Origin of the sequence: Streptomyces sp. S4.7 (genome assembly GCF_010384365.1) — a bacterium.
Lineage (GTDB): Bacteria > Actinomycetota > Actinomycetes > Streptomycetales > Streptomycetaceae > Streptomyces.
On the sequence record NZ_CP048397.1, the window covers coordinates 4342341 to 4795107 of the forward strand.

Consider the following 452767-nt stretch of genomic DNA (forward strand, 5'->3'; position numbering starts at 1 on the left):
CCACGCGCGCCATGAACTCAACCACGGCCCGCCGGACGTCGTCCGCCGTCCACTCCAGCCCGGCCGAACCCACCGTCACCTCCGCCACCGCCACGCCGGGCGGGCCCGCGCCCGACTCGAACCAGCGGCGGAACAGCGTCACACCGGTCTCCTCGGCCTGCCGTACCGCCGCCTCGTTGAGCACCGCCGCGCCGTACGGAAGCCACACCTGGAACTGGTGCGTGTGCGGCGTTCGCGGATGCACCCGGAACCACGGGGCCGCCGGTAGCCCCGCCGTGCCCGGCGCCGGCGCCCCAAGCCCCTCCGCCAGCGCCGTCGCGACCACGCGCGCGTGCGCCACGTACGAAGGCAGCCGGGGCAGCTCCCGTTCGAGCCCCAGCAGCGCGGACAGCGCCGCCGGATACTGCTGGAAGAGCTGTCCTCCGTACCGATGCCGCCACACCCGCGCCTCCTCGACCACCGCCGACGGCCCCACGAGCATCGCCCCGGACAGCCCGTCCAGGGACTTGTAGAAGGACACGTACACGCTGTCCGCGAGTCCCGCGATCTCCCTCAGGGGCCGGCCGAAGTGGGTCACGCACTCCCACAGGCGCGCGCCGTCGAAGTGCACCACCGCGTCGCGCTCGCGCGCCGCCGCCACCACGGCGACGAGCTCGTCCCACGTCGGCAGCACGAACCCCGCGTCGCGCAGCGGCAGTTCCAGCATCAGCGTGCCGAACGGCTCGTCAGCGGCGTGGATCTCCTCCGCCGTGGGCAGCCGGGGCGCGGACGTCGGATGGACCGTACGGAGGCCGCTGACGACCGACAGGGCGCCGCCCTCGTGCACCTCGGGGTGCGCCAGCGGATGCAGCGCCACCGTCGTGTTCCCGGTGCGCCCCGCCCAGCACCGCAGCGCCACCTGCTGCGCCATGGTCCCGGTCGGGAAGAACGCGGCGGCCGGGAAGCCGAGCAGGTCCGCCACCCGGCTCTCCAGTTCGGCGACGACCCCGTCCCCGTACACGTCCGTCCATCCGTCCAGGTCGTGGACCGACGACGCGTCGGCCGCCAGAGCGGCCAGCCGCTCACCGAGGGGCCGGTCGGCGGAGCTTCGCCAGAGGGTCCGTCCGGACGCCTTCCAGGCGGCCAGCCGTCGTCGTCGTTCGTCCCGTTCGCTGACGTCTCCCATGGGGGGATCATCGTCCACGGGGCGGACGGGTCCCAGTCCTTCAGCCGGGGCCGCCCACAGCCTGTGGACAGTCGGGGAATGCCACGAAACGCTGGCGTAGCATGGCGAGAAATCGTCCGGTACCCGTCGCGGACTGGAACGGAAGGCCCCGTCGCGTGAACGCATCAGCAGTTCCCAGAGATCCTCGTGACCCGAGGGACAGACCCGCCCGGCTCACGGTCGGAGTCGTCGGTTCCGGCCGCGTCGGGCCGACGCTGGCCGCCGCTCTCCGGCTCGCGGGCCATCGCCCCGTCGCCGCGTCGGGCGTCTCCGACGCCTCCGTACGGAGGGCGGCCGTCCTGCTCCCCGACGTGCCCCTGGTGACGCCCGCCGAAGTGCTCGCCCGCGCCGAACTGGTGCTGCTGACCGTCCCGGACGACGCCCTGCCCGGCCTGGTCGAAGGGCTCGTCGAGACCGGGGCCGTACGGCCGGGACAGCTGCTGGTCCACACGTCCGGGCGGTACGGCACGAAGGTGCTCTCCCCCGCGCTGCACGCGGGCGCGCTGCCGCTCGCGCTCCACCCCGCGATGACGTTCACGGGCACCTCCGTGGACGTCCAGCGGCTGGCGGGCTGCTCCTTCGGGGTCACGGCACCCGACGAACTGCGGCTCGCCGCCGAGGCGTTGGTCATCGAGATGGGCGGCGAGCCCGAGTGGATCGAGGAGGACGCCCGCCCGCTCTACCACGCGGCCCTGGCGCTCGGCGCGAACCACCTGGTCACGCTGGTCGCCCAGTCGATGGAGCTGCTCGGCAAGGCCGGTGTCGCGGCGCCGGACAGGATGCTCGGCCCGCTCCTCGGCGCCGCCCTGGACAACGCGCTGCGCTCCGGCGACGCCGCGCTCACCGGCCCCGTGGCGCGCGGTGACGCCGGCACCGTCGCCGCGCACGTCGCCGAACTGCGCGAGCACGCGCCCGCCGCCGTGCCGGGCTATCTGGCGATGGCCCGTACGACGGCCGACCGGGCACTCGCCCACGGTCTGCTCAAGCCGGGGCTGGCGGAGGACCTGCTGGACGTCCTCGCCGACGGCGACCACCAAGGGGGGAGCGGCCGATGAGCCTCGAACTGGCCTCCACGCGCGTGGAGCTGGACCGGCTGCTCGCACGCCACGGCGACCGGCCCCCGGCCGCTCACGGGTCCGCGCCGGCCGCCCGTACCGCCGTCGTCATGACGATGGGCGCCCTCCACGACGGCCACGCCGCGCTGGTGCGCGCCGCCCGGGAGCATGTCGGCGCGGCCGGTTTCGTCGTCGTCACCGTCTTCGTCAACCCGCTCCAGTTCGGCGCGGGCGAAGACCTCGACCGCTATCCCCGGACACTCGAATCGGACCTCAAGACGGCCGAGGCGGCAGGCGCCGACGCCGTGTTCGCCCCGTCCGTCGACGAGGTGTACCCGGGCGGCACGCCCCAGGTGCGGATCTCCGCCGGCCCCATGGGGGAGCGTCTCGAAGGCGCCGCGCGGCCCGGCCACTTCGACGGCATGCTCACCGTCGTCGCGAAGCTGCTGCACCTCACCGCCCCCGATGTCGCCTTCTACGGACAGAAGGACGCCCAACAGCTCGCGCTGATCCGGCGGATGGCCCGCGACCTGAACTTCCCGGTCGAGATCGTCGGCGTGCCGACGGTCCGTGAGGAGGACGGTCTCGCGCTCTCCAGCCGCAACCGGTTCCTCTCCGCCGCCGAGCGGCGTACCGCCCTCACGCTCTCCCTCGCGCTCTTCGCGGCGAGAGACCGCCTCGGGGCCCAGCACGCGCTGCGCGCCCGCGCGGAGTCCGCGCCCACGTCCAAGGCCCGTGCCGCCGCCCTCTCCGCGCTCGGCGAGGCCCGTGCCGCCGCCGACACCCACGCGGTGGCCAACGCCGCCTCCGGTACGCCGCCGACGCGCGGCTGTGGCGCGCACGCCGTACGGTCCGCGGCCCGCGTCGTCCTCGACCGGGCGGCCAGGGACCACCGGTCCTTCACGCTCGACTACCTGGCCCTCGTGGACCCCGCCGACTTCACCGAGGTCCCCGACGACCACACCGGCGAGGCGATCCTCGCCGTGGCGGCGCGGGTCGGCGCGACGCGGCTGATCGACAACATCCCCCTGACGTTCGGAGCCGCCCAGTGACCGCCGAGTCCGCCCGGCAGCCGGCGCCGGGCCCGCCTGCCGGCATCCAGCTCACCGCGCCCGTGCCCGGCTGGGCCATCGACGCCGACGTCGTCGTGGTCGGCTCCGGCGTCGCCGGACTCACCGCGGCGCTGCGCTGCACGGCGGCCGGGCTCAGAACGGTCGTCGTCACCAAGGCGCGCCTCGACGACGGCTCCACCCGCTGGGCGCAGGGCGGCATCGCCGCCGCCCTCGGCGAGGGCGACACCCCCGAGCAGCATCTGAGCGACACCCTCGTCGCCGGCGCGGGCCTCTGTGACGAGGAGGCCGTACGCACCCTGGTCACCGAGGGCCCCGACGCCGTCCGGCGCCTGATCGGGACCGGCGCGCGGTTCGACACGTCCGCGACGGGCGACCTCCAGCTGACCCGCGAGGGCGGCCACCACCGCCGCCGCATCGCCCACGCGGGGGGCGACGCGACCGGCGCGGAGATCTCACGCGCCCTGGTGGACGCGGTGCGCGACGCCTCCCTCCGTACGGTCGAGAACGCGCTGGTCCTCGACCTCCTCACGGATGAGCACGGCAACACCTCCGGCGTCACCCTCCATGTGATGGGCGAGGGCCAGCACGACGGCGTCGGAGCCGTCCGCGCCCCCGCCGTCGTCCTGGCCACCGGCGGCATGGGCCAGGTCTTCTCGGCGACGACCAACCCCGCGGTCTCGACCGGCGACGGCGTGGCCCTCGCGCTGCGCGCCGGGGCGGAGGTCTCCGACCTCGAATTCGTGCAGTTCCACCCGACGGTGCTCTTCCTGGGTGCCGGGTCGGAGGGCCAGCAGCCGCTGGTGTCCGAGGCGGTACGGGGCGAGGGTGCCCATCTCGTGGACGCCGACGGGATCCGCTTCATGCTCGACCAGCACGAACTCGCCGAGCTGGCTCCCCGCGACATCGTCGCCAAGGCCATCATGCGCCGCATGCGGGAGCGGGGCACCGAGCACATGTATCTGGACGCCAGGCACTTCGGCGCGCGGATGTGGGCCACGCGCTTCCCCACGATCCTCGCCGCCTGCCGGTCGCACGGCATCGACCCGGTCACCGAGCCGATCCCGGTCGCGCCCGCCGCCCATTACGCCTCCGGCGGCGTCCGTACCGACCTGCGCGGCCGTACGACCGTGCCGGGCCTGTACGCCTGCGGCGAGGTCGCGTGCACGGGTGTGCACGGCGCGAACCGGCTGGCGTCCAACTCCCTCCTCGAAGGGCTCGTGTTCGCCGAGCGCATCGCGGCCGACATCGCCGCGGTCGCGGCGGCCCCCCGCAACGGGCCCTCCGCCGTCCGGCCCCCGGCCACCGCGCACGGGGCGGCGGATTCCGCCGCTCTCCTGCCGCTCATCGCCCCCGACGCACGCCTCACGATCCAGCGGATCATGTCCGAAGGCGCGGGGGTCCTCAGGTCCGCCACGAGTCTGGGCACGGCCGCCGAGGCCCTGGAGGCCGTGTACCAGGACGCGCTGCGCCCCACGGACCGCGGAAAACCCGCCCAGCCGGGCGTCGAGTCCTGGGAGACCTCCAACCTCCTGTGCGTCGCCCGCGTCCTGGTGGCCGCCGCCCTGGAGCGCGAGGAGACCCGTGGCTGCCACTGGCGCGACGACTTCCCCGAACGTGACGACACCGACTGGCGCCGTCACCTCGTCGTGACGCTCGGGGCGGGCCGCGCCCTGGAGCTGAGCCGGACCGACACCCCCGCGTTTCCCGCCGTACGCCCAGCAGATCCCGCCGTCCCCATGGAGCCGTCACCGTGAGCACGCCCGAAGACAGTCCGCGCCCCGAGGCCGTGGACGTACCGCTCATCCAGATCGGCGCCCCGGCGTCGGCCGCCGGGGGCTGCGGGGACGGCTGCGGCTGTTCCGACGGCGAGGACTCCCTGGAGTGCGGTCTCGACCCCGCGCTGGCCACGCTGCTGGCCGAGGCCGGGCTCGACCCCGTGCAGGTGGAGGACATCGCCCATGTCGCCATCGGTGAGGACCTCGACCACGGCGTGGACGTGACGAGCGTCGCGACCGTCCCCGCCGACGCCGTCGCCACCGGCGACTTCACGGCCCGCAGGAGCGGCACGGTCGCCGGACTGCGCGTCGCCGAGGCCGTCCTCTCCCTCGTCTGTACGGAGGACTTCGAGGTCGAGCGGCACGTCGAGGACGGTGACCGTGTCGAGGCCGGTCAGAAGCTCCTCAGCGTCACCACCCGCACCCGGGACCTGCTCACCGGCGAGCGCAGCGCGCTCAACCTCCTGTGCAGGCTCTCCGGCATCGCGACCGCCACGCGCGCGTGGGCCGACGCGCTGGAGGGCACCGGCGCGAAGGTGCGCGACACCCGTAAGACGACACCCGGTCTGCGCGCCCTGGAGAAGTACGCCGTGCGCTGCGGCGGCGGCGTCAACCACCGGATGTCGCTCTCCGACGCCGCCCTCGTCAAGGACAACCACGTGGTGGCGGCCGGCGGGGTCGCCGAGGCCTTCAAGGCCGTACGGGACCAGTTCCCCGACCTCGCGATCGAGGTGGAGACCGACACGCTCCAGCAGGTTCGCGAAGTCCTCGACGCGGGCGCCGACCTGATCCTGCTGGACAACTTCACCCCGGCCGAGACCGCCGAGGCCGTCGCGCTCGTCGCCGGCCGGGCCCTGCTGGAGTCGTCCGGCACGCTGGTCCTGGAGAACGCCCGCGCGTACGCCGAGACCGGCGTCGACTATCTCGCCGTCGGAGCCCTCACGCACTCCGCCCCGATCCTCGACATCGGCCTCGACCTGCGCGAGGCGGGTGTCTGATGCTGCTCACCATCGATGTCGGCAACACCCACACCGTGCTCGGTCTGTTCGACGGCGAGGAGATCGTCGAGCACTGGCGCGTGTCCACCGATTCGCGCCGCACGGCCGACGAACTCGCCGTCCTCCTCCAGGGCCTGATGGGAATGCATCCGCTGCTCGGCGACGAGCTGGGTGACGGTATCGAGGGCATCGCGATCTGCTCCACCGTGCCGTCCGTCCTGCACGAACTGCGCGAGGTGACCCGCCGGTACTACGGAGACGTGCCCGCGGTCCTGGTCGAGCCCGGCATCAAGACCGGTGTACCGATCCTGGTCGACAACCCGAAGGAGGTCGGCGCCGACCGGATCATCAACTCGGTCGCCGCCGTCGAGCTGTACGGCGGTCCCGCGGTCGTCGTCGACTTCGGTACGGCCACGACGTTCGACGCGGTCAGCGCGCGCGGGGAGTACACGGGCGGGGTCATCGCGCCCGGCATCGAGATCTCCGTCGAGGCGCTCGGCATCAGGGGCGCCCAGCTCCGCAAGATCGAGCTGGCGAGGCCGCGCAGTGTCATCGGCAAGAACACGGTCGAGGCGATGCAGTCGGGCATCGTGTACGGATTCGCCGGCCAGGTCGACGGGGTCGTCACACGGATGGCGCGCGAGCTGGCCGAGGACCCGGGCGAGGTGACCGTGATCGCGACGGGCGGCCTGGCGCCGATCATCCTCGGTGAGTCGTCGGTGATCGACGAGCACGAGCCGTGGCTGACGCTGATCGGTCTGCGACTGGTGTACGAGCGCAACGTGTCGCGCATGTAGGGCCGTCGTTCGCGGGGTCCGTCGTCCGGATCGGGCCGCCGGGCCGGGCGCGGGTCCGGCCCGGCACGTCAGCCCGCCGGTGGGCGGGCCCGTCCGAACGGCGGCCCCCGGCCCCCGCCGCGCCGCTGCCGTCGCGTTTAGACGATTTTGTGCGGTTCGTGAGTATCGTCACCTCATGCCCACGCCATACGGATCCCGCGGCGGCATGGCGTTCGGCGCAGACGAGCTGCGTGTGCTCCGAGGCGCCCTCGCCGTCGCACTCCACCCCGCTCCCCTCCCCGACGAGGACGTCCAGGCATGCCTGCGCCTCGCCGAGTCCGTGGACGAAGCGGTCCGCGAGGCCGGCCGGCTGCGCGCGTTCCTCCTCGCCGACCTCGCCCGCTACCGCGCCGCGCTTCCCGGCTCGGCCGCCGGGTATCTGGAGCTTCTCCAGGACGCCCTGGCCGCCGGGTACGACCCCCGCCCGGAGGACCTCATGGCTCTGCGTACCCTGCGCCCCGCACCCGCCGCCACCGCGCTGCTCGACCGCTGCCGGCTGATCGCCGAGAACTCCGTACGGGCCCGCCTCGCCGGCCGCTCGCCCGCCGCGCCCGCGCCCCGTACCCGGCTGCTGGCGCTCCAGGGAGGCCGCGCCGCCGCCGACCCGGACCGGCCGAAGGAGGAGCCGGGAAAGGCGCCGGGGAAAGCGCCCGCGCCGCCCCGCCGCCCGGCGGCCCCGGGGCGTCCCGCCACCGAGCGCCCGATGCCCAAGCCGTCCGAGGTCTTTCCGCCACGCCGTAAGCCCACGCCCCCGGCGGAACGACGGGCCGCCGGATAGCTACTCTGGTCCCATGGACTACGTATCCGCTCTCCTGCCGCCCGTGGTGATGGCCGCCTTCTTCATCGGCCTGGTCGTGACGATCGTCAAAAGCCAGGGCGGGGACAACAAGTCGAAGGAGGACGCGGCCGTGGACGCGGCGATCGCCCGCGCGGAGGCCGCGGAGCAGCCGGGTGCTCCGTCGGGCGCCTGACGTAACGAGCTGTAGATCAGGACGTACGACTTCCACCAGTCGTACGTCCTTTTTGTTACGTCAATAACCGGCCATTCGGACATCTCGCACTATGGTTGCGGTGTGCCCCGCCAATTGGGAGACCTGGAAGACGCCGTCATGAGTCGCGTCTGGCAATGGAACCGTCCGGTCACCGTCCGGGAAGTCCTCGAAGACCTTCAGCGGGAACGGTCCATCGCCTACACGACCGTCATGACCGTAATGGACAATCTCCATCAGAAGGGCTGGGTGCGCAGGGAAGTCGACGGCCGTGCCTATAGATATACGGCGGTCTCCACCCGTGCCGCCTACGCGGCCGCGCTGATGAACGAAGCCTGGTCGAAGAGTGACAGCCCGGCGGCCGCTCTTGTCGCCTTCTTCGGGATGATGTCGCCGACACAGCGCGACGCCCTGGAGGACGCGGTCCGTATGGTGCGCCGCGACCAGCCGGAAGTCGGTCCGGAAGCCGCGGTGGGGACGGCGCCGGAAGTCCTGCCTGAAACCCCGTCAGAAACCGCACCCGAAGTGCCGGCCGAAGAGCCCGCCGAAGTCCCCGGCGATGTGCCCGCCGAAGTCCCGACCGAGGGCGCCGACCGAGAGCATCCAGCGGGGCGATAGCGTCCAGTCATGTCCTCTGAGGTTCCGAAAGCCGCGGCGAATGCCATCACCGTCCGGCGGGCCAGGACGAGCGATGTGTCCGCTGTCCGTCGTCTCGTCGACCCGTACGTGAGTGAAGGCATCCTGCTCGACAAAGCGACGGTGACGCTTTACGAGGACATCCAGGAGTTCTGGGTCGCCGAACGCGACGACGACGCGGCGGTCGTCGGATGCGGCGCACTCCATGTCATGTGGGAAGACCTCGCCGAAGTGCGCACGCTCGCGGTGGATCCACGGTTCCGGGGCGACGGCATCGGCCGTCATGTGCTCGACAAGTTGTTGCAGACCGCCCGGTGGCTCGGCGTGCGGCGCGTATTCTGTCTCACCTTCGAAGTCGACTTCTTCATCAAGCACGGCTTCGTGGAGATCGGTGAGACTCCTGTCGACGGAGATGTCTACAGCGAGCTGCTGCGTTCCTATGACGAGGGAGTGGCCGAGTTCCTCGGTCTCGAACGGGTGAAGCCGAACACCTTGGGTAACAGCCGGATGCTTCTGCACCTGTGAGCGGCTGAAGAACCCGGAACCCTATGTCCGAATCGCGCACGTTTCCCGTGTTCTTGTGCTACTGAACCTCTGCCGGGGGTTTGTGTTTTCCTGAGAAAAGCGGTTTCCTTTCGGCGTACTGCATTTTCGATGAAAGGAAAACCGGTGGCACAGAAGGTTCAGGTCCTTCTTGTTGACGACCTCGACGGTGGCGAGGCGGACGAGACCGTCACGTTCGCGCTGGACGGCAAGACCTACGAGATCGACCTCACGAACGCGAATGCGGACAAGCTTCGTGGGCTGCTCGACCCGTACACCAAGAGTGGCCGTCGTACCGGTGGCCGCGCCGCCGGTGGCCGTGGCAAGGGCCGCGCCGCCGCGGGTGGGAACAAGGACACCGCGGAAATTCGCAAGTGGGCCAAGGAGAACGGCTACAGCGTCAACGATCGCGGTCGCGTTCCGGCCGAGATCCGTGAAGCCTACGAGAAGGCCAACGGCTGAGATTTCGTACGTGCCGTTTCTCCACGAAGCAATCGGGCCCGGTGGCACTCAGTGGCCGCCGTGTCCACGAGTCGAACGAGATCGGGGACACCCCCACCCCTGTCCCCGTGTCCGGCACTCCCTCCGGGGCCGTGTCCGATATGAGTGAGAGCCGGCAGCGTCGGTTCCACCTCGCGTCCCGGCTCGGGGGGCCGCAGCCATACGGCGGCCCCCTGCTCCGCTCCCGGGCGGCCGCCTCCCGCCCCGCCCCGCGCCGGAATCCCCGTCGGCCCACGGGGCCCCCTCGGCCCCGTCGGCCTTCCCGGCGGCCGCGGAGCGGTCATCCGGCCGCCGACGCCCACGGCGGTCAGATCCAGCGTGATCCCGCCCCACTCCAGCCAGTCCAGCAGCCCCGGTAGTTCGTCCGCGCCGCCCGCGGCCACCAGCAGCCGCATCCGGCCCTCCGCGAGCGCCACGGGTCCCGTCCCGGCCGCGCCGATCCGGCGAAGCACCTCGGCGCCCGCGTCGGCGGGCAGTTCCAGGACGTCGAAGCGGAGCCCGGTCAGCAGTGCGACGGGTGGCCCCGGCGCCGTGGCCCAGCCCAGCTCGTGCTCGTACCAGTGGGCGCTGCCGCCTTCGAGGGGCAGCGGCGCGCGGGGGAGCGGAACGGGGAGAGCCATGTTCGGACCAACTCCCCGTCACAGCTCTGGGTTACGCGGTGTCGCCCCATGCTCGCCCTGTGTGTTCGCCGTGGGGGCGTACAGAAGCATTCGGGAGTGCAAGGGTGTTCGCCCGTAGCGGAGGGAACCGGGGTGCGCCGCATGGAGTGTCAGTGCTTGCGGGTAAGACATTCCTAGTGGGGAGGGGCGACACGCGGTCCCGGACGTCTCACGTTCGCCATCGGCGTACCGATAGCGGGGGTATCTGTCTGGCCTGCGGGAACATCGTCTCGCACCATCAGGTTGGAGCAGATGTCGGCTCTTCGTGAGGAAAGTTCGCCGCCGAGGCGGGGTGATCACGGCGGATGTCGGCAGTTGGAATGAGCGGTCCCCGCTTGCGGGACTAAGCTGCGGAAGGACAGGGAGGGGACCGACCCCTTTACTGCCTGACCGCTCTGAGGAGCGATTAACGATGTTCGAGAGGTTCACCGACCGCGCGCGGCGGGTTGTCGTCCTGGCTCAGGAAGAAGCCCGGATGCTCAACCACAACTACATCGGCACCGAGCACATCCTCCTGGGCCTGATCCACGAGGGTGAGGGTGTCGCCGCTAAGGCCCTGGAGAGCCTCGGGATTTCGCTCGAGGCGGTCCGCCAGCAGGTGGAGGAGATCATCGGGCAGGGCCAGCAGGCTCCGTCCGGCCACATCCCCTTCACGCCCCGTGCCAAGAAGGTCCTGGAGCTGTCGCTCCGCGAGGCCCTTCAGCTCGGCCACAACTACATCGGCACCGAGCACATCCTGCTCGGCCTGATCCGCGAGGGCGAGGGCGTCGCCGCCCAGGTCCTCGTGAAGCTGGGCGCCGATCTCAACCGGGTGCGGCAGCAGGTCATCCAGCTGCTCTCCGGTTACCAGGGCAAGGAGGCCGCCACCGCCGGCGGCCCGGCCGAGGGCACGCCCTCGACCTCGCTCGTCCTGGACCAGTTCGGCAGGAATCTCACGCAGGCCGCCCGTGAGTCCAAGCTCGACCCGGTCATCGGGCGCGAGAAGGAGATCGAGCGGGTCATGCAGGTGCTGTCCCGCCGTACGAAGAACAACCCGGTCCTCATCGGCGAGCCCGGCGTCGGCAAGACGGCGGTCGTCGAGGGACTGGCGCAGGCCATCGTCAAGGGCGAGGTGCCCGAGACCCTCAAGGACAAGCACCTCTACACCCTGGACCTCGGCGCCCTGGTCGCGGGCTCCCGCTACCGAGGTGACTTCGAGGAGCGCCTGAAGAAGGTCCTCAAGGAGATCCGCACCCGCGGCGACATCATCCTGTTCATCGACGAGCTCCACACCCTCGTGGGTGCGGGCGCCGCCGAGGGCGCGATCGACGCGGCTTCGATCCTGAAGCCCATGCTCGCCCGTGGAGAGCTCCAGACCATCGGTGCGACGACGCTCGACGAGTACCGCAAGCACCTGGAGAAGGACGCCGCGCTGGAGCGACGCTTCCAGCCGATCCAGGTGGCCGAGCCGTCGCTGCCGCACACCATCGAGATCCTCAAGGGTCTGCGGGACCGGTACGAGGCGCACCACCGCGTGTCCATCACGGACTCCGCGCTGGTCGCAGCCGCGACGCTCGCCGACCGTTACATCTCGGACCGCTTCCTGCCGGACAAGGCGATCGACCTGATCGACGAGGCCGGCTCACGGATGCGCATCCGCCGGATGACCGCTCCGCCGGACCTCCGCGAGTTCGACGAGAAGATCGCGAACGTCCGCCGCGACAAGGAGTCGGCCATCGACTCCCAGGACTTCGAGAAGGCAGCTTCGCTCCGCGACAAGGAGAAGCAGCTGCTGGCCGCGAAGACCAAGCGGGAGAAGGAGTGGAAGGCCGGCGACATGGACGTCGTCGCCGAGGTGGACGAGGAGCTGATCGCCGAGGTCCTGGCGACCGCCACGGGCATCCCGGTCTTCAAGCTCACCGAGGAGGAGTCCTCGCGGCTGCTCCGCATGGAGGACGAGCTCCACAAGCGCGTCATCGGCCAGAAGGACGCCATCAAGGCGCTCTCCCAGGCGATCCGGCGTACGCGGGCGGGTCTGAAGGACCCCAAGCGTCCCGGTGGTTCGTTCATCTTCGCCGGCCCCTCCGGAGTCGGTAAGACGGAGCTGTCCAAGACGCTCGCCGAATTCCTCTTCGGCGACGAGGACGCGCTGATCTCCCTCGACATGTCGGAGTTCAGCGAGAAGCACACGGTTTCGCGTCTCTTCGGTTCTCCCCCCGGATACGTGGGGTACGAAGAGGGCGGCCAGCTCACCGAGAAGGTGCGCCGGAAGCCGTTCTCCGTCGTCCTCTTCGACGAGGTCGAGAAGGCCCACCCCGATATCTTCAATTCCCTTCTGCAGATCCTGGAGGACGGTCGGCTGACCGACTCCCAGGGCCGGGTCGTGGACTTCAAGAACACGGTCATCATCATGACGACCAACCTCGGGACCAGGGACATCTCCAAGGGGTTCAACCTGGGCTTCGCCGCCCAGGGCGACACCAAGTCCAACTACGAGCGGATGAAGAACAAGGTCAACGAAGAGCTCAAGCAGCACTTCCGGCCCGAGTTCCTCAACCGTGTGGACGACACGGTCGTCTTCCACCAGCTCACCGAGGAAGACATCATCCAGATCGTCGACCTCATGGTGACCAAGGTGGACGAGCGCCTGAAGGACCGGGACATGGGCCTCGAGCTCAGCCCGAACGCCAAGGCGCTGCTCGCCAAGAAGGGCTACGACCCCGTTCTGGGCGCCCGGCCGCTGCGCCGGACGATCCAGCGCGAGATCGAGGACATCCTCTCCGAGAAGATCCTCTTCGGTGAGCTGCGCCCCGGTCACATCGTGGTCGTGGACACCGAGGGCGAGGGCGAGGAGAAGAAGTTCAGCTTCCGAGGCGAGGAGAAGTCGGCGCTGCCCGACGTCCCGCCGATCGAGCAGGCGGCCGGCGGCGCCGGTCCGAACCTGACCAAGGAGGCGTGAGCCTCGGGCCGAGCCGCTGAGCTCGGTCCGAGAGCCCACAGTCGAAGGGGTGGCCCGAGACCGTAAAAGGTCTCGGGCCACCCCTTCGTCGTGCCTCCGTCATGACCCCGCGAGGGCCGTGGAGGGCGCTGCACCGTGACAAGCCGCACACCCGTTTCCGCGCCTACGACCAGGAATAGTGGTGAAGCGGGTGATTGCGGTGGGACCTTCGGATAGGTCCGCCTCGGGACCTTGGTCCCGAGGCCCCGGAAGAGGGTGGCGGCCCGGCCGCCGACCGGATGCGCACCACTCTGACGTGCGAATAAACGGTATTTAATACGGACATTTCGATTCAAGGTGGAAGGATACTTCAGGTCGTCAAGGGGTCGATCTGCCGGTACCGCGACTACGACGACATGTCGTAGATGGGCGGTTTGGGGTGTGATGGGCGGTCGGGTTACCAAGGTGAGGCAAGCCCACCCGGTGCCTGAGTGCCGGGTCCATTGACGCCCCGGAGGTTTCTCAATGTCGCAGCGCACCACGCCCCGCCAGTCCACGCTCCGTACCCGTGCCGCCATCCTGGCCGCCGGACTCGGAGTGACGACGGCGCTCGGAGCGGGGGTCGCGTTCGCCGCGAACAGCAGCGGCGACGCCGGCGCCCCCGCCGCCGTGGCCGCCGAGAAGGCCGCCCACTCGGAGAAGGCGACCGCGGCCAAGGCCGCCGACAAGGCCAAGGACAAGGCCAAGAAGGCCAAGAACCCCACCTGGGCCAAGCCGGTCTCCAAGTACACCCTCAGCGCCACGTACGGCCGCGGTGGCGGTATGTGGGCCAGCAAGCACTCCGGCCAGGACTTCGCCGTCTCCGTCGGCACGAACGTGAAGGCCGTCCACACGGGCACCGTCGTGAAGGCCGGACCCAACGGTGCCGGTGACGGCCCCGCGTACGGCAACGCGATAGTCATCAAGCACGGCACCGGGTCGAGTGCGAAGTACTCGCAGTACGCGCACCTGTCCAAGGTGAAGGTGCATGCCGGCCAGAAGGTCGACAAGGGCCAGAGCATCGCGCTCTCCGGCAACACCGGCAATTCCAGCGGCCCGCACCTGCACTTCGAGATCCGTACGACCCCCAACTACGGCAGCGCGATCAACCCGGTGTCGTTCCTGCGCTCGGCCGACGTCATTCTGTGACGCCCTGAGCCTGCACCATCAGATCGGTGGCGACCTCGAGGATGGCTTCCTGCTTCTCCTCGAGGTCGCCTTCGACGTCCCTGAGCGCGAAAATGCCGGCGTGCATGGCGAAGATCGCGGTGAAGCAGCGCACCCGGTCGGTCATCGTCCCCTCGGGCTGCTTGAGCAGCTCCAGTAGGCGCATCATGCGGCTCTTGAAGGTCTCACCGACGCTCAGGTCGCGCATCGTCGCCTGGTTCTCCTGCATGAAGCGGAACAGGGGCGCCGCGGCGGTGAGCGCGTCGCTGTAGCGGCGCAGGAGCTCCTTCTTCGCCTCCAGGGTCGGCGGCTGCGTCTCGCCCCACGCGATCAGCTCGTCGATCGGCCGGGCCAGGTCCTGGAAGAGGCTGACCAGGATGTCTTCCTTGGTCTTGAAGTGGTAGTAGAGCGCCGCCTTGGTGACGTCCAGTTGCTCGGCGATCTCGCGCAGCGAGGTCTTCTCGTAGCCCTGCTCGGCGAAGAGTTCCAGCGCGACGTCCTGGATGCGCTGACGGGTGTTGCCCCGACGTGGCTGCGCCGTGCTGCTCATGTTGCTCTCCCGAGTAACTTACTTGACGACCGGCTAGTGACAGGTCTACCTTCCCCGAGTGTACTTACTTGCCGGTCGGCAAGTAAGTAGAGGAACGGAACCGGGAACAAGGGGAGTGGGGGCCATGTCGCTCGACGCGGTGGGGTCGGAACAGAGGAATAAGGCGGAGCCACAACCGCGCAGCGTGCGGGTGGTACTGCTCGCGCTCATGATCGCGATGCTGCTCGCCATGCTGGACAACATGATCGTCGGCACCGCGATGCCGACCATCGTCGGCGAGCTGGGCGGGCTGGAGCACCTGTCCTGGGTGGTCACCGCGTACACCCTCGCCACCGCCGCGTCGACCCCGATCTGGGGGAAGGTCGGCGACATGTACGGGCGCAAGAAGATCTTCCTGCTCTCCATCGTCATTTTCCTGATCGGCTCCGCGCTCAGTGGCATGGCCCAGGACATGGGGCAGCTCATCGGCTTCCGCGCCGTGCAGGGGCTGGGCGCCGGCGGACTCATGGTCGGCGTCATGGCGATCATCGGGGACCTCATTCCGCCGCGCGAGCGCGGCAAGTACCAGGGCATGATGGCCGGCGTGATGGCCCTGGCCATGATCGGCGGACCGCTGGTCGGCGGCACCATCACCGACCACCTCGGCTGGCGCTGGAGCTTCTACATCAACCTGCCGCTCGGTGCCGTCGCCCTCGCGATGATCGTGACCGTGCTGCATCTGCCCGCCGTGGAGCGGACCAAGAACAAGGTCGACTATCTCGGCGCCGCCCTGCTGACCGTTGGCATTACCTCGATCGTGCTGGTCACCACCTGGGGCGGTACGGAGTACGCCTGGAGCTCCGCGGTGATCATGGAGCTGATCGCGATCGGCGTCGTCACCCTCGTCTCGTTCGTGTACGTACAGACCAGGGCGCCCGAGCCGATCCTGCCGTTGCACATCTTCCGCAACCGCAACTTCACGCTCATGCAGGTCATCGGCTTCCTGACCGGGTTCGTCATGTTCGGGGCCGTCCTGTTCCTGCCGCTCTACCAGCAGTCCGTCCAGGGCGCCTCGGCGACCAACTCGGGTCTGCTGCTCCTGCCGCTGCTGCTGTCGATGATGGTCGTCTCGCTGTTCGCGGGCCGGGTCACCACCAACACGGGCAGGTACAAGATCTTCCCGATCGTGGGCAGCGCACTGATGGTCACCGGGCTCTTCCTGCTCGCGCAGATGGACACCGAGACCTCCCGGCTCACCTCCGGCCTCTACATGGCCGTCCTCGGTGCCGGGATGGGCTTTTTGATGCAGATCACCATGCTGGTGGCGCAGAACAGCGCCGAGCCGAAGGACATGGGCGTCGCCTCGTCGTCGACCACCCTCTTCCGTACGCTCGGCAGCTCCTTCGGCGTCGCCATCATGGGCGCGCTGTTCACCGGCAAGGTGGAGGACGAGATGGCGGCGCGCGGTGGTGACGCGGTGACGCAGCAGTCCGCGCAGCTCGACGCGGCGAGCCTGGCCAAGCTGCCGGACGCGGCGCGTGAGGCGTACCAGATCGCCGTGTCCTCCGGGACACACGTGGCCTTCCTGCTGGCCGGTTCCGTCGCGGTGATCGGCTTCGTCGCGGCGTTCTTCGTCAAGGAGGTCCCGCTGCGGGGCGCCGGCCCCGAGAAGTCCGGGCCGGCGGACAAGGGCGGTGCTCCGTCCGTGGGGAAGAAGGTCGCCCTGTCCTCTAGATGATCTATTCCAAGGGGTCTGGATCCGCGATCCGATGCGCAGTGTCGGCGGAGGCTGCGCAGTGAGTGTGCAAATCCAGGACTCGGTGCCAATGGTTGCGGTCTGGAGCTGCCAGTGTTGATCTCTTGTGGTCTTTTTGGGAGAGGCGTCCGGGGTGCTTCGTACGGTCGTGAGAGCTGCCACTCCTTCAGCGCACGAACTCGATATCGGGGTATCGCGGGGACGGCCCGGACAACAGGTGATCGTCCTGGTCGCGCAGGTGAAGGTCGAAGAAGGCACTCAGGTAGGCGCGTTCGGCGGCGACGGCCCGGTCGGCGTTGATCGTTCCGATGCGGGTGGTCAGGGCGGCGACCACCTCCGGCGGTATCGGGAGCGCTTTTTCCAGCTGTTGCGCCAGCGGGGACAGGTCCGTGTAGGTGTGGTGTCCGGAGCGGCGTAGCCGCAGGTCGAGGTGCCAGCCGCGCAGGTGCGACCAGAACTCTGCCCAGGACGGGTCGTTGTGGCGTCCGTGGTCGGCATTGCTCATCAGCAGGAAGGGGCGGTCGAGGCCGGTGGCCGCGACGGTCCCGTTGATGCTGCCGTCCAGGTCGACTCCGGCGAGGATGCGGCGATCCTGCGCCATCGTCTCCGCGGCCGTGTCACCGCCGAGTGAATGCCCGAACATGCCGATCCTGGACAGATCGAGGGAGCCTCGCAGACCGTGAGGCAATCGGCGGCGCTCGGCGTCGGGGTTTTTCCCTGCGTTCATCAGTGCCAGTTCGTTCAGCACGAATCTGGTGTCGTCCTGACGGACGCGCAGCGCCGTCGCAATATCGTCATCGGTCGGCTGGGCCGGTTGCCGGCTCAGCTCCAGTCGGCCGCCGGGGAACTCCACCATCGAGGCTTCGTGGGTGTGGTCGATGGTGACGACCACATACCCGTGGCTGGCCAAGTCCTCGACCAGCGCAGTGCACAGTTCGCGCATCGCGCCGTAGCCCGGGGAGAAGAGCACCACGGGATGGCCGTGCAGGTGTGCCTCTACAGTGACACCGAGACAGGCATGGGTCACAGGGAAGTCGACGTTGTCCAGTGGCGTCTGAAGTTCCTGGCCGACTTGTTGCCTGTACAGTTCCGTCGTCGCTGGTGGGAGCCAGGGGGCGCGTCGGCAGCCGTGGGTGTTTGACGTCGGGTACCACATGCTGATCATCAGTTCACGTGCCGCAGAGGGTGAAGTCCACGGGTCCCGACGCGAACGGTCGATCAGATGCAGCGACGTGGTTCCGATCCGCCACGGACCGGTCGGCACCGGCAAGGTGAGCTGCACCCGGCCCTTCCGAGGCCCCACGGCCGTCGGCTTGGTCCTGTCCGTCAAAGCGGCGCGGGGAACGAGGCCTTCCGCCTGCGCCATCCCCGCAGTGGTGAGTAGAAGTCCCGCCGTCCCGGCCGCAGCGAGCACCGACCGGCGCGTCATCTCTGTCATTCGGATACCTCATCTGGACTCGACGACTGGAGGATCGTCCGCCGAGGCTGGCATCCCGACGGCAACAGCGACAGGCCGCGGGCATGGCTTCAGGGTAAGCTCAGGGGCTTCCCCGACCCGTCCTCCGGGCTGAACAACCACGCCTGGCACATTGGCACGACAGATCCCCAACGAGGGTCGTTCTCCGGTCGCTTGACTTTGCCTCAGGCCAAAGTCACCAGTGGGGCCAGTCTTGCCGCCGAGCCCCAAGCGTGCCGCACGCGTCGGGACCGATCAGCGAACGCGAGGCGCGCGCAGCTTGATCTCGGCTCCAGGTCCGGCGGCTCTTCTTCGAGATCGTCCACTCCCCACCCGGCGATCCGGATTCCGCTACTGACGGTGACCGCCGATGACAGCCGGTCGGGCGGGAATGCTCGTGATCACGCGGCGAATCAGTGCTCATCAGGCGCGGATTCCGGTGTTTCCGCAGGAACCGGTGCGCACGAAGCCGCGGACCCTACAGGGTCAGTGGTCATAGGCGGTCAGTGAGCGTAGGACGGGCTGTCCGGTGTGGTCGTTGTGCCAGATCGCGGTGGTCAGCGCGAGGATGCGCTGCATGACGCGGGCGACGACACCGCCGGGCGTGCGCGCTCGGCGGTGTTCGAGATCGAGTTGGCCCTTTAAGGTCTCGTTGACCGACTCGATGACCTGCCGCAACGGCTTGAACAGGGGTGCGCCGGGCCGCTCCGGCTCGCCCTTGCGCGCAGGCCGGAGTAGCCGGATGTCCTGCTCGGCCAGCTCGTGTTCGAAGTCGCGGCCGAAGTAGTTCTTGTCGCCGATCAGCGTCTGGGCAGGACGGTCGGCGGCGAGGCCGGGTTCGGCGGCGAGGAGGTCCAGCAGGGTCTCGCGCTCGTCGGCCTTTGCGCCGGTCAGGGCGAAGGCGACGGGCAGGCCCCTGGAGGGTGCACACCAGGTGCAGCCGCAGGCCCCGGAAGAAGCGGCTGTGACTGGCGCAGTGCCCGTACTCGGCCCATCCGGCCAGGTCGGAGCGTTTGACGGTCTCGCGTGAACGGCCGCATTCCACCGGCGTGGAGTCCACGATCCACACGTCGTCGCTCCACACGGAGGTGTCGGTGGCCAGCAGCCGGGTGCACGCCGAAGCAGTCCGGCGCTCTTGCGCAGCCGCTTGTTGTAGCCGGGCTGCTTGGGTAGGTACGGGAAGAGATGCCGCAGGTGGGAACCGGCGTGGCGAAGCCACCTGGCCTCGGAGGTGAAGCCGAGCATGGCCTGCATCATCGCCAGGGTGACCAGCTCGGCGTCGGTGAGCTGCGGGGCGATCCCCACGGCCGGCCGCCATGGCGCGAGATGCGGAGACGCCTTCAGCAGATCGTCGGTCTTCACATAGAGTGCGGTCGCGAGGGTGTCCAACTCTGTCTTCACACACTGACGTTGGACGCCCTCGTCTCATGCGCGCAGCCGATCCCTTGGAATCGATCATCTAGGGCGTCTGCCGCGGTATGCGGTATGCGGTGCCCGGTGCGCTGTGGACGGCGGGGGGCCGTTGTCAGTGGGGCGTGCCAGCATCGAAGACGTGAACAGTACGCAAGCAGGTCCGCCGCCGCAGGTGCCCCTCACGCACCTGCGGCAGCTGCGTCTGGCCAAGGACGCCATGGACCGCGACTGGGCGGGCCCCCTCGACCTGGACGCGGTCGCCGCCCACGCCGGATATTCGCGCTACCACTTCGTCCGCGCCTTCAAGGCGGTGTACGGACAGACACCCGGCCGCTATCTGTCCCGCAGGCGCATAGAGCGCGCCGAGGAGCTGCTGCGCTCGGCGAATCTCACGGTCACCGAGATCTGTGTCCTGGTCGGCTTCAGCAGTCTGGGCACCTTCTCGAAGCGGTTCAAGGAGCAGACCGGCAGCTCGCCGAGCGCGTATCGCGCCAAGCACGCGGGCCGGGGGGCCGCGCTCATACCGGGGTGCTACGCGATGTTCTGGGCCGGCGGGTTCCCGCAGAGGGACACCGGCGCCCAGGCCCGCGACCGGACGGACGCCCCGGCCCGGACGGACACCCCGCCCCGGCTCTGTGACTCCGCCCAGGACCGGCTCGGCGAGGACCGCAATTCTGGAGAAGCCCGCTGAGGGTGCGGGTGCCTACGGTGGGAGCGGAAGCACGGGCGGCCCCGCGAGCGGCCCGCGTACGGCACATCTCTCCGAGGAGCACGTCATGATCAAGGGTCTCGCCATCTCCACCGTCTGGGTGCTCGACCAGGACCGGGCCAAGGAGTTCTTCGTCGACAAGCTCGGCCTCGAGGTCCGCACGGACATGACCCTGGGCGAGGGAGGGATGCGCTGGCTGACGGTCGGCGCCAAGGACCAGCCCGACGTGGTGCTGACGCTGATGCTGCCGGGCGGGCACGCGATGGACGAGGAGTCCGCCGCCGCGCTCAAGACACTCGTCAGCAAGGGCATGCTCGGCGCGGGCGTGCTCGCCACCGACGACGTCCAGGGGGACTACGAAAAGCTCAAGGAGCGGGGTGTGGAGTTCCTCCAGGAGCCGCAGGAGCGTCCGTACGGCACGGAGGCGATATTCCGCGACGACTCGGGGAACTGGTTCTCGTTCACCCAGGCCAAGGAGGGTGACCTCGACCTGGAGAAGGAGTGGTCGTCCTCCTGACCCCGCGTGGGTGACGGCGGGAGGGCCACCCGGCCCCGCCGCGGTGACGGCAGCAGGGCCACCGGGCCCCGCCGCCCGCTCCGGCTCTCGACGGCCGTCGTCGGCGTGGCCGTCAGTCCGGGAACGTGATCATCGGGAAGCTGCCGGTCGCCGTCGGGGCGTGCTCGGGGAGCCAGAGAACCGCGATCGCGCCGCCCGTCTCGTCCGGGCCCGGCGTCGGGCTCTCCGGCGCCGCGTTGCGGAACGTCAGCCGGGCCCCGAGGACACGCGCCTGACCCGCGGCGATGGTCAGGCCGAGACCGTGACCGTGTCCCGCCCGGTCGCTCGCGCCCGTACGGAACCGGCTCGGCCCGTCGCGCAGCAGCGCGTCCGGGAAGCCGGGGCCGTGGTCGCGTACGCGCACCACCCGGCCCTCGACCGTCACCTCGACGGGCGTGCCGCCGTGCTTGGCCGCGTTGGCCAGGAGATTGCCGAGGATTCGCTCCAGACGGCGCGGATCGGTGTTCACCCAGGAGTCGGCGACGACTTCGATCCGCACGTCGGGATCCAGCAGCGCCACCCGCCTGCTGACGAACTCGCCGAGCGCCACCTCCTGGAGTTCGGCGCGTTCCGACGCGCTGTCCAGCCTGGCGACCTCCAGTACGTCCTCGACCAGCGTCCGCATGGCCTGGGCGCGGTCCCGCACCAGCTCGGTGGGGCGGCCCGGCGGCAGCAGCTCCGCGGCCGTCAGCAGGCCCGTCACGGGCGTCCGCAGCTCGTGTGCGATGTCCGCCGTGACCCGGCGCTCCGCCTCGATGCGTTCGTTCAGCGCGTCCGTCAGGGCGTCGACCGCGCGGGCCAGCTCGTCGGTCTCGTCCCGTACGACTCCGCCGACCGCCTCCCGTACGCGCACATCTGTATTGCCCTGCGCGACCTTGCCGGCGGCAGCCGCCGCCTTGCGCAGTCGGCGTGAGAGCTGCCCGCCGATGAGCACGCCCAGCGCACAGCCGCCGACGACCACACAGACCGAGCCGATCAGCAGGGCCCGGTCGAGGTCCTTCATGATCGTCGCGGACCGGTCGGCGAACTTGCTGTGCAGGGAGAGCACCCCGTTCTCCAGCGGTACGGCCGCCCAGACGTCGGGCGTCCCCTCCCCCGGGTCGCGCACATAGGTGGCGCGTCTGCCCTCCTGCACCTTCTTCCGCAGGTCGTTCGGGAGCGCGGGGTCGTTCAGCTTCGTACCGAACTTCAGCTCATGGGTCGAGTCGTACATGCGCTGTGCGAACAGCAGCCGCTCCAGCTGCACCTCACGCGCGTTGTCCAGCATGGAGACCTGAGCCGCGTTGTGCACGACAAGGCTCAGCGCCGTCGCGATGAGGGCGCCGACCGCCGCGATCGCGATGCTGATCTTCCACCGCACGCCGGTGCGCAGGGCGAGGCGCTTCATGCCTTGAGTTTGTAGCCGAAGCCGCGGACCGTCTCGATCCGGTCCTGTCCGATCTTGGTGCGCAGGCGCTGCACATGAACGTCCACCACGCGTGTGTCGCCGCCCCAGCCGTAGTCCCAGACGCGTTCCAGCAGCTTGTCACGGGACAGGACAGTGCCGGGAGCGGCCGAGAACTCGATCAGCAGCCGCATCTCGGTCGGCGTCAGCGACACCGGCTCGCCCCCTTTGCGCACCTCCATGCCCTCCTTGTCGATCTCCAGATCACCGAAGGACAGCGCGCCGTGCTCGTCCGCCCCCTCCTGACCGCCGTGCTCCCCGGCCGGTCCGCCGGCGTGTCCGAAGCGGCGGAGCACCGCGCGGATCCGGGCGACCAGTACCGCGCCGTCGAAGGGCTTGGTCACGTAGTCGTCGGCCCCCGCCTCCAGGCCGAGCACCACGTCGATCGAGTCGGCGCGCGCCGACAGCATGATCACGGGCACCGTCGACTCGTCCCTGATACGGCGGCACAGGCTGACACCGTCGAGGCCCGGCACCATCACGTCCAGCAGCGCGATGTCCGGCCGGTCGGCCCGGAAGGCCTCCAGACCGGACAGGCCGTCCGGCATGGCCGTCACCGTGAAGCCGTCACGCTCCAGCGCGAGTTGCGTGGCCTCGCGGATGACGTCGTCGTCCTCGACGAACAGGACATGGGTCTCCAGCATCCGGCAGCTCTCAGCTCTCTCAGTTCACGATCGACGCGGACGGCGCGGGGGCGTCCACGGGGCCGTTGCCGACCGCTCCGCTGTAGTTGTTGCGCACCCGGTAGCGCTCGGTGAATCTCGTGTCGGCCCAGCTGTAGGTCACGATGTCCTCGCCGGACGGATACGAGACGGGGTCGCCCTTCGCGTACACCTGGCGGGTCACCACCAGCTCGCCGCGGTCGATCGTCGCGTACACGGCGGGTTCTTCGGCTACGAAGACGTTCTCGTACCGCTGCTGGTCGGACTCGCGGTAGACGTACGTCCCCAGGCCCACGGCGTCGTCGCAGCTCATCACGTTGACGACCACGTCCGGCGCGGTGCCGCCGGTCAGATTCCCGTACGAGGTGTCCACCGGGTAGGCGTCCTCGGAGCACGGTTTGAGGTCGGCCTTGACCTGCCCGCTCACCTTGGGGTCCCGCCGGATCAGGGCCACCGGGTCGATGTCCTCGGCGGGCATGGCCGAGGCCGTGTCGGTCGGCGGCGGGGCGGGCTCGGCGGTGGCGACGGCGGCGGCGCCCTCGTCCCTGGTGCCGGTCCCGCTCGTGGAACCGATGGCGAACACACCGAAGGCGACGATCACGACCAGTGCCAGGGCGCCGGTGGCGGTCGTCGCTGTCAGTGTCAGCCGCTTCAGGAACCGGCTCGCCGTGGTGTCACCGGGCGATATGCCGTCGGCCGGTGCCCGGTCGGCTTTCGCCCCGTCGACCGGCGTACGGCCGGTCGCGGTCCGGTCGGGCGGGGTGCCGTCGGCGGCCTTGCCGTCGCTCGTGGTCCGGGCCGCCGGTGTCCGACGGCCCGTCGTTCCCGGGGCGGACGTGCTGTCTCTGCCGCGCTTCAGGCCGCGCACCGCTCCTGCCCCCGTCCGTCGCGACGATAACCGGCACGCTCCGGAGCCTGGGCGCGCGGGCGGCGTCGCTCCGGCGGCCGGTTCCCCGGCGTCCGGCGCTCCACCTCGCGGCGCTCCAGCTCCCGGGCCTCCAGCTCCTCGCGGAGTTTGGCCAGCGCCCGGTGCAGCGTGCTCTTCACCGTACCGGTAGACATGCCGAGCGCCGCCGCCGTCTCCTCCGTACTCATCTGCTCCCAGTGCCGCAGCACGACGACGCTGCGCTGCTTCGGCGCGAGGACCCCGAGGATGTCGATGAGCAGGGCGCGGTCGGCGTGCTGGTCGGAGCCGTCCTCTACGCACGGCTCGGGCAACTGCTCGGTCGGCACCTCTTCCAGCCTGCGCGCCCGCCACCACTCCGTACGGGTGTTGATCATGACGCGGCGCAGATAGGCGTCGGCGAGGGACTTGTCGGCGATACCGTCCCAGCGCCCGTACGTACGGGCCAGGGCGGTCTGGAGGAGATCCTGGGCGTCGACGGGATCGGGGACCAGCCGCCTGGCACTGCGCAGCAGGGCCTCCTGCCGGGTGCGGACGTACTCCTCGAATCCGAGCACCTCGCCGTTCGCCATGCCAACCGCCTCCCACCCCGTGAACCGCACCGCGTGCCGCGCTGCTGTCGTCCTCCGTGCTGCCTTACGTCCCAGAAGTTACGGAGGCGTTGTCACGAGGTCGTGCGCGCCAGCCCTCGGCGGGCGCACGGACATCCATCGGTTGTGTAACGGCGGGGGGATGGACCGGACGAACGAGCGGCAAGCGCCGTGACAGTCGAACGGCCGGCCCGGAGGGGGCCGGCCGAGCCGGATCTGATGCCGCGAAGCCGGGTCGTACGGAGGGCCGGGCGGTACGCACCGGGCCGGGGCCGGACAGTGCGGTCAGGTCAGCGGCAGCCGGTACAGGTCGTCGGCCATCGGTTCGACCAGTCCGTCGGCCACCAGCCCGTCCAGCGCCCTGGCCCGCTGCACCGGCTCCTCCCAGACGGTGTCGAGCGCCACGAGCGGCACCGGACCCACCGCGTCGCGCAGTACGGCGAGCAGTTTGCCGCGCACCTGGCGGTCCGTGCCCGCGTACGTCTGGCCGCGCCTGGCCGGGCCCTGGTGCGCCGGTTTGCCGGCCTGCCGCCAGGCGCACCGTGACGCGATCGGGCAGCGTGCGCAGTCCTCGTTCTTCGAGGTGCACACGAGCGCGCCGAGTTCCATGGACGCGGCGGCCCAGCGGGCGGCCTTCTCCTCGTCCGCGGGCAGCAGCGCGCGGGCCAGCCGGCGCTCGGCGGCCGTCGTCGCGTTCGGCGGGTACTGGATACCGGCGGCGGCGCGGGCGAAGACGCGCCGCACGTTCGTGTCGAGGACGGCGTGCCGTTGTCCGTACGCGAACGAGGCGACGGCGGCGGCCGTGTACTCACCGATGCCTGGCAGCGCGAGCAACTGGTTGTGCTCGCGCGGTACGTCCCCGCCGAACCGCTCCGTTATCGCCAGGGCCGCTCCGTGCAGCCGCAGCGCGCGGCGCGGATAGCCGAGTCTGCCCCAGGCGCGTACCGCTTCGCCGGGAGCCTCGGCGGCCAGGTCGGCCGGGCGGGGCCAGCGCGCCAGCCACTGTTCGTACACCGGGAGCACCCGGGCGACCGGGGTCTGCTGGAGCATGAACTCGCTGACCATCACGCCCCAGGCGCCCGTGTCGGGGCTACGCCAGGGCAGGTCGCGGGCGTGCGCGTCGAACCACGCGATGACGGGGTCGTGAAGGGCGGCCGGGTCGTTGACCGGCGGCGTAGTCGCAGAAGTCGCAGTCATGGCAGTACCGATCCTGGCACGTCCAGGGGTGGGGGTGGTGCAGCCGGCCGCCGTGCGCCGGGCGTCGCGGGGAGTGACGGGGGCGTGAAGGGGGCGCGTTGTCGGTCGTGCCCGCCCGGCCGACCGTGCGGGACGCGGGAGTGCACCGAGCGCTCAGGAGTGCGCGCCGTGGCGGCCCCTCTGCCGGCGGAGCCTGCGGGAGTCCCCGACCGGTCGGTTCTCCGGGCCGTGCCCCGGCTCCGGCCCGTAGCCCGGCACCGCGGCGGGCCCCCCGCCGTGGACCGGTCCCGACCCGATGACCGGCCGGACGGCCGGCCCCGGGCCCGCGAACCACACCACCACACCCGTACGGCTCGTCCGCATGGTCCCGATCAGCGCCCGCGCGGGCCGTGTCAGCGCCAGGACGACGAGCGCGGCGACCAGCCCGCCGAACACCAGGCCCACCGCCACGTCGTGCGGGTAGTGCACGCCGACGAAGACCCGCGAGAAGGCGGCGAAGAGTGCCAGCGGGACGGTGAGGAACGCGATCTTCCGCCAGGCGATGGCGAGGGCGATCGCCGCCGCCCCGGCGATGGTCGAGTGGTTGCTGGGGAACGACCAGTCGCCGACCGGCGGACAGGTCGCCAGTGACGCCGCCGCACCGGCGACCGCGCGGCACGGCCGTTCCTCCTGCACGGCGCTCTTGAACAACTCGCTGCCCACGTAGGCGACGGCGGTCGCCAGCGGCCCAACCACCGCCACAGCCATGGCTCGTGAGTCCGCGGAGCGGGTGCGCCACCAGCTGACCAGGAAGAGAGCTCCGAAGATCAGGATCACGGCCTCCGTCCCTATCTCGACGAAGTGCCCTACCCAGGAAGGCGATTGCTGGGCGAGATCAGTAATGTCGCGGTAAAGGCCGCTGGTGACGGAGGGGTCCATGGTTACGGACCGTACCTCCCTCGCTCCGGCTCGCGCATCTCGCCATCGGCGGCCGAACCCCTGACGAAAGTGACAAGTGGGGGCACACAGGTGGTCGTAGCGTGATGATGATCCGTAAAACTTGCGAGACGAGCGGCATGTGGGGCGGGAGTTGGCCCTGAACTCTCGTAGAGTTTACGTCGTGGGATCTATGCGCAATCCGGTCGGGCCGCTTCCCTCCTCCATCTACTGGCGACGGAGGGCGGTAGCGGCGACTCTGATCGCGCTGCTCGCGTTGCTCGTCGTATGGGCCGTCACATCCGGTGGTGACGAAGGCGGAAAGAAGCGCGACGACGGCGCGAACGGAGATGGTCCCGCGCCCTCGATCACTCCGGGCCCCTCCGGATCCGGACCCGCGATAAGTGAACAGCCGGGCGGACGCGACGAGTCGGACGAGACCGGCGGCAACGGCGGCGGCCAGGGCGGAACGGACGCGGGCGCCGACGGCGGCGGCAGCGGCGACACCGGCAGTGGTGGTACGGGATCCGCCGGCTCGGGCGGCGCCGCGAACGGCGGCGGTGGTGGTGGTGACGGTGCGAGCGGCGGCAGCACGGGCGAGCAGGTCCCGGCCGGATCGAGCCTCCCCGACTGCGCGCCGAGCGCGCTGACCCTGAAGCTGGAGAGCCGGAAGGTCGCCTACGAGCCGGGCGAGAAGCCCACCTTCAGGATCGTCGCCACCAACGGGTCGGCCAGGGACTGCAAGGCGGACCTCGGGCCGAAGTCCGTGGTGCTGACCGTCACCGACGCCGACAGCGACGAGGTCTGGTCCTCCAAGGACTGCCCCAAGATCGGTCAGCTGCTGCTGAAGGTGCCCGCGGGCGGGACCGTCACGCGGACCCTCGTCTGGGACCTCACACAGAGCGCCCCGCAGTGCGCCACACCCCCGCCGGGCAAGGCCGAAGCGGGCACCTACCTGGTGGAGGCGGCGGCGCCCCGCGCGACCGTGAAGCAGGGCCAGACGTCGATCCGCCTGGACAAGGACTGACCCGTAAAGGACTGACACATACACGGGAGGGCGGCACCACCGCGTCGGTGGTGCCGCCCTCCCGTGTATGTGTGCCAGGCCCGGACGACCTCAGACGTACCGCTCCAAAATCGACGACTCCGCAAGCCGCGACAGCCCCTCGCGCACGCTGCGCGCCCGCGCCTCGCCCACGCCGTCCACCGTCTGGAGATCGTCGACGCTCGCCGCCAGCAGCTTCTGGAGACCGCCGAAGTGCTCGACCAGCCGCTCGATGATGGCGCCCGGCAGACGCGGCACCTTGGCCAGCAGCCGGTAGCCGCGCGGTGAGACCGCCGAGTCCAGTGTCTCGGGCGAACCGCTGTAGCCCAACGCACGGGCCACGACGGGCAGTTCCAGCAGCTCCGTGTGGGAGAGCGCGTCAAGCTCGGTCATCGCCTCGGCGACCGTGCGCGACCGCTTCGCCGTCGGCTCGGGCACGTAGTCCCGTACGACGAGCTCACGCTCGGGCTCGACGCCCGCGATCAACTCGTCGAGCTGGAGGGAGAGAAGCCGCCCGTCGGTGCCCAACTCGACCACGTACTCGGCGATCTCCGTGGCGATCCTGCGCACCATCTCCAGGCGCTGCGACACCGCCGTCACGTCCCGGACCGTCACCAGGTCCTCGATCTCCAGCGCGGAGAGCGTGCCCGCGACCTCGTCCAGCCGGAGCTTGTACCGCTCCAGGGTCGCCAGCGCCTGGTTGGCGCGCGACAGGATCGCCGCCGACTCCTCCAGGACCCGGCGCTCCCCGTCCACGTACAGCGCGATCAGCCGCATCGACTGGGACACGGAGATCACCGGGAACCCGCACTGCTTGGACACCCGGTCCGCCGTGCGGTGGCGCGTGCCGGTCTCCTCGGTGGGGATGGAGGCGTCGGGCACGAGCTGGACACCGGCCCGCAGAATTTTGGTGATGTCTTTGTCGAGAATGAGCGCGCCGTCGAGCTTGCAGAGCTCGCGGAGCCTCGTGGCGGTGAATTCCACGTCCAGCACGAAGCCGCCCGTGCACATCGTCTCGACGGTCTTGTCCATGCCCAGGACGATGAGACCGCCGGTGTTCCCCCGGAGGATCCGCTCCAGCCCGTCACGCAGCGCCATGCCGGGCGCTACGGCGCTCAGTGAGGCGCGCATCAGCGCTTCGGTGCCGGATCCACCGGAGCCACCACCGGACTTTCCGGGTGCTGCTGCCCGGTCGTTGGCTGCCACTGCACTCCTCCGGCTCGTACGGATGGGCGAGACCAGGGCAAAGTCTACCGGCGGTCCTCGCCGTCCCGTGGGGCCTCCGCCCGACCCCGGCGCGGAAGCACACTCAGAGCCGCCCCCATGTCGGCGACTTCTGTGACCTTCATACCGGCCGGGATCTTCCCCGGATCGGTCGGGACGAGGGCGTGCGTGAAGCCCAGGCGGTGCGCCTCGGCCAGTCTGCGCTGGACTCCCGTGACCCTTCTGACCTCGCCCGCGAGGCCCACCTCGCCGATCGCGACCAGGTTCGTCGGCAGGGGGGTGTCGCTCGCCGCCGAGGCCAGGGCCAGCGCGATCGCCAGGTCGGCGGCCGGCTCGGAGAGCTTCACACCGCCGACCGTCGCGCTGTAGATGTCGCGCTTGCCGAGGGCGCTGATCCGGCCGCGCTGTTCGAGGACGGCCAGCATCATCGAGACGCGGGAGGTCTCCAGGCCGGACGTGGTGCGGCGGGGGGACGGGATCTGCGAGTCGACCGTCAGCGCCTGCACCTCGGCGACCAGCGGGCGGCGGCCTTCGAGCGTGACCGTCAGGCAGGTGCCGGGGACCGGCTGGTCCCGGCGGGTGAGGAAGAGACCGGAGGGGTCGGCGAGGCCGGTGATGCCCTCGTCGTGCAGCTCGAAGCAGCCGACCTCGTCCGTCGTGCCGTACCTGTTCTTGACGCCCCGCACCAGCCGCAGCCGCGCGTGCCGGTCGCCCTCGAAGGACAGCACCACGTCCACCAGGTGCTCCAGCAGCCGGGGGCCGGCGATCGCGCCGTCCTTGGTGACATGGCCGACCAGCAGGGTGGACATGCCCCGCTCCTTGGAGGCCCGGATGAGCGCGCCGGCGACCTCCCGGACCTGCGCCATGCCGCCGGGCGCGCCGTCGATCTCCGGCGACGCCACCGTCTGTACGGAGTCCAGGACGAGCAGCGACGGCTTGACCGCGTCGAGGTGCCCGAGGACGGCCGAGAGGTCCGTCTCGGCCGCCAGATAGAGGTGGTCGTCGATGGCCTTGATGCGGTCCGCGCGCAGCCGCACCTGGCTCGCCGACTCCTCGCCCGTCACATAGAGCGTGCGGTGCTCGGAGGAGGCCGCCTTCGCCGCGACGTCCAGGAGCAGCGTGGACTTGCCGACGCCCGGTTCACCGGCCACCAGCACGACGGCCCCCGGCACGAGCCCGCCGCCGAGGACGCGGTCCAGCTCGTTTACGCCCGTCGAGCGCGCCGTCGCCGTGCGGCCGTCGACCTGGCCGATCGGGAGGGCCGGGGTGCTGACCCGGCCGACCGCCGTCGTCCGTACGGCGGGCGCGCCGTACTCCTCGACGGTGCCCCATGCCTGGCACTCGGGGCAGCGGCCCAGCCACTTGACGGTCGTCCAACCGCACTCGGTACAGCGGTAGGACGGTCGGTCCTTGGCGGATTTGGTACGGGCGACAGCCATGGCGCCACCGTATAGGCGACCACCGACAGTCGTTACCGCGGTGGCCGCTCGGGCAGCCCCGGCGCCAGGAAACGGTCACAGCGGACGTTTCACCCGTAAGGATTAAATGTGGGCGAGGGTGGGGAGGGTCGTGCGCTCCCGTGTCTACCGTCGCCGGGTGACGAGCAGCAGACTGGAGCCCCCCACGTACACCACCGGCGCACACCGTGCGCCCCGTCGCGCGCCCCGATCGGGGACGCGCCGACCGCCCGTGCGCTACGAGCCCTATCTGGACGGGCTGTTCACGTACTGCCTCTCCGTGCTGTGCGACCACGACGCAGCCATCGAGGTGTTGGGTGAGGTCCTGGCCATCTCCGAACGCCACTACGGGCGTTGCCCGACCGGCGCGGACGAGCGCGGGGCCTGGCTGTACGCGCTGGCCCGGTGGGCCTGTCTGCGGCGGCTCGGCGAGCGGCGGGGGAGCCGCCCGGGGGCGCACTCGGGCCGCCGTCGCACGCCCGGCGGGGATTTCGGTGCCGACGCGAGGGCCGACGTCCCGCCGGAGATCGCCGAGCGCCGGCGTCGTGAACTCGCCCTGCTGGCCTGGCCCGAGGCCGCCGGTACGACCCCCGAGCAGCGCGAGGCCCTCGAACTCGCCGTACGTCACCGGCTCGGCGCGCGCGACGTCGCCGCCGTCCTGTCCATGGAGCTCATGCCGGCCCGCGAACTGCTCAACTCCGCCGCCTGCGAGGTCGAGCGCACCAGGGCCGCGCTGGCCGTCATCGAGACGGGCAACTGCCCCGCCGTCGCCCGGCTCACCGGCGACGACCAGGTGCTGCTCTCGGCCGTGCTCCGCCGCGAACTCGTCCGGCACGTGGACGACTGCCCGCGCTGCCGCCGCGCCGCCGAGCGCGCCGAGGCGGCGGGCCCCTGGCCCGGCTCGGCCGCCTCCGCGCGCGCCGCCCGGCCCACGTCGTCCGGCGTGCCCTCCCGGACCGCCTCGCCCGCCGTCCTGCCGCTCGTCCGGGCCCCCCGGGCCGCGGCGTACGGCGCCATGACGAACACCCCGCGCGCCCGTGCCACGACCCCGCGCTTCGGCCGCAACGGCTTCCCCATGGACCCGAAGGACCGCGCCGCCCGCCGGGACCGGCTGCGCTCGCGGGCCGTCACCACCACCGTCGTGGCGACCGTCGTGGCCGCGCCCGTGCTCGCCCTCTGGGCGGCGTACCGGGGCGCGCCGCCGACCGGCGAGGCCCACGGCGGGACGTCGGTGAGCGCCGACGCCGCCGAGCGGCGCGGCGCGCAGGGGGCCGATCCGTACGACAACTACGAGAACGCGGGCAACGCCGAGAACCGGGCCGGTGCCCCCTTCACCACCGGCAGCCGTGACCCGGACGTCTCGGTCGAGGTCATCAGCGACGGGACGGGCACCCCGCCCGGCACACCCGGAACGGGCTCGGGACGGCTCTCGGTCACGGCGGAGTCGACCGGCGACCGTACGAGGATCACGCTCACCGCGACCGGCGGCGAGCCCGTCTCCTGGTCGGCCTGGACGAGCGCGTCGTGGCTGCGGCTGAGCCGTACCTCGGGCACGCTCGCCCCCGGCAGGTCCGTCACCGTCCACGTCCACGTGGACCACTCCCGCGAGCCGTCGGGCCCGTGGAGCGCCCGGATCGGGCTGACCCCGGCGGGCTCGGCGGTCTCGATCAGCGGTTACGGTTCCAGGCCGCCTTCCTCGTCCCACCCCGGGCCCGGCAGGCCGACGCACCCGACGCGCCCGCCGTCCTCGACGCCGCCGGGCACCGGCGGCCCCGGGCCGAGCGATCCCGGCGAACCGACCGGTCCGGCCCCGTCCGACCCCACCGGTCCGCCGCCCGGCACCGGCGCTCCTACCGATCCCGGCACCGGTCGGCCGAGTGACCCGCCGCCCTCGCCGGACGACCCCGGCGACCCGACCGGTCCCGGCGGGCCGGACAAGAGGCCCCCGTCGCCGTGAGCGGGCGCGCGCACATACGCCGGTGTCAGGGCGCCGGGTCCGCCGGGTGCGGGGCGACGAGCGGCAGCGCGCTCGCCAGCCGCGCCTCGCACAGCTCGGCCAGCGCGTCGTACCCCGCCTTGCCCATCAGCTCGGTCAGCTCGGGCGCGTACGTCCGGTACACCGGCTCGCCCGCGCCGTGCGCCGACGTCGCCGACGTGCACCACCAGTGCAGGTCGTGCCCGCCGGGGCCCCAGCCCCGGCGGTCGTACTCGCCGATCGTCACCTGGAGCACCCGCGACTCGTCGGGCCGGTCGATCCAGTCGTACGTACGCCGGACCGGCAGCTGCCAGCAGACGTCGGGCTTCGTCTCCAGCGGCTCGCGGCCCTCGCGCAGCGCCAGGATGTGCAGCGAGCAGCCCGCGCCGCCGGCGAAGCCGGGGCGGTTCTGGAAGATGCAGGAGCCGTCCCAGCGGCGCGTCTTGCGGGCGCCGTCGTCGTCCGTCTCCGTCCAGCCGCTCTCCGCCCCCACGTCGTGGAACTGCCACAGCTCCGGAGTGAGGCGCTTCACATGCCCGGCGACGCGTTTCTCGTCGTCCTCGTCGGAGAAGTGCGCCCCCAGCGTGCAGCAGCCGTCGTCGGCGCGGCCCGCCTCGATGCCCTGGCAGCCGCTGCCGAAGATGCAGGACCACCGCGAGGTGAGCCACGTCAGATCGCAGCGGAAGACCTGTTCGTCGTCCGCCGGATCAGGGAATTCGACCCACGACCGGGCGAAGTCCAGCCCCTTCTCGTCGGACGGACCCTGCTCGTGCTGCTTCTTGGCGCGCCCGGCTTTGCCCGGCTTCGCCTTTTTCGTCTTTGGCACGACTCCAGCGTATGCGTGTCGCCGCAGTAGCGTTCGCCCATGAGACTCGGAGTTCTCGACGTCGGTTCGAACACCGTCCACCTGCTGGCGGTCGACGCCCACCGCGGCGCGCGACCGCTGCCCGCCCATTCGCACAAGACCGAGCTGAGACTCGCCGAACTGCTCGACGCGGACGGCGCGATCGGGCCCGACGGTGTCGAGCGGCTGGTGGCGACGATCGCCGAGGCGCTCCAGGCCGCCGAGGACAAGGGCTGCGAGGCGGTGCTGTCGTTCGCCACGTCCGCCGTGCGCGAGGCGAGCAACGCCGACCAGGTGCTCGCCAGGGTCAAGGAGGAGACGGACGTCGACCTCCAGGTCCTCAGCGGCGACGAGGAGGCCCGGCTGACCTTCCTCGCGGCGCGCCGCTGGTTCGGCTGGTCGGCAGGGAAACTGCTGGTCCTCGACATCGGCGGCGGCTCGCTGGAGATCGCGTACGGCATCGACGAGGAACCCGACGCCGTCGTGTCGCTGCCCCTGGGCGCCGGCCGGCTCACCGCCGCCTGGCTGCCCGGGGACCCGCCCGATCCACAGGCCGTACGCGCGCTGCGCCGCCATGTGCGGGCCCAGATCGCCCGTACCGTCGGCGAGTTCACCCGATTCGGCGAGCCGGACCATGTCGTGGCCACCTCGAAGACCTTCCGGCAGCTCGCGCGGATCGCCGGGGCGGCCCGCTCCGCCGAGGGGCTCTACGTGCAGCGCGATCTGAGCCGCAAGGCGCTGGAGGAGTGGGTCCCCAGGCTGGCGACGATGACCGCCGCGCGCCGTGCCGGGCTGCCCGGCGTCTCGGACGGGCGGGCGTCCCAGCTGCTGGCCGGCGCGCTGGTCGCGGAGGCGGCGATGGATCTGTTCGGTGTCGAGGACCTGGAGATCTGTCCGTGGGCGCTGCGCGAGGGTGTGATCCTGCGACGGCTGGACCAGCTGCCCACGACGGAGGTCTGACCTCCGTCCACGGAGGGGGGCCCGACGTCACCTCTTTACGAGGGTGATCCGTTGCTCTCGTCACTTTCCGCTGCGATGCCCGCGATGCCGCCTGCCGGTGCCCGTACCCTGTCCCCGTGGCAGAACCAGTGGTGCGCATCCCGGATGCGAAGGTCGCCCTGTCGACAGCCTCCGTTTATCCGGAGTCCACGGCGACGGCCTTCGAGATGGCCGGGCGCCTGGGGTACGACGGCGTCGAGGTCATGGTCTGGACGGATCCCGTCAGCCAGGACATCGAGGCGCTGCGCCGCCTGTCCGACTACCACCACGTGCCGATCCTCGCCATCCACGCGCCATGTCTGCTGATCACGCAGCGTGTCTGGTCGACGGACCCCTGGACCAAGCTCCAGCGGGCACGGTCGGCCGCCGAGCGGTTGGGTGCCTCCACGGTCGTCGTGCACCCGCCCTTCCGCTGGCAGCGCCAGTACTCCCGCGACTTCGTCTCCGGTATCTGGCGGATGGCCGACGAGACGGATGTGCGCTTCGCCGTCGAGAACATGTACCCGTGGCGCTACCGGGACCGTGAGGTGCTCGCGTACGCCCCCGACTGGGACGTGACGAAGGACGACTACCGCCACTTCACCGTCGACCTGTCACACACGGCCACCGCCCGCGCCGACGCGATGTCCATGGTCGACCGCATGGGCGACCGGCTGGGACACGTCCACCTCGCGGACGGCAACGGGTCGGCCAAGGACGAGCACCTGGTGCCGGGACGCGGCAGCCAGCCCTGCGCCGAACTGCTCGAACGGCTGGCCCGCGGCTCCTTCGACGGCCATGTCGTGATCGAGGTCAACACACGGCGCGCGATGTCGTCGGCCGAACGCGAGGCCGATCTGGCGGAGGCGCTGGCCTTCACCCGGCTCCACCTGGCGTCGTCGGCCGGCTCCGGCGCGGCGTCCCCCGCCGGGCCGACGGCGGAGAGCCGGGCACCGAAGCCCCGTGTGTCCCACGCCCGGCCCCGGATCCGCCGCACATGACCGGTACGGCCCCGCGCCGCCGTGGCCGCCCCGCACGCTCGGACGCGGACACCGGCCCCGGCGCCCGTGAGCGGATCCTCGACGCCGCCCGCAACGAGTTCGCCGAGCGCGGCTACGACAAGACGTCCGTGCGCGGCATCGCGAAGGCGGCCGGTGTGGACCCGGCCCTCGTGCATCACTACTTCGGTACGAAGGACGAGGTCTTCGGCGCGGCCATCGAGGTCTCCTTCGAACCGGCGCTGGTCCTTCCCGCGCTGCTGAGCGGCGGTGAGGAGGGCATCGGCGAGCGGCTCGCGCGCTTCTTCATCGGCGTGTGGGAGAACCCGGTGTCCAGGGCCCCGCTGCTCGCGATCCTGCGCTCCGCGGTGACCAACGAGGCCGCGGCGGCCATGCTGCGCAAGTTCGTGCTGCGGCGGCTGCTGGAGCGGATCGCGGTCGAACTCGACGTACCGGACCCCACCCTCCGCGCCGAGCTGGCCGCCTCGCACATGATCGGGATCGCGATCCTGCGGTACGTGCTCAAGGCGGAGCCGCTGGCGTCGGTGGACACGGAGGAGATCGTCAGGATCGTCGCGCCGACGCTCCAGCGGTATCTGACGGAGGCCGGACCCGTCCAGGACGGACCCGCCTGAGAACCGGCCTGCGGGACCTGCCGGCCCCCGCCTCGGCGGCCCGGCCGAAAGCTGAACGGCCGTCCCGCATTCCGGAACGACCGTCCAGATCTTGGAGCGGTGGGCGTAGGCTCGAAAAAGTCACTTTCCACCGAAGGATCTGCCGAAGGAGCGAGCGACGATGCCCGAGCTGAGGTCCCGCACTGTCACCCACGGCCGCAACATGGCGGGCGCGCGCGCCCTTATGCGGGCGTCGGGCGTAGCGAGCGAGGACATCGGCAAGCCGATCGTCGCCGTGGCCAACTCCTTCACGGAGTTCGTTCCCGGACACACCCACCTCGCCCCCGTCGGCCGGATCGTCTCCGAGGCGATCAAGGCAGCGGGCGCCGTACCGCGCGAGTTCAACACCATCGCCGTGGACGACGGCATCGCCATGGGCCACGGAGGCATGCTCTACAGCCTGCCGTCCCGTGATCTGATCGCCGACTCCGTCGAGTACATGGTCGAGGCGCACTGCGCGGACGCGCTGATCTGCATCTCCAACTGCGACAAGATCACCCCGGGCATGCTGATGGCCGCCATGCGCCTCAACATCCCCACGGTCTTCGTCTCCGGCGGTCCGATGGAGGCCGGCAAGGCCACCCTGGTCGACGGCACGGTCCGCAAGCTGGACCTGATCAACGCGATCTCGGACGCCGTGAACGAGTCCGTCTCGGACGAGGACATGCTCCGTATCGAGGAGAACGCCTGCCCGACCTGCGGCTCCTGTTCGGGCATGTTCACCGCGAACTCGATGAACTGCCTCGCCGAGGCCATCGGTCTCGCCCTGCCCGGCAACGGCTCGGTCCTCGCCACCCACACCGCGCGCAAGGCGCTGTACGAGAACGCGGGCGCCACGGTCGTCGACATCACCAAGCGCTACTACGGAGGCGGCGACGAGACCGTCCTGCCGCGCAGCATCGCCACCCGCGCGGCCTTCGACAACGCGATGGCGCTCGACATCGCCATGGGCGGCTCCACGAACACGATCCTGCACCTCCTCGCCGCCGCCCAGGAGGGCGGTCTCGACTACGGCCTGGACGAGATCGACGCCGTCTCGCGGCGTGTCCCGTGCCTGGCGAAGGTCGCGCCGAACGTGGCCCCCGGCGGCACGTACTACATGGAGGACATCCACCGGGCCGGCGGTATCCCCGCCATCCTGGGCGAGCTGTACCGGGGCGGCCTCCTTCAGGAGGGCGTGCACTCGGTGCACTCCGACTCGCTCGACGAGTGGCTCAAGACGTGGGACGTGCGCGGCGGTTCACCCTCCGAGGAGGCCGTGGAGCTGTGGCACGCGGCGCCCGGCTGCAAGCGCTCGGCGACCGCGTTCTCCCAGTCCGAGCGGTGGGACACGCTCGACCTGGACGCCGAGGGCGGCTGCATCCGCTCCGTGGAGCACGCGTACTCGAAGGACGGCGGACTCGCCGTGCTGAAGGGCAACCTGGCCGTCGACGGCTGTGTCGTGAAGACCGCGGGCGTGGACGAGTCGATCTGGACCTTCGAGGGCCCGGCCGTCGTCTGCGAGTCGCAGGACGAGGCCGTCGAGAAGATCCTCCGTAAGGAGATCAAGGAGGGCGATGTCATCGTCATCCGCTACGAGGGTCCGCGCGGCGGCCCCGGCATGCAGGAGATGCTCTACCCCACCTCGTATCTGAAGGGCCGGGGCCTGGGCAAGGCGTGCGCCCTGGTCACCGACGGCCGCTTCTCCGGCGGTACGTCGGGCCTGTCGATCGGCCACGCCTCGCCGGAGGCGGCGTCCGGCGGGACGATCGCGCTGGTGCGGGACGGCGACCGCATCCGGATCGACATCCCGGGACGCTCGATCGAACTGCTCGTCGGGGACGACGAGTTGGGGGTCCGGCGGGACGCGCTGAACGGGGTGTACGAGCCGGTCGCACGCGAGCGCAAGGTCTCCGTGGCGCTGCGCGCGTACGCGGCGATGGCCACGAGCGCCGACAAGGGCGCGGTCAGGGACATCTCCCGGCTGGGCTGACCCGCCCCGACATCAGCACGGCCGGGCCGCAGCACAGCCGCCGCAGCGCAGCCGGTCGGACACGAGGACCCCGGCACCCGGTGCGCGTCACCAGGTGCCGGGGTCCTCGCTGTCCACGGCGAAGACGGAGCCGTCCGGCGCCCCGGCGTAGACGCGGCCGGGAGCGACGGCGGGGGCGGGCAGCGACGGCATGCTGGCGAGCTTGCCCGACAGCAGACGTGGTTTCGTACGGCCGATCAGCGTGCCGTCCGCCGTGTCGACCGTGATCAGCTGACCGTCCGCGGCGGAGAAGTAGAGCCGGTCCCCGGCCGTCACGACGGGAACGGACGAGCGGGCGACATCGGTCTCCAACTCCCAGCGGGGCTCGGCGTTCCCGCCCTTACGGGTCGTGTCGAGGGCCAGCAGGGTCCCGCCGCGCGCCAGCAGATACGCGGTGCCGTCGCGCACGGCGAGCTGCGCCTGGGACACGACGTAGGGCAGCGGGACACGGCGCACGTCGCCGCTCGCGGTGTCGTAACGCACGACCGCGTCCGTCATCGAGTCCTGGTCGAGCGAGGAGAGGAACAGGACGCCGCGCTCGGTGGCCACCGGCGTGAGGTATCCGCCGAGCCGACGCTGCCAGGCGAGCTCACCGGTCTTCGACTCCACCGCGCTGACCAGCGTGGTGCGGCCGTCGCCCGACTGCTCGGCGGCGTAGGAGTGCCCGGTCGCCGCACTGTGCGGGGAGAAGACGGGATCGGAGTGACCCGGCAGCCGGCGCTCCCAACGCGTCCTGCCCGTCGCGCTGTTCAGCGCCTCCACCCGCCCGTCGTCGTTCACGAGCAGGACGGTGCCGTCGGCGTGGTGGACGCCGCCCCGGTAACCGGAGAGGCCCTTGCTCCAGACCTCGGCGCCGTCGTCCTTCTCGTACGCCCGCAGCCGCGCGCCCTTCGACGTGGTGAGGACGGCGTGGACCAGACCGCCGGAGACGACGGGTACGTCCGTGCCGTCGTCGCCCGCGCCCCGTGACCAGATCACCCGCCCGTCGGCGGGGTCGAGCCGGGCGGCGGCGACGCCCCGCGTGGAGCAGACCAGTGTCGCCGAGACGCCGGAGAGGCTCGGTGTGTACGCACACGCCGGTGCGACGCCCCGCTCGGCGGCGTCCCCGATGGACGGGGCCCGCCACGGCTCGAACGCCGCGCCGGCCGCTTCCGCCGTGCCGGAGCCCGCCGGGCCGCCGGACGGCGACCGCGTGTCGCCGAAGCCCTGTGCGGCCCAGAGCCCGCCGTACACGAGCACGACGACGCCGACCGCGAGCGCCGGCCACTTGACCCGCTTCCGGCTGCCGATCGCTGTCCTCGGCTCCGCCGGGTCCCGCCCCGCGCTTCGGCGCGCGCCCCGCTCCGCCCCGGGGCCCGGCACCGTGGCCGGACCCGCCGCCCGATTCGCCGCCGTCGCCGACGCGGACGCGCGGCCGGACGGCGACCGCGCCCCGACACGGGTGCGCTGCTCCCCGGCCGGGGTTGTGGGCGGCCGCTCCACGGAGCGCCGCTGAGCCGGTATGAAGGCGTCCGCCTCGTACGACGGCGGGCGGAGCTCCGACATGATCTCGTCCGGCGTGGGACGTTTCTCCGGGTCCTTCGCGAGGCACCGCCCGACCAGCGGCGCCAGATCGGCGGGCAGGCCGACCAGATCCGCCTCGTCGTGCACCACCTGGTAGGCGACGATGTACGGGCTGTCGGAGTCGAACGGCCCGCGGCCGGTCGCCGCGTGCACCAGCAGCGAGCCCAGCGCGAACACATCGGCCGCGGGCCCCACTTCACGCGGGCGCTGGAACTGCTCGGGGGCCATGTACGGCGGCGAGCCGATCAACTTCCCCGTCTCGGTGCGCAGATCGCTGTCGACCGGCCGCGAGATGCCGAAGTCGATGACCTTGGGGCCGTTGTCCGTGAGGAGTACGTTGCCCGGCTTGAGGTCGCGATGGACGACACCGGCCCGGTGGATGTCCCGCAGCGCCTCGGCGAGTCCCGCCGTCAGCCGGCGCAACTCGGCGGGAGCCATCGGCCCGTTGTTCTTGACCTGCTCGGCCAGGGTGGGGCCCGGGATGTACGAGGTGGCCATCCAGGGCCGCTCGGCATCCGGGTCCGCGTCCACGACGGGCGCGGTGAACGCACCGCTGACCAGGCGCGCGGCGGCGACCTCCTGGCGGAAGCGGGCCCGGAACTCCGGGTCCGCCGCGTACTGCTGGTGCACCACCTTCACGGCGAGGCGCAGCCCCGACGCGGAGCGCGCGAGATGCACGACGCCCATGCCACCGGAGCCGAGGCAGGCCTCAAGGCGGTAACTCCCGGCGTATTCCATGTGTGTGTCCCCCGTGTCGCTTCTGCGAGCGCGCGACTCACGGAGCCTAGTCGAAGGTGCGGCTGTGGCTGAAGGGTCTTGCTAGCCTGCGCGTCGCAGAGAGTGAACATTCAACAAGATCACCAAGGGGGAGGGCAGCGATGACTGTTGAAGGGGTAGGAGAGGTCGGAGAGATCCAGGAGACGGGCGCGGGCGCCGAGGCGGCGGTCGCCGACGCCGAGGTGGGCACACTCGCCGCGTCGGTCGTCAGATACCCGGTCGCGCCGGGCTACCGCGTCAACGTGCGTTCGGGGCCGGGCACGCACTACCGGCTGGTCCGCGTCCTGCCGTACGACGCCAGGGTCCCGATCAACTGCCAGAAGCCGGGCGAGTCGGTGTCCGGGCCGTACGGGACGTCGAAAATCTGGGACAACATCGCCAACGGCGAATTCGTCTCGGACGCCTACGTCAGAACAGGGAGTGACGGGTACGTCGCGCCGCGCTGCGCCTGAGCCGGGGCTCGCACGCCGCTCGGTCCCGGCCCCGGCCGGGCTCTCGCTCACAGGGATAATCGTCCTGTGAGCGAGAGCCAGAGCGTGAGCGCGTCCGACAGCGCCGAAGCCACCGGGACCACCGCAGCCGCGGCGACGGGGGTGGGCACGGACGGCAGCGGCGGTGACAGCGGCCCCCGGCCCGAGCCGATCCGTTTCTTCGGCACGACCTGGGTCGCGCGCGGCGGCGGCTACGCGCCGCGCCGCGTCGCCGTCTGCGCCGGATCACTGGCCGCCGCCGTCGGCGCGTGCTTCCTGCTGCGCTTCGCCTTCGAGGGCCTGGAGATCGCGAAGGCCGGCTCCTTCGTCGGTGTCCTCGTCATCGTGATGTTCGCGGTGTGCAGCGCCATCGCCTTCCGCCGGACCTGGGAAGGCTTCTCGAAGCGCCCCGCCGACCCGGCCCGCGACGAGTCGCTGCGCAGCCTCAAGATGATCGGCTTCATCGGCTCGCTGACCGCGTACTTCCTGCGCTCACTGGCCGAGGCACCGGGGGAGGGGCTTCGCCGCGGCGAGTACGAGACGGCCCTCGCCCGGTACGAACGCCGGCGGACCGCCCGTGCGCGCAACCCGGCCGCCCGCAAGGTCAAGCGCCCCAAGCGCAAGTGACCCATCGGCGGACCCTCGGCGCAACTGACCCCCGGCGGACCTGACGAGCCGGTCCGGCGACCGGGAACACACCACGCGTCGCACCACGCGTCAGGATGGACCCATGACCGATCGCGCGCTCTCCTTCGACGCCGTCGCCGGCCAGTACGACGCCGCCAGGCCCGGCTATCCGCCGCTCCTCTTCGAAGCCGTCGAGGAACTGTCCGGCCGCTCACTGAGAGGCTCCCGCGTCGTGGACGTCGGCGCCGGGACCGGTATCGCCACCCGCCTGCTGCGTGCGCGCGGCGCCGACGTCACCGCCGTCGAACCGGGCCCCGAAATGGCCGCGCGGCTCCGCCGCACCCTGCCGGACACCCCGCTGGTCAGGGCTTTCGGCGACGCCCTGCCGATCGCGGACGCGTCGGCCGACCTGGTGACGTAGGCCCAGTCCTGGCACTGGACCGACCCGGCCCACTCCGTCCCCGAGGCCCTGCGGGTGCTGCGGCCCGGCGGCGCGCTCGCCCTGTGGTGGAACGTCGCCGACCGCGCCGTGCCCTGGGTCGCCGCACAGGAGCGGCGGCTGCACCTGATCGCCGGCGCCGGAGCCCACAGTTCCGACGGCCACCGCGCCGGGAGCCCGCTGGACGATCTGGTGACCGTACGGCGCGAGCTGCGCTGGACGCGCACCGTCCCGCTCGACACCCACCTCGCCAACCTCGGCAGCCACTCCCTCTTCCGGGTGCTGGGCGACGACGCCACGGCGGCCTGCCTGGCCGACGAGCGCGTCGAACTGCTCAAGGTCTTTCCGGCCAGCCTGGTCGAGGAGGCGTACGTCGTCGAGCTGACTGTCACACTTCGCCCGTCCGTGTCGTCTGTCGTACAGGGCCCCTCGTCCCGGGCCTGACACCGACAGGGGAGAGGAGCACCGGCTCATGGCCGATCTGGCCGAATTCGAGCGGCAGCGCAAGAGGCTGTGGGGCATCGCCTACCGCATCACCGGATCCGTCGCCGACGCCGAGGACGCCGTCCAGGAGGACTGGCTGCGCTGGCAGCAGCTGCCCGACGGCGAGGCGGACGATCCGAAGGCGTATCTGACGACGGTCGTCAGCCGGCTCTGTTACGACCAGCTGGGTTCCGCGCGCGCCCGCCGCGAGTCGTACGTCGGGCCCTGGCTGCCCGAGCCGGTGGTCACCGAGAGCGGGCCCGAGGACCGGGTGACGCTGGACGAGTCGGTGGGGCTCGCCATGCTCACCGTGCTGGAGCGGCTGACACCGGCCGAACGCACCGCGTTCATCCTGCACGACGTCTTCGCCGTGCCGTTCAAGGAGATCGCGGAGGTGGTGGGCCGCACGCCCGACTCCGTACGGCAGCTGGCCTCCCGCGCCCGCCAGCGGGTACGGGCCGAGGCGCCCCGCCGCTCCGTCGACCGGGGCGAACACCGGCGGGCCGTCGACGCGTTCCTGTCGGCCGTGCTCGGCGGGGACTTCGACGGTCTGCTGGAGATCCTCGACCCCGAGGTGGTGTGGCGCTCGGACGGCGGCGGCAAGGTCATGGCGGCCAGACTGCCCATTCTCGGCGACGAGAAGGTCGTCCGCTTCACCCGGCGTCTGATGCGCGACTTCGACCCCGAGACGATGCACGCCCTCGTGCGGGAGGTGAACGGCTCTCCGGGTGTGGTGCTGGTCGACCCGGTCGGCGGGCAGAGCGCCGTCTTCGGGTTCAACGTGCACCGTGGGCTGATCACCGAGGTCGACGCCGTGATCAACCCGGAGAAGCTGCGCCACCTCGACCTCGGGAGCCTGTGACCACGCTCACTGTTACATTCGGGCGCCCCGCGTCGTCCCCCTTGTATGACACCCAACGACGCATCCCTCTCGTCCTTCCCCTCCTCCCCCTCCCCCTCCCCCGGCGGCCCGGCCGCCGGCGCCGGAAAGAGACGGGTCGTCGTGGTCGGCGCGGGCTACGCGGGGCTGATGTGCGCGCTGCGCCTCGCCCGGCACGCCCACGTCACCCTCGTCGATCCCGCCGACCGGTTCACCGAACGCGTCCGGCTGCACGAACGCGCCGCCGGACGCCCCGACGTCACCCACGCCCTCGGCTCGTTCCTCCGCTCGACCGGCATCACCCACATCGCCTCCCGCGTGGCGGCCGTCGACACCGACGCCCGTGAGGTCCTCACCGACGACGGCCGGGGCCTCCCGTACGACCGGCTCGTCCTCGCCCTCGGCAGCCGCACCCGGTCCGTCGACCCCGGCGACCGCGACCGGGCGTACACCGTCGAGTCCGCCACCCAACTGCACAAACGCCTCCAGGACGGTCCCGGCGCCCTGACCGTCGTGGGCGGTGGTCTCACCGGGATCGAACTGGCCACCGAACTCGCCGAGACCCACCCCCGCTGGCGCGTCGGGCTTCTGACGGACGGCGTCGTGGGACCGGGTCTCTCGGGCAGGGGCCGCGCCCATGTCCGCACGGCGCTCGGCGTCCGGGGCGTACGCGTCGAGGAGGGCCGCCGTATCGCCGGCCCCGAGGACATCGACACCGACGTCGTCGTCTGGGCCGCCTCGATGACCCCCAACACCGAACCGGCGCGCGCCGCCGGGATCGCCACCGACGCCGGGGGACGCGTCGAGGTGGACGCGGCGCTGCGGTCCGTGTCGCATCCCGAGGTGTACGCGGTGGGCGACGCGGCGGCCGGGCACAGCGCCACCGCCGGTTCGCTGCGCATGGGTTGCGCCGCCGCCCTGCCCAGCGGCTCGCAGGCCGCGGCCTCGATCATCGCCGACCTGCGGGGCGAGGAGCCGAAACCGCTGAACTTCTCCTACCACCTCCAGTGTCTGAGCCTCGGCCGCCGTGACGGGCTCGTCCAGTTCGTACGGGCCGACGACTCGCCCCGCGACCGCGTGCTGACCGGTCGCCCGGCGGCGTATGTGAAGGAGGGCATCGTCCGCTCGACGGTCGGCATCCTCCGGACGGCGTCCCGCCGCCCGGAACTGGTCCCGCGCGTCCCGGGCTTCGGCTGAGCCCCCGGCCTTGACGGTGCGGCGAGGGCGGGAGCATTATTCATCGCATGATGAATAAACCCGAGGCTGCCATCCGCGCCCGCGGTCTGCGCGTCGCACGGGGCGAACGCACCGTGCTGCGCGACCTCGACTTCGCCGTACCGCCCGGCCGGATCACCGGTCTCCTCGGCCCCTCCGGCTGCGGCAAGTCCACGCTGATGCGCGCCGTCGTCGGCACCCAGGCCAAGGTCACCGGCACCCTGGACGTCCTCGGCCGCCCGGCCGGCGACGCCACGCTCCGCGCCCGCATCGGGTACGTCACCCAGGCGCCGTCCGTCTACGACGACCTGACGGTCCGTCAGAACCTGGACTACTTCGCGGCGATCCTCGACCCGGGACGCTCCCACCGCGACGCCCGCGACGAGACCGTCCACCGCGCCATCACCGACGTCGACCTCGCGTCCCACGCCGACGCCCTCGCCGGCCGGCTCTCCGGCGGCCAGCGCAACCGCGTCTCCCTCGCCGTCGCCCTGCTCGGCACGCCCGAACTCCTCGTGCTCGACGAACCGACCGTCGGCCTCGACCCCGTACTCCGCCGCGACCTGTGGGAACTCTTCCACCGCATCGCCGCCGACCGCGCGGCCACCCTCCTCGTCTCCTCCCATGTGATGGACGAGGCCGAACGCTGCCACCGCCTCCTCCTCATGCGCGACGGCGACATCCTGGCCGACGACACCCCCGACGCCCTGCGCGCCCGCAACGGCTCCGAAACGGTCGAAGAAGCCTTCCTCCACCTGGTCGACGAGGCCAACGCCCACGCACTGCAGGAGACCCCCCGATGACCACCGCCGAGACCCCGACCCCGGCCGTGACCCCGCCGCCGCTCCCCGCACCGCGCGCCTTCTCCGGCGCCAGGACCCTGGCCACCGCCGCCCGCGTCCTGAGTCAGCTCCGCCACGACCCCCGGTCCATCGCGCTGATGATCCTCGTCCCGTGCGTGATGCTCTTCCTCCTCCGCTACGTCTTCGACGCAGACGAACGCACCTTCGACTCCATCGGCGCCTCACTCCTCGGGATCTTCCCGCTGATCACGATGTTCCTGGTCACCTCCATAGCCACCCTCCGCGAGCGCACCTCCGGCACACTCGAACGCCTCCTCGCCCTGCCCATCGGCAAGGCCGACCTCATCGCCGGCTACGCCCTCGCCTTCGGCGCCCTCGCGGTCGTCCAGTCCCTGCTCGCCACCGGACTCGCCGTCTGGGGCCTCGGCCTGGACGTCGTCGGCTCGCCGTGGCTGCTCCTGCTGGTCGCGCTCCTCGACGCGCTCCTCGGCACGGCCCTCGGACTCTTCGTCTCCGCCTTCGCCTCGTCCGAATTCCAGGCGGTGCAGTTCATGCCGGCGGTGATCTTCCCCCAACTGCTGCTCTGCGGACTGTTCACCGCACGCGAGAACATGCACCCGGTGCTCGAAGCGGTCTCCAACGTCCTGCCCATGTCCTACGCCGTCGACGGAATGAACGAGGTGCTGCGCCACTCCGAAGTCACCGGCGACTTCGTACGCGACATCGCGATCGTCGCCGGCTGCGCGGTCCTGGTCCTCGCCCTCGGCGCGGCGACCCTCCGCCGCCGCACGGCCTGAGTCCTGTCCGGTCCGGGCCGGCGCGCCGTTCCGACACTCGGACATCGCGAGCCCGCCCCCGTCGCCGGTGCGAGGATGGGCCCGGATGTTCCGTACGACGGCTCGGACCTGATCCAGAGGACAGGCGCCAGAACCACCACCGGCGAGGTGACCCCGCATGACCAAGACCATCGCAGTGCTCGGTGCCGGCAAGATCGGCGAAGCTCTCCTCAGCGGCATGATCCGAGCCGGCTGGCGCCCGGCCGACCTTCTCGTCACCACCCGCCGCGCCGAACGCGCCTCCCAGCTCCGGGACCGCTACGGCGTCGAACCCGTCACCAACGCCGAGGCCGCCAAGCGCGCCGACACGCTCATCCTCGCCGTGAAGCCCCAGGACATGGGCAAACTCCTCGACGAACTCGCCCCCCACGTCGCCGCCGACCGGCTGGTCATCAGCGCCGCAGCGGGTATCCCCACGGCCTTCGTCGAAGAACGCCTCACCGCCGGCATCCCCGTCGTACGCGTCATGCCCAACACCCCCGTCCTCGTCGATGAAGGCATGTCCGTCATCTCCGGCGGCAGCCACGCGACCCCCGCCGACCTCAACCACACCGACGAGATCTTCGGCGGCGTCGGCAAGACCGCCCGCGTCCCCGAGTCCCAGCAGGACGCGGCGACCGCCCTCTCCGGCTCCGGCCCGGCGTACTTCTACTTCCTGGTCGAGGCGATGACCGACGCCGGCATCCTCCTCGGCCTGCCCCGCGCCCAGGCCCACGACCTCATCGTCCAGGCCGCCATCGGCGCCGCGGTCATGCTGCGCGACAGCGGCGAGCACCCGGTGAAACTCCGTGAGGCCGTGACCTCCCCGGCGGGCACCACCATCAGCGCCATCCGCGAACTGGAGAACCACGGCGTACGAGCCGCCCTCATCGCCGCGATCGAAGCCGCCCGCGACCGCAGCCGCGAACTCGCCTCCGGCAACGGCTGACCCCCACGCCCCCGGCGCACGGTCAGACGGACGCCGCCCTCACCACCTCCTCCGTCGTCACGACCTTCGCGAAACCACCACCGTGCAGCGACACCGCCGTCGCCCGCGTCAACTCCCGCGCGCTCGACTCCCAGCCCCAGGGCCCCTTCTGGCCGAAGGTGTACGTCGCGTCGAGCGCGAAGAACACCTCGTACCCGAGATTCCCGGCCATGCGTGTCGTGGTCTCCGCACACATGTTGGTCTGGATCCCCGCCACCACGAGCTGACCGATCCCCGCGGCCTTGAGCCACGCCCCCAGATCCGGCGTGCCGTAAAAAGCGGAGTTCACGCTCTTCACCACCAGCAGCTCAGACTCGGCCGCGCCCTTCCCCCGCCGCCGCTCGACGTACTCCTTGAAGCCGTTCCCCTCATACCCGGGCCGCAACGGTGATCCCGGCGTGGTCGAGTCGTGCCGGGTGAACACGACCGGCCGCCCACTCGCCTGCCACGCGTCGATCAGCGCGGCGATGTTGTCGTCCGCCTCCGGGTTGTTCCGCACACCCCAGTACTCCACCTCCTCGAATCCGTGCTGCACATCGATGACCACCAGCGCCGCGTTCTCAGCTATCTCCATGGACCCCATGCTGCCGCCGGGCGCGGCCCGCCTCCAGAGGTACAGAAGTCAGCGGTCGATGGTTTACTGCCACTCATGGCCGACGTAGCCGTCCCCACTCCTCAACGCATCGCCCTCCTCGCCTTTCCCGGTGTCCGTGCCTTCGACGTATCGGTCATCACCGAGGTCTGGGGCGATGACCGCACCGACCGGGGCGTGCCCGCCTTCGACCTCCACCGCCCGGCCGCCGACCCCGCGCCCATCGCCCTGCGCGGCGGGCTCACCCTCACCCCCGACCGCACCCTCGCCTGGCTCACCCGCGCCGACCTGATCGTCGTCCCCGGCCTGGACGACCACCTCACCCCCGCCCCCGCACCGGTACTCGGCGCCCTCCGCCGCGCCCACGGCCGAGGCACGACGATCGCCGCGCTCTGCGGCGGCGCCTTCACCCTCGCCCAGGCCGGCCTCCTCGACGGCCGCCGCGCCATCACCCACTGGAACCTCACCGGCCTTCTCCGCGAGCACCACCCCCGGGTCACGGTCGTCCCCGACGCCCTCTTCCTCCACGACAGCAACATCTGGACCTCCGCCGGCACGGCAGCGGGCATCGACCTCTGCCTCCACCTCGTCCGCACGACCCACGGAGCCGAGACCGCGGCGACCATCGCCCGCTCGATGGTCACGGCGCCCTACCGCACAGGCACCCAGGCCCAGTTCATCGAACGGCCCACGCCCCGCGCCGACCGGGACGAGGACGCCCTCGCCTCCGTACGCGAATACGCCCTGCACCACCTCGACCGGCCGCTCACCATCACCGACCTCGCCGCCCACGCGGGAATGTCCCCCCGCTCCTTCGCCCGCCACTTCCAGGCCACCACCGGCACCACGCCGCTGCGCTGGCTCATCGCACAGCGCCTCGCGGCGGCACAGAAACTCCTCGAACGCACCGACCTCCCCATGGCCGAGGTCGCGGGCCGCACGGGCTTCGGCAGCGAGGTGACCATGCGCCAGCACTTCGCCGGCCACCTCGGCACCAGCCCGCGCGACTACCGCGCCGCTTTCCGTCAGCCGGCCGGCAGAAGCCCGATCGCCTCATAGGCGGCATCCACCACCGGCCGGGCCATCCCCCTGGCCCGCTCCGCACCCTCCTTCAGGACCTGGTCCACATGACCGGGATCCGCCGCGAGCTCCGCATGCCGCGCCCGGACCGGCCGCAACAGCTCGACGACGGCCTCAGCCGTGTCCTTCTTGAGCGAGCCGTACGACTCATATACACCGGCCAGCTCAGTTGGGTTCCCGCCCTCGCACGCCGACAGGATCTCCAGCAGATTCGCCACCCCCGGCCTGCCGACCGGGTCGTACTCGACCTCACGCCCGCTGTCCGTGACGGCCCGCATCACCTTCCTGCGCACCACGTCCGTCTCGTCCAGCAGATAGACGATCCCGGCCCCGGACTCGTGCGACTTCCCCATCTTCGAGCTCGGATCCTGGAGATCCATGACCCGGGCGGCCACCGGCGGATTCGTGGCCCTGGGGACGGTGAACGTCGGCCCGTAGCGAAGGTTGAAACGCTCGGCCAGGTCGCGCGTCAGCTCCAAGTGCTGCGTCTGGTCGTCCCCGACCGGCACCTCGTCGGTCCGGTACGCGAGGATGTCCGCCGCCATCAGCGCCGGATAGGTCAGCAGCGACGTCCGCACACTCTGCCCGGCGGCCTTGGCGCGCACGGACTTCTCCTTGTACTGGATCATGCGCCGCAGCTCGCCGTCCGTCGCCGTGCACTCCAATAGATAGGAGAGCCGAGTGTGCTCGTCCACATGACTCTGGACGAACACCGTGCACCGCGCCGGATCCAGCCCGGCCGCCAGCAGCAGCGTCGCTGCCTGCCGGCTGAGTCTGCGAACACGGGCCGGATCGTGTTCGACGGTCAGGGCGTGCAGGTCGACGATGCTGAACAGGGCATCGGCCCGGTACTGGTCCACCTCCGCCCACCTGCGTACGGCTCCGAGGTAGTTGCCCAGCGTCAGATGGCCCGTCGGCTTGACCCCGCTGAAGATCCGCGTCATCTCTGTCGTCCCTCTCCTGGTTCGGAGCCGCAGCCGTGGAGGCCGGGCTCCCGAACCTCCACAGGGGGAGAACGCGAACGGCCGCCGGAGCGGCGGCCGTTGATCGCATACGTGTCAGCAGGCCGCCGTCAGACGGCCCGCCAGCTGAAGTTGCACGCATGCGTGGTCATGGGCGCAAGAGTACGCGGCCTGTACCCCGCCGACCCGAAGTTGACACGTCCCAGACGTGAAAGTAATGTTCTCCGAGCTGTCCGACGTGAGCATCGACCTCGGTCGATCCCCGGACGGTCATTCCGCAAGACCACTGCAAACGTGCGACATCCGGTCGCTTGCTTTTGCGTGCGCTTTTGCGAAATGGGGAATCCGCGTTCGAAGGGACGCGAACCCCGATTAGCGTCGGGGGAACGGTTCCGCTAAAGTCTCACTCGTCGGAACGGCCGCAGGGCCGGAAAGACAAACCCGCTGACTGGGAATCAGACGCCGAAAGGTTCTGATAGAGTCGGGAACGCAAGACAGCAAGACCGAAGGGAAAGCCCGGAGGGGCCCGGAGACGGGACCGAAGGAAGCGTCCGTTCCTTGAGAACTCAACAGCGTGCCAAAAGTCAACGCCAGATATGTTGATACCCCGACCTCGTCCGCATTCTGTGGATTGGGTTGAGGTTCCTTTGATAGAAACACAGCGAGGACGCTGTGAACGACCGGTCTTATTCCGACCGGTTGTTCCGCTCTCGTGGTGTCCACCTGACCTTCGGGTCGGGAATACATTCACGGAGAGTTTGATCCTGGCTCAGGACGAACGCTGGCGGCGTGCTTAACACATGCAAGTCGAACGATGAAGCCTTCGGGTGGATTAGTGGCGAACGGGTGAGTAACACGTGGGCAATCTGCCCTGCACTCTGGGACAAGCCCTGGAAACGGGGTCTAATACCGGATAATACTGTGCCCCTCATGGGGGACGGTTGAAAGCTCCGGCGGTGCAGGATGAGCCCGCGGCCTATCAGCTTGTTGGTGGGGTAATGGCCTACCAAGGCGACGACGGGTAGCCGGCCTGAGAGGGCGACCGGCCACACTGGGACTGAGACACGGCCCAGACTCCTACGGGAGGCAGCAGTGGGGAATATTGCACAATGGGCGAAAGCCTGATGCAGCGACGCCGCGTGAGGGATGACGGCCTTCGGGTTGTAAACCTCTTTCAGCAGGGAAGAAGCGAAAGTGACGGTACCTGCAGAAGAAGCGCCGGCTAACTACGTGCCAGCAGCCGCGGTAATACGTAGGGCGCAAGCGTTGTCCGGAATTATTGGGCGTAAAGAGCTCGTAGGCGGTTTGTCACGTCGGGTGTGAAAGCCCGGGGCTTAACCCCGGGTCTGCATTCGATACGGGCAGACTAGAGTGTGGTAGGGGAGATCGGAATTCCTGGTGTAGCGGTGAAATGCGCAGATATCAGGAGGAACACCGGTGGCGAAGGCGGATCTCTGGGCCATTACTGACGCTGAGGAGCGAAAGCGTGGGGAGCGAACAGGATTAGATACCCTGGTAGTCCACGCCGTAAACGTTGGGAACTAGGTGTTGGCGACATTCCACGTCGTCGGTGCCGCAGCTAACGCATTAAGTTCCCCGCCTGGGGAGTACGGCCGCAAGGCTAAAACTCAAAGGAATTGACGGGGGCCCGCACAAGCAGCGGAGCATGTGGCTTAATTCGACGCAACGCGAAGAACCTTACCAAGGCTTGACATACACCGGAAAGCATCAGAGATGGTGCCCCCCTTGTGGTCGGTGTACAGGTGGTGCATGGCTGTCGTCAGCTCGTGTCGTGAGATGTTGGGTTAAGTCCCGCAACGAGCGCAACCCTTGTTCTGTGTTGCCAGCATGCCCTTCGGGGTGATGGGGACTCACAGGAGACCGCCGGGGTCAACTCGGAGGAAGGTGGGGACGACGTCAAGTCATCATGCCCCTTATGTCTTGGGCTGCACACGTGCTACAATGGCCGGTACAATGAGCTGCGATACCGCAAGGTGGAGCGAATCTCAAAAAGCCGGTCTCAGTTCGGATTGGGGTCTGCAACTCGACCCCATGAAGTCGGAGTTGCTAGTAATCGCAGATCAGCATTGCTGCGGTGAATACGTTCCCGGGCCTTGTACACACCGCCCGTCACGTCACGAAAGTCGGTAACACCCGAAGCCGGTGGCCCAACCCCTTGTGGGAGGGAGCTGTCGAAGGTGGGACTGGCGATTGGGACGAAGTCGTAACAAGGTAGCCGTACCGGAAGGTGCGGCTGGATCACCTCCTTTCTAAGGAGCACTTCTCACCAGAGCCTTTCGGGGGTCTGGTCAGGGGCCAGTACGCCGGCGAATGTCCGGTGCTGGTTGCTCATGGGTGGAACGTTGACTATTCGGCACAGTGAGTTGGTTGTGTTTGCCAGTACTGTCCTTCGGGGCGTGGAACGTGAATACGGCGGATTTGCTGGGCCGGGCGCGCTGTTGGGTGTCTGAGGGTACGGGCAGTTTTTCTGCTTGTGTCTTCGGGATGCCGGCCCCGGTGAACTCCGCAGATTCTGCGGGGGTGGCGGGTGGTTGGTCGTTGTTTGAGAACTGCACAGTGGACGCGAGCATCTGTGGCCAAGTTTTTAAGGGCGCACGGTGGATGCCTTGGCACCAGGAACCGATGAAGGACGTGGGAGGCCGCGATAGGCCCCGGGGAGCTGTCAACCGAGCTTTGATCCGGGGGTGTCCGAATGGGGAAACCCGGCAGTCGTCATGGGCTGTCACCCGCTGCTGAACACATAGGCAGTGTGGAGGGAACGAGGGGAAGTGAAACATCTCAGTACCCTCAGGAAGAGAAAACAACCGTGATTCCGGGAGTAGTGGCGAGCGAAACCGGATGAGGCCAAACCGTATGTGTGTGATACCCGGCAGGGGTTGCGCATGCGGGGTTGTGGGATCTCTTTTTCACAGTCTGCCGGCTGTGAGGCGAGTCAGAAACCGTTGATGTAGGCGAAGGACATGCGAAAGGTCCGGCGTAGAGGGTAAGACCCCCGTAGCTGAAACATTAACGGCTCGTTTGAGAGACACCCAAGTAGCACGGGGCCCGAGAAATCCCGTGTGAATCTGGCGGGACCACCCGCTAAGCCTAAATATTCCCTGGTGACCGATAGCGGATAGTACCGTGAGGGAATGGTGAAAAGTACCGCGGGAGCGGAGTGAAATAGTACCTGAAACCGTGTGCCTACAAGCCGTGGGAGCGTCGCTGGCAGTACTTGTGCTGTCAGTCGTGACTGCGTGCCTTTTGAAGAATGAGCCTGCGAGTTTGCGGTGTGTTGCGAGGTTAACCCGTGTGGGGAAGCCGTAGCGAAAGCGAGTCCGAACAGGGCGGTATAGTAGCGCGCTCAAGACCCGAAGCGGAGTGATCTAGCCATGGGCAGGTTGAAGCGGCTGTAAGAGGTCGTGGAGGACCGAACCCACCAGGGTTGAAAACCTGGGGGATGACCTGTGGTTAGGGGTGAAAGGCCAATCAAACTCCGTGATAGCTGGTTCTCCCCGAAATGCATTTAGGTGCAGCGTCGTGTGTTTCTTGCCGGAGGTAGAGCACTGGATAGGCGATGGGCCCTACCGGGTTACTGACCTTAGCCAAACTCCGAATGCCGGTAAGTGAGAGCGCGGCAGTGAGACTGTGGGGGATAAGCTCCATGGTCGAGAGGGAAACAGCCCAGAGCATCGACTAAGGCCCCTAAGCGTACGCTAAGTGGGAAAGGATGTGGAGTCGCAGAGACAACCAGGAGGTTGGCTTAGAAGCAGCCACCCTTGAAAGAGTGCGTAATAGCTCACTGGTCAAGTGATTCCGCGCCGACAATGTAGCGGGGCTCAAGCGTACCGCCGAAGTCGTGTCATTCGTACACATAGCCCCAACGGGCGTGCGGATGGGTAGGGGAGCGTCGTGTGCCGGGTGAAGCCTCCGCGGAAGCGAGGGGTGGACGGTTCACGAGTGAGAATGCAGGCATGAGTAGCGATACACACGTGGGAAACGTGTGCGCCGATTGACTAAGGGTTCCTGGGTCAAGCTGATCTGCCCAGGGTAAGTCGGGACCTAAGGCGAGGCCGACAGGCGTAGTCGATGGACAACCGGTTGATATTCCGGTACCCGCTTTGAAACGCCCAGTACTGAACCAGGCGATGCTAAGACCGTGAAGCCGTCCTGGAGCCTTCGGGCAAAGGGAAGTGGTGGAGCCGTCGGACCAGACTTGCAGTAGGTAAGCGATGGGGTGACGCAGGAAGGTAGTCCAGCCCGGGCGGTGGTTGTCCCGGGGTAAGGGTGTAGGACGCACGGTAGGCAAATCCGTCGTGCATATAGTCTGAGACCTGATGCCGAGCCGATTGTGGTGAAGTGGATGATCCTATGCTGTCGAGAAAAGCCTCTAGCGAGTTTCATGGCGGCCCGTACCCTAAACCGACTCAGGTGGTCAGGTAGAGAATACCGAGGCGTTCGGGTGAACTATGGTTAAGGAACTCGGCAAAATGCCCCCGTAACTTCGGGAGAAGGGGGGCCATTTCTGGTGATGAGTCTTGCACTCTGAGCTGGGGGTGGCCGCAGAGACCAGCGAGAAGCGACTGTTTACTAAAAACACAGGTCCGTGCGAAGCCGTAAGGCGATGTATACGGACTGACGCCTGCCCGGTGCTGGAACGTTAAGGGGACCGGTTAGTCACATTTCGGTGTGGCGAAGCTGAGAACTTAAGCGCCAGTAAACGGCGGTGGTAACTATAACCATCCTAAGGTAGCGAAATTCCTTGTCGGGTAAGTTCCGACCTGCACGAATGGCGTAACGACTTCTCGACTGTCTCAACCATAGGCCCGGTGAAATTGCACTACGAGTAAAGATGCTCGTTTCGCGCAGCAGGACGGAAAGACCCCGGGACCTTTACTACAGTTTGATATTGGTGTTCGGTTCGGCTTGTGTAGGATAGGTGGGAGACTTTGAAGCTTGGACGCCAGTTCAGGTGGAGTCGTCGTTGAAATACCACTCTGGTCGTGCTGGATGTCTAACCTGGGTCCGTGATCCGGATCAGGGACAGTGTCTGATGGGTAGTTTAACTGGGGCGGTTGCCTCCTAAAGAGTAACGGAGGCGCCCAAAGGTTCCCTCAGCCTGGTTGGTAATCAGGTGTTGAGTGTAAGTGCACAAGGGAGCTTGACTGTGAGACCGACGGGTCGAGCAGGGACGAAAGTCGGGACTAGTGATCCGGCGGTGGCTTGTGGAAGCGCCGTCGCTCAACGGATAAAAGGTACCCCGGGGATAACAGGCTGATCTTCCCCAAGAGTCCATATCGACGGGATGGTTTGGCACCTCGATGTCGGCTCGTCGCATCCTGGGGCTGGAGTCGGTCCCAAGGGTTGGGCTGTTCGCCCATTAAAGCGGTACGCGAGCTGGGTTTAGAACGTCGTGAGACAGTTCGGTCCCTATCCGCTGCGCGCGCAGGAGTCTTGAGAAGGGCTGTCCCTAGTACGAGAGGACCGGGACGGACGAACCTCTGGTGTGCCAGTTGTCCTGCCAAGGGCATGGCTGGTTGGCTACGTTCGGGAGGGATAACCGCTGAAAGCATCTAAGCGGGAAGCCTGCTTCGAGATGAGGACTCCCACCCACTTGATGGGGTAAGGCTCCCAGTAGACGACTGGGTTGATAGGCCGGATATGGAAGCACTGTGAGGTGTGGAGTTGACCGGTACTAATAGGCCGAGGGCTTGTCCTCAGTTGCTCGCGTCCACTGTGTTAGTTCTGAGACAACGAACAATTCCGTGTGGTCATCCGGTTTGTTCATGTGTTTCATTGTGTTTCGGTGGTCATTGCGTTAGGGAAACGCCCGGTTACATTCCGAACCCGGAAGCTAAGCCTTTCAGCGCCGATGGTACTGCAGGGGGGACCCTGTGGGAGAGTAGGACGCCGCCGAACAATCTTTAGCCTCAGCCCCCGAACCATGTTCGGGGGCTGAGGCATTTCTGCGTTCAGGGCCGCCTACAGTCGGCACATGAGCTATGAACTGGTCATCTTCGACAACGACGGCGTCCTCGTCGACAGCGAGCCGCTTTCCAACACCATCCTCGCCGGCTATCTCACCGAACTCGGTCATCCCACCACCTACGAGGATTCCCTCCGCGACTACATGGGCTCCGCGGTTCACCGCGTGCACGATCTCGTGAAGGAGAGAACCGGGCAGCTGCTGCCCGAAGACTTCGACGACACACTGCACAGCCGCGTGTTCGCCGCGTTCGAGCGGGAGTTGAAGCCGGTGGACGGGGTCGTCGAAGTGCTGGAGAAGCTGGCCGCCGACGGCCGGCGGTACTGCGTCGCATCGTCCGGAAGCCATGAGCGGATCCGGGTCGGGCACCGGAAGACCGGACTCGATCGGTGGTTCGAGCCGGGGATCGTCTTCAGCGCGCAGGACGTCGGCCGTGGAAAGCCGGCGCCCGATCTTTTCCTGCACGCGGCCGAGCGGATGGGTGTCTCTCCCGCGCGGTGCGTCGTCGTCGAGGACAGTCCGCTCGGGGTGGCCGCCGCGCGGGCGGCCGGGATGGATGTGTACGCGTTCACCGCGATGACCCCCGCCGCCCAGCTGGCGGGCGCCACCGCCTACTTCTCCTCCATGGCTACGCTTCCGGAACTGCTTGGCTGATCCATCTACCCCTGGGTAGCGCGGAGCCATACGCTGGCCGGCCATGACAGCCAAGCCGGTCAAGACAGACGCACGGTTGAGACACGGACGGGTGTCCCTGGCGCTGAGCTTCTTCGTACAGGGAGTGGCCTTTGCTCTCCTCGTGACCCGCATTCCCGCCATCCAGGACCGGTACGGGATATCCGATGCCCTGCTTCCGGCGTTTCTGGCGGCCGTGCCGATTCTCGCCGGTGTGGGCAGCGTCCTGACTGAGAAGATCGTCGCGCGCGTACAGCCCCGAGTCGTACTGAGGTGGGCCCAGCCGCTCGTGCTGCTCGCTCTCCTCGGAGTCGCCGCCGGCGATCAGGTGTGGCAACTCACCGCGTCGCTCGGTGCGTTCGGGCTGTCGGTCGGGGCGCTCGACGCGTCGATGAACATGCTGGGGGTGCGCCTTCAGCGGGCGTACGGGCGCAGCATCATGCTCGGCTTCCACGCCACGTACAGCCTCGGCGGCATCGCGGGGGCCTCCCTCGCGTGGGCCGGGGCGCACTGGGATCTGTCGCTGCTGGTGTCGTATCTGCCGGTCGTCGTCGTGCTGTTGCCGGCCGCGCTCGTCGGGAGCCGCTGGTACACGGGCGCGGATACGAAAACGGACGCGCGAATACCGGGCGATCCCTCGACGGCCGCCCCCGGGAAGAGCGTCGCGTTCAAGGCCCTCCTGCCGCTGTGCCTCGTCATGACCTTCGCCTACATCGGCGATTCCACCGTCTCCAACTGGAGCGCGAAGTACCTCCAGGACGTGCTGGGCAGCTCCGACGAGGTCGCCACCGTCCCGTACAACGCGTACATGGTCACCACACTCCTCGGCCGCGCGGCCGGAGACTTCGGGGTGCGCCGCTTCGGGCCCGTCGCGGTCGTACGCTTCGGGTCGCTCTTCGCCGCCGCGGGCTTCGCGGTGGTCGCCCTGGCGCCCGGAGCATGGGTGGGGATCGTGGGCTTCACCATGCTCGGGTTCGGTCTCTGCGTCCTCGTGCCGCAGTGCTTCGCCGCCGCGGGGCGGATGTTTCCCGAGGCCAGCGACGCGGCTGTCGCCCGGCTGAACATCTTCAACTACGTGGGCTTCCTGATCGGCTCGCCGCTCGTCGGCGCGCTCGGTGACGTGTGGAGCTACCGGGGCGCGATGCTCGTTCCGATGCTCATGATCCTTGTGACGCTGGTGTACGCCCGCTCGTTCGCCGACGGGACCGCCCGATACGGTGGCGGGCATGACCGGTCGCGCACAGTTGATGTGGGATGACGCCGTAACGGGCTACGACTTCGGGTCCAGCCACCCGATGGACCCGGTACGCCTGGCACTGACGAGGGAGCTGGTGCGCGCGTACGGGCTCGACCGCGAGGTGGACGTGGTGTCCGCCCCGTCGGCGGGGCGCTCCACGCTCGGACTCGTTCACCACGAGGTGTACATCGACGCCGTACGCCGCTGTTCGGCCGACCCGAGGTCCGCCGACGGTTCGTACGGCATCGGGACCGTGGACGATCCGGCCTTCGCCGGGATGCACGAGGCGTCCGCGCTGATCGCCGGGCAGTCGGTCGGCGCCGCCGAGGCCGTGTGGCGCGGCGCGGCGCGGCACGCCGTGAACTTCGCCGGCGGCCTGCACCACGCGATGCCCGGCTCGGCGTCGGGCTTCTGCATCTACAACGACGCGTCGCTCGCGATCGCGCGGCTCCTGGAGCTGGGTGCGGAGCGTGTCGCCTACGTCGACGTGGACGTGCACCACGGGGACGGCGTCCAGGCGGCGTTCTGGGACGACCCGCGCGTCCTGACGATCTCACTGCACGAGCATCCCCGCACGCTCTTCCCGCAGACCGGCTGGCCGGAGGAGACGGGGGAGGGCGAGGGGGAGGGCAGCGCGGTCAATCTGCCGCTGCCCGCCGGGACGGGTGACGAGGGGTGGCTGCGGGCGTTCCACTCCGTGGTGCCGGAGCTGCTGGCGGACTTCCGGCCGCAGGCGCTGGTGACGCAGCACGGTGCGGATACGCACTTCGAGGACCCGCTGGCGCATCTCGCGGTGTCGCTGGACGCGCAGCGCGCGGTGCAGGCGTCGTGCCACGAGCTGGCGCACGAGTACGTCGACGGGGGGCGCTGGGTCGCGCTCGGCGGTGGCGGGTACTCGGTCGTGGACGTCGTGCCGCGCTCGTGGACCCATCTGGTGTCGATCGCGGCGCACGCGCCGATCGACCCGGAGTCGGCGGTCCCGGAGGAGTGGCGTGAGGAGGTCTACGCCCGTACGCGGGAGTCCGCGCCGCGGCGGATGACGGATGGGCGTACGCCGAACTGGCAGGCGTGGGACGAGGGGTACGATCCCGCGGACCGGTTGGATCAGGCGATTCTGGCGACTCGCAGGGCGGTGTTTCCGTTGCGGGGGTTGCTGGCGTAGCGCGTGCCGCGTTGGGCGATGGTGTGAGGGCGGGTGTCCGGGGCCGCCCGGTGGACGGTTCGTCCTCGATCGCCCGGACGGGCTTCCTTGGGTGGACGGCCTTGTTGGGCGCCGGCCCGGGGCGGGTCGTCAATCGCGGACGGGCTTGATTGGCGGGCCCCGGTTGTGTCCTCAATCGCCGGGCGGGCTATTTGGGGGCGGGCGGGGGGGGATTGGGGCGTTACGCCAACTGTGCGGTGGCATAGGCGTTTTGGTCCCCTGCCCTTCGTCCTGCGGGAGCATCGGGGCTGTGTTGAGTACCGGAGCCCTACGGGCCCATCTGCTGGCTGCCCGACTGGCCGGCCCCGTGGCCACCACGCGGGAGCAGAGCCTGCGCAGTTACCGTCTCTTCGCCGCCCGCGATCCGCGTGCGACGCTGGGGCTCACCCCCGAACGGGCATGGCGCGAGGGCGACTTGCTGCGGCTCATGGCCGACCGGTGCGGCGTCTCCGGGGATCCGGCGCATGTCTCCGGCGGCGATGTCATCGATCCCGAGCTGACGCTGCGCAGCCTCGACGCCTTCGCCGCGCGCCTCGGCAGCGCCGCCGGGCGGCGGGCTCCCGTGCTGTTCGGGACCGGGCATCCGCACGGGTTGATCGGGTTCTACGCGGGTCTCGCAGACGCTTTGTCGGCGGCGGGGTGTCTCGTCCTCACCCCCGCGAGGGGGCGATGTGTCGACATAACGACCCGGTTCGGCGTACGTACGCACCGCCTCGACTACGTACGACGAGTCGCGTTGGTGCGGGAATCCGAAGCTTCGCACGCCGGGAGTGAGACCGGCGCGCACAGCCATTCCCCCCTCCCCGTTCGGGTTGTGCTGGACAGTGTGGCCGAGGCCGGCGGGCCGCTTCCCGAGTTGGTCGTCGGAGACCATGGATGGGTCTGCGGAGCAGGTCAGTTGGGCATTGAGGCTGTCGGTCTCGCGGACACCGACGACCCCGCGCTGTTCGTCGGCGAGGCGGAGGGGCGCGTCTCCGTCGTGGTCCCGGTTGACGACGGTGTGCGGTCCGACTACTACCGCCCGTTGACTCGCTATGTACTCAATCGAGCCTGTCTGTCACAGTAGGAGACCATGTGCTGCTCCTCTTCCCCACTCGTATCACCCGCCCCTAGTCTGGGGAGTGAGCGCACAGCGACGAAGAGTCACCGGAGGGGAAGCCGGGGGCCGTCGGGTGCGGAAGGTACAGGTGGATCATGGCTGCTGGCAGCGAGAGGCCTCTCAACGAGGTCAAGTTCCTTACCGTGGCGGAAGTTGCCTCGGTGATGCGAGTGTCGAAGATGACCGTGTACCGATTGGTGCACAGTGGTCATCTGCCGGCGATCCGGGTGGGCAGGTCTTTCCGGGTTCCGGAGCAAGCGGTTCACGAGTATCTCCGCGAGTCTTTCGTGGGGGTCGAATCCGCCTGAGATTTCCCTCGGATTACGTCCCTCACTCGGCGACGGGTAGGCTGGGCCAACGTAGGTCGTGTGGGCCCAGACGCCCCGCACCGAGTGAAGAGAAGTGAGCGAGGGTAGTCGTGGGCTCTGTTATCAAGAAGCGGCGTAAGCGGATGGCCAAGAAGAAGCACCGCAAGCTGCTCAAGCGCACCCGCGTTCAGCGTCGTAACAAGAAGTGAGCGACAGCTGTACGTGACATCACGGCCCTTCCACCATGCAGGTGGGAGGGCCGCGGTGCGTTCTGGTGTCGCTGAGGTCAGTTCGGGTCAAAGATTCGCGAAGGTGCGGAGAAGAGCGCCGCGAGGCCGTCATGTGGCTACGGCGACCCGCTACGGTGACGGCTGAGGCAAGCAATGTGCTTGGGCCAGACATCAAATTCAGGGGAAGGCGCTGATCTTGGGCAAGGTCGTGCTCGTGACCGGAGTGGCCCGCCAGCTCGGCAGCCGTCTCGTACGGCGAATCCTGCGCGATTCCGAGGTGGACCGGGTCATCGGCGTGGACGCCGTCACCCCCGAGCACAGTCTCGGCGGTGCCGATTTCGTCCGCGCGGACATCCGCCAGCCCGCCATAGCGCGCGTCCTGGCCGAGCATTCCGTCGACACCGTGGTGCACATGGACGTGACGGGCACACCGCTCGGCGCCGGCGGCCGGACGGCGGTCAAGGAGACCAACGTCATCGGCACCATGCAGCTGCTCGGTGCCTGCCAGAAGTCGCCCACCGTCGAGCGCCTGGTCGTCAAGTCCAGCACGAGCGTGTACGGCGCCGCGCCCCGCGACCCGGCCGTCTTCACCGAGACCACCCCGCCCAAGTCGCTGCCCAGCGGCGGCTTCGCGAAGGACGCGGTGGAGGTCGAGGGGTACGTACGCGGCTTCGCACGCCGCCGCCCGGACGTCGCCGTGTGCGTACTGCGCTTCGCGAACATCCTCGGGCCCGCGGCGGACTCACCGCTGGCCGAGTATCTGTCGCTGCCCGTGCTGCCGACGGTCTTCGGCTACGACCCGCGGCTCCAGTTCGTCCACGAGGACGACGTCATCGACGTCCTGCGGATCGCCCTGCACGAGCCCCGGCGGGGCACGCTCAACAGCGGGACCTTCAACATCGCCGGTGACGGCGTGCTGTTGCTCTCGCAGTGCTCCCGGCGGCTCGGCAGGCCGACGGTGCCGCTCCTGCTGCCGGCCGTGACCTGGGTCGGCTCCGCGCTGCGCACGCTCGGCATGACGGACTTCTCGCCCGAGCAGATCCGGCTGCTGACCCACGGCAGGGTCGTCAGCACGGACCAGATGCGCGAGACACTGGGGTTCGTACCCACGTACACGACGGCGGAGGCCTTCACGGACTTCGCACGTAGCCGGGGTGCCGGACTGTTGCCGCCGGAGGCTGTCGCCGACGCGGTCGACCAGTTCGCCACCCTCGTCAGCAAGGAGCGCAGCTAAATGGCCGATGCCAAGGTCATCCCCTTCGGCGAAGAGCCCCGGTCACGGCGCGCGGCGAAGCGCGCGCGGGGGCGCGGCCCGTCGTCTCCGTCCGCATCCCCCTCCTCGCCCTCGCCCTCGTCGGGTTCCGGTTCGGGATCGGATTCCGGGGCCGCGGCGACATCCGGCCCGCACTCGCTCTCTTCCGTTCCCGATCAGCCGGACGGGGTCGAGGACTCCCCGCACGTTGACGAGCAGACGCCCGGTCCGGCCCAGCCGCACGCCGCCGCGCACGGGACCGGAGGCCCCGCCATGGCCGAAGACCCGGCCGAAGACCCGGCCGCAGGTGCGACCGAGGACGGGGCCGAGTCCGGTGGCGGTGACTGGGACCGGCGGCTCGCCGAGGGCTTCGCCTTCCTGCGGCGCCGCGTCACCGGTGACTACGCGGTCGACGAGTTCGGGTACGACAAGGAACTCACCGACCAGGTCCTGATGTCGCTGATCCGCCCGCTCTACGCGAACTACTTCCGCGTCGAGGTGAAGGGCATCGAGAACATCCCCTCCGACGGCGGCGCCCTGGTGGTGTCCAACCACTCCGGCACCCTCCCGCTCGACGGGCTGATGATGCAGGTCGCCGTCCACGACAACCACCCCGCCGGCCGCCATCTGCGGCTGCTAGCCGCCGACCTGGTGTTCATGCTGCCGGTCGTCAACGAGCTGGCGCGCAAGGCCGGTCACACCCTGGCGTGCGCCGAGGACGCGGAGCGGCTGCTCCAGCGCGGTGAGATCGTGGGCGTGATGCCGGAGGGCTTCAAGGGACTCGGGAAGCCCTTCGGTGAGCGGTACAAGTTGCAGCGCTTCGGCCGGGGCGGTTTCGTCTCCACGGCGCTGCGGCACGGTGTGCCGATCGTGCCGTGCTCGATCGTCGGGGCGGAGGAGATCTACCCGATGATCGGCAACTCCAAGACGCTGGCACGGCTGCTGGGATTCCCGTACTTCCCGATCACGCCGACGTTCCCGTGGCTCGGGCCGCTGGGCGCGCTGCCGCTGCCGACGAAGTGGACGATCCAGTTCGGCGAGCCGATCCCCACGGACGGTTATCCGCCGGAGGCGGCCGAGGACCCGATGCTCATGTTCAACCTGACCGATCAGGTACGGGAACAGATCCAGCACACGCTCTACAAGCTGCTGGTGCAGCGCCGGTCGGTCTTCTTCTGACCGAGTGGCGGCGCCATACGGAAGGGGCGAGGGCCAGTGGCCCTCGCCCCTTCGTACGGGGTGCCTCAGTCGGCGATACAGGCGGTATCAGGCTGTGTCAGTCTGTATCAGTCGTCGTCCGTGTCGATGCCGAGACCCGGCAGCAGGCCGGGCAGCAGCGGCGGGATCGTGACGTCCGGGGCCGGTGCGATACCGCCCTCGCCGGGTGCCGACGGAAGACCGCTGCCGGACGGCGGATTGAGCAGATCGCCGGGCGCGTCGGGCAGCAGCCCGTCGTGCTCCGGGGTGCCGGGAGCCGACGGGCTCGGCTTGCCCCCGCTGTCCGGACGGCCCTGGTCGGAGGCCGACTTCGACGGTGACGGGCTGCCGTCCGTACCGCTGGAGGTGTCGGAGTCCGCCGTGGGGCCGCCTGGTGCCTGCGAGCCGCCGTTCTTGTCGGGACTGCGCGGCAGCAGCGCCTGCAACGGGGCGACGTCCTCGTCTATGGCGTCGAACACCGAGTTGACCTGGCTTCCCACGTCGCTCAGCTGCGGTGGCAGCCGGTCCCGCAGGCCGTTCCAGATGGCGCGGTGCGATTCGGAGAACGAGGAGAGCGTCGCGATCGACTTGATCTTGCCGTCCTTCTCGTACGCCCGGTTCAGCAGCCGGTGGCCCTCGGTCGCGTCGTGCCGCATGCCGTTGAGCGCCCGGCGGATCTCACCGAGCGATTCATGGTCCAGCGCGCCGGAACGCCCGCGCTCCAGCAGCCGGCGGGCCTCGTTCAGCCGGGTCGAGGCGTGGTCGAGGTAGAGGCCGCCGCGGTCGGCGTCCTCGTCGGCCATGCCGAGCTTGAAGTCCTCCATGCCGCGCTTCAGCCCGTACAGCGAATCACCGGGCAGGGCGTCGGAACTGGCAGCGGCCACTCCGCCGAAGGCACCGGCGGCCACGCCGACGGTGAGTCCTCCGGCCGCGAGCCCCTTCGACCAGCGAGCCTTCGGCTGGAGCCTCCGGAACTTCCGGAGCGGGGAGGCCCGGTGGGCTCCCCTTCCCGATGTCCGCCGTTGCTCGGGCACCGTAGGTCCCGTGGACGTCGCTCCGCCCTCAGTGCCCTCCAGCAGCATGGCCTCCATGGCTGCCACGAGCTGTGCTCGCTGCACCACTTTGACCTCGGGGTCCAGCTTGGGTCTCGGTAGCTCGCCGAGACCGTTCGCCACGGCCAACAGCCGCCCCTGCTCAGTCGGTTCGGCCGACGCGGCGGGCTGTTCCACCGCAGCGCCCGGGGGCGTCCGGTCTTCCAGAGCCTGGGCGAAGGCGTTCGCCCGCCGGTGTGCCGAGACATTCGCGATCACTGGCGGCACCTCCTCTCGTCATGACGATCGACTCCCCTGACCGTTCGGAAGGTTGCACGCCTTGAGCGCATCCACAGGGAGCCTGCATCCCGCACAACGAGCGTCGCGGCACTTGGGTTACGCGCGAAAGATGATCGGACCAGTGCGTCATCGGGGCGTCACCGACGGTGAGTTGAACGGTGCGCCGGCCGGCCGTCAGCGGGCGTCCTCCGGGAGCAGCCGCGCCAGCGTGCGCACGGCCCGGTACTGCAAGGTCTTGATCGCTCCTTCGTTCTTGCCCATCACTCGGGCGGTCTCGGCGACCGAGAGCCCTTGCAGGAATCGCAGGGTCACGCACTCCTGCTGCTGGGGGTTGAGTTTCCGTACGGCTTCGAGCAGTGCGGCGTTCGAGAGGGACTCTAGGACGGAGTCCTCCGGGCTGCGCTCCACCTCGTTGGCGTCGAGCATTTCGCCGGTGGTCACTTCCAGCCGGAAACGGCTCGACTTGAAGTGGTCGGCGACCAGGTTCCGCGCGATCGTGACCAGCCAGGCACCGAAGTCGCGGCCCTGCCAGGTGAACGTGGAGATACGCCGCAGGGCGCGCAGGAAGGTCTCACTGGTGAGGTCCTCCGCCGTCGCCTTGCCGCCCACGCGGTAGTAGATGTAGCGGTAGACGGTGTCGCTGTACTGGTCGTACAGCCTGCCGAACGCTTCGGCCTCGCCGGCCTGGGCGCGCTCGACGAGCTCCATCATGCGGGCGCTGTCGCTGTCCGCCGTGGGTCGGCGGACGGGGGTGGAGGCGGCGGTGGTGCTGCTGTGTCGGCTTCCCCGTCTGCCGACCGCCGCACCGCCGTTCGCCAGGGCATAGCAAGGACCAATAGGGCCGCTCATGGCAGGGGCCGTGGCGGCGTGGGCGGGGACGGCGTACGCGGTGGGGACGAAGCCGCGCAAGCGGTCGAGGACCGATGCGCGCAGCGTAGCCAGGCCCGAGGTGTCAACCCCGACGTGTGGGTACACGGGACTCCCAGAGGCAGAGCTTCCATCACGTTCAGTGCTGGACCGTTCATCCGTCGTGGCGACGTGTGGGGTCCGGTATGCGTCTGAGGAGAATAACGCTTCGTACAGGCAGCGCTACACCCAGTTGCTCAAATCATCGATTACGTCGCTTCTGTTACGCCTATACGGCGAATCAAGCAGCACATTGTGAGCGGTTATTGATCGCTTGACGTAACGATGTGTCAGCTGACGTGATCGGTGGCGGTCGATTCGCCGATCGCGGGCGCGTGTCCGGAGGGACCCGGGGGCTCAGCGGCGGCGGCGGTGCAGTGCCACCGCGGCGGCCGTGCCGCCCGCCAGCGCGCCGACCCCGGCGGCGGCCGGGATGCCGACCTTGGCCGCCTTGCGGCCCGTCCGGTAGTCGCGCAGCCGCCACTCACGGTCCTTGGCGTGCCTGCGGAGCTTGCTGTCCGGGTTGATCGCGTACGGATGTCCGACCAGCGACAGCATCGGGATGTCGTTGTGCGAGTCGCTGTACGCCGCGCAGCGGGCCAGGTCGAAGTCCTCGGCCGTGGCCAGCGCCCGTACCGCCTCGGCCTTCGCCGGGCCGTGCAGGGGCTCGCCGACGAGCTTGCCGGTGTAGACGCCGTCGATCGACTCGGCGACCGTGCCGAGCGCGCCGGTCAGTCCCAGCCGCCGGGCGATGATCGTGGCCGTCTCGACGGGCGCGGCGGTCACCAGCCAGACCTGCTGCCCGGCGTCGAGGTGCGCCTGGGCGAGGGTGCGGGTGCCCGGCCAGATGCGGTCGGCCATGTACTCGTCGTAGATCTCCTCGCCGATGGACATCAGCTCGGAGACCCGGTGGCCCTTGACGATCGACAGCGCGCTGTCCCGCGCGTCCTGCATGTGCTGCGGGTCCTCGACGCCGGCGAGCCGGAACCAGGCCTGCTGCCAGGCGAACCTGGCCAGTTCGCGGCGCTGGAAGAACTTCCGCTTGTACAGCCCGCGTCCGAAGTGGAAGATCGCGGCGCCCTGCATGACGGTGTTGTCCAGGTCGAAGAACGCGGCGGCGCGCGCGTCCCCGATGACCGGGAAGTCGGGCACGAGCGGCTCGGCGGTGCCTGCCGGTGCCGCGCCGATGTCGTCGATCTCCTGCGACGACTTGAGTCCTGCCTCTGCTGCGGCCTCACCCGCGAGCACGCTCCGTGCTGTCGCGGAGCGCTTACGGGGGGTGAGCCATCCCAGTGCGGCCATAGCGTGAGCATAGTCAGTCTGTTCGGCACTTCCGGACGCGCCGGAGTGCCGTCGGTGTGAACTCTCCGGGAAGGCGGGGCACGGAGAACGTGCGGACGTCTCCGGGGCGGCTTCCGGACGGCGGAGAATGGATCTCATGAGCCCTCTCCTGCGCCGTACGAAGAAGAAGCCCGCCGAGCGTGTGGTGACGCTCGTCTCCAAACCCGGCTGTCATCTCTGCGACGACGCGCGCGCCGTCGTGGCCGCCGTCTGTGCCGAGACCGGGGCGTCCTGGGAGGAGAAGGACATCACGGTCGACGAAGAGTTGCACCGCGCCTACTGGGAGCAGATTCCGGTCGTGCTCGTGGACGGTGAACAGCACACCTTCTGGCGCGTTGACGCCGGTCGGCTCCGCAGGGAACTGGGGACCTGACAGAAAGACGGTTACGATCGTGGGCGCTTTGCCGAGCTTTTTCCGAAGAACCGGGACGACCGGCTCCGGTGGGCGTGGCGAAGCGGTCTCGGGGGCGTGGTCATGAGGAGTTGTACGGTTTTGCCCCCATCATGGGTTCAACGGGCCGGTGCGGCCGAGGGGTCCAAGATCCCTCGTTCGGGTCGCGTGACCCCGGTCACTTCGTACGGACAAAGCGGACACAATCTTTGTGCACGCGTTCACAAAGGCATACCCTGCACACGACGGGGCGGTCCTGGGACAAACGGCCGCCTGCAGCCCCGCTCATCCCGCAGGAGCACCGTGGCAACTGGCCGAACTCACCGACCGGCGACCCGTAGCCGAGGAATCCCCGAGGCCACGGTCGCCCGGCTTCCGCTGTATCTGCGGGCGCTCACCGCACTCTCCGAGCGCTCCGTACCCACTGTGTCGTCCGAGGAACTCGCCGTGGCCGCCGGGGTCAACTCCGCGAAGCTGCGCAAGGACTTCTCGTACCTCGGCTCGTACGGAACGCGCGGTGTCGGGTACGACGTGGAGTACCTCGTCTACCAGATCTCCCGCGAACTCGGCCTCACGCAGGACTGGCCGGTCGTCATCGTCGGTATCGGCAACCTCGGCGCCGCCCTCGCCAACTACGGCGGATTCGCCTCCCGCGGCTTCCGCGTCGCCGCGCTGATCGACGCCGATCGCGAGATGGCCGGCAAGCCCGTCGCCGGGATGCCCGTCCAGCACACGGACGAGCTGGAGCGGATCATCAGCGACAACGGCGTCTCCATCGGGGTCATCGCGACCCCTGCGGGCGGTGCCCAGCAGGTCTGCGAGCGGCTGGTCGCCGCCGGAGTCACCTCGATCCTCAACTTCGCGCCGACCGTGCTGACCGTGCCCGACGGTGTGGACGTACGGAAGGTCGACCTCTCGATCGAGCTCCAGATCCTCGCCTTCCACGAGCAGCGCAAGGCCGGTGAGGAAGCCGCCGCCGCCGAGGCGGGCACGCCGCCGCCGATCCGCTCGACCGGCGCCGGCCGGAAGGGACCCGACGGGGACGTCCCCGCCGTGATGCCGGCATGAGTCTTCTGGTCATCGGTCTGAGCCACCGCAGCGCGCCCGTGAGCGTGCTGGACCGGGCGTCGCTGTCACCGGACGGCCGGATCAAGCTCCTTCAGGACGTGCTCGCCGCCGAACCGGCGACCGAGGCGGCCGTCCTCACGACGTGCAACCGGGTCGAGCTGTACGCGGACGTGGACAAGTTCCACGCGGGCGTCGCCGAGTTGTCCACCCTTCTCGCCCGGCACAGCGGCGTCGGCCTGGACGAGCTGACTCCTTATCTCTATGTGCACTACGAGGACCGCGCCGTCCACCATCTCTTCACGGTGGCCTGCGGACTGGACTCGATGGTCGTCGGCGAGGGCCAGATCCTCGGCCAGATCAAGGACGCGCTCGCCAGCGGCCAGGAGTTGCACACCGCGGGCCGGCTCCTCAACGACCTTTTCCAGCAGGCGCTGCGCGTCGGCAAGCGCGCCCACAGCGAGACCGGGATCGACCGGGCCGGGCAGTCGCTCGTCACCTTCGGACTCGAACAGCTCGCCGCCGGCGCGGATGTCGGCACCTGGGCCGGGGGCCGGCGCGCGCTGGTGATCGGCGCCGGGTCGATGTCCTCGCTCGCCGCCGCGACGCTCGCCCGTGCCGGGGTCGCCGAGATCGTCGTCGCCAACCGCACGGCGTCCCGCGCGGAGCGCCTGGTGGCGATCCTGGGCGAGCCCGGCGGTACGGGAGTCAAGGCCCGCGCCGTCGCCATGGGCGCTGTCGACGCAGAGTTGACACGTGCCGACATCGTCGTCTCCTGTACCGGCGCCACCGGTCTCGTCCTGACGGCCGACGCCGTCGGGGCCGCCATGGGCCCCGTCCCCGGTGACCGGGAGATCGCGCTCCTCGACCTCGCCATGCCCCGCGACATCGACGCCGCCGTCCACCGCCTCGGCGGCGCCCGGCTGATCGACATCGAGTCCCTGGCCGACGCCTCCGCCGACGCCCCGATGGCCGCCGACGTCGACGAGGTCAAGCGGATCGTCGCCGACGAGGTCGCGGCCTTCGGCGCCGCCCAGCGCGCCGCCCACATCACCCCGACCGTGGTCGCCCTGCGCGCCATGGCCGCCGACGTCGTCACCAACGAGATCACGCGTCTCGAAGGCCGGCTCCCCGGCCTCGACGAGCGCCAGCGCGCCGAGATCACCCAGACCGTGCGCCGCGTCGTGGACAAGCTTCTGCACGCCCCGACCGTGCGGGTGAAGCAGCTCGCCGGTGAGCCGGGCGGCGCGGGTTACGCGGACGCGCTGCGCGAACTGTTCGACCTCGACCCGCAGACGGTCGCCGCCGTCAGCCGGGCCGACCGGAGCGAGGCCGCCGACCGGAACGCGGTCGACCTCAAGAACCGAGGGCGGGTATGACCGACAAGACACTGAGACTCGGGACCAGGCGCAGCAGGCTCGCCATGGCCCAGTCCGGGCAAGTGGCCGACGCCGTCAGGGAGCTGACCGGACGGCGCGTGGAGCTCGTCGAGATCACGACGTACGGCGACACCTCCCGCGAGCAGCTGTCCCGGATCGGCGGCACCGGCGTCTTCGTCACCGCGCTGCGCGACGCGCTGCTGCGCGGCGAGGTCGACTTCGCCGTCCACTCGCTCAAGGACCTGCCCACGGCGCAGCCCGAGAACCTGACGCTGGCCGCCGTACCGCGCCGTGAGGACCCGCGGGACGTGCTGATCGCACGCGACGGGCTCACCCTCGACCGGCTGCCGCACGGCGCCAGGATCGGTACGGGCTCCCCGCGGCGTACCGCGCAGCTCAACGCGTACGCCCGCAGCCACGGCCTCCTCATAGAGACCGTGCCGATACGCGGGAACATCGACACCCGCATCGGCTACGTACACGGCGGTGAGCTGGACGGGGTCGTGCTGGCCGCCGCGGGTCTCAACCGACTTGGCAGGACCGGCGAGGTGACCGACTTCCTGTCGGTCGACTCCGTCCTGCCGGCCCCCGGTCAGGGGGCGCTCGCCGTCGAATGCGCGGCTTCCGACCCGGAACTCGCCGCCGCACTCACCGGCCTCGACGATCCGCACACGCGGATCGCCGTCACCGCGGAACGTTCCCTGCTCGCCGCCCTGGAGGCCGGCTGCAGCGCACCTGTGGGTGCGCTGGCCGACCTGCTGGGCGACGGACAGGACACGCGATTTGTCAACGAACTGCGCCTGCGTGGCGTCGTCGGCACGACCGACGGCTCGACACTCGTGCAGTTGTCCATCACCGGTCCCGTACCCACGTCGCACGGCGACGCCGTCGCGCTCGGTCGCGAACTCGCGTCCGAGATGCTCGCCAAGGGTGCGGCCGGTCTTATGGGGGAGCGAGCACTTTGAGCCCCATCGCCGACCATCCGGCAGTCCACGCATCAGGGCACGTCACCTTCCTCGGTGCCGGACCCGGGGATCCGGGTCTGCTGACACTCCGCGCCGTCGAGGCGCTCGCGGGGGCGGAGGTACTGATCGCCGAGCCGGATGTGCTCGAAGTCGTACGCGGCCATGCCCGTCCGGGTGTGAGCACGCCTGAGATCACGATTGTTGACGATGCGTCAACAGCCGCCGGTATCCCAGCGATCAGGGATGCCGTCAATCTTGTCATGGAGGCCGCGCGCGGCGGCAAGCGGGTCGTCCGTGCGGTGACCGGGGACCCCGGTCTCGACGGCGACACCGGCGCCGAGATGCTGGCGTGCGCCGCCGCGGGCATTCCCTTCGAGGTCGTGCCGGGTATCGCCGCCGCCGTCGGGGTGCCCGCCTACGCGGGTGTGCCGCTGCGGGACGCGCACGGCACGGACGTCCGCTTCGTCGACAGCCGTACGGCCGGCGAGCGCTGCTGGACCGAACTCGGCGCGAGCGACGGCACGGTCGTCGTCTCGGCGACGCTCGACACGGTCGCCGCGACCGCCGGTGAGTTCGTCGCCGCGGGCCGCAAGCCCGACACGCCGATGACGGTCACCGTCGCCGGTACGACCACGCGCCAGCGCACCTGGTCCGCGACGCTCGGCACGATCGCGCTGACGCTGAAGCAGGCGAAGGTCCTGCCGTCGGCGTCCGGGCACCAGCCGGTCATAGCCGTGGTCGGGGAGCGCAGCGCGCCCGCGCAGCGCGACCAGCTCGCGTGGTTCGAGTCGAAGCAGCTGTTCGGCTGGAAGGTGCTCGTGCCGCGTACGAAGGAGCAGGCCGCCTCGCTCTCCGACCAGCTTCGGTCATACGGCGCCGTGCCGCACGAGGTCCCGACCATCGCGGTCGAACCGCCGCGTACGCCCCAGCAGATGGAGCGCGCGGTCAAGGGGCTGGTCACCGGGCGCTACGAGTGGATCGCCTTCACATCGGTGAACGCGGTGAAGGCCGTCAGGGAGAAGTTCGAGGAGTACGGGCTCGACGCCCGTGCCTTCGCGGGAATCAAGGTCGCCGCGGTCGGCGAGCAGACCGCCGCGGCGCTGGTCGACTTCGGCGTCAAGCCGGACCTGGTGCCCAGCGGTGAGCAGTCCGCGGCCGGGCTGCTGGACGACTGGCCGCCGTACGACCCGGTCTTCGACCCGATCGACCGGGTGTTCCTGCCGCGTGCCGACATCGCCACGGAGACGCTGGTCGCCGGGCTGATCGAGCTCGGGTGGGAGGTCGACGACGTCACGGCCTACCGGACCGTGCGCGCTTCGCCGCCGCCCGCCGAGACGCGGGAGGCCATCAAGGGCGGCGGCTTCGACGCGGTGATGTTCACCTCGTCGTCCACCGTGCGGAATCTGGTCGGGATCGCGGGCAAGCCGCACAACGTGACCGTCATCGCGTGCATCGGCCCCGCGACCGCCAAGACGGCGGAGGAGCACGGGCTGCGGGTGGACGTGCTGTCACCGGAGCCCTCGGTGCACAAGCTGGCCGAGGCGCTGGCGGCGTTCGGCGCGGAGCGCCGGGCGGCGGCGCGGGAGGCCGGAGAGACGGTCACCCGGCCGAGCGAGCGGCGGCCGGGGTCGAGGCGGCGGCGTACGACGTAGTACACCGGTGCGAGGGGAGCCGTCCGCGCGCGCGTGGGACGCGGCGTAGCGTGGACGGGTACGTCAGCGACAGCTCTTTCGGATCCTGCTGATCCTTCGGACCACGAGGCGACTCACCATGAATGTGTACGGTTCCTTCCCCGGTGCCCGGCCCCGCCGGCTGCGGACCAGCCCCGCGATGCGGCGCATGGTCGCCGAGACGCGGCTGCACCCGGCCGATCTGATCCTGCCCGCGTTCGTGCGGGAGGCCGTCACCGAGCCGGTGGCCGTCTCGGCCATGCCCGGGGTTGTCCAGCACAGCCTCGACACGCTGCGCAAGGCGGCCGTCGAGGCGGTCGCGGCGGGTGTCTCCGGGATCATGATCTTCGGTGTGCCGGAGGACGAGAAGAAGGACGCGCTCGGGACGGCCGGGACCGACCCGGAGGGAATCCTCCAGGTGGCGGTCCGGGCGGTGCGCGACGAGGTCGGCGACGACCTGGTGATCATGTCGGACCTGTGTCTGGACGAGTACACCGACCACGGCCACTGCGGGGTGCTCGACACCGCCGGGCGCGTCGACAACGACGCGACGCTGGAGCGGTACGCGGAGATGGCCCAGGTGCAGGCCGACGCGGGCGTCCATGTGGTGGGCACCAGCGGGATGATGGACGGTCAGGTCGGCGTGGTCCGCGACGCGTTGGACACGATCGGCAAGGAGGACGTGGCCGTCCTGGCGTACGCGGTGAAGTACTCCTCCGCGTTCTACGGCCCGTTCCGGGAGGCGGTCGGCTCGTCGCTGAAGGGCGACCGCAAGACGTACCAGCAGGACCCGGCCAACTCCCGTGAGTCCCTGCGCGAGTTGGCGCTGGATCTCGAAGAGGGCGCCGACATGGTGATGGTGAAGCCCGCCGGCCCGTATCTGGATGTGCTGGCGAAGGTCGCGGCGGAGGTGGACGTGCCCGTCGCCGCGTACCAGATCAGTGGCGAGTACGCGATGATCGAGGCGGCGGCCGAGAAGGGCTGGATCGACCGGGACAAGGCGATCCTGGAGAGCCTGACCGGGATCAAGCGGGCCGGCGCGGGGATGATCCTCACGTACTGGGCCACGGAGGTCGCGCGGGCGCTCTGAGGCGCCCGCGCGTGACCGGAGCGGCTACCAGAGCAGGGCGTCGGCCATCGTCGACTGCCAGTAGGAGACCGACGTGTCCGCGGTGGTCGCCGTTCCCTTCGGGAGCGTGAGGTTCGCGGCCGAGCCCACCGACCCCTGGTTGTCGCGGCCCGCGAAGTGGACGCTGAGCTTGTACGCCGCGGTGGTCGGGGCGCCGTCGACGCCGCCCAGCGCGATCGAGGCGTAGGCCGACTCGCCGGGCGCCAGGGTGACGACCGCCTGCGGCTTGCTGTCCTCGTTGATCTGCGTGACGGACTGGGCGTCGTCGAAGCCGAGGAGAGGCGCGTAGTAGGCGTCGCAGTTCCCCTCGCCGGTGTTGGTCGCGGTCACCAGCAGGTGGTTGAGGGGCCGGGCGACGTCGGTGACGGTGACCTTGGTGTTGGACCCGGTGCAGGTGGTGCGGGCGGCGCTCTTGGCGTCGGAGCCCTTGTCGGCGCTGTCGTTCTTGCCGCTGCCGCTGCTCTTGTTGCTGTCGCTGTCGCTGTCGCTGCCGCTGCCGCTGTCCGCGTTCTCGTCGGCGGGCGGCTGCTGCTTGTCGGTCGCCTGGGAGTCCGGCTCGTCCGTGGCCGCGGACGTGGCCGTGGAGTCGGGCTTCGGGTCGGCGTTGACCACGTCCGACGGCTGGCAGGCGGTGAGGGCGAGCGCGGCCAGCAGAGCGGTGGTGGCTGTGGTGGCGGCGGAGCGGATTCGACGGTTGCGCATGAGTTTCTGTCTCCCGTTTCTTGGTGCGGTCAGTGCTGGTTGATGAGCACGATCAGAACGCTCGTGCAGGCGATCACTACGCAGACGGCGACGCCGTCCACGAGGCTGTCGCGGAGGCGGGTTCGGATTGCTCCTCCTCGGTCCGGCGGCTGCTGGGATCACCTTGCGGGGCGGCTGGAACCGCCCGCAATCAGCAAGGGACAATGAGGGAAGCCGGAACGCTGAGACGCTTGTGACCTGCGGGGACGATGTCTCCCTGGGACGCGTTCCTGGAACGGCCGCGGACCGTGGCGTACCGATGTCGAGGGGAGACTGCGAGTGGCGACGACCGAGGCCAGGGCCTTCGCGGAACTGCTCAGTGAGTTGAAGGAGCGCTCGGGACGCAGCTACGGCGTGCTCGCCGCGAAGCTCCACGTCAGTACGTCCACCCTCCACCGCTACTGCAACGGCGACGCCGTGCCGACCGACTTCTCGGCGGCGGAGCGGTTCGGTCGGCTGTGCGGCGCGACGGGCGAGGAGTTCGTGGAGCTGCACCGGCGGTGGATCCTCGCGGACGAGGCGCGGCGGCGGTCGCGGGCGGCGGGGTCTGCGGCGGCCCCTGTTGAGGAAGCCCTGGCGCCCGAGACCCCTGAAGCCTCCGCCCCGACTACGGCTACGGCTCCGGACACCGAGCCGGCCGCCGCGCCCGTCGCGCCCGTCGAGTCGGCCGACGCCGCGACGCCCGAGCCGGACCGGCCCGAGGGCGACACGTCCGCCTCGCGGCGCGGAAAACGTCTGTACGTCACTCTCGCCGCCGCGGCGGTCGTCGTGGCCGTCGCCGTCCCCGCTCTTGTCTTCGGCCCGCTGAACGATCCCTCGACCGACCGTTCGTCCACCGCGTCCGAGGTCTCGGACGGCGGCGGGTCGAAGTCGCCCGAGCCGTCCGTCTCCCCCTCCGGATCACCTTCCCCCGACAAGTCGCCCTCGCCGAAGGCCAGTTCCTCGGCCCGAGAGACCGCGAAGGACAAGGCGGGCGGCGGCGACCAGGGGAAGGGGAAGGAGGAGGCCGGCGGAGTGCCCGTGACGGTGAACACCAGGCCGTACGCCTTCGAGGACCCGTGCACCCAGCGCTATCTCGTCGACCGCCCCGCGTCCGAGGTCCCCCCGCCCCCCAACGAGCCGGACGCGCCCGGCTGGGTCGCCGCGCTCGGCGCGGTCTCCAGCGGAAGCCAGTTCATCGAACTGGCCCTTCAGGGCACCGGGAGCGAGACCGTCGTGCTCAACGACATGAACGTGCGCGTGGTGGGGAGCGACGCGCCCCTCGCCTGGAACGACTTCGGTACGGGGGTCGGCTGCGGCGGCGGGGTGACGACCAGGGCGTTCACCGTGGACCTGGACGCGGGCCGCCCCGGCGTCGAACCGCAGGGCGGGCAGCGGGACTTCCCCTACAAGGTCAGCGAGTCCGATCCGGAGGTCTTCCACATCACCGCGAAAGCCTCGGCCCGCTACGTCAGTTGGTACCTGGAACTGGAATGGTCCAGCGGCGGCCGGGAGGGCACGCTCCGCATCGACGACCACGGGAAGCCGTTCCGTACGAGCGGTGCGCAGGGTCGGCCGTCGTTCGACTACCCGCTCGGGGGCGACTCGAAGTGGGAGACGGCGGCCGTGAACGACCCGGACCAGTATCCCTAGGGAGTCTCCCGCCATGACAGGACTCGGACCCGTCGCCTGGCCACCCGCGCCGATCAGGACCGAGCGGCTCGTGCTGCGCGAGTCCGAGGCCCGCGACCGTGACGCGTTCATCGAGCTGTTCGCCTCGCCGGAGGTGCGCACCTACCTCGGTGGCCCTCGACCGCGTGACGAACTCGAACGCGCGGTGCCCGCGGTGCCCGGGCGTCGCCCCGGCCTCTTCGTGATCGAGCTCGACGGAGCGATGGGCGGCACGGTCACGTTCCAACGGCGCGATGCGGAGCGTCCGGGGCACGTCCGTCCGGATGCCGGGGAGGCCGAACTCGGCTACCTGTTGCTGCCGCAGGCGTGGGGACACGGGTACGCCGCCGAGGCGTGCACGGCGGCACTCGACTGGTTCGCCGGCGCGCTTCCCGGCGAGCTGGTGGTGCTCTGCACCCAGGCCGCCAACGCCCCTTCGATGCGGCTCGCGGCGAAGCTCGGATTCATCGAGGTGGAGCGGTTTGAGGAGTACGGCGCCGAGCAGTGGTTCGGCGTGCGCATCTAGGCTTCGACGGGGGCGAAATGGGCTGTGAGCTGGGGCTGTTGCACATCCAATGCCGTCTTTTCGGAACCCATTCGCTGAGACGGAACCCGGACATTCACGCGATCGTTCGCGGATCGAGCCGGTCCTAGCGTCGTCGGTGTCAGCAGGGAACACCGCAACCGACAGCCACGGGAGATCATGATGCGTTCGCGTCTCGCCGCCCGTTCCGCCCGTCTCGTCCTGGCCGCCGCGGCCGTGACGGCACTCGCCGCCACCACCACCGCCTGCGGCCCCGAGGAACTCGCGGACAGCGGCAGCTCCGCGGCCCCGTCGGCCGCCGCCTCCGAGGGGAGCGACAAGTCCTCCGGTGACAAGTCGTCGACCGGTGGCGCCGACTCCTCGGACTCCAGTGGCTCCAGCGACAAGGGCGAGTCCGCCGACGACGGGAAGAGCGGCTACGGGCAGTCCTGCGGCGCCAACGACCTGGACTTCACGGTCACTTCGGAGTCCCAGGCCGGCGGCTACTACCGCGTCACCGCCAAGGCCAAGTCCGGGATCACCTGCACCCTGGAGGTCAACACCCCCACGGTCTCCTTCGGTTCCGACGCCGACGGCGTCGCCTCCCCCGTCGGACAGCGTGGCGAGGAGCCGATCAAGCTCACGGGCTCCGCCGTCGCGTACACCGGTATCAACCCCAAGACCACCGACACCGACCGTGGCGTGGAGTTCGAGAACGTCATCATCGGCACGACCGAGGACGACCCCAACCCCGCCGAGCTGAAGCTCCCCGAGCCCGCCACCGTCGACAAGCCGATCGTCACCAACTGGTCCACGAACCCGTCCGAGACCATCCCCGTCATCGTCTGACGAATCGGACCGGGAGCTAAGCGGTGTCGGCCGCCTCGGGTGCTTCGGCCGCCTCCGGCGCCTCAGGTGCGTCCGGTGCCTCCGCGCCCTCGATCATGTGCGTCTCGCCGAAGATCGTGGCGTGTTCCAGGACATCCTCGGCCGGATCGTCGATCTGGCCGACCGAGAGCAGCGTGAAGCCGCCGTTGTGGGAGTTCGTGTGGGTCTCGTCCGCGGCGGCGCCGGTGGCGGGAAGTACGGCGCCCAGCACCGCAGCGCCCAGGACGGTCAGGGTGTGTGTGGCTTTCATTTCCGGTGGTAGCCCGTCTGCTCGTCGTAGTCCTCACGGTCCGGTCTGTCTATGGCGCAGAACGGGCGCAAAAGTCACGGCTGACGGTGTGTGTCGGGGCGGTATTCACTTGACCGGCGCAGTGGGCGCGACGGTCAGCGGACCACGTCCGCGGTGAAGGCCGCCCAGGCGGCGGGAGCAAGGGTGAGTACGGGGCCCTCCGCGACCTTGGAGTCCCGGACATGCACGGCGGCGGGGTGCGCGGCGACCTCGACGCAGGCGCCGCCTTCGCTTCCGCTGTAGCTGGACTTGTGCCAGTGGTAGGCGACTTCGAGGCAGTTGCCGCCCTCACTCCCGCTGTAGCTGGACTTGAACCACTCCAGTGCGGTGCTCATTACTCTCCTAGCAGCCGGTCCAACAGGCCCTTCGTCTCTTCGGGGTTGAGGGCCTGCGTCCGCAGCATCGCATATTTGCGCGCGAGGATGCTGACCTCGTCCGGGTCCTCGACAAAGAGGCTGCCCCGCTGCGTCTCGGCGTAGGCGAGATGCTGATGATCGGGTGTCTCCAGCAGGACGAAGGGTCCGTCGAGTCCCGCGTGAGTGGTCCGGCCGAGCGGCATGACCTGGAGCGTCAGACCGGGGAGGTCGGCGCTCTCCCGGAGATGGTGGAGCTGTTCGGCTAAGACGGCCGGGGAGCCGAGCCGGTCTCTGAGTACCGCTTCGCCGATCAGAAAGCTGCATGTCGGGGGGACCTTGCGGTGCAGGATGTGCTGACGCTCTATGCGCCCGGCGACACGGGTGTTGATCTCGTCCTCGCTGAAAGCGGGAACCCTGTTGCGAAAGACCGTCCGGGCGTAGTTCTCGGTCTGGAGCAGTCCAGGCATCACCTGGTTCTCGTAAGAGGAGATGGCAATGGCCTCCTGCTCCTGATCGATGAACGCCGCCGCCCACGTCGGATACCGGTCGATCTCCGGCATGTTCTCCACCGCCGTCTCCAACGCCCCCTTGGTCAAAAGCACTTGATCCAGCAGGATCGCCAGATCAGGCTTGAGTAGCCGCCGCCCCTGCTCCACCGACGCGATCGTCTCCGTGTGTACGCAGGCGCGCTCCGCGAGTTGGCGTTGGGTCAGGCCCGCCGCCTCACGGAAGAGGGCGACCAGCGCGCCGACGAGCTTCATCGCGGACGCGTTCTTCCGCTGTCGTTTTCTGCTGTGCATGTCCGACCAACTCCCCGTTCCCGTACGTACGTCACGCCCGCAGCGCCCGTACGAAATCTCTGTACGGGCATGCGCACTGCATCAGCGTAATCACAGGCAGTGACAATCGCCCTGTGAATGAGACGAATCCACCCCCCGCCCCGCGCGAGCGTTTCTACCGCCGCGAACGCCGGTCCGTGCCCGCCGCCAGGCAGTTCGCACGGGAGGCGGTGACCGACTGGGCGCTCGGCGACCGGCTCGACGATGTCTTGCTGTGTGTGAGCGAGCTGGCGACCAACGCCCTGGTGCACGGAGTTCCGCCGGGGCGCGGCTACCGGCTGAGTCTGTCGCTGCTCGTGGACGGGGTGCTCCGTGTCGAGGTGCACGACAGCGGTGACGGGCGGCCGGGTGTCCGCGAGCCGTACGGGGAGTCGGGGCGCGGGCTCATGCTCGTCGCGGCGCTCGCCGACAAGTGGGGTGTGGGGGAGCGTGATCCCGGCAAGGTCGTGTGGTGCGAGTTCGTGATCTGACCGGTCTCCGTCTCTGGTCGCTCAGTCCCACCAGAACGTCCAGGCGGGCTGGTTCAGCACCTGGTGTGTGGCGTACCCGGGCAGGGTGGGGTGACGGCCCTGGTGGATGTTGTCCGGGCAGAACGCGAAGTGCTCCGCCGCGACCGCCTCCGCCTCCTCCTGGGTCGTCGGCGGGGCGGCCACCGAGACCACCAGCTGGTCGAAGGTGAGCGCCACCACCCGTATCCCGAAGCGGTCCTCCCACGACCGCAGCACCGCGCAGAGCCGTGCCACGTCGTCCTCGTGGTTCACCGGGCCCGACCAGCCGATCGCCGCCGGTATGTCCGCGCTGCGGCGGGCGGGGACCAGGGCGACTCGCGCGCCCTGCATCCAACTCCCGTCGTCGGTGAGGATGGACGCGACCTCGGCCGCCTCCTTGTCGGGGTCGGCGGACGGTTCCTGCGGGGCCGCCGCCAGGCCCGGCCACGCCTCGTCCTCCGACAGACGCTCCCAGGACTCCGCGAGGATCTCCTCCGTGTCGTGGTCGCCCGGATAGGACACCGCATCAGGGCTCAGATCCCACTCCTGCGGCCACTCCTTGCGGTGACCGCCGTGGACGAGCAGCGGATGCAGCCCCGCCCTGCGGGCGGGCAGCAGATCGGCCCACGCCCGGGGGGCCGCCGGCTCGTCCGCGTACCAGAGGAGTGGTTCGTGCCAGGTCCCGTCGATGGTCGTGTCGACCAGCTTGCCGGGCGGCAGTTGGAGCCCGGCCGACCGGCCCGAGGGGTCGGTGGCCAGGGCGGGCAGGGGGTTGGGGAGCGTCGCCATGCAGGAGACACTAAAGGCCGCCACCGACAACGGAGTTCAGTCCGTGGAACTTCCCTTGTCCGGTTCCGAGCGCAGCAGGTCGGCGAGTCGCGAGAGGCCGTCCGCCGCGTGGCCCTCGGCCACCGCGCGGTCGAGCAGCGGCTGCACCGGGGCGAACAGCTCCGTGCTGACACCCTGCGCGGCGAACGCCGCCAGCAGGTTGGGGAACGCCTCCTGGTTCACGGCCAGGCTCGACACGTCCGTCAGATGCCGCCCCGAGTCGATCGCCGCCGCCCACGCCGGGGCGGAGCCGAGCATCGCGCCCACCCACGGGACCAGCAGCTCCGAGAACTCGGTGGCCGGGACGGACTCCGTACCGATCAGGGCGTACGCCTGCATCACGCCCATGGTCATCCCGTACATGCCGGTGAGCAGTGCCAGGTCGTACAGGGCGGCGAGGCCGGGGTCGGTGCCGACGTACTTCGTGCCGCCGAGCGCCGCGAGCGTCTCCCGGTGGGCGTCGAAGAGTTCCCGCGCGCCGCTGTAGAGGACGTAGGCGTGGGGTCCCGCGGGCTCGCGGCCACCGCGTCGGCGGCCGTGTCGGCGGGGGTCGCGCCCTGGGCGACCAGGGGGCCGGTTCTGGCGGGTGATCCGTTCCACACGGTGACGGGATGTCCGGCCTTCAGGAAGGCGGCGGCCAGGGCGGTGCCCATCATGCCGAGGCCGATGACGGAGACGGCGGGGGTGGGGTTGGCAGTGCTGGTCGGGGACATGCGGGTGCTCCTCCGGGCGGACCGGGCGGTTGCTCTCGATCTTCGGGCGGAGGACTTCTGCCCACAAGTACCGACTATTTGGTGCGGTACGCACCGGGAGGTAAGCGGGCGAGATACGGAAGTGTGTGCGAGAGGCGGGCTGGAGGCGGAAGGATGACGAGGGCCAACTGGCGTACCAGCAGCCTCAGGAGCCCGATCTTGTCCTACGTGCACCATGTCGAACGGTTCCACGGACTGCCCACGTACAACTTCCCGCCGTACGCCGACCCCGCGGACCTGCCGCCCGCCGACGCGGTCGCCTGGCGGCTGCACCGGGAGCCGTACGACGCCGAGGAGGCCGCGGACGTCTGCTGGAAGCGCTTCACCGACATGGTCGAGCTGGAGAAGGTACGGGCGATCACCTTCGGCCAGCCCTGGTACGACGGCGACGGCGGGATGTCGGACGACGACCTGATCAATCTCGCCCCGCGGCTGACCGGGCTCGAAGCGCTCTTCCTCGGCGATCTGGAGGACGAGCAGGCGATGCTCTCCACGATCAGCCACTGCGACGTCGCCCCGATCCTCGCGGCGTATCCGGGTCTGCGGGAGCTGGCCGTACGCGGCGGGGACGGTCTCGACTTCCCCGTCTCCGGCCACCAGCAACTGCGTGTGCTGCGCGTCGAGTCCGGCGGGCTGCCCCCGCACGCGGCCGAGCACATCGCCGCCGCCCAACTGCCGTCACTGGAGCGCCTGGAGCTGTGGCTCGGGGACGAGAACCACGGCGGTGGCGCCACGGTCGAGCAGCTCGCCCCGCTGCTCACCGGGGAGGGCAAGCCCGCGCTTGACCACCTGGGCCTCCAGAACAGCTTCATCCAGGACGAGTTGGCCTCCGCGCTCGCCTCCGCGCCGGTCGTGCCCCAGCTCACCTCGCTGAGCCTGTCGATGGGCACACTCTCCGACGACGGAGTGGAGGCGCTCCTCCAGGGACAGCCCCTGACACACCTGCGGGAACTCGACCTCTCCTTCCACTTCATCAGCCACGAGATGATGCTGCGGATCTGGACGGCACTGGAGCCGGCGGGAGTCCGTGTGGATCTGACCATGAAGCACCACCCCGAGCCGGACGACTGGGACGAGGACGGCCGGTACATCGCGGCGTCCGAATGAGCACCCGCACCACCCCTCTCGCGTCGAAAGGCCACACCGCCATGTCCAGCCGGCCCAAACCCCATGCCCCGGAGTCCCAGGACCCGGACGACCGACTGATCGCCAGCGAGTCCCTGAACGGCGAGTATCCCTGGCGAGACCCCGCCAAGCAGGTGCCGTACGGGACCGTGCTGCTCATCGCGGCCAAGCTGAAGTGGAGTCCCGCCACCGCCGTCGAACAGCTGCGCGCCCTCGGGTACGCCGACGTCCAGCGCTCCGAAGGCCCGCCGCCCGACGCCGTCGAGCCCGACGACGCCCCGCTGTTGAGGAGCGTGGAACGGAGCTGGGGCATCCTTCCGGTCGACGTCGACAAGATCGTGTCCCTGCGGCAGATCGTCGAATCGGCGGCCCTGACGGGCCGTTCCCCGGCCGACGTCGCCCGGCGTATGACCGCCTACGGCTACCAGGTCGGCACCGGCGCCCGGCCGCTGCCGGAGACCGCCAACGCGCGTGACGTCGGGCTGATCCGCGTCAACCTCCGGGGCGACTGGCTCAGCTGGGGCGACGACGTCTCCGGGCACGATGTGCTGCGCCTGGCACAGGAGTTGTCGTGCAGCCCGTACTTCGCCGCCGAGCGCCTGCTCGCGCTCGGCCTGCGGCTGCCGTTCACCCCCGAACCCGGGGACGAACGGCTCCTCAAGCACGCGGACACCCCCGGCGGCGGCTGGATCGGCCAATGGGGATCCGTGCCGGTCGCGCACATCCTCACCGTCGCCCGCGAGACGGGCCGCTCGCACGCGGACATCCTCGCCCGGCTGAAGGAACTGGGCTGCCAGCGGCCGGGCGGGAACGTACCCGAGAGCCAGGAGGAGGACGACCTCGTCCTCCTCAGCGAGAACCTCGACGGCAGACTGCCCTGGCTGATGAAGAACGACGTCGTCGGCCTCCAGGTGCGGCACATCCTGCGCGCGTCCCTCGTCACGGGCCGCAGCCCCGCACAGGTCGCCGAGAGGCTGGCCACCCTGGGCCACTGGCTCCACGAGAACGCGAACCTGCCCGAGACCGCCGAGGAGGCGGACATCCGCCTCCTGGAGACGGTCACCCGCTCGTACCTGGACGACGTCCATCTGGAGAACGTGCTGCGCAGCGCGAGCCTCACGGGGCGCAGCCCGGCGGACGTCGCGGCACGGCTGAGCGAACTGGGATACCGGCTGCCGGACGAGGTGACGTACCCGGAGGTACGCCCCGCGGTGCGGGCCGCCTAGGTCGGCGACCGGCGGTGGGCCGGTGACCGCCGCGGCTCCTGGCCGCGCCGGTCACCGGCCACGACCTACAGCCGCTCAGGGGTGCGGATGCCGAGCAGCGTCATGCCCTGGTGCAGCGTGCGGGCCGTGAGGTCGCACAGGAAGAGGCGGTTCTCCGCGACCTCCCGGGGCGGCGCCGGCTTCACGACCGGGCACTCGCTGTAGAACGTCGTGAACAGCGACGCCAGTTGGTACAGGTACGCGGTCAGCTTGTGAGGCTCGTACGAGGAGGCCGCCTCGTTGAGGACCTCGCCGAACTGGTCCAGGTGCAGACCGAGTGCCCGCTCCGCCGGGGCCAGTTCGAGTTCGGGACGGGCCACGGGGGAGCGGTCGCCCGCCTTGCCGAAGATCGAGCGGGTGCGGGCGTAGGCGTACTGGATGTAGACGCTCGTGTCGCCGTGCAGCGACACCATCTGGTCCAGGTCGAACTTGTAGTCCCGCGCGGCGGAGGTCGACAGGTCGGCGTACTTCACCGCGCCGATGCCCACCTGCGTGCCGCGTTCGACGATCTCGTCCTCCGTGAGGTCCTTCGCCTTCTCCCGGACGACCGCGGCCGCCCGCTCGACGGCCTCGTCCAGCAGGTCCACCAGCCGCACCGTCTCGCCCTCACGGGTCTTGAACGGCTTGCCGTCCTTACCGAGGACCGTGCCGAAGGCGAGCTGGACCGCCTTGACGTCCTCGTTCAGCCAGCCGGCCCGGCGGGCGGTCTCGAAGACCATCTTGAAGTGCAGAGACTGGCGGGCGTCCACCACGTACAGCAGGGTGTTCGCCTTCAGGTTCCCCACCCGGTCGCGGATCGCGGAGAGGTCCGTGGCCGCGTATCCGTAACCGCCGTTGCTCTTCTTGACGATGAGCGGTGTCGGATTGCCGTCCGGGCCCTTCACGTCGTCGAAGAAGACGCACAGCGCGCCGTCGGAGCGGACGGCGACGCCCGTCTCCTCAAGAATGCGGCAGGTCTCTTCGAGCATGTCGTTGTAGCCGGACTCGCCGACGACGTCCTCGTCGCGGATCTCCATGTCGAGCTTGTCGAAGACCGAGTGGAAGTAGATCTTCGACTCGTCCACGAACCGCTGCCACTGCGCGAGGGTCTCCGTGTCACCGGCCTGGAGCGCCACGACGCGGTCGCGCGCGCGGGCCTTGAACTCCTCGTCGGCGTCGAAGACCGTGCGGGCGGCCTTGTAGAGGCGGCCCAGGTTCGACATCGCCTCCTCGCCGGAGACCGTCTCCGCGCCGCTGTGGTCCAACTCGTGCGGGTGCTCGGTCAGATACTGGATGAGCATGCCGAACTGCGTGCCCCAGTCGCCGATGTGGTGGCGCCTGATCACGTTCTCGCCGGTGAACTCCAGGATCTCGACCATCGCGGCGCCGATCACGGCGGAGCGCAGATGGCCGACGTGCATCTCCTTGGCGACGTTGGGCTGGGCGTAGTCGATGACCGTCGTGCCCGGGTCCGCGGCGCGCGGGACGCCGAGGCGGTCGTCGGCGGCGCGGGCCGCCAGCGTCTCGGTGATCGCGCGGTCCGTGACGGTGATGTTGAGGAAGCCGGGGCCCGAGACCTCGACCTCCTTGACGAGGTCGCCGGCGGACAGCGCCTGAACGACCTTCGCCGCCAGCTCGCGCGGATTGCCCTTCAGCTTCTTGGCCAGGGCCAGCATCCCGTTGGCCTGGAAGTCCGCCCGGTCGCTACGTCGCAGCAGGGGGTCCGCGGGGCCGGCCTCCGGCAGGGCTGCCGAGAGGGCGTCCGCGATGCGCTGATCGACGGTCGATGCGAGGGAAGTGACCGGGGCCATGGGCTGGGAGCCGTTCCTGTAGAAGGGGGTGTCGGTGACCCCATTCTCCCATGGGGCAACAAGTCGTTTTCGCATTGTCGTAAGGGCCTGGGACAATGGCCGTCGCCGCTATCGCAGGCGTATTCGCAGGGCGTACGAGAAAGAAGGACGTGCCGACCGTGGCTCAGAGCACCGAGACCGACTGGGTCTCCCGTTTCGCGGACGATGTCATCGCCGAGTCGGAGCGGCGTGCGCCTGGCAAACCGGTCGTCGTCGCGTCCGGCATCTCCCCCTCCGGCCCCATCCACCTCGGCAATCTGCGCGAGGTCATGACACCGCACCTCGTCGCCGACGAGATCCGCAGGCGGGGGTACGAGGTCAGGCACCTCATCTCGTGGGACGACTACGACCGCTACCGCAAGGTCCCGGCCGGGGTCCCCGGGGTGGACACGTCCTGGGCCGAGCACATCGGCAAGCCCCTGACGTCCGTGCCCGCGCCGGCCGGGTCCGCGTACCCGAACTGGGCCGAGCACTTCAAGGCGCAGCTGATCGAGTCGCTGGTGGAGCTGGGCGTCGAGTACGACGGGATCAGCCAGACCGAGAAGTATCTGGCGGGGACCTACCGCGAGCAGATCCTGCACGCGATGCGCCACCGTGGCGAGATCGACGCGATCCTCGGGCGCTACCGGACGAAGGACAAGGCGGCCGGCCCGCAGAAGAAGGCTCCCCAGCAGCAGAAGAAGGTCGACGAGGCCGAGCTGGAGGCCGCCGAGGGATCGGGCGCCGCCGACGAGGAAGACGGCGCCGGATCGTCCGGGTACTTCCCGTACAAGCCGTACTGCGGCAACGAGGGCTGCGGCAAGGACCTGACGACCGTCACGGCGTACGACGACGAGACGACCGAGCTGACCTACGTCTGCCAGGACTGCGGATTCGAGGAGACCGTACGGCTCTCCGAGTTCAACCGCGGCAAGCTGGTCTGGAAGGTCGACTGGCCGATGCGCTGGGCGTACGAGGGCGTGGTCTTCGAGCCTTCGGGTGTCGACCACTCGTCCCCCGGGTCGTCCTTCGTGGTCGGCGGGCAGATCGTGCGCGAGATCTTCGACGGTGTGCAGCCGATCGGGCCGATGTACGCGTTCGTGGGGATCTCCGGGATGGCGAAGATGTCGTCCTCCAAGGGAGGCGTCCCGATCCCGGCCGACGCGCTGCGGATCATGGAGGCGCCGCTGCTGCGCTGGCTGTACGCGCGGCGCAGGCCCAACCAGTCCTTCAAGATCGCCTTCGACCAGGAGATCCAGCGGCTGTACGACGAGTGGGACGCCCTGGAGCGCAAGATCGCGGACGGGTCGGTGCAGGCGGCCGACGCGGCCGCGTACTCGCGGGCGACGCGTACGGCCGCCCGTGAGCTGCCGCGTACGCCGCGCGCGCTGCCGTACCGCACGCTGGCCTCCGTCGTGGACATCACGGCGGGCGCCGAGGAGCAGACGCTGCGGATCCTCGGCGACCTGGACCCGGCCGACCCGCTGACCTCGCTGGACGAGGTGCGGCCCCGGCTGGACAGGGCGGAGAACTGGATCACCAGCCAGGTGCCGGCCGAGGCCCGGACGGTCGTCCGGAGCGAGCCCGACCGGGAGCTGCTGGACTCGCTGGACGAGCAGACGCGCGAGGCGCTGCGCCTGCTGCTGGCCGACCTGGACTCGCACTGGTCGCTGGACGGGCTCACGACGCTCGTCTACGGCGTTCCGAAGGTGCTGGCGGGGCTGGCGCCGGACGCGAAGCCCACGCCGGAACTGAAGGCCGCGCAGCGGTCGTTCTTCGCCGTGCTCTACCGGCTGCTGGTGAGCCGGGACACCGGCCCGCGGCTGCCGACGCTGCTGCTGGCGGTCGGGGCGGACCGGGTGCGGACGCTGCTGGGCGGCTGAATCGCTTCGTCGCCGGTGAGGGCCCTCGTCCGACTGATCGGACGAGGGCCTTCGCCGTGTCGGCGCTCGGCGTCGCCGGACGCGCGCTCAGTGACGGCGACCGGGGTCCGGCGCACACCGTCGTCGGCGGTCCGCCCACCGCGCTGCCGGTGCTCGCCGTGGTGGGCGCGGTGCCGGCCACATGGAGGGAGGTGGGCGCGGGCAACGTGTCCGGGAGACCCCGTGGCCGTGATACTAATACCGGTATAAGTATTGGATTGTGTCGCATCGCAAGGAGTCATGGCGCATGGTGGAGATCAAGACCGACACGGCACTGGAGAAGATGCGTGAAGCCGGACGCGTGGTGGGCCGGGCCCTCGAAGCCGCCCGTGGAGCGGCGGCCGTCGGGGTCAGCCTGCGCGAGCTCGACCGGGCCGCCCACACCGTCCTGACCAAGGCCGGGGCGCGTTCCCCGTTCCTCGGCTACCGGCCCTCCTTCGCGCCCACCCCGTTCCCGGCGGTGATCTGCGCCTCCGTCAACGACGCCCTCGTGCACGGCATCCCCGACGACTACCGTCTGCGCGACGGCGACCTGGTCAGCATCGACTGCGGGGCCGAACTCGGCGGCTGGACCGGCGACGCCGCGATCAGCTTCATCGTCGGCACTCCCCGCCCCGCCGACCTGGAACTCATCGCCGCCACCGAGCGGGCGCTGGACGCCGGGATCGCCGCCGCCACCGTCGGCAACCGGATCGGCGACATCGCCCACGCCATCAGCACCGTCGCCCGCGCCGTCGACTGCGGCATGCCGACCGACTTCGGCGGCCACGGCATCGGACGGCAGATGCACGAGGACCCGCACGTCCCCAACTACGGGCGGCCCGGCCGGGGATTCCCCCTGCGGCACGGTCTCACCCTCGCCATCGAACCCATGCTCATGGCCGGAGGGCGGAGCGAATACCGCACCGACCCGGACGGCTGGACCCTGCGCACGATCGACGGCAGCCGCGCCGCGCACGTCGAGCACACCATCGCCGTCACCGAGGACGGCCCGCGCATCCTCACCCTGCCGTGACCGCGTGACCGCGTGACCGCGTGACCGCGTGACCGCGTGACCGGCGCTAGGCGATGTGCTCGGAGTCCTGGGCGTCCAGTTCTTCCTGGTAGCGACGCGTGAAGTCCTTCACGTAACCGCGCATGGAACTCTCGCTCAACGGGCCGCCCGTGCGCCCCGTCACGCCGTACAGGTCCTGCAGGTAGACCGCGAGCTGGCGGGTGTTGGGCATGCCCTGACGCTCGCTGACGTACCTCCGGAAGGCGTTGTAGTACGCCTCCTCACGGGACATGCCCTCGGGGAGCTTGGGGGTGGGGACTTCCTCCGGCTCCGGTGCGGGCTCGGGCTCGAAGTCGGGCTCGAAATCGGCCACGGGCTGCGGGCCGAGGGGGCGGCGGGGCGGGAACTGCTGTGCGGGCTGGGCCTGCTGGGCCGCCTGCTGCTGAGGTTGCCGCTCCTCGGGCCGGGGCTGCTCGTCCTCGTACCGCTCGGCCTCGTACTGCTCGTACTGCTGCTGGGCCTGCTCGTACTGCTCGTACTGCTGCTGTTCGTACTGCTGCGGGTCGAAGTCGGGGTCGTACGCGCCCTGGTACGGGCCCTCGGGCGCGCGCGGGGCGGCGAACCAGGGGTTCTCGTGGGCGGCGGGCGCCTCCATGTCCTGCCGCTGGTTCTCCCTCGCCCACTGCTCCTCCTTCTGGAGCTGGATCCACTCCTCCTCCGTCAGCTCCCGCTCCTGCTCCCGCTGTGCCTGCGGGAGTTCGGTCGCGTGCGCGGGCTCGATCGCCGTCGCGGTCGCAGGCGCCGGCGGGAGCAGGGCCGGTTCGATGCCCGCCGCGGCGAGACCGGCCGGGCCGGTGTCCGCGAGCGGGACGCCGTACTTCGCGAGCCGCAGCGGCATCATCGCCTCGATGGGCGCCTTGCGGCGCCAGTTGCGGCCGTAGCGCGCCTGGAGGCGGGCCTGGTAGATGAGCCGGTCCTGTTCGAGCTGGATGATGTCCTCGTAACTGCGGATCTCCCACAGCTTCATCCGGCGCCACAGCTTGAACGTCGGGACGGGCGAGAGCAGCCAGCGGGTGAGGCGGACGCCCTCCATGTGCTTGTCGGCGGTGATGTCCGCGATCCGGCCGACCGCGTGGCGGGCCGCCTCGACCGAGACGACGAACAGGATCGGGATCACCGCGTGCATGCCCACGCCGAGCGGGTCGGGCCAGGCGGCGGCGCCGTTGAAGGCGATGGTCGCGGCGGTGAGCAGCCAGGCGGTCTGGCGCAGGAGCGGGAACGGGATCCGCATCCAGGTCAGCAGCAGGTCGAGCGCGAGCAGGACGCAGATGCCCGCGTCGATGCCGATCGGGAAGACGATCGAGAACTGCCCGAAGCCCTTCTTCTCGGCGAGGTCGCGCACGGCGGAGTACGACCCCGCGAAACCGATCGCGGCGATGAGAACCGCGCCGGCGACGACGACGCCGATGAGTATTCGGTGCGTGCGAGTGAGCTGCATCGCGGCCACCCGTGGCCCCTCCCGTCCTGGACATCTGGCGGGGCACAGCCTGGCACATGTGTGCGGATGCTGTGTCCCGGGGAGCCTTGCGGCGCCGGGGAGTTGGAGTCCGGGGGTGGTGCGGTGGGGTTTTTTGTCCTTAATCGCCGGGCGGACTTCGGTGGTGCGGGGGCGCGACCGGGCGGACCGGCGGGCGCCCCCGGGCCGGTCTACCGCGCCGCGGCCGGAACGGCCGCCACCGCTTCCTTCGTCGCCTTCGTGGCGCCCTTCACCAGGTCCGACGCCGCCGGGGACTTCGCGCCCGCGTAGCCCGCGCCGTTGTACGTGAGTGTGATGACCACGTTCTCCGAGCGCGCCACGACCGTCGCGTAGCCGAACGTCTCGCCCGTCTTCGACAGGCTGTATGTGATTGCCGTCGCCTCCGTGCCGACGCCCGCCGCCGGGGTCGCCTTCGTGCCCTTCGCCCCCTCGGTGGCGCGCGCCTTGGTGACCTCCTTCTTGTAGTACTCCGCGGCGCGGTCCTGGCCCGAGCCGATGCCCTCCTCGGAGTCGTACCGCATGAAGGAGATGTCCAGCCAGCGGTACTGCGAGCCCTTGACGCCGTTGTCGTCCAGACCGTTCCACGAGCAGCTGCCGCGCGTCGTTATGTCCGAGGACTTGCCCGCCGAGCCCGACTTGTCCTTCGCCTTGGGCACCAGGTCCGCCGTCGTCTTCGCGGCGATCGCCTTGCAGGGATCGGCGGGCAGGGACGTGAACTTCGCGGGAGCGACCTTCGTCGCCTCCTTCGACGCCGAGGCGGCCGGCTTGTCCTTGCCGCTGTCGGAGTCCGGGTCCGAGTCGGAGTCGGAGGAGCAGCCCGCGGCGACGATCATGACCGGAACGGCCGCGCAGGCGAGCATGCGCAGACGGGTGCGGGTGCGGGAGCGGCTGGGTCGCGGGGCTGATCGCTGCATGGTTCCTTCACTCGGTAGTCGTACGGTCCGATCGGCCACGGTAACCGCCCGGGGCGTGGCCAGGGGGCCGGGCGGCGGACTCGGCCCGGGATGGACGCCCGGCCCGGACGCGGCCCCGGACCCTCTACTCGTTGAGCTGGTCGGCCAGCTTCCGGGCCAGTCCCCGGGCCTTTTCCTGCAGTTCCTTGCTGTCGGGGACCGTCGTGGAGTGGGCCGGCTGCTCCGCGTACCGCACCGTCACGACCACATTCGATGTGCGAAAGACCACGCTGACCGTACGGCGCTTGGCGGCCGAACCGGACGCCGCGTAGACGTCGTCCACGAAGGCCGCGTCGCCGAGGTCGTCCAGCAGGCGGGGCTGGAGGCCGGGGGGTGTCGTCGCGGCGTTGGGGGTCTTGCCGGGGGAGGGCGAACCGGACGGGTCCGTGTCCTCGCTCGCGTCGTCGGTGTCGTCGCCCGGGCCGCCGCCCGCGCCGGCGGCGGGAGGCGGCAGGGTGGCGCCGTCCTCCTTCTTCGCGTAGACCTCCTGCGCCTTGTCGGCGTCGCTCACCGCCGGGTCGTAGGACACGACGCGCTCGACGTCGATCACCAGGTTGTGCGAGGCGTCCGGGGAGTCGGCCGTCCACGCGCACCCGACGCGGCGGTCGGTGTCGTACGTCACGGCCGCCGTGCCCTTGTACGCCTTCTCCCGCTGCTCCTCGGGGAGCTGGGCGACGCCCGGCAGCAGATCCCGCAGCGTGGCGGGGTCCACGGAACCGCACGGCTCGCGCAGGGTGCGGTACTTGCCCGGAGGCGCGGTGGTCGTCGTCGGGACACCGGCCTTGTCGTCGATGTCGGAGCCGTCGCCACCGGTGCCGGAAGTACAACCCGCGACGAGAGTCACGAGCAGCGCCGCCAGGCCGGGTACGTACGCCTTTCGCTGCACGGTCCCGGGCTCCTTTCTACGCGATGTGGACATGAGTTCTAAGCGGTCGTACTGATGAGAACTACGCAGGTGCCGTGCTGGTTCCACGTACGGCACAACTGGCGAGTTCACGCGAAAAGCGTTTGCCGCCGCATGGCGTGCGGTGGAGACAATGTGTACCTCACGCATTGCCGTGGATGCCGGTCCGCTGTCTGATTTGGCGGCCCTGGTTCCGGTTTTTGCGCTATCAGACTTTCGGGAAGATTTTCGGGGGAATCGAGGAACTATGTCGTACGTGGAAGTGCCGGGCGAGAAGGTCCCCATCCGTATGTGGACGGACCCGGCCTCGGTTGAGGACGTGGCGATGCGGCAGCTGCGAAACGTGGCGACGCTGCCCTGGATCAAGGGCCTCGCGGTCATGCCGGACGTCCACTTCGGCAAGGGCGCGACGGTCGGCTCGGTCATCGCGATGCAGGGCGCGGTCTGCCCGGCCGCGGTGGGTGTGGACATCGGCTGCGGCATGTCGGCGGTCAAGACGTCCCTGACGTCGAACGATCTGCCGGGGGACCTGTCGCGGCTGCGGTCCAGGATCGAGCAGGCGATTCCGGTGGGGCGGGGGATGCATGACGATCTGGTGGAGCCCGACTCGATCGGCGCCGGCTGGGACGACTTCTGGACGCGGTTCGAAGGGATCGCCGACGCGGTCAAGTTCCGTCAGCAGCGGGCTGTGAGGCAGATGGGAACACTCGGCTCGGGAAACCACTTTGTCGAGTTCTGTATTGATTCGACGGGATCTGTCTGGTTGATGCTGCACTCCGGCTCCCGGAACATCGGCAACGAGCTGGCGGACTTCCACATCGGTGTGGCGCAGGGCCTTCCGCACAACCAGGACCTGATCGACCGCGACCTCGCGGTCTTCGTCGCGGACACCCCTCAGATGCGGGCGTACCGCAACGACCTGTTCTGGGCGCAGGAGTACGCGAGTTACAACCGCGCGGTGATGATGGACCTCTTCAAGAACGTCGTCCGCAAGGAGTTCAAGAAGGCGAAGGTCACCTTCGATCCCGTCATCTCCTGTCACCACAACTACGTCTCCGAGGAGCGCTACGACGGCATGGACCTGCTGGTCACCCGCAAGGGCGCGATCCGCGCCGGGAGTGGTGACTACGGGATCATCCCCGGCTCGATGGGCACGGGTTCGTACATCGTGAAGGGCCTGGGCAACGAGGCGTCCTTCAATTCGGCCTCCCACGGAGCCGGCCGCAAGATGAGCCGGAACGCCGCGCGCCGGAAGTTCTCGGTGCGGGACCTGGAGGACCAGACGCGGGGCGTGGAGTGCCGTAAGGACTCCGGCGTCGTGGACGAGATCCCGGGTGCGTACAAGCCGATCGAGAAGGTCATCGACCAGCAGAGGGACCTGGTCGAGGTGGTGGCGAAGCTCAAGCAGGTGGTCTGCGTGAAGGGCTGACGGCCACCGTTCGGGGGGATGTGGGGGCACCGCGCACGCGGTGCCCCCACATACGCGGTGCCCCCGCATACGCGTCACGGCTCGGGCGGGTGGGCGGTCCGGGACGAGGCCCGGTAGGCGCGGTGGGTCAGGCCGATTTCCGCGACGTTCTTCGTCAGTTCGAAGTTGAGCCAGCTCGCCACATGGACCAGCTCCACGTTCTCGCCCCAGGGCAGACCCGCCGTCCGGGACTTCGAGTCGAGATCGGCGTCGGTGAGCCGGAGCAGTTCCGTGCGCCAGGCGTCCTTCAGGGAGTTCAGCCAGGTGATCGTGGCGTCCGTGGTGCCCGGCCAGTGGATGGACTCGCGGGGCGGGGCTCCCGGGCCGAAGCAGTGGGTGAGGGTGGTCGTCCACCAGTAGCCGATGTGCCAGGTCAGCCAGCCGATCGAGGTGCTGGGGACCGGGTCGGGCTCCGGGACCTGCCAGTCGGCCACCCAGTTGCCCTCGGCGTCCGGGCGGACCGTCCAGCAGTCGGGGGACGGTTCCCAGAGGCAGGCCCGGTCGTCCAGGTCCGTGAGGTAGTACTCGAACAGCGCCCAGGCCATGTCGAGTTGGCGCACCAGCAGGTCAACGCGGGGGACAGTCGTCGTCATGACGGTGAGCGTTCCACCGGGGTCGCGGGGCGGGCAAACGATTTGCCGCCGTCGCGACGGGCGTTGGCCGCGCGGCCGGGAGGGACCTCGTGGGTTGCGGGTCGTCCCGGCCCCGGCGGGCGGTGAGACGCTTGCGCCGTACAGCTTCCTCGTCGGTCCACGGTGTGGTGTTCACTGGCCTCAGCCGACCTCCGAGCTGGGAGAACCACCTTCGTGACCGATCGAACCAATCTGCTCGCCGACTGTGGCAACTGTTTCGGGCTGTGCTGCGTCGCGCTGCCCTTCGCCGCGTCGGCGGACTTCGCCGTCGACAAGAAGGCCGGGCAGCCGTGCGCGAATCTGCGGAGCGACTCCCGCTGCGGCATCCATACACGGCTGCGGGAAGAGGGCTTCCAGGGCTGCACGGTGTACGACTGCTTCGGCGCCGGCCAGCAGGTCTCGCAGGTCACCTTCGGCGGGCGGGACTGGCGTGAGGACCCGGCCACGGCGCGGAAGATGTTCGCCGTGTTTCCCGTGATGCGGCAGTTGCACGAGCTGCTCCGGTATCTGGGCGAGGCCCTGACGATGGCGCCCGCCGAGGGTCCGCACAGCGGTCTGCGCGGTGAGCTGCGGGCCGCGCTCGACGCGACCGAGCGGCTGACCGCGAGCGACCCCGAGACCCTGGTGGAGCTGGATGTCGCCCGCCACCGCGCGGGCGTCAACGAACTGCTGCTGCGCACCAGCGAACTCGTCCGCTCCGGGGTCCGCGGGAAGCGGGCCGAGCGCCGGGGCGCCGATCTGATGGGCGCCAGGCTCAGGGGCGCCGACCTGCGGGCCGCGAATCTGCGGGGCGCGCTCCTGATCGCCGCCGATCTGCGCGGCGCTGACCTGCGGACGGCCGATCTGATCGGCGCCGACTTCCGGGACGCGGACCTGCGGGGCGCCGATCTCACCGGTGCCCTGTTCCTCACGCAGTCGCAGCTCGACGCGGCGAAGGGCGACGCCGCGACCGTGCTGCCGGCCTCGTTGGCGCGCCCCTCGCACTGGTGAGACGGGGGTGGGGCGGGTGTGGGGCGGTGATCGGGTCAGCCGCGCCGTTCCGCCGCACGCAGGTCACGCGCCCGCGACAGCGCGTCGTCGAAGTCACGCTGGGTGTCCTCGGACCAGAGCATCAGGTCCGCCAGGACGCGTGAGAGCGTCTCGCCGGGGCTGCGGCGCCAGCCGTCGCCGGAGAGGGTGTACGTCTCCAGCGCCGCGCTCGCGCGGCGGACGGCGGCGTCCCGGCGGGCGTCCTCGGGACCGTGGACCTCTTCGGGACGGCGGGCGTCCCCGGTCATCCGAGCTCCCTGTGCACCTTGGTGTTGGACGCCTGAGCCCGGGGGCGCACCACCAGCAGGTCGATGTTCACGTGGTGGGGACGGGTGACCGCCCATGTGATGGTGTCGGCCACGTCCTCCGCGCTGAGCGGCTCCGCGACCCCCTCGTACACCTTCTCCGCCCGCTCGGTGTCCCCGCGGAAGCGGGTGGAGGCGAACTCCTCCGTCTTGACCATGCCGGGCGCCACCTCGATGACGCGGACCGGCGTGCCCACGATCTCCAGGCGGAGGGTCTCGGCCAGGACGTGCTCCGCGTGCTTGGCCGCGACGTAGCCGCCACCGCCCTCGTACGTGGCGAAGCCGGCGGTCGAGGAGAGGATCACGACCGTGCCGTTGCCGCTCGCGGTGAGGGCGGGGAGCAGCGCCTGGGTGGTGTGGAGGGTGCCGATGACGTTCGTCTCGAACATCTGGCGCCAGTCGTCCGGGTCGCCGCTGGCGACCGGGTCGGCGCCGAGCGCGCCGCCCGCGTTGGCGACCAGTACGTCGACGGACGGGAGGCGGCCGAGTTCGGCGGCGAAGGCGTCGACGGCCGCGCGGTCGGTGACGTCGAGGACATGGGCGGTGGCCGAGTGCCCGGCCGCGTTGATCTCGGCGGCCAGCGCCTCGATGCGGTCCTTGCGGCGGGCGGTCACCACGACGTGACAGCCGGCGGCGGCGAGTTGGCGAGCGGTGGCGGCTCCGATGCCGCTGCTGGCTCCGGTGACGACGGCGGTGGGCTTACCGGCGACGGTCATGGCGTGCTCCTCGCGCGTGTGGGCGACTGATCGACTCCCGGCCAGGATAGGCAGGCGGTGCGGCTCAGTGGTCGCGCGGGGCGTACATCAGCACGGCCATGCCGAGGAGACAGATGAGCGCGCCGACGATGTCGTAGCGGTCGGGGCGGTAGCCGTCGGCGACGACTCCCCAGGCGATCGAACCGGCGACGAAGACGCCGCCGTACGCGGCGAGGATGCGGCCGAACTCGGCGTCGGGCTGGAGGGTGGCGACGAAGCCGTACAGGCCGAGTGCGACGACACCGGCGCCGATCCAGATCCAGCCCTTGTGTTCGCGTACGCCCTGCCAGACGAGCCAGGCGCCGCCGATCTCGAAGAGGGCGGCGACGGCGAAGAGGGCGACGGAGCGGGCTACGACCATGTGATCAGCCTGCCACGGGGGCGGAAGCGGCCATGGGGGCGGAAGGCGACTCGCCACGCTGACGGTTGGTCAGGGAAGGAGAGTTGTGGGGGTATCTTCCGATGATGCGTGTAATGCACAGAGCGATGATGGTGGTGTCCGCCGCGGCCATGGCCGTGGTGACGGGCGCGGGTTCGGGCTCGGGCGTGGAAGCCCCCGGCGCGGGCGTCGGTGAGGGCGTCGGCCAGGGGGCGTCCGAACACGGGCCCCAGCAGGGTCCGGTCGAGGCCGATGTCGCGCACCACGGCCATGTCTCCCTGTGGGGCGGGTGGCTCGCCGTACGGCTGTCGACCGGCAACCACGGTCCGTCGGACCTGGCCGGAGCCACGGCCAGGCTCGCCTTCTCCGAACCGCCGGCCGCCGGGCAGAGGCTGCCCGCCGGCTGCCTGTGGGGCGGGGACCGGGTCGTGTACTGCCAGTCCGGGGCGCTACGGGCCGACGGACAGGACAGCGAGTTCCGGCTCGATCTGCGGACGGTCGGCGATCCCGCCGAGGTGTCCATGGACATCACGACCGTCTGGAACGGCGGCGCCGAGGACCTCAACCCCGACAACGACAAGCACCACGTGCTCGTCCCGGCCACCGGCGATCTGTACATCTACTGACGCACGGGGCGGCGGCGAGACACCGGCAACTACGCAGCCGCCCCGCCGAATTCGCGCAACGCCTCGTCCACGATCGCCGCCAGCCGCGCGTGGTGCGCGCCGCGCCAGTAGACCCTGTCGCAGGCCGTGCACTGCGCGAAGACGTCGTACGCACGCTGCGTGCCCCGCTCCAGCAGGCCCTGGACCGAGTCCTTGTCGGCCGCCCCGAGCGGACCGTTGCACGCCGTGCAGCGGGTCCACGGGGCGAGCACGGGCGCGAACCGTCCCAGAACGTCCCTGAGCTGGTCGTCCGTGCGGTCGCTGTAGATGTACGCCCCCGCCCAGATCTCCCGGCGCCGCAGCAGGCCCCGGTCGCGCGAGAGCATGACCCGCCGCTCCTTCGCCGAGAGCGCGGCCAGGGCCGGATCGCCGATGTCCTCGCTCTCGTACGCCGCGTCGACACCCAGCAGCCTCAGACGGCGCGCGAGCGTGCCGAGGTGGACGTCGAGCAGGAAGCGCAGCGGCGCGCCCGGTACGCGCTGCGGCCTGGCCACCGCCCGTACCTCCACCGACTCGCCCGCCGACGGGATGTGCGACGTGGCCACCGGGCTTCCGTCGACGACGAGTTGACCGGCCTCGGTGAGCGGGACACCGAGGGATTCGACGACATGGCCGAGCGTGGACGAGCCGTCCGTGGCCACGGCCGTACGCCCGCCGCGCCGTCCGGCCGGGACGAAGACGTGCAGCTCGGAGTCGAAGGTGAGATGGATCTCCGGTCCGTTCACACCGTCAGCATGTCATCGGGCCGCGGGGCGGGCCAGCGCTTTCCGCGCGACCGCGACCGCGGCCGTGTCCGGCGGATGTTCGGGGCCCGGGCCCGGGACGCCGGACAGGTCCTGGCCGCGTTCCGCACGCGGGGTGCTTTCATCTCCATGTGGCCGACCCCGGGTCGGGGCACCGGCAACGGAGCGCTGACAACGGAGCGGGGGGTGCGGTCGCGTGAGCTACACGGGGGTCTGGTCGGTCGGCGCCGTGCCCGACGCCGAGGTCGTCGCCCTGCCCCGGCGGTTCGCGCACCTCGACGAGACCTGGACCGTGCCGGACGGCTGCGCCGAGGATCTGGGCTGGTGGCTGGGCGGCGGCGACCGCGAACCGTACTTCACACCCGAACCGACCCCCGCCGCACACCGCTTCGCCGCGTTCGCGCGCGGCGGCGGACCCTCCGCCCCCGCCGTGGTCGCCATGAAGGAGGCGGCGACCGACCTCCTGCGCCGTGCCGAAGCCGACGGGAGCGATCCGGACGCGCTGTTCGCCGTGGCCGTACGCGAGGGGGAGCCCGCGACCGCGCTCCACCACGGTCTCGGGGCCGAGGCGTCCTCCCGACTGCCCGGCTGGTTCGGGGACTTCCTCCTCACCGCGGACGAGGTGCGGGCCGTGCTCCCCGGCGCCGAGTCCGTGCTGGCCGTGACGGGACCCCGGCGCAGGGAGGTGCTGGCCCGCATCGACGCCTGGGCGTACGCGATGGCGGACGCGCCGGAGGGGGAGTTCGACGGCGCCGGGCTGCTGGCGGGGCCGCTGCGGGTGCTCCGGTACGCCGCCGCACACGGACTGGGCGTCGTCGCCGTGACCGCGAGCTACTGACGCGAGCTACTGACGAGGCCCGCTGACGCGAGCTACTGGACCGAGTGCGCGTACGCCGTCGGCGGCACGCCCACCGTCGCGGTGAAGTCCCGCACCAGATGTGCCTGGTCGCTGTAGCCCAGCTCGGCCGCCAGCGCCGCCCAGTCGACCCCGTCCCGCGCCTCGGCGCGCTCCAGCGCCTCATGGATGCGGTGACGCAGGATGACCCACTTCGGCCCGACTCCCACATAGGTGGCGAACAGCCGCTGCAGCGAACGCACCGACAGCCCGACCGCCGTCGCGAGCTGCGCCGCCCGCCGGATCGTACGGTCCTCGCCGACCAGGCCGACCACCCTCATCGCCTCGTCGGCCTGCGGGTCCGGCCGCGCGCCCAGACCCAGCAGGAAGGCGTCGAGCGCGGCGACCCGCGCGTCCTCGTCGGCAGGGTCCAGGATCGCGCCGACGTCCCCGTCGCTCGCGGGCAGCACCTCGGCGATCGGCACCCGCCGCCCCGACCACTCGGACACCGGCCACGCGGGCGCGAAGGGCCGGAAGCCGCCGGGGCGGAACTTCACCCCGCACACCCGGCCGCGTCCCTCCAGCTTCTGTGTGAACAGTTCGAGGCCGATCCCCGCGACCTCGCCCCAGGGCGGGGCCGCGCCGAACCGCTGGAAGACGACGTTCACCGAGGGGTGCGGGACGACGTGGGAGGCGTACGGCTCCGACAGGTCCCAGTCGATCAGCCAGTAAAGCTCCACGTGACGGCGCAGCTCCGGCGCGGGCAGGCGGCGGCGGAAATCGGCCCGCGCGAAGAGCCCGGAGGCGTCGACGATGCCTCGGGTGTCGCGCCGTGGAGCTGCTGCCATGGCGGGATCCTATGTCGCGTTTGTTCAATACGGAGGAGGGGCGCGGACCGTAGCGTCGGTGCCATGGACGACAAGATCAGCACCCTTCTCGAAGCGGCCGCCGCCGACGCCCTGCCGGTGCTGCGCGGTGTGCGTGACGACCAGCTCACCCTGCCCACGCCCTGCGCCGAGTACGACGTGCACGGCCTGCTCGACCACCTCTTCCAGGTGATCACCAACTTCCAGGCGCTCGCGGGCAAGGGTGAGTCCGACTTCGGCACACCGCCCGAACGTCTGGCGGACGACCGGCGGGAGCGGTTCGCCGCCGAGATCGACAGGCTGATCGGGGCATGGGCCGCGCCGGGCGCGGAGGACGGCCTCACGGGAGCGATGAACATGCCCGCGCGGACCGTCGGCGCGATGGCGCTCGGCGATCTGACGGTGCACTCCTGGGATCTGGCCCGCGCGACCGGGCAGCCGTACGAACCGGACGCCGCCGTCGTAAGGATGCTGGGCGTCGAGTTCACGGCGCTGGCGCCGACGGCCCGGTCGATGAACGTCTTCGGCGAGCCCTTCCCGGTGGACGGGGAGGCGACGCCGTTCGAGTCCCTGCTGGCCGAGACAGGGCGCGATCCGGGGTGGCAGCCGCCGGCCGCCGCGTGAGCCGCGCCCGCCCCGCGCTTGTCCTCGATCACCGGACGGGATCACCGGACCGGATCACCGGACGGGCCCGACGCGCGGGCCCGCGTGATCGCCGACTCCACCGCAGCCACACGGTCCGCCAGCAGGCCGAGCGCCGCGACCGCCCGTGTCAGCGGGTCGCCCTCCGGGCCGCCGAGTGACTGCCTCCTTACATAGGCCGCCTTGATCTCCGCCCAGCGGTCGGCCTGTTCCGGTGTCAGCGAGGACCTCAGTTCGGCCAGGCGCAGCAGGTTCGCCTCCGCGCCCGTGGTGAGGGTCTGGGCCTCGCCCGCGTAGTGGTCGTCGATGACGGCCGACAGTTCGGCGTCGTTCATCACCGGGTCGATGCGCGCCGCGATCTTGTTCATGTTGCGGTACGAGCCCTGGAGCCGGAACGGCGGTGCGGTGCGTGACTCGTCCGTCCGCGCCGCCGACGCGATGTACGCCTCGTTCACGGCGAGGACCGTGCGCCGGGCGGTCAGCAGATGCCGCAGGACGGCGAGGACGCGGTCCAGCTCGGCGGGGGCGTACGGGTGGACCAGGGCCTCGGACGTGGCGCCGGGGAAGCCGTCCGCGAGGCGCACCAGCACGTCGAGGTCGCGCCGGTCGCGGCCCGCGAGGGGCGCGAGCACCGGGTTGGACGTGAGCGCGTTCTCCACGAAGCTCAGCGCGAACACGTCCTCCTTTCCGCTCAGTACGTCGCCGAGGTTCCACACGTCCGCGCGGTTCGCGAGCATGTCGGGGACTCGGAAGCGCCCGCCGGTGCCGGTGTACGGATTGCCGGCCATACAGACCGCGAACCGCTTGCCCCGCAGGTCGTACGTGCGCGCCTCGCCCTCCCACACGCCCTCGATCCTGCGCTGGGCGTCGCAGAGCGCGATGAACTTCTGGAGCAGCTCCGGTGACGTGTGCTGGATGTCGTCCAGGTACAGAAGGGTGTTGCTGCCCGCCGCCAGCGCGAAGTTGATCTTCTCGACCTCCTGGCGCGCGGTGGCGTTCGGTGCCTCGGCAGGGTCGAGCGAGGTGACCGCGTGGCCGAGTGCGGGACCGTCGACCTTCACCAGGAGCAGGCCGAGCCGGTCGGCGACGTACTCCATGAGCGTCGTCTTGCCGTAGCCGGGCGGGGAGACGAGCAGCAGCAGCCCGTTGGTGTCGGTGCGCCTGCTGTCGTCGGAGGTGCCGAGCTGTTTGGCGAGGTTGTCGCCGATCAGCGGCAAATAGACCTCGTCGATGAGCCGGTTGCGTACGAAGGAGGACATGACCCGGGGGCGGAACCCGTCCAGCCGCAGCCGGGCCCGCTCGCCGGTCACCAGGGCGGTGCGCTGCCGCTGGTAGGCGCGGAAGCCGGGCACGGTGTGCTCACGGAAGTTCCGCGTCCTGAGGAGGAGTTCGTCGATCCGTACGGTCATCCGGCGGCCGGTGACGCGCGGATGGCTGCCGAGCAGGCCGTCGACCTCGGCGGTGAGGTCCGCCGTGGAGTCGTACCGGTCGAGTTCCGGGCAGAGCGCGACGGCCACCGCCTCGGCCAGGTCGCCCGCGTCGGCCCGCACGCCCGACGCGGCGCTGTACGAGGTGAGCCATGCCTCGACGAGCTGTCGCCGGGCGGCGAGGCTGTCGTCCTGCGCCTGCTTCAGGTCCTCGGTGAAGGCCGGGCCGCCGGGGGAGCGGTGGAAGCCGTCGAGCAGCGCGCGGGCCGCCGCGCCGGTGACGAAACCGGGCGGACCGCTCGTCAGCTCCTCGAAGAGGTAGTCGGCGACATGGCGCGGATCGGCGTTCGGGACGGCATGTGTCCCGGCATCCGTGACGTTGCCCGAGTCGGTGCCGTGCGCGCCGAAGTCCCGTACCGCCGATGCCACCTCCGTACGGAAGGCGTCGATCCCGACAGCCGGGCCGAACGTCTCGCGCACGCGCGCCAGCGACACCGCCCGCCGGGTCCAGTCCTCCCGGGACCGGGCGCTCACGCCGTGCGCCCACAGCAGCTGCGCCGCCGCGCGGGCCGCCGGCGGGTGGCGCAGCGGACCCGCCTCGTCGTGCAGGCGCAGCAGCGCGGTGAGCAGCGCCGTCGCGTCGTGGTCGTGGACACCGCGCTGGTGGCCCTCGTCGTACGCGGCCTCGGCAGCCGCGCGGACGAGCGCGGGGAGGTCGTCGGCGTCCCGGAGCCCGGCGGCGCCGTGTTCGGCCAGCAGACGGGCGGCCAGGTGCTCGGCGCGGTAGACCTCGGGGGACTCCGACGGCAGCAGTTGGTTCCAGTACGGGCGGGTCGCCTCGAACGCCGGGTCCGTGACGGGGGCGCGGTAGTCGGTGCCGGTGAGCGCGAGCGCCGTGCGGTCGCCGTGCGGGACGAGGGTCAGCTCCGGCGTCCGGGTGTTGACCGCGAAGGTGTGGCGGCCGAGGCGGATCGTGGCGCCGCCGTCCGCGTACAGGTCCGTGCGGTCGCGCAGGGCGCGTGCCGCCTCCTGGCGGGCCGAGGTGAGCCGGCCGTCCAGCTCCTCGGCCCGCACCCGGTCTCCCAGCTCTCGCAGTTCACCGGCCGTGCGGCGGACCTTGGCGACCATCGGGTCGGACGCGAAGTAGGTGTTGACGGCGTCGGTGTCGGCGAGCGAGGAGAGCCTGCGGGTGATCGAGCCGAGCACGCGCTCGGCCGACTCGGCCAGCCGCTCGGCGCGCCTGGCGCGGGCGTCCTGGAGACTCTGCCTGCGGGCCGCGAACGCCTCGTAGACCTCGGTCCGCTTGGCTTCGAGCTCGGCGAGGAAGCCCTCGTACTCGACGAAGCGCGACTCCAGGTCCTCCAGCTGAAGGAGCAGCGAGGCCAGTTGTTCGTCGCAGGTCTCGGGGGTGTCGGCGGCGGCGAGCGCACCGGTCACCGCCTGTCCCAACAGGGCGAATTCGGCGGCGAATTCGGCGCGGCCCTCGTGGTCGAGCAGCTCGGAGCGGCGCGCTTCGAGGGTGGCGCGGGCGCGGTTGACGCCGCCGAGGACGTCCGCGACCCGCTCCAGGACGGACGTGCGGACGACGGTGTCGCCGATGTCGAGCCCCGTGACGACGTCGGTGACGGTGCGCAGCCCGGCGGCGTGCTCCCGGAGACGGTCGGCGACAGGTACGGCCTCGGCGACCGTGGTGATGGCCGCCGCGTCGGCCGTCAGCCGCTCGACCTCCGCCCGGTGGCCGCTGAAGGCGTCCTCGCGTCCGAGAAAGGCGACGGCGCGGCGCGCGGCGGCGTCGATGTCGTCCTCGGTCGCCGCGACGAGGGAGTCGATCCGGTCGGTGTCCGCGTACCGCATCTCCTTGAGCGTCACCAAGTGGCCCTGCGCACGCCGGAGTCCGGTGAGCCGGTCCACCCAGTCGGCCGCGCTGCGGGGTGCCTCGCCGCGGACGCGGCGCACGAGCGCGGTGACCCTGGCGGCGGACTCGGTGAGCGCGTCGGCGGCCTGCTTGGTCAGGGTCCTTACGGTCTCGAACTCGCCGAGCACCTGCTCGGCGGTGGCCCCGATCTCGGCCAGCAGGTCGTGCGGGGCGTCCAGTTCGGGATCGGTCAGCCAGTGGTGACGGTCGGCGGCGCGGGCGCAGGCGGTGGCCAGCGAGGCGTACGCGGCCGTCGTCGGCGTCGCGGTGGGGGCCGTCGTCGCGGCGACCGCGCGGGCGATGGACAGACAGTCCGCGATGCCGCGCACGAGGTCGGCGTTGCCGACGCGGGCGAGGGGCCCGGTGCCGGCGGGGCGGGTGGCGGCGTAGGTGTCGGAGACGTACGGCGAGTGCCAGAGCTGGAGGGGGTGCACCCTCGCGGGCTCGGTCGCGGCGCGCAGGGTCATGAGGGTGCCGTCGTCGAAGACGGCGTACCCGGAGCCGGTCAGCGGCGCCGCGGCCTCCTTACGGATGACGTTGTACGGCAGGAGCAGGGTGCGGCCCTCGGCACGGTCCTGGAAGACGTACAGCACGTCCTCACCGTTGGGGGAGGACACCGCCCGCTCGAACTCCAGGTCTCCCGCGGAGCCCTCTCCCGCGTCCGTGTCGAAGGTCTTGGCGGTGTCGGTGGCCGCCAGGTAGTAGCCGCCCGGGAAGACGATGCCCTGGTCCTCGGGGAGCCGGCGGCAGGACCGGCCGATGCCGTCGAGTCGGGTGACCTTCCCGGTGAGGGTGTTGAGGACCAGATGCCGCCATGCGTCCTCCTTGTAGGGACGCACACGCAGCAGGAGCAGCGCGCCCACGCGCGCGTGGGCGATGTCGGCGTCGGCGAGGGACTGGAGGGGTTCGGTGACGGGCTCGGAGTGGATGCCCTCGGCCGTCTCGGTGTCGTCCTCGGCCTTGAGGGTGAGCGAGCCACCGACCGTGGAGACGTAGGCCTCGCCGCCGACGCGGATGTGCGGGTGCCGGCCGAGGACGTGGTCGTCGCGGGTGGCGGCCGTCCACTCCATGTCGTGCGACGGCGGGAGGACATGGTCCCGGTCACCGCGCGCGTCCAGGAACTGTGCGGTGCCGTCGGTGCGCAGCGCCCAGCGCAGTACGCGGATGTCGACGGCCTTCTCGCCGGTACGGAAGACGGCCAGCAGTCTGCCGCCGAGATGGCGCAGCTGGAGCAGCCGGGCGTCGCGGTAGTAGCGGAACAGCGCGCCGAGCTCTCTTACGAAGGCGGGGTCGTTCAGCAGTCCGGGAACCGCGTCCTCGGGGAGCGGGCCGAGCGCGCGGTCGTGGAGGGCGAAGACGTCGGAGACCGTGATCTCGTTGCCACGGCCCGCGGTTGTGGAGTCGACGGTGTGGCCGAAGAGCAGGGCGTCGCCGACCGCGACGATGTCGCGGGGCACGCTCGCGTGCGGCGTCCGGACGTGTCCGGTGCCGGTGAGCCGCAGCTCGGTGGAGCCGAAGGACTCGGTGCGGCGGGAGTTGAGCGCTTCCGTACGGAGGGCGAGCTGGCCGCCCCGCGCGCCGAGCCGGTCGCGCAGCACCTCGTAGGCGCCCGCGTCGATGCGGGTGTCCGTGCCGGTATCGCTGCCGGCGTGGGCGGGCGTGCCCGGCTCGGAAGCCGTGTCGGTTGCTGTACCCGCCCCGTTGGCCGTGGTTGTCATCTGTGGTCGCTCCCTGCGGGGTCGGCGAAGAGGAGCCGGAGCCGCCACACCCCCGTAGCGGCGGCTCCGGCCGGTCATGTGCCCGCGGTCGGCGCGGCGCGGCGCCGTGGCGGGTTGCGGACCGCCCGCCCGCCCGCCCGGGCGCGGTGCCGAGGCGGGCCGCGCACGGCCGGCCCGTGCGCCACCAGTCCCGCCGGGCGCCGCGCCGCTCCGTCGCGGTCGCGCGCCTCGCGGGCGGTGCGGTGGCTGGGCCGGCCGCGTACGGCCGGTCTGTACGTCGTGCGGTGCGGGACCTCGGCGGTCCGTCGCGGTCGCGGCCCGCCCTGCGGGCGGTGCGGGCCGCGAGTCGGCCACGGAGGCCGTGTCGTCGAAGTCCCGCCTGGACGGCGGCGGCGGGCACGGCACCTCTCCCCCGTGGCCCCCGAGGAGGGCACCGGAGGTGCCCCCGCGTTGTCGGACTCGGCCAAGTACGCCCGGTACGAGCCCGATCCTCCGCCGTGCGATGCACCGCATCGGCCGCCGCCGGCCGCGCACGGCCGGCCCGTGCGCCCCACCGGCCGGGGTCTCAGCCGCTCCGTTGCGGTTGAGGAACCCGCCCGACGGCAGGACGCCGTCAGGGCTTGTCGAGCGCGCCGTTCAGCCTCGCGTCCGGGGCGGTGGCGCCCGTACCGCCCAGCTCCGCGATCGGCATGTCCGCGAGGCCCAACTGCTGGGCCTTGTCGAGCAGTTCGCCCAGCCGGCCGCTGCCCGGTCCCGCACCGCCGCCCGATGCCATCAGCTTCGTCAGCAGCGCCGACACCGTCAGATTCCGCACGTCGGCCGTCGACACCGACCCGAGCATCTTCGCCAGGTCGTCCGTGAAGGTCGCCGACCCGTCCAGCCAGGGCCCCGCCAGCGTCCGCGCGGTGTCCGAGTGCTCCATGAAGCCGTCCAGGCCCTTGCCGAAGGAGATCGACGACACCAGCCGGTCGAAGAAGACGCTGTCCCCGCCGACGATGCTGATGTCCGCGCTCTCCAGGCCCGTCGCCAGCACCGCGGCCTGTGCCTCGGCGACCTGCCGCCGCGTCTCCAGGTCCGCGAGCCGTACCTCCTTGTCCGCCTCCAGGCGCAGCCGGTACTCCTCGTGGCCCCGCGACGCCTCGTCCAGCGCGGCCATCGCCGCCGCCTTCTCGGTCAGCCCGGCCGCCTCGGCGCGCAGCCGCGCCTCCGTCGCCCCGGCCTCCGCGCGCCCGGCCTTCTCGACCGCGTCGGCCTCCTTCTCGCGTACCTGCACCGCCGCCAGCCCGACCGCCGCCGTCTCGGCCTGGATGCCCTCCGCGAGCCGCGTCTTGGCCCGCGCGTCCAGATCCGCGGACTTCACCCGCGCCTCGGCGAGCGTGATCTGCTCGGCGGCCCGGTGGACCGCCGCCTGCTCGGCGGCCTCGGCGCCCTTGATGTCCTTGACCAGCTTCTCCTGCGCCTCGGCCTCCGCCGCGATGACGATCGCCTGGCGGTCGCGCTCGGCGGACTCCACGGCACGCAGCCGCTTGATGGACTCCTCCTGCTCGGCGACCGTACGGTCCACCGCGATCCGCTCGCGGATCACCTCGGCGATCTCCCTGCGCTCCGTCTCGACCTCCTTCTCGGCCGAGATACGGGTCAGTTCGGTCTCCCGCTCACGCGCGATCACCTCCAGGAGACGGTCCTTCTCGATGCGCTCGGTCTCGATGGCGATGACCCGCTCGCGGTTCTTCTCCGCGACGGCGACCTCGCGCGCCTGGTTCTCGCGCTGGACACCGAGCTGCTCCTCCGTACTGAGGAAGGCACTCTGCGCCCGCAGCCGCTCCTCCTCGCGCACCCGCGCCGTCTCGGCCTCCTCACGGGCCCGTACGGTGTCGATCTCGCGCTTCTGCTTGCTCTCGGCGTCGGCCTGACGGCGCTCCAGCTCCAGGATGGCCTCCCGGGCGTCGACGTTCTGGCGGGTGGTCTCCTTCTCCTCGGTGCGCCGGAACTCGTTGGTGCGCACGTGCTCGATCGCCGTCAGTTCGGTGATCTTCCGGATGCCCTGGGCGTCCAGGATGTTGTCGGTGTCGAGCTGCGCGAGCGGCGTCTGCTCCAGGTAGTCGATCGCCGCGTCCTCCAGGCTGTAGCCGTTGAGGTCGGTGCCGATGACCTGGATGATCCGGTCCCTGAACTCGTCGCGCTTGGTGTAGAGATCGGTGAAGTCGAGCTGCTTGCCGACCGTCTTCAGCGCCTCGGAGAACTTGGCGTTGAACAGCTCCTGCAGCGTCTCCTTGTCGCTGGCCCGCGCGGTGCCGATGGCCTGCGCGACCTTGATGACGTCCTCGGTGGTCTTGTTGACCCGGACGAAGAACGAGATCCGGATGTCGGCGCGGATGTTGTCGCGGCAGATCAGCCCGTCCCGGCCGGTGCGGGTGATGTCGATGGCCTTGACGGAGATGTCCATCGTCTCGGCCTTGTGGAGTACGGGCAGGACGACCTGGCCGGTGAAGGTGACGTCGACCTTCCGCATCTTGGAGACGATCAGTGCCTTGCCCTGCTCGACCTTGCGGAAGAGCCGGCTGACGATCAGGAGCAGGGTCACTGCGACGAGCAGGACAACGGCGACGAGCACGCCGACGCCCAAGGTGATGGCATCCATGAGTAGTCCTTGCGTGGAGGCATGAGGGCCCGACCGACGAGGATCAGGTGAAGGAAGGTGAGGTGAGGTGAGAGAAGTCCGCGGGGGCGGCGGCGGTCAGGCGGCCGAGGCGCGCGGGTCGAGCGCCGTGTCGTACGGCGCGACCCAGAAGAACTCGCCGGCCTCGTCGTAGGCGTACAGCAGCCCCGTGCTGCCGTTGCCCAGGACCGGTGCGTCGGCCTTCGCCATGTCCGCGCGGTGCTGCCTGACCTGTACGACGGCCGTGGACCCGTCCCGCGCGGCGACCTCGGCCTGGCCGAACCAGGCATCCACCCGCCCTGTGCGGATGGTGCAGGTCAGTCCCACGAAGTCGAGCCGGGACGGCCCGGGTTCGTCGGGAAAGAGCGTGTGCAGCGGCCGTACGAGCAGCCGGGTGGCCCACCAGGCGAGCAGTGCCGAGCCGGCCAGGACGGTGAGCGTCAGCGTGGCCCGTACGAGGCCGGAGGCGTCGAAGGCACCGAAGCGGTGCAGCGTCACGGACGCGGCGAGGCTGCTGAACCAGGCGAGAGCCGTCAGCAGGGAGAAGGCCACGGTGACCGGCACTCCGCCGATCCCGGCGGCGTCGAGGTCGACGTCCGAGTCGAAGCTGTCGGTCTCGGCGACGCCGGTGAGCACCAGCAGCCAGAACCCGATGACCACGATCAGTGCGGCGGTGAAGAGGAAAGTGGGGAATCCGAGTGCCGCGTCGATGAATTCACGCATTTCCGTACCCCCTCGTCCGACGCTTCGCCGCCGTGTCCGACCGGACCGGCTCCGGATGCCGGAGCGCGAGTGCGCGCACTCCGGCACCGGAATCCGTCCCCCGTTTTCCGTGGTCCGATCCTGTCAGCCGACGGGGTGCGCGCGCATTGCCGGATCCCGGCAATCTTTACGCTTCCCTTAATGCCGGGTGTCGTCGCGGGGCCAGGGTCTGACAGGCTGGATGGCCTGCGCGTTAAGAACGCGTCAGGACGGATCAGGAAGCCGGGGGCTCGGATGACGGACCAGACGACGACAGGCCGGACCACGGATCCCGCGATGCTCCAGGAGTATCTGACCGGTTACGACCGGATCCTCTCGGACGTCGCGGCGACGGGGCGCCGCCTCACGCGCGACGAACTCGACTCGCGCCGCGCGCTGGGTGAACGGGCCGCCGAGGCCGGGCACGGCCTGCGCGCCCTCGTCAGCAGGCATCTGGCCGCCACCCGCGACGCCTGGCCCGTCTCGTCGGCCGACACGGCGTCCGCCGACAGCGTCCTGGCCGCCGTCGAGCAGGCCGTCGACGCGTTCGCCGAGGGGTACGAGCGGGCCCAGCGGCTCGCCGTACGCCGCGAGGAGGCGTCCCGGCGCGAGTTCATCGACGACCTGCTGCACGGGCGCAGCGACCTGGGACGGCTCGCCGAGCGCGCCGGGCGGTTCGGGCTCCAGCTCTCGCACGCTCACGCGGTGGCCGTGGCCGTGGGGGAGAGCGCGTACGCGGAGACCGACCCGGTCACCCGCGGCGTCGAACTCGCCCTCGTCTCGCGCTTCGGCGACCGCCGCATCCTGCTGACCACCAAGGACGGGCGGCTGATCTGCGTCGCGCCCGCCGACGAGGGCGACGTCCTCACCTACTTCGCGAAGCAGGCGCACGCCGCGACCGACGGCGGGCGGGTGACCATCGGGCGCGCGCATCCGGGGGCGGGCGGAGTCGTGCAGTCGTACGAGGAGGCGCTCAGCGCGCAGGATCTCGCCGAACGCATGGCGCTGGAGGAACCGGTGCTGCGGGCGGCCGACCTGCTGGTCTATCCGGTGCTCAGGCGGGACCGGGAGGCGATGACGGATCTCGTACGCAGCACGCTCGGGCCTCTTACGGAGGCGCGCGGCGGAGCACGACCGCTGCTCGACACGTTGACGGCGTACTTCGACGCGGGGTGTGTGGCGGCGGAGGCGGCGCGGCGGCTGAATCTGAGCGTGCGCGCGCTGACGTACCGGCTGGAGCGGATACACAAGCTCACCGGGTCGGACCCGGCGGAGCCGTTCCACCGCTACACGCTCCAGACCGCGGTGATCGGCGCGCGGCTGATGGACTGGCCGGCGAAGGCTCTCTGAGCGTTTCGGTACGCCGCGCCGCAGGGCACCATGGAGATGGCCCGGTGCCCCGGTCACCGCCGGAGCCGGGCCGAGGCCGAAGTCGAACAGGAGGTCGCACGATGACCGAGCGCAAGCCACCCGGCGTCACCTTCGAGACGTGGGTGGACAGACAGGTCCGTGAGGCGGCGGAACGCGGCGCCTTCGACGATCTGCCCGGCGCCGGCCGGCCGCTGGCGTCCGTGGACGCCCCGTACGACGAGCTGTGGTGGATCAAGGCGAAGATGGAGCGGGAGGGAATCTCCCACCTGCCGCCGACGCTGAGACTCCGTAAGGAGGTCGAGGACGCGGTCGCAGCCGCGCGCGAGGCCGCGTCGGAGGCGCAGGCGCGGCGGATCATCGCCGACATCAACGAGAAGATCCGCGCCGCGACCGCCAGGCCGCCGGCCGGGCCGCCGCTGAACAAGAAGCCGTACGACGTCGAGGAGATCGCCGCCGAGTGGCGCGAGCGACATTAGTCACTCTCAGTCACTCTTCCGGGTACTCCCATTCTGTTTGCCATTCCTTTACCATGATGTTCCGTCCTTTCCGCCGATCACGGCGGGGACGCCCCGACCGACCAAGAAGGAAGCAGCAGTTCCACGATGGAGCCTCCTAGTACCAGCCGTGCCATTTCCCCTCCGCAGCATCTGACCGGCGGAGCGGGGGTGGCACGGTGACCGAGATCTTGCTTCTCCTGATCGCCCTCGGGCTGACCCTCGCCTGCGCCGTCTTCGTCGCCGCCGAGTTCTCCCTCACCACGGTCGAGCGCGACAGCCTGGAGCGCGCCGCCGCGGCCGGTGAGCGCGGCGCCGAAGGCGCCCTGAAGGCCGTGCGGCGCCTCACGTTCCAGCTCTCCGGCGCACAGCTGGGCATCACCGTCACCTCGCTGGTCATCGGCATGCTCGCCGAGCCGTCCATGGCCGTGCTGCTGCGCGGACCGCTGGTGGCCGTCGGCCTCGGCTCGGCCGCCTCGGTGGTGGCCACCGTCCTCGGTGTCGTGATCTCCACGGTCGTGCTGATGGTCATCGGCGAGCTGGTCCCCAAGAACTGGGCGATCTCGCGGCCCCTGGCCGTCGCCAAGGTCGTCGCGGGCCCGCAGCGCGGCTTCACCGCCGCCTTCGGCCCGCTCATCAGGCATCTCAACAGCACGGCGAATCGTTTCGTCCGGCGCATGGGCCTGGAGCCGACCGACGAGCTGGCCTCCGCCCGTACCCCCGACGAGCTGATCTCCCTCGCCCGGCACTCCGCCGCCGAGGGCGCGCTGGAGCAGGACTCGGCCGAGCTGTTCGTACGGACGCTGCGACTCGGCGAGCTGACCGCGGAGAACGTGATGACGCCCCGTGTCGACGTCCAGGCCCTCGAAGCAGGCGCGACCGCGGCCGACGCGGCCAATCTCACGTACGCCACCGGCCTCTCCCGCTTCCCCGTCTACCGCGACAGCCTGGACGAGGTCATCGGCACGGTCCACATCCGTGACGTCCTCGCCCTCGAACCGGAGCGGCGCTCCCGCGTGTCCGTCACCGAGCTGGCCAGCGAGCCGCTGCTGGTGCCCGACACCCTGACCGCCGACCGGCTGCTGGACCGGCTGCGCGCCGCGCGCACGATGGCCGTCGTCATCGACGAGTACGGCGGCACCGCCGGCGTGGCCACCATGGAGGACATCGTCGAGGAGGTCGTCGGCGAGGTACGCGACGAGCACGACCCCGTCGAGACCCCCGACCTGCTGCCCGCCCCGCCGACCGCGGAGGGACTCGCGACCTGGGAGGCGGACGGCAGCGTACGGATCGACGAGCTGGCGCGGATCGGGCTGGTGGCCCCCGAGGGGCCGTACGAGACCGTCGCCGGGCTCGTCGCCGCCCGATTGGCGCGCATCCCCGTCCAGGGCGACACGGTCGAGCTGGACGGCTGGCGGCTCGATGTCCTGGACATCGAGCACCACGTCGCGGAGCGCGTGCACATCACCGAGCCGGCGCGGGTCGCCGCGGCAAAGTCCGGCGCGCAGCCCTACGCGGCGTCCGGCCGGGTACCCCACGCCGGGGTGCCCGCCGACTCCGGTGCCGCGTCCGGCACCGTGACCGACACCGACGATTCCTCGCGCCAGTACGCCGGAGAAGCCCGATGACGACCCTGCAACTCACCATCGGTGCCCTGACGCTGCTCACCAACGCGTTCTTCGTCGGCGCCGAGTTCGCCCTGATCGCCGTCCGCCGCAGCCAGATCGAGCCGCACGCCCGCAAGGGCGACAAGCGGGCGCACACGGTGCTGTACGGGCTGGAGCACCTGTCGGCCATGATGGCCACGGCCCAACTCGGCATCACCGTCTCCTCGCTGGTCCTCGGCGCCGTGGCCGAACCGGCCATCGCGCACCTGCTGGAGCCCGGCTTCGAGGCGGCGCGGGTCCCCGAGGCCCTGGTGCACCCGATCGCTTTCGTGATCGCGCTGACCGTGGCGACCTATCTGCACATGCTGTTCGGCGAGATGGTCCCGAAGAACATCGCGCTCGCCGCGCCCACCAAGTCGGCGCTGCTGCTCGGCCCGCCGCTGGTCACCCTGACCCGCGCGCTGCGTCCGCTGATCTTCGGCATCAACGCCTTCGCCAACGTCCTGCTCCGGCTGATCAAGGTGGAGCCCAAGGACGAGGTCGCCGCCGTCTTCAACGACGACGAACTCGCCCGGATGGTCGCCGTCTCCAGCCAGGCCGGGCTGCTCTCGCCGGCCGACGGCGAACGGCTGCGGGACGCGCTGGAGTTGGGCACCCGCCCGGTCGGCGAGCTTCTCGTACCGCTGCGCCGGATGGTCACCGTCGACCACCGGGTGACGCCCGAACAGCTGGAGCGGATCGCGTCCTCGGCCGGCTTCTCGCGCATCCCGGTCACCGGGCCCGCGGGCGCCGTCCTGGGCTACCTGCACATCAAGGACACCCTCGGCGTCGCCGACCGCACCAAGCCGTTCCCGCGCGCCGCGCTCCACGCGGTCACGCGGGTCAGGATCGACACCCCGCTGGACGACACCCTCACCGCGCTGCGCGCGGCGGACAGCCATCTGGCGGCGGTGACCGGCGAGGCGGGCACGGTGCTCGGCTTCGTGACGATGGAGGACGTCCTGGGCGAACTGGTGGGCGGTCCGGCGCCCGCGCAGTGACGGCACGTTCGCCAGTGCGCGCGGCCCGCGAGCCGGGCTTGTCCTCAAGCGCCGGACGGGCTTCGTGTTCTGTCGTCAAGCGCCGGACGTGGCTTTCAAGCCCGTCCGGCGCTTGAGGACGAACCGGAACGCCGGGCGGGCCCGGTGACAGGGGTCAGTGGGAAGCGCCCCCCAACGGACGGCCGCCGCGGAGGTTCCAGCGGCCGTTCCGGCCGCTCAGCTCCGTCGCCGTCAGCGGCAGTACGTCGATCCGCCAGAACACCCCCGCCGGCGCCCCGATCGCGTGCACCGTCAGCGCGCGTACGACATCGGGCTCGGCCACCGCGAGGACGCGCGCGTCGGCGGGCAGCGCGTCGAGCCAGTGGCCCACGCGACCGTGCAGCGCCTCCAGCGACTCCCCGCCGTGCGGCGCCGCCGCCGGGTCCGCCAGCCAGGCGGCGACCGCCTGCGGCTCCGTGGCCGCGACCTCGTCCAGCCGCAGCCCGCGCCAGCGGCCCATCGCGCAGGCGCGCAGCTCGGGCAGCGTCTCCGCGACCAGGCCGAGCGCTTCGGCGCTCTGCTCGCAGCGCAACGACGGCGAGGCGAACACCAGTTGTCCGGCACCGGCGAAGGCGTCGGCGACCGCGCCCCGTACGGCCTCCGCCTGGCGCAGCCCCGCCGCGTCCAGCGGCCCGTCCGCGAAGCGCGCCTCGCGCAACGCGGCGCTCAGCGCCGGTGAGATCAACGTCACGCGTGTGGTCACAGGGCTCTCCAGGGTCGCGCGGGGCCGGTGCCGTACCGGAGGCCGTACCTGATCCCGTAGCGGAGTTCACCGAGGCCCCGGACGATTCGTCCTCTTGGCCCACCTGCCCGATCGCGGTACGTTCACGTCGATATCACGACGGCGGGACGGAAGTCCGGTGAGATTCCGGCACGGTCGCGCCACTGTATGCCGAGCAGTCACCGCGTACGCGCGGCGGACGGCCCGGTGAGTCAGACCCGATCGTCGTCGTGCGAGCTACAGAGGCGTCCGCGGCACGCACCGGCTGACCCCGGGAGTCGTCCGCACCGTGTGCCCGGCAGGGAATCCTGCCGGGCACAAGGCGTGTATGGGCCATCCGTGTATGAGAACCGTAAAACGCGCCCGCCGGGCCGTATGGGACCCGTCAACGTCCCTCGTGTCCTGGAAAAAAGAGGTTCTCCTCTAGAGGTCCAGGTAATTCCGACCTCATTCAGGAGTTCACGATGGCCGATGTGGCCTTCGTCGTCACCACGATCGCGCTGTTCGCGCTGGTGGCTCTCGTTGCCAAGGGGGTGGCGAAGCTATGACCGCGGAGAACATTGTCGGCCTCGTAGTCGCCGTCGCCCTGCTGGGCTATCTCGTCCTCGCCCTTCTCTACCCGGAGAGGTTCTGAGCCCTGATGAGCCCCGTCCTCGCCGGTGTGCTCCAGCTGCTCGCGCTCATAGTGGCGCTGGCTCTGGCATACCGACCGCTCGGCGATTACATGGCCGGTGTTTACTCCTCCCCGAAACACTTGCGGGTCGAGAAGTGGATCTACCGTGCCATCGGCGCCAATCCGGCCACCGAGATGCGCTGGCCCGCCTATCTGCGCGGAGTTCTCGGCTTCTCGCTGGTGAGTGTTCTCTTTCTCTATCTGCTGCAACGGATCCAGGGCTCCCTGCCCGGTTCGCTCGGTTTCTCTTCGATCGATCCGGACCAGGCGTTCAACACCGCCGCCTCTTTCGTCTCCAACACCAACTGGCAGTCGTACTACGGCGAACAGGCCATGGGCCATGTCGTGCAGACCGGCGGACTCGCGGTGCAGAACTTCCTCTCGGCCGCCGTGGGCATGGCCGTCGCGGTCGCGCTCGTACGGGGCTTCGCCCGCTCCCGCACCGGTGAACTCGGCAACTTCTGGGCCGACATGGTGCGCGGCACGATCCGCATCCTGCTGCCGATCGCGCTGGTCGGAGCCGTGCTCCTGGTCGCCTGCGGGGCGATCCAGAACTTCGCGGGCATCCACCCGGTGGGTCAGTTCACGGGCGGCAGCCAGCAGTGGAACGGCGGCGCCGTGGCCTCGCAGGAGGCCATCAAGGAGCTGGGCACCAACGGCGGCGGTTACTTCAACGCCAACTCCGCCCACCCCTTCGAGAATCCCAACGGACTCTCGAACCTCCTTGAGATCTTCCTGATCCTGCTCATTCCCCTCTCGCTCACCCGGACTTTCGGCCGGATGGTCGGCAGTGTCAAGCAGGGTTACGCGATCCTCGCCACGATGGTGACGATCTGGATCGTCTTCACCGCGCTGATGATGTGGACCGAATTCCACCACGGCGGCCCGGCGTTCGACATCGCGGGCGGTGCGACGGAGGGCAAGGAGACCCGATTCGGGATCGGTGCCTCGTCCATCTTCTCGGTGGCGACGACACTCACCTCGACCGGTGCGGTGAATTCGTTCCTCTCCTCGTACACCGGCTTCGGCGGCGGAATCGCCATGCTCGGCATGCAGTTGGGTGAGATCGCACCCGGCGGTGTGGGCTCCGGACTGTACGGAATCCTCATCATGGCCGTCATCGCGGTGTTCCTCGCTGGCCTGATGGTCGGCCGTACACCCGAATACCTGGGTAAGAAGATCGGCACCCGTCAGATCAAATTCGCCGCGTGCTACATCCTCATCACCCCGGCCCTGGTGCTCTGTTTCACCGGCGTGGCGATGGCGATGAGCACGCCCGCGAATTCGATGACGAACAGTGGCGCGCACGGATTCTCCGAGATTCTGTACGCCTATACCTCGGGCGCCAACAACAACGGTTCGGCGTTCGCCGGGCTCAATGCCGACACCCAGTGGTTCAACACCTCGATCGGTATCGCGATGCTGCTCGGCCGCTTCCTCCCCATGGTGTTCGTGCTGGCGCTGGCCGGCTCGCTCGCCGAGCAGAGACCGGTGCCGATGACCGCGGGCACCCTGCGTACCGACAAGCCGCTGTTCAGCGGGCTGCTCGTCGGCACGATCATGATCGTCGCCGGTCTGACCTACTTCCCGGCGCTCGCGCTGGGACCGCTCGCCGAAGGACTCGCGTCATGAGCACTGCCACATCCGCCCCTACGCCCGACCCCGGCTCCGGTTCTGGTTCCGGCTCGGGGCCCGGCCCCTCGCGGGCGCCGCACTCCGACGTGCCGACCTCGCACCGGCCCGACGGCGACGGGCGCGTCGGCGGCGGCCTCTTCGACCCCCGCCAGCTCGTCAGGTCCCTCCCCGACGCGCTGCGCAAGCTCGACCCCCGCGTGATGGTCAAGTCACCCGTGATGTTCGTGGTCGAGATCGGCTCGGTGTTCACCACCGTGCTGGCGATCACGGAGCCGGGCGAGTGGTTCGGCTGGGCGATCGCCGCCTGGCTCTGGCTGACCACGATCTTCGCCAATCTCGCCGAGGCCGTCGCCGAGGGCCGTGGCAAGGCGCAGGCCGACACCCTCCGCAAGGCCAAGACCGACTCCGTCGCACGACGCCTGACCGGCCGAGGTGCGGAGCCCGTAAAAGAAGAGCGGGTACCCGGCACCGAACTGCGCGTCGGGGACCTGGTCGTCTGCGAGGCCGGCGACATCATCCCCGGTGACGGCGATGTCGTGGAGGGAGTCGCCTCCGTCGACGAGTCGGCCATCACCGGTGAATCGGCCCCCGTCATCCGTGAGTCGGGCGGTGACCGCAGCGCGGTCACCGGGGGAACGAAGGTCCTCTCCGACCGTATCGTCATCAAGATCACGACCAAACCCGGCGAGACGTTCATCGACCGGATGATCGCCCTGGTCGAGGGCGCGGCCCGGCAGAAGACACCCAACGAGATCGCGCTCAACATCCTTCTCGCCTCCCTCACCATCGTCTTCCTGCTGGCCGTCGTCACGCTCCAGCCGTTCGCGGTCTACGCGGGGGCGCAGCAGTCGGTGATCGTGCTGACCGCGCTGCTGGTCTGCCTCATCCCCACCACCATCGGCGCGCTGCTCTCGGCCATCGGCATCGCCGGCATGGACCGGCTCGTGCAGCGCAACGTCCTGGCGATGTCGGGACGCGCCGTGGAGGCGGCGGGTGACGTCTCGACGCTGCTGCTGGACAAGACCGGCACGATCACGCTCGGCAACCGGCAGGCCGCGGGTTTCCTCCCGGTGGAGGGCGTCACCGCCGTCGAACTCGCGGACACCGCGCAGCTCTCGTCGCTCGCCGACGAGACGCCGGAAGGCCGTTCGGTGGTGGTCCTGGCGAAGGAGATGTACGGCCTGCGGGAGCGCAGGCAGGGGGAGTTGGGCCAGGCCGACTGGGTGCCGTTCACGGCGCAGACCCGGATGTCGGGCGTGGACCTGACGGAGGAGGAGCCGGGCCGGGGGGCCGGGACCGCCGTCAAGATCCGCAAGGGCGCGGCCGGTTCGGTCGTCGCGTGGGTCGAACAGCGCGGCGGCCGGGTCGCGCCGGACGCCCGCACCCTCGCCGACCGTATCTCCGAGGACGGCGGTACGCCGCTGCTCGTCGCCGTCGAGGACGGGCGCGGAGCGCGGATCCTGGGCGTCATCCACCTCAAGGACGTCGTCAAGGAGGGCATGCGGGAGCGGTTCGAGGAGCTGCGCCGCATGGGCATCAAGACCGTGATGATCACGGGCGACAACCCGCTGACGGCGCGGGCCATCGCGGACGAGGCGGGCGTCGACGACTTCCTCGCCGAGGCCACGCCCGAGGACAAGATGGCGCTCATCCGGCGTGAGCAGGCCGGCGGCAAACTCGTCGCGATGACCGGCGACGGTACGAACGACGCCCCCGCGCTGGCCCAGGCGGACGTCGGCGTGGCCATGAACACCGGCACCTCGGCCGCCAAGGAGGCCGGGAACATGGTGGACCTGGACTCCAACCCGACCAAGCTCATCGAGATCGTCGAGATCGGCAAGCAACTGCTCATCACGCGCGGTGCGTTGACGACGTTCTCGATCGCCAACGACGTCGCGAAGTACTTCGCGATCATCCCGGCCATGTTCGCCGTCGTCTATCCGGGCCTGGACAAGCTCAACATCATGAGTCTGTCCTCGCCCGAGTCGGCGATCCTCTCGGCGGTGATCTTCAACGCCCTGATCATCGTCGCGCTGGTACCCCTGGCCCTGCGCGGCGTGCGGTACCGCCCGATGAGCGCGGACCGGATGCTGCGGCGCAACATCGGGATCTACGGCGTGGGCGGTCTGATCGCCCCGTTCGCAGGCATCAAGATCATCGACCTCCTCATCTCACTCATCCCCGGAATCGGCTGATGTCCATGAACACCTCGGTCGGAAGCACCGCACGGCTCCTCGGCGCCGGGCTGCGCGCCCTGCTCGTACTGACCCTCGTCTGCGGCGTGCTCTACCCGCTCGCCGTCATGGGCATCGGCCAGGGCCTCTTCAACCACCAGGCGAACGGCTCCGAGATCACCTCGAACGGCAAGGTCGTCGGCTCCGAACTCATCGGCCAGCGCTACGACCTCCCCCTGAAGAAGGGCGAGGAGACCCCGGCGCCGGACCTCAAGTGGTTCCAGCCCCGCCCGTCCAACGGTCTCGGCACCAACACGGTCAACACGCAGTACCGGCTGATCCTCTCCGGAGCGACCAACAGGGCCGGTGACAACGAGGAGTTGATCCAGTGGGTGAAGGCCGCGAAGGCGGCCGTCATCAAGGACAACTCGGTGGACGGCTACAAGGTCAACCCCGCCGACGTCCCACCCGACGCGGTCACCTCGTCCGGCTCGGGCCTGGACCCGGCGATCTCGCCGCAGTACGCGGACCTTCAGGTACGGCGTGTCGCGCAGCTGAACGGGCTGGACGTGGGGGCGGTTCAGAAGCTGGTGGACGACCACAAGGACGGCCGCATCCTGGGCTTCATCGGCGAGCCCCGGGTGAATGTGCTCCAGCTGAACATCGCGCTGAAGGCACTGGAAGGGGCGTGAGGGAGGCCGGTCGGGGCGCCGGGAGGATGTCGGGGTCCGGCCCCCGGTCGGGGCTTCCGGTCAGGCAGCGGGGTCCGGTCTCCGGCGGGGCCCCCGTCAGGCCGACATCACCTCGTAGAGATTCATCGCCTCGTCGCGGAAGAACAGACCGCGCGGGCACAGGGGGTGATCGGTGCGCCCGTTGTCGGGGTGGGCAGGGTCGTTGCCGTACGGCACACCGGCGGCCCGGACGCGGTCCAGGATCAGGTCGAAGGTGGCCGGGTCCACGTCGAAGGCCAGATGGTGGCCCTCGGGGTGCTCGACGGACATGAAGTCGAGGGTCAGTTGGCCGTTCACACGGACGGGGGCGAAATGCCCGTCCCGGCCGGCGGGCGGCAGCTCTTCGAGACCCATGAGGGAGGCGAAGAAGCGGGCCGCCGCACGATGGTCGCGGGCGGGCACGATGGTGTGGTTCAGGGTGACGGTCATGTCGAGTCGTTCCTTTCCCGGGCGGGCGTGGAGGGGGCGGTGAGGGTGCTGTGCAGGGTGCCGTGCAGGAGGACGTCGACGAGGTCGGCGGGCGGCAGGGCCCGGGTGGAGAGCATCCCGACGAAGACGGAGGCGATCTTGTCCGGGGCCAGGCGCAGGGTGTGCCGGTCGGGCTCGATCAGCTCGGCGACACCGTCCCGTACGGCCGCCGTCGACTCCTCGCGGCTCGCGGGCCTTCCCGACTCGCCGGCCGCGCCCGGGAGGGGCCGGCCGCGGGGCGCCGACCGCTCGTCGGGCGGTGCGTCGCCGCGCTGCCGCCCGCGCGCGTGCAGTGCGCCTAGTACCGAACCGAGCCGGTCCAGATGGGCCCGCAGCGCCTCGGCCGCCTCCAGGAGCCGTACGGAAAGCGGCTGTTCACGTGGGACGGACGCCAGCTCGCGCAGTACGTGATCGGGGCTCAGCGCCTCGTTGACGCACGCGTCGAGCACATCCTCCTTGTCCTTGAAGACGCGGAAGATCGTCCCCTCCCCGATGCCCGCGGCGCGGGCGATCCGGCTGGTGGTGACGGCCGGGCCGTACTCGGCGACCAGAGGCAGCGCGGCGGCGACGATCATCGCGCGGCGCTCCTCGGGGCTCATCGCGGGGGCGCGGCGGCGTGGGGCGGGGGTGTCCGGCATGGCGTCGACTGTACGGAGTGAGTACTCACTCCGTCAATGCCAACTCCTCGATCATCTCCGTCCCCTCGGCGCCGACCACCGCCGCTTTCGCCGCCCCGCCCTCCGAGACGGCACGGCTCATCTCCGCGCTCTGCCTGGCGACCGCCGCAGGCCGGCCGGTCGCCGGACGGCTGATCGACCTCTTCGGGCCCGGCCGGCTGTTCCTGGCCGGGGCGGCAGCTGACCGGCCGCCTTCATCGGTCAACGCGCCGGCTCGGGCGGTCTGCACCACCTCGCGGCCTTCATGCTCGCCGTCAGCACCTTATCCGTGGCGGTGACCGTCACCGACCGCTCCCTGCGCCGCATCGGCGAACCACGGCGGACGGGCGCGGTCGCGCGCGGCGAGGCGCTGAACGCGCGATGCCGGGCCGTCTGGTGCCGCTTGACCGGCCAGAGGTACTCCGCAGGCAGCTGTGCGACGCACGGCAGAGCCTTCGTTCCCGGCTAGCATCAGCTTCTTCGCCGACCGCTGGAGTTTGCCGCCATGTCATTGCCGCGCCTCGGAGTCGTCATCGTGACGATGGGAACTCGCCCGCGTGAGCTGGCGGCTCTGCTCGCCTCGGTGGACAAGCAGGACGTGCCGGCGGCGAAGGTGGTGCTGATCGGCAACGCGACGCCTCTCACAGATGTGGACGTCTCGGCGAACGTGACCAAGGTCCCGCTTGAGGAGAACCTGGGCTGTCCCGGGGGCCGCAACGTCGGCTTGGAGATGCTGCGCGAATCGGGCGAGGTCGACGCCGTCATCGAGCTGGACGACGACGGCCTGCTGATCGACGCGGACGTGTTCCGGAAAGTCCGGCAGTTGTTCGCGTCGGACCCGAAGCTGGGGATCATCGGGTTCCGTGTCGCCGATGAACACGGACACACCGAGCGGCGCTGGGTGCCTCGGCTACGGGCCGACGATCCGATGCGCCGTGGTCTGGTGACAGCCTTCCTCGGCGGCGGCCATGCTCTCTCGATGCCCATGCTCCGGCAGATCGGCCTGTGGCCCGCGGAGTTCTTCTTCGGGCATGAGGAGTCCGACATGGCCTGGCGTGCGCTCGACGCGGGGCGGAGCATCCTTTACGAACCGACGCTCGTCCTCCAGCACCCGAGAACGTCGCCCGCCCGGCACGCGGTCTACTACCGGTTCACCGCCCGCAACCGCGTCTGGCTGGCCCGCCGCCGACTGCCCGTGCCTCTGATTCCCGTCTATCTCGGCGTATGGATCCTTCTCACCATGGTGCGGATGCGGTCGCTGGAGGGGCTCAGAGCGTGGTGGGGCGGTTTCGTCGAAGGCGTGCGGACGCCTTGCGGATCGCGCCGGGCGATGAAGTGGCGCACGGTCTGGCGGATGACCCGGCTGGGACGCCCTCCCATCCTCTAGATCCTCTGAGAGGCCGTCGCGGTGGCCGGCCCCCCCGTTACCCCGCGTCTTCTCACCCCGCGGCGGGGCGGACCGGCAGTGAGCGGATGTCGGCGCCCAGTACGGGGACTTTGATCTCGTGTCCGCGGCCGAAGCTCTTCAAGGTCGCGGGGCCCTCGTTCTTGGCCGTCCGGTAGGTGTAGCAGACCTCGGTCTGCCTGCACTGCTCGCAGAAGGAGTTGGCGACGAACGGGGAGAGCGGGACGGGCCCCGCGGGGCCGTGTACGTAGAACATGTCGTTCTCGACGGGGCGTTCCCAGGTGAAGATCCGTCGCTCGAAGTCCGGATGATCACCGGTCGCGTCGCGCGCGATGACATGGAAATCGTGCGACCTGTGCTGGTAGGTGCACGAAACAGTCAGGAGCCAGGGCGTCGCCACGAGAAACCTGGCCCGGCCGAGGGCGCGGTCGAAGGCGATCCGGCACTCCCGCACGCGCAGCGCGGACTCGGGCTCGCTCTTCGGCTTGTCACCGTGGGCGGCGCGATTGCGCTCGCCGCGCAGCGAGTTGAGGTCGTCGACGATGCCGGGGCTTCCGGGACTCCCGGCCAGAGCGGGCAGGAAACCGGGCAGCGGGCCGGGGGAGTTGGCGGGCAGCGGACCGAGCCTGCCGAGCCATGTCGTCCAGGTGCCGAACATGGCGCCCCGTTCGACGAACCCCTTACGGAGTTCGGCCAGCCGTGCCCCGGCGTACCGGCGCCGGTCCTCGTCCGCGGCGTCATCCTCGTACGCCGCCCGGAGGAGCGCCGCGGCCGTGACGCTGATGGTGATGGCCAGCGTCTCGGCGGCGTCGAGCAGTGCGTCGTACTGCTCCTTGGCGGTGGGGGCCAGTTGGAGGGTGCGTACGGCGCGGGCTACCGGATGGGGGAGGGTGCCACGTGCTCGGGTCAGTACATCGCAGGAGTGGACCGACTCGTGGCCGCCGCCGAACGATCCGCCCGGGGCCGGGGGAGCAGGCGACGGGGAGTACGTGGCCGGAGCGGGAGACGGCATCGGGGCCGGGGTCGCAGCCGCGGACGGGGCCGGAGACGGGGCCGGGGCGGGGGGCCCGGCCGGAGTCGCCTCCCCGGCCCCCGTCACCGGGACCGACCGGACGGCGAAGGCCCCGGCTCCGGCGAGGGCACTCGCGGCGGGCCGCGTCTGGCGTCTGCGCCACAGCCACCGTCTGACCAACAGCCGGACCCAGGTGGGTAACAGCCCGAAAACGGTGACCATGATGACGACGGCGAGCAGCGTGTCCAGCCAGACGGGTAGCTGGCTCGGTTCGGTGCTGGCCGGAATGCTCGCCGCCGCGAGGGCTCCCCATCCGAAGGTCATCCAGAACGCCCAGTCCCGGTACAGCGGCCCGTCGTAGAGCCGCAGTACGGTGTTGAGGCGCTTCGGGGCCGGCAGTGGCGGAGCTGCGGGGAAGGGTCGGGGGTCGCTGCTGTTCATGTGGACATGTTGCCGCTTGCGCGCCGGACAAGACCCCTTTCGTCAACACATTGAGTCCGATGGGCTGATGGTGACGAGTCCGTTCGAACAGAGCGGAGTCCTCCGTCGGGGACATCGCTGGCGGAGAAGACCCGGCCGGGCCGCCGACCGCGTGCGCTCCAGGGCCCAACTGCCCGCGGTCCGCCCGCAGCCCGGCCCCGCCGCGACCATCCCCTCCTCGCGGCGGGGCTCCGCGCCGAGCGGCGGACGGGTCAGCGCAGCGTCTTCAGCATCTCCGCGCCGAACGGCGTGATCTCCGACGTGCTCCCGCGCAGCGTCTTCCTCGGCCACTCGGGATCGGCGATCAGCGCGCGGCCGACGGCGACCATGTCGAACTCGTCGTGCTCCATCCGGTCCAGCAGCTCGTCGATGCCGGTGACCGCCGAGTCGTTCCCCCTGAAGGCGCCGGAGAACTCACCGTCCAGACCGACCGAACCGACCGTGACCGCGGGCCGCCCACTGATCTTCCTCACCCATCCGGCGAGGTTCAGGTCGGAGTCGTCGAACTCCGGCAGCCAGTAGCGGCGGGTGGACGCGTGGAAGACGTCGACACCGGCCTCGGTCAACGGCGTGAGCAGGGCGTCCAGTTCGCCCGGCGTCCGCGCGAGCTTCGCGTCGTAGGTGTTCATCTTCCACTGGGACATACGGAAGAAGAGGGGGAAGGCGTCGGAGACGGCGGCGCGGCAGGCCGCCACGATCTCGGCCGCGAAACGTGTCCGCGCGACGATGTCCCCGCCGTAGGCGTCGGTACGGCGGTTGCTGCCGGCCCACAGGAACTGGTCGATCAAGTAGCCGTGCGCGCCGTGGAGTTCGACGCCGTCGAAGCCGATGCGTTCGGCGGCGGCCGCCGCGTCGGCGAACGCGCCGACGACATCGTCGAGGTCCTTCCGCGTCATGGCGCGCCCCTTGGGCTCACCCGCCAGGGACACACCCGACGGCCCGATTGGCTCGGCGTCCACCACCGGCGGGGCGCCCTCGGCACGGGTGACACCCACGTGCCACAACTGCGGGATGATCGCGCCGCCCGCCCGGTGCACGGAGTCCGCGACATCCGCCCACCCCGCGAGCGCGTCCTGACCGTGGAACCGCGGCACCCGGTCGCTGGTGCCCGCCGAGTCGTGGTCGATGTAGGTGCCCTCGGTGATGATCAGCCCCACGCCGCCGACGGCGCGCCGCGTGTAGTAGTCCGCGACGTCCCGGCCCGGTACGCCGCCCGGCGAGAAGCCGCGGGTCATGGGCGCCATCGCGATCCGGTTGCGCGAGGTGAGCCCGCGGACGGTGAAGGGGCGCGCGAGGGTGGCCGCGTTGCGGGGTTTGGTCACGTCTGTCACGTCAGATCCTGTTCATTGTCGTTCAGGTGCTTTCGGGTGCGGTCGGGTGCCCTGGGCGCCAACTTGCGGAGGCTGCCTCGACATTCCGGTTCGGCCCGATGTGGTGAAGCTCTCCGGGGGCTCAGCCCGTCAGGCCGTAGAAGCGCACCGGTGAGTTCGGCGTGAAGCCGATACGGGGGTACACCGGCGACCCGGCGGCCGTCGCGTGCAGGGTGGCGCGGCTCAGCCCGGTGGCCCGGCCGCCCTCGCACAGCGCCTTGCGGGTGACCGCCTCGCCGTAGCCTCTGCGCTCCCACGCCGGGTCGGTGGCGACGAGTGCGACGAAGAGGCGGCCCTCCGCTTCCACGCTCCCGGCGCATGTCACGGGAACGCCGTCGCGCATACCGAGATAGGCGTACACGCGCTCCTTCCACAGCGTGGAGCCGATCAGCCCGTCGCGGCCGTCCTCCAGGGGGAACCCGTAGGCGCGCGAGTTGAGGTCCGCGTAGGCGCGCAGATGCTCCCGCGTGCTCACGCGCACGAACGTCAGGTCGGGGTGGACCGGCTCGGGGAGGGGGAGCAGGTTCCCGGCCATGCCGACGCCGGGGAAGGCGTACGCGAGCCCCACCCGCCCGGCCGCCGCCGCGAGCCCCGCGAGTGCCTCCTCGCCGAGGAGGTCCTCGAAGACCCACAGAAAGCCGGGCCGCTCCTTCGCCCGCATGATCTCCGCCGCCTGCCCGAGCCGCTGCCCGACCACCTCGGCGTCCGCGCCGACATCGGTCAGCGTGACGCAGTTCCAGAACGGGAACCGGCAGTCGGCCCATCGGACGGCGAGCCCCGGAAGGTCCCGTACATCCGCGTCGGGGTCCCGGTCGAGCACCATGGCGCGCCAGACGACGGCGAGTTGCTCCACCGATTCGATCGAGTCCACGAGATCCGCCACCGGAACCCCTCACATGGGCGAGTGCGCAAAACAGCTGTCACGGTGGACAACGAGCCCCGCCGGGATCGGTGGTGCGCTCGGCCTCGGCTTCGGGGAGGGGCAAACGGCTCTCAGTCCTTTCCGTTGGCGGCTCGCACCGGCCTTCACATGGGCTTCTTGTGTAAGTGACAGTAACTGAAGTACCTTGACTGGCATGCAAGATGATGCGTGGGCACCCACGCCCGTGCTGCTGACGGTCGATCTTGTGATCCTGACGCTGCGTGAAGGGCGATTGTGCGTTCTGCTCGTTGAGCGGGGCGAAGATCCTTTTCAGGGAATGTCGGCTCTGCCCGGCGGATTCCTCAATCACGCCGGTGAGGAGATCTTGGATGCCGCCCACCGTGAGTTGAGTGAGGAAACCGCTCTGGTGGCCGGGTCTGTGCATCTCGAACAGCTGGCCATCTACGGGGAGGCGGGACGTGATCCCCGGGGGCGGATCGTTTCCGTCGCCCACTTGGCGATCGCGCCGGGACTCCCCGAACCGGTCGCGGGAACGGATGCCACGGATGCCGCGTGGGTTCCCGCGGAAGACGCCCTGTCCGGCGACGTAGAACTGGCATTCGACCACCACCGGATCCTGGCGGACGGAATCGAACGCGCGCGTACCAAGCTCGAATACTCGCCACTGGCGACGGCGTTCTGTGGAGAACTCTTCACCATCGCCGAGTTGCAGCAGGTATATGAGGCGGTGTGGGGCACCGAAATCGACACCCGTAACTTCTACCGGAAAGTCCAGGCCGTAAAGGGATTCATCATCCCGGCCGGCTCGGGACGCCGGACCACGGGAGGGCGGCCCGCGCGGCTCTACCGGGCCGGGCCGAAAACGGTGCTGTTCCCCCCACTCATCCGGCCTGTGCCGCCCATCAAGGACGAGGAAACGACAGAGGAAGGACAATAGATGTCGAAAGACCTGGTGGTGATTCTCACCGCCCTCAATCTCGAATACCAGGCCGTGCGCCGGAAGCTGACCGGTGCGCAGGTGCACCGTCATGACCGTGGAACGCGGTTCGAGGTGGGAACGGTGCAGGGCACTCGGTGTCGTGTCGCACTCGGTCTCACGAACAAAGGAAATCATTCCGCCGCGGTGATCGCTGAGCGTGCGATACAGGAGTTCTCGCCGGTGGCCGTCCTGTTCGTCGGCGTCGCCGGTGCCCTGTGGGAAACCGCCAGGCTGGGCGACGTGGTGATGGCGACACATGTGTACGCGTACCACGGCGGGACCAGCGAGGACGACGGTCTCAAGGCCCGTCCCAGGGTGTGGGAGGCGCCGCACGGTATCAGCCAGCTCGGCTCGCATCTGGCTCGCGTGAACGACTGGGCCGACGAAACGCCGGGTCAGGGGAGCGCACCACAGGTGCGCTTCGGCGCGATCGCCGCCGGCGAGGTCGTACAGAACTCGAAGATCTCGGCCGAGGCGCGGTGGATCCGGCAGCACTACAACGACGCGCTCGCGATCGAGATGGAAGCCGCCGGTGTGGCGCAGGCCGGTCATCTCAACGGGGCGCCGGTGGCGATCATCCGGGGAATCAGCGACCGGGCGGACGGCACGAAGAGCAGCTCGGAGGACCGTAACTGGCAACCACGGGCCGCTGCGAACGCGGCGGCATTCGCCGCACGGCTCGCCGTGGAACTGGTGGGAGAACAGGAGCAGATCGCCATGCCGCAGGCAGACTGGGCGCCAATGGCCGACAGGCCCGGCGGGCAGGTCAGCAACGCCGCCCATAACAGCACCGTCGGCATCATGGCCGGATCGGTCAAGAAGAGCAGCGTCTACCTGAACACGGACGCGAAGGAGACCGGTCCGGTGGACCTGGTCGCGGAACTGGGCGATTTTCGCCAGCATCTGAAGCGCCATCACGCCGAGGGAGACGCCCTCGACGACGACACCTACGAGGAGGCGCTGGCCGAGCTAGGCTCCGCCCGCCGCGCGGCAAGGGAGAAAACCCCTGAGTCGTCCAAGAAGGCGACCATGGCACTGAAAAGGTTACGCGGTCTGATCGCAGACAGTCCCGAGCTGACGACCAGGCTGGCACCACTGGTCGTCGCGGCTGGCGACTTGTCATGAACGACGGCACCGGCGGCACGCACAACACGGCCGCGTACGACTCCAACGTCGGAATCCAGGCCGAGACCGTACACAACTCCAATGTCTACTTCGTCCATCCGGACGCATCGCCCCGCGAAAAGTACAGGGTCGGTGTGCGGTACCTGGAGGACGGCGTTCCCAGCCGTGCTCGCGACATGATCAGTGACGCGATCGCCCACGGATACGACAATGCCGAGGTCCGTTTCCACTGGGCGCTCGCCATGCTCAGCGGACGCGCCTACCGCGACCTCAGCACCGAAGAACTCCAGCGGCTGCGCCACGCCTACGGGCTGGTACGGAACTACGCAGAGGGAGAGTGGAAGGACGCTCTGCGCGTCGTGTTCGAACTGCTGGCGGTGCTCAGCACCGCGGACAGCGAGACAGGACGCGTACTGGAGCGGTTGCGAGCCCTGCCGCCCCGGCGGCGTGACGTGATCCTCCACCACCTCGACCTCGTACTCACAGGAGGACTGAAGGACAGTCTGTGGGCCGAGAACCGCGAGCAGGCCGAGATAGCCCACCTCGGCAACGACCGGGTCCAACGGGTCTGGGCCTATTTCGAACCCGATCCCATCGGGCCACGGGCCCTGGCACCCCTTCCGAGCACTGCCGCCGACGCCCGGGCAGCCCTTCCGGGCCGGGCGGGGCTGTTCACCCTCGCCACCGCGTTCCTCGGGGTCCTGGCGCTGGCCGCCAACCCGGTGGCAGCGGTGTTCGAGTTGGCGATCGCGCTCGGTGCGGGCTTGACCGTCGCTCACTACGGCCGCCGACGGTGGTACCAGGAACGACAGCTGAAGGCCGCCGAGGACCGTGAGTCCCAGATGAGGCAGACGGGCGACTCCGCTTCCGACGGAGACGGGTTCACCAACCGCGTCCGTCATTCATTCGATCACTACTTCAGCGTCCGCGTGCCGCACGGATTCGCACCGCAAGAATGGCTCAGTCATACGGACCATGTCCGCGGTGAGCTCGTCACCGAGATCGCGCTTCTCTACCGTGAGAGCCGAATCGGCGTCGCCCGGGTCAATTGGCTGATCCGCCATCTCGCCGAGGACACGCGAGACCGCCACAACAACGGAACCCTGCTGGACCCTCGTCACCAGAGCCAGATGCCCGCGGCGGCGAGGACGCTGTACGCGATCGGCCGTCTCGCTTTCGTCCTCTCGGCCATGGGCCTGGTGGGCACGGCGGCCGCCGACGCTGGCGCGCCGCTGGCGCTGCTGACCGTACTGGCCTTGGCCGGCGCGGTCTGGTCCGGACGCACGGCCGCGTCCTCGTGGCTGGAAGCGTGGAGCGAGGACCAGCGACTGGCCACGGAGAATCAGGAATATCAGGAGCGGCTGATCGCGCGGCAAGTCGCGTACCGGAACTGGAAGTCGTTCCTGGACGCTGCACGTCCCAGTGAGCTGGAAATGGAGACCTGGCTCACCTGCGACAAGACGCTGTTCGTCCACGAAGCGCTCCGTCACTACCAGCTCACCTGGCGCGACCTGATCACCCACACCATCCTGATGACACCCGCGCGCCCTTACAAGCGAGGGCGTGTGAAGGGCGGTCCCTGGCGGTATTCGCGCTACAACTTCCGTCTCTTCCTGATCACACAGGACGGCGTTCGCGAAATAAGCACGGAATTCGATTTCACCGATGGGAAACGAGGCAACGGGCAGCGAAGTAACTATCGCTTCGACGCCTTGTCCTCCGTGCAGGTCACGGAGCGCACCCAGGCCGGCTACGACCTGGAACTCGTCCTCACCAACGGGCCGGCCAGGAACATTCGTGTCAAAGACGCCGACAGTCATCAACTCGCGCCGGACGAGAACGCCCAGGAGATCGACGAGATCAACCTCAATGCGGCTGGATTCATCCACACCTTCCGGCTCCTGGAAGGAATCGCGGCGGATGGGAAGGGGTGGATCGAACGGAACAACCCCGCCAACCTGCCGACTTTCCGTGCCGACGACTGAGTCCTCCGGGCCTTCGGGGCGGGGCAGAAGCCCGGAGCGACGGAACCCTGCCCCGTCCCCTCACAACCCAGCCGAGACCCGAGCTTAGGAATGGCCGTGGCCGCCACAGAAGACGTCACCGAGAGCAGACTGCTGCTGGCCGAGTACGACCGCATCAAGGAGGAGCAGAGAAGCCGAATAGGATTCCGTGACAACCTGCTCTACTTCACGCTCGCCGCTTCCACCGTGATCCTGGCGCTCACCGTGCAGAGCGGCAGAACACAACTGCTGCTCACTGTCCCGGTGATCTGCCTGGTCCTCGGCTGGACCTACCTCGTCAACGACGAGAAGGTCTCCGCGGTCGGCTACTACATACGCGACCGGCTGGGACCGCGACTGGCCGAGCTCAGCGGCGCCTGCGGCGCGGTGTTCGGCTGGGAGATCTACCACCGGGACGATGCGAGACGCACCACGCGAAAGCGACTCCAGACCGCTGTGGATCTGTTCACGTATCTGGCCATGCCGATGACCTGTGTGACCGCGTTCTGGTGCTCTCCCGCCGTGCGGACCCCACTCCTGATCGTCTCCCTCGCGCAGACAGCTGCCCTGGCCGTACTGGGCTGGCAGTTCCTGCGCTACGCGGAGCGGTAGTGCCGCTCCGCACCCGGCGAAGCTGGCGCGACCACGTATGCCGAAGGGCCACACCGTTCGCGGTGTGGCCCTTCGGCATCGTGCGCGCCTCGGCTCGGGCGGCGGAAACGGGTCCCGGACTCCGTCCGGTGAACTTGCCCCCGCCGTCGGAACTTTCAGCTCACGGCCACACCAGGCAGTACGGCTGATGCCCCGCCTCGTGGAGGCGGTGGCTGAAGTCCTGCCATTCGTGGAGGAGTTGGTAGACGTTGAACGCGTCCCGCGGGCCGCCGCGGTCCGGGACCGTCGACCAGATGAAGGCCGCCGCTCCCACCGATTCCTCGCCGATGCCGCGCAGCGGGTCCACCACCGTCATCGGGAGTTTGACCACCGCGTAGTCCGGGTGCAGCACGACCAGTTCGAGGGGCGGGACCTTGTTCAGGGGCATGCCCTGGATTCCCGTGAGGACCATCGCCGCTATCGTCTCGGGCTTGATCTTCGTGAACATCCCGCCCATGCCGAGTTCGTCGCCGCCCAGTTCCTCCGGGCGCATCGAAATGGGGACGCGGGCCGCCGTCGCGCCGTCCGGGGCGCCGAAGTATTTGTACGTCACCCCCACCCGGCCGCTCCCGCCTCCCGGAGGCCGGCTCCCGCTTCCGCCGACAGGAGGCTGCGCGCGGGCCTCTCGCTCGCGGCGCCGGTGTTTTCCCCGTCGGGCAGGGTCGGGCCCGAGGTCATCGGTACCCTCGCCCAGTCCGCCACCGCGATGCATATCTCCACCCGACCACTCGCAGCCCCGGCCGCGCAACCCGATCATCGTGACAGTGACCTCCCCCACGAACGCCCGGTGAAACACCTGTCCGCAGATACTTCGAAGGCTCTGACACCATGGATTGCGTGAGCTTCCCCTATGACGCCCCAGTTTCGCAGACGTGGGGGCCCTGACGCTCTTATGTAATACGAGGAGATCGCGCGACCCGCTCATCGGTGGCCGAGATCCTTCGTCCCGGCCACCCGACCCCGAATCGCAGATCAGGACCAAAGTGCCGTACTCATACGAAGCCCCCGTTTCACAGGCGCTCTTCGACCGCGCGTCGGTCGTGACGCCCGGCGGAGTGAACTCTCCCGTCCGTGCCTTCCGGGCCGTGGGCGGTACGCCCCGGTTCATGGTGTCCGGTGACGGTCCGTACCTCACCGACGCCGACGGGCGCGACTACGTCGACCTCGTCTGCTCCTGGGGGCCGATGATCCTCGGACACTCGCGGCCCGAGGTCATCGAGGCCGTACAGGCCGCCGTCGCCCGGGGTACGTCCTTCGGTACGCCCGGTGAGGGCGAGGTCGCGCTCGCCGAGGAGATCGTCGCCCGGGTCGCGCCCGTCGAGCAGGTGCGGCTCGTGTCGTCCGGCACCGAGGCCACCATGTCCGCGATCCGGCTCGCCCGCGGGTTCACCGGGCGCGCGAAGATCGTGAAGTTCGCGGGCTGTTACCACGGGCACGTGGACGCGCTGCTCGCCGCCGCCGGCTCCGGCGTCGCGACGTTCGGTCTCCCCGACACGCCCGGGGTGACCGGCGCGCAGGCCGGGGACACCGTCGTACTGCCGTACAACGATCTGGACGCCGTACGGGCGGCCTTCGTCGCGCACCCCGGTGAGATCGCCTGTGTGATCACCGAGGCGTCGCCCGGGAACATGGGCGTCGTGCCGCCGCGCGACGGGTTCAACGCCGGGCTGAAGGAGCTGTGCGCCGCGAACGGCGCCCTGTACATCTCCGACGAGGTGATGACCGGCTTCCGTACGTCGAAGGCCGGCTGGTACGGCATCGACGGCGTGGCGCCCGACCTGATGACCTTCGGAAAGGTCATGGGCGGCGGATTCCCCGCGGCGGCCTTCGGCGGCCGCGCCGATGTCATGGCGCACCTCGCGCCCGCCGGCCCCGTCTACCAGGCGGGCACGCTCTCCGGGAATCCCGTCGCCACCGCGGCCGGGCTCGCGCAGCTGCGGCTTCTCGACGACGCGGCGTACGCGAGGGTCGACGCCGTGTCGGCGGAGATCCGCGGGCTGGTCGCCGACGCCCTCAGTAAGGAGGGTGTCGCGCACCGGGTGCAGACGGCGGGCAACATGTTCTCCGTCTTCTTCACCGCCGACGAGGTACGGGACTACGAGGACGCCAAGCGGCAGGAAGCTTTCCGCTTCACCGGCTTCTTCCACTCGATGCTCGCCGACGGCGTGTATCTGCCGCCGTCCGCCTTCGAGTCCTGGTTCGTCTCCACCGCCCACGACGACCGCGCGGTCGAGCGCGTCGCCGCCGCCCTGCCGGCCGCCGCCCGCGCGGCGGCGGAAGCGACCGGGACCGGAGTGGACGCATGAGCGCCGAGACCACCGCCGTCCACGTCGTACGGCACGGGGAGGTCCACAACCCCGACGGGGTCCTCTACGGGCGCCGCGGCGGCTACCACCTCTCCGAGCTCGGCCGGCGGATGGCCGACCGCGTCGCCGAGCACCTCGCGAGCCGCGACATCACCCATGTCGTCGCCTCCCCGCTGGAGCGCGCGCAGGAGACCGCGATGCCCGTGGCCAAGTCCCACGGACTGACCCTGCACACCGACGACCGCCTCATCGAGGCCGCGAACGTCTTCGAGGGCAAGACCTTCGGTGTCGGCGACGGCGCCCTGCGCAGCCCCGGCAACTGGCGCTACCTCACCAACCCGTTCCGGCCCTCCTGGGGCGAGTCGTACGTCGACCAGGTCGCCCGTATGAAGGCCGCCCTGGCCGACGCGCGCGACGCGGCCCGCGGGCACGAGGCCGTGTGCGTCAGCCACCAACTGCCGATCTGGATCGTGCGCAGCCATTTCGAGCGCCGGAGGCTCTGGCACGACCCGCGCCGCAGGCAGTGCACACTCGCGTCCCTGACGACATTCACCTACGAGGGGGAGAAGCTGATCTCCGTCGCCTATACGGAGCCGGCGCGCGATCTCGTACCCCCGCATCTGCTCGCCGGGGCCAAACCGGTAAAGGGCGCGTCAAAAGCCTTCGGAGCGTAGTCGGCCAATCGCCCACGGTTCAGCGGAAATGTCACATCCGGCGTTACGGGCGCGCCGCTTCGTCAATTCCTGGAACCTGTGAGTTCCCTGTGCCATCTAACGTGTTGTCGTTCGCATGACCGGCGGACGTGACAGTTACGAGCGCGGATGGGGACGATATGCGCGACATGAGCCGAAGGAGCCTGCTCGGAGTCGGAATTGGGGCGGCGGCCGCAATCGGAATCGGGGGTTGCGGCACCGACTCGGGTACGCCCGGCAATGCCGGCAAGGACAGCGGCGGCGCCGGGGGCGGGAACAAACCGAGCGCGAAGCCCAGCGAGAAGAGCATCCGGTTGATCGGTGACGGTTCGACCGCCGACACCGGGAAGCAGCCGCACCAGCCGCCGAGCCCCGTACCGCTGGAGCCGGGCGAGACCCCGCCGCAGTTCGTGATCTTCTCCTGGGACGGCGCGGGCGAGGTGGGCAACGGCCTCTTCCCCCGCTTCCTCGACCTCGCCAAGGACCACGGCGCGGCGATGACGTTCTTCCTCTCCGGCATCTATCTGCTGCCGGAGTCGAAGAAGACGCTCTACCGTCCGCCGGGCAACGCCGTCGGCGCCTCCGACATCGGCTATCTCACCGACGCGCACATCAAGGACACGCTGAAGTACATACGCCGGGCGTGGCTCGAAGGGCACGAGATAGGCACGCACTTCAACGGGCACTTCTGCGCCGGCTCGGGCTCGGTCGGCAGCTGGTCGCCGAAGCAGTGGCGCGACGAGACCGAACAGGCCGTGGGATTCGTCACCGAGTGGAAGACGAACAGCGGCTGGAAGGACCTCGACCCGCTGCCGTTCGACTACCGCAAGGAGCTGGTCGGCGGCCGTACGCCGTGCCTGCTCGGCCAGGACAACCTGCTGCCCGTGGCGGGCAGGATGGGCTGGCGCTACGACGCCAGCTCGCCCGGCGGCCGGCAGATGTGGCCGGGGAAGCGGCGGGACATATGGGATCTGCCGTTGCAGGCGGTGCCGTTCCCCGGGCATTCCTTCGAGGTGCTTTCGATGGACTACAACATGCTCGCCAATCAGTCGAAGAATTCGACGCAGGGTGTGCCCGCGAATTATCCGGGCTGGCGCAAACAGGCCACCGAGGCATATCTCTCCGGATTCCGCCGCGCGTACGAGTCGAATCGGGCCCCCTTCTTCATAGGCAATCACTTCGAGGAGTGGAACGGCGGCATATATATGGATGCGGTCGAAGAAGCGATCAAGGGGATGGCCGACAAGAAGGACGTACGGCTCGTCTCCTTCCGGCAGTTCACGGACTGGCTCGACGTCCAGGACCCGGCCGTACTCGGAAAACTCCGCACGCTGGAGGTCGGCCAGGCCCCGGCCGGCGGATGGAACACCTTCCTCAAAGCCGCGTAAGTCTCCGCGACGCCCGGGACGGCGGCCCCGACCGGGCCGCTGACAGGGCGTTCCCCGGGAGCGAGGGGGGCGAAGAAGATCCCCGAATGGCCCATGCGAAACTTTTCACATGAACTTTGGCCTCGGACAGGATTTGGCCCTCCCAAGCCGCTCGAACCGACGCCCACGCGCTGCCGCCACGGCCGCCGTGGCCGCGTCGGTGGCCATGTTGACCCTCGCGGCCTGCGGCGGGGGTGCCACCTCCGGCGGCGGCGGTGACACCAACTTCGTCACCAACACCGGCGGGGTCCAGACCGTCGCCAAGGGCGAGCGCAAGGCGGTCAACAAGATCGCCGGGGAGACGCTCGAAGGAGAACAGCTCGACGTCGCCGACCTCAAGGGCAAGATCGTCGTGCTGAACGTGTGGGGCTCCTGGTGCGCGCCGTGCCGAGCCGAGGCCTCGCACCTCGTGAAGGTCGCCAACGACACCGAGGCCGAGGGCGTCGCCTTCGTCGGGATAAACACCCGCGACACCAACAAGGGCCCGGCCATCGCCTTCGAGAAGGACTACGAGGTCACGTACCCGAGTCTCTACGACCCGGCGGGCAAGCTGCTCGTCAACGGCTTCCCCAAGGGCAGCCTCAACCCGCAGGCCATCCCCTCCACGATCGTGCTGGACCGGGACGGGAAGATCGCGGCCCGCGCCCTGACCGCGCTCGACGACAAGAAGCTGCGCGAGATGATCGACCCGCTGATCGCGGAGAAGTGATCCCGTGGAGGTTCTCGCCGCGGTTCCCGGCATGAATGAGACGGTCTACAGCGGAGCGCTGCTGCTCGCGCTGCCGCTCGCGCTGCTGGGCGGTCTGGTCTCGTTCTTCTCGCCGTGCGTGCTGCCGCTCGTACCCGGCTACCTCTCGTACGTCACCGGCATCAGCGGCACCGATCTGGGCGAGGCGAGGCGCGGGCGGATGGTCGCCGGCGCGGTCCTGTTCATCGTCGGCTTCACCGCCGTGTTCGTGTCCGGCGGCGCGCTGTTCGGCTACTTCGGCAACACCCTCCAGGACCACCGGGCGATCATCTCCCGGGTCCTCGGTGTGCTGATGATCGCGATGGGCGTGTTCTTCATGGGGCTGCTGCCCTGGCTCACGCAGCGCGAATTCCGCATCCACAAGCGGCCGGTGTCGGGTCTGGCCGGTGCTCCGCTGCTGGGCGCGCTGTTCGGGGTCGGCTGGACGCCGTGCATCGGACCGACGCTCACCTCCGTGAACCTGCTGGCGCTCGACCAGGCGAGCGCGGGACGGGGCGCCATACTGACCGTCGCGTACTGCGTCGGGCTCGGCGTCCCGTTCGTCCTCGCCGCCGTCGCGTTCCGTAAGGCGCTGGGGCTGTTCAGCTGGGTCAAGCGCCACTACGTGTGGGTGATGCGCATCGGCGGCGTGATGATGATCGCGACCGGGGTGCTGCTGGTGACCGGCGTGTGGGACAGCATCATGCAAGACATGCAGACGTGGACCAACGGCTTCACGGTGGGGATCTAGTTCCATGAGCAAGACAGAGACGACAGCGGAAACCGCACCCGACGGGTCGGAGGCCGAGACCACACCCGAGGCACGCGATGCCCGCGAACTCGGCGCCGCCGGATCGCAGCTCTCCACGGCCCCCCGTGAGGAGTCCGTCGTCGGCGGCCCCAGCCTCGGCCCGATCGGCTGGATCCGCTGGTTCTGGCGTCAGCTCACCTCCATGCGCGTCGCGCTGATCCTGCTCTTCATGCTGTCGCTCGCCGCCATCCCCGGCTCGCTCATCCCGCAGAACAGCGTGGACGAACTCAAGGTCCAGACGTTCCAGGAGAAGCACGAGACGGTCACACCGATCTACGACAAGCTCCAGCTGTTCGACGTCTACAGCTCGGTGTGGTTCTCGGCGATCTACCTGCTGCTCTTCATCTCACTCATCGGCTGCATCGTCCCGCGCACCTGGCAGTTCGTCGGTCAACTGCGCGGCCGTCCGCCGGGCGCCCCCAAGCGGCTCAACAGGCTCCCCGCGTACACGACATGGCGTACGACGGCCGGGCCGGAGGAGACCCGCGAAGCCGCGCTTACGATGCTCAAGCGGCGGCGCTTCCGCGCGCACACCGCCGGGGACGCGGTCGCCGCCGAGAAGGGCTACCTCCGCGAGACCGGCAACCTGCTCTTCCACATCGCGCTCATCGTGATGCTGGTCGCCTTCGCCACCGGACAGCTCTTCAAGTCCGAGGGCGGCAAGCTGATCATGGAGGGTGACGGGTTCTCCAACACCCTCACCCAGTACGACGACTTCAAGTCCGGCTCGATGTACGACACGGACGACCTGGAGCCGTTCAGCTTCAGTCTCGACAAGTTCGTCGGGACCTTCGAGCGCAACGGACCACAGGTCGGCACGGCCCGTGAGTTCGAGGCCCACGTCAGCTACACGGCGGACGCCGGGGGCAAGGAGCGCAAGGCGGTCATCGAGGTCAACGAACCGCTGGAGGTCAACGGTTCGAAGGTCTATCTGATCGGCCACGGTTACGCCCCCGTCCTCACCGTCCGCGACGGCGCCGGCAAGGTCGTCTTCAAGGGCGCGACCCCGCTCCTGCCGATCGACAACAACATCACCTCGACCGGCGCGATCAAGGTGATGGACGGCTACCGGGACAAGAACGGCAAGAAGCAGCAACTCGGCTTCAACGCGTTCTTCGTGCCGACGTTCGCCGGCAAGGGCAACGGCAACATGTTCTCCCAGTTCCCCGAACTGGACTTCCCCGTGCTGGCGCTCACCGGCTACACGGGCAGCCTCGGCGTCGACTCCGGTCTGCCGCAGAACGTGTACCAGCTCGACACCAGCAAGATGAAGCAGTTCAAGGACGCCGACGGCAACAAGCTCGCACAGCGGTTGCTGCCCGGCGAGACGATGAAGCTGCCGGACGGCGCGGGCTCGGTGACGTTCGAGAAGGACATCAAGGAGTGGGCGACCTTCCAGGTCTCGCAGCAGCCCGGCAACGGGCTCGCCCTCGCCGGCGCGATCGCGGCCGTCCTCGGACTCACCGGTTCGCTCTTCATCCAGCGGCGGCGGATGTGGGTCCGCGCGGTGCGCGGCGCCGACGGGGTCACCGTCGTGGAGATGGCCGGCCTCGGGCGCAGCGAGTCGGCGAAGCTCCCCGAGGAGCTGGGCGATCTGGCCCTGACGCTCAACGCCGAGGCGCCGACGGCACCGGAGCCCGACCCGGACCCGGAGCCCGAGTCCGAAGACGAAGCGCGAGAAGCCGCGGAAGACACATCGGTCACCGCCACCACTACCGGAGAGCCTGTCGAAGGGGCTGAGAAGTGATCCTCGCCGCCACCACCAACGAGAGCCTGGCGAACACCGCCAATGTGCTGGTCTATTCGTCCATGGCCGTCTACACCCTGGCCTTCTTCGCCCACATCGTCGAGTGGGTCGCGGGCAGCCGCAGCAAGGTCGGCCGTACCGCCGCCGCCCTGACCGGCGCCCGCCGGGCCGCCTCCGCCACGGTCGAGGTGCGCACGGCGGAGAAGGAGCAGGGCGGCGGCACCGCCGTCCTGGAGCGCCCGAGGGTCGTCACGCGCTCGGCGGCCGGACGGCGTGACGTACCCGACGGCCCCGGCGCCGCGGGCGGCACCGAGAAGGGCGATCTGTACGGGCGCATCGCCGTCGCCCTGACCGCGCTCGGCTTCCTGATCGAGGCGGCGGGTGTCGTCAGCCGCGCGATGGCCGTGCAGCGCGCCCCGTGGGGCAACATGTACGAGTTCTCCACCACCTTCTCCACGGTGGCGGTCGGCTCGTACCTCGCCTTCCTCCTCGCGAAGAAGAACATCCGCTGGATCGGACTGCCGCTGGTCACCACGGTGCTGCTCAACCTGGGCGTCGCGACGACCGTCCTCTACACCGACAGCGACCAACTCGTCCCGGCCCTGCACTCGTACTGGCTCTGGATCCACGTCTCCACCGCGATCTTCTGCGGTGCGGTCTTCTATCTCGGCGCCGTGGGCACGGTCTTCTACCTGCTGCGTGACGTGTACGAGTCCAAGATCGCCCGCGGCGTCACCGTCGGCCGCGCGTGGTCCTCCGTCATGGAGCGGCTGCCGGCCGCCGCCACGCTCGACAAGTTCTCCTACCGCGTCAACGCCGCCGTCTTCCCGCTCTGGACCTTCACGATCATCGCGGGCGCGATCTGGGCCGGGGACGCCTGGGGCCGCTACTGGGGCTGGGACCCCAAGGAGGTCTGGTCCTTCATCACGTGGGTGGCCTACGCCGCCTACCTGCACGCTCGCGCCACGGCGGGCTGGAAGGGCCGCAAGGCGGCGACGCTGGCCCTGGTCGCCTTCGGCTGCTGGCTGTTCAACTACTACGGCGTGAACATCTTCGTCACCGGAAAGCACTCCTACGCGGGCGTGTGACCACGCAGAACGACAACAGCGGCGCGCCCCCCGGTGGTCCGGGGGGCGCGCCGCTGTCGTGAGCGACGGGGCGCGGCGTGGTGGCCCGCGGTCTCAGTCCGCGGTCTCAGCTCGCGGGCGGGACGTCGTCGGCGCTGCCGCCCTTCTCGCGGCGCTCGATCTCGGCCTCACGGCGCCGCAGATCGGCCTCGCGCCGCTCCAACTCGGCCGCCGCGTCAGCGTCCTCGGCCGGCTTCGTCCCGTCCTTCGCGGCTTCCCCGGTGTCGCCCTTGCCGCCTTTGCCGTTCTTCTCAAGGGACTTGAGGAAGTCGGGGTTGTCGTCGGGCGCCACCCACCCGCCTCGGCGGCCCGCCGAGCCCGCACCGGCCGTGGGCTTCCTGCCCACGATCAGCCAGGCGATCGAGCCGACCAGCGGGAAGAGCAGCACCAGGATGGCCCAGATGGGCTTGGGAATGTGGCGGACGTCCTTCTCGTCGGTGGTGATGCAGTCGATGAACGCGTAGATGCTGAGAGCCAGCGGCACCAGAATCATCAGCACCCGAAGCATGGCGGTCCCCCTGGGAATGGAGATCGAGTACGGAGCGGTGGCCCCGGTTACAGGTCCAGGGTAGCGAGTGCAGATTGGGCCGGTGTCTCTCCCCGACCAGTCCGCGAGCGAGGGAGTTCTTGCCTGCCTGTGGGTAAATTTGACCGGTTCACCAGTTCAGTCACCGGGAGCCACTGTGCCGCGTCTCAAATACGAGCAGATCGCCGAGTCTCTACGCGTCAGGATCGCGGACGGAGAGTTCGCTCCTGGCGATCTCCTGCCCTCAGGACGTGATCTGTGCGAGCAGTGGTCCGTGTCGCGTGCAACGGTCATCAAAGCGATGGACGTCCTGCGCGGGAAGCCCCTGGCGGAACCCGCTGGGGGAGGATGCCACACTGGATCGCATGGCTTACGACGATCTTCGCTCTCTGCTCCGGGCGCTGGAGCGCGACGGTGACCTCAAGCGCATCAAGGCCGAGGTCGATCCGTATCTGGAAGTCGGTGAGATCGTCGACCGGGTGAACAAGGCCGGCGGTCCCGCGCTTCTCTTCGAGAACGTCAAGGGCTCCGACCTGCCCCTGGCGATGAACGTGTACGGGACGGACCGCCGGCTGCTCAAGGCGCTGGGGCTCAAGGCGTACACGGACATCGGCGAGAAGATCGGCGGGCTGCTCAAGCCCGAACTGCCGCAGGGTTTCGTGGGTGTGCGCGAGGCGTTCGGGAAGCTCGGCACGATGACGCACGTGCCGCCGAAGAAGGTGAAGCCCGGCAGCGCACCCGTGCAGGAGGTCGTCCTCACCGGCGACGACGTCGATCTGGACCGGCTGCCCGCGCTCTTCACCTGGCCCGAGGACGGCGGTTCCTTCTTCAACCTCGGTCTGACGCACACCAAGCACCCGGAGACCGGCGTCCGTAACCTCGGGCTCTACCGGCTCCAGCGCCACGACAAGCGCACCATCGGGATGCACTGGCAGATCCACAAGGACAGCGCCAACCACTACCAGGTCGCCGCCAGGCGCGGTGAACGGCTGCCGGTCGCGATCGCCTTCGGCTGCCCGCCCGCCGTGACGTACGCCTCCACCGCCCCGCTGCCCGGTGACATCGACGAGTACCTCTTCGCGGGCTTCGTCCAGGGCAAGCGGATCGAGATGGTCGACTGCCGTACGGTGCCGCTCCAGGTGCCCGCCAACGCCGAGGTCGTCATCGAGGGCTGGCTGGAGCCGGGTGAGATGCTGCCGGAGGGGCCGTTCGGCGACCACACCGGCTTCTACACACCGCAGGAGCCGTTCCCCGCGCTGACCATCGACTGCGTGACGATGCGCGAGCGTCCCCTGCTCCAGTCGATCGTGGTCGGCCGGCCGCCGACGGAGGACGGGCCGCTCGGGCGTGCGACGGAACGGTTCTTCCTGCCGCTGCTCAAGATCATCGTGCCCGACATCGTGGACTACCACCTGCCCGAGTCGGGCGGCTTCCACAACTGCGCGATCGTCGCGATCGACAAGAAGTACCCGAAGCACGCGCAGAAGGTGATGCACGCCATCTGGGGCGCGCACATGATGTCCCTCACCAAACTGATCGTCGTCGTCGACGCCGACTGCGACGTCCACAATCTGCACGAGGTGTCCTGGCGGGCGCTGGGCAACACCGACTACTCGCGGGACCTGACGGTCGTGGAGGGCCCGGTCGACCACCTCGACCACTCCTCGTACCAGCAGTTCTGGGGTGGCAAGGCCGGTATCGACGCCACGCGCAAACTCCCCGAGGAGGGGTACACGCGGGACGGCGGCTGGCCGGAGATGGTCGAGTCCGACCCGGAGACCGCGGACCGGGTGACGAAGCGCTGGAGGGAGTACGGCCTGTGAGCGGTGCCGCAGAGGGAGCCGACCGACTCGTCGGGCAGGGACGACAAGGCCGGCCCGGACCCGCGCCGTCCGCCAGCAGGACGCGGGCGTTCCTGCGGCTCGTGATGATCGAGCACTCGGTCTTCGCGCTGCCGTTCGCCTACATCGCCTCGCTGACGGCCATGTTCCAGCTCGACAAGAACATCCACTGGGGCCGGCTGCTGCTCGTCACGGTCGCGATGGTGGGCCTGCGGACCTTCGCGATGGCCTGCAACCGGATCATCGACCGCGAGATCGACGCCCGTAACCCCCGTACCGCGAACCGGGAGTTGGTGACCGGCGCGGTCTCGGTGCGCTCCGCCTGGACGGGCGCGCTCGTCGCGCTCGTGGTGTTCCTCGGCGCCGCCGCGCTGCTGAACCCGCTCTGTCTGGTGCTCGCTCCCGTCGCCGTGGTCCCGATGGTCGTCTATCCGTACGGGAAGCGCTTCACGAACTTCCCGCACGCCATCCTCGGCCTCGCCCAGGCGATGGGCCCGGTCGGCGCCTGGATCGCCGTCACCGGCGAGTGGTCCTGGGACGCGGTGATCCTCGGTCTCGCCGTCGGCATCTGGATCGGCGGCTTCGACCTGATCTTCGGCACCCAGGACGTCGAGGCGGACCGGGCGCACGGCGTGAAGTCCGTCCCGGCGCGCTTCGGCATCCCCGCCGCTCTGTACGGCGCACGGGTCTCACACGCCGTGACCACCGCCCTGCTGGTCTGGTACGCGCTGGCGACCGACGCGGGTCTGTTCTTCTGGATCGGCCTGCTGATCGTCGCCGCCGCGTTCCTCTACGAGCACCAGGTCGTGAAGCCGAACGATCTCTCCCGGCTCAACCGGGCCTTCTTCACCGTGAACGGCTTCATCGGGATGGCGCTCTTCATCTGCGCGCTGCTCGATCTGCTCGTACGCGGCCTGACGGCCTGACGGGCCAGGAAGCGCCCGGACCCCGGGCGGCCCGGCGGGTCAGGACATGAGCGCGCCCGCCGGGCGCTCAGGGCCTCTCTTTCGGATCTTGCCGGGCTCGCGGGCTCTCGCACGCACGTTCGCCGCGTTGTCGTCGGTCGGCATGGCTCCGTCACGCCTCCCTCCTCCGCCTTGCGATCGCACGCACCAGAGCCCGCTCACTTATCCGGCCCTATCCAAAAGAGAGGCCCTGGGACGGCGGAACATGAACGCCGCCAGAACGCCGCCGACCAGTCCGAAGAGATGGCCCTGCCAGCTCACGGAGGGATTCGTCGGCAGCACGCCCCACAGCGCGGAGCCGTACATCACCAGGACCAGCAGACCCACCACGATGTCCACCGCGCTGCGGTTCACGAAACCGCGGACCAGCAGATAGCCGAGCAGCCCGAAGACCACGCCCGATGCGCCCGCCGTCACCGAGTTGTCCGCCGCCGTGAGCCAGACGCCCAGGCCGCCGACGACCATGATCGTGAGGACCACGCGCAGGAAGCGGCCTATGCCGCTGAGCGCCGCGAGGAAGCCGAGCACGAGCAGCGGCACCGCGTTCGACGCCAGATGGTCGAAGCCGTGGTGCAGGAAGGCCATCGGGATGACGTCGCGCAGCTCGCCCAGATCCCGCGGGCTCAGTCCGTACGTCCCCAGCGCGCCCGTCGAGGTGTCCACGGCCTCCAGGACCCAGAGCAGCGCGACCCAGCCCAGCATGAGACCGGCCGCCGCCTTGATACGGCGCACCGCGGTCCTGTCGATGGATGAATCCGGCATCTCGCCCCCCAGCGGTTCTCGCGTTCCCACCCCTGGAACGCGCGAGGCACCGTCCCCGGTTCCTGCTTCCTGGCGCCGGATAGGGTCGGACGCGTGAAACCCGGATCGGACCACGAGGACCACGAGGGCCGCGAGCACGAGCGCAGCGGCGAGCGGCCCACGGTGCGGCCCCGGCGGCCGTGGGTCGTCGGAGTCTCCGGCGCGTCGGGGACCCCGTACGCGGCGGCCGTGCTGCGCGGGCTGCTCGACGCGGGCGAGAGCGTCGACCTGATCGTCAGCCGCGCCTCCCGGCTCACGCTGCTCGACGAGACGGGGATCTCCTTCCGGGACGCGCACTGGCGGGACGATCTGCGGACGTGGCTGGCCCGGGGCGCCGACGGGAAGCCGGACACCTTCACCCCCGACGTGTCGGACGTACGGCACTGGCCCGCCGGTGATCTGGCGGCCGGGCCGTCCTCGGGGTCGTATCCGGTCAGGGGGATGCTGATCGTTCCCGCCTCCACGGCCTGTGTGGCGGGCGTCGCGCTCGGGCTGTCGAAGGATTTGCTGCAACGCGCGGCGAGCGTCACGCTCAAGGAGCGCCGCCGGCTGGTGGTCGCCGTCCGGGAGACCCCCTTGGGCGGACAGACCCTGAAGCACCTGGTGACCCTGGACGAGGCGGGCGCCGTGGTGCTGCCCGCGTCCCCGGGCTTCTACGCGGGGGCGACGCACATCCAGGACCTGGTGGACTTCGTCGCCGGGCGGGTGCTGGACGCGGCCGGGGTGCCGCACCGGCTCTACCGCCGCTGGGAAGGGGAACTGGGCGCTGTCCGGGGCGGCCCCCGTACGGGCCCCGAGCCGGGGCCGGACTCCGGAGCGAGCTAGCCCGAGTGGTCCCTCACATCGCCGCACTGCCTTAGATTGCATACATCAACTTGCGAGATTGCTGAACAATGGAAGGCTTCAGGCATATGGACGCCGTGGATAGGCAGCTCATCCAGGCCCTCAGGGAGAACGGCAGAGCTTCGTACGCCGAACTCGGCCGGCTCGTCGGGCTCTCCGGACCCAGCGTCACCGACCGCATCAACCGGCTGGAGGCCGCGGGCGTCATCATCGGCTACCGCGCCACCGTCGACTCCGCCTCGCTGGGCCTCGGTGTCACCGCGCTGATCGGCATCTCGCTCTCCGACGCCGCCGACCACGAGGACGTCGCGCACCGATTGCGTGGTCTGAGCGAGATCGAGGACTGCTGGTTCATCGCGGGCGACGACTCGTACATGCTCAAGGTCCGCGCCGGGGACGTCGACGGTCTGGAGAAGACGATCCGCCGCCTCGGCAGTACGAAGGGCGTTTCGCGGACGCGTACGACCATCGTGCTCTCGACCAAGTGGGAGAACCGGGTCGGCGAACTTCCCGACGAGGTGTAGGCGTACGGTTGGTGGGGTCTGATAACCGGGCGTTCGGCGGACATATGACACACACAGTGGGAGGCGCCGCATGACTGCATCTGTCATGGATGTGGGGCTCAAGCGCGAGTTGGAGGAGAAAGTCAGGGCGGGTGAGCGGCTGACCCGTGAGGACGGGATCGCCCTCTACGAGTCGGACGATCTGGCCTGGCTCGGCGGTCTCGCGCACGAGGTGCGGACGCGCAAGAACGGTGACGTCGTCCACTTCAACGTCAACCGTCACCTCAACATGACGAACGTGTGCACCGCGTCGTGCGCGTACTGCTCGTTCCAGCGCAAGCCGGGCGAGAAGGACGCGTACACGATGCGCATCGAGGAGGCGGTCCGCCTCGCCACGGAGATGCGCGGCGAGAGCCTCACCGAGCTGCACATCGTCAACGGGCTCCACCCGACGCTTCCTTGGCGCTACTACCCGCGCTCGCTGAAGGCTCTCAAGGAGGCGCTGCCGGAGGTCTCGCTGAAGGCGTTCACCGCCACCGAGATTCACCACTTCGAGACGATCTCCGGGTTGACGGCCAGTGAGATCCTCGACGAGCTGATCGACGCGGGTCTCGAATCGCTGACGGGCGGTGGCGCCGAGATCTTCGACTGGGAGATCAGGCAGCACATCGTCGACCACCGCACGCACTGGGAGGACTGGTCGCGCATCCACCGGCTCGCGCACGAGAAGGGTCTCAAGACCCCGTGCACGATGCTGTACGGCCACATCGAGGAGCCCAGGCACCGGGTCGACCACGTACTGCGGCTGCGTGAACTCCAGGACGAGACCGGCGGTTTCCAGGTCTTCATCCCGCTGCGCTACCAGCACGACTTCGTGGACATGCAGGACGGCAAGATCCGCAACCGCCTCCAGGCGCGTACGACGATGGCCACCGGCGCCGAGGCGCTGAAGACGTTCGCCGTCTCCCGGCTGCTGTTCGACAACGTCCCGCACGTCAAGGTCTTCTGGGTGATGCACGGCGTGCAGACCGCCCAACTCGCGCTCCAGCACGGAGCCGACGACATGGACGGCTCGGTCGTCGAGTACAAGATCACGCACGACGCGGACAACTACGGCACGCCGAACAAGCTCGGCCGTGACGATCTGCTCGACCTGATCCGCGACGCCGGGTTCCGGCCCGTCGAGCGCAACACGCGCTACGAGATCATCCGGGAGTACCCGGGCCCCGACGCGGACCGCCGCGAGTCGCCGCAGCCGATGCGGCTCTGAGGCCGCAGGCGCCTTCCCGTTGAGCGGCCCCAGCTCTCTGAGCTGGGGCTTCTCGCGTTCTGGAACGGGCTTGAGCACCGAATGAGTAATGGCTACAGTGAGCGAATGCCGCTTACATTCACCCTGGATCCACCCGTTGACGCGGCCCTGCGCGACGGCATTCGGACGCTCTGGACGGACGTCTCCGACGCGGGCGGCGCTGTCGGTTTCGTGCCGCCGGTGAATCCGGACGACGTACGGGCGGAGCTGGTCAGGCACTTCGTGTCGATGGCCGAGGGGCGGACCCGACTGCTCATCGGGCATGACGGTGCGGGCGCCGTGGCGGCCACGGCCTTTCTCACGTACAACACCCACCGGCTGATGCGGCACTGGGTCTGGCTCTACACGGTGATGGTCCACCCGCGCCACCAGGGCAAGGGGTACGGCCGCGGCCTGATGCACGCGGCGGCCGACGCCGCCCGCGGCCTCGACGGCGTCGAGGCGATACGGCTCACCTGCCGGGGCGGTACGGGCGCGGACGCCTTCTACGCGTCGTGCGGCTACAAGGAGGTCGGGCGCGTGCCGGACGCGATACGGGTTGCGCCCGGCGACGACCGCGACGACATCACGATGCTGCTGACGCTGCACTGAGCCAACCCCCCGATATGGGACGCCGGGCGGCGTGCTTCACTGGTCGTCGTACGTCGCCACGAGGAGCACGAGGAGAGAGGGCCGCCGTGACCGCCGCCAGAACGAGCGCCACGATCCGCTACACCGCGATGCGTCTGGGCATCTTCGTCGGAAGCTTCGTGGTTGTCGCCGCCCTGGTCCAGTTCGGCGTGCTGCCCAAGGGCCTCGGGGACTCCAACTTCGTCTGGGTGCTGCTGCTCGCGCTCGTCGTCTCCGCGCCGCTCAGCTTCATCCTGCTCCGCAAGCAGCGCGACGAGATGTCCGCGCAGCTCGTCGGCAAGGTCGACAGCGCCAAGGCCAGGCTCGAGGCGAACCGCGCGCAGGAGGACGGCGCGGTCCAGTAGGGCGCCCGGCGATCCCGTGCGGCGCGCGGCCCGTCCCGTACGACGCCTGGTCCGTCCCGTGTGACGCCGGTCTGTCCCGTATAAGCGGCGCGTATGCTTCGTCACGCCCGCACACCGAACCAGCACGCCCCAGCCGCTTCCGGGCTGGGGCATCGGTGTTTCCGGGGGCAGTTGGCACCTCCGGACCTCAAAGCAGACCTTTGAGTATCCATAAGTCCCGGTGTTAATGTACTGGGCATGAAGACATCAGTGCGCCATCATGCCGCGAGCGTGCCGCTCGTGGCGCGCCTGCATGTCGACCTCTGCCGCTGCATGTCCGCGGTGTGTAGCGGCTCGCTCTGATCCGGGCCCGCTTCATGCGGCGGCGCCACTTCTGACGCACGGGCGCCGCACCCCCCAGTTCCACCCCCTCGTCCCCGTACCGCCGTATGCCCAACTGGAGTGTGTCCGTGTCCGCGAATTCCGAGCCCGCCACCACCGGCAAGGCCGGCAAGGCCGACAAGCCGGCCGGTTCAGGCCCAGGTCTCTGTCTGCCCAAGGTCCCGTTCTGGGCCCAGATCGTCGCCGGTCTCGTCCTCGGCGTCCTGCTCGGCTGGCTCGCCCGCAGCCAGGACATCTCGTGGCTCTACACCACGCTGGACAAGATAGGCAGCATCTTCGTCCAGCTCCTGAAGCTGGCCGTCGCCCCGCTGGTCTTCTTCGCGATCCTGGTGTCGATCACCAACCTCCGCAAGGTCAACAACGCCGCCAGGCTGGCCTCGCGCACACTGCTCTGGTTCATGATCACATCGCTGATCGCTGATCGCTGATCGCTGATCGCTGATCGCTGATCGCTGATCGCCGTCGCCATCGGCATCGCGATCGGCCTGATCACCAACCCGGGCTCCGGCACCGGCCTCACCCCGAAGGACGGCGCCAAGCCGGAGGGTTCGGGCTCCTGGATCGACTTCCTCACCGGCATCGTGCCGACGGACGTGATCTCCCCGTTCACCGAGCTCAACGTCCTCCAGATCGTCTTTCTGGCCGCCGTCGCCGGTATCGCCGCCCTCAAGCTCGGCGACCGTGCCGCCCCGATCCTCGCGCTCAGCGAGTCGGTGCTCGAACTGCTCCAGAAGGCGCTGTGGTGGGTCATCCGCCTCGCCCCGCTCGGCACCGTCGGCCTCATCGGCTACGCCATCGCGGACTACGGCTGGGACCTCATCGGTGACTACGCGACCTTCACCGCCGACGTCTACATCGGCTGCGCCCTGGTGCTCTTCGGCGTCTACCCGCTGCTGCTCGCCACGGTCGCCAAGGTGAGCCCGCTCCAGTTCTTCAAGGGCGCCTGGCCCGCGATCCAGCTCGCTTTCGTCTCCCGCTCCTCTGCCCGTCACCGTGCGGGTGACCGCGCGGCTCGGCGTGCCGAAGGAGTACACGAGCTTCGCCGTCCCGTTCGGCGCCACCACCAAGATGGACGGCTGCGCAGCGATCTACCCGGCGCTGGCGGCGATCTTCATCGCGGAGATCTTCAACGTCCAGCTCGGCATCCAGGACTACCTGCTGATCGCCTTCGTGTCGGTGGTCGGCTCGGCGGCCACGGCCGGCCTCACGGGCGCGACGGTCATGCTGACCCTCACCCTCTCCACGCTGGGTCTGCCCCTGGAGGGCGTGGGCCTGCTGATCGCCATCGACCCGATCCTGGACATGATGCGTACGGCGACGAACGTCGCGGGACAAGCGCTCGTGCCGGTCATCGTCGCGTCCCGCGAGAAGATCCTGGACCACGACAAGTACAACTCGGCGTCGGCGTCCCCGATCGACGAGCCCGACGAGTCGGACGTGGACAGCCGCGAGACCGCGGTCCCGGTCCCCGCGTGACGCGTTAGCTGATTTCCCCTCACCACCTGGCGGTGCCGCCGGCCGGGGGTACCTTCGTGTCGGCCGGGTGGCGGCGCTGAACGTAGTCTTGATCCGGTTCGGGGCGTGGGGTGGGAGGAAGAGCAAGTGGGTTCGGCAGGCGCGGGGAAGAGTAGGCGGATGCCGCGCGAGGTGCGCGAGCGGGAGATGTTGGACGCCGCGGTGGTGACGTTCGGGCAGCGCGGTTACCGCTCCGCCTCGATGGACGAGATCGCCGAACTGGCCGGTGTCTCCAAACCGTTGGTGTATCTGTATCTGAACTCCAAGGAGGAGCTGTTCACCGCGTGCATCCGCCGTGAGGCCGACGCGCTTCTCACGGCCGTGCGCGCCGGTGTCGTGGAGCCCGGGCTCGCGCCCGACGAGCAACTGTGGTCGGGGCTCACCGCGTTCTTCGCGCACACCGCGGAGAACCCGGACGCCTGGTCGGTGCTGCACCGGCAGGCCCGTACGCACGGGGAGCCCTTCGCCGCCGAAGTGACCCGGATGCGGGAGGAGTTGGTCTCCTTCGTGACGGGCCTGCTCCGCGACGCGGCCCGCGCGACGCCCGCACCGCCCGATCTGGCCGACCTCGGCGACCGGGACGTCGTCGGGATCGCCCAGGCGCTCGTCGGCGCCGCCGAGGCGCTGGCCGGATGGGCGAACGAGACACCGGACGTCTCGGCCAAGGAGGCCGCCTCGACGCTGATGAACTTCGCCTGGACCGGGCTGGGGAGACTCATGGACGGCGAACGCTGGCCCAGGTGAAGCCTCTTGGGCCGGCACCGGGCCGGTGAGGGGGAGTCAGCCGGAGTGCAGGACCCGGAAGCGGCCGGGCTCCGCCGGATCCCGGTCCACGACCTGGACCGGCGTCCAGGCCCACTGCCAGACGCTGATGCCCGGCGTGCGGGAGAACTGGATCTGCCCTCGGGTGCCCTCGACCGCGACACGCGGCCAGGCGTCGGCGACGCGGGTCCGGTCCGCGCCGTGGGCGCGCAGCACGTCGGCGAGTACGGCGACCGTGTCGTAGCCCTCGAAGGCGACGAAGGAGGGTGCTGCGGCCAGCCGCTCGCGCAGGGCCGCACCGACGCGTACGCCGAGTGGGGTGAGGCGCTCGGGCAGATAGCGCAGGAACGGGATCGCGGCGCCGTCCCCGCCCAGCGACGCCGCCCATCCGGCGAACTCCGGCTGTCCGGCGGGAGCACCGATCAAAACATCGGCGAGGCGCGGGTCGCGGCGGACGGACCGGACGATCGGCACCGCCGGATCCGGCTGGCCGACCAGTAGGAGCAGGGCCGTCGCGCCGCCGGCGGCGAGTTCGTCGCACAGGGCTGCGGGGGTGAGCGAGCTCATGTCGAGTTCGGCGACGGCGCCGCCGCGCGGAGCGAGGTACTCCCGCAGGATGCGGGTGCCGGACGCCCAGTAGGCACTCGGCTGGGTCGCCACGGCGATTCGGCTGTGGCCCGCGCCCAGGAGGAAGTCCGCGTAGATCTGCCAGCCCTGGGACTGCGGCGGTGCGAGGCGCGCCACCCAGCGCGTCGGCTGTTCGGTGAGCGCGTCGAGAACGGCCGACGAGCAGAGGAACGGCAGGCCGTGGGCGTCGGCCCCGGCGGCGGCGGCGCGAGCGACGACGCTGTGGTATTCGCCGGCCAGAGCGGTCACGCCCAGGCCCGCCAACTCGTCCACGGCCGCCGCGGCCTTCTCCGGATCCGCCGCGGTGTCCCGGACCACCAGCTCAAGTGGTCTTCCGTCGATCCCGCCGGCGTCATTGACCTCGCGAACGGCCAAATCGAGCCCGGCGAGGAGGTGTTGGCCCGCCTCCACCCAGCCCGGCCGGGTGAGCGGGACGAGAGCGCCGATCCTGACGGACGAACCGTCGGTCCGCTCCGCTCCGGGCGACGGTGGTGGCGTGTTCATGCGTGGGCGTCTCCCGTGTGGCGGTGCGCGTTCGGCTCGCCGCGGCGGGGCGCACCTCGTCGGCCATGGACCCTCGCGGACATTGCATCGCCCACCTCCGCGACCAGGCAACCGATTATCGCTGTCTTGATTTCGCGACCCGCTCCGGATTTACTCTGCCCGGACCGGAGTCTCCCGCTCCGCGCAGAGATGAGGGAACACCGCGTGTCCGCAGACGTGCCCGCCGATGGCGTGGGCTTCCCGGCGCGGCCCACGTCGCCGGGCCCCGCGCACGCCGAGCCCGAGAAGCTGTGGGTGGACGGAGTCGTACGGCAGGTCTGGCTGCCGCCCCTCGTACCGGCCGTCCCGGACGGGTCCCTCGCAGACATCCCCTTCGACAACGCACGCGACGCTCCGGACGAGGCCGTCCTGAGCCGGAAGCAGGCGGACGGCCGCTGGCGGGACGTCACCTCCTCCGCCTTCGCCGACGAGGTCCGTGCCGTCGCGAAGGGGCTGATCGCCGTGGGGCTGCGGCCCGGCGACCGGCTCGCGATCATGGCCCGTACGACCTACGAGTGGACGCTGATCGACTTCGCGGCCTGGGCCGCCGGTCTGGTCACCGTCCCGGTCTACCCCACCTCCTCCGCCTTCCAGACCCGCTGGATCCTCCAGGACTCCGGCGCGGTCGCCTGCGCGGTGGAGAGCGCCGAGCAGGCGCGGCTGATCAGCCGCGAGCGCAGGCAGCTGCCGGACCTGGCCCACCTCTGGACCTTCGACACCGGGGCCGTCGGGTCACTGCGCGCGGCGGGCGCCGACGTCCCCGACGCGGAGCTGGACGCGCGGCGGGCCGCCCTCTCGCCCGGGTCCCTCGCGACCCTCGTCTACACCTCCGGCACCACGGGAAGCCCCAAGGGCTGTGTCCTGACACACGCCAACTTCTTCGCGGAGGTGGACAACTGCATCGAACTGCTCCACCCCGTCTTCAAGTCGGTGAGCGAGGAGCCCGCCTCCACGCTGCTCTTCCTGCCGCTCTCCCATGTCTTCGGACGCATGGTCGCGGTGGGGTGTCTGCGCGCGCGTGTGCGGCTCGGACACGCGCCGTCGCTGCGCACCGGCGATCTCATCGCCGATCTGGCGGGCTTCCGGCCGACGTTCCTGCTGGCCGTGCCGTACGTCCTGGAGAAGGTCTTCAACACCGGTCGCGCGACGGCCGAGACGATGGGCCGCGCCTCGTCGTTCGACCGGGCCGCGAGGATCGCCCGCGCGTACGGGACGGCCGTCGAGGCCGCGTCCGCCGGTACGGGTCCCGGGCCCTCGCTGCCCCTGAGAGCCGCCCGCGCGCTGTACGACCCGCTGGTCTACCGGCGGATACGGGCCGCCCTCGGCGGCAAGGTCGTGCAGGCCATCTGCGGCGGCTCGCCGCTGGGGCGACCGCTCGCCGCGTTCTACGCGGGTGCGGGGATCACGGTCTTCGAGGGGTACGGCCTGACGGAGACCACGGCCGCCGCCACGGTGACGCCGCCGCTCAAGCCGCGCCTGGGCACGGTCGGCTGGCCGCTGCCCGGCACCTCCGTACGGATAGCCGACGACGGCGAGGTGCTGCTGAGCGGCGGTCAACTCTTCGCCGGGTACTGGGACATGGAACGCGGCGAGCCCGTACCGGCCCTGGACGAGGGCTGGTTCGCGACGGGGGACCTGGGCGCGCTGGACGTTGACGGCTATCTCACGATCACCGGCCGCAAGAAGGACATCATCATCACGTCGGCCGGCAAGAACGTGGCCCCGGCCCCGCTGGAGGACTGGCTGCGCGCCCACCCGCTGATCGGCCAGTGTCTGGTGCTCGGTGACAACCGCCCCTATGTCACGGCGCTGATCACCCTTGAGGCGGACGGGCTCGCCCACTGGTGCCAGATGAGGAAGAAGCAGCATCTGACGGGGGAGGAGCTGGTCGCGGACGAGGATCTGCTCGCCGCGCTGCAACGTGCGGTCGACGAGGCCAACCGGCTGGTGTCCAGGGCGGAGTCGATCCGCCGCTTCCGGGTGCTGACGGAGTCCTTCACCGAGGAGAGCGGGCATCTGACGCCGTCGCTGAAGGTGAAGCGGCCGGCGGTGGTGGCGGACTTCGCGGCGCAGATCGAGGAGCTGTACGGGTAGTTGGGCGGGGCGGCTGTGGACGCGTGACTCCCGGACAAGGCAGGAGCCCTGCTCCCCGCACTGGACATGCGGGGACAGGGCTCCTTGGTACTGCTTGTTTTTCCGTGCGCGATCTACTGACCCAGGGCAACTAGGCCGGGGTTACGTTCTCCGCCTGCGGGCCCTTGGGGCCCTGGGTGACGTCGAAGTTCACGACCTGGTTCTCCTCGAGGGAGCGGAAGCCGGTCGCGTTGATCGCGGAGTAGTGGACGAAGACATCCGGGCCGCCGCCGTCCTGGGCGATGAAGCCGAAGCCCTTTTCAGCGTTGAACCACTTGACGGTTCCGGTAGCCATAAGCCCTCCTTGGGCCAAAGGGTTGCCCTGCTCCAGAACCTGCAAACAAGTCTGAAAACTACAAAAGCCTGCGGGTCACATTCTCCGCAGGCTCTGTACTGCAAGGGAAACCAAACTGCAACTTGCGGCGAGCCTAGCACGCGGCTCAGGGCCAGCGGTAGGGGGAAAGATCACCCAAAGATCACCTCACCCGGACGTTTGACGAGGGTCCCGACGGGCTGACGCGATGAGCCCCCCGATGTGGTCCCTGACGTGCGACGGAGACTCGCCCGAGTACTCTCCCCGCCGCCCCCGTGCGCCCCCACGCGCCCCGCAGGTCTAGCCTCGCGGTGTGGACAGCTCCTCTGAAAGCACAGCAATCCTCGACCAGGGCCCGAGCGATCACCGCCGCGTCCGGCCGCGCGTCGGGCACATCCAGTTCCTGAACTGCCTGCCCCTTTACTGGGGCCTCGGCAGAACAGGAGCCCTCTTCGATCTTGAGCTGACGAAGGACACCCCGGAGAAGCTCAGCGAGCGGCTCGTGCGCGGAGATCTCGATATCGGTCCCGTCACCGTGGTCGAATTCCTCCGCAATGCCGAGGACCTCGTCGCATTCCCCGATCTCGCCGTCGGCTGCGACGGCCCCGTGATGTCCTGCCTGATCGTTTCGCAGGTGCCGCTCGAAGAACTCGACGGGGCACGGGTCGCCCTCGGCTCGACCTCGCGGACCGCCGTACGGCTCGCGCAGCTCCTGCTCGCCGAGAAGTACGAGGTCACGCCCGACTACTACACGTGCCCGCCCGACCTCGGTCTGATGATGCAGGAGGCGGACGCGGCCGTACTGATCGGCGACGCGGCCCTGCGCGCCTCGCTGCACGACGCGCCCCGTCTCGGGCTCCAGGTCCACGACCTCGGGCAGATGTGGAAGGACTGGACGGGGCTGCCGTTCGTCTTCGCGGTGTGGGCGGCACGCAAGGACTACCTGGCGCGTGAGCCGGAGACCGTGCGCGATGTGCACCGGGCGTTCCTCGCTTCGCGCGACGTGTCGCTGGAGGAGGTCACCAAGGTCGCCGAGCAGGCGGCGCGCTGGGAGACCTTCGACGCGGAGCTGCTGGAGCGCTACTTCACCACGCTCGACTTCCGCTTCGGTCCCGACCAGCTCGCGGGGGTACGGGAGTTCGCCCGCCGTACCGGACCCACGACCGGCTATCCCGCCGACCCCCGGGTCGAGTTGCTCCCCTCCTGAGAAGGTGGGGGGACACAGAACGGGGAGGGGACGGGATGCAGCCGCTCGACGCGGACGGGCCCCGCACCATCGGCGCGTACCGGCTGCTCGGCAGACTCGGTGCCGGCGGCATGGGCCGCGTCTATCTGGCCAGGTCCGAGGGCGGCCGTACGGTCGCCGTGAAGGTCATCCATCCGCATCTCGCGCTGAGTGAGGAGTTCCGGGCCCGGTTCCGCCGTGAGGTGGCGGCGGCCCGCCGGGTCGGCGGGGCGTGGACGGCGCCGGTGCTCGACGCCGACCCGGAGGCGCAGACACCGTGGGTGGCCACCGGCTATGTGGCGGGCCCGTCGCTGACGCAGGCGGTCGCCACCTACGGCCCGCTGCCCGAGCGGACGGTACGGGCGCTGGGAGCCGGGCTCGCCGAGGCGCTGGGCGCGGTCCACGAGCTGGGTCTGGTCCACCGTGACGTCAAACCGTCGAACGTCCTGCTGGCCCTCGACGGCCCCCGGCTCATCGACTTCGGCATAGCGCGCGCCACGGACGGCACCGCCTCGCTCACCTCCACCGGCGTCTCCGTCGGCTCACCCGGCTACATGTCGCCCGAGCAGATCCTCGGCAAGGGCGTCACGGGCGCGGCCGACGTGTTCTCGCTGGGGGCGGTGCTCGCGTACGCCACGGCCGGTGCGAGCCCCTTCCCCGGCGACTCCTCCGCCGCGCTCCTCTACAAGGTGGTCCACGAGGAGCCCGAACTCGACTCGCTGGAAGGTGAGTTGAGGGAGCTGGTCGCTCACTGCCTGGCCAAGGACCCCGCCGCGCGCCCCGCGCCCGCCGAGGTCGCCGCGCTGCTCGCACCCGGCGGGGCGGCCCCGCTGGTGGACGCGGGCTGGCTGCCGGACCCGCTCGTACGGGAGGTCAGCCGGACGGCCGTCCAACTGCTGGACCTGGAGACCGCGCGGCCCGCACCGAGCGCTTCCGGACCGGCGGTGCACTGGCCCACACCCCCGCCGCCCGACACGCCCCCGCAGTCGGCAGGACATGTGCCGACCGCCGGGCATACGTCCGCCGCCGGACATCCGCCCACCGCCGCGAACCCGGTACCGGTCGCCGCCGGATCGGCGCCCCCGCCGGGGGAGTTCGGGGCGCCGACGTACCCGGACGCGCTCGCGCACCCGGGCGGCCCGGCAGGACCCCGTGCGGCCGACGGCCGCCCCGAGGACGCCCGGGACACCCGGGACCCCCGGATGTCCCTGTCGGTCACCGCCGGCCGGGCCGGGCCCGGCCGCCGAGGGGTGAGCTGCACGGTCGCCCTCGCGGTGGCGGGAGCGCTGGCCGCGGTCACGCTGGGCGGGACGCTGCTCATCGACCAGTTCTCGGACAACAAGACGTCCGACTCCGCCGATCAGGGCCCTGCGGCCACCGGCCCGAGCGCGTCGGCGACGCGCGACGCCGCCACCGGGCCGCTCACCGCCGTACCGAAGGAGTTCGTCGGCACCTGGAAGGGGCCGACGACCGAGGAGAAGGGGCTGCCGCACGGCGACTACACGGTCGAGATCACCGCGGGCGAGAAGGGCGAGAAGGTGCTCCGCTCGACGAGCTTCCTCTCGCTCCTCGGCGTGGAGGCGAAGTGCCACGGGGTGGGCACGCTGGTGTCCGCCACCGCGAAGGAGATCAAGGTCGAGGAGTCCACGGATCCCGACCGGCCCGGCAGCGCGGGGATGTGCACGACCACGCAGGCCGCGGAGCTGACGTTCACACTCACCGGGGACGGCGATCTGCGGTTCGCCTCGCGGGAGGAGGAGGCGGGCAACCCGACCGGGACGCTGAGGAAGCAGTAGCCACCCAGGCGCTGCCCCGGGGCCCGCGAGCCCGGCAACCGGTCCGCCCGTACCCCTGGCGTACGCTGGATCGGACCGTAGATCCACTGATACACCGCCGAAAGGTGACGCCCCGGTGACCGAGAAGGCCGACCAGCAGTCTGTCCTCGACCGCGCTGCCGAGGGTGGCCGGATCACCCCCGAAGAGGCGCTCGACCTCTACCGTTCGGCCCCACTCCACGCGCTCGGCGCCGCCGCCGACCGTGCGCGCCGCCGCCGTTACGCCGGCACGGAGCACATCGCCACGTACATCATCGAGCGGAACATCAACTACACGAACGTCTGCGTGACGGCGTGCAAGTTCTGCGCCTTCTACGCGGCCCCCAAGGACACCGACAAGGGCTGGACCCGAGACCTCGACGACATCCTGCGCCGCTGCGCGGAGACCGTCGAACTCGGCGGCACCCAGATCATGTTCCAGGGCGGTCACCACCCCGACTACGGGGTGGAGTACTACGAGAAGCACTTCGCCGCCATCAAGGCCGCGTTCCCGCAGCTCGTCATCCACTCCCTGGGCGCCTCCGAGATCGAGCACATGGCCCGGCTCTCGGACGTCTCGGTGGAGGACGCGATCCGCCGGATCCACGCGGCGGGCCTCGACTCGTTCGCGGGCGCGGGCGCCGAACTGCTGCCGGCCCGGCCGCGCAAGGCGATCGCGCCGCTGAAGGAGTCCGGCGAGCGGTGGCTGGAGATCATGGAGACCGCGCACGGTCTCGGTGTCGAGTCGACGTCCACGATGCTCATGGGCACCGGGGAGACGAACGCCGAGCGCATCGAGCACCTGCGGATGATCCGCGACGTACAGGACCGGACGGGCGGCTTCCGGGCGTTCATCCCCTACACCTACCAGCCCGAGAACAACAAGCTGAAGGGGCGGACGCAGGCGACGCTCTTCGAGTACCTGCGGATGATCGCCATCGCCCGGATCTTCCTCGACAACGTCGCCCATATCCAGGGCTCCTGGCTGACCACGGGCAAGGAGGTCGGCCAACTGTCCCTGCACTACGGCGCGGACGACCTCGGCTCGATCATGCTGGAGGAGAACGTGGTCTCCTCGGCGGGGGCGAAGCACCGCTCCAACCGGCTGGAGATCATCGACCTGATCCGCAAGTCGGGCCGGGTCCCGGCGCAGCGCGCCACGACGTACGAGCACCTCGTCGTGCACGACGACCCGGCGCTCGACCCGGTCGATGAGCGCGTCGTCTCGCACATCTCCTCCACGGCGATCGCGGGCGGCACGGCGCACCCGGAGCTCAAGCTGCTCGACGCCAACTGATCCGGTGGCACTGACGATTCACCGGGCGGACCTGCTGCTGCCCGGTGCGGGGCGCGCCCCCGTGCCGGACGGCGCGGTGCTGGTGGCGGGGGACTCGATCGGGGCCGTCGGCGGTTGGGAGGAGCTGGCCGCCGCGCGTCCCGCCGCACGGGTCAGACGGTGGCCGGGGGTGCTCACGCCGGGGCTGTGCAATCCGTACGGCCCCGAACTGCTGGAGCGCGCCTACCACCCCGACCCGCGCGAGGCCGGCGAACTGGGGACCGAACCCCTCACGGGCGAGGCGCTCGCCGCGCTGGAGATGACGGACGCCCGCTGGGGCGCGAGCGCGCGGCGCGGGGTGCGGCGGATGCTGGCGCACGGGACGGTCGCGATCGCCGGGACGCTGCGGCGGGACACGGTGGCGGACGCCGTCGCGCGCTCGGGGCTCGGCGTAGAGAAGCGTCTCACCGATCCGCCGGGCCCGGCCGACCTGGACCCCCTCGCCGGCCGCCCGGCCGAGGAGGCCTTCGTGCTGCCGCCGCTGGGCTTCGAGGGCCGCCAGGCCGACTTCGCCGTCTTCGCCGTCGAAGTCCCGCCGGGCGGCGACCCGTACACCGCGCTGACGCGGGCGGGCGCGGCCGGCTGCGTGGCCACGGTCCTCGACGGCCGCCTGGTCCACCGCCGCGCGTGATCCCCCACGCCCGGCGCCCGCGTCGACGGGCCGTCAGCGCGTGCCTACGCACCGACCTCCGTGCGCTCGCGCGTTGACGCGCGTGGCCCCCGCGCCGGTCACGCGTGCCATTGCGTCGACGGACCGGCCGCGTGTGCCCACGCGTCGATGTGCCCGCGCCGGCGGACCGGCCGCGCCGGTCACGCGCGGACCTGCGTGGCCCACTTGCCCCCGTCGGCGGACCCGGCCACGTGTGCCGACCGGCCTTCGGCCCCCGGCGCCCCCGCGCCGACCCGCCCTGGGCAGGCGCGCGGTGCCCGGGCCCGCCTGCGAGAATGGGACGTGGACCGCGGCGTACCGTGGTGGACGGCGCAGAGACAAACGAGAAGTGAGGCGGAAAGCCAGTGACCCGGGCCTCCCTGGACAAGCAGCCGCACGAAGTCGCCTCGATGTTCGACGACGTGGCGGCGAACTACGACCTCACCAACGACGTGCTCTCCCTCGGCCAGGCGCGGCTCTGGCGCAGGGAGGTCGCCAGGGCGGTGAACGCCCGCCCCGCGCAGAAGGTCCTCGACCTCGCCGCGGGCACGGCCACCTCCTCCATGCCCTTCGCCGCCACCGGCGCCTACGTCGTGCCGTGCGACTTCTCGCTCGGCATGCTCCGCGAGGGCAAGAGGCGCCACCCCTGGCTGCCGCTGACCGCCGGGGACGCGACGAAACTGCCGTTCCGCGACGACGTCTTCGACACCGTCACGATCTCCTTCGGCCTGCGGAACGTGCACGACACGGACAGCGCGCTGCGTGAGCTGTACCGGGTGACCAAGCCCGGCGGGCAGGTCGTCATCTGTGAGTTCTCCCAGCCGACCTGGCAGCCTTTCCGGACCGTCTACACCGAGTACCTGATGCGCGCGCTGCCGCCGGTGGCGCGCGGCGTGTCCTCGAACCCCGACGCGTACGTGTACCTCGCCGAGTCCATCCGCGCCTGGCCCGACCAGCCGGCGCTGGCCGGGCTGCTCCAGAAGGCCGGCTGGTCGAAGGTCGCCTGGCGGAATCTGAGCGGTGGGATCGTGGCGCTGCACCGCGGGGTCAAGGCCGGTCGAGCCTGAGCCGGAAGCAGTAGCCCTGCCGCCTGCCCACCGGGGTCAGGAACGTCTCCTCCAGCTCCATGCCCAGCCGCCGGGTCACCGCGACCGAGCGGTCGTTGCGGGCGTCGACCATCGCCACGACGGTGGGGACGCCCGCGGCCCGTACCCGCTCCAGCGCCGCGTGCGCGGCGGCCGTCACATACCCCTTGCCCCAGTGGGCGCGGCCGAGACGCCAGCCGATCTCGATCTCGCCGACCGGGCCGAACGACGTGTGGGGCCAGGGCTGCGCGCCGGTGAAGCCGATGACCTCGCCGCGGTCGTCGAGCATCGTCCAGAAGCAGAAGCCGAGTTCGGCGGCGTGCGCCCGCTGGCGGGCTGTCAACTCCTCGTACTCCGCGAGCGGCGCGGGGCCGCCGTGGAACTCCATGACGTCGGGATCGTCGAACACCCGGTGCCATTCGCGGGCGTCCTGTTCGGTCGGCACACGCAGCCGCACGACGGGGACCGGTCGGGTGATGTCGTTCATCGGGGCAGCCCTTCAACTCGTCGATCAACAGGCACCCATAGACTGCACCTGTCCCGTGCCGAACATGTCCACAGCCGTCGGTACGCCATGAGGGGACCCGCCCGCCGGGCCCCACGAGTCTTCGGGAGATCCCGCTGTGACCGAGCCCCTCTCCGAACACACCGCAGATGTGATCGTCGTCGGGGCCGGCCCGGCCGGCTCCACCACGGCGTACCACCTCGCCAGGTCGGGCCTGGACGTCCTGCTGCTGGAGAAAACGGCCTTCCCGCGCGAGAAGGTCTGCGGCGACGGCCTGACCCCGCGCGCCACCAAGCAGCTCGTGGGGATGGGCATCGACATCTCCGAGGAGGCCGGCTGGCTCCGCAACAAGGGGCTGCGCATCATCGGCGGCGGCGTTCGGCTCCAGCTCGACTGGCCCGACCTGGCCAGCTATCCGGACTACGGCCTCGTGCGCAAGCGTGACGACTTCGACGAGCAACTGGCCCGGCAGGCGCAGAAGGCCGGGGCGCGGCTGCACGAGCGCTGCAACGTCGGCGCCCCGATCATCGATCCGCGCACCGGCCGGATCACGGGTGTCAACGCGAAGCTGGGCGAGGAGAAGACGCCCGTCACCTTCCACGCCCCGCTCGTCGTCGCGGCCGACGGCAACTCCACGCGGCTGTCGCTGGCGATGGGGCTGCACCGGCGCGACGACCGGCCGATGGGCGTCGCCGTCCGTACGTACTTCACCTCGCCCCGGCACGACGACGACTATCTGGAGTCGTGGCTGGAGCTGTGGGACCGGCGCGGGCCGCAGGACCGGCTGCTGCCCGGTTACGGCTGGATCTTCGGTATGGGAGACGGCACGTCCAACGTCGGTCTGGGCATCCTCAATTCGTCGTCCGCCTTCAAGGAGCTGGACTGGCGCGAGGTGCTCAAGGCGTGGTGCGCGTCGATGCCGGCCGACTGGGGTTACACGCCCGACAACATGACGATGCCGATCCGCGGTGCCGCGCTGCCGATGGCCTTCAACCGGCAGCCGCACTACACCAAGGGCCTGCTGCTGGTCGGTGACGCGGGCGGGCTGGTCAACCCGTTCAACGGCGAGGGCATCGCGTACGCCATGGAGTCCGGCCAGATCGCGGCGGACGTCATCGTGCAGGCGCAGGCCCGCCAGACGCCGGGGCAGCGCGAGTCGGCCCTCCAGCGCTATCCGCAGGTGCTCAAGGACACCTACGGCGGCTACTACACGCTGGGCCGCGCCTTCGTGAAGCTGATCGGCAACCCGCAGGTCATGAAGATCGCGACGCAGCGGGGGCTCACGCATCCGCTGCTGATGAAATTCGCGCTGAAGATGCTGGCGAATCTGACCGACCCGTCGGGCGGCGACGCGATGGACCGCATCATCAACGGTCTGAGCAAGGTCGCGCCCAAGGCGTAGCCGGCCGCCCCGAATCTCAGTCCTCGGCGCCGCTGACCTGGAATCCCTCGTCGGCGAGCGCCCCGAGGCTCTTGCCGCCGCCGCCCTCGGCCCAGCTCCGCAGGGCGGCGGCGTCGGCGAACCTGCCGACGTTCGTGTCGAGCGGGCTGTCCGTGTACTGGTGGAACTTCCAGGCGGCCTTGATCCGGGGCTTGCCCGCCGTCACGTAGTCCGCGATCCACAGGGCGTCGCCGGCCTCGCTCGTGGTGTCGCGGTTGAGCCAGAAGTCCCGGTTGCAGTAAAGCCCGACGCGGTGGTCCGCGCCGCGCAGCCGCTGTACCTCGGCGAGGAAGTCGTCCTTCGCCGCGCACGAGACGTCCGCGTCCTCCCAGTCGGCGAACAGCGGGTCGCCCGCGCGCTCGGCGGCCTTCTCCACGAAGTACTTCGCCTGGTCCTTCACGCTGCCCGGCCGCAGGAAGTGGTAGAAGCCGACCACCAGTCCGGCGTCCCGCGCGTGCGAAGCCTGCGCGTGCATACGGGGGTTGAGGTACGAGGTGCCCTCGGTGGCTTTGACGATGGCGAAGTCGAGGTCCTTCGTGGAGAACGACGAGCTCTGGTACGACGATACGTCGACGCCCTTGACGGTCATCGGTGGTGCCTCCTGCGTGGTGCGTGTGGGGGGAGAGGTTCCCTTCCCTTCGGATGCCCTCGATGGCACCCGGTCACTCTCGAACGGCCCCGCCCGGCAGGCTCGTTGGGCGTGCGCCGGGGCACGGCGAAGGGCCGCCGCTCCCCGGGCTGGGGGAGCGGCGGCCCTCGGGTCGTGCCGGTGGGCCGTCGGTCAGAGGAGACGGACGGCGCCGCTCGGCGGGTCCCAGTCCAGCGTCTTCTCGACCACTCCGGTACCGGAGTTCTGCGCGCCGATGAACTTGCCGCCGCCGGAGTAGATCCCCACGTGGTACGCGCTGCCCGCGCCGCCCCAGTAGAGGATGTCGCCGGGCTGGAGGTTGTCCAGGGAGACCTGGGTGCCGGACGTGGACTGCGGCTGCGAGGTGCGCGGCAGGTCGACGCCGATCTGGCGGTAGGCGGCCTGGACGAGGCTGGAGCAGTCCCACGAGTCGGGACCGGTGGAGCCGAGGACGTACGCGTCGCCGACCTGGGCGCGTGCGAAGGCCAGGACGGCGGCGGCCGAGCCGGTTGCCTGGGTGCTGCTGTCCGAGGACGAGGCGGCGGAGCCGGAGGCGGAGAGCGTGGTGCGCTCGGTGGAGCGCGAGGCGCGCTCCTGGGCGGCCTCGGCGCGTGCGGCCTTCTCGGCCTTGGCCTTCGCCTCGGCCTCGCGGTCGGCCTCGGCCTTGGCCTTCTTGGCGACCTTCGCTGCCTTGGTCGCGGAGGCGTCTTCCTGCGCCCGGAGTTCGAGGTGGACGGCGACCTGCTGGGTGGCGTCCGCGGACTGCGCGAAGCCGCCGGCGAGACCGGAGGTGAGCGTGGGCATCTCGATGGTCTCGGTCACCGGCTCGGCGTTGGCCGGAGCGGCGGCACCGGCCAGCGCGATGGTGCTGAGGACGCCACCGGCAACTCCGGAACGGATCGCCGTTTTCGACGCGCCGCGGCGGGGCTTCCGGTGGCTGGGTATGTGAGCGGTGTGGGACATGAGGACAATCGCTATCAGGGCTTTCGGGTTCCCTTCAAGAAACGTGTGTTGCGCCACAGTTACGTTCGGAATAGATCAATCCGCTTGCTAGTGGCCTTTATTGACGCCGTAACGGGCATAACGGTCAACCGTGATCATGGCCGTGATCATGGGCTTTCGGTGAATCGCCCTAATTGCCCGTCGCCTACCACCCGTCCGCCCTCATGGCCAAGCCCCGCATTTGGGAAGGTTGAGTGGAGTGGCGCAGGTCACGGAATGGTGAACGCCCGGAGTCCCGGACGCTCGTGAACGCGTGCACGATGACCACTTCCGGCCATCTCCGCCGACGGCCGTCCATCTCCGTCCACCTCCGCCCCCCGGCCTCCCCCGGGCGGGTGGGGTGCGCGCCTATCACCCTGCGCGCGTCCAGCTCCAATTTGCCGCCCTCCGTGTTGCCTTGGTAGGGCCGCGCGCCTCCGACCAGCGGTGACTCTCCGCATTGTTACCTCAAGTGACCGCGCGTGCGCTTCCTGTGCGAAGATCCACCGGCTCTCCGACGCGTGATCGATCGTCGGGTGGTGGAGATCACAAACTCCTTGTCGCACCCCGTGTCGCACGTCACAGACCGGGAGGCATAGGATGCGGGGCAGTCCGGCTTGTGAACTGCCTCACATACGCGTGATCTTCGTGGGACGGCGGCGACAGAAGCTCGGTTGAGGACCAACGGTCAGGGACGACTGGAAGGAGCGAGGAGCGTGAATGCCTACGCGCCAATCCTCGTGCTCGGCGCTCTCGGTGCCGCGTTTGCGATCTTCTCCGTGGTGGCGGCCACGCTTATCGGCCCGAAAAGGTACAACCGGGCAAAACTCGAAGCGTACGAGTGCGGCATCGAGCCCACTCCCACGCCGGCCGGAGGTGGCCGCTTTCCCATCAAGTACTACCTGACGGCGATGCTCTTCATCATTTTCGACATCGAGATCGTCTTCCTTTACCCCTGGGCCGTCACCTTCGACGCGCTGGGGCTTTTCGGGCTCGTTGAGATGCTGCTCTTCGTGCTCACCGTCTTCGTCGCCTACGCGTATGTGTGGCGGCGCGGCGGTCTGGAATGGGACTAAAGGCGCGGAGGGGCGACCAATGGGACTCGAAGAGAAGCTGCCGAGCGGTTTTCTGCTGACCACCGTCGAACAGGCCGCGGGCTGGGTGCGGAAGTCGTCCGTCTTCCCGGCGACCTTCGGCCTCGCCTGCTGCGCCATCGAGATGATGACGACGGGCGCCGGCCGGTACGACCTGGCCCGGTTCGGCATGGAGGTCTTCCGCGGTTCACCGCGCCAGGCCGACCTGATGATCGTGGCAGGACGGGTGAGCCAGAAGATGGCGCCCGTCCTGAGGCAGGTCTACGACCAGATGCCGAATCCCAAGTGGGTCATCTCCATGGGGGTTTGCGCGTCGTCCGGCGGGATGTTCAACAACTACGCGATTGTCCAGGGCGTCGACCACGTCGTCCCTGTCGACATCTACCTGCCGGGCTGCCCGCCGCGTCCGGAGATGCTGATGGACGCCATCCTCAAGCTCCACGAGAAGATCCAGGGCTCCAAGCTCGGGGTCAACGCGGAGGAGGCCGCCCGCGAGGCGGAGGAGGCGGCGCTCAAGGCGCTGCCGACGATCGAGATGAAGGGGCTGCTCAGGTGAGCGACGCACGCGAGGCCGCCGGGCAGCACGCGAAGAAGAAAGCCGCGCCTCTGCGCCGAGCGGGCGGCAGTGACATCAGCCGCGTCCGCGGCGGGGCGAAGAAAGGGGCGCGTCGGTGAGTGACGAGCAGCGATCCGGGGGTTCTCCGGAAGACGAGCCGACCGGCGCGAGCATTCCGTCCGCGCGTGGTCGGTCCGCCGAGGTCATCGGCGTGCGCAAGGGCATGTTCGGCGCCAACAACGGCGGTGACACCAGCGGTTACGGCGGCCTCGTCAGGACCGTCAGCCTGCCGGGTGCCTCCAGCCGCCCGTACGGCGGCCGCGACGGTGTCTTCGACGAGATCGCCGACGAACTCGAAGGCGCGCTGGAGGAGCAGGGACTGCTCCCGGCGAACGCCATCGAGAAGACGGTCGTCGACAGGGGCGAGATCACCTTCCACATCGCCCGCGAGCACCTGGTCCAGGTGGCCAGGACCCTGCGCGACGACCCGGCGCTCCGCTTCGAGCTCTGTACGGGTGTCTCCGGCGTCCACTTCCTGGGCGACAAGGGCCGCGAGCTGCACGCCGTCTACCACCTGCGCTCACTGACGCACGGACGGCTGATCCGCCTGGAGGTGTCCGCCCCGGACAGCGACCCCCATGTGCCGTCCCTGGTCGAGGTCTATCCGACCAACGACTGGCACGAGCGTGAGACGTACGACTTCTTCGGCCTGATCTTCGACGGCCACCCCGCCCTCACCCGGATCATGATGCCGGACGACTGGCAGGGCTTCCCGCAGCGCAAGGACTATCCCCTCGGCGGCATCGCCGTCGAGTACAAGGGCGCCCAGATCCCGGCTCCGGACCAGCGGAGGTCGTACTCATGACCACCCCACACGCAACTCCTCGTGCCACCACCGAGGGCACCGTCTACACCGTCACCGGTGGTGACTGGGACGAGGTCGTGGAGACCGCGGCCAAGTCGGACGACGAGCGCATCATCGTCAACATGGGTCCCCAGCACCCGTCGACGCACGGTGTGCTCCGGCTGATCCTGGAGATCGAGGGCGAGACCGTCACCGAGGCCCGCTGCGGCATCGGCTATCTGCACACCGGTATCGAGAAGAACCTCGAATTCCGCAACTGGACGCAGGGCACCACCTTCGTCACGCGCATGGACTACCTGACGTCGTTCTTCAACGAGACGGCGTACTGCCGGGCCGTGGAGTCGCTGCTGGGCATCGAGGACGACATCCCGGACCGGGCCAACATCATCCGCGTCCTGCTGATGGAGCTGAACCGGCTCTCCTCGCACCTGGTGTGCCTGGCCACCGGCGGTATGGAGCTCGGCGCGACCACGATCATGATCTACGGATTCCGCGATCGTGAACTGATTCTCGATGCCTACGAGCTGATCACCGGCCTGCGGATGAACCACGCGTACATCCGGCCCGGCGGCCTCGCCCAGGACCTTCCCCCGGGCGCCGTCGACCACCTGCGCGAGCTGCTGAAGACCCTGCGCAAGAACCTGCCGGAGTACGACAAGCTCGCCACCGGCAACCCGATCTTCAAGGCCCGTATGCAGGACGTCGGCTATCTCGACCTGGCCGGCTGCATGGCGCTCGGCGCCACGGGACCGATCCTGCGCTCGGCCGGGCTGCCGCACGACCTGCGCAAGACCGACCCGTACTGCGGCTACGAGACGTACGACTTCGACATCCCGACCGCCGAGACCTGCGACGCCTACGGCCGCTTCCTCATCCGGCTGGAAGAGATGCGCCAGTCGCTGCGGATCGTCGAACAGTGCCTGGACCGCCTGGAGCCGGGCCCGGTCATGGTCGGCGACAAGAAGATCGCCTGGCCCGCGCAGCTCGCGCTCGGCCCGGACGGACTCGGCAACTCGCTCGACCACATCAAGAACATCATGGGCACCTCCATGGAGGCTCTGATCCATCACTTCAAGCTGGTGACGGAGGGCTTCCGGGTACCGCCCGGCCAGGCGTACGCCGCCGTCGAGTCGCCCAAGGGCGAACTCGGCGTGCACGTCGTCTCCGACGGCGGCACCCGCCCCTACCGGGTCCACTTCCGCGACCCGTCCTTCACCAATCTCCAGTCCATGGCGGCCATGTGTGAGGGCGGCCAGGTCGCCGACGTCATCGTCGCCGTCGCGTCCATCGACCCCGTGATGGGAGGCGTCGACCGGTGACCACCACACCGAGTTCCGAGGTCAGCCTCGGAATGCCCCAGCTCCCCGCCCCCGACTACCCGGCCGATGTGCGCGCCCGGCTGGAGACGGACGCCAAGGAGGTGATCGCCCGCTACCCCGACAGCCGCTCGGCCCTGCTGCCGCTGCTGCACCTCACCCAGTCCGAGGACGGGTACGTCACCCGCACCGGCGTCCGGTTCTGCGCCGAGATGCTCGGGCTGACCACCGCCGAGGTGACCGCGGTCTCCACCTTCTACTCGATGTACCGGCGCAAGCCGTCCGGCGACTACCAGGTCGGCGTCTGCACCAACACGCTGTGCGCGGTGATGGGCGGCGACGCCATCTTCGACGAGCTGAAGCAGCACCTGGGCGTCGGCAACAACGAGACCACCGAGGACGGCAAGGTCACGCTGGAGCACATCGAGTGCAACGCGGCCTGCGACTTCGCGCCCGTGGTGATGGTCAACTGGGAGTTCTTCGACAACCAGACCGTCGAGTCGGCGAAGCAGCTCGTGGACGACCTCATGGCCGGAGAGCAGGTCTCCCCGACGCGCGGCGCGCCCCTGTGCACGTACAAGGAGACCGCGCGGATCCTCGCGGGCTTCCCCGACGAGCGCCCCGGCGCCGTCGACGCCACCGGCGGCGCGGGACCCGCCTCGCTGATCGGTCTGAAGCTCGCCAAGGGCGAGGCGCCCCCGGCCCGTACGCCGCGCCCGCGCGACGGAGCGGCGCCGACGGACACGGCCCAGCCCGGTTCCGAGCACCTCAGTTCGCACGACGCGCCGCAGAAGACCGCGCAGTCGGACCCCGCGAACCCCACAGGCCCGGTGGACGAGGAGGGGAAGTGATGACCACAGCACCCGAGATGAGCGACACCGCCCCGGAGAAGCTTCTCTCTCCGGTCCTGTCCGCGTTCTGGGACCAGCCCGACGCGTGGACGCTGGAGACCTACCGGCAACACGAGGGGTACGAGGGCCTGCGCAAGGCGCTCGCCATGACGCCCGACGACCTCATCGCGTACGTGAAGGACTCCGGTCTGCGCGGCAGGGGCGGCGCGGGCTTCCCCACCGGCATGAAGTGGCAGTTCATTCCGCAGGGCGACGGCAAACCGCACTATCTCGTCGTCAACGCCGACGAGTCGGAGCCCGGCACCTGCAAGGACATCCCCCTTCTCTTCGCCAACCCGCACTCCCTCATCGAGGGAATGATCATCGCCTGCTACGCGATCCGCTCGCAGCACGCCTTCATCTATCTGCGCGGCGAGGTCGTGCCCGTGCTGCGCAGGCTGCACGAGGCGGTACGTGAGGCCTACGAGGCGGGCTACCTCGGCAAGGACATCCTCGGCAGCGGGATCGACCTCGACATCACCGTGCACGCCGGCGCCGGCGCGTACATCTGCGGTGAGGAGACCGCGCTGCTGGACTCGCTGGAGGGACGGCGCGGACAGCCCCGCCTCCGCCCGCCGTTCCCGGCGGTCGCGGGTCTCTACGCGTGCCCCACTGTGGTGAACAACGTCGAATCCATCGCCTCGGTTCCCGCGATCCTCAACCGCGGCAAGGACTGGTTCAAGTCGATGGGCAGTGAGAAGTCCGCGGGCTTCACGCTCTACTCGCTCAGCGGCCACGTCGCCGCCCCGGGCCAGTACGAGGCGCCGCTCGGCATCACCCTGCGCCAGCTGCTCGACATGGGCGGCGGCATGCGGCCCGGCCACCGGCTCAAGTTCTGGACGCCGGGCGGCTCGTCGACCCCGATGTTCACCGACGAACACCTGGACGTCCCCCTCGACTACGAGGGCGTCGGCGCCGCCGGCTCCATGCTCGGCACCAAGGCGCTCCAGTGCTTCGACGAGACCACCTGTGTGGTGCGGGCCGTCACCCGCTGGACCGAGTTCTACGCCCACGAGTCCTGCGGCAAGTGCACCCCGTGCCGTGAAGGCACCTACTGGCTGGTGCAGTTGCTGCGTGCCATTGAGGACGGGGCCGGCACCCTTGCGGACCTCGACAAGCTCAACGACATCGCCGACAACATCAACGGCAAGTCGTTCTGCGCCCTCGGCGACGGCGCCGCCGCGCCGATCTTCTCCTCGCTCAAGTACTTCCGCGAGGAGTACGAGCAGCACATCACCGGCAAGGGCTGCCCCTTCGACCCGGCGAAGTCCACCCTGTGGGCCGACCGAAACGCGCACCTGGAGGTGAACGCATGACAGTCACCACCTCTGCCCCCTCCGGCGGCGGCGAGGCGGCGGTCCCGCCCGAAGATCTCGTCTCGCTGACGATCGACGGCATCGAGATCTCGGTCCCCAAGGGGACCCTGGTGATCCGCGCCGCCGAACTCCTCGGCATCGAGATCCCCCGCTTCTGCGACCACCCGCTCCTCGACCCGGCCGGCGCCTGCCGGCAGTGCATCGTCGAGGTCGAGGGCCAGCGCAAGCCGATGGCCTCCTGCACCATCACCTGCACCGACGGCATGGTCGTCAAGTCGCAGATCACCTCGCCGGTCGCCGAGAAGGCCCAGCGCGGTGTGATGGAGCTGCTGCTCATCAACCACCCGCTGGACTGCCCGGTCTGCGACAAGGGCGGCGAGTGCCCGCTGCAGAACCAGGCCATGAGCGCAGGCCAGTCCGACACCCGGTTCGAGGGCAAGAAGCGGACCTTCGAGAAGCCCGTACCGATCTCCACCCAGGTGCTCCTCGACCGCGAGCGGTGCGTGCTCTGCGCGCGCTGCACCCGCTTCTCCAACCAGGTCGCCGGCGACCCGGTGATCGAGTTCCTGGAGCGCGGCGCGCTCCAGCAGGTCGGCATCGGCGTGGGCGACCCCTTCGAGTCGTACTTCTCCGGCAACACCATCCAGATCTGCCCGGTCGGCGCGCTGACCTCGGCGGCGTACCGCTTCCGCTCCCGCCCGTTCGACCTGGTCTCCTCGCCGGGCGTGTGCGAGCACTGCGCGGGCGGCTGCGCCACCCGCACCGACCACCGGCGCGGGAAGGTCATGCGGCGCATGGCCGCCGACGACCCCGAGGTCAACGAGGAGTGGATCTGCGACAAGGGCCGGTTCGGCTTCCGCTACGCGCAGCGGCCCGACCGGCTCACCACCCCGCTCGTACGGGGCGAGGACGGCGAGCTGGCACCGGCGAGCTGGCCGGAGGCGCTTGAGGCCGCCGCGAACGGTCTCGCCGCCGCGCGCGGCCGGGCCGCCGTCCTGACCGGCGGCCGGCTGACCGTCGAGGACTCCTACGCGTACGCCAAGTTCGCCCGCGTCGCGCTGGAGACCAACGACATCGACTTCCGCGCGCGCGTGCACAGCGCCGAGGAGGCCGAGTTCCTCGCCGCCCATGTCGCCGGCCACGGCCTCGACCTGGACGGCAAGGGGATCACCAACACGACGCTGGAGGGGGCCCCGGCCGTCCTGCTCGTCGGGTTCGAGTCCGAGGAGGAGGCGCCCGGCGTCTTCCTGAGGATGCGCAAGGCACACCGCAAGCACGGCCAGCGCAGCTTCTCCCTCGCCACGCACGCCACCCCCGGTCTCAGGAAGGCGGGCGGCACCCTGCTGCCGGCCGCGCCCGGCACCGAGACCGAGTGGCTCGACGCGCTCGCCTCGCAGACCGGCCTCGAAGGCGCGGGCACCCGCGCCGCCGACGCCCTGCGCGAGAGCGGCGCGGTGATCGTCGTCGGCGAACGGCTCGCGGCCGTCCCCGGCGGGCTCACCGCGGCCGCCAGGGCCGCCACCGCGACCGGCGCCCGGCTCGTCTGGGTCCCGCGCAGGGCCGGTGAGCGCGGCGCCGTCGAGGCCGGCGCGCTGCCGACGCTGCTGCCCGGCGGCCGTCCCGCCACGGACCCGCGGGCCCGTGAGGAGACCGCCGAGGTCTGGCGCGTACGCGATCTGCCGCACCGCCACGGCCGGGACACCGGCCAGATCGTCGAGGCCGCCGCGACCGGCGAACTCGGCGCGCTGGTCGTCGCGGGCGTGGAGGTCGCCGACCTGCCGGACCCGGCACGCGCGCGTGAGGCGCTCGCCGCGGCCGGCTTCGTCGTGTCGCTGGAGCTGCGCCCCAGCGAGGTCACCGACCACGCCGACGTCGTCTTCCCGGTCGCCGCCGTCGCCGAGAAGGCCGGCACCTTCCTCAACTGGGAAGGCAGGGCGCGGCTGTTCGAGGCGGCGCTCAAGCCCGAGCAGATGACGCGCAGGCTGGCCACGGACGACGCGCGGGTGCTGCACATGCTCGCCGACGCCATGGACATCCCCTTCGCGCTGCCGAGCCTGAAGGCCGTACGTACGGAGATGGAGCGGCTCGGCACCTGGGACGGCCCGCGCGCCGAACCGCCCGTCGAGTCCTCCCGTCCGCTGCCCCGTCCGGGCGCGGGCGAGGCACTGCTCGCCGGTCACCGGCTGCTGCTCGACCAGGGCCGGCTCCAGGACGGCGACGAGGCCCTGGCGGGCACCCGCCACGCGGCCGTCGCCCGGCTCTCCGCCACCACGGCGGCCGAGACGGGCGTCAAGGACGGCGACGTCCTCGCCGTCACCGGCCCCGCGGGCACCGTCGAACTGCCGCTCAGCGTCACCGAGATGCCCGACAAGGTCGTCTGGCTGCCGCTGAACTCGACGGGCGGCGGTGTCCTCGCCGATACCGGCTCCCGCCCCGGCACGCTTGTCCGGATCGGCCCCGCCGAGGCACAGGCCCCGGCCGGAGCCCCGGAGTCCGACGCACCGGAGGTGCGCGCATGACCGCCCTGGCCCAACTCGGCGCGGCCCCCGCGCAGAGCGTCCTCGCCGCCGAGGACCTCTCGATGTTCGGCACCGACCCCTGGTGGCTGGTGGCCCTCAAGGCCGTCTTCTGCTTCGCGTTCCTGATGGTGACCGTGCTGGTCGCCATCGTCTGGGAACGCAAGGTCGTCGCCTGGATGCAGCTGCGCGTCGGGCCCAACCGGCACGGCCCCTGGGGCATGCTCCAGTCGCTCGCCGACGGCATCAAGCTGATGCTGAAGGAAGACGTCGTCGTCAAGCGGGCCGACAAGGTCGTCTACGTCCTGGCGCCGATCATCGCGGCGGTGCCCGCCTTCATGGCGATCGCCGTGATCCCCTTCGGTCCGGCGGGCAACGAGGTCTCGATCTTCGGCCACCGCACGACGATGCAGCTGACCGACCTGCCGATCGCGATGCTCTACATCCTCGCGGTCGCCTCGGTCGGCATCTACGGCATCGTCCTCGCCGGCTGGTCGTCCGGATCGACGTACCCGCTGCTCGGCGGTCTTCGCTCGTGCGCGCAGATGATCTCGTACGAGATCGCCATGGGCGCGGCCTTCGCCTCGGTGTTCCTCTACTCCGGGACGATGTCGACCTCGGCGATCGTCGAGGCGCAGGCCGACCGGTGGTACATCATCCTGCTGCCGGTCTCCTTCATCATCTACATCGTCACGATGGTCGGCGAGACCAACCGCGCGCCGTTCGACATGCCCGAGTCCGAGGGCGACCTGGTGGGCGGCTTCAACACCGAGTACTCGTCGATCAAGTTCGCGCTGTTCATGCTGGCCGAGTACGTCAACATGGTCACCGTCTCCGCCGTCTCCGCCACGCTCTTCCTGGGCGGCTGGCGGGCCCCGTACCCCATCTCCACGTTCTGGGAGGGTGCGAACCACGGCTGGTGGCCGATGCTCTGGTTCATCATCAAGGTCCAACTGCTGCTGTTCTTCTTCATCTGGCTGCGCGGCACGCTGCCGCGCGTGCGCTACGACCAGCTGATGAAGCTCGGCTGGAAGGTCCTGATCCCGGTCTCGGTCGTGTGGCTGATGCTGGTGGCGACGGTGCGTGCCCTGCGGAACGAGAACTACGACTTCCAGGACATCGTGCTCTACGTCGCCTCGGCCGTCATCGCGATCCTGCTGCTCTCCTTCGTCGCCGACATCTTCCGCGACAAGAAGGAGAAGGCCGCGGCCGCGGCCGAACCACCACCGCCCCCGTTCGATCCGATGGCCGGTGGATTCCCGGTGCCTCCGCTGCCGGGGCAGACCCTGCCGCCCGTACCGCGCCGACGCTCACGCGGTGAGCGCGAACTGGTTGTCAGTGGCGGAGTCAATACTGAGAGTGACGCGAGTGACGGAAAGGAGGCTGACGGTGCCTGACAACGCTTCCAAAGGTTCGAAGGGGGACGACCCCGGCGCGCGCCGGCTGAATCCGGTCGCCGGCTTCGGCGTGACCTTCAAGGCCATGTTCAAGAAGCGGCTGACCGAGCAGTATCCGGAGACGGAGAAGGTGACGGCGCCGCGCTTCCACGGCCGCCATCAGCTGAACCGTCATCCGGACGGCCTGGAGAAGTGCATCGGCTGCGAGCTGTGCGCCTGGGCCTGCCCGGCGGACGCGATCTATGTGGAAGGCGCGGACAACACCGAGGAGGAGCGCTACTCCCCGGGTGAGCGTTACGGCCGCGTCTACCAGATCAACTACGCCCGCTGCATTCTCTGCGGACTGTGCATCGAGGCGTGCCCCACCCGCGCGCTCACGATGACCAACGAGTTCGAGCTGGCCGACAGTTCGCGCGAGAGCCTCATCTACACCAAGGAGCAGCTCCTCGCCGGCCTGGAGGAGGGCATGGTCGAATCACCGCATTCGATCTTCCCCGGCACGGACGAACAGGACTACTACCGGGGCCTGGTGACCGAGGCCGCTCCCGGCACGGTCAAGCAGGTCGCCTTCACCAAGGGCGAGCGCCCGCAGGAAGGCGCCTCCGACTTCGGCGAGGACGAACCGGCTTCGAAGAAGGTGATCGGCGGATGAACACGCTCGCCGCTTCCCTCACCTCGACCGGCGAAGCCGTCCAGTTCTGGATCCTCGGCACCGTCGCCGTGATCGGCGCGCTCTGCACCATCCTGATGAGGCGGGCCGTGCACAGCGCGCTCTGTCTCGCCGGGACCATGATCATCCTGGCGGTCTTCTACCTGGCCAACGGGGCGTACTTCCTCGGCATCGTCCAGATCGTCGTCTACACCGGCGCGATCATGATGCTGTTCCTCTTCGTGGTCATGCTCGTCGGTGTCACCGCCGCCGACTCCCTCACGGAGACGATCAAGGGCCAGCGCTGGTGGGCCGCCCTCTGCGGGCTCGGCTTCGGCGTCCTGCTGGTCGCCGGCATCGGCAACGCGTCGCTGACGGCCTCCAAAGGACTCGGCGTCGCCAACGCCGGGGGCAACGTCGAGGGCCTCGCCGCCCTGATCTTCACCAAGTACGTGTTCGCCTTCGAGATCACCGGTGCCCTGCTGATCACGGCGTCCGTCGGCGCGATGGTGCTCACGCACCGCGAGCGCACCGAACGGGCCCTGACCCAGCGTGAGATGTCCGAGCAGCGGATCCGGAGCAATCACCTGCCGCCGCTGCCCGCACCGGGCGTCTACGCCAGGCACAACGCGGTGGACATCGCCGGACTGCTGCCCGACGGCAGCACGTCCGAGCTGACGGTCAGCAAGACGCTCAAGGACCGCGGCCAGATCCGGGACGTGTCCGGTGAGGCCATCGCCGATCTCAGGGCGCTGGAACAGCGTTCGACGGAGCGCCTCGGCCGCGAGGAGCTGCGGGACCGCGAGGACCGCGAGGAGGGCGTCACCAAATGAATACGGTCAACTACCTCTATCTCGCCGCCCTGCTGTTCACCATCGGTGCGGTCGGAGTGCTGATCCGGCGCAATGCGATCGTCGTCTTCATGTGCGTCGAGCTGATGCTCAACGCCTGCAACCTCGCATTCGTCGCCTTCTCCCGGATGCACGGCAATCTGGACGGCCAGATCATCGCCTTCTTCACGATGGTCGTCGCCGCCGCGGAAGTCGTCGTCGGGCTCGCGATCATCGTGTCGCTGTTCCGTTCGCGCCACTCGGCCTCGGTCGACGACGCCAGCCTGATGAAGCTCTGAGGGGTCGCTGAATCGTGGAGAATCTGATTGCGCTGCTCATCGCGGCGCCTCTGCTCGGAGCAGGTCTTCTGCTGTGCGGCGGGCGACGGCTCGACCGGGTGGGACATGTCCTCGGCACGCTGCTGTCGGCCGCCTCCTTCGTGATCGCCGTGGTGCTCTTCGCCGACATGCTGGGCAGGAGCGGCGAGGAACGCGCCCTGCACCAGCACCTGTTCAGCTGGGTGCCCGTCGAGAGCTTCCAGGCGGACATCGCGTTCCAGCTCGACCAGTTGTCGATGACGTTCGTCCTGCTGATCACCGGCGTCGGCACCCTGATCCACATCTACTCCATCGGGTACATGGAGCACGACGAGCGGCGCCGCCGCTTCTTCGGCTATCTGAACCTGTTCCTCGCCGCGATGCTGCTGCTCGTCCTCGCGGACAACTACCTCCTGCTGTACTTCGGCTGGGAGGGCGTCGGTCTCGCGTCGTACCTGCTCATCGGTTTCTGGCAGCACAAGCCCAGCGCGGCGACGGCGGCCAAGAAGGCGTTCCTCGTCAACCGCGTCGGCGACATGGGCCTGTCGATCGCGATCATGCTGATGTTCACCACCTTCGGCACGTTCGCCTTCGGACCGGTCCTGGAGTCCACCGGTGAGGCGAGCGGCGGCACGCTGACGGGTATCGGCCTGATGCTTCTGCTGGCCGCCTGCGGCAAGTCGGCGCAGGTGCCGCTCCAGTCCTGGCTCGGCGACGCGATGGAGGGCCCGACCCCGGTCTCGGCCCTCATCCACGCGGCGACGATGGTGACCGCGGGCGTGTACCTGATCACCCGGTCCGGCGCGATCTTCAACGCCTCGCCGGACGCCCAGCTGGTGGTCGTGATCGTCGGAGCGGTCACGCTCCTGTTCGGTGCGATCGTCGGTTGCGCGAAGGACGACATCAAGAAGGCCCTCGCGGGCTCGACGATGTCCCAGATCGGCTACATGATCCTGGCCGCGGGCCTCGGCCCCATCGGCTACGTCTTCGCGATCATGCACCTGGTGACGCACGGCTTCTTCAAGGCGGGGCTGTTCCTCGGCGCCGGCTCGGTCATGCACGGCATGAACGACGAAGTGGACATGCGGAAGTACGGGGGCCTGCGCAAGTACATGCCGGTCACCTTCGTCACCTTCGGTCTCGGCTATCTCGCGATCATCGGCTTCCCCGGTCTCTCCGGCTTCTGGTCGAAGGACAAGATCATCGAGGCGGCGTTCGCCAAGGGAGGCACCGAGGGCTGGATCCTCGGCGCCGTCACCCTGCTGGGCGCGGCCCTCACGGCGTACTACATGACGCGCGTGATGCTGATGACCTTCTTCGGCGAGAAGCGCTGGCAGCCCGACGCGGAGGGCAACGAGCCGCACCCGCACGAGTCGCCCAAGTCGATGACGATCCCGATGATCGTCCTCGCCTTCGGCTCGGTCTTCGCGGGCGGTCTCTTCTCGCTCAACGAGTCGTTCGTGAAGTGGCTGGAGCCGGTCACCCAGTTCGAGCACGGCCACCCGCCGATCAGTGCGGCGGCCGTCACCGCCTCCACGGTCGTGGTGCTGCTCATCGGTGTCGGCGTCGCGTATCTCCAGTACGGCCGCAAGCCGGTGCCCGTCACCGCGCCGCGCGGCTCGCTGCTCACCCGCGCCGCCCGCCGCGATCTCCTCCAGGACGACTTCAACCACGTGGTCCTGGTACGCGGCGGCGAGCACCTCACCCGCTCGCTCGTGTACGTCGACCACACCCTGGTCGACGGTGTCGTCAACGGCACGGCGGCGTCGTTCGGCGGGCTCTCCGGCCGGCTGCGCAAGCTGCAGAACGGCTACGCCCGCTCCTACGCGGTCTCGATGTTCGGAGGTACGGCAGTGCTCATCGCCGCGACCCTGTTGATGAGGGCGGTGTAATCAGATGTCGTTCCCCCTTCTGACGGCGACGGCGGCCGTCCCGGCGATCGGCGCGATCGTCACGGCGGCCGTCCCGGCCGCAAGGCGCACCGCGGCCAAGTGGGTCGCGCTGACCTTCTCGCTCGCCACGCTCGTGCTGGCGGTGATCGCGCTGGTCCGTTTCGAGCCCGGCGGCGACCGCTACCAGCTCACCGAGTCCCATGCCTGGATCGCCGACTTCGGGGTCAGGTACGAACTGGGCGTCGACGGCATCGGTGTGTCGCTCCTGGCGCTCACCGCCCTGCTGATCCCCTTCGTCATCCTCGCGGGCTGGCACGACGCGGACCCGCCGGTGTCCGACGGCGGCTCCGCCGGGGGCAAGAACTCCCGCTGGCGGCCGACGCAGGGCTTCTTCGCCCTGATCCTGATGGTCGAGGCGATGGTGATCCTCTCCTTCGAGGCCACCGACGTCTTCCTCTTCTACATCCTGTTCGAAGCCATGCTCATCCCGGTGTACTTCCTCATCGGCGGCTTCGGGGACCGGGCCCACGCGGGCGGCGACGAGGCCGGAGCCACCCAGCGGTCGTACGCGGCCGTGAAGTTCCTCCTCTACAACCTGGCCGGCGGCCTGATCATGCTCGCCGCCGTCATCGGTCTGTTCGTCTCGGCGGGGACCTTCTCGCTGACGGAGATCGCCGAGGCCAGGGCCAACGGCACGCTGGACATGTCGACGGGCATGGAGAGGTGGCTCTTCCTGGGCTTCTTCTTCGCCTTCGCCGTCAAGGCGCCGCTGTGGCCGGTGCACACCTGGCTGCCGAACGCCATGGGCGAGGCCACCGCGCCCGTCGCCGTCCTGATCACCGCGGTGGTCGACAAGGTCGGCACGTTCGCGATGCTGCGCTTCTGCCTCCAGCTCTTCCCGGAGGCGTCCAAGTGGGCGACCCCCGTGGTGCTGGTGCTGGCGCTGATCAGCATCGTGTACGGGGCGCTGCTCGCGGTCGGCCAGCGCGACATCAAGCGTCTGATCGCGTACGCCTCGATCTCCCACTTCGGCTTCATCATCATGGGCATCTTCGCGATGACCAGTCAGGGCCAGTCGGGCGCGACGCTCTACATGATCAACCACGGCATCTCGACGGCGGCGCTGCTGCTGGTCGCGGGCTTCCTGATCTCGCGGCGCGGTTCGCGGCTCATCTCGGACTACGGCGGGGTGCAGAAGGTCGCGCCGGTACTGGCCGGCACGTTCCTGATCGGTGGTCTCGCGACGCTCTCGCTGCCGGGACTCGCCCCGTTCGTGAGTGAATTCCTGGTCCTGGTCGGCACGTTCAGCGTGTATCCGGTGATCGGCATCATCGCGACCGTCGGCATCGTGCTCGCCGCGCTCTACGTCCTGGTCCTCTACCAGCGCACGATGACGGGCCCGGTGAACGAGTCGGTCCGCCACATGCCGGACCTGAAACTCCGGGAGCTGGCGGTCGTCACCCCGCTGATCGCGCTCCTCCTCTTCCTGGGCGTCTACCCGAAGCCACTGACCGACATCGTGAATCCGGCGGTGGAGCACACCATGAGTGACGTACAGAAGACCGACCCCAAGCCCGAGGTGGAGGCAGCCCCGTGAGTGCGACAGCTGTCCACAGCCTGTGGACAACGACGGCGGCCCAGGGGATCGACAAGATCCAGGCCCCCAAGATCGAATACGCACAACTGGCCCCCGTGCTGATCGTGCTGGGCGCCGCCGTCGTGGGCATCCTCCTTGAGGCCTTCGTCCCGAGGAAGGGGCGGTACTACGCCCAGCTCTTCCTCTCGGTCGTCGCCCTGGCCGCCGCGTTCGCCGCGGTGGTCGCCCTCGCGGCGGGCGGATACGGCAGCACCAAGGCGCATCTCGCCGCCATGGGCGCGATCGCCGTGGACGGCCCCGCGCTGTTCCTCCAGGGCGTCATCCTGCTCACGGCGGTCGTCGCCGTGTTCACCTTCGCCGAGCGCAGGCTCGATCCGGCGAGCCACGGCAACCGGATCGACTCGTTCGCCGCCCAGGGCGCCTCGGTGCCCGGCAGCGCGAGCGAGAAGGAGGCCGTCAAGGCCGGGTTCACCACCACCGAGGTCTTCCCGATCGCGCTGTTCGCGGTGGCCGGCATGCTGGTCTTCCCTGCGGCCAACGACCTGCTGACGCTCTTCATCGCGCTGGAGGTCTTCTCCCTCCCGCTCTACCTCCTGTGCGCGCTGGCCCGCCGCAAGCGGCTGATGTCGCAGGAGGCCGCGGTGAAGTACTTCCTGCTCGGCGCCTTCTCCTCCGCGTTCCTGCTCTTCGGTGTCGCCCTCCTCTACGGCTACGCGGGCTCGGTGTCGTACGCGCGCATCGCCGCCGTCGTTGACGGCTCGGTCGGCACCGTCGACCCGGTCCTCGCGGAGACCATGGGCAACGACGCGCTGCTGCTCATCGGCGGCGCGATGATCCTGATGGGCCTGCTCTTCAAGGTCGGCGCGGTGCCGTTCCACATGTGGACCCCGGACGTCTACCAGGGCGCGCCCACACCGATCACCGGTTTCATGGCCGCCGCGACGAAGGTGGCCGCGTTCGGCGCGCTGCTGCGGCTGCTCTACGTGGTGCTGCCCGGCCTGCGCTGGGACTATCGGCCGGTCATGTTCGGCGTCGCGATCCTCACCATGCTGTTCGGTGCGATCGTCGCCATCACCCAGACCGACATCAAGCGCCTCCTGGCGTACTCGTCGATCGCGCACGCCGGCTTCATCCTGGCCGGTGTCATCGCCATGACGGACCAGGGCATCTCCTCCGTCCTCTTCTATCTGGCGGCGTACTCCTTCGTCACGGTCGGCGCGTTCGCCGTCGTGACGCTGGTGCGCGACGCGGGCGGCGAGGCCACGCACCTGTCCAAGTGGGCGGGGCTGGGACGGCGTTCGCCACTGGTGGCCGCGGTCTTCGCGGTCTTCCTGCTGGCCTTCGCCGGCATCCCGCTGACCTCGGGATTCTCCGGGAAGTTCGCCGTCTTCAAGGCGGCGGCCGACGGGGGCGCCGGTGCGCTGGTCGTGGTGGGTGTGATTTCATCCGCGATCGCCGCGTTCTTCTACATCCGGGTCATCGTGCTCATGTTCTTCAGCGAGCCGAAGGCGGACGGCCCCACGGTCGCCGTGCCCTCGCCGCTGACGATGACCACGATCGGGGTGGGCGTCGCCGTCACGGTGGTGCTGGGCGTCGCGCCGCAGTACTTCCTGGATCTGGCGAGCCAGGCGGGCGTCTTCGTGCGGTAGCCCGTAGGACCTTTCGGTCAGGCGTACGCGCCGCGGGGCCCCACCGGTGTCGGTGGGGCCCCGCGACGTTCACAGGCTTGCGGTGCGCGGGCTTCGGTTCACCGGCTTCAGGGGTCCGGGGGGCGGGGCTTCGGGGAGGCGCAGCGCGCCGTCCACGCAGCCCGCCATCCAGGCGGCGTTCGTCTCCACGCCGTCGGTCTCCGCGTGCTCCCCGCACTCGGACTCGGCGGCCCCGCCGTCGGACGCGTCGGCGCCGCCCAGATGGCCGGCCGGGCCCTCGTCCCGGCCGAAGACACAGCCCTCCGAGTAGCCGGGCGCCGACTCATCGCTACAGGCTCTCAGGCCCAGGGCCGACAGCAGTACCAGCAGCAGCACGGACAGCGGCACCAGAGGCCGTACGGGGAGGTTGGCACGCCACCGGGAGGCGCTCACCCGGCGGTGATCCGGCCCGTCACCTCGCCGAGGCCCACACGCGTGCCGTCCGGGCCCGGGGCCCAGGCGGTCATCGTGACCTCGTCGCCGTCCTCCAGGAACGTCCGCTTGCCCTGGTCGAGTTCGAGGGGCTCCGTGCCGTTCCAGGTCAGCTCGATCAGGGAGCCGCGCTGATCACGCTCGGGGCCGCTGACCGTGCCGGAGCCGTACAGATCGCCCGTACGGAGCGAGGCGCCGTTCACCGTCATATGGGCGAGCTGCTGCGCCGCCGTCCAGTACATCCCCGCGAAGGGCGGTTCGGAGAGCACCTGGCCGTTGAGCGTGACCGTGATCCGCAGGTCGAAGCCGCCGGGCACCTCCTCGTCCGCGTCGTCCAGGTACGGCAGCAGCGGGTGAGTACGGGGCGGGGGAGAGACCCGCGCCGCGTCCAGGGCCTCCAGAGGCGTCACCCAGGCCGACACGGACGTGGCGAAGGACTTGCCGAGGAACGGGCCAAGCGGCACGTTCTCCCAGCCCTGGATGTCGCGCGCCGACCAGTCGTTGAGCAGACAGAGCCCGAAGACGTGGTCGTCGAAGGCCGACAGCGCCACCGGGGAGCCCATCGCCGAGGGGGCGCCGACGACGAAGCCGACCTCCGTCTCGATGTCCAGCTTCACCGAGGGGCCGAAGACCGGAACGGGGTCCGCGGGCCCCTTGCGCTGCCCGGACGGGCGCACCACGTCCGTCCCCGAGACGACGACCGTGCCCGCGCGGCCGTGGTAACCGATCGGCAGATGCTTCCAGTTCGGCGTCAGCGCCTCGCCGCCGGGCCGGAAGATCCGGCCCAGGTTGGTGGCGTGGTGCTCGCTGGCGTAGAAGTCCACCCAGTCGGCGACCTCGTACGGAAGGTGCATCGTGACCGAACCGAGCGGGTGCAGCAGCGGCTCTATGTCCGGCCGGTGGGCGGGAACCGTGACCCAGGCGGTGAGCGCCCGGCGCACATCGCGCCAGGCCGTGCGTCCGGCGGCCATCAGCGGGTCGAGGCCGGGCCGGTCCAGCAGCGCCGCGTACGGGGAGCCCAGCGCGTGCGCGGCGGCTCCGGCGTCGAGCACATGGCCGCCGACGCGGACCCCGACGCGGCGCCGTTCGGGCTGGTCCGCCGTGGTGAAGACGCCGTACGGGAGGTTGTGCGGGCCGAAGGGATCGCCCTCGGCCAGTTCGAGCGGGCTCTGCTCGGGCATCGGTGCTGCCTCGCTTTCCGGATCGATGCAGGACACGTTACGTCGGTGTTGCCCGGCGGCGGCAGTGGTGAAAAGCGCGCAATGACCGAAAGGGCCTGAGTGCGGTGGGGTGTTGGGGGACCGTACCGGCGGTAGCCCGAACGGGCGGGGAGAGCGGGCAAAAGGGGTCAGTCCCCGTCGTATTTACTGATCACGAACATACGGGTGGAGCCGGGAAGGCGCCCACGGTGATCGAAACCCGACCGGATACGCTGACTTGAATGACAGCAGCGACACATCGACAATCCATGTGATCGTCAGCAGACAGGAGTAACCCTCGTGACCGTCGTCGGGCCGTTCGGGTTGAGCGTGCGGGACCCGGCTCTTGAAGCCGATGTCCTGAACGGATTGTCGGCCGTGGAGGCGGGTCTCCTCGAAGCCACCAAGAGCGAGGTCCCCTTCATCACGGAAGCCGCGCAGCATCTGGTGCGCGCCGGCGGCAAGCGGTTCCGGCCGCTGGTCGTGATGCTGGCGGCCCAGTTCGGTGACCCGTACGCCCCCGGGATCGTGCCGGCGGCCGTCGTCGTCGAACTGACCCACCTGGCGACGCTCTACCACGACGACGTGATGGACGAGGCGGACGTACGCCGGGGTGTGGACAGCGCCAACAGCCGCTGGGGCAACTCCGTCGCGGTCCTCACCGGCGACTTCCTCTTCGCGCGCGCCTCGCACATCCTGGCGGACCTCGGGCCGGAGGCCGTACGGATCCAGGCCGAGGCGTTCGAGCGGCTGGTCACGGGTCAGATCCTGGAGACGGCCGGACCGCGCGACGGGCGCGACCCCGTCAGCCACTACCTCGACGTGCTCGCCGGCAAGACCGGTGCGCTGTTCGCCGTGTCGGGCCGCTTCGGCGCGCTGACGTCCGGCGCCGACGAGACGGTCACCGACATCCTCACGCAGTACGGTGAGCGGCTCGGCGTCGCCTTCCAGCTCGCCGACGACGTCCTGGACATCGCCAGCGACTCCCACGAGTCCGGCAAGACCCCCGGCACCGATCTGCGCGAGGGCATCCCCACGCTGCCGGTGCTGCTGCTGCGCGAGCAGGCGCAGGCGCACGGCCGTCCGGAGGACGTGGCGCTGGTCGAACTGCTGGACGGCGACCTGACGGACGACGCCCGGCACGCGGAGGCGCTGGTCGGACTGCGCGCCCACCCGGCGCTGGAGCAGGCGCGGCGGGACACCGTCCGGTACGCCGAGGAGGCGCGTTCGGCGCTCGCCCCGCTGCCCGAGTGCTACGCGAAGTCCGCACTGGTCGAGCTCTGCGACGCGGTGGTCCACCGGGCGGGCTGAGTACGCCTGTTGACCCCGTCCGAGGTTCCGTCACCCGACCGGGTCCGTACCCCCGGCTCGTTCTTCCCCCGTCCCCTACTGGATGGGGGAGGTGGCCGCTTCCCCTGTCATCCCGAAGCAGTACGCGAGGTTGCGCCCGCGGGTTGACGCTTCCTATTAGCTGATTTGGTCTTATGGAGAGCACCACCCCGGACCAATTCGAGTGAGAATGGCGGCAAGGGGTGGACGAGTGAAGAGGACGGAAGCCGCCGACCACGGAGGTAGGGCACACATGGCACCGAACGACAGCGCACAGATCACCGGCGGGAACGGCGAGGCCGGGGACCTTCCGGCGGGCCGTCGCAGAGCGGCGCGCTATGTGGTTCCGGTCGCGGTGGCCGCGGTGGCCGCGGCGACCATCGGCCTCGTCCCCGCGCTCGCCGCGGCGGGCGATCCGGACCTGCCGGAGATCAGCGCCCAGGAGTTGATCGAGAAGATCGCGGCGTCCGACACCCAGCGGCTGTCCGGCACGGTCAAGGTCAAGACGGACCTCGGCGTCCCGGCCATCGGCGGCCTCGGCGGTGCCGCCGCCGGAGCGTTCGCGCCGAAGGGCGGCACCGAGGGCGGCGAGGAGGGCGGTTCGGCCGCCGAGCCGACCGGCAGGTTGATGGAGCTGGCCTCCGGCGAGCACACGCTGCGGGTCGCCGCCGACGGACCCGGCAAGCAGCGGGTGTCGATTCTCGACAGCGCCGCCGAGTACAGCCTGATCCACAACGGCGGCGAGGTGTGGGCGTACGACAGCGCCTCCAACGAGGCGTACCACGCCGAGGCGCCCGCCGGCGCGAAGGGTTCGGGCGAGGGCCCGGCGAAGGGCGAGGACGGCAAGGACCAGGCCGTTCCGAAGGACCTGCCCGCCACGCCCCAGGACTTCGCGCGGGAGGCGCTGAAGGCCGCGGGTGACACCACCTCGGTCACCGTGGACGGCACGGCGCGGATCGCGGGCCGTGACGCCTACCAGCTGGTGATCAAGCCCAAGCAGGACGGCTCGACGGTCGGCTCCGTGAAGGTCGCGGTCGACTCCAGGACCGGTACGCCGCTGAAGTTCACCCTGCTGCCGAGCAGCGGTGGCAAGGCGGCGATCGACGTCGGCTTCACCAAGGTCGACTTCTCGAAGCCGGCCGCGTCCACCTTCGACTTCTCGCCCCCCAAGGGCACCAAGGTGACGGAGGCCGACGAGTCGAAGGCCGCCGGCAAGGACGAGGCCCACAAGGTGCCCAAGGGCGCCGGGGACCTCGGGTCCGAGCCGAACGTCATCGGTGAGGGCTGGACCTCGGTGGTCCAGCTCGACACGGGCGGCAAGAGCCCGGCCGGCGCCGTGTCCAAGGACATGCCGGCCCAGGCGCAGCAGTTCATGGACGCCCTGGGCGACAAGGTCGAGGGGAAGTTCGGTTCGGGCACGGTCTTCAAGACGCGCCTGGTGAACGCCCTGATGACGGACGACGGCAAGGTCTACGTCGGCGCGGTCACCAAGGACGCGCTGGTGAAGGTCGCCAACGAGACGAAGTAGCGCGAGGTGTGCGGCGCCCCGGTACCGCACACGGGTGGCCCGCCCCGTCGTACGCTCCGTACGGCGGGGCGGACCGCTGTCCGCCGTGAGCAGTCACCCGTCGGCACAGGGGGCACGGGGCCGGGAGAAGGGATGGGCGTGGGATGACCGTCGTCATAGAGACACGCGGGCTCAGCAAGCGCTACCGGGGCGGGCAACTGGCGGTCGACCGGCTCGACCTCACCGTGCCCGCCGGCAGCGTCTTCGGCTTCCTCGGGCCCAACGGCTCCGGCAAGACCACCACCATCCGCATGCTGATGGGTCTGATCGAACCGACCGCGGGCACCGCGTCGGTCCTCGGCCGCGCCATGCCGCGCGCCACCGGGGCCGTACTGCCGCAGGTGGGCGCGTTGATCGAAGGGCCCGCGCCGTACGGGTACTTGAACGGCCGCGACAATCTCCTGCGGTACGACTCCGCCGACCCCACCGCCGATCCGCGGACCCGGCGGGCCCGGGTGGCCGGGGCCCTGGAACGGGTCGGGCTCACGGCGGCGGGCGGCAAGAAGGCGAAGGCGTACTCGCTCGGCATGAAGCAGCGGCTCGCGCTCGCCGCCGCGCTGCTCCAGCCGCGCAGGCTCCTGGTGCTCGACGAGCCGACGAACGGGCTCGACCCGCAGGGCATGCGGGAGATCAGGGCCCTGGTGCGGGAGCTGGCGGGGGACGGGACGACGGTCTTCCTCTCCTCGCACCTGCTGGACGAGATCGAGCAGGTGTGCACGCACGCGGCCGTGATGGCGCGCGGGCGGCTGCTGACCCAGGGAACGGTCGCCGAGCTGGCGGCGGGCACCCGGGGGCGGCTTGCGGTCACGACGCCCGATCCGGCGGACGCGGCGCGGGTGCTGAAGGAGCTGGGGGTCACCGATGTGACCGTGGCCGGGGACAGGGTGAGCGGGGAGCTGCCGGTGTCCGGCGGGGGAGAGCCGGCCGAGCCGGCGGAGCTGAACGCGGGGCTGGTACGGGCGGGGGTGCGCGTACGGGCCTTCGGGGTCGAGCGGGCGTCGCTGGAGGACGCGTTCGTGGCGCTGACCGGGGAGGGATTCGATGTCGCGGGTTGAGGACGCGGGTACGGACACGGAGGCGGGTACGAGCCTCGGTACAGGTACAGGTACAGGTACAGGTGCGGGCGGCGTCGCCGCCCGCGCCGTATCGCCCCTCTGGACGTTCGGACTCCTGCGCTCCGAGCTGACCATCACCTTCCGCCGCTGGCGCACCCTCGCGCTGCTGGGCGTGCTGGCCGCCGTACCGGTCCTGATCGGCATCGCCATCAAGATCGAGACGAGCGACGGCGGTTCGGTCGGCGGCGGTGGGGGCCAGGGCGGCCCGGCCTTCCTCACGCAGATCACCAACAACGGGCTGTTCCTCGTCTTCGCCGCGCTCGCCGCGACGCTGCCGGTCTTCCTCCCGATGGCGGTCGGCGTCGTCGCGGGTGACTCGGTCGCGGGCGAGGCGAACGCCGGCACCCTGCGCTATCTGCTGGTCGCGCCGGCGGGCCGGACCCGGCTGCTGCTGGCCAAGTACGCGGCGACGCTGGTGTTCTGCCTGGCCGCGACCGTGGCGGTCGCGCTCTCCGCGCTGATCGTGGGGGCGCTGCTCTTCCCGCTCGGCGAGGTCACCACGATCTCGGGCACGCGCATCTCCTTCGGCGAAGGTCTGCTGAGGGCGCTGCTGATAGCGCTGGTGGTCGCCGCCTCACTGATCGGGCTGGCGGCCCTCGGTCTGTTCGTCTCCACCCTCACCAACAGCGGGATCGCGGCCATGGCGACGACGGTCGGGCTGGTGATCACGGTGCAGATCCTGGACACGATCCCGCAGTTGCACGGGATCCACCCGTATCTCTTCCCGCACTACTGGCTGTCCTTCGCCGATCTGCTCCGCGAACCGTTCCACCTGGACGACGTGCTGCGGAATCTCGGTCTGCAGGGCGTGTACGCGGCCGTGTTCGGCTCGGCGGCCTGGGCGCGTTTCACGGCGAAGGACATCAGTGCCTGAGGTCGGCTGCCGGGGGAGCGGCCGTCAGGTCCCCAGCTCCCAGATCGCGTAGGCGACGGCGTCGCTGTTGCGGTCCAGCGCCGTGTCGTTGATGTTCGCCGTCGTGTCGCAGGACGAGTGGTAGCACCGGTCGAAGGCCTGGCCCGCCGTACCGCCCCACTTCTGGGCCTGGGTGCTCGTCTTCGTACGCCCGGCGCCGGTGAACAGCCCGCCGACCGGTACGCCGATGCTCATGAATGAGGCGTGGTCCGACCGGCCGTCGCCCTCGGTCTCGATCTCTGTCGGGACGCCGAGCCCGGCGAAGTAGGTCTTGAAGGTCTGCTCGATGGCGGGGTCGTCGTCGTAGACGAAGTAGCCGGCGTTCGGCGAGCCGATCATGTCGAAGTTGAGGTAGCCGTCGAGCTTCGCGCGCTCGGCGGACGGCAGGTTGTTGGCGTAGTAGCGGGAGCCGACCAGCCCCAGCTCCTCCGCGCCCCACCAGCCGAACCGCAGATGCTTCGTCGGCTGGAGCCCGGCTCTGGACACCGCGAGCGCGGTCTCCAGTACGGCGGCGGAGCCGGACGCGTTGTCGTTGATCCCGGCGCCCGATGTCACCGAGTCGAGGTGGGCACCGGCCATCACGACCTGGTTGGGGTCGCCGCCGGGCCAGTCGGCTATCAGGTTGTAGCCGACGCGCCCTCCGGAGGTGAACTGCTGTACGGAGGTGGTGAACCCGGCCGCGTCCAGCTTCCCCTTGACGTAGTTGACGGACGCCAGATAGCCGGGGCGGCCGTGGGCGCGGTTGCCGCCGTTGGCGGCGGCTATCGAGGAGAACTGGGTGAGGTGAGCCTTGACGTTGGCCAGCGGTATGTCGGGGGCCGCGAGGACGGCGGCGGGCGCCGCCGTGGTCTTCGTGGCGGCCGGTGACGCCGTCGCGGCGGGAGCGACGGACGCGAGCAGCCCGCCGATCGCGAGCGCGCTGACGAGGACGGAACGTGCGGGAACGGAGAGCGAGCAGAGCTTCATGTGTGGGGGCTCCGAATTCCGTACGGGGACTGACGGAAGGTGGTGCGCACGATGCGTGCTGATGGTCAACGCGCGCTCGACCCAGCGTCAAGAGCGGGAATCGGACACGGGTGTTCGCACTCCGGATACCTGTACCACTGTGGGGCGACCCGGGCTACTGCACGCAGAACTCGTTGCCCTCCGGGTCCGTCATCGTCACCCACACGCCGCCGGGCTCGTTCGCCTCGTACAGGGCCGTCGCCCCCAGCCGCTCCAGCCGCGCCACCTCCTCCGCCCGCCCGCCGTCCGCGGCGTGTACGTCGAGGTGGACGCGGTTCTTGCCGGCTTTCGTCTCCGGTACGCGCTGGAAGAGGATGCGCCTGCCCCTGCCCTCGCCCGTGTCCGGGTCGAAGGGGTCGTCCGGATGGCGGACGGCGGTCAGATCGAGCCAGGCCCGGCGGCCGTGCGAATCGACCGTCTGCTCGATCGGTACGGCTCCGATCCCCAGCAGCCGCTCGATCAGCGGGCTGTTGTCCTCGACCTCGTAACCCAGGGCCTCGGCCCAGAAGTCGGCCTGGCTGTGCGGGTCGGTCGTGTCGAAGACGAGTTTCCAGTGGAGCGTGCGCGAGGTCATGGAGCCAGTCGTAACGGTCGTACCGCCCCGCGCGCCGCGAACACGCCGGAGCCGCGGACGTCAGAGCGCCCGCGCCGCCTCCGCCTCCGCCTCCGCGGCGCGCCTGTCGTAGTCCTCGCGCGCCGCCGCGATCTGGTTCTGGTGCTCCTCCGTCCAGACCACCAGCGCGTTGATCGTCGTGTGCAGCGTCCGGCCCATCGGGGTCAGCCGGTACTCCACGCGCGGCGGCACGACCGGATGCACCGTGCGCTTCACGAGGCCGTCGCGTTCGAGCTGTCGCAGGGTCACCGTCAGCATGCGCTGGCTGATGCCGTCGATCTCCCGGCGCAGTTCGGTGAAGCGCATCGTGCTCACATCGAGCAGGGCGATGACCAGCAGCGACCACTTGTCGCCGATCCGGTCGAGGATCTGCCGTACCTCGCAGTCCTCACGAGTGTCCCACTGGAAGGGGTCCGCGTCCCCGTAGTCGCATCGGGAGGTCGCGGACACGGCGGCGGCGCTCACGGCGGCGGCTCCGAGCGCGGTGGCCGCGGAGGCGGTACCCGCGGGGTGCCTCGGTGACTTCGAAGTGCCTTCTTCCATGGCATCCGATCGTGCCGCAGGATCAGGACGGTTACAAGAGGGAACCGACCCTCGCCCGAGTAACCGATCCCCTTCTGCCCCTCTGTGCTCCGAGGAGACAGCCATGCCATCCGCCGGCTCGGCCCCAGCACCGGTCCCAGCCCTGTCCGCAAGAGCCTGGGGGGTGTCTGGCCGGTCTTGCCGGGCTCGCGTGCCCTGGTGCCGCGCCTCGCCGCGTTGTCGTCGGTCGACATGGCTCCGCCATGCCTCCCTCCTGCGCCTTGCGATCCACGGCACCAGACCCCGCTCCCTGATCCGGCCCGACCGGCCAGACACCCCCTGGGCCCTGCTGCTGGTCCTCTGCGGGACGATCTTCCTCGAAGGGATCGACGTCGCGATGCTCGCCGTCGCCATCCCCTCGATCCGCGCCGACCTGGACCTGTCGACCGGCACCGCGGCCTGGGTGATGAGCGCCTACATCCTCGGCTACGCCGGATTCACCCTGCTCGGCGGACGCGCCGCGGATCTGCTCGGCCGGCGCCGGATGTTCCTGATCTGGCTGACGGTCTTCATGCTCTTCTCCGGCCTCGGCGGCTTCGCGACCGAGGGCTGGATGATGATCGTCGCCCGTTTCGTCACCGGAGTGTCGGCCGCCTTCATGACCCCGGCGGCGATGTCGATCATCACCACCTCCTACGAGGAGGGGCCACAGCGCAACCGCGCCCTGCTCGTCTTCGCCGGTACGGCCGCCGGAGGCTTCTCGCTCGGCATGGTCATCGGCGGTCTGCTGACACAACTCGGCTGGCGCTGGGTGTTCTTCGCCCCCGTGCTGCTCGCGGGCGCCCTCCTGGTCGCCGCGCTCCGGCTGCTGCCGCGTACCGGCGCCACGGCCGAGAGGCCCGAGAAGACGGCCGACGGCTTCGACCTGCCGGGAGCCGCGGCGGCGGGGGCGATGCTGCTGCTCGCGGCCGGGGTCGTACGGCTGGAGCACGGCGTCTCCGGCTGGCCGCTGACGGCGGGCGCGTTCGCCGCCGGACTGCTGCTGGTGTACGTCTTCGTCGCCGTCGAACGCCGGTCGCCCGCCCCGCTGGTGCGGCTCGCGATCTTCCGCAGGGCCTCGATGGTCCGCGCGGACCTGGGCGCGCTGCTGTTCGTCGGCTCCTTCTTCGGCTTCCAGTTCATGGCGACGCTCTATCTCCAGGAGCTGCGCGGCTGGTCGTCGCTGGAGACCTCGTTCGCCCTGATGCTGATGGGCCTCGACGCCGTCCTGGCGCCGACCCTCACGCCCCTCCTGGTCAACCGGTTCGGCAATATGCGCGTGGTGCTGGGCGGATTCGTGGCGGCGATCGCGGCGTACGGGCTGTTCCTGCCGGTCTCAGACGACTGGTCGTTCGGGATGATGACCCCGACGCTGCTCCTGACCAGTGTCGCCTTCGCCCTGGCGTACGGGCCGCTGGCCATCGCGGCCACCGACGGTGTCGCGCCGCGGGAACAGGGGCTGGCGAGCGGGCTGCTGTACACCGCGACGCAGTTCGGCTCGGCGATCGGCATCTCGGCGGTGACGGCGGTGTACGGCCTGGCGTCGGCGACGGGCGCGGACGGGGCGCTGGGAGCCTTCCGTGCGGCGCTGGTGGTGCCGGTGGTGATGGTGGTGCTGGGACTGGTGATCACGGCGACCGGACTGGGGCGCGGGCAGCCGCGCGCCTCTCAGTCTCCGGACGCGCTCGACTCGACGCGCCGTCCGACGGCCCCGGCCTCCGCCGCGGCCGGTGAGGTGGCCACGTCCGGCGACTGAGCGCGGATCGCGGCCTCGGCCCCGGCCTTCGACACCGCCTCCGCCTCCGCCCGCCGCAGCGCCTCCGCCGTCGCCCTCGTACGCCGGGCCGTCCGCAGCGCGTCCCACGTCAGGATCGTCAGCGCCGCCCACACCAGCGCGAAGCCGGCCCACCGCTCGGCGGGCATCGCCTCGTGGAAGTAGAGGACGCCGAGCAGGAACTGGAAGACGGGCGCCAGATACTGCAAAAGCCCCAGCGTCGACAGCGGCACGCGTATCGCCGCCGCCCCGAAGCACACCAGCGGCACGGCGGTCACCACACCGGTGGCCGCCAGCAGCGCGGCGTGCCCCGCCCCCTCCGCTCCGAACGTGGCGTCCCCGGAGGCCCCGAGCCAGACCAGATAGCCGAGCGCGGGCACGAACAGGATCACGGTCTCGGCGGCCAGCGACTCCAGACCGCCGATGTTGACCTTCTTCTTCACCAGGCCGTACGTCGCGAACGAGAACGCCAGCGTGAGCGAGATCCAGGGCGGCTGCCCGTATCCGATCGCCAGCACCAGTACGGCGGCGAGGCCGACGCCGACCGCCGCCCACTGCGCGGGCCGCAGCCGCTCCTTGAGGAGCAGCACGCCCATGGCGATGGTGACGAGCGGGTTGATGAAGTAGCCGAGGGACGCCTCCACGACATGGCCGGTGTTGACCGACCAGATGTACAGGCCCCAGTTGACGCTGATCACGGTGGCGGCGACCACGAGCAGGCCGAGCTTGCGCGGTTCGGCCAGCAACTCCCGTATCCACGCCCAGCGGCGCACCACGAGGAGCGCGATCGCGACGACCGCCAGCGACCAGACCATCCGGTGGGCCAGGATCTCGACCGCGCCGGCGGGCTTCAGCAGGGGCCAGAAGAGGGGGACCAGACCCCACATGCCGTAGGCACCGATCCCGTACAGCAACCCCGCCCGCTGCTCGCCCTCCGACTTCACTGGCCCTCCCGAACCGCACACATCAGTTCGACGAAGGTAGCGCCGGGCGGACCGGGCTGTCATGTCCGTATCGCCATACGGTCATGACACCGCTTCACCCGCGCGAGGGTGGGTCCGCGAAACGACGGGGCCCGGATCTCGTGGAGGAGGAGATCCGGGCCCCGGGACGTGACGGCAGGCGGGTCAGCCGACGACCGTCCAGGTGTCGTTGCCGGCGAGCAGCTGCGACAGGTCGCCCTTGCCGTAACGCTCGACGGCCGTGTCGAGCTGCTCGTTCATCAGCGTGTCGTAGACCGGCCGCTGGACGCTGCGCAGGACTCCGATCGGCGTCTGGTGGAGCGTGTCCGGGTCGGCGAGACGCGAGAGCGCGAACGCCGTGGTGGGGCTGGCGGCGTGCGCGTCGTGCACCAGGATCTGGTGCTCGTTGTCCGCCGTCACCTGGACGACGACGAGGTCGCCGGTCGCCGGGTCCCGTACGACGCCCTTGGAGTTGTCCACACCGAACCGGATCGGCTCGCCGTGCTCCAGGCGGATGACCGCCTCCTGGGCCCGCTCCTTGTCCTTCAGCGCCTCGAAGGCACCGTCGTTGAAGATGTTGCAGTTCTGGTAGATCTCGACGAGCGCCGTGCCCGGGTGGTCGGCCGCCTGGCGCAGCACGCTCGTGAGGTGCTTGCGGTCGGAGTCGACGGTCCGGGCCACGAAGGACGCCTCCGCGCCGATCGCGAGCGACACCGGGTTGAAGGGCGCGTCCAGCGAGCCCATCGGCGTCGACTTGGTGATCTTGCCGACCTCGGAGGTGGGCGAGTACTGGCCCTTCGTCAGCCCGTAGATCCGGTTGTTGAACAGCAGGATCTTGAGGTTGACGTTGCGGCGCAGCGCGTGGATGAGGTGGTTGCCGCCGATGGACAGGGCGTCGCCGTCACCGGTGACGACCCAGACGGAGAGATCACGGCGCGAGGAGGCGAGCCCGGTGGCGATGGCCGGCGCACGTCCGTGGATGGAGTGCATGCCGTAGGTGTTCATGTAGTACGGGAAACGGCTGGAGCAGCCGATCCCGGACACGAACACGATGTTCTCCTTGGCGAGCCCGAGGTCCGGCATGAAGCCCTGGACCGCGGCCAGCACGGCGTAGTCACCGCAGCCGGGGCACCAGCGGACCTCCTGGTCGGACTTGAAGTCCTTCATGGTCTGCTTGGCCTCGGCCTTGGGGACGAGGGAAAGCAGCTCGTTGACCTCAGGCATCGATGGCCTCCTTGAGAGCCGTGGCGAGCTGTTCGGCCTTGAACGGCATGCCGTTGACCTGGTTGTAGGAGTGCGCGTCGATGAGGTACTTCGCCCGCAGGAGCGTGGCGAGCTGACCCAGGTTCATCTCCGGCACCACGACCTTGTCGAAACGCTTCAGCACCTCGCCCAGATTCCTCGGGAAGGGGTTGATGTTGCCCAGATGCGCCTGTGCGATCGGATGGCCGTTGGCGCGCAGCCGGCGGACGGCCGCGGTGATCGGGCCGTACGTGGAGCCCCAGCCCAGCACCAGCGTGCGCGCGCCGTCCGGGTCGTCCACGACGAGGTCCGGCACCTCGATGCCGTCGATCTTGGCCTGGCGGGTGCGGACCATGAAGTCGTGGTTGGCCGGGTCGTAGGAGATGTTGCCCGTGCCGTCCTGCTTCTCGATGCCGCCGATGCGGTGTTCGAGACCGGGCGTGCCGGGCACGGCCCACGGGCGGGCCAGGGTGTGCGGGTCACGCTTGTACGGCCAGAAGACGTCCGTGCCGTCGGCCAGCTGGTGGTTGGGCCCGGACGCGAACTGCACGCCCAGATCCGGCAGTTCGTGCGGCTCGGGGATCCGCCAGGGCTCGGAGCCGTTGGCGAGGTAGCCGTCGGAGAGCAGGAAGACCGGCGTGCGGTACGTGATCGCGATCCGGGCGGCCTCGATGGCCGCGTCGAAGCAGTCCGCCGGGGTGCGCGGGGCGACGATCGGCACCGGCGCCTCGCCGTTGCGGCCGTACATCGCCTGGAGCAGGTCGGCCTGTTCGGTCTTGGTCGGCAGACCGGTCGAGGGTCCGCCGCGCTGGATCGCCACCACCAGCAGGGGCAGCTCCAGCGACACCGCCAGACCGATCGTCTCCGACTTCAGGGCCACACCGGGCCCGGAGGTCGTCGTCACGGCGAGGGAGCCGCCGAAGGACGCGCCGAGCGCCGCGCCGATGGCGGCGATCTCGTCCTCCGCCTGGAAGGTGCGGACGCCGAAGTTCTTGTGGCGGGACAGCTCGTGGAGGATGTCGGACGCCGGGGTGATCGGGTACGAACCGAGGTAGAGCGGCAGATCCGCCTGATGGGCGGCGGTGATCAGTCCGTACGACAGGGCCAGGTTCCCGGAGATGTTGCGGTAGGTGCCGGTCGGGAACGCCGTGGTGGCGGGGGCGACCTCGTAGCTGACCGCGAAGTCCTCGGTCGTCTCGCCGAAGTTCCAGCCCGCGCGGAACGCGGCCACGTTGGCCTCGGCGATGTTCGGCTTCTTCGCGAACTTCGTCCGCAGGAAGTTCTCCGTGCCCTCGGTGGGACGGTGGTACATCCACGACAGCAGACCCAGCGCGAACATGTTCTTCGAACGCTCGGCCTCCTTGCGGGAGAGCCCGAACTCCTTCAGCGCCTCGATCGTCAGCGTCGTCAGCGGGACGGGGTGGAGCTGGTACGCCTCCAGCGACCCGTCCTCCAGCGGCGAGGTCAGATAGCCGACCTTCGCCATGGGGCGCTTGGTGAACTCGTCCGTGTTGACGATGATGTCGGCGCCGCGCGGCACGTCGCCGATGTTCGCCTTGAGCGCGGCCGGGTTCATCGCGACCAGCACGTTCGGCGCGTCGCCGGGGGTGAGGATGTCGTGGTCGGCGAAGTGCAGCTGGAACGAGGACACGCCGGGCAGGGTGCCTGCGGGCGCGCGGATCTCGGCGGGGAAGTTCGGCAGTGTCGACAGGTCGTTGCCGAACGACGCGGTCTCCGAAGTGAACCGGTCACCCGTCAGCTGCATACCGTCACCGGAGTCACCCGCGAAACGGATGATCACCCGGTCCAGACGCCGGACTTCCTTCTCGCCGGGCACACCGGGCGCGCCCGGCACGCCTGACGCGTCGGACACGATGCGCTGTTCGCCGACGACGGATTCGCTCGCGTCGTCAGCCCCGTCGGCCTGCTCGGCTGGGCTACTGACCTGGCTGGTCACTGAACTGGACCTCCTTCGAGGCGGCTGCTGTGGCTGACCGGCGCGACCGGAACACCCGGAGGCCACCCTACGTCGGTAAGGGTCGCCTTCCTTGGATCGCTCGCATGCTGGACGTCGTACTGAGACGCTTCGCTGTGGCAATTTGCCATGTTTTATCCGCCCCCGGGCGCTCTGTGTTCATCCTGATCTGTGCCGATTCGAACTCAGTCTTTTGGACTAGGACCCATTCCCTGTCCAATACATGACCGCAGCGCCGGGCGCCATGGCCGTGGTGCCGGCCCACCGGCCGGCTCCGTCAGGAGTTGAGATACGTCAGCACGGCCAGCACTCTGCGGTGATCTCCGTCACTCGGCGAGAGGCCCAGCTTCTGGAAGATGTTGCTGACGTGCTTCTCCACCGCGCCGTCGCTCACGACCAGCTGTCTGGCGATCGCCGAGTTCGTCCGGCCCTCCGCCATCAGCCCCAGGACCTCGCGCTCCCGGGGGGTCAGACCGACCAGCACGTCCTGCTTACGGCTCCGGCCGAGCAGCTGCGCGACCACCTCGGGGTCCAGCGCCGTGCCGCCCCTGGCCACCCGTACGACCGCGTCCACGAACTCCCGGACCTCGGCCACCCGGTCCTTGAGCAGATAGCCGACGCCCCGGCTGCTGCCCGCGAGCAGTTCGGTCGCGTACTGCTCCTCCACGTACTGGGACAGCACGAGCACACCGATCCCCGGATGGTCCTTCCGCAGCTGGACCGCCGCCCGGACACCTTCGTCGGTGTGGGTCGGCGGCATCCGTACGTCCGCCACCACCACGTCCGGCGCCACGCCCTCGCGGGCCAGGTCGCCGACGGTCTTGATCAGCGCCTCGCCGTCCCCGACACCGGCGACCACGTCATGACCGAGATCGGTCAGCAGCCGGGTCAGGCCCTCCCGGAGGAGCACCGAATCCTCGGCGATGACCACTCGTACCCTGTCCTCCACGACCGTGTCGCCCCCATGTCGAATGTGCGTACGCGCTCCGCGCCCGCGCTGCGGCCCCAGCATCCCAGTATTCGTATCGGCGCGGGGCGCACTGCCCCGGAACTGATCGAACTGGAAGACACGACTGCGGCGCACCGGACGGTGTCCGGCGCGCCGCAGCCGCGAATACGTCTGTTGTCGGTTCCCTGTTCGCAGCCGTGTCGCTTCTCCGCAGTGTCGCTCGTGCCGCTTCTGTGCCGCTTCTGTGCCGCCCGTCCCACTCTGCCCGACCGGAGAGCGAGAAGCCGGGGCGTCACTTCCGCCAGGGCAGCTCCGCCGTCACCGTCGTGGGCCCGGCGGCCGGTGAGTCGACCACCAGGATCCCGTCCACCGCGTCGAGCCGCTCCGCGAGACCCGCCAGACCACTGCCCGACGAGGTGTTCGCACCGCCCCGGCCGTCGTCCGAGACCTGGAGCATCAGCCGGTCCTCCATCCGCCACACGTCCACCGAGGCGCGGCTCGCCCTGGCGTGCTTGCTCACGTTCTGCAGGAGCTCCGAGACGGTGAAGTAGGCGATGCCCTCGATGGCCGCCGCCGGGCGGGACCCCAGGTCGACCTCGACCTGGACCGGGACGGTGCAGCGGGAGGCGACGGAGGAGAGCGCCGCGTCCAGGCCGCGGTCGGTGAGGACCGCGGGATGGATGCCGCGCGCCAGGTCGCGCAGCTCCTGGAGCGCGACCTTGACCTCCCCGTGCGCCTCGTCGACCATCCGCGCCGCCGCCTCCGGGTCCGCCAGCAGCTTCTCCTTCGCCAGCCCCAGGTCCATGGCGAGGGCGACCAGCCGGGCCTGCGCCCCGTCGTGCAGGTCACGCTCGATCCGGCGCAGATCGGCGGCGGCCGTGTCCACCACGACGCCCCGGTCCGATTCCAGCTCGGAGACACGGGTCGCCAGCTTGGACGGGCCGAGCAGCCCGGCGACCATCAGCCGGTCCACACCGGTCATCCCGCGGATCAGCCACGGCGAGGCGAGGACGAGGACGAGACCGACCACGCTGGTCGCGGCTATCTCGAACGGGGTGTCCAGATAGAAGTCGTTCGTGCCGTCACTGAAGAGCGCGATGCCGTCCTGATTCGTGTGCTCGGGGAAGACCCACTGCCACAGCGGATAGAGGAACAGGCTCCAGCCGGTGACCGTGAAGGTCACGGACACCACGAAGGAGAACAGCGCCCACGGGAAGTGCAGGATCCCGTAGAGCAGATGCCGCCAGGACACCCCGCTCTTGAGAACCGCGCCGACCCACGACATCAGACCGGACTTCTCCCCGCGCACGGGCAGCGGGCTCGCCACGTCCAGACCCAGCAGGGCCCGCGCCCTGGTCCGCTCGACGGCGCCCAGAGTCCGGCAGCCGATGAGCGCGGCGGCCAGCAGCGGAATGCCGAGGAAGGTCACGAGGAGCCCCGCACTGACCGAGATCGTCGTGATCGTGTAGACGAAGAAGAGGATGCCCATCGGGAGGTTGAGAAGGAGATAGACGAACTCCTTCCAGGTGCGGCCCGTGAACGGAGCGCGCAGTGCCGGAGGAAGGGTGTGGCGCTGTGGCTGTGTCCGCATGCCGTAATCCGTGGCCATCGAGTCGTCCGTTCTGCGAGCGGGGCGGTCGTGCTTCATGTCGTACCTCAATGCTCATCCGCCGGCCGCGCCCGCACCATGAGGGGTGTATCCGTCTTCACCCTGGGGTTTTCCCCACCCCCTTGGTGCGGTTTCACGCCTCGCGTACGGGGGTTGGGCGTCAGGACGCCTCGCGCTCCCGCTTCCGCCACGGCAGTTCGGCCGTGACGACCGTCGGACCGCCGACCGGCGAGTCGAGCACGAAGAGCCCGTCGACCGCGCCCAGGCGCTCGGCCAGCCCCGACATGCCGGTCCCGCCGGCCATCCGCGCACCCCCGCGCCCGTCGTCCTGGACCTGGATCAGCAGCCTGTCTTTTGCCCGCCACACCTCGACACCGGCCATCCGCGCACCGCTGTGCTTGCTGACGTTCTGCAGGAGCTCCGAGACGGTGAAGTAGGCGATGCCCTCGATGGCCGCGGCCGGCCGCTCGTCCAGCTCGACATCGACCTTCACCGGGACGGTGCAGCGGGAGGCGACGGAGGAGAGCGCCGCGTCCAGGCCGCGGTCGGTGAGGACCGCGGGATGGATGCCGCGCGCCAGGTCGCGCAGCTCCTGGAGGGCCAGCTTCACCTCGCCGTGCGCCTCGTCCACCATGCTCGCCGCCGCCTCCGGGTCCGCCAGCAGCTTCTCCTTGGCGAGACCGAGCCCCATGGCGAGGGCGACCAGCCGGGCCTGCGCCCCGTCGTGCAGGTCGCGCTCGATCCGGCGCAGATCGGCGGCGGCCGTGTCCACCACGACGCCCCGGTCCGACTCCAGCTCCGCGATCCTGCTCTCCAGCTCGTCGGACGGCGAGAGCAGCCCGCGCACCATGGCCCGGTCGGCGTTCGTGAGCCCGCGCACGATGTGCGGCAGCACCGGCCAGAGGAGGAAGAAGCTCACCGTGGTGATCGTGAAGGTCAGGATCCCCCAGGGCAGCCGGATGAACTCGTACAACGTGGTGCGCCAGCCCACCGGGTCCTTGAGGCTCGTCCACAGCCAGGAGAAGAACCCGTCGGTGCCGCGTGCGCGCCGTTCGTCGCGGCTCCGGCCGCGCAGCGGGCTCGGCTCGTCGATCCCGACCCCCAGCAGGGCGCGCGCCCGCGCCCGTTCGGCCCTGCCGAGCAGCCGGGCACCGGCCAGGCCGCCGGCCAGCCAGGGCAGACCGATCACGGTGACGGACAGGACGACGCCGGTGGGCACGACGAACACGACATAGACGAAACCGGCGATCGACACCGGGAGATTGGCGAGGAGATGGGCGATCTCCTTCCAGGTGTGCCGGTCGAGGGCGAGACGGGCGGGCGGCGGCCGGTCGTCGTCGGTGGAGCTGTTGCGGGCGGTCATAAGGTCCAAGCCTGCACGGCCGCGGGGGCCCACGCCATGGGGTGGCTGGGGGAGCGTCGGTGGGGTTAACCCCACCACCCGCCTCCGACCGGTGCGACCAGCGGGTGTGCGTCCGCCGCGGCGTTCGTGCGCCCGCCGGGTGCCGGCGCCTGCGAGGACCCGTGACCGTGCGCGTACGCCGCCCGTACCCCGACTCGTACGCGGACCGGTGCGGGACCCGTGCATGACCCTGTCATGACTGATGCGCGACCGACTGCTTACGGTCTCTTTAGCAGGGCCTAGACTCCCGTGCGTACAGATCACGGACCAGATGCCGGGAACACCGATTCGGCGGAGTGAGGGGCGGGTGACGGACGTGCCGGAACCGACCGTTCTCGCGTCGGAGTACTTCCAGAGCTATTCGGTGGTCGGACTTCTCGCGGTCGTCGGCGTGCTCTTCGTCGCCGTGGCCTTCGGGGCGGGCCGACTGCTGCGGCCGGTGGTACCGACGCCCGAGAAGCTGCTCACGTACGAATGCGGAGTCGACCCGGTCGGCGAGGGCTGGGCGCACACGCAGGTCCGCTACTACGTCTACGCCTTCCTGTACGTCATCTTCGCCGTCGACTCGATCTTCCTCTTCCCGTGGGCGACGGTCTTCGCCGCCCCGGGGTACGGCGCGACGACGCTCGTCGAGATGTTCATCTTCCTCGGCTTCCTGGCCGTAGGACTGCTCTACGCATGGAAGAAGGGCGTCCTGGAATGGACGTGACCCCCGCCGCTCCGGCAGCCACCGACTCGGCAGCCGCGCCGGTCGCGCTGCCCGACCCGCAACGCCTGGGCGTGCTCTCCCGCCTGGCGCCCCAGCCGATGAAGGTGGTCCTCAACTGGGGCCGCCGCTACAGCCTCTGGGTCTTCAACTTCGGACTCGCCTGCTGCGCCATCGAGTTCATCGCCGCGTCGATGGCCCGGCACGACTTCATCCGGCTGGGGGTCATCCCCCTCGCGCCCGGCCCGCGCCAGGCCGACCTGATGGTCGTGTCCGGCACGGTGACGGACAAGATGGCGCCGGCGGTGAAGCGGCTGTTCGAGCAGATGCCCGAGCCCAAGTACGTGATCTCCTTCGGCGCCTGCTCCAACTGCGGTGGCCCGTACTGGGACTCGTACTCCGTCACGAAGGGCGTCGACCAGATCATCCCGGTCGACGTCTACGTACCGGGCTGCCCGCCGCGGCCCGAGGCGCTGCTCCAGGGAATCCTCAAGCTCCAGGAGAAGATCTCCCGCGAGTCGCTGGGCAAGCGGTACGGCTCCGAGGGCCACCGGCCCAGCACGGCCGCGCTGCGCAGCGGGCTGGTCGAGGCGCCGCCGACGCCGGATTCCCCGCCGACCGCGACTCCGACGCGGGGGGAGAACGCCTGATGACTTCGGCGACTTCGGACGCGTACGACCGGCTCCCCGACGGCGTCGCCGAGATCTTCGGCGCGGACGCCACGGCGGAGCGCGCGTACGACCTCCTGACGGTCGACGTCCCCGCCGCCGCCTGGCTGACCGCGCTCGAAACGGCCCGCGACGAGCTGGGGTGCACGTACTTCGACTGGCTGAGCGCCGTCGACGAACCGGGCACGGGATTCCGCGTCGGCGCGCACGTCGCCTCGGTCGAACCCCGTTCCGTACGGCGCCTGTTGATCCGTACGACGGTCCCGCACGAGGCCGCGGTGCTGCCGACCGCCCTCGGGGTCTACGCGGGCGCGGGCTGGCACGAGCGCGAGACGTACGAGATGTTCGGCATCTCCTTCACCGACCACCCCAACCTGGTGCACCTGCTGCTGCCCGAGACCTTCGAAGGGCACCCGCTGCGCAAGGACTTCGTCCTCGCGGCGCGGGTCGCGAAGGCCTGGCCGGGTGCGAAGGAGCCGGGCGAGTCCGCGCCGGGCCACACGGGCCCCAAGCGCCGCCAGATGCTGCCGCCGGGCGTACCGGACCCGAACGAATGGGGCCCGCTCAAGGGCCAACTGCCCCCGGCCCCGGCCCGCCCGGCCCGCACCCCGCGCGCCGCCTCAAACCGCCCACCCCGCCGCACCCGCAGCGTCACGGAAGGCTCCGCGACCCAACAGCCACCGCCCGCGAAGACCACGGCGGCGCCTTGGCACGCCCCGACCCCGGCCTTTGAAGAGCCGCCCCGGAGCCCTCCACCACCGGACGCACCACCGGCGGACGGAGCGGAACGGGCCCCCAAGTCGCCACCTGCCCGCGGGGACGAGCCGACGGCCGCGCCGGACGCGACGGCGAAACCCGCGCCCGCGCCGGACGCCCGGCCCGAGCGCGCCCCGGCGGGGAAGTCCGAGCCGGCGCCGTACGCCGGAGCCGAGCCCGGGTCGGCGCCCGCGCCGGAGGACGCTGCGACGCCTGGGCCCGATTCCGGAGCACCGGCGGCGCCGGGCACCGGGTCGAGGCCCGGACCCGAGCCGACAGCCTCGCCGGACGCCCGGCCCGGGCGGACGCCGGAGAACGAGTCGGCGGCGGCGCCGGATGCGGCTCCGGAGGCCGGACCGGACCCCGAGCGCACCCCGGCGCCCGAGCCGGACGGGGAGCCCGCGCCGGATGACGGGCCCGCGGGCGACCCCGACGACAGGCGCGGCCACGATCGACCCGGAGGAGACGCGTGAACGACGTGCTCGACGTCGCCATTCGGCTGGTCATCGTCTTCGCCGCATTCCTCGTCCTTCCCCTTGTCGTCGGGCAGACCGAGCACAAGGTCATGGCCCATATGCAGGGCCGCCTGGGACCCATGTACGTCGGTGGTTTCCACGGGTGGGCACAACTCATCGCGGACGGCGTGAAGTTCGCGCAGAAGGAAGACATCGTCCCGGCCGCAGCCGACCGGCGGATCTTCCAGCTCGCCCCGGCCGTCGCCCTGTTGCCCTACCTCCTCGTACTGGTCGTGATCCCGATCGGCCCCCAGGAGGGCGCGGTCGGCGAGGTCGTCGACGCGGGCATCTTCTTCGTGCTCGCCGTGATGGGCGTCGGTGTTCTCGGCTCGCTCATGGCCGGCTGGGCGTCGGCCAACAAGTTCTCCCTGCTCGGCGGTCTGCGCACCGCCGCCCAACTGCTCGCGTACGAGCTGCCGATGCTGCTCACCGCCGCCTCCGTCGCGATGGCGGCCGGCACCGTCTCCCTGCCCGGCATCCTCAACGCGTTCGAGTGGTGGTGGGTGCCCTGGCAGATCGTCGGCGCCCTGGTCTTCTTCGTCGCAGGACTCGCCGAACTCCAGCGCCCTCCCTTCGACATGCCGGTCGCCGACTCCGAGATCATCTTCGGCGCGTACACCGAGTACACCGGCCTGCGCTTCGCGCTGTTCCTGCTCGCCGAGTACGCGGGCATCGTCGTCCTGTGCGGACTGACCACCGTCCTGTTCCTCGGCGGCTGGCACGGCCCCTTCGGCGGCGACGGCCTCGGCTGGCTCTGGACCCTCCTCAAGACCTTCCTCCTCGCCTTCGTCGTCATCTGGCTGCGCGTCAGCTATCCACGGCTCCGTGAGGACCAGCTCCAGAAGCTCGCCTGGACCGTGCTCATCCCCCTCGCCCTCGCCCAGATCGCCCTCACCGGCATCGTCAAGGTGGTGATCCAGTAAGTGCCTCCGATTCCCGGCAGCGGCCTGGCCAAGGGGCTGGCCGTCACGCTTCGTACGATGACCAGGAAGTCCGTCACCGCGCGGTACCCGGACACCCAGCCCGAACTCCCGCCCCGCAGCCGGGGCGTGATCGGCCTGTTCGAGGAGAACTGCACGGTCTGCATGCTCTGCGCCCGTGAGTGCCCCGACTGGTGCATCTACATCGACTCCCACAAGGAGACGCTCCCCGCCGCCGCCCCCGGCGGCCGTGAGCGCAGCCGCAACGTCCTCGACCGGTTCGCCATCGACTTCTCGCTCTGCATGTACTGCGGTATCTGCATCGAGGTCTGCCCCTTCGACGCGCTCTTCTGGTCACCGGAGTTCGAGTACGCGGAGACGGACATCCTCGAACTCACCCATGAGCGCGACAAACTCCGCGAATGGATGTGGACCGTGCCGGCTCCGCCCGCCCTCGACCCGCGTGCCGAGGAGCCGAAGGAGATCGGCGCCGCCCGCAAGACGGCCGACAAGCTCGCGGCGGCGCAAGCGGCGCAAGCGGCGGAGGCCGCGGAGGCCGCCGCACCCACCCGGGAGCGGGAGGCCGGCGAGTGACCCCCCTCGCGGCCGACCACGGCTTCCTGTCCCCGACCGGCGTCGAGATCGCCTTTCTCCTCGTCGGTCTCGTCACACTCGGCGCGGCCGTCATCACCGTCACCACCAAGCAACTGGTGCACGCCGCGCTCTGGCTCGTCGTGGCGCTCGGCGGCCTGGCCGTCGAGTACCTGCTGCTGACCGCCGAGTTCATCGCCTGGGTACAGGTCCTGATCTACATCGGTTCCGTCGTCGTCCTCCTTCTCTTCGGGCTGATGCTGACGAAGGCGCCCATCGGCCGTTCCCCGGACGCGGACTCGGAGCACCGGGGCGTCGCGCTCGCGGTGGCCGTCGCCGCGGCCGCCGCGCTGGTCTGGGTGGTCGTCGACGCGTTCCGTACGACCTGGATCGATTTCGACAGCCCCGCCCAGGGGTCCACCGGGGTCACCGGCCAATTCCTCTTCCGGCACTGGGTGCTGCCCTTCGAAGCGCTCTCCGTCCTTCTGCTCGCCGCGCTCATCGGCGCGATCGTCCTGTCCCGCAAGAGCGGCAAGGAGCAGCGCTGATGCATCTCGCCTATCCCGCCGTACTCGCGGCGCTGCTCTTCTGCACCGGTCTGTACGGGGTGCTCGCCCGCCGCAACGCGATCCTCGTGCTCATGTCCGTCGAGCTGATGCTCAACGCCGTCAATCTCAACCTCGTCGCCTTCGACGTATGGCTGCGCGACACCCTGCACGCGGGCCAGGCCCTCACCCTCTTCGTGATCGCCATCGCCGCCGCCGAGATCGGCATCGGTCTGGCGATCGTCCTGATGGTCTACCGCAACCGCGGCACCTCGGACGTCGACCGGCTCCGCGACAGCGTCGAGAGCGACGCGACCGACGAGGCCGCGGCGCGGTCCGTGGCGACCGGGTCCGCCGAAGTCCGGGCCGAAGCCGGCGCCCCGGCGAAGAATGCTGAGGCCACCGCGTGACCACGACCACCCTCGCCGTCCTCGTCCCGCTGCTGCCGTTCCTCGGCGCGGTCGCCGGCCTGCTCCTCGGCCGCAAGGCCCCCGGATTCGTCCGGCCCCTTGCCGTGCTGCCGCCACTCGCCGCCGCCGTACTCGCCGCGATCGTCGCCGTACGCCAGAGCGACGGGCACGGCACCGGCGCACCGATCGACGCGGCGACCCGGCTCACCCCGACCGGTTCGGTCCCGATCGACCTCGCCCTGTACATCGACGGCTTCGCCGCCCTCGTCGCGATCCTCGTCGCGGTCGTCGCGACATGCGTACAGATCTACTCGACGGGCTATCTGCGCGCCGACGCGCGCTACCCCTCGTACGCCGCTCTCGTCTCCCTCTTCACCTCCGCGATGCTGCTCGTCGTCTACTCCGGCGACCTGATGGTGCTGCTGGTCGGCTGGGAGATCATGGGCATCTGCTCGTACTTCCTCGTCGGCCACTACTGGGAGACGCCCGAGGCGCGCGCCGCCTCCCTGAAGGCGTTCCTCGTCACCAAGCTCGGCGATGTCCCCTTCCTGCTCGGCCTGTTCGCGCTCGCCGTCGACACCGGCACGTTCCGGATCACCGGCGTCCTGAAGTCCGTCGCGGACAACGGGCTCGACCACCCCACCCTGATCGCCCTGCTGCTGATCGCCGGTGTCGCGGGCAAGTCGGCCCAATTCCCGCTGCACACCTGGCTTCCCGACGCGATGGCCGGCCCCACCCCCGTCTCCGCGCTGATCCACGCGGCGACGATGGTCGCCGCCGGCATCTACTTCGTGGCCCGTCTCCTCCCCGTCTTCGCCGCCTCCGCCGCGGCCCTCGTGGTCCTCGCCGTGCTGGCCGCGATCACCATGGTCGGCTCCGCGATCGCCGCTCTCGCGCAGGACGACATCAAACGCGTCCTCGCCTACTCGACCATCGGCCAACTCGGCTACATGTCGGGCGCGCTGGCCGTGGGCGACCGGGGCGCGGCCGTCTTCCACCTCATCTCACACGGCGCCTTCAAGGCGCTCCTCTTCCTCGGCGCCGGCGTGATCATCCACGCCGCCGGCACCAACTCGCTCGCCGCCATGTCCCGGATGGGCGGCCTCGCCAAACGCGTCCCCGACGCCTACTGGACGATGACGATCGCGCTCCTCGCGCTCGCCGCCATCCCGCCCTTCGCCGGCTTCTTCTCCAAGGAAGCCGTCCTCGTCGCCGCCGAGCACACCGCGCTCGGCGAGTCGCGGATCGCCCCGGACATCGCCGGCTGGACCGTGCTGGTCGCCGGCCTGCTCACCGCACTGCTCACCGCCGCCTACGCGACGCGCCTGTGGCTCCTCGCCTTCCGGGGCCGGGGCGCCGAGGCGGCCGACCACGGCAAGCAGCCGCTGTCGATGAACGCCGTCCTGTGGGTCCTCGCCGTCCCCTCACTCGCCTTCGGCCTGACCGTCGGCGTCATCGCCCCCTGGCTGGGCGCCCACAGCCTCACCCCGACACTCACCACCTCCGTACTGGGCACCGGCGTCGCACTCGTCGGCGGGCTGATCACCTACGGCAGCTGGAGCCACACCACGGCGCTCGCCGCCCGCACCCCCATCGGCGCCGTCGCCGCGCACCCGGACGCCGAACCCGCGCTCTCCGAGGTCGAGGCCATGGCCAGCCACACCGCCGCCTACGGCGACATCGCCTCGGCCCCCGACCCCGCCGACCCCGGCCGGCTCCTGCTCGGCAGGCTCCACCCGCACGCCGCCGCCGGCTTCCACCTGGACGCCGTCTACCGCACCCTCTTCCAACGCCCGGTCCAGGGCGCGGCCCGGCTGGTCCACTTCCTCGACCGCGAGGTCGTCGACACCTACGTACGCGGGGCGGGCACCGGCACACGCTGGCTCGGCGCCGCCGTACGCGGCGCGCAGACCGGCAATGTGCAGACCTACCTGGGCGCCCTGCTCGCCGGAACGGTCGTCCTGGCGATCGCCGCCGTACTCCTCGCCGCCGGAGCGTGAGTCGTGATCGATATCAGCCCGTCCGTGATGCAGTTCCTTCTCGCGTTCATCGTCGCCGCCCCCCTCCTGGGCGCGGTGGCCGCGCTGCTCCCCGCCCCGCCCGGACTCCGGGGCACCGGCCCCGACCAGGCCGTACTGCGCCACGGCGTGACCGTGACCGGCGCGATCCTCATCGCCGCGATCGTCCTCGCGATCGGCTTCGACCACGACCACCCGTCGAGGATGCAGGCCACGACGGACATCAGCTGGATCGCCGCACTCGACGTGCGGATCCATCTCGGCACCGACGGCATCTCCCTCCCCCTTCTGGTCCTGACCGCGCTGCTGACCTTCCTCTGCGCTCTCTACAGCTACTTCAAGCCCCCGGCGGGCCCCTCCCCGAAGGCCTTCGTCGCCCTGCTGCTCGTCCTCGAATCCGGCACCCTCGCGACCTTCGCCGTCCTCGACCTGCTGCTGTTCTTCCTGGCCTTCGAGATGGTGCTCATCCCCATGTACTTCCTCATCGCCCGCTGGGGCGGTGCGGGGCGGCAGGCCGCCGCCTGGAAGTTCATCCTCTACACGCTGCTCGGCTCCGTGGTCATGCTGCTCGGCCTGCTGCTCGTCGGCCTTCACGCGGGCACATTCGACATGGTGGCACTCGCCACTGACAACGGCCGTGGACTGAGTTCGTTCGTGCAGGTCACAGCCGTTCTGGCGATCGGGATCGGCCTCGCGGTCAAGACCCCGATGTGGCCGTTCCACAGCTGGCTCCCGGACGCCCACACCGCCGCCCCGACCGTCGGATCCGTCCTCCTCGCCGGGGTCATGCTCAAGATGGGTACGTACGGTTTCGTCCGTATCGTCCTGCCGATCGCGCCCGACGGGATGCGGATCTTCGCGCCGTACCTCGCCGCCCTCGCCGTCGTCGGCATCATCTACGGCTCCCTGGCCTGTCTCGCGCTCGCCCGGCAGGGCGCGGGCGGCGACCTCAAGCGCCTCATCGCCTACTCCTCCGTCGGCCACATGGGCTTCGTCCTCCTGGGCATCGCGTCCATGACCCCCACCGGCGTCAACGGCGCGCTCTTCGCCAACGTCGCCCACGGTCTCATCACCGGCCTGCTCTTCTTCCTGGTCGGAGCGCTCAAGGACCGCTACGGCACCGCCGACCTCGACACCCTCGCCGGCGCCACCGGCGCGGCGCTGTACGGCCGCGCACCACGCCTCGGTGGCCTCCTCGCCTTCGCCGCCGTCGCCTCCCTCGGCCTGCCCGGCCTCGCCGGATTCTGGGGCGAGATGCTCGCGATGTTCGGCGCCTTCGATCCCGCGGACGGCCTCAGCCGCCCCGCCTTCGTCACCTTCACGGCGATCGCCTGCTTCGGCACCCTGCTCACCGCCGCGTACCTGCTGATCGTCGTCCGCCGTGTCTGCATGGGCGCGCACCCCCAGCAGGTCACCGAGCCGAAGGAACAGCGGGAGCCGCTGCCCGAACTCACCGACGTCCAGGGCTACGAACTCGCCGCCTGGACCCCGCTCGTCGCCCTCACCGTCCTCGCCGGCCTCTGGCCCGCCGTCCTCCTCGGCCTCACCGACCCGGCCGTGCAGAAGCTTCTCGCAGGAGGCAAGTCGTGACCGTGGCCGCTGCCCAGGGCGCCGCCGACAGCGCCGCCAGCCTCGTCCAGTCCGTCGACTGGCTCGCGATCGCGCCCCCGGCGCTCACCGCCGTCGTCGCCCTCGCCGTCCTGGTCGCCGACCTGTTCGTCCCGGAGCGCCGCAAGCCGCTCCTCGGCGTCCTGTCCCTCGCCGGCCTCGCCGCCGCGCTCCTGCTGCTGATCCCCATCCGCACGGGCGACCGGTCCACCTTCTGCCTGACGGCGGACGCCGACGTGTGCAGCTACACCGCCGACCACTTCACCCTCGTCATCCAGCTCCTGGTGCTCGGCGGCGCCCTGCTCACCGCACTGCTCTCCGTCACCGAACTCAGCGGCGCCAAGAGGCTCCCGGCGGGCGAGTTCTGGTTCCTGCTGCTCTCCTCCGCGGCCGGCGCCGCCCTGCTGCCCGCCGCACGCGACCTCGCGACCCTCGTCGTCGCCCTCGAAGTCGCCACCCTCCCCGCCTTCGCGCTGGTCGGCCTCAAGCGCGGCGACCGGCTGTCCTCCGAGGCGGCGCTGAAGTTCTTCCTCTCCTCCGTGGCGGCCACCGCCGTCATGTTGCTGGGTGTCAGCTTCGTGTACGCCACCACCGGCACCCTGCACCTCACCGAGATCGCCACCCGGCTCGACGAGGTCCCCGGGGCGCTCGAAACCCTCGCCTCCGCCGGTGTCGCCCTCACCCTCGTCGGTTTCGCCTTCAAGGCCGCCGCCGCGCCCTTCCACTTCTGGGTCCCCGACACCTACGTCGGCGCGCCCCTGCCCGTCGCCGCGTATCTCTCCGTCGTCAGCAAGGCCGTCGGATTCTCCGGCCTGATCCTGGTGACGGTCATCGCCTTCCCGAGCCACTCCGACGTATGGGGCCCCGTCGTCGCCGTACTCGCCGCGCTCACCATGACCGTCGGCAACGTCGCCGCGCTGCGCCAGCCGGCCACGCGCGCGTGGAGCGCGGTACGCCTCCTCGCGTGGTCGTCCGTCGCCCAGGCCGGCTATCTGCTGGTCCCGATCGCGGCAGCGGCGTACGCCGGGACGGACCAGATCGGCTCCACCGTCGCGTACGCCCTGATGTACGCCGTCGTGAACCTCGGCGCCTTCGCCGTCGCCGCCCTGGTGGCCCGTACGAAGCCCCTGAACCGCCTCGCGGACTACCGCGGCCTCGCCTCCGAGCGCCCGCTCGTCGCCCTCGCCATGGGCTTCTTCCTGCTCTGCCTGGCCGGACTGCCGCCCGGTGTCGTCGGCCTCTTCGCGAAGGTCGCGGTCTTCTCCTCGGCCGTGGACGCGGGGCTCGGCTGGCTGGCCGTCGTGATGAGCGCCAATGTCGTCATCGCGCTCTACTACTACCTCCAGTGGACGGCCGTCCTCTTCCGCGCCCCGGAGACGGCCGAGGAGGGAGCCTCCGAGGCCGGGCCGACGCCCCCGGCCGCCGGGCCCGTCCCTCGGCCCGCCGGCCCCTTGACGGGCCGCCCCGCCCCCGCCCCGGTACTCGCCGCGATCGGCCTGACCACCGCCGTGGGCATCGCCCTGTCGGGAGCGCCCCAGCTGGTCCTGCGCTTCGCGGCGGAAAGCCTCTTCTGAGGCACGCGCCGCGCGAGAAGCCGCTCCACCCGCCCCCACCGCCACCCGTACGGCGTACAGCCCCGTGCGGGCGCGCCAGGGAACCCGTGACCCCCGCCTGGCGTTGACCAGTGAGTAAGGGTCCACTGGAGAGTGGAGCGACGTCACGTAGAGGGTTCCCCTGCCGCACGATTTGGAGGGCGTTCCGTGCACCGCCGGCACAACGGGTTGAGGACCGCCGCACTCCTCGGGGGACTGTCCGCACTCATCATCGTCATCGGCAGCGTCTTCGGCCGGACGGGGCTGATCGTCGCGGTCGTCGTCGCCCTGGGCACGAACGCGTACGCCTACTGGAACAGCGACAAGCTGGCGCTGCGCGCCATGCGCGCGCGCCCGGTCAGCGAGTTCGAGGCGCCGAAGCTCTACCGCATCGTGCGCGAGCTCTCCACCACCGCGCGCCAGCCGATGCCACGGCTCTACATCTCACCGACGCAGGCCCCCAACGCGTTCGCCACGGGCCGCAACCCCCGCAACGCGGCCGTCTGTTGTACGGACGGCATCCTCCAGATCCTGGACGAGCAGGAGCTGCGCGGAGTCCTCGGCCACGAGCTGAGCCATGTCTACAACCGCGACATCCTCATCTCCTCGGTCGCCGGTGCCCTCGCCTCCGTCGTCATGTTCCTGGTGAACTTCGCCTGGCTCATCCCCATCGGCCGCTCGGACGACGACGAGGGCCCCGGCCTCGTCGGCATGCTGCTGGTGATGATTCTGGGCCCGCTGGCCGCCTCGGTGATCCAGCTCGCGGTGAGCCGCTCCCGCGAGTACGAGGCGGACGCGTCGGGCGCCCAGCTCACCGGTGATCCGTTGGCCCTCGCCAGCGCCTTGCGTAAGCTTGAAGCAGGCACGAAACAGCTGCCGTTGCCGCCAGAGCCACGAATCGAGACGGCGAGCCATCTGATGATCGCCAATCCGTTCCGGCCCGGGCAGGGTGTGTCGAGACTGTTTTCCACGCATCCGCCGATGGCGGAGCGCATCGCCCGACTAGAGCAGATGGCAGGTCGACGTCCATGAAGACAATTCTCAACATCATCTGGCTTGTTTTCAGCGGGTTCTGGCTGTTCCTCGGTTACGTGTTCGCCGGACTGCTCCTGTGCATCACGATCATCGGCATCCCCTTCGGTATCGCCGCGTTCCGGATCGCCGTGTACGCCCTGTGGCCGTTCGGCTACACGACGGTGGAGCGCCGCGACGCCGGATCGCCGTCGTTCGTCGCGAATGTGCTGTGGCTGGTTCTCGCGGGCTGGTGGCTCGCCCTCGGCCACATCTTCACCGGGATCGCCCTGTGCGTGACGATCATCGGCATCCCCCTGGGACTCGCGAACTTCAAGCTGATCCCCGTCTCGCTGCTGCCCTTCGGCCGCGAGATCGTCCGTACGGACCAGGCGTTCGCGGGCTGGTGACCCGAGCCGTGCCGTACGGCACGCCGTAGCACCCCGAGGACGGCAGGCCCAGCAGCGCTGTGGCCTGCCGTCCTTCACGTATGTCCGGCCCGAAGCGGGGTAGTTGACCCGTCGGGCCGGACACCGCTGTCCTGCCGCCCACCGTGAGAGGCGCCACGCAACCGCGCCGCGCCCTCCGGGCGTCTTCCCGTACAGATCACGGCACCACCCCGCACCCGGACACCGCAGGTCGCGGAAGCACCGCACGAAAGGCAGGCCCACGGCATGACCATCATCGGCTGGCTCGTCCTCGGACTCCTCGCCGGAGCCGTCGCCAAGATCCTGCTGCCCGGCCGTGACCCGGGCGGTCTGGTCGGCACGACCCTCATCGGCATCGCCGGTGCCTTCATCGGCGGCTGGATATCGTCGCGCTGGCTGGACCGCGAGATCACCACCGACTTCTACGACGGCGCCACCTGGGCGGCGGCGATCGGCGGCTCACTGGTGCTGCTGATCATCTACCGTCTCCTCTTCGGCCACTCCCGCTCCCGCTGACCGCCGGCCGACCCCCGGCCCCCGACCGGCCCGCGACCGGGTCCCCGGCCGCCCGCCGCCTTCCCGTCGGCCGCCCGCCGGCGCGCGTCACCCCCCGGCGAGCCCGGTCTCGCGCAACGTGATGTTCAGCCGCCCGGCGCGCATCCCGCACGCCGGGTCCGCCGTCCCCGGATACACCTTGGGGACCGCGTGGAACGCGAGCCGTGACGGCCCGCCGAAGACGAAGAGATCACCGGACGCCAACTCGACATCCGTGAAGGGGCGCGTCCGCGTCCGCGTGTTGCCGAAGCGGAAGACACACGTGTCACCGATGCTCAGCGACACCACGGGCGCCCCGGACCTCTCGTCCTTGTCCTGGTGCATGCCCATCCCGGCCGCGCCATCGTAGAAGTTGACGAGCGCGGTGTCCGGCGCGTACCGCGCCCCGGCCCCTTCGCCGTACGCCTCGTCGACCGCCGCACGCCCCAACTCCGCGAGCCACGCGGGAAACGGCGCGACCCGCGCGCCGTTCACATCCCCGGCGGTACGGGTGTAGCGGTACGGCTGCCAGTGCCACCCCAGACAGACCGTCCGCACGGACATCACGCCCCCGCCCGGCAACGTGGTGTGCCGCATCGGCACCGGCCCCCGCGCCCAACCCCGGCACGCTTCCACCAACTCCCGCTGCCGCCCCGCGTCCAGCCACCCCGGCACCTGCACGGCCCCGTCGCCGACGACGGCACGGCCCCGCGGGAACAACGCCCCACTCATGCCCACACCTCCGCTCCCGCCGCTTCGTCGCCGTCGACGGACGTCATGGACATCCGTCCGCTCGCACGGCCGTCCCCGCGCCCGTGCGAGCGGGCGCGACAACGGCCGTGCGGGTCCGCCGGGCCGACCGGGGGCCGGTGGTCAGCGGTAGTTCACGTACTGCAGCGCGAAGTCGAAGTCCTGCCCCTTCAACAGCGCCTGCACGGCCTGGAGATCGTCCCGGCTCTTCGAGCTGACCCGCAGTTCGTCGCCCTGAACGAGCGCCTTGACGCCCTTGGGGCCCTCATCGCGGATGATCTTGGCGACCTTCTTCGCGTTCTCCTGGGAGATGCCCTCCTCGATGGAGGCGAAGATCTTGTACTCCTTGCCGGACTGCTGCGGCTCGCCCGCGTCCAGCGCCTTCAGCGAGATGCCCCGCTTGATCAGCTTGGACTGGAAGACGTCGAGGATCGCGTTGACCCGCTCCTCGGTGTTGGCCTGCATAAGGATCTTCTCGCCGGACCAGGCGATCGAGGCTCCGACGTTCTTGAAGTCGTACCGCTGGGAGACCTCCTTCGCGGTCTGGTTGAGGGCGTTGTCGACCTCCTGCCGCTCGACCTTCGAGACGATGTCGAAACTGGAGTCGGCCATGTCCTGTGGCTCCTTGTATCGGGTGTCGGAAAGGGTGCCGCGGCACACGCCGCGGCTGATGCCGAAAGTACGGGCGGGCTCCCGGCCCGCTCCGCCAAAGCCTAGTCATCTCCGCCCCCTCCCGGCCTGATCAATCCGGTGGCGGAGCACCCCCGCGCATCGGGTATCGTTTACGTCGTTGCCACGGAGCGGCGCACACAGCGCCCATCCCGCGACGACATCCCATGGCGGTGTGCCCGAGTGGCCAATGGGAGCGGACTGTAAATCCGCCGGCTTAGCCTTCCCAGGTTCGAATCCTGGCGCCGCCACACAAAAAAGATGGCCCCCGGGCCGCGGAGACGCGGACCGGGGGCCATCTCCGTCTCCGTCGGACGGCTTCCTTCAGACGGCGGAGCCGGCGCCCCGCACCGCGTCCACCACCGGCACCGTGCCGCTGATCAGTTCCAGTGTCAGGCCCACCGTCGCCGGTGTCTCCAGCAACTCGGCCAGTGTGGCGGCCACATCGTCCCGAGGCACCGGACCACGCCCTGTTGACGGGGCGAGGTTCACCAGGCCCGTGCCCGCGTCGTTCGTGAGCATCCCCGGGCGCAGGACCGTCGCGTCGAGACCCTCCTTGGACAGGACGTACACGTCCGCCGCGCCCTTGGCCCGCAGGTAGTGGTCGAAGACGTCGTCGCCCTCGTGGTCCGGGTCGGCGCCCATGGACGAGACGATCACATGGCGCCGTACGCCCGCCCGTTGCGCCGCGTCGGCGAAGAGGACCGCCGCGCCCCGGTCGACGGTGTCCTTGCGTTCCGTGGTGCTGCCCGGTCCCGCCCCGGCCGCGAAGACGGCCGCGTCCGCGCCCTCCAGCGCCGCCGCGGCCTCCTCGGGCGAGGCCGACTCCAGGTCGAGCACGACCGCTTCGGCGCCCGCCTTCCGCAGATCCTCCGCCTGTTCGGGTTTGCGGATGATCCCCGCGACCTCGTGGTCGCGCGCGGCGAGCAGCCGCTCCAGCCGCAGCGCGATCTGACCGTGTCCTCCGGCAATGACAATTCGCATGCTCACGACCGTACGTCCGACAGGCCGCCAGCGCGCCCGCACCGCCTCCGCAGGAGGAGCGATTCCCACCACCCGTCCGCGGGGTGCCGGCCGCTCACGCCCCCGTCTCCGGCCGCACCTGCCGCCCCTGTCGCGGCAGGTCCAGCGCCGCGGCCCCGGCCGGGTCGCAGTACTCCCGCACGGCGTTCGTCCGGGCCACCACCCGGCCCCGGTGGATGACGATCCTGCTGTACGCCAGCGACAGCACCCCCTCCAGCCGCTCCCCGCGCACCGCCAGCAACTCGGCGGGGAAGCCCGCCTCCACCCGTACCTCCGGCAGCCGCATGGCCTCCCGCGCGCCCGCGCTCACCGCGTCGTACGCCTCCGCCGCCCGCAGCCCTCCCTGGGAGGCCAACAGATACGCCGCCTCCAGCGGATCCCCGCGCCCCACCGGGTTCGCCACGTCCCGTACGGCGCCGCTGCCGGCCGCCACCCGTACACCGGCGGCACGCAGCAGCCGCACGGGAGCCACTCCCCGTTGCTCGGCGCCGCCGCAGCGGCCCTGGGGCAGACAGACGACCGTCACACCCGCCGCCGCCAGCTGGTCGGCGGCCCGGCCCGCCATGTCCGCCGGCAGCCGCGACAGCCCGGCGCAGGGCCCGATCGAGACACCGGGCCGCAGCCCGCCGGCCATCGCCGCGAGGCGCGCCAGCCGGGCCGGGTCACCCGCGTCCGTATGGAGGTCGACGGGGCACCGGTGTTCGGCGGCGACGGTCAGCACCGCTTCCACGTATCCGGCCGGATCCGGATCGAGGTCCGGGCAGCCGCCCACCACACCCGCGCCCAGCTTCACCGCGTCCCGCAGTATCGCCAGCCCGTCCGCGCCCGCGACCCCGGTCAGCAGCCGCGGTACGGCCACGACCGTCAGATCGCCGAGCCCACGCAGCGAACGCCGTGCCCGGAGCACCGCCTCCAGGGGAGCCAGCTCCTGCGCGTCACCGACGCGCACATGCGTACGCAGCGTCGTCGCCCCGTGCCCGACCTGGAGCAGCGCGGCCTCGGTGGCGCGCCGCTGGACGTCCTCGGCGTCGTACGAGACGGGCCTGTCCGGTGCGACGGCGCTCAGCGCGGTGTCGCTGTGGGCGTGCGGCTCGGCGGGGGCGGGCAGCAGCAGATGCCCGTCGAGGTCCAGGCACGCGCCCGGCGCGGTGAGGCTGCCGGCCGTGCCGACGGCTTCGATGCGGCCGCCGCTCAGCCGTACGTCGACGGCGCGGCCGTCGGTGAGCCGGGCCCCGCGCAGCAGCAGCGCGGTGGCGTTCGCCGTGGCGCCGTCCGGCGGCTGCGGCTGGCTGTCGGGCATCGCGCTCCTGGGTGGGCTCCTGGCGGGGGGTGTGGGGCTCCGGCGTGCAAGATCACGCGGCGTGGGTCGAGCCTAGAGGCGCCCCGGGCACCCTTCGAGGAGGAAGGAAATAGTCATACCGGCGTGGCTCTGCCTGGTGTACGGAACGCCTCCCACGCCCGGTCCCACCGGGCCTCCGCCCCCGATCGGGAGCCCCGGCGAGGGCGTCCCGAGGCGTCGCCAACCCCTGTCCGCCGCCCGCCCCGAGACGGAAGGGACAGGTGGGACGAGAAGCCGGGAAACGGATTTGGGCGAACGGCGACGGACCGTGTAATGTCTTCATCGCTCGCCCCAATAGCTCAGTCGGTAGAGCGTCTCCATGGTAAGGAGAAGGTCTACGGTTCGATTCCGTATTGGGGCTCTGGTGTCCGGCGCTCCTCGCCCTCGGGCGAGGGGATCCGACATCACAGCGGTGTAGCTCAGTCGGTAGAGCAAGCGGCTCATAATCGCTGTGTCACCGGTTCAAGTCCGGTCACCGCTACACACGGTAGCCGATGGTGGGGGCGATCCTTCGATCGGCTACTCTTTTATGCGTTAACCCGTCAATCTGTCCGTCCAAGGAGCACTCACGTGGCTGCCACCGACGTCCGCCCGAAGATCACGCTGGCCTGCGTGGAGTGCAAGGAGCGGAACTACATCACCAAGAAGAACCGGCGCAACAACCCGGACCGTCTTGAGATGAAGAAGCACTGCCCTCGTTGCAACTCGCACACGGCTCACCGCGAAACGCGCTGACCCAGGCTCGTACCCGAGGCCGTCCCCTTAACGGGGGGCGGCCTCGTGTCGTTTGCCGGGCCCCGTACATAGTTGTGCACCAATTCATCAGGGCAGTCTCATCAGGAGGTAACGAGTCCATGGCGCTCGACCAGTCCTTCGTCGGGCGGACCTATCCGCCCACCGAGCCGTACGAGGTGGGCCGGGAGAAGATCCGCGAGTTCGCCGAGGCGGTGGGTGACGGCAATCCGGCGTACGCCGACCCGGACGCGGCGAAGGCGCTCGGCCACCTCGATGTGATCGCCCCGCCGACCTTCGTCTTCGCGATCACCTTCAAGGCGGCGCGTGAGGTCATCGCGGATCCGCAGCTGGGTCTCGACTACAGCCGGGTCGTGCACGGCGACCAGAAGTTCGCGTACACCCGCCCCGTCCGGGCGGGCGACCGGCTGACCGTCACCTCGACCATCGAGGGGATCAAATCCATGGCGGGGAACGACATCCTCGACGTCCGCGGCGAGGTGCACGACGAGGCGGGCGCGCACGTCGTGACCGCGTGGACGAAACTGGTGGCGCGCGGCGCCGAGGGGGAGTGACACCGATGGCCACGCAGATCGCGTACAAGGACGTCGAGGTCGGTACGGAGCTGCCGGCCACGGTCTTCCCGGTGACCCGGGACACCCTGGTGCGGTACGCCGGCGCGTCCGGTGACTTCAACCCGATCCACTGGAACGAGAGGTTCGCCCGGGAGGTCGGCCTGCCCGACGTCATCGCGCACGGCATGTTCACCATGGCCGAGGCGGTCCGGGTGGTGACCGACTGGGTGGGGGACCCGGGGGCTGTCGTCGAGTACGGGGTCCGCTTCACCAGGCCCGTCGTGGTGCCCGACGACGGTACGGGCGCGGTCATCGAGGTGAGCGCCAAGATCGGCGACAAGCTCGACGACAACCGCGTGCGGGTGGATCTGACGGCGACCAGCGAGGGCAAGAAGGTGCTGGGGATGTCCCGCGCCGTCGTCCGGCTGGCCTGAGCGTCCGACCCACCGCCCCACACGTTCGGATCCGGGGACGAGCCGTCTCCGGATCCGAACGTACTCTTGTGCCGTGCAGGAACTCCACGACGCCCCCCTCGCCCCCCTGACCACCTTCCGCCTCGGCGGCCCCGCCACCCGGCTGATCACCGCGACCACCGACGAAGAGGTCGTGGCGGCCGTGCGCGAGGCGGACGACGCGGGTACACCGCTCCTGGTCATCGGCGGCGGCAGCAATCTGGTCATCGGCGATAAGGGCTTCGAGGGCACCGCCCTGCGGATCGCGACACGCGGCTTCGACCTCTCCGGTACGGCGCTGGAACTGGCCGCCGGCGAGACCTGGACCGACGCCGTCGCCCGTACCGTCGAGGCCGGTCTCGCGGGCGTCGAGTGCCTCGCCGGCATCCCCGGCTCGGCCGGCGCCACCCCGATCCAGAACGTGGGCGCGTACGGCCAGGAGGTGTCCAGCACCATCACCGAGGTCGTCGCCTACGACCGGACCACCCGCGAGACCCTGACCCTCACCAACGCCGAGTGCGCGTTCTCCTACCGCCACAGCCGCTTCAAGGAGCACCCCGAGCGCTATGTCGTGCTGCGCGTGCGGTTCGGGCTGGAGGACGCGGACGGGCTCTCGGCCCCGCTCAAGTACGCCGAGACGGCGCGCGCCCTCGGTGTCGAGCCCGGCGACCGGGTCCCCGCCGCCACCGCCCGCAGGACCGTCCTCGAACTGCGCGCGGGCAAGGGCATGGTGCTCGACCCGGCGGACCACGACACCTGGTCGGCCGGCTCCTTCTTCACCAATCCGATCCTCGACGACGCCCAGTTCGCGGCGTTCCTCGCCCGCGTCTTCGAGCGGCTCGGCGCGGACGTCGCACCGCCCGCGTTCCCGGCGGGGGACGGCCGCACGAAGACCTCGGCGGCGTGGCTGATCGACCGCGCGGGCTTCACCAAGGGGTACGGCGCGGGCCCGGCGCGCATCTCCACCAAGCACACCCTCGCCCTGACCAACCGGGGCGACGCCACCACCGAGGACCTGCTCGCGCTCGCCCGCGAGGTCGTCGCGGGGGTACACGAGGCCTTCGGGATCACCCTGGTCAACGAGCCGGTGACGGTGGGCGTCAGCCTCTGACGCACCGGCCCCGGTCGAAAGGCCGACCCCCGGGCACCGGCCTCAGTACGCGACCCCCACCGCCCGCTTCACCAGCGCCGGATCGTCCACCGTCGCCAGCATCGCGTGCGCCACGTCGCCCCGGCCGATCCTTCTCCCCGCCCGCGGGTTCCCGTCGGCCACCGTCCGGTAGACGCCGGTCACCGGCGCGTCCACGAGCTGGGGCGGCCGCACGGAGGTCCAGTGCGCCCCGCTGCGTGCCAGCTCCTCCTCCATACGGGCGAGATCGTCGTAGACGGGCTTGAACACGATCCTCACGACGCCCAGGGCGAGCTTCCCGGCCAGGGGCTCGTCGCGCGGTACGGGACCGAGCGGGGCCGCGCTCACCACGACGACGCGGCGCACCCCCTGCGCGTCCATCGCCCGCAGGATCGAGCGGGTCACGGGCGCCGCGAGCCCCGCGTCCTTGCGCCCGCGCGGACCGACGCCCGACAGCACCGCGTCCCGCCCGGCCACGGCGGGCCGCAGTGACTCCGGGTCGTCGAACGCGGTCGCGGTGAACACCTCCAGGCGGTCGCCGGTGACCTCCAGCCGCGCCGGGTCCCGCACCACCGCCGTGACCTGATGTCCCGCCGCCAGCCCCTGCCGGACGATCTCCCGGCCGACGCCCCCGGTCGCACCGAAAACGGTGAGCTTCATAGCAGTAGCCTTCCCTGGTGGGTGAGTACTCACTCACCCCTATGGTGAGTAGGTACTCACCCCGCCGTCAAGCCGTGAACGGACCACATATGAAGCCCGCGCGGGCCCGCATCCTCGACGCCGCCGCCGAGCTGATGGCCACCATCGGCCTGGCCCGCGCCACCACCAAGGAGATCGCCCGAGCGGCCGGCTGCTCGGAGGCGGCCCTCTACAAGTACTTCGCCGGCAAGGAAGACCTCTTCCTGCACGTACTGGACGAGCGGCTGCCCCGGCTCGGCCCGCTCCTCGGCGAACTCGCGAAGCGCCCCGCCGACGGGGAAACGGGCGGGGCGGGGGGCGCACGGAGCGTCGAGGAGAACCTGATCGAGGTCGTCCGCCAGGCCGCCCTCTTCTACGAGGCCACCTTCGCGATCGCCGCCTCACTCTTCGCCGAACCGGCCCTGCTGCGCCGCCACGCCGAGGGCGTACGCGCACTGGGTGCCGGCCCGCACATCCCGCTGCGCTCCCTCGCCGCCTATCTGCGCAACGAGCGCGAGGCGGGCCGGATCCGCCCCGACGCCGATCCCGACGCCGCCGCCACGCTGCTGCTCGGCGCGTGCCAGCAGCGGGCGTTCCTGCGCAGCTTCCCCGACGGCGAACCGGTCGCCCCCGTCGAGGAGTTCGCCCCCACGCTGGTCCGCGCGGCGCTCCTGGGCCTCGCCCCCGGGACCTGACGGGCGGTCCGCGCCGTCAGCCGTCCAGCAGCCAGCCGTCGATCCCCGCCAGCAGTTTCTCCTGTGTCCCGGCAGGCGCCGCCGAGCCCCGTACGGACTGACGGGCCAGCTCGGCCAGCTCTCCGTCCGTGAACCCGTGGTGCTTGCGCACCAGTTCGTACTGCGCCGCCAGCCGCGAACCGAACAGCAGCGGGTCGTCGGCGCCCAGCGCCATCGGCACCCCGGCGTCGAACAGGGTCCGCAGGGGTACGTCGGCGGGCTTCTCGTACACGCCCAGCGCCACGTTCGACGCCGGGCACACCTCACAGGTCACCCCGCGCTCGGCCAGCTTGCGCAGCAGCCGCGGATCCTCGGCCGCCCGTACGCCGTGCCCGACCCGGCTCGCACGCAGATCGTCCAGACAGTCCCGTACGGACGAGGGCCCGCTCAGCTCACCGCCGTGCGGCGCCGCGAGCAGCCCGCCCTCCCTGGCGATCGCGAAGGCCCGGTCGAAGTCCCGTGCCATGCCCCGGCGTTCGTCGTTCGACAGACCGAACCCGACGACGCCCCGGTCCGCGTACCGCACGGCGAGCCGCGCCAGCGTGCGGGCGTCCAGGGGGTGCTTCATCCGGTTCGCCGCGACCACGACCCGTATGTCGAGCCCGGTGTCCCTGGACGCCGCGTCCACGGCGTCCAGGATGATCTCCAGCGCCGGGATCAGCCCGCCGAGCAGCGGGGCGTAGGAGGTGGGGTCGACCTGTATCTCCAGCCAGCCGGAGCCGTCGCTGACGTCCTCCTCGGCGGCCTCGCGCACCAGCCGCTGGATGTCCTCGGCGGAGCGCAGACAGGACCGGGCGATGTCGTAGAGCCGCTGGAAGCGGAACCAGCCGCGTTCGTCGGTCGCGCGCAGTTCGGGCGGCTCGCCGCCGGTGAGGGCGTCCGGGAGGTGGACGCCGTACTTGTCGGCCAGCTCCAGCAGCGTCGTCGGCCGCATCGAGCCGGTGAAGTGCAGATGCAGGTGGGCCTTCGGCAACAGGCGGATGTCACGGGTGGCGCGGGTGGCGCTGTCGTCACGCGGGGGGCCGGAAACGTTCTCCATCCATGGATCTTGCCGTACTCGGACGGACTCCGGGAGTCCCTTTACACCTTCGGGTGGTTGCCCGAACGGAAGAACGGGCCCCCGGAAGGCACCGGGAGCCCGTTCTCTCATGCGTCGACGCTCAGTCGCGGGCCTCGGCCAGCAGCTTCTGGAGCCGGGCCACACCCTCGACCAGGTCCTCGTCACCGAGCGCGTACGACAGCCGCAGATATCCCGGCGTACCGAAGGCCTCACCCGGTACGACCGCGACCTCGGCCTCTTCCAGGATCAGGGTGGCGAGGTCGACCGAGCTCTCGGGGCGCTTGCCGCGGATCTCCTTGCCGAGCAGCGCCTTCACCGACGGGTACACGTAGAAGGCGCCCTCGGGCTCCGGGCAGACCACGCCGTCGATCTCGTTGAGCATCCGGACGATGGTGCCCCGGCGCCGGTCGAAGGCGACCCGCATCTCGTCCACCGCGTCGAGGCTGCCGGTGAGGGCGGCGAGCGCGGCGGCCTGGGAGACGTTCGCCACGTTGGACGTCGCGTGCGACTGGAGGTTGGTCGCGGCCTTCACCACGTCCTTGGGGCCGACGATCCAGCCCACCCGCCAGCCGGTCATCGCGTACGTCTTGGCGACACCGTTGACCACGACGCACTTGTCGCGCAGCTCCGGCACGACCGTGGGCAGCGAAGTGAACTCGGCGTCCCCGTAGACGAGGTGCTCGTAGATCTCGTCCGTCATGACCCACAGGCCGTGCGACACGGCCCAGCGGCCGATGGCCTCGGTGTCCTCGCGGCTGTAGACGGCGCCGGTCGGGTTGGAGGGCGAGACGAAGAGCACGACCTTCGTACGCTCCGTGCGCGCCGCCTCCAACTGCTCCACGGAGACCCGGTAGCCGGTGGTCTCGTCGGCCACGACCTCCACCGGGACACCGCCGGCCAGCCGGATCGACTCGGGGTACGTCGTCCAGTACGGCGCCGGGACGATGACCTCGTCGCCCGGGTCGAGGATCGCGGCGAACGCCTCGTAGATCGCCTGCTTGCCGCCGTTGGTCACCAGGACCTGGGCGGGGTCGATCTCGTAGCCGGAGTCACGCAGCGTCTTGGCGACGATGGCGGCCTTGAGCTCGGGGAGCCCGCCGGCCGGGGTGTAGCGGTGGTACTTCGGGTTGTGGCAGGCCTCGCTCGCGGCCTCGACGATGTAGCCGGGCGTCGGGAAGTCGGGCTCGCCGGCACCGAAGCCGATCACCGGCCGGCCCGCGGCCTTGAGGGCCTTGGCCTTGGCGTCGACAGCGAGGGTGGCGGACTCGGAGATTGCGCCGACTCGGGCGGAGACCCGGCGCTCGGTCGGAGGGATTGCAGCGCTCATGCGGGCCATGGTCCCAGACCCTCCGAGAGCGGAGCACAGGTGTTTCGCCGACCGGACAGCTCGCGGACGGAGAGTGGACAGGTTCTGACAAGACCCGGTCCGGTGTTACCTGTTCGACGCCGGGCGCCCGAGCACGTACACTCACTGGTCGTTGGCCCTTATCCGCCACCACCGATCCGCACACACCGTGCTTCCGGTCGGATGCGGTAGGTTGGGGAAAACGCAAAGGGTCGTAGCTCAATTGGTAGAGCACTGGTCTCCAAAACCAGCGGTTGGGGGTTCAAGTCCCTCCGGCCCTGCTACACACTCCTCCGCCAGGATGTGTGCGCATGTACGTACTTCAAAAGCACTGCCGTGCGGCTCCACCGGGCGCGGCACGGCCACGACCCGGAATCAGGTGAGAGAGCGTGACGGACGCCGTGGGCTCCATCGACAAGCCTGATGCTGACGATGACGAGACCGCAGAGTCGGGCAAGAAGACCCGCAAGGGTGGCAAGCGCGGCAAGAAGGGCCCCCTGGGCCGTCTCGCGCTCTTCTACCGTCAGATCGTCGCGGAGCTGCGCAAGGTCGTCTGGCCGACTCGCAACCAGCTGACGACCTACACGACTGTCGTGATCGTCTTCGTCGTCGTCATGATCGGTCTGGTGACCGTTATGGACTACGGCTTCCAGAGAGTAGTCAAGTACGTCTTCGGCTAGAGCCGCGGAGGCGGAGGGCGCCCACAGGCGTCCCTTTCCGCATGTTCCACCCATCGTGAAGCCAGGAAGAAGCAGCCAACGTGTCTGACCCGAACCTGAACGACGCCAACGAGGCGGTCGAGTCCCGTGCGGACGAGACCGACATCGTGGAGGCGGCGGACGCTGTCGAGCCAGACCAGGCCGAAGCCGCTGACGCCGAGGCCGGCGAGCCGGCCGAGGAGTCCGCGCTGCACGTCGAGGACGAGGACGCCGCCGACGCCGCGCCCAAGGCCGATGACGAGGACGAGGCTGCCGAGGACGGCGACGACATCGAGCTCGCCGAGGAGCCCGCCGCCGCGCCCGACCCGGTCGCCGCGCTCCGCGAGGAGCTGCGCGGGCTGCCCGGCGAGTGGTACGTCATCCACACGTACGCGGGTTACGAGAAGCGTGTGAAGGCCAACCTGGAACAGCGCGCCGTCTCGCTCAACGTCGAGGACTTCATCTACTCGGCCGAGGTGCCCGAGGAAGAGATCGTCCAGATCAAGAACGGCGAGCGCAAGAACGTCCGCCAGAACAAGCTCCCGGGCTATGTCCTGGTGCGGATGGACCTGACGAACGAGTCCTGGGGCGTCGTACGGAACACCCCCGGTGTCACCGGCTTCGTCGGCAACGCCTACGACCCGTACCCGCTGACGCTGGACGAGATCGTCAAGATGCTCGCCCCCGAGGCCGAGGAGAAGGCCGCGCGCGAGGCGGCCGAGGCCGAGGGCAAGCCGGCTCCGTCCCGCAAGGTCGAGGTCCAGGTGCTGGACTTCGAGGTCGGCGACTCGGTCACCGTCACCGACGGCCCGTTCGCGACGCTCCAGGCGACGATCAACGAGATCAACCCCGACTCCAAGAAGGTCAAGGGCCTCGTCGAGATCTTCGGTCGCGAGACTCCGGTCGAGCTGAGCTTCGACCAGATCCAGAAGAACTGACGCGCGGTTCCGCGCGCCCGTAAGCCACTTCCGACCAGGTCAGACAGGCTCTCGCAGCGGCTTTTCGCCCGCTCGTGGGAGAAGGTCTGACCTGCTCGGTTTTTGGCCGTGCAGCTATACCCGTTATCGTTGCGCGGTATGCCCGCATCCGGATGACCCGGGCGGCGGGCGAGAAACTCTCACTAGGACCCGGAGAGAGCAATGCCTCCCAAGAAGAAGAAGGTCACGGGGCTCATCAAGCTCCAGATCCAGGCCGGCGCGGCCAACCCGGCTCCGCCGGTCGGTCCCGCGCTGGGCCAGCACGGCGTCAACATCATGGAGTTCTGCAAGGCCTACAACGCCGCGACCGAGTCGCAGCGTGGCATGGTCGTGCCGGTGGAGATCACGGTCTACGAGGACCGCTCCTTCACCTTCATCACCAAGACTCCGCCGGCCGCGAAGCTGATCCTCAAGGCCGCGGGTGTGGACAAGGGCTCCGGCGAGCCGCACGTCAAGAAGGTCGCCAAGCTCACGCGTGAGCAGGTCCGTGACATCGCCACGACCAAGATGCCCGACCTGAACGCCAACGACCTGGACGCCGCCGAGAAGATCATCTCCGGCACCGCCCGTTCGATGGGCATCACGGTCGAGGGCTGAGACCGGCCCGGCGGGCCCACTCGGGCACGCCAAGTGGAAGGGCCATGCGCGGCCCGCACCACGAACTCCACACCTGAATGAACCACCAGGAGAAGAAGTGAAGCGCAGCAAGGCACTCCGCGGCGCGGACGCGAAGATCGACGCGGAGCGTAACTACCCTCCGCTCGAAGCCGTCCGTCTGGCCAAGGACACCAACACCACCAAGTTCGACGGCACCGTCGAGGTCGCCATGCGTCTGGGTGTCGACCCGCGCAAGGCGGACCAGATGGTCCGTGGCACCGTGAACCTTCCGCACGGCACCGGCAAGACCGCCCGGGTCCTGGTCTTCGCGACCGGTGACCGTGCCGAGGCAGCGCGTGCCGCGGGCGCCGACATCGTCGGCTCCGACGAACTGATCGAAGAGGTCCAGAAGGGCCGTCTCGACTTCGACGCCGTCGTCGCCACCCCGGACCTCATGGGCAAGGTCGGCCGGCTCGGCCGCGTCCTCGGCCCGCGTGGTCTGATGCCGAACCCGAAGACCGGCACCGTCACCCCCGATGTCACCAAGGCCGTGACCGACATCAAGGGCGGCAAGATCGAGTTCCGCGTCGACAAGCACTCGAACCTGCACTTCATCATCGGCAAGGTCTCCTTCGACGAGACGAAGCTGGTCGAGAACTACGCCGCGGCGCTGGAGGAGATCCTCCGTCTCAAGCCGTCCGCCGCGAAGGGCCGTTACATCAAGAAGGCGACCCTGGCGACGACGATGGGCCCCGGTATTCCGCTGGACGCCAACCGCACCCGTAACCTCCTCGTCGAGGAGGACCCGGCCTCCGTCTGAGACTGACGGCGGTCGCGCGTTCGCGTGTCAAGAGCCGGTCCCGGCACCTCTGTTGAGGTGTCGGGGCCGGTTTTCGCATACGCGGGCTGTCAGATGTGTGCGTTACCGTTCAACCAGGAACATCGAAAAAAGGGGTGGGGTATGACCATGTCGGCATGGGGGCGTGTTGGCGTCTCGCTGACGGCACTGGCCGTTGTGGCGGGTGTGGCCGGCTGTCAGAGCGACGACCCGGACACGAAGAAGACCGGCAGTTCCGCGGCCAACGGCGGGGAGCCACAGTCCCGTTCGGCGGTGACCGAGGTCCTGACGGCGGCGTACGAGAAGACGGCGGCGGCCAAGTCCGCCAAGGTCAGCATGACGATGTCGATGCCCGCCGGCGCGGCGGGGGCCGCCGGCGGCGGCGAGATGGAGATGTCCGGCGTCATGGGCTGGGACCCCATGGTGATGGACATGACCATGACCGGCTCGATGATGCAGGCCGAGCCCGACGCCCCGGACAAGATCCGGATGGTGTGGGTCAAGAACGCGATGTACATGGACATGGGCGCCGAGGCGGCCAAGGACATGGACGGCAAGCGCTGGATGAAGCTGGACCTCGCCGCCGCGGCGGAGGCCTCGGGCGACCCCGCGGTCGCCCAGGAGCTCACCGGTGGCATGGAGAACATGAACCAGGACCCGGCCCAGCAGCTCGCGCTGCTGCTGGACTCGCCGAACGTGAAGCACGTCGGCTCCGAGAAGGTCGACGGGGTCGACGCCCAGCACTACAAGGGCACGCTCACGGTCGCCGAGATGGTCGAGTCGAACGAGTCGCTCGACGTCCTCAGCGCCAAGGAGCGCAAGGACCTGCTCGCCGGCATCGAGAAGTCGGGCATCGAGGGTTACGACATCGAGGTCTGGGTCAACGAGGACGACTACCCGGTCAAGATGGACGTCGCGATGGACTCCCCGCAGGGCGACATCACGATGAGCGCGCGGTACAGCGACTACGGCGCCAAGGCGTCCGTCCAGGCCCCGCCGGCCGGCGACACCGTCGACCTCTTCGAGATGCTGGGCGACCTCGGCGGCGCGGCCGGCGCGGGAGCCGACGACTCCGGGATCTGATCCCGCGCCCCGCCCCGCGAACCCGGTTCCGGGATCCGTTTCCCGGAACCGGTTTACGGGCCTGTTCGACGGATTTGCCTGACGGTAACCCCGTCCCGTACTCTTCGGAAGAAGCCAAAGACCGCTGGTCGTCGCCGTGCTCTCGCAAGAGGGTGGGGCGGCCGAAGGATTCGCTGGAAGCGGACGACCCGCGTAGGTGACCGAGGAGAGTTCCCAGGGTTCGTCCTGGTTGAGCTACGCCCCGTGCGCCTGCGCCGGGGCGTTTCGTCTTGTTCAGCCCCTTCTGAGCGGTCCTCATCACCCGGAAGGAGGCCGACGCTCATGGCAAGGCCCGACAAGGCTGCCGCGGTGGCCGAGCTGACGGAACAGTTCCGCAGCTCGAACGCCGCAGTGCTGACCGAGTACCGGGGTCTCACCGTGGCGCAGCTCAAGGAGCTGCGCCGTTCCCTCGGTGCGAACGCCCAGTACGCCGTGGTGAAGAACACGCTGACCAAGATCGCGGCCAACGAGGCCGGGATCAACACGCTGGACGACCTGTTCGCGGGTCCGACGGCGGTTGCCTTCGTCACCGGTGACCCGGTGGAGTCGGCGAAGGGTCTTCGTGACTTCGCCAAGGACAACCCGAACCTCGTCATCAAGGGCGGTGTCCTTGACGGCAAGGTGCTCAGCGCCGACGAGTTCAAGAAGCTCGCGGACCTCGAGTCGCGCGAGGTGCTGCTCGCCAAGGTGGCCGGTGGAATCAAGGCGTCGATGGCCAAGGCCGCGGCGACATTCCAGGCCCCGCTGTCGGAGTTCGTCCGCACCGCGGACGCCCTTCGCGCCAAGCGTGAGGCCGAGCAGGGCGGTGCCGGTACGCCGGCTCCCGCCGAGGCCGACGCCGAGTAGTTCGGCGCCGCGTCGCGGCGGGCCCGTACGCCCGCCGTTCACATTCATCCGGCACCTGCCGAAATTAGTGGAAGGACCGCCATCATGGCGAAGCTGTCCCAGGACGACCTGCTCGAGCAGTTCGAGAACCTGACCCTCATCGAGCTTGCCGACTTCGTGAAGGCGTTCGAGGAGAAGTTCGACGTCAAGGCCGCCGCCCCGGTCGCCGTCGCCGCCGCCGGCGGTGCCGCCGGTGCCGCTGTCGAGGCCGAGGCCGAGCAGGACGAGTTCGACGTCATCCTCACGGGTGCCGGCGAGAAGAAGATCCAGGTCATCAAGGTCGTGCGTGAGCTGACCTCGCTGGGCCTCAAGGAGGCCAAGGACCTCGTGGACGGCGCCCCGAAGCCCGTCCTGGAGAAGGTCGCCAAGGAGGCCGCCGAGAAGGCTGCCGAGTCCCTCAAGGGCGCCGGCGCCTCCGTCGAGGTCAAGTGACCTCGTAGGACCCCGCTGACATCCGTCCCGCGGAGCCGTACAGGCGCCCGCGGGACGGAGGGGCAGCGATCCGCACCGAGAGGTGCACAGCGTTGACGAGAAGGACGGTCCCCCGTACGGGTGACCGTCCTTCCGCGTTGCCGCGAGGGGTTCCTTGCTCTTCGGTGGGCTGCGAGTATGGTGATCATCGCCGTGCCTTCCGTACGACCGGTGACGATCCGTACGGAACGGGGGGCCTTGACGAACCGCACGCAGCGCGCAATTCTCAGGACGCGTCGCGATATCGATCCGAATCCGAGGCATGGATCGGCGACGAAGAGGGCAGGATCGATGTGCGCCTACGGCGTGGGTCGATACGCAGTTGAGACAAGGTGTTGAGAACAACGAGGGTCTCGCAAAACCCGGCCTGGACATCAGTGTGCCAAGTGGCTACACTGACCCTTTGCGCTGCCTGTTAGCTGCTCCCTGCCCGTCACCAGGGGCACCCCCATGCATGACATCGTCGGCTGATCAGCCCATTCAGGGCCTGTCACCCGCTCTGTCCAGCTCGGGACCGGTACGCGCGTAGTGAGTCCGAGCCCTCGGAAGGACCCCCTCTTGGCCGCCTCGCGCAACGCCTCGACCACGAATACGAACAACGGCGCCAGCACCGCCCCGCTGCGCATCTCTTTTGCAAAAATCAAGGAGCCCCTCGAGGTTCCGAACCTCCTCGCGCTGCAGACCGAGAGCTTTGACTGGCTGCTCGGCAATGCGGTCTGGAGGGCTCGTGTCGAGGCTGCTCTGGAGAACGGGCAGGACGTCCCCAGGAAGTCCGGTCTGGAGGAGATCTTCGAGGAGATCTCCCCGATCGAGGACTTCTCCGGGTCGATGTCGCTGACTTTCCGCGACCACCGCTTCGAGCCTCCCAAGAACTCGATCGACGAGTGCAAGGAGCGCGACTTCACGTACGCGGCCCCGCTCTTCGTCACCGCCGAGTTCACCAACAACGAGACCGGCGAGATCAAGTCCCAGACGGTCTTCATGGGCGACTTCCCGCTCATGACCAACAAGGGCACCTTCGTCATCAACGGCACCGAGCGTGTCGTCGTGACGCAGCTCGTGCGCTCGCCGGGTGTCTACTTCGACTCCTCGATCGACAAGACGTCCGACAAGGACATCTTCTCCTCCAAGATCATCCCGTCCCGGGGTGCCTGGCTGGAGATGGAGATCGACAAGCGCGACATGGTCGGTGTCCGTATCGACCGCAAGCGCAAGCAGTCCGTGACCGTCCTGCTCAAGGCTCTCGGTTGGACGACCGAGCAGATCCTCGAGGAGTTCGGCGAGTACGAGTCGATGCGCGCCACCCTGGAGAAGGACCACACCCAGGGCCAGGACGACGCGCTGCTCGACATCTACCGCAAGCTGCGTCCGGGCGAGCCCCCGACCCGCGAGGCGGCCCAGACGCTGCTCGAGAACCTCTACTTCAACCCCAAGCGCTACGACCTCGCGAAGGTCGGCCGCTACAAGGTGAACAAGAAGCTCGGCGCGGAAGAGCCGCTGGACGCCGGTGTGCTCACCACCGACGACATCATCGCCACGATCAAGTACCTGGTGAAGCTGCACGCCGGTGAGACCGAGACGGTCGGCGAGAACGGCACGCAGATCATCGTCGAGACCGACGACATCGACCACTTCGGCAACCGCCGTCTGCGCAACGTGGGCGAGCTCATCCAGAACCAGGTCCGTACGGGTCTGGCGAGGATGGAGCGCGTCGTGCGCGAGCGCATGACGACCCAGGACGTCGAGGCGATCACGCCGCAGACGCTGATCAACATCCGGCCGGTCGTCGCCTCCATCAAGGAGTTCTTCGGTACCAGCCAGCTGTCGCAGTTCATGGACCAGAACAACCCGCTCTCGGGTCTCACCCACAAGCGCCGTCTGAACGCGCTCGGCCCGGGTGGTCTCTCGCGTGAGCGGGCCGGCTTCGAGGTCCGTGACGTGCACCCCTCGCACTACGGCCGCATGTGTCCGATCGAGACGCCGGAAGGCCCGAACATCGGTCTGATCGGCTCGCTCGCGTCGTACGGCCGGGTCAACCCGTTCGGCTTCATCGAGACGCCGTACCGCAAGGTCGTCGAGGGCCAGGTCACCGACGAGGTCGACTACCTGACCGCCGACGAGGAGGACCGCTTCGTCATCGCCCAGGCCAACGCGACGCTCTCCGAGGACATGCGGTTCACCGAGCCGCGCGTCCTGGTCCGCCGTCGTGGCGGCGAGGTCGACTACATCCCCGGCGACGACGTCGACTACATGGACGTCTCGCCGCGCCAGATGGTGTCGGTCGCGACCGCGATGATCCCGTTCCTTGAGCACGACGACGCCAACCGTGCCCTCATGGGCGCGAACATGATGCGCCAGGCCGTACCGCTGATCACGGCCGAGGCGCCGCTGGTCGGCACCGGCATGGAGTACCGCTGCGCGGTCGACGCGGGTGACGTCATCAAGGCGGAGAAGGAAGGTGTGGTCCAGGAGGTCTCCGCGGACTACATCACCGTCGCCAACGACGACGGCACGTACACCACGTACCGCATCGCCAAGTTCTCCCGCTCCAACCAGGGCACCTCCGTCAACCAGAAGGTCGTCGTCTCCGAGGGTGACCGGGTCGTCGAGAGCCAGGTGCTCGCCGACGGTCCCGCCACCGAGCAGGGCGAGATGGCGCTCGGCAAGAACCTCCTCGTGGCGTTCATGCCGTGGGAGGGCCACAACTACGAAGACGCGATCATCCTCAGCCAGCGGCTGGTGCAGGACGACGTCCTCTCCTCGATCCACATCGAGGAGCACGAGGTCGACGCCCGTGACACCAAGCTCGGCCCGGAGGAGATCACCCGGGACATCCCGAACGTCTCCGAAGAGGTCCTCGCGGACCTCGACGAGCGCGGCATCATCCGTATCGGTGCCGAGGTCACGGCCGGAGACATCCTCGTCGGCAAGGTCACGCCCAAGGGTGAGACCGAGCTGACGCCGGAGGAGCGCCTGCTGCGCGCGATCTTCGGTGAGAAGGCCCGTGAGGTCCGCGACACCTCGCTGAAGGTGCCGCACGGCGAGACCGGCAAGATCATCGGTGTCCGCGTCTTCGACCGCGAGGAGGGCGACGAGCTTCCTCCGGGCGTGAACCAGCTGGTCCGCGTCTACGTCGCCCAGAAGCGCAAGATCACCGACGGTGACAAGCTCGCCGGCCGTCACGGCAACAAGGGCGTCATCTCCAAGATCCTGCCGATCGAGGACATGCCGTTCCTGGAGGACGGCACCCCGGTCGACATCATCCTCAACCCCCTCGGTGTCCCGTCCCGGATGAACCCGGGACAGGTCCTCGAAATCCACCTCGGCTGGCTCGCCAGCCAGGGCTGGAAGGTCGAGGGCAGCGAGGACTGGATGGAGCGTCTGAAGGCGATCGGCGCCGACGAGGTCGCGCCCGGCACCAACGTCGCGACACCCGTCTTCGACGGCGCCCGCGAGGACGAGATCTCCGGTCTCTTCGAGGCCACGATCCCGAACCGCGACGGCGAGCGGATGGTCAAGGGCTCCGGCAAGGCGCACCTGTTCGACGGCCGCTCCGGTGAGCCGTTCCCCGAGCCGGTGTCCATCGGCTACATGTACATCCTCAAGCTCCACCACCTGGTCGACGACAAGCTCCACGCCCGCTCGACCGGTCCGTACTCCATGATCACCCAGCAGCCGCTGGGTGGTAAGGCCCAGTTCGGCGGCCAGCGCTTCGGTGAGATGGAGGTGTGGGCGCTGGAGGCGTACGGCGCCGCTTACGCCCTCCAGGAGCTGCTGACCATCAAGTCCGACGACGTGACCGGCCGCGTGAAGGTCTACGAGGCCATCGTCAAGGGCGAGAACATCCCCGAGCCCGGCATTCCCGAGTCCTTCAAGGTGCTCATCAAGGAAATGCAGTCGCTCTGCCTCAACGTGGAGGTGCTCTCGTCGGACGGCATGTCCATCGAGATGCGTGACACGGACGAGGACGTCTTCCGCGCGGCGGAGGAGCTCGGTATCGACCTGTCCCGGCGAGAGCCGAGCAGCGTCGAAGAGGTCTGACGGGTTGTCCGGCCGCTCCCGTCTCGGAGCGGCCGGCTCCTCCCGGGCCCCGTACAGACCATGATTTGAGACTCGACCCCGAAAGAGGGATTGACGACAAGTGCTCGACGTCAACTTCTTCGACGAGCTGCGGATTGGCCTCGCCACCGCGGACGACATCCGGACCTGGTCCCACGGCGAAGTGAAGAAGCCGGAGACCATCAACTACCGCACGCTCAAGCCCGAGAAGGACGGACTCTTCTGCGAGAAGATCTTCGGTCCGACCCGGGACTGGGAGTGCTACTGCGGCAAGTACAAGCGTGTCCGCTTCAAGGGCATCATCTGTGAGCGCTGTGGCGTGGAAGTCACGCGCGCCAAGGTGCGCCGTGAGCGGATGGGTCACATCGAGCTTGCCGCTCCCGTCACCCACATCTGGTACTTCAAGGGCGTTCCGTCCCGGCTGGGGTACCTGCTCGACCTCGCGCCGAAGGACCTTGAGAAGGTCATCTACTTCGCCGCGTACATGATCACGTTCGTGGACGAGGAGCGCCGTACGCGCGACCTGCCCTCGCTGGAGGCGCATGTCTCCGTCGAGCGTCAGCAGGTCGAGAACCGTCGCGACTCGGATCTCGAAGCCCGCGCCAAGAAGCTCGAGACCGACCTGGCCGAGCTGGAGGCCGAGGGCGCCAAGGCCGACGTGCGCCGCAAGGTGCGCGAAGGCGCCGAGCGTGAGATGAAGCAGCTGCGCGACCGTGCGCAGCGCGAGATCGACCGTCTCGACGAGGTGTGGAGCCGCTTCAAGAACCTCAAGGTCCAGGACCTGGAGGGCGACGAGCTGCTCTACCGCGAGCTGCGTGACCGCTTCGGCACGTACTTCGACGGCTCGATGGGCGCCGCGGCGCTCCAGAAGCGCCTGGAGTCCTTCGACCTGAACGAAGAGGCCGAGCGGCTCCGCGAGATCATCCGTACCGGCAAGGGCCAGAAGAAGACCCGTGCGCTCAAGCGCCTCAAGGTCGTCTCCGCGTTCCTGCAGACCAGCAACAGCCCCAAGGGCATGGTGCTGGACTGCGTACCGGTGATCCCGCCGGACCTGCGTCCGATGGTGCAGCTGGACGGTGGCCGCTTCGCGACCTCCGACCTGAACGACCTGTACCGCCGTGTGATCAACCGCAACAACCGCCTCAAGCGTCTCCTTGACCTCGGTGCCCCCGAGATCATCGTGAACAACGAGAAGCGGATGCTCCAGGAGGCCGTCGACGCGCTGTTCGACAACGGCCGCCGCGGTCGCCCGGTCACCGGTCCCGGCAACCGGCCCCTGAAGTCCCTCAGCGACATGCTGAAGGGCAAGCAGGGCCGTTTCCGCCAGAACCTGCTCGGCAAGCGAGTCGACTACTCGGCCCGTTCCGTGATCGTCGTCGGACCGCAGCTCAAGCTGCACCAGTGCGGTCTGCCGAAGGCCATGGCGCTGGAGCTCTTCAAGCCGTTCGTGATGAAGCGCCTGGTGGACCTGAACCACGCGCAGAACATCAAGTCGGCCAAGCGCATGGTCGAGCGTGGCCGCACCGTCGTGTACGACGTCCTCGAAGAGGTCATCGCCGAGCACCCGGTGCTGCTGAACCGTGCTCCGACCCTGCACCGCCTGGGCATCCAGGCCTTCGAGCCGCAGCTCGTCGAGGGCAAGGCCATCCAGATCCACCCGCTCGTCTGCACCGCGTTCAACGCGGACTTCGACGGTGACCAGATGGCCGTGCACCTGCCGCTCTCCGCGGAGGCGCAGGCCGAGGCCCGCATCCTGATGCTGTCCTCGAACAACATCCTCAAGCCGGCCGACGGCCGTCCCGTCACCATGCCCACCCAGGACATGGTGCTCGGCCTCTTCTTCCTCACCACGGACGAGGAGGAGCGCGAGGTCCTGGGCGCGGGCCGGTCGTTCGGCTCCAGCGCCGAGGCCACGATGGCGTTCGACAACCGGGAGCTCTCGCTCCAGGCGAAGATCGACATCCGCTTCCCGGTGGGCACCATCCCGCCGCGCGGCTGGACCCCGCCGGTCGGCGAGGACGGCGAGACCAACGCCGAGTGGCAGCAGGGCGACCCGTTCCGGCTGCGTACGACCCTGGGCCGCGCGCTCTTCAACGAGCTGCTGCCCGAGGACTACCCGTTCGTCGACTACTCGGTGGGCAAGAAGCAGCTCTCCGAGATCGTCAACGACCTCGCCGAGCGCTACCCCAAGGTCATCGTGGCGGCGACGCTCGACAACCTGAAGGCGGCCGGCTTCTTCTGGGCGACCCGCTCCGGTGTCACCGTCGCCATCTCCGACGTCGTCGTGCCCGAGGCGAAGAAGGAGATCGTCCAGGGCTACGAGGCGCAGGACGAGAAGGTCCAGAAGCAGTACGAGCGCGGTCTGATCACCAAGGACGAGCGCACGCAGGAGCTCATCGCGATCTGGACCAAGGCGACCAACGAGGTCGCCGAGGCGATGAACGCGAACTTCCCGAAGACGAACCCCATCTTCATGATGGTGAACTCGGGTGCTCGCGGAAACATGATGCAGATGCGTCAGATCGCCGGTATGCGTGGTCTGGTGTCCAACGCCAAGAACGAGACGATTCCCCGTCCCATCAAGGCGTCCTTCCGTGAAGGCCTGTCCGTGCTGGAGTACTTCATCTCCACGCACGGTGCCCGTAAGGGTCTGGCCGACACCGCCCTGCGTACCGCCGACTCGGGTTACCTCACCCGTCGTCTGGTGGACGTCTCGCAGGACGTCATCATCCGCGAGGAGGACTGCGGCACCGACCGCGGCCTCAAGCTGCGGATCGCCGAGCGCGGCGCCGACGGTGTCCTGCGCAAGGCGGAGGACGTCGAGACGTCCGTGTACGCGCGGATGCTCGCCGAGGACGTCGTCGTGGACGGCAAGGTCATCGCGCCGGCCAACGTCGACCTGGGCGATGTCCTGATCGACGCGGTCGTGGCGGCCGGCGTGGAGGAGGTCAAGACCCGCTCGGTCCTGACCTGTGAGTCCGCGGTCGGCACCTGTGCCTTCTGCTACGGACGTTCGCTGGCCACCGGCAAGCTGGTCGACATCGGTGAGGCGGTCGGCATCATCGCCGCCCAGTCCATCGGTGAGCCCGGCACCCAGCTGACGATGCGTACCTTCCACACCGGTGGTGTGGCGGGTGACGACATCACACAGGGTCTGCCGCGTGTCGTCGAGCTCTTCGAGGCCCGTACGCCCAAGGGCGTCGCGCCGATCTCCGAGGCCGCGGGCTCCGTCCGCATCGAGGAGACCGAGAAGACGAAGAAGCTCGTCGTCACCCCGGACGACGGAAGCGAGGAGACGCCGTTCCCGATCTCCAAGCGCGCCCGTCTGCTCGTGGGCGACGGTGACCGCGTCGAGGTGGGCCAGAAGCTCACCGTGGGTGCCACCAACCCGCACGACGTGCTGCGGATCCTCGGTCAGCGCGCGGTCCAGGTCCACCTGGTCGGCGAGGTCCAGAAGGTCTACAACTCGCAGGGTGTGTCGATCCACGACAAGCACATCGAGATCATCATCCGGCAGATGCTGCGCCGCGTGACGATCATCGAGTCCGGCGACGCGGAACTGCTGCCGGGCGAGCTCGTCGAGCGCTCGAAGTTCGAGACGGAGAACCGTCGTGTGGTCACGGAAGGCGGCCACCCGGCCTCCGGCCGTCCGCAGCTGATGGGTATCACCAAGGCCTCGCTGGCCACCGAGTCGTGGCTGTCGGCGGCGTCCTTCCAGGAGACGACCAGGGTCCTGACCGACGCGGCGATCAACGCCAAGTCGGACTCCCTGATCGGCCTCAAGGAGAACGTCATCATCGGAAAGCTCATCCCGGCGGGTACGGGTCTCTCCCGCTACCGCAACATCCGGGTGGAGCCGACCGAGGAGGCCAAGGCCGCGATGTACTCGGCAGTGGGCTACGACGACATCGACTACTCACCGTTCGGCACGGGCTCCGGCCAGGCCGTTCCGCTGGAGGACTACGACTACGGTCCGTACAACCAGTAGGACGTGAGTTCGGTCCGATGGGCGGTCACCCCGGTTGGGGAGGCCGCCCATCGGCCGTGTGTGAGGTATCCGAAACCAGGTGCGGCGCATCTTTTTTGACCGGAGTCGATGAGGTAGGTACGCTCAGACCTTGTGCCTGGGGTGTGCCTGGGCTCCTGTGCGTGTCCTCAACCGCATGGCGAGTTCGGACAAAGGCCACCGCGATCTGCGCTTTCCTCGCCTCCAGCGGGATCTTGCAGTATTCGACACACCCGACCGCGTGGGTCGGCGAATGTTCCAGGTTAGTTTTACCGACGGCACACAGAAACCGGAGAAGTAGTGCCTACGATCCAGCAGCTGGTCCGGAAGGGCCGGCAGGACAAGGTCGAGAAGAACAAGACGCCCGCCCTTGAGGGTTCCCCTCAGCGCCGCGGCGTCTGCACGCGTGTGTTCACGACCACCCCGAAGAAGCCCAACTCCGCACTGCGGAAGGTCGCGCGTGTGCGTCTGACCTCCGGCATCGAGGTCACGGCTTACATTCCGGGTGAGGGACACAACCTGCAGGAGCACTCCATCGTGCTCGTGCGTGGTGGCCGTGTGAAGGACCTGCCGGGTGTTCGTTACAAGATCATCCGCGGCTCCCTTGACACCCAGGGTGTCAAGAACCGCAAGCAGGCCCGCAGCCGCTACGGCGCCAAGAAGGAGAAGTAAACAATGCCTCGTAAGGGCCCTGCCCCGAAGCGCCCGGTCATCATCGACCCGGTCTACGGTTCTCCTCTTGTCACGTCGCTGATCAACAAGCTTCTGCTCAACGGCAAGCGTTCCACCGCCGAGCGGATCGTGTACGGCGCCATGGAAGGCCTCCGCGAGAAGACCGGCAACGACCCGGTCATCACGCTGAAGCGCGCGCTTGAGAACGTCAAGCCGTCTCTCGAGGTCAAGTCCCGCCGCGTCGGCGGCGCCACCTACCAGGTGCCGATCGAGGTCAAGCCCGGTCGCGCCTCCACCCTCGCGCTGCGCTGGCTGGTCGGTTACTCCCGCGCCCGTCGCGAGAAGACCATGACCGAGCGCCTCATGAACGAACTGCTCGACGCCTCCAACGGCCTCGGCGCTTCGGTCAAGAAGCGTGAGGACACGCACAAGATGGCCGAGTCCAACAAGGCCTTCGCGCACTACCGCTGGTAGTCAGCGCCCACATCGAGACCGAGAGAAGATTGAGCCTTATGGCCACCACTTCGCTTGACCTGGCCAAGGTCCGCAACATCGGGATCATGGCCCACATCGACGCGGGCAAGACGACCACCACCGAGCGGATCCTGTTCTACACCGGTGTGAGCTACAAGATCGGTGAGGTCCACGACGGCGCTGCCACGATGGACTGGATGGAGCAGGAGCAGGAGCGCGGCATCACGATCACGTCCGCCGCGACGACCTGTCACTGGCCGCTCGACGATGTCGATCACACGATCAACATCATCGACACCCCGGGTCACGTCGACTTCACCGTCGAGGTGGAGCGTTCGCTCCGCGTCCTCGACGGCGCTGTCACCGTGTTCGACGGTGTGGCTGGCGTCGAGCCGCAGTCCGAGACCGTCTGGCGTCAGGCGGACCGCTACGGCGTGCCGCGTATCTGCTTCGTCAACAAGCTCGACCGGACCGGCGCGGAGTTCCACCGCTGTGTCGACATGATCTCGGACCGCCTCGGCGCGGTCCCGATCGTGATGCAGCTGCCGATCGGTGCCGAGATGGACTTCAAGGGCGTCGTCGACCTCGTGTCGATGAAGGCCTTCGTCTGGTCCGCCGAGGCCACCAAGGGCGAGATGTACGACGTCGTCGACATCCCGGACACGCACACCGAGGCCGCCGAGGAATGGCGCGGCAAGCTCCTCGAGGTCGTGTCCGAGAACGACGACGAGATGATGGAGCTGTACCTGGAGGGCGAAGAGCCCACCGAGGAGCAGCTGCACGCGGCGATCCGCCGTATCACGCTCGCCTCCAGGGGTGCGGCCGACTCCGTCACCGTCACGCCCGTCTTCTGCGGAACCGCGTTCAAGAACAAGGGCGTTCAGCCCCTGCTCGACGCGGTCGTGCGCTACCTGCCTTCCCCCCTCGACGTCGACGCCATCGAAGGCCACGACGTCAAGGACCCGGAGAAGGTCATCAAGCGCAAGCCTTCCGACGACGAGCCGTTCTCCGGCCTCGCCTTCAAGATCGCGAGCGACCCGCACCTGGGCAAGCTCACCTTCGTCCGGATCTACTCCGGACGCCTGACGGCCGGCACCGCGGTGCTGAACTCCGTGAAGGGCAAGAAGGAGCGCATCGGCAAGATCTACCGTATGCACGCGAACAAGCGTGAGGAGATCGAGTCGGTGGGCGCCGGTGACATCGTCGCCGTCATGGGCCTGAAGCAGACCACCACCGGTGAGACGCTGAGCGACGACAAGAACCCGGTGATCCTGGAGTCCATGGACTTCCCGGCGCCGGTGATCCAGGTCGCTATCGAGCCCAAGTCCAAGGGTGACCAGGAGAAGCTGGGTGTCGCCATCCAGCGGCTCTCGGAGGAGGACCCCTCCTTCCAGGTTCACTCGGACGAGGAGACCGGCCAGACCATCATCGGTGGTATGGGCGAGCTTCACCTCGAGGTGCTTGTCGACCGCATGAAGCGCGAGTTCCGCGTGGAGGCGAATGTCGGTAAGCCGCAGGTCGCTTACCGTGAGACGATCCGCAAGGCCGTCGAGCGTATCGACTACACGCACAAGAAGCAGACCGGTGGTACCGGCCAGTTCGCGAAGGTGCAGATCGCGTTGGAGCCCATCGAGGGCGGCGACGCGACCTACGAGTTCGTGAACAAGGTGACCGGTGGCCGTATCCCCCGTGAGTACATCCCCTCGGTGGACTCGGGTGCCCAGGAGGCCATGCAGTTCGGCATCCTGGCCGGCTACGAGATGGTGGGCGTCCGCGTCACCCTTCTCGACGGTGGCTACCACGAGGTCGACTCCTCGGAACTCGCCTTCAAGATCGCCGGTTCGCAGGCGTTCAAGGAGGGTGCCCGCAAGGCGTCGCCCGTCCTGCTCGAACCGATGATGGCCGTCGAGGTCACCACGCCCGAGGACTACATGGGCGATGTCATCGGCGACCTCAACTCCCGCCGTGGCCAGATCCAGGCCATGGAGGAGCGCAGCGGCGCTCGCGTCGTGAAGGGCCTCGTGCCCCTCTCGGAGATGTTCGGCTACGTCGGAGACCTCCGCAGCAAGACGTCGGGTCGCGCAAGCTACTCGATGCAGTTCGACTCCTACGCCGAGGTTCCCCGGAACGTCGCCGAGGAGATCATCGCGAAGGCCAAGGGCGAGTAGCTCGTCCCGAGCACGCTTTAGGCTTGTCACCGGCAAGCCCTGGGGTGCCGGGCACCGCGTACGGGAGACCGTACGGGGTGCCCGGTGTCCCGGGCCCCGGCATTCCAGCAAAGATCACCTGGCGCCGATGAGTAAGGCGTACAGAACCACTCCAGGAGGACCCCAGTGGCGAAGGCGAAGTTCGAGCGGACTAAGCCGCACGTCAACATCGGCACCATCGGTCACATCGACCACGGTAAGACGACCCTCACGGCCGCCATTACCAAGGTGCTGCATGACGCGTACCCGGACCTGAACGAGGCCTCGGCCTTCGACCAGATCGACAAGGCTCCCGAGGAGCGCCAGCGCGGTATCACCATCTCGATCGCGCACGTCGAGTACCAGACGGAGTCGCGTCACTACGCGCACGTCGACTGCCCCGGTCACGCGGACTACATCAAGAACATGATCACGGGTGCGGCGCAGATGGACGGCGCCATCCTCGTGGTCGCCGCGACCGACGGCCCGATGCCGCAGACCAAGGAGCACGTGCTCCTGGCCCGCCAGGTCGGCGTGCCGTACATCGTTGTCGCGCTGAACAAGGCCGACATGGTGGACGACGAGGAGATCCTGGAGCTCGTCGAGCTTGAGGTCCGCGAGCTCCTCTCCGAGTACGAGTTCCCGGGCGACGACCTGCCGGTCGTCAAGGTCTCGGCGCTCAAGGCGCTCGAAGGCGACAAGGAGTGGGGCCAGACCGTCCTCGACCTGATGAAGGCCGTCGACGAGTCGATCCCGCAGCCCGAGCGTGACGTCGAGAAGCCGTTCCTCATGCCCATCGAGGACGTCTTCACGATCACCGGCCGTGGCACGGTCGTCACCGGTCGTATCGAGCGTGGTGTGCTCAAGGTCAACGAGACCGTCGACATCGTCGGTATCAAGACCGAGAAGACCACCACCACGGTCACCGGCATCGAGATGTTCCGCAAGCTGCTCGACGAGGGCCAGGCCGGTGAGAACGTCGGTCTGCTCCTCCGTGGCATCAAGCGCGAGGATGTCGAGCGCGGCCAGGTCATCATCAAGCCCGGTTCGGTCACGCCGCACACCGAGTTCGAGGCCCAGGCCTACATCCTGTCGAAGGACGAGGGTGGTCGTCACACCCCCTTCTTCAACAACTACCGCCCGCAGTTCTACTTCCGTACGACTGACGTGACCGGCGTCGTGACCCTCCCCGAGGGCACCGAGATGGTCATGCCGGGCGACAACACCCTCATGACGGTCTCGCTGATTCAGCCGGTCGCCATGGAGGAGGGCCTGAAGTTCGCCATCCGTGAGGGTGGCCGGACCGTGGGCGCCGGCCAGGTCACCAAGATCAGCAAGTAATTGCCGATCCGGCGGTCCGCTGCCTGTCGGCTGACCGTTTGACCTGGTAGCTCCAGCACGAGCAACCAAGAAGTGGGCCCCGCACCGAAGTTGGTGCGGGGCCCACTTCCGCGTTGGGTGGGGCGAGGCCGTTATTCGGTGGAGTGCGGTTCGGTCGGCTCCTAGGGTTGCCGGGGCAGTGGTCACGGCGCGTCGGGGGGCAGGGGCAATGCGTACGTCGTATCCGAGGACGCCCCATCTGCCGTGGTCGCCCGGTGTCGCCTCCGACGATGTGCGGGTCGGGGATCTGGACGGGCTGCGGGGGCGGGAAGTCGTCGTCACCGAGAAGATGGACGGGGAGAACACCACCCTGTACCGCGACGGGCTGCACGCCCGGTCGCTGGATTCCGGGCATCATCCGTCGCGGGCCTGGGTCAAGGCGTTGCAGGGGCGGATCGGAGGGCTGATCCCGGACGGGGTGCGGGTGTGCGGGGAGAACATGTACGCGCGGCACTCGATTCCGTACGAGGACCTGGAGAGCTGGTTCTACGGGGTGCCCGTGTGGAGGCGCAACGGCGTACGGCAGCACCCGGTGCCGCCCGACGTACTCGCGGGGCAGTTGCACCGCTACGTACCGCCGTATCCCGGGGACGCGCACCGGACGTGGTACGTCGGGGCGGACGGCGACATCGAGGACGCGGACAGCGCCGAGAGCGGGGGGCCGTGATGCGGACCAGCGACCAGGGCGGGGGGCCGTGATGCGGACCAGCGACCAGGGCGGGGGGCCGTGATGCGGACCAGCGACCAGCTGTACCACCAGGTCCGCTGGGACCCGCGTCTCGACCCGGCGCGCTTCGTACTCGGCGTCAGCCGGCGCGGTACGACTCCGGGGCGCGTCCCGCTGCCCGCGTTCGTGCCCGGCGGCGACATCCCGTGGCACCGCGTGCTGTTCGTGGAGGCGGACGGCGAGGTGGTCTGGGACCGGGCGACCGGAGTCGACCGGATCGACGCGACGGACGCGGGGCGGGTGCGGCACGCACGGCTGCTGCGGGCGCCGTTCTTCACGGCCGGTACGGCGTACGCGTACGAGGGCGGGCAGTGGCGTCCCGCGGGGACCTCACCGCCACCGGCGGTCGCGTCCCTGCGCGTGCTGACCTGGAACACCCTCTGGGACCGCTACGACAGCGGCCGTGTCCACACCGCCGTGCGCCGCCCGCTGCTCCTCGCGGCTCTGGAGGAGTCGGACGCCGATGTGATCGCGCTGCAGGAGGTCGAGCGCGAGCTGCTCGTGATTCTTATGAACGCGCCCTGGGTACAGGCGAGTTACACCATCGGCAGCGACCCGGGTGGGCGTGACGTGGACGACAACGGGCTGCTGCTCCTCAGCCGCTTGCCCGTACGCGAGGCGGCGCACCATGTCCTCGGCCCGCACAAGGCCGTCACCGCGCTCACCGTGGAGACGGCCGCCGGGCCGCTCGTCGTGGCCGCCACTCACCTGAGCAGCGACCACTCCATGGACGGCGCGGGTCGGCGCCGTAACGAACTGGCCTCCCTCGCCGAGGGGTTGGGCGGTGTCGACGCCGATCTGATCCTGATGGGTGACTTCAACGACGGCTCCGGTGGGTCCGGCGGTCCGGCCGCCGCGCTCGGGCTGCGTGACGCCTGGAGCGAGGTGTACGGCTCCGAGGACTCCACACCCACATTCGACCCGGTCGCCAATCCGCTGGCGGCGGTGGCCTCGCTGTCGGGCCGCGCCGGGCGGCTGGACCGGATGCTGCTGCGGGGGAGTGGCGCGGTCGCCGGGGCCGCGCTGCGGGGCGATACGCCGGACGCGAGCGGGCTCCACATCTCCGACCACTACGGGGTGGAGGTGGAGGTCAACCTCGGGGTGGGGGAGGGAAGTTCGCGCGCCGGCGCCCTCGATGTCGCCGCTACGGCTCGTACGGCCGTCGCGTGGATACCGCCCCACGAGCTGTGGGGCCCCGTCCAGGCCGTCCGGCGCGAGCACGACCCGCAGGTCGACCGCTGGCCGCCGCACGTGAACCTGCTCTTCGGCTTCGTCCCGGAGTCCGACTTCGAGCGCGCGGCCCCGCTGATCGCCGAGGCCGTGCCCTTCACGGCGCGGCTGGGCGGGGTGCATACGTTCGGGCACCGCGAGGACGCCACGCTCTGGCTCGACCCGGCGGCGCGGAGCGAGGCGTTGTGGGCGGGGCTTCGGGAGGCCCTGGAGCGGCGGTTTCCGCGCTGCGGTGGGCGGCGGGCCGAGGGGTTCACGCCGCATCTGACCCTCGGGCGGAGCCGCGATCCGCAGCGGGTCGCCGCCGGGATCGCGGCCCGGCTCGGCGAAGTGCCGTGCGTGGTCGATGAGTTGGCGCTCCTGTCGCGCAGGGGTGACGAGCCGATGCGCGTACGGGCGACGGTCGCGCTCGGCACGGGTGAGGTCAACTGGCTGCTGGAGGAGGCACCGGTCGTACATCAGGTCACCTCCGGCGTCGCCGAGACCACGCGACTGCTCGCCCGTGTGCTCGCCGAGGGCACTGTGCACGTCGTGGGCTCCCGTCGGATGGGCTGCGCGTCCACCGGCGCGGATCTGGACCTGGTGGCGGCGCTGCCGGGTGCGGCGGTGGACATGGACGAGATACGGCGGCGGGTGACGGCCGCGCTCCCGGACGGCGCGTCTCCCGTACGCGAGGTGGTCGGCGCCCGCGTGCCCGGACTCCGCTTCACGGTGGGCGAGTCGGGCGTCGACCTGGCCGTGGTGGCGACCGGCGACATGGACCCGGTCGACGCCGTGGAGCGCCGCGCCGAACTGGGCGAGGCGGCGGCCGTCGCGCTCAGCGCGGTGAGCGACGCGGCGGCCGTACGGGACGCGGTCGGCGACCGTCACGACGCCTTCGCCGGGCTGGCGAGGGAGGTGAAGGCCTGGGCGAGAGCCCGTGGCCTGGACTCCGCCCCCTTCGGCGGGCTGCCCGGCCTGGCCTGGGCGGTGCTGGCGGCGCGCACGACGCGCGAGGCCGGGGACCTCGCGGGCGACGATCTGCGCAGGCACTTCTTCGGGACGTGGGCGGCGTGGGACTGGCGTATGCCGGTCGGTCTCACAACTTTCTTGACTGACGTATCAGACGTTCAGCAGGGGTGACGACGACATCCAGATTCTTGGAGGGGCGAACGATGGATTCGGTCGGAGGATTCGTATTCGGCGTAGGACTGGTCATGCTGGGGGTGTTGATCCATTACGTGAGGAACCAGGTCGCGGCTGGAAAGATCCGGCGCAACTCGGCGATCGGCATCCGGACCAAAGCCACGATGTCCTCGGACGCGGCCTGGGAGGCAGGCCACGCGGCGGCGGCTCCGCTGCTGGCGGTGACGTTCCTGACCGCCTACGCGCTGGGGGCGATCACCGTGCTGATCGGCCTGGTGTCGGCGCTGGGCGACATCGACGATGCGGCCGTCCTCGTCGTCCCGCTGGGCGGAATTCTCGTCTTTCTCGGGCTCCTCTCGACAGCGGCGGCGAGGGCGAACGCCGCCGCGCGCGCGACGGGCCGACCAAGTAGTCGGTAGCACCCGGGCCGCGCATCTCAGCCGTCCTGGCAGTCGCGGCAGCAGCCCGGCTCCGGGGCGCGGAAGGCGCGTTCGCAGCGGTCGCAGGTCTGGAACGGGTGCGGGCGTACGAGGGTCGGCGCCGGTGGAAGCGGTGGTGGCAGGAGCGCGGTGAGGCGGTGGGCCAGCAGGGCGGCCGGGTGGCGGGGGTCGCCCGGGAGGTTCGCGGTCAGGGCGCGGCGTACGGAGTCGGGGTCCGCGCCGCGCTCCAGCCAGGCGGCGACGCCGGGTGCGAGGCGCCGCACGTCGCGCTCGGCGAGGAGCAGGCGGGGGCCTTGGCGCCGCAGACCGGCGAGGAGATCGGCGGCGGCGCGGTGGCGGTTCGGGTCGGGGGAGAGGGGCTGGGGGAGGGGCGGGGGCGGAGGCTTCGCGGACGCGGACGCGGGCGCGGGCGCGGGCGCCGGTTCCGGCTGCGGTTCCGGTTCCGGCTGCGGCTGCGGCTGCGGTGGGCGTACGCGTACGGGCTCCGCTCTCCGTAACGTCGGCGGCTGGTTGTACGACACCGTGTGCGTGACGATCCGCCCGCTCGGCAGCCGCTCGCGCGTGCGCTCCAGATAGCCCGCCGCCTCCAACTCCCGCAGTGCGGAGGCGATTCGCGCCTCGCTCTCCGGGAAGCGGGCGGTCAGGCACTTGATGCCGATCCGGGCCCCGGCGGGCAGCGACTGGATGTGGACGGCGAGTCCGATCGCGATGAGGGTCAGCTCACGGTGCTGCGCGAGGTGGTTGTCGACGACTGTGTAGCGCTTGGTGAGCCGGGTGTTGGCGTGCACGACACCGGATCGGGCGACGGGCCGGGGAACTCGGGACGTGGCGCGCGAGGGCGCGCTAAAGTGCTGAACATCCATCGGGAAGGGTCTACTTCCTTGGTGGTGAGGCCCTCGTTCGGGATGCCAGTCCCGGCCGGGGGCCGCTGTCTGTTGTGGAGTTGTCGCGGCGAGCATATGCCAGTCAACCCGTACGAAATCCAGCCCAGTTGGGCGAGTTCACCCATGCGGGTGATGGGGGCTGGTGGGGTTAGGAGGGTCTTTTCCTCCACGTACTTGAGATCTTCTGACGTCGTGAGCCACGACGTCGCGGCGAACCGGGTCGCGGCCGACCGGGTCGGGGCCGGCCGCGACCCGGTGAGTATGAGTATTCGGCCACCCGTCACAACGTGTCTGGGCATGTAGACACTGAGCAACGGGGAAGGGTGCGGGGATGGCGTGGGACGAGTGGGAGCAGCTCAAGTCCGAAGCGGTGGAGCGCAGTTCTGCGCAGATGCAGTTGAATCAGTTGCCGGCGGATCAAGGTGGTGGCGCGCCGGCCGGCGCCGCGTCCGGGGATGTGAAGTCGGACAAGAAGGTGTGGGCAACCGCCGGTGCAGGTCTCATGGGGCCTTGACCCCGAATCCTGAACACGGGTTATGCGGCTGGGGCCAGCGTAGTTGGTGTGTGGTGGAAGGTGTTCTCGAAGGCGATCCGGTGATCGTTGTCCGAGGCGGGAGTGTCGGCGTCGGGTGTTGTAGCGGTGGAGCCATCGGAAGGCGTCGAGTCGGGCTTCGCGCTCGGTGCGGACCGCTGCGGCCAGGGCATCGGTCACCAGGTCCGCGCGCATGTGGTCGGCGATCGCCCAGCCGGCGAGCCGCCGCGAAGCGAGGTCGATGACGGTCGCCAGGTAGCAGAACTTCCTGCCGTCGATGGGCAGGTAGGTGATGTCGCCGACGTACTTCGTGTTCGGCTTGTCCGCGGTGAAGTCGCGGCCGATCAGGTCCGGGGCCTTGGCGGCGGCCGGGCCGGGGACGGTGGTGCGGTGCCGGCGGCGCAACCGGACTCCCTCGATTCCGGACGCTCGCATGATCCTTGCGACTCGCTTATGGTTGACCGCCTCACCGTTCTCCTCGCGGAGTTCGGCGGTGATCCTCGGGGCTCCGTAGGTGCCGTCCGATTCCTGGTGCACTGCCCGTATCCGGGCGGCCAGGCGGGCGTCGGCCGCCTGTCTGGCGGCCCGGTTCGTAGCTGTCCGGCGCCAGTAGTAGAAGCTCGAGCGGCTGACGCCGAGGATGCTGCAGAGCCGCTTCACGCCGTGACGGCGCTGGAGGTCGGCGACACACTGGAAGCGGTTCACCAGCGCGTCTCCCCGGCGAAATACTTCGCCGCTTTGCGAAGAATCTCGCGTTCCTCCTCCAGCTCGCGGACCTTCTTCCGCAGGGCGGCGTTCTCGGCTTCCAGCGGGGCCGGCGGCTGCGAGGGTTCCTGCGTCCGACGTCCCCGGGGACGGCTCACCCCGGCTGCCCTCACCCAGTTCCGCAGGGTCTCCGGGTTGATGCCCAGATCGGCTGCGACCGACCTGATCGTCGCGTCGGGCCGCGACTCGTACAGCGCGACCGCGTCCGCCTTGAACTGTGGCGGGTAGTTCTTCATGACCACGAGATGTCCGTTCTCAGATCCTCAGGATCCAGTGTCTCGTGTGTTCAACATCCGGGGTCAAGGCCCCATCGTCGAAGACCTGCTGCTGCTGATGTTCGACGACACGTCGGGCACGATCGCGGGAGAGGGCACGCTGTACTACACGCTGGGCGGCGCCGTACTCGTGGAGCTGGGCGTCGGGAAGTACGTCAGGGTCGACGAGAACGACCAGGGGCTGAACGGTCTGAAGGTGCATGCCGTCGCCGGTGATCCGCCGGCGGATCCGCTGCTGCGGGGCGCGTACCAGAAGGTCGCCGACCGGAAGCGAGGCGTGCAGACCCTCCTCATTGAGATCGGCACCGAGCTGCGGGAGACCGTGCTCGAACGGCTCGTCGAGCGGGGCATGCTGCGGCAGGAGACCAAGAAGACGCTGGGGCTGTTCCGTACGACCGCGCTGATCGGACTGCTCCTCGCGAGCGGTACCCTGCCGAATCTGCACCGGTCCATCCCGTGGTCGGGCAAGGTCTACAAGCGCGCGAAGGAGCTGGAGAAGGGCAGTTGGGGCGCCGAGGCGGTGAACACGGCGGTGATGCGAACGGTCGCGGCGACCTCCATGGGGACGGCCATCGCCGCGACCAGCTAGCGAGTTGGTGCCTGGAGCCTGCTGAGTGCCGACATCGCTTCGCGTTCGACCCGTGCGAGGTCGTGGAGGACGGCGCCCGCCCGCGTCAGGTGCCTCACCTCGTCGGACTCGCCCGCTGTCTCGACCAGCGCGGCCACCTCCGTCCAGAGGGTGGCGGCCTCCGCGTACAGGCGGTGGCCGGTACGCAGATGGGCGCTGTCGATCAGCTCGGCGCACTCGGCGAGGAAGTCCCGGTAGAGATTGCGGAACAGGGCGCCGCCGGTGCCGGCCTTCTCCATGAGGACGGCCGCCCGTGGCAGGTCCTCCCGCGGATCGTCGCTGCGCTCCAGCCACTTCGGCACTTGCTTCGCGGTCTTCTCGATGCCCCGGTGGCCGAGGTTCGCGATGGGCGGGTTCAGGAAGGCGTCGGCACAGGTCTTGATCGCGGGGATGATCCGGCCCTGCGGTGAGGCCGCCGTGCCGCCGGGCACCGTGATCGTGAAGGAGCGGTGCCTGGCGGTCATGGGGCCGCGCTCGGCCCTCGCCCTGGCCAGGGCGGCGAGGCCGGTCGTGACCGCTCCGCCCTGCGGGGCGGTGTCCACCAGGTGGGCGTCCCTCTCGTCGTAGCCGTACATCGCCACGACGTGCCCGCCGAAGTGCACCTTGGTACTGAAGTAGTCCAGGTGATAGCTGTCGAGCTGAAGACCGACCGGCCGGCCGGCGTCGATGGGTCCCGCCACGTTCTGCCACGCCTTGCGCGCGGAGGTGGTCTCCTCGACCAGCAGATCGAGCCCGAGTGCGGCGGTCAGATTCCCGGTCAGCTCGAACGGCTTGACCCGGCCGCCGAGGAACGGGAAGCCCATGGCTCTGCTGTCCCAGTAGATGAAGGAGAGCCCGGAGCCGAGCCCGAACAGCATCGGCTCGGACAGGTCGATCCCCTCATGCCGCAGCAGCACGCCGAGCGCGGTCGTCTCACAGTGCTGCATGCCACGGACGTCGATGTCCTTCACCATGCCCATGTCGCTCATTTCCCTGGATGGTCGTGCCCGCGCGTCAGATCGCGTACGCGCCCGTGTGGGGCCTTCCGTGTTCGCGCGCGTACGGGGTGAGAGCCACCGCCCCGATCCCGCGCACCGTGTTCTGCGGGTCCAAGTCCAGCGGGCTCACGCCCAGTTGGTCCGCGAGCTGCGGGGAGAGATACGCGGCGAGGTCCGCCCACTCCTCGTCGTCGGCCCCGGGGTCCCCCACCGGGGTGATGCCCTCCTCGACGCAGGCGGCGCGCTCCTCGGGCAGTGGCTCACCCACGGTGTACCGCGCTCCGTCGTCGTCCCAGTAGGAGCCGAAGCGGCGCACGACGGTCCCCTCCTGGACGACGAGCCACCCCGCCCCGCCGCCCTGCTCCCCGAAATAGTACGCCTGGGCCCGGCCGTAGCGTCGGCTCAGCCCGGTCACGACGCGCAGGACATCCTCCGCGCGCTCCGGATCGACGGGATTGCACCAGGGGCCGAGCACCAGGGTCCATCCGTCGACCTCCGGAGTGACGTAGACCCTGCCGTACTCGGCGCCGTCGTGGCTGTCGTGCACTCCGACGTTCAGCCCCAGCTCGAACGTCGCGGGCCGCGCCTCGAAGAGGTCGAGCACCTCCATGACCCCCCGCTGGTCGCCGGCGGGGACGGCTATCCAAGAGGTGGAGCAGGTGTCGAGGGACTGTGGCCGGTCGTCACAGGACTGGGGGACGGAAAAGTCATCCTCGCCAACGGAAATCCGGATGTGGCGGACCACGTGGGCGTCTATGTGCCCGGCACCCACGCGGGCATCGAGAGCATTGGCGACGGCGATGACCTGGGTGAGTTCGGTAAGGCAGAGAAGCTCTGGGACGAGAGCAATGCCATGTCGCCGGGGAAGCAGGTCCCTACAATCACCTGGCTCGATTACAACGCTCCGGACAACATCCCGACGGAGGCGACACAGGGCAAGTACGCCGATGAGGGTGGACCTCGGCTGTACGACTTCCTTCAAGGCAACAGAGCAGCGCAGGAGAGCGCAGTCGGCAGCGCTGCCCACAACACGGCGATCGGTCACAGCTACGGCAGCACTGTGGTGGGTGTCGCGGCGCAGTCAGGAAGTTGGCAGGACTCCAAAACCGTCGACGACTTCGTATTCGCCGGCAGCCCTGGGGTCCAGGCGGACCATGCGGCGGATCTGGGAGCAGGTGCCGATCACGTGTGGGCGATGGGTGCGCCCTGGGACGACCAGGGTGTGAGGCAGGGCGGTCGCCTGGTGGGTCTTGGCGACAACGCGACCATTCCGACCGATTCATGGTTCGGCGGCAACATCATGGCGAGCGACTCGGCCGATCACGGCAGATTCTGGGACGAAGGTTCCACAAGCCTGCTCAATCAGGCGGCTGTCATCACCGGGAACTATCAGAGGGTGAAACTTGAATAGAGAAGTGTCGGTCTTTTTCTCCGCTCTGGCGGCTTGCTTGATATTGGCCGGGTGCTCACAGGGAAACGAGGCAGAGGTGGAAGTACGTGACGGCGATTCGGTCTCGACTGAAGTCGAGGGGGCATCCAGTCGCATCCTGGAGATGATGGCGCTCAAGGGGAAGGTGACCGAGTCAGGTGCCAAGGTCTCGCGGTGTTCGGACTATGAGCCCGAGGACGAGGTCTACCGGGCTCGTCAACCGTGGAGCGTATACGACCTTCCTGTGCCGGAGCTGGAGAAGGCCATGGACCGACTCCGGAAAGAATTGCCGAAGGCGGGCTGGACCATTGTCAAGGACGGCACGGACGGAACTCCTGCCAAGGCTCCGCAGATTATTGCTGAATCCAAGGGGAGGGAATTCGCGGCGGACATTCGGTTGATGGACCAACGTAAGTACGGAGATGACCCTTCGTTGATCCTCGTCGCGGTCGAATCGGCCTGCTTCCGCGCGAAGTGACCCCCTGCGGTCCAAGCGCGTCCTGATCCCACCCAGACCGGAAAGTGCACCGCTCAGTGACTCTTCCGGGTCCAGGTTTCCGGTGTAGGGGGAAGGGTCCACGGCCCCCCAGGTTCCTCCACTGTTGGGCGGCTGAGCGCTTGCCCAGACTCTGGCTCACCGCGACGCCCCACGCGGCCGGGAGCTCGTGTTCCGCTCCCGCCCGCCGGGACGTGTCTGTGGGGGGGGGGGCTACGTCGTTTCGAAGAGCCCTTCGGCGGACGGCGTGGTGAGGGCGCGGGCGAGCCAGCCGAGCAGGGTCTCGGCGTCGTTGCAGCCGGTAATGCGCCCTCGGACATCCTCGGAGACGTCGATCCCGCGCAGCTCCAGGATGAAGAGGATGTCCTCCGCCCGGCTTGCGGCTTGGCCCTCAGCTCGGCCCTCAGCTCGGCCCTCAGCTCGGCCCTCGTCCCGGATTTCCTCCGAGAGCGGCGACTTGTAGAAAGAAAGGTCCACGGCCACCAGTTTCCTCCAGAGTGCTGCGGCGGGCAGGTTACCCAGGCCCTGTGAGATGAGTTCGACGATCGGGTTCTTGATGGCTTCCGGGGTCTCCCGCAGCGCGGTCGTCATCGCTTTGAGTATGACATCGGGGTTCCGATCGGCACCGTGCGTAATGAGAGACAGCGTGGCGAGCGCCAGGTCCTTGCGGACCTCGGCCGCGTCGGTGATCACCGGCATGTTGTGCGGGCCCACCACCAGCGGGCGCAGGGTGATTGACGGCCACTGCGGTGGCCCGATGTCGACGGGCCGCGTGGCCCATTCAGCCGTGGCGTGGTCCTGGCAGACGACCAGCAGTACGGGCGGCAGCCGGTACTTCGTGTGCAGGTACGACAGGTAGTAGGCCCAGCTTGCGGGCTTCGCCGGGTCCTTCTTCCCCTGGGCCTCGATCGCGAGGAGGTAGGACCCACTGTCCTTTGTCTCGACCCGTAACAGCGTGTCCACGCGTCGCTCGACGGGCCGGGCCTCGGTGAGGTCCGTGGGCAGGACGGTGACCCCTACGAGCGGGCCGAAGTCGACCCCGAGCACTTCGGAGACACCGGAGAAGAGCCCGGGGTGGTCCTGAAAGATGCGATGCATCGCCTCATGGGGCGCGCTGACCATGCGGGTTCCTGTTGGTGATTGGAGTTTGCCCCTGGCACATGCCAGGGCTTCGACTTTGCTGAGCATAAGCAGACAATCCGCCCTGGTCGTAGCTCAGTTGGTCATATTCACCCGGAGGGGTGAGGTAGGCCGTACGAGGTCCAGCTCCGCCCACACCGTCTTGCGCGGCACCGGCCCCTGCGTCACCCCCCACCGGTCCGCCAGCACCTCCACCAGCAGCAGCCCTCTGCCCGACTCGGCGTCCGCGGGTGGCAGTTGGGGGTTGAGTCCGGGGAGGCGGTCGCCACGGGTGTCGGTCACCTCGATGCGGAGCACCCGCCCGTCGTCCGTCCTGCGCAGCTCCAGCAGGAAGTCCCGCCCCGACAGCCGGCCGTGCGTGGCCGCGTTCGTCGCCAGCTCGGCGGTCACCTGCTCCGCCGTCTCGATCGTCCGGGGCGGCAGGTCCCAGGCGAGCAGATGCGCGGTGGTGAGCCGCCGGGCGAGACGGGCGCCGCGTGGCGTGGGTGACAGGAGTACGCCGAAGTGGCGTTCCGAAAGACCGAGTTGGGTGATTTCTTGATTCACGTCACTCAGCGTGGCGGTCCATGCATACGCTGACCAGTGATGACTCCGGTACGTACGGTGACTGTCCGGGGCTTGTCCAGCGCTGTCCAGCCTGTCCGGAGGGGGCAGCGGTACCGAGGAGGCGGGTGTGCGGTGAGCGTGGACACGGACGGTACGGAGCCCAGGACCGAGACGGACGAGCCGGGTTGGGAAGTCGACCCGGACGACGAATCGGGCGCGGCGGTCGTCGCGACGGTCGGCAGGCAGCTACGGCTGCGCCGCGAGGCGGCCGGCCTGCGGGCGGCGGAGTTCGGCCAGGCGATCGGCTACGGCGAGGACCTGGTCTACAAGGTCGAGTCGGGCACACGGATTCCCCGCCAGGAGTACCTGGACAAGGCGGACAAGGTCTTGAGGGCGGAGGGGATGATCTCCGCGATGAAGCAGGACGTGGCGGAGGTTCGCTACCCGAAGCGCGTTCGGGATCTGGCGAAGCTGGAGGCGCGGGCGGTCGAGTCGCTGTCGTACGGCAACCACAACCTGCACGGCCTGCTACAGACGGAGGAGTATGCGCGTGCGCTGCTCGCCACGAGGAGGCCCGCCCTGTCGGACGACGAATTGGCGCGAGCTGTGGCTGCGCGAGTGGCGCGGAAGTCCATCTTTGACCGTTCACCGGCCCCTGAGCTGAGTTTTGTCCAGGAAGAAGTCACGCTGCGCCGTCCTATCGGTGGCAAAATGGTGTTGCGCAGGCAACTCCAACACCTCCTGGAGGTTGGGCAGTTGCGTAATGTCGAGATCCAGGTGATGCCGACCGATCGCGGGGATCATCCCGGGATGAGTGGGCGAATCCAGGTGCTGAAGTTCGGTGACGGCACGTCAGTCGGACGCACCGACACAGAGTTCGGTGGTCGCCCCGTGTCCGATCCGAAGCAGCTAAGGATCTTGGAATTGCGCTATGGCATCATCCGGGCCGAAGCTCTTAACGCGCGCGAGTCGCTGGCCTTCATCGAAGAAGCCCTAGGGGAGACATGATCCGCAGCACCTCAGCCGAGGACGCGAACGAGCTGGCGTGGTTCAAGAGCACCTACAGCGACAGCAGTGACCCGAACGACTGCGTCGAGGTCGCCACCACCCCCGCCACGGTCCACGTCCGTGACTCCAAGACCCCCCAAGGCCCACGCCTCGGCCTCACACCCACCGCGTGGGCGAGCTTCGTGTCCTACGCGTCGGAGTCATGAACCCGCCCTGAACGCGCCTCACACCCAGAGGGTGAGGTTCGGCATCAGCGGCCGTAGTGGTAGCGGCAGGCCGCGATCCGGACCTCGTCCTCCACCAGTTTGTAGACCAGACGGTGTTCCTCAGTGATACGGCGTGACCAGTACCCCTGGAAACCGTGCTTGAGCGGCTCCGGCTTCCCGATGCCCTCGTTGCCGTTGCGCGTCACGTCCTGGAGAAGGGTATTGATCCGCTTCAGTACCTTTCGGTCCTCCGACTGCCACCACACGTAGTCGTCCCAGGCGGACTCGGACCACACCAGCTTCACTCGGCAAGCTCCTGCACAGTGCCGCCGCCGTTCTCGAGCTGGTCGATCGAGGCCAGCAGGCGGCGGGCGTTCTCAGGGTTCCTCAGCAGGTAGGCCGTCTCCTTGAGGGACTCGTAGTCGTCCAATGCCACCATCACGACCGCATCGTGCCCGGCTCTCGTGATTATGACTTCTTCACGGTCGTTGACGACCGAGTCCAGCGTCTCCGCATACTTTGCCCGCGACTCGGTGTACGACATCGTCCTCATGAGATCGCCTCCCAGCGCTACGTACAGATAACTGTACAGGCGCTGGTCTGAAGACGACTCGGCTTTCGCGCGACGCATACCCCGTGCTGCCCCACTCCTGCGCGTGGCACGAAGAAGGCGGACCACGCGTCGGCGGTGAGTCCGATGATCACGCGTGCTGCGGCATCTCGTCCTTCATGTTGGACCGGATCTGGGCCCGCAGCTCCGCCGTGTTCTCGTGGCCGTGTACCGATGCCGCGTGTTCGCTCGCGGCGCGGACGACCTCGTCCTCCTCGCCCGTGATGGCGAGGGTGCAGTTCGTCTCACTCGGCATGTCGCGGCAATCGACTACTTTCCGCATGATCCACACCTCCATGTACCAGTATCCACCCTTTCGGGTGGCTCCGGCCATGGTGTGCGCCCGCCCGCCGTCAGCCCCGGGGTTCGCCCGTCACCCCGTGGGGTACGCTCTCCGGCCGCGATTGGCCAGGGCTCCGGGCCATATGGCACACTGCACAGGTTGCTCGGTTGAGTGCCGATGCTGCGCGCCTCCCGCCGGGAGGACCGGAAGCGAGTCCCACAGTACTCGTCGGCCCATCTGCCTCTCACGGCAGCGCTGGGACGGACGTACGGGAATCTTCCGGGAAGTGTCAGCGGGGTACCGGCCAGGCACCCGGTGGGCGTTCGTCCCCGGTCTCGCGGACTTCGGGCCCGCAACCCCTTGGCAGGGAAATCCTTCGGGAATTTCTACGTGAAGGGAATGCGACACGCCCGACCGCGTGGGTCGGAGAGAACAGTGCGCGGCACACAGAGTGGGCGCACAGGCCAACCGGGTCCAGAGCGTTTCGAGAGACAGGACTACTGAGTAGCCATGGCGGGACAGAAGATCCGCATCCGGCTCAAGGCCTACGACCACGAGGTCATCGACTCTTCGGCGAAGAAGATCGTCGAGACGGTGACTCGCACTGGTGCGTCGGTCGCGGGCCCGGTGCCGCTGCCCACTGAGAAGAACGTGTACTGCGTCATCAAGTCGCCGCACAAGTACAAGGACTCGCGCGAGCACTTCGAGATGCGCACGCACAAGCGCCTGATCGACATCCTCGACCCGACGCCCAAGACCGTTGACTCGTTGATGCGCCTGGACCTTCCGGCCGGCGTCGACATCGAGATCAAGCTCTGAGAGGCGCGGAAGAGATGGCAAAGCAGATCAAGGGTGTCCTGGGCGAGAAGCTCGGCATGACCCAGGTCTGGGACGAGAACAACCGTGTCGTCCCGGTGACCGTGGTCAAGGCCGGACCCTGCGTTGTAACCCAGGTCCGTACGAATGACTCCGACGGCTACGAGTCGGTCCAGATCGCCTTCGGCGAGATCGACCCGCGCAAGGTGAACAAGCCCCTCAAGGGTCACTTCGCCAAGGCCGACGTGACCCCCCGCCGCCACCTGGTGGAGCTCCGCACCTCCGACGCGTCCGAGTACACGCTCGGCCAGGAGGTCACCGCCGCTGTGTTCGAGTCCGGCGTCCGCGTGGACGTCACGGGCAAGAGCAAGGGCAAGGGCTTCGCCGGTGTCATGAAGCGTCACAACTTCAAGGGCCTCGGCGCCGGTCACGGAACCCAGCGCAAGCACCGCTCTCCCGGCTCCATCGGTGGCTGTGCCACCCCGGGCCGTGTGTTCAAGGGCCTCCGCATGGCGGGTCGCATGGGCAACGAGCGGGTCACCACCCAGAACCTGACCGTTCACGCCGTTGACGCGGAGAAGGGCCTGCTCCTCATCAAGGGCGCGGTCCCCGGTCCGAACGGCGGCCTCGTCCTGGTCCGCACCGCGGCGAAGGGGGCCTGAAGACATGAGCAGCACCATCGACATCATGTCGCCCTCGGGCGACAAGACCGGGACCGTTGAGCTCCCGGCCGAGATCTTCGACGCCAAGGTCAGCATCCCGCTGATCCACCAGGTCGTCGTCGCGCAGCTGGCCGCCGCCCGTCAGGGCACGCACAAGGTCAAGCGCCGTGGCGAGGTCCGTGGTGGTGGCAAGAAGCCTTACCGCCAGAAGGGCACCGGCCGCGCCCGTCAGGGTTCGACCCGTGCGCCGCAGTTCGCCGGCGGTGGCGTCGTACACGGCCCCACCCCGCGTGACTACTCGCAGCGGACCCCGAAGAAGATGAAGGTCGCCGCCCTGCGCGGGGCCCTCTCGGACCGGGCCCGCAACGCTCGTATCCACGTCGTCTCCGACGTGGTCGAGGGCGCGGCGTCCACCAAGGCCGCCAAGACCCTGCTCGGCAAGGTCAGTGAGCGCAAGCACGTGCTCCTGGTCGTCGAGCGGAGCGACGAGGCCGCGTGGCTGTCCGCGCGCAACCTCCCCGAGGTCCACCTGCTGGACCCGGGACAGCTCAACACGTACGACGTGCTTGTCTCCGACGACGTGGTCTTCACCAAGGCCGCCTTCGAGTCCTTCGTGTCCGGCGGGGCTGCGCGACAGACTGCCGACACCGAGGGGAGCGAAGCCTGATGGCCGAGATCACCAGCAAGACCTTCACGGACCCGCGTGACGTTCTCGTCAAGCCCGTGGTGTCCGAGAAGAGCTACGCGCTGCTCGACGAGAACAAGTACACGTTCATCGTCGCGCCCGGCTCCAACAAGACCCAGATCAAGCAGGCCGTCGAAGCGGTCTTCTCGGTCAAGGTCACCGGGGTCAACACGATCAACCGGCAGGGCAAGCGCAAGCGCACCCGCACCGGTTTCGGCAAGCGCTCGGACACCAAGCGCGCCATCGTGACCCTCGCCGAGGGCGACCGTATCGACATCTTCGGCGGCCCGACTTCCTAACGGGAGTCGGATCGAATCGAAGTCCGGAATATTCCGAGGACTGAGAAATGGGTATCCGCAAGTACAAGCCGACGACCCCGGGCCGTCGTGGCTCCAGCGTCGCCGACTTCGTCGAGATCACGCGGTCCACGCCGGAGAAGTCGCTGGTCCGCCCCCTGCACAGCAAGGGCGGCCGTAACAACGCCGGTCGTGTGACCGTTCGCCACCAGGGCGGCGGCCACAAGCGCGCCTTCCGCGTGATTGATTTTCGTCGTCACGACAAGGACGGCGTGCCGGCCAAGGTCGCGCACATCGAGTACGACCCGAACCGCACCGCGCGCATCGCGCTCCTGCACTACGCGGACGGCGAGAAGCGCTACATTCTCGCGCCGCGTGGCCTGACGCAGGGCAGCCGTGTCGAGAACGGCCCGTCCGCCGACATCAAGCCCGGCAACAACCTGGCGCTGCGCAACATCCCGGTCGGTACGACCATCCACGCCATCGAGCTGCGTCCCGGCGGCGGCGCGAAGTTCGCCCGTTCCGCGGGCACTTCCGTACAGCTGCTGGCGAAGGAGGGCTCCATGGCCCACCTTCGTATGCCGTCCGGAGAGATCCGGCTGGTCGACGTCCGCTGCCGCGCCACCATCGGTGAGGTCGGCAACGCCGAGCAGTCGAACATCAACTGGGGCAAGGCCGGCCGTATGCGCTGGAAGGGCGTCCGCCCGACCGTCCGCGGTGTCGCCATGAACCCCGTTGACCACCCGCACGGTGGTGGTGAGGGCAAGACTTCAGGTGGTCGCCACCCGGTCAGCCCGTGGGGTCAGAAGGAAGGTCGTACGCGTTCGCCGAAGAAGGCGAGCAACAAGTACATCGTCCGCCGCCGCAAGACGAACAAGAAGCGCTAGGAGCGGGTTCAGATGCCGCGCAGTCTCAAGAAGGGGCCCTTCGTCGACGGCCACCTCATCAAGAAGGTGGACGTCCAGAACGAAGCTGGCACCAAGAACGTCATCAAGACCTGGTCCCGTCGCTCGATGATCATCCCGGCAATGCTGGGCCACACCATCGCGGTGCACAACGGCAAGATCCACGTCCCGGTGTTCGTCACCGAGTCGATGGTCGGCCACAAGCTCGGCGAGTTCTCGCCGACTCGCACCTTCCGCGGCCACGTCAAGGACGACCGGAAGTCGAAGCGCCGCTAACCGCGGGGTGGAAACGACTATGACTTACACCGAAGGGACAACCATGGAAGCCAGGGCCCAGGCGCGGTACATCCGCGTCACGCCCATGAAGGCCCGCCGCGTGGTGGACCTCATCCGTGGCATGGATGCCACGGAGGCTCAGGCGGTCCTGCGTTTCGCCCCGCAGGCCGCGAGCGTGCCGGTCGGCAAGGTGCTTGACAGCGCCATTGCCAACGCCGCGCACAACTACGAGCACCCCGACGCCACTTCGCTGGTCATCAGCGAGGCTTACGTGGACGAGGGTCCGACCCTGAAGCGGTTCCGGCCGCGTGCCCAGGGCCGCGCCTACCGGATCCGTAAGCGGACCAGCCACATCACCGTGGTCGTCAGCAGCAAGGAAGGAACCCGGTAATGGGCCAGAAGGTTAACCCGCATGGGTTCCGGCTCGGTATCACCACGGACTTCAAGTCCCGTTGGTACGCCGACAAGCTGTACTCGGACTACGTCAAGGAAGACGTCGCCATTCGTCGCATGATGACGAAGGGGATGGAGCGTGCCGGTATCTCCAAGGTGGAGATCGAGCGCACCCGTGACCGCGTCCGCGTGGACATCCACACCGCACGTCCGGGCATCGTCATCGGCCGCCGCGGCGCCGAGGCCGACCGCATCCGCGGCGAGCTGGAGAAGCTGACCGGCAAGCAGGTCCAGCTGAACATCCTCGAGGTCAAGAACCCCGAGGTCGACGCTCAGCTGGTGGCCCAGGCCGTCGCCGAGCAGCTGTCCTCGCGTGTCTCCTTCCGTCGCGCCATGCGTAAGAGCATGCAGTCGACGATGAAGGCCGGCGCCAAGGGCATCAAGATCCAGTGCGGTGGCCGCCTCGGCGGCGCCGAGATGTCGCGCTCGGAGTTCTACCGCGAGGGCCGCGTGCCCCTGCACACGCTCCGGGCCAACGTCGACTACGGCTTCTTCGAGGCCAAGACGACCTTCGGCCGCATCGGTGTGAAGGTCTGGATCTACAAGGGCGACGTCAAGAACATCGCCGAGGTGCGCGCCGAGAACGCCGCGGCGCGCGCGGGCAACCGTCCGGCCCGTGGCGGCGGCAACGACCGTCCCGCCGGCCGCGGTGGCCGCGGTGGCGAGCGTGGCGGTCGCGGTGGCCGCAAGCCGCAGCAGGCTCCCGGCGCGGAGGCCCCCAAGGCCGACGCGACGGCGGCTGCTCCGGCCGCGGAGGCCGCGCCCTCTTCTACCGGTGGAACGGAGGCCTGACCGAAATGCTGATCCCCCGTAGGGTCAAGCACCGCAAGCAGCACCACCCGAAGCGCAGCGGAATGTCCAAGGGTGGCACGCAGGTTGCGTTCGGCGAGTACGGCATCCAGGCGCTGACCCCGGCATACGTGACGAACCGTCAGATCGAGGCCGCTCGTATCGCGATGACCCGTCACATCAAGCGTGGCGGCAAGGTCTGGATCAACATCTACCCGGACCGTCCCCTGACGAAGAAGCCCGCCGAGACCCGCATGGGTTCCGGTAAGGGTTCTCCCGAGTGGTGGATCGCGAACGTCAAGCCCGGTCGGGTGATGTTCGAGCTGTCCTACCCGAACGAGAAGGTTGCCAAGGAGGCGCTCACCCGCGCCGCCCACAAGCTTCCGATGAAGTGCCGCATCGTTCGGCGCGAGGCAGGTGAGTCGTGATGGCGGCCGTTACCAAGGCGTCCGAGCTGCGTGAACTGGGTGGCGAGGAGCTTGTCGCCAAGCTTCGCGAGGCCAAGGAAGAGCTGTTCAACCTCCGCTTCCAGGCGGCGACCGGTCAGCTCGAGAACCACGGCCGGCTGAAGCTGGTCCGTAAGGACATCGCGCGGATCTACACCCTGATGCGTGAGCGCGAGCTGGGCATCGAGACGGTGGAGAGCGCCTGATGACTGAGAGCAACGTGACTGAGACGACCGAGAAGAGCGAGCGCGGATCCCGCAAGACCCGCGAGGGTCTCGTCGTCAGCGACAAGATGGACAAGACCGTCGTCGTCGCTGTCGAGGACCGCGTGAAGCACGCCCTGTACGGCAAGGTCATCCGCCGTACGAACAAGCTCAAGGCTCACGACGAGCAGAACGCCGCCGGGATCGGCGACCGTGTCCTCCTCATGGAGACCCGGCCGCTGTCCGCGACGAAGCGCTGGCGCATCGTCGAGATCCTTGAGAAGGCCAAGTAATCCAGGCCAGGTAATCCCTCCCAGGGCATTCCCTAGGAGTAGTTCCGCCAGGCTCGGCGGGGGCCGGCCGCAGAGGACGGCCCTCGCCGGGAACCGGCAGACGATCAGGAGATAGACGTGATCCAGCAGGAGTCGCGACTGCGTGTCGCCGACAACACTGGTGCCAAGGAGATCCTTTGCATCCGTGTTCTCGGTGGCTCGGGTCGCCGCTACGCGGGTATCGGTGACGTCATCGTCGCCACCGTCAAGGACGCGATCCCCGGTGGCAACGTGAAGAAGGGTGACGTCATCAAGGCGGTCATCGTTCGCACCGTGAAGGAACGCCGCCGCCAGGACGGCTCGTACATCCGCTTCGACGAGAACGCCGCCGTCATTCTGAAGAACGACGGCGACCCTCGTGGCACCCGTATCTTCGGCCCGGTGGGCCGTGAGCTGCGCGAGAAGAAGTTCATGAAGATCATCTCGCTCGCGCCGGAGGTGCTGTAAGCATGAAGATCAAGAAGGGCGACCTGGTTCAGGTCATCACCGGTAAGGACAAGGGCAAGCAGGGCAAGGTCATCGTGGCCTACCCCACGCAGGACCGCGTTCTCGTCGAGGGTGTCAACCGGGTCAAGAAGCACACCAAGGCCGGCCAGACCGCACGTGGTTCGCAGACCGGCGGCATCGTGACGACCGAAGCCCCCGTCCACATCAGCAATGTTCAGCTGGTCGTGGAGAAGGACGGCAAGAAGGTCGTCACCCGCGTCGGCTACCGCTTTGACGACGAGGGCAACAAGATCCGCGTTGCCAAGCGGACCGGTGAGGACATCTGATGACGACCACAACCGCACCGCGTCTGAAGCTGCGCTACCGCGAGGAGATCGCCGGCAAGCTGCGTGAGGAGTTCTCCCTGGAGAACCCCATGCAGGTCCCCGGTCTCGTCAAGATCGTGGTCAACATGGGTGTGGGCGACGCCGCCCGCGACTCCAAGCTGATCGAGGGTGCCATCAAGGACCTCACCACGATCACCGGCCAGAAGCCGGCCGTGACCAAGGCCCGCAAGTCGATCGCGCAGTTCAAGCTGCGCGAGGGACAGCCGATCGGCTGCCACGTCACCCTCCGCGGTGACCGCATGTGGGAGTTCCTGGACCGTACGCTGTCGCTCGCGCTGCCGCGTATCCGTGACTTCCGCGGCCTGTCGCCCAAGCAGTTCGACGGCCGTGGCAACTACACCTTCGGTCTCACGGAGCAGGTCATGTTCCACGAGATCGACCAGGACAAGATCGACCGGGTCCGGGGCATGGACATCACCGTGGTGACCACGGCGACCAACGACGACGAGGGTCGTGCCCTCCTTCGTCACCTCGGCTTCCCGTTCAAGGAGAACTGACCGTGGCGAAGAAGGCTCTGATCGCTAAGGCCGCCCGCAAGCCGAAGTTCGGCGTGCGCGGTTACACCCGCTGCCAGCGCTGCGGGCGCCCCCACTCCGTCTACCGCAAGTTCGGCCTCTGCCGTGTCTGCCTTCGCGAGATGGCACACCGCGGCGAGCTGCCGGGCGTCACCAAGAGCTCCTGGTAATTCCCGCCCACCCGTCGGCCGACCACCGCCCCTCAAGGGCGGCCTCCGGCCGGCGAGTTGGATCGGAATCAACCAGGCGCTCTCGGTAAGCAACTGGTCGGCGGAAGCCCTGCTCCACATGCCGTAGGCTTGGGGGGTTGGGCGTCCGCCGCCCAAAACTTACTACGCCGTAGGTCCCCGTGCCGCACCCGTCCCGCCATCGAGCGGGGAGAGGGATGGCGCATACAGGAAACCCCGGCGAGAGAGGCCGAAGGCCAATTCATGACCATGACTGATCCCATCGCAGACATGCTCACGCGTCTGCGTAACGCGAACTCGGCGTATCACGACACCGTCGAGATGCCGCACAGCAAGATCAAGTCGCACATCGCGGAGATCCTCCAGCAGGAGGGCTTCATCACCGGCTGGAAGGTCGAGGACGCCGAGGTCGGCAAGAGCCTCACCCTCGAGCTGAAGTTCGGCCCGAACCGCGAGCGTTCGATCGCCGGCATCAAGCGCATCTCGAAGCCGGGTCTGCGCGTGTATGCCAAGTCCACCAACCTGCCCAAGGTGCTCGGCGGCCTGGGCGTGGCGATCATCTCCACGTCCCACGGTCTTCTGACCGGCCAGCAGGCAGGCAAGAAGGGCGTAGGTGGGGAAGTCCTCGCCTACGTCTGGTAGTCGGGAACGGAGGAAAAGCTCATGTCGCGAATCGGCAAGCTCCCCATCCAGGTTCCCACCGGTGTGGACGTCACCATCGACGGCCGTACGGTCGCGGTGAAGGGCCCCAAGGGTTCCCTCTCGCACACCGTCGCAGCGCCGATCGAGGTCTCCAAGGGCGATGACGGCACCCTCCAGGTGCTGCGCCCGAACGACGAGCGTCAGAACAAGGCCCTGCACGGCCTGTCCCGCACGCTGGTGGCGAACATGATCACCGGTGTGACCCAGGGATACACCAAGGCGCTCGAAATCAGCGGTGTCGGTTACCGCGTCCAGGCGAAGGGCTCCAACCTGGAGTTCGCGCTCGGATACAGCCACCCGATCGTCGTCGAGGCCCCCGAGGGCATCACCTTCAAGGTCGAGTCCCCGACGAAGCTCAGTGTCGAGGGCATCGACAAGCAGAAGGTCGGCGAGGTCGCGGCGAACATCCGCAAGCTGCGGAAGCCCGACCCGTACAAGGCCAAGGGCGTCAAGTACGCCGGCGAGGTCATCCGCCGCAAGGTCGGAAAGGCGGGTAAGTAGCCATGGCATACGGTGTAAAGATCGCCAAGGGCAAGGCCTACAAGGCCGCTGCCATCAAGCGCCGTCACATCCGCGTACGCAAGAAGGTCTCGGGCACGCAGGTCCGCCCCCGGCTCGTTGTGACGCGTTCCAACCGCCACATGGTGGCTCAGGTCATCGACGACATCGCGGGCCACACGCTCGCTTCGGCGTCGACCCTGGACACGTCGATCCGCGGCGGCGACGCCGACAAGAGCGCCCGGGCACAGCAGGTTGGTGCCCTGGTCGCCGAGCGCGCCAAGGCCGCCGGTATCGAGGCTGTCGTGTTCGACCGTGGTGGCAACCAGTACGCCGGGCGGATTGCCGCTCTGGCTGACGCCGCCCGTGAAGCCGGGCTGAAGTTCTAAGCCCCGGTTCCGGAGCTAGCGGACGTAACAGAGAGAGGTAAATCCAATGGCTGGACCCCAGCGCCGCGGAAGCGGTGCCGGTGGCGGCGAGCGGCGGGACCGGAAGGGCCGTGACGGTGGCGCTGCCGCCGAGAAGACCGCGTACGTCGAGCGTGTCGTCGCGATCAACCGCGTCGCCAAGGTCGTGAAGGGTGGTCGTCGCTTCAGCTTCACCGCGCTGGTCGTGGTGGGCGACGGTGACGGCACCGTGGGTGTCGGTTACGGCAAGGCCAAGGAGGTGCCGGCCGCCATCGCCAAGGGTGTTGAGGAGGCCAAGAAGCACTTCTTCAAGGTCCCCCGTATCCAGGGCACCATCCCGCACCCGATCCAGGGTGAGAAGGCGGCGGGCGTCGTCCTGCTCAAGCCCGCGTCCCCCGGTACCGGCGTCATCGCCGGTGGCCCGGTGCGTGCGGTGCTCGAGTGCGCCGGCGTCCACGACATCCTGTCGAAGTCGCTCGGTTCGTCGAACCCGATCAACATCGTGCACGCGACCGTGGCGGCCCTTCAGGGTCTGCAGCGTCCCGAGGAGATCGCGGCCCGCCGCGGTCTGCCCCTCGAGGACGTCGCCCCCGCGGCTCTGCTGCGTGCGCGTGCGGGAGCGGGTGCGTGATGGCCCGTCTCAAGATCACGCAGACGAAGTCGTACATCGGCAGCAAGCAGAACCACCGCGACACCCTTCGTTCGCTGGGCCTCAAGCGGCTCAACGACGTGGTTGTCAAGGAGGACCGTCCCGAGTTCCGCGGCATGGCCAACACCGTGCGGCACCTCGTGACGGTTGAGGAGGTCGACTGACATGGCGGAGCAGAAGCCGCTGAAGGTCCACAACCTCCGTCCCGCCCCCGGAGCCAAGACCGCCAAGACCCGTGTGGGCCGTGGCGAGGCGTCCAAGGGTAAGACGGCCGGTCGTGGCACCAAGGGTACGAAGGCCCGTTACCAGGTTCCGGCACGCTTCGAGGGCGGGCAGATGCCCCTCCACATGCGGCTGCCGAAGCTGAAGGGCTTCAAGAACCCGTTCCGTACCGAGTACCAGGTCGTGAACCTGGACAAGCTGGCCGAGCTCTACCCGCAGGGTGGCGAGGTCACGGTGGCCGATCTGGTCGACAAGGGTGCGGTCCGTAAGAACAGCCTCGTCAAGGTCCTGGGCCAGGGCGAGATCTCCGTGGCACTGACGGTTTCGGTTGACGCCGCTTCCGGCTCCGCCAAGGAGAAGATCGCCGCCGCAGGCGGCTCCGTCACCGAGCTCGTCTGAGACGTCTCGGACAAGTTGATGGACTGAACACCCAACCGGGGATGCCTCTCATAAGGGGCATCCCCGGTTGGTCGTTCCTAGGGGGGCAGGTACGCCGGTAAGGTGGCGTGCGTTGTTGCTGTATTGAACCCGGGGGTCCGCCCCCGGACCCCGAGCCACGCGGTCTCTCCGCAGGGGTGGTCGCGTGGCTTTTTGCCTGATATGTATCCGTCGATCCTCAAGACCGTCACCCTTGACGCGCGAGCGCGGGGGTCGCAGGAGGCACCGTGCTCACCGCGTTCGCCCGGGCGTTCAAGACGCCCGACCTGCGCAAGAAGCTGCTCTTCACGCTGTTCATCATCGTGCTGTACCGGTTCGGGGCGCACATCCCCGTACCGGGCGTCAGTTACGAGAATGTCCAGACGTGCGTCGACGCAGCCCAGAAGGGCAATAACAGCCTGTTCGGCTTGGTGAACATGTTCAGCGGCGGAGCGCTGCTGCAGATCACGATCTTCGCGCTCGGCATCATGCCGTACATCACGGCAAGCATCATCCTGCAGCTGCTGACTGTGGTCATCCCCCGACTCGAAGCCCTCAAGAAGGAAGGGCAGTCCGGCCAGGCCAAGATCACTCAGTACACCCGATACCTGACAGTCGCCCTCGCCGTGCTCCAGGGCACCGGCCTGGTGGCCACCGCCCGCAGCGGCGCGCTGTTCAGCGGCTGCCCGGTCGCCTCGGAGATCGTTCCGGACCAGTCGATCTTCATCACCGTCACGATGGTCATCACGATGACCGCCGGTACGGCCGCCGTCATGTGGCTCGGTGAGATGATCACCGACAAGGGCATCGGCAACGGCATGTCCATCCTGATGTTCATCTCCATCGCCGCCGGTTTCCCGGGCGCGCTGTGGGCCATCAAGGAGAGCGGCAAGCTCGCTCAGGGCTGGATCGAGTTCGGCACGGTCATCCTCATCGGCTTCGTGATGGTGGGTCTCGTCGTCTTCGTCGAGCAGGCGCAGCGCCGGATCCCCGTCCAGTACGCGAAGCGGATGATCGGGCGGAGGTCCTACGGCGGTACGTCCACGTACATTCCGCTCAAGGTCAACCAGGCGGGTGTGATTCCCGTCATCTTCGCGTCGTCGCTGCTCTACATCCCGGCGCTCATCGCGCAGTTCTCCAGTTCGCAGTCCGGCTGGAAGACGTGGATCGAAGCCCACTTCATCAAGGGTGACCATCCGTACTACATCGCGACCTACTTCGTGCTGGTCGTGTTCTTCGCCTTCTTCTACGTGGCCATCACGTTCAACCCCGAAGAAGTCGCGGACAACATGAAGAAGTATGGTGGCTTCATCCCGGGCATCCGGGCAGGTCGACCTACTGCCGAGTATCTGAGTTACGTACTCAACCGGATCACTTGGCCGGGCTCGCTGTACCTGGGGTTGATCGCTCTCGTCCCAACGATGGCGTTGGCAGGCTTCGGCGGTGCGAACCAGAACTTCCCGTTCGGCGGGACAAGCATCCTGATCATCGTGGGTGTGGGTCTGGAGACCGTGAAGCAGATCGAGAGCCAGCTCCAGCAGCGTAATTACGAAGGGTTCCTCCGCTGATGCGAATCGTCCTCGTCGGACCGCCCGGTGCCGGCAAGGGAACGCAGGCTGCGTACCTCGCCAAGAACCTGTCCATTCCACACATCTCCACCGGTGACCTCTTCCGCGCCAACATCAGCCAGGGCACCGACCTCGGCAGGCAGGCGAAGAGTTTCATGGACGCCGGGAACCTGGTTCCCGACGAGGTCACCATCGCGATGGCGCTGGATCGGATGGCGCAGCCGGACGCCGAGAACGGCTTCCTTCTGGACGGCTTCCCCCGCAATGTCTTCCAGGCCGAGGCGCTCGACAAGGCGCTCACGGCCGAGGGGTTGCACCTGGACGCCGTTCTGGACCTGGAGGTCGACGAGGACGAGGTGGTCAAGCGGATCGCCGGTCGGCGCGTCTGCCGCAACGACAGCTCGCACGTCTTCCACGTCACGTACAGCCCGCCCAAGAAGGCGGGTGTCTGTGACGACTGTGGTGGCGAGCTGTACCAGCGGGACGACGACTCCGAGGAGACGGTCCGCACCCGGCTGGAGGTCTACCACACACAGACCGAGCCGATCATCGACCACTACCGGGAGCAGGGGCTCGTGGTCACCATCTCCGCGCTGGGCAAGGTCGCCGAGGTGACCAAGCGCGCGATGGCGGCACTTGAGGGGGGCGGCCGGGCGGCCTAGGCCGGGTCCGGTTCACCCACCACCCGCAGTACCCGTACGACCCGCAGGACCCGCACCACCCAGCACGGCACAGTGATACGGCCGGGGCGCCCCGAGGGGCACCACGGCCGTACTGCTGTCCGGGGACTACCGTAGATGTCCCGGCGGACACCGCCGGGACGACAGCGTTTCATCGACCGAGTGAGGCAGGCCGCCGTCATGGTGGAGATCAAGACCCGCGAGCAGATCGCGAAGATGCGTGAGGCGGGACTGGTCGTGGCCGCGATCCACGCGGCCACCGGCGAGGCCGCGGTGCCCGGCGCCACCACCAAGGACCTGGACGAGGTCGCGCGCGAGGTCCTCGCGGACCACGGCGCGAAGCCCAACTTCCTCGGCTACGGCGGGTTCCCCGCGAGGATCTGCACCTCGGTCAACGAGGTGGTGGTGCACGGGATCCCGGACACGAAGACGGTACTGAAGGACGGCGACATCATCTCGATCGACGCCGGCGCGATCGTGGACGGCTGGCACGGTGACGCGGCCTTCACCGCGTTCGTCGGCGAGGGCCACGCACCGGAGCTGATCGAGCTGTCCCGCGTGACGCGGGAGTCGATGTGGGCGGGGATCGCCGCGATGCGGCTCGGGAACCGGCTGGTCGACGTGTCACGGGCGATCGAGACGTACATCCGCCGCCAGCCGAAGCCGGGCGGCGGGAAGTACGGCATCGTCGAGGACTACGGCGGCCACGGCATCGGCAGCCAGATGCACATGGAGCCGCACCTGCTGAACTACGTCGCGCGCAAGCGCGGCAAGGGGCCGAAGCTGGTTCCCGGCTTCTGCCTGGCGATCGAGCCGATGGTCTCGCTCGGCACCCCGCACACCGAGGTGCTCGAAGACGAGTGGACGGTCATCACGACCGACGGCACGTGGTCCTCGCACTGGGAGCACTCGATCGCCCTGACGGAGGACGGCCCGCTTGTCCTGACCGCGGTCGACGGCGGCAAGGCGAAGCTGGCGGAGCTGGGTGTGACGGCGGCGCCGGATCCGCTGGGGTGACGGGGCGGACGGGGCCGGTGGCTTGTTGGGCGCTCCGGTGGCGCGGCCCCGTTCGGGGGATCGGGGGATTGACGATCTCCCGTGGTGGGCAAACTCAACGGATTCGTCTTTTCGGGAGCCCTGCCGTAGACTGACTCGTCGGCTCTGGTGTACCCGTGTGTCCACATACGGCGGTCCAGAATCGACCAAGGTAGCCGATTCGAAGGGCGAAGCGTGGCCAAGAAGCAAGGTGCCATCGAAATTGAGGGCACCGTGATCGAGTCTCTCCCGAACGCCATGTTCAAGGTGGAGCTCCAGAACGGTCACAAGGTCCTCGCGCACATCAGCGGCAAGATGCGGATGCACTACATCCGGATCCTGCCCGATGACCGGGTAGTGGTGGAGCTGTCTCCCTACGACCTGACGCGTGGCCGGATCGTCTACCGATACAAGTAGATCTTGCCTCACCCCGCCTCAGGGGTGCCGGCACTGACCCGGAGAACCTCACACCATGAAGGTCAAGCCGAGCGTCAAGAAGATCTGCGACAAGTGCAAGGTGATCCGCCGTCACGGCCGGGTCATGGTCATCTGCGACAACCTGCGCCACAAGCAGCGCCAGGGCTGACGCAGCACCACCTGCATCTCGCAGTACTTCGCGCGACGCGAGCGAACACGTATATACGCAGTGTCCGACGTCATCCGCACCAGCTGATGGCGCCGACACCCCCGGCGGAGGCCGGGGACCCGGAGAGAGCACCAATGTCCGGGACCGTCACTGCGGAAGACCTCCGAAATCACTCAGGAGCCATGAATGGCACGCCTCGCAGGCGTTGACCTCCCGCGCGAAAAGCGCGTCGAGGTCGCCCTCACCTATGTCTTCGGCATCGGGCGCACCCGGTCCAAGGAGACCCTCGCCGCCACCGGCGTGGACCCCAACGTCCGTGTCCGCGACCTTGCCGAGGAAGACCTCGTCAAGCTCCGCGAGTACGTGGACGGCAACCTCAAGACCGAGGGTGACCTCCGTCGCGAGATTCAGGCCGACATCCGCCGCAAGGTCGAGATCGGCTGCTACCAGGGTCTGCGTCACCGTCGCGGCCTGCCGGTCCACGGCCAGCGCACGAGCACGAACGCCCGTACCCGCAAGGGTCCGCGTCGCGCCATCGCCGGCAAGAAGAAGCCGGGCAAGAAGTAGTCCTCAGCGGACGCTCATCAGCGGTCTTCGCTGTAGGACCGACCACCTCCCGTAGGAGTAATAGATGCCCCCCAAGGGTCGTCAGGGCGCTGCCAAGAAGGTGCGCCGCAAGGAAAAGAAGAACGTCGCTCACGGGCACGCCCACATCAAGAGCACGTTCAACAACACCATCGTCTCGATCACGGATCCCTCGGGCAACGTGATCTCCTGGGCCTCCGCCGGCCACGTCGGCTTCAAGGGCTCGCGCAAGTCCACCCCCTTCGCCGCGCAGATGGCCGCCGAGTCGGCCGCCCGCCGCGCGCAGGAGCACGGCATGCGCAAGGTCGACGTCTTCGTCAAGGGTCCCGGCTCCGGCCGTGAGACCGCGATCCGCTCGCTCCAGGCCACCGGCCTGGAGGTGGGTTCGATCCAGGACGTCACCCCCACCCCGCACAACGGCTGCCGCCCTCCGAAGCGTCGCCGCGTTTGATCTTCTGTACCCCCTGAGGGTATGGATCGCGGGCGGTACGGGGCCTTGGCTCCGTACCGCCCGTACCCTTGTTCCTGTTGGCATCAAATAGTGGGTGCCAAGACTGGAGGCGTTTTCCATGCTTATCGCTCAGCGTCCGTCGCTGACCGAAGAGGTCGTCGACGAGTACCGTTCGCGATTCGTCATCGAGCCGCTGGAGCCGGGTTTCGGCTACACGCTCGGTAACTCCCTGCGTCGTACGCTCCTCTCCTCGATCCCCGGTGCCGCTGTCACCAGCATCCGGGTCGACGGGGTCCTGCACGAGTTCACCACCGTGCCGGGCGTCAAGGAGGACGTCACCGACCTCATCCTCAACATCAAGCAGCTGGTCGTCTCCTCGGAGCACGACGAGCCGGTCGTGATGTACCTGCGCAAGCAGGGCCCCGGCCTGGTCACCGCCGCCGACATCGCGCCCCCGGCCGGTGTCGAGTGCCACAACCCGGACCTCGTCCTCGCCACGCTGAACGGCAAGGGCAAGCTGGAGATGGAGCTGACCGTCGAGCGCGGTCGCGGCTACGTCTCCGCCGTCCAGAACAAGCAGGTGGGCCAGGAGATCGGCCGTATTCCGGTCGACTCCATCTACTCGCCGGTGCTCAAGGTCACGTACAAGGTCGAGGCGACCCGTGTCGAGCAGCGCACCGACTTCGACAAGCTGATCGTCGACGTCGAGACCAAGCAGGCCATGCGCCCCCGCGACGCCATGGCGTCCGCCGGCAAGACGCTGGTCGAGCTGTTCGGTCTGGCGCGCGAGCTCAACATCGACGCCGAGGGCATCGACATGGGCCCCTCGCCGACGGACGCGGCGCTCGCCGCCGATCTCGCCCTGCCGATCGAGGAGCTGGAGCTCACCGTTCGGTCGTACAACTGCCTCAAGCGCGAGGGCATCCACTCCGTGGGTGAGCTCGTGGCGCGGTCCGAGGCGGACCTGCTCGACATCCGCAACTTCGGTGCCAAGTCGATCGACGAGGTCAAGGCGAAGCTGGCCGGCATGGGCCTGGCGCTCAAGGACAGCCCGCCCGGATTCGACCCGACCGCCGCCGCCGACGCGTTCGGCGCGGACGACGACGCGGATGCCGGTTTCGTGGAGACCGAGCAGTACTGAGGCCACCCGGCCGGGGGGCTTTGTCCTCAAACGCCGGACGGGCTTGATTTGGCCGGGCGTCGTCGTCAAAGGCGGCGCCCGGTGCTGCGCGGATCAACTTTCCCAGGGCAGCCGCTCTGGGGGAACTGACACCGGTACCTGATACGGCCGGTGCAGATATGAAGGAGTAACACCATGCCGAAGCCCGCCAAGGGTGCCCGTCTGGGCGGCAGCGCAGCGCACGAGCGGCTGCTTCTCGCGAACCTCGCGAAGTCGCTGTTCGAGCACGGCAAGATCACGACGACCGAGGCCAAGGCCCGCCGCCTGCGTCCGGTCGCCGAGCGTCTGGTCACCAAGGCGAAGAAGGGCGACATCCACAACCGTCGCCTCGTTCTCCAGACGATCACGGACAAGAGCATCGTGCACACGCTCTTCACCGAGATCGCTCCGCGGTACGAGAACCGCCCCGGTGGCTACACCCGCATCACCAAGATCGGCCCCCGTCGTGGCGACAACGCCCCGATGGCGGTCATCGAGCTGGTCGAGGCGCTGACCGTGGCGCAGAAGGCCACCGGTGAGGCCGAGGCCGCGACGAAGCGTGCCGTGAAGGAAGACGCCCTCAAGAAGGAGGAGTCCTCCAAGGAGGACGCCCCCGTCGAGGACGCCAAGGCGACCGAGGAGGAGTCCAAGGACTCCAAGGACGCCTGACCGTTTTTTCGAGGTCGCGGAACGGGCCCGCATCACCCTCAGGGGCGGTGCGGGCCCGTTCCGTATGAATGGGGTGAGTGGTGAGCGAGGAGACCGAGGGTGCGGCGCCCGGGTTCGTACGGGTACGGCTCGACCTGAGCTACGACGGGAAGGACTTCTCCGGGTGGGCGCGGCAGGCCACCCGGCGGACCGTCCAGGGGGACATCGAGGACGCGCTGAAGGTCGTGACGCGCTCCTCGCGGACGTACGACCTCACCGTCGCGGGGCGCACGGACGCCGGCGTGCACGCGCGCGGACAGGTGGCGCACGTCGATCTGCCCGCGGAGCTGTGGGCCGAGCACCGGGAGAAGCTGCTGCGGCGCCTCGCGGGGCGCCTGGCGCACGACGTACGGGTGTGGAGGGTCGAGGAGGCGCCGGTGGGCTTCAACGCGCGTTTCTCGGCGATCTGGCGGCGGTACGCCTACCGCGTCACCGACGATCCCGGCGGTGTCGACCCGCTGCTGCGCGGCCATGTCCTGTGGCACGACTGGACGCTGGACGTGGACGCCATGAACGCGGCGTCGGCGGGGCTGGTCGGGGAGCACGACTTCGCCGCGTACTGCAAGCGGCGCGAGGGCGCGACGACGATCCGCACGCTCCAGCGGCTGGAGTGGGAGCGGGACGCGCACGGTGTCATCACCGCGACGGTCCGGGCCGACGCCTTCTGCCACAACATGGTGCGCTCGCTGGTCGGCGCGCTGCTGTTCGTGGGCGACGGGCACCGGCCCGTGGAGTGGCCGGCGAAGGTGCTGGCCGCCGGGGTGCGGGACTCGGCCGTCCATGTCGTACGGCCGCACGGTCTCACCCTGGAGGAGGTCGGCTACCCGGCCGACGACCAGCTCGCCGCGCGCAGCCGGCTGGCCCGCAACAAGCGGACCCTGCCGGCTGCCGGGGGCTCCGAGGACCCTGGCGGCCCCGGTGGAGCCCTGGTGTCATTCGTCGACGGGTGCGGTGGCTGCTGCTGACGCCTGCGCCTCGCCGCGGCGGCGGATCTGCAGGAAGGTGAACTCCGCGACGTCGTCACCGGTGGTGTAGACGTCCTTGTCGGTCTTCACGACGTCCTTGCCGCTGGTGAAGCCGCCGACGGTGAAGTACACGTACCTGCCGTACGAGTTGGTGGTCTTGCGGCAGATCGCGCCGCCCCGGCAGAACGTCGGGACACCCGCCCCGGAGAGCGAGGCCAGACCGCCGCGCGCCTCCTTCTTCGCCTTCAGCGCCTGTGTCTCGGTGGAGAAGACGGCGACGCCGACGGTCACCGCCGTGCCACCACGGGTGTACGTGGCGCGGATGACCTGGTCGCAGGTGTTGGCGGCGAGGATCGAGCCGAGGTCGCCCTGGGTGGCGCCCGCGCAGTTCGTGGTGCGGTTCGTCGCGCCCTTGGTGTAGTCGCGGTCGCCCATCGTCAGCTTCGCGCCGGGGAAGAGGGTGTCGGCGCCGAGCGGCAGCTTGTCCTTGTCCTCGGTGGAGATGAAGTCCTTCGGGTCCGGCGGCGGCAGCGGCTCGGCGTCGGAGAACGAGGGCTCGGGCTCGGCGCTCTCGCTGGGCAGGTCGGGCGCCACGGGCAGCTCGCTCGTGTTCTTGCCGTTCGCGCGGTCACCGCCGTCGCCGTTCGCGGAGACGACGGCCGTGGCGACGATCGCCGCGACGGCGGCGGTCGCGAGGACGCCGCCGCCTATCAGCATCCACCGCCTGCGGCGGGCCCGCTGTGCCGAGGCGTCGGCGAGCGCGGCCCAGTCCGGTGTCTGCCCCTGCGGGTCCCGCGATCCGTACGGCCCCTGTGGGGGCGGCCCGTAAGGCCCCCCTTGACCAAAGCTCATGGCGGGAGTTTAGACGGCGCGAAGGGGGTTCAGGTTCCGGGCCGGGAACGGAATTGGGTTGGGGGAGTGGGGCCTCGGCCCCCACAATGCGAACCATGGGACATCTGGAGGCCGCGCACCTGGAGTACTACCTACCGGACGGACGGGTGCTGCTCGGCGACGCCTCGTTCCGAGTGGGCGAGGGCGCCGTCGTGGCGCTCGTGGGAGCCAACGGCGCGGGCAAGACGACGCTGCTGCGGCTGATGGCGGGGGACCTCCAGCCGCACGGCGGGACGGTCACCGTATCCGGCGGCCTCGGCGTGATGGAGCAGTTCGTCGGCTCCGTACGGGACGAACGCACCGTCCGCGACCTGCTGGTCTCCGTGGCCCAGCCGCGGATCAGGGAAGCGGCGCGGGCGGTGGACACCGCCGAGACCGCGATCATGGAGCGCGACGACGAGGCCGCGCAGATGAGTTACGCGCAGGCGCTGAGCGACTGGGCGGAGGCGCGCGGGTACGAGGCCGAGACCCTGTGGGACATCTGCACGGTCGCGGCGCTCGGCGTCCCGTACGAGAAGGCCCAGTGGCGCGCGCTGAAGACGCTGAGCGGCGGCGAGCAGAAACGGCTCGTGCTGGAGGCGCTGCTGCGCGGGCCCGACGAGGTCCTGCTCCTCGACGAGCCCGACAACTACCTGGACGTACCCGGGAAGCGGTGGCTGGAGGAGCGTCTCAAGGAGACCCGCAAGACTGTGTTGTTCGTCTCCCACGACCGGGAGCTGCTGGCGCGCACCGCCCAGCGGATCGTGAGCGTGGAGCCGAGCCCGGCCGGGTCGGACGTGTGGGTGCACGGCGGCGGCTTCGGTACGTACCACGAGGCCCGCAAGGAGCGGTTCGCGCGCTTCGAGGAGCTGAAGCGGCGCTGGGACGAGGAGCACGCGCGGCTGAAGGCACTGGTGCACCGGCTGCGGCAGCAGGCGGCGATCAGCCCCGACATGGCGTCGCGGTACCACGCGATGCAGACGCGCTTCAAGAAGTTCGAGGACGCCGGGGCGCCGCCGGAGCCGCCGCGCGAGCAGGAGATCCGGATGCGGCTCAAGGGCGGCCGGACCGGGGTGCGGGCGGTGACCTGCGAGAACCTGGAGCTGACCGGGCTGATGAAGCCGTTCTCGCTGGAGATCTACTACGGCGAGCGGATCGGGGTGCTCGGATCGAACGGCTCGGGCAAGTCGCACTTCCTGCGACTGCTCGCGGGCGATCCGACGGTCGCGCACACGGGGGAGTGGAGGCTGGGAGCGCGGGTCGTGGCCGGCCACTTCGCGCAGACGCACGCGCATCCGGAGCTGCTGGGGCGGAGCCTGGTCGACATCCTGTGGACCGAGCACGCGAAGGACCGGGGCGGCGCGATGAGCGTGCTGCGCCGCTACGAACTGGAACGGCAGGGCGACCAGCCGTTCGACAAACTGTCGGGCGGGCAGCAGGCGCGCTTCCAGATCCTGCTGCTGGAGCTGCGCGGGACGACGGCGCTGCTGCTGGACGAGCCGACGGACAACCTGGACCTGGAGTCGGCGGAGGCCCTCCAGGACGGTCTGGAGGCGTACGAGGGGACGGTCCTGGCCGTGACCCACGACCGGTGGTTCGCGAAGACCTTCGACCGCTATCTGGTCTTCGGTTCGGACGGGGTGGTGCGCCAGTCGCCGAAACCGGTCTGGGACGAGCGCCGGGTGGTACGCGCGCGGTAGCGCCCGCCCGGCGCGGGCCCGCTCGAGGCGGCGGGCTCGCGGGGGCGCATCCGTGGGCGGGGGCCTCGTTTTGACCCGTACGGCGCACCCTGGGTATCCTTCTGGTTCGTTATGCGTATTGGCTTGTTCATTCTCACGTGAGAGGCCCTTACGCCGGTCCACCGGGCCGATGATCCAGCGGCAGGCACGGGTTGCGTCCCCGTATGTCTGCCAGGGCTGTCGTGATCGTCCGGGTGGCCTTGTCAGGACCCACTCACTGAAGAAGCGAAGGCTACGACCGTGCGTACGTACAGCCCCAAGCCCGGCGATGTCACGCGCCAGTGGCACATCATCGACGCGCAGGACATCGTCCTGGGCCGTCTGGCGACTACGGCAGCGAACCTCCTCCGGGGCAAGCACAAGCCGATCTACGCCCCTCACATGGACATGGGCGACTTCGTCGTCATCATCAACGCCGACAAGGTCCACCTGTCCGGCAACAAGAAGACCCAGAAGATGGCGTACCGCCACTCCGGCTACCCGGGTGGTCTGCGTTCCGTCCGCTACGACGAGCTGCTCGCGAAGAGCCCCGAGAAGGCCGTGGAGAAGGCCATCAAGGGCATGATCCCCAAGAACACCCTGGGCCGTCAGATGCTCTCGAAGCTGAAGGTCTACGCGGGGGACCAGCACCCGCACGCCGCTCAGCAGCCGGTCCCGTTCGAGATCACCCAGGTCGCGCAGTAATTCCGGCCACCGCCTAAGACGAAAAGAAATCTGAGGAACATCGTGGCCGAGACCACTGCAGAGACCCCCGTGGACGCCGCCGAGGGCGAGGAGACCTTCGCCGAGGTGACGACCTTCGAGTCGGAGACCCCCGTCGAGGGCGAGTACACCTCCGAGTCGCTGGCTTCCCGGTTCGGCGACCCCCAGCCGGCCGCCGGCCTGGGCCGCCGTAAGAACGCCATCGCCCGCGTCCGGATCGTTCCGGGCACCGGCAAGTGGAAGATCAACGGTCGCTCGCTCGAGGACTACTTCCCGAACAAGGTTCACCAGCAGGCTGTCAACGAGCCCTTCAAGGTGCTCGAACTCGACAACCGCTACGACGTCATCGCCCGCATCTCGGGTGGCGGCGTCTCCGGCCAGGCCGGCGCGCTGCGCCTCGGCGTGGCCCGCTCGCTGAACGAGGCGGACGTGGACAACAACCGCGGCCCGCTGAAGAAGGCCGGCTTCCTGAGCCGCGACGACCGCGCGGTCGAGCGCAAGAAGGCCGGTCTCAAGAAGGCCCGTAAGGCGCCGCAGTACAGCAAGCGCTAAACGCTGGCTCGGCCCTACCCGCGCCATGGCCCTTGCGGTCGTACGGCGTATGTATGGCATATGTTCGCCCCGGCGGCACTCTGTGCTGCCGGGGCGTTCGTTTTCCGGGCTCTTCGGGGCAATTTCTGAGCACTTTCGGAGGGACAGCTGTGGGACGACTCTTCGGCACGGACGGCGTGCGCGGCATCGCCAACGCGGATCTGACGGCGGAGCTCGCGCTCGGTCTGTCGGTCGCCGCGGCGCATGTACTCGCCGAGGCGGGCACGTTCGAGGGCCATCGGGCGACAGCGGTGGTCGGGCGTGATCCGCGGGCGTCGGGCGAGTTCCTGGAGGCCGCCGTGGTGGCGGGTCTCGCGAGCGCGGGCGTGGACGTCCTGCGCGTCGGTGTGCTGCCCACCCCGGCGGTGGCGTATCTCACCGGGGCGCTGGGCGCCGACCTCGGCGTGATGCTCTCCGCGAGCCACAACGCCATGCCGGACAACGGCGTCAAGTTCTTCGCGCGCGGCGGTCACAAGCTGGCCGACGAACTGGAGGACCGGATCGAGAATGTGTACGACGAGCACCGCACCGGGGCCCCGTGGGAGCGTCCGACCGGTGCGGGAGTGGGCCGGGTCCGCAACTACGACGAGGGCTTCGACCAGTACGTCGCGCATCTCATCGGCGTCCTGCCCAACCGCCTCGACGGGCTCAAGGTCGTCCTGGACGAGGCGCACGGCGCCGCGGCCCGGGTGTCGCCGGAGGCATTCACCCGCGCGGGCGCGGAGATCATCACGATCGGCGCCGAGCCGGACGGCCTGAACATCAACGACGGCTGCGGATCCACGCACCTCGACCTGCTGAAGGCCGCGGTCGTCGAGCACGGCGCGGACCTCGGCATCGCGCACGACGGCGACGCCGACCGCTGCCTCGCCGTGGACGCGGCGGGCGAGGAGGTCGACGGCGACCAGATCCTGGCCGTGCTGGCCCTCGCGATGCGCGAGGCGGGCACGCTGCGCGGCGACGCGGTGGTGGGGACGGTGATGTCCAACCTCGGCTTCAAGATGGCGATGGAGCGGGAGGGCATCACCCTCGTGCAGACGGCGGTCGGCGACCGCTACGTACTGGAGTCGATGAAGGAGCACGGCTACGCGCTGGGCGGCGAGCAGTCCGGGCACGTCATCGTCCTCGACCACGCGACGACCGGCGACGGCACGCTGACGGGTCTGATGCTGGCGGCGCGTGTGGCGAGCACGGGCCGTTCACTGGCGGACCTCGCGGGGGTGATGCGGCGGCTGCCGCAGGTGCTGGTGAACGTGCGGGACGTGGACAAGTCCCGCGTCACGACATCGGCGGAGCTGGCGACGGCGGTGACGGAGGCCGAACAGCAACTCGGCACGACCGGCCGTGTACTGCTGCGCTCCTCGGGCACGGAACCGCTGGTCCGCGTGATGGTGGAGGCGGCCGACATCGAGCAGGCGCGCGCGGTGGCGGGGCGGCTGGCGGACGTGGTGAAGTCGGCGCTGGGGTAGGGGAATCGGGGCGGGGCGGGGTGGCGCCGGTCAGGGCGTTCCAGGTCGTCCGGGGCGCCTGGGTGTTCCGGGCATCGGCTTCCGGGCGCCGCCCCGCCTCGCCCACAGCGCCTTCTGTACGAGCAGGGTGAGCGTCCCGGCGATGACGATGCCGCCGAGGTTGATCAGGAGCTGGACGCTGGAGCCCCACACCTGGCTCAGGTCTCCGTAGCCGAGAGCGACCGCGGCGTTCGCGGCGGCGGGGATCGTGGTGACCGAGATGGCGACGCCGACCAGTGCGCCCGACTTCGCCGACGTCAGCGAGAGCATGCCGGCCGTCCCTCGGTCAGAGTTTACGGAGGGACAGCCGCTGGACCTTGTGGTCCGGTCCCTTGCGGAGGACCAGGGTGGCACGGCCGCGGGTCGGCGCCACGTTCTCCAGCAGGTTGAGGCGGTTGACGGTGCGCCAGGTGGTGCGCGCGTAGGCGAGGGCCTCGTCCTCCGAGACCTGGGTGTACTTCCTGAAGTAGGAGGACGGATTCTGGAACGCCGTCTCGCGCAGTTTCCGGAAGCGGTTCAGGTACCAGGTCTCGATGTCCTCGGCGCGCGCGTCGACGTACACGCTGAAGTCGAAGAAGTCGGCCAGCCCGACGCGGGTGCGGCCGTCCTGGCCGGGGAGGGCGGGCTGGAGGACGTTCAGGCCCTCGACGATGAGGATGTCGGGGCGCCGTACGACGAGCCTCTCGCCCGGCACGATGTCGTACTTCAGATGCGAGTAGACGGGCGCGGTCACCTCGTCCTTGCCGGCCTTGATGTCGGCGACGAAGCGGGTCAGCGCCCGGCGGTCGTACGACTCCGGGAACCCCTTGCGCGACATCAGGCCGCGCGCCTGCAACTCCTTCATCGGCAGCAGGAACCCGTCGGTGGTCACCCGCTCCACGCGCGGGTGCTCGGGCCAGCGGGCGAGCAGTGCCTGGAGGAGCCGCGCGACGGTCGACTTCCCGACGGCCACGCTCCCGGCGACCCCTATCACGAAGGGCGTGCCGAGCTGGGCGCCCTGCCCGTTGCCGGCCTCCCCGAGAAAGGTGTTGAGGGCGCCCCGCAACTGGCCGGTGGCCCGCACGTACAGATTGAGCAGCCGGGAGAGCGGCAGATAGACGTCCCGCACCTCGTCCAGATCGATGACGTCCCCGAGCCCGCGCAGCCGCTCGACCTCCTGGGCGCTGAGCGGCAGGGGCGTCTTGTCGCGCAGCGCGCTCCACTCGGCGCGACTGAGGTCGACGAAGGGGGTCGGCCCATGCTCGGCCCGACGCTGGACGTTGCTCCGTGACGGCGAAGACGGTGTGATCACGTCGCCATTGTCGGGGGTGGGGGGTTGTTGTGGGGGGTGGGGTCGATCACGTGGGGTCACGGGACGGATGGCCGTACGTGTCATGAAGATTATGTGATCATGCTGTGTCTGATCGTGTCTGTTCATGCCGGACTTGTGGTCTTGAGGGGTTTTCCTTGATCGCGTTGACCACGTCGATGACGACATGGGAGATGACAAGACGCAGGTGGTGGCGGGGGATGACGGCGACGGCCGGAGCGCTGACCGCCGTGCTGGTGGCGGGCTCGGGCGTGCTGCCCGGCGGACAGGGTGAGGCGGTCGCCGCGGTGCGCTGTTCTTCTGGCCGCCGTCACCGGTTGTTCGTCCGGCTCGGACGCGGGTGACAGCGCGTTTCCGCTGCTCGGCGGGCTCAGGACCCTGGCCGACGACAACGGCGAGAAGCAGGTGACCATTCTCGACGCAGTCGAGGTACGGAAGTTGAGCAAGGGCGACGGCCGAGCGGCTGGATGCCAAGCTGCGGTCGGTCGTCAGCGCCGAGGCGCCGAAGTTCGACGGCGCGAAAGTGACCGTGGAGAAGGGTGACCAGCGCTTCGTGCGCGCCGTCGTTCCGGACACGGCTTCTCAGCGACCGGGCCGGCTGATCGCCACCGACATGGAACTGTGGATGATCGTCGCGGACCTTTGAGTCTGCCCTTCGTGCCGCCGTAACGGGGGCGCCCCGGTCAGGTGCTCGGCACCGCGACCGGCCTGGCCAGCACCCGGTCCAGGGCGTCGGCGAGGAACCGCGCTGGGTCCGGGGGTGGTGCCGTGACCCGCATCGCGACGATCGCGTCCGGTCGCACGAGCAGGGCCCCGCCGTCGGACAGCCACGGTGCGGAGACCTGGTGCGCCGGTAGGCCGATGTCCGCCGCGGTGGCGAGCCACCGGTCGCCCGCGGCGCCCACCAGCAGGGTCCACCGGGACGCGACCAGGTCGAGCGTGGAGATCCCGTCGACCCACGCATGGGGCACTCGTGAACCCGGCGATCCGTCCAGCGCCACCGCCAGGTCCACCGTGGACGGGAGTTCCGGCCGCGGGTCGACGACGGCGGCCGATTCGTACCGCTGGCCGAGGTGTACGACCGGCGCCGCCCACACCCCCGCCGCCGCCCTGGCGGCGTCGGCCTCGGGTCCACGCCCCCAGTGCAGCTGCGGGTCCGCGAGCCTGCGCATCGCCTGGTCCAGCGTCGCCGCGGCGACCGGCTCGCGCTCCCGCGCGTAGGAGTCGAGCAGCCCGGCGCCCGCCTCACCGTGGTGGACGGCGGCCAGTTTCCACACCAGGTTGTGGGCGTCGGCGACGCCGGTGTTGAGGCCGAACGCGCCCAGGGGCGACACAGTGTGCGCGGCGTCGCCGACGAGGAACACGCGGCCGACGGCGAAGCGGTCGGCCAGGGAGCTCCGGGGCCGCCACGGGAGCACGCTGCGCACCTCGACGTCGAGGTCCGGATCGCCGACCGCCGCGCGGACGACGGCGACGCAGCGCTCGTGCGTGAAGTCCTCCGGGCGCTCGCCCCCGTCGGCGTCGCAGGCGACGTGGAAGACCCAGTCCGTCTCGCCGTCCACGGTCGCCAGCAGGCCGGGTGCCTCCGGCGCGGTGATCGTGCAGGTGGCGAAGGACATTCCCCGCAGGTGGGGTCGGAGGTCGGCGCGGAAGAGGATGTTGATCATCGACTTGCCCAGGTCTCCCGCCCCGGAGGTGTCCACGCCGAGCGCGGTCCGCACGGGGCTGTGCGTGCCGTCCGCGGCCACCACGCGCTCGCAGCGCAGCGAGTAGCGGCCGTCGGGCCCCTCAAGTTCGGCGTCGACCCCGTCGGCGTCCTGCGCGATGTCGACCAGACGGGTCGACCAGCGCAGATCCGCTCCGCGGTGCGCCAGGTCGGCCGCCACCACGGCGTCAAGGCGGTCCTGCGCGCAGACACCGCGCAGCCTGAACGGCGTCGTGTCCGGTTCAGTGGCTGACGGGACCGCCATGGGCACGGTCACGACGTCGCCCGCGCCCATCTCGACGACGGTCCGTGCCACCGCCTTGCCCGCGGCGCCCCGGAGGTCGACCGCGACCGCGTCTACGGCGGTGTCGAGCCCGAGTTCGCGGAGGATTTCGACGGTGCGCGGCCCGATGCCGGTGGCGCGCGGGTGGACCGACGGCCCGGACCGGCGTTCGACGAGTACCGCGGGGACGCCGTGGTGCGCGAGCAGCGCCGCGGTGAGCAGCCCGACACTGCCGCCTCCGACCACGAGCACCGGCACCGGCATCGACTCTTCTGGGTACGTTGTCTCCATCACGGCTACACCGTAGCCAGAAGGTAGGATGCCGGTCAACGAGGAAAGGAACCACCCGATGACCGAACCCGCTCCCTCGTCGGTGTGGACCAGGCCGCGCCCCGAACCGCGCCGACGCGCGCCGGGGGTGGACCAGTACGTGGCCGCCGCGCTGGCCGTCGCCGACGCGGAGGGCCTGGCCGCCGTGTCGATGCGCCGGGTCGCGGGCGACCTCGGTTCCGGGACGGCCACCCTCTACCGCTACATCACCAACCGCGACGAACTGGTGGACCTGATGGTTGACGCGGCGCAGGGCGAGGACCCGCTCCCCGAGCCCGCGCGGGACTGGCGCGCCGACATGGCCGCGGTCGCGCACGCGCTGCGCGCGACCCTGCTGCGGCACCCGTGGCTGGCGGGCGAACTGGCGGGCAGGCCCTCGCTCGGCCCCAACTCGTTGCGGCGGTCCGAATCCGCGCTGCGCGCCGCCGTCGCGCTCACGCCCGACATCACCCTGGCCTCGCAGGCGCTCGGCGCCGTGCACGCGTACGTGCTGGGCTCGGTGGGCACCCAGCAGGCCGTTCGGCGTGCTGAGCAGCGTACTGGGCTGACCGAGGAGCAGTGGCAGCGCAGCGTCGGCCCCTATATCAGCGAGGTCCTCGCGGCGGGCGAGCACCCGATGCTCGCCCGCCGCGTTCTCGAAGGCGAGGAACTCGACCCCGACGTCGAGTTCGCGTTCGGCCTGGAGTGCGTGCTCGACGGTCTCGCGGCCCGATTGGGCCGCTGACCGGTCAGTACGCGAACCGGTTCACCTTCTCCGGGTGGATCACCAGGCGGACCTGGTCCTCGGCCAGGATCCCGGCGAGGTCGGCGGCGCGGGTCGGGTCGCCGAGGTCCCAGTAGCGGGCGGCCAGTCGGGAGGCCAGGTCGTGCGCCCCGTCGGGTTCGACCGTGACGCCGCCCGCGACCGACACCCAGCGCTCGCGTTCACCCACCGGGGCCGCGACGACGATCGAGGCGCGGGGATCGCGGCGCAGGCGCCGTACCTTGACCGTGTCCGGGCCGGTGAACAGCTGGACCGTGCCGTCGGCGGTGGCCTCGAACCACACCGGTCGGGGCTGTGCCGGGATCGGGCCCGCGGCCACGGACAGGAGCCCGTGCAGGGGGCGTTGGAGGAACTCCAGGTCCTCGGTGGTCAGCGAACTGGCGTCGGTGCTCATCACGGGTCCTTCCGATGGGTTTTCGGATCACACCTGCCCCGTCAGCATGGACCAACGCGCGCGCCGCCGCGGACTGCCGGGCGGATCCCCGCCCTCGACGTAGCCCCGGCCCGCGCCCCCACCGGGCCGGGCCACCACAGGCGTCAGCCCTTCCTGATCCGCCCCCGCCGCCGCCACGCGCCCGTCAGCTGGCCCGCGATGTAGCACGTCGCGATCGTCGACAGTGACGCGCGGAACCAGCCGATGTCCGGGGACCACCAGGCGTACGCCGTCACCGGGACGAACAGCAGCAGTGCCGCGACGCGCAGGACCCACCAGCGGGGTCGGCGCGGGAGTGTCGGGCGGCCCGCCGGGTCGCCCGAGAGGGTGTCGACTATGCCGCCGAAGAAGCCGCGCCGGGCCAGGACCCGGGCGTCGGCGAGGGTGGTGAGGACCTCGTCGCGGGTGCCGAAGTCCGCCGGGAGCGGGGGCAGTCCGAGTGCGGCGAGCAGGGCGGACTGGCGGCGGGCCGGATCGTCCGAGCCGCGCAGGAGGTTGGTCACCGGGCGGGTGTCGGCGACGCCGTACACCGTCGTCAGGGTGCCGGCCGTGGCCGCGACGGCGGCGTGGTCCGGGACCGGCGCCGCCGGATCCCAGTCGTGGTCGGCGACCTTCCTGCCCTTGTGGAGCAGCGTGAAGCCGTACCGGTCGCCGGTCCGCCGCAGGACCAGCGCGGGCCAGGGTTCACCGGTGGTGAAGTTGTCGGCGGCAGCCGTGAGCCGGTCCTCGCCGAGGAGTGTGGCGCGCAGGCCGGGCTCGGGGTCGGCGGCGAGCTCGACGTACGAGGACCGACCGGGCGCCGGGGCTATGCGCAGCGGGACACCGCACATGAGCGCGGCGTCGGCGACGGTGTGGGGCGGGGCCGCGACCAGCGCGAGGCAGTGCGGGGTGACAGGGGAGGCCGGAGAGGGGGAGGGGGAGGGGGAGTGAGTGGTGACCGCCTCCGTACGAGGCCCCGGCACCGGCGGTCTTGGCCGCGAGAAGAACGGCACCCGCGCCGCCACATGCATCCGCACCCCCGACCGGAACTCCAGGAACTCCTCCCGCGCGTCCCCGAGGTACGCCCACGGGTACTCCGTCGCGTGCACCCCCACCGCCCGGAACTGCTCCAGCGCCTCCCCGTGCCGGTCCGCCAGCACCAGCATCAGCGTCAGATGGTTGCGCAGACCCGCCACCTCCGGATCGCCCTGCGGGTACGCGTCCGACAGCTCCTGCGCCCGCTTCAGCGCGGCGTGGATCCGCGACCGGTCGATCCGGTCGCCCTCGGCCGGAGTGCCGTCGGCCACCACGTCGTACTCGACGGCCGCCAGCAGCGGCAGCGCGTGCAGCTTCGAGCCCGGCAGGGCGTGCTCCGCCGCGCGCTCGGCGAAGTCGAACATCTCCGCGTGCGATCCGTACCACTTGTCGCACAGGTACTGGAGCGCCGAGAGATGGCAGCCGTAGTGGTGCGGCGCGCGGGTGGTCGCCTCGGCCCAGTACGCGTCGAAGACCTCGCGCGGCGCCTGGCTGCCCCGCGCGTGGGTGAGCGCGACCTGCCACGGCACCGGGTCGGTGGGGTTCAGCTCGGCCGCCGCGCCGATCACCGGGACCGCGTCGTCGAGCAGCGCGAAGAACGCCTGGAACTGGTCGCGCGAGACGCTGCTCGCCCGCGCGCTCGTCCGTATCTCCCACGCCTGCCGCACGCAGTGCTCGGCCTTCACCAGTACGGCGTCCGGGTCCCGCGGCGACTCGGCGAGCCAGGCGTCCAGCCAGCCGGGGCTGTGCAGCGCGCTCTCGGCCAGCCGCGGCACGTATCCGCCGCGCCGCTCCCATTCGGCGCCGACGCGGGTCGCCGCGAGCAGGTCCCTGGCGGGCCCGTGGTCACCCGCGTACGCCGCGGTGAGCGCGGCGCGCAGCTCCGGCGCGGGCGGGTCGAGGACGACGGCCGCGTCGGGGGGCAGATGGGCGCCGACGGCGGCCCCGTGGCGGAGCATCCGCGGCAGGGTGATCAAGGTGCGTAGCGTCGCGGTCATCGTCACGGTCATCCATTGAAAGCTGTCGGGGGTGGCCGCCACCAGAGGCTGCCGGTGACAAAGCCGTATCGCATGGAGTAGCCGCCTCCGGCGGTCGCCCCAGGTGGGGCCGGGTGGGCCGAGGTGTCCGGGTGTCGTGCGCGAGCGCTGCCGGGGCCGCGGGACCGGCCGCCGTAGGCTGCCGACCATGTGCGGAATCGTGGGTTACGTCGGCGGACAGTCGGCGCTCGATGTGGTCATCGCCGGTCTCAAGCGGCTCGAATACCGCGGCTACGACTCGGCCGGTGTCGCGGTCCTCGCCGACGGCGGGCTGGCCTCGGCCAAGAAGGCGGGCAAGCTCGTCAATCTGGAGAAGGCGCTGGTGGAGCGGCCGTTGCCGAGCGGCAACACCGGTATCGGGCACACGAGATGGGCCACGCACGGCGGCCCGACCGACGCCAACGCCCACCCACACGCCGACAACGCGGGCCGCGTCGCCGTCGTGCACAACGGGATCATCGAGAACTTCGCCGCGCTGCGCGCCGAGCTGACCGACCGCGGCCACGACCTCGCCTCCGAGACGGACACGGAGGTCGTGGCGCATCTGCTCGCGGAGGCGTTGTCCTCGTGCGGTGAGCTGGCCGAGTCGATGCGGCAGGTGTGCGGGCGGCTGGAGGGCGCGTTCACCCTGGTCGCCGTGCACGCGGACGAGCCGGACGTCGTCGTCGGCGCGCGCCGCAACTCGCCGCTCGTGGTGGGCGTCGGCGACGGCGAGTCGTTCCTCGCCTCCGACGTCGCGGCCTTCATCGCCCACACCCGCTCCGCGCTCGAACTGGGCCAGGACCAGGTCGTGGAGCTGCGCCGCGACGGTGTGACGGTGACCGACTTCGAGGGCGCGCCGGCCGACGTGCGCGCCTACCACGTCGACTGGGACGCCTCGGCCGCCGAGAAGGGCGGCTACGACTACTTCATGCTCAAGGAGATCGCCGAGCAGCCCAAGGCCGTCTCCGACACCCTCCTCGGCCGTATCGACGCCGAGGGCTCGCTGACCCTGGACGAGGTGCGGATCCCCTCCCGTGTGCTGCGGGCCGCCGACAAGGTCGTCGTCGTGGCGTGCGGGACCGCCTTCCACGCCGGGCTGATCGCGAAGTACGCCATCGAGCACTGGACGCGCATTCCGTGCGAGGTGGAGCTGGCGAGCGAGTTCCGCTACCGCGATCCGATCCTGAACACCCGCACCCTCGTCATCGCGATCTCGCAGTCCGGCGAGACGATGGACACGCTGATGGCGCTGCGGCACGCGCGCGACCAGGGCGCCACCGTCCTCGCGATCTGCAACACCAACGGCTCGACCATCCCGCGTGAGTCGGACGCCGTCCTCTACACGCACGCGGGCCCCGAGGTCGCGGTCGCGTCCACGAAGGCGTTCCTGACGCAGCTCGTGGCCTGCTATCTGGTCGCGCTGTATCTGGGGCAGTTGCGCGGCACCGAGTACGGCGACGAGATCCGCGCCGTGATCCGTGACCTGTCGCGCATCTCGTGCGAGGTCGAGCGCGTGCTGGAGACGATGGAGCCGGTGAGGGAGCTGGCGCGCTCCCTCGCCGACAAGCGCACGGTGCTCTTCCTGGGGCGGCACGTCGGCCACCCGGTGGCGCTGGAGGGCGCGCTGAAGCTGAAGGAGCTGGCGTACATGCACGCCGAGGGCTTCGCGGCCGGCGAGCTGAAGCACGGACCGATCGCGCTGATCGAGGAGGACCTGCCGGTGGTGGTCGTCGTACCCTCACCGCGCGGGCGTTCGGTGCTGCACGACAAGATCGTGTCGAACATCCAGGAGATCAGGGCGCGGGGAGCGCGGACGATCGTGATCGCGGAGGAGGGGGACGAGGCCGTGGTGCCGTACGCGGACCATCTCATCCGTGTCCCGGTGACGCCTACGCTCCTTCAGCCGCTGGTCTCGACGGTGCCGTTGCAGGTCTTCGCCTGCGAACTGGCGACGGCGCGCGGCAACGAGGTGGACCAGCCGAGGAATCTGGCGAAGTCCGTGACGGTGGAGTGAGCCACGGCGAGTGAGAGATGGGGCAGTGCAGTGATCATCGGGGTGGGGATCGATGTCGCGGAGATCGAACGTTTCGCGGCGGCAATGGAGCGCACACCGGCCATGGCCGACCGGCTGTTCTCGGAGCCGGAGTTGCTGCTGCCGAGCGGTGAGCGGCGCGGTATCGCCTCACTGGCCGCCCGCTTCGCGGCCAAGGAGGCACTGGCCAAGGCGCTCGGCGCGCCGGGCGGGCTGCACTGGACGGACGCCGAGGTGTACGTCGAGGAGAGCGGGCAGCCCCGGCTGCGGGTACGGGGGACCGTGGCGGCGCGGGCGGCGGAACTGGGCGTGCGGGCCTGGCACGTGTCGCTCAGTCATGACGCCGGGATCGCGTCGGCGGTGGTGATCGCGGAGGGGTGACGCCGCGTCCGGTGCGGCAGACTCGTGGCATGCGTACTGCGTACAGCGTGGAGACCGTACGGACCGCCGAGCGGGAGCTGATGGACCGGCTCCCCGACGGCGTATTGATGCAGCGCGCGGCCGCCGGACTGGCCGCCGCGTGCGCGGATCTGCTGCGGCGGAGAGGGCGGGTGTACGGGGCGAGGGTCGTGCTGCTCGTCGGGAGCGGCGACAACGGCGGCGACGCCTTGTACGCCGGGGCCCGGCTCGCGCGGCGCGGGGCAGCGGTGACGGCCGTCCTGCTGGCGGCGGGGCGCGCGCACGCGGGCGGGCTGGCGGCGCTGTCGGGCGCGGGCGGGCGGCTCGTCGACAACACCTCCGCCCCCTCCGGCCCGTTCGACGCGCTGGCCGCCGCCGACCTCGTCCTGGACGGCATCACCGGCATCGGCGGGCGCGGCGGGCTGCGGCCCGACGCCGTACCCCTGGCACGCGCGGCGCGTGACTCGGACGCGGTGGTCGTGGCCGTCGACCTGCCGAGCGGGGTCGAGGCGGACAGCGGCGAGGTGGTGGGGGATGCGCTGCGCGCGGATGTGACGCTGACCTTCGGCACGTACAAGTGCGCCCATCTGATCGACCCGGCACGCGAGTACGCGGGGGCCGTGGGGCTCGTCGACATCGGGCTCGGCGCGGTGCTGCCGCCGGTGCCGGAGCTGGAGGGGCTCCAACACGCGGATGTGGCGCGGCTGTTGCCGGTGCCGACGGGCGAGAGTGACAAGTACCGGCGCGGTGTCGTCGGGGTCGTGGCCGGTTCGGCGCGCTATCCGGGGGCGGCGGTGCTCGCGGTGGCGGGCGCGCTGCACGGCGGCGCGGGGGCGGTGCGGTACGTCGGGCCCGCCGGGGACGCGGTCGTCGCCCGCTTCCCCGAGACGCTGGTCCACGCCGGTCCGCCGGCGAAGGCGGGCCGCGTCCAGGCCTGGGTGGTCGGTCCCGGTCTGGGCGAGGAGCCGGGCGTACGGGACGCGCTGGCGTCCGACGTGCCGGTCCTGGTCGACGCGGACGGTCTGCGCGGGCTGGACGCCGGGGTCGTACGGGCGCGTACGGCCCCCACGCTGCTCACCCCCCACGCGGGGGAGGCGGCGGCGCTGCTGGAGGTGCCCCGTGAGGAGGTCGAGTCGGCGCGGCTGACCGCGGTACGGGAACTGGCCGCCCGCTACGGCGCGACGGTGCTGCTGAAGGGCTCGACGACCCTGGTCGCCGACCCGGACACCGCGCTCCCCGTCCGGGTGAACCCCACGGGCACCCCCTGGCTGGCCACGGCGGGCAGCGGCGACGTCCTCTCGGGTCTGACGGGCTCCCTGCTCGCGGCGGGCCTCGGGGCACGGGACGCGGGGTCGGTGGGGGCGTATCTGCACGGTCTGGCGGCGCGGAGCGCGGCGCGGGGGGCGCCGGTGAGCGCGGAGGACGTGGGGGCGGCGCTGCGGGGGGCGTGGCGGGACGTGTCGGAGGAGGGCTGAGCATTCCCCGGGCCCCCGGAGCCTGGACCCCGTTCGTCCTCGATCGCCGGACGGGCCGCGGGTGCGGCTCGGCCGGCGGTGGACCCTCCCAGGTGGGACGGGTGGCTCTGAGAGACTGTCGGGGATGACCGGAACCGTTCATACCTCAGCCCTTCGGGGGCGCGCCGAGATCGATCTCGGCGCGCTCCGCGGGAACGTCCGCGCCCTGCGGGCGCGCCTCGCGCCCGGCGCCGGCCTGATGGCCGTCGTGAAGTCCGACGCCTACGGGCACGGCGCGCTGCCCTGCGCGCGGGCCGCGCTCGACGCCGGGGCGCTCTGGCTCGGGACCGCGACGCCGCACGAGGCGCTCGCGCTGCGTGACGCCGGGATCCGGGCCCCGATCCTGTGCTGGCTGTGGACCCCCGGCGACCCCTGGCGCGAGGGCATCGAGGCCGGTCTCGACATGTCCGTCTCCGCGATGTGGGCCCTGCGCGAGGTGACGCGGGCCGCGCGGGAGGCCGGGCGGACCGCGCGGATCCAGCTCAAGGCCGACACCGGACTCGGCCGCAACGGGTGCCAGCCCGCCGACTGGCCCGAACTCGTCGCCGCGGCCCGCGCCGCCGAGGTCGCTGGCACCGTCCGCGTCACCGGCCTGTGGTCGCACTTCGCGTGCGCGGACGAGCCCGGCCACCCGTCGACCGCCGCGCAGCTCGATGTGTTCCACGAACTGGTCGCGTACGCCGAGAAGGCGGGCATCGAGCCCGAGGTCCGGCACATCGCGAACTCCCCGGCCGCCCTCACCCTCCCCGAGTCGCACTTCGATCTCGTACGGACCGGCATCGCGCTCTACGGCATCTCACCCAGCTGCGAACTGGGCAGCTCCGCGGAGTTCGGGCTGCGGCCCGTGATGACGCTCACCGCGTCCGTGGCGCTGGTGAAGAGGGTCCCCGAGGGCCACGGCGTCAGTTACGGCCACCGGTACCGCACCCCCGCCGAGACGACCCTCGGCCTGATCCCCCTGGGATACGCGGACGGCGTCCCGCGCCACGCGTCCGGCAAGGGCCCCGTGCTCGTCGGCGGGGAGGTGCGGCGGGTGGCGGGCCGGATCGCCATGGACCAGTTCGTGGTCGACCTCGGTACCGGCCCGGACGCCGACGCCGTCCGGGAGGGCGCGCCCGCCGTCCTGTTCGGGCCCGGTGACCGGGGTGAGCCGACCGCCGCCGACTGGGCCGAGGCGGCCGACACCATCGCGTACGAGATCGTGACCCGGATCGGTCCGCGCGTTCCCCGCGTCTATGTGGACGGCGCGGATGGGCAAGAAGAGGGTGTCGGCGGAGACGGACGAGGAGCGGGACGTTGAGCGAGAGCACAGCGGGGGACCTGGCGTCGGCCGCCGCGAAGGCGGCCGACGCCGCCAACGGCGGAGGCAACTGGCGGCTGGCGGGTGTCGCCGGGACGGCGATAGGCGTGATCGCCGCCGGCGCCGCGGCGGGTGTCGCCATCGAGCGGCTGACCGTGGGCCGGGGCATGCGGAAGAAGGCCCGGCTCGCACTCGACTCGGCGGGGCCGTACGGCGCGCTGCGCGGCACCCCCGGCACGGCCGTCGCCGACGACGGCACCGAGCTGTACTTCGAGGTCGACGACGTCGACCCGGAGACCGGCGCGGGCGCCCCGCGCCGCCGACGGCTCTTCGGCCGCAAGGCCCCGGCGCCCGTCACCGTCGTCTTCAGCCACGGCTACTGCCTCAACCAGGACTCCTGGCACTTCCAGCGCGCCGCGCTGCGCGGTCTGGTGCGGACCGTCTTCTGGGACCAGCGCAGCCACGGCCGCTCCGGCCGGGGCGCCGCGCAGCAGGGCCCGGACGCCGTGCCCGTCTCCATCGACCAGCTCGGCCGCGACCTCGGGGCGGTCATCGGCGAGGCCGCGCCCGAGGGCCCGGTCGTCCTCGTCGGCCACTCCATGGGCGGTATGACGATGATGGCCCTCGCGGGCCACTGCCCCGAACTCGTAAGGGACCGGGTCGTCGGCGCCGCGTTCGTCGGGTCCTCCAGCGGCAGACTCGGCGAGGTCAGCTTCGGGCTGCCGGTGGCGGGGGTGAACGCCGTACGCCGCGTACTGCCCGGCGTGCTGAAGGCGCTCGGCTCGCAGACCGAGCTGGTCGAACGGGGCCGGCGGGCCACCGCCGATCTCTTCGCCGGGCTGATCAAGCGCTACTCGTTCAGCTCGAAGGACGTGGACCCGGCCGTCGCGCGGTTCGCCGAGCGGCTGATCGAGGGGACGCCGATCGATGTGGTGGCGGAGTTCTACCCGGCGTTCACCGAGCACGACAAGTCGGACGCGCTGCCGGGCTTCATGGACATCCCGGTGCTGGTGCTGGCCGGGGACCGCGATCTCGTCACCCCCAGCTCGCACAGCGAGGCCATCGCGGACCTGCTGCCGGACTCCGAGCTGGTGATAGTGCCCGACGCCGGCCATCTCGTGATGCTGGAGCATCCGGAGGCGGTCACCGACCGGCTCGCCGACCTGCTGGTACGGGTGGGCGCCGTCCCGGCAGCCACTAACGTGGGTTCGTATGGAAGCACCGCACAGCCCGGCAGCTGAGACCGGCGACCGCACGGCCGCCACGGCCCGTACCACCGCCCGTGTCACCGTCGACTCACCTGAACGCATGAGCGAGCTGGGCCGCAGGCTCGCCGCTCTGCTGCGCCCCGGCGACCTGGTGATGCTCACCGGTGAACTCGGCGCCGGGAAGACGACGCTGACCCGTGGACTGGGCGCCGGGCTCGGCGTACGCGGCGCGGTCACGTCGCCGACCTTCGTCATCGCCCGGGTCCATCCCTCCCTGACCTCGGGACCGCCGCTCGTGCACGTGGACGCGTACCGGCTCGGCGGCGGCCTGGACGAGATGGAGGATCTGGACCTCGACGTGTCGCTGCCGGACTCGGTGGTGGTCGTGGAGTGGGGCGAGGGGAAGGTCGAGGAGCTGTCGGACGACCGGCTGCACGTGGTGATCGACCGTCTCGTGGGGGCCGTGGATCCGCTCGCCGCGCAGGACGACCGGCGCGAGGTCACCCTCACGGGCATCGGCGGGCGCTGGTCCGGCGTCGACCTGGCCTCACTGGCCGCCTGAGCCCACCGCCGGGGACTCCCACGGCGACCGTGCGTCCGTGCTTTCCGACAAGACGTCGGTAAACTCTTGCGTGTGCCGTGCGGCGCGTGGTCACATGGTAAACGAGATTTGGTTAGGTCTGCCTAACCACGCTTGCCCCCGGAGCCTCAGGAGGCATCCATGCCGGCATCAGAGAGCACCGAAGCGCGACCGTCGGAGCCGACGGTCCAGTCTCCCGATCCCTCGTCCGTGTCGATGAGCGATCTGCTGGCATCGTGCGCGGCGGCCAGCGTCGTATCGACCCCGCCGACCGAGAGCCCGGCCGGGGTGCGCGGCGACGCGGACGCAGAGGACGCCGCGTAGCGCGCCGTGACCGCGGAGCGCCACGCATTTGACTGCCACTTGCCACAGGAGTTCGGGGCTACGGGACGACGACGACCTTCGCACCGACGGTCGCGAACGCCCACATCGCGTCGCCGTCCGCCGTACTCATCCGCACGCCACCCGTCCTCAGCGTCGGATCCGGGCTCGCCATCGACCCGTCGACCGCCGAGCTGAACCCGATCGCGACCTGGTCCACGCTCGCGAACCGCACCACGTGCTCGATGTCCACCCCGTCCGACCCGGTGACCTTCTCCGACCGCGACGTGACCTTGTAGGTGCCCGGCGGCGGGCTCACCGTGCTCGGCATGACCACGAAGGTCCGCGGCTTCTGCCCCGCCCCGCCCGCCAGCCACACACGCTTCGCGTCCAGCGCGTAGACGACGCGAGGACCGCTGCCCGACTTCGCGGGCACCGCGTGCGCGTCCTTCTTCTTCTCCGGCGCGGGAGAGGCGGAGGCCGAGGAGCCGGGCTTCTTCGGCGCCGCGAACTGGTCCGGCACGTTCGCCGACGCCTGGTACGCGAGGAAACCGACACCGGCGACGGCCAGCGCGGTGAGCCCGGCCACGAATCCCGAGCTGCTCCTGGACACCTTGATCCACCTCTCGTACGTACGTCTCGGTGGTGACGGTAGCAGCAGGCGGGAGAGGGGACAGGGCGCCGTGCCCGGTGCCGGGAGCCGTAGGCTGTTTGTGTGCTCCTGCTCGCCGTTGATACCGCCACCCCCGCCGTCACCGTCGCCCTGCACGACGGTGTCTCCGTCCTCGCCGCCGAGAGTCAGGTCGACGCGCGCCGGCACGGGGAGCTGCTGCTGCCCGCCGTCGACCGTGTGCTCGCCGGGGCCGGTCTCGCGCTCGGCGCCGTGACGGACCTGGTCGTCGGCGTGGGCCCCGGCCCGTACACCGGACTGCGCGTCGGCCTCGTCACCGCCGCCGCCTTCGGCTCGACCCTCGGGGTGCCGGTCCACGGGCTGTGCACGCTGGACGGACTCGCGTACGCCGCCGGACTCGACCAGCCCTTCGCGGTGGCGACGGACGCGCGCCGCAAGGAGGTCTACTGGGCGCGGTACGCGGACTCCCGTACGCGGCTGACCGAGCCCGCCGTCGACCGGCCCGCCGACATCGCTGCCGAGCTGGCCGGACTGCCGGTCGTCGGGGCGGGCGGCGCGCTCTACCCGGACGCGTTCCCCGACACCCGTACCCCCGCGCACCAGTCGGCCGCCGCGCTCGCGTCCCTGGCCGCGGAGAGACTCGCGGCGGGCGACACCGACGGATTCCTGCCGCCGCTGCCGCTCTATCTGCGCCGCCCCGACGCGCAGGTGCCCAAGAACTACAAGGTGGTCACTCCCCGGTGATCGACGCGACCGACATCACCGGGCGCGGCGCCGGCCCGAGCGGCCCGGCGCTGCGCGAGATGCGCTGGTGGGACATCGAGACCGTGCTCGCCCTGGAGTACGACCTGTTCCCCGAGGACGCCTGGTCGCCCGGCATGTTCTGGTCCGAACTGGCCCACGCGCGCGGCCCGGCCGCCACCCGCCGCTACGTCGTCGCCGAGACCCCCGAGGGGCGGATCGTCGGCTACGCCGGACTCGCCGCCGCCGGCGGCCTCGGCGACGTACAGACCATCGCCGCCGCCCGGGACCAGTGGGGCACCGGGCTCGGCTCCCGGCTGCTCACCGATCTGCTCCAGCACGCCACCGCCTTCGAGTGCGAGGAGGTGCTGCTCGAAGTACGGGTGGACAACCCGCGCGCGCAGAAGCTGTACGAGCGCTTCGGCTTCGAGCCCGTCGGCTTCCGCCGGGGCTACTACCAGCCGGGCAACGTCGACGCGCTCGTCATGCGCCTGTCGTTGCTGGACGGCCCCCACGGACAAGGAAGAACTGGGATCCATGGCTGACGAACCCCTCGTCCTCGGTATCGAGACCTCGTGCGACGAGACGGGCGTGGGCATCGTCCGCGGCACGACCCTGCTCGCCGACGCCATCGCCTCCAGCGTCGACGAGCACGCCCGCTTCGGCGGCGTCGTCCCCGAGGTCGCCTCCCGAGCGCACCTGGAGGCGATGGTGCCGACCGTCGAGCGCGCCCTGAAGGAGGCGGGGGTGAGCGCCCGCGACCTCGACGGGATCGCGGTCACGGCCGGCCCCGGACTGGCCGGCGCACTGCTGGTCGGCGTCTCGGCGGCGAAGGCGTACGCGTACGCGCTCGGCAAACCGCTCTACGGCGTGAACCACCTCGCCTCGCACATCTGCGTCGACCAGCTGGAACACGGGCCGCTGCCCGAGCCGACGATGGCGCTGCTCGTCAGTGGCGGGCACTCGTCGCTGCTGCTCGCGCCGGACATCACCGCCGACGTGCGCCCCATGGGCGCGACCATCGACGACGCGGCGGGTGAGGCCTTCGACAAGATCGCCCGCGTGCTCCAGCTCGGTTTCCCCGGCGGCCCGGTGATCGACCGGCTCGCACGTGAGGGCGACCCCGCGTCGATCGCCTTCCCGCGCGGACTGACCGGTCCGCGCGACGCCCCGTACGACTTCTCCTTCTCCGGGCTCAAGACGTCCGTCGCCCGCTGGATCGAGGCGAAGCGCGCGGCGGGCGAGGACGTGCCCGTACGGGACGTGGCCGCGTCCTTCCAGGAGGCGGTGGTGGACGTGCTGACCCGAAAAGCCGTACGCGCCTGCAAGGACGAGGGCGTCGACCACCTGATGATCGGCGGCGGCGTCGCCGCCAACTCCCGGCTGCGCGCGCTGGCCGCCGAGCGCTGCGAGCGGGCGGGCATCCGGCTGCGGGTGCCCCGGCCCGGCCTGTGCACCGACAACGGCGCGATGGTCGCGGCGCTCGGTGCGGAGATGGTGGCGCGGAACCGGCCCGCGTCGCACTGGGACCTGTCGGCGGACTCCTCGCTGCCGGTGACCGAGACGCACGTACCGGGACAGGGGCACGCGCACGGCCACGACCATGTGCACGAGGTCAGCAAGGACAACCTCTACTCATGACCGTCGCGCTGATGTGGGAGGCCAAGGCCGCGCCCGGCCGGGGCGCCGAACTGCTGGAGTGGGCGCGCTCGCGGGCACTCGACCCGTCCCCGGAACGCCGCGAGACGCTCACCGCGCCGGGCGGCCGGGTACTGGTGATGACCTGGTGGGACGCCCCGTACGACGCGCGACTCCCCGAGATCCCGGCCCCGGCCGACGAACTGCTGGCCCGCCCGGTGCACCGCTGGCGGTTCGAGACGGCGCAGTAGCGGCCGGGCCCGTGCGGGGCTCGGGGAAGAAACCTCCACCGGATCTCGCGGCGTGTGTCGATCCCGCCCCCGCCCGTTCGACGCAAGGGTGAGAGGCGGGGAACATCCCGCCCCCACGCACACCGAGGAGCCACCATGCCGCGCTATCTGACCACCATCCACCTGGACGAGAACAACGTTCCCTCCGACGGCCCCAGCCCCGAACTCATGGACCGCATGGGCGCGCTCATCGAAGAGATGAACAAGGCCGGCGTGATGCTGGAGACCGCCGGGCTCACGCCGTCCGCGCAGGGCACCCGTGTCCTGTGGTCCGGCGGGAAGATCTCCGTCACCGACGGGCCCTTCACCGAGGCCAAGGAGGTCATCGGCGGGTACTCGATCCTCCAGGCCAAGAACCAGGCCGAGGCCGTCGAGTGGAGCAAGAGGTTCCTGCAGGTCCACGAGGACACCTGGACGATCTCGGTCCAGGTGCGCGAGATCGGCGAGTAACCGCCGGCCCGCGCGCCGCTCCCGCGTTGGCGTCCGTCCGCCCTCGGTGTTCTGATGGGTGGCCGTGACGGCAGACAGCGGCAGCGCGGGCGCGGTGGAAGCGGTGTTCAGGATCGAGCAGGCGAGGATCATCGCCGCCGTCACGCGCATCGTGCGGGACGTCGGCATCGCCGAGGAACTGGCGCAGGACGCCCTGGTCGCCGCGTTGGAACAGTGGCCGGAGTCGGGCGTCCCGGACAGACCGGGAGCCTGGCTCATGGCCACGGCCAAGCACCGCGCCATCGATCTCGTACGCCGCCGCGAGACGTACAAGCGCAAGCTCGCCGAGGTCGGCCGCACCCTGGAGGAGACGGCGCCGCCGCCCGAACCCGCCGAGCCGGACGACATCGACGACGACCTGCTGCGGCTCGTCTTCGTCTCCTGCCACCCCGTGCTGTCCACCGGGGCGCGCGTCGCCCTCACCCTGCGGCTGCTCGGCGGACTCACCACCGACGAGATCGCCCGCGCCTATCTGGTGCCGGAGCCGACCGTCGCCCAGCGCATCGTGCGCGCCAAACGCAGCCTCGCCAAGGCCGGGGTGCCCTTCGAGGTGCCGTACGGCGCGGAGCGCGACGCGCGCCTCGCGTCCGTGCTGGAGGTCATCTACCTCGTCTTCAACGAGGGTTACTCCGCCACCGCCGGGGACGACCTGCTGCGCCCCGGACTCTGCGAGGACGCGCTGCGCCTCGCGCGCGTACTGAGCGGCCTGATGCCCGACGAGCCCGAGGTGCACGCCCTGGCGGCCCTGCTGGAGCTCCAGGCGTCCCGTACGGCCGCCCGTACCGGCCCCGACGGCGCGCCCGTCCTGCTCGCCGACCAGGACCGCTCGCGCTGGGACCGGCGGCTGATCCGCCGTGGCGTCGAGGCCCTGACCCGGGCGAGCACGCTGGACGGCGCCCCCGGCCCGTACGCCCTCCAGGCCGCGATCGCCGCGTGCCACGCGCGGGCGGCGACGTACGGGGACACGGACTGGGCCGCGATCGCCGCGCTGTACGGGCGTCTCGCCGCGCTCACCCCCTCGCCGGTCGTGGAGCTGAACCGCGCGGTCGCCGTCTCGATGGCCGACGGGCCCGAGGCCGCTCTGGCGCTGGTCGACGCGCTGGCGGCGGAGCCCGCGCTCAAGGGCTACCACCTGCTGCCGAGCGTGCGCGGCGATCTGCTGGCCAGGCTGGGGCGTACGGAGGAGGCGCGGTCGGAGTTCGTACGGGCGGCCTCGCTGACCCGCAACGAGCGGGAACGCGCCCTGCTGGAGGACCGGGCGGCCCGCACCGGGCGGGCGGGGGCCGGGCAATAAGCTCGCCGTATGTCTCGCCGTGCGCCCACGCTGCCGCCGCCTCCACCCCCCGTACACATCCGCACCTGGCCCGACGACCAGGCGCTGCTCGCCGACCGTGCGGGCATCCTCGGCTGGCTCGTGGGCCGCAGCATGGGGTTCGGTCGGCTCGCGCAGTTCCTGCTGCTCGTCGCCGGGGTGCAGTTCGGCTGGCTGCTGGCGGGCCAGGCCGTGCGGGCGCTGGCCGAGGAGGTCGTCGATCCGCTCGGCATGATCATGGGCGGGCTCCTCGCGGCGTTCGGTCTCGGCGTCATGACCGCCTGCGGGATCGTCCTCGCTCTGCTGCTGCGCCGGGACCGCGCGGTGCGCACGCTGACGCGTCAGTGGGCGGCGCTGGCGAGCGACCCGGTGCACGACGCGCGCCTGCGGCTGCCGGGCGTGAGTCTGTGCTGGCTGCTGATCTCGTTCCTGGCCGGGGCGTTCGGTCTGTGGCTGTCCCTGGAGACGCCCGCGTCCGCACGCCAGGGGCGGGACACGTACGCGGAGGTCGTGTACCTGATGGGCGCGGGCACCCTCTTGTGGATCGCCGGGCTGATCGGCGTCACCAAGGCCGTCGGGCACTACCGGTGGGCCGTCCGGCTGGTCACGGCCAGGACCTCGCCGGGTGACCCTGCCGGGGCGGCCCCCGCCGGATAGATCCCGGCCCCGCCCGGCGGTGATCACGCCCGCAGCCTCCCCGGATGCCCGGTCGTACGCCGTTGCCGTCCCTCCGCCGCCCGAGCATCTGCGGGCCTGGCCGTCCCACGGCCGCTGCCGCTCCGGAGGTACGGGCTCGTCGCGGTGCTCGGGTGGGCCGTGGTCGGCCCGGCTCGGCGCTGTCGTGGACCGGAACGCGGACTTACGTCACCGGACCGGCCGAACCGGTGCCGGGCCTGTTGCTTCTGGTGCCCGCCGCGATCGGCGCCCGTGGCGCCCGGCGTGGCCCACCGCTGGAATCGCGAAAATCGTGGTATTCGGCGGACGCGAGTTACGCGTGATGTCCGGATGTGTCCCGAAGTCGCCCCCCGCTCCCTGAGGCCGTTCCTACGCCGCCCGTTCTATCCTGGGTGGAACGCATGCGCCATTTCATGGGGTGAAGGGGCGGCGGATGAACTGGCTGTGGTGGATATTCGTCTTCTTCATGGTCGGTGGCTTCAGCTGGGTCGCCGATACGGGCCGGAGCGCGCTGCGCACCCGGCACGAGCGAAGGGTGGAGCGTCTCAAGCTCGTCGAGGGCGGCCGGCTCGCCCTTGAGGAGTCACACAAGCCGCCGGAGCCCGTCTGCGGGTGTACGCACCATCTCGCCAAGCACGACAAGCAGGGCAAGTGCCACGAGCGGGTCGAAGTGGCGACGGCCTGGGACGAGAACAAGAAACCGAAGCGGTACGAGTCGGCGCAGTGCAACTGCCAGCAGTACATCGGCCCGCAACCGCTCTCGCGGATCTACGCGGACGACATCACCGACCTGGACACGGCGATCCTGGACACCCAGCTCAAGGCCACCGAGCCGAAGAAGCCGACGGAGCTGAGGAAGGCGACGGAGCTGAGGAAGGCGTCCACAGAGCCGACGGAGGCCACGGAGCAGCCGACGGAACCGAAGTCCGGCGGGCCGCGGATGGAGAAGGACGGGGACTGACACCGGACGGCGCCGCAGGGGGGTTCCGCCGGGCCGTCCTCGGCCTCAGTGGGCCCGGCCCGGATCCGGCGCGCCGCTGACCGCCCCGAAGAGCACCACGGGCTCCTCCGCGTCCGGCTGCCCCACCCCCACGGCGACCAGCCGTCCGCCCACCCGCCATGTCTCCAGGTCGCCGAAGTAGCCCAGCTCGCACAGGGACGCGTAGAACGGCGGCACCGGTTCGTCGGCCAGATACCGGTCGGCGTACTCCGTCAGCTCCACGGTCCGGTGCGCGCCCCAGCGGGCGTCGAGGGCGTGGACGACGCCCCACAGTTCGGTCCCGTACTCGTCGAGGACCGCGTCGTGGATCCCGTGGTCCTCGTCCTCGTAGAAATCCGCGCTGACCCGCAGCGCCACGATCGCGAAGTCCGCTCCCGACGCGGACCGGGCCGGGTCCACGCCGTCCGGCCAGGGCGGGGCGTACGGGGCGGTGGCGAGGCGCTCGACGGCGGCGGTCCGCGCGCCGACCGCCGCCTTGAATTCGAGCGCGTCGCGTCCCGATCCCGCCGAAGCTCCCGAAGCGGTCCCAGAAACTCCCGGAGCCCCCGCGGCCCCGGAGGTCACAGCTTCGGCCGGTCGGCCGGGGTGGCCGGCGGGGCCAGCGCCCCCGCGTCGGCCAGCGCCTTATGCGCCGCGAGCACCGCGTCCGTGGTGGCGCCGACATTCAGTACGACTCCGCCCGGTCCGGCCTCCAGGCGTGGCGCCGCGAAGTCCGCGGGCACCCGCGCGGCCCGGTTCGCCGACAGGAAGACGGACCAGCCGGCGCGCGGGTGCGAGGCCCGCAGGCCGTAGGCGGACTTCAGCGCGGCGAACAGCTCGCGGTCGTGGGCGCTGCCCGTGTCGGCGTCCCAGACCCCGGCCACGGCGGCCAGCGCCTGCGGGAGCCGGTCCGCGAGCGGCGCGGCGGCGTCCGGGGAGCCGGGGAAGAGCAGCAGCGTCGCGTTGAACGGGGTGTAGCCGTCCGTACCGCCCGCCCCCACCTTGAGCTGCGCGTACCCGCCGTCCTGCCGCCGGGCCACGACCACGGCCGTGCGGCCGATGATGTCCGCGTCGTCGTGCGGGTTCGCCGCGTCCAGCGCCGCCGCGAAGGCGCCGATGTCCGGTGGCACGGCCTCGCCCGGCGCCGCGCCGTCGGTGTCCCACCGCCAGTGCGCCAGTTCACCGGCCGACAGCTCGGTCAGCCTCCCCAGCAGGTCCAGCCAGCGGCCGGCCAACTCCTCGCAGGACTCGGGCCTGGGGCCCCAGGACGCCTTCACGATGGTTTCGCTCGCCATGCCCGTCACTCACTCCCGAGACTCCGATGGTGCCTGCGTCTGTCGTTTCTCACCGCTTCCGGCCGCCGCGAACACACCGCTACGGCTTCCAGGGCGTGTGTACGACATCCACGTCCACCCCAGCATCGTCGAACGCCTTCTGCGCGGCGTCGGCGGCCTGCTTGTTGGAGAGGTTCCACTCGACCGGCTTGCCGTTCGCCACCCGCACCTGGCGCCGCGCCTGTTCGACCCACTTGGTGGCCTGTGCGGGTTCCAGGGTGCCATCCGGACGGACCTTGCCCCCGTACCCGAACTTCGCCTCCTTGTACTTCTGCCCCGCGGAGTCCCAGCCGTCGAAGTCGACGTCGCGGCCGGTGTCCGGGTCCTTCACCGCGTACTCCTTGCCGCGCTTCACCCCGGAGACCTGCTCCTGGAACCGCATCCAGCGCTCCATCGCGGGGCCGTACGCGACCGACTTCTTCGTCTTCCACTTGCCGTCGCCGAGGTCCTTGGATCCCTTGCGCGGATTCTTCAGATCGCCGTACCAGGACGGCTTCTTCCACTTGGCGACCGCCTTCTGGCCGGCTTCCCGCTTGGCCGCCTGCGCGTCGGCGGCGTCCTTCTTCGCCTGCTCGGCGGCGTCGATCTCCTCCTGGCTCGCGCCGTCGCACTTCTTCTCGAACGGCAGGAGTACGGGTACGCCGCCCGCCCGGTAGACCGCCAGGGTCCGTCCGGCCGCGTTGACGCCGCCGGTGAGCGAGGGCCGCTGGGCGGCCGGGCCGCCGGTGCCGCCCGGTCCGCCCGGGAGCCGGCCGCCGATCGGGCCGGAGCTGATCAGACAGCCCTTCTCCGCCAGCTCCTTCTCGGCGTCGTCGGCGTGCTTCTGCGCCTCCTTCGCCGCGTCGTCGGCGGCCTTGACGTCGCCCTTCTCCGCGGCCTTGCGGGCGCGGTCGGCGGCCTCGCGAGCCTTGTCGGCCGACCTGCCCAGTTTCCCGAGCTTGCCCAGCTTGCCGACCTTCCCGAGCTTCCCGCCGACCTTCGCCGCGTTGTAGCCGGGGATGAAGATCGACCCGACGTTCCACACGACGTCGGTGACCGCCCGGGTCTTCTCGCCGTTGTTCCACCGGTCGCGGACCTCGTCGCCGACGAACATGTCGTCGCCCGCCGTGACGACCGTGTTGACGGACGCGCCGCCCCAGTCGGTCAGGGCGTCGAGGTGGTCGCCCTTCGCCCACTTGTCACCGGCGTCCTTGGAGTCCTCTGACCATTTGTCGCCCAGGCTGCTGCCGTACTCCTTGAGGCCGTCCCAGGTGCCTCCCGGGTCGGTGACGAGGTCCCAGACGCCCGTGACGTCTCCCCAGACGCCGTCCACGAACAGGCCCTTGACGACCTGGCCGCCACGGTCGGCGGCGCAGGAGAAGAAGCCCCAGCCTCCGCAGTCCTCGGCCTTCTCCCCGCCGTCGTCGCCGTTGCCGGCCGCGGCCTCGTCGCCCTCCCAGCCGGGCTCGTCGGCCGCGGCCTCGTTGCGGTCCTCGTCGGTCTCGACGCCGACGGGGACGGTGCCGCCGTTGTCGTTCCGCGAACCGCCGGGGTCCCCGGGATCGCCAGGGTCGGCCGGGCTGCCGTCGGCGCCGTCCCGGCCGTCGCCCGCCTCGACGGAGTCGCCGTCGCCGGCCGGGCACGCCGCGCCGGTGATCGAACAGACCGCGGACCGGAGGCCGTCGGACATCTGCCCGCCGACGCCGCTCGCGGTGAGCCCGACGATGATCGCGGCCACGAGGACGAACAGCCCGAGGTATTCGAGCGCCGTCTGGCCCCCGTCGCTCCGCCACCTGATGAACCGGGCCAACGAGAACGACCGGTGCTCCGCCCGCCGTTCGGGTTCGAGCCGCAGCCACTCCCGGCTTCCGGGGTGCCACAGAAAGACCAGGATCAGCACCGGCAGCACGAGTTGGGTGAAGCCCTGGAAGGAGCCCTCGGTGATGTTGGAGATGCCGCCCAGAACCAGCCACGCCTGTACGGCGATCAGGGCCCGCCACTCCCGCACACCGCCGGTCCACAGCCGCCGGGACAGCAGCCATCCCACGGTGCCGGGCGCCGCCGCCCACACGGTCAGACCGATGAGTTCGGCGTCCACCGCGTCCGCCGCGGCGGCCGAGAGGAGCAGGCCGATTCCGCCCAGCACGGTGAAGCCGAAGAGTGTGTAAACCAACCACCGGGCGACAAGGAGCAGTTGAGGCATCTCACGCCGCCCGGAGGGATCGGGCGGCGTCCATGCGCCGTCGTATGCCGGTGAACCCCCGTAAGAAGCCATCTCTCGCCCCAACCACCCTCGCGACACGCGGCGTTCCGGCGGTACGCGTCAAACCGCCCCGACGGCGGAGCTTATGACGGGAACACGCCAGAAGGCAGGGGTCCAGGACCCAAAATCGTCCCAAATACGCACCGTGGCAGGGTGATTCGCGAGCAATGGCCGGGATCGGGGTGGCTCAGGCCGGACGGCCGAGCAGCATCGTGGGCGCGCCCACGACCCGGGTCAGGAAGACCGTGGCCGATTCCCGCCCCTGGAGCTTCATCCGCCGCCGCAGCTCCTCCGGTTCGACGGGCGAGCCGCGCTTCTTGACCGTGAGGATGCCGACGCCGCGCTCACGGAGCAGGGCCTTGAGCCGCTTGAGGTTGAAGGGCAGCTCGTCGGTGATCTCGTACGCCGTCGCGTACGGCGTCGGACGCCGTCCGTCCGCCGTGATGTACGCGATGGTCTCGTCGATCAGCCCGCCGTCCAGCTCGTCGGCGACCTCGGCGACCAGATGGGCGCGGATGACGGCGCCGTCCGGCTCGTACAGATAGCGGCCGACCTCTCTGACCGGTGGGTCGGGCAGTCCGCGGCCGGTCAGGGTGAGGCCGGCGGGGAGAAGCGTGGCGCGCCGGGCGCCGGGCGTGATCGCACCCGCGCCGGACCCCGGACCCGGTCCGGGACCGGTCGCGTGGTGCCAGAGCACCGCCTCCTTGACATCGCCGCTGTCGGAGATCCACTCGGCCTCGAAGTCGTCGGGGACCAGCTCGTGCGGGATGCCGGGCGCGATCTTGATGCCGCCGGCGCCGACCGTGCGTACTGCCTCGACCGCCCAGGACAGCGGCGGCGAGTACGCCTCCGGATCGAAGATCCGCCCCCGGCCGCCGCGTCTGGCCGGGTCGATGAAGAGGGCGTCGGGGGCCGGCGCGGCGGCCAGGTCGTATGTCGTGACGTCCGCGCGTACGACTGTCGCGGGCGGGGCGTCCGGTGCCAGCGTGCGGACGTTGAGCGCGGCGATCTCGCAGGTCACGGGGTCACGGTCGACCGCTGTCACGGCGAACCCCGCGCGGGCCAGCTCGATGGCGTCGCCGCCGACGCCGCAGCACAGGTCGGTGATCCGCGCCGGGCCGCCGCCCCGGAGGCCGATGTCCCGGAACCGGCCGGCCCGGTGGGCGGCGACCGAGGTGCGGGTGGCCTGCTCGACGCCGTGCGGCGTGAAGTACATGCGGTACGCGTCCCGTTCGCCGAACTTGGCGACCGCCCGCTGTCGCAGCCGGGCCTGCGCGAGGGCCGCGGAGACCAGTTCGGCGGGGTGGTCGCGGCGCAGCCGGGTCGCCAGGGCCAGCTCCTGCGCCGGGTCGTGGTCGCGGAGGGCGGCGAGCAGGGCCTGGCCCTCCTCGGAGAGCAGCGGGGCGGGCGACGGTGCGGGGGAGGGGGTGCGGTCGGTGCGGTCGGTCACCGGGCCATTGTGGGCCAGGCGGGGGACCGTCGGCGCTCACCGGCGGTGTCGGCCGGGCGCGTGGAGCTCGCGCTGACAGGATGCGGCGCCATGCAACTAGTACGACAAAACGAAGAAAAGGTCGCAGAGCGGCGAAAAGGTCACCCCGGCAGACGGGCGCGCCCGGTCGTCGCCGTGCTCCTGATCGCCGCGCTCGGCTCCGCATGCGCGGGAGAGTCCGGTGACCGGGGCGGCGGAGACCGCGGCGGTCGGAGCGGGGACGGCGGTGGCGGAGGCGGCGGACCCGTCGAATCCGCCACCGCGACGCCGGGCCGGGCGGGCCCCGACGCCGCGAAGAAGGCGGACGCCGCGAAGAAGGCGGACGCGAAGAAGGCCGACGCGAAGAAGGCCGACGCCGCGAAGAAGGCCGAGGCCGCCGTCGCCAAGGCCCAGGCGCGCCGTGCCGTGGCCGCCAGGAAGTGGAAACTCGCCAAGACCCCGCTCGCCGCGCCCCCACCGCCCGCGGTGAAGCCGAGGATCACCACGCGCAAGGGCTTCGAGGTCACGGGCGGCGCGACCCTCCCGCCGGTCTTCACCAGCGTCCCGACGAAACAGAAGGTCGTCTTCCTGACGATCGACGACGGCGCGGAGAAGGACCCCGAACTGCTGCGCATGATGACCGAGTTGAAGATCCCGTACAGCGCCTTCCTCAGTGACTACGTCATCAACGACGACTACGCCTACTTCAAGAAGATGCAGGCCCGCGGTGTCTCCCTGCACAACCACACCCTCACCCACCCCTACCTCCCCGGACTCTCCTACGAGAAGCAGAAGCGGGAGATCTGCGGGCAGCAGGAGAAGATCAAGAAGCGGTACGGAAAGCGGCCCGAGCTGTTCCGGCCGCCGTACGGCAACTACAACGCCGGCACCCTCCGCGCCGCCAAGTCCTGCGGCGTCAAGGCGGTGCCGCTGTGGTCGTCCGAGGCGTTCCCCGACCACATGGAGTGGCGCGAACGGGACCGGGACCTGCACCCCGGCGACATCGTTCTCACACATTTCCGCGGCAAGGACGAGTGGAAGGGCTCGATGCCCGACATGATCCGGCACGTCATGAAGACGGTCACGGACAAGGGTTACGCGGTCGCGAAGCTGGAGGACTACGTCTAGAAACGGTCACCCGATCGCGTAGGAAGCGGCCACCCGATCGCGCCGCCGCCGGGCCTCGACTGGCACTCAGCTTGACCGAGTGCTAATCGCGGCCATAGTGTCATGTCTGGCACTCCCCACTGGAGAGTGCCAAGTGCGTGACAGGACAGGTCCGGCACCCGCGACGACGGATCGAGCCCGGTCACGCGACCCAGACAGTTAACCCCGTGAGATCTCCGAAGGGGGAGGTCGGATCGTGACGACCGCCAGCACCAAGGTTGCCATCAAGCCGCTCGAGGACCGCATTGTGGTCCAGCCGCTCGACGCAGAGCAGACCACGGCCTCTGGCCTGGTTATTCCGGACACTGCCAAGGAGAAGCCCCAGGAGGGCGTCGTCCTGGCCGTCGGTCCGGGTCGCTTCGAGAACGGCGAGCGGCTTCCGCTCGACGTTTCCGTCGGCGACGTCGTTCTGTACAGCAAGTACGGCGGCACTGAGGTGAAGTACAGCGGCGAGGAGTACCTCGTCCTCTCGGCTCGCGACGTGCTCGCGATCATCGAGAAGTAATCCTCACAGTCCCGCTGTGAAACTGCGCCCCTGGCCCCCGCATCGCCGGGCGGTCCGGGGCGTAGTTCGTTGTTCGTTCGAGAGGACAAGAGAAAGCTCCCATGGCGAAGATCCTGAAGTTCGACGAGGACGCCCGTCGCGCCCTTGAGCGCGGCGTCAACAAGCTTGCCGACACGGTGAAGGTGACGATCGGCCCCAAGGGCCGCAACGTCGTCATCGACAAGAAGTTCGGCGCCCCCACCATCACCAACGACGGCGTCACGATCGCCCGCGAGGTCGAGCTCGACGACCCGTACGAGAACCTCGGCGCCCAGCTCGTGAAGGAGGTGGCGACCAAGACCAACGACATCGCGGGTGACGGCACCACCACCGCCACCGTGCTGGCCCAGGCGCTGGTCCGCGAGGGCCTGCGCAACGTCGCCGCCGGCGCCTCCCCGGCCGCCCTGAAGAAGGGCATCGACGCAGCCGTCGCCGCCGTCTCCAAGGAGCTCCTGGACACGGCCCGCCCGATCGACGACAAGTCCGACATCGCCGCCGTCGCCGGGCTCTCCGCCCAGGACTCGCAGGTCGGCGAGCTCATCGCCGAGGCGATGGACAAGGTCGGCAAGGACGGTGTCATCACCGTCGAGGAGTCCAACACCTTCGGCCTGGAGCTGGAGTTCACCGAGGGCATGGCCTTCGACAAGGGCTACCTCTCGCCGTACATGGTGACCGACCAGGAGCGTATGGAGGCCGTCCTCGACGACCCGTACATCCTGATCAACCAGGGCAAGATCGGCTCCATCCAGGACCTGCTCCCGCTGCTGGAGAAGGTCATCCAGGCGGGCGGCTCCCGGCCGCTGCTGATCATCGCCGAGGACGTCGAGGGCGAGGCGCTCTCCACGCTCGTCGTCAACAAGATCCGCGGCACGTTCAACGCCGTCGCCGTGAAGGCCCCCGGCTTCGGTGACCGCCGCAAGGCCATGCTCGGCGACATCGCCACCCTCACGGGCGCGACCGTCATCGCCGAGGAGGTCGGCCTCAAGCTCGACCAGGCCGGTCTCGACGTACTGGGCTCCGCCCGCCGCGTCACCGTCTCCAAGGACGACACGACCATCGTCGACGGCGGTGGCGACAGCACCGAGGTCACGGGCCGTGTCAACCAGATCAAGGCCGAGATCGAGTCCACGGACTCCGACTGGGACCGCGAGAAGCTCCAGGAGCGCCTCGCGAAGCTGGCCGGCGGCGTGTGCGTGATCAAGGTCGGCGCCGCCACCGAGGTGGAGCTCAAGGAGAAGAAGCACCGTCTGGAGGACGCCATCTCCGCGACCCGCGCCGCGGTCGAGGAGGGCATCGTCTCCGGTGGTGGCTCCGCCCTGGTGCACGCCGCCAAGGTGCTGGAGGACGGCCTGGGCAAGTCGGGCGACGAGGCCACCGGTGTCGCGGTCGTCCGCCGCGCCGTGGTCGAGCCGCTGCGCTGGATCGCCGAGAACGCCGGCCTCGAGGGCTACGTCATCACCGCGAAGGTCGCCGAACTCGACAAGGGTCACGGCTTCAACGCCTCGACCGGCGAGTACGTCGACCTGGTGAAGGCCGGCGTCATCGACCCGGTCAAGGTCACCCGCTCCGCGCTGGAGAACGCCGCTTCCATCGCCGCGCTGCTCCTCACGACCGAGACCCTGGTCGTCGAGAAGCCGGCCGAGGAAGAGGCCGACGCCGGTCACGGCGGCCACGGCCACAGCCACTGACCTTCACCGGTCACCGGCAGGGCACGCACGCGGTACGCGACCGAGGCCCGGCGCCCCTTCGGGGGAGCCGGGCCTCGGCGCGTTCCGCCCCGGGAGGCCGCCTTCCCGCTACGCCGAGTGCGGCAGCGACGACGGGTGTACGGGATCCTCGAACGGCAGCCCCTTCACGTACCGCTCCACCTCGTCCAGCGCCTGATCCGTCATCCGGTGGATCTCACCGCCCAGCGAGCCCGCGACGTGCGGTGTCAGCAGCACGTTCGGCAGGTCGTACAACGGCGAGGCGGGCGGCGGCAGTTCGGGGTCCGTCACATCCAGCACCGCGTTCAGCCGGCCGGAGACCAGATGCGGCAGCAGCGCGTCCTCGTCGATCAGCGAGCCGCGCGCGGTGTTGATGAGCGTCGCCCCGTCCGGCATCGCCGCGAGCTGCGCGGCGCCGATCATATGGCGGGTGGCCGGGACCTGCGGCGCGTGGACGGACACCACGTGGGCCCGTGCGCACAGCTCAATCAGCGGCACCGGTTCGACGCCGAGCGCCGCCGCCCCGTCGGCGGACACGTACGGGTCGTACAGCAGCACGTCGAGGTCGAACGGCCGCAGCAGTTCGATCACCCGGCGCCCGATCCGGGACGCGCCGACGATGCCGACCGTACGGCGGTAGTTGCCCGCCCCGCCCAGCTCCCGGTGCCAGTCGTGCGCCCCGCGCAGTTCCCGGTAGCGGTGCGCCGAGCCGAGGACTCCCTTGCCCGCGAAGAGGATCGCGGCCAGCGTGTACTCCGCGACGGGGTGGGCGTTGGCCGCCGCCGCCGAGGCGACCGTGATGCCCCGTTCCCAACAGGCGTCCGTGACATGGTGCTTGACGGTGCCCGCGGCGTGCACCACCGCGCGCAACCGGGGCGCGGCGGCCAGCACCTCCGCGGTGAGCGGGGGCGCGCCCCAGCAGGTGATCAGCAGTTCGGCGTCCGCGAGCGCGGCGGCGACGGCGGGGTCGAGACCGGGACCGGTCAGGGTGTGCGCGACGAGGTCCGGATCGGTCCGTACGAGAGCGGTCAGCCGGGTGAGACGAGCGGGGGAGAACAGCCGTTCCGCGATGCCCGGACTCATCGAGAGCAGCGCGGACGGCCGATTGTCAGTGGCGTCGTGCATGGTGGAAGTCGGTCTCCTCGTGGGTCGTCCGCACAGGTCGTGTCACGCGTCACGGGTGACGCTATTCGACGCTGCACGCCCCGAGGGTGGCAGGAGCGGAGCTCCCGCCCGGCTACTGCGGGCCGTACTTCCGCCCCGTCTTCGACGTGAGCCCGCCGAGCAGCCCGCGCGGCGTGAGCTTGACCGCGCTCATCAGCGCCTTGTAGCGCGGATCGGGCACGGACACCGTCTTGCCGCGCGTCAGGTCGGACAGCGCGGCGGTCACCAGCTTGTCTGCGTCCAGCCACATCCAGTTGGGGATGTTGTCCGTCCCCATCCCGGCCCGGTCGTGGAACTCCGTCCGTGTGAAGCCGGGGCAGAGCGCCATCAGCCGCACCCCGGTCCCCGTCAGATCCCGTGCGGCCCCCTGGGTGAACTGCACGACCCACGCCTTCGACGCGCCGTAGGTCCCGCGCGGTACGAACGCGGCCACCGACGACACGTTCACCACACCACCGCGCCCGCGCTCCTTCATCCCGGTCACGGCGGCCGACGTCAGCCGCAGCACCGCCTCGCAGTGCACCTTCAGCATGGTCAGCTCGTCGGCCATCGAGACGTCGAGGAACCGGCCCTTGTTCCCGAAACCCGCGTTGTTGACCAGCAGATCGATGGGGTGCTTGCGGTCGCCGAGACGCTTCTCGACCGCCTCGATCCCCTTGTCCGTGGCGAGGTCGGCGGTCAGCACCTCCGCCTCGATGCCGTGCAGATCGTGGAGTTCGGTGGCCTGGCGCCGCAGGCGCTCGGTGTCGCGGGCGACAAGTACCAGGTTGTGGCCGCTTCCCACCCCGCCGGACTGGGAAGTACCGCCCGCGGCGAGCCGCCGGGCGAAGGCGGCGCCGATCCCCGCTGTCGCGCCCGTAATCAAAGCAGTCGTCATAGGGCGCACGTTAGACGGTCGCAGGACCGGTGCGAGCGACCGTCCGAGCATCGGAAGCACGTACCGCATCGCACGCCGACCGCAGGGGAGTTGCCGGTACGGTCCCGTTTCCGGGGATCCGCCCCAGGGCCTGTCTGCGAAGTCCCGCCCGGCCGCGGGTCCCGCCCTGCGGGCGGACTGCGCTACTTCGCAGACAGGCCCTGGCCGACGTCGGCGGTGTCCGCGCCGACGCGGGCGTCGCCGTACTTGGCCACGTACTCCCGCGCGATCCTCAACTCCTCGGTGTGCAGGGCCTCTCCGGCGGCCAGCACCCGCGGCAGCAGTTCGCGCTCGGTCGTCGCCGCCCGGAAGGCGAGCGCCACCGTCACGTCGTGGTCCGGCCGGTGCACGATCTCGATCGCGTCGCCCGCGCGGATCTCGCCGGGCACGACGACCCGGAAGTACGCGCCGGTGACGCCCTGCCGGGTGAAGCGTCTGACCCAGCCCTTCTCACCGAGGAAGCCCCCGAACGTACGGCACGGGATCCGGCCGCTCGTCGCCTCCAGCACCAGGTCCGGGCCGACCCGCCAACGCTCCCCGATCTTCGTCCCGTTCAGATCGATCCCCGACGTCGTGAGGTTCTCGCCGAAGGAGCCGTTGGCCAGCGGACGCCCCAACTCCCGCTCCCAGAAGTCGAGATCCTCCCGCGCGTAGGCGTACACCGCCTGGTCGCTGCCGCCGTGATGGCGCAGATCGCACACCGTGTCCCCGACGACCCCGCTGGCGCCGGTGCCCTTCCGGCCGGGATCGCGCACCGCGACCGGGCCGTCCACCGGCCGCTTGTCGATGCCGGTCGCGCCGCCCGGCGCGTCCGTGTACCCGACGGCCCTGGGCCGCCCCACATTCACGGTCAGAAGCTTCATGACCGGCACGCTAACTCCCCGCCCCCGCGCCGCGCCTCTCAAATGCTCCACCCCAAATTACCTGATATCTCCAAGTCTCCCTTATATTTGGGGAGTGATCGAAGCCCGTCACCTCCGTGTCCTGCGCGCCGTCGCCGCCACCGGCTCGTTCTCCGCCGCCGCCCGCGAGCTGGGGTGCACCCAGCCGGCCGTCAGCCAGCAGATGAAGGTCCTCGAAGGGTCGGTCGGTACGACCCTGCTGATCAGAACCGGCCGCACGATGCGCCTCACCCAGGCCGGCGAAGCGCTCGTACGCCACGCGACAGGCATCCTGTCGGGGCTCACCGCCGCCGAGGAGGAGGTCGCGGCCATCGCGGGCCTGCGCGCCGGGCGGGTGCGGCTGGTCTCGTTCCCCAGCGGCAGCTCCACCCTCGTCCCCACCGCGCTGGCCGCCCTGCGCGCCGCCCACCCGGGCATCCGCGTCTCGCTCGTCGACGCCGAACCGCCCCGCTCCGTCGAGATGCTGCGCGACGGCGACTGCGACATGGCGCTCGCCTTCCGCTACGACTCCACCGGGGGCGCCGAGGAGTGGGACGACCTGGTCGTACGGCCGCTGCTCACCGACCGGCTGGTGGGACTGCTCCCCGCGGGGCACCGGCTGGCCGGGACCGGCTCCGTCGCGATCGGTGACCTCGCCGACGAGGCGTGGATCGCGGGCTGTCCGCGCTGCCGTCACCAACTGGTGGATGCCTGCGAGAAGGCGGGCTTCACCCCGCGCATCGATTTCGCGACGGACGACTACCCGGCCGTGATCGGCCTCGTCGGGGCGGGACTCGGGGTCGCCTTCCTGCCGGAGCTGGCCCTGGAGTCGGTGCTGCCGAAGGGCGCCCGGACGGTCACCGTCGAGCCCGCCGTACGGCGCGAGGTCGTCGCGCTCACCCTGCCCGATCTGGCGCGGGTCCCGGCGGTGGCGGCGACGCTGGACCAATTGGAACGGGCCGCGTCACGCTGACGCGGCCCGTCGGGCGGCGCCCGTGCCGGGGTCCCGCCGAGGTCCCGCCGGGCTCCCGCAAGGAGTGCAGGAACGTTTCTGCATCGATTCTGCGGCGGGTCAGGCGCGACCCGGGCCGTTCGCCCCCGAGGTCGCGATCAGCCGGGTGCGGGCACGCCCCATCAGCTCCTCGCGTTCGTCCTCGGTCAGCCCGCCCCACACGCCGTACGGCTCCCGCACCGCCATGGCGTGAGCCGCGCACTGCGCGCGTACCGGGCATCTCATGCAGACCTCCTTGGCCGAGGTCTCGCGGGCGCTGCGTGCCGCGCCGCGTTCTCCCTCCGGGTGAAAGAACAGCGAGCTGTCGACGCCACGACAGGCCGCGAGGAGCTGCCAGTCCCACAGATCTGCGTTCGGTCCGGGAAGCCGGGAGAAATCTGCCATTGCTCATGTCCCCTTGAATCCGTGGAGGCGGATACGGGCCGCTCGGCCCTGTCTTCCTGGTCAGGTCAGGGCCTGAGAACGCCCTGGCGCGCCGGATACGAGCCCGACGTGCTGAACACGTCGTGCCCACGACCGTACATCTCCTGTGTAAGTAGATGTAAATATGACTCATTGCGAATCTAGCCATAGACACCAAGAAAAGGTAAGAAATAGAGCTAAATGGGGCATAGCGCAGAGTGATCGAGGTGTGACCTGCGAGGCTCTGCTCTGTGTGCGCGTCCTCACGTAGAGTGCCGAAGGCGATTCCGGACCCGTAACTCTTTCGAGTGACCGTCGTTGAGTGGTCGAGGCGGTTGAAGGAAGAAGCGATCGGGCACATGTCCGATGGCGTCAATCGCACAGGTGACCACATGTACTCAGCCTGGAGGCTCAACGTGACGCGCATCAGCTGCGGAGGGCGGCCATGACATCCGTCCTCGTCTGCGACGACTCCCCGCTTGCCCGAGAGGCGCTGCGCCGCGCGGTTGCGACCGTGCCAGGTGTCGAGCGCGTGACGACCGCGGCCAACGGTGAGGAAGTTCTCCGCCGCTGGGGCGCCGACCGCTCGGACCTGATTCTGATGGACGTACGCATGCCCGGTCTGGGCGGCGTCGAGACCGTCCGCCGACTGCTGTCCGCCGATCCGGGCGCCCGGATCATCATGCTCACGGTCGCCGAGGACCTGGACGGTGTCGCGCTCGCGGTCGCCGCCGGTGCCCGCGGCTATCTGCACAAGGACGCGTCCCGCGCGGAGTTGCGCGCGACCGTCACCCAGGCGCTCGCCGATCCGACATGGCGGCTCGCCCCGCGCCGGCTCAGGTCGGCCGAGATGGGCGCCGCGCCCACGCTCACGGCCCGCGAGATCCAGGTCCTCGAAGGCATGAGCCACGGCCGGTCCAACGCGGAGATCGGGCGCGAGCTCTTCCTCTCGGAGGACACGGTCAAGACCCATGCCCGCCGGCTGTTCAAAAAGCTCGGCGCCTCGGACCGTGCGCACGCCGTGGCTCTCGGATTCCGCTGGGGCCTGGTCCGCTAGGTCCGGCCGCCGACCGGAGTTGAAGACGCCTGGTCGCAGGGGTGCGGACAACTCGTCCGGAGAGTCGCGGAACCCCGTCCGCCGTGCGGTGGGCGGGGCGGCGGAGAGGGCCATCGGTGCCCGCACGCCACAGTTTCCCGCCCGATGCCGCATCCTTGAGTTGTGGAGTTCCTCGGGGACGAGTCGGGCGAGCGGAAGGGGAGGGCGCAGGAGATGGGTTCCTCCGCACCTACTCATAACGCTTCGGTGCACAACTATGAACGCGGTGCCACGGATCCGCAGAGGCCGAGGCACCATGGTCCGATGCGCGATGACGAGACCACGGTGATCGGTGCGCTCGTTCACCGTGCCGTCGAGGGCGACGGGCGGGCCACGCACGATCTCCTGGCTCATGTGCACCCTCTCGCGCTGCGCTACTGCCGCACCCGGCTGAACCGACTGCCCGGTGACGCCCGGCACTTCACCGAGGATCTCGCGCAGGAGGTCTGTGTCGCCGTCCTGATGGCGCTGCCGCGCTACAAGGACACCGGCAGGCCCTTCGAGGCGTTCGTCTTCGCCATCGCCGCGCACAAGGTCGCCGATCTCCAGCGGGCCGCCATGCGGCACCCGGGGTCGACGGCCGTGCCCTCGGACGAGATGCCCGAGCGGCCCGACGACTCCCTCGGTCCGGAGGAGCGCGCACTGCTCAGCAGCGACGCCGAATGGGCCAAGAAGCTCCTCGCCAACCTCCCGGACAATCAGCGCGAGCTGCTCGTGCTGCGGGTCGCCGTGGGGCTGACCGCCGAGGAGACCGGCCAGATGCTGGGGATGTCGCCGGGCGCCGTACGGGTCGCGCAGCACCGCGCGCTCAGCAGACTGCGTGCGCTGGCCGAGCAGTAAGGGCGCGGCCGGGCGGGCACCTGAGTACGGCGCCCGCGGGGCCGGATCACGGCGACCGCGGAACCTGATCATGGTGACCGTGGAATGAGACCCCCGCGGCGCCCGTTAGCATGGACATCCGCACCGATCAAGGCCATCTGGGGAAGGTGTCATGACTGCAAACGTCGACGGAGTGCCCGAGAAGTTCGCGACGCTCGGGCTGACATACGACGACGTGCTGCTGCTGCCGGGCGCCTCGGAGGTGCTGCCCAACCAGGTCGACACCGCGTCCCGGGTCTCCCGGAACGTGCGCGTGAACATCCCGCTGCTCTCGGCGGCGATGGACAAGGTCACCGAGGCACGCATGGCCATCGCGATGGCCCGCCAGGGCGGTGTCGGTGTGCTGCACCGCAACCTCTCCATCGCCGACCAGGCCAACCAGGTCGACCTCGTGAAGCGCTCCGAGTCCGGCATGGTCAGCGACCCGATCACGGTCCTCCCGGACGCCACGCTCGGCGAGGCGGACCAGCTGTGCGCGAAGTTCCGCATCAGCGGCGTCCCGGTCACCGACCGCTCGGGCAAGCTCCTCGGCATCGTCACCAACCGTGACATGGCCTTCGAGTCGGACCGCTCGCGCCAGGTGCGCGAGGTCATGACGCCGATGCCGCTGGTCACCGGCAAGGTCGGCATCTCCGGCGTGGACGCCATGGAGCTGCTGCGCCGCCACAAGATCGAGAAGCTGCCGCTGGTCGACGACGCGGGCATCCTCAAGGGCCTCATCACCGTCAAGGACTTCGTCAAGGCGGAGAAGTACCCGAACGCCGCGAAGGACGCCGAGGGCCGGCTGCTCGTCGGCGCCGCGGTGGGAGCGAGCCAGGAGGCGCTGGAGCGCGCCCAGGCGCTGGCCGAGGCCGGGGTCGACTTCCTCGTCGTCGACACCTCGCACGGCCACAACAGCAACGCGCTCAGCTGGATGTCCAAGATCAAGTCGAGCGTCGCCGTGGATGTCATCGGCGGCAACATCGCCACCAGCGACGGCGCCAAGGCGCTCATCGACGCCGGTGTCGACGGCGTCAAGGTGGGTGTCGGCCCCGGCTCCATCTGCACCACGCGCGTGGTGGCCGGTATCGGAGTCCCGCAGGTCACGGCGATCTACGAGGCGGCGACCGTCGCTCTCGCCGCCGGGGTCCCGGTCATCGGCGACGGCGGCCTCCAGTATTCGGGCGACATCGGCAAGGCGCTCGCCGCCGGCGCCAGCACCGTCATGCTCGGCAGCCTGCTCGCGGGGTGCGAGGAGTCCCCGGGCGAGCTGCAGTTCATCAACGGCAAGCAGTTCAAGTCGTACCGCGGCATGGGCTCGCTCGGCGCGATGCAGTCGCGTGGCCAGGCCCGCTCGTACTCCAAGGACCGTTACTTCCAGTCGGACGTCTCCTCCGACGACAAGCTCGTGCCCGAGGGCATCGAGGGCCAGGTCCCCTACCGGGGCCCGCTCGGCGCCGTACTGCACCAGCTGATCGGCGGGCTGCGGCAGACGATGGGCTATGTGGGCGCGGCCTCCATCGACGAGATGGAGCGCAAGGGACGGTTCGTCCGGATCACCGCGGCCGGTCTCAAGGAGAGCCACCCGCACGACATCCAGATGACGGTCGAGGCACCGAACTACAACCAGCACTGAACCCCTCCCGATGCCGCCGGTGGCCAGCCACTCACCGGCGGCATCGGTGTGTCGGGGATACTGGGACGGCTGACGCAGAGGAAAGGCCCCACATCGTGACTGAGATCGAGATCGGCCGCGGCAAGCGCGGACGCCGCGCGTACGCCTTCGACGACATCGCCGTCGTCCCCAGCCGGCGCACCCGCGACCCGAAGGAGGTCTCGATCGCCTGGCAGATCGACGCCTACCGCTTCGAGCTGCCGTTCCTGGCCGCGCCCATGGACTCCGTGGTCTCGCCGAGCACCGCGATCCGCATCGGTGAGCTGGGCGGTCTCGGTGTGCTCAACCTCGAAGGCCTGTGGACCCGTTACGAGGACCCGCAGCCGCTGCTGGACGAGATCGCCGAGCTGGACGAGGCGACCGCCAACCGCCGGCTCCAGGAGATCTACTCCGCTCCGATCCAGGAAGAGCTGATCGGGCGGCGCATCAAGGAGGTGCGCGACTCCGGCGTGGTCACGGCCGCCGCGCTCTCGCCGCAGCGCACCGCGCAGTTCTCCAAGGCCGTCGTGGACGCCGGGGTGGACATCTTCGTCATCCGCGGGACGACGGTCTCCGCCGAGCACGTCTCGGGCGCGGCCGAGCCGCTGAACCTGAAGCAGTTCATCTACGAGCTGGACGTCCCGGTCATCGTCGGCGGCTGCGCCACGTACACCGCGTCGCTGCACCTGATGCGCACCGGGGCCGCCGGTGTGCTGGTGGGCTTCGGCGGCGGGGCCGCGCACACCACCCGTAACGTGCTGGGCATCCAGGTGCCGATGGCGACCGCGGTCGCGGACGTGGCCGCCGCCCGGCGCGACTACATGGACGAGTCCGGCGGCCGGTACGTGCACGTGATCGCGGACGGTGGTGTCGGCTGGTCCGGCGACCTGCCCAAGGCCGTGGCCTGCGGGGCCGACGCGGTGATGATGGGCTCCCCGCTGGCGCGGGCGAACGACGCGCCGGGCAAGGGGCACCACTGGGGCATGGAGGCCGTCCACGAGGACGTGCCGCGCGGCAAGCTGGTGGACCTGGGCATCGCGGGGACGACCGAGGAGATCCTGACCGGCCCCTCGCACAGTCCGGACGGTTCGATGAACTTCTTCGGCGCGCTCAAGAGGGCGATGGCGACGACCGGTTACAGCGAGCTCAAGGAGTTCCAGCGCGTCGAGGTGACGGTCGCGGACTCGCAGCACAGCCGCTGACCGACCGACACGGGTGCCCCGGACCGTACGCGGTCCGGGGCACCGTCCTTCGGCTGAAGGGTCAGGCCTTCTTGGCGCCCGAGAAGGCCGCGAAGGCGGCGAGGGCGAAGAAGAGGAACGTCATCGCCTCCTTGCCCGCGTTCCACGCGTCCGTCAGCAGGCTGAAGTGGTCGAACAGCATCTCCGTCGTCGACAGACCCAACTCCTCCGCACCGATGATCGCGATGCCGAAGATCTGGCCCAGGTAGACGGCGGCGAGCGCGAACACGGCGCTGACCACGGCGAGGACCGGGTTGCGTCCGCCGACCTTGCCGGCGACCAGACCGATGACGAAGCCGACGCCGATGGCGGCGAAACCGATCTCGCTCTCGATGGCACCGGCGATTCCGCCGTAGATGGCGGCGGCGACGATCGCGGTACCGGCCGCTGCCGCCAGACCGAGGCCCACGTTGTCGCGGACCGGCGGGGCCGGGGCGAACGGGTTGCCGGGGCCGGGCGGGACGGCGCCGCCGGCGAACGGGTTTCCGGGCGGCGGAACAGACTGGCTCATGTGAAGAATCCCCCAAGGAAAGCTCGCACCGTTGTGCGAGCGCCCTGGACCATAGCAGTCCGCTACGACCACGCCGTAGGCAATTCCCCCGCGGTGCGGGGCGGGTGCGCGGCGGGGACGTGCCGGGGCGTTGTGGCCTCAGAGCCGGTACGCCGCACCCGCCGGGCTCGCCCCTCTGGTGTCGAGCAGCAACTGCGCCTTCACGGCGAGACCTTGGAGGTCGTAGGTGCGGTGGTGCTGGAGCAGCAACGTCAGATCCGCCTGCGCCGCGGCCTCGTAAAGAGAGTCGGCGCGCGGTACCGGCAGATCGCGTACGCGCCAGTCGAGGACGTACGGGTCCTGGTAGCTGACGGTCGCGCCGAGGTCCATCAGCCGGCAGGCGATCTCGGTGGCCGGTGAGCTCTCCTGGTCGGCGTGGTCCGGCTTGTAGGTGACGCCGAGCAGCAGGACGCGGGCGCCGCGGGCGGACTTGCCGTGCTCGTTGAGGAGCGTGGCGCAGCGCTGGATCACGTACTGCGGCATGCGGCTGTTGACCTCCTGGGCGAGACCGACCATCCGCAGCGGGTGGCCGGGGGTGCGGCCCGCGTGCGGCAGGTAGCTGGGGTCCATGGGGGCCCCGTGGCCGCCGACGCCGGGGCCGGGGCGGAAGGCCTGGAAGCCGAACGGCTTGGTCTCGGCGCACCGGATGACGTCCCAGAGGTCGACGCCGAGGTCGTGGCAGAGCACGGCCATCTCGTTGACGAGGGCGATGTTGACGTGCCTGAAGTTGGTTTCGAGGAGCTTGACGGTCTCGGCCTCGCGCGGTCCGCGCGCGCGGACGACCTTGTCGGTGAGACGTCCGTAGAAGGCGGCGGCCGATTCGGTGCAGGCGGGGGTGAGTCCGCCGATCACCTTGGGGGTGTTGGTGTGGCCGTGGGTACGGCGGCCGGGGTCGAGACGGCCGGGGGAGTAGGCGAGGTGGAAGTCGCGTCCGGCGCGCAGGCCCGAACCCTCTTCCAGGATGGTGCGCAGGAACCCCTCCGTGGTGCCGGGGCCCGCCGGTGATTCGAGCAGCACGGTGGTGTGCGGGCGCAGCCGGGCGGCCAGGGCGCGCGCGGCCTCGCCGACGGCGCTGAGATCGAGGGTGCGGTCGGGGCCGAGCGGGGTGGGCGCACAGATGACGGCGGTACGCACCCGGCCGAGCTCGGTCGGGTTGGTGGTGGGCCGGAAGCCGCCGGAGAGCATGCGGCGGACGTCGGAGGGGGTGAGCGAGCCGTCGACGGGGGTGCGGCCCGCGGCCAGTTCGGCGACGGGCCGTGGATCGGTGTCGTAGCCGATGGTCTCGATGCCGGCGGCCACTGCGGCCTGGGCGAGGGGCAGGCCGAGATGGCCGAGTCCGATGACGGCGAGGTCTGCGGGCATGTGGGCCGTCCTTTCCCATAACCGGAGGAGACAGTGGGCGCAACCCGTGTGGACAGAACGAGCGAGCGCAATGTCAGACTAGGCGTAAATATGACCGATATGCGTCATTACATGGCCGGACATTGAGGTGCATGTCGGCTGATTTCCTGGGCCTGATCCGATCTTCAACCGGTGTTGTCCACAGCCGGTGGCTGAAGTCGGTGAGTCCGGACAGAATCGAAGAGCCCGAACAACACGGGGGCGACGGGAGGCAGCGGTGAGGACAGCGACACTGGGACCGGAGGAGCGCGCCACGGCTCTGGCGGGGATGGCCGAGCGAGAACTGGACGTGTTGGTCGTGGGCGCGGGTGTGGTCGGCGCGGGGACCGCGCTCGACGCCGTGACCCGCGGACTCGCGACCGGGCTCGTGGAGGCGCGCGACTGGGCCTCGGGCACATCGAGCCGGTCGAGCAAGCTGATCCACGGCGGGCTGCGCTATCTGGAGATGCTCGACTTCGGGCTCGTCAGGGAGGCGCTCAAGGAGCGCGGACTGCTGCTGGAGCGGCTGGCCCCGCATCTGGTGAAGCCGGTGCCGTTCCTCTATCCGTTGCAGCACAAGGGATGGGAGAGGTTCTACGCGGGATCGGGCGTCGCGCTGTACGACGCGATGTCGTTCTCGTCGGGCCACGGCCGGGGCCTGCCGACGCACCGGCACCTCTCCCGCCGGCACGCGCTGCGCGTCGCGCCCGCGCTCAAGAAGGACGCCCTGGTCGGCGCGTTGCAGTACTACGACGCGCAGATGGACGACGCGCGCTATGTGGCCACCCTGGTGCGCACGGCGGCGAGTTACGGGGCGCATGTCGCCAGCAGGGCCCGTGTGGTCGGCTTCCTGCGCGAGGGCGAGCGGGTCGTCGGAGCCCGCGTGCGGGACGTGGACGGCGGCGGTGAGTACGAGATCCGGGCGAAGCAGATCGTCAACGCGACAGGGGTCTGGACGGACGACACCCAGGCGCTGATAGGTGAGCGCGGACAGTTCCACGTCCGGGCGTCCAAGGGCATCCATCTGGTCGTCCCCAAGGACCGCATCCACTCGTCGACCGGACTGATCCTGCGGACCGAGAAGTCGGTGCTCTTCGTCATCCCCTGGGGCAGGCACTGGATCGTCGGCACCACCGACACCGACTGGGACCTCGACAAGGCACACCCGGCCGCCTCCAGCGCGGACATCGACTATCTCCTCGAACACGTCAACTCGGTCCTCTCCGTACCGCTGACGCGTGACGACGTGGAGGGGGTGTACGCCGGGCTGCGCCCGCTGCTGGCGGGCGAGTCCGACGCGACGAGCAAGCTGTCGCGCGAGCACACGGTGGCGCACCCGGTGCCGGGCATGGTCGTCGTGGCGGGCGGCAAGTACACGACGTACCGGGTCATGGCCAAGGACGCGGTGGACGAGGCGGTGCACGGGCTGGACCAGCGGGTGGCGGCCTGCGTGACGGAGGACACCCCGCTGCTCGGCGCCGAGGGCTACCGCGCCCTGTGGAACGCGCGAGCGGGGATCGCCGCGCGGACCGGACTCCATGTGGTGCGCGTGGAGCATCTGCTCAACCGGTACGGGGCGATGGTCGAGGAGCTGCTGGAGCTCATCGCCGCCGACCCCCGGCTCGGCGAGCCGCTGGCCGCGGCCGAGGACTATCTGCGGGCCGAGATCGTGTACGCGGCGTCGCACGAAGGGGCGCGCCATCTCGACGACGTCCTGACGAGGCGGACGCGGATCTCGATCGAGACGTTCGACCGCGGGACGCGCAGCGCGCCGGAGTGCGCCGAGTTGATGGCGCCGGTCCTCGGCTGGGACAAGGAGCAGATCGAGAAGGAGGTCGAGCACTACCGCAAGCGGGTGGAGGCGGAGCGTGAGTCGCAGCGGCAGCCCGACGACCTGACCGCGGACGCGGCGCGGCTCGGGGCACCGGACATCGTGCCCCTGTGAGGTGCTGGACCGTCCCCGAGGGGCGTTCGAGGTGATGTGAGGCGCCTGGGGCGCCTGATGCGATCCGTCAAAGGATTGTTTCGGGCGCCCCTGTTCGAGCCCCGAACAGGGGCATGACCAGCGGCGCGATCCCCCGCATCCCGCCCAACGGCCCCTCTGCGCGCCCCCCGTGGGCCCTCGTCCCCGTGGATGGCGGACCCGGGACCATCGCATACGCCGGAGTGAGGGACAATGGAGGCTCTGTCAGGGCGCGTTACCGCGCCGAGCGCGGGCAGGCGTCAGGCGCGGGCGGACACCAGGGATCGCAGAGGGGACGCATGGCGGAGGCGGAGCAGCCACGGGACACGGTGCGAGAGCCCCAGAGCGGCACTGACGGTGCGGACAGCACGGACGACACCGGGAGCGGGGCCGACGGGAGCACCGAAGGACGCCTCCTCGCGGGACGGTACCGGCTCGGCGAGGTGCTCGGCCGCGGTGGAATGGGCACGGTCTGGCGCGCTGTCGACGAGACGCTGGGCCGTACCGTCGCCGTCAAGGAGCTGCGCTTCCCCACCAGCATCGACGAGGACGAGAAGCGCCGGCTGATCACGCGCACGCTGCGTGAGGCCAAGGCGATCGCCCGCATCCGTAACAACGGGGCCGTCACCGTCTACGACGTCGTGGACGAGGACGACCGGCCGTGGATCGTCATGGAACTCATCGAGGGCAAGTCCCTCGCCGAGGTCGTCCGCGAGGACGGGGTCCTGACTCCGAAGCGCGCCGCCGAGGTCGCGCTCGCGATCCTCGACGTGCTGCGCTCGGCGCACCGCGAGGGAATCCTGCACCGGGACGTGAAGCCGTCCAACGTGCTCATCGCCGAGGACGGGCGCGTCGTCCTCACCGACTTCGGCATCGCGCAGGTGGAGGGCGACCCCTCCGTCACCTCGACCGGCATGCTCGTCGGCGCCCCCTCGTACATCTCGCCGGAGCGCGCCCGCGGCAAGAAGCCCGGCCCCGCCGCCGACCTGTGGTCGCTGGGCGGGCTGATCTACGCGTCGGTCGAGGGCTGCCCGCCCTACGACAAGGGGTCGGCCATCGCGACCCTCACCGCCGTCATGACCGAGCCGCTCGACCCGCCGAAGAACGCGGGCGCGCTGGAAGAGGTCATTTACGGCCTGCTGGCCAAGGACCCGGCGCTGCGGCTCGACGACGCGGGCGCGCGGGTGCTTCTCCAGGACGTCATCGACACCCCCGACCCCTCCGAACCGCCCGAGCCCGCGGCCGACGCGACGCGGGTGGTGGCGCTGCCGCCGCTTCCCCCGGAGCCCGCGCCCCGGTCGAAGGGCCGGACCAGGAAGGGCGCCGGCGTCGCCGGTGCTTCGGGTGCGTCCGGCGCGTCCGGTGCCGGATCGAAGCCGGGCAGGACCCCGGTCGCGGGTGCGGGAGCCGGGGCGGGCGCCGCGACTTCGCCCGCCGCCGCGTCGGGTGCCGCGCCGGCACCGGCCACCGGCACGGCCGGGACCACGACCACGCGGGCTTCGCTCACCGATGTCGTCCCGCGCCGCACCATGATGATCATCGCGGCGGTGGTCGCGCTGGCGATCCTCTCCGTCGTCCTGGTCGTCGCCCTCAACGGCGATTCGGACGGAGGGGCGAAGGGCAACGCGGGCAAGGACGACACCGCCACCTCGGCCGGCGCCACCGCGGGTGACGACGCCAAGGGCGGCGCCGGCGACACGTCCGGCAAGGACGAGCAGCAGGATTCGGCCAAGGACAGCGGTGGCGACAAGCCGTCGGACGGCCAATCGCCCGACAGCGGATCCGGTACGGACAACTCGGGTCCGGGCTCCGGTGACTCGGACTCCGGCTCCGGTTCGGACGGCAAGGGCGTGCCCGAGGACTTCAAGACGGTCACGGACAGCCAGTTCCACTTCTCCATGGCGATGCCCGAGGACTTCAGGCGCACCGGTACGGCCGGGACGAGTTCGGGCGGCATCTACAGCGAGGACGGTGAATTCCCCCGTATCCAGGTGGACTTCAACGCCAAGCCGACCAACGACGCGAAGCGCGCCTGGGAGCAGCTCGAAGCGCAGATAGAGGGCAGCCTCGGCAACTACAAGCGGCTCGGCATCAAGTCCGTCGAGTTCAACGGCTATCCCACCGTCGCCGACTGGGGATTCGAACGCGACCAGGGCGGCGAGCGGGTGCGGGTGCTGAACCGCGGCTTCAAGGTCGACGCCACCCATGGCTACGCGATCATGATCACCTGCAAGGCGAGTGAGTGGGACGACGACGAGTGCCGGACGCTCCGTGAGACGGCGTACAGCACTTTCAAGCCGACTGACTGACAGCGGCTCGCGGCGCGAACGTGTCGCGATGGCGAGAACTCGTGGGCGGTACTACCCGTTCCGGTGATTGATGCGACTCTCTGTGAGACAGCCGCGTCATGACCCGGAACGGGCCGTGGCCGGTACCGGCCCGGGGCACCGGGGCGTACGGGCCCGGGTTGCCGGGAAGGTTAGGACCTGTGTTGCCCTGACCCGGCGGCATATTTGTGTGCGGCCACGTATCGTGAGAGCTCGCGGACCGTACGCAGTCACAATGGGCCGGTAAACGACCGGAATTGGCGGTTTCGCGAGGTCTTCGAGGACCCGGAGACCCAGGGACAGCGCGCTTGGTGGGAGGCGTCGTGGACGACTACGCGGGACGGGTGCTTGCCGACCGCTACCGCCTGCCCCTGCCTCCGTCCGACGAGTTCGACCTCGTCGAGACGCGTGCGTTCGACACGTACAGCGGGCAGGAAGTCCTCGTCAGGCAAGTGCCGTTGCCCGAGGTCGTGGACGCCGAGATGGTCGACCCCGACGGTGCCGCGGCCACGCGCCGGGTCTCCGGCCGTACGACACGCAGGCCCACCGACCCGGCGGTCCGGCGCGCCATCGACGCCGCGCAGAGCGCCGCCCAGATCCCCGACCACCCACGGCTCGACCAGGTCTTCGACGTCTTCGCCGAGGGCGGGTCGCTGTGGATAGTGAGTGAACTCGTCGCGGCCAGGCCGCTGGCGGCCCTGCTCGCGGAGAAGCCGCTCAACCCCTACCGCGCGGCCGAGATCGCCTCGGACGTGCTCACCGCCGTACGGGTGCTGCACGCCCACGGCTGGACCCACCGGAACATCACCATCCGCACGGTGCTCGTCTGCGACGACGGGCGCGTGGTGCTCACCGGTCTCGCGGCGGGCGCCGCCGAGGAAGCGCTCTGCGGCTACATGCCCGTACCGCCGTCTGCGGGGGAGGGCGGTTTCGAAGCAGGCTACCGGCCCGCCGGTGAGATTCCGGGACCCCTGCCGGGCGCCGGACACGCTCCGGGCCCCGAACTCGGCCCGGTCGCTGGCGGCCCCCGGACGGCGGGTCTGCCGGGCGCGGGCCCGGGTGTCTTGGGCATCCCGGGCGGGCGTACGGGCACCTCCGAGGCGCTGCCGCCGGGCACCTCCGAGGCGCTGCCGCCGGGCACCGGCGCGCTGGGCGTTCCGGTGGGGCCCGGGTCGCCGGGCCGCGCCGCGCTGGAGACGGCCCGCTCGGCCGACGGGTCGTACGACGACGGGTCGTACGGTGACCGTGCGTACGGCGAAGTCCCTTACGGCACCGACGCGTTCGGGCGGCCAGTCGCGGGCGGTGGTCCGGGCGCCGGTTCCACGAGCACGGACGGCGACACAGGCACGGGCACCGACGACGGCCGGGACGGCCGGGAGACGCACGGCGGCGGTACGGGACCGGCCCCCGTCGTCCCGTACGCCGGACCGCCCGCGCTGTCGGCCAACCCCTCCCGCAGCGGCCCGGCGGACACCCGCGCCGCGCGCGCCGGAGCCATCGCCGCCTACCGCGCCGGAGCGCGCGCCGCCGCCCGCGTCACCGAGGACCAGCAGCGCGACACCGGCACCCTGCCCGTCCAGCGCCCCGTGCATCTGTCGGACCCCTCGGCCCCCGCCGGCCGGAGCGGTTCCCAGGGCAACCCGCCCGGCGGCCCTTCGGCCGGTGCCGCCGGGCCTTCGCAGGGCGAGGGCCGCGACCCCGACTGGTGGGCGATGCCGCCCCGCGAGGTCGACCCGTCGGACCGCCGGACGTACGACGACCCGGCCGACGCCGAAGCCGACCGTGACCCGGACGACGACGACCCGCAGACGCCCCGCCGCGTCCAGCTGGCGGGCACCTGGCACGACGGCCCCACCGGCGCCGGCGACGGCTCCCGCCCGCTGTCCGCGGGCGGCGGCGACCCGTACCGCCAGACACCGGGCAACCGCGACGTCCCCGCGCTGCCCCCGGCCGGCGGCTCCTCCCCGTACCTCCGCCAGGAGAACGCGGGCGGTGGCGCCGGTGGCACCGGTGGCACCGGTGGCACCGGCGGTGGCTGGCACGGCTCGGGCACCGGCGACGCCATGCGCGCCGATGCCCAGCGGCAGTCCTCGAACCTGCCCGCCGTCCCCGGATCCGCCGTACCGGCCGGCCGCTGGGACGACGTCGTGGCGGGTGCCACGACCCCCGCGTACCGAGGCCCCGCGACCCCGCTCGCCGCCGAACGCGCCCGCCAGGCACGGATAGCCGTCGTCGGGGCGGTTACCGAGCGATGGGCGCCCGAGCAGGCCGGCCCGGTCCACGAGAACTGGCAACTCGCCCCGCCCATCGGCCCGTCCACCGACCTGTGGGCGCTGGGCGCGCTGCTCTACCGCGCCGTCCAGGGCCACGCCCCGTATCCGGAGGAGAGCGCGGCCGAGCTGGTCCAGCTCGTCTGCGCCGAGCCGCCGGCCTTCGCCGAGGAGTGCGGCCCGCTGCGCCCCGTCGTGGAGTCGCTGCTCCGTCAGGACCCCACGGAGCGGCCGGACTTCGAGGAGCTGCGCGGCTGGCTGCGTTCGCTGGTGCGCTCGGCGCCCGAGCCCGACGCCGGTCTCGACGTGGTCGCCGTGCCCTCGGTGGACGAGCGGCTGCCCATCGTGCGCCGCAGGGGCGAGCTGGTCCGCAAGCGCCGTGGCCGCGGCCGTGGCGGCGACGGCCGCCACCGCCACAAGAAGGGCAAGGAGCGCAAGGAGAAGGGCGGCAGGTCCGCCGACCAGCGCGGTGTCGCGCACGCCTCGCACGGCGAGACGTATGTCGAGCCGCGCCGCGAGCACGCGGAGCGCTCGTACGGCGAACACGACCACCGCGACGACGACTTCGGCGACAGGGAGTACCGCGAGCCGCGCGAGAGGTCGGGCGGCGGCGGTTCACGCGGGCCGCGCTCGCTCGGCCGCGTCCTGCTCGTCGTGATTCTCGCGCTGATGGTCGCGGCCATCGCCTTCGCCGTGATGTTCCTGCCGAAGGCCGGCGAGGAGACGGGAAACGGCGCCGGGTCGAATCCGAGCGCGCCGGGTACGCCGCAACCGCAGAATCCCGACACGACCCCGGACAACGGCGACGACAAGCCGGCGGACCCCAACTCCTCGACGCCGCAGACCTCCGGGCCCCCGGCCGACCTCGCGGACGGCTATGCCCTGCGCAAGGACACCGAGGGCTTCGAGATCGGCGTGGACAAGAGCTGGCAGCGCCGTCCGATCAACGACAGCGGTCAAGTGCGTTACGGACGGGGCGACTTCACGCTCATCGTGGTGCCGGGCCGGGACACCGTGGCCGACAACGGCGACGACCCGCTGGCCTACCAGCGGGAGAAGGAGCGGGAGTTGCAGCCCTTCCGGGACTCCTCCTGGGCCACCTCCTCGGGTCTGCGCCGGATCGACGTCGGCCAACAGCCCATGGCCGAGGGCCAGTTCACCTGGCAGAACAGCAGCGGTCAGGAGGTCTACGTGCGGAACCTCGCCATGATCGTCAAGGGCAGCTACCACATCATCCAGGTCATCGGCCCCGAGGACGAGCGGGACAAGGTCTCCGAGATCTACCAACAGGCCATCGGTTCCTACCGGATCACCGGCTGACGGGCCGGAAACCCGCCCGGGGACGTCTGGCTGACGGTCCGACAGGCCACAGGGCGACCGGCCGAGTACGCCCCGTTCCGAACCGCCCGTGCGCCCCCTCGGCTGTGTCACGGTGAGGTTTCAGGCGCGAGCCCAGGTTCCGTGTGCGCGCGTCCGCTCCGTAACCTGTGATTCCGAGGAACAGGCGGGGGCACGTGGAAGAGTCTGTGGAAACACGCGAGGGACTGGTGCTCGCCGGGCGCTACAAGCTGGCCGAGTCCATCGGCAGCGGCGGTATGGGCCAAGTGTGGCGTGCCGAGGACGAGTTGCTCAACAGGACCGTGGCGATCAAGGAGTTGACCGCCGCCCTGTACGTCACCGCCGCCGACCGCGCCGTGCTGCACGCCCGCACCCAGAAGGAGGCGAGGGCCGCCGCCCGGATCAGTCACCCCGCCGTGGTGACGGTCCATGACGTGCTCGACCACGGCGGCCGGCCCTGGATCGTCATGCAGTACGTGGACGGCCCCTCACTCGCGGACGCGGTCGCCGCGGGCCCCGTCGTGGTGAAGGAGGCGGCCCGGATCGGCCTCCAGGTGCTCGAAGCGCTGCGCGCCGCGCACGCGGCCGGGGTCCTGCACCGCGACGTGAAGCCCGGCAACGTCCTGCTCGCGCGGGACGGCCGGGTGCTGCTCACCGACTTCGGGATCGCGGCCATCGAGGGCGACTCGGCCATCACCCGGACCGGTGAGATCGTCGGCTCCATCGACTACCTCGCGCCCGAGCGGGTGCGCGGTCACGATCCCGGACCGGCCTCCGACCTGTGGGCGCTGGGCGCGACGCTGCACACGGCGGTGGAGGGCACGTCCCCGTTCCGCCGTACGTCGGCGGTGGCCACCATGCAGGCCGTGGTCACCGACGACCCGCCAGCTCCCGTACGCGCCGGGCTGCTCACCCCGGTGATCGCCGCGCTGCTCCACAAGGATCCCGAGGCCCGCCCGGACGCCGCCGAGACCGAGCGGATGCTGCGGGCGGTGCTCGACGGCCGGGAGCCCGAGGCGCCGACGTCGCCGGTGTCGGAGGCGGAACGGCGGCAGGCCGCGGGCCCCGTGGCGTCCCCGTCCCACACACCGCCTCCGGTGGCCCGGCACCCGCAGCACCAGCAGGCCCCGGCGCCGTACCCCTCGCCGTACGCGCACACGCCGCCGAACGCCTACCAGCAGGTCACCGGCCCCCGGACCATCAACCCACCCGCCGGGAACGGCCGTTGGAGAGCGGTACTCGTCGCGGTCGTCGCCGCCGCGCTCATCGGCGGCGGTGTGGGCTACTACGCGCTCCAGCAGACGGACGACAAGAACGATCCCGGCACCAGCGCCGGCGCGAACCCGGACCCGAGCGGCTCGTCCGCGGACGACAGCGCGGACGACGGCACGGACCAGGACGCGAACGGAAGTTCCGGCTCCGGTGACGAGAGAGACCCGTCCGGGACCGGGCCCGCATCCGTCCCCGACGGGTGGAAGCAGGTGGAGGATCCCGCGGGCTTCAGCGTCCTCGTCCCCGAGGACTGGGAGCGGCAGGTGAACGGCGACCAGATCGACTACACCCCCGACGACGGCGTCCACTTCCTGCGCATCGCCGTGGACACCTCACCGGACTTCCAGGATCCCTACCACCACATGAAGGACATGGAGAAGAACGTCGACGGCCTGCCCGGCTACCAGCGGATCTCGCTCGGTCCCAACACCTTCCGGGGCCAGACGAAGGCCGCGCTGTGGGAGTTCACCTGGACCGAGACGGACGAGAAGGACGTGTACGTCGGCCCGCGCCGCGCGATCGACCAGATGTTCTTCTCGGCCGACGGCTCGACCGAGTACGCGCTCTACATGTCGGGCCCCGCCCGGGACTGGTCCCGGGCACAGTTCGACACCATGCTCGGCGGCTGGCGGGCCGGCAGCGCCGGCGACTGACCGCGGGCCGGAGCCGATGTCACGGCTCTGCACCCGCTGCCGTCCCCCGGTGGCTATCGCGACGCGCTTTCCGTAAGGATGTGGTCATGACGAACGATGGGGGACGGGCGAACGAGCCCACCAGCTACGGACTCCGCCCGCCGCAGCCGCCGCAACAGCACCAGCCGCCGCAGTCGCAGTCGCAGGCGCAACAGCAGCCGCCGCACCAGCCGCACCACGGGCAGCCGCAGCCGCCGCAGGTGCCGCCCCAGGTTCCTCATGGCTCCCCGTACCAGCCGACGCAGGCGAGCCGGCACACCCCCGCCGAGCCCGACCCCTCGGTGGGCCGCCTGCTGGGCGGTCGCTACCGGCTCGTCTCGCGGCTCGGGCACGGCGGTATGGGAACGGTCTGGCTGGCGCACGACGAGATGGTCGACCGCGACGTCGCGGTCAAGGAGCCGCGCGTTCCCGAGCATCTGGGCGCCCAGGAGCGCGACACCGTGCACCGGCGGATGCGGCGCGAGGCCAGCTCGGCGGCCAGGATCGACCACCCCTCGGTCGTCACCATGCACGATGTCGTCGTCGAGGACGACAAGCCGTGGATCGTCATGGAGCTGGTGCGCGGCCAGTCGCTCGCCGACCGTCTTCAGGAGGGCACGCTCGACCCCCGAGAGGCCGCCAGGATCGGGCTCGACGTACTCAACGCGCTCAACGCCGCCCACGAGGCGGGTGTGCTGCACCGCGACGTGAAGCCGGACAACGTCCTGCTCGGGCGCGGCGACCGCGTCGTGCTGAGCGACTTCGGCATCGCCCAGGTCGAGGGCCAGCAGGGGCTCACGGAGACGGGGGCGTTCGTCGGCTCACCGGAGTTCATCTCGCCCGAGCGGGTGCTCGGCCAGCGTCCCGGGCCCGAATCGGACCTCTGGTCGCTGGGCGTGGTGCTGTACGCGGCGGTCGAGGGGATGTCCCCGTACCGCCGCTCGAACATCCCCGCGACGCTCCAGGCCGTGCTCTCCGCCGAGCCGCAGATGCCGGCCCGCGGGTCGGGGGCCTTCGGCACGATCGTGATGCAGCTCCTGCGGAAGGACCCGGCGGCGCGTCCCACCGCCGCCGAGGTGCGGGCGGTCCTGGAGTCGGTGGCGCGTCCCCCGCAGCTCTCCCCGGAGGCGACGAGGCTCTACCAGGGCGCGGGCACCGGCGGCGCGGCGAGCGGCAGCAAGTGGGTCCCGCCGGTCCTGCACCGCAACCGCCCGGCGCAGTACGGCCTCGGCGCCGGCCTCCTCGCGGTGGTCCTGGTGGCGGGGCTGATCCTCTTCAAGCCGTTCGCGGGCGACGAGCTGCCGGAGGGCTGGGAGGTCCGCTCGGAGGTGGAGATCCTCGACGCGAAGATCGCCGTCCCGGAGGAGTACCGGCGCTCCCAGGAGAGCCTGACCGAGGACAGCCGCGTCACCTTCCGGGATCCGAGCGGCGTCTTCACCGTCTCCATGGACCAGGTCCAGAAGAAGCCGGACAACGAGATCCTGTCGGCCGAGAAGACGGTCTGGGAGAAGTACTACGAGGACGGCGGGGACAACGGTACGGAGATCAAGGAAGCGGAGTACGAGAGCGCGAGTTCGTCCTTCCCGGGATCGGACAAGGCTTTCGAGAACATCGTCGACTTCGTGCCGTACTCGGACTCCTCCGAGGATCCGATCCGCTACCGCTACCACGAGCTGATCGTCCCGGGCACCGACGAGGTGCACTGGCGGCTGCGGGTGGCGATGCCGGCCGAGGGGGACGCCGTGACGGACGGCGAGAAACTCTTCTCGAACGTGGTCGAGCATCTGGAGATCGAGAGCAAGTACCTGCCCTGAGCACCTGATCAGGGCTTATGTGCCAGTGATCACTGGCGCGTTCGGGGCCCGTCGGCGGGCGGGAGGCGGCCGGTCGGCGGGCGACCCGTGAAAAGGTGTTACCCGCGGGTACCCAAAGTCGCGGAGGCGGCATACTCTCGCCCTCATGACGGACTCACAGGCCCCCACGACCAATCCCGTGGCTCCGGTGCCCGCGGGCGTGCGCACCGCCGCCGACGTGGTCACTCCCGAAGTGCTCGCCCAGCTCGTCAGGGGCGTCGTGGGTTCCGGGTTCACCGCGAACCACACCCCGTCCACCGGCGAGAAGCTGGCCGACCTGCCCGAGTCCACCCCCGAGGATGTCGCCGAGGCATTCGCCCGCGCCCGCGCCGCGCAGCCCGTGTGGGCGGCCACCTCCGTACGGCGGCGGGCCGCCGTCCTGCTCCGCTTCCACGACCTGCTGCTGGAGCGCCAGGCCGAGGTGCTCGACCTCGTCCAGCTGGAGACAGGCAAGGCGAGGCTGCACGCGCACGAAGAGGTCCAGGCCGTCGCCGTCGCCGCGCGCCACTACGGGCGCAAGGCCGCCTCGTATCTGAGGCCGCGGCGGCACACCGGCGCCGTACCCCTGCTGACCAAGGTCACCGAGCAGCGTCAGCCGCGCGGTGTCGTCGGACAGATCGCGCCCTGGAACTACCCGCTGGAACTCTCCGTCGGCGACGCCCTGCCCGCCTTCGTCGCGGGCAACGCCGTGGTGATGAAGCCCGACACCGAGACCGCGCTCACCGCGCTGTGGGCGCGTGATCTGCTGATCGAGGCCGGACTGCCGGCCGGGGTCTTCCAGGTGGTGCTCGGCGAGGGGCCCGTCATCGGGCCCGAGGTCGTCGAGCGCGGCGACTACGTCTCCTTCACCGGCTCCACGCGCACCGGCCGCGAGGTCGCGCAGCGCGCGGCGAGCCGGCTGGTCGGCGCCTCCCTCGAACTCGGCGGCAAGAACGCCATGCTGGTCCTGCACGACGCCGACATCGAGAAGGCGGCCGCGGGCGCGGTGCGCGCCTGCTTCTCCACCGCCGGCCAGCTCTGCATCTCCATCGAGCGGTTGTACGTCCACGAGTCGGTCGCCGACGCGTTCGTGGAGCGATTCGTCGCCCGTACGAAGGCGATGCGGCTGGGCAGCGCGCTCGCGTACGGCGCGGACATGGGCTCGCTCGTCAGCGAACGCCAGCTCAGGACCGTCATCAGCCATGTCGAGGAGGCCGTCGCCAAGGGCGCCACGGTCCTCGCGGGCGGCGTGGCGCGGCCCGACATCGGGCCGTACTTCTACGAGCCCACCATCCTGGAGGGTGTCGAGGCGCCGATGTCGGTCTGCACGGAGGAGACCTTCGGGCCGCTCGTCTCCGTCTACCGCTTCGGCGACGAGGACGAGGCCGTCGAGCTGGCCAACTCCACCCCGTACGGCCTCAATTCGAGCGTGTGGACACGTGACGGCGCCCGCGGGCACGCGATCGCCGCCCGGCTGCGCACCGGCACTGTCAACATCAACGAGGGGTACGCCCCGGCGTACGGGAGCGTCCGGGCACCGATGGGCGGCATGAAGGAGTCCGGCCTCGGCCGCAGACACGGCTCCGAGGGCATTCTCAAATACACCGAGGTACAGACCGTCGCGCAGCAGCGCGTACTGCCGATGGCTCCGTCGATGGGCATGGACGACGAGAAGTACGCGGCGTTCATGACCAGGAGCCTGCGCGCGCTCAAGGCCTTCCGGCTGCGCTGATCCGACGAAGGAGAGCCGATGTCACGGGACACCCATGCCGACGACCGGGGCGAGCACCGCGCCGGCAGCGACGATTTCGACCACGGCGACCACGGCGACGACCGGGACCCCGGCCCCGGCCCCGGCCACGGGTACGGGTACGACTACGACGTCATCGTCGTCGGGTCCGGCTTCGGCGGCGCGGTCTCCGCGCTGCGGCTGACCGAGAAGGGGTACCGCGTCGGGGTCCTGGAGGCCGGCCGCCGCTTCACACCGGGCACGCTCCCCAAGAACTCCTGGGACATCAAGAACTACCTGTGGGCCCCGGCCCTCGGTCTCTTCGGCATCCAGCGGGTCCATCTGCTCGGCAACGTGATGGTCCTCGCGGGCGCCGGTGTCGGCGGCGGCTCACTCAACTACGCGAACACGCTGTACGTGCCGCCTAAGCCGTTCTTCGAGGACAAGCAGTGGGCCGGCATCACCGACTGGCAGGACGAACTCGCCCCGTACTACGACCAGGCGCGGCGGATGCTCGGCGTCAGGCTCAACCCGACGATGACGCCGTCGGACGTGCATCTCAAGGCGACCGCGCAGGCGATGGGCGTGGGCGACACCTTCCATCTGGCCCCGGTCGGCGTCTTCTTCGGCGACGGCCAGGACGCGGACGGTACGGCGGTGGCCGAGCCCGGCGCGTCCGTCGGCGACCCGTACTTCGGCGGCGCGGGCCCCTCCCGCCGAGCCTGCGCCCAGTGCGGCGAGTGCATGACCGGCTGCCGTCACGGCGCCAAGAACACCCTCAACGAGAACTATCTCCACCTCGCCGAGCAGGCCGGGGCGGCGATCCGCCCCATGACGACCGTCGTCGACATCACCGAGGACCCGGACGGCGGCCATCGCGTCGCGACCGTCCCCACCCACCGGCGCAAGTCGGCCCCACGGGTGCTGAGGGCCCGTCATGTCGTGATCGCGGCAGGGACGTACGGGACGCAGACGCTGCTGCACACGATGAAGGACCTGGGCCGGCTGCCCCGGCTCTCCGACCGGCTCGGTGAGCTGACCCGTACCAACTCCGAGGCCCTGGTGGGCGCCCAGACCACCGACAGGCGCTACCGGAAGAAGCACGGAGCCGCTCCCGGCGGGCGGAGCAGGGCGGACTTCACCCGTGGTGTCGCCATCACCTCCTCCTTCCATCCCGACGCCAACACCCATGTGGAGCCGGTGCGTTACGGCAAGGGCTCGAACGCGATGGGCTCGCTGTCGATCCTCCAGGTCCCCTACAGCGAGAACGGCCGCCGGATCGCGGGCTGGCTCGGCGGCATGGTCAAGCACCCCGTCATGGCGGCCCGTTCGCTCTCCAACCGGCACTGGTCGGAGCGGACCATCATCGGTCTGGTCATGCAGTCGGTGGACAACTCCCTGACGACGTACCGCAAGCGGGGCGGCATCGGCAAGGGGCTGCTGACGGCACGTCAGGGACACGGCACGCCCAACCCCAAGCAGATAGCGGAGGGCACGCGGACGGCGACCCTGCTCGCCGAGGAGATCAACGGCTTCGCCGGCTCGAACGTCGGTGAGCTGATGGGCACTCCGCTCACCGCGCACTTCCTCGGCGGCTGCCCCATCGGCGCCGAAGCGGAACGCGGGGTCATCGACCCGTACCACCGGCTCTACGGCCACCCGGGCATCTCGGTCGTCGACGGCTCGGCGGTCTCGGCCAACCTCGGCGTCAATCCGTCGCTCACCATCACCGCGCAGGCCGAGCGCGCGATGTCCTTCTGGCCCAACAAGGGGGAGGAGGACCCGCGTCCGGAGCAGTCGGCCGGGACGGCGTACGTACGACTGGCGCCCGTCGCACCGAAGTCCCCGGCGGTCCCGGCGTCGGCCTTCGGGGCGCTGAAACTGCCGTTTCTCGGTATGCCGGCGGTCCCGCCGAAGAAGAAGCCGTAGCGGCGGGCTCTCCCGGACAGCGAGGAGGCGCTGCACCCCCCTCCGAGTGCAGCGCCTCCGGTCTCGCGGCCCCGCTCCGCCGACGCGCGTTACGTGGCGGCGTCACCTTCGCGGCGACGGCCGGTCCGACCTGGGGCAGGGGAGTCCGCTGTGTCGCATGGTGGACCTGTGACCTAGGGAGATGGTTGCCCATTTCCTCACGGAATCTCTATGTGGCGCGCGTCACACGGTCGTGGCGTGTGCGGCCGGGCGCGACAAGGGCCCCGCGAGCCCGGTCCGAGGTGAGTCGGACGGGCGCCTGCGGGGCCCTTGTCGCCGGCACCGTGGCGTCAGGGCGGCGCGCGGTGCCGGATCGCGGCGCCGGGGGGGGGGGGGAGCGCCGCGAGTTCGGGACGGTGGACGGGTGAGCGGGCGGAGCGGAGGAGCGGTCGGGCGAACGGTTGGACACGGGAGGGAGCCGTATCCGTATGCGGTCGGCGCCGGGCGTCCCCGGTGCCGACCGCTCTTGGGGTGACCGGGCATGCTGTCCCCTGCCGACCGGTCACTCGCGCTGAGACGAGGTCCCACGACGTACCTGCGGTACGTCACACGCCCCAGCGAAGCCACGCGTGGTTTGTTCGGGCCCGCCCCTGGCTGACACGGACATCGGGACCAACGAAGGCCCGGCGGGTCCGGTCACGCGCCGTACGGGTGAGGATCGGCCCGAACCCATGTCCGTACGGCCGGCCCGGCTCAGATCCGGCCGCGCGAGAGTTCCAGCAGCGTCATCGCGAGCGAGGTGCCCGGCGTGCCGAGCGCGTCCCTGAAGCGGCCCAGGATCTCGTTCTCGCGGGAGAGATTGACCCGGCGCCCGCCGGAGGCGATGCGGGCGCCTTGGATGACGGCCGAGACGGCCATCCGTTCCTGCACGAGCCCGATGATCCGGTCGTCGAGCGCGTCGATCCGCTCACGCGCGCCGTCGATCAGGGTGGCGGCCTCGTCGGTGCGGGCGCCGGTGCGTTCGGTGACGGTCATGAAGGGCTCCTCTGTACGAAGGGGGAGACCCCGAGCGGCGGACTTGCGGCCCGGACAACACAGAACGCCCCGGGCCTTGTCGGCCCGGGGCGCCTGGGAAGTCGCTTGTCAGCTCAAGCAACACGACCATGGCAGCCGGACGGGCCGGTGCCATAGGTAAAGAAGGTCGAGTGCTCGCGCATGGCGGCCAGTATGCCCGAGGGGTCCGGCGGCCCCGCGCGGGGTTCGGATGCCGAGACGAAAAGCTGTCTCCGGGCGCCGTTAGAATCGGTGTACAGAACCCCTTCACCGCCGGAAGGCCGCGCCCGTGCCAGCAGTACCCCCCGCCGCCCCCGACGCCGTACTCGTCGTCGACTTCGGCGCGCAGTACGCCCAGCTCATCGCCCGCCGCGTCCGTGAGGCCCGGGTCTACAGCGAGATCGTCCCCTCGACGATGCCGGTGGCCGAGATGCTGGCCAAGAACCCCAAGGCGATCATCCTCTCCGGCGGCCCGTCGTCCGTGTACGCGCCGGGCGCCCCGACCGTCGACCGCGCGCTCTTCGAGGCCGGGGTCCCGGTCTTCGGCATGTGCTACGGCTTCCAGCTGATGGCGACGACCCTCGGCGGAACGGTCGACAACACGGGCTCGCGGGAGTACGGCCGCACCGTGCTGCACGTCTCCAGGACGGGCTCCACGCTGTTCGAGGGCACCCCGGCCGAGCAGCAGGTGTGGATGTCGCACGGCGACGCCTGCTCGGCCGCCCCCGAGGGCTTCACCGTCACCGGCTCCACCGATGTGGTGCCGGTCGCCGCCTTCGAGAACGACGAGAAGAAGCTCTACGGCGTCCAGCACCACCCCGAGGTGCTGCACTCCACGCACGGTCAGCAGGTCCTTGAGCACTTCCTCTACCGGGGCGCCGGCATCGAGCCGACGTGGACCACCGGCAACGTCATCGAGGAACAGGTCGCCGCGATCCGCGAGCAGGTCGGCGGCAGCCGGGCGATCTGCGGTCTGTCCGGCGGAGTGGACTCGGCCGTCGCCGCCGCCCTCGTGCAGAAGGCGATCGGCTCACAGCTCACCTGCGTCTACGTCGACCACGGTCTGATGCGCAAGGGCGAGACCGAGCAGGTCGAGAAGGACTTCGTCGCCGCGACCGGCGTACAGCTGAAGGTCGTCGACGCGCAGGAACGCTTCCTGGCCGCGCTGGCCGGGGTCTGTGACCCCGAGCAGAAGCGGAAGATCATCGGCCGCGAGTTCATCCGGGTCTTCGAACAGGCCCAGGCGGAGATCATCGCCGAGGCCGAGCCCGGCGAGCCGGTCGAGTTCCTCGTCCAGGGCACGCTCTACCCGGACGTGGTCGAGTCCGGCGGCGGCAGCGGCACCGCCAACATCAAGTCCCACCACAACGTGGGCGGGCTCCCCGAGGACCTGGAGTTCTCCCTCGTGGAGCCGCTGCGCCAGCTCTTCAAGGACGAGGTCCGGATGGTCGGCCAGGAGCTGGGCCTCCCCGACGAGATCGTCCAGCGCCAGCCCTTCCCGGGGCCCGGCCTCGGCATCCGTATCGTCGGCGACATCACGCGCGAGCGGCTCGACCTGCTGCGCGAGGCGGACGCCATCGCCCGCGAGGAACTGACGGCGGCCGGCCTCGACCGTGACATCTGGCAGTGCCCGGTGGTCCTGCTCGCGGACGTCCGCTCCGTGGGCGTCCAGGGCGACGGCCGCACCTACGGCCACCCGATCGTGCTGCGCCCGGTGTCGTCGGAGGACGCGATGACGGCGGACTGGACGCGGATGCCTTACGACGTACTGGCGAAGATCTCCACCCGCATCACGAACGAGGTCTCGGACGTGAACCGCGTGGTCCTGGACGTGACGAGCAAGCCGCCGGGCACGATCGAGTGGGAGTGACCGTTTCTCCCAGGTCAACGCCGATGCCGTCGCTCATTCGTTTGAGTGGCGGCATTGGCATATGCCCTGGGTAGGCTTGCCGTACGGACCAGAATTCCGTCCATGGGAGAAGCGATGTGGCCGGTGCCGCCTCAGGATGGTTACACCATGGGCGACCTACTGACGCTGCCCGGCCTCCCGCCACACACGGAGCTGATCGACGGGAGCCTGGTTTTCGCGAGTCCGCAGCGCTATTTCCACAGCATCGTAATTCGGCTCGCTGGACGATCTGGTCCGGGCCGCCGCCGACGCCGGCTTCGCCCCGCTGCGTACGACCGTCGCCGACCAGCGCGAATGGGACGTCTTGGAGTCCAGCGGCCGGGCCGGCTGGGGCGAGCGCTGGGCCCTGGAGAACCCGGACCATCCACTGCGCGCGGACGCCCGCGCCACCGCCGCCCGGCACCGGGAGGGCTATCACGGCGGCTACCGGGGTTACCTCGGCTTCGCGTATCTCGTCCTCGGCGTCTGACACCCTCCCGGATACGGCACAATTCCCAGTCACAGCAAGGAAGTTCACCCAACAGGATCCACGGGTGCGGGGCGGGGAAGGCGGCATTCGGCGTGACGGTGCAAGTGGTGGGACAAGGCACCCACGGCGGGGGCTGTACCTGCGGGAACTGCCCGGTCGGTGCTCCCGAGGGGCATCGGCTGGCGGTCGCCGCGTTCCACGCCAAACGGGAGGAGTTCGCGGCCGGACACGGCCTGCCCGCCGCGCTCGCCCACTCCCCGGGCGCGTCCCGGCAGTGGGTGTCCGACGAACTCACCCAGTCCGCGCGCGCCGTCGCCGACCGCAGCCGCGAGGCGGGCGAGGCATGGCTGCTGGCCGTCTGGCGGCACACGCTGATCGTGGTGTGGGGAGGCCTCGCGGTGTTCGCGCTCGCGCTGGCCGGGACCGCGATCGGCGCGGGCTGGAGCGTCGCCCGTACGGCGGGGCTCGTCGCCGCCCTCGCCGTCGCCGGACTGCTGACCGGCGCGGCCAGGCTGCACCGTACGCGCGGCGGGCTCCTCGCCCCGGTCATCGGCGAGGACAACCGGCTGTCGACCTCCCGCACCGTCGCCTCCGCGTGGGTGCTGCTGCTCGTCTTCGCCGTGCTGGTGCTCGCGCTCCAGCTCGCCGGCGCGTCCGACCACGGGACCCGCGACGAACTGATCGCCGGGCTCGAACTCGCCCGTGGCGCGGGCATGTTGACCGTGCTTGCCGTGGTGTGCGCGATCGCCGTCGTCGTCCGCCGCGTGGTGGGCGTACGCGTCGCCGACCGGCGCCTGCAGAAGGTACGGGCCGAGCGTCCGCGCCTCGCCGACCTGCTCTGCGACGACGCCGGGCGCGGCAGCTTCGCCGACGTCCAGTACACGCTGGTGACGGCCGTCGCCGTGCTCTTCTCGGCCGTACGCCTGGCCCGCCGCCCCGAGCAACTGCCCGACCTGCCGTGGGCGCTCGCCCTGCTGGTGACGGTCTCCGCCGCGACGTACTTCGCGGCGAAGTGGGCGGAGTGCGGCCGTCCGGTGGTGCTGTCGGTCGTCCGGGCCAGGGAGGCCGGGGACTTGGACGCGCCGATCCGTACCGGTGACGACATCGAGATCCGGGGGACGGGCTTCGTGCCGCCCGGCGCGGGCACGCCGGACCGGCTCGGCGCGATGGTCGTACGGATCGGGCCCGTCCATGTCCACGTACCGCTGATCCCGGTCCCCGGCGGCTTCCGGAACCCGTCGGACACGGTGCTCACCGTGCCCGTGCCGGTGGACGTCGAGCCCGGACGCCTCGACGTGCAGGTCGTGACGGCCGCCGGCGTCGAGACGAACCGGATGTCCATCGACGTCCTGGACTGACCTGCCGGGCCCGGAGGCATCCGCTGAGCGCGAGCTGCGTCCCATCCGTATGCATGTACGAGGCACGCGGGCACAATCAAGCTCTGCGAGCGACGTGGGCGGCGGAAAGGCAGGCGCGCGATGGCGCACGGATACCGGACAGACACCTTCGGGACGATCGGCGGTGAGGGGCAGGGCTGGAAGGACACGGCGACGAGGTACGCCCTGGTGCCGCTGCGGATCTTCCTCGGAGTGACCTTCATATACGCCGGACTCGACAAACTCACCGACGGCGCCTTCATGTCGGCGACCGGGCCCGGCTCCGTCGGCGAGCTGATGAGGAGCGTGCGCGACAACTCCGCCGTTCCCGCGCTCGTCGACCTCTCCCTCAAGAGCCCCGAGGGCTTCGGTTACGCCATCGGCATCGGCGAGGTGGCCGTCGGCCTCGGCACCCTCGTCGGGCTGCTGGCCCGGCTCGCGGCGTTCGGCGGCGCGCTGATCTCACTGAGCCTGTGGCTGACCGTGAGCTGGCAGACGGAGCCCTACTACTACGGCAACGACCTCGCCTACCTCATGGCCTGGCTGCCGCTCGTGCTCGCCGGCGCCTCGGTGCTCTCCCTGGACGCGGCCCTGGCCGACCGACGGCGCCGGATGCGGTAGTCCACCAGCGAGACGGCGGAGGCCAGACACAGGCCGCCGCAGATGATCGGGACCATCACGAACCAGGGGGCGTCCCACCAGCCCCCCGCGTCACCGGCGAAGACGGTGGCCGCGCCCAGCACGGCCAGGCCGGCCACCAGCTTGCCCGGTTTGAACTCATGCAGCGGCACGGGTCACCTCCACCTGTCCGACGCCGACTTCGAGCCGGATGTCCAGTGTGCCCGCGGGCTTCACGCCCTTGGGCGGGGCCACCGTACGCGTCCGCTCCTGTGCGGGGGAGAGATCGATGTCGTTCGGCGGCTCGCCGGGGAGCCGGATGTCGCCGAGCCCCGCCTCCGCGTGGACCTTCAGGGTCACGTCGCGCGGCACGACGACCTTCAGCTTCCCGGCGCCGACCTCCGCCCTCGTACGGAGGGTGTCGCCCGCCGGGACGCCGACGGCGGTCAGGTCGAGCTTCCCGACCCCGGTGCCCAGCTCGTACACCGGCGCCACCGACGCGACGGCCGCCGGACTCCAGGTCGTGCGGACCCACTGCGTGCCGATGTCCTTCGGGATGGCCGCCGAGCCCGCGAGCAGCCCCGCGGTGACGACGGTGAGGAAGATCGTGCCGAAGCCCGTACGTCCCAGGAAGGCGCTCACCGCGAGCCCGAGACCGAACACACCCAGCGCGGCGGCGAGGCCGGTCTGGAGGCTCGTACCGAGCGGCTGGGAGTCCCACGACAGCCTCAGCGCGACGCCGCCGGCGAGCAGCGCCAGCAGGAAGACCCGCCCGCCGATCCCGCGCGGTCCCTGCCGCCCGCAGGAGTGCCCGGACGACTTCCGCCCGCCCGCGCCCCGGCGCTTGGAGCCACGCCGCGCGTCGTCGGCCTCGTCGTCCGGACCCCACAGATACCCGGACGGTGACGGGTGACCCGTCGTACCGTCCTTGACGATCGGGTCGCGCCACCACGACGGACTGCCCGGCGTCGGCGGCGCCTTCGTCTCCGGGGGCGCCTCGGCCACCGCCGCCGCCGTCCCCGGGTCGAGCGGGCCGCCCTCCTGCGCGGTGGTGTACCGCCGCTGCGACCAGACCGCCGCGCCGATCGTGGCGATCGACAGCAGCGTGGCGAAGCCCAGCGTCTCGCCGTTGTTGAGCATCGACAGGAACAGACCGCAGCCCACGAGCGCGAGCAGCACGGCGATCAGGGAGGCGCCGTCGACGCGGCCCGACAGCAGCCGGCGCAGCTCGTTGTCGTCCTCGCCGTCGAGCGGGACGAGCAGCCAGGCGAAGCCGTAGAAGATCAGGCCGATCCCACCGGTCAGCGTGAGCACGACGATGACGATCCGGAAGATGACCGGGTCCAGGTCGCAGTAGCGCCCCAGCCCGCCGCAGACGCCCGCCACCACCTTCTGCCGCGGCGCGCGCACCAACTGAGGAGGCCGCGGCTGCGGCGGCTGCGTCGAGGTGTGCGGGGCGGACTGAGTCATGGCTCCATGGTGACCGCCCGTCCGCCCGGTCTCCACCCGTGCCGACCCTGGCCCGTCCCTGATATTCCGCCGGGGCCGGCCGGGGGGTGTCAGGGTCGTTCTCGGGGCCGCTCTCAGGGCGCAGCCCTGATGCCACGGCCCGCGCCGCCGTGTGACCATCAGTGGCATGCCGGTCGCCACGCCAACCCCGCCCCCGTCGTCCTCCTCGTCGTCCTCGGGCGCGGGGCCGTCGAGCGCGCCCCGGAGCAGGAGCCGGGCGTCGGGGACGGCACCGGGGGCCGACGAGCAGCCCCTGCGCAAGCTCTACCGCAGCGCGGACGGCAGACTGCTCGGCGGCGTCGCACGCGGGCTCGCGGGCCATCTGGGGCTGCCGGTCGGCTGGGTGCGCCTCGTCTTCCTGGCGCTGTTCCTGGCGCAGGGGCTCGGGGCGTTGCTGTACGCCATCTTCTGGATCGTCGTGCCGCTCGGCGTGGGCGGCACCCCCACCGAGACGCGCCCGCTCTTCGAGACGACGGGCGACGGGCGGCGGCGGCTCCGCAAGCCCGACCGGGGACAGACCTTCGCGATCATCGCCCTGTTCGTCGTCGGGACCGTCTTCGTCGCCAGCGCCGACCTGGGGCGCGGCGGGGCGGGCAACTACATCTGGCCGACGCTGCTCATCGGCGCCGGCGTCGTCCTGGTGTGGCGCCAGGCCGACAACGCCCGCCGCGCCCAGTGGGCCTCGCTCTCGACGGACAGCAGGCGCCGCAGGATATTCCAGATCGCGCGCGGGCTCGCCGGTGTCGCCCTCGTCGGCATGGGGCTGACCGTCTTCATGGTCGTACGCGGCTCGGCGGCCCAGCTCGGCAACGTCCTGACGGCGGCCATCGCCGTCGTTGCCGGAGTCGCGCTGCTCGCCGGCCCCTGGCTCGTGCGGATGACCCAGGACCTGTCCGACGAGCGCCTGATGCGCATCCGCGCCCAGGAACGCGCCGAGGTCGCCGCGCACGTCCACGACTCCGTCCTGCACACGCTCACGCTGATACAGCGCAACGCGGACGACGGCGGCGAGGTCCGGCGGCTCGCCCGCGCGCAGGAGCGGGAGCTGCGTGCCTGGCTCTACAAGCCCGAAGGCACCGGCAAGGACGAGGAGAACGAACCCGACACCCTCGCCGAGGCCGTGAAGGCGACCGCCGCCGAGGTGGAGGACTACCACGGAGTCCCCATCGAGGTCGTGGTGGTCGGCGACTGCCCGCTCGACGAGAAACTGGCCGCACAGATGCAGGCAGCACGCGAGGCAATGGTGAACGCCGCCAAGTACGGTGGCGAGGGAGGCGCCGTGCAGGTCTACGCGGAGGTCGAGGGCCGGACGGTCTTCGTCTCGGTACGGGACCGCGGGCCCGGGTTCGATCTGGACGCGGTGCCCGACGACAGGATGGGCGTACGGGAGTCGATCTTCGGCCGGATGGAACGCAACGGCGGTACGGCGAGGGTGCGTTCGGCGCCCGACGGGGGCACGGAAGTGGAGCTTGAGATGGAGAGGGCGGCGGACGCATGACCGGCACCAGCGGGACGACCGGCACGAGCGGCGACGGCGGGGGAGAGGCCGGGGGCAGGCGGGTGCGGGTGGTGCTGGTCGACGACCACCGGATGTTCCGCACCGGTGTCCAGGCCGAGATCGGGCAGACCGCGACCACGGGCGTGGAGGTCGTCGGCGAGGCCGCCGACGTCGACCAGGCGGTCACGGTCATCACCGCCACCCGCCCCGAGGTCGTCCTGCTCGACGTCCACCTCCCCGGCGGCGGCGGGGTGGAGGTTCTGCGCCGCTGCGCGCCGCTGATGGCGGCGGCCGAGGATCCGGTGCGCTTCCTGGCGCTGTCGGTGTCCGACGCGGCGGAGGACGTGATCGGCGTGATCCGCGGCGGTGCGCGCGGCTATGTCACCAAGACGATCACCGGCACGGACCTGGTGGACTCGATCTTCCGGGTCCAGGACGGCGACGCGGTCTTCTCGCCGCGGCTGGCGGGCTTCGTACTCGACGCATTCGCGTCGACGGACGCGCCGCCGGTGGACGAGGACATGGACCGCCTCACACAGCGCGAGCGCGAGGTGCTGCGGCTGATCGCGCGCGGCTACGCCTACAAGGAGATCGCGAAGCAGCTCTTCATCTCGGTGAAGACGGTCGAGTCGCACGTCTCGGCGGTGCTGCGCAAGCTACAGCTCTCCAACCGCCACGAACTGACCCGGTGGGCGACGGCGCGCAGGCTGGTGTGAGCGTCCGGTAGGCGCGCCCGCGATCACGCGGATACTCTGTGCGCGACGAGAGGAGGACGGCATGCTGCTGAGATTCCGCGCGGCGAACGTACGGTCGCTGCGGGACGAGCAGGAGCTGTCCTTCGTCGTACCGCAGGGTGAGGAGTCGGACGTCGCGCGGACGGTCGAGCTGTCGGACGGGAAGCGGCTCCAGGTCTATCCGCTCCTCGGAATCTTCGGCGCGAACGCCTCAGGCAAGTCCAATTTGATCTTCGCCCTGAGGAAGATGCGCGAAGCCGTCCTCAGCTCCTACGCGCAATGGACTTCGTACCAGGGCATCCCCCGCGAGGTGTTTGCGCTCGATCCGAAGGCCGCCGCGGAAAGCACCTTCTACGAAGCCGACTTCGTGCTCGAAGACGGCGTGCGCTGGACGTACGGCTTCGAGCTGGGTGACAGACGGGTCGAGGCCGAGTGGCTGCACGCCTACCCGAAGGGGCGACGGCAGGTCTGGCTCGACCGCGACGCCACCCGTCCAAGCGTTTTCGACTTCCCCGGTGAGCGGATCCAGGACCGCGCACTCCTCGCCCGTACCACCCGGCCGGACGCCCTGCTCCTCTCCCGTGCGGCCAACGACAACCACCCTCAACTCACCCGTATCTACAGCTGGTTCCAGCAGAACCTCTGGGACGTCACCCCTGAGACGGAGATCGCGCAGCGTGAGGCGTTCACGGCCCGCCAACTGCTCGACGCGGACTCCAGGGAACGCGTCGAGGAGCTGCTGCGCGTCGCCGATCTGGGCATCACGGGAACCGAGGTGGAAGAGCAGCCGGGCAAGGCGCCCGTCGTGCGTCTGCTGCACGCGGGCGGCAGCGAGGATCCAGTCTCCCTCGACTGGAAACGTGAGTCCTTCGGCACCCGCTCCTGGTTCGCACTGATCGGCCCTCTCCTCCTCGCTCTGGACAACGGGGCGGTCCTGCTGATCGACGAACTGGATGCCAGTCTGCACCCCCGCTTCGCGGCCGAGGTCGTACGCCTCTTCCAGGCACCCTGGTCGAACACCAAGGGCGCACAACTCGTCTTCACCTCTCACGATCCCTCGCTGCTGTCCTCGCCCCGAGGCGGTCGGCAGCTGGAACCGGGCCAGATCTGGCTCACGGAGAAGGACAAGCGCGGCACCACCGAGATCTACCCGCTGAGCGACGTGGAACCGGGAGAGGAAGAAGACCTCACGGACTCCTACCTCGCGGGCGCGTTCGGGGGCGTACCGAAAATGACCGCAGGACAGATCGGGCGCAAGCTGCTGGCAGCGGGGATAGGGGAGGCGGAGCGGTCCTGATGGCGAGGGACAGGGGGAGAGACAATCCGGGGCGTACGAAGAGGCAACGGCCCGAGGAGCGTCCGCGCGAGGTGTACGTCCTCACCGAGGGCGAGGTCACGGAGCCGGAATTCGTCCAGTACGTCCGTGATCACGGGATCGCGGCCCACCAGGACCACAAGATCGAGATCATCTTCAAGAACCTGACCGCACCGTCCAAGCGCCGCAAACCGCTGCCGCTGGTGGAAGAGGCCATCCCGTACGTCGCATCGGCCGAGCGCGCGGCGCGGAAGGCCAAACTGACGGAGGGCGACTGGAACTGGCCGCAGGTCTGGTGTCTCTTCGACCGCGACCGGCACGAGGAGATCCCGACCGCCTTCGCCCGCGCGAAAAGGGCCCGCGTGAGGATCGCGTACTCACACCCTTGCTTCGAACTGTGGCGACTCCTCCACTACCAGAACTACACCAGCACCTTCGGCGGCGTCTGTGACAGCGCGGCGGACCGCCTCAAGGCGCAGCCCGGCTTCGCGCAGACGTACGGACCCACCATTCGGAGTGTCTCTCCCGAAACGGCGAAGCATGTGATGCCGAAGCAGCTCAAGGACAGGTACGACAACGCCCGCAAGTTCGCCCAGCAGTTGAACGCCAAGCACAGCGGCCCGGACCAGAACAAATGGGATCCGTACACCGACGTGTGGAGCTTCATCGAGGAAGGTCTCGACGTCGTCGGGTACTGACCACACGGCGTTGGCGCGTCTGATGAAGCCGTAGGCTTCCCGGTGGAAAACCACCGGACGGGAAACAGTCGGACGCACAGGGAGTGCCATACGTGGCCAGGCTCACGCTCGCGCAACTGGAACGCCATCTCTTCGCGGCGGCGGACATCCTGCGCGGCACGATGGACGCCGCCGAATACCGCGACTTCATCTTCGTGCTGCTCTTTCTCAAGCGAGTCAACGACGAGTTCGAAGCAGCGCGTGACGTCATCATCGCCGAGGCACGGGCGGAGAACCTGTCCGAAGAGGATGTGCGGGACGAGGCGGAAGCATACGAGAACTACCGGAGGCGGGGAGTCCTCTACGTACCGGAGGAGGCCCGCTGGGAGCGGCTCGCCGGCGCGGTGGACGAGGTGGCGACGCACTATCTCCAGCCCGCCCTCGACAAGCTGGAGACCCAGAAGGGAAACGGCGAACTGCGCGGCCTGTTCAGCCACGTCAACTTCAACCGCATCGGCGGCGGTGGAGGCAGCGGATCGTCGGCGGCGCATCTCGCGGACAAACGGCTGGCCGCCCTGGTGGAGCACTTCGGCAGCATCCGGCTGCGCGGTGAGGACTTCGAGTTCCCCGACATGATCGGCGCCGCCTACGAGTACCTGATCAAGGACTTCGCGGACACGGCGGGCAGCAAGGGCGGCGAGTTCTACACCCCGCGTGCCGTGGTCCGCATGATGGTCGAACTGGCCCGGCCGACGAGCAGAATGCGGATCTACGACCCGTGCGTCGGCTCCGGCGGAATGCTCATCCACGCCAAGGAGTACATCGACGAGCACGGTGAGGACTCCGGGGATCTGTTCCTCGCCGGACAGGACGCGAACAGCGGGTCGTGGGTCATGGCCACGATGAACATGCTCTTCCACGGTGCCAAGTCCTTCTCCCTGAAGACCGGTGACACTCTCACCAACCCGCTGCACCCGGACGGCAATTTCGACCTGGTACTCAGCAATCCGCCGTTCTCCATGGACTACAAGCAGGAGGAAGTGCCGCACATCGACACGCGGATGCCGCACGGGAAGGCGCCCGAGAAGGGCAAGGCCGACCTGATGTTCCTCCAGCACATGCTGGACATGGTGCGTGGGAGGAACGGTGCGGTCTTCACCGTCATGCCGCACGGCGTCCTCTTCCGGGGCGGCGGCGAGCAGCGTATCCGTACGGCGCTGCTGGACGCGGGCCTGATCGAGGCTGTGATCGGGCTCGCGCCGAATCTGTTCTACGGGACGGGGATTCCGGCGTGCGTGATCGTGCTGCGCTCGCCGGCACAGCGGCCCCAGGACCAGCGGGACAAGGTGCTCTTCATCAACGCCGACCGTGAGTTCCACGCGGTGCGGGCGCAGAGTGTGCTCCTTCCGGAGCATGTCGAGAAGATCGTCTCAACCTTCCACGCGTATAAGGACGTTGAGGGTTTCGCGAAGGTGGTCGACCGCTCGGAGCTGGCGGAGAACGCCGACAACCTGAACATCCGGCGCTATGTGGACAACACGCCGCCGCCCGAGCCGCAGGATGTGCGGGCACACCTGGTGGGTGGCGTGCCGGTCGCGGAGATCGAGGCGAAGAAGCCGCTGCTGGACGCGTACGCGGTGGACGCGCTGGAGTTGTTCGCGGCGCGGGAGGGCGACCCGGAGTACGTCGACTTCCTGCCGGAGGGCGAACGGCCGGACGCGGCGCGGCTGACGGAGCTGGCGGGCAAGCGGGAGGCGGTCCTGTGGGAGGCCTTCGAGAAGTGGTGGACGTCGGAGACGGAGCAGATCGCGGCGCTGGCCCCCGCGGAGGGTGGCGAGGACCGTACGGAAGGTGAGCGCAAGGCTCAACTCGCTCGGTTGCGGGCCGACTTGATCACCTCGTTCCGTACCCGGCTGCTTGAGGTCGGCCTCCTGGACCGGTACGCGCTCGCGGGCGCCGTCGCCGGCTGGTGGCACGAGGCGAAGTACGACCTCATGGCACTTTCGGTGAGTGGCTTCGCCGGGGTCATCGACGGCTGGGTCGAAACGGTCAAGACGATGCTCGCGCCTGAGCCCAACCCGAGCACGGGAGGTAGCCGCAAGCGCTCGGCGGCGGAGCGCCGCCAGGCGTACGGCCACAAGGTGGTTGCCGCCATCGCCCCGGACTTCCTGACGGAACTGGCGGCGGCGGACCGGGTGAAGGCGGACCTGGACGCACGGGTCAAGGCCGCGCTGGACGCGGAGGCGGCGCTGGCGGCTGCGAAGGCGGCGGCGGAGGCGGGCGACGACGACGCGGAGATGGACCCGGAGCTGGTCAAGGCGGTGCTGGCCCCGAAGGACTTGGCGAGGCTGAAGAGGGAGCGCACTGCTGCGGGCAAGGCGGTGATGGAACTGGAGGACGACTTCTGGCCGGTCGAGCCGGGGCGGAAGCCGAAGGCTGCGGGGACTGCCAAGTCGGGGGCGGGGGACGTTCAGGAGTCCCTGCTGGACGGACATTCGAACGATGCCTCGGCTGAGGAGAAGCTTCCTCGCCTCACTCGTGTGTGCCAGGCTCTGGACTCGGCGGCAGAAGAGGGCGCCGTCCTCGGCATCCTCCGTGCCGACCTTGTAATCAAGTTGGATGGACATGTAGTGCGCAACCGCCGCGAGTTGGTGGAGTCGTTCCGCACTTGGGAGGACAAGTATGCGAGCTCTCTGCGGTCCATTGAGGCTAAGCGGACCCAAGCGGCTGAGCAGCTGGACGGCTTCCTGAAGGAGCTCGGCTATGTCGGGTGAAGAGCAAGTCGGCCGTCGCAAGCTGTCTGACCTCGCGGCCGTCGCAGGGGGTGTGACTCTGGGGCGCGAAGTGCCAGAGAGTGCGAGCGTGGAACTCCCGTACCTACGGGTGGCGAATGTTCAGGATGGTTACATCGACACGGGAGACGTTAAGACCGTCCGCGTGTTGGAGTCCGAGGTGGAGCGCTTCAGCCTTAGAAAGGGTGATGTTCTCCTCACAGAGGGCGGGGATTTCGACAAACTGGGGCGTGGAGCGGTTTGGGACGGTCGATTGGATCCTTGCCTCTACCAGAACCACATCTTCAGAGTCCGTTGCAATCTCTCGGATCTACTTCCCGAGTACCTCTCCCTCTTTCTGGCCTCACCAGAGGGGCGTACGTACTTCCTGAGCATTGCCAAGCAGACGACGAATCTGGCTACCATTAACTCGTCGCAGCTCAAAGCGATGCCAGTGCCGCTACCATCGACTAATGAGCAGCGTCGGATCGTAGACGTTCTTGATTCTCTGACACGTGAACAGGATGCGCTTTCCGCTTCGATTGCAAAGTTGTCGCTGATTGAGGACGGGATGAAACGTAGCTTGCTGAGTCAGATTTCCGTGGGGAACCGATCATCTACTATTGGAGACCTTGGCACAGTAGTCACTGGAATGACTCCGCCCGCCGAGTGGAACAATATGGATGGACGCGGCGGAATTCCCATGATTACCCCATCGCAGGTATCGAGTGATGGCGAAGTTTCAGGATTCTCGCGATTGATTTCCTCTGAGTATTTTAAAAATTTGCGTGAGGTTAGGCGTGGTGCGACCCTTGCGGTGTGCATCGGATTCGGGGTGGGGAAAGTCGGGTATGTTAAATTTGACTGCTGCACCAATCAGCAGATCAATTCTGTAATTCCATCACCCGATGTAGACTCTCGCTATGCATATCTCGCCGTGGAGGAGTCTATGCGAATCGCTCGGGGGCGAGTCAATCTTCAGGTTACACCGATCATTAACAAGGCGGAGTTCTCTTCTCTTGAAGTGACCATTCCCGACATGGCCTACCAGCGCCGCGTGGCAGATTCGATCTGGGCTGTACGTGGTTCTCAGGAGCGTTTGATGTTGGAGTTTACCAAACTGCGTCACCTGAAGGCGGGGATGATGAATGATCTCCTGCCTGCACCGGTACGATAGCTTACTTCGTGTATAGCTATCGGGTGGGTCATTGCCGACCCGTACCGAGCCCAAGTTCGGCCAGTATCGACTTACCTATGTTGTACCGCTGCGGACGCGCCCGTAGTGGCCCGTGAGCAGCACTCTGTGTGGCAAGAGAGTTGGGCTTGAAGGGGCGGCTAGCCCTTCAAGCCCAAATTGGCCTCACCTCTCAGTCGGGTCGCCGGCCAACCAGGGGTGCGTCGCTCACGGTGCTGGCGCTGTCTGGATTCTCATATGTCGGAACGGTCAGCCGTGCACCCCGGCTTTCGGCTACCCGGTGCACGTCCACCAGGGACTCGGTCAACTGGACCGCCAGAAGGTGGAGTTCCCCCGGCGTCCACACGCGCTCAGCCAGTACGTACTTCGCCTCCACGATCAGCTCCGCAGCCACATCGAGCTGGTTCGCCTCCATGGTGTCGGCGGCGCGGGAGACGTACCCCGTGCCGTCTCCCGAGACGTAGCACGGCTTGCCCTCCGGCCCCGACCACGGCAGCAGCCGCAGCACTCCTGCCCCGCTTCTCACGCCGTCACCTGCATACCGTGGATCAGGCGCGGGCCGATGTCGATGCCGTGGACCGCAAGCCACAACTCACGGCTTCTGGCCCGTTGTTGCCGCGCTTCCTGGCGTTGCTCGTGGGCAGCCAGGTAGGGGCGTACGAGCCGGCAGTCCTCGCCCCGCAGCAACGGGACGGTCGCGCGTGGTCCTTGCGGAACCGACGCGGCCACGTGACGTGTGGCGGGTGCAACGCCCGTCGCCCGGTGGCGGCCCCGGCCAGGAATCAGGAGCCGCAGCAGCGGTCCGAACAGCCTGGCGATAGCGTGGGTCATGTCGTCAACTCTCTTTCAGCTGATGGCCACGCCCCCGGATCGTGCTCGCGATCGCGGGGGTCTTCTGCGTGACATTTCACTCACAGCGTGTGGCCAACATCGCTAACCTTCCAGTAGGACGAGGGTGACAAGTCGTTTGTCGCACGGGGAGTCAAGCCATGGGCAGCACTTACGGAGACTGGGTCAAACAACAGCGCGAAGCGGCCGGTCTGACCCAACAAGCTTTGGCCGACGCGGCAGTGATGACGCGTTCGCATATCTCGCACATCGAGGCCGGGCGCCGCGTGCCTTCCAAAGAGGATGCTCGCCGTCTCGACAGAGCGCTGAACACGGGAGACGTACTCAGCAGCTTCCTGCCGCAGGATGACTCAGCCATTGCCGACCACTTCGAATCGGCCCGCCAGTTCGAGCAACAAGCGACGATGATCCGTGAGTTTGCATTGTCCTTCGTGCCCGGAATTCTCCAGACGAAAAGGTACGCGCGTGCGGTTCTGGGGGCCGCCTTCCCTCCGATGGGGGAGGAGGAGCGTGACAAGGCGGTTGTCGCGCGCCTTGAACGCTCAAAGATCCTCGCTGACCCGGTAACGCCCGTAGTGTGGGCGCTGTTGGACGAGGTGGTGTTCCGTCGCCCGATCGGCGGCGCAGATGTGATGGCAGAGCAGATCACGCACATCGTCCGCTTGGCTGAGTGTGGACGTGTTCGCGTGCATGTGATGCCGCTCGGTCTGGGCGCTTACCCGCTCCTGCAAGGAATGATGACGCTGATGTGGTTCGAGGACCAGCCTCCGGTGGCCTATTCCGAAGGGGTGCGCATGGGCAAGGTGCATGACTCCCCAGCTCTGGTCGAGGGGCTTCAAGGGGCCTACGCTCTCGCAATGGGCGATGCACTGCCGGTGAGGGAGTCACTTGCCCTGATGAGGGCGACAGCGAAGGACTATGGACACCATGAGTGAGCAAACCATCCAGGCCGCTTCCACGCTGAGCGGCTGGCGCAAGTCGTCGTACAGCGGCCCCGACAAGGACAGTTGCGTCGAGGTCCTGGACAACCACCCCTCCGGCGTCCCCGTCCGCGACTCCAAGACCCCCCACGGCCCCGCCCTGCTCATCCCAGCGGCCGGCTGGTCATCGTTCATCTCCGCCGTCAAGCACGGCGAACTCCACGCCTGAGCTGCCGCTCAGACACCGCGAACACCCCCAAAGCCCCTGGTCCTGCCAGGGGCTTTCGCGTGACCTTGCCCAACATCCGATCCCCTGACGCAGAATGGGCGAACAGGCGGACGGTTTCGGTTCAGAGGGGCGCGGAGCGGATGTTACGGAGCGCGGTGGAGCAGGCGGAGCGGGACGAAGTGGAGTTGCCCTTTGTCGAGCAGCTCAAGGCCATGGGCTGGGAGCACATCCACGGCCCAGACCTCGACGCCGACGAGCGCGCGTACGACAGCGACGTACTGCTGACCAAACGTCTCTCCGCAGCCCTGCGACGGTTGAACCGCCTTCCTGGGAACGGCAGTTCCTGGATGAGTCACGGAGAAGCCGAGCAGGCCGTCGACACACTCCGCCGGGCTGCCAGGACCGTGGCGACCGAGTCGCTGCTGAAGGCCAACGGCGCAGCGACAGCACTTCTGTTGCGCGGTACGCCGATGAGTGGGCCGGGCGATCAGGACTACCTCGTCCAGTACCTCGACTGGGAGTGGGAGGGGCTGAGCGACACCGAAATACTCCAGCGGAACCGATTCCTCGTCGTCGACCAGTACCGCGTCCTACGGGCCGACGGCAAGCACTCCGTCCTCGATCTCGTCCTGTTCGTCAACGGCATCCCCGTCGCGGTCGTCGAGTGCAAGAACCCTCACAGCAGGAACGCCATCGGCGACGCCGTCCGGGACCTGCGGAGGTACGCCGGGGATCCGCTCGGCGACGACGGGCGGACCAGCGGCAGCCGCACTGGCAGCGAAATCGTCGGCGGCGTACCGGAGTTGTTCGCCTCCGCGCAGCTGCTCATCGCCGCGAGCGGGAAGACCGCCGCGCTCGGCACGATTTCCTCCTCGGAGGAGCACTACGCGGCCTGGCGCAGTGTCGAGCCCGACTACGCCGACGAGCGGGCTCTGCGTGCCGAGTTGGAGGCGACGAAGGTCCTGCGTGGCGACGCCGGGCTGACCGGTCAGCACAAGCTGATCGCGGCCACGCTGCGACCCCGCAATCTGCTGAACATCATCCGGCACTACGTCTTCGAGCTGCCGGTCAAGACGAAGACGGGCGAGCCCCCTGTCACCGTCAAAGCGATCTGCCGGCACCAGCAGTACCGGGCCGTGGAGAAGATCGTCCGGAAACTGCGTACCGGCCGCAAGCGCGGCGAGTCCGGCGCCGAGGACGACGAGCGCGGCGGCGTCATCTGGCACACCCAGGGCTCCGGCAAGAGCCTCACCATGTCCTTCCTGGCCCGGCGGCTGCACATGAGCCGTGACCCCGAGCTGAATCGCTTCACCCTGCTCGTCGTCACCGACCGCGTCCAGCTTCAGCGGCAGTTGTCGGCCGCTGTACGGGTCAGCGGCAGCACGATCCGTATCGCCCACTCCCAGCCCGATGTGGAGGGCATGCTCCGGCGGGCGGGCAAGCCCGGCGGCCGGGCCGTGATCTTCGCGATGATCCAGAAGTACCTGGGGCGGGTGCCCGGTCTCGTCGGGGAGACCGACGGTGACGAAAGGGACTTCGAGGCAGAGCTGCGGCGGGCGCAGGACCGTATCGCCGCAGGTGAGGACCCGCAGGAAGTCGCTGCCCCGACACCCGATGAGGCCACGACCGAGGAGGTCAGGCGCAGGTTCACGGAGTGCAGCACCGAGACTCGCGTTCTCGTCCTGGTCGACGAGGCGCACCGCTCGCACACCTCCGTGCTGCACGCGTGTCTGCGGGACTCCGTGCCCAATGCCGCCCGGATCGGCTTCACCGGTACGCCGATCATGAAGGGGAAGCTGACCGACACCGGCCGGATCTTCGGTCTGGAGCCGGGTAACACCTTCCTCGACTCGTACCGGATGGAGGAGGCCGAGAAGGACAAGGTCGTCGTCCCCGTCCGGTACGAAGGGCGCACGGGGCGCGCCGTGATCGAGGCCAAGGAGGGCATGGACGCCACGTTCGAGGATCTCATCGCGGCCGTACGTGAGGAGGACCGGGACAAGGCGCGCAAGGGGACGAGGCCCACGAGCCGGGACGTCGCCGAGTCCTTCCCGATGATCCGGGCCAAGGCCGTCGACATGCTGGCGCACTACGTCAGGGGTCCGCTCACCGGCGGCTTCAAGGCGCAGGTCGCGGCGGTCAGCAGGCGGGCGGCCGTGCACTACCGGGACGCCCTGCGCGAGGCGCGCGCTGATCTCCTCGCCCGTGTGAGGCGGGAGTTCGGCCCCGAGGCGCGTGAGGAGCTGCGGCGCAAGAAGCCGGAGGAGTACACGCAGGACGAGGTTCTGCTGCTGCGTGCCTGGCACTTCCAGGAAGTGCTGCGGCGCATGGACTTCGTACCGGTGATCTCCGAAGGGGACGAGCGCAAGAGCGGCCTGTGGCGGGAGTGGACCGATCCGCGGAGCCAGGAGGAGCACGTCGAGAGATTCCTGGAGCCGTTTCCCGAGCTTCCGCCGGACAATCCGTGGGTCGTCGAGCATCCGCCGGCGACCGACCCGCAGCCGGGCGGCGCCATCGGTCTGAATCCGTGGAGCGACGAACTGCCGGGCGCGCCGGTCGAGAAGCCGCCGATCGCCTTCCTGATCGTGAAGTCGATGCTGCTGACCGGCTTCGACGCGCCCATCGAGCAGGTGCTGTATCTGGACCGGCCCATCCAGGACGCCGAACTGCTCCAGGCGGTGGCCCGCGTCAACCGGCCCGCACGGCTGAAGCGCGAGGGGCGGGTCGTGGACTACTACGGCGTGCTCGACAACCTCGCCGTCACCCTCGCCGCGTACCGGGGTGACCCACCGGTGCTCGACGGGCTGCGCAGCCTGGCCTCGGAAGTCCCCGGCATGGCGGGAGCGGCCCACCAGCTCCGGCGCTTCCTCCAGAAACTCGGCACGGGCGGTCTCGACGGTCCCGGGCGGATGGCACACACCATGCTCGCTCTGCACGACCCGCACGAGAGGGCGGAGTACGACCGGCTGCTCGGCGCGTTCCTGGACGCGATGGAGCGCGTACTGCCACACGAGGCAGCACTGGAACTGCTGCCGCACGCCCGGCGGTGGACACAGCTCCAGCAGCGGCTCCGCACCCACTACCGCGACGAGCCGGGCGGGATCTACTCGATGCGCGGCTACGGGCGCAAGGTGCGCGCGCTCATCGCCGATCACCTGGTACTGCCCGAGATCGCACAGGCGATCGCCCCGGTCTCCATCCTCGATCCCGATTTCGACGAGATCGTGGGGCGTATGGACATGCGGGAATCGGCGGCGGAACAGGTACAGGCCCTCCGCTACCACCTCCAGGAACGGACGGAGGGCGACGACCGGCCGGTGTATCGCACGCTTTCCGAGGAGTTGCAGAAGGTACTGGACGACTTCGAAGGGCGCTGGGCGGACATCAAGCGGGAGCTGGGACCGCTGATCGAGCGAGCACGGCAGGCGGAGCAGGCCGATCCGGCGCTGTCGGACCTGACACCGATGGAGCGAAGGCTCTTCGCGAAGGTGTGCGATCAACTGACCGCACATCCGGCCTTCGATCTGCCCGACCAGGAGGTCTTGCGGACCTTGACGGTGAACCTGTCCTGTCTGATCTCGGCACACGTATCGAGTGCGGCCTGGGCACAGCAGGAGACGAGCCTGGACGACCTCCAGGTAGGGATCTGGACCCTTCTGAAGGAGAACAGGATCCGGCCGAGAGAGGGTGGGCTGCGGCAGCTGACGGACCTCTCCAACTCACTCGCCGGGTACGCGCAGCACCACGCCGCCGCGTTCCGGTCGGAGGGGCGGGGACACTAGGGGCATGTCTTATCCGCCAGAGCTTCGGACTGCCGAGCGGCAGCTGCTCAGTGATGGGCAGGTGCTGGTGGCCGACGGCCGGGTACTCCGGGTGCGGTTGAGCGCCCGGCGCTCGAAGCTCGGGCTCACGGTCGAGCGGGACGGCTCACTCACGCTCAGGGCGCCTTCCGAGTGTGAGTCCGAGAGGGCATCGGCGTTCGTGAGGGCCGGACGGGAGTGGATCGACAGCAAGCTTCGCCTGCGTGATCAGCTGCGCCCGGTCCACCCGACGCGTACGTTCACCGAGGGTGAGACGTATCGGTACCTGGGGCGTGAGTACCGGCTGCTCGTGGTGGACGAGCCGGGCGCACCGGTCCGCCTGTCCGCCGGACGGCTACGGATGGACCGGGCCACGGCTGCGGACGTGCGGACGGCGCACCGCGCGGTCACGTCCTGGTACCGCAAGGTGGGACTGAACTGGGCGCAAGGGCGCCTTCAACCCTGGGCAGCACGGATGGACGTGGCCGAGCCCGCTGTGACGGTGCGGGATGTAGGGCGTCGCTGGGGAACCTACCGGGCAGGCGATGATGCTGCGGGTGGGGGACGGATGGCCCTGCACTGGGCTGTCTTTCAGCTGCCGGCTCAACTCGTCGACTACGTGATCGCCCATGAACTGGCGCACATCCGGGTCGCGGGGCACGGCCCCGAGTACTGGAGGCTGCTCCGCCGGGCCATCCCGGAGTGCGAGCGCCTCAAGGTAGAGCTGGACGAGATGGGCCGCAGGGTTTGGCTGGGGGATGTCCCCACGGATCAGCCATCAGGTGTGGACGACGACAGATCGGCATCGGGGCGGGATGTGGAAGCGGCGGCGGTGGAACAGTCGTCACCCTCGTCCTTCGTGTCGGCTCGCGGCCTCAGTCCGGGCAGAGCCACTCGGTGACGTGGTCCCGGCCGTCGTGGTGCAGCAGGCCGCGTACGCATTCGCCGGGCGCCGTGTCGAGCGTGCCGGTCAGCGCGGCTGAGCCGCTCTCCGTACGGACGGTGCCGAACCAGCCGGGGAACGCGGTGATCCGCGCGTCCTTGCGCTGATAACCGAGCCGCACCTCCGGACCGGGGCCCGTCGCGCCGTCGCTGCCGTGCTGTACGTAGCGCGTCGTGAAACGCCCCTCGCCGCCCACCGGGCCCTCGACGCAGAGCCGGCCGCCGGAGAGGTCGCCGCAGCCGTCGGGGGTGACACCGACCGGTGCCAGGACGAGCACCGCGCCGAGAGTGAGCGCCGCCGCGCGGGCCCGTCCGTGTCCCATGGCCTCATCGTCGTGCGGCGGGCGCGGCAAGGCATCCGGGCTTGGGCCGGGTGGGCGCCTCCGGCGACCGGCCGGGTCCAGGTCCTGTCTTCACACCGGCGTCGTCCGCCCGCCGGGCGGGGCTCACGGCGTCCGGTGCGTGTGATCGCAAGAGGGAGGATCGCATCCGTACCGGGCGTACGTGGGCGAGTCCGACAACGCGGCGGGCGTGCGTGCCGGGCGTCGTGAGCCAGACGCCAGTTCGACGACAGGACCTAGGCGGGGCGGGTGGCGCCCGCGAAGGGCATCTGGTCGATCGGGGCCATCCGGACCCCGGCGCCGGGCCGAGGGGCGTGGATCATCTGCCCGCCGCCGACATAGAGCCCGACGTGCGAGATCCCCGAGTAGAAGAACACCAGGTCGCCCGGGGCGAGCTGGGAGCGGGAGACCCGCCGGCCCGCGTTGATCTGCGTGTACGTGGTGCGGGGGAGGGCGACTCCGGCGGCGCGCCAGGCGGCCTGGGTCAGCCCGGAGCAGTCGAATCCGCCGGGCCCCGTCGCGCCCCACACGTAGGGCTTGCCGATCGCCCCGCGCGCGTACGCGATCGCGGCGGCGGCGCGGGCGTTGGGCGCGGCCACCGCCGCAGTGCCCGGGCGGCTCCGCGAGCGGTCGGCGCGCGGGTCGGCCGACCCGGTGCCCCCCTCGTATCGCGCGCGTTCGGCGGCGGTGAGCCGGTCGAGCAGTTTCCGGGCGTCGTCGAGCTTCCCGCGGACGGTCGATCTGTGGGTGGCCAGCTCGGCCTGACGACTCTTCAGTTCGGTGAGCTTCGCGTCGGCCTTCGTGCGGAGGCGGCCGATGTTCCCGAGCTGCGCCCGCATTTTGCTGACCGCCCGCGCCTGCTGGAAGCCGGCCCGCTCGGCGAGCGCGGCCCCGCGCAGATACCCGTCGGGGTCGGAGCTGAGGGCGAGCTGTACGGCGGGGTCGAGACCGCCCGCGCGGTACTGGGCGGTGGCGATCGAACCGAGCGCGTTGCGCGAGTCGTTGAGCCGTTCCGTCCGCCGGGCGGCCTCGTCGCGCAGCCCGTCCAGCGAGGCGCGCGCGTCGTCCGCCTTCTCCTTCGCCCCGTTGTACTTCTCGGTGGCTGCCTCGGCCTCGTGGTAGAGCTTGTCGACCTTCGCCTCCACCTGCGCCGGCGTGAGGCGCGGCTCGGCGTGTGCGGAGCCTTCGAGCCCGGTGGCCGTCGCGGCCCCCGCGAGGGCGAGAGTGGCCGCCGTGCGGCCGTACCGGCCGCTCAACGGTCGGTGCTTCGATCGGGGTCGGCGGTGCGCTGCCACGAGGGCGTCCACATCCTTCGTTCCGGCTCTGTTCCGTGCGGTTCCTGACGTGAGGACGCTAGGCGCGGTCGTCACGGCAGCGCGGCGGCATGGCCGCAATTGCCCGGAGCCGGTGGCTCGGTGACGGATTGTGGCCGCCGGGATCCCACCGGATTCGACAGTCCCGTGCAGAACTTGATCGATCCGATGACACCGGCACACGCGACGCGCGAGCGGTGGTACAGAGGTCCGGGGACGGGCCCGAGGTGTCAGTGGGCGCGCGTAGGTTCTTCCCATGACCACTCTCGGGGAAATGCTGAAGGGGCCGTGTTCCAGGTCGCTTTGGGATCGGCTGTGCCCGCTGCTCGAAGCCCTGGACGAGACGCAGGCGGCGGCCGTCGCCACCGGTCTGCGGAGCTGGTCGCCGGAGCAGCGGCCGATGCCGGACCGGTGGTGGGCCGAGTGGCTGTCGGGTGACGTACGGCCGTACCACGCGCTCGCGGGGACGCGCAGGCTCGGCCGGCTGGTCGACGTGGAGTCGGCCCGGGTCCCGGCCGAGCCGGAGGCGGACCGGGACGAGTACGAGGAGGCGAACGACCGCGTGCACACGCCCTCGGGGTACGCGCTGACCGACGGCGTCGCCTCCTTCCCCTACGGCGCGATCGCGGTGGCGGCCCCGTCCGGTCTGCGGCGGCTGGTGTTCGGCGCGGTGGCCGAGTGGCATCACAACGGCGGCGACGTCGTCGGCTGGAGCACGGTCGCGAACGGTCCGCTGACCAGCTTCCTCGACGGCGCCGACTACCACGACAATCCGCTCGACATCCGGATCTCCCGGACGGCGCGACCGTGGCCGCCTCGGTGGAGTGCCGCTGGCACGCCTGGTCGTCGGCCGGGGAGGGGCTGTGGACGCTGGACCCCGAGGAGATCTGGCCGGGCGGGTCGGGGGCGGACGACAGTGACGAGGAGGAGACGGAGGACGACCTCGTGGGCATCGACGTTCCCCGTGCGGTTCTCCTACGACGCGGCCGGCCGGAGGGTGGCCGTGGGGCGGCTGCGCGGCGGTCCCGTGGCCGTCCTGGACGCGCGGACCGGACACGTCCTGGCGGGCGCGCCCGGTCCGGACGGGGCGGGCTGGGAGGGCGAGGGTCCCGTCGCCCTGGACGCGGCCGGGAGGCTGCTGGCGCACGCCCGTGGCAGCCGGCTGGTGGTGCGGGAGGCGGACGGCGGCGCGGCGCTCGCCGAGGCGGACACCGGGCTGGTCACGATCCACGCGATGGCCGTGGCGCCGGACGGCACCGGGTTCCTCGCCGTCGGGGCGGACGGCAAGGACGACCCGGCGCTGTGCGTGCTGACGCCGTCCCCGCACGAGTCCCGGTCCGGATCCCCGTCCCTGCCGCCGGCCCTCACCGCGGGTGGGCCGATACGGCCGGACCGGGCGCCCGACGGCATGGTCGCCACCGACCCGATGTCGGTGATCACCGCGCGTGCGGTGTGGACCGCGAGCGGACCGCTCGCGTTCATGTCGTCGGACGTCGGCGACGTCCTGTTCGGCGGCGACGGCCGCGTGCTGCGGCTGTCGTCCGGGCCGAGCGTCGGCGCCTTCACCCCGGACGGCCGCGCGCTGGTGACCGTGGGATGCGCCGAACAAGACGAGATGGACCCGATCGACGTCTGGTTCCTCGACGGCCCGGCGGGGCGACCCGCTCAGGCCGGGCGCACGCTGCCGTAGATCGGCATGTAGTAGATGGACTCCTCACGGACGTTCGCACCCGGCTTCGGCGCGTGGATCATCTTGCCGTCGCCCTTGTAGATGCCGACGTGGCTGATGTCGTCGTAGAAGAACACCAGGTCGCCGGGGAGCAGGTCCGCCGTGGCGACGCGCTTGCCGACCTTCACCTGGTCCCAGGTCGTACGCGGCAGCTGGACCCCCGCCTCCTTCCAGGCGGCGCCCGTCAGCCCCGAGCAGTCGTACGAGCCGGGGCCGGTGGCGCCCCACACGTACGGCTTGCCGATCTGGGCGCGGGCGAACGCGAGCACCTTCTCGGCCTTGGCCGCGTACGTACCGTCCGTGGCTCCCGAGCCGCCGCCCGAGCCCGTGTCCGTGCCGCCTCCGGTGGCGGGGGCCTCCTCCTGCCGCGCCTCTTCCTGACGCTTGCGCTCCGCGGCCTCCTCCTTGGCCTTCGCCTCGGCCTTGCGGCGGGCCTCTTCCTCCTTCTTCCGCTCCAGCGCGGCGAGCCGCGCCTTCTCCTCGGCCGTCAGGTCCGACAGCAGCGAACGCGCCGCCGCGAGCTTGTTCTGGACCTTCTGCTTGCCCGCCTTGAGCGACGCCTGCGACTGAGTCAGCGTCTCCAGGCTCTTCGTCGCCTTGACGCGCTGCTTGGCCGCGGACCGCTGCTCCTTCTGGAAGTCCTCGACGGCTTCCTGCTGGCGGTCGGTCAGCCGGTCCATCAGCTGGGTCTGCTCGAAGTACGACTCCGGGCTGTCGGCGAACATCAGGGCGGCCGTGGGACCGACCGCACCCGCGCGGTACTGCGCCGCCGCGTACGTACCGAGGGAGCGTCGCGCCTCGTTGACCTTGTCGGCGCTCTTGGCGACGTCGTCCAGGACCCGGTCGACCGACTTGCGCTGCGTGTCGGTCGCCTCCTTCGCCTTGTTGTACTGCTGTGTCGCCGTACCGGCCTGCCGGTACAGGTCGTCGACCTTCTTCTGCACCTCTTCTATGGAGGGCTTGGGCTCCGCCGGCGCGGCGGTGGCGCTCTGTGTCGACAGAAGCGTGACCGAGGCGAGTGCGGCCGTCGTGAACCCGACGGCCGGTGTGTTCGCGCGCACGCCGGTACGGCTGCGCGATTTGCGATGCGACGCCAAGGTCGGCATCTCCTTCCGTGGACCGCCTACCGGGTTAGCTGTCGGGTTCGGGCGGAACGGAAGGCTGCCCTACGGGCCGGGAACACGGCCCGATTCACCCCGGTGGAACTTGGTGGGTCCCCGGTTCCTGACTCCCTTCGGGAAGCCCGGATTCGGCGCAGGCAGCCCGCTTGGCGCTGATCGCCGATGGAGTACGGACGGCCTCGGCGTGCACGCTAGCCAATCTGTGGTGCCGCTGTGAAGGTTGATGGTCGATATGCCCGATACATTTTCGTGACCTTTGACGCAAACGCTCGTTGGTGCCCCCGCGAGGCCATGTGGCGGCGGGCTGTCAGTGCGGCACCCTAGACTCAGGAAGCGATGAGCAGCCTCTTTGACGACAGCTTCCTGGCGGACCTCCAGCCCTCGGCCGAGGAGCCTCCGCCGCCGCCCGAGGACACCGCTCCGGAACAGGTGCCCGACGATCTCTTCGGAGGGAAGTTCGACGTGCCCCCGCCCAGGGATGCGTACCACCGAGACGGTGCGCCGCGCACGGTCGTGGACCCGGCGGCGCTGCTCGAAGGGCTGAACGACGAGCAGCGCGCCGCCGTGGTGCACACCGGATCGCCGCTGCTCATCGTGGCGGGCGCGGGCTCCGGCAAGACCAGGGTGCTGACGCACCGGATCGCGCATCTGCTGGGGACCCGCAGCGTGCATCCGGGCGAAATACTGGCGATCACGTTCACCAACAAGGCCGCGGGCGAGATGAAGGAGCGCGTCGGACAACTCGTCGGACCGCGCGCCAACGCCATGTGGGTGATGACGTTCCACAGCGCCTGCGTGCGGATCCTGCGCCGCGAGTCGAAGCGGCTGGGGTTCACGTCGTCGTTCTCGATCTACGACGCGGCCGACTCCAAGCGGCTCATGGCCCTGGTCTGCCGCGATCTGGACCTCGACCCCAAGCGCCACCCCCCGAAGGCGTTCAGCGCCAGGATCTCGAATCTGAAGAACGAGCTGATCGACGAGGAGACCTTCGCCGGCCAGGCCACGGACCCCTTCGAGAAGACGCTGGCCGAGGCGTACCGGATGTACCAGGCGCGGCTGCGCGAGGCCAACGCCCTGGACTTCGACGACATCATCATGACGACGGTCCATCTGCTCCAGGCGTTCCCGGACGTCGCCGAGCACTACCGCCGCCGCTTCCGCCACGTCCTGGTGGACGAGTACCAGGACACCAACCACGCGCAGTACACCCTGGTGCGTGAGCTGGTCGGCCCCGCGGGCGAGGGACACGACCCGGCCGAGCTGTGCGTCGTCGGTGACGCGGACCAGTCCATCTACGCGTTCCGGGGCGCCACGATCCGCAACATCCTCCAGTTCGAGGAGGACTACCCGGACGCGACGACGATCCTGCTGGAGCAGAACTACCGCTCCACGCAGACGATCCTCAGCGCGGCCAACGCGGTCATCGAGCGCAACGAGAGCCGGCGGCCCAAGAATCTCTGGACGAACGCGGGAGCGGGCGCCCTGATCACCGGGTACGTGGCGGACACCGAGCACGACGAGGCGCAGTTCGTCGCCGACGAGATCGACCGCATGACGGACGCGTCCGAGGCCAAGGCGGGCGATGTCGCCGTCTTCTACCGGACGAACGCGCAGTCGCGTGTCTTCGAGGAGATCTTCATCCGCGTCGGCCTGCCCTACAAGGTCGTCGGCGGCGTGCGCTTCTACGAGCGCAAGGAGGTCCGCGACGTGCTGGCCTATCTGCGCGTGCTCGCCAATCCGGAGGACGGTGTCCCGCTGCGCCGGATCCTCAACGTGCCCAAGCGCGGCATCGGCGACCGGGCCGAGGCGATGATCGACGCGCTCTCGGTCCGGGAGAAGATCTCCTTCGCCCAGGCGCTGCGCCGGGTCGACGAGGCGTACGGCATGGCGGCCCGCTCGTCGAACGCCGTGAAGCGGTTCAACACGCTGATGGAGGAGTTGCGTACGGTCGTCGAGTCCGGCGCCGGTCCGGCGACGGTCCTGGAGGCCGTGCTGGAACGGACCGGCTATCTGGCGGAGTTGCAGGCGTCGACCGACCCGCAGGACGAGACGCGGATCGAGAACTTGCAGGAACTGGCCGCTGTGGCACTGGAATTCGAGCAGGAGCGGGCACAGGCGGCCGGGGTGGAGACGCCGGCCGGGGCGGACGCGCCCGTCGCGGCCCCGTCCGGGACGCTCGCCGAGTTCCTGGAGCGGGTCGCGCTGGTCGCCGACTCCGACCAGATCCCCGACGAGGACGAGGACGGCTCCGGAGTCATCACGCTGATGACGCTGCACACCGCGAAGGGTCTGGAATTCCCGGTCGTCTTCCTGACGGGCATGGAGGACGGCGTCTTCCCCCACATGCGCGCGCTCGGCCAGGCGAAGGAGTTGGAGGAGGAGCGCAGGCTGGCGTACGTCGGCATCACGCGCGCCCGCGAGCGGCTCTATCTGACCCGGTCCTCGATGCGCAGCGCGTGGGGCCAGCCCTCGTACAATCCGCCGTCGCGCTTCCTGGAGGAGATTCCGGGCGAGCATCTGACGTGGAAGCGCACCGGCCCGATGGCCGCCCCCGCCGGGCCGACGTCGGGGATCACGTCCTCGCTGTCCGCGTCCCGCTCGCGGTCGGGCCCCGCCGGTTTCGCCACGCGGCGCGCGACCGAGAAGCCGGTCATCTCGCTCGCGGTGGGGGACAGGGTCACGCACGACCAGTTCGGGCTCGGGACGGTCGTCACGGTGACGGGGTCGGGCGCCGACGCCCAGGCGACGATCGACTTCGGTGACTCGAAGCCGAAGCGGCTGCTGCTGCGGTACGCGCCGGTCGACAAGCTGTAACGGGCGGCGGGGCGCGGGACGCGCGGGCGGACGGATGCGGCGGGCCGAGGAGCCCGCCGCGTCGGTGCCGGGCGAGGAGCGGATCGGGGAGAACGCGGAACGGCCCGCTTGTTACAGTTCGAGGCCGTGGCTGCGGAACCAGGACAGCGGGTCGATCGCGGAGCCACCGCCCGGCCGTACCTCGAAGTGCAGGTGGGGGCCGGTGGAGTTGCCCGAGTTCCCGGAGTACGCGATCTCGTCCCCGGCCTTGACGGTTCCGGAGCGGATCTTCGTGCTGCTGAGGTGGCAGTACCAGGTCTCGGTGCCGTCGGGGGCGGTCACGATCGCCATGTTGCCGTAGGCGCCGTTCCATTGCGTACGGACGGTGCCGTCCGTCGCGGCCATCACGGGGGTCCCGTACGAGACGGGGAAGTCGATGCCCGTGTGCATCGACATCCAGTTGACGCCGGCCTGGCCGTAGTACGCGCTGAGGGCGTGATTCGCGACGGGGATGGCGAACTTGGGGCGAGCGGCCTCGCGGGCCGCGGCCTCCTCCTCGCGCTTCTTCTTCTCCGCCGCCTGGCGTTCCTTGAGGTCGATGCGCTCCTGGGTGCGGCTGGCACGGTCCCCGAAGTCACGCGCGTCGGCGTCGAGAGCGGCGAGTTGGGTGTCGAGCTTGTTGTTGACCGCGGCGGGCTTGAGCGCTGTCGCGTCCGCGGCGGTGACGGCGGTCGAGTCGTTCTTCGTCTCGTCGGCACCGAGTCCGCCGACCGACGCGGCGGCGATGCCGGCGACGCCCATGACACAGGCGGAGGGGACGGCGATGGTCAGCAGGGCCGAACGCTTCGCCGGAGTACGGCGCCTGCCACGGCTGCCGCCGGCCGCCCGGCGGACCGGGCGGGGGGTGATCGTCGCGGCGGTGACGGTGGCGCCGGCCGCGGCCCCGACCAGATGGTCCGCGTGTTCGGAGTGGTCCCACTCGGGGGCCGCATCCGATTCCGACACCTGTTCAGGTTCCGGACCGGGCGTGTCGTACTCGTGCTCCTGGCCGCTCTCGTATGCGGGCTGCGCGTACTCGGCCTGCGTGAACTCCGGCTGGTCGTACGCGGGTTCGTGCTGCTGCCCGACCTCGAGGTCGTACGCGGCCGACTCGTACGGGGCGGGCTCGTAAGCCGCCTCGTGGGACTCGTGGGTCGCGGAGTCGCCGTAGTACGGAGCCGTGGGAGTCTCGGCCTGGAACGGTACGTCCGGCTGGACCGCCGGCTCTCCCGAGTTCCAGGCGGTGGCGTCGTAGGCGCCGGTGTCGGCGACGGGCGCCGCCCACTGGTCGGCCGGGGCGCTCCGGCCGGTCTGGTCGTAACCGTAACCGGCCGCCTGGTTCGCCTCGTTCCAGGCGCTGGCGTCCCACTGCCCCGTCGTGTCGTACGGCTGCTGGGGCTGTGCCGCGTAGGCGTCGTACGCCTCGTACTGAGCCTGGGGTGCTTGGGGCGCCTGCGTCGCGTAGGGGTCGTAACCCTCGTAACCCGCTTTCCACTGCGCCGAGTCGTACTGACCGCTGTGGTCCGTCTCGTAAGTGACCGTGCCCCCCGGGCTCGTGCCCGGAAGCGCGCCGAAGAGCGGGTCACTGTCGAAGCTGCCTGTGGAGTAGCCGTCGTGGGCGGCGTATCCGGCGTGGGGGTGCTGGTCGTTCACCAACTTCTCTCTCGCCTCGGCAGCAGGACCAGGCTCCTGGGGCCGCCTTGACGAACGGTGGGACCCAGAAGGGAAAGCAGTGGCCGCGACTGTACCCGGCGGTATGCGACGGCGACAATCTTCGGCGGCTTCCGGGCGCTCTGGAAACGGGCATTCGGCCGTCTTTCGGCGAACTGCGGGCGCAGCTTTGGCATTACGTTCGAAGATTGTTCGATTTCAAGGGTGTCGGTGAGGTGTCGAACCGACATCGAATCGGGTGTGGGCGCAACCGATTTCGATGTCGGCGTTCGGGGCGTCACGCCACCGATATCGCTCCGCCGGACTGGTCCTCCGCGTCTTCCGCGCAGCTCCCCGCCCATTCGGCGGACTCGATGAGGCCCGCGAGGTCGTCGTCACCGTCGTGCTCCAGGACATAACGGATACCGGCGGCGACGGCCGGATGCACCGGCAGCGCGAGGTGGCCGATACCGGTCACGCCCACGTTCTCCGCGACGAGGTCCGGGTGCTCGACGCGGGCCGAGCCCACCGGCGACATGACCTGGTCGAGATCGCTCCAGAAGCTGACGAACCGGGTCCGGCAGCCGGGCGCCGGCTCCCGGAGCTCCTCGATCAGGTCCGAGCCGGGGCGCATCTGCCGGACGACGGGGTGCGCGCTCGCGAGCGGGACGGCGGCCGTACCGGCGTGCGGGGTGCCCATCGTCACCAGGGTCCGCACCTTCGTGTCGCCGTCCAGTCGCTGTACGTAATACCGGGCGATCAGTCCGCCGAGGCTGTGGCCGACGATGTCGACCTCGCGGTGCCCCGTACGGGCGCAGATCTCCTCGATGTGCCGGCCCAGCACCTCGGCGGCGAGCCGGATGTCGCTGGTCAGCGGCGAGAAATTGAGGGATTCGAGATGCCGCCAGCCGTGCCGGGCCAGCGAGCGCCGCAGCAGGACGAAGACGGAGCGGTTGTCCACGAAACCGTGCAGGAGCAGGACCGGGGGCCGTGAGCGGCCCTCTGTGGGCAGTTCGGCCGCCTCGGGCGGCAGCTCGGGGGCGGGGCGCTCCTTGGTGATACCACCCGGATAGAGGACCAGGTGCCCGGCGAGGATCGCCAGCTCAAGGGCCGAGGCCCGCAGGAGGGTGACGGGCAGCTCCCAGGCCGCCGGCCGCCGGACCACGGACGGAAAGGGCGAGAAGAGCTCGGAGAAAGGCGGGATCTTCATTGACCTACCTCCCTACGCCACACGGGAAGCGGCTCCCTTGCGGCTCCCGTACCGGGTGGGGCCGGCACGACGCAGAGTGAACATGTCCCAATGTGTGATTTCCCCCTCCCCGGCCACCGCGAAACAGCCGGGTGGGAGATGCTGGAGATAACGTTCGTTCACATCTCCGTCCCTCGCCGGTACGGGGACCCGTGCCAATGACGACGAAGTCGGTATGTGGAGGCAGTGATGGGTGTGACCGGTCCGATCCGAGTGGTGGTGGCGAAACCGGGTCTCGACGGCCACGATCGCGGGGCCAAGGTCATCGCGCGAGCGTTGCGGGATGCTGGTATGGAGGTCATCTACACCGGGCTGCACCAGACGCCCGAGCAGATCGTGGACACCGCTCTCCAGGAGGACGCGGACGCGATCGGCCTGTCGATCCTGTCCGGCGCGCACAACACGCTGTTCGCGAAGGTCATCGATCTGCTGGACCAGCACGACGCACTGGACATCAAGGTCTTCGGCGGCGGCATCATCCCGGAGGCGGACATCGCGCCCCTGAAGGCGAAGGGCGTGGCGGAGATCTTCACGCCCGGTGCGACGACGACATCGATCGTCGACTGGGTGAACGCGAATGTCCGGCAGCCCGCGGGTGCGTAGCGCGTAGTGGGTGGTGCGTAGTGGGTGGTGCGTAGTGGGTGGTGCGCAGTGGGCGGTGCGCAGTGGGCGGTGCGTGGTGCGGTGGCCGGGTCGCGTCCACCGCCCCTCGGTCGCCGCACGGGCTGTCACTTCCCATCGAGTCCTCAGCCCCCGGTCGTCAGTTCCGACAGCATCGCGGCGCGCAGCCGCAGCGTGGAGACCAGGCGCTGGAACGCCTCCGACCAGTAGCCGCCCGCTCCCGGTGACGCGCCCTCCGGTTCGTCCGGGGTGGCGGTGAGGATCTCCAGCCGGGACGCCTCCGCCGGGTTCAGGCAGCGCTCCGCCAGACCCATCACACCGCTGAAGCTCCACGGGTAACTCCCGCCGTCCCGCGCGATGTCGAGCGCGTCGACCACCGCGCGGCCCAGCGGTTCGGACCACGGCACCGCGCAGACCCCGAGGAGCTGGAACGCCTCCGAGAGGCCGTGCGCCGCTATGAACTCGGCCACCCAGCCGGCCCGTTCGGCCGCGGGCAGGGTGGCGAGCAGCTTCGCCCGCTCCGCGAGGGACGACGCCCCGGGCCCGGTGGCCGGGGACGCGGCCGGCGGGCCCAGCAGGGCGCGGGCCCAACGGGGGTCCCGCTGGCGGACGGCGGCGCGGCACCACGCCGCGTGCAGTTCGTCGGTCCAGCCGTCGAGGACCGGCAGCGTCACGATCTCGTCGGGCGTACGGTCCCCGAGCCGCCCCGGCCAGACCGACAGCGGCGTCGCCTCCACCAACTGGCCCAGCCACCAGGACCGTTCGCCCCGTCCGCTGGGTGGTGTCGGGCTCACCCCGTCGCGCTGCATGTCCGCGTCGCACTCGTGCGGCGCCTCGACGACGACGGGCGGGCCCGTGGGGCCGCCGGTGCGGTCCAGGCTCACACAGGTGGCCGCCCGCGCCGCCATCCGCCCGGCCAGCGCGGAGTTCGGCAGCGCGGACAGCAACTCCGCCGCGGTCGCGCGGACATTGCGGCTGCGGTCGGAGAGCGCCTCCTCCAGGAAGGGCTCGTCGAGGTCGGACAGCCCGGCGCGCAGCGAGTCGAGGAACATCAGCCGGTCCTCGGCGCGCTCGGTGGGCCATGTCGTGGCCAGCAGCGCCCGCGCCGCGTTCGCGTCCTGCGCGCGGACGGCCGCCAGCAGGGCGACGCGCTCGGCGAACAGCCCCTGCTCCCACAACCGCGCCACGGCCCCGGTGTCCCCGGCGCCCGGCAGGACGGCGCCGCCGGACGCGCCACGCAGCGCGAACTTCCAGTCCGGGTTGAAGCGCGCGAGCCAGAGCCCGCGCGGTCCGGCGAACGCGAGGGCGTGCGGCCGCAGGTCGTTGCGCCCGCGCGCGGCGTCGAGCAGCGCCGGCAGCGCGGCGGCGGGGGCCCGGTAGCCCTGGTCGTTCGCGGTCGTGAGCCACTGCGGGAGCAGTTCGGTCAGATCAGGTGCCGTGCCGCGTCTGCCGCCCGTACCGGCGGGGGCCGAGCGGTCGGCGAGCAGTTGGGCGAGGCGCCTGCGCGCGGGCTCCGGCAGTTCGCGGCGGTCGTCGTGCGGCGCGGGCTCGGGCCGGGCGGCGGCGCGCGCGGGCAGCAGACCCGCCCGTCGCCGGAGTGTGTGGAGCGCGGCGGCGTCGAGCAGCGCGCCGGGCGCGTCCTGGCCGGAAGCCATGACGTCCGCCGGCGGGGTGCGCCGGTCGGTACCGAGCAGGGCCGACGTGACGAGTTCTTCCCAGAGGGTGGTGCGGGTCATCGGATGCCTCCGTTCGTACAGATAAAGGGACAGCCGCTCCGGCGGGCGCCTCAGGCCTGTCCGGCGATCGGGGACGGCCCCGGGTCGCCGGGGGCCGGTCATGTCAGCCGGACCGTCTCCGGGGAGTCCGCCGACCACGCGGCGAGCGGAGTGAATCCGCGATGACCGCATTCGCCGAAGACCGTGACCGGGCCGCCGCCCGACAGCGCCACGAGCTTCCACAGGCCCGGCCGCCCGAGCGAGGCGGGGGCGATCGGCAGGGCCGACTCCCCGTCCGCGTCCGCCAGTTGCCACCCGTCCTCCTCCGGGACCGGCACGACACCGGTCAGCGTCACCGGCCACGACTCCAGCCACGGGTCCTCCCGCAGCGCCGAGCCGTACGCCTCCACCGCCGCCGTGGTCGTCCCGCCCGGCGGAGGCGCCCCGCCCCCCGCGGGAACGCCCACCTCCTCGCCCAGATCGGCCCGCAGCTGCCCCGCCCCCGCGTGCGGCGTCAGCTCCGCCTCGATCACCAACCCCACCGGCAGCGCCGGTTGCGCCGAGCGGCCCGCCGCGCCGAACCCGAGCACCAGTGCCGTACGCCCCGACTCCCGCCCGTACAGCCAGATCCGGCGCGTGGTGATCTTGCCGTCCGACGTGTCGTACTGCGCGAGGACCAGCCAGTGGTCCTTGACGGGCGGGCCGTCGGCGGGGGAGGGGAGCCCGACCCGCGTACGGACCGTCGTCGCCAGCGGCGCGGGCAGCCGGTCGATCCCCAGCCAGCCCAGATCGAGCAGATGCAGCAGCGCCGACTCTTCGAGCAGCCGCACCGGCCAGCCCGCCCCCGAGCCCGGAATCGAACCCAACTCCCGCACCCGCGCCGCCAGTCCCGGAGCCTGCGCGTCCACCATGCGGGCCGCCGTCTCCTCCCACAGCCCGTATCCCGACCGCTCCGCCGCCGCCAGGCCCCCGCGCAGCAGATCCGCCAGCCGCTGTTCGAGCTCCAGCGCCCCGCCCGTGATCCGGGCCGCCCTGCGCTCCGCACGGCGCCTCGCCGCCTCCGGGTCCAACTGCCCGGCCGCCCCGCCGGCCGCGTCCTTCGCCTTCCGCGCCTGCTCCTCGCTCCGCTCGCGGCGGCCCCCCAGCCACTCCTGTGCCCAGTCCGGCGCCTGACCTTCCCCCACGTCCACGACCGTCCTGACGGCCGATTCCCCCTCGGCCGCCCAGAGCATGAGCAGCCCGAGCGCGTGCTTGCACGGGAACTTCCGGCTCGGGCAACTGCACTTGTACGCGGGGCCCTTCGTATCTATCACCGTCTGATACGGCTTCTTCCCGCTCCCTTTGCACAGACCCCATACGGCCCCCTCGCCGCTGCTGCCCGCCTCCGACCACGGCCCGGCCGCGCTCAGCCTGGCCCCCGCCCTGCGTGACGCGTCGTCAGGCGCCAGCGCCAGCACCTGTTCCGTCGTCCAGCGCACCCCCGCTTCATCCATGCCCACGACGTTAGGCCGCCCCACTGACAATCGGCCCCGACCTGCGGAAACGGTCGATTGTCAGTGGCATGGTGCACCGTGGATCCCACACCCGGTCGAATGATCTGGAGGGGGATCCATGACCATGCCCGAAACGAGTGCGACGACCGCCGCGACGGTCGGCGAGGCCATCGGCGCCGAGGTCCTGCGACCGCACGCCGAGGACGCCTTCGCCGGCGAACTGGCGGCGCTGGCCGCCGCCGACGACCGGCCCCGGCCGGCCCGGTGGCGGCTCTCGCCGTGGGCGGTCGCGACGTATCTCCTCGGCGGGACGCTCCCCGACGGCACGGTCGTCACACCGAAGTACGTGGGCCCGCGCAGGATCATCGAGGTCGCCGTCACCACACTCGCCACCGACCGGGCGCTGCTTCTCCTCGGCGTTCCCGGCACCGCGAAGACCTGGGTGTCCGAGCATCTGGCCGCGGCCGTCAGCGGAGACTCGACACTGCTGGTGCAGGGGACGGCGGGCACGCCCGAGGAGGCCATCCGATACGGGTGGAACTACGCGCAGTTGCTCGCCCACGGCCCGAGCCGGGACGCGCTCGTGTCCAGTCCCGTCATGCGGGCCATGGCGGAGGGCATGACCGCCCGGATCGAGGAGCTGACGCGCATCCCCGCCGACGTGCAGGACTCGCTCATCACGATCCTGTCCGAGAAGACGCTGCCGGTCCCGGAGCTGGGGCAGGAGATCCAGGCGGTGCGCGGGTTCAACGTGATCGCCACGGCCAACGACCGCGACCGCGGGATCAACGACCTGTCGAGCGCCCTGCGCCGCCGCTTCAACACCGTCGTCCTGCCACTGCCCGCCACCGCCGAGGCGGAGGTCGACATCGTCTCGCGGCGCGTCGACCAGATCGGGCGCTCGCTCGACCTGCCGGGCGGTCTCGAAGGCATCGCCGAGATCCGCCGGGTCGTCACGGTCTTCCGTGAACTGCGCGACGGCGTCACGGCCGACGGGCGTACGAAGATCAAGTCCCCCTCGGGGACGCTCTCCACGGCGGAGGCGATCTCCGTCGTCACCAACGGCCTCGCGCTCGCCGCGCACTTCGGCGACGGCGTCCTGCGCCCCGGCGACGTCGCGTCCGGCATCCTCGGCGCCGTCGTCCGCGACCCGGCGGCGGACCGGGTGATCTGGCAGGAGTACGTGGAAACGGTCGTGCGCGAGCGCGACGGCTGGAAGGACTTCTACCGCGCCTGCCGAGAGGTCGGCGCGTGACGACGCCGGTGCGGGACACGGACACGCCGGCCGCGGCGTCCCCGGTGCCCGGCGCGGGCCCGGCGCGGCCGACCGGGAGCGGTCCGCTGCTGCTCGGCGTCCGGCACCACGGGCCCGGTTCGGCCCGCGCCGTACAGGCGGCGCTCGACACCGCAGAGCCGTCGGCCGTCCTGATCGAGGGCCCGCCCGAGGGCGACGCGCTGGTGTCACTGGCGGGCGACGCGCAGATGCGCCCGCCGGTCGCGCTGCTCGCCCACGCCGTGGACGATCCGGGGCGCGCGGCGTTCTGGCCCCTGGCCGAGTTCTCCCCGGAGTGGGTCGCGATCCGCTGGGCGCTCGCCCGCGACGTCCCCGTCCGCTTCATCGACCTCCCCGCGACGCACTCCCTGGCCTTCACCGAAGGGGACGGGACGCCGCAGGGCGAGACCGGTCCCGGCCCGGAGGCCGCTCCCGACCCCGACGCCTCCGCGCGGGCGCTGCGCATCGATCCGCTCGCCGTCCTCGCCGAAGCCGCCGGTTACGACGACGCCGAGCGGTGGTGGGAGGACGTCGTGGAACACCGCGGGGCCACCACCGACCCGTTCGCGCCGTTCGCCGCCGTCGGCGAGGCGATGACGGCCCTGCGCGAGGAGTACGGCGACGGCGGGCACCGCCGCGACCTGGTCCGCGAGGCGTACATGCGGATCCAACTCCGCGCCGCGCGGAAGGAGTTCGGTGACGACCGGGTCGCCGTCGTCTGCGGGGCGTGGCACGTGCCCGCACTCGGCGCGAAGACCACGGCCACCGCCGACCGCGCCCTCCTCAAGGGACTGCCCAAGGTCAAGTCCGAGATGACCTGGGTGCCGTGGACCCACCACCGGCTGGCCAGACACAGCGGATACGGCGCGGGCATCGACTCCCCCGGCTGGTACGGCCACCTCTTCGGCGCGCCCGACCGCCCCGTGGAGCGCTGGATGACCAAGGTCGCCGGTCTGCTGCGCGAGGAGGACCGGCCCGTCTCCTCCGCCCATGTCATCGAGGCCGTACGGCTCGCCGAGACCCTGGCCACCATGCGCGGCCGGCCCCTCGCCGGACTGACCGAGACCACCGACGCCGTCCGTGCCGTCATGTGCGACGGCTCCGACGTACCGCTCGGACTCATCAGGGACCGGCTCGTCGTCGGGGACGTCCTCGGCGAGGTCCCCGACTCCGCCCCGGCCGTGCCGTTGCAGCGCGACCTGACCCGGCTCCAGCGCTCGCTGCGGCTGAAGCCGCAGGCGCTGGAGCGCGAGCTGGACCTCGACCTCCGCAAGGAGACCGACGCGGGCCGGAGCAGGATGCTGCACCGGCTGCGGCTGCTCGGCATCGGCTGGGGCGAGCCGGCCGCCGGGCGTGGCAGCACGGGCACCTTCCGCGAGAGCTGGCGGCTGCGCTGGGAGCCCGAGTTGTACGTACGGGTCGCCGAGGCCGGGGTCTGGGGCACCACAGTCCTCTCGGCGGCCACCGCCAAGGCCGAGTCCCGGGCGGTGTCGGCGACCGCGCTCGCCGACGTCACGGCCCTGGCCGAGCAGTGCCTCCTGGCCGAGCTGACCGACGCCCTGCCCGTGGTGATGAAGGCCCTCGCCGACCGCGCCGCGCTGGACGCCGACGTCGCCCATCTCGCCCACGCCCTGCCCGCACTCGCCCGCTCGCTGCGCTACGGAGACGTACGGTCCACCGACACGGCGGCGCTCGGCGAGGTCGCCGCCGGGCTCGCCGAGCGGATCTGCGTCGGACTGCCGCCCGCCTGCGCCGGGCTCGACGCGGACGGCGCGGCCGAGATGAGAGGGCACCTCGACAGCGTCCACACCGCGATCGGCCTGCTGCCCGACGTCCCCGGCCGCCCCGCCGGGGACCTCTCCGGCCGCTGGGGCGCCGTACTGCGCAAACTGGCCGGGCGGGACACCGTCCCCGGGGTCGTCCGGGGCAGATCCGCCCGGCTGCTCCTGGACGACGGACGCCTCCCCGAGGACGAGGCCGCGCGCCTCATGGGCCTCGCCCTGTCACCCGCCTCGCCGCCGGCCGACGCGGCGGCCTGGATCGAGGGGTTCGTCGGAGGCGCGTCCGGCGGCGGGATGCTCCTGGTCCACGACGAACGGCTGCTCGGCCTCGTGGACACCTGGCTGACCGGGGTGCCGGACGGCTCCTTCACCGACGTGCTGCCCCTGCTGCGCCGTACGTTCTCCGCGTACGAGCCGGGAGTGCGCCGCACGCTCGGCGAGCTGGTCCGGCGCGGACCGGCGGGAGGCGGCGCGCGGCCCGGCCGTTCCGAGGCGGGAATCCCCGGTTTCGGGGCCGGCATCGACGAGACCCGCGCGGACGGGGTCCTTTCGGTCGTGCGTCTCCTTCTCGGCGGACCGGCGACCCGGGAGCTTCCGCCGCCCAGCCCTGAGCACGACGACGACAACGACCTCGCGGGGGCGGCCCGATGACGAATACCGGCACGACGACCGGCACGAACGGCGGCACCGACACGAGCGGCACGGCGGACGACGCGGCCGACGAGCGGCTGCGGCGCTGGCGGCTGGTGCTCGGCGGAGCCTCGGCCGACGGCACCGGACGCCCGCTCACCGGCCAGGACGCCGCGATGGACGGCGCGTTGACCGCTCTGTACGGAGGCGGGGACACCGGCACGGCCAGGAAGAGCACCGGCAACCGCTCCGCCGGGCTCGGCGCTTCCGCCCCTTCCGTCGCACGCTGGCTCGGCGACATCCGCACGTACTTCCCCAGTTCCGTCGTCCAGGTCATGCAGCGCGACGCGATCCAGCGGCTCAATCTCTCCGCGCTCCTGCTCGAACCGGAGATGCTGGAGGCCGTCGAGGCGGACGTCCATCTCGTCGGCACGCTCCTCTCACTCAACAAGGCCATGCCCGAGACGACCAAGGAGACGGCGCGCGCCGTCGTACGGAAGGTCGTCGCCGACATCGAGAAGCGGCTCGCCACCCGCACCCGTGCCACGCTCACCGGCGCCCTCGACCGCTCCGCGCGGATCAACAGGCCGCGCCACCGGGACATCGACTGGGACCGCACGATCCGCGCGAACCTCAAGAACTACCTGCCGGAGTACGGCACGGTCGTCCCCGAACGCCTCATCGGATACGGCCGTGCCTCACAGTCCGTGAAGAAGGAAGTCGTCCTCTGCATCGACCAGTCGGGCTCGATGGCGGCGTCCGTCGTCTACGCCTCCGTCTTCGGCGCCGTCCTCGCCTCGATGCGCTCGATCGCCACCCGCCTCGTCGTCTTCGACACCGCGGTCGTCGATCTCACCGATCAGCTGGACGACCCCGTCGACGTGCTGTTCGGCACCCAGCTCGGCGGCGGCACGGACATCAACCGCGCGCTCGCCTACTGCCAGTCGCGGATCACCCGGCCCGCCGACACCGTCGTCGTCCTGATCAGCGACCTGTACGAGGGCGGAATCCGCGACGAGATGCTGAAGCGGGTGGCCGCGATGAAGGCGTCGGGCACCCAGTTCGTGGCGCTGCTCGCGCTGTCCGACGAGGGTGCGCCCGCCTACGACCGCGACCACGCGGCGGCCCTCGCCGCACTCGGCGCCCCGGCCTTCGCCTGTACCCCCGACCTGTTCCCGGAGGTGATGGCGGCGGCGATCGAGAAGCGCCCCCTACCGATACCGGACACCACCACCCCCTAGCCACCCCAGGCATCCACGTGTCTGTGACAGGTATCACCGCTCAGGGGTGATCTGTGATTTAGGGGTCCACGGCCCACGGGGATAACCTGCGAGACGGACATGCCGCGCTCCGGGCCTCCGTTTGCGCCTTCCTTGTGACAAGTGCAGTCACGTTGCCCATCGCGGCACGCCCACGCAGATTACGAACCGCGATCACTGCGAATCTTAGAAGACAGACAAGGGACGGACGCGCGTGGACCTGTTCGAGTACCAGGCGAGGGACCTCTTCGCCAAGCACGGTGTACCGGTGCTGGCCGGTGAAGTCATCGAAACGCCTGAGGCGGCGCGCGAGGTGACCGAGCGTCTCGGCGGCAAAGCCGTCGTCAAGGCGCAGGTCAAGGTCGGCGGCCGCGGCAAGGCCGGCGGCGTGAAGCTGGCCTCCGACCCGGCCGACGCGGTCGCCAAGGCCGACGCCATTCTGGGCATGGACATCAAGGGCCACACGGTCCACAAGGTGATGCTGGCCCAGACGGCGGACATCGCGGAGGAGTATTACGTCTCCTTCCTCCTCGACCGCACCAACCGCACCTTCCTGGCCATGGCCTCCGTCGAGGGCGGCGTGGAGATCGAGGTCGTCGCCGAGGAGAACCCCGACGCGCTCGCCAAGATCCCGGTCGACGCCAACGAGGGCTGCACCCCGGAGAAGGCCGCCGAGATCGTCGCCGCCGCGAAGTTCCCGGCCGAGATCGCCGGTCAGGTCGCCGACGTCCTCCAGCAGTTGTGGACCGTCTTCATCAAGGAAGACGCCCTGCTCGTCGAGGTCAACCCGCTGATCAAGTCCGGTGACGGCAAGATCATCGCGCTGGACGGCAAGGTCTCGCTCGACGAGAACGCCGACTTCCGCCAGCCCGACCACGAGGCCCTTGAGGACAAGGCCGCGGCCAACCCCCTCGAAGCCGCCGCCAAGGCCAAGAACCTCAACTACGTCAAGCTCGACGGCGAGGTCGGCATCATCGGCAACGGCGCGGGGCTCGTCATGAGCACCCTCGACGTCGTCGCGTACGCGGGCGAGGCCCACGGCGGCGTGAAGCCCGCCAACTTCCTCGACATCGGCGGCGGCGCTTCGGCCGAGGTCATGGCGAACGGCCTGGAGATCATCCTCGGCGACCCGGACGTCAAGTCCGTCTTCGTCAACGTCTTCGGCGGCATCACCGCGTGCGACGAGGTCGCCAACGGCATCGTGCAGGCCCTTGAGCTGCTCAAGTCCAAGGGCGAGACCGTCAGCAAGCCCCTGGTCGTTCGCCTCGACGGCAACAACGCGGAGCTGGGTCGCAAGATCCTGTCGGACGCCAACCACCCGCTCGTACAGCGCGTGGACACCATGGACGGCGCGGCCGACAAGGCCGCCGAGCTCGCGGCTGCGAAGTAAAGGTAAAGGTCACCAACACCATGGCTATTTTCCTGACCAAGGAAAGCAAGGTCATCGTCCAGGGGATGACCGGTGCCACCGGCATGAAGCACACCAAGCTCATGCTCGCTGACGGCACCAACATCGTCGGCGGGGTCAACCCGCGCAAGGCCGGCACGTCCGTCGACTTCGACGGCACCGACGTCCCGGTCTTCGGCTCCGTCAAGGAGGCCATCGAGAAGACCGGCGCCGACGTGTCCGTCCTCTTCGTGCCGCCGGCCCACGCCAAGGCCGCGGTCGTCGAGGCCATCGACGCCGAGATCGCTCTCGCCGTCGTGATCACCGAGGGCATCGCGGTGCACGACTCCGCCGCCTTCTGGGCGTACGCGTCGAGCAAGGGCAACAAGACCCGGATCATCGGCCCCAACTGCCCCGGTCTCATCACGCCCGGCCAGTCCAACGCCGGCATCATCCCGGGCGACATCACCAAGCCCGGCCGGATCGGTCTCGTGTCCAAGTCCGGCACGCTGACCTACCAGATGATGTACGAGCTGCGTGACATCGGCTTCTCGTCCGCCATCGGCATCGGCGGCGACCCGGTCATCGGTACGACGCACATCGACGCCCTCAAGGCGTTCGAGGCCGACCCCGACACCGACCTCATCGTGATGATCGGCGAGATCGGCGGCGACGCCGAGGAGCGCGCGGCCGACTTCATCGCCAAGCACGTGACCAAGCCGGTCGTCGGCTACGTGGCGGGCTTCACGGCGCCCGAGGGCAAGACGATGGGCCACGCCGGCGCCATCGTCTCCGGCTCGTCGGGCACCGCGGCGGCCAAGAAGGAGGCCCTTGAGGCCGCGGGCGTCAAGGTCGGCAAGACGCCGACCGAGACGGCCGGTCTCGCTCGGGCGATCCTCGCGGGCTGACGCGGGCGGACTCTTGGCGGTACGGTCGTATCGAGTACGGCGGTTGTACTGCCGCACAACGCGCGTGGGCCCGCACCTTTCAGGTGGTGCGGGCCCACGCGCGTGCGCGGACACGCCCTCCGCGCGTCAGGGGATCCGGGGCACCAGCCGCCCCGGCCCGTTCACCGGCACGGCCCGGAGCGCGTCCCGCAGCTTCAGGTCCTGCTTGTCGAGCTTCTGCGGTCCCTTCGGGGCCGGGACACCGCCGACCCGCTGGCCGGGCGCGGGCGTCGGTTCGTACCGCGTCGGCGCCGTGACGACCGTGAAGGCCGTCGCCCCGATGATCAGCACGGTGACGGCGATCGCGACCCGCGTCCAGAACTTGGCGCGGCGTTCGCTCGCCAGCCGCACGGCGGACGCGGTCGCGACGGCCGGCGCGGACACCGTCCTCGCCAGCTCGCGCATCCGCTCGAACAGGACCGCCTCGTCCCCCAGGTCGGGCAGTTGCCCGACGACGGCCTCACGCGCGTGCAGCAGCCGGTTCGTGGCGGCCGTCGTGGTCGCCTCCGTCTCGGCGGCGGTCTCGGGCAGGCCGACCCCCAGACCGTCGTGGAGCAGCAGCGTGCGCCGGTACATCGGCGGCAGATCCAGCAGCGTGCGGCGCAGCGCGCGTCCGTCGCGTTCGCCGGTGAACGGGTCCGGGTGGCGACAGGCGCGCCGGAACCGGTGCCAGGGCGCTGTCGCGTGGTCGTACGCCGCCCCCCGCACCCAGCCCGCCGGGTCGGCGTCGACGGCGACCTCGGGCCAGCGGTGCCAGGCCAGTTGGAAGGCGCGCTCGACGGACTCCTGGGCGAGCGTGCGACGCCCGGTGAGCAGATACGTCTGGCGTACGAGCGCGGGGGCGGCGTACGCGTACAACTCGTCGAAGGCCTGAGCGGGTGTCAGCCTGGCGGCCTCGGCGGCGGCGGCCCCGGCCCCGGCCCCGGCCCCGGCCCCGGCCATGGCCTCGGCCTCGGCCTTCTCCTTGCGGCGCTGGGCGCTCTGCCGGGAGCGGCTGTCCTCCTCGACCGTGCGGACGGGGCGGCGGTTGAGGGGCTTCTTGCGCGAGGGCGTGGGCCGGGACGGGGACGAGGGCTCGCCGGGGAGGGCGTCCTTGAGGGAGGTGCTGTCGGTGCGGGGTTCCGGCGCGGGTGGTGGAGCGGATGCGGATGCGGGTGCCTCCGCCGGAGCCGTGGCCGCCTTCCGCGCCGGGGAGTTCCACGAGTCCTTCGGCCGGCGCCCGCCCTTCGCGCGCTTCTTCTCCTCGATTTCCGCCGCGTACGCGGCGAGCAGCCGCGCGTACGTCTCGCGCTTGCGCCCCAGTGGTGTCGTGCGCCCCGTCTCCCAGGATCTGACGGTCCTTCGGGTGACCCCCACCGCCGTCGCGACCTGTTTCTCGGTCATGTCCATGGCCTCGCGCAGTCTGCGGCGCTCTTTCGGGGAAGGAAGCGTAGGCACCGACGAGGAAGGAGTGGTGCTCTGCTTCATGAAGAACTCCCCGCAGCACTGTACTGGCCGAAAAAGTACATAAACATATATTGAGCGACACAACGGCTATCCGCCTGTTACGCGGTTTAAGCGCGTGTCGTTGGCAGCATGGCGACGTGACCCAAGTGAGCGAGAGCGGCACCACGTTGTCCTCGGCCTCGGCCTCGGCCACCGAGCGGGGCCGGGCCGCCGCGCTGACCGCCGCGTTCCTCCGGGGAGCCTTCGCGGCGGTCCTCGGCCTCGGCTCCCTCGCCGCGCTTGTCATCGCCGCGTGGATCAGCTCCCCCTACCCCGACAGCGGCGCCGGCGGAGCCCTTCGCATCGCGGCGGCGCTGTGGCTGCTGGCGCACGGCGCGGAGCTCGTGCGGCCCGACACCCTCTCCGGGGTGCCCGCGCCCGTCGGAGTCGTACCCCTGCTGGTCATGGCGCTGCCGGTATGGCTGGTCTACCGGTCGGCGCGCGACGCGCTGGAGCCGGACGAGGGCCGGCCCCAGCTCACGGCGCTCGGCGGGCTGTGCACGGTCGCCGGCGGATATCTGCTGGTCGGCGGGGCCGTCGTGCTCTACGCGCGAGGCGGAGTCCTCTCCACGCACACGTTCGGTACGGCGCTCGAACTGCCCCTCGTGCCGCTGCTCTCGGCCGCCGCCGGGGTATGGGTGGCGAGCGGCCGGCCGCTGAGTCCGCTGCTCGACCGGCTGTCCCGCCCCGGCCGGGCGGACACGGCGCCGGCGCCGGCGGCCGTGGCGGCGGGGAGGCGCCGCCGGGCCGTCGTCGCGATGCGGTCGGCGACCGCCGGGACGGCGGCGCTGCTGGGCGGCGGGGTCTTCCTCGTCCTCTGTTCGCTGCTGTGGCACGCGGACGCCGCACAGGAAACCTTCCTGCAACTGGCGGCCGCCTGGTCCGGACGGGTCGCCGTGCTGCTGCTGTCCGTCGCCCTCCTCCCGAACGCGGCGGTCTGGGGCGCGTCGTACGCCCTCGGTCCCGGCTTCGCGCTCGGCACGTCGGCGACGGTCACCCCGCTCGCCGTCACGGGCAGCCCCGCACTGCCGCCCTTCCCGCTGCTGGCGGCCGTGCCCGCCGAGGGGCCCGGCATGGTCGTGACATGGGCGACGGGAGTCGTGCCCGTGGTGGCCGGGCTGGTGATCGCCTGGTACACGGTGCGGGTCGCCGCCCCGCCCTACGTCGAGCGGGACGAGGCATGGGGCGCGGGCGACACCGCGCTAGCGGCGGCGCTCGCGGGCGCCGGATGCGCGGTGCTGACGGCGGCTCTGGCCGCGGTGGCGGGCGGGCCGATGGGGACGGGGCGGCTGGCCGAGTTCGGGCCGGTGTGGTGGCTGACCGGGGCCGCCGCGCTGGTCTGGACGGTGACCATCGCCGTACCGGCGGCGCTGACGGTACGGGCCTGGCGGCTGCGGAAGCGGCGCGGGACGGATGTGGTGGACGCGCCGGACGGGCCGGAACCGGCGGCAGAGGTGCGAGAGGCGGGCGCGGCGATTCGCAGCGCGGTCTCGATGGATGCCCCGCCGGACGCTCCGGTGGATGGGACCGCGACGAAGACCGCCCGGTGGAGAGGGGCGCCGTGGCGGCGGGGAGCGGGAACGGCGGACGGGGCCGCGGACGAGGGGGCGATGGAGCGGGAGGAGGGGGACGGTGCGGCCGGGGTCGGGGCGGACGGCGCCGCCCCGACGCAGGAGCCGTACGACTTCCTTCAGCGGGAGGCGTTCCTCGACCGGGACTCGGGGGAGACGGGGCGGGCGGCGGCCGAGCAGCCGCCCGGCGGTCCGCCGACCGGCATCTCGCCCGACCGGGACGCGGAGCCGCCCCCGGGGCCGTCGTCCGAGTCCCAGCCCGGGTCCACGCGCGAATCCGAGCCCGGGTCCGCGCCCGAGCCGGAGGCGAAAAAGGCCGACTGACCGGCGCCGACACCACTCGAACGAGCGGTGGCCCCGCCCCCTCCCGGAATCAGGAGGGGGCGGGGCCACCGTCGTGTCAGCCGTGTGCTCCCCGGCTACTTCTGGACGCCGAAGATCGAGACCAGCGAGTCGGGAAGCTTGTCGTTGCAGGCCAGTTGGCCCGTCTTCGTCAGCGCGTCGTTCACGCACGTGTAGTAGTCGCGGTAGACGAGCTGCACGGTGAACGTCGCCGCCACGATCAGCAGGGCGATCGCCGCCGTCACGATCCCGCTCACCGCCGCGGTCGTCTGCGGCTTGTGCGCCGTCGTGCCCTGGGCCGGGGCGTTCGGAGGGGTGCCCGGTGCCGGCGGGGCGTCCGTGGTGGCCGGTGCGGAAGACGTCGTACCCGAGCCCGAACCGGAGGCCGTACGCACGTCCGTACCGCCCGCAGCCGGGCCGTCGACCTGCGTACGGGACAGCGGCGCCTCGGCGCGCAGCGAACTGATGCCCCAGTAGAGCGCGAGCGCGCCGAGGAGCAGCGCGATCTCCGGGAAGTCGAAGAGGGCGAAGAAGAACGCCCACATGCCGGAGAGCAGCGCGTACCGGGCGCGGCGCTGGAACGGGTCGGTCGGGTCCCAGCGCAGACCGCCCCTGCCCTTGCCGGGCTGGCCCTCCGGGCCGTCCTGGCGGCCGTTCGGTCCGTTCTGTCCGTCGCCCGGTCCGTTCTGGCTGCCGGGCCTGCCGCCGAAACCGCCCGACGAGCGGCCCGGCTGACGGCTGCTCCACTGGCTGCCCCAGCCCGAACGGTCACCGCCCGACGACTGGTCGTCCGGCGCCCCGCCCTCGTTCTGGGGGTGGCGCGGCTGCCACGGCTGGTCGGGCCTGTCCTCGGGCGGCGGCGCGAACGGATTGTCGTCGGAGGACCCCGAGGACCCCGAGGACCCGGACGGTCCGGACGGTCCGGACGGCCCCGAACCCCCCGAACTCCCGGAGGATCCTCCCGGCTCCGGAGTTCCGTCCGACCCCGAAGGGCCCTCCGGCCCGGTCGAACCCGCGGACGAGGACTGGCGTTCGCGCAGCAGGAGCACCGGCCCGGTGGGCTGCGGGACATGGAGTGCCGTGCGGTGTCGTCGGTCCGGCATCTGGTGAACGTCTTCCCCTCAGACCCTTGGCGCAAGGGGTCTTGTGTCGTGATGGACCGTCCCGGAGACAGGTCCGTGTCCCCTGACGCTACCTCCCGGCCGCGCCCCCGTCCCCCGGGGGCCGTTCGGTGTGCCGGTATCGTTGCTGACGGTCGGCTCCTTCGTAGAGTTCCCCGATACGGCAGACACGATCCGTTCGTACGACCACACAAAGCCGCACGACCCGCACGACCCGCGAGGCTGTGCTCGCTTCCAGAAAGGCGTTCCGCCGTGGCCTCCCCGCCGTCCCCGCCCGCCCCCGACACCCCGGCCGACCCGAAGGAACCGGGCTCCCCGGTCGAATTCGGCTCCCCGGCCCGGCTCGTGGTCCTCGTCTCCGGCTCCGGTACGAACCTCCAGGCCCTGCTCGACGCCATCGCCGACGATCCGGTGGCGTACGGCGCCCGCATCGTCGCCGTCGGCGCCGACCGGGGATCCATCGCCGGTCTGGAACGCGCCGAGCGCGCGGGGGTGCCGACCTTCGTCTGCCGCATCAAGGACCACGCGACGCGCGACGAGTGGGATGCCGCGCTCACCGGGGCCACCGCCGCGTACGAGCCCGATCTCGTCGTCTCGGCCGGCTTCATGAAGATCGTCGGGAAGCGGTTCCTCGCCCGCTTCGGCGGACGCCTCATCAACACCCACCCCGCCCTGCTGCCCAGTTTTCCCGGTGCCCACGGGGTGCGTGACGCGCTCGCGTACGGGGCGAAGGTCACCGGTTGCACCGTCCACTTCGTCGACGACGGCGTCGACACCGGCCCGGTCATCGCCCAAGGCGTGGTCGAGGTGCGGGACGAGGACCACGCGGACGGTGGCGTCGCTCTCCATGAGCGCATCAAGGACGTCGAGCGACGGCTGCTCGTCGATGTCGTGGGGCGCATCGCCCGGCACGGCTACCGCATTGAGGGACGAAAGGTAACAATCCAGTGAGCGTCGAAGAGACCGCCGGACAGGCCGTCGAAGGTACGAAGCGGCCCATCCGCCGCGCGCTGGTCAGCGTCTACGACAAGACAGGTCTGGAACAGCTCGCCCGTGGACTGCACGCGGCCGGCGTCACGCTCGTCTCGACCGGGTCCACCGCCGGGCGGATCGCCGCCGCCGGTGTGCCCGTCACCAAGGTCGAGGAGCTGACCGGCTTCCCGGAGACCCTCGACGGCCGCGTCAAGACGCTCCACCCGCGCGTCCACGCCGGCATCCTCGCCGACCAGCGCCTCGCCGCGCACCGCGAGCAGCTCGCCGAACTCGGCATCGAGCCCTTCGAGCTGGTCGTCTCGAACCTCTATCCCTTCCGCGAGACAGTCGAGTCCGGGGCGACCCCGGACGAGTGCGTCGAGCAGATCGACATCGGCGGACCGTCCATGGTCCGCGCGGCGGCCAAGAACCACCCGTCGGTCGCCATCGTCACCAGCCCCGCGCGGTACGGGGACGTCCTCGCCGCCGTACAGGACGGCGGGTTCGACCTCACGACCCGCAAGCGGCTCGCCGCCGAGGCGTTCCAGCACACCGCCGCGTACGACGTGGCGGTGGCCTCCTGGTTCGCCGCCGACTACGCCGCCGCCGACAACTCGGGCCTCCCGGACTTCCTCGGCGCGACCTACGAGCGCAAGAACGTCCTGCGCTACGGCGAGAACCCGCACCAGCCCGCCGCGCTCTACACCGGCGGCTCCGGCGGGGGCCTCGCCGACGCCGAGCAGCTGCACGGCAAGGAGATGAGCTACAACAACTACACGGACACCGACGCCGCGCGCCGTGCCGCGTACGACCACGCCGAGCCGTGCGTCGCGATCATCAAGCACGCCAACCCGTGCGGCATCGCCATCGCCGACGACATCGCCGAGGCGCACCGCAAGGCCCATGCCTGCGACCCGCTGTCCGCGTTCGGCGGTGTGATCGCGGTCAACCGGCCGGTCTCCGTCGAGATGGCCGAGCAGGTCGCCGAGATCTTCACCGAGGTCATCGTCGCGCCCGGCTACGAGGACGGCGCCGTCGAGGTGCTGGCCCGCAAGAAGAACATCCGCGTGCTGCGCTGCGAGGGTGGTCCTTCTGCCGCCGTCGAGGTGAAGCCCGTCGACGGCGGCGCGCTGCTCCAGGTCGCCGACCGGCTCCAGGCGGACGGCGACGACCCCTCGACGTGGACTCTCGCGACCGGTGACGCCCTGTCGGAGGCCGAGCTGCGCGAACTGGCCTTCGCGTGGAAGGCGTCGCGCGCGGTCAAGTCCAACGCGATCCTGCTCGCCAAGGACGGTGCGAGCGTCGGCGTCGGCATGGGCCAGGTCAACCGCGTGGACTCGGCGAAGCTCGCCGTGGAGCGCGCGGGCGAGGAGCGGGCCCGTGGGTCGTACGCGGCCTCGGACGCGTTCTTCCCGTTCCCGGACGGTCTGGAGATCCTGCTGGAGGCGGGGGTCAAGGCCGTGGTGCAGCCGGGTGGTTCGGTCCGTGACGAGCTGGTGGTCGAGGCGGCGAAGAAGGCGGGCGCGACGATGTACTTCACCGGGACGCGGCACTTCTTCCACTGAGTCCCGATGCGGAGACGGCCGCCCCCCTCGTGCCGGGGGCGGCCACCGTACGTTCCGTGCCCGCCCGTCGGCCGTGCACTGCCGCCGGTTCCGCCACGGGGTGGGGCGACAGACGCCAGAAGGCCGTAAACCACGTCGGTACGACGGGTGTTACGGCCTTCTGGCATGCGCACGGGCTCGCCCGTGCGCGCGGTGCTGCTCAGTAACGCGGGCGGTTGAACCACGCCGACGCCTGCGAGTTCACCATCGAGGCGAGGATGATGCCGCCGATGGCGAGGCTGATGAGACCGCCGACCGCGCCGGTCGCCTGACCGGACGTGAAGTTGGCGAGCGAGCCCAGGATGATCAGCGACGCGTAGACGATGGTGCAGACGCGGATCGCCGTGCCGCCGCTGGAGAACTTCACGGCGAGCAGGATCGATACACCGGCGATGGCCAGCAGAAGGACGACGCCGATGAAACCGATACCGGCGAGCGCGTCACCGGAGTCGGAGTCGGCCACGTCCGAGACGGCGGCGAGAGCGATGGCGAAGATGATGGCGGCGATGATCTGGAACCCGGCCATGATGTACATGAGGACGCGGGCCGCGGTCATCAGGCCGGGCATGGACTGCGGGGCACCGCCCATCGGGCCGCCGGGGTAGCCGCCGTAGCCGGGCTGGACCGGGGGAGCCTGCGGGTAACCGTAGTTGGCCGGCGGCTGCTGGGGCTGGCCCTGCTGCGGGTAGCCGTAACCCGGCTGTCCCTGGGGCTGGCCCTGCTGTCCGTAAGGGTTGTTCGGGTCGCCAAAGCTCATGGCGGGATTCCTCCGTTGGTAACGCGGGGACATCGCGGATCCGGGGGAGGAACGTCACAAATCCGAGCGGTTTGCCCCCCAACACTGACCGCGTACTGCGCGGTCATCGTGCGGTTCACAAGGACTTTTTGTCCAGTCGGTATTGCCAGGTGTTGTGCAAGTGCAACCTGGCGGAGCGTCGTTGATCTTGACTCCGCGATCTTGTGCCCGGCCCCGCGCCGACCTCGTGGATGACCTTGGATTGGAACAGCGGTGGGGTCATCCGCGAAGATGGACGCATGACCGCCCAAATTCTCGATGGCAAGGCCACGGCAGCCGCGATCAAGTCCGACCTGACCGCCCGCGTGGCGGCCCTCAAGGCGCAGGGCATCACCCCCGGCCTGGGGACCCTGCTCGTCGGGGACGACCCGGGCAGCCGTTGGTACGTCAACGGCAAGCACCGCGACTGTGCCGAGGTCGGCATCGCCTCGATCCAGCGTGAGCTGCCCGACACCGCCTCCCAGGAGGAGATCGAGGCGGTCGTACGCGAGCTGAACGCGAACCCCGACTGCACGGGCTACATCGTGCAACTGCCGCTCCCCAAGGGCATCGACGCCAACCGTGTCCTGGAGCTGATGGACCCGGAGAAGGACGCCGACGGGCTGCACCCGATGAGCCTCGGCCGGCTGGTGCTGAACGAGACCGGTCCGCTGCCGTGCACCCCGTACGGCATCATCCAGCTGCTGCGCGCGCACGGTGTCGAGATCAAGGGCGCGCACGTCGTGGTCGTCGGGCGCGGGATCACCGTGGGCCGCTCCATCCCGCTGCTGCTCACCCGTAAGTCCGAGAACGCGACCGTGACGCAGTGCCACACCGGCACCCGTGATCTCGGCGCGCATCTGCGGCAGGCCGACATCATCGTGTCGGCCGCCGGTGTGCGCCACGTCATCAAGGCGGAGGACGTCAAGCCGGGCGCGGCCGTCCTCGATGTCGGCGTCAGCCGCGACGAGCACGGCAAGATCGCCGGCGACGTCCACCCGGACGTCGCGGGAGTGGCAGGCTGGATCTCCCCGAACCCCGGCGGAGTGGGCCCGATGACCCGCGCGCAGCTGCTGGTCAACGTCGTCGAGGCGGCGGAGCGCGCCGGAAGCGGAAGCGGAACGTGAAAGGGGCACCCATGGGTGCTGGTACGAGTGCGGCCGCCGAGCCCGGCGGTGAGGGCGGCCCTGCCGTGAGCGAGCCGGGGGTGGCCGAGGCGGTGGCGACCCCGGAGACGGACGAGAAAGCCGACAAGGCCGACGAGGCCGACGGGCGGAAGGCGGACGCGGGCGGGGACGGGCACGCGGAGAAGGGGGACGACGCGGGCGACGGCGGCGAGGCCCCAGCGGCCCCCGGCACCTCGCGGCGTTTTCCGACCGTCACGCAGGACACCGCGCGGCCCGAGGGCGGCGGCCGTGCCGCTCCCGGCGACGCCCCCGCGCCCGCCCGTCAGTGGCCCCTGCTGACCGTGGTCGGCGCGACGGGTCTGGGGCTGCTGATCGTCGGGCTGGCACCGTTCGACCAGTCGTTCCGCATCGGCACGATACTGATCGGTGTGGCGTTGGTCACCGGCGCGATCCTGCGGCGGATCATGCCGTCGGTCGGCATGCTCGCCGTACGGTCACGCTTCACCGACATGGTGACGTACGGCCTGCTCGGAGTCGCGATCGTGCTGCTGTCGCTGATGACGCAGCCGAAGCCCTGGCTGGAGATCCCGTTCCTGGAGGACGTGGTCCACTCGACGGTCCCGTAACCCCCGCTCGGATCCGAGACGGCGCCCATCCCCTCCCCCGAGTCGGGACGGGCGCCGTCGGCATGTGACCAGCGTCATGGACGCGCCAACCGGCTACAAGGTCCGGTAGATGCCTGTGGCACGGAAGTGACCATTCCGCCATGGTGTGATCGTCGGGCAACGGATGCGAAACTGGGGGACGGAAATCGGGGACGGCGCGCGAGGGGGCGCGGGGACTGTCCCGAATGCTCCGGTGCACTCCCATTTCTGGAACTGACACCCTGGCTCCGCGCATCCCTTGGGGTAGTCGTCGGCCGGCGTGGGGGCGGCGGTCGCGGAGCACATTCAGATCGCGTGCGGGGGGACAAGGGGGAAGTAATGCCTCGTTGGAAGGCACTACCGGAGGAGCTCGACCCACAGGTCAGGGAGTTCGCCACGCAGCTGCGCCGGCTTGTGGACAAGAGCGGCCTGAGCATCGCCGCGGTGGCGGACCGCACCGGTTACAGCAAGACGTCGTGGGAGCGGTATCTCAACGGGCGGCTGCTCGCGCCCAAGGGCGCGATCGTGGCGCTCGCCGAGGTGACCGGGACGAATCCGCTGCACCTCACGACGATGTGGGAGCTCTCGGAGCGGGCGTGGAGCCGTTCCGAGATGCGTCACGACATGACGATGGAAGCGATCCGGATCACCCAGGCGCGGGACGCGCTCGGCGAGTTCGGCGGCGACGTCGGCCCCGGCCGCTCCGGGGGCAGCCGCCCCGGCGGACGTACGGCGACGCCTCCGGGTGCGGGTGCCGGCGGCGCGGGGGGCTACGCCGGCGCGAACCGTCCTCCGGCCGGCGCCCCCCAGGGCCCGCCCCCCGGCTTCCCGCCGTCGACCCCCTCCGCGCAGCCCGTGCCGTCCGGAGAGGGCGGTGGGCGCGGCAAGCGCCGGACGACGATCTTCGTGGCGGCTCTCGTCGGCGCGGCGCTGGTGCTGGCCGGGGCCTTCCTGCTGACCGACCTCGGTGGTGGCGGCGACAAGAAGCCGGTCGCGCAGACCCCGTCGGCGAAGCCGACCACGAGCGCGCCCGAACTGCCCGCCGGGGTGAAGTGCGCGGGCGACGACTGCACGGGTGAGGACCCCGAACTCATGGGCTGCGGAGGCGAGTTCGCCGAGACCGCGACGACCGCGACGGTCGGCACGGCGGTCGTCGAGGTCCGCTACAGCGAGACGTGCGGGGTGGCCTGGGCCCGTATCACCCAGGCGGCGCCCGGCGACACGATAGAGATAGCGGCCGACCAGGGCGAGGGAAAGCCCCAAACGGGCACGGTCAACGCGGACAAGGACGCCTACACCCCGATGGTCGCGGTGGCCACGGCGTCCGAGGCGAAGGCGTGCGCGACGCTCACGACGGGCGTGGAGGGCTGCACGGCGGCCCGGTGACCGGCGCCGTACGACGGTGCCACCTACGCGGCGCGCGGGGCCGTGTGGGTGGGACCCGCGCGCCGGACGGATCGGGTCGCGCGAGGGACTGCTCCCGCGAGCCCGGGGGCGTCGCCGCGCCACCCCCGCAGTGCGGTTCCGCCCCGTCGCGCCCCGCCCGCTCCCCGTCGGATAGCCTGACCGGCGGTTGTCTCTTCACGTCAAGACAAGATTCACCCGCCGTCGGAGAGATGGCCCGCACCAGGGGCAGGGCCCCTGCCGCCCGCCGTTCCACCGCTGTCTAACGGAGACCGCCATGACCCGCACTCCCGTGAATGTCACCGTCACCGGCGCAGCCGGCCAGATCGGCTACGCGCTGCTCTTCCGCATCGCCTCCGGCCAACTGCTCGGCGCGGATGTGCCGGTCAGCCTGCGTCTGCTGGAGATCCCGCAGGGCCTGAAGGCCGCCGAGGGCACCGCCATGGAGCTCGACGACTGCGCCTTCCCGCTGCTCCGCGGCATCGAGATCACCGACGACGCCAACGCCGCGTTCTCCGGCGCCAACGTCGCGCTGCTCGTCGGCGCCCGCCCCCGCACCAAGGGCATGGAGCGCGGCGATCTGCTCTCCGCCAACGGCGGCATCTTCAAGCCTCAGGGCAAGGCCATCAACGACAACGCCGCGGACGACATCAAGGTTCTCGTCGTCGGCAACCCGGCCAACACCAACGCCCTCATCGCCCAGGCGGCGGCCCCGGACGTACCGGCCGAGCGCTTCACCGCGATGACCCGGCTCGACCACAACCGCGCGATCTCGCAGCTCGCCGCGAAGACCGGCGCGCAGGTCACGGACATCAAGCGCCTGACGATCTGGGGCAACCACTCGGCCACCCAGTACCCGGACATCTTCCATGCGGAGATCGCGGGCAAGAACGCCGCCGAGACCGTCAACGACGAGCAGTGGCTGGCCGACACCTTCATCCCGACCGTCGCCAAGCGCGGCGCGGCGATCATCGAGGCCCGCGGCGCGTCCTCGGCGGCCTCGGCCGCCAACGCCGCCATCGACCACGTCCACACGTGGATCAACGGCACCCCCGAGGGCGACTGGACCTCCATGGGCATCCCGTCGGACGGCTCGTACGGCGTCCCGGAGGGCATCATCTCCTCCTTCCCGGTCACCACGAGGAACGGCGCGTACGAGATCGTCCAGGGCCTGGACATCAACGACTTCTCCCGCGCGCGCATCGACGCCTCGGTGAAGGAGCTGACGGAGGAGCGCGACGCGGTCCGCGAGCTCGGTCTGCTCTGACCCGCAGGAGCGCGGTAGGTGACACGGAGCTCCCGGCGGCCGCCCCGGCCACCGGGAGCTCCGTCGTACGACGGGGAGGCGGGTCAACCCCCGTACACCCGCCGGGTGTTGATTTTCCGTTCGGCACCACCGGCGGCGGCCGTTCGAGCACACTGAGTGCATGAACGCATACGGAGAGGGGTTGCCCGCGTACCGGACCATCCGCATGACGGTGCAGGACGGTCCGATCGCGGCATTCGCCGACGAGGAGGCGTGGCGGGCCCGGGAGCGGTATCCCACGATCGTGGGCATGGGGCTGCCGGTCTTCGTCGCCGCGACGGAGTCGGAGCGCGGCGGCTGGGAGATCCTGGGCTCCGCAGGGGACACACCGCAGTCCGTCCGCGACTCCCTCGGCTCGCACTTCCGCCGGCTGGCCAACGAGGCCGCGGAAGCCGGGCGCGCGGGCGACCGCAAGAAGTACCGCGCGGCGTACGAGAAGCTCGACCGGGTCGCGGTGGACGAGTTGCGGGTGCTCGGCACGCGGTACCGCGTGGTGCGGGTGGAGCAGTTCATCCGGCTGGGTCCGGACGGGCCCGAGCCGCCGAGGCCGTCGGACCCGGACCCCGGAGAGGTGGGGGAGGCGCACCGGCTGCCCAGTCGCATCAAGGGGTTCGTCATCGATCCGTACATCGGTACGGGGATGGCGGAGGGGCTGCTCAAGTTCGATCTGATGCAGTTCGTACTGAAGGCCGGGACCGCGCCGCCCGATGTGCGCGGCGATTCTCTGCGGGCCGTGGAGACGCATCCGGGCGGGGTGCTGCTGCCGGCGGAGTTCGCGATCGCCGAGTGCGGCGGGGACGGGCAGTGGAAGCCGCACTCGGGTGCGGCGCCGAGCCCGCAGGCCGCGCGGGACCGGCTGGCGGTGGACTTCCGCGTCATGACGCCCATTCGGCAGAGGCTGAGTGAGGCGGAGCGCGAGGAGTACGCGCGGGCGGCCGACCGGCTGGACGAGAAGCGCGGGGCGGGCATCGCGGTGGCCGGGCGGCGCTACCGGGTCGCGCGCGTGGAGCAGTTGGTACGGATCGGGCCCGACGGACCGGAGGGGCCCCGCCCTTCGGACTTCGACCCGGATCCGCCGATCGAGGCGCATGCGAGACAACTGAGCGAGCAGGACCGGCTGGGCGACGAGCCCGAGGACGAGGACGCGTCCCTCGAACTGAACGAGGAAGTGCGGGAGATCAGGCGGCTGATGGAGAAGGAGGAGGCGAGGCGGGCCGCTTGGAAGCTGCAACGGGAGAAGGGGAAGCGAGCCGCGAAGCCTCCGGAGCCGGGACGGGAGTCCGGGCCGGGGCCGGAGCCCGACAACCCCTGGGGCGTGTCCGGGATGTAGCGCCGTCCGCCCGCGGGGCGGGGCCCGCGGCGGTCGGTGCGGTGCATCGCGGGGCGGAGGGTCGCTCTCGTGCCGGGCGTACTCGGGCGGGTCCGGCGACACGGCGGGCGTGCGTGCCGGGCGTCCTGAGCCAGGCGCCAGTGTGAAGACAGGGCCTGGCACCGCGGCGGTCCCTGGGGCTCGTGTGGCGGGCCGGGTGGGGAGCCCGTGCGGCCATAGCGGACGAACCGGCCACCGGTCGGGCCCCAGTGAGTAGGGGGTGCTGCCCGTCGAACACCAATTGGCGCCATATGTCGACGAGTTCGGCCCCTGTTTTCCAGTTGTTTCGTCATGAGCATGGTTACAACGCGCCACTTCTGGGGGACCATTCCCGCGTCGGTCATCGCGCGTAGACCCGTGTGGCGACCGCGCCGCTCGCTCTGAGGGAAGCTCCGTGTCACCCGACACGGAGCGTCAACCTGTCTCCCCACCGGAGGTTTCCGACATGCGCCGACGTCTGGCGATGCCGCTCGCCGCTCTCGCTCTCGCTCTCCCCGCCACCTTGATGTCGGCGAACTCCGCCGCCGCCGCACCGGCCGACAAGCCCCAGGTGCTGAGCAGTTGGACGCAGACCAGCGCCGCCAGCTACAACTCGTGGGTCTCCGCGCGCGGCAACCAGGGCGCCTGGTCCGCGTACGGCTTCGACTGGTCCACGGACTACTGCTCGTCCTCGCCGGACAACCCCTTCGGCTTCCCGTTCCAGACGTCCTGCGCGCGCCACGACTTCGGCTACCGCAACTACAAGGCGGCCGGTTCCTTCTCCGCCAACAAGGCTCGGCTGGACAACGCGTTCTACTCCGACCTGAAGCGGGTCTGCGCCAACTACTCGGGCGCGACGAAGACCTCCTGCGACGGCACGGCGTGGACGTACTACCAGGCCGTCAGCATCTTCGGCCGTTCCGCGGCGGTCGACGGCACCAAGTCCGTCGTCTGACCGACCTCACGGCGGCCCGCGCCGCCGTGAGGTCGGTACTCGAAGGCCCCTCGCATCCCCCGGCGAGGGGCCTTCGTGCCGTCCGGGGCGGTGAAAACCCGGCTCCACGTGACCCTGAACACTTTCGGCCATCGAACGCGCATGCTTTCCCCAGCCCTGGGCAGGCGCCCAGATCGCCAGTTGTTGCTGGTGGTGGTGCATATCGGGAACGGAAGGCCAAACGCGACGTGTCGGCACAACAGACCATCTTTGTGGGCGGGAAGTGGCGCGAAGCCGCCTCCGGTGCCACACGCGAGATCCTCGACCCCGCCGACGCCAAGCCGTTCGCGGTGGTGTCCGAAGGCGGCGCCGAGGATGTCGACGCGGCAGTCGACGCCGCACGCGGGGCCTTCGACGGGGGTGCGGGGGCCTGGCCGCGCACGGCTGTCACCGAGCGGGCAGCGTTGCTGCGGCGGGTCGCCGGGCTGCTGCGGCGGGACCGGGAGGCGCTCGGAGCGCTGGAGAGCCGGGACGCGGGCAAGACCGTCGAGGAGGGGCGGGTCGACGTCGACTGCGTCGCCGACGCCTTCGCCCACTTCGCCGACCTCGTGACGAACGAGAGCGGCGGCCGGGTCGTGGACGCCGGTTCCCCGGAGATCCACAGTGTCGTCGTGCACGAACCCGTCGGTGTCTGCGCGCTCATCACCCCATGGAACTATCCGCTTCTCCAGGCGAGTTGGAAGATTGCCCCGGCGCTGGCCGCGGGCAACACTTTTGTCGTCAAGCCGAGCGAGATCACCCCGCTCAGCACCGTCGCGCTGATCGACCTGCTCACCGAGGCCGGTCTGCCGCCCGGCGTCGCCAACCTCGTGACCGGCGCCGGAGACCCCGTCGGCGCCCGCATGGCCGAGCACCCCGGCGTGGACCTCGTGTCGTTCACCGGCGGACTGGCCAGCGGTACGAAGGTGATGCGGGCCGCCGCGCCCGGTGTCAAGAAGGTCGCGCTGGAGCTGGGCGGGAAGAACCCGAACGTCGTCTTCGCCGACTCCTGCGCCACCGACGAGGGCTTCGACACCGCCGTCGACCAGGCCCTGAACGCCGCGTTCATCCACAGCGGCCAGGTCTGCTCCGCCGGTTCGCGCCTCATCGTCGAGGAGTCGCTGCGCGAGCGCTTCGTCGCCGAACTCGCCCGCCGTGCCGCGAGGATCCGGCTCGGCCGGGGCACCGGCGAGGGCGTCGAGTGCGGACCCCTCGTATCGGCCGGGCAGTTGGCGAAGACCGAGGAGTACGTCGCTTCCGCCCTGGCCGACGGCGCCGTGCTGCGGGCCGGCGGCAAGCGCCCCGAACCGGGTGAACAGCGGCCCGCCGAGGGGTACTTCTACGAGCCGACCGTCCTCGACCAGTGCCACCGCGAGATGCGGGTCGTCCGCGAGGAGGTCTTCGGCCCCGTACTGACCGTCGAGACCTTCCGTACGGAGGACGAGGCCGTCGCGCTCGCCAACGACACCGAGTACGGGCTGGCCGGCGGTGTCTGGACGGCGGACCCCGGACGCGCGCGGCGCGTCGCCGGACGGCTGCGCCACGGCACCGTCTGGATCAACGACTTCCACCCCTATCTGCCGCAGGCCGAGTGGGGCGGCTTCGGCAAGTCCGGCATCGGGCGCGAGCTGGGGCCCGCCGGTCTCGCCGAGTACCGCGAGGCCAAGCACATCTACCAGAACCTCGCGCCACGGCCCGTGCGCTGGTTCGCCGGCTGACCGACCGGTGTACGGCGGCCCGCACCGACCGGCGTACGGGGGAGCCGAGTTACGCCTCGGCCTCATTACGCCTCATCACGCGGAAGAACCTTGAAGCACCCTAGGAAGTGGAGTAGACGACACCCATGGCCGAACACGACGCCGCATACGACTACGTCGTCGTCGGGGGCGGCACCGCGGGATCGGTGATCGCCTCCCGGCTCACCGAGGACCCCGACGTCACCGTCGCCGTCATCGAGGGAGGGCCGTCCGACATCGACCGGCCCGACGTGCTGACGCTCCGGCGCTGGATGGGGCTGCTCGGCGGCGAGCTGGACTACGACTACCCGACCACCGAGCAGCCGCGCGGCAACTCCCACATCCGGCACAGCCGGGCCCGGGTCCTCGGCGGCTGCTCCTCGCACAACACCCTGATCGCCTTCCGGCCGCTGCCCTCCGACTGGGACGAGTGGGCGGCGGCCGGCGCCGAGGGCTGGGACGCCAAGTCCATGGAGCCGTACTTCGGGCGGCTGCGCAACAACATCGTGCCGGTGGACGAGCGGGACCGTAACCCGATCGCCCGCGACTTCGTCGACTCCGCACAGGCGGCGCTCGGCGTCCCGCGCGTGGAGGGCTTCAACAAGAAGCCCTTCCACGAAGGCGCCGGATTCTTCGACCTCGCCTACCACCCCGAGGACAACAAGCGGTCGTCCGCCTCGGTGGCGTACCTCCACCCGTTCCTGGACCGGCCCAACCTCCGGCTGCTGCTGGAGACCTGGGCGTACCGCCTGGAGCTCGACGGCACGCACGCGACAGGCGTACGCGTTCGGGCGGCGGACGGCACCGAGTCGTACGTCCGCGCCCGGCGCGAAGTCCTCGTCTGCGCCGGCGCCGTCGACACACCCCGGCTGCTCCTGCACTCCGGCATCGGACCGCGCGCCGACCTGGAGGCGCTCGGGATCCCCGTCACCCACGATCTGCCGGGCGTCGGCGAGAACCTGCTCGACCACCCCGAGTCGGTCATCGTCTGGGAGACCGACGGGCCGATCCCCGAGAACTCGGCGATGGACTCCGACGCGGGCCTCTTCGTCCGGCGCGACCCGCAGACCCCGGGCCCGGACCTGATGTTCCACTTCTACCAGATCCCGTTCACGGACAACCCCGAGCGCCTCGGGTACGAACGCCCCGCGCACGGCGTCTCGATGACGCCCAACATCCCCAAGCCCCGCAGCCGCGGCCGCCTCTTCCTCACGAGCGCCGACCCCGAGGTCAAACCGGCCCTGGACTTCCGCTACTTCACCGACGAGGACGACTACGACGGCCGCACCCTCGTGGACGGGATCCGGATCGCCCGGCAGGTCGCCGCCGCGGAACCGCTCGCCAACTGGCTGACCCGCGAGGTCTGTCCGGGCCCGGACATCACCTCCGACGACGAGCTGAGCGAGTACGCGCGCAAGTGCGCCCACACGGTCTACCACCCGGCAGGCACCTGCCGGATGGGCGCTCCCGACGACGAACAGGCCGTGGTGGGACCGGATCTGACGGTCCGTGGACTCACGGGCGTCCGGATCGCGGACGCCTCCGTCTTCCCCACCATGCCGGCCGTGAACCCGATGATCGGCGTCCTGATGGTCGGGGAGAAGTGCGCCGAACTGCTCGCCACGGCAGCGACGACGGCCACGACAGCCGCCACGACACCCACGACCAACGACACAGCGGGACCAGCCGCTGACACAACCGCACCGGGAGGTGATGCGTGATGACCGCCACCGAACCGGTCTTCTCCGTACGCGATCTGTGGAAGGTCTTCGGACCGAAGGCCGAACGGATACCGGGCAGCAAGGACCACGCGGCGCTGTCCGCCGAGGAGCTGAGGGCACGGACCGGCTGCACCGCCGCCGTCCGTGACGTCTCCTTCGACGTCCGCAGGGGTGAGGTCTTCGTCGTCATGGGCCTCTCCGGCTCGGGCAAGTCGACCCTCGTACGCTGTCTGACCCGGCTCATCGAGCCGACCAGCGGGCAGCTGTCCATGGACGGCGAGGACGTCATCGCCATGGACAAGACCCGGCTGCGCGAACTGCGCAGGCACCGCGCCGCGATGGTCTTCCAGCACTTCGGTCTGCTGCCGCACCGCTCCGTGCTCGACAACGTCGCCTACGGCCTGGAAATCCAGGGCATGAGCCGCCCCGAGCGGCGTGCCAAGGCCGCGGACATCGTCGTCAAGGTCGGCCTCGAAGGACTTGAGGACCGGCGCCCCGGCCAGCTCTCCGGCGGCCAGCAGCAGCGCGTCGGGCTCGCCCGCGCGCTCGCCGTGGACCCCCAAGTGCTGCTGTTCGACGAACCGTTCAGCGCGCTCGACCCGCTGATCCGCCGCGACATGCAGGAAGAGGTCATCCGGCTGCACCGGGAGGAGGGCCGCACGATGGTCTTCATCACCCACGACCTCAACGAGGCGCTGCGGCTCGGTGACCGCATCGCGCTGATGCGCGACGGCGGGATCGTGCAGCTCGGCACCCCGGAGGAGATCGTCGCCAACCCGGCCGACGACTACGTACGCGACTTCGTCCGCGACGTCCCGCGTGAGCAGGTCATCTCCGTACGCCGCGCCATGCGCCCCGCGCGCGACGGCGAGGGCGAGTCGGGCGTCGCCCTGAAGCCCGACACGCTGGTCTCGGACGCGATCGAGGCCGTCGCCCGCAGTGGCGCGTACTGCCGGGTCGTGGACAACAGCCGGACGCTCGGCGTCGTCGGTTACGAGGAACTGCTGGCCGTCGTCGCGGGACTGGACGACGAGGCGGAACCCAAGGAGGTGGCGGCGGTATGAGCGCCGCTCCCAATCCGGTGGTCCAGAAGACCGGGCAGGGCCCGCGGGACGCGGGCGCCGTGGACGACGTACGTACGGCGAAGACCGGCGTCTTGGACGGAGCGGCCCCCGGCCCGTGGGCCCGACTCGTCGGCAACCCGCGCGCGATGCTCCTGGTCGCCGCCGTCCTCATCGCGATCGTCAGCGCCGCCGTCACCGGCAGCGGGGCCTGGCCGGCCGATCTGACCGTCGACGTGCGCTCGCCCCTCGACGACCTCAACCGCTGGCTCGTCGACAACCGCACCACCCACCCCCTCTTCCTCTACTTCCTCCTGCACATCAGCAACACCGCCGAAAGCTCCGTCGACGGGGTGTTCAGCCTCCTGGAGAGCCTCGGCTTCATCGGCGTGACCGTCGCGGCCGTCCTCATCGCCTGGTACGCCGGCGGCGCCGGCCTGCGCCGCCGGGCGCTGCGCACCGCCGCCACCGCGCTCGCCACCTTCGCGGTGATCGGGCTGCTCGGCATGTGGGAACCGGCGATGGAGACGCTGGCCCTGATGGTCGTCGCCGTCACCGTCTCCGCGATCGTCGGCGCGCTCCTCGGGCTCGCAGCCGGTCTCTCCGACCGCTGCCAGCGCGTGCTGCGGCCGGTGTTCGACACCATGCAGGTGCTGCCCGCCTTCTCGTACCTGCTGCCGTTCGTGCTGCTCTTCGACATCGGCATCCCGTCGGTCTTCGTCGCGACCGTCATCTACGCGGCCCCGCCGATGGCCCGGCTCACCGCGCTCGGGCTGCGCGGCGCGGACGCCGCCGCACTGGAGGCGTCCGCCTCGCTGGGCGCCAGCTCCTGGCAACGGCTGGTGACGGCGCGGCTGCCGCTCGCGCGCAAACAGATGCTCCTCGGCCTCAACCAGACGATCATGATGTGTCTGTCGATGGTCGTCCTCGCCTCGATGATCGGCGCCGGCGGACTCGGCGACGAGATCTTCACGGCGCTCTCCACCGTCGACGTCGGCCTCGCGCTGCCCGCCGGAATCGCCGTCGTCCTGCTGGCGATCTGGCTCGACCGCACGACGGCGGCGGCCGGCGAACAGCTCGAAGACCCCGCCGCGGGGCACCCCGCCAAATGGTGGGTCCAGTGGCCCGGCATCGTGGCCGCCGTCGCCGGCGGCGCGGTGCTCGGAGCCGTACTCGGCCGCAAGGAGTGGCCCGAGGCCTGGACCGTCGCGATCAGCGAGCCCGTCAACACCGTCGTCGACTGGATCGAGCGCGAACTCGGCTCCGGCGTACCGGTGCTGGGCGGCACCCTCACCTGGTCCGAGGGCTTCGCGAACTGGGTCATCAACCCGGTGCGCGACGCGCTGCTGGCCACGCCCTGGTGGGCGCTGCTCCTCGTCGCCGGTGTACTGGCGCTGCGGACCGGCTGGCGCGCCGTCGTCACCGTGGTCCTGTCGCTGGGCGCGATCGGCGCGATGGGACTCTGGGACCGCTCGCTCGACACGCTCTCGCAGGTCCTCGCCGCGCTCGTGGTGACCCTGCTGCTCGGTTTCGCCATCGGCATCCTCGCGGCGCGCGTCGCACGGGTCGAGCGGGTGATCAGGCCGGTGCTCGACATCATGCAGACGATGCCGCAGTTCATCTATCTGATCCCGGTGATCGCGCTGTTCAGCGGTGGCCGTACCGCGGCCGTCGCCGCGGCCGTCGTCTACGCGCTGCCCGCCGTCGTACGCATCACCACCCAGGGGATCCGCCAGATCGACCCCTCCGCGCTGGAGGCGGCGCGCTCACTGGGCGCCGGTACGGGGCAGCAACTGCGCCAGGTGCAGCTGCCGCTGGCCCGGCCCGCACTCCAACTCGCCGTCAACCAGGGTGTGGTGCTGGTCCTGGCCATCGTCGTCATCGGAGGCATGATCGGCGGCGGCGCACTCGGCGTCGACGTGGTGAGGGGCCTGGCCAAGGGCGATCTCGGCCTCGGTATGACGGCCGGTATCGCGATCGTGTGCCTGGGGCTGCTGCTGGACCGGATCTCGCAGCCCAGCGCGGCGGCGAAGGAACGCGCCCTGGTGTGAACGCCACGGACAGGGGCCACCGAAGACACCCCGCCGGCACCACAACCGAATCCACAACTGAAACCGCGACAGAGAGAACAATGACGTGACCCACAGCAAGCGGATACGCACCACCCTGGTCGCCGGAGCCGGCGCGCTCGGCATGCTCGCGCTCAGCGCCTGCGCCGCCGAGACCGAGCCGAAGTCGGCATCCGACGAGATCACCCTGACCGTGCCCTCCTGGGTCGGCGCGCGCGCCAACGCCGAGGTCGCCAAGGTGATCATGGAGCAGGAACTGGACGTGAAGGTCGAGCTCCAGCAGCTCGACGAACCGGTCGCCTTCGACGCGCTCAACAACGGCAAGGCCGACGCGATCCTGGAGGACTGGGGCGGCTCCCCGAAGAAGGAGAAGCTCTACGTCGAGGACAAGAAGACCATCGTCAAGGGCGGCGACCTCGGTGTCGTCGGCCACATCGGATGGTTCGTCCCCAAGTACTACGCGGACGCCAACCCCGAGGTCACGGACGCGAAGAACCTCAACAAGTTCGCCAAGGACTTCAAGTCCGCGAACAGCGGAGACCAGGGCGAGTTCCTGGGCGCGGCGCCCTCGTACACGACGTACGACGAGCACCTGGTCAAGAACCTCAAGCTGGATCTCAAGATCAAGGAGACGGGCAACGAGGCCGCCCAGATCAAGGAGATCCAGCAGAAGTACCGCGACAAGCAGCCCTTCATCACCTACTGGTGGGACCCGCAGTGGCTCAACGCGGACATCGACCTGGTCGAGGTGAAGCTGCCCGCGTACGAGGAGGGCTGCAACGTCCCGGAGACGGCGACGGACTGCGCGTACGCCAACACCCCGCTCCAGAAGTACCTCAACGCGGACTTCGCGAAGGACGGCGGTGACGCCGCCGAGTTCATCAAGAACTTCAAGTGGACCACCGAGGCCCAGAACGAGGTCGCCAAGGCGATCGCGAAGGACAAGATGAGCGGCCCGGACGCGGCCGAGAAGTGGGTCAAGGCGAACAAGTCGACGTGGGAGGCCTGGCTCCCCAAGAAGTAACCCGCCCACCCCGCACGGACGGCCCGGAGCGCTCACCGGCTCCGGGCCGTCCGGCGTGTCGGTACCTCAGAACTGGCTCAACTCCTCTGAGACCGCGAGCCGGTGGCGGACAGTATCCGAAGATGAAGCTGTTCGGGCAGGACAAAGAGGAGTTCACGGTACTCGTCGTGCGCGAGGCCGACGAGGTCGCCGAGGCCGTGGACCAGGCACTGAAGACCGCGGGACCCGAGGAGCGGCCGGGCCTGGAGCGGGCCGCCGCGCTGCTCGCCGCCGCCAGAAAGGCCACCGACGGTGAGCTGCGCGGGAACTGGGCGCGCCGGAAGATTGCCGAGGCGGGAGTGAAAGGACGCGCCGACTCGGTGCGGGCGGTGAAGGCGCTGCGGGAGGCCGAGCCGGGGCTGAGCCTCCTCCAGGCCGTACGGCTCTCGCAGGAGGCCGCCGCGCTGGAGGACCAGAAGCGCCACGGCCGGACCGCCTGACCGGCCAACGGAGTCGGGGGAGCGACGCGTTGACCTACGTTACGCGGACTCCCGCACCACCAGTGTCGGCGTGAAGATCATCGATGGCAGCGGACCGCCCGGCGCGGCGATCTGCTTCAGCAGTAGCCTGGCCATCTCCGCGGACATCTCCTCGACCGGCTGACGTACCGTCGTCAGCGCCGGATCGCAGGTCAGCGCCGCGTTGCTGTCGTCGAAGCCCACCACGGCCACGTCGTTCGGCACCTGCCTGCCCGCCCGGAGCAGTACCGGCAGCGCGCCCAGCGCCATCAGGTCGGACGCGATGAACACCCCGTCCAGATCCGGGTGTTCGGCCAGCAGCCGCCGCATCGCCGCCGCGCCGCCCGTATGTGTGAAGTCGCCCTCCGCGACCGCCACGTCCTCGATCCCGTGCGTGGCCATCGCCGCCCGGAACCCGGTGAGCCGCTCCTGCCCCGCCGGCATGTCCTGCGGCCCCGCGACCGTACCGATCCTGCGCCGCCCGAGCGCTGCCAGATGCCCGGCCGCGAGCCGCGCGCCCGCCGCCTGGTCCGCCTCGACGTACGTGAGCGGCGACGGCTGTCCGGGCCGGCCCGCCAGCACGGCGGGCAGCCTCGTCTCGTGGACCAGCCGGGGCAGCGGATCCCCGGCGTGCGAGGAGATCAGGACGATGCCGTCGACGTGGCCCTGGCGCAGATACGACAGCAACTGGTCACGGGAGGCGGCGTCGTCCGCCAGCATCAGCACCATCTGGACACCGGCCGGCCGCAGCACGTCGAGCAGCCCGCCCACGACCCGGCCGAAGTACGGGTCCGAGAACATCCGGCCCACGAACGGCTCGGCCACCGATCGCCGTTCCTGCTCGGAGACGACCAGCGCGATCGAGTCCGTACGGCGGGTCACCAGGGCGCGCGCGGCGCGGTTCGGCACGTAGTGCGTGGTGGCGATGGCCTCCTCGACGATCGTACGCAGCGCGGGATCCACCGTCGGCGCTCCGTTGATCACACGCGACACCGTGGCACGTGAGACGCCTGCCACGGCGGCCACGTCCTCCAGGGTCGGGCGCGCGGGCGGCGAGGCGTCGGCAGTCATGCAGCCTTTATACCGGTTGGTACTCGGGGCCCTGACGGGGTCCCCGGGCGGGCGGGGGCGGCGCTACGCGGTGACGCGCCCCAGGCCGGCGAGTTCGCCCCGCCGCGCCTCGACCAGCGCCGCGGCGAGCTTCTTGGCGGACGCCTCGCTGCCCGCGTCGACCTCGGAGCGCGACACGCGAGCGGAGTGCTCCAGATGTTCGCGGATCTGCACGACGAAGACCTTCTCGAAGGCCGCGCCCTCGGCGGCACGTGCCTGCGTGAGATCGCCGGGTGTCACCATGCCCGGCATCTCATGGCCCTCGTGCACATTGGTGGAGGGCAGGCCCAGCTGCTTCAACAGCGCGCGCATCCGGCCGAGTTCGGCGCGGTGCGCGGTGGCCAGATCGCTCGCCCAGCTGCGCAGACGGGGGTCGCCCGCCCGGTCGGCGGCCATCGTCAGCAGCTCGACCGCGCCCTCGTTCATGGGGGTCATGAGCTGGATCCACGCGGCGTCGGTCGCGCCGGAGAGGGTATCGACGGGGCCGGGCCGGACGGGAGTCGAGGCCGCGGGTGGTTTCCTGTCCGCCGAGGGGGCGGATGAGCAGCCCGTGACCACCAGAAGGGCGAAGAGCGCCGCCGCCGTACCGCGTACCGCCTTCATGGGGAGTCCTCGGGTCGGGGGAAGGGTGGGGGTGGCGGCGGACCCGGTGTCCGTCCGGGGCCGGGTGACCCCGGACGGACACCGGGCGTGGCCGGTCAGGAAGGCCGGCCGTCCGCGCCGCACTTGATGATGGGACGGATGCAGTCGCGTACGCGCCGCTCCATCTCCGCCGCGGGCCAGACGTTGAAGAAGTCGCCGTGCATCGTGTAGCCACGGCCCGAGGCGAGCGAGAGGCGGGCCGGATCGCCGTTGACCGGATACCTCAGTACCTGCCGCAGCTTCGGCACCGGCACCGGGTGGGTCGACGGGCAGGCGCCCGCCACCGGGTACGACATATGGCTCTTGTGGTCGGCCGAGTCGAGGTCGCGGCCGTTCCAGCACTGCGGGAAGTCCAGATACGACTCCAGCATCGCGCCCGCCGGGCAGTTGACGAAGTCGGTGGACGGATTGACCTCGCCGTGGTGCAGACACGACCAGCGCGCCCGCGTGTTGTCGTTGGGACCGGTCGCCTTGGCGTTGCCCGCCACGATCCGCAGTCCGTACGGCAGCGGCTGGGTCTGGGCGATGATCTCGTCCCGTACGCCCTCACCCAGGTAGTAGAAGGTGGTGCCGGTCGGCTCCACCTCCCTCGTGCCGTCGTACAGGGTCGGGACCCAGTACGACGAGAGGTCCTCCTTCGGCGCGCAGGTGGTGCGGCCCTGCGCCAGGCTGTTGACGTCGGAACGGGCGTTGGTCGTGTCGTTGCCGAAGAAGCTGTGCATGTGCGAGGCGCCGGGCAGCCCGGGGAAGACGATCGGGTCGTCCGGGAGGCGGTGGCTGTACGGACACTCGGCGAGGAACTCGGACACGCGGACGACGGCCGCGCCCTTGGTGCCCGGCTGAGCCTTCTCGGCCGCGACGGATCCGGTGCTCGCGCTGCTCATGTTGGCCTGGAGCAGGGAGGCGGTGAGCGCGACGAGGGCCAGGGCGACGACGCGTCGGCGCCAGGACGCCAGTCCGGTGCGCAGAGGGCTGAAGGTGCGTGGGGTGCGGGGGGTTCTGGGGCTGCGGGAGGGTCTTCTGTGGAGCACGGCACTCCAATCCGAGGAATCGGGGGGTTCCTTGATGACGTTAGAGAGCGCTCTCTGGCGCTGAACGTAGGAGCGGGCCGCAGGGCTGTCAATAGCTGCGGCAAGTCCGGTCAAGTAGCGCCATATCCAGGTCAGTTGGGGGGAGGAGTGTTGGAGAGCCCTCTCGGGACCGCTGCCCGAGATGGGTGATTCGTGGCCGCGAGCCGCGAGCCGCGAGCCGCGAGCCGTGAGCCGGGCGGCGGCGGTGGGCCGTGAGCCGTCGCCCCGGCTTGTCACCGGCGCGGGCTCAGGCGCGCAGCCGCGCCGCGCCCTCCCCCACCGCCGCCATCGCCTGCCGCTGGAGCCCGGGACCGAACGTGATACGTGTCGCGCCGAGCTTGCCCAGCTCCGACAGTTCCGCCGCACCACCGGGCGCCGCCCCGACATTGATCGGGCCCTCGATCCCCGCCCGCAGCGCCGGGATCGCCTCGCGCGGGGCCCCGATCGGGTACACGCAGTCCGCGCCCGCCGCCACGTACAGAGCCGCGCGGGCGATCGCCTCGGCCGGGTCGCGCACACCACGGATGAACGTGTCGACGCGGGCGTTGAGGAACAGCCGGTCCCCGGCCACCGCCTTGACCTCGGCCAGCCAATCGGCGTGCCGCCGGGGGTCCTTGAGGCGGCCGTCGGCGGAGTCCTCCAGGTTGCAGCCCACGGCGCCGGTGTCGAGGAGCCGGGCGACCAGCTCGGCCGGGGCGAGCCCGTAGCCGTCCTCGACGTCGGCGGTGACGGGTACCGCCGTGCCGCCGGTGGAGACGGCCCGGACGATACGGGCCACCGCCGCGAACATCTCGTCCGGCGGGGTGGCGCCGTCCTCGTGACCGAGCGACGCGGCGACCCCCGCGCTCGGCGTGGCGAGCGCGGGGAACCCGGCCTCCGCGTAGACACGGGCGCTGCCCGCGTCCCACGGCCCCGGCAGGACGAGCGGGTCCTCGGCGGCACGGTCGTGGTGCAGGGCGCGGAAGGTGGTCGAGAGCGTCATGGCTGATTCGTATCCCGGCTGAGGAGGCGGATGCGGCGGTGGTCCTGTGCGTGTCGCGCCGGACACGGTCCGGAGCGTGCCCGGCGGGCTCACTTCTTGCGCGCCACCGGCGTGTAGTGACCGGGGGCCATCCTCGACGTCACCGCGAAGCGGTTCCACGAGTTGATGACCGTTATCGCGGCGATCAGATGGGCGAGTTCGGTCTCGTCGAAGTGCGCCGCCGCCCTCTCGTACACCTCGTCCGGCACGAAACCGTCCGTCAGGACGGTGACCGCCTCGGTGAGTTCGATCGCCGCGATCTCCCTCGGCGAGTAGAAGTGGCGCGACTCCTGCCAGGCGCTGAGCTGGACGATCCGCTCCACCGACTCCCCGGCGGCCAGCGCCTCCTTCGTGTGCATGTCCAGGCAGAACGCGCAGTGGTTGATCTGCGAGGCGCGGATCTTCACCAGTTCGTAGAGCACGGGGTCGATGCCCTGCCGGACCGCCTTCTCGAAGGCGTACATCGCCTTGGAGACATCGGGCGCGAGCTTCGCCCACTCCAGGCGCGGCTCGTGTTCGGGGACACGGTCGTGCCGGTGATCGCTCTCGTTGGTCGTCATGGATACGACGCTACGTGTCCGGTGGCGCAGCGGTATGGTCCATTTCCATGATGGATTCATGGGCCAATGCTGCGAGCGCCGAGGAGCCGGACGGTGAGGGGCCGGTCAGTGGGAAGCAGCAGGTCACCGCGGTCACGGTCGGCGCCGACCTCCATCTGGAGCTGCGCGGCCCCGGACTCCGTACGGGGCTCATGGACGCCCTGCGCGAAGCCGTCCGCACCGGGCGGCTGACTCCCGGCACCCGGCTGCCCTCGTCCCGTACGCTCGCCGCCGATCTGGGCGTCGCGCGCAACACCGTCGCCGACGCCTACGCCGAACTCGTCGCCGAGGGCTGGCTGACCGCGCGGCAGGGCTCGGGGACGCGGGTCGCCCGGCGGGCAGCGCCGCGTACGCGTACGCCGAGCGGCCCGCCGGCCCGGCCGAGCGGCCGCCGCCCCGCGCACAATCTGCGGGCCGGCTCTCCCGATCTCAGTTCCTTTCCGCGCGCTGAATGGCTCGCCTCGGCCCGCCGGGCCCTGGCGGCGGCGCCGCACGACGCGTTCGACTACGGCGACCAGCGCGGGCGCGTGGAGCTGCGTACCGTCCTCGCCGACTATCTGGCCCGGACACGGGGGGTGTACGCCGACCCCGAGCGGATCGTCCTCTGTTCGGGGTTCGTCCACGGCCTGACGCTGATGGCCCAGGTGCTCGCGGCCCGCCGGGGGAGGGCGGGGGCCAGAGGCGGTACGAAGGGGGCCGGGGCGGTGGCCGTCGAGTCGTACGGGCTCGGCTTCCACCGGGACATCCTCGCCGCCGCCGGGCTGCGCACCCCCGCGCTCTCGATCGACGAACTCGGCACCCGCACCGAGGAGTTGACGGCCGGCATGGGGGAATTGCGGGGTGCCGACGCGGTGCTGACGACTCCGGCGCACCAGTTCCCGACCGGGGCCGCGCTCCATCCCGACCGGCGTGCGGCGGTGGTGGACTGGGCGCGCGGCGCGGGCGGGCTGATCCTGGAGGACGACTACGACGGGGAGTTCCGCTACGACCGCCAGCCCGTGGGCGCGCTCCAGGGCCTGGATCCGGAGCGGGTGGTGTACATGGGCACGGCGAGCAAGTCCCTGGCTCCGGGGCTGCGGCTGGCATGGATGGTGCTGCCCAGGGCGCTGGTGGGAGAAGTGATCGGGGCGAAGGGCGACGTCTCGGCGGTGCCGAGCGCCGTGGACCAGCTCACGCTCGCCGAGTTCATCACCTGCGGCGCGTACGACCGTCATGTGCGGTCCGTGCGGCTGCGCTACCGCCGGCGGCGCGACCAGCTGGTGGAGGCGCTGGCCGAACACGCGCCGGAGTCACGGGTGACCGGCATCGCCGCCGGACTGCACGCGGTGGTCGAACTCCCGCCCGGCACCGACGAACGCACCGCCATCCAGGCGGCGGCCTGGGAGGGCCTGGCGGTCCAGGGCCTCTCCGCCTTCCGGCACCCGTCGGTCCCACCGGGGCGCGAGGCGCTGGTCGTCGGCTACGGCGCCCCGACGGACAGCGCCTGGGCCGGCGCGCTGGACGCGCTCTGCCGCGTACTGCCGTGACCCCCCGTCGCGAACTGGAAAGTGTTCAGGCCGTGTCCGTCGGGGCTGCCGCCTCCAGTTCGTCGACGCTGCCCGACATGATCGTGCGCAGGTGCGCGGTGATGTGCTCGACGGGCCAGTCCCACCAGGCGATCGCCAGCAGCCGGTCGACGTCGGCGTCGTCGTAACGGCGGCGGATGACCTCGGCCGGATTGCCACCGACGATGCCGTAGTCCGGTACGTCGTCCACCACGACCGCGCCCGAGGCGATGACCGCTCCATGGCCGATCCGGACACCCGGCATGACCGTGCTGCGGTAGCCGAACCAGACGTCGTTGCCCACCACCGTCTCTCCCCGGCCGGGCAGCCCGGTGATCAGATCGAAGTGCTCGCTCCACGAACCGCCCATGATCGGGAAGGGGAACGTCGACGGGCCGTCCATCCGGTGATTGGCGCCGTTCATGATGAACCGCACCCCCTCACCCAGCGCGCAGTACTTCCCGATGACCAGCTTCTCCGGCCCGTAGTGGTAGAGCACGTTCCGTGTCTCGAACGCCGTCGGCTCGTCCGGGTCGTCGTAGTACGAGAAGTCCCCGACCTCGATCAGCTCGGAGGTGATCAGCGGTTTCAGCAGCACCACCCGGGGCTGACCGTGCATCGGATGGATCACCGTCGGATCGGCGGGAAGGGCGGGATCTGCGGGCATGGTGAATCGTTCTCCTCGTCTGTCCGGTGAATCCGTGCATCCTGCCCGAGCGGGTGATCGCGACGAAATCGATTAATCCCGGCCCCTCCAGGGCCGGTCCGACGATTTGCCGCCCCTGCCGGAACCGCCGAGCCGACGGAGCGGATCATGTCAAAGGGCGCAAAAGTGGGCCAGTTGAGGAGAGTTCATGGACCGCCTGTTCGGCGCGGCTGCCAGCCATCTAATGTGTGCGGCGAGCACGGGATTGACGGGTCGACGGATCGACCGGCAGACGGGGGAGGACGGGGCCATGGCCGCCGTAAAACAACGCAGGTTGCGGTCGAGCACGGTGGTGCTCGGCGGCATGGGAATACTCGCACTGACGATCACCTCCTGTGGTTCGGAACCGGACAAGCGCTGCGCCGACCGGAACACCTACGAGGAACTGTCCGAATCCGACTGCGACAGCAACGGCAACGGCTCGTACTACTACGGCGGCAAGAGCAGCAACGGCCGTGTCCACGACGGCAGTTTCGACAAGTCGGCGGTCGACCGCGGCGGCTTCGGCTGCTCGTCCACCGGCGGCGGCTGAGCGGCGTCGGGGCACGATGATGCAGCGTCGGACCATCGAGCCGCGTCCCGGCTGGCAGCAGACGGTCGAGGAACAGGGGCTCGTCTATCCGCTCACCCGCTACCCGGACGACTCCCTGCGTCCGTACTGGGACGAGAGCGCCTACTACGTCTTCTCCCTCCCCGAGGTCGAGGCCCTCGAAGTCGTCGTCGAGGAACTGCACGCGATGTGCCTCGCCGCCGCCGAGCACATCGTGAAGAACGACCGCTTCGCCGATCTCGGCATCACCGACCGCCGACTGGCCGCGCTGATCGCCGAGTCCTGGCGCCGCCGGGACGAACTGCCCTCCATCTACGGCCGGTTCGACCTCCGCTACGACGGCACCGGTCCGGCCAAGATGCTGGAGTACAACGCCGACACCCCCACGTCCCTGGTCGAGGCCGCCAGCCCGCAGTGGTTCTGGATGGAGGAGCGCTTCCCCGGCGCCGACCAGTGGAACTCCCTGCATGAACGGCTCATCGACGCCTGGCGCCGCCAGGCACATCTCCTTCCCCCGGGCCCCCTGCACTTCGCCCACTCCGACGGTGACGAGCTGGGCGAGGACCTGATGACCGTCGCCTATCTGCGCGAGACGGCTCAGCAGGCGGGTCTCGAAACCGAGGCGTTGTCCGTCGAACAGATCGGCTGGGACAAGCTGTCCGGCCGCTTCGTCGACGACCGGCTGCGCTTCATCCGCAGCTGCTTCAAGCTGTATCCGTGGGAGTGGCTGACCACGGACCGCTTCGGCCCCCAGGTGATCGACACCCTCGACAACGGTGGTGGCACCGGCAGCACCTGCTGGATAGAGCCCCTCTGGAAGATGCTGCTCTCCAACAAGGCGCTGCTGGCGATCCTCTGGGAGCTCAACCCGGACCACCCGAATCTGCTGCCCGCCTACCTCGACGGGCCCCGTGAACTCGCCCACGACGGGGGCTATGTCTCCAAGCCCCTGCTCGGCCGTGAGGGCGCCGGAGTCACCGTCCATGAGCCCGGTCACGCCCCGGTGGTGCGCCAGGAGGCCTGCTGCTACCAGGGGTTGGCGCCCCTGCCCGACTTCGACGGCAACCGGGTCGTTCTCGGCGCCTGGGTCGTCGAGAACGAGGCGGCCGGCCTCGGCATCCGGGAATCGTCGGGCCTGATCACGGACGAGTACGCCCGCTTCCTCCCGCACGTCATCCTGTAGGCCGGGGGCCGGCGGCCGGCCCCCGGCGGCCGACCGCGCCGACCACCGCCCCGGGCCCGGTCCCAGCGGGCCGGACACCTGCCCTACCGGGCCAGGACCGCCCGCAGCTGCTCCAGGCCCCAGTCCAGATCCTCCTTGCTGATCACCAGCGGCGGGGCGATCCGGATCGTCGACCCATGGGTGTCCTTCACCAGCACCCCCCGCCCCATCAGCTTCTCGGAGATCTCCCGGCCCGTGCCGTACGACGGAGAGATGTCCACCCCCGCCCAGAGCCCCCGGCCGCGCACCGCCTCCACCGCGCCACCGGTCGCCATCAGCCCCAGCTCGTGGTGGAGGTGATCACCCAGCTCCGCCGCCCGCTGCTGGTACTCACCCGTGCGCAGCATCGCGATCACCTCAAGGGCCACCGCACACGCCAGGGGATTCCCGCCGAACGTCGAACCGTGCTCCCCGGGCCGGAACACCCCGAGGATCTCGCTCGACGACACCACGGCCGACACCGGCACCACGCCGCCGCCGAGCGCCTTGCCCAGCACGTACATGTCGGGCACCACGCCCTCGTGCTCACTGGCGAAGGTCTTGCCGGTCCGGCCCAGGCCGGACTGGATCTCGTCCGCGATGAACAGCACGTTCCGTGCCCGGGTCAGCTCACGTACGCCCGCGAGATACCCCGGCGGCGGCACCAGCACTCCCGCCTCGCCCTGGATCGGCTCCAGCAGGACAGCGACGGTGTTGTCCGTCATCGCGGCGTCGAGCGCGGCGAGATCCCCGTACGGAACGATCTCGAAGCCCGGCGTGTAGGGCCCGTAGTCCGCACGGGCCTCCTGGTCGGTGGAGAAGCTGATGATCGTGGTCGTACGGCCGTGGAAGTTGTCCGCCGCGACGATGATCTTGGCGGTGCCGTCCGGCACCCCCTTCGTCCGGTAGCCCCACTTGCGGGCCGTCTTCACGGCGGTCTCCACCGCCTCCGCGCCCGTGTTCATCGGCAGCACCATCTCCATGCCGCACAACTCGGCCAGCCGGGTGCAGAATTCGGCGAACCGGTCGTGGTGGAACGCCCGTGAGGTGAGCGTCACCCGCTCCAACTGGGCCTTGGCGGCGTCGATGAGGCGCCGATTACCATGGCCGAAGTTGAGTGCCGAGTAGCCGGCGAGCATATCGAGGAAGCGTCGTCCCTCGACGTCGGTCATCCATGCACCGTCCGCCGAGGCGACGACCACGGGCAGCGGGTGGTAGTTGTGCGCGCTGTGCGCCTCCGCAGAGGCGATGGCACTCTCCGTTGTCGCCACGGGTTCTCCGTTCGGTCGAGCCGAGCCATCCGGTCAAGGCGCGGTAGCGCCCCTGTTTCTATCGTCACTCGCCAGTGTGGACGAAGAAACCTTGCCCCCGGCGTGCCCTGGGAGACAACCCCGCGGGCGGGTCGGGTTGGATCACACGTCCAGCAGTTGCCCGCGCGGACCCGTCTCCGGCCTTCCGCCCCGTCGATGGGGCGGTCGGGGCAGTCGTCCCGCGAGCGGCCGCAGCACCAGACCCAACACCACCCCGGCCCCCGGCGCCGGTATCGCCCACCACCAGCCGTCCGTGCCGCCGGACGGGGTTGATGAACGCGGACTGCACCACGTCCTCGGCGTCCGCCCCCGCGCCGCAGGCCACCGCCACCCGCAGCGCGATCCCCGTATAGGCACGCACCAGCTCCGCGTACGCCTCCCGCTCCCCGGAACGCACACGCGCGATGACAGTCGATTCATCCGCAACCGTCAGGATGCGGCCCCCCTCCAGGGTCCCCTCCCGTGTCCTCACCCTTTTGATACACCGCTCACCCCGGATCGGTTCCCGGCCTGTCCCGACCTGGCGGCCCCACCTGAGAGAATGTCCAGCATGGCCACTCGTCCTCGCGCGCTCTCCGGTATCCAGCCCACCGCAGGCTCGTTCCACCTCGGGAACTACCTCGGTGCGATCCGGCAGTATGTGGCGCTGCAAGAAACCCACGACGCGTTCTACATGGTCGTGGACCTGCACGCGATCACCATGCCGCAGGAGCCCGCCGACCTGCGCGCCAACACCAGGCTCGCGGCCGCGCAGCTCCTCGCCGCCGGTCTCGACCCCCAGCGCTGCACGCTGTTCATCCAGAGTCATGTACCCGAACACGCCCAGCTCGGCTGGGTGATGAACTGTCTGACGGGCTTCGGCGAGGCCTCCCGCATGACGCAGTTCAAAGACAAGTCCGCCAGACAGGGCGCCGACCGCGCCACGGTCGGACTCTTCACCTACCCGATCCTCCAGGTCGCCGACATCCTGCTCTACCAGGCGGACTCCGTCCCGGTCGGCGAGGACCAGCGCCAGCACGTCGAGCTGACACGTGACCTCGCCGAGCGCTTCAACACCCGTTTCGGCAGCACGTTCACGATCCCGAAGCCGCACATCGTCAAGGAGGTCGCGAAGATCTACGACCTCCAGGACCCGTCGATCAAGATGAGCAAGTCGGCGTCCACGCCGAAGGGCCTGGTCAATCTGCTGGACGACCCCAAGGTCACGGCGAAGAAGATCAAGAGCGCCGTCACCGACACGGGCACCGAGATCCGCTTCGACGCCGCGGACAAGCCGGGCATCAGCAACCTCCTCACGATCTACTCCACACTCACGGGCGCGAGCATCGCGGATCTGGAGAAGAAGTACGAGGGCAAGGGCTACGGCGCGCTGAAGGTGGACCTGGCCGAGGCGATGGTCGACTTCGTCACACCGTTCCGCGACCGCACCCAGGAATATCTGGACGATCCGGAGACGCTGGACTCGATCCTGGCCGAAGGCGCGGAGAAGGCCCGCACGGTCGCCGCGGAGACGCTCGCCCAGGCGTACGAACGGATCGGCTTCCTGCCCGCGAAGCACTGAGGGGACGGGGCGGGCGTGCCGGTCCCGGCTCGCCCGCCCCGGCCGACCGCGGACGCCGCCGTAGCGCATACGCGCCGTCCGCGTACTGCTGACCAAGGACCCTGGCCAGAAGAACGGTGTGAGCGCCACACTGGCGCAGGGACGGAATCGGCCGACCGAACCGCCCGCACACCGCACCACCGCCACACCGGCACACACACGGACTGAGGAGAACGACGTGGGGACCGTAACGCTCGGCGTTTCGATCGCGGTCCCGGAGCCGTACGGCAGCCTGCTCCAGGAATGCCGCGCGGGCTTCGGCGACCCTGCCGCGCACGGCATTCCCACGCACGTCACGCTCCTGCCGCCCACCGAGGTCGACTCCTCGACGCTGCCGACCATCGAGGCGCACCTGGCCTCGGTCGCCGCGGCGGGCCGCCCCTTCCCCATGCGGCTCTACGGCACGGGCACCTTCCGCCCGCTGTCGCCGGTGGTCTTCGTCCAGGTCGTCGAGGGCGGTTCGGCGTGCACCTGGCTCCAGAAGCGGGTCAGGGAGGCGTCCGGGCCGCTGGTGCGCGAACTCCAGTTCCCGTACCACCCCCACGTGACGGTGGCGCACGCCATCTCCGAGGAGGCGATGGACCGGGCGTACGAGGAGCTGGCCGACTACACCGCCCGCTGGAGCTGCACGTCCTTCGGGCTGTACGAGCAGGGCTCGGACGGCGTGTGGCGGATGCTGCACGAGTACGTTTTCGGCGGCGGTACGGAGATGACGGGAGTGCCCTCCCGGAGCACCCCCGTCGACCTGCCCGCGACCTCTTCGCTGCGTCAGTAGCCGTACGGACTCAGATCGGCAGCCGCCGGAACAGCGGCCTCGGCAGATGCCGCAGCACCGACATCGCCGCCCGCAGCGCCCCCGGCACCCACACCGTCTCCGAGCGGCGCCGCAGCCCCAGCTCCACGGCCGCCGCCACCGCCTCCGGCGTCGTCGCCAGCGGTGTCTCCTCCAGCCCGGCCGTCCTCCTCGTCCGTACGAAGCCGGGCCGCACGACCATCACATGCACACCCGTGCCGTGCATCGCGTCCCCGAGCCCCTGCGCGAACGCGTCCAGGCCCGCCTTGCTCGACCCGTAGATGAAATTGGCGCGCCGCGCCCGCTCACCGGCCACCGACGACAGCACCACCAGCGAACCGTGCCCCTGCGTCTGCATCGCCGCCGCGCACACCAGACCGGCCGAGACCGCGCCCGTGTAGTTCGTCTGCGCGACCCTGACGGCCGACGCCGGATCCGCCTCGTCGTGCGCCTGGTCGCCGAGGACGCCGAAGGCGAGCAGCGTCATGTCGATGTCGCCCTCGGCGAAGACCTTCCCGAGCACTTCCGCGTGCGAGTCCGGGGCGAGCGCGTCGAAGTCGACGGTGCGGACGTCCGCGCCCTGGGTACGCAGCTGCTCGGCCGCGGTGTCGAGCGCGGGCGACGCGCGGCCGGCCAGCCAGACCGTGCGGGTACGGCGTGCGATCAGCCGGCGCGCCGTGGCCAGCGCGATCTCGGACGTGCCACCGAGGACGAGCAGGGACTGCGGAATGCCGAAGGCGTCCTTCATGGTGCGGTGCTCCTTGCAGCGAGGGTGTGGGATGAGCCTCGTAGGGGCTGAGGCGGGGGCCGGGGTGAGGGGCCCCGGGCGTCAGATCGAGAGACGGCGGGAGAGATCGGAGACGAAGACCGCGCGCGGGTCCAACTCGGCCCGCAGCGACCGGAACTCGTCCAGTCGCGGATACATCGCGGCCAGCAGCTCCGGTCGCAGCCGTGAGTCCTTCGCGAGACAGACCCGGCCCCCGGCGGCGGCGACGTCCTGGTCCAGCTCGTCGAGGAAGGAGCCCAGGCCGGTCGGGCCGGTGGGGATGTCCAGCGCGAGCGTCCAGCCGGCCATGGGGAAGGACAGCCAGCCGGGATCACCCGCGCCGAGACGCTTGAGCACGGCGAGGAAGGAGGGACAGCCGCGCCTGACGATGCGCCGCACGATCCGGATCAGCGCCTCCTCCTGACCGAGCCCGACGGCGAACTGGTAACGGACGCAGCCGCCGCGCCCGTACAGCCGGTTCCAGTGCGGTACGCCGTCCAGCGGGTGGAAGAAGGCGGGGACGCGCCGGAGTCCGCCGGTCCGCCGGCGCGGCGCCCCCCGGTACCAGAGCTCGTTGAACAGCTCGGCCGTCTTCCGGCGCAGCAGCCCTTCGGGTACGTAGGAGGGCGCGCCGGGGACCAGCCGGGCGGGCCGGAAGGTGAGCGGCCGTCTGCGGGCCCGCGCGGGCAGCTCGGCGAGCGGCGTGTGGTTGCCGCGGGTGAGGACGGAGCGTCCCAAGGAGGGGCCGCGGGCGAGCAGATCGATCCAGGCGGTCGAGTAGCGGTAGGCGTGGTCCGACGTGGTGAGACGGGCCATCAGATCGTCGAGGTCCGCAGCGCGTTCGGTGTCGACGGACATCAGGGAGGTCTCGACGGGGTGCAGCCGGAAGGTCGCCGCCAGGATCACTCCCGTCAGCCCCATGCCGCCCGCCGTGGCGTCGAAGAGCGGCGTGCCGGGGACGACCTCACGTACGGAGCCGTCGGCGGTCAGCAGGTCCAGGGACAGCACGTGGCGGGAGAACGAACCCGACACATGGTGGTTCCTGCCGTGGATGTCGGCGCCGATCGCGCCGCCGACCGTGACATGGCGGGTCCCGGGTGTCACCGGTACGAACCAGCCCAGCGGCAGCAGCACCTCCATCAGCCGGTGCAGGCTGGTCCCCGCCTCGCAGCTGACGGTCCCCGCCTCGGTGTCGACGGACAGGACGCGGTCCAGGGCGGTCATCTCGATGACGGAGCCGCCGGCGTTCTGCGCCGCGTCGCCGTAGGCGCGGCCGAGCCCGCGCGGGATGCCGCCGCGCCTGCCGCAGTCGCGTACGGCCCGCGCCGTCTCCTCGTAAGAACGCGGCCGTACGAGACGGGCGGGGGCCGTGGGGGCGGTGCGGCCCCAGCCGGTGACGGAGACGATGTCGTCGGTGACAGGCTCGGCGAACTCGGCAGACATGGTCGAGACGGTATCGCCCTAAACGTAATTCTTTGCGCTATAAGCCGTATTTGCTGCCGTACTCGTATGAATGGGTGGTTGGCCAAGCGGTGTCGGGCGTTGACGTGAGAATCGGCATCCGGGGTACCCGACCGTTGGTTCTCCGATCCGAGGGCAGGTCTCCGTCATGGACTGGCTGAAAAAACTTCCCGTCGTCGGGCCGCTCGTGGCCCGGCTGATGCTGACGCACGCCTGGCGCTCGTACGAGACCCTCGACCGGACGCACTGGTCCCGGCTCGCGGCGGCGATCACCTTCATCAGCTTCCTGGCACTCTTCCCGCTGATCACCGTGAGCGCGGCGATCGGGGCCGCGCTGCTCAGCAAGGACCAGCTGGACCGGCTCCAGGACAAGCTCAAGGACCAGGTGCCCGGCATCTCCGACCAACTCGACCTCGACGCGCTGGTCGCCAACGCGGGCACGGTCGGTCTGGTGGCGGGCGCGCTGCTGCTGTTCACCGGCATCGGCTGGGTCGGCTCGATGCGGGAGTGTCTGCGCGCCGTGTGGGAGCTGGACGACGTGGACGAGGGCAACCCCTTCGTGCTCAAGGCCAAGGACGCGGTCATCCTCGTCGGCCTCGGCGTCACCGCGCTCGCCTCGATCGGCGCGTCGGCCCTCGGCTCCACGGCCGTCGGCTGGAGCGCGGACCGGCTCGGCATCGCGGAGGGCGGCGTGGGCGGTGTGCTGCTCCAGATCGCGGCGATCGTCGTGGCGGCCGTGGCGGGCTTCCTCATCCTGCTGTACGTGCTGACGCTGCTGCCCGGTGTGCATCCGCCACGGCGGCGGCTGATCGTCGCCGCGGTGATCGGCGCGATCGGCTTCGAACTGCTCAAGCTGCTGCTCGGCGGCTATGTGCGCGACGTGGCGGGCAAGAGCCTGTACGGCGCGTTCGGGGTGCCGGTCGCGCTGCTGCTGTGGATCAACTTCACGGCGAAGCTGATGCTGTTCTGCGCCGCCTGGACGGCTACGCCGAGCAAGGACGAGCCGTCACAGGGGGAGGGGAACACGGCGGGGTCGGACGACGACGCGACGGATTCGGCGGCGGTCGCCCCCGGCGGGTAGCCGCTTCGGCGGGACTTCGAAGACAGGACCTAGCGGCCCGGCAGGCGCTTGACCAGGTCGGGCAGTGGCCAGCGGCGGTTGACCAGGAACGCCGCCGCCGCCAGCAGCAGCAGCGCGCCGCCCGTGATGGCCACCGCGATACCCATGCCGCTCGACCCCGACGACGCGGAGGCCTTGTCGCCCAGCGAAGCCTGGTCCGTGCCGCCGTCGCCGCCCCCCTCGCCCTTGCCGCCCGATTCCTTGTCCCCGACGGCCTCCTTGTCGGAGCCGTCGCCGGCCGATCCGGGCTTCACGAGCTCGCCGATCGGCTTGACCTTTCCGGCGGCGGTGAAGCCCCAGTCCATGAGCCGGGCCGTCTCCTGATAGACCGCCAGGCTCTCCTCCCCGGACGGGTTCATGACCGTGACGAGCAGCACCCTGCCGTCGCGCTCGGCGACACCGGTGAACGTCGAGCCCGCGTTGGTGGTGTTGCCGTTCTTGACGCCGGCGATGCCCTTGTAGGGGTCCAGGCCCGCGTCACCGGTCAGCAGCCGGTTGGTGTTCTGGATCTCGAACGTCTCGCGCTTCGGGGCCTTCTCGCCCTTCTTCGCCTTCTTCTCCTCGCCCGGGAACTGCACCCTGACGGTCGACGAGTACTCCCGGAAGTCCTTCTTCTGGAGTCCGGAGCGGGCGATCAGGGTCAGGTCGTACGCGCTGGAGACCTGCCCCTTCTCGTCGTAGCCGTCCGGCGAGACGACATGTGTGTCGAGCGCCCTGAGCCCGGCCGCGTGCTCGTTCATGTCGGCGACCGTCTTGCGGACGCCACCGTTCATCTCGGACAGGACGTGCACGGCGTCGTTGCCCGAGCGCAGGAACACGCCCATCCACAGGTCGTGGACGGTGTACGTGCTCTCCTCCTTCACCCCGACGAGGCTGCTGCCCTCACCGACGCCCGCCAGATCCGCGCTCGTCACCTTGTGGGAACGGTCCTTCGGCAGCACCGGCAGGACCGTGTCGGCGAAGAGCATCTTCAGCGTGGACGCGGGCGGCAGCCGCCAGTGCGCGTTGTGCGAGGCAAGGACGTCACCGCTCTCGGCGTCCGCGACGATCCAGGACCTGCCGGTCAGCTTCTTCGGCAGGACGGGCACGCCCGGGGCGAGATTCACCTGGGTGCCGGGTTTGCCGAGCAGGGTGCCGCCGACCGTCGACATCGCCGCCGGCGGCTTCGGCTTCTTGTCCTCGGCCTTGTCCGCGTCCGCGTCGTCCGCCAGGACGGGCGCGGTGGTCAGAAGGGGCAGCAACGCGGCGGCGAGGACCGTCAACACGGTCTTTTTCAATGCGGACACGGTCGGAAACGTACATGGCCTGACGGTCGATCCGAACACCGGCGGCCGGACCCGCCGCTTCCACCGCTGGGACAGACCACTTTCCGGCCATCGGCCCTCGTCGGGCAGCCCCCGGCGAAGCGGTGGCGCGGCCTCCGGCGATACTGGATCCATGAAGCTCAGCCGCCCCGTGTCCTGGTTCCTGCTCGCCTTCGGGGTGTGGAGCTGGTTCATCTGGATCACTTTCGTCAAGAATTTGTGGCAGGACGGCAGCGGGCTCGCCTTCGACGACGCCGGTGACCCCACGGGCTACTTCTGGGTGCATCTGCTGCTCGCCGTTACGTCCTTCCTTCTGGGGACGGGCGTCGGGGCGGTGGGGTTCCGTGGAGTCCGCGCCCGGCGCCACGAGGCGAGCGGTGAATCCCGGCCCGCGCCGAGGAACGAACCCGGCGACGAGCACGTAGTACAGAGACACCGACAGGGATAAAAAGGGGACCGGCTTGTGATCGTCGTGGTTGTCCTGATGGCGCTCGTCGCCGTCACGCTGGTGGCGGGCGCGCATTACTACATATGGCGGCGCCTGGTCCGCGACACGACAGTGGCGGGCGGCAGGGCCCGCAAGGCGGGCACCGCCGTGATGATCCTGCTGCCGGTCCTGACCGTCGCAGGCGTGGGGGTGGGCCGCGCCGAGACGCCGTTCGCTCTGAAGCAGGTCCTCGGCTGGCCCGCGTACATGTGGCTGGCGACGCTGCTGTATCTGCTGCTCGCACTGCTGGTGGGCGAGATCGTACGGCCCGTGCTGCGCCGGGTGCTCGACCGCCGGGCGGCGGCCCCCGAAGCCGCGGAGACCGCGCCCGTGGAGGAGCCGGCGACCGTCGGAGCGCCGGCGCCGGCGCCGGCGACCGCACCGGCCGCTCCCGGTCCCGACGCCGACAAGGCCGCGGACCCGGACAACGACTCGGCAACCGCCACCCCGGAAGGCCCCGCTGGCGCCGCAGACCCCGCAGTCACGGCCCCCGGCCCCTCCCGGCGGCTCTTCGTCTCCCGTGTCGTCGGCGGCGCCGCGGCGGCGGCAGCGCTCGCCACCGTCGGGTACGGCGCGGCGAACGTGCTCTCCGGTCCCAGTGTCAAGCGCGTCACCGTGCCCCTCGCGAAGCTGCCGCGCGCCGCCCACGGCTACCGGATAGCCGTCGTCAGCGACATCCACCTCGGTCCGCTGCTGGGCAGGGCCCACGCGCAGCGCGTCGTGGACACCATCAACTCCACCAACCCCGACCTCGTCGCCGTCGTCGGCGACCTGGTCGACGGGACCGTCGCCGACCTGGGGCCGGCGGCCGAGCCGCTGGCCGGGTTGCGGGCGAAGCACGGCTCGTACTTCGTCACCGGAAACCACGAGTACTTCGGCGACGCGGCCGAATGGGTCGACCACGTGAGGGAGTTGGGCCTGCACCCGCTGGAGAACGCCCGCGTGGAGATCGCCGGGTTCGATCTCGTGGGCGTCAACGACATCGCCGGTGAGGAGGAGGGCGACGGCCCCGACTTCGAGAAGGCGCTCGGCGGACGTGACCCGGCGAGGGCCTCCGTACTCCTCGCACACCAGCCCGTCGTCATCCACGACGCGGTCGAGCACGGCATCGACCTCCAGCTGTCGGGACACACCCACGGCGGCCAGATGTGGCCGGTGAACTACATCGCGCAGGCGGCCAACCCGACCCTTGCCGGTCTTGAGCAGTACGGCGACACCGCGCTCTACGTGACGCGCGGGGCCGGGGCGTGGGGCCCGCCCGTGCGGGTCGGGGCGCCCGCGGACGTCACCGTCGTGCAGCTGGCGTCCCGCCAGGCGTGAGGGCCGGCCGACGGGCCCTCCTCAAGCACCGGGCGGGCCCGTCCCGGCCGGGCGGCCCGCCTCAGCCGCCGGACGGGCCACCCGCCGTGTCCTCGGCCTCCGGGCGGGCCCGCGGCAGCGTGACCGTCACCGTCAGGCCCGTCCCCGAAGCCGTCCGTACCGACACCGCGCCGCCGTGCGAACGCACCACCGCGTGCACGATCGCCATCCCGAGCCCGCTGCCCGCGACGCCGCCCCCGGCCCGGAAGAAGCGGTCGAATATCCGGTCCGCGTCCTCGCCGCTCATCCCCGGTCCCTCGTCGTGGACGCGCAGCCGCACCTCGCCCGCCTCCGAGCACCCCAGCTCCACCCGGACCGGTACGCCGGCGGGCGTGTGGACACGCACGTTCGTCAGCAGGTTGCCGATGACCTGCCGGAGACCGGACTCGTCCGCCCGGACGAGCACCGCGCCCGCCGCCGCCACGTCGAGCGGCCGGTCCGGCTGCTGCGCGCGCAGATCGTCGGTCGCGTCGCGGACCAGCCGGCTCAGATCCACGGGGCGCAGCCGCAGCACCGGCCGCTGGTCGAGCCGGGCCAGGGTGAGCAGCTCGTCGACGAGCCGGGCCATCCGGTCCGCCTCGTCGGTCATCCGGGCCAGCGCGCGGGCGTGCTCCGCCTCTCCGCTGAGCATTCCCTTCGCGGACAGCTGCAGATAGCCGCGGATCGCGGACAGCGGCGTACGCAGCTCGTGCGACGCGTCGGCGACGAACCGCCGCGGTTGCGCCGCGCTGCGCTCGCGCGTCACGTACGCGGACTCGACCTGCTGGAGCATGGCGTTGAGGGCGAGCCGCAACTGCTCCGTCTCGGTGACCGGGTCGTGGCGGCCGGGGACCCGGCGGGTCAGATCGCCCTCGGCGATGGCCGTCGCCGTCTTCACCATGTCGCCGAGCGGGCGCAGCGTACGGTTCGCGTTCACCAGGGTGATCAGCGCGAGCAGGACGAGCAGCAGCCCGCCGACGGCGGCGTCGAACTTGAACGCGAGCAGCAGGCTCTCGTGCACGGCCTTGGTGGACGTCGAGATCAGCACCGTGGAGCCGTCGCCGAGCCGGGCTCCCACCACCCGGTACGGGTCGCCGCCCATCTTCACCTCGCGCACGCCCCGTTCCCTGCTCAGGGCTGCCGGGTCGGTGACCGTACGGGCGAGCTCACGCTGCCGCTCGCTCGGGACGACACCGGCGAAGTTCAGCGCCCTGCCCCTCTGGTCGACCGCCACGAAGACGGAGTCGGGCGCCGGCAGCGAGCCCGCGCCCGGTCGGTGGGGCGAGATCTTCTCCACTATCGCGGCGAGCGAGCTGAGCGACTCGATTCCGGGACCGCACCCGCGCCGGCCCGCCGGCCCGATTCTGGGGTCCTGACCTGACCCGGACATGGAGCCGGGCACGTCACGAGCGGAAGGAACAGACTGTGGGGGCATGGGCACGGTGGTGCCACCGGCACAAGCCGGTGGTCCTGGTGCTGGGTCTGCCGGGCCGGCTCGGCAGGCGGCTCCACCACCCGGCCGTCGAGGCGCCCGAGGCCGCCCGGCCGACGCGGGCTGAGCCTCCCGAGGAGGAGAGCGTCTCCGGCGCCACCGGCGTGTACGGCCTCGTCCGTACGCAGGAGGGCGCGCCCGTCGCCGACGCCGTACTGACCCTGGTCTCGCCCGGCGGCGAAAAGCTCGACCGGGTGGCGACGCTCGCCGACGGCTCGTACATCCTGAGCGCCCCCGCCGGCGGCTCGTATCTGCTGGGCGCGGTGTCACGGGAGTACGAGCCGTGGACCCGGCACATCATGGTCGGCGGCGAACCGCTCGTCCACGATCTGACGCTCAGCCCCTCGGAGGCCGCCTCTCCATCGCGTCCGGCATGAACTCCACCAGCAGGTCGTGGAGTTGACGCACGACAGGACGCAGCAGCCGGTATCGGGACAGTGCGATCACACGGGCGACGACCGGTGTGGCACGCTCCACGAGCCGACGGCTGCGCGCCGCGTCCGGCGTCCGGTCGTACACCCAGTACAGAACGAGACCCATCTGCATCAGCCACAGCAAGTGCGGCAGCCGTTCGCCCAGTCCGGGGTCGATCCGGGCGGACGACCCGGCCAGTACACGCTCGTGGATGGAGACGGCGGCCTCGCGCGCCGGGGCCGAGTCCGGCGAGAACGGACTGAGCGGGCTGTCCGGGTCGGCGGCGTTCTTGAAGAACTGCGCGGCGAAGCGGTGGTACGGCTCCGCGATGTCCAGCCAGGCCAGCAGGACGCCCCGGAGACGGGCCGTCAGATCCTTCTCACCCTCCAGCACGGGCCGGACGGCCACCTCGTGCTCGGCGGCGATCCGGTCGTAGAAGCCCTGGACGAGGTGTTCCTTGGAGGAGAAGTAGTAGTACGCGTTCCCGACGGAGACCCCGGCCTCCTTGGCGATGACCCGCATGGTCGTCCGGTCGTAGCCGTTCTCCTGAAAGAGGCGCAGCGCGGTTTCGAGGATGAGGATGCGGGTCTGCTCGCTCCTGGAGGGCTTGATGTCGGTCCTGTCCGTCGTCGCTCCGGGGCCCGCCGCTTCGCTCGCACGGTCCGGGCCCGAACGGTGGAGGCACGCCGCCCCACCCACGGAAATATGATGCCGCCCGCCGCCTCATCGGGAAGAGTCGGGCCCATGATGAGTGCGGAGGATGTGCTGGCCGTCCTGGACCTGCTCGACCGGGCGGGCATCGAGGTGTGGCTCGACGGCGGCTGGGGCGTGGACGCCCTGCTGTGCGAGCAGACCCGTCCCCACGAGGACCTGGACATCGTCGTACGGGCCGAGAGCCTGGCCCACTACGGGCGCACGATGAGCGACCACGGCTTCCGCCTGTTCCGCGACGACGGGCCGTACAACCACGTACTGGTGGACGACGGCGGCCGGCTGGTCGACGTCCACGCCGTGGACCTGGGCACCACGCGCACGGACGAGCGGGGCGTCGAGGTGTACGGCCCCGGGGGGCTGCCCTACCCGGTGGGCTCGCTGGCCGGTGGCGGACGGGTCCGGGGCCGCCGGGTCGGCTGCGGCACCCCAAAGTTCCAGGTCGCCTCGCACACCGGATACGCGCTCGACGAGGACGACGAACGGGACGTGCTGGCCGTGCACCACCGCTTCGGCGTACCGCTGGCCGGCCGGGTGCGCGCGTGGCACGAGGAGGAGGGATGGGGCGTGCTGGACGCCGCCAACTTCCGCCAGGACGTGTGGGCGCACTTCTCGGCCGTCGCCGGTGAGACATTTGTCGAACCGGTGGTGGGCCAGGCCGTCACCTTCTCCGTCGAGGAGGCCGAGCAGGACGGCTACCGCCGACGCGCGGTGACGGTCTGGCCCGAGGGCGCCGGGAGCGAGGCCGGTACGGCCGCGCCCCTGCCGTCACATGCTGCTGAGTGACCTGGCGTACGCGACCTGCCCCATGACCTGCTGGAAAGAGTCGGGCCCGGTGGCCTGGACCATCGTGGAGTGGTGCTTGCCGCCGCTGGTCACCATCACCTGGATGAAGCCGGTCGTGTTGCGCTCCTTCATCAGGAGGAAGAGCAGACCGAGCAGACAGAAGAGGAAGAAGATGACCGCCAGGATGATGGCGTGCGTCGGGATCTTCTCCTCCGTACGCGACATGTCCGTCGCGTTCCACACCGCGCCTCGCAGCGGCAGCGTGCCGGACGGCGTCACGATCCCGTGGTTCATGACGGTGATGTCGCCGATCGACACCAGCGGTGCGCCGCCGCCCGCCTGCGCGGCGGGAACGGGCTGGCCGGCCATCGTCGGGTCGTAACCCTGACCGGGATAGCCGTATCCCGGGGCCGGGTTCGGATAGCCGTATCCGGGCTGGGTGGGGCCCCATCCGTAGGCCCCGTCCCCCTCCGGATTCGGGTTCGGATTCGGCTGGCTCATGTCTCCCCCGCTTCCCCTGTTTACTGGTCTGACTGAATCCTGGCACAGAAAGGGCCCGTCCCGTACGGGCCGTTACGGCTTCGTACGGAAACGGGCCCTCGCCCGACACGCGGGCGCGCCGCGCTCAGAAGCGCCGGGTGATCAGCGCTCGCTTCACTTCCTGGATCGCCTTGGTGACCTCGATACCGCGCGGGCAGGCGTCCGTGCAGTTGAACGTCGTGCGGCAACGCCACACGCCGTCCTTGTCGTTGAGGATCTCCAGGCGCTGCTCGCCCGCCTCGTCACGCGAGTCGAAGATGAACCGGTGCGCGTTGACGATCGCCGCCGGGCCGAAGTACTGCCCGTCGTTCCAGAACACCGGGCACGAGGACGTGCACGCCGCGCACAGGATGCACTTCGTGGTGTCGTCGAACCGCTCGCGGTCCTCCGCCGACTGGAGCCGCTCACGCGTCGGCTCGTTGCCGCTGGTGACCAGGAACGGCATCACGTCGCGGTACGCCTGGAAGAACGGATCCATGTCCACGATCAGGTCCTTCAGGACCGTGAGGCCCTTTATGGCCTCGACCGTGATCGGCTTGGCGGCGCCCGTCTTCTTGTCGAACGACGTGATGTCCTTGATCAGCGTCTTGCACGCGAGCCGGTTCTTGCCGTTGATCCGCATCGCGTCCGAGCCGCAGATCCCGTGCGCGCAGGAGCGCCGGAAGGTCAGCGAGCCGTCGACGTCCCACTTGATCTTGTGGAGGGCGTCGAGCACCCGCTCCTTGGGATCGATCTCGATCGAGAAGTCCTCCCAGCGGGACTCGTCGGAGATCTCCGGGTTGAAGCGGCGGATCCGCAGCGTGACCGTGATGTACGGCGATGCCGCGGACTCGTCCTCGACCTTGTCCAGTAGGGGAGTTGCCATCAGTACTTACGCTCCATCGGCTGGTAGCGGGTCTGGACGACCGGCTTGTAGTCGAGACGGATGGACTCCGTGCCGTCGTCGCCGACCTCGCGGTACGCCATGGTGTGGCGCATGAAGTTCACGTCGTCCCGGTTGGGGAAGTCCTCGCGGTAGTGACCGCCGCGCGACTCCTTGCGGGCGAGCGCCGACACGGCCATCACCTCGGCCAGGTCGAGCAGGTTGCCCAGTTCGACGGCCTCCAGCAGATCCGTGTTGAAGCGCCTGCCCTTGTCCTGGATGGACACGTTCAGATAGCGCTCGCGCAGCTCGCCGATCTTCTCGACGGCCGTCAGAATCGTCTGCTCGGTGCGGAAGACCATGACGTTCGCGTCCATGGTCTCCTGGAGTTCGCGGCGGATGACCGCCACGCGCTCGTCGCCCGTGGAGTCGCGCAGCCGCTGGATCTGCGTCTCGACCAGTTCGGCCGCATTCTCCGGGAGTTCGACGTGCTCGCTCTTGGCCGCGTACTCGGCGGCGGCGATCCCCGAGCGCTTGCCGAAGACGTTGATGTCGAGCAGCGAGTTGGTGCCGAGCCGGTTGGCGCCGTGCACCGACACGCACGCGACCTCGCCGGCCGCGTACAGACCCGGCACGACCGTCGTGTTGTCGCGAAGGACCTCGCCCTGGACGTTGGTGGGGATGCCGCCCATCGCGTAGTGCGCGGTGGGCTGGATCGGGATCGGGTCCGTGTACGGCTCGATGCCCAGGTACGTACGGGCGAACTCGGTGATGTCCGGGAGCTTGGCGTCCAGTTGCTCCGGCGGCAGGTGCGTCAGGTCGAGATAGACGTGGTCGCCCTCGGGACCGCAGCCGCGGCCCTCGCGGATCTCGGTGTAGATCGACCGCGAGACGACGTCACGCGAGGCGAGGTCCTTCATGACGGGCGCGTACTTCTCCATGAAGCGCTCGCCGTCCTTGTTACGGAGGATGCCGCCCTCACCGCGGGCGCCCTCCGTGAGGAGGATGCCCATGCGCCAGATGCCCGTGGGGTGGAACTGGAAGAACTCCATGTCCTCCAGCGGCAGTCCGCGCCGGTAGCAGGCCGCCTGGCCGTCACCGGTGAGCGTGTGCGCGTTGGACGTGACCTTGAAGAACTTGCCGGTGCCGCCGGACGCGTAGATGACCGACTTCGCCTGGAAGACATGGATCTCGCCGGTGGCCAGCTCGTAGGCGACCACACCCGCCGACGTCTTGACGCCGTCGATCTCCACGATCAACTGGTCGAGGACGTAGAACTCGTTGAAGAACTCCACACCCTCCTTGACACAGTTCTGGTAGAGCGTCTGGAGGATCATGTGGCCGGTGCGGTCCGCCGCGTAGCAGGACCGGCGGACCGGGGCCTCGCCGTGGTTGCGGGAGTGGCCGCCGAAGCGGCGCTGGTCGATGGTGCCGCCCGGCGTCCTGTTGAACGGCAGACCCATCTTCTCCAGGTCCAGGACCGCGTCGATGGCCTCCTTCGCCAGGATCTCGGCGGCGTCCTGGTCGACCAGGTAGTCGCCGCCCTTGATCGTGTCGAAGGTGTGCCACTCCCAGTTGTCCTCCTCCACGTTGGCGAGCGCGGCGGCCATTCCGCCCTGCGCGGCGCCCGTGTGGGACCTGGTGGGATACAGCTTCGTCAGCACGGCGGTGCGGCTGCGCTTGGTCGACTCGATGGCCGCGCGCATACCGGCGCCGCCGGCGCCGACGATGACGGTGTCGTACTTATGGATCTTCATTGCTCTCGTCAGCCCCGGCGTTAGCGGATGTTCGGGTCGAAGGTGAAGATCACCAGCGTGCCCAGAAGGATGGTGAACACCGTGGCGGTGTACAGCAGACCCTTGAGCCACAGGCGCGTGTTGGCACGCTCCGCGTAGTCGTTGATGATCGTGCGCATGCCGTTGGCGCCGTGCAGCATCGCCAGCCACAGCATCAGCAGATCCCAGGCCTGCCAGAACGGGGACGCCCAGCGGCCGGCCACGAAGGCGAAGCCGATCTTGGAGACGCCGCCGTCCAGCACGAGCTGGATGAGCAGGTGGCCGATGACCAGGACGACGAGGACGACGCCGGACAGGCGCATGAACAGCCAGGCGGCCATCTCGAAGTTGCCGCGGGTCGCCTTGGGGGTCTTCGCGGTGCGCTTGCGCGGCGGCTCGATGAGCGGCGCCGGGTTGTCGACGTCGTAGACGCTCACGCTCTCTACGGGACTGATCGCGGCGGTGGAACCGGTCGCGGTGGTGTCTGCGGACATCGGGTCAGTTCCCCCAGAGTTCGCGGGCGGCGTGGCCGAGCACGGGGTAGACGGCGCCCAGCATGAGGACGAGCCAGACACCCACGACGCTCCAGAGCATCTGCTTCTGGTAGCGCGGGCCCTTGGACCAGAAGTCCACGGCGATGACGCGCAGGCCGTTGAGAGCGTGGAAGAGGACGGCGGCCACGAGGCCGTACTCCATCAGGCCGACGAGAGGCGTCTTGTAGGTCGATACGACATCGTCGTATGCCTCGGGGGAGACGCGGACGAGTGCGGTGTCCACCACATGGACGAACAGGAAGAAGAAGATGGTGACGCCGGTGACTCGATGAGCCACCCATGACCACATTCCTTCCCGGCCGCGGTACAGCGTTCCAGCCGGCACGGAAAAGCCCTCCGGGAGCGGTGATAGGGGCCGGCCGCCATCTTCTACTCGATGAAGCACAGTGGTGTCGGTCGCGCCCGGCCGGGTACGGTCCACCGGCCCCGGCCATCGTAGCGACGCTTTGTCGGTTCGATCGCCCGGGGGCCCATCGGTGTGATCAAACAGGCAGTCAAACAGCCACGGACGGGCTATCCGGACGGCCGGAGTCGCTGGATTCCTGCGAAACACGGGGTGCGGGCGGTCCGTCGGCCACCAGGCGCGCGACCCGGGAGCGGGCGAGGCGGCGCAGTTCGTCGGCGGCGACGGCGCGCTCCTCGTCGGGGTCGTGGGTGAGCCTCTCGCGGATCCTGGTCAGTACCTGGTTCAGCCGCTCCTCGGGCCGGAAGTGGTCGAGGCTGATGACGAAGGCGTGTCCGAAACTGCTCTCGTACACGGCGTGCGCGGCCCGCAGCGCGGTCCTGGCGGTGAGCGGCGCCGCGTGGTGCGGGTCGGCCGACGACTCGTCGGCGAGCGCTTCGGCGAGATCCGTCCGGGACAGGTCGTAACTCGCCTCGTCGGCGGCGGCGAGGAGCGCGTCGACGGTCGGATACGGGCGGTGGTCGGTGAGCCGGCGGGCCCAGCGGCGGTTTCCGCAGCAGGCCAGCAGGGCGTGCTCGACGGTGTCGGCCGGGGCGGTGTTGAAGCGCGCCAGGCCGGCGTGGGAATCGCTGGACAGCGTGGACTCCTGGCGGGAGTGGCCGGCAGCGACCGGCCGCGGTGGCTGAAGTGAAGGGGGATAAGGGCGGGACGGATGTTTCGCAACGCTATCGACGGCGGGTGACGGGTGCCCGACAGATGCGCGAATTTCACCCGGACGGGACACCCCCGGCTCGCGCGATGGACAGTGACATGGGACGTTCGCCCTACTTCCTTCCTCTATCTCCATGCAAGGGATGATCACGGATGAGGTGGAACTCCCCAGCGACACTGGTGGGCGGCGCCGCGACAGTGGCGGCAGCGGTCACCCTCACGATGGTGGCCTGGCCCGACGCCACCCCGCCCGACCGCGGCGCCCCGGCGGGATCGACCACCGCGCCCCCGGACGGCCCCAGGTCGGAGGCGTCGTCGGCGCGGTCCGACACCCGCCCGGCCGCACCGACCCCGTCGGGCAGCGGCGCGCTCTCGAAGGCGCCGAACGTCGTGCCCTCGGTACGGAAGTTCGAGGCGGCCCGCGGACCCGGCTGGCGCCCGTCCGCGGACAGCGCCGTCGTCATCGCGAGGAACAGCGGGAAGCTGGCCGACGAAGGGCAGCTCCTCGCCGAGGAGCTCAAGATCGACTACCGGGGTGCCGTCGCGGCCGGGGCCGGAGACATCGAGCTGGCCCTGGAGTCGGGCAAGCAGGCGGGCCCCGAGTCGTACACCCTCACCACACGCGACGGGCGCGTCCGGATCGCCGGACCCGACGAGGCCGGGGTCTTATACGGCACCCGCACGGTCAAGCAGTCGGTGCGCGCGGACGGGGCGATACCCGAGGGCGTCGTACAGGACCGGCCCGACCGACCGCAGCGCGGACTCAACCTGGACATCGCGCGCAAGCACTACACCGCCGGCTGGATCGAGAACCGGCTGCGCGAGATGGCCGACCTCAAACTCAACCAGCTCGGCCTGCACTTCTCCGACGACCAGGGCTTCCGCATCGCCTCCGACACGCACCCCGAGATCGTCTCCCAGCAGCACCTCACCAAGGCCGAGGTCCGGGGAATCATCGCGCTCGCCGGGCGGCTGCACATCGACATCATCCCCGAGATCGACTCACCCGGGCATCTGGGCGCCGTGATGGCACCCCACCCCGAGCTGCAACTCCGGGACGTGAACGGGAGGACCACCCGAGGGGCCATCGACATCTCGCAGCCCGCCGCCGCGAAGATCGTGGACGATCTGCTGCGCGAGTACGACACCCTGTTCCCGGGGCCCTACTGGCACATCGGCGCCGACGAGTACCAGGCGCTCGTGGTCAGCGACCCCGAGGCGTCGTTCCCCCAACTGGCCGCCGCCGCGAAGAAGAAGTACGGCGCCGACGCCAAGGTCCAGGACCTCGCGACCGGTTGGATGAACGACCGCGCGGCCGTGGTCCGGCCCAAGAAGAAGGAGATCCAGGCCTGGAACGACGGCTTCTTCGCCGGGGGCGTCGTCGAGGCCGACCAGAACCTCCAAGTCGACTACTGGACCGGCAAGGAGATCGGCGCGCGGCCCCCGCTGGACTATCTGCGCGAGGGTCGGAACGTGGTGAACCTCAACGACGAGTTCCTCTACTACGTACTCGGTCAGCCGAACGACTTCGTGTATCCGACCGGCCGGCGGATCTACGAGCAGTGGACCCCGCTGGTGCTGCGCGGCACGACGCCGGTGCCCCAGAAGTACTCGAAGCAGATCCTCGGCGCGCGGTTCGCGGTGTGGGGCGACATCGCGAACGCGCAGACACCGGCCCAGGTGGCCGCCGGGATCCAACTGCCGCTGGCGGCAATGTCGCAGAAGGTGTGGAACCCGGTGAAACCGAGTCTCACCTGGACGGAGTTCAAGGCGCTGGCCGGCAAGGTGAGCGGGTGAGGGCGGGCGCCTCCCGCGCGCAGCTTGATCGGCGCGGTCCGTCATTCGGGACATAACAGGTTCCGCGCGGCCCTTCCTCGCGTACCGACCCGCAAGTCTTGGCCATCAGTGACGTATTTCAGCCGCCGGGCGCTGTAATGAGCAGTATTCTGCCCGCGACGGGAGGCGTGAATGAGCCTGGTGGAACTGATTGTTCAGGCGGATGAGCGGGGCCTCGCCGCGAGCGGGGTCGCCTGCCTCGACCGCTGCCTGCCCCTGCTCGCCGACGAGGGGGAGGTGCTGCGCCCCCTCTGGTCCGGTATCGCCGACGGGCGGGAGACCTGGGCCCCGCGGCTCGCGGTGGCCAGGGAGGCGATGGAGGCCGCCGTCCTCGGCGACGAAACGGCCGTCCTCGTACGGAAGATGCTCGCCGCCGCGCCCTCCGAGTGGGCGGTCGGGCCGTTGCGCGGCTGGTCCGACAGCTGCTCCGTCGTGGCGCTGGAGATTCACCAGCAGTTCGACGTGGTGGGGGACCGGGTCATCGGCGCTCCCGGCACCGTCGAGAGCGGCGCGTACAGCGACTGGGTGGAGCGCTGCCGTACGGGAGTGGCCGCCGGGCCCGGCGGGGAGCCCGGTGTCGGGCCCTTCGTCGCCGGACCGCTGGTCTCCGGTGAACTGCGCCGGCAGATCCAGATCCTGGAAATCCTGGCCGAAACGGACGGCGCGGCAGGTTTGCGCCAGGCGCTGGACCTCTCGACGGAGGGGCAGCGAGTGCTGCGTGCCGTCGTCTCGCGCCGAGCCCGAGCCCGACACTGAACTCCACCGGCCGTACCGGCACGGTGCTCCCTCTGGTCGACATGTGCCCCGAGGGTCGCGTCGCGCTGCCTGAAATCGGGCGAACGGGCAGGTCGCGGAGGTGTGCGCGGGGGGAGGAGAGGACGACCGGGGCCGCCACCCCCCACAGGAGAGGCCCCGGTCGTCGTCCGGCGGGGACGCTTCGCGGCCCCGTACTCATGTCAGCGCCAGGAGAGCGTTTTCTGTCACACCTGGGTCGGAAGGCAGGTTGTTGCCGGTTGTACAAATTATGGACTTGGGCCTCCGAGAGGCCGTAGCGTGCAGGAGCGCGTGGGGGCGCGCGGCAGTGACCAGCTGCGATTCAGGACGGGTTGAGTGGAGTGCTGGGGGACGACGCGGAGCTCACCGCCGCGGTGCTCGCGGCACAGGACGGGAACGAGGACGCGTTCCGGACTGTGTACCGCGCCGTGCACCCGCGGTTGTTGGCCTACATACGAACGCTCGTCGGCGAGCCTGATGCCGAGGACGTGGCTTCCGAGGCCTGGCTCCAGATAGCCAGGGACCTCGAACGCTTCAGTGGCGACGCCGACCGCTTCCGCGGCTGGACCGCGCGGATAGCGCGGAACCGCGCCCTCGACCACATACGGATGCGGGGCAGGCGCCCGGCATCCGGGAGCGACGAGACGGAACTGGCGGGCAAGGCGGCCGATTCGGACACCGCGAACGAGGCGATGGAGGCACTGTCGACCGGTTCGACGATGGCGCTGATCGCCCAGCTGCCGCAGGACCAGGCCGAGGCCGTGGTGCTGCGCGTCGTGGTCGGACTCGACGCGAAGAGCGCGGCGCGCACGCTCGGCAAGCGGCCCGGAGCCGTACGGACGGCGGCGCACCGCGGACTCAAGCGGCTGGCCGAACTGCTCGGCGCGGACGATCCGCAGGACCCCGCGTACCGTGAGGGCCCGGCGGGTCCGGACGGTACCGACCGCACCGCGCACGGCGGCGCGGCGAACGGCCTGGGATCCGTACCGCCTCAGCGCGCCCGTCACCAGGGCGCTCCGGAGCCTGCCGGTGTGACGCATTCGCCGCCGGGGACGCAGAAGGACATGTGATGGCGCACGAGCGTGAGACGTGGCTCGACCACGGCGTCGCGGAGCTTCTGCTGCGCGGCCGGCAGGTCGAGACCGCCGACATGCACGCCCAGGCGCAGGCCGACCGGCTCGCCAGGGTTCTGGAGGAGATCGCGTACTGCGCGTACGCGGGTCGGGTCGCCGGCGGGAGCGCGGAGGCGACTACGGACGCGGGCGCGCACTCGGCCGGGAGTTCGGGTGAACTGCCCGGTGAGGCCGCCGCGCTCGCCGCCTACCGGCAGGCCGTCGGGACGCCGGGCCGAACCGTTTCGTCGGCCCGGGGGGCCGACGCGGATGCCCGCGCCGACGGCATCGGGACCGTACGGCTCGGGTCCGGGCGCGGCGGGGAGCGGATTCCGCGCTTCGGACGTCCGATGCGGCTGGGGCTGGCCGCCGCCATGGCCGGATGCGCGCTGAGCGGTGTGGCCGCCGGAGCCGGTTATCTGTACGCGCCCTCCGCCGGTGAGAGCTCGCCACGGCCGACGAACTCCGTCTCGGGCGTGGTGACACCGGAACCCCTGGTGTCCGACACGCCGAGCGACAGCAGCTCCCCGGCCACCCCGGACGACCTGCCGGGCGGCACGGGCGCGGGCCCCGTCGTCCCCGGCGCCACCGGCTCCGCCCCCGGGACGGACACGGCCGGCGGTCCGGCGCACAAGCGTGAGGGCGAGAGGGGCCAGACGTCCTCGGGCAACGGCTGGAAGCACGGCGAGGGTGAGAGGTGGTACGCCAAGCTCGTCCAGGCGTGTCACGAGTACCGGAACGGCACGATCGCCCCCGGGAAGAAGAAGTTCCTGGAGAGCGCGGCCGAGGGGTCGCACGGCGTCACGCGCTTCTGTGCGCAGTTGCTGGCCGACGATCCGGACGACGACGGTCACAACGAAGGCGCTCCCGGCCCCGGCGGTGGCAACGGCCCGCAGATCGGCGGCCCCTCCGAGGGAGGTCCGTCCGACGGCGGCGCAATCGGCGGCGGGACCGGGGGAATCGGCGGCGCGATCGGTGGCGGCACCGGCGGGATCGGCGGTGGCGGGACCGGTGGGTCGACGGCGCCGCCGACCGGATGGCCGGGCGGTGATTACGGCGAGACGATCGGGATGCCCCCGCCGACTCCCGATGCCGGTGGCGCCGGTGGCGCGAACCTGCCGCCCCTGCTCCCGGCGATGCCCGGCGGCGACGCGGACCCGGGAACGGACACCGGCTCCGCCCCCGGGACGGACAAGGACACGGACACCGATGCGGGCGAATCGCCCGCGCCGACGCCTGCCCCGGACTCCGGCCCCGCCCTCGATCCCGGCCTCTCCGCCCCGTAGCCGACCGCTATTTTCGGCCAGGATCGGGACCCCGGATCCGGGTGTGACGTTTTTTCGTGCTGTGACGCAGTAAAGAGTGAGCCGACTGGTCATCGGCCGCGTCAGAGCCGGGGTTCCCCCCGTACCTTCGGCTCGACGCACAGTTGGCGCGGGCGGGATACGTTCCCCCGGTCCCGCCCGCGCCTCTCAGTCCCCACCGTCACCCCCGTCCCCGGGCGCCCCTTTTTGGCGTGAAACCCCTCAACTCCCGTACGAGCGCGCCCCGATGGTCCGCTACCAGTAGACGACGACCTTGTCGCCGGTCCGCACCTGGTCGAACAGCGAGGCGATCTTCCTCTTGTCGCGTACGTTGACGCATCCGTGCGAGGCCCCGCTGTAGCCGTTGGCCGCGAAGTCCGCCGAGTAGTGCACCGCCTGGCCGCCGCTGAAGAACATCGCGTACGGCATCGGGGTGTCGTACAGCGTCGAGACGTGGTCCCGGGACTTCCAGCCCACCTTGAACACGCCCTCGCGGGTCGGTGTGTACTGCGAGCCGAACCGCACGTCCATCGTCGACATCACCTTGCCGTCGATCATCCAGGACAGTGACCGGCTGGTCTTGCTGATGCACAGCACCCTGCCCGTCATGCACCGTTCGTCGGGCTTCGGCGGCGGGGGCTTCTCGACGGCAGGCGGGCGCAGCTGGGCGGCCGTCGGCTTCTTCGTCATCCCGAGCAGCCTCTGCCAGGTGACGGTGTCGGTCGTGCCGGTGCGCGGCAGGCCGCGCTTGGCCTGGAAGGAGGAGACCGCGTCGGCCGTGACCGTGCCGTAGTAGCCGGTGGGGGCGCGGTTGAAGTGCGCGATCTGGCGGAGCCTGGCCTGGAGTTCCCGTACCTGGTCGCCCTCGGCGCCGCTCGCCAGCACGATCTCCGGCTTCGGCGGCGCGGGCTTCTCGGCCGCGGTCCTCGACGGGGCCGCGGACGGTGTGGCCGGCGGCTTCGACGCGGCGGCCGGTCTGTCCGACGGGCTGCTCGACGCGGGTCCGGCCGGCTCGATCCGGACCCCGGCGCCGCTGCCCTTCTTGTCGTCGGCGCCGCCCGCCGGATCGGTCACCACCTGCGCCGAACAGCCGGCGGTGACCGCGAGCACGGCACCCGTGGCGAGCGCGACGCGGAGCGTGGACGTATGCGTCCGCGTCCGCGGCCGCGTTGATGATCCGGGCAACTTCGTCCCCCTGTCTGCCACTGAGCTGTCCGATGGCGAGTACGGCGAGCATGGCGAATAGTCGTTGTGCCGAGCGGTTGTGTGGAGCGGTCGTGCCGGTCCGTTCAGTCGGCACGCATCTTCTGAGACATCTCAGGACCCGTTCCGGTTGCCCCGGACGAGCACGTTTTCCCGTAAAGACTTCCGGGCAGCGCAATTTCACCCGGGAGGCCGCGAAAGGAAAGCACGTCTCGACGGACGAGCCTTCCTGACGGACGCCGTCCCGCGCAACCACGCATAACCGGATAGCCGAAACCGGAGGCGGGCCGCCGGATCCCCGCCGGAAGCGGGCCCGACACTCCGGAAGGCTCGTATCGCCGTGCCGACGGCGCCCGCATGATGGACGCGAGGACAACCCTGAGCAGGAGCGACGGAGGCGGAGCGGATGGCGCACGAGCCCGGTGAGGACGCGACGGTACGGCGGTCGGAGAGCGGAGTGCCGATCGAGCCGCTCTACGGCCCCGGGGCGCTGTCCGGCTGGGACCCGGCCCAGCGGCTCGGCGACCCGGGCTCGTACCCGTACACCCGCGGTGTGTACCCGTCGATGTACACCGGCCGCCCGTGGACCATGCGCCAGTACGCGGGCTTCGGCACCGCCGTGGAGTCCAACGCCCGCTACCGGCAGCTGATCGCCCACGGCACCACCGGCCTCTCCGTCGCCTTCGACCTGCCCACCCAGATGGGGCACGACAGCGACGCGCCGATCGCGAGCGGCGAGGTCGGCAAGGTCGGGGTCGCGATCGACTCCATCGACGACATGCGGATCCTCTTCGAGGGGATCCCGCTGGACCGGGTCTCCACGTCGATGACGATCAACGCGCCGGCCGCGCTTCTGCTGCTGCTCTACCAACTGGTCGCCGAGGAGCAGGGCGTACCTGCCGCGGCGCTCACCGGCACCGTGCAGAACGACGTCCTCAAGGAGTACATCGCCCGCGGCACCTACATCTTCCCGCCGAAACCCTCACTGCGGCTGATCGCGGACATTTTCCGGTACTGCCGGACGGAGATTCCCCGCTGGAACACGATCTCGATCTCCGGCTATCACATGGCCGAGGCCGGGGCGACACCCGCGCAGGAGATCGCGTTCACGCTGGCGGACGGAATCGAATACGTCCGTACGGCCGTCGCCGCCGGAATGGACGTGGACGACTTCGCGCCCCGGCTCTCCTTCTTCTTCGTCGCGCGTACGACGATTCTCGAAGAAGTGGCCAAATTCCGTGCCGCGCGCCGCATTTGGGCCAGGGTGATGCGCGAGGAATTCGGTGCGCGCAATCCCAAGTCGCTGATGCTCCGCTTCCACACGCAGACGGCGGGCGTGCAGCTGACGGCGCAGCAGCCCGAGGTGAATCTCGTACGCGTCGCGGTGCAGGGGCTGGCCGCCGTCCTCGGCGGTACACAGTCGCTGCACACGAACTCCTTCGACGAGGCCATCGCGCTGCCGACGGACAAGTCGGCGCGCCTCGCGCTGCGTACGCAGCAGGTGCTCGCGTACGAGACCGATGTCACCGCGACCGTCGACCCGTTCGCCGGTTCGTACGCCGTGGAGAGGATGACGGACGACGTGGAGGCGGCGGCGCTGGCCCTGATGACCCGCGTCGAGGACCTCGGCGGCGCGGTGGAGGCCATCGAACGCGGTTTCCAGAAGGGCGAGATCGAGCGGAGCGCGTACGCCGTGGCGCGCGAGACGGAGAGCGGGGAGCGCGTCGTCGTCGGCGTCAACCGCTACCGGCTGGACGAGGAGGAGCCGTACGAGCCACTGCGCGTCGACCCGGCGATCGAGGCCCAACAGGCGGCCCGGCTGGCGGCACTGCGCGCGGAGCGCGACCAGGGCGAGGTGGACGCGGCGCTGTCGGAGCTGCGGCGGGCGGCGGAGGGGGAGGGTGACAACGTGCTGTACCCGATGAAGCGGGCGCTCAGGGCGCGGGCGACGGTGGGGGAGGTGTGCGACACGCTGCGGGAGGTGTGGGGCGCGTACGAGCCGACCGAGGTGTTCTGAGGAAAGCCGACGGGCGGGCACCGACGGGATCCTCCGTCCGTGCCCGCCCGATTCGCGTGGCTTCTAGGGCTCGTCCGTGCCCTTCACGGGCCGGGTGTCGCCCACTTCCTGGGGCTTGGCCAGCTGCGCCCTGATGTGCAGGACGTCACCGATGAACAGGTCGTACAGCAGCACACCGATCACTCCGCCGATCAGCGGCCCGACGATGGGGATCCACCAGTAGGCGCTGAAGGCCCCCGCCAGGGAGCCGGGCATCGCCAGGTCCCCCCAGCCGGCGGCCCAGGTCAGCAGGCGCGGGCCGAGGTCACGGGCCGGGTTGATGGCGTAGCCGGCGTTCGCCCCGTAGGACATGCCGATCGCCGCGACGGCGAAGCCGATGATCAGTGGACCGAGGTTGGCCTTCACTGCCGTGTTGCGCAGGTCGACGACGGCGACGATGAACATCACCAGGAACGCGGTGCCGACGATCTGGTCGAGCAGCGGTCCCCAGATGCCGCCGTTGAAGTACGGCGCCGGGAACGTGCCGAAGATGGAGAACGACGCGAGCGTGTGACCGTCGGTCTTCGGGCCCTTCATCGCCGCGTCGAAGGCGTTGATGGCGTCGCCGTACACCCAGTAGACGAGCGCGGCGCCGACGAACGCCCCCGCGAGCTGAGACCCCATGTACGGGAGGACCTTCGCCCAGGCGAACTTGCGGCGTACCGCGAAGGCCAGGGTCACCGCCGGGTTGATGTGCGCTCCGCTGACGCCGCCGGCGACGTACACGCCGAAGACCACGGCCATCGCCCAGCCCCAGGTGATGAGCAGCCAGTCACCCGAGCTGATGAAGAAGGTGGTGGGTCCCGCTGTGCGGCCCGACCCGGGCAGGGCCGCGACGACCATCGCCACGACACCGCAACCGAAGGCGATGAGTACGAACGTTCCGAGGAACTCTGCCAGGCATTCGCCTCCGAGAGTTGCCCGACGCCTGAAACTCGAGGGCTTGATCAGGGGTGGAATCTCTACGGCCATGGGTCCTCTTACGCTGTCGTCCGGTGCGCCGAAACGCGGCTGGGTCCCCTCCCTGCGATCGCACCTTAATGTCAGCCGACCGGGTGGGCCCGGCAGCGACGCGCCACGACCACGAGTGCCGCGACGACCTCATTCGGACGCACCAAGCCCGGCGCCCGCCGCACCGCCTCCACCCCTCACCTGAGGGAACGACGGCTAGGCCGCGCCCTTCAGACGGCGCAGGATCGTCATCAGCTCGTCCGGCGGGACGATCGAGAAGCTCTTCGCCGCGTCGTCGATCCGCGTCAGACAGGTGATCTCGCCCTTGTGCCACCAGTAGATCCGGGGGGAGAGCGGTCCCGGGTTGTCCCGGTAGGCGCCCAGGCCGAAGGCGGCCAGGTCGTTGATCGCCTCGACCGCGTACCCGTCCTCCAGCGGGTGGAAGACCAGGAAGTGGCGGCTGGGCGCGGTGAACAGGGCCCCGTCGCCGGGGAGTTCGCGGCCGGTGAGCGTGCGTGCGAGATCGCCGAGGACCAGGGCCTTGCTCGCGACGAACATCGACCCGCCCGTCACCAGGTGCACGGTCGCGCCGCTGTCCGTCCGCACCACGTCGTGGTCGACGGGCTCGCCGACCAGGCGGGCGCGCCCGGCGGAGCGCAGCTCCTCAAGACCCGCGCGGGCGACGTCCCGGTCGTCGAGCAGCCGCAGGGAGTCGGGCAGGTCCAGCGCGAGCGCTTCGAGCAGCCCGGTCGCCACCGGCCGGGTGTAGCTGAACGACGCGGCCGCCTCCGCCGGGACGGCGTCGTCCGGCACGAGCCGCAGATACACGCTCCGGAGTACGGACTCGGCGTCGGCGCCCGCCGAACGCGTCCCGTTGTCCAGGGCGTCGAAGTGGTGCTCCACGAGCCGGGGCCAGGCTTCCGGCTCGGCGCGGCGGCACAGCTCCGCGAGGTTGTACAGCGCCCGGGTGCCCTGGTCCGCGTGCACGGTGTCGCCGCTTACGGTCACGGTGTCGCCCCGCCGGGCGTGGTGCAGGCGCACCAACTCACGCAGGTGGTCGGCCTGTTCGGTGGCGAGCGCGGGCAGGTGGGCGTCGAAGGAGTTCATCGGACGAGTCTATTGACGGAGCGTGGCCGTGCCGCCCTCGGGCGAACCCGCACGGCACCGGCGAGACCCGGGCACAGATCACGTACGCGTGCGTGGACCGGCGGGTGCCCGTCAGAAGTCGAGCGTGACGGTCGCGGCCTCGGGGACGAACTTCTTCCCGCCGTCCCGTCCCGTGAGCAGCGCGGCGACCGTCCACTCGCCCTTCCCCGTCTCCGCCAGCTCCCGTTCCGTGACCCGCAGCGAGTAGGCGCAGGTGGACTTCTCGTCGTCCACGCGCTCGCAGTCGGCCTTCTCGGCGTACTCCATCTCCTCGGCCGTCGGATCGAGACCCGAGGCGTTCGGCCAGGCCAGCACCTTGAGGTTCTTGACGCCCGAGTCGTCGGCCACGTCCGCGGCGAAGGTGAACACGCCCTCGTCGCCGCCGGGCGCCACCACGAAACGGGCCGAGGCGTTGTCCACGACCGGCTTGGCGGGCGCGGTGGCGGACGCGATACCGGCGACGGCGACGGCGACGGCGACGGCGCCGGCGGCCACGGCACCGACGAGGGACGTGAGGGCGACACGCTTGGAGATCCTGGACATGAGAAATCCTCCTGAGGACATCGGTGGGGTTCGGGTCATGGGGCGTGGGACCGGGTCTTCGGCTTGCTCCGCGCCGTGTCTCAAAGCTAGGTCCGCGAGGTCCGGCGAACGTCGGGCCACGGGATGACCGAGGTGTCCAACCAGAGATAGAGCCGGGGCGCCCGCCCTCCGTCGTCCGGGATGAACCCGATTCCAGCTGCCGTGGTCTCGCGTAGGACTTTCAGATGCGCGCCGCTGCTGTCCGCGACCGGGCGGTGCGGCTCAGTGATGGAGGGACAGCTCCGCCCAGACGGCTTTCCCGGGCCCGTTACGGTCCTTGACTCCCCAGCTGTCCGCGAGCGCGGCCACGAGTGTGAGCCCTCTGCCGCCCGGCGACTCCAGGTCCGGTTCGCGGATCTCGGGCCAGTCGGACGACGTGTCGTGCACCTCGATGAGGAGCGTGTCGGAGAGCCGCAGGTACCAGGTCTCGATCTCCCGGCCCGGCGACACCCGGGCGTGCCGCCCCGCGTTGGTCAGCAGCTCCGACAGCACGAGTACGGCCGCCTCTTCGAGCGGCGCGAGCCCCCACCCCGCGAGGGCCTTCCTCAGCTCCCACCGGGCGAGCCCTACGCAGCGCGGGTGCCGGCTCCAGCGCAGCACCACGGAATCCCCGTGGGCCGAGTTCATCAACATGGGAAGCCACCTCCAAAGTTGCTCTCTGTGACATTTCACTTACAGAGTGAGGTGGTGGGCGCTGCCGTGGAAGGGGTTCGATCTTGACAAAGCGCAGTTCAAGGACGGGAGTTGATCGCGTGATGGAGCAACGCGTGCCGCGTGGTCCCCGGGAGAAGTACGGGGAGGAGCTGAAGCTGCGGCGTATCGCGGCGGGCATGACGCAGGAGGCTGTGGCCCGGGAGATGATGTGCTCCCCGACGCTGATCAGCCACTACGAGGCGGGGCGACGGCTGCCGAGCCCGCCGGACGCGAAGCGGCTAGACAAGGTGCTGGGGACGGACGGGTTCTTTGAGCGGTGGCTGGAGGACTTGGACTCGAAGTTCGCCCATCACTTCGTCGCTGCGGCGGAGTTGGAGAAGCAGGCGGCCGAGATCCGTCAGTACGGGCTGACGCTCGTGCCCGGCCTCTTGCAGACCGACGACTATGCGCGGGCGCTGTTCCGGGCGTACGACCCGAACTACCGGACAGACGACATTGACCGGCGGGTGGTCAACCGCATGGAACGGGCTCAGATCCTTGAGGGCCCCTCAGGCCCCGTACTGTGGACACTGCTGGACGAAGCCGTACTCCGACGGCGAGTCGGAGGAGCCATCGCGATGGCTGTGCAGTTGCGCAAGATCGCGGACATGGCAGAGGCGGGGCGCCTGCGGTTGCATGTAGTGCCCTTTGGAGCCGGGGAGCACGCCCTGATGGAGAGCCTGCTCACCCTGATGAGTTTCAAGGATGCCGCACCCGTGGCGTACGTCGAGGGTTTGTACACCGGGAACTTGATGGACGATCCGGCCCTGGTGAGCAACTGTCGAACGGCCTACGATCTGGCGTTGGGCGATGCGTTGTCGCACGGGAAATCACTGGCCCTGGTGCGGGCTGTAGCGGAGGAACACGAAAATGGTGAGCAGTGAGCGCTTCACGGGGTGGCGCAAGTCGAGCTACAGCGGTGGCGGCAACGGCGAGTGCCTTGAGGTAGCCGACGGCCACCCCGTCGTCCCCGTCCGGGACTCCAAGCTCACGCACGGCCCCGCTCTCGTGTTCCCCGCCGCCGGCTGGTCGTCGTTCGTCTCGGCGGTCAAGGCCGGGACGCTCGGTCGTAAGTGCAGGTCAGCCTAGAAAAGACGTGTCGCGAATCCGGATTGCCTATCGGACCGCTTGCCGGGATTTCACCCTAAAGAGACGGCGATCACGTAGCGAAGTCAAGGGAATTTGGCTACGGTTCTGAGATGTTAATCATCGGTCTGGTTCGCCCCGTCGACACTTCGAACATCGCCCCGTATGCGTGCGAGGCGGATGCCGCCACAGAACGCGAGCGGAGCGAACGATGAGTCACCAATCATCGGCCGTCTCGGACGATTCCCCCTGTATCTTCTGTGAACGGCGTCGACCTGATCTCAATCGGATCATGCAGGAAAACGAGACGTTCTTTGTTCGCTATGACAATTTTCCTGCCACTCCTGGCCATGTCGAAGTCGTTCCCAAGCGTCATGTGGAGTCCTTCTTTGAGCTGACAGCCGGCGAGTTGACGGATGCCTACGCTCTGATTCTAGCCGCTCAGGAAAGAATCACCGAGGAATCTCGGCCAGATGGATTCACTATTGGGATCAACGAGGGGCGGGCCGCCGGACGAACTGTCGATCATCTTCATATCCATTTGATTCCCCGGCATTTCGGTGACGTAGAAGATCCCCGCGGCGGAATCAGGCGTGCGGTCCCTAACTGTGACCCGGACGTCTGGACGAGCGGTGACGGCGAGGTCGGACTTAGGGAGCTCACAGACGTCCAGCCCGGCCGCCGCTGACGCTCAAGGGCGTCAGAGGGCGTCAAAGTCATCGTGACCGAGACGGGAGCACAGCGAGTTCACCTCATGCCAAAAGTCGTCCACGTTCATGGCGTCATGACCGTGCCGGGCATCGACACTGATGCATCCTATGAAGTCGCCGTTCCTATTTCTGATCGGGCTTGCGAACACGGCTCCACGATGCATAACGCGCTGAAATCCTGACCAGGAGAATCCCATCACGGCGTCGGCTCCTGCGGCGTCTCGGCATGTTTCGAATTCCTGTTGGTTCGTCAAGCGACTCGCCAATTTCTGCACGTCATAGGAAACTTCTCCGTTATGTTTCCAGCAGAGACCGACGACGCCCACTCCCATGATGGGTGCGAAGGATCTGGTGGTTGGCGTGCTTCCCAGGCGGTACGTGGCGACACGTCGCAGATATCCGCGCCAGGGATGACGAAAAGACCGGCGAATCAGCCATATATGAAGGCCGAGATCGCCGGTCTCAACGGGTGGGTGGGCTCTTTTCGCAACCACCAGCATCTTTCCGAAGTGTTGCAGTACTTGCTGGCGGACAACGGATCGGCGCTCCGTTCTCTGCCTGCTCGCGTACTCCTGGAAAGGCGTGAAAGCGCCGAACAGTCCGACCGTGCATATGAGCGCGAGCAGAATGTAGGGACGCTCCTCTGCCGTCTCGGACCAGAACTGCTTGTTGGGCAAGTCGTACTGACGCGCCGCCAGCCCCAGGGTCGCCCCGAGCAGGATCGATCGGTCCGCGATCTTGGCGGTGAGCGTCTTCATCCGGCTATCTTATTCCGCGAGGGCGCGGGCCCACCATGGCCCATCATGACGAGACGGGGGGCGTCTTTCTCCCACTTACGCGTCTGCTGTGCCCGAGGCCAGCAGACTGATGTCGGATGTCTGATGTTTCCAAGCCACGCCTGGTAGTGGTCGGACACCGTTGTCATCTACCACTACTGCCTCACCGTCCTCCGTCGCCTCACCGATCACAACGAAATCCAGGCCGCTGGCTGTGAATTCCGCCCGGCAGGCCGGTACGTCGTCCGGGGCGATGGTGAAGGCCAACTGGAAGTCGGACGACGCGCTCATCGTCAAGGCCAGCGAGTTGACCTTCATGAGTTCCGCGACCTCGCGAACTGCGGGGTCCACGGGGACGTCCCGCTCGTTGACACGGAAACCCACCCCGCTGGCGTGCATCAGTTGCTCGATTGTCGCCTTGAGTCCGTCGGAGGTGTCCTGGCAGGCCGTGGCGTATGGTTTCTGGGCCAGAACGCGGCCTTCGGCCACCCGGGCGCGGGGCTTTTTCCAGCTGTCCAGCAGTTTCTGTTCCATTTCCACCGGCAGCGCTCGCCGGAACGTATCCCGCTGCGGGAAGTACGCGACCGCCGCCCCGAGGAGACCGCATGCGCCGGTGACACAGAGTAAATCTCCCGGGGAGGCGCCAGACCGCTTCAGCACCTTTCCAGGCCGGCAGACACCCAGAGCCGTTCCGGAGAGAATCAGGCGTTCCGCGTTCCCGATGTCCCCACCCACATTGAGTGTCCCGAAATCCGTGCACGCTTGATGAATTCCGGCCACTACTTGCCGGAACCCTGCATCGTCCATCTCGTGCGGATAGCGGATGACACTGAGCAGACCGATGGGAGTGGCACCCATGGCCGCTATGTCACTGATGTTGGCCGCAGCCAGGTAGTAGCCGATGTCGAAGTCCGACAGAAGACCCAGCTCGTGCAGGATGAATTTTGGACCTCGAATATAGTCCGACCCCACGACGAGGGTCACCGGTGACCCGATGTCATAGACCGCGCAGTCGTCCCTCGCGTCGGCCCCCACGCTCAGGAGTACGTCCAGACCGTCCGGTGCAACGTCGGACCCGGACTGATCACCGAAGAATTGACTGACGAGTTGTCGCACACGTGTCGGCTCATCCGAGTAGACCGGTTCCTGGAGAGTCATGTCTCGTCGCGCCTTTCGCTGATGTGTGTGGGGTTTTGATTCAACCTGTTTAGCGCGCACGCCAGAACCGCAGAGGCGGGGAGATAGGTCGACTGAATTTCAACGGAGTTGTTGAGCGCCCGGACGGCCAGGCGGTTCGCCTCATCGCGTGCCGTTGGGGGACCCACCGCCGTGGAGCGGTCACTCCTGTCGCGATATTGTGCGCGTCTGCGTTCCCTGCGCACCACCAGACTCGCTGTCAGATAGATCTGCAAGTTTGCAATGGGGAGGAGTGTCGCGCCCGTATCTCTGCCGACGACCACCACATTCCCGCACTCATCGACGATGTCGCGATGCACACGCAGAATTTCTTGCCGCAAGACCGGTTCCTTGGAAATCTCTTTGAGGTTTTCATCCAAAGACGGATCCCAGATTTCGTCCGTGATCTCTTTTTCGTGAAGGAAGATGGCGTGGCTTTGGGTCAGCAAACCCGACGCGTTGTACACGGCGGGGCGGTGTTTCAATTCGACACCCAATCGAACGCGCGGGTTCTTGACTGGTTCGCGGGAGAGCGCGTAGGCCAGACTCCGGAAGGTGAGTCCGGTATCCAGAAAAGTGAGTCCCAGGTGCTGGGCCAGACTCGTCGCCAGCGTGGTTTTGCCGCTGGCAGTCGGGCCGTCGATGGAGATGGTGATATGCGGCATGTGCCGCCCTCCGAACGTGCTGAGAGTTGACTATGCGTACTTTGTCAGGGTGGCCCTCCAACTGCTGGTGTGTGCCATGGTTTCTCGAAGCAGGTCCTTGCGGACGACCAAGGCGTAGTCCCACAGCGGATCGGGGATCCCGAGCAGGCGGCCGGCGACGGAACGCAAATACTGGCTTCGTATCGGACGCCTGCCATCGAATACTCGATATTTACCTTCGTGGCCACAGAGGAAATACGGTTCCCCTCCGAAGGATCCTAACTCACCGATTTCGGTCAGAGTTGTCGACGGTAATTCATCCGCCGTGATGAGCGAATTTATGTCGTGTCCATCGACGGGAAGCATATGCAAGTGCGCGTGAGAAATGCAAGCGCCTGATTCCATGGCGGCGGACGAACCGTGCTCAAGTACGGTTAGTTGCTCGAACGTTTGTCGATAAAGCGATCCTATTTCCGTGAGGATCGCCGTCAGTTCTTCACCGTGTTCACCGATGAGTTCCGCGAAACTGAGATAGTGCTCAACCGGAAGCAGGAGAAGGTGGCCGACGCACAGTGGAGACATGTCGATGATGAGACGAAACCGTGGTGTCTCCAGCAGCACTCGGCTCGCAGGATCCCCTTCGTAGACCAACGAGAATGTGTTGCCCGGTGCGCCGGTAATTTCGTCGCAGAAGTCGGATTCGGTGCACCGGAGTCCAGAGTTCATAGTCCACCCCTTAGCAAGGGAATGATCAAGAGCGTCGGTGAGGAAATTTGCCAGCGCAGTTTACAAAAAATCGTTTCATCCGGACAAGTGGGGGGAGCCTCTCGGATCCACTTTGGCCGAAAGTGGAGAGGTGGAAGTATTTGTGCCAGGGCGGTGTCCACCTGCTGGCCAGGAGCGGCTGGTCGCGCGGTCTACCGCTGAGTAGACGCTGGTCCTGGGTATTCAAGACAATGTTCGAGTTTCCCCTCAGAGGGCTGATGCCTGACATAGCGTCATCTGCAGGAATGGCTTCGCAACCCCGGTCGGGAACCCGGAGAATCGCATGCCTCTCGTAGCAGGGACGGCGGGCTATGGAGCCGCCGCGGAAGATCTTGCACGTCAGTACGAAAGTGTCTCTTTACTGGAGGTTCATGGAGATACACTCCCCCTGTTCCCTCCTCCACCTGGCAGAGTCGCGGATCTTGGCGCAGGGTCGGGGAGGGACGCGGCCGCGCTGGCCGCCCTGGGTTACGACGTGGTGGCGGTTGAACCGACAGATGAATTTCGCGAGATAGGGCGACGTGTGCATGCTGGCGCACCCGTCCGGTGGATCAACAGCGCGCTGCCCGAACTCGACGGAGTGAGCGGTCCGTTCGACCTGATTCTGATCGTAGGAGTCTGGATGCACCTGGAACAGAAAGAGCGACGAACGGCCATGGAACATGTTCGGTCCCTTCTCGCTCCGAAGGGACGCGTAGTCATCACTCTTCGGCACGGTCCGGTCCCATCGGAGCGGCGGATGTTCGACGTTCCGGCCGCGGAAGTGATCCAGATGGGGCGGCGAGCCGGGCTCGACCCACTGATGGCACGCGAGCAGCCTGACCGACTGGGGCGCGACGGTGTCTCGTGGAGCGCGCTGGTGCTGGAGGCGCGGCTCACATAGGCGCTTGCTGACTGTAAGGCGGCCAGGGTGACTCCCTTGGCGCCGAATGGGGGCGCGCGCTCCGCCCGCACGGCCATTTTTCGGGCTCCGGGCGTTCCATCCGCCGACGCAGTCAGTTCACCTTCCCGACGCGCGCGTTTCCTAGCCTGTCGCCGACCCGCAACCTGATCGCGGGGCAGACAGACGCTGGGAGCACCATGACGAAGGTCCGCAACCGATGGCTCAGGCCGCGCGACGGGGACGGCCCGGCCGGGCCTCCCGACGGGGCGGGGCAGATCCCGGGCCGGGGGGACCGGATCACGCCGACCGAGCTGGACGTGTGTCTGCGTGCCTGCGCCGTGCACAGCGGGAAGCTGGTCGCCGGCCTGGACCGCAAGCGCGCCGAACTCGCCGAGAAGCTGCGCCTCGTCCTCGCCGCCCACGCCACCGAAGCGGGGGAGAGCGCCTCCGCCGCGCCCGCCACGACGCCGCTCATCCGGCGCGCGGCCAAGAAAGTGGTCGCCGGGGGCACGGGCTCGCTGAGCGGTGAACTGCTGGACGCGCTGCTGGCCGCCGGCAACAAGGCCCTGGAGTGCGGCTACGACGACGAGCTGCGGCTCTCGCTGCTCATCAGCGACGCCGTGCTGACCCAGCGCAAGAACTCCCGCGCCGGCTGGCGGCTGCGCGCCCGCACGCTGGAGGCCATGGGCGACGAGCCGGCGACCATCGCCGCGTACGAGCGCTACCTCGCCCTGACCGAGGAGGACGGGTTCGGTGTCGCGCCCCGTATCGCCGGACTGCGCACCGGAGGCGAGAAGCAGGACGAGATCCTGCGGCTTCTCGAACGCGGCTGCCCGCAGGCGGCGGTGTACGCGGACGGCCCCGCCACCGACATCTGGGCCGAGGGCGTCGAACTGCACGAAGCCGGCGACGGCGCGGGCGCCGAGGCGCGGCTGATCGGCGCGCTGCTCGCGATGCGCGGCGACGGCAGCCCCGTGACGGACCTCCAGGTCTCCATCGGGCAGTACCTCGACCTGCGGCTCGCGGGCGGTGGCGGAGCGGTTGAGGAGACCCGTCAACTCGCCGCGCTCTACGGTGAGATGCGCCGGGGCCGACAGCGCGGCCCGGTCCCCGATCCCACCTTCGGCGACGTCCGGTGGCTCACGCTCGGCGAGTTCCGCAACCAGATCGCGGGCAAGTCCATCTGCCTGATCGCCAACTCCCAGAGCGTCGGGCGCGGTTCGCTCGGGGCCGAGATCGACGCCTACGACCTGGTGGTCCGCTTCAACTCGTACAAGATCGACGCGGCGGCCACCGGCAGGCGTACCGACATCCACGCCTCCATCCACAAGCACGGCTTCAACTGGGACCAGAAGGTCACCACCCGGCTGATCTTCGGCGGACTCGGCAACGACTGGAAGAACTCGCTGCGCAACCGGCTCGTGCCCGGCGCCCAGACCTACGTCAACGACGAGTCGCTGCGCTGGCCGCTGCGCAACATCGGCCGGGTCGGCAACGACGAGTGGCCCGCCATCCCGACCAGCGGTTTCAACATGCTCTGGCTGCTGGACTTCCTGGACGTCAGCCCCAAGCTCGACCTGATCGGCTTCGACTTCTACGAGAGCGGCGCCTACCGCCTCAAGGAAGCGATGCGGATGCCCATCACGTCCGTGCACGAGTACACCAGCGAAAAGGCGTGGGTCATGGAACGCGCCCGGAGCGTGACCGACACGAGGATCTCCCTGCGATGACCGCCACCCCCCAGGCCCCGGTCGGACCCGCCGCCGCGGCCGCCGCCACCGCGCCGCTGTCCGCCAACGCCCTGACCGGCAAACGACGCCTCGCCTTCGCGTCCTTCGTCGACGAGAACTACCTGCCCGGCTTCCTCGCGCTGCTGCGCAGCCTCGCGCTGTCCAACCCCGGTGTGTGCGAGGACTTCGTCGTCCTCCACGACGACCTGCGGCCCCGGTCGGTCGCCTCGATACGCGCCCTGCACCCACGGATCCGCTTCCACCGCGTCGACGCCGCGCGCTACGACAGCTACGAGAAGGGCGACCAGGACAACTACCTGGTCCGCAAGGCCTACTTCATCCTCGACGTCTTCCGGCTGCGCGACTACGACACGATCATCACCCTCGACACCGACATGGTGGTCCTCGGCGACCTGTCCGAACTGCTCCGGCTCCGCGAGGGTCTCGCGGCCGTACCGCAGTTCTTCTACGGGCAGCACAAGCTCAACAGCGGACTGCTGGTCATCCAGCGCGAATACCTGAGCGACGAGTTCTGCGCGCGGATCGACGCCACCGGACGCAGCGGCGACTACGAGCTGGACAAGCACGACCAGGGCATCCTCAACTCGGTGCTCGACGGCGACTTCGTACAGCTCGACTCGCGCTACAACTTCGTCAAGCGGCGGCTCTCGGGCGACAAGCCCGTCCCCGACGACACCGCGATCCTGCACTTCACCGGACGCCACAAACCGTGGCAGGGCGGCGAGGCCGGTTACACCCAGGCCGAGGACCGCTGGCGGGAGTTCGAGCTGACCGACGCGCAGTTCTACGCCGCGTACATGGCCGTGCCCGGCGCCATGCACCACGACCTGGTGGTCAAGTACGGCACCGAGCACGTCGCGCGCACCGGGGACGTCGAGAGCGCCCGCAAGGTCGCGCACGCGCACATCAACGCGGGCGGCTTCCAGGAGGCCGCCGACATCCTCTCCGGCGTGCACATCCCGGTCGACGACACCTGGCCGCACGAGGTGCTGGGGCACGCCCTGATGAGCGTCTCCCGGTACGAGGAGGCCAGGGTCCAGCTGCACCTCGCGGCGGGCTCGCCCGGCCGCGCCGCCACGTCCTTCGGCCGGCTCGCGCAGATCGCCTGGATCCACGGCGACGACGCGACGGCGCACGCGTACGCGATGCAGGGGCTGGCCGTCGACCCCACGCACCGCTCCAACCGGCTGATGCGGCTGCGGACCCGGGACCACGATCTGCCCTCCCCGCGCGAGGGCGCCCCCGAGGACCAACTCGCCCATGTGGCCTTCTACATGCCGCAGCAGGGCAACGCCGGCGACAAGCTGCTGCCCGAGTCCGTACGGCTCGCGGTCGGCACCAGCACCGGCGCGGACGGCGGCGCCGACACCGATACGGGGCCGTCCCGCTGGCACTCGATCCACGCCCACCGCCTCTTCGACAAGGCCGCGCTGGCGCGCGTCAACGAGCGGCGCGCTCTGGTCATCGGCGGCGGCGGACTCTTCATCCCGGACACCGCGCCGAACGGCAACAGCGCCTGGCAGTGGAACGTCCCCGACGAGAACCTGAACGGCATCGACGTGCCGATCGTGGTGTACGCGGTCGGCTTCAACGCCTTCGACGGCCAGTCCTACCGGGCCGGGCGCTTCAACTCGTCCCTGCGCCAACTGGTCGAGCGCAGCGCCTTCTTCGCGCTGCGCAACCACGGCTCGATCGAAAAGGTCCGCGCGCTGCTGCCGGCCTCGCTCCACGACAAGGTGCGCTTCCAGCCCTGTCCGACCACGGTCACCCGGCAGCTGGTCGACGGCTGGATCGACCCGGCACCCGGGCAGCGCGAGAACACCGTCATGATCAACGCCGCGTACGACCGGGCGGGGCTGCGCTTCGGCCACGACTACGCGCACTTCCTGGCCGAGATGGCCAAGGCGGTGCGGGCGCTGGGCGAGCACACCGAGGTCCTGTGCGTGGCGCACTCGCTGGACGACGAGAAGATCGCGTTCGACCTGCGGCGCGAGCACGGCATCTCGCTGCCGGTCATCCCGATGTACGACTTCGACAACGACGCGATCCGGGACACCTACGCCCGTACGAAGCTGGTCATCGGCATGCGCGGTCACGCGGGGATGATCCCGTTCGGCTGCGGCACACCGATCATCTCGCTGATCTCGCACCCGAAGATGGCCTACTTCCTGTCGGACATCGACCGGCCGGAGTGGGGTGTCTCGGTCCACGACAGGAACCTCGGCGCGCTGCTCACGGAGCGGGCGCTGGGGCTGCTGAACGACCACGCCGGGTCGGTGGCCGACGTCCACGGCAGGCAGCAGGAGCTGTGGAAGGTGACGCAGTCGAACGCGGCGGACCTGCGGGGGATTCTGGGGGGCTGACCCGTAGGTCGTACGTCCTCGGTCGCCGGACGGGCCGCGAACCGGCCCGTCCGGCGACCGAGGACACGGCTCGACACCGAGTCAGTAATGCACCTGCGTCGGAAACGTGGCCGTGGGGCTGAACAGCGCCGCGTACCCCTCCTCGTGGTGCCTGCGGTGGCGGCCCGCCCGGTTCGCCTCGGCGGTCTGGGCGGCGGACGGGGTGAGCATCCCGTTGTCGGCGAGGGCCTGTACGCGCAGCAGCAACGCCCGCACGTCCAGGCCCAGTTCGCCGGCCACCGTCTGGAGGTCGAGGCCGGACTGCCAGCTCCAGAGCAGCACCGAGTCCATGCTCGACGACCAGACCACCGGGCTGTTCTCCGCCTCCGGCGTGTGGGTCACGGGCGGGGCGGTGTCCTGGTGGTGGGTCATCTCCTGGAGCGGGGCGCCGGCCTCGGTGCGCGGATGCGGCACGTGCGCCTCGGCGGGAGCGGCCTGCGGAGCCTGCTGCAGATACGCCTGCTCGGAGAACGTCTCCTCCTGCGGCTGTACGAGGGGCGGCACGGTCGGCTGCACGGGTGGCGCCACGGCGGGCGCCTGTGCCTGCGGAATCGGCTGCGTGCTCGCCTGTGGGTAGCGCTCCAGCAGCTCCCCGGCGACGCGGCGCGCGTCGGTCTTGCCGACCGTGCGCCGTGCCAGCCGCACCTCGCGCTCGTTCAGCCCCATGAGGTCCGCGACGGCACCGTCGTTGCCGACCGTGACGGCGAACGCGGCGAGCGTCCGGCTCCGCTCCGCCTGCGCCTCGTCCAGCACGGCCTGAGCCTGCCGCACCTGCTCGTCGCTGGCGCAGAAGGCTTCGGCGAGGACGCTGTTCCGGTCCCAGAGTTCACGTGGTTCCACGGGCTATCAACGCGGGCGGAGCGGAAGGGAATGCGAATTTACGTAAATTTACGCCAAATGGACCAAAGGGTAACTATTACCTGAAAGAGCGATTTGGCCTTGATCGCAGGACCGAACGCGTAGCCCCTCCGGCGATCGAGGACAGCCGGGGCCCGCTACGCGCGCAGTCGCAGCACGGCACGCCGCAGGCGTCGCGCCCGGCGGACCACGCGCCCCGCCGCCGCGTTCTGCGGGATGCGCACGAGCCGCGGGCCGACCGCGCCCGGGAGCCCGAGCGTCGTGAGGCGGCGGCGCTTGAAGTAACGCAGTGTGTGCGGGTCCAGCCGCGCCGTCAGGAAGCTCTCCGCCGCCGGCCGCAGCCCCGGGTGCATCTGCGGCTGCATCGTGAAGCCGACGGCCGTGACCAGCTCGGCGGGGCTCGGCTCCGGACGGTACGTACCGTCGTCGTCCAGCGGCGGGACCAGCGCGTCCACCAGCGTGACCGGCACCCGGTTGCTGTTCTGGAACGGGGAGAGCCGGTCCAGCAGCATGTCGGTGCCGGTGCGGGCCACCGGGAGACCGAAGAACGCCGACGCCGTGAACAGCGCCGTGGAGAAGCAGCCGACGACCAGGGCCGGCTCCAGCCGTCGGTACAGCACCTCGGCGAGAACCGGGCTGTCCAGCACGGTCAGCCGGGCGCCGAGTCCGGACGCCTCCTCCTCCAGCCGCCGCGACCGGACCGCCGGCGCGGAGGGGTGGGGTTTGAACACCACGTGCTCGTGGCCGAGTCTGACCACGCCCCGCACCATCCGGATGTGCAGGTCCTCCTCCTCGCGCTCGGTGATGATGCCCAGGGCGGAGAGGTACTGCCCCAGCAGCAGCGCGGGAGGCACACCGGGAGATTCGAAGTCCGTCGCCGAGTCGGCCAGTTGGTCCAGCACCCGCAGGAAGGCCGGGGTCGGGACCGTCTCGGAGGGGACGCCGAACTCGGTGAGCAGCAGCGGCACCAGACCCGGTACGAGATCGAGGTGCAGCAGCCTGCGTATCCGTGCGCCCACCTGGAGATCCAGCCGGTTGCGAGTGGGGCCGTAGCTCATCAGCCCGTCCGCGTACACCTCGATCCGGGCGGCCGTGAAGATCTCCGCGAGCGTGAGCGCGGGGCTGACCTGGATCGATTCGAGGACCAGCTCCACCGAGTCGTCGCCCAGTCCCCAGGCGAGCCGCAGATGGCGCTCCCAGATCGGCAGGTCGTCCTCGCGCGGGACCCAGCCGCCGGGATGGAACGGCGCGATCGTCTCGTTCCACGAAAGCACGGAGTCGAACCGGTGGCGCAGCCGCTCGAAGCCCGGCATCTCGTGGACGGCCGGGGTCAGTTCGGGCGTACCGGCGTTGTTGCTCACGACCAGGACGGTCCGGTCGACCGCCGGGAAGAGCCCCGCGTCGATCGCGGCGGCCAGCGTGGCGGCGCCGTACAGGGTGGACGCGTAGAACACCCGCGTCGTACGGCCGCCGGGGGAGGTCGTCGTCATCAGGCCGCCGCCTTCCCGCTCGCGCCCTGACGCCTGCGCAGCCGGCGCAACTGGGTCGAACGGTCCAGGTCCATCGAATTCAGCGCTTCTCTCAGTACGTCCTGCGGCAGCCGTTTCATCGCGGCGGCGCTCATCGTGCGCAATTTCCGGGCCACGGCCGGTTCGAATCGTTCTTTCGCCGCCAAGTGGTGCGAAATGATGGCCAGATATGTGCGTACCGCCTTCAGCAGAAAACGCTCGCCGTCACGGTCCGCCGCCGTTTCCTCCACGACCTGGTCGAAAGCGCGGATGAAGTCCAGTTGGCGTACGTCGCCGATCTGGGTGAGCGACGAGGCGACGCCGCGCCGGTAGAAGATCCCGAGCAGCCCCACCGCCGCGAAGGACTCCGCCTCCCGGTGCAGCCGCCAGATCCACGGCCGGTCCTCGGCGGTCCGCAGTCCGTCCGTGAAGTGCAGCAGCCCCCGGTCGGCGAGGCGCCGGTGGTAGATGCCGGCCCAGGCGTACGCGTAATCCACCGACGTGGTCCTGTCCGCGGGCAGGATCGTCCCGCGCGGCTCCAGGACCTCGCCGCGCGGGCCGACCGGGACGCGGTGCACCGTACGGGCCCGGCCGGTGAACTGGACATGGTCGGTACGGACGAAGTCGCAGCCCAGGCCCTCGACGGCGGCCAGCAGGCTCTCGTAGTAGCCCGGCTTCACCCAGTCGTCGCCGTCGAGGTAGGTGATGTACTCACCGCGTGAGGCGTCGAGACCGGTGTTGCGCGCGGTGGCCAGTCCGCCGTTCCTCTCGTGTCGCAGCAGGACCGCGCCGGGCAGCTCGCGCTCCGCGCGCCGCAGGAGTTCGGGGGTGTCGTCGGTCGAGCAGTCGTCGACGAGCAGGAACTCGAAGTCCTTTCGCGTGTTCGCCGCGAGGCTCCGGAGGGTTTCGGGGACGTATGTCTGCACGTTGTAGAACGGCACGACGACAGAGAGCTTGACCACGCCGTGGACGCTATGGGGCGGCCCGGCATTCGTTCCGACATCCGCGAGGATGCCAGGTGAACGAAGGATGGCGGAATGGTTAACCAACCCCGTTCCCGAGCCATTTCGCTCTCCGTAACCCCGCTGTTAACCCTTTATTGCTGTTGCGTTGGGCCGCCAATCCCCATGCCTTCCTAACGTCCAACACGTGCCATCACGTACCAGCAAAGCGGTCCGGGTCGCCGTGCTCGCCGACTCCGACACACGGTGGAAGTGGGGCGCGCTGACCGCGCGCCGCATCGCACCCGACGACCGCGACATCGAGCTCAGCGGCTTCCTGCTGCGCGGACGAGCGACGCCCACGGCCCGCCAGCTCGCGGAGGTGGGGGCCGAGGCGGACGCGCTGCGCGAGATGACGGGGACCGAGTTCCTGGACGTGCTGCGCGAGGAGACGTACGACGTCGTCGTCCTCGCCCTCGTCGGCGGCGCCGTACAGGCCATGCTGCACGGGATATCCGCGCTGGGCCTGCCCGACCGGCCCGCGCTCGTCACCGGCTACGTCGGTGTCGTCTACGAGAAGCTGTCCGACGGGCTGCTGCTGCGCCACGGCGCGGACATCGTCCTCGCCAACTCCCGCCACGACGCGCAGCGTTTCCGTGCCGTGTACGAGGGCGTGGGCGCCGACTCCGGCTCGGTCACCGAGGCCGCGCTGCCCTTCCTCGGCGGCGCGCGCTACACCCCCGAAGAGGGCAGGGACACGGTCGTCTTCGCGGCCCAGCCGTCCGTCCCGCTGACCCGCGCCGACCGTGCGTACCTGCTGCGGCGGCTGATCGAGCACGCGAGGCTGCACCCGCGCCGCGAGGTCCTGCTCAAACTGCGCAGCCGCGTGGGGGAGCAGACCACGCACGTCGAGGAGTACCCCTACCAGCGCCTCGCCGAGAAGCTGCCCGGCGGCCTGCCGCCCAACTTCCGCCTGGTGTACGGGAACATGGGCGAGGTCCTGGACGGTACCGATCTGCTGGTCACCGTCTCCTCGACGGCCGCGCTGGAGTCCCTGCACCGCCGTATCCCCACCGCGATCCTCACCGACCTCGGGATCCGCGAACCGCTCGGCAACCACCACTTCATCGGCTCCGGCTGTCTCGCCTCCTGGGACCAGCTCGACGGCGGGCAGCGGCCGAAGGCCGACCCCGTCTGGGCCGACCGGCAGGGGGTCGCCGCCGACGGCGGCTACGCCTCCGCCTTCGACGCGGCCCGCGAGCGCGTCGCGAAGCTGCTGGCCGACGGCGGACTGCCGCCGATCACCCCGTACTACACGGCGACCACGGCGCCCGGCTATCTGCCGGGCCTCCTCGCCCGCTACCACCTGGCACCCGACGGCAGCCCGCTGACGGCGTCGAACCGCACGGCGCAGGCGGGCACGACCGGCGTCCGCCGCGTGGTCCGCGACACGGTCCGCGCCGCGGCCCGCGGCGCCTACCGCCACGGCGTCCAACGCGTGGCCCCGGTCATCCGCCGAATGGGCGAGCTGTGACGGCCCCCCTGCCGCCGAGGGGCGCGGCGTTCGCGAGCGGCACCGCCGCGCCCGTGAGCGACGGATCGGCGCACGCGGCCGGCGTGCCCGTGCCGCACCCCGTACCCGCTGTACCCGGCCCCGCCCCGCGTGCGGATCGTCGGCGGTCGGCCGACGGGCGGGTGCCGGTGGGCGGCGGCGCGGCAGCCGCCGTCGCCGCGCCCGCGCCGCATCGCGTGACCTCCACGCCCAACCCCGGCCCGCGCGTACGCCGTCCGCTGCCCGCCGATGTGCTGGCCGGATACGGGTGGTCCGGGTGGGCCGCGTCGGACGAACGGCCCGGCGCGGAGATCCAGCACGACGCAGTGAAGCAAGGAGACCCGTCCATGACCGTCCTCGCCGTGATCCCCGCCCGTGGTGGATCCAAGGGCGTCCCCGCCAAGAACCTCGCCCAGGTCGGCGGTGTGCCCCTCGTCGTACGGGCCGTCCGCGCCTGCCGGGCCGCCCGCCTGGTGACCGACGTCGTCGTCTCCACGGACGACGCGGCCATCGCCGACGCCGCCCGCGCCGCCGGGGCCGAGGTCGTCCTGCGCCCGGCCGCCATCGCCGGAGACACCGCGACCAGCGAGGCCGCCGTCCTGCACGCGATGGACGCGTACGGCGCGATGCGCGGCGCGGCCCACCGCACCGATGTGGTCCTGCTCGTGCAGTGCACCAGCCCCTTCATCACCGCGGGCGACCTCGACGGCGTCGTGTCCGCCGTCACCGGGGGCGGCGCCGACAGCGCGCTGACCGTCGCCCCGACCCACGGCTTCATCTGGCGCTCCGAGAGCGACGGCTTGGGCGTCAACCACGACAAGTCGAACCGGCCCCGCAGGCAGGACCGCCCCCAGGAGTTCCTGGAGACCGGCGCCGCCTACGCGATGCGCGCCGAAGGCTTCCGCGAGGCCGGACACCGCTTCTTCGGCCGCACCGAACTCGTCTCCACCGACCCCGAGCGGGTGCTGGAGATCGACGACCCGCACGACCTGGAGCGCGCCCGCGCCCTCGCCCCGCTCCTGGACACCCCCGGGCTCCCCGGCCGCGCCGACATCGACGCGGTCGTCCTCGACTTCGACGGCACCCAGACCGACGACCGGGTGCTCGTCGACTCGGAGGGCCGCGAGACCGTCGCCGTACACCGCGGTGACGGCCTCGGCATCGCCGCCCTCCGCCGCGCCGGCCTGGAACTGCTCATCCTCTCCACCGAGCAGAACCCGGTCGTCGCCGCACGCGCCCGCAAGCTGCGCGTGCCGGTGCTCCACGGCATCGACCGCAAGGACCTCGCACTGAAGCAGTGGTGCGACGAGCACGGAGTCACACCCGACCGGGTGCTGTACGTCGGCAACGACGTCAACGACCTCCCGTGCTTCGCGCTCGCCGGCTGGCCGGTGGCCGTCGCGAGCGCTCACGACGCCGTACGCGCGGCGGCGCGTGCCGTCACGACAACCCCCGGCGGCGCCGGCGCGATCCGAGAGATCGCCACCTGGCTCCTCGGTCCCGGTCTGGACGTCAACACCCCCGCGAACCCCCGCCGTCCCATCACCGTCATCTCGACCAGCTAAGGACCCCCCAATGAGCACCAACTCCCGTCTGCGTACCCTCGGCACCCGCTCCGCGGGCCCCGGCCGCCCCGTCTACGTGACCGGTGAGATCGGGATCAACCACAACGGCGACATCGACAACGCGCTCGCGCTGATCGACGCCGCCGCCGACGCCGGCTGCGACGCCGTCAAGTTCCAGAAGCGCACCCCCGAGATCTGCACCCCGCGCGACCAGTGGGACATCGAGCGCGACACCCCCTGGGGCCGGATGACGTACATCGACTACCGCCACCGCGTCGAGTTCGGCGAGGACGAGTACCGCACCATCGACGAGCACTGCAAGAAGCGCGGCATCGACTGGTTCGCCTCCCCGTGGGACACCGAGGCCGTCGCCTTCCTGGAGAAGTTCGACGTGCCCGCCCACAAGGTGGCCTCCGCGTCCCTCACCGACGACGAGCTGCTGCGCGCCCTGCGCGCCACCGGCCGCACGATCATCCTCTCCACCGGCATGTCGACGCCGAAGCAGATCCGGCACGCGGTCGAGGTCCTCGGCAGCGAGAACATCCTTCTCTGCCACGCCACTTCGACGTACCCGGCCAAGGCCGAGGAGCTGAACCTGCGGGTCATCAACACCCTCCAGGCCGAGTTCCCGAACGTGCCGATCGGCTACAGCGGCCACGAGACCGGTCTCCAGACCACCCTCGCCGCCGTCGCCCTCGGCGCCGCCTTCGTCGAGCGCCACATCACGCTCGACCGCGCCATGTGGGGCTCCGACCAGGCCGCCTCCGTCGAGCCGCAGGGCCTCACCCGCCTCGTGCGCGACATCC

At 70.1% G+C, this 452767-nt stretch carries 416 protein-coding genes, 4 tRNA genes, 3 rRNA genes, 11 pseudogenes and 2 riboswitches (2 of these 436 only partly in view); of the genes and pseudogenes, 290 read left to right on the plus strand and 144 right to left on the minus strand.

Features of this window, described 5'->3' with window-relative positions:
* A protein-coding gene (locus SSPS47_RS19395; protein ID WP_164252168.1) for a beta-eliminating lyase-related protein crosses the window boundary here: on the minus strand, window positions 1–1165 show its 5' portion. 26 nt of this gene lie to the left of the window's left edge; 1165 of the gene's 1191 nt are visible here — the first part of the coding sequence; its start codon is at window positions 1163–1165; its stop codon lies beyond the left edge, outside the window.
* A gap of 155 nt (window positions 1166–1320) precedes the next feature.
* Between SSPS47_RS19395 and SSPS47_RS19400 the strand changes: the two genes are divergently transcribed.
* From SSPS47_RS19400 to SSPS47_RS19445, 10 genes are all read left to right on the plus strand, one after another.
* The gene (locus SSPS47_RS19400; protein WP_164252169.1) at window positions 1321–2259 is read left to right on the plus strand and encodes a DUF2520 domain-containing protein; all 939 of its coding nucleotides are present in this window, start codon (window positions 1321–1323) and stop codon (window positions 2257–2259) included.
* On the plus strand, window positions 2256–3311 hold the full coding sequence (gene panC / locus SSPS47_RS19405) for a pantoate--beta-alanine ligase (RefSeq protein ID WP_164252170.1): 1056 nt from the start codon (window positions 2256–2258) through the stop codon (window positions 3309–3311). Before SSPS47_RS19400 ends, panC begins: the two co-directional genes overlap by 4 nt.
* Complete coding sequence (locus tag SSPS47_RS19410) at window positions 3308–5086, plus strand: L-aspartate oxidase (RefSeq protein ID WP_164252171.1); 1779 nt, start codon at window positions 3308–3310, stop codon at window positions 5084–5086. Before panC ends, SSPS47_RS19410 begins: the two co-directional genes overlap by 4 nt.
* A complete protein-coding gene (gene nadC / locus SSPS47_RS19415; protein ID WP_164252172.1) occupies window positions 5083–6105 on the plus strand; it encodes a carboxylating nicotinate-nucleotide diphosphorylase in 1023 nt (340 codons plus the stop codon). Before SSPS47_RS19410 ends, nadC begins: the two co-directional genes overlap by 4 nt.
* Window positions 6105–6902: a type III pantothenate kinase gene (locus tag SSPS47_RS19420; protein ID WP_164252173.1), complete on the plus strand. Its 798-nt coding sequence runs from the start codon at window positions 6105–6107 to the stop codon at window positions 6900–6902. Before nadC ends, SSPS47_RS19420 begins: the two co-directional genes overlap by 1 nt.
* Before the next feature lie 205 nt (window positions 6903–7107).
* Entirely contained in the window at window positions 7108–7719 is a 612-nt protein-coding gene (locus tag SSPS47_RS19425) for a hypothetical protein (RefSeq protein ID WP_164254728.1), read from the plus strand.
* Window positions 7720–7732: 13 nt separating this feature from the next.
* The gene (locus tag SSPS47_RS19430) at window positions 7733–7912 is read left to right on the plus strand and encodes a hypothetical protein (RefSeq protein ID WP_147878356.1); all 180 of its coding nucleotides are present in this window, start codon (window positions 7733–7735) and stop codon (window positions 7910–7912) included.
* 102 nt (window positions 7913–8014) lie between these two features.
* Entirely contained in the window at window positions 8015–8548 is a 534-nt protein-coding gene (locus SSPS47_RS19435; protein ID WP_164252174.1) for a BlaI/MecI/CopY family transcriptional regulator, read from the plus strand.
* Between the two features lie 9 nt (window positions 8549–8557).
* Window positions 8558–9091 (plus strand): amino-acid N-acetyltransferase, encoded by a 534-nt coding sequence (locus tag SSPS47_RS19440; protein ID WP_147878355.1) that lies wholly within the window; start codon window positions 8558–8560, stop codon window positions 9089–9091.
* A gap of 144 nt (window positions 9092–9235) precedes the next feature.
* Entirely contained in the window at window positions 9236–9571 is a 336-nt protein-coding gene (locus SSPS47_RS19445) for an Lsr2 family protein (RefSeq protein ID WP_023539576.1), read from the plus strand.
* On the opposite strand, the gene SSPS47_RS19450 is transcribed toward SSPS47_RS19445, so the two are convergent.
* A complete protein-coding gene (locus SSPS47_RS19450) occupies window positions 9550–10230 on the minus strand; it encodes an SCO3374 family protein (RefSeq protein ID WP_164252175.1) in 681 nt (226 codons plus the stop codon). The two genes, SSPS47_RS19445 and SSPS47_RS19450, sit on opposite strands and share 22 nt — an antisense overlap.
* A 451-nt stretch (window positions 10231–10681) precedes the next feature.
* On the opposite strand from SSPS47_RS19450, the gene SSPS47_RS19455 reads away from it, so the two are divergent.
* Together SSPS47_RS19455 and SSPS47_RS19460 are read left to right on the plus strand one after the other, a co-directional pair.
* Window positions 10682–13207: an ATP-dependent Clp protease ATP-binding subunit gene (locus tag SSPS47_RS19455; RefSeq protein ID WP_164252176.1), complete on the plus strand. Its 2526-nt coding sequence runs from the start codon at window positions 10682–10684 to the stop codon at window positions 13205–13207.
* Window positions 13208–13711: 504 nt separating this feature from the next.
* Complete coding sequence (locus SSPS47_RS19460) at window positions 13712–14374, plus strand: M23 family metallopeptidase (RefSeq protein ID WP_164252177.1); 663 nt, start codon at window positions 13712–13714, stop codon at window positions 14372–14374.
* Here the strand turns inward: SSPS47_RS19460 and SSPS47_RS19465 are convergent.
* Entirely contained in the window at window positions 14364–14942 is a 579-nt protein-coding gene (locus SSPS47_RS19465; protein WP_147878351.1) for a TetR/AcrR family transcriptional regulator, read from the minus strand. The two genes, SSPS47_RS19460 and SSPS47_RS19465, sit on opposite strands and share 11 nt — an antisense overlap.
* 124 nt (window positions 14943–15066) lie before the next feature.
* Here SSPS47_RS19465 and SSPS47_RS19470 point away from each other — a divergent pair, with 124 nt between their 5' ends.
* On the plus strand, window positions 15067–16659 hold the full coding sequence (locus SSPS47_RS19470) for an MDR family MFS transporter (RefSeq protein ID WP_164252178.1): 1593 nt from the start codon (window positions 15067–15069) through the stop codon (window positions 16657–16659).
* Window positions 16660–16843: 184 nt separating this feature from the next.
* Here SSPS47_RS19470 and SSPS47_RS19475 read toward each other — a convergent pair whose 3' ends face one another.
* Window positions 16844–18115, minus strand: a complete 1272-nt coding sequence (locus SSPS47_RS19475) for a lipase (RefSeq protein WP_203557883.1) — start codon at window positions 18113–18115, stop codon at window positions 16844–16846.
* A gap of 504 nt (window positions 18116–18619) precedes the next feature.
* Window positions 18620–19534, minus strand: a pseudogene (locus tag SSPS47_RS19480) (IS982 family transposase).
* A 229-nt stretch (window positions 19535–19763) separates the two neighbouring features.
* Between SSPS47_RS19480 and SSPS47_RS19485 the strand changes: the two are divergent.
* Window positions 19764–20237, plus strand: coding sequence for a helix-turn-helix transcriptional regulator (locus SSPS47_RS19485; protein WP_164254732.1), 474 nt, complete (start codon window positions 19764–19766; stop codon window positions 20235–20237).
* 85 nt (window positions 20238–20322) lie between these two features.
* The gene (locus SSPS47_RS19490) at window positions 20323–20772 is read left to right on the plus strand and encodes a VOC family protein (RefSeq protein ID WP_164252179.1); all 450 of its coding nucleotides are present in this window, start codon (window positions 20323–20325) and stop codon (window positions 20770–20772) included.
* Window positions 20773–20884: 112 nt separating this feature from the next.
* Here SSPS47_RS19490 and cseC read toward each other — a convergent pair whose 3' ends face one another.
* The 6 genes from cseC to SSPS47_RS19520 form a co-directional block, all read right to left on the minus strand.
* Window positions 20885–22198 (minus strand): two-component system sensor histidine kinase CseC, encoded by a 1314-nt coding sequence (cseC, locus tag SSPS47_RS19495; RefSeq protein ID WP_164252180.1) that lies wholly within the window; start codon window positions 22196–22198, stop codon window positions 20885–20887.
* Window positions 22195–22899, minus strand: coding sequence for a two-component system response regulator CseB (gene cseB, locus SSPS47_RS19500; RefSeq protein WP_147878347.1), 705 nt, complete (start codon window positions 22897–22899; stop codon window positions 22195–22197). Before cseB ends, cseC begins: the two co-directional genes overlap by 4 nt.
* A gap of 19 nt (window positions 22900–22918) precedes the next feature.
* Window positions 22919–23785 (minus strand): hypothetical protein, encoded by an 867-nt coding sequence (locus tag SSPS47_RS19505; RefSeq protein WP_164252181.1) that lies wholly within the window; start codon window positions 23783–23785, stop codon window positions 22919–22921.
* Complete coding sequence (locus SSPS47_RS19510) at window positions 23773–24393, minus strand: SigE family RNA polymerase sigma factor (protein WP_164252182.1); 621 nt, start codon at window positions 24391–24393, stop codon at window positions 23773–23775. The genes SSPS47_RS19505 and SSPS47_RS19510 overlap by 13 nt, the downstream gene beginning before the upstream one ends.
* Window positions 24394–24696: 303 nt before the next feature.
* Entirely contained in the window at window positions 24697–25608 is a 912-nt protein-coding gene (locus tag SSPS47_RS19515) for an A/G-specific adenine glycosylase (protein ID WP_164252183.1), read from the minus strand.
* Between the two features lie 153 nt (window positions 25609–25761).
* Window positions 25762–26526 (minus strand): phosphatase PAP2 family protein, encoded by a 765-nt coding sequence (locus SSPS47_RS19520; RefSeq protein ID WP_164252184.1) that lies wholly within the window; start codon window positions 26524–26526, stop codon window positions 25762–25764.
* 181 nt (window positions 26527–26707) lie between these two features.
* On the opposite strand from SSPS47_RS19520, the gene SSPS47_RS19525 reads away from it, so the two are divergent.
* On the plus strand, window positions 26708–27550 hold the full coding sequence (locus SSPS47_RS19525) for a hypothetical protein (protein ID WP_164252185.1): 843 nt from the start codon (window positions 26708–26710) through the stop codon (window positions 27548–27550).
* Window positions 27551–27640: 90 nt separating this feature from the next.
* Here the strand turns inward: SSPS47_RS19525 and disA are convergent, their stop codons facing one another.
* Both disA and radA read right to left on the minus strand, forming a co-directional pair.
* The gene (disA, locus tag SSPS47_RS19530) at window positions 27641–28774 is read right to left on the minus strand and encodes a DNA integrity scanning diadenylate cyclase DisA (RefSeq protein ID WP_078075735.1); all 1134 of its coding nucleotides are present in this window, start codon (window positions 28772–28774) and stop codon (window positions 27641–27643) included.
* A gap of 44 nt (window positions 28775–28818) precedes the next feature.
* The gene (gene radA / locus SSPS47_RS19535) at window positions 28819–30231 is read right to left on the minus strand and encodes a DNA repair protein RadA (protein ID WP_164252186.1); all 1413 of its coding nucleotides are present in this window, start codon (window positions 30229–30231) and stop codon (window positions 28819–28821) included.
* A gap of 106 nt (window positions 30232–30337) precedes the next feature.
* Here radA and SSPS47_RS19540 point away from each other — a divergent pair, with 106 nt between their 5' ends.
* Entirely contained in the window at window positions 30338–32206 is a 1869-nt protein-coding gene (locus tag SSPS47_RS19540; protein WP_239064984.1) for a hypothetical protein, read from the plus strand.
* A 25-nt stretch (window positions 32207–32231) separates the two neighbouring features.
* Here SSPS47_RS19540 and SSPS47_RS19545 read toward each other — a convergent pair whose 3' ends face one another.
* On the minus strand, window positions 32232–33050 hold the full coding sequence (locus SSPS47_RS19545) for a hypothetical protein (RefSeq protein WP_147878339.1): 819 nt from the start codon (window positions 33048–33050) through the stop codon (window positions 32232–32234).
* 39 nt (window positions 33051–33089) lie between these two features.
* Here SSPS47_RS19545 and SSPS47_RS19550 point away from each other — a divergent pair, with 39 nt between their 5' ends.
* The 4 genes from SSPS47_RS19550 (at window position 33090) to ilvD (ending at window position 37690) form a co-directional block, all read left to right on the plus strand.
* On the plus strand, window positions 33090–34028 hold the full coding sequence (locus SSPS47_RS19550) for a Ppx/GppA phosphatase family protein (RefSeq protein ID WP_147878338.1): 939 nt from the start codon (window positions 33090–33092) through the stop codon (window positions 34026–34028).
* A gap of 116 nt (window positions 34029–34144) precedes the next feature.
* The gene (locus SSPS47_RS19555; RefSeq protein ID WP_239064985.1) at window positions 34145–35047 is read left to right on the plus strand and encodes a sugar phosphate isomerase/epimerase; all 903 of its coding nucleotides are present in this window, start codon (window positions 34145–34147) and stop codon (window positions 35045–35047) included.
* Window positions 35044–35679, plus strand: coding sequence for a TetR family transcriptional regulator (locus SSPS47_RS19560; RefSeq protein ID WP_147878337.1), 636 nt, complete (start codon window positions 35044–35046; stop codon window positions 35677–35679). Before SSPS47_RS19555 ends, SSPS47_RS19560 begins: the two co-directional genes overlap by 4 nt.
* 160 nt (window positions 35680–35839) lie before the next feature.
* A complete protein-coding gene (ilvD, locus tag SSPS47_RS19565; protein WP_164252188.1) occupies window positions 35840–37690 on the plus strand; it encodes a dihydroxy-acid dehydratase in 1851 nt (616 codons plus the stop codon).
* An 87-nt stretch (window positions 37691–37777) separates the two neighbouring features.
* Here the strand turns inward: ilvD and SSPS47_RS19570 are convergent, their stop codons facing one another.
* Window positions 37778–40030 (minus strand): serine/threonine-protein kinase, encoded by a 2253-nt coding sequence (locus SSPS47_RS19570; RefSeq protein WP_164252189.1) that lies wholly within the window; start codon window positions 40028–40030, stop codon window positions 37778–37780.
* Between the two features lie 140 nt (window positions 40031–40170).
* Here SSPS47_RS19570 and SSPS47_RS19575 point away from each other — a divergent pair, with 140 nt between their 5' ends.
* The 8 genes and pseudogenes from SSPS47_RS19575 to proC all read left to right on the plus strand — a co-directional run bounded on the left by SSPS47_RS19575 (window position 40171) and on the right by proC (window position 46750).
* The gene (locus SSPS47_RS19575) at window positions 40171–40521 is read left to right on the plus strand and encodes a hypothetical protein (RefSeq protein ID WP_164252190.1); all 351 of its coding nucleotides are present in this window, start codon (window positions 40171–40173) and stop codon (window positions 40519–40521) included.
* Window positions 40522–40662: 141 nt separating this feature from the next.
* Window positions 40663–41166 (plus strand): hypothetical protein, encoded by a 504-nt coding sequence (locus SSPS47_RS19580; protein ID WP_164254734.1) that lies wholly within the window; start codon window positions 40663–40665, stop codon window positions 41164–41166.
* A 103-nt stretch (window positions 41167–41269) separates the two neighbouring features.
* Window positions 41270–42049, plus strand: a pseudogene (locus tag SSPS47_RS19585) (class I SAM-dependent methyltransferase).
* A 28-nt stretch (window positions 42050–42077) separates the two neighbouring features.
* On the plus strand, window positions 42078–42950 hold the full coding sequence (sigJ, locus tag SSPS47_RS19590) for an RNA polymerase sigma factor SigJ (RefSeq protein ID WP_164252191.1): 873 nt from the start codon (window positions 42078–42080) through the stop codon (window positions 42948–42950).
* A 45-nt stretch (window positions 42951–42995) separates the two neighbouring features.
* Entirely contained in the window at window positions 42996–44165 is a 1170-nt protein-coding gene (locus tag SSPS47_RS19595) for an FAD-dependent oxidoreductase (protein WP_164252192.1), read from the plus strand.
* Between the two features lie 47 nt (window positions 44166–44212).
* Window positions 44213–44986 carry an ABC transporter ATP-binding protein gene (locus SSPS47_RS19600; RefSeq protein WP_164252193.1) on the plus strand — a complete coding sequence of 258 codons (774 nt, stop codon included), beginning with the start codon at window positions 44213–44215 and terminating at the stop codon, window positions 44984–44986.
* A complete protein-coding gene (locus SSPS47_RS19605; RefSeq protein WP_164252194.1) occupies window positions 44983–45783 on the plus strand; it encodes an ABC transporter permease in 801 nt (266 codons plus the stop codon). Before SSPS47_RS19600 ends, SSPS47_RS19605 begins: the two co-directional genes overlap by 4 nt.
* A 157-nt stretch (window positions 45784–45940) precedes the next feature.
* Entirely contained in the window at window positions 45941–46750 is an 810-nt protein-coding gene (gene proC, locus SSPS47_RS19610) for a pyrroline-5-carboxylate reductase (protein ID WP_164252195.1), read from the plus strand.
* Window positions 46751–46772: 22 nt separating this feature from the next.
* Here the strand turns inward: proC and SSPS47_RS19615 are convergent, their stop codons facing one another.
* Window positions 46773–47363, minus strand: coding sequence for a cysteine hydrolase family protein (locus SSPS47_RS19615; RefSeq protein WP_164252196.1), 591 nt, complete (start codon window positions 47361–47363; stop codon window positions 46773–46775).
* Between the two features lie 75 nt (window positions 47364–47438).
* On the opposite strand from SSPS47_RS19615, the gene SSPS47_RS19620 reads away from it, so the two are divergent.
* Entirely contained in the window at window positions 47439–48440 is a 1002-nt protein-coding gene (locus tag SSPS47_RS19620; RefSeq protein WP_164252197.1) for a helix-turn-helix domain-containing protein, read from the plus strand.
* Here SSPS47_RS19620 and trpS (SSPS47_RS19625) read toward each other — a convergent pair.
* Window positions 48407–49405: a tryptophan--tRNA ligase gene (trpS, locus tag SSPS47_RS19625; RefSeq protein WP_164252198.1), complete on the minus strand. Its 999-nt coding sequence runs from the start codon at window positions 49403–49405 to the stop codon at window positions 48407–48409. The two genes, SSPS47_RS19620 and trpS (SSPS47_RS19625), sit on opposite strands and share 34 nt — an antisense overlap.
* 764 nt (window positions 49406–50169) lie before the next feature.
* Between trpS (SSPS47_RS19625) and SSPS47_RS19630 the strand changes: the two genes are divergently transcribed.
* From SSPS47_RS19630 to SSPS47_RS19680, 11 genes are all read left to right on the plus strand, one after another.
* A 16S ribosomal RNA gene (locus SSPS47_RS19630) occupies window positions 50170–51693 on the plus strand.
* A gap of 325 nt (window positions 51694–52018) precedes the next feature.
* Window positions 52019–55142: ribosomal RNA gene (locus tag SSPS47_RS19635) — 23S ribosomal RNA — on the plus strand.
* Window positions 55143–55225: 83 nt separating this feature from the next.
* A 5S ribosomal RNA gene (gene rrf, locus SSPS47_RS19640) occupies window positions 55226–55342 on the plus strand.
* The 16S, 23S and 5S rRNA genes sit together here, the layout of an rRNA operon.
* Before the next feature lie 76 nt (window positions 55343–55418).
* A complete protein-coding gene (locus SSPS47_RS19645; RefSeq protein ID WP_164252199.1) occupies window positions 55419–56063 on the plus strand; it encodes an HAD family hydrolase in 645 nt (214 codons plus the stop codon).
* Between the two features lie 43 nt (window positions 56064–56106).
* Entirely contained in the window at window positions 56107–57339 is a 1233-nt protein-coding gene (locus SSPS47_RS19650) for an MFS transporter (protein WP_164252200.1), read from the plus strand.
* A complete protein-coding gene (locus SSPS47_RS19655; RefSeq protein WP_164252201.1) occupies window positions 57308–58480 on the plus strand; it encodes an acetoin utilization protein AcuC in 1173 nt (390 codons plus the stop codon). The genes SSPS47_RS19650 and SSPS47_RS19655 overlap by 32 nt, the downstream gene beginning before the upstream one ends.
* Before the next feature lie 289 nt (window positions 58481–58769).
* On the plus strand, window positions 58770–59585 hold the full coding sequence (locus SSPS47_RS19660) for a phosphatase (protein ID WP_164252202.1): 816 nt from the start codon (window positions 58770–58772) through the stop codon (window positions 59583–59585).
* 128 nt (window positions 59586–59713) lie between these two features.
* A complete protein-coding gene (locus SSPS47_RS19665; RefSeq protein ID WP_014046653.1) occupies window positions 59714–59926 on the plus strand; it encodes a helix-turn-helix domain-containing protein in 213 nt (70 codons plus the stop codon).
* Window positions 59927–60036: 110 nt separating this feature from the next.
* Window positions 60037–60135: an AURKAIP1/COX24 domain-containing protein gene (locus SSPS47_RS19670; protein ID WP_003948845.1), complete on the plus strand. Its 99-nt coding sequence runs from the start codon at window positions 60037–60039 to the stop codon at window positions 60133–60135.
* A 217-nt stretch (window positions 60136–60352) separates the two neighbouring features.
* Window positions 60353–61390: an NAD-dependent epimerase/dehydratase family protein gene (locus SSPS47_RS19675; protein ID WP_147874499.1), complete on the plus strand. Its 1038-nt coding sequence runs from the start codon at window positions 60353–60355 to the stop codon at window positions 61388–61390.
* Window positions 61391–62587 (plus strand): lysophospholipid acyltransferase family protein, encoded by a 1197-nt coding sequence (locus SSPS47_RS19680; RefSeq protein WP_164252203.1) that lies wholly within the window; start codon window positions 61391–61393, stop codon window positions 62585–62587.
* A gap of 107 nt (window positions 62588–62694) precedes the next feature.
* Here the strand turns inward: SSPS47_RS19680 and SSPS47_RS19685 are convergent, their stop codons facing one another.
* The 3 genes from SSPS47_RS19685 to SSPS47_RS19695 form a co-directional block, all read right to left on the minus strand.
* Complete coding sequence (locus SSPS47_RS19685) at window positions 62695–63915, minus strand: DUF5667 domain-containing protein (protein WP_164252204.1); 1221 nt, start codon at window positions 63913–63915, stop codon at window positions 62695–62697.
* Window positions 63916–64110: 195 nt separating this feature from the next.
* A complete protein-coding gene (locus tag SSPS47_RS19690) occupies window positions 64111–64911 on the minus strand; it encodes an ECF subfamily RNA polymerase sigma factor, BldN family (protein WP_147874496.1) in 801 nt (266 codons plus the stop codon).
* 288 nt (window positions 64912–65199) lie between these two features.
* Window positions 65200–66144 (minus strand): HAD-IB family hydrolase, encoded by a 945-nt coding sequence (locus SSPS47_RS19695; protein ID WP_164252205.1) that lies wholly within the window; start codon window positions 66142–66144, stop codon window positions 65200–65202.
* Window positions 66145–66280: 136 nt separating this feature from the next.
* Here SSPS47_RS19695 and SSPS47_RS19700 point away from each other — a divergent pair, with 136 nt between their 5' ends.
* The 6 genes from SSPS47_RS19700 (at window position 66281) to hemB (ending at window position 72743) form a co-directional block, all read left to right on the plus strand.
* Window positions 66281–66556, plus strand: coding sequence for a glutaredoxin family protein (locus tag SSPS47_RS19700; RefSeq protein ID WP_164252206.1), 276 nt, complete (start codon window positions 66281–66283; stop codon window positions 66554–66556).
* A 321-nt stretch (window positions 66557–66877) separates the two neighbouring features.
* On the plus strand, window positions 66878–67642 hold the full coding sequence (locus tag SSPS47_RS19705; RefSeq protein ID WP_164252207.1) for a redox-sensing transcriptional repressor Rex: 765 nt from the start codon (window positions 66878–66880) through the stop codon (window positions 67640–67642).
* Entirely contained in the window at window positions 67639–69018 is a 1380-nt protein-coding gene (locus tag SSPS47_RS19710; protein WP_164252208.1) for a glutamyl-tRNA reductase, read from the plus strand. The genes SSPS47_RS19705 and SSPS47_RS19710 overlap by 4 nt, the downstream gene beginning before the upstream one ends.
* Window positions 69015–69983, plus strand: a complete 969-nt coding sequence (gene hemC / locus SSPS47_RS19715) for a hydroxymethylbilane synthase (RefSeq protein ID WP_164252209.1) — start codon at window positions 69015–69017, stop codon at window positions 69981–69983. Before SSPS47_RS19710 ends, hemC begins: the two co-directional genes overlap by 4 nt.
* Window positions 69980–71635, plus strand: coding sequence for a bifunctional uroporphyrinogen-III C-methyltransferase/uroporphyrinogen-III synthase (locus SSPS47_RS19720; RefSeq protein WP_147874490.1), 1656 nt, complete (start codon window positions 69980–69982; stop codon window positions 71633–71635). Before hemC ends, SSPS47_RS19720 begins: the two co-directional genes overlap by 4 nt.
* Window positions 71636–71753: 118 nt before the next feature.
* Window positions 71754–72743 carry a porphobilinogen synthase gene (gene hemB / locus SSPS47_RS19725; protein ID WP_164252210.1) on the plus strand — a complete coding sequence of 330 codons (990 nt, stop codon included), beginning with the start codon at window positions 71754–71756 and terminating at the stop codon, window positions 72741–72743.
* Window positions 72744–72767: 24 nt separating this feature from the next.
* On the opposite strand, the gene SSPS47_RS19730 is transcribed toward hemB, so the two are convergent.
* Window positions 72768–73484 carry a DUF4232 domain-containing protein gene (locus SSPS47_RS19730; protein WP_164252211.1) on the minus strand — a complete coding sequence of 239 codons (717 nt, stop codon included), beginning with the start codon at window positions 73482–73484 and terminating at the stop codon, window positions 72768–72770.
* Between the two features lie 318 nt (window positions 73485–73802).
* On the opposite strand from SSPS47_RS19730, the gene SSPS47_RS19735 reads away from it, so the two are divergent.
* From SSPS47_RS19735 to SSPS47_RS19745, 3 genes are all read left to right on the plus strand, one after another.
* Entirely contained in the window at window positions 73803–75155 is a 1353-nt protein-coding gene (locus SSPS47_RS19735) for a helix-turn-helix transcriptional regulator (RefSeq protein WP_164252212.1), read from the plus strand.
* A gap of 13 nt (window positions 75156–75168) precedes the next feature.
* Entirely contained in the window at window positions 75169–75699 is a 531-nt protein-coding gene (locus SSPS47_RS19740) for a GNAT family N-acetyltransferase (RefSeq protein WP_164252213.1), read from the plus strand.
* Window positions 75700–75879: 180 nt separating this feature from the next.
* Window positions 75880–76545 (plus strand): DUF4232 domain-containing protein, encoded by a 666-nt coding sequence (locus tag SSPS47_RS19745; protein ID WP_164254736.1) that lies wholly within the window; start codon window positions 75880–75882, stop codon window positions 76543–76545.
* A gap of 16 nt (window positions 76546–76561) precedes the next feature.
* Here SSPS47_RS19745 and SSPS47_RS19750 read toward each other — a convergent pair whose 3' ends face one another.
* The 3 genes from SSPS47_RS19750 to SSPS47_RS19760 form a co-directional block, all read right to left on the minus strand.
* Window positions 76562–76834, minus strand: a complete 273-nt coding sequence (locus SSPS47_RS19750) for a hypothetical protein (RefSeq protein WP_164247429.1) — start codon at window positions 76832–76834, stop codon at window positions 76562–76564.
* Window positions 76835–76968: 134 nt separating this feature from the next.
* Window positions 76969–77208 (minus strand): DUF397 domain-containing protein, encoded by a 240-nt coding sequence (locus SSPS47_RS19755; RefSeq protein ID WP_164252214.1) that lies wholly within the window; start codon window positions 77206–77208, stop codon window positions 76969–76971.
* A complete protein-coding gene (locus SSPS47_RS19760; protein ID WP_164252215.1) occupies window positions 77208–78029 on the minus strand; it encodes a helix-turn-helix transcriptional regulator in 822 nt (273 codons plus the stop codon). Before SSPS47_RS19760 ends, SSPS47_RS19755 begins: the two co-directional genes overlap by 1 nt.
* A gap of 113 nt (window positions 78030–78142) precedes the next feature.
* Between SSPS47_RS19760 and SSPS47_RS19765 the strand changes: the two genes are divergently transcribed.
* On the plus strand, window positions 78143–78538 hold the full coding sequence (locus SSPS47_RS19765; RefSeq protein ID WP_239064986.1) for an ATP-binding protein: 396 nt from the start codon (window positions 78143–78145) through the stop codon (window positions 78536–78538).
* Window positions 78539–78559: 21 nt separating this feature from the next.
* On the opposite strand, the gene SSPS47_RS19770 is transcribed toward SSPS47_RS19765, so the two are convergent.
* The 3 genes from SSPS47_RS19770 to SSPS47_RS36275 are packed head-to-tail and all read right to left on the minus strand — an operon-like array spanning window position 78560 to window position 80313.
* A complete protein-coding gene (locus SSPS47_RS19770; RefSeq protein WP_164252216.1) occupies window positions 78560–79345 on the minus strand; it encodes a DUF4253 domain-containing protein in 786 nt (261 codons plus the stop codon).
* Window positions 79346–79381: 36 nt separating this feature from the next.
* Window positions 79382–79747: a hypothetical protein gene (locus SSPS47_RS36270; RefSeq protein WP_343234896.1), complete on the minus strand. Its 366-nt coding sequence runs from the start codon at window positions 79745–79747 to the stop codon at window positions 79382–79384.
* Window positions 79735–80313: an NAD(P)-binding domain-containing protein gene (locus SSPS47_RS36275; RefSeq protein ID WP_343234927.1), complete on the minus strand. Its 579-nt coding sequence runs from the start codon at window positions 80311–80313 to the stop codon at window positions 79735–79737. The genes SSPS47_RS36270 and SSPS47_RS36275 overlap by 13 nt, the downstream gene beginning before the upstream one ends.
* On the opposite strand from SSPS47_RS36275, the gene SSPS47_RS19780 reads away from it, so the two are divergent.
* A complete protein-coding gene (locus SSPS47_RS19780; RefSeq protein WP_343234928.1) occupies window positions 80305–81243 on the plus strand; it encodes an STM4015 family protein in 939 nt (312 codons plus the stop codon). The two genes, SSPS47_RS36275 and SSPS47_RS19780, sit on opposite strands and share 9 nt — an antisense overlap.
* Window positions 81240–82487 (plus strand): hypothetical protein, encoded by a 1248-nt coding sequence (locus tag SSPS47_RS19785; RefSeq protein WP_164252218.1) that lies wholly within the window; start codon window positions 81240–81242, stop codon window positions 82485–82487. Before SSPS47_RS19780 ends, SSPS47_RS19785 begins: the two co-directional genes overlap by 4 nt.
* A gap of 65 nt (window positions 82488–82552) precedes the next feature.
* Here SSPS47_RS19785 and argS read toward each other — a convergent pair whose 3' ends face one another.
* Complete coding sequence (argS, locus tag SSPS47_RS19790) at window positions 82553–84316, minus strand: arginine--tRNA ligase (RefSeq protein WP_164252219.1); 1764 nt, start codon at window positions 84314–84316, stop codon at window positions 82553–82555.
* A 149-nt stretch (window positions 84317–84465) separates the two neighbouring features.
* Between argS and lysS the strand changes: the two genes are divergently transcribed.
* Both lysS and map (SSPS47_RS19800) read left to right on the plus strand, forming a co-directional pair.
* The gene (gene lysS, locus SSPS47_RS19795; RefSeq protein ID WP_164252220.1) at window positions 84466–86217 is read left to right on the plus strand and encodes a lysine--tRNA ligase; all 1752 of its coding nucleotides are present in this window, start codon (window positions 84466–84468) and stop codon (window positions 86215–86217) included.
* A 286-nt stretch (window positions 86218–86503) separates the two neighbouring features.
* Window positions 86504–87271 carry a type I methionyl aminopeptidase gene (gene map / locus SSPS47_RS19800; protein ID WP_164252221.1) on the plus strand — a complete coding sequence of 256 codons (768 nt, stop codon included), beginning with the start codon at window positions 86504–86506 and terminating at the stop codon, window positions 87269–87271.
* 46 nt (window positions 87272–87317) lie between these two features.
* On the opposite strand, the gene SSPS47_RS19805 is transcribed toward map (SSPS47_RS19800), so the two are convergent.
* The 3 genes from SSPS47_RS19805 to SSPS47_RS19815 form a co-directional block, all read right to left on the minus strand.
* Window positions 87318–88748 (minus strand): DUF2637 domain-containing protein, encoded by a 1431-nt coding sequence (locus SSPS47_RS19805; RefSeq protein ID WP_164252222.1) that lies wholly within the window; start codon window positions 88746–88748, stop codon window positions 87318–87320.
* Window positions 88749–88957: 209 nt separating this feature from the next.
* A complete protein-coding gene (locus SSPS47_RS19810; protein WP_164252223.1) occupies window positions 88958–89701 on the minus strand; it encodes a DUF3558 family protein in 744 nt (247 codons plus the stop codon).
* A gap of 124 nt (window positions 89702–89825) precedes the next feature.
* Window positions 89826–90626, minus strand: a complete 801-nt coding sequence (locus SSPS47_RS19815; protein WP_164252224.1) for a DUF3558 domain-containing protein — start codon at window positions 90624–90626, stop codon at window positions 89826–89828.
* Window positions 90627–90891: 265 nt separating this feature from the next.
* Between SSPS47_RS19815 and SSPS47_RS19820 the strand changes: the two genes are divergently transcribed.
* On the plus strand, window positions 90892–92073 hold the full coding sequence (locus SSPS47_RS19820) for an RtcB family protein (RefSeq protein ID WP_164252225.1): 1182 nt from the start codon (window positions 90892–90894) through the stop codon (window positions 92071–92073).
* A gap of 74 nt (window positions 92074–92147) precedes the next feature.
* On the opposite strand, the gene SSPS47_RS19825 is transcribed toward SSPS47_RS19820, so the two are convergent.
* Window positions 92148–92705, minus strand: coding sequence for a DinB family protein (locus SSPS47_RS19825; RefSeq protein WP_164252226.1), 558 nt, complete (start codon window positions 92703–92705; stop codon window positions 92148–92150).
* A 213-nt stretch (window positions 92706–92918) separates the two neighbouring features.
* Between SSPS47_RS19825 and SSPS47_RS19830 the strand changes: the two genes are divergently transcribed.
* Window positions 92919–93734 (plus strand): pentapeptide repeat-containing protein, encoded by an 816-nt coding sequence (locus tag SSPS47_RS19830; RefSeq protein WP_164252227.1) that lies wholly within the window; start codon window positions 92919–92921, stop codon window positions 93732–93734.
* A gap of 35 nt (window positions 93735–93769) precedes the next feature.
* Here SSPS47_RS19830 and SSPS47_RS19835 read toward each other — a convergent pair whose 3' ends face one another.
* The 3 genes from SSPS47_RS19835 to SSPS47_RS19845 form a co-directional block, all read right to left on the minus strand.
* Entirely contained in the window at window positions 93770–94021 is a 252-nt protein-coding gene (locus SSPS47_RS19835) for a hypothetical protein (protein WP_147874468.1), read from the minus strand.
* Window positions 94018–94794, minus strand: a complete 777-nt coding sequence (locus SSPS47_RS19840) for an SDR family oxidoreductase (RefSeq protein ID WP_147874467.1) — start codon at window positions 94792–94794, stop codon at window positions 94018–94020. The genes SSPS47_RS19835 and SSPS47_RS19840 overlap by 4 nt, the downstream gene beginning before the upstream one ends.
* Window positions 94795–94858: 64 nt before the next feature.
* Entirely contained in the window at window positions 94859–95194 is a 336-nt protein-coding gene (locus SSPS47_RS19845; protein ID WP_147874466.1) for a YnfA family protein, read from the minus strand.
* A gap of 113 nt (window positions 95195–95307) precedes the next feature.
* On the opposite strand from SSPS47_RS19845, the gene SSPS47_RS19850 reads away from it, so the two are divergent.
* Window positions 95308–95838: a hypothetical protein gene (locus SSPS47_RS19850; protein WP_343234897.1), complete on the plus strand. Its 531-nt coding sequence runs from the start codon at window positions 95308–95310 to the stop codon at window positions 95836–95838.
* Window positions 95839–95867: 29 nt separating this feature from the next.
* Here the strand turns inward: SSPS47_RS19850 and SSPS47_RS19855 are convergent, their stop codons facing one another.
* Complete coding sequence (locus SSPS47_RS19855; protein ID WP_164252228.1) at window positions 95868–96602, minus strand: Mut7-C RNAse domain-containing protein; 735 nt, start codon at window positions 96600–96602, stop codon at window positions 95868–95870.
* A gap of 214 nt (window positions 96603–96816) precedes the next feature.
* Here SSPS47_RS19855 and SSPS47_RS19860 point away from each other — a divergent pair, with 214 nt between their 5' ends.
* Complete coding sequence (locus SSPS47_RS19860; protein WP_164252229.1) at window positions 96817–97458, plus strand: hypothetical protein; 642 nt, start codon at window positions 96817–96819, stop codon at window positions 97456–97458.
* A gap of 32 nt (window positions 97459–97490) precedes the next feature.
* Here SSPS47_RS19860 and SSPS47_RS19865 read toward each other — a convergent pair whose 3' ends face one another.
* A complete protein-coding gene (locus tag SSPS47_RS19865) occupies window positions 97491–98303 on the minus strand; it encodes a helix-turn-helix domain-containing protein (RefSeq protein ID WP_164252230.1) in 813 nt (270 codons plus the stop codon).
* 63 nt (window positions 98304–98366) lie between these two features.
* On the opposite strand from SSPS47_RS19865, the gene SSPS47_RS19870 reads away from it, so the two are divergent.
* Complete coding sequence (locus SSPS47_RS19870; RefSeq protein ID WP_147874462.1) at window positions 98367–98945, plus strand: TIGR03086 family metal-binding protein; 579 nt, start codon at window positions 98367–98369, stop codon at window positions 98943–98945.
* Between the two features lie 41 nt (window positions 98946–98986).
* Here the strand turns inward: SSPS47_RS19870 and SSPS47_RS19875 are convergent, their stop codons facing one another.
* From SSPS47_RS19875 to SSPS47_RS19885, 3 genes are all read right to left on the minus strand, one after another.
* Window positions 98987–104023: a DNA repair ATPase gene (locus tag SSPS47_RS19875; RefSeq protein ID WP_164252231.1), complete on the minus strand. Its 5037-nt coding sequence runs from the start codon at window positions 104021–104023 to the stop codon at window positions 98987–98989.
* Window positions 104024–104636: 613 nt separating this feature from the next.
* Window positions 104637–106664: an SPFH domain-containing protein gene (locus tag SSPS47_RS19880; protein WP_164252232.1), complete on the minus strand. Its 2028-nt coding sequence runs from the start codon at window positions 106662–106664 to the stop codon at window positions 104637–104639.
* 96 nt (window positions 106665–106760) lie between these two features.
* A complete protein-coding gene (locus tag SSPS47_RS19885) occupies window positions 106761–107405 on the minus strand; it encodes a hypothetical protein (RefSeq protein WP_164252233.1) in 645 nt (214 codons plus the stop codon).
* Window positions 107406–107678: 273 nt separating this feature from the next.
* On the opposite strand from SSPS47_RS19885, the gene SSPS47_RS19890 reads away from it, so the two are divergent.
* The 4 genes from SSPS47_RS19890 to SSPS47_RS19905 all read left to right on the plus strand — a co-directional run bounded on the left by SSPS47_RS19890 (window position 107679) and on the right by SSPS47_RS19905 (window position 111935).
* Window positions 107679–108773 carry a helix-turn-helix domain-containing protein gene (locus tag SSPS47_RS19890; RefSeq protein WP_239064987.1) on the plus strand — a complete coding sequence of 365 codons (1095 nt, stop codon included), beginning with the start codon at window positions 107679–107681 and terminating at the stop codon, window positions 108771–108773.
* Window positions 108774–108874: 101 nt separating this feature from the next.
* Window positions 108875–109270, plus strand: a complete 396-nt coding sequence (locus SSPS47_RS19895; protein ID WP_164252234.1) for a DUF1992 domain-containing protein — start codon at window positions 108875–108877, stop codon at window positions 109268–109270.
* Window positions 109271–109467: 197 nt separating this feature from the next.
* Window positions 109468–110916 (plus strand): hemolysin family protein, encoded by a 1449-nt coding sequence (locus tag SSPS47_RS19900; RefSeq protein WP_164252235.1) that lies wholly within the window; start codon window positions 109468–109470, stop codon window positions 110914–110916.
* On the plus strand, window positions 110913–111935 hold the full coding sequence (locus SSPS47_RS19905; RefSeq protein ID WP_164252236.1) for a hemolysin family protein: 1023 nt from the start codon (window positions 110913–110915) through the stop codon (window positions 111933–111935). The genes SSPS47_RS19900 and SSPS47_RS19905 overlap by 4 nt, the downstream gene beginning before the upstream one ends.
* A 154-nt stretch (window positions 111936–112089) precedes the next feature.
* Here the strand turns inward: SSPS47_RS19905 and SSPS47_RS19910 are convergent, their stop codons facing one another.
* Window positions 112090–112677 (minus strand): histidine phosphatase family protein, encoded by a 588-nt coding sequence (locus SSPS47_RS19910; protein ID WP_164252237.1) that lies wholly within the window; start codon window positions 112675–112677, stop codon window positions 112090–112092.
* Window positions 112678–112825: 148 nt separating this feature from the next.
* Window positions 112826–112913, plus strand: a riboswitch (cobalamin riboswitch).
* Window positions 112914–113239: 326 nt separating this feature from the next.
* Between SSPS47_RS19910 and kdpF the strand changes: the two genes are divergently transcribed.
* Genes kdpF through SSPS47_RS19930 form a run of 4 tightly spaced genes read left to right on the plus strand, consistent with a single transcriptional unit; the run spans window position 113240 to window position 117869 of the window.
* Window positions 113240–113329: a K(+)-transporting ATPase subunit F gene (kdpF, locus tag SSPS47_RS19915; protein WP_078075662.1), complete on the plus strand. Its 90-nt coding sequence runs from the start codon at window positions 113240–113242 to the stop codon at window positions 113327–113329.
* A 6-nt stretch (window positions 113330–113335) separates the two neighbouring features.
* Entirely contained in the window at window positions 113336–115000 is a 1665-nt protein-coding gene (kdpA, locus tag SSPS47_RS19920) for a potassium-transporting ATPase subunit KdpA (RefSeq protein WP_164252238.1), read from the plus strand.
* Entirely contained in the window at window positions 114997–117198 is a 2202-nt protein-coding gene (kdpB, locus tag SSPS47_RS19925; protein WP_164252239.1) for a potassium-transporting ATPase subunit KdpB, read from the plus strand. Before kdpA ends, kdpB begins: the two co-directional genes overlap by 4 nt.
* Before the next feature lie 5 nt (window positions 117199–117203).
* Window positions 117204–117869 (plus strand): potassium-transporting ATPase subunit C, encoded by a 666-nt coding sequence (locus SSPS47_RS19930; protein ID WP_164252240.1) that lies wholly within the window; start codon window positions 117204–117206, stop codon window positions 117867–117869.
* Window positions 117870–117965: 96 nt separating this feature from the next.
* Here the strand turns inward: SSPS47_RS19930 and SSPS47_RS19935 are convergent, their stop codons facing one another.
* Both SSPS47_RS19935 and SSPS47_RS19940 read right to left on the minus strand, forming a co-directional pair.
* Window positions 117966–118337: a VOC family protein gene (locus tag SSPS47_RS19935; RefSeq protein ID WP_164252241.1), complete on the minus strand. Its 372-nt coding sequence runs from the start codon at window positions 118335–118337 to the stop codon at window positions 117966–117968.
* Window positions 118334–119014 carry a helix-turn-helix domain-containing protein gene (locus tag SSPS47_RS19940; protein WP_343234898.1) on the minus strand — a complete coding sequence of 227 codons (681 nt, stop codon included), beginning with the start codon at window positions 119012–119014 and terminating at the stop codon, window positions 118334–118336. The genes SSPS47_RS19935 and SSPS47_RS19940 overlap by 4 nt, the downstream gene beginning before the upstream one ends.
* Before the next feature lie 8 nt (window positions 119015–119022).
* Between SSPS47_RS19940 and SSPS47_RS35550 the strand changes: the two are divergent.
* Window positions 119023–119232 (plus strand): annotated as a pseudogene (locus SSPS47_RS35550) (hypothetical protein); the annotation flags it as partial.
* Between the two features lie 305 nt (window positions 119233–119537).
* Window positions 119538–120419, plus strand: a complete 882-nt coding sequence (locus SSPS47_RS19945; protein WP_164252242.1) for a glycosyltransferase family 2 protein — start codon at window positions 119538–119540, stop codon at window positions 120417–120419.
* A 52-nt stretch (window positions 120420–120471) separates the two neighbouring features.
* On the opposite strand, the gene SSPS47_RS19950 is transcribed toward SSPS47_RS19945, so the two are convergent.
* The 3 genes from SSPS47_RS19950 to SSPS47_RS19960 form a co-directional block, all read right to left on the minus strand.
* A complete protein-coding gene (locus SSPS47_RS19950) occupies window positions 120472–121890 on the minus strand; it encodes a hypothetical protein (RefSeq protein ID WP_164252243.1) in 1419 nt (472 codons plus the stop codon).
* 251 nt (window positions 121891–122141) lie between these two features.
* Complete coding sequence (locus tag SSPS47_RS19955) at window positions 122142–123260, minus strand: NADH:flavin oxidoreductase (RefSeq protein ID WP_164252244.1); 1119 nt, start codon at window positions 123258–123260, stop codon at window positions 122142–122144.
* Window positions 123261–123381: 121 nt separating this feature from the next.
* Window positions 123382–124182 carry a GNAT family N-acetyltransferase gene (locus SSPS47_RS19960; RefSeq protein WP_164252245.1) on the minus strand — a complete coding sequence of 267 codons (801 nt, stop codon included), beginning with the start codon at window positions 124180–124182 and terminating at the stop codon, window positions 123382–123384.
* Between the two features lie 193 nt (window positions 124183–124375).
* On the opposite strand from SSPS47_RS19960, the gene SSPS47_RS19965 reads away from it, so the two are divergent.
* From SSPS47_RS19965 to SSPS47_RS19980, 4 genes are all read left to right on the plus strand, one after another.
* On the plus strand, window positions 124376–125119 hold the full coding sequence (locus SSPS47_RS19965; RefSeq protein ID WP_164252246.1) for an NUDIX domain-containing protein: 744 nt from the start codon (window positions 124376–124378) through the stop codon (window positions 125117–125119).
* On the plus strand, window positions 125120–126286 hold the full coding sequence (locus SSPS47_RS19970) for a 5'-methylthioadenosine/S-adenosylhomocysteine nucleosidase (protein ID WP_164252247.1): 1167 nt from the start codon (window positions 125120–125122) through the stop codon (window positions 126284–126286).
* Window positions 126283–128271 (plus strand): hypothetical protein, encoded by a 1989-nt coding sequence (locus SSPS47_RS19975; RefSeq protein WP_203557886.1) that lies wholly within the window; start codon window positions 126283–126285, stop codon window positions 128269–128271. The genes SSPS47_RS19970 and SSPS47_RS19975 overlap by 4 nt, the downstream gene beginning before the upstream one ends.
* 90 nt (window positions 128272–128361) lie before the next feature.
* Window positions 128362–128901, plus strand: a complete 540-nt coding sequence (locus SSPS47_RS19980; RefSeq protein ID WP_164252248.1) for a hypothetical protein — start codon at window positions 128362–128364, stop codon at window positions 128899–128901.
* Window positions 128902–129061: 160 nt separating this feature from the next.
* Here the strand turns inward: SSPS47_RS19980 and SSPS47_RS19985 are convergent, their stop codons facing one another.
* Entirely contained in the window at window positions 129062–129652 is a 591-nt protein-coding gene (locus SSPS47_RS19985) for a hypothetical protein (RefSeq protein ID WP_164254749.1), read from the minus strand.
* A gap of 271 nt (window positions 129653–129923) precedes the next feature.
* On the opposite strand from SSPS47_RS19985, the gene hemL reads away from it, so the two are divergent.
* The 7 genes from hemL (at window position 129924) to ccsB (ending at window position 137738) form a co-directional block, all read left to right on the plus strand.
* Window positions 129924–131246 (plus strand): glutamate-1-semialdehyde 2,1-aminomutase, encoded by a 1323-nt coding sequence (hemL, locus tag SSPS47_RS19990; RefSeq protein ID WP_164252249.1) that lies wholly within the window; start codon window positions 129924–129926, stop codon window positions 131244–131246.
* Window positions 131243–131920, plus strand: coding sequence for a histidine phosphatase family protein (locus SSPS47_RS19995; protein WP_164252250.1), 678 nt, complete (start codon window positions 131243–131245; stop codon window positions 131918–131920). Before hemL ends, SSPS47_RS19995 begins: the two co-directional genes overlap by 4 nt.
* 158 nt (window positions 131921–132078) lie before the next feature.
* Window positions 132079–133326 (plus strand): hypothetical protein, encoded by a 1248-nt coding sequence (locus tag SSPS47_RS20000; RefSeq protein WP_164252251.1) that lies wholly within the window; start codon window positions 132079–132081, stop codon window positions 133324–133326.
* Window positions 133327–133531: 205 nt separating this feature from the next.
* The gene (locus tag SSPS47_RS20005) at window positions 133532–134074 is read left to right on the plus strand and encodes a TlpA disulfide reductase family protein (RefSeq protein WP_239065298.1); all 543 of its coding nucleotides are present in this window, start codon (window positions 133532–133534) and stop codon (window positions 134072–134074) included.
* A 31-nt stretch (window positions 134075–134105) separates the two neighbouring features.
* Window positions 134106–134843 (plus strand): cytochrome c biogenesis CcdA family protein, encoded by a 738-nt coding sequence (locus tag SSPS47_RS20010; protein WP_164252252.1) that lies wholly within the window; start codon window positions 134106–134108, stop codon window positions 134841–134843.
* A 4-nt stretch (window positions 134844–134847) separates the two neighbouring features.
* Complete coding sequence (locus SSPS47_RS20015; protein WP_164252253.1) at window positions 134848–136650, plus strand: cytochrome c biogenesis protein ResB; 1803 nt, start codon at window positions 134848–134850, stop codon at window positions 136648–136650.
* Window positions 136647–137738 carry a c-type cytochrome biogenesis protein CcsB gene (ccsB, locus tag SSPS47_RS20020; protein ID WP_164252254.1) on the plus strand — a complete coding sequence of 364 codons (1092 nt, stop codon included), beginning with the start codon at window positions 136647–136649 and terminating at the stop codon, window positions 137736–137738. The genes SSPS47_RS20015 and ccsB overlap by 4 nt, the downstream gene beginning before the upstream one ends.
* Before the next feature lie 106 nt (window positions 137739–137844).
* On the opposite strand, the gene SSPS47_RS20025 is transcribed toward ccsB, so the two are convergent.
* On the minus strand, window positions 137845–138285 hold the full coding sequence (locus SSPS47_RS20025) for a PLD nuclease N-terminal domain-containing protein (RefSeq protein ID WP_164252255.1): 441 nt from the start codon (window positions 138283–138285) through the stop codon (window positions 137845–137847).
* 175 nt (window positions 138286–138460) lie between these two features.
* Here SSPS47_RS20025 and SSPS47_RS20030 point away from each other — a divergent pair.
* The 3 genes and pseudogenes from SSPS47_RS20030 to mqnP form a co-directional block, all read left to right on the plus strand.
* Window positions 138461–138637 (plus strand): annotated as a pseudogene (locus SSPS47_RS20030) (GntR family transcriptional regulator); the annotation flags it as partial.
* Window positions 138638–138668: 31 nt separating this feature from the next.
* Window positions 138669–140126, plus strand: a complete 1458-nt coding sequence (locus SSPS47_RS20035) for a menaquinone biosynthesis decarboxylase (protein ID WP_164252256.1) — start codon at window positions 138669–138671, stop codon at window positions 140124–140126.
* Window positions 140123–141070 (plus strand): menaquinone biosynthesis prenyltransferase MqnP, encoded by a 948-nt coding sequence (mqnP, locus tag SSPS47_RS20040; protein ID WP_164252257.1) that lies wholly within the window; start codon window positions 140123–140125, stop codon window positions 141068–141070. Before SSPS47_RS20035 ends, mqnP begins: the two co-directional genes overlap by 4 nt.
* 201 nt (window positions 141071–141271) lie before the next feature.
* On the opposite strand, the gene SSPS47_RS20045 is transcribed toward mqnP, so the two are convergent.
* The gene (locus tag SSPS47_RS20045; RefSeq protein WP_164252258.1) at window positions 141272–141871 is read right to left on the minus strand and encodes a rhomboid family intramembrane serine protease; all 600 of its coding nucleotides are present in this window, start codon (window positions 141869–141871) and stop codon (window positions 141272–141274) included.
* Between the two features lie 162 nt (window positions 141872–142033).
* On the opposite strand from SSPS47_RS20045, the gene SSPS47_RS20050 reads away from it, so the two are divergent.
* The 7 genes and pseudogenes from SSPS47_RS20050 (at window position 142034) to SSPS47_RS20080 (ending at window position 148179) form a co-directional block, all read left to right on the plus strand.
* Window positions 142034–142735 (plus strand): UbiX family flavin prenyltransferase, encoded by a 702-nt coding sequence (locus tag SSPS47_RS20050; RefSeq protein WP_164254755.1) that lies wholly within the window; start codon window positions 142034–142036, stop codon window positions 142733–142735.
* Between the two features lie 86 nt (window positions 142736–142821).
* Entirely contained in the window at window positions 142822–143277 is a 456-nt protein-coding gene (locus SSPS47_RS20055) for an Lrp/AsnC family transcriptional regulator (protein WP_078075642.1), read from the plus strand.
* Window positions 143278–143362: 85 nt separating this feature from the next.
* Complete coding sequence (mqnE, locus tag SSPS47_RS20060) at window positions 143363–144526, plus strand: aminofutalosine synthase MqnE (RefSeq protein WP_147874539.1); 1164 nt, start codon at window positions 143363–143365, stop codon at window positions 144524–144526.
* A 105-nt stretch (window positions 144527–144631) separates the two neighbouring features.
* Window positions 144632–145156, plus strand: a complete 525-nt coding sequence (locus tag SSPS47_RS20065) for a GNAT family N-acetyltransferase (protein ID WP_164252259.1) — start codon at window positions 144632–144634, stop codon at window positions 145154–145156.
* A gap of 86 nt (window positions 145157–145242) precedes the next feature.
* A complete protein-coding gene (locus SSPS47_RS20070) occupies window positions 145243–145539 on the plus strand; it encodes a DUF4229 domain-containing protein (protein WP_239064988.1) in 297 nt (98 codons plus the stop codon).
* Window positions 145540–145988: 449 nt separating this feature from the next.
* Window positions 145989–147396, plus strand: a pseudogene (locus tag SSPS47_RS20075) (dicarboxylate/amino acid:cation symporter).
* Between the two features lie 159 nt (window positions 147397–147555).
* Window positions 147556–148179, plus strand: a complete 624-nt coding sequence (locus SSPS47_RS20080; protein ID WP_164252261.1) for a TetR/AcrR family transcriptional regulator — start codon at window positions 147556–147558, stop codon at window positions 148177–148179.
* Between the two features lie 36 nt (window positions 148180–148215).
* Here the strand turns inward: SSPS47_RS20080 and SSPS47_RS20085 are convergent, their stop codons facing one another.
* Window positions 148216–149328 (minus strand): ABC transporter substrate-binding protein, encoded by a 1113-nt coding sequence (locus SSPS47_RS20085; RefSeq protein WP_164252262.1) that lies wholly within the window; start codon window positions 149326–149328, stop codon window positions 148216–148218.
* A gap of 294 nt (window positions 149329–149622) precedes the next feature.
* Between SSPS47_RS20085 and SSPS47_RS20090 the strand changes: the two genes are divergently transcribed.
* Window positions 149623–151461, plus strand: coding sequence for a long-chain fatty acid--CoA ligase (locus SSPS47_RS20090; RefSeq protein ID WP_239065300.1), 1839 nt, complete (start codon window positions 149623–149625; stop codon window positions 151459–151461).
* Window positions 151462–151591: 130 nt separating this feature from the next.
* Here the strand turns inward: SSPS47_RS20090 and SSPS47_RS20095 are convergent, their stop codons facing one another.
* Window positions 151592–151795 (minus strand): cold-shock protein, encoded by a 204-nt coding sequence (locus SSPS47_RS20095; RefSeq protein WP_017948713.1) that lies wholly within the window; start codon window positions 151793–151795, stop codon window positions 151592–151594.
* A 358-nt stretch (window positions 151796–152153) separates the two neighbouring features.
* Between SSPS47_RS20095 and SSPS47_RS20100 the strand changes: the two genes are divergently transcribed.
* The 5 genes from SSPS47_RS20100 (at window position 152154) to SSPS47_RS20120 (ending at window position 157904) form a co-directional block, all read left to right on the plus strand.
* Window positions 152154–153020: a menaquinone biosynthesis protein gene (locus SSPS47_RS20100; protein ID WP_147874537.1), complete on the plus strand. Its 867-nt coding sequence runs from the start codon at window positions 152154–152156 to the stop codon at window positions 153018–153020.
* A 35-nt stretch (window positions 153021–153055) separates the two neighbouring features.
* Entirely contained in the window at window positions 153056–154834 is a 1779-nt protein-coding gene (locus SSPS47_RS20105) for a serine/threonine-protein kinase (protein WP_164252264.1), read from the plus strand.
* A gap of 115 nt (window positions 154835–154949) precedes the next feature.
* Window positions 154950–156149: a cyclic dehypoxanthinyl futalosine synthase gene (gene mqnC / locus SSPS47_RS20110; protein WP_147874423.1), complete on the plus strand. Its 1200-nt coding sequence runs from the start codon at window positions 154950–154952 to the stop codon at window positions 156147–156149.
* A 4-nt stretch (window positions 156150–156153) separates the two neighbouring features.
* A complete protein-coding gene (locus SSPS47_RS20115; protein WP_239064989.1) occupies window positions 156154–156819 on the plus strand; it encodes a hypothetical protein in 666 nt (221 codons plus the stop codon).
* Between the two features lie 383 nt (window positions 156820–157202).
* Window positions 157203–157904, plus strand: coding sequence for a demethylmenaquinone methyltransferase (locus tag SSPS47_RS20120; RefSeq protein WP_164252265.1), 702 nt, complete (start codon window positions 157203–157205; stop codon window positions 157902–157904).
* Here the strand turns inward: SSPS47_RS20120 and SSPS47_RS20125 are convergent.
* Window positions 157885–158409 (minus strand): GNAT family N-acetyltransferase, encoded by a 525-nt coding sequence (locus SSPS47_RS20125; protein WP_203557887.1) that lies wholly within the window; start codon window positions 158407–158409, stop codon window positions 157885–157887. The two genes, SSPS47_RS20120 and SSPS47_RS20125, sit on opposite strands and share 20 nt — an antisense overlap.
* 136 nt (window positions 158410–158545) lie before the next feature.
* Here SSPS47_RS20125 and SSPS47_RS20130 point away from each other — a divergent pair, with 136 nt between their 5' ends.
* Complete coding sequence (locus SSPS47_RS20130) at window positions 158546–159829, plus strand: geranylgeranyl reductase family protein (RefSeq protein ID WP_147874421.1); 1284 nt, start codon at window positions 158546–158548, stop codon at window positions 159827–159829.
* A 16-nt stretch (window positions 159830–159845) separates the two neighbouring features.
* Here the strand turns inward: SSPS47_RS20130 and SSPS47_RS20135 are convergent, their stop codons facing one another.
* Together SSPS47_RS20135 and SSPS47_RS20140 are read right to left on the minus strand one after the other, a co-directional pair.
* Entirely contained in the window at window positions 159846–160457 is a 612-nt protein-coding gene (locus tag SSPS47_RS20135) for a glycoside hydrolase family 25 protein (RefSeq protein WP_164252266.1), read from the minus strand.
* A gap of 192 nt (window positions 160458–160649) precedes the next feature.
* The gene (locus SSPS47_RS20140) at window positions 160650–161459 is read right to left on the minus strand and encodes a C40 family peptidase (RefSeq protein ID WP_164252267.1); all 810 of its coding nucleotides are present in this window, start codon (window positions 161457–161459) and stop codon (window positions 160650–160652) included.
* A gap of 734 nt (window positions 161460–162193) precedes the next feature.
* On the opposite strand from SSPS47_RS20140, the gene SSPS47_RS20145 reads away from it, so the two are divergent.
* The 14 genes from SSPS47_RS20145 to nuoN all read left to right on the plus strand — a co-directional run bounded on the left by SSPS47_RS20145 (window position 162194) and on the right by nuoN (window position 178361).
* Window positions 162194–162553 (plus strand): NADH-quinone oxidoreductase subunit A, encoded by a 360-nt coding sequence (locus SSPS47_RS20145; protein WP_078075627.1) that lies wholly within the window; start codon window positions 162194–162196, stop codon window positions 162551–162553.
* 19 nt (window positions 162554–162572) lie between these two features.
* Window positions 162573–163127: an NADH-quinone oxidoreductase subunit B gene (locus SSPS47_RS20150; RefSeq protein ID WP_078075626.1), complete on the plus strand. Its 555-nt coding sequence runs from the start codon at window positions 162573–162575 to the stop codon at window positions 163125–163127.
* Window positions 163128–163299: 172 nt separating this feature from the next.
* Window positions 163300–163992, plus strand: a complete 693-nt coding sequence (locus SSPS47_RS20155; protein WP_239065301.1) for an NADH-quinone oxidoreductase subunit C — start codon at window positions 163300–163302, stop codon at window positions 163990–163992.
* Window positions 163989–165311 carry an NADH-quinone oxidoreductase subunit D gene (locus SSPS47_RS20160; protein WP_164252268.1) on the plus strand — a complete coding sequence of 441 codons (1323 nt, stop codon included), beginning with the start codon at window positions 163989–163991 and terminating at the stop codon, window positions 165309–165311. Before SSPS47_RS20155 ends, SSPS47_RS20160 begins: the two co-directional genes overlap by 4 nt.
* A gap of 32 nt (window positions 165312–165343) precedes the next feature.
* Complete coding sequence (gene nuoE / locus SSPS47_RS20165) at window positions 165344–166159, plus strand: NADH-quinone oxidoreductase subunit NuoE (RefSeq protein ID WP_147874534.1); 816 nt, start codon at window positions 165344–165346, stop codon at window positions 166157–166159.
* Window positions 166159–167514: an NADH-quinone oxidoreductase subunit NuoF gene (gene nuoF / locus SSPS47_RS20170; protein WP_164252269.1), complete on the plus strand. Its 1356-nt coding sequence runs from the start codon at window positions 166159–166161 to the stop codon at window positions 167512–167514. Before nuoE ends, nuoF begins: the two co-directional genes overlap by 1 nt.
* Window positions 167511–170033 carry an NADH-quinone oxidoreductase subunit G gene (locus SSPS47_RS20175; RefSeq protein WP_164252270.1) on the plus strand — a complete coding sequence of 841 codons (2523 nt, stop codon included), beginning with the start codon at window positions 167511–167513 and terminating at the stop codon, window positions 170031–170033. The genes nuoF and SSPS47_RS20175 overlap by 4 nt, the downstream gene beginning before the upstream one ends.
* Window positions 170030–171427, plus strand: a complete 1398-nt coding sequence (nuoH, locus tag SSPS47_RS20180; protein ID WP_164252271.1) for an NADH-quinone oxidoreductase subunit NuoH — start codon at window positions 170030–170032, stop codon at window positions 171425–171427. The genes SSPS47_RS20175 and nuoH overlap by 4 nt, the downstream gene beginning before the upstream one ends.
* Complete coding sequence (gene nuoI / locus SSPS47_RS20185; protein WP_147874412.1) at window positions 171420–172079, plus strand: NADH-quinone oxidoreductase subunit NuoI; 660 nt, start codon at window positions 171420–171422, stop codon at window positions 172077–172079. The genes nuoH and nuoI overlap by 8 nt, the downstream gene beginning before the upstream one ends.
* Window positions 172076–172909, plus strand: coding sequence for an NADH-quinone oxidoreductase subunit J (locus SSPS47_RS20190; RefSeq protein WP_164252272.1), 834 nt, complete (start codon window positions 172076–172078; stop codon window positions 172907–172909). The genes nuoI and SSPS47_RS20190 overlap by 4 nt, the downstream gene beginning before the upstream one ends.
* On the plus strand, window positions 172906–173205 hold the full coding sequence (gene nuoK / locus SSPS47_RS20195) for an NADH-quinone oxidoreductase subunit NuoK (protein WP_147874410.1): 300 nt from the start codon (window positions 172906–172908) through the stop codon (window positions 173203–173205). The genes SSPS47_RS20190 and nuoK (SSPS47_RS20195) overlap by 4 nt, the downstream gene beginning before the upstream one ends.
* A 14-nt stretch (window positions 173206–173219) precedes the next feature.
* Window positions 173220–175115, plus strand: a complete 1896-nt coding sequence (nuoL, locus tag SSPS47_RS20200) for an NADH-quinone oxidoreductase subunit L (RefSeq protein WP_164252273.1) — start codon at window positions 173220–173222, stop codon at window positions 175113–175115.
* Window positions 175116–175119: 4 nt separating this feature from the next.
* The gene (locus tag SSPS47_RS20205; RefSeq protein WP_164252274.1) at window positions 175120–176712 is read left to right on the plus strand and encodes an NADH-quinone oxidoreductase subunit M; all 1593 of its coding nucleotides are present in this window, start codon (window positions 175120–175122) and stop codon (window positions 176710–176712) included.
* Window positions 176709–178361 (plus strand): NADH-quinone oxidoreductase subunit NuoN, encoded by a 1653-nt coding sequence (nuoN, locus tag SSPS47_RS20210; protein ID WP_164252275.1) that lies wholly within the window; start codon window positions 176709–176711, stop codon window positions 178359–178361. The genes SSPS47_RS20205 and nuoN overlap by 4 nt, the downstream gene beginning before the upstream one ends.
* Before the next feature lie 69 nt (window positions 178362–178430).
* Here nuoN and SSPS47_RS20215 read toward each other — a convergent pair whose 3' ends face one another.
* Together SSPS47_RS20215 and fahA are read right to left on the minus strand one after the other, a co-directional pair.
* Entirely contained in the window at window positions 178431–178793 is a 363-nt protein-coding gene (locus SSPS47_RS20215) for a hypothetical protein (RefSeq protein ID WP_164252276.1), read from the minus strand.
* A complete protein-coding gene (fahA, locus tag SSPS47_RS20220; RefSeq protein ID WP_164252277.1) occupies window positions 178790–180013 on the minus strand; it encodes a fumarylacetoacetase in 1224 nt (407 codons plus the stop codon). Before fahA ends, SSPS47_RS20215 begins: the two co-directional genes overlap by 4 nt.
* A gap of 318 nt (window positions 180014–180331) precedes the next feature.
* Between fahA and SSPS47_RS20225 the strand changes: the two genes are divergently transcribed.
* The 4 genes from SSPS47_RS20225 to SSPS47_RS20240 all read left to right on the plus strand — a co-directional run bounded on the left by SSPS47_RS20225 (window position 180332) and on the right by SSPS47_RS20240 (window position 184916).
* Complete coding sequence (locus tag SSPS47_RS20225; RefSeq protein ID WP_164252278.1) at window positions 180332–181342, plus strand: polyprenyl synthetase family protein; 1011 nt, start codon at window positions 180332–180334, stop codon at window positions 181340–181342.
* Window positions 181343–181613: 271 nt separating this feature from the next.
* Window positions 181614–182888: a DUF2092 domain-containing protein gene (locus tag SSPS47_RS20230; RefSeq protein ID WP_164252279.1), complete on the plus strand. Its 1275-nt coding sequence runs from the start codon at window positions 181614–181616 to the stop codon at window positions 182886–182888.
* A gap of 143 nt (window positions 182889–183031) precedes the next feature.
* Window positions 183032–183982: an ABC transporter ATP-binding protein gene (locus tag SSPS47_RS20235; RefSeq protein ID WP_164252280.1), complete on the plus strand. Its 951-nt coding sequence runs from the start codon at window positions 183032–183034 to the stop codon at window positions 183980–183982.
* Window positions 183969–184916: an ABC transporter permease gene (locus tag SSPS47_RS20240; RefSeq protein ID WP_164252281.1), complete on the plus strand. Its 948-nt coding sequence runs from the start codon at window positions 183969–183971 to the stop codon at window positions 184914–184916. Before SSPS47_RS20235 ends, SSPS47_RS20240 begins: the two co-directional genes overlap by 14 nt.
* A gap of 39 nt (window positions 184917–184955) precedes the next feature.
* On the opposite strand, the pseudogene SSPS47_RS20245 reads toward SSPS47_RS20240, so the two are convergent.
* From SSPS47_RS20245 to SSPS47_RS20255, 3 genes and pseudogenes are all read right to left on the minus strand, one after another.
* A pseudogene (locus SSPS47_RS20245) lies at window positions 184956–185921 on the minus strand (M28 family metallopeptidase); the annotation flags it as partial.
* 154 nt (window positions 185922–186075) lie between these two features.
* On the minus strand, window positions 186076–186534 hold the full coding sequence (locus SSPS47_RS20250) for a VOC family protein (RefSeq protein WP_147874399.1): 459 nt from the start codon (window positions 186532–186534) through the stop codon (window positions 186076–186078).
* A 60-nt stretch (window positions 186535–186594) separates the two neighbouring features.
* Window positions 186595–187116 carry a helix-turn-helix domain-containing protein gene (locus SSPS47_RS20255; protein ID WP_164252282.1) on the minus strand — a complete coding sequence of 174 codons (522 nt, stop codon included), beginning with the start codon at window positions 187114–187116 and terminating at the stop codon, window positions 186595–186597.
* Window positions 187117–187408: 292 nt separating this feature from the next.
* Between SSPS47_RS20255 and SSPS47_RS20260 the strand changes: the two genes are divergently transcribed.
* Window positions 187409–188890 carry an MFS transporter gene (locus SSPS47_RS20260; RefSeq protein WP_239065302.1) on the plus strand — a complete coding sequence of 494 codons (1482 nt, stop codon included), beginning with the start codon at window positions 187409–187411 and terminating at the stop codon, window positions 188888–188890.
* On the opposite strand, the gene rarD is transcribed toward SSPS47_RS20260, so the two are convergent.
* From rarD to SSPS47_RS20290, 6 genes are all read right to left on the minus strand, one after another.
* Window positions 188803–189852 carry an EamA family transporter RarD gene (gene rarD / locus SSPS47_RS20265; RefSeq protein ID WP_164252283.1) on the minus strand — a complete coding sequence of 350 codons (1050 nt, stop codon included), beginning with the start codon at window positions 189850–189852 and terminating at the stop codon, window positions 188803–188805. The genes SSPS47_RS20260 and rarD overlap by 88 nt on opposite strands.
* Before the next feature lie 183 nt (window positions 189853–190035).
* Window positions 190036–191094 carry a 2-oxoacid:ferredoxin oxidoreductase subunit beta gene (locus SSPS47_RS20270; RefSeq protein WP_147874395.1) on the minus strand — a complete coding sequence of 353 codons (1059 nt, stop codon included), beginning with the start codon at window positions 191092–191094 and terminating at the stop codon, window positions 190036–190038.
* Window positions 191087–193069, minus strand: coding sequence for a 2-oxoacid:acceptor oxidoreductase subunit alpha (locus SSPS47_RS20275; RefSeq protein WP_147874394.1), 1983 nt, complete (start codon window positions 193067–193069; stop codon window positions 191087–191089). The genes SSPS47_RS20270 and SSPS47_RS20275 overlap by 8 nt, the downstream gene beginning before the upstream one ends.
* 295 nt (window positions 193070–193364) lie before the next feature.
* Window positions 193365–194036 carry a response regulator transcription factor gene (locus tag SSPS47_RS20280; RefSeq protein WP_164252284.1) on the minus strand — a complete coding sequence of 224 codons (672 nt, stop codon included), beginning with the start codon at window positions 194034–194036 and terminating at the stop codon, window positions 193365–193367.
* Window positions 194037–194328: 292 nt separating this feature from the next.
* Window positions 194329–195645: a sensor histidine kinase gene (locus tag SSPS47_RS20285; protein WP_164254762.1), complete on the minus strand. Its 1317-nt coding sequence runs from the start codon at window positions 195643–195645 to the stop codon at window positions 194329–194331.
* Window positions 195646–195805: 160 nt separating this feature from the next.
* On the minus strand, window positions 195806–197008 hold the full coding sequence (locus SSPS47_RS20290; protein ID WP_164252285.1) for a sensor histidine kinase: 1203 nt from the start codon (window positions 197006–197008) through the stop codon (window positions 195806–195808).
* Between the two features lie 310 nt (window positions 197009–197318).
* Here SSPS47_RS20290 and SSPS47_RS20295 point away from each other — a divergent pair, with 310 nt between their 5' ends.
* The 13 genes from SSPS47_RS20295 to SSPS47_RS20355 all read left to right on the plus strand — a co-directional run bounded on the left by SSPS47_RS20295 (window position 197319) and on the right by SSPS47_RS20355 (window position 209331).
* Entirely contained in the window at window positions 197319–197756 is a 438-nt protein-coding gene (locus SSPS47_RS20295; protein ID WP_187280090.1) for an NADH-quinone oxidoreductase subunit A, read from the plus strand.
* Entirely contained in the window at window positions 197747–198403 is a 657-nt protein-coding gene (locus SSPS47_RS20300) for an NADH-quinone oxidoreductase subunit B (RefSeq protein WP_147874392.1), read from the plus strand. The genes SSPS47_RS20295 and SSPS47_RS20300 overlap by 10 nt, the downstream gene beginning before the upstream one ends.
* A complete protein-coding gene (locus SSPS47_RS20305; protein ID WP_164252286.1) occupies window positions 198403–199650 on the plus strand; it encodes an NADH-quinone oxidoreductase subunit C in 1248 nt (415 codons plus the stop codon). Before SSPS47_RS20300 ends, SSPS47_RS20305 begins: the two co-directional genes overlap by 1 nt.
* A complete protein-coding gene (locus SSPS47_RS20310) occupies window positions 199647–200615 on the plus strand; it encodes a complex I subunit 1 family protein (RefSeq protein ID WP_147874390.1) in 969 nt (322 codons plus the stop codon). The genes SSPS47_RS20305 and SSPS47_RS20310 overlap by 4 nt, the downstream gene beginning before the upstream one ends.
* Window positions 200616–201206 carry an NADH-quinone oxidoreductase subunit I gene (locus tag SSPS47_RS20315; RefSeq protein WP_164252287.1) on the plus strand — a complete coding sequence of 197 codons (591 nt, stop codon included), beginning with the start codon at window positions 200616–200618 and terminating at the stop codon, window positions 201204–201206.
* Complete coding sequence (locus SSPS47_RS20320; RefSeq protein WP_164252288.1) at window positions 201203–201751, plus strand: NADH-quinone oxidoreductase subunit J; 549 nt, start codon at window positions 201203–201205, stop codon at window positions 201749–201751. Before SSPS47_RS20315 ends, SSPS47_RS20320 begins: the two co-directional genes overlap by 4 nt.
* Window positions 201751–202158: an NADH-quinone oxidoreductase subunit NuoK gene (gene nuoK / locus SSPS47_RS20325; protein WP_239064990.1), complete on the plus strand. Its 408-nt coding sequence runs from the start codon at window positions 201751–201753 to the stop codon at window positions 202156–202158. Before SSPS47_RS20320 ends, nuoK (SSPS47_RS20325) begins: the two co-directional genes overlap by 1 nt.
* Window positions 202155–204158 carry an NADH-quinone oxidoreductase subunit L gene (locus tag SSPS47_RS20330; protein WP_164252289.1) on the plus strand — a complete coding sequence of 668 codons (2004 nt, stop codon included), beginning with the start codon at window positions 202155–202157 and terminating at the stop codon, window positions 204156–204158. The genes nuoK (SSPS47_RS20325) and SSPS47_RS20330 overlap by 4 nt, the downstream gene beginning before the upstream one ends.
* Window positions 204159–204185: 27 nt before the next feature.
* Window positions 204186–205766 carry an NADH-quinone oxidoreductase subunit M gene (locus tag SSPS47_RS20335; protein WP_164254764.1) on the plus strand — a complete coding sequence of 527 codons (1581 nt, stop codon included), beginning with the start codon at window positions 204186–204188 and terminating at the stop codon, window positions 205764–205766.
* Entirely contained in the window at window positions 205763–207358 is a 1596-nt protein-coding gene (locus tag SSPS47_RS20340) for an NADH-quinone oxidoreductase subunit N (RefSeq protein ID WP_164252290.1), read from the plus strand. Before SSPS47_RS20335 ends, SSPS47_RS20340 begins: the two co-directional genes overlap by 4 nt.
* A gap of 186 nt (window positions 207359–207544) precedes the next feature.
* The gene (gene htpX / locus SSPS47_RS20345; RefSeq protein WP_164252291.1) at window positions 207545–208408 is read left to right on the plus strand and encodes a zinc metalloprotease HtpX; all 864 of its coding nucleotides are present in this window, start codon (window positions 207545–207547) and stop codon (window positions 208406–208408) included.
* On the plus strand, window positions 208405–208797 hold the full coding sequence (locus tag SSPS47_RS20350) for a YccF domain-containing protein (RefSeq protein WP_147874384.1): 393 nt from the start codon (window positions 208405–208407) through the stop codon (window positions 208795–208797). The genes htpX and SSPS47_RS20350 overlap by 4 nt, the downstream gene beginning before the upstream one ends.
* A gap of 264 nt (window positions 208798–209061) precedes the next feature.
* On the plus strand, window positions 209062–209331 hold the full coding sequence (locus tag SSPS47_RS20355; protein ID WP_164252292.1) for a GlsB/YeaQ/YmgE family stress response membrane protein: 270 nt from the start codon (window positions 209062–209064) through the stop codon (window positions 209329–209331).
* 87 nt (window positions 209332–209418) lie between these two features.
* Here SSPS47_RS20355 and SSPS47_RS20360 read toward each other — a convergent pair whose 3' ends face one another.
* Together SSPS47_RS20360 and SSPS47_RS20365 are read right to left on the minus strand one after the other, a co-directional pair.
* Window positions 209419–210081 carry an alpha-ketoglutarate-dependent dioxygenase AlkB gene (locus SSPS47_RS20360; RefSeq protein ID WP_164252293.1) on the minus strand — a complete coding sequence of 221 codons (663 nt, stop codon included), beginning with the start codon at window positions 210079–210081 and terminating at the stop codon, window positions 209419–209421.
* A gap of 141 nt (window positions 210082–210222) precedes the next feature.
* Complete coding sequence (locus tag SSPS47_RS20365; RefSeq protein ID WP_164252294.1) at window positions 210223–210711, minus strand: YajQ family cyclic di-GMP-binding protein; 489 nt, start codon at window positions 210709–210711, stop codon at window positions 210223–210225.
* A 226-nt stretch (window positions 210712–210937) separates the two neighbouring features.
* Here SSPS47_RS20365 and SSPS47_RS20370 point away from each other — a divergent pair.
* Window positions 210938–211019, plus strand: a tRNA-Tyr gene (locus SSPS47_RS20370).
* Between the two features lie 73 nt (window positions 211020–211092).
* Here SSPS47_RS20370 and SSPS47_RS20375 read toward each other — a convergent pair.
* Together SSPS47_RS20375 and SSPS47_RS20380 are read right to left on the minus strand one after the other, a co-directional pair.
* Entirely contained in the window at window positions 211093–211752 is a 660-nt protein-coding gene (locus tag SSPS47_RS20375; RefSeq protein ID WP_164252295.1) for an NAD(P)H-binding protein, read from the minus strand.
* 94 nt (window positions 211753–211846) lie between these two features.
* Complete coding sequence (locus SSPS47_RS20380; protein WP_164252296.1) at window positions 211847–213091, minus strand: amidohydrolase family protein; 1245 nt, start codon at window positions 213089–213091, stop codon at window positions 211847–211849.
* A gap of 327 nt (window positions 213092–213418) precedes the next feature.
* On the opposite strand from SSPS47_RS20380, the gene SSPS47_RS20385 reads away from it, so the two are divergent.
* The 6 genes from SSPS47_RS20385 (at window position 213419) to SSPS47_RS20410 (ending at window position 216000) form a co-directional block, all read left to right on the plus strand.
* Window positions 213419–213491, plus strand: a tRNA-Thr gene (locus tag SSPS47_RS20385).
* A gap of 47 nt (window positions 213492–213538) precedes the next feature.
* Window positions 213539–213611: transfer RNA gene (locus SSPS47_RS20390), tRNA-Met, on the plus strand.
* Between the two features lie 89 nt (window positions 213612–213700).
* Window positions 213701–213865 (plus strand): 50S ribosomal protein L33, encoded by a 165-nt coding sequence (gene rpmG / locus SSPS47_RS20395; protein WP_003956487.1) that lies wholly within the window; start codon window positions 213701–213703, stop codon window positions 213863–213865.
* A gap of 119 nt (window positions 213866–213984) precedes the next feature.
* A complete protein-coding gene (locus tag SSPS47_RS20400) occupies window positions 213985–214437 on the plus strand; it encodes a MaoC family dehydratase N-terminal domain-containing protein (protein ID WP_147874378.1) in 453 nt (150 codons plus the stop codon).
* A gap of 5 nt (window positions 214438–214442) precedes the next feature.
* Entirely contained in the window at window positions 214443–214871 is a 429-nt protein-coding gene (locus SSPS47_RS20405; protein ID WP_164252297.1) for a MaoC family dehydratase, read from the plus strand.
* Window positions 214872–214944: 73 nt separating this feature from the next.
* Entirely contained in the window at window positions 214945–216000 is a 1056-nt protein-coding gene (locus tag SSPS47_RS20410) for a UDP-N-acetylmuramate dehydrogenase (protein ID WP_164252298.1), read from the plus strand.
* A gap of 42 nt (window positions 216001–216042) precedes the next feature.
* On the opposite strand, the gene SSPS47_RS20415 is transcribed toward SSPS47_RS20410, so the two are convergent.
* Window positions 216043–216678, minus strand: coding sequence for an NAD(P)H-binding protein (locus SSPS47_RS20415; RefSeq protein WP_164252300.1), 636 nt, complete (start codon window positions 216676–216678; stop codon window positions 216043–216045).
* 89 nt (window positions 216679–216767) lie between these two features.
* Here SSPS47_RS20415 and SSPS47_RS20420 point away from each other — a divergent pair, with 89 nt between their 5' ends.
* On the plus strand, window positions 216768–217391 hold the full coding sequence (locus SSPS47_RS20420; protein ID WP_239064991.1) for a TetR/AcrR family transcriptional regulator: 624 nt from the start codon (window positions 216768–216770) through the stop codon (window positions 217389–217391).
* 16 nt (window positions 217392–217407) lie between these two features.
* Here SSPS47_RS20420 and SSPS47_RS20425 read toward each other — a convergent pair whose 3' ends face one another.
* A complete protein-coding gene (locus SSPS47_RS20425) occupies window positions 217408–218469 on the minus strand; it encodes an adenosine deaminase (protein WP_164252302.1) in 1062 nt (353 codons plus the stop codon).
* A 121-nt stretch (window positions 218470–218590) separates the two neighbouring features.
* Complete coding sequence (locus SSPS47_RS20430; protein WP_164252304.1) at window positions 218591–219817, minus strand: pyridoxal phosphate-dependent aminotransferase; 1227 nt, start codon at window positions 219815–219817, stop codon at window positions 218591–218593.
* Window positions 219818–220043: 226 nt separating this feature from the next.
* On the opposite strand from SSPS47_RS20430, the gene SSPS47_RS20435 reads away from it, so the two are divergent.
* The 17 genes from SSPS47_RS20435 (at window position 220044) to SSPS47_RS20515 (ending at window position 241701) form a co-directional block, all read left to right on the plus strand.
* Window positions 220044–220116, plus strand: a tRNA-Trp gene (locus SSPS47_RS20435).
* A 108-nt stretch (window positions 220117–220224) separates the two neighbouring features.
* On the plus strand, window positions 220225–220515 hold the full coding sequence (gene secE / locus SSPS47_RS20440) for a preprotein translocase subunit SecE (protein ID WP_147874371.1): 291 nt from the start codon (window positions 220225–220227) through the stop codon (window positions 220513–220515).
* A gap of 80 nt (window positions 220516–220595) precedes the next feature.
* Window positions 220596–221471, plus strand: a complete 876-nt coding sequence (gene nusG / locus SSPS47_RS20445) for a transcription termination/antitermination protein NusG (protein WP_164252305.1) — start codon at window positions 220596–220598, stop codon at window positions 221469–221471.
* Window positions 221472–221672: 201 nt separating this feature from the next.
* Entirely contained in the window at window positions 221673–222107 is a 435-nt protein-coding gene (rplK, locus tag SSPS47_RS20450; protein ID WP_164252306.1) for a 50S ribosomal protein L11, read from the plus strand.
* Window positions 222108–222204: 97 nt separating this feature from the next.
* Window positions 222205–222927, plus strand: coding sequence for a 50S ribosomal protein L1 (rplA, locus tag SSPS47_RS20455; protein ID WP_147874368.1), 723 nt, complete (start codon window positions 222205–222207; stop codon window positions 222925–222927).
* Between the two features lie 141 nt (window positions 222928–223068).
* Window positions 223069–224028: a hypothetical protein gene (locus tag SSPS47_RS20460; RefSeq protein ID WP_164252307.1), complete on the plus strand. Its 960-nt coding sequence runs from the start codon at window positions 223069–223071 to the stop codon at window positions 224026–224028.
* A 321-nt stretch (window positions 224029–224349) separates the two neighbouring features.
* On the plus strand, window positions 224350–224913 hold the full coding sequence (gene rplJ, locus SSPS47_RS20465; protein ID WP_164252309.1) for a 50S ribosomal protein L10: 564 nt from the start codon (window positions 224350–224352) through the stop codon (window positions 224911–224913).
* Window positions 224914–224997: 84 nt separating this feature from the next.
* A complete protein-coding gene (rplL, locus tag SSPS47_RS20470) occupies window positions 224998–225384 on the plus strand; it encodes a 50S ribosomal protein L7/L12 (protein WP_147874366.1) in 387 nt (128 codons plus the stop codon).
* Window positions 225385–225981: 597 nt separating this feature from the next.
* On the plus strand, window positions 225982–229464 hold the full coding sequence (gene rpoB, locus SSPS47_RS20475; protein ID WP_078075569.1) for a DNA-directed RNA polymerase subunit beta: 3483 nt from the start codon (window positions 225982–225984) through the stop codon (window positions 229462–229464).
* Window positions 229465–229564: 100 nt separating this feature from the next.
* Entirely contained in the window at window positions 229565–233470 is a 3906-nt protein-coding gene (locus SSPS47_RS20480; protein WP_147874365.1) for a DNA-directed RNA polymerase subunit beta', read from the plus strand.
* Between the two features lie 318 nt (window positions 233471–233788).
* Complete coding sequence (rpsL, locus tag SSPS47_RS20485; protein ID WP_003948652.1) at window positions 233789–234160, plus strand: 30S ribosomal protein S12; 372 nt, start codon at window positions 233789–233791, stop codon at window positions 234158–234160.
* Between the two features lie 3 nt (window positions 234161–234163).
* Window positions 234164–234634, plus strand: a complete 471-nt coding sequence (gene rpsG, locus SSPS47_RS20490; protein ID WP_023539364.1) for a 30S ribosomal protein S7 — start codon at window positions 234164–234166, stop codon at window positions 234632–234634.
* Between the two features lie 38 nt (window positions 234635–234672).
* Entirely contained in the window at window positions 234673–236802 is a 2130-nt protein-coding gene (gene fusA / locus SSPS47_RS20495; protein ID WP_147874359.1) for an elongation factor G, read from the plus strand.
* Window positions 236803–236967: 165 nt separating this feature from the next.
* Window positions 236968–238161 carry an elongation factor Tu gene (gene tuf, locus SSPS47_RS20500; RefSeq protein ID WP_023539362.1) on the plus strand — a complete coding sequence of 398 codons (1194 nt, stop codon included), beginning with the start codon at window positions 236968–236970 and terminating at the stop codon, window positions 238159–238161.
* Window positions 238162–238369: 208 nt separating this feature from the next.
* Complete coding sequence (locus SSPS47_RS20505) at window positions 238370–238867, plus strand: RNA ligase family protein (RefSeq protein WP_275405160.1); 498 nt, start codon at window positions 238370–238372, stop codon at window positions 238865–238867.
* A gap of 63 nt (window positions 238868–238930) precedes the next feature.
* The gene (locus SSPS47_RS20510) at window positions 238931–241279 is read left to right on the plus strand and encodes a poly(A) polymerase (RefSeq protein WP_164252311.1); all 2349 of its coding nucleotides are present in this window, start codon (window positions 238931–238933) and stop codon (window positions 241277–241279) included.
* Between the two features lie 32 nt (window positions 241280–241311).
* Complete coding sequence (locus tag SSPS47_RS20515; protein ID WP_203557888.1) at window positions 241312–241701, plus strand: SdpI family protein; 390 nt, start codon at window positions 241312–241314, stop codon at window positions 241699–241701.
* Window positions 241702–241718: 17 nt separating this feature from the next.
* On the opposite strand, the gene SSPS47_RS20520 is transcribed toward SSPS47_RS20515, so the two are convergent.
* Window positions 241719–242585 (minus strand): helix-turn-helix domain-containing protein, encoded by an 867-nt coding sequence (locus SSPS47_RS20520; RefSeq protein ID WP_164252314.1) that lies wholly within the window; start codon window positions 242583–242585, stop codon window positions 241719–241721.
* 622 nt (window positions 242586–243207) lie between these two features.
* Window positions 243208–244145: pseudogene (locus SSPS47_RS20525) on the minus strand (IS3 family transposase); the annotation flags it as partial.
* Between the two features lie 40 nt (window positions 244146–244185).
* On the opposite strand from SSPS47_RS20525, the gene SSPS47_RS20530 reads away from it, so the two are divergent.
* Window positions 244186–244767 carry a GPP34 family phosphoprotein gene (locus SSPS47_RS20530; protein ID WP_239064992.1) on the plus strand — a complete coding sequence of 194 codons (582 nt, stop codon included), beginning with the start codon at window positions 244186–244188 and terminating at the stop codon, window positions 244765–244767.
* On the opposite strand, the gene SSPS47_RS20535 is transcribed toward SSPS47_RS20530, so the two are convergent.
* Together SSPS47_RS20535 and SSPS47_RS20540 are read right to left on the minus strand one after the other, a co-directional pair.
* Window positions 244764–245765: a BtrH N-terminal domain-containing protein gene (locus SSPS47_RS20535; RefSeq protein WP_164254768.1), complete on the minus strand. Its 1002-nt coding sequence runs from the start codon at window positions 245763–245765 to the stop codon at window positions 244764–244766. The two genes, SSPS47_RS20530 and SSPS47_RS20535, sit on opposite strands and share 4 nt — an antisense overlap.
* A 34-nt stretch (window positions 245766–245799) precedes the next feature.
* A complete protein-coding gene (locus SSPS47_RS20540; RefSeq protein ID WP_164252316.1) occupies window positions 245800–246393 on the minus strand; it encodes a hypothetical protein in 594 nt (197 codons plus the stop codon).
* Here SSPS47_RS20540 and SSPS47_RS20545 point away from each other — a divergent pair.
* Both SSPS47_RS20545 and SSPS47_RS20550 read left to right on the plus strand, forming a co-directional pair.
* Complete coding sequence (locus tag SSPS47_RS20545) at window positions 246325–247194, plus strand: alpha/beta hydrolase (RefSeq protein WP_275405161.1); 870 nt, start codon at window positions 246325–246327, stop codon at window positions 247192–247194. The two genes, SSPS47_RS20540 and SSPS47_RS20545, sit on opposite strands and share 69 nt — an antisense overlap.
* 76 nt (window positions 247195–247270) lie before the next feature.
* Complete coding sequence (locus SSPS47_RS20550; RefSeq protein ID WP_164252317.1) at window positions 247271–247690, plus strand: hypothetical protein; 420 nt, start codon at window positions 247271–247273, stop codon at window positions 247688–247690.
* Between the two features lie 231 nt (window positions 247691–247921).
* Here SSPS47_RS20550 and SSPS47_RS20555 read toward each other — a convergent pair whose 3' ends face one another.
* Both SSPS47_RS20555 and SSPS47_RS20560 read right to left on the minus strand, forming a co-directional pair.
* Window positions 247922–248830, minus strand: a complete 909-nt coding sequence (locus SSPS47_RS20555; RefSeq protein WP_203557889.1) for a hypothetical protein — start codon at window positions 248828–248830, stop codon at window positions 247922–247924.
* 93 nt (window positions 248831–248923) lie between these two features.
* The gene (locus SSPS47_RS20560; RefSeq protein WP_164252319.1) at window positions 248924–249394 is read right to left on the minus strand and encodes an ATP-binding protein; all 471 of its coding nucleotides are present in this window, start codon (window positions 249392–249394) and stop codon (window positions 248924–248926) included.
* A 132-nt stretch (window positions 249395–249526) separates the two neighbouring features.
* Between SSPS47_RS20560 and SSPS47_RS20565 the strand changes: the two genes are divergently transcribed.
* Window positions 249527–250402, plus strand: a complete 876-nt coding sequence (locus tag SSPS47_RS20565) for a helix-turn-helix transcriptional regulator (RefSeq protein ID WP_239064994.1) — start codon at window positions 249527–249529, stop codon at window positions 250400–250402.
* Complete coding sequence (locus SSPS47_RS20570) at window positions 250399–250608, plus strand: DUF397 domain-containing protein (protein ID WP_164252322.1); 210 nt, start codon at window positions 250399–250401, stop codon at window positions 250606–250608. Before SSPS47_RS20565 ends, SSPS47_RS20570 begins: the two co-directional genes overlap by 4 nt.
* 44 nt (window positions 250609–250652) lie before the next feature.
* Here the strand turns inward: SSPS47_RS20570 and SSPS47_RS20575 are convergent, their stop codons facing one another.
* The 3 genes from SSPS47_RS20575 to SSPS47_RS20585 form a co-directional block, all read right to left on the minus strand.
* Window positions 250653–250913 (minus strand): Txe/YoeB family addiction module toxin, encoded by a 261-nt coding sequence (locus SSPS47_RS20575; RefSeq protein ID WP_164252324.1) that lies wholly within the window; start codon window positions 250911–250913, stop codon window positions 250653–250655.
* Window positions 250910–251161, minus strand: coding sequence for a type II toxin-antitoxin system prevent-host-death family antitoxin (locus tag SSPS47_RS20580; protein ID WP_078075549.1), 252 nt, complete (start codon window positions 251159–251161; stop codon window positions 250910–250912). The genes SSPS47_RS20575 and SSPS47_RS20580 overlap by 4 nt, the downstream gene beginning before the upstream one ends.
* Window positions 251162–251309: 148 nt before the next feature.
* The gene (locus SSPS47_RS20585) at window positions 251310–251501 is read right to left on the minus strand and encodes a DUF1059 domain-containing protein (protein WP_147874346.1); all 192 of its coding nucleotides are present in this window, start codon (window positions 251499–251501) and stop codon (window positions 251310–251312) included.
* 510 nt (window positions 251502–252011) lie between these two features.
* On the opposite strand from SSPS47_RS20585, the gene rpsJ reads away from it, so the two are divergent.
* The 31 genes from rpsJ (at window position 252012) to truA (ending at window position 269532) form a co-directional block, all read left to right on the plus strand.
* Window positions 252012–252320, plus strand: a complete 309-nt coding sequence (gene rpsJ, locus SSPS47_RS20590) for a 30S ribosomal protein S10 (RefSeq protein ID WP_003948644.1) — start codon at window positions 252012–252014, stop codon at window positions 252318–252320.
* A gap of 14 nt (window positions 252321–252334) precedes the next feature.
* On the plus strand, window positions 252335–252979 hold the full coding sequence (gene rplC, locus SSPS47_RS20595) for a 50S ribosomal protein L3 (RefSeq protein ID WP_078075548.1): 645 nt from the start codon (window positions 252335–252337) through the stop codon (window positions 252977–252979).
* 4 nt (window positions 252980–252983) lie between these two features.
* Window positions 252984–253646 (plus strand): 50S ribosomal protein L4, encoded by a 663-nt coding sequence (rplD, locus tag SSPS47_RS20600; RefSeq protein WP_164252325.1) that lies wholly within the window; start codon window positions 252984–252986, stop codon window positions 253644–253646.
* Window positions 253646–253963 carry a 50S ribosomal protein L23 gene (gene rplW / locus SSPS47_RS20605; protein WP_078075546.1) on the plus strand — a complete coding sequence of 106 codons (318 nt, stop codon included), beginning with the start codon at window positions 253646–253648 and terminating at the stop codon, window positions 253961–253963. The genes rplD and rplW overlap by 1 nt, the downstream gene beginning before the upstream one ends.
* 47 nt (window positions 253964–254010) lie before the next feature.
* A complete protein-coding gene (gene rplB / locus SSPS47_RS20610; RefSeq protein ID WP_147874343.1) occupies window positions 254011–254847 on the plus strand; it encodes a 50S ribosomal protein L2 in 837 nt (278 codons plus the stop codon).
* 12 nt (window positions 254848–254859) lie between these two features.
* Window positions 254860–255141: a 30S ribosomal protein S19 gene (gene rpsS / locus SSPS47_RS20615; protein ID WP_023539342.1), complete on the plus strand. Its 282-nt coding sequence runs from the start codon at window positions 254860–254862 to the stop codon at window positions 255139–255141.
* Window positions 255142–255184: 43 nt separating this feature from the next.
* Complete coding sequence (rplV, locus tag SSPS47_RS20620; RefSeq protein ID WP_164252326.1) at window positions 255185–255532, plus strand: 50S ribosomal protein L22; 348 nt, start codon at window positions 255185–255187, stop codon at window positions 255530–255532.
* Window positions 255532–256386, plus strand: coding sequence for a 30S ribosomal protein S3 (gene rpsC / locus SSPS47_RS20625; RefSeq protein ID WP_164252328.1), 855 nt, complete (start codon window positions 255532–255534; stop codon window positions 256384–256386). Before rplV ends, rpsC begins: the two co-directional genes overlap by 1 nt.
* Before the next feature lie 5 nt (window positions 256387–256391).
* Complete coding sequence (gene rplP, locus SSPS47_RS20630; protein WP_023539339.1) at window positions 256392–256811, plus strand: 50S ribosomal protein L16; 420 nt, start codon at window positions 256392–256394, stop codon at window positions 256809–256811.
* Window positions 256811–257035, plus strand: a complete 225-nt coding sequence (gene rpmC, locus SSPS47_RS20635; protein ID WP_078075545.1) for a 50S ribosomal protein L29 — start codon at window positions 256811–256813, stop codon at window positions 257033–257035. The genes rplP and rpmC overlap by 1 nt, the downstream gene beginning before the upstream one ends.
* Window positions 257035–257325, plus strand: a complete 291-nt coding sequence (gene rpsQ, locus SSPS47_RS20640) for a 30S ribosomal protein S17 (protein WP_164252331.1) — start codon at window positions 257035–257037, stop codon at window positions 257323–257325. Before rpmC ends, rpsQ begins: the two co-directional genes overlap by 1 nt.
* A 117-nt stretch (window positions 257326–257442) precedes the next feature.
* Complete coding sequence (rplN, locus tag SSPS47_RS20645) at window positions 257443–257811, plus strand: 50S ribosomal protein L14 (RefSeq protein WP_023539336.1); 369 nt, start codon at window positions 257443–257445, stop codon at window positions 257809–257811.
* A 2-nt stretch (window positions 257812–257813) separates the two neighbouring features.
* Window positions 257814–258137, plus strand: a complete 324-nt coding sequence (gene rplX / locus SSPS47_RS20650) for a 50S ribosomal protein L24 (RefSeq protein ID WP_023539335.1) — start codon at window positions 257814–257816, stop codon at window positions 258135–258137.
* The gene (gene rplE / locus SSPS47_RS20655) at window positions 258137–258694 is read left to right on the plus strand and encodes a 50S ribosomal protein L5 (protein WP_164252333.1); all 558 of its coding nucleotides are present in this window, start codon (window positions 258137–258139) and stop codon (window positions 258692–258694) included. The genes rplX and rplE overlap by 1 nt, the downstream gene beginning before the upstream one ends.
* A gap of 2 nt (window positions 258695–258696) precedes the next feature.
* On the plus strand, window positions 258697–258882 hold the full coding sequence (locus tag SSPS47_RS20660) for a type Z 30S ribosomal protein S14 (RefSeq protein ID WP_003948630.1): 186 nt from the start codon (window positions 258697–258699) through the stop codon (window positions 258880–258882).
* 261 nt (window positions 258883–259143) lie between these two features.
* Window positions 259144–259542, plus strand: coding sequence for a 30S ribosomal protein S8 (gene rpsH / locus SSPS47_RS20670; protein ID WP_023539333.1), 399 nt, complete (start codon window positions 259144–259146; stop codon window positions 259540–259542).
* A 21-nt stretch (window positions 259543–259563) separates the two neighbouring features.
* On the plus strand, window positions 259564–260103 hold the full coding sequence (rplF, locus tag SSPS47_RS20675; RefSeq protein ID WP_147874341.1) for a 50S ribosomal protein L6: 540 nt from the start codon (window positions 259564–259566) through the stop codon (window positions 260101–260103).
* 2 nt (window positions 260104–260105) lie between these two features.
* Complete coding sequence (gene rplR / locus SSPS47_RS20680; protein ID WP_147874340.1) at window positions 260106–260489, plus strand: 50S ribosomal protein L18; 384 nt, start codon at window positions 260106–260108, stop codon at window positions 260487–260489.
* Between the two features lie 46 nt (window positions 260490–260535).
* Complete coding sequence (rpsE, locus tag SSPS47_RS20685; RefSeq protein ID WP_023539330.1) at window positions 260536–261138, plus strand: 30S ribosomal protein S5; 603 nt, start codon at window positions 260536–260538, stop codon at window positions 261136–261138.
* Window positions 261138–261320 carry a 50S ribosomal protein L30 gene (rpmD, locus tag SSPS47_RS20690; protein WP_041985698.1) on the plus strand — a complete coding sequence of 61 codons (183 nt, stop codon included), beginning with the start codon at window positions 261138–261140 and terminating at the stop codon, window positions 261318–261320. Before rpsE ends, rpmD begins: the two co-directional genes overlap by 1 nt.
* A 1-nt stretch (window position 261321) precedes the next feature.
* Window positions 261322–261777, plus strand: coding sequence for a 50S ribosomal protein L15 (rplO, locus tag SSPS47_RS20695; RefSeq protein ID WP_078075537.1), 456 nt, complete (start codon window positions 261322–261324; stop codon window positions 261775–261777).
* Window positions 261778–262043: 266 nt separating this feature from the next.
* Window positions 262044–263363, plus strand: coding sequence for a preprotein translocase subunit SecY (secY, locus tag SSPS47_RS20700; RefSeq protein ID WP_078075536.1), 1320 nt, complete (start codon window positions 262044–262046; stop codon window positions 263361–263363).
* Window positions 263363–264025: an adenylate kinase gene (locus tag SSPS47_RS20705; protein ID WP_164252335.1), complete on the plus strand. Its 663-nt coding sequence runs from the start codon at window positions 263363–263365 to the stop codon at window positions 264023–264025. The genes secY and SSPS47_RS20705 overlap by 1 nt, the downstream gene beginning before the upstream one ends.
* A 198-nt stretch (window positions 264026–264223) precedes the next feature.
* Entirely contained in the window at window positions 264224–265060 is an 837-nt protein-coding gene (gene map / locus SSPS47_RS20710) for a type I methionyl aminopeptidase (protein ID WP_164254773.1), read from the plus strand.
* 213 nt (window positions 265061–265273) lie between these two features.
* Entirely contained in the window at window positions 265274–265495 is a 222-nt protein-coding gene (gene infA, locus SSPS47_RS20715) for a translation initiation factor IF-1 (RefSeq protein WP_003956442.1), read from the plus strand.
* A 55-nt stretch (window positions 265496–265550) separates the two neighbouring features.
* Window positions 265551–265664, plus strand: a complete 114-nt coding sequence (rpmJ, locus tag SSPS47_RS20720) for a 50S ribosomal protein L36 (protein WP_003956441.1) — start codon at window positions 265551–265553, stop codon at window positions 265662–265664.
* A gap of 186 nt (window positions 265665–265850) precedes the next feature.
* Window positions 265851–266231, plus strand: a complete 381-nt coding sequence (rpsM, locus tag SSPS47_RS20725) for a 30S ribosomal protein S13 (RefSeq protein WP_164252337.1) — start codon at window positions 265851–265853, stop codon at window positions 266229–266231.
* A gap of 64 nt (window positions 266232–266295) precedes the next feature.
* Window positions 266296–266700 carry a 30S ribosomal protein S11 gene (gene rpsK, locus SSPS47_RS20730; protein WP_003956432.1) on the plus strand — a complete coding sequence of 135 codons (405 nt, stop codon included), beginning with the start codon at window positions 266296–266298 and terminating at the stop codon, window positions 266698–266700.
* Between the two features lie 118 nt (window positions 266701–266818).
* A complete protein-coding gene (locus SSPS47_RS20735; RefSeq protein ID WP_078075533.1) occupies window positions 266819–267841 on the plus strand; it encodes a DNA-directed RNA polymerase subunit alpha in 1023 nt (340 codons plus the stop codon).
* Window positions 267842–268015: 174 nt separating this feature from the next.
* Window positions 268016–268528, plus strand: coding sequence for a 50S ribosomal protein L17 (gene rplQ / locus SSPS47_RS20740; protein WP_147874336.1), 513 nt, complete (start codon window positions 268016–268018; stop codon window positions 268526–268528).
* 80 nt (window positions 268529–268608) lie between these two features.
* On the plus strand, window positions 268609–269532 hold the full coding sequence (truA, locus tag SSPS47_RS20745) for a tRNA pseudouridine(38-40) synthase TruA (protein WP_164252339.1): 924 nt from the start codon (window positions 268609–268611) through the stop codon (window positions 269530–269532).
* Here the strand turns inward: truA and SSPS47_RS20750 are convergent.
* The gene (locus SSPS47_RS20750; RefSeq protein ID WP_164252341.1) at window positions 269500–270384 is read right to left on the minus strand and encodes a hypothetical protein; all 885 of its coding nucleotides are present in this window, start codon (window positions 270382–270384) and stop codon (window positions 269500–269502) included. The two genes, truA and SSPS47_RS20750, sit on opposite strands and share 33 nt — an antisense overlap.
* Window positions 270385–270479: 95 nt before the next feature.
* Between SSPS47_RS20750 and SSPS47_RS20755 the strand changes: the two genes are divergently transcribed.
* The 4 genes from SSPS47_RS20755 to glmM all read left to right on the plus strand — a co-directional run bounded on the left by SSPS47_RS20755 (window position 270480) and on the right by glmM (window position 274903).
* Entirely contained in the window at window positions 270480–272102 is a 1623-nt protein-coding gene (locus tag SSPS47_RS20755) for an ATP-binding cassette domain-containing protein (RefSeq protein ID WP_164252343.1), read from the plus strand.
* A 279-nt stretch (window positions 272103–272381) separates the two neighbouring features.
* Window positions 272382–272825 (plus strand): 50S ribosomal protein L13, encoded by a 444-nt coding sequence (gene rplM, locus SSPS47_RS20760; protein ID WP_147874332.1) that lies wholly within the window; start codon window positions 272382–272384, stop codon window positions 272823–272825.
* A 42-nt stretch (window positions 272826–272867) separates the two neighbouring features.
* Window positions 272868–273395 (plus strand): 30S ribosomal protein S9, encoded by a 528-nt coding sequence (gene rpsI / locus SSPS47_RS20765; RefSeq protein ID WP_147874331.1) that lies wholly within the window; start codon window positions 272868–272870, stop codon window positions 273393–273395.
* 149 nt (window positions 273396–273544) lie between these two features.
* On the plus strand, window positions 273545–274903 hold the full coding sequence (glmM, locus tag SSPS47_RS20770; RefSeq protein ID WP_164252345.1) for a phosphoglucosamine mutase: 1359 nt from the start codon (window positions 273545–273547) through the stop codon (window positions 274901–274903).
* Between the two features lie 30 nt (window positions 274904–274933).
* On the opposite strand, the pseudogene SSPS47_RS20775 reads toward glmM, so the two are convergent.
* Window positions 274934–275224: pseudogene (locus SSPS47_RS20775) on the minus strand (DUF389 domain-containing protein); the annotation flags it as partial.
* 4 nt (window positions 275225–275228) lie between these two features.
* Window positions 275229–276233, minus strand: a complete 1005-nt coding sequence (gene coaA / locus SSPS47_RS20780) for a type I pantothenate kinase (RefSeq protein WP_164252347.1) — start codon at window positions 276231–276233, stop codon at window positions 275229–275231.
* 191 nt (window positions 276234–276424) lie between these two features.
* Here coaA and SSPS47_RS20785 point away from each other — a divergent pair, with 191 nt between their 5' ends.
* Window positions 276425–276595, plus strand: a complete 171-nt coding sequence (locus SSPS47_RS20785) for a hypothetical protein (RefSeq protein WP_164252349.1) — start codon at window positions 276425–276427, stop codon at window positions 276593–276595.
* A 179-nt stretch (window positions 276596–276774) separates the two neighbouring features.
* Window positions 276775–276897, plus strand: a complete 123-nt coding sequence (locus SSPS47_RS36010) for a hypothetical protein (RefSeq protein ID WP_275405163.1) — start codon at window positions 276775–276777, stop codon at window positions 276895–276897.
* A 37-nt stretch (window positions 276898–276934) separates the two neighbouring features.
* Here the strand turns inward: SSPS47_RS36010 and SSPS47_RS20790 are convergent, their stop codons facing one another.
* Window positions 276935–278530, minus strand: a complete 1596-nt coding sequence (locus SSPS47_RS20790) for an FAD-dependent monooxygenase (protein WP_239065303.1) — start codon at window positions 278528–278530, stop codon at window positions 276935–276937.
* A gap of 58 nt (window positions 278531–278588) precedes the next feature.
* Here SSPS47_RS20790 and SSPS47_RS20795 point away from each other — a divergent pair, with 58 nt between their 5' ends.
* The gene (locus tag SSPS47_RS20795; protein ID WP_203557890.1) at window positions 278589–279293 is read left to right on the plus strand and encodes a TetR/AcrR family transcriptional regulator C-terminal domain-containing protein; all 705 of its coding nucleotides are present in this window, start codon (window positions 278589–278591) and stop codon (window positions 279291–279293) included.
* A 4-nt stretch (window positions 279294–279297) separates the two neighbouring features.
* On the opposite strand, the gene SSPS47_RS20800 is transcribed toward SSPS47_RS20795, so the two are convergent.
* Window positions 279298–279726, minus strand: a complete 429-nt coding sequence (locus SSPS47_RS20800; RefSeq protein ID WP_164252351.1) for a pyridoxamine 5'-phosphate oxidase family protein — start codon at window positions 279724–279726, stop codon at window positions 279298–279300.
* A 143-nt stretch (window positions 279727–279869) separates the two neighbouring features.
* Entirely contained in the window at window positions 279870–281789 is a 1920-nt protein-coding gene (locus SSPS47_RS20805) for a DUF4034 domain-containing protein (RefSeq protein WP_239064995.1), read from the minus strand.
* A 175-nt stretch (window positions 281790–281964) separates the two neighbouring features.
* On the opposite strand from SSPS47_RS20805, the gene glmS reads away from it, so the two are divergent.
* From glmS to SSPS47_RS20840, 7 genes are all read left to right on the plus strand, one after another.
* Window positions 281965–283812, plus strand: coding sequence for a glutamine--fructose-6-phosphate transaminase (isomerizing) (gene glmS, locus SSPS47_RS20810; RefSeq protein WP_164252353.1), 1848 nt, complete (start codon window positions 281965–281967; stop codon window positions 283810–283812).
* Window positions 283813–283842: 30 nt separating this feature from the next.
* Window positions 283843–284211: a holo-ACP synthase gene (locus SSPS47_RS20815; RefSeq protein WP_147874322.1), complete on the plus strand. Its 369-nt coding sequence runs from the start codon at window positions 283843–283845 to the stop codon at window positions 284209–284211.
* Between the two features lie 29 nt (window positions 284212–284240).
* A complete protein-coding gene (locus tag SSPS47_RS20820) occupies window positions 284241–285704 on the plus strand; it encodes an NAD(P)H-hydrate dehydratase (protein WP_164252356.1) in 1464 nt (487 codons plus the stop codon).
* A 124-nt stretch (window positions 285705–285828) separates the two neighbouring features.
* Window positions 285829–287043: an alanine racemase gene (gene alr / locus SSPS47_RS20825; protein WP_164252358.1), complete on the plus strand. Its 1215-nt coding sequence runs from the start codon at window positions 285829–285831 to the stop codon at window positions 287041–287043.
* Window positions 287040–288284, plus strand: a complete 1245-nt coding sequence (locus SSPS47_RS20830; RefSeq protein ID WP_164252360.1) for an alpha/beta hydrolase — start codon at window positions 287040–287042, stop codon at window positions 288282–288284. The genes alr and SSPS47_RS20830 overlap by 4 nt, the downstream gene beginning before the upstream one ends.
* Window positions 288256–288813 carry a tRNA (adenosine(37)-N6)-threonylcarbamoyltransferase complex ATPase subunit type 1 TsaE gene (tsaE, locus tag SSPS47_RS20835; protein WP_164252362.1) on the plus strand — a complete coding sequence of 186 codons (558 nt, stop codon included), beginning with the start codon at window positions 288256–288258 and terminating at the stop codon, window positions 288811–288813. The genes SSPS47_RS20830 and tsaE overlap by 29 nt, the downstream gene beginning before the upstream one ends.
* Window positions 288814–288972: 159 nt before the next feature.
* A complete protein-coding gene (locus tag SSPS47_RS20840; RefSeq protein ID WP_164252364.1) occupies window positions 288973–289155 on the plus strand; it encodes a hypothetical protein in 183 nt (60 codons plus the stop codon).
* A gap of 58 nt (window positions 289156–289213) precedes the next feature.
* Here the strand turns inward: SSPS47_RS20840 and SSPS47_RS20845 are convergent, their stop codons facing one another.
* Window positions 289214–289741, minus strand: coding sequence for a hypothetical protein (locus tag SSPS47_RS20845; protein WP_164254780.1), 528 nt, complete (start codon window positions 289739–289741; stop codon window positions 289214–289216).
* Window positions 289742–289867: 126 nt separating this feature from the next.
* Here SSPS47_RS20845 and tsaB point away from each other — a divergent pair, with 126 nt between their 5' ends.
* The 8 genes and pseudogenes from tsaB to SSPS47_RS20885 all read left to right on the plus strand — a co-directional run.
* Entirely contained in the window at window positions 289868–290527 is a 660-nt protein-coding gene (gene tsaB / locus SSPS47_RS20850; RefSeq protein WP_164252366.1) for a tRNA (adenosine(37)-N6)-threonylcarbamoyltransferase complex dimerization subunit type 1 TsaB, read from the plus strand.
* Between the two features lie 59 nt (window positions 290528–290586).
* Window positions 290587–291069 (plus strand): ribosomal protein S18-alanine N-acetyltransferase, encoded by a 483-nt coding sequence (gene rimI, locus SSPS47_RS20855; RefSeq protein ID WP_147874524.1) that lies wholly within the window; start codon window positions 290587–290589, stop codon window positions 291067–291069.
* Window positions 291062–292165, plus strand: coding sequence for a tRNA (adenosine(37)-N6)-threonylcarbamoyltransferase complex transferase subunit TsaD (gene tsaD, locus SSPS47_RS20860; RefSeq protein WP_164252368.1), 1104 nt, complete (start codon window positions 291062–291064; stop codon window positions 292163–292165). The genes rimI and tsaD overlap by 8 nt, the downstream gene beginning before the upstream one ends.
* Window positions 292162–292413: a hypothetical protein gene (locus tag SSPS47_RS20865; RefSeq protein ID WP_164252370.1), complete on the plus strand. Its 252-nt coding sequence runs from the start codon at window positions 292162–292164 to the stop codon at window positions 292411–292413. The genes tsaD and SSPS47_RS20865 overlap by 4 nt, the downstream gene beginning before the upstream one ends.
* A gap of 135 nt (window positions 292414–292548) precedes the next feature.
* Window positions 292549–292902, plus strand: coding sequence for a YciI family protein (locus tag SSPS47_RS20870; RefSeq protein ID WP_164252372.1), 354 nt, complete (start codon window positions 292549–292551; stop codon window positions 292900–292902).
* A gap of 58 nt (window positions 292903–292960) precedes the next feature.
* Complete coding sequence (locus SSPS47_RS20875) at window positions 292961–294235, plus strand: sigma-70 family RNA polymerase sigma factor (protein ID WP_164252374.1); 1275 nt, start codon at window positions 292961–292963, stop codon at window positions 294233–294235.
* Window positions 294236–294244: 9 nt separating this feature from the next.
* Window positions 294245–294910 carry a hypothetical protein gene (locus SSPS47_RS20880; protein WP_164252376.1) on the plus strand — a complete coding sequence of 222 codons (666 nt, stop codon included), beginning with the start codon at window positions 294245–294247 and terminating at the stop codon, window positions 294908–294910.
* A 451-nt stretch (window positions 294911–295361) separates the two neighbouring features.
* Window positions 295362–295718, plus strand: a pseudogene (locus SSPS47_RS20885) (hypothetical protein); the annotation flags it as partial.
* Window positions 295719–295934: 216 nt separating this feature from the next.
* On the opposite strand, the gene SSPS47_RS20890 reads toward SSPS47_RS20885, so the two are convergent.
* From SSPS47_RS20890 to SSPS47_RS20905, 4 genes are all read right to left on the minus strand, one after another.
* Window positions 295935–296492, minus strand: a complete 558-nt coding sequence (locus tag SSPS47_RS20890; RefSeq protein WP_203557891.1) for a hypothetical protein — start codon at window positions 296490–296492, stop codon at window positions 295935–295937.
* Window positions 296489–297202: a hypothetical protein gene (locus SSPS47_RS20895; protein ID WP_164252378.1), complete on the minus strand. Its 714-nt coding sequence runs from the start codon at window positions 297200–297202 to the stop codon at window positions 296489–296491. Before SSPS47_RS20895 ends, SSPS47_RS20890 begins: the two co-directional genes overlap by 4 nt.
* Window positions 297203–297281: 79 nt before the next feature.
* Window positions 297282–299393 (minus strand): Tox-REase-5 domain-containing protein, encoded by a 2112-nt coding sequence (locus SSPS47_RS20900; protein WP_239064996.1) that lies wholly within the window; start codon window positions 299391–299393, stop codon window positions 297282–297284.
* A 277-nt stretch (window positions 299394–299670) separates the two neighbouring features.
* Window positions 299671–300933, minus strand: coding sequence for a class I SAM-dependent methyltransferase (locus tag SSPS47_RS20905; RefSeq protein WP_239064997.1), 1263 nt, complete (start codon window positions 300931–300933; stop codon window positions 299671–299673).
* A gap of 90 nt (window positions 300934–301023) precedes the next feature.
* On the opposite strand from SSPS47_RS20905, the gene SSPS47_RS20910 reads away from it, so the two are divergent.
* The 3 genes from SSPS47_RS20910 to groL all read left to right on the plus strand — a co-directional run bounded on the left by SSPS47_RS20910 (window position 301024) and on the right by groL (window position 304350).
* Complete coding sequence (locus SSPS47_RS20910) at window positions 301024–302079, plus strand: polysaccharide deacetylase family protein (RefSeq protein WP_164252382.1); 1056 nt, start codon at window positions 301024–301026, stop codon at window positions 302077–302079.
* 235 nt (window positions 302080–302314) lie between these two features.
* Window positions 302315–302623: a co-chaperone GroES gene (groES, locus tag SSPS47_RS20915; RefSeq protein WP_023539274.1), complete on the plus strand. Its 309-nt coding sequence runs from the start codon at window positions 302315–302317 to the stop codon at window positions 302621–302623.
* A gap of 101 nt (window positions 302624–302724) precedes the next feature.
* Window positions 302725–304350 (plus strand): chaperonin GroEL, encoded by a 1626-nt coding sequence (groL, locus tag SSPS47_RS20920; RefSeq protein WP_147874306.1) that lies wholly within the window; start codon window positions 302725–302727, stop codon window positions 304348–304350.
* A 108-nt stretch (window positions 304351–304458) separates the two neighbouring features.
* Here groL and SSPS47_RS20925 read toward each other — a convergent pair whose 3' ends face one another.
* From SSPS47_RS20925 to SSPS47_RS20935, 3 genes are all read right to left on the minus strand, one after another.
* Complete coding sequence (locus tag SSPS47_RS20925; protein WP_164252384.1) at window positions 304459–305493, minus strand: hydroxyacid dehydrogenase; 1035 nt, start codon at window positions 305491–305493, stop codon at window positions 304459–304461.
* A 112-nt stretch (window positions 305494–305605) separates the two neighbouring features.
* Complete coding sequence (locus tag SSPS47_RS20930; RefSeq protein WP_164252386.1) at window positions 305606–306409, minus strand: SDR family oxidoreductase; 804 nt, start codon at window positions 306407–306409, stop codon at window positions 305606–305608.
* Window positions 306410–306591: 182 nt separating this feature from the next.
* Window positions 306592–307311, minus strand: coding sequence for an MOSC domain-containing protein (locus tag SSPS47_RS20935; RefSeq protein ID WP_164252388.1), 720 nt, complete (start codon window positions 307309–307311; stop codon window positions 306592–306594).
* 94 nt (window positions 307312–307405) lie between these two features.
* On the opposite strand from SSPS47_RS20935, the gene SSPS47_RS20940 reads away from it, so the two are divergent.
* Window positions 307406–308302, plus strand: coding sequence for a LysR family transcriptional regulator (locus SSPS47_RS20940; RefSeq protein ID WP_164252390.1), 897 nt, complete (start codon window positions 307406–307408; stop codon window positions 308300–308302).
* Window positions 308303–308401: 99 nt separating this feature from the next.
* On the opposite strand, the gene SSPS47_RS20945 is transcribed toward SSPS47_RS20940, so the two are convergent.
* Window positions 308402–308725, minus strand: a complete 324-nt coding sequence (locus SSPS47_RS20945; RefSeq protein ID WP_023539267.1) for a WhiB family transcriptional regulator — start codon at window positions 308723–308725, stop codon at window positions 308402–308404.
* A gap of 463 nt (window positions 308726–309188) precedes the next feature.
* Between SSPS47_RS20945 and SSPS47_RS20950 the strand changes: the two genes are divergently transcribed.
* The 4 genes from SSPS47_RS20950 (at window position 309189) to SSPS47_RS20965 (ending at window position 313553) form a co-directional block, all read left to right on the plus strand.
* Window positions 309189–309800 (plus strand): response regulator transcription factor, encoded by a 612-nt coding sequence (locus SSPS47_RS20950; RefSeq protein ID WP_003948568.1) that lies wholly within the window; start codon window positions 309189–309191, stop codon window positions 309798–309800.
* Between the two features lie 303 nt (window positions 309801–310103).
* The gene (locus SSPS47_RS20955; RefSeq protein ID WP_078075496.1) at window positions 310104–310679 is read left to right on the plus strand and encodes a sigma-70 family RNA polymerase sigma factor; all 576 of its coding nucleotides are present in this window, start codon (window positions 310104–310106) and stop codon (window positions 310677–310679) included.
* Between the two features lie 151 nt (window positions 310680–310830).
* Window positions 310831–312333 carry an IMP dehydrogenase gene (gene guaB, locus SSPS47_RS20960; protein WP_164252392.1) on the plus strand — a complete coding sequence of 501 codons (1503 nt, stop codon included), beginning with the start codon at window positions 310831–310833 and terminating at the stop codon, window positions 312331–312333.
* Between the two features lie 95 nt (window positions 312334–312428).
* Window positions 312429–313553 (plus strand): GuaB3 family IMP dehydrogenase-related protein, encoded by a 1125-nt coding sequence (locus SSPS47_RS20965; RefSeq protein WP_147874298.1) that lies wholly within the window; start codon window positions 312429–312431, stop codon window positions 313551–313553.
* A gap of 61 nt (window positions 313554–313614) precedes the next feature.
* On the opposite strand, the gene SSPS47_RS20970 is transcribed toward SSPS47_RS20965, so the two are convergent.
* Together SSPS47_RS20970 and SSPS47_RS20975 are read right to left on the minus strand one after the other, a co-directional pair.
* Window positions 313615–314103: a hypothetical protein gene (locus SSPS47_RS20970; RefSeq protein ID WP_164252394.1), complete on the minus strand. Its 489-nt coding sequence runs from the start codon at window positions 314101–314103 to the stop codon at window positions 313615–313617.
* Between the two features lie 138 nt (window positions 314104–314241).
* Window positions 314242–315504: a nucleotide sugar dehydrogenase gene (locus SSPS47_RS20975; RefSeq protein ID WP_147874296.1), complete on the minus strand. Its 1263-nt coding sequence runs from the start codon at window positions 315502–315504 to the stop codon at window positions 314242–314244.
* A 256-nt stretch (window positions 315505–315760) separates the two neighbouring features.
* Between SSPS47_RS20975 and SSPS47_RS20980 the strand changes: the two genes are divergently transcribed.
* From SSPS47_RS20980 to SSPS47_RS21010, 7 genes are all read left to right on the plus strand, one after another.
* Window positions 315761–317467, plus strand: a complete 1707-nt coding sequence (locus SSPS47_RS20980) for a glycerol-3-phosphate dehydrogenase/oxidase (RefSeq protein ID WP_164252397.1) — start codon at window positions 315761–315763, stop codon at window positions 317465–317467.
* 317 nt (window positions 317468–317784) lie between these two features.
* Window positions 317785–319794: a serine/threonine-protein kinase gene (locus tag SSPS47_RS20985; protein ID WP_239064998.1), complete on the plus strand. Its 2010-nt coding sequence runs from the start codon at window positions 317785–317787 to the stop codon at window positions 319792–319794.
* Window positions 319795–320135: 341 nt separating this feature from the next.
* Window positions 320136–323402 carry a protein kinase gene (locus tag SSPS47_RS20990; RefSeq protein ID WP_164252401.1) on the plus strand — a complete coding sequence of 1089 codons (3267 nt, stop codon included), beginning with the start codon at window positions 320136–320138 and terminating at the stop codon, window positions 323400–323402.
* A gap of 206 nt (window positions 323403–323608) precedes the next feature.
* Window positions 323609–325345, plus strand: coding sequence for a serine/threonine-protein kinase (locus SSPS47_RS20995; protein ID WP_275405164.1), 1737 nt, complete (start codon window positions 323609–323611; stop codon window positions 325343–325345).
* An 86-nt stretch (window positions 325346–325431) separates the two neighbouring features.
* Window positions 325432–327177 carry a serine/threonine-protein kinase gene (locus SSPS47_RS21000; RefSeq protein WP_164252405.1) on the plus strand — a complete coding sequence of 582 codons (1746 nt, stop codon included), beginning with the start codon at window positions 325432–325434 and terminating at the stop codon, window positions 327175–327177.
* 145 nt (window positions 327178–327322) lie between these two features.
* A complete protein-coding gene (locus SSPS47_RS21005) occupies window positions 327323–328927 on the plus strand; it encodes a succinic semialdehyde dehydrogenase (RefSeq protein ID WP_164252407.1) in 1605 nt (534 codons plus the stop codon).
* 18 nt (window positions 328928–328945) lie between these two features.
* The gene (locus SSPS47_RS21010; RefSeq protein WP_164252409.1) at window positions 328946–330853 is read left to right on the plus strand and encodes a GMC family oxidoreductase; all 1908 of its coding nucleotides are present in this window, start codon (window positions 328946–328948) and stop codon (window positions 330851–330853) included.
* A gap of 732 nt (window positions 330854–331585) precedes the next feature.
* Here SSPS47_RS21010 and SSPS47_RS21015 read toward each other — a convergent pair.
* Window positions 331586–331867, minus strand: coding sequence for a chorismate mutase (locus SSPS47_RS21015; protein WP_164252411.1), 282 nt, complete (start codon window positions 331865–331867; stop codon window positions 331586–331588).
* Between the two features lie 307 nt (window positions 331868–332174).
* On the opposite strand from SSPS47_RS21015, the gene guaA reads away from it, so the two are divergent.
* The 4 genes from guaA (at window position 332175) to SSPS47_RS21035 (ending at window position 336260) form a co-directional block, all read left to right on the plus strand.
* The gene (gene guaA, locus SSPS47_RS21020; protein ID WP_164252413.1) at window positions 332175–333755 is read left to right on the plus strand and encodes a glutamine-hydrolyzing GMP synthase; all 1581 of its coding nucleotides are present in this window, start codon (window positions 332175–332177) and stop codon (window positions 333753–333755) included.
* Between the two features lie 343 nt (window positions 333756–334098).
* Window positions 334099–334263: a hypothetical protein gene (locus SSPS47_RS21025; RefSeq protein ID WP_164252415.1), complete on the plus strand. Its 165-nt coding sequence runs from the start codon at window positions 334099–334101 to the stop codon at window positions 334261–334263.
* Window positions 334264–334355: 92 nt separating this feature from the next.
* Complete coding sequence (locus SSPS47_RS21030) at window positions 334356–335621, plus strand: hypothetical protein (RefSeq protein ID WP_164252417.1); 1266 nt, start codon at window positions 334356–334358, stop codon at window positions 335619–335621.
* Between the two features lie 120 nt (window positions 335622–335741).
* On the plus strand, window positions 335742–336260 hold the full coding sequence (locus tag SSPS47_RS21035) for a DoxX family protein (protein WP_164252419.1): 519 nt from the start codon (window positions 335742–335744) through the stop codon (window positions 336258–336260).
* Here the strand turns inward: SSPS47_RS21035 and SSPS47_RS21040 are convergent.
* A complete protein-coding gene (locus SSPS47_RS21040) occupies window positions 336167–336430 on the minus strand; it encodes a hypothetical protein (RefSeq protein WP_147874282.1) in 264 nt (87 codons plus the stop codon). The genes SSPS47_RS21035 and SSPS47_RS21040 overlap by 94 nt on opposite strands.
* Complete coding sequence (locus SSPS47_RS21045) at window positions 336417–337727, minus strand: PspC domain-containing protein (RefSeq protein WP_164252421.1); 1311 nt, start codon at window positions 337725–337727, stop codon at window positions 336417–336419. Before SSPS47_RS21045 ends, SSPS47_RS21040 begins: the two co-directional genes overlap by 14 nt.
* A gap of 166 nt (window positions 337728–337893) precedes the next feature.
* On the opposite strand from SSPS47_RS21045, the gene SSPS47_RS21050 reads away from it, so the two are divergent.
* From SSPS47_RS21050 to SSPS47_RS21075, 6 genes are all read left to right on the plus strand, one after another.
* Window positions 337894–339264, plus strand: a complete 1371-nt coding sequence (locus SSPS47_RS21050) for an ATP-binding protein (protein WP_147874280.1) — start codon at window positions 337894–337896, stop codon at window positions 339262–339264.
* Complete coding sequence (locus SSPS47_RS21055) at window positions 339261–339980, plus strand: response regulator transcription factor (RefSeq protein ID WP_164252423.1); 720 nt, start codon at window positions 339261–339263, stop codon at window positions 339978–339980. Before SSPS47_RS21050 ends, SSPS47_RS21055 begins: the two co-directional genes overlap by 4 nt.
* Window positions 339981–340041: 61 nt before the next feature.
* On the plus strand, window positions 340042–341295 hold the full coding sequence (locus SSPS47_RS21060; RefSeq protein ID WP_164252424.1) for an ATP-binding protein: 1254 nt from the start codon (window positions 340042–340044) through the stop codon (window positions 341293–341295).
* The gene (locus SSPS47_RS21065; protein ID WP_164252425.1) at window positions 341295–342011 is read left to right on the plus strand and encodes an RloB family protein; all 717 of its coding nucleotides are present in this window, start codon (window positions 341295–341297) and stop codon (window positions 342009–342011) included. The genes SSPS47_RS21060 and SSPS47_RS21065 overlap by 1 nt, the downstream gene beginning before the upstream one ends.
* Before the next feature lie 92 nt (window positions 342012–342103).
* Window positions 342104–344764 carry a class I SAM-dependent DNA methyltransferase gene (locus tag SSPS47_RS36015; protein WP_164252426.1) on the plus strand — a complete coding sequence of 887 codons (2661 nt, stop codon included), beginning with the start codon at window positions 342104–342106 and terminating at the stop codon, window positions 344762–344764.
* On the plus strand, window positions 344754–345938 hold the full coding sequence (locus SSPS47_RS21075) for a restriction endonuclease subunit S (protein WP_164252427.1): 1185 nt from the start codon (window positions 344754–344756) through the stop codon (window positions 345936–345938). Before SSPS47_RS36015 ends, SSPS47_RS21075 begins: the two co-directional genes overlap by 11 nt.
* Window positions 345939–346128: 190 nt before the next feature.
* Here SSPS47_RS21075 and SSPS47_RS21080 read toward each other — a convergent pair whose 3' ends face one another.
* The gene (locus tag SSPS47_RS21080; RefSeq protein ID WP_164252428.1) at window positions 346129–346482 is read right to left on the minus strand and encodes a hypothetical protein; all 354 of its coding nucleotides are present in this window, start codon (window positions 346480–346482) and stop codon (window positions 346129–346131) included.
* On the minus strand, window positions 346479–346787 hold the full coding sequence (locus SSPS47_RS21085) for a hypothetical protein (RefSeq protein WP_164252429.1): 309 nt from the start codon (window positions 346785–346787) through the stop codon (window positions 346479–346481). Before SSPS47_RS21085 ends, SSPS47_RS21080 begins: the two co-directional genes overlap by 4 nt.
* 158 nt (window positions 346788–346945) lie before the next feature.
* On the opposite strand from SSPS47_RS21085, the gene SSPS47_RS21090 reads away from it, so the two are divergent.
* The 4 genes from SSPS47_RS21090 to SSPS47_RS21105 all read left to right on the plus strand — a co-directional run bounded on the left by SSPS47_RS21090 (window position 346946) and on the right by SSPS47_RS21105 (window position 352655).
* A complete protein-coding gene (locus SSPS47_RS21090; protein WP_164252430.1) occupies window positions 346946–347740 on the plus strand; it encodes a helix-turn-helix transcriptional regulator in 795 nt (264 codons plus the stop codon).
* The gene (locus SSPS47_RS21095) at window positions 347733–347954 is read left to right on the plus strand and encodes a DUF397 domain-containing protein (RefSeq protein WP_164252431.1); all 222 of its coding nucleotides are present in this window, start codon (window positions 347733–347735) and stop codon (window positions 347952–347954) included. Before SSPS47_RS21090 ends, SSPS47_RS21095 begins: the two co-directional genes overlap by 8 nt.
* A gap of 140 nt (window positions 347955–348094) precedes the next feature.
* Window positions 348095–351736 carry a type I restriction endonuclease gene (locus SSPS47_RS21100; RefSeq protein WP_164252432.1) on the plus strand — a complete coding sequence of 1214 codons (3642 nt, stop codon included), beginning with the start codon at window positions 348095–348097 and terminating at the stop codon, window positions 351734–351736.
* A gap of 4 nt (window positions 351737–351740) precedes the next feature.
* On the plus strand, window positions 351741–352655 hold the full coding sequence (locus SSPS47_RS21105; protein ID WP_239064999.1) for a SprT family zinc-dependent metalloprotease: 915 nt from the start codon (window positions 351741–351743) through the stop codon (window positions 352653–352655).
* Here SSPS47_RS21105 and SSPS47_RS21110 read toward each other — a convergent pair.
* On the minus strand, window positions 352630–353019 hold the full coding sequence (locus SSPS47_RS21110) for a hypothetical protein (RefSeq protein WP_147874278.1): 390 nt from the start codon (window positions 353017–353019) through the stop codon (window positions 352630–352632). The two genes, SSPS47_RS21105 and SSPS47_RS21110, sit on opposite strands and share 26 nt — an antisense overlap.
* Window positions 353020–353273: 254 nt before the next feature.
* Complete coding sequence (locus SSPS47_RS21115) at window positions 353274–354332, minus strand: C40 family peptidase (protein ID WP_203557892.1); 1059 nt, start codon at window positions 354330–354332, stop codon at window positions 353274–353276.
* Between the two features lie 274 nt (window positions 354333–354606).
* Between SSPS47_RS21115 and SSPS47_RS21120 the strand changes: the two genes are divergently transcribed.
* Entirely contained in the window at window positions 354607–356040 is a 1434-nt protein-coding gene (locus SSPS47_RS21120) for a hypothetical protein (RefSeq protein ID WP_164252434.1), read from the plus strand.
* On the opposite strand, the gene SSPS47_RS21125 is transcribed toward SSPS47_RS21120, so the two are convergent.
* A complete protein-coding gene (locus SSPS47_RS21125) occupies window positions 356016–357185 on the minus strand; it encodes a C40 family peptidase (RefSeq protein WP_203557893.1) in 1170 nt (389 codons plus the stop codon). The two genes, SSPS47_RS21120 and SSPS47_RS21125, sit on opposite strands and share 25 nt — an antisense overlap.
* Window positions 357184–357344, minus strand: a riboswitch (cyclic di-AMP (ydaO/yuaA leader). Its footprint overlaps the gene before it by 2 nt.
* Window positions 357345–357536: 192 nt before the next feature.
* Between SSPS47_RS21125 and pcrA the strand changes: the two genes are divergently transcribed.
* A complete protein-coding gene (gene pcrA / locus SSPS47_RS21130) occupies window positions 357537–360014 on the plus strand; it encodes a DNA helicase PcrA (RefSeq protein ID WP_164252436.1) in 2478 nt (825 codons plus the stop codon).
* Between the two features lie 111 nt (window positions 360015–360125).
* Here the strand turns inward: pcrA and SSPS47_RS21135 are convergent, their stop codons facing one another.
* Together SSPS47_RS21135 and SSPS47_RS21140 are read right to left on the minus strand one after the other, a co-directional pair.
* On the minus strand, window positions 360126–361685 hold the full coding sequence (locus tag SSPS47_RS21135; RefSeq protein WP_164252437.1) for a M23 family metallopeptidase: 1560 nt from the start codon (window positions 361683–361685) through the stop codon (window positions 360126–360128).
* Between the two features lie 295 nt (window positions 361686–361980).
* Window positions 361981–362892 (minus strand): alpha/beta fold hydrolase, encoded by a 912-nt coding sequence (locus SSPS47_RS21140; RefSeq protein WP_164252438.1) that lies wholly within the window; start codon window positions 362890–362892, stop codon window positions 361981–361983.
* A gap of 228 nt (window positions 362893–363120) precedes the next feature.
* Here SSPS47_RS21140 and SSPS47_RS21145 point away from each other — a divergent pair, with 228 nt between their 5' ends.
* A complete protein-coding gene (locus tag SSPS47_RS21145) occupies window positions 363121–363534 on the plus strand; it encodes a cobalamin B12-binding domain-containing protein (protein WP_147874271.1) in 414 nt (137 codons plus the stop codon).
* A gap of 143 nt (window positions 363535–363677) precedes the next feature.
* Here SSPS47_RS21145 and SSPS47_RS21150 read toward each other — a convergent pair whose 3' ends face one another.
* Window positions 363678–365288: a DUF5691 domain-containing protein gene (locus SSPS47_RS21150; RefSeq protein WP_164252439.1), complete on the minus strand. Its 1611-nt coding sequence runs from the start codon at window positions 365286–365288 to the stop codon at window positions 363678–363680.
* Between the two features lie 98 nt (window positions 365289–365386).
* Window positions 365387–366760, minus strand: a complete 1374-nt coding sequence (locus SSPS47_RS21155; RefSeq protein ID WP_164252440.1) for an SWIM zinc finger family protein — start codon at window positions 366758–366760, stop codon at window positions 365387–365389.
* Window positions 366761–366878: 118 nt separating this feature from the next.
* Between SSPS47_RS21155 and SSPS47_RS21160 the strand changes: the two genes are divergently transcribed.
* The 5 genes from SSPS47_RS21160 to sucD all read left to right on the plus strand — a co-directional run bounded on the left by SSPS47_RS21160 (window position 366879) and on the right by sucD (window position 373998).
* Window positions 366879–368015 (plus strand): AAA family ATPase, encoded by a 1137-nt coding sequence (locus tag SSPS47_RS21160; protein ID WP_164252441.1) that lies wholly within the window; start codon window positions 366879–366881, stop codon window positions 368013–368015.
* 44 nt (window positions 368016–368059) lie between these two features.
* Window positions 368060–370465, plus strand: coding sequence for a DUF5682 family protein (locus tag SSPS47_RS21165; RefSeq protein WP_239065307.1), 2406 nt, complete (start codon window positions 368060–368062; stop codon window positions 370463–370465).
* On the plus strand, window positions 370462–371685 hold the full coding sequence (locus SSPS47_RS21170) for a VWA domain-containing protein (protein WP_164252442.1): 1224 nt from the start codon (window positions 370462–370464) through the stop codon (window positions 371683–371685). Before SSPS47_RS21165 ends, SSPS47_RS21170 begins: the two co-directional genes overlap by 4 nt.
* A 232-nt stretch (window positions 371686–371917) precedes the next feature.
* Window positions 371918–373093: an ADP-forming succinate--CoA ligase subunit beta gene (gene sucC, locus SSPS47_RS21175; RefSeq protein ID WP_147874266.1), complete on the plus strand. Its 1176-nt coding sequence runs from the start codon at window positions 371918–371920 to the stop codon at window positions 373091–373093.
* Window positions 373094–373113: 20 nt separating this feature from the next.
* Window positions 373114–373998: a succinate--CoA ligase subunit alpha gene (gene sucD, locus SSPS47_RS21180; RefSeq protein WP_147874265.1), complete on the plus strand. Its 885-nt coding sequence runs from the start codon at window positions 373114–373116 to the stop codon at window positions 373996–373998.
* Window positions 373999–374124: 126 nt separating this feature from the next.
* On the opposite strand, the gene SSPS47_RS21185 is transcribed toward sucD, so the two are convergent.
* Entirely contained in the window at window positions 374125–375504 is a 1380-nt protein-coding gene (locus tag SSPS47_RS21185) for a helix-turn-helix domain-containing protein (protein WP_164252443.1), read from the minus strand.
* Between the two features lie 116 nt (window positions 375505–375620).
* Here SSPS47_RS21185 and SSPS47_RS21190 point away from each other — a divergent pair, with 116 nt between their 5' ends.
* Window positions 375621–377417 (plus strand): DUF6350 family protein, encoded by a 1797-nt coding sequence (locus tag SSPS47_RS21190; protein ID WP_164252444.1) that lies wholly within the window; start codon window positions 375621–375623, stop codon window positions 377415–377417.
* 95 nt (window positions 377418–377512) lie between these two features.
* Here SSPS47_RS21190 and SSPS47_RS21195 read toward each other — a convergent pair whose 3' ends face one another.
* The gene (locus tag SSPS47_RS21195) at window positions 377513–378538 is read right to left on the minus strand and encodes a hypothetical protein (RefSeq protein ID WP_164252445.1); all 1026 of its coding nucleotides are present in this window, start codon (window positions 378536–378538) and stop codon (window positions 377513–377515) included.
* A 363-nt stretch (window positions 378539–378901) separates the two neighbouring features.
* Between SSPS47_RS21195 and purN the strand changes: the two genes are divergently transcribed.
* Window positions 378902–379507 (plus strand): phosphoribosylglycinamide formyltransferase, encoded by a 606-nt coding sequence (gene purN, locus SSPS47_RS21200; protein WP_239065308.1) that lies wholly within the window; start codon window positions 378902–378904, stop codon window positions 379505–379507.
* Window positions 379504–381093, plus strand: a complete 1590-nt coding sequence (gene purH, locus SSPS47_RS21205) for a bifunctional phosphoribosylaminoimidazolecarboxamide formyltransferase/IMP cyclohydrolase (protein ID WP_164252447.1) — start codon at window positions 379504–379506, stop codon at window positions 381091–381093. The genes purN and purH overlap by 4 nt, the downstream gene beginning before the upstream one ends.
* 199 nt (window positions 381094–381292) lie before the next feature.
* Here the strand turns inward: purH and SSPS47_RS21210 are convergent, their stop codons facing one another.
* Entirely contained in the window at window positions 381293–381889 is a 597-nt protein-coding gene (locus SSPS47_RS21210; RefSeq protein WP_164252448.1) for a hypothetical protein, read from the minus strand.
* 278 nt (window positions 381890–382167) lie between these two features.
* Here SSPS47_RS21210 and SSPS47_RS21215 point away from each other — a divergent pair, with 278 nt between their 5' ends.
* From SSPS47_RS21215 to SSPS47_RS21270, 12 genes are all read left to right on the plus strand, one after another.
* Window positions 382168–383034, plus strand: coding sequence for a bifunctional methylenetetrahydrofolate dehydrogenase/methenyltetrahydrofolate cyclohydrolase (locus tag SSPS47_RS21215; RefSeq protein ID WP_164252449.1), 867 nt, complete (start codon window positions 382168–382170; stop codon window positions 383032–383034).
* An 11-nt stretch (window positions 383035–383045) separates the two neighbouring features.
* Entirely contained in the window at window positions 383046–383660 is a 615-nt protein-coding gene (locus tag SSPS47_RS21220) for a DUF3017 domain-containing protein (protein WP_164252450.1), read from the plus strand.
* Window positions 383661–384017: 357 nt separating this feature from the next.
* Window positions 384018–385064: an XRE family transcriptional regulator gene (locus SSPS47_RS21225; RefSeq protein ID WP_164252451.1), complete on the plus strand. Its 1047-nt coding sequence runs from the start codon at window positions 384018–384020 to the stop codon at window positions 385062–385064.
* 295 nt (window positions 385065–385359) lie between these two features.
* On the plus strand, window positions 385360–386349 hold the full coding sequence (locus tag SSPS47_RS21230) for a malate dehydrogenase (protein ID WP_164252452.1): 990 nt from the start codon (window positions 385360–385362) through the stop codon (window positions 386347–386349).
* A gap of 160 nt (window positions 386350–386509) precedes the next feature.
* Complete coding sequence (locus tag SSPS47_RS21235) at window positions 386510–387718, plus strand: DUF5954 family protein (protein WP_203557894.1); 1209 nt, start codon at window positions 386510–386512, stop codon at window positions 387716–387718.
* Window positions 387719–388202: 484 nt separating this feature from the next.
* A complete protein-coding gene (locus SSPS47_RS21240) occupies window positions 388203–388691 on the plus strand; it encodes a phospholipase (protein ID WP_147874256.1) in 489 nt (162 codons plus the stop codon).
* A 227-nt stretch (window positions 388692–388918) separates the two neighbouring features.
* Window positions 388919–390427 carry an aldehyde dehydrogenase family protein gene (locus SSPS47_RS21245; RefSeq protein WP_164252453.1) on the plus strand — a complete coding sequence of 503 codons (1509 nt, stop codon included), beginning with the start codon at window positions 388919–388921 and terminating at the stop codon, window positions 390425–390427.
* Between the two features lie 125 nt (window positions 390428–390552).
* Window positions 390553–392166: a GMC oxidoreductase gene (locus SSPS47_RS21250; protein ID WP_164252454.1), complete on the plus strand. Its 1614-nt coding sequence runs from the start codon at window positions 390553–390555 to the stop codon at window positions 392164–392166.
* Window positions 392166–393230, plus strand: a complete 1065-nt coding sequence (locus tag SSPS47_RS21255) for a glycine betaine/L-proline ABC transporter ATP-binding protein (RefSeq protein WP_164252455.1) — start codon at window positions 392166–392168, stop codon at window positions 393228–393230. The genes SSPS47_RS21250 and SSPS47_RS21255 overlap by 1 nt, the downstream gene beginning before the upstream one ends.
* Entirely contained in the window at window positions 393227–395278 is a 2052-nt protein-coding gene (locus tag SSPS47_RS21260; RefSeq protein WP_164252456.1) for an ABC transporter permease subunit, read from the plus strand. The genes SSPS47_RS21255 and SSPS47_RS21260 overlap by 4 nt, the downstream gene beginning before the upstream one ends.
* A gap of 142 nt (window positions 395279–395420) precedes the next feature.
* On the plus strand, window positions 395421–396320 hold the full coding sequence (locus SSPS47_RS21265; RefSeq protein WP_164254785.1) for a glycine betaine ABC transporter substrate-binding protein: 900 nt from the start codon (window positions 395421–395423) through the stop codon (window positions 396318–396320).
* A 122-nt stretch (window positions 396321–396442) separates the two neighbouring features.
* Window positions 396443–396799, plus strand: a complete 357-nt coding sequence (locus SSPS47_RS21270; RefSeq protein ID WP_164252457.1) for a hypothetical protein — start codon at window positions 396443–396445, stop codon at window positions 396797–396799.
* Between the two features lie 39 nt (window positions 396800–396838).
* Here the strand turns inward: SSPS47_RS21270 and SSPS47_RS21275 are convergent, their stop codons facing one another.
* From SSPS47_RS21275 to SSPS47_RS21295, 5 genes are all read right to left on the minus strand, one after another.
* Window positions 396839–397888, minus strand: coding sequence for a LacI family DNA-binding transcriptional regulator (locus SSPS47_RS21275; RefSeq protein ID WP_164252458.1), 1050 nt, complete (start codon window positions 397886–397888; stop codon window positions 396839–396841).
* A gap of 63 nt (window positions 397889–397951) precedes the next feature.
* Window positions 397952–398530 (minus strand): DUF305 domain-containing protein, encoded by a 579-nt coding sequence (locus SSPS47_RS21280; RefSeq protein WP_164252459.1) that lies wholly within the window; start codon window positions 398528–398530, stop codon window positions 397952–397954.
* 95 nt (window positions 398531–398625) lie between these two features.
* On the minus strand, window positions 398626–399453 hold the full coding sequence (locus SSPS47_RS21285; protein WP_164254787.1) for a DUF1996 domain-containing protein: 828 nt from the start codon (window positions 399451–399453) through the stop codon (window positions 398626–398628).
* Between the two features lie 433 nt (window positions 399454–399886).
* Window positions 399887–400621, minus strand: a complete 735-nt coding sequence (locus SSPS47_RS21290; protein ID WP_164252460.1) for an isocitrate lyase/phosphoenolpyruvate mutase family protein — start codon at window positions 400619–400621, stop codon at window positions 399887–399889.
* Window positions 400622–400710: 89 nt separating this feature from the next.
* The gene (locus SSPS47_RS21295; protein WP_164252461.1) at window positions 400711–401220 is read right to left on the minus strand and encodes a carboxymuconolactone decarboxylase family protein; all 510 of its coding nucleotides are present in this window, start codon (window positions 401218–401220) and stop codon (window positions 400711–400713) included.
* Between the two features lie 47 nt (window positions 401221–401267).
* On the opposite strand from SSPS47_RS21295, the gene SSPS47_RS21300 reads away from it, so the two are divergent.
* Window positions 401268–402785, plus strand: coding sequence for a PLP-dependent aminotransferase family protein (locus tag SSPS47_RS21300; protein WP_164252462.1), 1518 nt, complete (start codon window positions 401268–401270; stop codon window positions 402783–402785).
* Between the two features lie 25 nt (window positions 402786–402810).
* Here SSPS47_RS21300 and SSPS47_RS21305 read toward each other — a convergent pair whose 3' ends face one another.
* On the minus strand, window positions 402811–403470 hold the full coding sequence (locus SSPS47_RS21305) for a CatB-related O-acetyltransferase (protein WP_164252463.1): 660 nt from the start codon (window positions 403468–403470) through the stop codon (window positions 402811–402813).
* 289 nt (window positions 403471–403759) lie between these two features.
* On the opposite strand from SSPS47_RS21305, the gene SSPS47_RS21310 reads away from it, so the two are divergent.
* Window positions 403760–404041, plus strand: coding sequence for a hypothetical protein (locus SSPS47_RS21310; protein WP_164254792.1), 282 nt, complete (start codon window positions 403760–403762; stop codon window positions 404039–404041).
* 19 nt (window positions 404042–404060) lie between these two features.
* Entirely contained in the window at window positions 404061–405242 is a 1182-nt protein-coding gene (locus SSPS47_RS21315; RefSeq protein WP_164254790.1) for a glutathionylspermidine synthase family protein, read from the plus strand.
* A gap of 83 nt (window positions 405243–405325) precedes the next feature.
* On the opposite strand, the gene rocD is transcribed toward SSPS47_RS21315, so the two are convergent.
* Both rocD and SSPS47_RS35560 read right to left on the minus strand, forming a co-directional pair.
* Window positions 405326–406531, minus strand: coding sequence for an ornithine--oxo-acid transaminase (gene rocD / locus SSPS47_RS21320; protein WP_147874243.1), 1206 nt, complete (start codon window positions 406529–406531; stop codon window positions 405326–405328).
* Between the two features lie 310 nt (window positions 406532–406841).
* Window positions 406842–407021: pseudogene (locus SSPS47_RS35560) on the minus strand (siderophore-interacting protein); the annotation flags it as partial.
* Between the two features lie 99 nt (window positions 407022–407120).
* On the opposite strand from SSPS47_RS35560, the gene trpS (SSPS47_RS21325) reads away from it, so the two are divergent.
* Both trpS (SSPS47_RS21325) and SSPS47_RS21330 read left to right on the plus strand, forming a co-directional pair.
* Window positions 407121–408131, plus strand: coding sequence for a tryptophan--tRNA ligase (gene trpS, locus SSPS47_RS21325; RefSeq protein ID WP_164252464.1), 1011 nt, complete (start codon window positions 407121–407123; stop codon window positions 408129–408131).
* Window positions 408132–408348: 217 nt separating this feature from the next.
* The gene (locus SSPS47_RS21330) at window positions 408349–408945 is read left to right on the plus strand and encodes a 2'-5' RNA ligase family protein (RefSeq protein WP_164252465.1); all 597 of its coding nucleotides are present in this window, start codon (window positions 408349–408351) and stop codon (window positions 408943–408945) included.
* Between the two features lie 10 nt (window positions 408946–408955).
* Here SSPS47_RS21330 and SSPS47_RS21335 read toward each other — a convergent pair whose 3' ends face one another.
* Both SSPS47_RS21335 and SSPS47_RS21340 read right to left on the minus strand, forming a co-directional pair.
* On the minus strand, window positions 408956–409711 hold the full coding sequence (locus SSPS47_RS21335; RefSeq protein WP_147874240.1) for a decaprenylphospho-beta-D-erythro-pentofuranosid-2-ulose 2-reductase: 756 nt from the start codon (window positions 409709–409711) through the stop codon (window positions 408956–408958).
* 81 nt (window positions 409712–409792) lie between these two features.
* A complete protein-coding gene (locus SSPS47_RS21340) occupies window positions 409793–411172 on the minus strand; it encodes an FAD-binding oxidoreductase (RefSeq protein ID WP_164252466.1) in 1380 nt (459 codons plus the stop codon).
* A 166-nt stretch (window positions 411173–411338) separates the two neighbouring features.
* On the opposite strand from SSPS47_RS21340, the gene SSPS47_RS21345 reads away from it, so the two are divergent.
* The gene (locus tag SSPS47_RS21345) at window positions 411339–412271 is read left to right on the plus strand and encodes a YihY/virulence factor BrkB family protein (RefSeq protein WP_164252467.1); all 933 of its coding nucleotides are present in this window, start codon (window positions 411339–411341) and stop codon (window positions 412269–412271) included.
* A gap of 29 nt (window positions 412272–412300) precedes the next feature.
* On the opposite strand, the gene SSPS47_RS21350 is transcribed toward SSPS47_RS21345, so the two are convergent.
* Entirely contained in the window at window positions 412301–413596 is a 1296-nt protein-coding gene (locus tag SSPS47_RS21350) for a D-alanyl-D-alanine carboxypeptidase (protein ID WP_343234899.1), read from the minus strand.
* Between the two features lie 151 nt (window positions 413597–413747).
* On the opposite strand from SSPS47_RS21350, the gene SSPS47_RS21355 reads away from it, so the two are divergent.
* Both SSPS47_RS21355 and SSPS47_RS21360 read left to right on the plus strand, forming a co-directional pair.
* Window positions 413748–414062, plus strand: a complete 315-nt coding sequence (locus SSPS47_RS21355) for a hypothetical protein (RefSeq protein WP_239065000.1) — start codon at window positions 413748–413750, stop codon at window positions 414060–414062.
* 36 nt (window positions 414063–414098) lie between these two features.
* Window positions 414099–415421, plus strand: coding sequence for a metallophosphoesterase (locus SSPS47_RS21360; RefSeq protein ID WP_164254794.1), 1323 nt, complete (start codon window positions 414099–414101; stop codon window positions 415419–415421).
* A 61-nt stretch (window positions 415422–415482) separates the two neighbouring features.
* Here SSPS47_RS21360 and SSPS47_RS21365 read toward each other — a convergent pair whose 3' ends face one another.
* Window positions 415483–416829: a HAMP domain-containing sensor histidine kinase gene (locus tag SSPS47_RS21365; protein WP_239065001.1), complete on the minus strand. Its 1347-nt coding sequence runs from the start codon at window positions 416827–416829 to the stop codon at window positions 415483–415485.
* Window positions 416830–416864: 35 nt separating this feature from the next.
* Here SSPS47_RS21365 and SSPS47_RS21370 point away from each other — a divergent pair, with 35 nt between their 5' ends.
* Window positions 416865–417308, plus strand: a complete 444-nt coding sequence (locus SSPS47_RS21370) for a carboxypeptidase-like regulatory domain-containing protein (RefSeq protein ID WP_164252470.1) — start codon at window positions 416865–416867, stop codon at window positions 417306–417308.
* Here the strand turns inward: SSPS47_RS21370 and SSPS47_RS21375 are convergent.
* Complete coding sequence (locus SSPS47_RS21375; RefSeq protein ID WP_239065310.1) at window positions 417268–417957, minus strand: TetR family transcriptional regulator; 690 nt, start codon at window positions 417955–417957, stop codon at window positions 417268–417270. The two genes, SSPS47_RS21370 and SSPS47_RS21375, sit on opposite strands and share 41 nt — an antisense overlap.
* A gap of 132 nt (window positions 417958–418089) precedes the next feature.
* Here SSPS47_RS21375 and SSPS47_RS21380 point away from each other — a divergent pair, with 132 nt between their 5' ends.
* On the plus strand, window positions 418090–418842 hold the full coding sequence (locus SSPS47_RS21380; RefSeq protein WP_164252472.1) for a cold shock domain-containing protein: 753 nt from the start codon (window positions 418090–418092) through the stop codon (window positions 418840–418842).
* Here the strand turns inward: SSPS47_RS21380 and SSPS47_RS21385 are convergent.
* The 6 genes from SSPS47_RS21385 to SSPS47_RS21410 form a co-directional block, all read right to left on the minus strand.
* Complete coding sequence (locus SSPS47_RS21385) at window positions 418825–419343, minus strand: hypothetical protein (protein WP_164252473.1); 519 nt, start codon at window positions 419341–419343, stop codon at window positions 418825–418827. The two genes, SSPS47_RS21380 and SSPS47_RS21385, sit on opposite strands and share 18 nt — an antisense overlap.
* 124 nt (window positions 419344–419467) lie before the next feature.
* Window positions 419468–420247 (minus strand): succinate dehydrogenase iron-sulfur subunit, encoded by a 780-nt coding sequence (locus SSPS47_RS21390; protein ID WP_147874231.1) that lies wholly within the window; start codon window positions 420245–420247, stop codon window positions 419468–419470.
* Window positions 420247–422001, minus strand: a complete 1755-nt coding sequence (gene sdhA, locus SSPS47_RS21395; protein ID WP_164252474.1) for a succinate dehydrogenase flavoprotein subunit — start codon at window positions 421999–422001, stop codon at window positions 420247–420249. Before sdhA ends, SSPS47_RS21390 begins: the two co-directional genes overlap by 1 nt.
* 20 nt (window positions 422002–422021) lie before the next feature.
* The gene (locus tag SSPS47_RS21400) at window positions 422022–422513 is read right to left on the minus strand and encodes a succinate dehydrogenase hydrophobic membrane anchor subunit (RefSeq protein WP_147874229.1); all 492 of its coding nucleotides are present in this window, start codon (window positions 422511–422513) and stop codon (window positions 422022–422024) included.
* A 4-nt stretch (window positions 422514–422517) separates the two neighbouring features.
* Window positions 422518–422898 (minus strand): succinate dehydrogenase, cytochrome b556 subunit, encoded by a 381-nt coding sequence (sdhC, locus tag SSPS47_RS21405; protein ID WP_147874228.1) that lies wholly within the window; start codon window positions 422896–422898, stop codon window positions 422518–422520.
* A gap of 169 nt (window positions 422899–423067) precedes the next feature.
* Window positions 423068–423613, minus strand: coding sequence for a 2-oxo-4-hydroxy-4-carboxy-5-ureidoimidazoline decarboxylase (locus tag SSPS47_RS21410; protein WP_239065312.1), 546 nt, complete (start codon window positions 423611–423613; stop codon window positions 423068–423070).
* Window positions 423614–423840: 227 nt separating this feature from the next.
* On the opposite strand from SSPS47_RS21410, the gene SSPS47_RS21415 reads away from it, so the two are divergent.
* The 4 genes from SSPS47_RS21415 (at window position 423841) to SSPS47_RS21430 (ending at window position 428695) form a co-directional block, all read left to right on the plus strand.
* Window positions 423841–425484, plus strand: coding sequence for a glycoside hydrolase family 20 protein (locus SSPS47_RS21415; protein ID WP_203557895.1), 1644 nt, complete (start codon window positions 423841–423843; stop codon window positions 425482–425484).
* A gap of 171 nt (window positions 425485–425655) precedes the next feature.
* The gene (locus SSPS47_RS21420; RefSeq protein WP_164252476.1) at window positions 425656–426279 is read left to right on the plus strand and encodes a hypothetical protein; all 624 of its coding nucleotides are present in this window, start codon (window positions 425656–425658) and stop codon (window positions 426277–426279) included.
* A gap of 359 nt (window positions 426280–426638) precedes the next feature.
* On the plus strand, window positions 426639–427367 hold the full coding sequence (locus SSPS47_RS21425; RefSeq protein ID WP_164254798.1) for an RNA polymerase sigma factor: 729 nt from the start codon (window positions 426639–426641) through the stop codon (window positions 427365–427367).
* Window positions 427367–428695: a hypothetical protein gene (locus tag SSPS47_RS21430; RefSeq protein ID WP_164252477.1), complete on the plus strand. Its 1329-nt coding sequence runs from the start codon at window positions 427367–427369 to the stop codon at window positions 428693–428695. Before SSPS47_RS21425 ends, SSPS47_RS21430 begins: the two co-directional genes overlap by 1 nt.
* A 273-nt stretch (window positions 428696–428968) precedes the next feature.
* Here SSPS47_RS21430 and SSPS47_RS21435 read toward each other — a convergent pair whose 3' ends face one another.
* Window positions 428969–429898, minus strand: coding sequence for a L,D-transpeptidase family protein (locus tag SSPS47_RS21435; protein WP_239065002.1), 930 nt, complete (start codon window positions 429896–429898; stop codon window positions 428969–428971).
* A 424-nt stretch (window positions 429899–430322) separates the two neighbouring features.
* Between SSPS47_RS21435 and SSPS47_RS21440 the strand changes: the two genes are divergently transcribed.
* A complete protein-coding gene (locus tag SSPS47_RS21440; protein WP_164252479.1) occupies window positions 430323–431933 on the plus strand; it encodes a methylmalonyl-CoA mutase family protein in 1611 nt (536 codons plus the stop codon).
* Window positions 431934–431996: 63 nt separating this feature from the next.
* Here the strand turns inward: SSPS47_RS21440 and SSPS47_RS21445 are convergent, their stop codons facing one another.
* The 4 genes from SSPS47_RS21445 to SSPS47_RS21460 all read right to left on the minus strand — a co-directional run bounded on the left by SSPS47_RS21445 (window position 431997) and on the right by SSPS47_RS21460 (window position 435284).
* A complete protein-coding gene (locus tag SSPS47_RS21445; RefSeq protein ID WP_164252480.1) occupies window positions 431997–432944 on the minus strand; it encodes an MIP/aquaporin family protein in 948 nt (315 codons plus the stop codon).
* 195 nt (window positions 432945–433139) lie between these two features.
* Window positions 433140–434030, minus strand: coding sequence for a hypothetical protein (locus tag SSPS47_RS21450; RefSeq protein ID WP_164252481.1), 891 nt, complete (start codon window positions 434028–434030; stop codon window positions 433140–433142).
* A gap of 111 nt (window positions 434031–434141) precedes the next feature.
* Window positions 434142–434612, minus strand: a complete 471-nt coding sequence (locus SSPS47_RS21455; RefSeq protein ID WP_239065003.1) for a DUF5707 domain-containing protein — start codon at window positions 434610–434612, stop codon at window positions 434142–434144.
* A 261-nt stretch (window positions 434613–434873) separates the two neighbouring features.
* Window positions 434874–435284, minus strand: coding sequence for an ATP-binding protein (locus tag SSPS47_RS21460; protein ID WP_164252482.1), 411 nt, complete (start codon window positions 435282–435284; stop codon window positions 434874–434876).
* A 122-nt stretch (window positions 435285–435406) separates the two neighbouring features.
* Here SSPS47_RS21460 and SSPS47_RS21465 point away from each other — a divergent pair, with 122 nt between their 5' ends.
* From SSPS47_RS21465 to SSPS47_RS21475, 3 genes are all read left to right on the plus strand, one after another.
* On the plus strand, window positions 435407–436228 hold the full coding sequence (locus SSPS47_RS21465; RefSeq protein WP_164254802.1) for a helix-turn-helix transcriptional regulator: 822 nt from the start codon (window positions 435407–435409) through the stop codon (window positions 436226–436228).
* A complete protein-coding gene (locus tag SSPS47_RS21470; protein WP_164252483.1) occupies window positions 436215–436433 on the plus strand; it encodes a DUF397 domain-containing protein in 219 nt (72 codons plus the stop codon). The genes SSPS47_RS21465 and SSPS47_RS21470 overlap by 14 nt, the downstream gene beginning before the upstream one ends.
* 208 nt (window positions 436434–436641) lie before the next feature.
* Window positions 436642–437118 carry an HIT family protein gene (locus tag SSPS47_RS21475; RefSeq protein ID WP_164252484.1) on the plus strand — a complete coding sequence of 159 codons (477 nt, stop codon included), beginning with the start codon at window positions 436642–436644 and terminating at the stop codon, window positions 437116–437118.
* A gap of 12 nt (window positions 437119–437130) precedes the next feature.
* Here the strand turns inward: SSPS47_RS21475 and SSPS47_RS21480 are convergent, their stop codons facing one another.
* The 4 genes from SSPS47_RS21480 to SSPS47_RS21495 all read right to left on the minus strand — a co-directional run bounded on the left by SSPS47_RS21480 (window position 437131) and on the right by SSPS47_RS21495 (window position 440462).
* The gene (locus SSPS47_RS21480) at window positions 437131–437898 is read right to left on the minus strand and encodes a hypothetical protein (protein ID WP_164252485.1); all 768 of its coding nucleotides are present in this window, start codon (window positions 437896–437898) and stop codon (window positions 437131–437133) included.
* Between the two features lie 75 nt (window positions 437899–437973).
* Window positions 437974–439074, minus strand: coding sequence for a thiamine-phosphate kinase (thiL, locus tag SSPS47_RS21485; protein WP_164252486.1), 1101 nt, complete (start codon window positions 439072–439074; stop codon window positions 437974–437976).
* Window positions 439071–439757 (minus strand): (d)CMP kinase, encoded by a 687-nt coding sequence (locus SSPS47_RS21490; RefSeq protein ID WP_164252487.1) that lies wholly within the window; start codon window positions 439755–439757, stop codon window positions 439071–439073. The genes thiL and SSPS47_RS21490 overlap by 4 nt, the downstream gene beginning before the upstream one ends.
* A gap of 30 nt (window positions 439758–439787) precedes the next feature.
* Window positions 439788–440462 (minus strand): HIT domain-containing protein, encoded by a 675-nt coding sequence (locus tag SSPS47_RS21495; protein ID WP_164252488.1) that lies wholly within the window; start codon window positions 440460–440462, stop codon window positions 439788–439790.
* 322 nt (window positions 440463–440784) lie between these two features.
* Here SSPS47_RS21495 and SSPS47_RS21500 point away from each other — a divergent pair.
* The 4 genes and pseudogenes from SSPS47_RS21500 to SSPS47_RS21510 all read left to right on the plus strand — a co-directional run.
* A pseudogene (locus tag SSPS47_RS21500) lies at window positions 440785–441225 on the plus strand (class I SAM-dependent methyltransferase); the annotation flags it as partial.
* Window positions 441226–441240: 15 nt separating this feature from the next.
* On the plus strand, window positions 441241–441384 hold the full coding sequence (locus SSPS47_RS35565) for a hypothetical protein (RefSeq protein ID WP_239065375.1): 144 nt from the start codon (window positions 441241–441243) through the stop codon (window positions 441382–441384).
* A gap of 197 nt (window positions 441385–441581) precedes the next feature.
* Window positions 441582–443114 carry a hypothetical protein gene (locus SSPS47_RS21505; protein ID WP_164252490.1) on the plus strand — a complete coding sequence of 511 codons (1533 nt, stop codon included), beginning with the start codon at window positions 441582–441584 and terminating at the stop codon, window positions 443112–443114.
* A complete protein-coding gene (locus tag SSPS47_RS21510; protein ID WP_164252491.1) occupies window positions 443111–445498 on the plus strand; it encodes a glycosyltransferase in 2388 nt (795 codons plus the stop codon). The genes SSPS47_RS21505 and SSPS47_RS21510 overlap by 4 nt, the downstream gene beginning before the upstream one ends.
* An 81-nt stretch (window positions 445499–445579) precedes the next feature.
* Here the strand turns inward: SSPS47_RS21510 and SSPS47_RS35570 are convergent, their stop codons facing one another.
* The 3 genes from SSPS47_RS35570 to SSPS47_RS21525 all read right to left on the minus strand — a co-directional run bounded on the left by SSPS47_RS35570 (window position 445580) and on the right by SSPS47_RS21525 (window position 448865).
* On the minus strand, window positions 445580–446377 hold the full coding sequence (locus SSPS47_RS35570) for a hypothetical protein (protein WP_239065005.1): 798 nt from the start codon (window positions 446375–446377) through the stop codon (window positions 445580–445582).
* A 155-nt stretch (window positions 446378–446532) separates the two neighbouring features.
* Complete coding sequence (locus SSPS47_RS21520; RefSeq protein WP_164252492.1) at window positions 446533–447885, minus strand: polysialyltransferase family glycosyltransferase; 1353 nt, start codon at window positions 447883–447885, stop codon at window positions 446533–446535.
* Window positions 447885–448865, minus strand: coding sequence for a glycosyltransferase family 2 protein (locus SSPS47_RS21525; RefSeq protein ID WP_164252493.1), 981 nt, complete (start codon window positions 448863–448865; stop codon window positions 447885–447887). Before SSPS47_RS21525 ends, SSPS47_RS21520 begins: the two co-directional genes overlap by 1 nt.
* A 187-nt stretch (window positions 448866–449052) precedes the next feature.
* Between SSPS47_RS21525 and SSPS47_RS21530 the strand changes: the two genes are divergently transcribed.
* From SSPS47_RS21530 to SSPS47_RS21540, 3 genes are all read left to right on the plus strand, one after another.
* Window positions 449053–450378, plus strand: a complete 1326-nt coding sequence (locus SSPS47_RS21530) for a DUF6716 putative glycosyltransferase (RefSeq protein WP_164252494.1) — start codon at window positions 449053–449055, stop codon at window positions 450376–450378.
* A gap of 365 nt (window positions 450379–450743) precedes the next feature.
* Window positions 450744–451961, plus strand: a complete 1218-nt coding sequence (locus SSPS47_RS21535; protein WP_164254804.1) for an acylneuraminate cytidylyltransferase — start codon at window positions 450744–450746, stop codon at window positions 451959–451961.
* A 10-nt stretch (window positions 451962–451971) separates the two neighbouring features.
* On the plus strand, window positions 451972–452767 hold the 5' portion of the coding sequence (locus SSPS47_RS21540) for an N-acetylneuraminate synthase family protein (RefSeq protein ID WP_147874217.1). Its footprint extends 134 nt past the window's final position; 796 of the gene's 930 nt are visible here — the first part of the coding sequence; its start codon is at window positions 451972–451974; its stop codon lies off the right edge, out of view.

Coding starts and splice junctions, on each gene's coding strand:
- SSPS47_RS21280 (WP_164252459.1), bottom strand. CDS start 398,530: ATGAAGGCGGTACGCGGTACGGCGGCGGCGCTCTTCGCCCTTCTGGTG.
- rplJ (WP_164252309.1), top strand. CDS start 224,350: ATGGCAAGGCCCGACAAGGCTGCCGCGGTGGCCGAGCTGACGGAACAG.
- SSPS47_RS21345 (WP_164252467.1), top strand. CDS start 411,339: ATGGACTGGCTGAAAAAACTTCCCGTCGTCGGGCCGCTCGTGGCCCGG.
- SSPS47_RS19570 (WP_164252189.1), bottom strand. CDS start 40,030: ATGGAATACGCCGGGAGTTACCGCCTTGAGGCCTGCCTCGGCTCCGGT.
- fusA (WP_147874359.1), top strand. CDS start 234,673: ATGGCCACCACTTCGCTTGACCTGGCCAAGGTCCGCAACATCGGGATC.
- SSPS47_RS19455 (WP_164252176.1), top strand. CDS start 10,682: ATGTTCGAGAGGTTCACCGACCGCGCGCGGCGGGTTGTCGTCCTGGCT.
- fahA (WP_164252277.1), bottom strand. CDS start 180,013: ATGCCCGAGCAGAGCCCGCTCGAACTGGCCGAGGGCGATCCCTTCGGC.
- SSPS47_RS21125 (WP_203557893.1), bottom strand. CDS start 357,185: ATGCCGACCTTGGCGTCGCATCGCAAATCGCGCAGCCGTACCGGCGTG.
- SSPS47_RS20840 (WP_164252364.1), top strand. CDS start 288,973: ATGCCGGCATCAGAGAGCACCGAAGCGCGACCGTCGGAGCCGACGGTC.
- SSPS47_RS20945 (WP_023539267.1), bottom strand. CDS start 308,725: ATGGCAGATTTCTCCCGGCTTCCCGGACCGAACGCAGATCTGTGGGAC.
- rpsE (WP_023539330.1), top strand. CDS start 260,536: ATGGCTGGACCCCAGCGCCGCGGAAGCGGTGCCGGTGGCGGCGAGCGG.
- sdhA (WP_164252474.1), bottom strand. CDS start 422,001: ATGAAGATCCATAAGTACGACACCGTCATCGTCGGCGCCGGCGGCGCC.
- SSPS47_RS21490 (WP_164252487.1), bottom strand. CDS start 439,757: ATGCCGCATATCACCATCTCCATCGACGGCCCGACTGCCAGCGGCAAA.
- SSPS47_RS19825 (WP_164252226.1), bottom strand. CDS start 92,705: ATGACGACGACTGTCCCCCGCGTTGACCTGCTGGTGCGCCAACTCGAC.
- SSPS47_RS19425 (WP_164254728.1), top strand. CDS start 7,108: ATGGCGTTCGGCGCAGACGAGCTGCGTGTGCTCCGAGGCGCCCTCGCC.
- rplE (WP_164252333.1), top strand. CDS start 258,137: ATGACGACCACAACCGCACCGCGTCTGAAGCTGCGCTACCGCGAGGAG.
- SSPS47_RS21195 (WP_164252445.1), bottom strand. CDS start 378,538: ATGCCGGACCGACGACACCGCACGGCACTCCATGTCCCGCAGCCCACC.
- SSPS47_RS19930 (WP_164252240.1), top strand. CDS start 117,204: ATGAACACCTCGGTCGGAAGCACCGCACGGCTCCTCGGCGCCGGGCTG.
- SSPS47_RS21110 (WP_147874278.1), bottom strand. CDS start 353,019: ATGGGACACGGACGGGCCCGCGCGGCGGCGCTCACTCTCGGCGCGGTG.
- SSPS47_RS21120 (WP_164252434.1), top strand. CDS start 354,607: ATGACCACTCTCGGGGAAATGCTGAAGGGGCCGTGTTCCAGGTCGCTT.
- rplR (WP_147874340.1), top strand. CDS start 260,106: ATGGCATACGGTGTAAAGATCGCCAAGGGCAAGGCCTACAAGGCCGCT.
- panC (WP_164252170.1), top strand. CDS start 2,256: ATGAGCCTCGAACTGGCCTCCACGCGCGTGGAGCTGGACCGGCTGCTC.
- SSPS47_RS21275 (WP_164252458.1), bottom strand. CDS start 397,888: ATGACTGCCGACGCCTCGCCGCCCGCGCGCCCGACCCTGGAGGACGTG.
- SSPS47_RS19870 (WP_147874462.1), top strand. CDS start 98,367: ATGGACGACAAGATCAGCACCCTTCTCGAAGCGGCCGCCGCCGACGCC.
- rpmJ (WP_003956441.1), top strand. CDS start 265,551: ATGAAGGTCAAGCCGAGCGTCAAGAAGATCTGCGACAAGTGCAAGGTG.
- SSPS47_RS21495 (WP_164252488.1), bottom strand. CDS start 440,462: ATGAACTCTGGACTCCGGTGCACCGAATCCGACTTCTGCGACGAAATT.
- SSPS47_RS21045 (WP_164252421.1), bottom strand. CDS start 337,727: ATGACTCAGTCCGCCCCGCACACCTCGACGCAGCCGCCGCAGCCGCGG.
- trpS (WP_164252198.1), bottom strand. CDS start 49,405: ATGACGCGGATCTTCAGCGGGGTCAAGCCGACGGGCCATCTGACGCTG.
- SSPS47_RS19655 (WP_164252201.1), top strand. CDS start 57,308: ATGACCGGTCGCGCACAGTTGATGTGGGATGACGCCGTAACGGGCTAC.
- SSPS47_RS21270 (WP_164252457.1), top strand. CDS start 396,443: ATGAAGCTGTTCGGGCAGGACAAAGAGGAGTTCACGGTACTCGTCGTG.
- SSPS47_RS20950 (WP_003948568.1), top strand. CDS start 309,189: ATGACATCCGTCCTCGTCTGCGACGACTCCCCGCTTGCCCGAGAGGCG.
- SSPS47_RS20985 (WP_239064998.1), top strand. CDS start 317,785: ATGGCGGAGGCGGAGCAGCCACGGGACACGGTGCGAGAGCCCCAGAGC.
- SSPS47_RS20925 (WP_164252384.1), bottom strand. CDS start 305,493: ATGCACGACGCCACTGACAATCGGCCGTCCGCGCTGCTCTCGATGAGT.
- SSPS47_RS20055 (WP_078075642.1), top strand. CDS start 142,822: ATGGACGCCGTGGATAGGCAGCTCATCCAGGCCCTCAGGGAGAACGGC.
- SSPS47_RS21150 (WP_164252439.1), bottom strand. CDS start 365,288: ATGACCCGCACCACCCTCTGGGAAGAACTCGTCACGTCGGCCCTGCTC.
- SSPS47_RS21285 (WP_164254787.1), bottom strand. CDS start 399,453: ATGAGCAGCGCGAGCACCGGATCCGTCGCGGCCGAGAAGGCTCAGCCG.
- SSPS47_RS21010 (WP_164252409.1), top strand. CDS start 328,946: ATGTCACGGGACACCCATGCCGACGACCGGGGCGAGCACCGCGCCGGC.
- SSPS47_RS20295 (WP_187280090.1), top strand. CDS start 197,319: ATGCCGGGAACACCGATTCGGCGGAGTGAGGGGCGGGTGACGGACGTG.
- SSPS47_RS21255 (WP_164252455.1), top strand. CDS start 392,166: ATGACCGCCACCGAACCGGTCTTCTCCGTACGCGATCTGTGGAAGGTC.
- SSPS47_RS19850 (WP_343234897.1), top strand. CDS start 95,308: ATGCACAGAGCGATGATGGTGGTGTCCGCCGCGGCCATGGCCGTGGTG.
- SSPS47_RS21230 (WP_164252452.1), top strand. CDS start 385,360: ATGACCCGCACTCCCGTGAATGTCACCGTCACCGGCGCAGCCGGCCAG.
- SSPS47_RS20300 (WP_147874392.1), top strand. CDS start 197,747: ATGGACGTGACCCCCGCCGCTCCGGCAGCCACCGACTCGGCAGCCGCG.
- cseB (WP_147878347.1), bottom strand. CDS start 22,899: ATGCTGGAGACCCATGTCCTGTTCGTCGAGGACGACGACGTCATCCGC.
- tsaD (WP_164252368.1), top strand. CDS start 291,062: ATGGCTGACGAACCCCTCGTCCTCGGTATCGAGACCTCGTGCGACGAG.
- SSPS47_RS21455 (WP_239065003.1), bottom strand. CDS start 434,612: ATGTCCAGGATCTCCAAGCGTGTCGCCCTCACGTCCCTCGTCGGTGCC.
- SSPS47_RS21105 (WP_239064999.1), top strand. CDS start 351,741: ATGTCTTATCCGCCAGAGCTTCGGACTGCCGAGCGGCAGCTGCTCAGT.
- SSPS47_RS19475 (WP_203557883.1), bottom strand. CDS start 18,115: ATGACAGAGATGACGCGCCGGTCGGTGCTCGCTGCGGCCGGGACGGCG.
- SSPS47_RS20750 (WP_164252341.1), bottom strand. CDS start 270,384: ATGAGCTTTGGTCAAGGGGGGCCTTACGGGCCGCCCCCACAGGGGCCG.
- SSPS47_RS19980 (WP_164252248.1), top strand. CDS start 128,362: ATGGCCGTGGCCGCCACAGAAGACGTCACCGAGAGCAGACTGCTGCTG.
- rplK (WP_164252306.1), top strand. CDS start 221,673: ATGCCTCCCAAGAAGAAGAAGGTCACGGGGCTCATCAAGCTCCAGATC.
- SSPS47_RS19975 (WP_203557886.1), top strand. CDS start 126,283: ATGAACGACGGCACCGGCGGCACGCACAACACGGCCGCGTACGACTCC.
- SSPS47_RS20285 (WP_164254762.1), bottom strand. CDS start 195,645: ATGGCCACGGATTACGGCATGCGGACACAGCCACAGCGCCACACCCTT.
- SSPS47_RS19650 (WP_164252200.1), top strand. CDS start 56,107: ATGACAGCCAAGCCGGTCAAGACAGACGCACGGTTGAGACACGGACGG.
- rplO (WP_078075537.1), top strand. CDS start 261,322: ATGGCGGAGCAGAAGCCGCTGAAGGTCCACAACCTCCGTCCCGCCCCC.
- SSPS47_RS20800 (WP_164252351.1), bottom strand. CDS start 279,726: ATGAGCACCGACGCCAGTTCGCTGACCACCGAGGACCTGGAGTTCCTC.
- SSPS47_RS19450 (WP_164252175.1), bottom strand. CDS start 10,230: ATGGCTCTCCCCGTTCCGCTCCCCCGCGCGCCGCTGCCCCTCGAAGGC.
- SSPS47_RS20930 (WP_164252386.1), bottom strand. CDS start 306,409: ATGACGACTGCTTTGATTACGGGCGCGACAGCGGGGATCGGCGCCGCC.
- SSPS47_RS19890 (WP_239064987.1), top strand. CDS start 107,679: ATGACGGACCAGACGACGACAGGCCGGACCACGGATCCCGCGATGCTC.
- SSPS47_RS20350 (WP_147874384.1), top strand. CDS start 208,405: ATGAAGACAATTCTCAACATCATCTGGCTTGTTTTCAGCGGGTTCTGG.
- SSPS47_RS20150 (WP_078075626.1), top strand. CDS start 162,573: ATGGGACTCGAAGAGAAGCTGCCGAGCGGTTTTCTGCTGACCACCGTC.
- SSPS47_RS19680 (WP_164252203.1), top strand. CDS start 61,391: ATGGCCGATGCCAAGGTCATCCCCTTCGGCGAAGAGCCCCGGTCACGG.
- SSPS47_RS19485 (WP_164254732.1), top strand. CDS start 19,764: ATGGACCGCGACTGGGCGGGCCCCCTCGACCTGGACGCGGTCGCCGCC.
- rplW (WP_078075546.1), top strand. CDS start 253,646: ATGGCCGAGATCACCAGCAAGACCTTCACGGACCCGCGTGACGTTCTC.
- SSPS47_RS19865 (WP_164252230.1), bottom strand. CDS start 98,303: ATGGCAGCAGCTCCACGGCGCGACACCCGAGGCATCGTCGACGCCTCC.
- SSPS47_RS20420 (WP_239064991.1), top strand. CDS start 216,768: ATGAAGCCCGCGCGGGCCCGCATCCTCGACGCCGCCGCCGAGCTGATG.
- SSPS47_RS20290 (WP_164252285.1), bottom strand. CDS start 197,008: ATGACCGCCCGCAACAGCTCCACCGACGACGACCGGCCGCCGCCCGCC.
- SSPS47_RS20080 (WP_164252261.1), top strand. CDS start 147,556: ATGCCGCGCGAGGTGCGCGAGCGGGAGATGTTGGACGCCGCGGTGGTG.
- SSPS47_RS20955 (WP_078075496.1), top strand. CDS start 310,104: ATGCGCGATGACGAGACCACGGTGATCGGTGCGCTCGTTCACCGTGCC.
- SSPS47_RS19540 (WP_239064984.1), top strand. CDS start 30,338: ATGTGGGCGAGGGTGGGGAGGGTCGTGCGCTCCCGTGTCTACCGTCGC.
- SSPS47_RS19465 (WP_147878351.1), bottom strand. CDS start 14,942: ATGAGCAGCACGGCGCAGCCACGTCGGGGCAACACCCGTCAGCGCATC.
- SSPS47_RS20505 (WP_275405160.1), top strand. CDS start 238,370: ATGCGTACGTCGTATCCGAGGACGCCCCATCTGCCGTGGTCGCCCGGT.
- kdpA (WP_164252238.1), top strand. CDS start 113,336: ATGAGCCCCGTCCTCGCCGGTGTGCTCCAGCTGCTCGCGCTCATAGTG.
- SSPS47_RS21220 (WP_164252450.1), top strand. CDS start 383,046: ATGGGTGCTGGTACGAGTGCGGCCGCCGAGCCCGGCGGTGAGGGCGGC.
- SSPS47_RS21470 (WP_164252483.1), top strand. CDS start 436,215: ATGGTGAGCAGTGAGCGCTTCACGGGGTGGCGCAAGTCGAGCTACAGC.
- nuoK (WP_239064990.1), top strand. CDS start 201,751: ATGCATCTCGCCTATCCCGCCGTACTCGCGGCGCTGCTCTTCTGCACC.
- SSPS47_RS19875 (WP_164252231.1), bottom strand. CDS start 104,023: ATGACAACCACGGCCAACGGGGCGGGTACAGCAACCGACACGGCTTCC.
- SSPS47_RS20970 (WP_164252394.1), bottom strand. CDS start 314,103: ATGAGCCAGTCTGTTCCGCCGCCCGGAAACCCGTTCGCCGGCGGCGCC.
- SSPS47_RS19820 (WP_164252225.1), top strand. CDS start 90,892: ATGTCGTACGTGGAAGTGCCGGGCGAGAAGGTCCCCATCCGTATGTGG.
- SSPS47_RS20520 (WP_164252314.1), bottom strand. CDS start 242,585: ATGGATGTTCAGCACTTTAGCGCGCCCTCGCGCGCCACGTCCCGAGTT.
- SSPS47_RS19560 (WP_147878337.1), top strand. CDS start 35,044: ATGACCGGTACGGCCCCGCGCCGCCGTGGCCGCCCCGCACGCTCGGAC.
- SSPS47_RS19805 (WP_164252222.1), bottom strand. CDS start 88,748: ATGCAGCTCACTCGCACGCACCGAATACTCATCGGCGTCGTCGTCGCC.
- SSPS47_RS19510 (WP_164252182.1), bottom strand. CDS start 24,393: ATGGCGAACGGCGAGGTGCTCGGATTCGAGGAGTACGTCCGCACCCGG.
- SSPS47_RS20270 (WP_147874395.1), bottom strand. CDS start 191,094: ATGCCTGAGGTCAACGAGCTGCTTTCCCTCGTCCCCAAGGCCGAGGCC.
- SSPS47_RS20010 (WP_164252252.1), top strand. CDS start 134,106: ATGAATGAGACGGTCTACAGCGGAGCGCTGCTGCTCGCGCTGCCGCTC.
- SSPS47_RS20085 (WP_164252262.1), bottom strand. CDS start 149,328: ATGAACACGCCACCACCGTCGCCCGGAGCGGAGCGGACCGACGGTTCG.
- SSPS47_RS21240 (WP_147874256.1), top strand. CDS start 388,203: ATGCGCCGACGTCTGGCGATGCCGCTCGCCGCTCTCGCTCTCGCTCTC.
- SSPS47_RS19880 (WP_164252232.1), bottom strand. CDS start 106,664: ATGGATGCCATCACCTTGGGCGTCGGCGTGCTCGTCGCCGTTGTCCTG.
- SSPS47_RS19645 (WP_164252199.1), top strand. CDS start 55,419: ATGAGCTATGAACTGGTCATCTTCGACAACGACGGCGTCCTCGTCGAC.
- SSPS47_RS21085 (WP_164252429.1), bottom strand. CDS start 346,787: ATGACCCACGCTATCGCCAGGCTGTTCGGACCGCTGCTGCGGCTCCTG.
- SSPS47_RS21310 (WP_164254792.1), top strand. CDS start 403,760: ATGGCCGCCGTAAAACAACGCAGGTTGCGGTCGAGCACGGTGGTGCTC.
- SSPS47_RS20135 (WP_164252266.1), bottom strand. CDS start 160,457: ATGACCGTCAAGGGCGTCGACGTATCGTCGTACCAGAGCTCGTCGTTC.
- SSPS47_RS21000 (WP_164252405.1), top strand. CDS start 325,432: ATGACGAACGATGGGGGACGGGCGAACGAGCCCACCAGCTACGGACTC.
- rplD (WP_164252325.1), top strand. CDS start 252,984: ATGAGCAGCACCATCGACATCATGTCGCCCTCGGGCGACAAGACCGGG.
- SSPS47_RS20335 (WP_164254764.1), top strand. CDS start 204,186: ATGCAGTTCCTTCTCGCGTTCATCGTCGCCGCCCCCCTCCTGGGCGCG.
- SSPS47_RS20375 (WP_164252295.1), bottom strand. CDS start 211,752: ATGCGAATTGTCATTGCCGGAGGACACGGTCAGATCGCGCTGCGGCTG.
- rpsS (WP_023539342.1), top strand. CDS start 254,860: ATGCCGCGCAGTCTCAAGAAGGGGCCCTTCGTCGACGGCCACCTCATC.
- SSPS47_RS19700 (WP_164252206.1), top strand. CDS start 66,281: ATGAGCCCTCTCCTGCGCCGTACGAAGAAGAAGCCCGCCGAGCGTGTG.
- SSPS47_RS21140 (WP_164252438.1), bottom strand. CDS start 362,892: ATGAAGATCCCGCCTTTCTCCGAGCTCTTCTCGCCCTTTCCGTCCGTG.
- SSPS47_RS21465 (WP_164254802.1), top strand. CDS start 435,407: ATGGAGCAACGCGTGCCGCGTGGTCCCCGGGAGAAGTACGGGGAGGAG.
- guaB (WP_164252392.1), top strand. CDS start 310,831: ATGACTGCAAACGTCGACGGAGTGCCCGAGAAGTTCGCGACGCTCGGG.
- SSPS47_RS21260 (WP_164252456.1), top strand. CDS start 393,227: ATGAGCGCCGCTCCCAATCCGGTGGTCCAGAAGACCGGGCAGGGCCCG.
- SSPS47_RS19810 (WP_164252223.1), bottom strand. CDS start 89,701: ATGCAGCGATCAGCCCCGCGACCCAGCCGCTCCCGCACCCGCACCCGT.
- SSPS47_RS20415 (WP_164252300.1), bottom strand. CDS start 216,678: ATGAAGCTCACCGTTTTCGGTGCGACCGGGGGCGTCGGCCGGGAGATC.
- hemC (WP_164252209.1), top strand. CDS start 69,015: ATGACCGACAAGACACTGAGACTCGGGACCAGGCGCAGCAGGCTCGCC.
- groL (WP_147874306.1), top strand. CDS start 302,725: ATGGCGAAGATCCTGAAGTTCGACGAGGACGCCCGTCGCGCCCTTGAG.
- SSPS47_RS20360 (WP_164252293.1), bottom strand. CDS start 210,081: ATGAGTGGGGCGTTGTTCCCGCGGGGCCGTGCCGTCGTCGGCGACGGG.
- SSPS47_RS21015 (WP_164252411.1), bottom strand. CDS start 331,867: ATGACCGTCACCGAACGCACCGGCGCCCGCACCGACGAGGCCGCCACC.
- SSPS47_RS19835 (WP_147874468.1), bottom strand. CDS start 94,021: ATGACCGGGGACGCCCGCCGTCCCGAAGAGGTCCACGGTCCCGAGGAC.
- SSPS47_RS21210 (WP_164252448.1), bottom strand. CDS start 381,889: ATGAGCTTTGGCGACCCGAACAACCCTTACGGACAGCAGGGCCAGCCC.
- SSPS47_RS20425 (WP_164252302.1), bottom strand. CDS start 218,469: ATGGAGAACGTTTCCGGCCCCCCGCGTGACGACAGCGCCACCCGCGCC.
- mqnE (WP_147874539.1), top strand. CDS start 143,363: ATGGATGTGGGGCTCAAGCGCGAGTTGGAGGAGAAAGTCAGGGCGGGT.
- SSPS47_RS35565 (WP_239065375.1), top strand. CDS start 441,241: ATGTTCGACGTTCCGGCCGCGGAAGTGATCCAGATGGGGCGGCGAGCC.
- SSPS47_RS20380 (WP_164252296.1), bottom strand. CDS start 213,091: ATGCCCGACAGCCAGCCGCAGCCGCCGGACGGCGCCACGGCGAACGCC.
- SSPS47_RS21155 (WP_164252440.1), bottom strand. CDS start 366,760: ATGGATGAAGCGGGGGTGCGCTGGACGACGGAACAGGTGCTGGCGCTG.
- SSPS47_RS20305 (WP_164252286.1), top strand. CDS start 198,403: ATGACTTCGGCGACTTCGGACGCGTACGACCGGCTCCCCGACGGCGTC.
- kdpB (WP_164252239.1), top strand. CDS start 114,997: ATGAGCACTGCCACATCCGCCCCTACGCCCGACCCCGGCTCCGGTTCT.
- SSPS47_RS21520 (WP_164252492.1), bottom strand. CDS start 447,885: ATGACGACGACCTCCCCCGGCGGCCGTACGACGCGGGTGTTCTACGCG.
- SSPS47_RS20045 (WP_164252258.1), bottom strand. CDS start 141,871: ATGCCGGATTCATCCATCGACAGGACCGCGGTGCGCCGTATCAAGGCG.
- SSPS47_RS21430 (WP_164252477.1), top strand. CDS start 427,367: ATGGCGCACGAGCGTGAGACGTGGCTCGACCACGGCGTCGCGGAGCTT.
- rplP (WP_023539339.1), top strand. CDS start 256,392: ATGCTGATCCCCCGTAGGGTCAAGCACCGCAAGCAGCACCACCCGAAG.
- SSPS47_RS19770 (WP_164252216.1), bottom strand. CDS start 79,345: ATGGCGACGCTCCCCAACCCCCTGCCCGCCCTGGCCACCGACCCCTCG.
- SSPS47_RS21100 (WP_164252432.1), top strand. CDS start 348,095: ATGTTACGGAGCGCGGTGGAGCAGGCGGAGCGGGACGAAGTGGAGTTG.
- sigJ (WP_164252191.1), top strand. CDS start 42,078: ATGGCCGATCTGGCCGAATTCGAGCGGCAGCGCAAGAGGCTGTGGGGC.
- SSPS47_RS20580 (WP_078075549.1), bottom strand. CDS start 251,161: ATGAGGACGATGTCGTACACCGAGTCGCGGGCAAAGTATGCGGAGACG.
- SSPS47_RS20355 (WP_164252292.1), top strand. CDS start 209,062: ATGACCATCATCGGCTGGCTCGTCCTCGGACTCCTCGCCGGAGCCGTC.
- SSPS47_RS21340 (WP_164252466.1), bottom strand. CDS start 411,172: ATGTCTGCCGAGTTCGCCGAGCCTGTCACCGACGACATCGTCTCCGTC.
- SSPS47_RS20005 (WP_239065298.1), top strand. CDS start 133,532: ATGTTGACCCTCGCGGCCTGCGGCGGGGGTGCCACCTCCGGCGGCGGC.
- SSPS47_RS19950 (WP_164252243.1), bottom strand. CDS start 121,890: ATGAACAGCAGCGACCCCCGACCCTTCCCCGCAGCTCCGCCACTGCCG.
- nuoH (WP_164252271.1), top strand. CDS start 170,030: ATGACCGCCCTGGCCCAACTCGGCGCGGCCCCCGCGCAGAGCGTCCTC.
- rplL (WP_147874366.1), top strand. CDS start 224,998: ATGGCGAAGCTGTCCCAGGACGACCTGCTCGAGCAGTTCGAGAACCTG.
- SSPS47_RS20235 (WP_164252280.1), top strand. CDS start 183,032: ATGACCGTCGTCATAGAGACACGCGGGCTCAGCAAGCGCTACCGGGGC.
- SSPS47_RS20935 (WP_164252388.1), bottom strand. CDS start 307,311: ATGAAGCTTCTGACCGTGAATGTGGGGCGGCCCAGGGCCGTCGGGTAC.
- glmS (WP_164252353.1), top strand. CDS start 281,965: ATGTGCGGAATCGTGGGTTACGTCGGCGGACAGTCGGCGCTCGATGTG.
- SSPS47_RS20035 (WP_164252256.1), top strand. CDS start 138,669: ATGGCTTACGACGATCTTCGCTCTCTGCTCCGGGCGCTGGAGCGCGAC.
- SSPS47_RS20705 (WP_164252335.1), top strand. CDS start 263,363: ATGCGAATCGTCCTCGTCGGACCGCCCGGTGCCGGCAAGGGAACGCAG.
- SSPS47_RS21335 (WP_147874240.1), bottom strand. CDS start 409,711: ATGAAGGACGCCTTCGGCATTCCGCAGTCCCTGCTCGTCCTCGGTGGC.
- SSPS47_RS20795 (WP_203557890.1), top strand. CDS start 278,589: ATGACCGAACCCGCTCCCTCGTCGGTGTGGACCAGGCCGCGCCCCGAA.
- SSPS47_RS19940 (WP_343234898.1), bottom strand. CDS start 119,014: ATGCCGGACACCCCCGCCCCACGCCGCCGCGCCCCCGCGATGAGCCCC.
- SSPS47_RS21065 (WP_164252425.1), top strand. CDS start 341,295: ATGGCGAGGGACAGGGGGAGAGACAATCCGGGGCGTACGAAGAGGCAA.
- SSPS47_RS19745 (WP_164254736.1), top strand. CDS start 75,880: ATGCGTTCGCGTCTCGCCGCCCGTTCCGCCCGTCTCGTCCTGGCCGCC.
- thiL (WP_164252486.1), bottom strand. CDS start 439,074: ATGACTCTCCAGGAACCGGTCTACTCGGATGAGCCGACACGTGTGCGA.
- SSPS47_RS36270 (WP_343234896.1), bottom strand. CDS start 79,747: ATGTACGGGATGACCATGGGCGTGATGCAGGCGTACGCCCTGATCGGT.
- SSPS47_RS20865 (WP_164252370.1), top strand. CDS start 292,162: ATGACCGTCGCGCTGATGTGGGAGGCCAAGGCCGCGCCCGGCCGGGGC.
- SSPS47_RS20820 (WP_164252356.1), top strand. CDS start 284,241: ATGCGTACTGCGTACAGCGTGGAGACCGTACGGACCGCCGAGCGGGAG.
- map (WP_164254773.1), top strand. CDS start 264,224: ATGGTGGAGATCAAGACCCGCGAGCAGATCGCGAAGATGCGTGAGGCG.
- SSPS47_RS21385 (WP_164252473.1), bottom strand. CDS start 419,343: ATGAGCCAGCCGAATCCGAACCCGAATCCGGAGGGGGACGGGGCCTAC.
- SSPS47_RS21145 (WP_147874271.1), top strand. CDS start 363,121: ATGGGTGTGACCGGTCCGATCCGAGTGGTGGTGGCGAAACCGGGTCTC.
- proC (WP_164252195.1), top strand. CDS start 45,941: ATGACCAAGACCATCGCAGTGCTCGGTGCCGGCAAGATCGGCGAAGCT.
- SSPS47_RS21480 (WP_164252485.1), bottom strand. CDS start 437,898: ATGAAGACGCTCACCGCCAAGATCGCGGACCGATCGATCCTGCTCGGG.
- SSPS47_RS21305 (WP_164252463.1), bottom strand. CDS start 403,470: ATGCCCGCAGATCCCGCCCTTCCCGCCGATCCGACGGTGATCCATCCG.
- SSPS47_RS21415 (WP_203557895.1), top strand. CDS start 423,841: ATGAGGTGGAACTCCCCAGCGACACTGGTGGGCGGCGCCGCGACAGTG.
- SSPS47_RS19470 (WP_164252178.1), top strand. CDS start 15,067: ATGTCGCTCGACGCGGTGGGGTCGGAACAGAGGAATAAGGCGGAGCCA.
- SSPS47_RS36275 (WP_343234927.1), bottom strand. CDS start 80,313: ATGGTGCACGTAGGACAAGATCGGGCTCCTGAGGCTGCTGGTACGCCA.
- SSPS47_RS21075 (WP_164252427.1), top strand. CDS start 344,754: ATGTCGGGTGAAGAGCAAGTCGGCCGTCGCAAGCTGTCTGACCTCGCG.
- SSPS47_RS19945 (WP_164252242.1), top strand. CDS start 119,538: ATGTCATTGCCGCGCCTCGGAGTCGTCATCGTGACGATGGGAACTCGC.
- radA (WP_164252186.1), bottom strand. CDS start 30,231: ATGGCTGTCGCCCGTACCAAATCCGCCAAGGACCGACCGTCCTACCGC.
- SSPS47_RS20105 (WP_164252264.1), top strand. CDS start 153,056: ATGCAGCCGCTCGACGCGGACGGGCCCCGCACCATCGGCGCGTACCGG.
- SSPS47_RS21215 (WP_164252449.1), top strand. CDS start 382,168: ATGACCGCCCAAATTCTCGATGGCAAGGCCACGGCAGCCGCGATCAAG.
- SSPS47_RS19440 (WP_147878355.1), top strand. CDS start 8,558: ATGTCCTCTGAGGTTCCGAAAGCCGCGGCGAATGCCATCACCGTCCGG.
- SSPS47_RS20570 (WP_164252322.1), top strand. CDS start 250,399: ATGATCCGCAGCACCTCAGCCGAGGACGCGAACGAGCTGGCGTGGTTC.
- kdpF (WP_078075662.1), top strand. CDS start 113,240: ATGACCGCGGAGAACATTGTCGGCCTCGTAGTCGCCGTCGCCCTGCTG.
- SSPS47_RS20160 (WP_164252268.1), top strand. CDS start 163,989: ATGACCACCCCACACGCAACTCCTCGTGCCACCACCGAGGGCACCGTC.
- SSPS47_RS20255 (WP_164252282.1), bottom strand. CDS start 187,116: ATGGAAGAAGGCACTTCGAAGTCACCGAGGCACCCCGCGGGTACCGCC.
- rplQ (WP_147874336.1), top strand. CDS start 268,016: ATGCCGAAGCCCGCCAAGGGTGCCCGTCTGGGCGGCAGCGCAGCGCAC.
- SSPS47_RS19760 (WP_164252215.1), bottom strand. CDS start 78,029: ATGCACAGCAGAAAACGACAGCGGAAGAACGCGTCCGCGATGAAGCTC.
- SSPS47_RS20555 (WP_203557889.1), bottom strand. CDS start 248,830: ATGGTCAGCGCGCCCCATGAGGCGATGCATCGCATCTTTCAGGACCAC.
- SSPS47_RS20400 (WP_147874378.1), top strand. CDS start 213,985: ATGGCGCTCGACCAGTCCTTCGTCGGGCGGACCTATCCGCCCACCGAG.
- rplF (WP_147874341.1), top strand. CDS start 259,564: ATGTCGCGAATCGGCAAGCTCCCCATCCAGGTTCCCACCGGTGTGGAC.
- SSPS47_RS19520 (WP_164252184.1), bottom strand. CDS start 26,526: ATGGACCCCTCCGTCACCAGCGGCCTTTACCGCGACATTACTGATCTC.
- SSPS47_RS20515 (WP_203557888.1), top strand. CDS start 241,312: ATGGATTCGGTCGGAGGATTCGTATTCGGCGTAGGACTGGTCATGCTG.
- rpsG (WP_023539364.1), top strand. CDS start 234,164: ATGCCTCGTAAGGGCCCTGCCCCGAAGCGCCCGGTCATCATCGACCCG.
- nuoK (WP_147874410.1), top strand. CDS start 172,906: ATGAATACGGTCAACTACCTCTATCTCGCCGCCCTGCTGTTCACCATC.
- SSPS47_RS20880 (WP_164252376.1), top strand. CDS start 294,245: ATGTCTCGCCGTGCGCCCACGCTGCCGCCGCCTCCACCCCCCGTACAC.
- SSPS47_RS21355 (WP_239065000.1), top strand. CDS start 413,748: ATGAAGCTCAGCCGCCCCGTGTCCTGGTTCCTGCTCGCCTTCGGGGTG.
- SSPS47_RS21360 (WP_164254794.1), top strand. CDS start 414,099: ATGGCGCTCGTCGCCGTCACGCTGGTGGCGGGCGCGCATTACTACATA.
- SSPS47_RS20000 (WP_164252251.1), top strand. CDS start 132,079: ATGCGCGACATGAGCCGAAGGAGCCTGCTCGGAGTCGGAATTGGGGCG.
- SSPS47_RS21055 (WP_164252423.1), top strand. CDS start 339,261: ATGACCGGCACCAGCGGGACGACCGGCACGAGCGGCGACGGCGGGGGA.
- SSPS47_RS21460 (WP_164252482.1), bottom strand. CDS start 435,284: ATGTTGATGAACTCGGCCCACGGGGATTCCGTGGTGCTGCGCTGGAGC.
- SSPS47_RS20585 (WP_147874346.1), bottom strand. CDS start 251,501: ATGCGGAAAGTAGTCGATTGCCGCGACATGCCGAGTGAGACGAACTGC.
- cseC (WP_164252180.1), bottom strand. CDS start 22,198: ATGAAGCGCCTCGCCCTGCGCACCGGCGTGCGGTGGAAGATCAGCATC.
- SSPS47_RS21090 (WP_164252430.1), top strand. CDS start 346,946: ATGGGCAGCACTTACGGAGACTGGGTCAAACAACAGCGCGAAGCGGCC.
- SSPS47_RS20095 (WP_017948713.1), bottom strand. CDS start 151,795: ATGGCTACCGGAACCGTCAAGTGGTTCAACGCTGAAAAGGGCTTCGGC.
- SSPS47_RS19995 (WP_164252250.1), top strand. CDS start 131,243: ATGAGCGCCGAGACCACCGCCGTCCACGTCGTACGGCACGGGGAGGTC.
- SSPS47_RS19895 (WP_164252234.1), top strand. CDS start 108,875: ATGACCGAGCGCAAGCCACCCGGCGTCACCTTCGAGACGTGGGTGGAC.
- SSPS47_RS21380 (WP_164252472.1), top strand. CDS start 418,090: ATGATGAGTGCGGAGGATGTGCTGGCCGTCCTGGACCTGCTCGACCGG.
- SSPS47_RS21365 (WP_239065001.1), bottom strand. CDS start 416,829: ATGTCCGGGTCAGGTCAGGACCCCAGAATCGGGCCGGCGGGCCGGCGC.
- SSPS47_RS19750 (WP_164247429.1), bottom strand. CDS start 76,834: ATGAAAGCCACACACACCCTGACCGTCCTGGGCGCTGCGGTGCTGGGC.
- SSPS47_RS19965 (WP_164252246.1), top strand. CDS start 124,376: ATGCAAGATGATGCGTGGGCACCCACGCCCGTGCTGCTGACGGTCGAT.
- SSPS47_RS21475 (WP_164252484.1), top strand. CDS start 436,642: ATGAGTCACCAATCATCGGCCGTCTCGGACGATTCCCCCTGTATCTTC.
- SSPS47_RS20240 (WP_164252281.1), top strand. CDS start 183,969: ATGTCGCGGGTTGAGGACGCGGGTACGGACACGGAGGCGGGTACGAGC.
- argS (WP_164252219.1), bottom strand. CDS start 84,316: ATGGCCCCGGTCACTTCCCTCGCATCGACCGTCGATCAGCGCATCGCG.
- SSPS47_RS21505 (WP_164252490.1), top strand. CDS start 441,582: ATGACGAAGGTCCGCAACCGATGGCTCAGGCCGCGCGACGGGGACGGC.
- SSPS47_RS21440 (WP_164252479.1), top strand. CDS start 430,323: ATGGCGCACGAGCCCGGTGAGGACGCGACGGTACGGCGGTCGGAGAGC.
- SSPS47_RS21265 (WP_164254785.1), top strand. CDS start 395,421: ATGCTCGCGCTCAGCGCCTGCGCCGCCGAGACCGAGCCGAAGTCGGCA.
- SSPS47_RS21400 (WP_147874229.1), bottom strand. CDS start 422,513: ATGTCCGCAGACACCACCGCGACCGGTTCCACCGCCGCGATCAGTCCC.
- map (WP_164252221.1), top strand. CDS start 86,504: ATGGTGGAGATCAAGACCGACACGGCACTGGAGAAGATGCGTGAAGCC.
- SSPS47_RS21050 (WP_147874280.1), top strand. CDS start 337,894: ATGCCGGTCGCCACGCCAACCCCGCCCCCGTCGTCCTCCTCGTCGTCC.
- SSPS47_RS19615 (WP_164252196.1), bottom strand. CDS start 47,363: ATGGAGATAGCTGAGAACGCGGCGCTGGTGGTCATCGATGTGCAGCAC.
- SSPS47_RS20205 (WP_164252274.1), top strand. CDS start 175,120: ATGTCGTTCCCCCTTCTGACGGCGACGGCGGCCGTCCCGGCGATCGGC.
- SSPS47_RS21300 (WP_164252462.1), top strand. CDS start 401,268: ATGATGGATTCATGGGCCAATGCTGCGAGCGCCGAGGAGCCGGACGGT.
- SSPS47_RS20755 (WP_164252343.1), top strand. CDS start 270,480: ATGGGACATCTGGAGGCCGCGCACCTGGAGTACTACCTACCGGACGGA.
- SSPS47_RS19665 (WP_014046653.1), top strand. CDS start 59,714: ATGGCTGCTGGCAGCGAGAGGCCTCTCAACGAGGTCAAGTTCCTTACC.
- SSPS47_RS21035 (WP_164252419.1), top strand. CDS start 335,742: ATGGCGCACGGATACCGGACAGACACCTTCGGGACGATCGGCGGTGAG.
- SSPS47_RS21290 (WP_164252460.1), bottom strand. CDS start 400,621: ATGACGCTCTCGACCACCTTCCGCGCCCTGCACCACGACCGTGCCGCC.
- rpsQ (WP_164252331.1), top strand. CDS start 257,035: ATGACTGAGAGCAACGTGACTGAGACGACCGAGAAGAGCGAGCGCGGA.
- SSPS47_RS19600 (WP_164252193.1), top strand. CDS start 44,213: ATGATGAATAAACCCGAGGCTGCCATCCGCGCCCGCGGTCTGCGCGTC.
- SSPS47_RS20870 (WP_164252372.1), top strand. CDS start 292,549: ATGCCGCGCTATCTGACCACCATCCACCTGGACGAGAACAACGTTCCC.
- SSPS47_RS19710 (WP_164252208.1), top strand. CDS start 67,639: ATGAGTCTTCTGGTCATCGGTCTGAGCCACCGCAGCGCGCCCGTGAGC.
- rplX (WP_023539335.1), top strand. CDS start 257,814: ATGAAGATCAAGAAGGGCGACCTGGTTCAGGTCATCACCGGTAAGGAC.
- SSPS47_RS19730 (WP_164252211.1), bottom strand. CDS start 73,484: ATGCGCAACCGTCGAATCCGCTCCGCCGCCACCACAGCCACCACCGCT.
- SSPS47_RS20790 (WP_239065303.1), bottom strand. CDS start 278,530: ATGGAGACAACGTACCCAGAAGAGTCGATGCCGGTGCCGGTGCTCGTG.
- SSPS47_RS21510 (WP_164252491.1), top strand. CDS start 443,111: ATGACCGCCACCCCCCAGGCCCCGGTCGGACCCGCCGCCGCGGCCGCC.
- rpsK (WP_003956432.1), top strand. CDS start 266,296: ATGCCCCCCAAGGGTCGTCAGGGCGCTGCCAAGAAGGTGCGCCGCAAG.
- sucD (WP_147874265.1), top strand. CDS start 373,114: ATGGCTATTTTCCTGACCAAGGAAAGCAAGGTCATCGTCCAGGGGATG.
- SSPS47_RS19695 (WP_164252205.1), bottom strand. CDS start 66,144: ATGGCCGCACTGGGATGGCTCACCCCCCGTAAGCGCTCCGCGACAGCA.
- SSPS47_RS19970 (WP_164252247.1), top strand. CDS start 125,120: ATGTCGAAAGACCTGGTGGTGATTCTCACCGCCCTCAATCTCGAATAC.
- SSPS47_RS21060 (WP_164252424.1), top strand. CDS start 340,042: ATGCTGCTGAGATTCCGCGCGGCGAACGTACGGTCGCTGCGGGACGAG.
- rplB (WP_147874343.1), top strand. CDS start 254,011: ATGGGTATCCGCAAGTACAAGCCGACGACCCCGGGCCGTCGTGGCTCC.
- SSPS47_RS21160 (WP_164252441.1), top strand. CDS start 366,879: ATGACCATGCCCGAAACGAGTGCGACGACCGCCGCGACGGTCGGCGAG.
- SSPS47_RS20510 (WP_164252311.1), top strand. CDS start 238,931: ATGCGGACCAGCGACCAGCTGTACCACCAGGTCCGCTGGGACCCGCGT.
- trpS (WP_164252464.1), top strand. CDS start 407,121: ATGGCCACTCGTCCTCGCGCGCTCTCCGGTATCCAGCCCACCGCAGGC.
- SSPS47_RS21170 (WP_164252442.1), top strand. CDS start 370,462: ATGACGAATACCGGCACGACGACCGGCACGAACGGCGGCACCGACACG.
- SSPS47_RS20405 (WP_164252297.1), top strand. CDS start 214,443: ATGGCCACGCAGATCGCGTACAAGGACGTCGAGGTCGGTACGGAGCTG.
- rimI (WP_147874524.1), top strand. CDS start 290,587: ATGCGCTGGTGGGACATCGAGACCGTGCTCGCCCTGGAGTACGACCTG.
- SSPS47_RS19605 (WP_164252194.1), top strand. CDS start 44,983: ATGACCACCGCCGAGACCCCGACCCCGGCCGTGACCCCGCCGCCGCTC.
- rpsM (WP_164252337.1), top strand. CDS start 265,851: ATGGCACGCCTCGCAGGCGTTGACCTCCCGCGCGAAAAGCGCGTCGAG.
- nuoE (WP_147874534.1), top strand. CDS start 165,344: ATGCCCCAGCTCCCCGCCCCCGACTACCCGGCCGATGTGCGCGCCCGG.
- SSPS47_RS19515 (WP_164252183.1), bottom strand. CDS start 25,608: ATGACTGCGACTTCTGCGACTACGCCGCCGGTCAACGACCCGGCCGCC.
- hemB (WP_164252210.1), top strand. CDS start 71,754: ATGAATGTGTACGGTTCCTTCCCCGGTGCCCGGCCCCGCCGGCTGCGG.
- SSPS47_RS20540 (WP_164252316.1), bottom strand. CDS start 246,393: ATGGAGGTGCTCGACCTCTTCGAGGCGCGGCCCGCGACGTTCGAGCTG.
- SSPS47_RS21235 (WP_203557894.1), top strand. CDS start 386,510: ATGAACGCATACGGAGAGGGGTTGCCCGCGTACCGGACCATCCGCATG.
- SSPS47_RS21295 (WP_164252461.1), bottom strand. CDS start 401,220: ATGACGACCAACGAGAGCGATCACCGGCACGACCGTGTCCCCGAACAC.
- alr (WP_164252358.1), top strand. CDS start 285,829: ATGACCGGAACCGTTCATACCTCAGCCCTTCGGGGGCGCGCCGAGATC.
- rpsC (WP_164252328.1), top strand. CDS start 255,532: ATGGGCCAGAAGGTTAACCCGCATGGGTTCCGGCTCGGTATCACCACG.
- SSPS47_RS20805 (WP_239064995.1), bottom strand. CDS start 281,789: ATGACCGTGACGATGACCGCGACGCTACGCACCTTGATCACCCTGCCG.
- SSPS47_RS21005 (WP_164252407.1), top strand. CDS start 327,323: ATGACGGACTCACAGGCCCCCACGACCAATCCCGTGGCTCCGGTGCCC.
- SSPS47_RS20910 (WP_164252382.1), top strand. CDS start 301,024: ATGCAACTAGTACGACAAAACGAAGAAAAGGTCGCAGAGCGGCGAAAA.
- SSPS47_RS20895 (WP_164252378.1), bottom strand. CDS start 297,202: ATGGCGAGCGAAACCATCGTGAAGGCGTCCTGGGGCCCCAGGCCCGAG.
- SSPS47_RS19840 (WP_147874467.1), bottom strand. CDS start 94,794: ATGACCGTCGCCGGTAAGCCCACCGCCGTCGTCACCGGAGCCAGCAGC.
- rpsH (WP_023539333.1), top strand. CDS start 259,144: ATGACCATGACTGATCCCATCGCAGACATGCTCACGCGTCTGCGTAAC.
- SSPS47_RS19460 (WP_164252177.1), top strand. CDS start 13,712: ATGTCGCAGCGCACCACGCCCCGCCAGTCCACGCTCCGTACCCGTGCC.
- SSPS47_RS20735 (WP_078075533.1), top strand. CDS start 266,819: ATGCTTATCGCTCAGCGTCCGTCGCTGACCGAAGAGGTCGTCGACGAG.
- SSPS47_RS20535 (WP_164254768.1), bottom strand. CDS start 245,765: ATGGGCATGGTGAAGGACATCGACGTCCGTGGCATGCAGCACTGTGAG.
- SSPS47_RS20015 (WP_164252253.1), top strand. CDS start 134,848: ATGAGCAAGACAGAGACGACAGCGGAAACCGCACCCGACGGGTCGGAG.
- SSPS47_RS19935 (WP_164252241.1), bottom strand. CDS start 118,337: ATGACCGTCACCCTGAACCACACCATCGTGCCCGCCCGCGACCATCGT.
- rpsJ (WP_003948644.1), top strand. CDS start 252,012: ATGGCGGGACAGAAGATCCGCATCCGGCTCAAGGCCTACGACCACGAG.
- SSPS47_RS20785 (WP_164252349.1), top strand. CDS start 276,425: ATGACAAGACGCAGGTGGTGGCGGGGGATGACGGCGACGGCCGGAGCG.
- SSPS47_RS19575 (WP_164252190.1), top strand. CDS start 40,171: ATGACTGTTGAAGGGGTAGGAGAGGTCGGAGAGATCCAGGAGACGGGC.
- SSPS47_RS19595 (WP_164252192.1), top strand. CDS start 42,996: ATGACACCCAACGACGCATCCCTCTCGTCCTTCCCCTCCTCCCCCTCC.
- SSPS47_RS20460 (WP_164252307.1), top strand. CDS start 223,069: ATGACCATGTCGGCATGGGGGCGTGTTGGCGTCTCGCTGACGGCACTG.
- SSPS47_RS20125 (WP_203557887.1), bottom strand. CDS start 158,409: ATGAACGACATCACCCGACCGGTCCCCGTCGTGCGGCTGCGTGTGCCG.
- SSPS47_RS21450 (WP_164252481.1), bottom strand. CDS start 434,030: ATGAACTCCTTCGACGCCCACCTGCCCGCGCTCGCCACCGAACAGGCC.
- SSPS47_RS21420 (WP_164252476.1), top strand. CDS start 425,656: ATGAGCCTGGTGGAACTGATTGTTCAGGCGGATGAGCGGGGCCTCGCC.
- SSPS47_RS20175 (WP_164252270.1), top strand. CDS start 167,511: ATGACAGTCACCACCTCTGCCCCCTCCGGCGGCGGCGAGGCGGCGGTC.
- SSPS47_RS21445 (WP_164252480.1), bottom strand. CDS start 432,944: ATGGCCGTAGAGATTCCACCCCTGATCAAGCCCTCGAGTTTCAGGCGT.
- SSPS47_RS20190 (WP_164252272.1), top strand. CDS start 172,076: ATGAACACGCTCGCCGCTTCCCTCACCTCGACCGGCGAAGCCGTCCAG.
- SSPS47_RS19430 (WP_147878356.1), top strand. CDS start 7,733: ATGGACTACGTATCCGCTCTCCTGCCGCCCGTGGTGATGGCCGCCTTC.
- SSPS47_RS19985 (WP_164254749.1), bottom strand. CDS start 129,652: ATGCATCGCGGTGGCGGACTGGGCGAGGGTACCGATGACCTCGGGCCC.
- SSPS47_RS19785 (WP_164252218.1), top strand. CDS start 81,240: ATGAGCACCCGCACCACCCCTCTCGCGTCGAAAGGCCACACCGCCATG.
- SSPS47_RS20065 (WP_164252259.1), top strand. CDS start 144,632: ATGCCGCTTACATTCACCCTGGATCCACCCGTTGACGCGGCCCTGCGC.
- SSPS47_RS21225 (WP_164252451.1), top strand. CDS start 384,018: ATGCCTCGTTGGAAGGCACTACCGGAGGAGCTCGACCCACAGGTCAGG.
- SSPS47_RS19885 (WP_164252233.1), bottom strand. CDS start 107,405: ATGCGTGAATTCATCGACGCGGCACTCGGATTCCCCACTTTCCTCTTC.
- tsaE (WP_164252362.1), top strand. CDS start 288,256: ATGGAAGCACCGCACAGCCCGGCAGCTGAGACCGGCGACCGCACGGCC.
- SSPS47_RS20140 (WP_164252267.1), bottom strand. CDS start 161,459: ATGTCCCACACCGCTCACATACCCAGCCACCGGAAGCCCCGCCGCGGC.
- SSPS47_RS21390 (WP_147874231.1), bottom strand. CDS start 420,247: ATGGCAACTCCCCTACTGGACAAGGTCGAGGACGAGTCCGCGGCATCG.
- ilvD (WP_164252188.1), top strand. CDS start 35,840: ATGCCCGAGCTGAGGTCCCGCACTGTCACCCACGGCCGCAACATGGCG.
- rpmD (WP_041985698.1), top strand. CDS start 261,138: ATGGCCCGTCTCAAGATCACGCAGACGAAGTCGTACATCGGCAGCAAG.
- SSPS47_RS19755 (WP_164252214.1), bottom strand. CDS start 77,208: ATGAGCACCGCACTGGAGTGGTTCAAGTCCAGCTACAGCGGGAGTGAG.
- SSPS47_RS20230 (WP_164252279.1), top strand. CDS start 181,614: ATGGCACCGAACGACAGCGCACAGATCACCGGCGGGAACGGCGAGGCC.
- SSPS47_RS21185 (WP_164252443.1), bottom strand. CDS start 375,504: ATGAAGCAGAGCACCACTCCTTCCTCGTCGGTGCCTACGCTTCCTTCC.
- pcrA (WP_164252436.1), top strand. CDS start 357,537: ATGAGCAGCCTCTTTGACGACAGCTTCCTGGCGGACCTCCAGCCCTCG.
- SSPS47_RS20365 (WP_164252294.1), bottom strand. CDS start 210,711: ATGGCCGACTCCAGTTTCGACATCGTCTCGAAGGTCGAGCGGCAGGAG.
- SSPS47_RS20025 (WP_164252255.1), bottom strand. CDS start 138,285: ATGCTTCGGGTGCTGATGATTCTGGTGCCGCTGGCTCTCAGCATCTAC.
- SSPS47_RS19620 (WP_164252197.1), top strand. CDS start 47,439: ATGGCCGACGTAGCCGTCCCCACTCCTCAACGCATCGCCCTCCTCGCC.
- SSPS47_RS20430 (WP_164252304.1), bottom strand. CDS start 219,817: ATGAGCGCTGCAATCCCTCCGACCGAGCGCCGGGTCTCCGCCCGAGTC.
- SSPS47_RS19420 (WP_164252173.1), top strand. CDS start 6,105: ATGCTGCTCACCATCGATGTCGGCAACACCCACACCGTGCTCGGTCTG.
- SSPS47_RS19740 (WP_164252213.1), top strand. CDS start 75,169: ATGACAGGACTCGGACCCGTCGCCTGGCCACCCGCGCCGATCAGGACC.
- SSPS47_RS19905 (WP_164252236.1), top strand. CDS start 110,913: ATGACGACCCTGCAACTCACCATCGGTGCCCTGACGCTGCTCACCAAC.
- SSPS47_RS20250 (WP_147874399.1), bottom strand. CDS start 186,534: ATGACCTCGCGCACGCTCCACTGGAAACTCGTCTTCGACACGACCGAC.
- SSPS47_RS21095 (WP_164252431.1), top strand. CDS start 347,733: ATGAGTGAGCAAACCATCCAGGCCGCTTCCACGCTGAGCGGCTGGCGC.
- SSPS47_RS21315 (WP_164254790.1), top strand. CDS start 404,061: ATGCAGCGTCGGACCATCGAGCCGCGTCCCGGCTGGCAGCAGACGGTC.
- SSPS47_RS20975 (WP_147874296.1), bottom strand. CDS start 315,504: ATGCCCGCAGACCTCGCCGTCATCGGACTCGGCCATCTCGGCCTGCCC.
- SSPS47_RS21535 (WP_164254804.1), top strand. CDS start 450,744: ATGACCGTCCTCGCCGTGATCCCCGCCCGTGGTGGATCCAAGGGCGTC.
- rplV (WP_164252326.1), top strand. CDS start 255,185: ATGGAAGCCAGGGCCCAGGCGCGGTACATCCGCGTCACGCCCATGAAG.
- SSPS47_RS19490 (WP_164252179.1), top strand. CDS start 20,323: ATGATCAAGGGTCTCGCCATCTCCACCGTCTGGGTGCTCGACCAGGAC.
- rpmC (WP_078075545.1), top strand. CDS start 256,811: ATGGCGGCCGTTACCAAGGCGTCCGAGCTGCGTGAACTGGGTGGCGAG.
- SSPS47_RS19550 (WP_147878338.1), top strand. CDS start 33,090: ATGAGACTCGGAGTTCTCGACGTCGGTTCGAACACCGTCCACCTGCTG.
- rplC (WP_078075548.1), top strand. CDS start 252,335: ATGGCAAAGCAGATCAAGGGTGTCCTGGGCGAGAAGCTCGGCATGACC.
- SSPS47_RS19845 (WP_147874466.1), bottom strand. CDS start 95,194: ATGGTCGTAGCCCGCTCCGTCGCCCTCTTCGCCGTCGCCGCCCTCTTC.
- SSPS47_RS21250 (WP_164252454.1), top strand. CDS start 390,553: ATGGCCGAACACGACGCCGCATACGACTACGTCGTCGTCGGGGGCGGC.
- nuoF (WP_164252269.1), top strand. CDS start 166,159: ATGACCACAGCACCCGAGATGAGCGACACCGCCCCGGAGAAGCTTCTC.